This window comes from Sorangium sp. So ce1335 (assembly GCF_051521615.1).
In the GTDB taxonomy this organism is placed as follows: Bacteria; Myxococcota_A; Polyangia; order Polyangiales; family Polyangiaceae; genus Sorangium.
Genome location: NZ_CP150363.1, coordinates 7,407,215 through 7,868,587, shown reverse-complemented (window position 1 = coordinate 7,868,587; position 461,373 = coordinate 7,407,215). Strand labels below are relative to the sequence as shown.

General features: G+C 72.4%; 324 protein-coding genes and 1 pseudogene (2 of these 325 only partly in view). 173 read left to right on the top strand and 152 right to left on the bottom strand.

What is annotated here, in order from left to right; genetic code table 11:
• The 6 genes from WMF24_RS28955 to glmU form a co-directional block, all read right to left on the bottom strand.
• Positions 1-158, bottom strand: the 5' portion of a protein-coding gene (locus tag WMF24_RS28955; RefSeq protein ID WP_437730645.1) for a K+/H+ antiporter subunit F. Its footprint begins 121 nt before the window's first position; only the first 158 of its 279 coding nucleotides appear in the window; the start codon lies at positions 156-158; its stop codon lies beyond the left edge, outside the window.
• Positions 155-652 carry a Na+/H+ antiporter subunit E gene (locus WMF24_RS28950; RefSeq protein ID WP_437730644.1) on the bottom strand — a complete coding sequence of 166 codons (498 nt, stop codon included), beginning with the start codon at positions 650-652 and terminating at the stop codon, positions 155-157. Before WMF24_RS28950 ends, WMF24_RS28955 begins: the two co-directional genes overlap by 4 nt.
• Positions 649-2,307 carry a monovalent cation/H+ antiporter subunit D gene (locus tag WMF24_RS28945; RefSeq protein WP_437730643.1) on the bottom strand — a complete coding sequence of 553 codons (1,659 nt, stop codon included), beginning with the start codon at positions 2,305-2,307 and terminating at the stop codon, positions 649-651. The genes WMF24_RS28950 and WMF24_RS28945 overlap by 4 nt, the downstream gene beginning before the upstream one ends.
• Complete coding sequence (locus WMF24_RS28940) at positions 2,304-2,648, bottom strand: Na+/H+ antiporter subunit C (protein WP_437730642.1); 345 nt, start codon at positions 2,646-2,648, stop codon at positions 2,304-2,306. The genes WMF24_RS28945 and WMF24_RS28940 overlap by 4 nt, the downstream gene beginning before the upstream one ends.
• On the bottom strand, positions 2,649-5,564 hold the full coding sequence (locus WMF24_RS28935) for a monovalent cation/H+ antiporter subunit A (RefSeq protein WP_437730641.1): 2,916 nt from the start codon (positions 5,562-5,564) through the stop codon (positions 2,649-2,651). It abuts the gene before it with no gap.
• 111 nt (positions 5,565-5,675) lie between these two features.
• Entirely contained in the window at positions 5,676-7,100 is a 1,425-nt protein-coding gene (gene glmU / locus WMF24_RS28930) for a bifunctional UDP-N-acetylglucosamine diphosphorylase/glucosamine-1-phosphate N-acetyltransferase GlmU (RefSeq protein WP_437730640.1), read from the bottom strand.
• Positions 7,101-7,264: 164 nt separating this feature from the next.
• Between glmU and WMF24_RS28925 the strand changes: the two genes are divergently transcribed.
• Together WMF24_RS28925 and WMF24_RS28920 are read left to right on the top strand one after the other, a co-directional pair.
• Positions 7,265-11,044, top strand: a complete 3,780-nt coding sequence (locus WMF24_RS28925; protein WP_437730639.1) for a hypothetical protein — start codon at positions 7,265-7,267, stop codon at positions 11,042-11,044.
• Between the two features lie 17 nt (positions 11,045-11,061).
• Positions 11,062-12,549 carry an OmpP1/FadL family transporter gene (locus WMF24_RS28920; protein WP_437730638.1) on the top strand — a complete coding sequence of 496 codons (1,488 nt, stop codon included), beginning with the start codon at positions 11,062-11,064 and terminating at the stop codon, positions 12,547-12,549.
• Here the strand turns inward: WMF24_RS28920 and WMF24_RS28915 are convergent.
• The 3 genes from WMF24_RS28915 to WMF24_RS28905 all read right to left on the bottom strand — a co-directional run bounded on the left by WMF24_RS28915 (position 12,518) and on the right by WMF24_RS28905 (position 16,422).
• Positions 12,518-13,015 carry a host attachment protein gene (locus tag WMF24_RS28915; protein ID WP_437730637.1) on the bottom strand — a complete coding sequence of 166 codons (498 nt, stop codon included), beginning with the start codon at positions 13,013-13,015 and terminating at the stop codon, positions 12,518-12,520. The two genes, WMF24_RS28920 and WMF24_RS28915, sit on opposite strands and share 32 nt — an antisense overlap.
• A gap of 406 nt (positions 13,016-13,421) precedes the next feature.
• The gene (gene pip / locus WMF24_RS28910; protein WP_437730636.1) at positions 13,422-14,384 is read right to left on the bottom strand and encodes a prolyl aminopeptidase; all 963 of its coding nucleotides are present in this window, start codon (positions 14,382-14,384) and stop codon (positions 13,422-13,424) included.
• 181 nt (positions 14,385-14,565) lie between these two features.
• A complete protein-coding gene (locus WMF24_RS28905) occupies positions 14,566-16,422 on the bottom strand; it encodes an AMP-dependent synthetase/ligase (protein WP_437730635.1) in 1,857 nt (618 codons plus the stop codon).
• Between the two features lie 323 nt (positions 16,423-16,745).
• Between WMF24_RS28905 and miaB the strand changes: the two genes are divergently transcribed.
• The 4 genes from miaB to WMF24_RS28885 all read left to right on the top strand — a co-directional run bounded on the left by miaB (position 16,746) and on the right by WMF24_RS28885 (position 20,697).
• Positions 16,746-18,230 carry a tRNA (N6-isopentenyl adenosine(37)-C2)-methylthiotransferase MiaB gene (gene miaB, locus WMF24_RS28900; RefSeq protein WP_437730634.1) on the top strand — a complete coding sequence of 495 codons (1,485 nt, stop codon included), beginning with the start codon at positions 16,746-16,748 and terminating at the stop codon, positions 18,228-18,230.
• Position 18,231: 1 nt separating this feature from the next.
• Positions 18,232-18,807, top strand: coding sequence for a gamma carbonic anhydrase family protein (locus tag WMF24_RS28895; protein ID WP_437730633.1), 576 nt, complete (start codon positions 18,232-18,234; stop codon positions 18,805-18,807).
• Positions 18,804-19,004: a sulfur carrier protein ThiS gene (thiS, locus tag WMF24_RS28890; protein ID WP_433927330.1), complete on the top strand. Its 201-nt coding sequence runs from the start codon at positions 18,804-18,806 to the stop codon at positions 19,002-19,004. The genes WMF24_RS28895 and thiS overlap by 4 nt, the downstream gene beginning before the upstream one ends.
• A gap of 253 nt (positions 19,005-19,257) precedes the next feature.
• The gene (locus WMF24_RS28885; RefSeq protein ID WP_437730632.1) at positions 19,258-20,697 is read left to right on the top strand and encodes a VanW family protein; all 1,440 of its coding nucleotides are present in this window, start codon (positions 19,258-19,260) and stop codon (positions 20,695-20,697) included.
• Positions 20,698-20,703: 6 nt separating this feature from the next.
• Here WMF24_RS28885 and WMF24_RS28880 read toward each other — a convergent pair whose 3' ends face one another.
• The 4 genes from WMF24_RS28880 to WMF24_RS28865 form a co-directional block, all read right to left on the bottom strand.
• Positions 20,704-21,921, bottom strand: a complete 1,218-nt coding sequence (locus WMF24_RS28880) for a cytochrome P450 (protein WP_437730631.1) — start codon at positions 21,919-21,921, stop codon at positions 20,704-20,706.
• A gap of 106 nt (positions 21,922-22,027) precedes the next feature.
• Positions 22,028-23,374, bottom strand: a complete 1,347-nt coding sequence (locus WMF24_RS28875; protein ID WP_437730630.1) for a response regulator — start codon at positions 23,372-23,374, stop codon at positions 22,028-22,030.
• Between the two features lie 130 nt (positions 23,375-23,504).
• A complete protein-coding gene (locus WMF24_RS28870; RefSeq protein WP_437730629.1) occupies positions 23,505-25,751 on the bottom strand; it encodes an ATP-binding protein in 2,247 nt (748 codons plus the stop codon).
• 4 nt (positions 25,752-25,755) lie between these two features.
• Entirely contained in the window at positions 25,756-26,751 is a 996-nt protein-coding gene (locus tag WMF24_RS28865) for an ABC transporter substrate-binding protein (RefSeq protein WP_437730628.1), read from the bottom strand.
• A gap of 407 nt (positions 26,752-27,158) precedes the next feature.
• On the opposite strand from WMF24_RS28865, the gene WMF24_RS28860 reads away from it, so the two are divergent.
• The 3 genes from WMF24_RS28860 to WMF24_RS28850 are packed head-to-tail and all read left to right on the top strand — an operon-like array spanning position 27,159 to position 30,405.
• Positions 27,159-28,529, top strand: coding sequence for an ABC transporter substrate-binding protein (locus WMF24_RS28860; RefSeq protein ID WP_437730627.1), 1,371 nt, complete (start codon positions 27,159-27,161; stop codon positions 28,527-28,529).
• Positions 28,526-29,524 carry a carbohydrate ABC transporter permease gene (locus WMF24_RS28855; protein ID WP_437730626.1) on the top strand — a complete coding sequence of 333 codons (999 nt, stop codon included), beginning with the start codon at positions 28,526-28,528 and terminating at the stop codon, positions 29,522-29,524. The genes WMF24_RS28860 and WMF24_RS28855 overlap by 4 nt, the downstream gene beginning before the upstream one ends.
• On the top strand, positions 29,521-30,405 hold the full coding sequence (locus WMF24_RS28850; RefSeq protein WP_437730625.1) for a carbohydrate ABC transporter permease: 885 nt from the start codon (positions 29,521-29,523) through the stop codon (positions 30,403-30,405). The genes WMF24_RS28855 and WMF24_RS28850 overlap by 4 nt, the downstream gene beginning before the upstream one ends.
• Positions 30,406-30,880: 475 nt before the next feature.
• Here WMF24_RS28850 and WMF24_RS28845 read toward each other — a convergent pair whose 3' ends face one another.
• The 3 genes from WMF24_RS28845 to WMF24_RS28835 all read right to left on the bottom strand — a co-directional run bounded on the left by WMF24_RS28845 (position 30,881) and on the right by WMF24_RS28835 (position 34,031).
• Complete coding sequence (locus WMF24_RS28845) at positions 30,881-31,843, bottom strand: MBL fold metallo-hydrolase (RefSeq protein ID WP_437730624.1); 963 nt, start codon at positions 31,841-31,843, stop codon at positions 30,881-30,883.
• A gap of 215 nt (positions 31,844-32,058) precedes the next feature.
• Positions 32,059-33,030: an aldo/keto reductase gene (locus WMF24_RS28840; protein WP_437730623.1), complete on the bottom strand. Its 972-nt coding sequence runs from the start codon at positions 33,028-33,030 to the stop codon at positions 32,059-32,061.
• The gene (locus WMF24_RS28835) at positions 33,027-34,031 is read right to left on the bottom strand and encodes a LysR family transcriptional regulator (RefSeq protein WP_437730622.1); all 1,005 of its coding nucleotides are present in this window, start codon (positions 34,029-34,031) and stop codon (positions 33,027-33,029) included. The genes WMF24_RS28840 and WMF24_RS28835 overlap by 4 nt, the downstream gene beginning before the upstream one ends.
• 264 nt (positions 34,032-34,295) lie before the next feature.
• On the opposite strand from WMF24_RS28835, the gene WMF24_RS28830 reads away from it, so the two are divergent.
• Complete coding sequence (locus tag WMF24_RS28830) at positions 34,296-34,844, top strand: ester cyclase (protein WP_437730621.1); 549 nt, start codon at positions 34,296-34,298, stop codon at positions 34,842-34,844.
• Between the two features lie 76 nt (positions 34,845-34,920).
• Here the strand turns inward: WMF24_RS28830 and WMF24_RS28825 are convergent, their stop codons facing one another.
• Together WMF24_RS28825 and WMF24_RS28820 are read right to left on the bottom strand one after the other, a co-directional pair.
• Positions 34,921-35,682: an SDR family oxidoreductase gene (locus tag WMF24_RS28825; RefSeq protein ID WP_437730620.1), complete on the bottom strand. Its 762-nt coding sequence runs from the start codon at positions 35,680-35,682 to the stop codon at positions 34,921-34,923.
• Between the two features lie 660 nt (positions 35,683-36,342).
• Positions 36,343-36,594: a hypothetical protein gene (locus tag WMF24_RS28820; RefSeq protein ID WP_437730619.1), complete on the bottom strand. Its 252-nt coding sequence runs from the start codon at positions 36,592-36,594 to the stop codon at positions 36,343-36,345.
• A 55-nt stretch (positions 36,595-36,649) separates the two neighbouring features.
• On the opposite strand from WMF24_RS28820, the gene WMF24_RS28815 reads away from it, so the two are divergent.
• The 4 genes from WMF24_RS28815 (at position 36,650) to WMF24_RS28800 (ending at position 39,105) form a co-directional block, all read left to right on the top strand.
• Positions 36,650-36,940, top strand: a complete 291-nt coding sequence (locus WMF24_RS28815; RefSeq protein WP_437730618.1) for a hypothetical protein — start codon at positions 36,650-36,652, stop codon at positions 36,938-36,940.
• A 188-nt stretch (positions 36,941-37,128) separates the two neighbouring features.
• On the top strand, positions 37,129-38,262 hold the full coding sequence (locus WMF24_RS28810; RefSeq protein ID WP_437730617.1) for an acyl-CoA dehydrogenase family protein: 1,134 nt from the start codon (positions 37,129-37,131) through the stop codon (positions 38,260-38,262).
• Between the two features lie 111 nt (positions 38,263-38,373).
• Positions 38,374-38,739 carry a hypothetical protein gene (locus tag WMF24_RS28805; RefSeq protein WP_437730616.1) on the top strand — a complete coding sequence of 122 codons (366 nt, stop codon included), beginning with the start codon at positions 38,374-38,376 and terminating at the stop codon, positions 38,737-38,739.
• A 12-nt stretch (positions 38,740-38,751) separates the two neighbouring features.
• On the top strand, positions 38,752-39,105 hold the full coding sequence (locus tag WMF24_RS28800; protein WP_437730615.1) for a type II toxin-antitoxin system RelE/ParE family toxin: 354 nt from the start codon (positions 38,752-38,754) through the stop codon (positions 39,103-39,105).
• A gap of 260 nt (positions 39,106-39,365) precedes the next feature.
• On the opposite strand, the gene WMF24_RS28795 is transcribed toward WMF24_RS28800, so the two are convergent.
• On the bottom strand, positions 39,366-41,750 hold the full coding sequence (locus WMF24_RS28795; RefSeq protein WP_437730614.1) for a TonB-dependent receptor domain-containing protein: 2,385 nt from the start codon (positions 41,748-41,750) through the stop codon (positions 39,366-39,368).
• Positions 41,751-42,666: 916 nt separating this feature from the next.
• On the opposite strand from WMF24_RS28795, the gene WMF24_RS28790 reads away from it, so the two are divergent.
• Positions 42,667-43,842: a vWA domain-containing protein gene (locus tag WMF24_RS28790; protein ID WP_437730613.1), complete on the top strand. Its 1,176-nt coding sequence runs from the start codon at positions 42,667-42,669 to the stop codon at positions 43,840-43,842.
• A 128-nt stretch (positions 43,843-43,970) separates the two neighbouring features.
• Here WMF24_RS28790 and WMF24_RS28785 read toward each other — a convergent pair whose 3' ends face one another.
• Positions 43,971-44,459, bottom strand: a complete 489-nt coding sequence (locus WMF24_RS28785; RefSeq protein ID WP_437730612.1) for an N-acetyltransferase family protein — start codon at positions 44,457-44,459, stop codon at positions 43,971-43,973.
• Between the two features lie 396 nt (positions 44,460-44,855).
• Between WMF24_RS28785 and WMF24_RS28780 the strand changes: the two genes are divergently transcribed.
• On the top strand, positions 44,856-50,408 hold the full coding sequence (locus tag WMF24_RS28780; RefSeq protein ID WP_437730611.1) for a thrombospondin type 3 repeat-containing protein: 5,553 nt from the start codon (positions 44,856-44,858) through the stop codon (positions 50,406-50,408).
• A gap of 135 nt (positions 50,409-50,543) precedes the next feature.
• Here the strand turns inward: WMF24_RS28780 and WMF24_RS28775 are convergent, their stop codons facing one another.
• The 4 genes from WMF24_RS28775 to WMF24_RS28760 all read right to left on the bottom strand — a co-directional run bounded on the left by WMF24_RS28775 (position 50,544) and on the right by WMF24_RS28760 (position 54,981).
• Entirely contained in the window at positions 50,544-51,509 is a 966-nt protein-coding gene (locus WMF24_RS28775; RefSeq protein WP_437730610.1) for a hypothetical protein, read from the bottom strand.
• A 188-nt stretch (positions 51,510-51,697) separates the two neighbouring features.
• Positions 51,698-52,639 (bottom strand): hypothetical protein, encoded by a 942-nt coding sequence (locus WMF24_RS28770; RefSeq protein WP_437730609.1) that lies wholly within the window; start codon positions 52,637-52,639, stop codon positions 51,698-51,700.
• A 248-nt stretch (positions 52,640-52,887) separates the two neighbouring features.
• Positions 52,888-53,805 (bottom strand): hypothetical protein, encoded by a 918-nt coding sequence (locus WMF24_RS28765; RefSeq protein ID WP_437730608.1) that lies wholly within the window; start codon positions 53,803-53,805, stop codon positions 52,888-52,890.
• Positions 53,806-54,051: 246 nt separating this feature from the next.
• Positions 54,052-54,981, bottom strand: a complete 930-nt coding sequence (locus tag WMF24_RS28760) for a hypothetical protein (protein ID WP_437730607.1) — start codon at positions 54,979-54,981, stop codon at positions 54,052-54,054.
• Positions 54,982-55,823: 842 nt separating this feature from the next.
• Here WMF24_RS28760 and WMF24_RS28755 point away from each other — a divergent pair.
• Positions 55,824-56,711 carry a hypothetical protein gene (locus tag WMF24_RS28755; protein ID WP_437730606.1) on the top strand — a complete coding sequence of 296 codons (888 nt, stop codon included), beginning with the start codon at positions 55,824-55,826 and terminating at the stop codon, positions 56,709-56,711.
• 353 nt (positions 56,712-57,064) lie between these two features.
• Here the strand turns inward: WMF24_RS28755 and WMF24_RS28750 are convergent, their stop codons facing one another.
• Positions 57,065-62,830: an nSTAND1 domain-containing NTPase gene (locus tag WMF24_RS28750; RefSeq protein WP_437730605.1), complete on the bottom strand. Its 5,766-nt coding sequence runs from the start codon at positions 62,828-62,830 to the stop codon at positions 57,065-57,067.
• Positions 62,831-63,211: 381 nt separating this feature from the next.
• Here WMF24_RS28750 and WMF24_RS28745 point away from each other — a divergent pair, with 381 nt between their 5' ends.
• Together WMF24_RS28745 and WMF24_RS28740 are read left to right on the top strand one after the other, a co-directional pair.
• On the top strand, positions 63,212-65,329 hold the full coding sequence (locus tag WMF24_RS28745) for a hypothetical protein (RefSeq protein ID WP_437730604.1): 2,118 nt from the start codon (positions 63,212-63,214) through the stop codon (positions 65,327-65,329).
• Positions 65,326-65,910 carry a hypothetical protein gene (locus WMF24_RS28740; protein ID WP_437730603.1) on the top strand — a complete coding sequence of 195 codons (585 nt, stop codon included), beginning with the start codon at positions 65,326-65,328 and terminating at the stop codon, positions 65,908-65,910. The genes WMF24_RS28745 and WMF24_RS28740 overlap by 4 nt, the downstream gene beginning before the upstream one ends.
• A gap of 117 nt (positions 65,911-66,027) precedes the next feature.
• Here WMF24_RS28740 and WMF24_RS28735 read toward each other — a convergent pair whose 3' ends face one another.
• A complete protein-coding gene (locus tag WMF24_RS28735; RefSeq protein WP_437730602.1) occupies positions 66,028-67,611 on the bottom strand; it encodes a hypothetical protein in 1,584 nt (527 codons plus the stop codon).
• A gap of 116 nt (positions 67,612-67,727) precedes the next feature.
• Between WMF24_RS28735 and WMF24_RS28730 the strand changes: the two genes are divergently transcribed.
• From WMF24_RS28730 to WMF24_RS28720, 3 genes are all read left to right on the top strand, one after another.
• Positions 67,728-68,099 (top strand): hypothetical protein, encoded by a 372-nt coding sequence (locus tag WMF24_RS28730; protein WP_437730601.1) that lies wholly within the window; start codon positions 67,728-67,730, stop codon positions 68,097-68,099.
• Between the two features lie 59 nt (positions 68,100-68,158).
• Positions 68,159-68,911 (top strand): SDR family oxidoreductase, encoded by a 753-nt coding sequence (locus WMF24_RS28725; protein WP_437730600.1) that lies wholly within the window; start codon positions 68,159-68,161, stop codon positions 68,909-68,911.
• Positions 68,912-69,253: 342 nt separating this feature from the next.
• On the top strand, positions 69,254-69,742 hold the full coding sequence (locus WMF24_RS28720; protein WP_437730599.1) for a cytochrome c-type biogenesis protein CcmH: 489 nt from the start codon (positions 69,254-69,256) through the stop codon (positions 69,740-69,742).
• A gap of 61 nt (positions 69,743-69,803) precedes the next feature.
• Here the strand turns inward: WMF24_RS28720 and WMF24_RS28715 are convergent, their stop codons facing one another.
• On the bottom strand, positions 69,804-71,699 hold the full coding sequence (locus tag WMF24_RS28715) for a DUF4215 domain-containing protein (protein WP_437730598.1): 1,896 nt from the start codon (positions 71,697-71,699) through the stop codon (positions 69,804-69,806).
• 549 nt (positions 71,700-72,248) lie between these two features.
• On the opposite strand from WMF24_RS28715, the gene WMF24_RS28710 reads away from it, so the two are divergent.
• The 5 genes from WMF24_RS28710 to WMF24_RS28690 all read left to right on the top strand — a co-directional run bounded on the left by WMF24_RS28710 (position 72,249) and on the right by WMF24_RS28690 (position 77,643).
• Complete coding sequence (locus WMF24_RS28710) at positions 72,249-73,658, top strand: protein kinase domain-containing protein (RefSeq protein ID WP_437730597.1); 1,410 nt, start codon at positions 72,249-72,251, stop codon at positions 73,656-73,658.
• 213 nt (positions 73,659-73,871) lie between these two features.
• A complete protein-coding gene (locus tag WMF24_RS28705) occupies positions 73,872-75,431 on the top strand; it encodes a serine/threonine-protein kinase (RefSeq protein WP_437730596.1) in 1,560 nt (519 codons plus the stop codon).
• A 16-nt stretch (positions 75,432-75,447) separates the two neighbouring features.
• Positions 75,448-76,413, top strand: coding sequence for a hypothetical protein (locus WMF24_RS28700; protein WP_437730595.1), 966 nt, complete (start codon positions 75,448-75,450; stop codon positions 76,411-76,413).
• Positions 76,413-77,201 (top strand): hypothetical protein, encoded by a 789-nt coding sequence (locus tag WMF24_RS28695; RefSeq protein WP_437730594.1) that lies wholly within the window; start codon positions 76,413-76,415, stop codon positions 77,199-77,201. The genes WMF24_RS28700 and WMF24_RS28695 overlap by 1 nt, the downstream gene beginning before the upstream one ends.
• 172 nt (positions 77,202-77,373) lie before the next feature.
• Positions 77,374-77,643, top strand: coding sequence for a hypothetical protein (locus WMF24_RS28690; protein ID WP_437730593.1), 270 nt, complete (start codon positions 77,374-77,376; stop codon positions 77,641-77,643).
• A gap of 229 nt (positions 77,644-77,872) precedes the next feature.
• On the opposite strand, the gene WMF24_RS28685 is transcribed toward WMF24_RS28690, so the two are convergent.
• Together WMF24_RS28685 and WMF24_RS28680 are read right to left on the bottom strand one after the other, a co-directional pair.
• Positions 77,873-79,192 carry a ferritin-like domain-containing protein gene (locus WMF24_RS28685; protein WP_437730592.1) on the bottom strand — a complete coding sequence of 440 codons (1,320 nt, stop codon included), beginning with the start codon at positions 79,190-79,192 and terminating at the stop codon, positions 77,873-77,875.
• 172 nt (positions 79,193-79,364) lie between these two features.
• Positions 79,365-81,035, bottom strand: a complete 1,671-nt coding sequence (locus WMF24_RS28680; protein WP_437730591.1) for an NTP transferase domain-containing protein — start codon at positions 81,033-81,035, stop codon at positions 79,365-79,367.
• A gap of 252 nt (positions 81,036-81,287) precedes the next feature.
• On the opposite strand from WMF24_RS28680, the gene WMF24_RS28675 reads away from it, so the two are divergent.
• From WMF24_RS28675 to WMF24_RS28645, 7 genes are all read left to right on the top strand, one after another.
• On the top strand, positions 81,288-81,749 hold the full coding sequence (locus WMF24_RS28675) for a (2Fe-2S)-binding protein (protein WP_437730590.1): 462 nt from the start codon (positions 81,288-81,290) through the stop codon (positions 81,747-81,749).
• Positions 81,746-83,881, top strand: coding sequence for a molybdopterin cofactor-binding domain-containing protein (locus WMF24_RS28670; protein WP_437730589.1), 2,136 nt, complete (start codon positions 81,746-81,748; stop codon positions 83,879-83,881). The genes WMF24_RS28675 and WMF24_RS28670 overlap by 4 nt, the downstream gene beginning before the upstream one ends.
• Positions 83,882-83,892: 11 nt before the next feature.
• Complete coding sequence (locus WMF24_RS28665; RefSeq protein ID WP_437730588.1) at positions 83,893-84,486, top strand: hypothetical protein; 594 nt, start codon at positions 83,893-83,895, stop codon at positions 84,484-84,486.
• A gap of 354 nt (positions 84,487-84,840) precedes the next feature.
• Positions 84,841-86,094 carry a hypothetical protein gene (locus WMF24_RS28660; RefSeq protein ID WP_437730587.1) on the top strand — a complete coding sequence of 418 codons (1,254 nt, stop codon included), beginning with the start codon at positions 84,841-84,843 and terminating at the stop codon, positions 86,092-86,094.
• A 13-nt stretch (positions 86,095-86,107) separates the two neighbouring features.
• Complete coding sequence (locus WMF24_RS28655; protein WP_437738869.1) at positions 86,108-87,280, top strand: hypothetical protein; 1,173 nt, start codon at positions 86,108-86,110, stop codon at positions 87,278-87,280.
• 38 nt (positions 87,281-87,318) lie between these two features.
• Positions 87,319-87,735 carry a DUF1992 domain-containing protein gene (locus tag WMF24_RS28650; RefSeq protein ID WP_437730586.1) on the top strand — a complete coding sequence of 139 codons (417 nt, stop codon included), beginning with the start codon at positions 87,319-87,321 and terminating at the stop codon, positions 87,733-87,735.
• Positions 87,736-87,852: 117 nt separating this feature from the next.
• The gene (locus WMF24_RS28645) at positions 87,853-88,425 is read left to right on the top strand and encodes an SgcJ/EcaC family oxidoreductase (RefSeq protein WP_437730585.1); all 573 of its coding nucleotides are present in this window, start codon (positions 87,853-87,855) and stop codon (positions 88,423-88,425) included.
• Between the two features lie 93 nt (positions 88,426-88,518).
• On the opposite strand, the gene WMF24_RS28640 is transcribed toward WMF24_RS28645, so the two are convergent.
• Both WMF24_RS28640 and WMF24_RS28635 read right to left on the bottom strand, forming a co-directional pair.
• Positions 88,519-89,154 carry a hypothetical protein gene (locus WMF24_RS28640; protein WP_437730584.1) on the bottom strand — a complete coding sequence of 212 codons (636 nt, stop codon included), beginning with the start codon at positions 89,152-89,154 and terminating at the stop codon, positions 88,519-88,521.
• Positions 89,155-89,686: 532 nt separating this feature from the next.
• Positions 89,687-90,451, bottom strand: coding sequence for a zinc-dependent peptidase (locus WMF24_RS28635; RefSeq protein WP_437730583.1), 765 nt, complete (start codon positions 90,449-90,451; stop codon positions 89,687-89,689).
• A gap of 270 nt (positions 90,452-90,721) precedes the next feature.
• On the opposite strand from WMF24_RS28635, the gene WMF24_RS28630 reads away from it, so the two are divergent.
• From WMF24_RS28630 to WMF24_RS28620, 3 genes are all read left to right on the top strand, one after another.
• The gene (locus WMF24_RS28630) at positions 90,722-91,132 is read left to right on the top strand and encodes a CBS domain-containing protein (protein WP_437730582.1); all 411 of its coding nucleotides are present in this window, start codon (positions 90,722-90,724) and stop codon (positions 91,130-91,132) included.
• Positions 91,133-91,213: 81 nt separating this feature from the next.
• A complete protein-coding gene (locus WMF24_RS28625; RefSeq protein WP_437738868.1) occupies positions 91,214-92,947 on the top strand; it encodes an acyl-CoA carboxylase subunit beta in 1,734 nt (577 codons plus the stop codon).
• A 44-nt stretch (positions 92,948-92,991) separates the two neighbouring features.
• Entirely contained in the window at positions 92,992-95,856 is a 2,865-nt protein-coding gene (locus WMF24_RS28620) for a biotin/lipoyl-containing protein (RefSeq protein WP_437730581.1), read from the top strand.
• On the opposite strand, the gene WMF24_RS28615 is transcribed toward WMF24_RS28620, so the two are convergent.
• Positions 95,837-97,582: a hypothetical protein gene (locus WMF24_RS28615; protein ID WP_437730580.1), complete on the bottom strand. Its 1,746-nt coding sequence runs from the start codon at positions 97,580-97,582 to the stop codon at positions 95,837-95,839. The two genes, WMF24_RS28620 and WMF24_RS28615, sit on opposite strands and share 20 nt — an antisense overlap.
• 252 nt (positions 97,583-97,834) lie before the next feature.
• Here WMF24_RS28615 and WMF24_RS28610 point away from each other — a divergent pair, with 252 nt between their 5' ends.
• Positions 97,835-98,461 carry a glutathione S-transferase family protein gene (locus tag WMF24_RS28610; RefSeq protein WP_437730579.1) on the top strand — a complete coding sequence of 209 codons (627 nt, stop codon included), beginning with the start codon at positions 97,835-97,837 and terminating at the stop codon, positions 98,459-98,461.
• Between the two features lie 112 nt (positions 98,462-98,573).
• A complete protein-coding gene (locus WMF24_RS28605) occupies positions 98,574-99,014 on the top strand; it encodes a hypothetical protein (protein WP_437730578.1) in 441 nt (146 codons plus the stop codon).
• A 78-nt stretch (positions 99,015-99,092) separates the two neighbouring features.
• Here WMF24_RS28605 and WMF24_RS28600 read toward each other — a convergent pair whose 3' ends face one another.
• Positions 99,093-99,836 (bottom strand): formylglycine-generating enzyme family protein, encoded by a 744-nt coding sequence (locus tag WMF24_RS28600; protein ID WP_437730577.1) that lies wholly within the window; start codon positions 99,834-99,836, stop codon positions 99,093-99,095.
• Between the two features lie 164 nt (positions 99,837-100,000).
• On the opposite strand from WMF24_RS28600, the gene WMF24_RS28595 reads away from it, so the two are divergent.
• The 3 genes from WMF24_RS28595 to WMF24_RS28585 all read left to right on the top strand — a co-directional run bounded on the left by WMF24_RS28595 (position 100,001) and on the right by WMF24_RS28585 (position 102,828).
• On the top strand, positions 100,001-100,459 hold the full coding sequence (locus tag WMF24_RS28595) for a hypothetical protein (RefSeq protein ID WP_437730576.1): 459 nt from the start codon (positions 100,001-100,003) through the stop codon (positions 100,457-100,459).
• A 157-nt stretch (positions 100,460-100,616) separates the two neighbouring features.
• Positions 100,617-101,294: a hypothetical protein gene (locus WMF24_RS28590; protein WP_437730575.1), complete on the top strand. Its 678-nt coding sequence runs from the start codon at positions 100,617-100,619 to the stop codon at positions 101,292-101,294.
• A 22-nt stretch (positions 101,295-101,316) separates the two neighbouring features.
• Positions 101,317-102,828: an NFACT RNA binding domain-containing protein gene (locus tag WMF24_RS28585; RefSeq protein WP_437730574.1), complete on the top strand. Its 1,512-nt coding sequence runs from the start codon at positions 101,317-101,319 to the stop codon at positions 102,826-102,828.
• 90 nt (positions 102,829-102,918) lie between these two features.
• On the opposite strand, the gene WMF24_RS28580 is transcribed toward WMF24_RS28585, so the two are convergent.
• The 6 genes from WMF24_RS28580 to WMF24_RS28555 all read right to left on the bottom strand — a co-directional run bounded on the left by WMF24_RS28580 (position 102,919) and on the right by WMF24_RS28555 (position 109,530).
• Entirely contained in the window at positions 102,919-103,377 is a 459-nt protein-coding gene (locus WMF24_RS28580) for a TerB family tellurite resistance protein (RefSeq protein WP_437730573.1), read from the bottom strand.
• A gap of 25 nt (positions 103,378-103,402) precedes the next feature.
• Positions 103,403-104,182, bottom strand: a complete 780-nt coding sequence (locus tag WMF24_RS28575; RefSeq protein ID WP_437730572.1) for a HAMP domain-containing protein — start codon at positions 104,180-104,182, stop codon at positions 103,403-103,405.
• A gap of 137 nt (positions 104,183-104,319) precedes the next feature.
• Complete coding sequence (locus WMF24_RS28570) at positions 104,320-104,448, bottom strand: hypothetical protein (RefSeq protein ID WP_437730571.1); 129 nt, start codon at positions 104,446-104,448, stop codon at positions 104,320-104,322.
• Positions 104,449-104,786: 338 nt separating this feature from the next.
• Positions 104,787-106,034: a hypothetical protein gene (locus WMF24_RS28565; RefSeq protein ID WP_437730570.1), complete on the bottom strand. Its 1,248-nt coding sequence runs from the start codon at positions 106,032-106,034 to the stop codon at positions 104,787-104,789.
• Between the two features lie 415 nt (positions 106,035-106,449).
• Positions 106,450-107,754, bottom strand: coding sequence for a peptidylglycine alpha-amidating monooxygenase (locus WMF24_RS28560; protein WP_437730569.1), 1,305 nt, complete (start codon positions 107,752-107,754; stop codon positions 106,450-106,452).
• Positions 107,755-108,492: 738 nt separating this feature from the next.
• Positions 108,493-109,530, bottom strand: a complete 1,038-nt coding sequence (locus WMF24_RS28555; RefSeq protein ID WP_437730568.1) for a PA0069 family radical SAM protein — start codon at positions 109,528-109,530, stop codon at positions 108,493-108,495.
• 232 nt (positions 109,531-109,762) lie between these two features.
• Here WMF24_RS28555 and WMF24_RS28550 point away from each other — a divergent pair, with 232 nt between their 5' ends.
• Entirely contained in the window at positions 109,763-110,185 is a 423-nt protein-coding gene (locus WMF24_RS28550; protein WP_437730567.1) for a cupin domain-containing protein, read from the top strand.
• 140 nt (positions 110,186-110,325) lie between these two features.
• Here the strand turns inward: WMF24_RS28550 and WMF24_RS28545 are convergent, their stop codons facing one another.
• Positions 110,326-110,751, bottom strand: a complete 426-nt coding sequence (locus tag WMF24_RS28545; protein ID WP_437730566.1) for a GxxExxY protein — start codon at positions 110,749-110,751, stop codon at positions 110,326-110,328.
• A gap of 160 nt (positions 110,752-110,911) precedes the next feature.
• On the bottom strand, positions 110,912-111,358 hold the full coding sequence (locus tag WMF24_RS28540; protein WP_437730565.1) for a CoA-binding protein: 447 nt from the start codon (positions 111,356-111,358) through the stop codon (positions 110,912-110,914).
• Between the two features lie 377 nt (positions 111,359-111,735).
• Between WMF24_RS28540 and WMF24_RS28535 the strand changes: the two genes are divergently transcribed.
• The 3 genes from WMF24_RS28535 to WMF24_RS28525 all read left to right on the top strand — a co-directional run bounded on the left by WMF24_RS28535 (position 111,736) and on the right by WMF24_RS28525 (position 114,540).
• Positions 111,736-112,143, top strand: coding sequence for a hypothetical protein (locus tag WMF24_RS28535; protein ID WP_437730564.1), 408 nt, complete (start codon positions 111,736-111,738; stop codon positions 112,141-112,143).
• Between the two features lie 71 nt (positions 112,144-112,214).
• On the top strand, positions 112,215-113,441 hold the full coding sequence (locus WMF24_RS28530; protein WP_437730563.1) for a mechanosensitive ion channel family protein: 1,227 nt from the start codon (positions 112,215-112,217) through the stop codon (positions 113,439-113,441).
• A gap of 136 nt (positions 113,442-113,577) precedes the next feature.
• Positions 113,578-114,540: an L-lactate dehydrogenase gene (locus tag WMF24_RS28525; RefSeq protein WP_437730562.1), complete on the top strand. Its 963-nt coding sequence runs from the start codon at positions 113,578-113,580 to the stop codon at positions 114,538-114,540.
• Between the two features lie 54 nt (positions 114,541-114,594).
• Here WMF24_RS28525 and WMF24_RS28520 read toward each other — a convergent pair whose 3' ends face one another.
• From WMF24_RS28520 to WMF24_RS28510, 3 genes are all read right to left on the bottom strand, one after another.
• Positions 114,595-116,115 carry a cellulose binding domain-containing protein gene (locus WMF24_RS28520; protein ID WP_437730561.1) on the bottom strand — a complete coding sequence of 507 codons (1,521 nt, stop codon included), beginning with the start codon at positions 116,113-116,115 and terminating at the stop codon, positions 114,595-114,597.
• A gap of 895 nt (positions 116,116-117,010) precedes the next feature.
• Positions 117,011-118,219: an FIST signal transduction protein gene (locus WMF24_RS28515; protein WP_437730560.1), complete on the bottom strand. Its 1,209-nt coding sequence runs from the start codon at positions 118,217-118,219 to the stop codon at positions 117,011-117,013.
• Positions 118,220-118,419: 200 nt separating this feature from the next.
• Positions 118,420-123,816 carry a DNA repair ATPase gene (locus WMF24_RS28510; RefSeq protein ID WP_437730559.1) on the bottom strand — a complete coding sequence of 1,799 codons (5,397 nt, stop codon included), beginning with the start codon at positions 123,814-123,816 and terminating at the stop codon, positions 118,420-118,422.
• Between the two features lie 324 nt (positions 123,817-124,140).
• Between WMF24_RS28510 and WMF24_RS28505 the strand changes: the two genes are divergently transcribed.
• The 5 genes from WMF24_RS28505 (at position 124,141) to WMF24_RS28485 (ending at position 131,474) form a co-directional block, all read left to right on the top strand.
• A complete protein-coding gene (locus tag WMF24_RS28505; RefSeq protein WP_437730558.1) occupies positions 124,141-127,080 on the top strand; it encodes a DUF4215 domain-containing protein in 2,940 nt (979 codons plus the stop codon).
• 346 nt (positions 127,081-127,426) lie between these two features.
• Positions 127,427-128,482, top strand: coding sequence for a hypothetical protein (locus WMF24_RS28500; protein WP_437730557.1), 1,056 nt, complete (start codon positions 127,427-127,429; stop codon positions 128,480-128,482).
• A gap of 35 nt (positions 128,483-128,517) precedes the next feature.
• A complete protein-coding gene (locus WMF24_RS28495; RefSeq protein WP_437730556.1) occupies positions 128,518-129,198 on the top strand; it encodes an RNA polymerase sigma factor in 681 nt (226 codons plus the stop codon).
• A complete protein-coding gene (locus WMF24_RS28490) occupies positions 129,195-130,310 on the top strand; it encodes a hypothetical protein (protein ID WP_437730555.1) in 1,116 nt (371 codons plus the stop codon). Before WMF24_RS28495 ends, WMF24_RS28490 begins: the two co-directional genes overlap by 4 nt.
• 387 nt (positions 130,311-130,697) lie before the next feature.
• Positions 130,698-131,474 carry a hypothetical protein gene (locus tag WMF24_RS28485; protein WP_437730554.1) on the top strand — a complete coding sequence of 259 codons (777 nt, stop codon included), beginning with the start codon at positions 130,698-130,700 and terminating at the stop codon, positions 131,472-131,474.
• A gap of 103 nt (positions 131,475-131,577) precedes the next feature.
• Here WMF24_RS28485 and WMF24_RS28480 read toward each other — a convergent pair whose 3' ends face one another.
• Both WMF24_RS28480 and WMF24_RS28475 read right to left on the bottom strand, forming a co-directional pair.
• Positions 131,578-133,029 carry a right-handed parallel beta-helix repeat-containing protein gene (locus WMF24_RS28480; RefSeq protein ID WP_437730553.1) on the bottom strand — a complete coding sequence of 484 codons (1,452 nt, stop codon included), beginning with the start codon at positions 133,027-133,029 and terminating at the stop codon, positions 131,578-131,580.
• Positions 133,030-133,143: 114 nt separating this feature from the next.
• Positions 133,144-134,091, bottom strand: a complete 948-nt coding sequence (locus WMF24_RS28475; protein ID WP_437738867.1) for a D-2-hydroxyacid dehydrogenase family protein — start codon at positions 134,089-134,091, stop codon at positions 133,144-133,146.
• A gap of 84 nt (positions 134,092-134,175) precedes the next feature.
• On the opposite strand from WMF24_RS28475, the gene WMF24_RS28470 reads away from it, so the two are divergent.
• On the top strand, positions 134,176-135,252 hold the full coding sequence (locus tag WMF24_RS28470; RefSeq protein WP_437730552.1) for an ABC transporter substrate-binding protein: 1,077 nt from the start codon (positions 134,176-134,178) through the stop codon (positions 135,250-135,252).
• A 48-nt stretch (positions 135,253-135,300) separates the two neighbouring features.
• On the opposite strand, the gene WMF24_RS28465 is transcribed toward WMF24_RS28470, so the two are convergent.
• From WMF24_RS28465 to WMF24_RS28455, 3 genes are all read right to left on the bottom strand, one after another.
• Positions 135,301-136,197: a hypothetical protein gene (locus WMF24_RS28465; RefSeq protein WP_437730551.1), complete on the bottom strand. Its 897-nt coding sequence runs from the start codon at positions 136,195-136,197 to the stop codon at positions 135,301-135,303.
• Between the two features lie 145 nt (positions 136,198-136,342).
• Positions 136,343-137,608 carry a hypothetical protein gene (locus WMF24_RS28460; RefSeq protein ID WP_437730550.1) on the bottom strand — a complete coding sequence of 422 codons (1,266 nt, stop codon included), beginning with the start codon at positions 137,606-137,608 and terminating at the stop codon, positions 136,343-136,345.
• A gap of 557 nt (positions 137,609-138,165) precedes the next feature.
• Positions 138,166-141,384 carry a hypothetical protein gene (locus tag WMF24_RS28455; RefSeq protein ID WP_437730549.1) on the bottom strand — a complete coding sequence of 1,073 codons (3,219 nt, stop codon included), beginning with the start codon at positions 141,382-141,384 and terminating at the stop codon, positions 138,166-138,168.
• Positions 141,385-141,671: 287 nt separating this feature from the next.
• Here WMF24_RS28455 and WMF24_RS28450 point away from each other — a divergent pair, with 287 nt between their 5' ends.
• The 3 genes from WMF24_RS28450 (at position 141,672) to WMF24_RS28440 (ending at position 147,708) form a co-directional block, all read left to right on the top strand.
• Positions 141,672-143,063 (top strand): hypothetical protein, encoded by a 1,392-nt coding sequence (locus WMF24_RS28450; RefSeq protein WP_437730548.1) that lies wholly within the window; start codon positions 141,672-141,674, stop codon positions 143,061-143,063.
• A 211-nt stretch (positions 143,064-143,274) separates the two neighbouring features.
• Positions 143,275-145,050: a serine/threonine protein kinase gene (locus tag WMF24_RS28445; protein WP_437730547.1), complete on the top strand. Its 1,776-nt coding sequence runs from the start codon at positions 143,275-143,277 to the stop codon at positions 145,048-145,050.
• A 423-nt stretch (positions 145,051-145,473) separates the two neighbouring features.
• Positions 145,474-147,708 carry a penicillin-binding protein 1A gene (locus tag WMF24_RS28440; RefSeq protein WP_437730546.1) on the top strand — a complete coding sequence of 745 codons (2,235 nt, stop codon included), beginning with the start codon at positions 145,474-145,476 and terminating at the stop codon, positions 147,706-147,708.
• A 649-nt stretch (positions 147,709-148,357) separates the two neighbouring features.
• On the opposite strand, the gene WMF24_RS28435 is transcribed toward WMF24_RS28440, so the two are convergent.
• From WMF24_RS28435 to WMF24_RS28425, 3 genes are all read right to left on the bottom strand, one after another.
• Complete coding sequence (locus WMF24_RS28435; protein ID WP_437730545.1) at positions 148,358-150,580, bottom strand: hypothetical protein; 2,223 nt, start codon at positions 150,578-150,580, stop codon at positions 148,358-148,360.
• A gap of 295 nt (positions 150,581-150,875) precedes the next feature.
• Positions 150,876-151,817 carry a glycine zipper family protein gene (locus tag WMF24_RS28430; protein ID WP_437730544.1) on the bottom strand — a complete coding sequence of 314 codons (942 nt, stop codon included), beginning with the start codon at positions 151,815-151,817 and terminating at the stop codon, positions 150,876-150,878.
• Positions 151,818-152,176: 359 nt separating this feature from the next.
• Positions 152,177-153,136: an RICIN domain-containing protein gene (locus tag WMF24_RS28425; RefSeq protein ID WP_437730543.1), complete on the bottom strand. Its 960-nt coding sequence runs from the start codon at positions 153,134-153,136 to the stop codon at positions 152,177-152,179.
• A 1-nt stretch (position 153,137) separates the two neighbouring features.
• Between WMF24_RS28425 and WMF24_RS28420 the strand changes: the two genes are divergently transcribed.
• Positions 153,138-153,683, top strand: coding sequence for a hypothetical protein (locus WMF24_RS28420; protein WP_437730542.1), 546 nt, complete (start codon positions 153,138-153,140; stop codon positions 153,681-153,683).
• Positions 153,684-153,703: 20 nt separating this feature from the next.
• Here the strand turns inward: WMF24_RS28420 and WMF24_RS28415 are convergent, their stop codons facing one another.
• On the bottom strand, positions 153,704-154,057 hold the full coding sequence (locus tag WMF24_RS28415) for a hypothetical protein (protein ID WP_437730541.1): 354 nt from the start codon (positions 154,055-154,057) through the stop codon (positions 153,704-153,706).
• A gap of 538 nt (positions 154,058-154,595) precedes the next feature.
• Between WMF24_RS28415 and WMF24_RS28410 the strand changes: the two genes are divergently transcribed.
• Together WMF24_RS28410 and WMF24_RS28405 are read left to right on the top strand one after the other, a co-directional pair.
• Positions 154,596-155,360: a hypothetical protein gene (locus WMF24_RS28410; protein WP_437730540.1), complete on the top strand. Its 765-nt coding sequence runs from the start codon at positions 154,596-154,598 to the stop codon at positions 155,358-155,360.
• 474 nt (positions 155,361-155,834) lie between these two features.
• Positions 155,835-157,088 (top strand): SMP-30/gluconolactonase/LRE family protein, encoded by a 1,254-nt coding sequence (locus WMF24_RS28405; protein ID WP_437730539.1) that lies wholly within the window; start codon positions 155,835-155,837, stop codon positions 157,086-157,088.
• A gap of 148 nt (positions 157,089-157,236) precedes the next feature.
• Here the strand turns inward: WMF24_RS28405 and WMF24_RS28400 are convergent, their stop codons facing one another.
• A complete protein-coding gene (locus WMF24_RS28400; protein ID WP_437738866.1) occupies positions 157,237-157,578 on the bottom strand; it encodes a BON domain-containing protein in 342 nt (113 codons plus the stop codon).
• On the opposite strand from WMF24_RS28400, the gene WMF24_RS28395 reads away from it, so the two are divergent.
• On the top strand, positions 157,567-159,072 hold the full coding sequence (locus WMF24_RS28395; protein ID WP_437738954.1) for a hypothetical protein: 1,506 nt from the start codon (positions 157,567-157,569) through the stop codon (positions 159,070-159,072). The genes WMF24_RS28400 and WMF24_RS28395 overlap by 12 nt on opposite strands.
• Positions 159,073-159,439: 367 nt before the next feature.
• Here the strand turns inward: WMF24_RS28395 and WMF24_RS28390 are convergent, their stop codons facing one another.
• Positions 159,440-159,955, bottom strand: a complete 516-nt coding sequence (locus WMF24_RS28390) for a hypothetical protein (protein ID WP_437730538.1) — start codon at positions 159,953-159,955, stop codon at positions 159,440-159,442.
• A 223-nt stretch (positions 159,956-160,178) separates the two neighbouring features.
• On the opposite strand from WMF24_RS28390, the gene WMF24_RS28385 reads away from it, so the two are divergent.
• Positions 160,179-161,492 carry a DUF5690 family protein gene (locus WMF24_RS28385; RefSeq protein ID WP_437730537.1) on the top strand — a complete coding sequence of 438 codons (1,314 nt, stop codon included), beginning with the start codon at positions 160,179-160,181 and terminating at the stop codon, positions 161,490-161,492.
• Between the two features lie 54 nt (positions 161,493-161,546).
• Here WMF24_RS28385 and WMF24_RS28380 read toward each other — a convergent pair whose 3' ends face one another.
• The 4 genes from WMF24_RS28380 to WMF24_RS28365 all read right to left on the bottom strand — a co-directional run bounded on the left by WMF24_RS28380 (position 161,547) and on the right by WMF24_RS28365 (position 165,190).
• A complete protein-coding gene (locus WMF24_RS28380; RefSeq protein WP_437730536.1) occupies positions 161,547-162,929 on the bottom strand; it encodes an FAD-binding oxidoreductase in 1,383 nt (460 codons plus the stop codon).
• A gap of 231 nt (positions 162,930-163,160) precedes the next feature.
• Positions 163,161-163,679, bottom strand: a complete 519-nt coding sequence (locus WMF24_RS28375) for a hypothetical protein (RefSeq protein WP_437730535.1) — start codon at positions 163,677-163,679, stop codon at positions 163,161-163,163.
• 383 nt (positions 163,680-164,062) lie between these two features.
• Positions 164,063-164,278 carry a hypothetical protein gene (locus WMF24_RS28370; RefSeq protein ID WP_437730534.1) on the bottom strand — a complete coding sequence of 72 codons (216 nt, stop codon included), beginning with the start codon at positions 164,276-164,278 and terminating at the stop codon, positions 164,063-164,065.
• 24 nt (positions 164,279-164,302) lie between these two features.
• Positions 164,303-165,190, bottom strand: a complete 888-nt coding sequence (locus WMF24_RS28365; protein ID WP_437730533.1) for an STAS domain-containing protein — start codon at positions 165,188-165,190, stop codon at positions 164,303-164,305.
• A 325-nt stretch (positions 165,191-165,515) separates the two neighbouring features.
• On the opposite strand from WMF24_RS28365, the gene WMF24_RS28360 reads away from it, so the two are divergent.
• Positions 165,516-166,109: an AAA family ATPase gene (locus tag WMF24_RS28360; protein ID WP_437730532.1), complete on the top strand. Its 594-nt coding sequence runs from the start codon at positions 165,516-165,518 to the stop codon at positions 166,107-166,109.
• 197 nt (positions 166,110-166,306) lie between these two features.
• On the opposite strand, the gene WMF24_RS28355 is transcribed toward WMF24_RS28360, so the two are convergent.
• On the bottom strand, positions 166,307-166,660 hold the full coding sequence (locus WMF24_RS28355; protein WP_437730531.1) for a hypothetical protein: 354 nt from the start codon (positions 166,658-166,660) through the stop codon (positions 166,307-166,309).
• A 251-nt stretch (positions 166,661-166,911) separates the two neighbouring features.
• Positions 166,912-167,055 (bottom strand): hypothetical protein, encoded by a 144-nt coding sequence (locus WMF24_RS28350; protein ID WP_437730530.1) that lies wholly within the window; start codon positions 167,053-167,055, stop codon positions 166,912-166,914.
• Between the two features lie 282 nt (positions 167,056-167,337).
• On the opposite strand from WMF24_RS28350, the gene WMF24_RS28345 reads away from it, so the two are divergent.
• Together WMF24_RS28345 and WMF24_RS28340 are read left to right on the top strand one after the other, a co-directional pair.
• Positions 167,338-167,598, top strand: a complete 261-nt coding sequence (locus WMF24_RS28345; protein WP_437730529.1) for a hypothetical protein — start codon at positions 167,338-167,340, stop codon at positions 167,596-167,598.
• Positions 167,599-167,762: 164 nt separating this feature from the next.
• Positions 167,763-169,136: a cytochrome P450 gene (locus WMF24_RS28340; protein ID WP_437730528.1), complete on the top strand. Its 1,374-nt coding sequence runs from the start codon at positions 167,763-167,765 to the stop codon at positions 169,134-169,136.
• An 85-nt stretch (positions 169,137-169,221) separates the two neighbouring features.
• On the opposite strand, the gene WMF24_RS28335 is transcribed toward WMF24_RS28340, so the two are convergent.
• From WMF24_RS28335 to WMF24_RS28325, 3 genes are all read right to left on the bottom strand, one after another.
• Entirely contained in the window at positions 169,222-170,454 is a 1,233-nt protein-coding gene (locus WMF24_RS28335) for a matrixin family metalloprotease (protein WP_437730527.1), read from the bottom strand.
• Between the two features lies 1 nt (position 170,455).
• Positions 170,456-171,028: a hypothetical protein gene (locus WMF24_RS28330; protein WP_437730526.1), complete on the bottom strand. Its 573-nt coding sequence runs from the start codon at positions 171,026-171,028 to the stop codon at positions 170,456-170,458.
• Between the two features lie 149 nt (positions 171,029-171,177).
• A complete protein-coding gene (locus WMF24_RS28325) occupies positions 171,178-172,020 on the bottom strand; it encodes an AraC family transcriptional regulator (RefSeq protein WP_437730525.1) in 843 nt (280 codons plus the stop codon).
• A 71-nt stretch (positions 172,021-172,091) separates the two neighbouring features.
• On the opposite strand from WMF24_RS28325, the gene WMF24_RS28320 reads away from it, so the two are divergent.
• Positions 172,092-172,766 (top strand): glutathione S-transferase family protein, encoded by a 675-nt coding sequence (locus WMF24_RS28320; RefSeq protein WP_437730524.1) that lies wholly within the window; start codon positions 172,092-172,094, stop codon positions 172,764-172,766.
• 147 nt (positions 172,767-172,913) lie between these two features.
• On the opposite strand, the gene WMF24_RS28315 is transcribed toward WMF24_RS28320, so the two are convergent.
• Positions 172,914-173,522, bottom strand: coding sequence for an ArsR/SmtB family transcription factor (locus WMF24_RS28315; RefSeq protein WP_437730523.1), 609 nt, complete (start codon positions 173,520-173,522; stop codon positions 172,914-172,916).
• Between the two features lie 272 nt (positions 173,523-173,794).
• Positions 173,795-174,181: a fucose-binding lectin II gene (locus WMF24_RS28310; RefSeq protein WP_437730522.1), complete on the bottom strand. Its 387-nt coding sequence runs from the start codon at positions 174,179-174,181 to the stop codon at positions 173,795-173,797.
• Positions 174,182-174,817: 636 nt separating this feature from the next.
• Here WMF24_RS28310 and WMF24_RS28305 point away from each other — a divergent pair.
• A complete protein-coding gene (locus WMF24_RS28305) occupies positions 174,818-177,028 on the top strand; it encodes a hypothetical protein (protein ID WP_437730521.1) in 2,211 nt (736 codons plus the stop codon).
• Positions 177,029-177,043: 15 nt separating this feature from the next.
• On the opposite strand, the gene WMF24_RS28300 is transcribed toward WMF24_RS28305, so the two are convergent.
• Positions 177,044-177,919 carry a helix-turn-helix domain-containing protein gene (locus WMF24_RS28300; protein ID WP_437730520.1) on the bottom strand — a complete coding sequence of 292 codons (876 nt, stop codon included), beginning with the start codon at positions 177,917-177,919 and terminating at the stop codon, positions 177,044-177,046.
• Positions 177,920-178,206: 287 nt separating this feature from the next.
• On the opposite strand from WMF24_RS28300, the gene WMF24_RS28295 reads away from it, so the two are divergent.
• Positions 178,207-179,211, top strand: coding sequence for an SGNH/GDSL hydrolase family protein (locus tag WMF24_RS28295; protein WP_437730519.1), 1,005 nt, complete (start codon positions 178,207-178,209; stop codon positions 179,209-179,211).
• On the opposite strand, the gene WMF24_RS28290 is transcribed toward WMF24_RS28295, so the two are convergent.
• Positions 179,199-179,849, bottom strand: a complete 651-nt coding sequence (locus WMF24_RS28290) for a Vgb family protein (RefSeq protein ID WP_437730518.1) — start codon at positions 179,847-179,849, stop codon at positions 179,199-179,201. The two genes, WMF24_RS28295 and WMF24_RS28290, sit on opposite strands and share 13 nt — an antisense overlap.
• Positions 179,850-179,858: 9 nt before the next feature.
• The gene (locus WMF24_RS28285) at positions 179,859-181,079 is read right to left on the bottom strand and encodes a helix-turn-helix domain-containing protein (protein ID WP_437730517.1); all 1,221 of its coding nucleotides are present in this window, start codon (positions 181,077-181,079) and stop codon (positions 179,859-179,861) included.
• An 85-nt stretch (positions 181,080-181,164) separates the two neighbouring features.
• Between WMF24_RS28285 and WMF24_RS28280 the strand changes: the two genes are divergently transcribed.
• From WMF24_RS28280 to WMF24_RS28270, 3 genes are all read left to right on the top strand, one after another.
• Positions 181,165-181,974, top strand: coding sequence for a DUF899 domain-containing protein (locus tag WMF24_RS28280; protein ID WP_437730516.1), 810 nt, complete (start codon positions 181,165-181,167; stop codon positions 181,972-181,974).
• Between the two features lie 452 nt (positions 181,975-182,426).
• Positions 182,427-183,758, top strand: coding sequence for a xylose isomerase (gene xylA / locus WMF24_RS28275; RefSeq protein ID WP_437730515.1), 1,332 nt, complete (start codon positions 182,427-182,429; stop codon positions 183,756-183,758).
• Positions 183,759-184,456: 698 nt separating this feature from the next.
• A complete protein-coding gene (locus WMF24_RS28270) occupies positions 184,457-185,500 on the top strand; it encodes a hypothetical protein (RefSeq protein ID WP_437730514.1) in 1,044 nt (347 codons plus the stop codon).
• 133 nt (positions 185,501-185,633) lie between these two features.
• On the opposite strand, the gene WMF24_RS28265 is transcribed toward WMF24_RS28270, so the two are convergent.
• The 4 genes from WMF24_RS28265 to WMF24_RS28250 all read right to left on the bottom strand — a co-directional run bounded on the left by WMF24_RS28265 (position 185,634) and on the right by WMF24_RS28250 (position 192,354).
• On the bottom strand, positions 185,634-186,992 hold the full coding sequence (locus WMF24_RS28265) for a CotH kinase family protein (protein WP_437730513.1): 1,359 nt from the start codon (positions 186,990-186,992) through the stop codon (positions 185,634-185,636).
• Positions 186,993-187,140: 148 nt separating this feature from the next.
• A complete protein-coding gene (locus WMF24_RS28260) occupies positions 187,141-189,549 on the bottom strand; it encodes a hypothetical protein (protein ID WP_437730512.1) in 2,409 nt (802 codons plus the stop codon).
• 524 nt (positions 189,550-190,073) lie between these two features.
• Complete coding sequence (locus WMF24_RS28255; RefSeq protein WP_437730511.1) at positions 190,074-191,540, bottom strand: VWA domain-containing protein; 1,467 nt, start codon at positions 191,538-191,540, stop codon at positions 190,074-190,076.
• Between the two features lie 301 nt (positions 191,541-191,841).
• The gene (locus WMF24_RS28250) at positions 191,842-192,354 is read right to left on the bottom strand and encodes a hotdog fold domain-containing protein (RefSeq protein WP_437730510.1); all 513 of its coding nucleotides are present in this window, start codon (positions 192,352-192,354) and stop codon (positions 191,842-191,844) included.
• Positions 192,355-192,909: 555 nt separating this feature from the next.
• Between WMF24_RS28250 and WMF24_RS28245 the strand changes: the two genes are divergently transcribed.
• Entirely contained in the window at positions 192,910-194,307 is a 1,398-nt protein-coding gene (locus WMF24_RS28245; protein WP_437730509.1) for an RNA polymerase sigma factor, read from the top strand.
• Between the two features lie 1,214 nt (positions 194,308-195,521).
• On the opposite strand, the gene WMF24_RS28240 is transcribed toward WMF24_RS28245, so the two are convergent.
• From WMF24_RS28240 to WMF24_RS28225, 4 genes and pseudogenes are all read right to left on the bottom strand, one after another.
• Positions 195,522-196,553 carry a hypothetical protein gene (locus tag WMF24_RS28240; protein ID WP_437730508.1) on the bottom strand — a complete coding sequence of 344 codons (1,032 nt, stop codon included), beginning with the start codon at positions 196,551-196,553 and terminating at the stop codon, positions 195,522-195,524.
• Positions 196,554-196,555: 2 nt separating this feature from the next.
• Positions 196,556-196,960, bottom strand: a complete 405-nt coding sequence (locus tag WMF24_RS28235) for a hypothetical protein (RefSeq protein WP_437730507.1) — start codon at positions 196,958-196,960, stop codon at positions 196,556-196,558.
• Positions 196,961-197,222: 262 nt separating this feature from the next.
• Positions 197,223-197,390 carry an SDR family oxidoreductase gene (locus tag WMF24_RS28230; protein WP_437730506.1) on the bottom strand — a complete coding sequence of 56 codons (168 nt, stop codon included), beginning with the start codon at positions 197,388-197,390 and terminating at the stop codon, positions 197,223-197,225.
• Positions 197,391-197,448: 58 nt separating this feature from the next.
• Positions 197,449-197,550: pseudogene (locus tag WMF24_RS28225) on the bottom strand (dehydrogenase); the annotation flags it as partial.
• A 127-nt stretch (positions 197,551-197,677) separates the two neighbouring features.
• On the opposite strand from WMF24_RS28225, the gene WMF24_RS28220 reads away from it, so the two are divergent.
• Positions 197,678-201,025, top strand: a complete 3,348-nt coding sequence (locus WMF24_RS28220) for a protein kinase domain-containing protein (protein WP_437730505.1) — start codon at positions 197,678-197,680, stop codon at positions 201,023-201,025.
• 576 nt (positions 201,026-201,601) lie between these two features.
• A complete protein-coding gene (locus tag WMF24_RS28215; protein ID WP_437730504.1) occupies positions 201,602-202,291 on the top strand; it encodes a hypothetical protein in 690 nt (229 codons plus the stop codon).
• A gap of 24 nt (positions 202,292-202,315) precedes the next feature.
• Here the strand turns inward: WMF24_RS28215 and WMF24_RS28210 are convergent, their stop codons facing one another.
• Positions 202,316-203,305: a helix-turn-helix transcriptional regulator gene (locus WMF24_RS28210; protein ID WP_437730503.1), complete on the bottom strand. Its 990-nt coding sequence runs from the start codon at positions 203,303-203,305 to the stop codon at positions 202,316-202,318.
• A 222-nt stretch (positions 203,306-203,527) separates the two neighbouring features.
• Here WMF24_RS28210 and WMF24_RS28205 point away from each other — a divergent pair, with 222 nt between their 5' ends.
• From WMF24_RS28205 to WMF24_RS28195, 3 genes are all read left to right on the top strand, one after another.
• On the top strand, positions 203,528-203,995 hold the full coding sequence (locus WMF24_RS28205; RefSeq protein ID WP_437730502.1) for a GFA family protein: 468 nt from the start codon (positions 203,528-203,530) through the stop codon (positions 203,993-203,995).
• 262 nt (positions 203,996-204,257) lie between these two features.
• Positions 204,258-206,312 carry a sodium-translocating pyrophosphatase gene (locus tag WMF24_RS28200; RefSeq protein WP_437730501.1) on the top strand — a complete coding sequence of 685 codons (2,055 nt, stop codon included), beginning with the start codon at positions 204,258-204,260 and terminating at the stop codon, positions 206,310-206,312.
• Positions 206,313-206,609: 297 nt separating this feature from the next.
• Entirely contained in the window at positions 206,610-208,196 is a 1,587-nt protein-coding gene (locus tag WMF24_RS28195; protein WP_437730500.1) for a glycoside hydrolase family 30 protein, read from the top strand.
• A gap of 54 nt (positions 208,197-208,250) precedes the next feature.
• On the opposite strand, the gene WMF24_RS28190 is transcribed toward WMF24_RS28195, so the two are convergent.
• The 4 genes from WMF24_RS28190 to WMF24_RS28175 all read right to left on the bottom strand — a co-directional run bounded on the left by WMF24_RS28190 (position 208,251) and on the right by WMF24_RS28175 (position 217,741).
• The gene (locus tag WMF24_RS28190) at positions 208,251-209,234 is read right to left on the bottom strand and encodes a phosphotransferase (protein ID WP_437730499.1); all 984 of its coding nucleotides are present in this window, start codon (positions 209,232-209,234) and stop codon (positions 208,251-208,253) included.
• Positions 209,235-209,486: 252 nt separating this feature from the next.
• Complete coding sequence (locus tag WMF24_RS28185) at positions 209,487-211,085, bottom strand: hypothetical protein (RefSeq protein ID WP_437730498.1); 1,599 nt, start codon at positions 211,083-211,085, stop codon at positions 209,487-209,489.
• Between the two features lie 354 nt (positions 211,086-211,439).
• Entirely contained in the window at positions 211,440-212,774 is a 1,335-nt protein-coding gene (locus tag WMF24_RS28180; RefSeq protein ID WP_437730497.1) for an SGNH/GDSL hydrolase family protein, read from the bottom strand.
• A gap of 341 nt (positions 212,775-213,115) precedes the next feature.
• Positions 213,116-217,741, bottom strand: coding sequence for a pentapeptide repeat-containing protein (locus WMF24_RS28175; protein WP_437730496.1), 4,626 nt, complete (start codon positions 217,739-217,741; stop codon positions 213,116-213,118).
• A 155-nt stretch (positions 217,742-217,896) separates the two neighbouring features.
• Here WMF24_RS28175 and WMF24_RS28170 point away from each other — a divergent pair, with 155 nt between their 5' ends.
• The 5 genes from WMF24_RS28170 to WMF24_RS28150 all read left to right on the top strand — a co-directional run bounded on the left by WMF24_RS28170 (position 217,897) and on the right by WMF24_RS28150 (position 223,608).
• Positions 217,897-218,865 (top strand): EamA family transporter, encoded by a 969-nt coding sequence (locus tag WMF24_RS28170; RefSeq protein ID WP_437730495.1) that lies wholly within the window; start codon positions 217,897-217,899, stop codon positions 218,863-218,865.
• Between the two features lie 122 nt (positions 218,866-218,987).
• Positions 218,988-219,137, top strand: coding sequence for a hypothetical protein (locus WMF24_RS28165; RefSeq protein ID WP_437730494.1), 150 nt, complete (start codon positions 218,988-218,990; stop codon positions 219,135-219,137).
• A gap of 119 nt (positions 219,138-219,256) precedes the next feature.
• On the top strand, positions 219,257-220,807 hold the full coding sequence (locus WMF24_RS28160) for a sigma 54-interacting transcriptional regulator (RefSeq protein ID WP_437730493.1): 1,551 nt from the start codon (positions 219,257-219,259) through the stop codon (positions 220,805-220,807).
• Between the two features lie 166 nt (positions 220,808-220,973).
• Positions 220,974-222,644 carry a serine/threonine-protein kinase gene (locus tag WMF24_RS28155; protein WP_437730492.1) on the top strand — a complete coding sequence of 557 codons (1,671 nt, stop codon included), beginning with the start codon at positions 220,974-220,976 and terminating at the stop codon, positions 222,642-222,644.
• A 10-nt stretch (positions 222,645-222,654) separates the two neighbouring features.
• Positions 222,655-223,608 carry a hypothetical protein gene (locus WMF24_RS28150; protein ID WP_437730491.1) on the top strand — a complete coding sequence of 318 codons (954 nt, stop codon included), beginning with the start codon at positions 222,655-222,657 and terminating at the stop codon, positions 223,606-223,608.
• A 108-nt stretch (positions 223,609-223,716) separates the two neighbouring features.
• On the opposite strand, the gene WMF24_RS28145 is transcribed toward WMF24_RS28150, so the two are convergent.
• Positions 223,717-224,355, bottom strand: coding sequence for a YdeI/OmpD-associated family protein (locus tag WMF24_RS28145; protein ID WP_437730490.1), 639 nt, complete (start codon positions 224,353-224,355; stop codon positions 223,717-223,719).
• A gap of 486 nt (positions 224,356-224,841) precedes the next feature.
• Here WMF24_RS28145 and WMF24_RS28140 point away from each other — a divergent pair, with 486 nt between their 5' ends.
• From WMF24_RS28140 to WMF24_RS28130, 3 genes are all read left to right on the top strand, one after another.
• Complete coding sequence (locus WMF24_RS28140; RefSeq protein ID WP_437730489.1) at positions 224,842-226,404, top strand: endo-1,4-beta-xylanase; 1,563 nt, start codon at positions 224,842-224,844, stop codon at positions 226,402-226,404.
• Between the two features lie 539 nt (positions 226,405-226,943).
• Positions 226,944-228,065 (top strand): substrate-binding domain-containing protein, encoded by a 1,122-nt coding sequence (locus WMF24_RS28135; protein ID WP_437730488.1) that lies wholly within the window; start codon positions 226,944-226,946, stop codon positions 228,063-228,065.
• Between the two features lie 403 nt (positions 228,066-228,468).
• Positions 228,469-229,683 carry an endo-1,4-beta-xylanase gene (locus tag WMF24_RS28130; protein ID WP_437730487.1) on the top strand — a complete coding sequence of 405 codons (1,215 nt, stop codon included), beginning with the start codon at positions 228,469-228,471 and terminating at the stop codon, positions 229,681-229,683.
• Between the two features lie 283 nt (positions 229,684-229,966).
• Here the strand turns inward: WMF24_RS28130 and WMF24_RS28125 are convergent, their stop codons facing one another.
• The gene (locus WMF24_RS28125) at positions 229,967-231,352 is read right to left on the bottom strand and encodes a carbohydrate-binding domain-containing protein (protein ID WP_437730486.1); all 1,386 of its coding nucleotides are present in this window, start codon (positions 231,350-231,352) and stop codon (positions 229,967-229,969) included.
• Positions 231,353-231,944: 592 nt separating this feature from the next.
• On the opposite strand from WMF24_RS28125, the gene WMF24_RS28120 reads away from it, so the two are divergent.
• A complete protein-coding gene (locus WMF24_RS28120) occupies positions 231,945-233,108 on the top strand; it encodes an amidohydrolase family protein (protein WP_437730485.1) in 1,164 nt (387 codons plus the stop codon).
• Between the two features lie 115 nt (positions 233,109-233,223).
• On the top strand, positions 233,224-234,303 hold the full coding sequence (locus tag WMF24_RS28115; RefSeq protein ID WP_437730484.1) for a formylglycine-generating enzyme family protein: 1,080 nt from the start codon (positions 233,224-233,226) through the stop codon (positions 234,301-234,303).
• Between the two features lie 49 nt (positions 234,304-234,352).
• Here WMF24_RS28115 and WMF24_RS28110 read toward each other — a convergent pair whose 3' ends face one another.
• The 5 genes from WMF24_RS28110 to WMF24_RS28090 all read right to left on the bottom strand — a co-directional run bounded on the left by WMF24_RS28110 (position 234,353) and on the right by WMF24_RS28090 (position 242,623).
• Positions 234,353-237,289: a kelch repeat-containing protein gene (locus WMF24_RS28110; protein WP_437730483.1), complete on the bottom strand. Its 2,937-nt coding sequence runs from the start codon at positions 237,287-237,289 to the stop codon at positions 234,353-234,355.
• A 327-nt stretch (positions 237,290-237,616) separates the two neighbouring features.
• On the bottom strand, positions 237,617-238,270 hold the full coding sequence (locus WMF24_RS28105) for a hypothetical protein (protein WP_437730482.1): 654 nt from the start codon (positions 238,268-238,270) through the stop codon (positions 237,617-237,619).
• Between the two features lie 362 nt (positions 238,271-238,632).
• Positions 238,633-239,532, bottom strand: a complete 900-nt coding sequence (locus tag WMF24_RS28100) for an OmpA family protein (RefSeq protein WP_437730481.1) — start codon at positions 239,530-239,532, stop codon at positions 238,633-238,635.
• A gap of 388 nt (positions 239,533-239,920) precedes the next feature.
• Positions 239,921-241,195, bottom strand: a complete 1,275-nt coding sequence (locus WMF24_RS28095) for a hypothetical protein (protein ID WP_437730480.1) — start codon at positions 241,193-241,195, stop codon at positions 239,921-239,923.
• Positions 241,196-241,267: 72 nt separating this feature from the next.
• On the bottom strand, positions 241,268-242,623 hold the full coding sequence (locus tag WMF24_RS28090; RefSeq protein ID WP_437730479.1) for a hypothetical protein: 1,356 nt from the start codon (positions 242,621-242,623) through the stop codon (positions 241,268-241,270).
• Between the two features lie 89 nt (positions 242,624-242,712).
• Here WMF24_RS28090 and WMF24_RS28085 point away from each other — a divergent pair, with 89 nt between their 5' ends.
• Positions 242,713-243,702, top strand: coding sequence for a TetR/AcrR family transcriptional regulator (locus WMF24_RS28085; RefSeq protein WP_437730478.1), 990 nt, complete (start codon positions 242,713-242,715; stop codon positions 243,700-243,702).
• Positions 243,703-243,879: 177 nt separating this feature from the next.
• Here the strand turns inward: WMF24_RS28085 and WMF24_RS28080 are convergent, their stop codons facing one another.
• The 4 genes from WMF24_RS28080 to WMF24_RS28065 form a co-directional block, all read right to left on the bottom strand.
• Positions 243,880-246,444 carry a MopE-related protein gene (locus WMF24_RS28080; protein ID WP_437730477.1) on the bottom strand — a complete coding sequence of 855 codons (2,565 nt, stop codon included), beginning with the start codon at positions 246,442-246,444 and terminating at the stop codon, positions 243,880-243,882.
• Between the two features lie 376 nt (positions 246,445-246,820).
• Positions 246,821-248,026 (bottom strand): endo-1,4-beta-xylanase, encoded by a 1,206-nt coding sequence (locus WMF24_RS28075; protein WP_437730476.1) that lies wholly within the window; start codon positions 248,024-248,026, stop codon positions 246,821-246,823.
• Between the two features lie 245 nt (positions 248,027-248,271).
• Positions 248,272-248,472 carry a DUF6289 family protein gene (locus WMF24_RS28070; RefSeq protein ID WP_437730475.1) on the bottom strand — a complete coding sequence of 67 codons (201 nt, stop codon included), beginning with the start codon at positions 248,470-248,472 and terminating at the stop codon, positions 248,272-248,274.
• 384 nt (positions 248,473-248,856) lie between these two features.
• Positions 248,857-249,012: an alpha/beta fold hydrolase gene (locus tag WMF24_RS28065; RefSeq protein ID WP_437730474.1), complete on the bottom strand. Its 156-nt coding sequence runs from the start codon at positions 249,010-249,012 to the stop codon at positions 248,857-248,859.
• Between the two features lie 340 nt (positions 249,013-249,352).
• Here WMF24_RS28065 and WMF24_RS28060 point away from each other — a divergent pair, with 340 nt between their 5' ends.
• The gene (locus WMF24_RS28060; RefSeq protein WP_437730473.1) at positions 249,353-249,973 is read left to right on the top strand and encodes a PepSY-like domain-containing protein; all 621 of its coding nucleotides are present in this window, start codon (positions 249,353-249,355) and stop codon (positions 249,971-249,973) included.
• 47 nt (positions 249,974-250,020) lie between these two features.
• Here the strand turns inward: WMF24_RS28060 and WMF24_RS28055 are convergent, their stop codons facing one another.
• From WMF24_RS28055 to ptsP, 6 genes are all read right to left on the bottom strand, one after another.
• On the bottom strand, positions 250,021-251,148 hold the full coding sequence (locus WMF24_RS28055) for a hypothetical protein (RefSeq protein WP_437730472.1): 1,128 nt from the start codon (positions 251,146-251,148) through the stop codon (positions 250,021-250,023).
• A gap of 13 nt (positions 251,149-251,161) precedes the next feature.
• Positions 251,162-253,849, bottom strand: a complete 2,688-nt coding sequence (locus WMF24_RS28050) for a family 20 glycosylhydrolase (RefSeq protein WP_437730471.1) — start codon at positions 253,847-253,849, stop codon at positions 251,162-251,164.
• 108 nt (positions 253,850-253,957) lie between these two features.
• Positions 253,958-254,968 carry an SIS domain-containing protein gene (locus tag WMF24_RS28045; protein ID WP_437738865.1) on the bottom strand — a complete coding sequence of 337 codons (1,011 nt, stop codon included), beginning with the start codon at positions 254,966-254,968 and terminating at the stop codon, positions 253,958-253,960.
• Between the two features lie 16 nt (positions 254,969-254,984).
• Positions 254,985-256,076 (bottom strand): N-acetylglucosamine-6-phosphate deacetylase, encoded by a 1,092-nt coding sequence (gene nagA / locus WMF24_RS28040; protein ID WP_437730470.1) that lies wholly within the window; start codon positions 256,074-256,076, stop codon positions 254,985-254,987.
• A gap of 4 nt (positions 256,077-256,080) precedes the next feature.
• On the bottom strand, positions 256,081-257,814 hold the full coding sequence (nagE, locus tag WMF24_RS28035) for an N-acetylglucosamine-specific PTS transporter subunit IIBC (protein WP_437730469.1): 1,734 nt from the start codon (positions 257,812-257,814) through the stop codon (positions 256,081-256,083).
• 95 nt (positions 257,815-257,909) lie between these two features.
• Positions 257,910-260,519: a phosphoenolpyruvate--protein phosphotransferase gene (gene ptsP, locus WMF24_RS28030; protein WP_437730468.1), complete on the bottom strand. Its 2,610-nt coding sequence runs from the start codon at positions 260,517-260,519 to the stop codon at positions 257,910-257,912.
• Between the two features lie 499 nt (positions 260,520-261,018).
• Between ptsP and WMF24_RS28025 the strand changes: the two genes are divergently transcribed.
• Together WMF24_RS28025 and WMF24_RS28020 are read left to right on the top strand one after the other, a co-directional pair.
• Entirely contained in the window at positions 261,019-262,593 is a 1,575-nt protein-coding gene (locus WMF24_RS28025) for a glycosyl hydrolase family 18 protein (protein WP_437730467.1), read from the top strand.
• Positions 262,594-262,888: 295 nt separating this feature from the next.
• Positions 262,889-263,152, top strand: a complete 264-nt coding sequence (locus tag WMF24_RS28020) for a hypothetical protein (RefSeq protein ID WP_437730466.1) — start codon at positions 262,889-262,891, stop codon at positions 263,150-263,152.
• 165 nt (positions 263,153-263,317) lie between these two features.
• On the opposite strand, the gene WMF24_RS28015 is transcribed toward WMF24_RS28020, so the two are convergent.
• On the bottom strand, positions 263,318-263,683 hold the full coding sequence (locus WMF24_RS28015) for a DUF1428 domain-containing protein (RefSeq protein WP_437730465.1): 366 nt from the start codon (positions 263,681-263,683) through the stop codon (positions 263,318-263,320).
• Between the two features lie 353 nt (positions 263,684-264,036).
• Here WMF24_RS28015 and WMF24_RS28010 point away from each other — a divergent pair, with 353 nt between their 5' ends.
• The 3 genes from WMF24_RS28010 (at position 264,037) to WMF24_RS28000 (ending at position 269,977) form a co-directional block, all read left to right on the top strand.
• Positions 264,037-264,786 (top strand): Uma2 family endonuclease, encoded by a 750-nt coding sequence (locus WMF24_RS28010; RefSeq protein WP_437730464.1) that lies wholly within the window; start codon positions 264,037-264,039, stop codon positions 264,784-264,786.
• A gap of 236 nt (positions 264,787-265,022) precedes the next feature.
• Positions 265,023-269,075, top strand: coding sequence for an RHS repeat-associated core domain-containing protein (locus WMF24_RS28005; RefSeq protein ID WP_437730463.1), 4,053 nt, complete (start codon positions 265,023-265,025; stop codon positions 269,073-269,075).
• Positions 269,072-269,977, top strand: coding sequence for a hypothetical protein (locus WMF24_RS28000; protein WP_437730462.1), 906 nt, complete (start codon positions 269,072-269,074; stop codon positions 269,975-269,977). Before WMF24_RS28005 ends, WMF24_RS28000 begins: the two co-directional genes overlap by 4 nt.
• Positions 269,978-270,241: 264 nt before the next feature.
• Here WMF24_RS28000 and WMF24_RS27995 read toward each other — a convergent pair whose 3' ends face one another.
• Complete coding sequence (locus WMF24_RS27995) at positions 270,242-270,829, bottom strand: Uma2 family endonuclease (RefSeq protein ID WP_437730461.1); 588 nt, start codon at positions 270,827-270,829, stop codon at positions 270,242-270,244.
• A 143-nt stretch (positions 270,830-270,972) separates the two neighbouring features.
• Between WMF24_RS27995 and WMF24_RS27990 the strand changes: the two genes are divergently transcribed.
• From WMF24_RS27990 to WMF24_RS27945, 10 genes are all read left to right on the top strand, one after another.
• The gene (locus tag WMF24_RS27990; RefSeq protein ID WP_437730460.1) at positions 270,973-275,616 is read left to right on the top strand and encodes an nSTAND1 domain-containing NTPase; all 4,644 of its coding nucleotides are present in this window, start codon (positions 270,973-270,975) and stop codon (positions 275,614-275,616) included.
• A gap of 105 nt (positions 275,617-275,721) precedes the next feature.
• Positions 275,722-276,246: a hypothetical protein gene (locus WMF24_RS27985; RefSeq protein ID WP_437730459.1), complete on the top strand. Its 525-nt coding sequence runs from the start codon at positions 275,722-275,724 to the stop codon at positions 276,244-276,246.
• Positions 276,227-276,604, top strand: coding sequence for a hypothetical protein (locus tag WMF24_RS27980; RefSeq protein WP_437730458.1), 378 nt, complete (start codon positions 276,227-276,229; stop codon positions 276,602-276,604). The genes WMF24_RS27985 and WMF24_RS27980 overlap by 20 nt, the downstream gene beginning before the upstream one ends.
• Before the next feature lie 17 nt (positions 276,605-276,621).
• Complete coding sequence (locus tag WMF24_RS27975; protein WP_437730457.1) at positions 276,622-279,114, top strand: SpoIIE family protein phosphatase; 2,493 nt, start codon at positions 276,622-276,624, stop codon at positions 279,112-279,114.
• Positions 279,115-279,252: 138 nt separating this feature from the next.
• A complete protein-coding gene (locus WMF24_RS27970) occupies positions 279,253-279,708 on the top strand; it encodes a hypothetical protein (protein ID WP_437730456.1) in 456 nt (151 codons plus the stop codon).
• Positions 279,689-280,066, top strand: a complete 378-nt coding sequence (locus WMF24_RS27965) for a hypothetical protein (protein ID WP_437730455.1) — start codon at positions 279,689-279,691, stop codon at positions 280,064-280,066. Before WMF24_RS27970 ends, WMF24_RS27965 begins: the two co-directional genes overlap by 20 nt.
• Positions 280,067-280,083: 17 nt before the next feature.
• Complete coding sequence (locus tag WMF24_RS27960; protein WP_437730454.1) at positions 280,084-282,579, top strand: SpoIIE family protein phosphatase; 2,496 nt, start codon at positions 280,084-280,086, stop codon at positions 282,577-282,579.
• A gap of 349 nt (positions 282,580-282,928) precedes the next feature.
• Positions 282,929-283,306: a hypothetical protein gene (locus tag WMF24_RS27955; protein ID WP_437730453.1), complete on the top strand. Its 378-nt coding sequence runs from the start codon at positions 282,929-282,931 to the stop codon at positions 283,304-283,306.
• Between the two features lie 16 nt (positions 283,307-283,322).
• Positions 283,323-285,845 (top strand): SpoIIE family protein phosphatase, encoded by a 2,523-nt coding sequence (locus WMF24_RS27950; protein ID WP_437730452.1) that lies wholly within the window; start codon positions 283,323-283,325, stop codon positions 285,843-285,845.
• 63 nt (positions 285,846-285,908) lie between these two features.
• A complete protein-coding gene (locus WMF24_RS27945) occupies positions 285,909-287,420 on the top strand; it encodes a pyruvate kinase (protein WP_437730451.1) in 1,512 nt (503 codons plus the stop codon).
• Between the two features lie 74 nt (positions 287,421-287,494).
• Here WMF24_RS27945 and WMF24_RS27940 read toward each other — a convergent pair whose 3' ends face one another.
• The 5 genes from WMF24_RS27940 to WMF24_RS27920 all read right to left on the bottom strand — a co-directional run bounded on the left by WMF24_RS27940 (position 287,495) and on the right by WMF24_RS27920 (position 292,099).
• A complete protein-coding gene (locus tag WMF24_RS27940; protein WP_437730450.1) occupies positions 287,495-288,169 on the bottom strand; it encodes a hypothetical protein in 675 nt (224 codons plus the stop codon).
• An 85-nt stretch (positions 288,170-288,254) separates the two neighbouring features.
• Positions 288,255-289,025: a YsnF/AvaK domain-containing protein gene (locus WMF24_RS27935; RefSeq protein WP_437730449.1), complete on the bottom strand. Its 771-nt coding sequence runs from the start codon at positions 289,023-289,025 to the stop codon at positions 288,255-288,257.
• A gap of 108 nt (positions 289,026-289,133) precedes the next feature.
• Positions 289,134-289,610: a YsnF/AvaK domain-containing protein gene (locus tag WMF24_RS27930; protein WP_437730448.1), complete on the bottom strand. Its 477-nt coding sequence runs from the start codon at positions 289,608-289,610 to the stop codon at positions 289,134-289,136.
• A gap of 397 nt (positions 289,611-290,007) precedes the next feature.
• The gene (locus WMF24_RS27925; RefSeq protein ID WP_437730447.1) at positions 290,008-290,610 is read right to left on the bottom strand and encodes a hypothetical protein; all 603 of its coding nucleotides are present in this window, start codon (positions 290,608-290,610) and stop codon (positions 290,008-290,010) included.
• Between the two features lie 568 nt (positions 290,611-291,178).
• Positions 291,179-292,099: a transposase gene (locus WMF24_RS27920; protein ID WP_437730446.1), complete on the bottom strand. Its 921-nt coding sequence runs from the start codon at positions 292,097-292,099 to the stop codon at positions 291,179-291,181.
• Positions 292,100-292,960: 861 nt separating this feature from the next.
• Here WMF24_RS27920 and WMF24_RS27915 point away from each other — a divergent pair.
• A complete protein-coding gene (locus WMF24_RS27915; protein ID WP_437730445.1) occupies positions 292,961-293,803 on the top strand; it encodes a hypothetical protein in 843 nt (280 codons plus the stop codon).
• A gap of 18 nt (positions 293,804-293,821) precedes the next feature.
• Here WMF24_RS27915 and WMF24_RS27910 read toward each other — a convergent pair whose 3' ends face one another.
• Entirely contained in the window at positions 293,822-294,916 is a 1,095-nt protein-coding gene (locus WMF24_RS27910; RefSeq protein WP_437730444.1) for a GDSL-type esterase/lipase family protein, read from the bottom strand.
• Positions 294,917-295,568: 652 nt separating this feature from the next.
• Between WMF24_RS27910 and WMF24_RS27905 the strand changes: the two genes are divergently transcribed.
• The 7 genes from WMF24_RS27905 to WMF24_RS27875 all read left to right on the top strand — a co-directional run bounded on the left by WMF24_RS27905 (position 295,569) and on the right by WMF24_RS27875 (position 303,957).
• Complete coding sequence (locus WMF24_RS27905) at positions 295,569-296,810, top strand: enolase C-terminal domain-like protein (RefSeq protein WP_437730443.1); 1,242 nt, start codon at positions 295,569-295,571, stop codon at positions 296,808-296,810.
• On the top strand, positions 296,807-297,925 hold the full coding sequence (locus tag WMF24_RS27900; protein ID WP_437730442.1) for a hypothetical protein: 1,119 nt from the start codon (positions 296,807-296,809) through the stop codon (positions 297,923-297,925). Before WMF24_RS27905 ends, WMF24_RS27900 begins: the two co-directional genes overlap by 4 nt.
• The gene (locus WMF24_RS27895) at positions 297,922-298,695 is read left to right on the top strand and encodes an SDR family NAD(P)-dependent oxidoreductase (protein WP_437730441.1); all 774 of its coding nucleotides are present in this window, start codon (positions 297,922-297,924) and stop codon (positions 298,693-298,695) included. Before WMF24_RS27900 ends, WMF24_RS27895 begins: the two co-directional genes overlap by 4 nt.
• Positions 298,692-300,356 (top strand): MFS transporter, encoded by a 1,665-nt coding sequence (locus tag WMF24_RS27890; protein WP_437730440.1) that lies wholly within the window; start codon positions 298,692-298,694, stop codon positions 300,354-300,356. The genes WMF24_RS27895 and WMF24_RS27890 overlap by 4 nt, the downstream gene beginning before the upstream one ends.
• Positions 300,357-300,466: 110 nt before the next feature.
• The gene (locus WMF24_RS27885) at positions 300,467-301,564 is read left to right on the top strand and encodes a PfkB family carbohydrate kinase (RefSeq protein ID WP_437730439.1); all 1,098 of its coding nucleotides are present in this window, start codon (positions 300,467-300,469) and stop codon (positions 301,562-301,564) included.
• A gap of 20 nt (positions 301,565-301,584) precedes the next feature.
• A complete protein-coding gene (locus WMF24_RS27880; RefSeq protein WP_437730438.1) occupies positions 301,585-302,226 on the top strand; it encodes a bifunctional 4-hydroxy-2-oxoglutarate aldolase/2-dehydro-3-deoxy-phosphogluconate aldolase in 642 nt (213 codons plus the stop codon).
• Positions 302,227-302,406: 180 nt separating this feature from the next.
• Positions 302,407-303,957 (top strand): hypothetical protein, encoded by a 1,551-nt coding sequence (locus WMF24_RS27875; protein ID WP_437730437.1) that lies wholly within the window; start codon positions 302,407-302,409, stop codon positions 303,955-303,957.
• A gap of 114 nt (positions 303,958-304,071) precedes the next feature.
• On the opposite strand, the gene WMF24_RS27870 is transcribed toward WMF24_RS27875, so the two are convergent.
• Positions 304,072-304,959 carry a phosphotransferase family protein gene (locus WMF24_RS27870; RefSeq protein ID WP_437730436.1) on the bottom strand — a complete coding sequence of 296 codons (888 nt, stop codon included), beginning with the start codon at positions 304,957-304,959 and terminating at the stop codon, positions 304,072-304,074.
• 242 nt (positions 304,960-305,201) lie between these two features.
• Between WMF24_RS27870 and WMF24_RS27865 the strand changes: the two genes are divergently transcribed.
• Together WMF24_RS27865 and WMF24_RS27860 are read left to right on the top strand one after the other, a co-directional pair.
• Positions 305,202-305,642, top strand: coding sequence for a hypothetical protein (locus WMF24_RS27865; RefSeq protein ID WP_437730435.1), 441 nt, complete (start codon positions 305,202-305,204; stop codon positions 305,640-305,642).
• A 37-nt stretch (positions 305,643-305,679) separates the two neighbouring features.
• Positions 305,680-306,288, top strand: coding sequence for an antibiotic biosynthesis monooxygenase family protein (locus tag WMF24_RS27860; RefSeq protein WP_437730434.1), 609 nt, complete (start codon positions 305,680-305,682; stop codon positions 306,286-306,288).
• A gap of 24 nt (positions 306,289-306,312) precedes the next feature.
• Here the strand turns inward: WMF24_RS27860 and WMF24_RS27855 are convergent, their stop codons facing one another.
• Entirely contained in the window at positions 306,313-306,942 is a 630-nt protein-coding gene (locus WMF24_RS27855; RefSeq protein ID WP_437730433.1) for a TetR/AcrR family transcriptional regulator, read from the bottom strand.
• A 58-nt stretch (positions 306,943-307,000) separates the two neighbouring features.
• Here WMF24_RS27855 and WMF24_RS27850 point away from each other — a divergent pair, with 58 nt between their 5' ends.
• The 4 genes from WMF24_RS27850 (at position 307,001) to WMF24_RS27835 (ending at position 309,726) form a co-directional block, all read left to right on the top strand.
• Positions 307,001-307,228, top strand: a complete 228-nt coding sequence (locus WMF24_RS27850; protein ID WP_437738864.1) for a twin-arginine translocation signal domain-containing protein — start codon at positions 307,001-307,003, stop codon at positions 307,226-307,228.
• Positions 307,229-307,331: 103 nt separating this feature from the next.
• On the top strand, positions 307,332-308,372 hold the full coding sequence (locus tag WMF24_RS27845; RefSeq protein ID WP_437730432.1) for a DUF6268 family outer membrane beta-barrel protein: 1,041 nt from the start codon (positions 307,332-307,334) through the stop codon (positions 308,370-308,372).
• A 31-nt stretch (positions 308,373-308,403) separates the two neighbouring features.
• On the top strand, positions 308,404-308,892 hold the full coding sequence (locus tag WMF24_RS27840) for a GyrI-like domain-containing protein (RefSeq protein ID WP_437730431.1): 489 nt from the start codon (positions 308,404-308,406) through the stop codon (positions 308,890-308,892).
• 201 nt (positions 308,893-309,093) lie between these two features.
• Positions 309,094-309,726 (top strand): MarC family protein, encoded by a 633-nt coding sequence (locus WMF24_RS27835; RefSeq protein WP_437730430.1) that lies wholly within the window; start codon positions 309,094-309,096, stop codon positions 309,724-309,726.
• 21 nt (positions 309,727-309,747) lie between these two features.
• Here the strand turns inward: WMF24_RS27835 and WMF24_RS27830 are convergent, their stop codons facing one another.
• Both WMF24_RS27830 and WMF24_RS27825 read right to left on the bottom strand, forming a co-directional pair.
• Complete coding sequence (locus tag WMF24_RS27830) at positions 309,748-310,662, bottom strand: PAS domain-containing protein (protein WP_437730429.1); 915 nt, start codon at positions 310,660-310,662, stop codon at positions 309,748-309,750.
• 173 nt (positions 310,663-310,835) lie between these two features.
• On the bottom strand, positions 310,836-311,801 hold the full coding sequence (locus tag WMF24_RS27825; RefSeq protein WP_437730428.1) for a LysR family transcriptional regulator: 966 nt from the start codon (positions 311,799-311,801) through the stop codon (positions 310,836-310,838).
• Between the two features lie 95 nt (positions 311,802-311,896).
• On the opposite strand from WMF24_RS27825, the gene WMF24_RS27820 reads away from it, so the two are divergent.
• Positions 311,897-312,808, top strand: a complete 912-nt coding sequence (locus WMF24_RS27820) for an NAD-dependent epimerase/dehydratase family protein (RefSeq protein ID WP_437730427.1) — start codon at positions 311,897-311,899, stop codon at positions 312,806-312,808.
• 38 nt (positions 312,809-312,846) lie between these two features.
• Here WMF24_RS27820 and WMF24_RS27815 read toward each other — a convergent pair whose 3' ends face one another.
• Complete coding sequence (locus WMF24_RS27815) at positions 312,847-313,530, bottom strand: translation initiation factor IF-2 (RefSeq protein WP_437730426.1); 684 nt, start codon at positions 313,528-313,530, stop codon at positions 312,847-312,849.
• A gap of 794 nt (positions 313,531-314,324) precedes the next feature.
• Here WMF24_RS27815 and WMF24_RS27810 point away from each other — a divergent pair.
• The gene (locus tag WMF24_RS27810) at positions 314,325-314,855 is read left to right on the top strand and encodes a GNAT family N-acetyltransferase (RefSeq protein ID WP_437730425.1); all 531 of its coding nucleotides are present in this window, start codon (positions 314,325-314,327) and stop codon (positions 314,853-314,855) included.
• 90 nt (positions 314,856-314,945) lie between these two features.
• On the opposite strand, the gene WMF24_RS27805 is transcribed toward WMF24_RS27810, so the two are convergent.
• The gene (locus tag WMF24_RS27805) at positions 314,946-315,374 is read right to left on the bottom strand and encodes a hypothetical protein (RefSeq protein ID WP_437730424.1); all 429 of its coding nucleotides are present in this window, start codon (positions 315,372-315,374) and stop codon (positions 314,946-314,948) included.
• Positions 315,375-316,054: 680 nt separating this feature from the next.
• Here WMF24_RS27805 and WMF24_RS27800 point away from each other — a divergent pair.
• Positions 316,055-317,236, top strand: coding sequence for a glycosyl hydrolase family 8 (locus WMF24_RS27800; protein ID WP_437730423.1), 1,182 nt, complete (start codon positions 316,055-316,057; stop codon positions 317,234-317,236).
• A gap of 197 nt (positions 317,237-317,433) precedes the next feature.
• Here the strand turns inward: WMF24_RS27800 and WMF24_RS27795 are convergent, their stop codons facing one another.
• Entirely contained in the window at positions 317,434-318,957 is a 1,524-nt protein-coding gene (locus WMF24_RS27795; protein WP_437730422.1) for a serine/threonine-protein kinase, read from the bottom strand.
• A gap of 683 nt (positions 318,958-319,640) precedes the next feature.
• Between WMF24_RS27795 and WMF24_RS27790 the strand changes: the two genes are divergently transcribed.
• A complete protein-coding gene (locus WMF24_RS27790) occupies positions 319,641-324,482 on the top strand; it encodes a trifunctional serine/threonine-protein kinase/ATP-binding protein/sensor histidine kinase (RefSeq protein WP_437730421.1) in 4,842 nt (1,613 codons plus the stop codon).
• 187 nt (positions 324,483-324,669) lie between these two features.
• Here WMF24_RS27790 and WMF24_RS27785 read toward each other — a convergent pair whose 3' ends face one another.
• A complete protein-coding gene (locus WMF24_RS27785; RefSeq protein ID WP_437730420.1) occupies positions 324,670-325,596 on the bottom strand; it encodes an endo-1,4-beta-xylanase in 927 nt (308 codons plus the stop codon).
• Here WMF24_RS27785 and WMF24_RS27780 point away from each other — a divergent pair.
• On the top strand, positions 325,571-325,888 hold the full coding sequence (locus tag WMF24_RS27780) for a hypothetical protein (protein ID WP_437730419.1): 318 nt from the start codon (positions 325,571-325,573) through the stop codon (positions 325,886-325,888). The genes WMF24_RS27785 and WMF24_RS27780 overlap by 26 nt on opposite strands.
• Positions 325,889-326,143: 255 nt before the next feature.
• Here the strand turns inward: WMF24_RS27780 and WMF24_RS27775 are convergent, their stop codons facing one another.
• Positions 326,144-326,707 (bottom strand): DinB family protein, encoded by a 564-nt coding sequence (locus WMF24_RS27775; protein WP_437730418.1) that lies wholly within the window; start codon positions 326,705-326,707, stop codon positions 326,144-326,146.
• A 232-nt stretch (positions 326,708-326,939) separates the two neighbouring features.
• Between WMF24_RS27775 and WMF24_RS27770 the strand changes: the two genes are divergently transcribed.
• From WMF24_RS27770 to WMF24_RS27755, 4 genes are all read left to right on the top strand, one after another.
• Positions 326,940-327,776, top strand: coding sequence for an SDR family NAD(P)-dependent oxidoreductase (locus WMF24_RS27770; RefSeq protein ID WP_437730417.1), 837 nt, complete (start codon positions 326,940-326,942; stop codon positions 327,774-327,776).
• A 160-nt stretch (positions 327,777-327,936) separates the two neighbouring features.
• Positions 327,937-328,314: a metalloregulator ArsR/SmtB family transcription factor gene (locus WMF24_RS27765; protein WP_437730416.1), complete on the top strand. Its 378-nt coding sequence runs from the start codon at positions 327,937-327,939 to the stop codon at positions 328,312-328,314.
• Complete coding sequence (locus tag WMF24_RS27760) at positions 328,311-328,814, top strand: SRPBCC family protein (protein ID WP_437730415.1); 504 nt, start codon at positions 328,311-328,313, stop codon at positions 328,812-328,814. The genes WMF24_RS27765 and WMF24_RS27760 overlap by 4 nt, the downstream gene beginning before the upstream one ends.
• Positions 328,815-328,881: 67 nt before the next feature.
• Entirely contained in the window at positions 328,882-329,667 is a 786-nt protein-coding gene (locus WMF24_RS27755) for a phytanoyl-CoA dioxygenase family protein (protein WP_437730414.1), read from the top strand.
• Positions 329,668-329,752: 85 nt separating this feature from the next.
• On the opposite strand, the gene WMF24_RS27750 is transcribed toward WMF24_RS27755, so the two are convergent.
• Genes WMF24_RS27750 through WMF24_RS27735 form a run of 4 tightly spaced genes read right to left on the bottom strand, consistent with a single transcriptional unit; the run spans position 329,753 to position 334,332 of the window.
• Positions 329,753-330,466 carry an ABC transporter ATP-binding protein gene (locus tag WMF24_RS27750; RefSeq protein ID WP_437730413.1) on the bottom strand — a complete coding sequence of 238 codons (714 nt, stop codon included), beginning with the start codon at positions 330,464-330,466 and terminating at the stop codon, positions 329,753-329,755.
• A complete protein-coding gene (locus WMF24_RS27745; RefSeq protein WP_437738863.1) occupies positions 330,441-331,211 on the bottom strand; it encodes an ABC transporter ATP-binding protein in 771 nt (256 codons plus the stop codon). Before WMF24_RS27745 ends, WMF24_RS27750 begins: the two co-directional genes overlap by 26 nt.
• Positions 331,211-332,179, bottom strand: coding sequence for a branched-chain amino acid ABC transporter permease (locus WMF24_RS27740; protein WP_437730412.1), 969 nt, complete (start codon positions 332,177-332,179; stop codon positions 331,211-331,213). Before WMF24_RS27740 ends, WMF24_RS27745 begins: the two co-directional genes overlap by 1 nt.
• Positions 332,176-334,332 carry an ABC transporter substrate-binding protein gene (locus WMF24_RS27735; protein ID WP_437730411.1) on the bottom strand — a complete coding sequence of 719 codons (2,157 nt, stop codon included), beginning with the start codon at positions 334,330-334,332 and terminating at the stop codon, positions 332,176-332,178. Before WMF24_RS27735 ends, WMF24_RS27740 begins: the two co-directional genes overlap by 4 nt.
• A gap of 233 nt (positions 334,333-334,565) precedes the next feature.
• Between WMF24_RS27735 and WMF24_RS27730 the strand changes: the two genes are divergently transcribed.
• Complete coding sequence (locus WMF24_RS27730; protein ID WP_437730410.1) at positions 334,566-336,260, top strand: GH3 auxin-responsive promoter family protein; 1,695 nt, start codon at positions 334,566-334,568, stop codon at positions 336,258-336,260.
• A gap of 160 nt (positions 336,261-336,420) precedes the next feature.
• On the opposite strand, the gene WMF24_RS27725 is transcribed toward WMF24_RS27730, so the two are convergent.
• The gene (locus WMF24_RS27725; protein WP_437730409.1) at positions 336,421-338,124 is read right to left on the bottom strand and encodes a glycoside hydrolase family 5 protein; all 1,704 of its coding nucleotides are present in this window, start codon (positions 338,122-338,124) and stop codon (positions 336,421-336,423) included.
• Between the two features lie 619 nt (positions 338,125-338,743).
• On the opposite strand from WMF24_RS27725, the gene WMF24_RS27720 reads away from it, so the two are divergent.
• Both WMF24_RS27720 and WMF24_RS27715 read left to right on the top strand, forming a co-directional pair.
• Positions 338,744-339,577 carry a hypothetical protein gene (locus WMF24_RS27720; protein WP_437730408.1) on the top strand — a complete coding sequence of 278 codons (834 nt, stop codon included), beginning with the start codon at positions 338,744-338,746 and terminating at the stop codon, positions 339,575-339,577.
• 456 nt (positions 339,578-340,033) lie between these two features.
• Complete coding sequence (locus tag WMF24_RS27715; protein WP_437730407.1) at positions 340,034-344,947, top strand: AAA family ATPase; 4,914 nt, start codon at positions 340,034-340,036, stop codon at positions 344,945-344,947.
• A 51-nt stretch (positions 344,948-344,998) separates the two neighbouring features.
• Here the strand turns inward: WMF24_RS27715 and WMF24_RS27710 are convergent, their stop codons facing one another.
• A complete protein-coding gene (locus WMF24_RS27710; protein WP_437730406.1) occupies positions 344,999-345,799 on the bottom strand; it encodes a YbhB/YbcL family Raf kinase inhibitor-like protein in 801 nt (266 codons plus the stop codon).
• A gap of 251 nt (positions 345,800-346,050) precedes the next feature.
• Positions 346,051-346,920: a helix-turn-helix domain-containing protein gene (locus tag WMF24_RS27705; protein WP_437730405.1), complete on the bottom strand. Its 870-nt coding sequence runs from the start codon at positions 346,918-346,920 to the stop codon at positions 346,051-346,053.
• Positions 346,921-347,001: 81 nt separating this feature from the next.
• On the opposite strand from WMF24_RS27705, the gene WMF24_RS27700 reads away from it, so the two are divergent.
• The 3 genes from WMF24_RS27700 (at position 347,002) to WMF24_RS27690 (ending at position 349,227) form a co-directional block, all read left to right on the top strand.
• The gene (locus tag WMF24_RS27700) at positions 347,002-348,003 is read left to right on the top strand and encodes a quinone oxidoreductase family protein (RefSeq protein ID WP_437730404.1); all 1,002 of its coding nucleotides are present in this window, start codon (positions 347,002-347,004) and stop codon (positions 348,001-348,003) included.
• A gap of 150 nt (positions 348,004-348,153) precedes the next feature.
• On the top strand, positions 348,154-348,594 hold the full coding sequence (locus WMF24_RS27695) for a hypothetical protein (RefSeq protein WP_437730403.1): 441 nt from the start codon (positions 348,154-348,156) through the stop codon (positions 348,592-348,594).
• Between the two features lie 45 nt (positions 348,595-348,639).
• A complete protein-coding gene (locus WMF24_RS27690; protein WP_437730402.1) occupies positions 348,640-349,227 on the top strand; it encodes an antibiotic biosynthesis monooxygenase in 588 nt (195 codons plus the stop codon).
• A gap of 5 nt (positions 349,228-349,232) precedes the next feature.
• Here the strand turns inward: WMF24_RS27690 and WMF24_RS27685 are convergent, their stop codons facing one another.
• The 3 genes from WMF24_RS27685 to WMF24_RS27675 form a co-directional block, all read right to left on the bottom strand.
• Entirely contained in the window at positions 349,233-350,315 is a 1,083-nt protein-coding gene (locus WMF24_RS27685) for an AraC family transcriptional regulator (RefSeq protein ID WP_437730401.1), read from the bottom strand.
• Positions 350,316-350,485: 170 nt separating this feature from the next.
• A complete protein-coding gene (locus WMF24_RS27680; RefSeq protein WP_437730400.1) occupies positions 350,486-351,991 on the bottom strand; it encodes a trypsin-like peptidase domain-containing protein in 1,506 nt (501 codons plus the stop codon).
• Positions 351,992-352,397: 406 nt separating this feature from the next.
• Positions 352,398-352,538 (bottom strand): hypothetical protein, encoded by a 141-nt coding sequence (locus WMF24_RS27675; protein ID WP_437730399.1) that lies wholly within the window; start codon positions 352,536-352,538, stop codon positions 352,398-352,400.
• 267 nt (positions 352,539-352,805) lie between these two features.
• Here WMF24_RS27675 and WMF24_RS27670 point away from each other — a divergent pair, with 267 nt between their 5' ends.
• The gene (locus WMF24_RS27670; protein ID WP_437730398.1) at positions 352,806-354,290 is read left to right on the top strand and encodes a PQQ-dependent sugar dehydrogenase; all 1,485 of its coding nucleotides are present in this window, start codon (positions 352,806-352,808) and stop codon (positions 354,288-354,290) included.
• Positions 354,291-354,342: 52 nt separating this feature from the next.
• Here WMF24_RS27670 and WMF24_RS27665 read toward each other — a convergent pair whose 3' ends face one another.
• The gene (locus tag WMF24_RS27665; protein WP_437730397.1) at positions 354,343-355,539 is read right to left on the bottom strand and encodes a hypothetical protein; all 1,197 of its coding nucleotides are present in this window, start codon (positions 355,537-355,539) and stop codon (positions 354,343-354,345) included.
• A 447-nt stretch (positions 355,540-355,986) separates the two neighbouring features.
• Between WMF24_RS27665 and WMF24_RS27660 the strand changes: the two genes are divergently transcribed.
• Positions 355,987-356,370: a DUF4180 domain-containing protein gene (locus WMF24_RS27660; protein ID WP_437730396.1), complete on the top strand. Its 384-nt coding sequence runs from the start codon at positions 355,987-355,989 to the stop codon at positions 356,368-356,370.
• Between the two features lie 78 nt (positions 356,371-356,448).
• On the opposite strand, the gene WMF24_RS27655 is transcribed toward WMF24_RS27660, so the two are convergent.
• Complete coding sequence (locus tag WMF24_RS27655) at positions 356,449-357,102, bottom strand: glutathione S-transferase family protein (protein WP_437730395.1); 654 nt, start codon at positions 357,100-357,102, stop codon at positions 356,449-356,451.
• A 508-nt stretch (positions 357,103-357,610) separates the two neighbouring features.
• On the opposite strand from WMF24_RS27655, the gene WMF24_RS27650 reads away from it, so the two are divergent.
• The gene (locus WMF24_RS27650; protein ID WP_437730394.1) at positions 357,611-358,732 is read left to right on the top strand and encodes a cytochrome P450; all 1,122 of its coding nucleotides are present in this window, start codon (positions 357,611-357,613) and stop codon (positions 358,730-358,732) included.
• 240 nt (positions 358,733-358,972) lie between these two features.
• Positions 358,973-362,953 (top strand): ATP-binding protein, encoded by a 3,981-nt coding sequence (locus WMF24_RS27645; RefSeq protein ID WP_437730393.1) that lies wholly within the window; start codon positions 358,973-358,975, stop codon positions 362,951-362,953.
• Between the two features lie 25 nt (positions 362,954-362,978).
• Here the strand turns inward: WMF24_RS27645 and WMF24_RS27640 are convergent, their stop codons facing one another.
• The gene (locus WMF24_RS27640; RefSeq protein ID WP_437730392.1) at positions 362,979-363,857 is read right to left on the bottom strand and encodes a hypothetical protein; all 879 of its coding nucleotides are present in this window, start codon (positions 363,855-363,857) and stop codon (positions 362,979-362,981) included.
• Positions 363,858-364,036: 179 nt separating this feature from the next.
• Here WMF24_RS27640 and WMF24_RS27635 point away from each other — a divergent pair, with 179 nt between their 5' ends.
• Positions 364,037-365,356 carry a flavohemoglobin expression-modulating QEGLA motif protein gene (locus WMF24_RS27635; RefSeq protein WP_437730391.1) on the top strand — a complete coding sequence of 440 codons (1,320 nt, stop codon included), beginning with the start codon at positions 364,037-364,039 and terminating at the stop codon, positions 365,354-365,356.
• 61 nt (positions 365,357-365,417) lie between these two features.
• On the opposite strand, the gene WMF24_RS27630 is transcribed toward WMF24_RS27635, so the two are convergent.
• Positions 365,418-367,409, bottom strand: coding sequence for a hypothetical protein (locus WMF24_RS27630; protein ID WP_437730390.1), 1,992 nt, complete (start codon positions 367,407-367,409; stop codon positions 365,418-365,420).
• Between the two features lie 396 nt (positions 367,410-367,805).
• Here WMF24_RS27630 and WMF24_RS27625 point away from each other — a divergent pair, with 396 nt between their 5' ends.
• The 4 genes from WMF24_RS27625 to WMF24_RS27610 all read left to right on the top strand — a co-directional run bounded on the left by WMF24_RS27625 (position 367,806) and on the right by WMF24_RS27610 (position 374,423).
• Complete coding sequence (locus WMF24_RS27625) at positions 367,806-368,045, top strand: ComEA family DNA-binding protein (protein ID WP_437730389.1); 240 nt, start codon at positions 367,806-367,808, stop codon at positions 368,043-368,045.
• Between the two features lie 346 nt (positions 368,046-368,391).
• Positions 368,392-369,492, top strand: coding sequence for a lipase family protein (locus tag WMF24_RS27620; protein ID WP_437730388.1), 1,101 nt, complete (start codon positions 368,392-368,394; stop codon positions 369,490-369,492).
• 486 nt (positions 369,493-369,978) lie between these two features.
• Entirely contained in the window at positions 369,979-372,399 is a 2,421-nt protein-coding gene (locus WMF24_RS27615; protein ID WP_437730387.1) for a LamG-like jellyroll fold domain-containing protein, read from the top strand.
• 188 nt (positions 372,400-372,587) lie between these two features.
• Positions 372,588-374,423 carry an ArnT family glycosyltransferase gene (locus WMF24_RS27610; protein ID WP_437730386.1) on the top strand — a complete coding sequence of 612 codons (1,836 nt, stop codon included), beginning with the start codon at positions 372,588-372,590 and terminating at the stop codon, positions 374,421-374,423.
• A 52-nt stretch (positions 374,424-374,475) separates the two neighbouring features.
• On the opposite strand, the gene WMF24_RS27605 is transcribed toward WMF24_RS27610, so the two are convergent.
• Complete coding sequence (locus WMF24_RS27605; protein ID WP_437730385.1) at positions 374,476-375,588, bottom strand: alkaline phosphatase D family protein; 1,113 nt, start codon at positions 375,586-375,588, stop codon at positions 374,476-374,478.
• A gap of 294 nt (positions 375,589-375,882) precedes the next feature.
• Here WMF24_RS27605 and WMF24_RS27600 point away from each other — a divergent pair, with 294 nt between their 5' ends.
• The 5 genes from WMF24_RS27600 to WMF24_RS27580 all read left to right on the top strand — a co-directional run bounded on the left by WMF24_RS27600 (position 375,883) and on the right by WMF24_RS27580 (position 382,392).
• A complete protein-coding gene (locus tag WMF24_RS27600) occupies positions 375,883-376,551 on the top strand; it encodes a hypothetical protein (RefSeq protein WP_437730384.1) in 669 nt (222 codons plus the stop codon).
• A gap of 672 nt (positions 376,552-377,223) precedes the next feature.
• Positions 377,224-377,430: a hypothetical protein gene (locus WMF24_RS27595; RefSeq protein ID WP_437730383.1), complete on the top strand. Its 207-nt coding sequence runs from the start codon at positions 377,224-377,226 to the stop codon at positions 377,428-377,430.
• A 241-nt stretch (positions 377,431-377,671) separates the two neighbouring features.
• Positions 377,672-378,418, top strand: coding sequence for a ferredoxin--NADP reductase (locus WMF24_RS27590; protein WP_437730382.1), 747 nt, complete (start codon positions 377,672-377,674; stop codon positions 378,416-378,418).
• A 186-nt stretch (positions 378,419-378,604) separates the two neighbouring features.
• On the top strand, positions 378,605-381,310 hold the full coding sequence (gene valS, locus WMF24_RS27585) for a valine--tRNA ligase (protein ID WP_437730381.1): 2,706 nt from the start codon (positions 378,605-378,607) through the stop codon (positions 381,308-381,310).
• A 119-nt stretch (positions 381,311-381,429) separates the two neighbouring features.
• Entirely contained in the window at positions 381,430-382,392 is a 963-nt protein-coding gene (locus WMF24_RS27580) for a universal stress protein (protein WP_437730380.1), read from the top strand.
• A 153-nt stretch (positions 382,393-382,545) separates the two neighbouring features.
• On the opposite strand, the gene WMF24_RS27575 is transcribed toward WMF24_RS27580, so the two are convergent.
• Positions 382,546-384,096, bottom strand: a complete 1,551-nt coding sequence (locus WMF24_RS27575) for an ATP-binding protein (RefSeq protein WP_437730379.1) — start codon at positions 384,094-384,096, stop codon at positions 382,546-382,548.
• Positions 384,097-384,712: 616 nt separating this feature from the next.
• On the opposite strand from WMF24_RS27575, the gene WMF24_RS27570 reads away from it, so the two are divergent.
• Positions 384,713-388,609, top strand: a complete 3,897-nt coding sequence (locus WMF24_RS27570; RefSeq protein ID WP_437730378.1) for a protein kinase domain-containing protein — start codon at positions 384,713-384,715, stop codon at positions 388,607-388,609.
• A gap of 90 nt (positions 388,610-388,699) precedes the next feature.
• Here WMF24_RS27570 and WMF24_RS27565 read toward each other — a convergent pair whose 3' ends face one another.
• The 3 genes from WMF24_RS27565 to WMF24_RS27555 form a co-directional block, all read right to left on the bottom strand.
• Positions 388,700-389,272, bottom strand: coding sequence for a manganese efflux pump MntP (locus WMF24_RS27565; RefSeq protein WP_437730377.1), 573 nt, complete (start codon positions 389,270-389,272; stop codon positions 388,700-388,702).
• 22 nt (positions 389,273-389,294) lie between these two features.
• Positions 389,295-390,086, bottom strand: coding sequence for an OmpA family protein (locus WMF24_RS27560; protein WP_437730376.1), 792 nt, complete (start codon positions 390,084-390,086; stop codon positions 389,295-389,297).
• Between the two features lie 198 nt (positions 390,087-390,284).
• Positions 390,285-392,414, bottom strand: coding sequence for an OmpA family protein (locus WMF24_RS27555; RefSeq protein ID WP_437730375.1), 2,130 nt, complete (start codon positions 392,412-392,414; stop codon positions 390,285-390,287).
• Positions 392,415-392,977: 563 nt separating this feature from the next.
• Between WMF24_RS27555 and WMF24_RS27550 the strand changes: the two genes are divergently transcribed.
• The 3 genes from WMF24_RS27550 to alaS all read left to right on the top strand — a co-directional run bounded on the left by WMF24_RS27550 (position 392,978) and on the right by alaS (position 399,339).
• Positions 392,978-395,245, top strand: coding sequence for a TIGR04551 family protein (locus tag WMF24_RS27550; protein WP_437730374.1), 2,268 nt, complete (start codon positions 392,978-392,980; stop codon positions 395,243-395,245).
• 258 nt (positions 395,246-395,503) lie between these two features.
• Positions 395,504-396,343 carry a HEAT repeat domain-containing protein gene (locus tag WMF24_RS27545; protein ID WP_437730373.1) on the top strand — a complete coding sequence of 280 codons (840 nt, stop codon included), beginning with the start codon at positions 395,504-395,506 and terminating at the stop codon, positions 396,341-396,343.
• 233 nt (positions 396,344-396,576) lie between these two features.
• On the top strand, positions 396,577-399,339 hold the full coding sequence (gene alaS / locus WMF24_RS27540) for an alanine--tRNA ligase (protein ID WP_437730372.1): 2,763 nt from the start codon (positions 396,577-396,579) through the stop codon (positions 399,337-399,339).
• A gap of 258 nt (positions 399,340-399,597) precedes the next feature.
• Here alaS and WMF24_RS27535 read toward each other — a convergent pair whose 3' ends face one another.
• Positions 399,598-399,990, bottom strand: coding sequence for a hypothetical protein (locus WMF24_RS27535; protein WP_437730371.1), 393 nt, complete (start codon positions 399,988-399,990; stop codon positions 399,598-399,600).
• A gap of 395 nt (positions 399,991-400,385) precedes the next feature.
• Here WMF24_RS27535 and WMF24_RS27530 point away from each other — a divergent pair, with 395 nt between their 5' ends.
• From WMF24_RS27530 to WMF24_RS27520, 3 genes are all read left to right on the top strand, one after another.
• Positions 400,386-402,620 (top strand): HTH domain-containing protein, encoded by a 2,235-nt coding sequence (locus tag WMF24_RS27530; protein ID WP_437730370.1) that lies wholly within the window; start codon positions 400,386-400,388, stop codon positions 402,618-402,620.
• A gap of 134 nt (positions 402,621-402,754) precedes the next feature.
• The gene (locus tag WMF24_RS27525) at positions 402,755-403,642 is read left to right on the top strand and encodes a LolA family protein (RefSeq protein ID WP_437730369.1); all 888 of its coding nucleotides are present in this window, start codon (positions 402,755-402,757) and stop codon (positions 403,640-403,642) included.
• Between the two features lie 168 nt (positions 403,643-403,810).
• On the top strand, positions 403,811-405,319 hold the full coding sequence (locus WMF24_RS27520) for a protein kinase domain-containing protein (protein ID WP_437730368.1): 1,509 nt from the start codon (positions 403,811-403,813) through the stop codon (positions 405,317-405,319).
• Positions 405,320-405,390: 71 nt separating this feature from the next.
• On the opposite strand, the gene WMF24_RS27515 is transcribed toward WMF24_RS27520, so the two are convergent.
• Positions 405,391-406,185, bottom strand: coding sequence for a glycerophosphodiester phosphodiesterase (locus WMF24_RS27515; protein WP_437730367.1), 795 nt, complete (start codon positions 406,183-406,185; stop codon positions 405,391-405,393).
• A complete protein-coding gene (locus WMF24_RS27510) occupies positions 406,182-407,186 on the bottom strand; it encodes a hypothetical protein (protein WP_437730366.1) in 1,005 nt (334 codons plus the stop codon). The genes WMF24_RS27515 and WMF24_RS27510 overlap by 4 nt, the downstream gene beginning before the upstream one ends.
• Before the next feature lie 79 nt (positions 407,187-407,265).
• Here WMF24_RS27510 and WMF24_RS27505 point away from each other — a divergent pair, with 79 nt between their 5' ends.
• The 5 genes from WMF24_RS27505 to WMF24_RS27485 all read left to right on the top strand — a co-directional run bounded on the left by WMF24_RS27505 (position 407,266) and on the right by WMF24_RS27485 (position 415,498).
• Entirely contained in the window at positions 407,266-408,081 is an 816-nt protein-coding gene (locus WMF24_RS27505; RefSeq protein ID WP_437730365.1) for a hypothetical protein, read from the top strand.
• A 245-nt stretch (positions 408,082-408,326) separates the two neighbouring features.
• A complete protein-coding gene (locus WMF24_RS27500) occupies positions 408,327-409,463 on the top strand; it encodes a DNA-processing protein DprA (protein WP_437730364.1) in 1,137 nt (378 codons plus the stop codon).
• A gap of 128 nt (positions 409,464-409,591) precedes the next feature.
• Complete coding sequence (gene topA / locus WMF24_RS27495; RefSeq protein WP_437730363.1) at positions 409,592-412,198, top strand: type I DNA topoisomerase; 2,607 nt, start codon at positions 409,592-409,594, stop codon at positions 412,196-412,198.
• Positions 412,199-412,234: 36 nt separating this feature from the next.
• Positions 412,235-413,698: a methylenetetrahydrofolate--tRNA-(uracil(54)-C(5))-methyltransferase (FADH(2)-oxidizing) TrmFO gene (trmFO, locus tag WMF24_RS27490; RefSeq protein ID WP_437730362.1), complete on the top strand. Its 1,464-nt coding sequence runs from the start codon at positions 412,235-412,237 to the stop codon at positions 413,696-413,698.
• A 303-nt stretch (positions 413,699-414,001) separates the two neighbouring features.
• On the top strand, positions 414,002-415,498 hold the full coding sequence (locus tag WMF24_RS27485) for a DUF2330 domain-containing protein (RefSeq protein WP_437730361.1): 1,497 nt from the start codon (positions 414,002-414,004) through the stop codon (positions 415,496-415,498).
• A 75-nt stretch (positions 415,499-415,573) separates the two neighbouring features.
• On the opposite strand, the gene WMF24_RS27480 is transcribed toward WMF24_RS27485, so the two are convergent.
• Together WMF24_RS27480 and WMF24_RS27475 are read right to left on the bottom strand one after the other, a co-directional pair.
• Positions 415,574-416,059, bottom strand: a complete 486-nt coding sequence (locus tag WMF24_RS27480; protein ID WP_437730360.1) for a DUF421 domain-containing protein — start codon at positions 416,057-416,059, stop codon at positions 415,574-415,576.
• Between the two features lie 8 nt (positions 416,060-416,067).
• Entirely contained in the window at positions 416,068-416,628 is a 561-nt protein-coding gene (locus WMF24_RS27475) for a hypothetical protein (RefSeq protein ID WP_437730359.1), read from the bottom strand.
• 325 nt (positions 416,629-416,953) lie between these two features.
• On the opposite strand from WMF24_RS27475, the gene WMF24_RS27470 reads away from it, so the two are divergent.
• Both WMF24_RS27470 and WMF24_RS27465 read left to right on the top strand, forming a co-directional pair.
• Positions 416,954-418,156, top strand: a complete 1,203-nt coding sequence (locus WMF24_RS27470; protein WP_437730358.1) for a phospholipase D-like domain-containing protein — start codon at positions 416,954-416,956, stop codon at positions 418,154-418,156.
• Between the two features lie 374 nt (positions 418,157-418,530).
• The gene (locus tag WMF24_RS27465) at positions 418,531-418,899 is read left to right on the top strand and encodes a hypothetical protein (protein ID WP_437730357.1); all 369 of its coding nucleotides are present in this window, start codon (positions 418,531-418,533) and stop codon (positions 418,897-418,899) included.
• 128 nt (positions 418,900-419,027) lie between these two features.
• On the opposite strand, the gene WMF24_RS27460 is transcribed toward WMF24_RS27465, so the two are convergent.
• From WMF24_RS27460 to WMF24_RS27445, 4 genes are all read right to left on the bottom strand, one after another.
• Positions 419,028-420,872 carry a serine/threonine-protein kinase gene (locus WMF24_RS27460; protein ID WP_437730356.1) on the bottom strand — a complete coding sequence of 615 codons (1,845 nt, stop codon included), beginning with the start codon at positions 420,870-420,872 and terminating at the stop codon, positions 419,028-419,030.
• 304 nt (positions 420,873-421,176) lie between these two features.
• On the bottom strand, positions 421,177-421,713 hold the full coding sequence (locus WMF24_RS27455) for a hypothetical protein (RefSeq protein WP_437730355.1): 537 nt from the start codon (positions 421,711-421,713) through the stop codon (positions 421,177-421,179).
• A 326-nt stretch (positions 421,714-422,039) separates the two neighbouring features.
• Positions 422,040-427,895 (bottom strand): HAMP domain-containing protein, encoded by a 5,856-nt coding sequence (locus tag WMF24_RS27450; RefSeq protein WP_437730354.1) that lies wholly within the window; start codon positions 427,893-427,895, stop codon positions 422,040-422,042.
• Between the two features lie 548 nt (positions 427,896-428,443).
• On the bottom strand, positions 428,444-429,214 hold the full coding sequence (locus WMF24_RS27445) for a hypothetical protein (protein WP_437730353.1): 771 nt from the start codon (positions 429,212-429,214) through the stop codon (positions 428,444-428,446).
• Positions 429,215-429,615: 401 nt separating this feature from the next.
• Here WMF24_RS27445 and WMF24_RS27440 point away from each other — a divergent pair, with 401 nt between their 5' ends.
• Together WMF24_RS27440 and WMF24_RS27435 are read left to right on the top strand one after the other, a co-directional pair.
• A complete protein-coding gene (locus WMF24_RS27440) occupies positions 429,616-430,797 on the top strand; it encodes a mechanosensitive ion channel family protein (protein ID WP_437730352.1) in 1,182 nt (393 codons plus the stop codon).
• Between the two features lie 442 nt (positions 430,798-431,239).
• A complete protein-coding gene (locus tag WMF24_RS27435) occupies positions 431,240-432,361 on the top strand; it encodes a CBS domain-containing protein (RefSeq protein WP_437730351.1) in 1,122 nt (373 codons plus the stop codon).
• Positions 432,362-432,649: 288 nt separating this feature from the next.
• Here the strand turns inward: WMF24_RS27435 and WMF24_RS27430 are convergent, their stop codons facing one another.
• The 4 genes from WMF24_RS27430 to WMF24_RS27415 all read right to left on the bottom strand — a co-directional run bounded on the left by WMF24_RS27430 (position 432,650) and on the right by WMF24_RS27415 (position 437,623).
• Positions 432,650-433,135 carry a hypothetical protein gene (locus tag WMF24_RS27430; RefSeq protein ID WP_437730350.1) on the bottom strand — a complete coding sequence of 162 codons (486 nt, stop codon included), beginning with the start codon at positions 433,133-433,135 and terminating at the stop codon, positions 432,650-432,652.
• Positions 433,136-433,208: 73 nt separating this feature from the next.
• Positions 433,209-433,700, bottom strand: a complete 492-nt coding sequence (locus WMF24_RS27425) for a YtxH domain-containing protein (protein ID WP_437730349.1) — start codon at positions 433,698-433,700, stop codon at positions 433,209-433,211.
• Positions 433,701-434,195: 495 nt separating this feature from the next.
• Positions 434,196-434,774 carry an OmpA family protein gene (locus tag WMF24_RS27420; protein WP_437730348.1) on the bottom strand — a complete coding sequence of 193 codons (579 nt, stop codon included), beginning with the start codon at positions 434,772-434,774 and terminating at the stop codon, positions 434,196-434,198.
• A 284-nt stretch (positions 434,775-435,058) separates the two neighbouring features.
• On the bottom strand, positions 435,059-437,623 hold the full coding sequence (locus WMF24_RS27415) for a PAS domain S-box protein (RefSeq protein WP_437730347.1): 2,565 nt from the start codon (positions 437,621-437,623) through the stop codon (positions 435,059-435,061).
• Positions 437,624-437,906: 283 nt separating this feature from the next.
• Between WMF24_RS27415 and WMF24_RS27410 the strand changes: the two genes are divergently transcribed.
• Positions 437,907-438,413, top strand: coding sequence for a hypothetical protein (locus tag WMF24_RS27410; RefSeq protein WP_437730346.1), 507 nt, complete (start codon positions 437,907-437,909; stop codon positions 438,411-438,413).
• Between the two features lie 212 nt (positions 438,414-438,625).
• Here WMF24_RS27410 and mug read toward each other — a convergent pair whose 3' ends face one another.
• The gene (gene mug / locus WMF24_RS27405; protein WP_437730345.1) at positions 438,626-439,234 is read right to left on the bottom strand and encodes a G/U mismatch-specific DNA glycosylase; all 609 of its coding nucleotides are present in this window, start codon (positions 439,232-439,234) and stop codon (positions 438,626-438,628) included.
• Positions 439,235-439,360: 126 nt separating this feature from the next.
• Here mug and WMF24_RS27400 point away from each other — a divergent pair, with 126 nt between their 5' ends.
• The 8 genes from WMF24_RS27400 (at position 439,361) to WMF24_RS27365 (ending at position 454,184) form a co-directional block, all read left to right on the top strand.
• Entirely contained in the window at positions 439,361-442,585 is a 3,225-nt protein-coding gene (locus tag WMF24_RS27400) for a hypothetical protein (RefSeq protein ID WP_437730344.1), read from the top strand.
• Between the two features lie 357 nt (positions 442,586-442,942).
• Positions 442,943-443,101: a hypothetical protein gene (locus WMF24_RS27395; RefSeq protein ID WP_437730343.1), complete on the top strand. Its 159-nt coding sequence runs from the start codon at positions 442,943-442,945 to the stop codon at positions 443,099-443,101.
• Entirely contained in the window at positions 443,098-446,316 is a 3,219-nt protein-coding gene (locus tag WMF24_RS27390) for a hypothetical protein (RefSeq protein WP_437730342.1), read from the top strand. The genes WMF24_RS27395 and WMF24_RS27390 overlap by 4 nt, the downstream gene beginning before the upstream one ends.
• Positions 446,317-446,362: 46 nt before the next feature.
• Entirely contained in the window at positions 446,363-449,707 is a 3,345-nt protein-coding gene (locus tag WMF24_RS27385) for a hypothetical protein (protein ID WP_437730341.1), read from the top strand.
• A 57-nt stretch (positions 449,708-449,764) separates the two neighbouring features.
• Entirely contained in the window at positions 449,765-450,370 is a 606-nt protein-coding gene (locus WMF24_RS27380; protein WP_437730340.1) for a hypothetical protein, read from the top strand.
• Between the two features lie 185 nt (positions 450,371-450,555).
• Entirely contained in the window at positions 450,556-451,491 is a 936-nt protein-coding gene (locus tag WMF24_RS27375; RefSeq protein WP_437730339.1) for an MYXO-CTERM sorting domain-containing protein, read from the top strand.
• Between the two features lie 352 nt (positions 451,492-451,843).
• Positions 451,844-453,313: an alpha-amylase family glycosyl hydrolase gene (locus WMF24_RS27370; RefSeq protein ID WP_437730338.1), complete on the top strand. Its 1,470-nt coding sequence runs from the start codon at positions 451,844-451,846 to the stop codon at positions 453,311-453,313.
• 37 nt (positions 453,314-453,350) lie between these two features.
• Positions 453,351-454,184: a glutathione S-transferase family protein gene (locus tag WMF24_RS27365; protein WP_437730337.1), complete on the top strand. Its 834-nt coding sequence runs from the start codon at positions 453,351-453,353 to the stop codon at positions 454,182-454,184.
• Between the two features lie 2 nt (positions 454,185-454,186).
• Here the strand turns inward: WMF24_RS27365 and WMF24_RS27360 are convergent, their stop codons facing one another.
• On the bottom strand, positions 454,187-455,227 hold the full coding sequence (locus WMF24_RS27360; protein WP_437730336.1) for a phosphatase domain-containing protein: 1,041 nt from the start codon (positions 455,225-455,227) through the stop codon (positions 454,187-454,189).
• A 471-nt stretch (positions 455,228-455,698) separates the two neighbouring features.
• Here WMF24_RS27360 and WMF24_RS27355 point away from each other — a divergent pair, with 471 nt between their 5' ends.
• A complete protein-coding gene (locus WMF24_RS27355) occupies positions 455,699-457,687 on the top strand; it encodes a M2 family metallopeptidase (protein ID WP_437738862.1) in 1,989 nt (662 codons plus the stop codon).
• Positions 457,688-457,704: 17 nt separating this feature from the next.
• A complete protein-coding gene (gene thpR, locus WMF24_RS27350; RefSeq protein ID WP_437730335.1) occupies positions 457,705-458,292 on the top strand; it encodes an RNA 2',3'-cyclic phosphodiesterase in 588 nt (195 codons plus the stop codon).
• 167 nt (positions 458,293-458,459) lie between these two features.
• Here the strand turns inward: thpR and norR are convergent, their stop codons facing one another.
• Positions 458,460-460,040 carry a nitric oxide reductase transcriptional regulator NorR gene (gene norR, locus WMF24_RS27345; RefSeq protein WP_437730334.1) on the bottom strand — a complete coding sequence of 527 codons (1,581 nt, stop codon included), beginning with the start codon at positions 460,038-460,040 and terminating at the stop codon, positions 458,460-458,462.
• 493 nt (positions 460,041-460,533) lie between these two features.
• Between norR and WMF24_RS27340 the strand changes: the two genes are divergently transcribed.
• Positions 460,534-461,010, top strand: coding sequence for a globin domain-containing protein (locus WMF24_RS27340; protein ID WP_437730333.1), 477 nt, complete (start codon positions 460,534-460,536; stop codon positions 461,008-461,010).
• On the opposite strand, the gene WMF24_RS27335 is transcribed toward WMF24_RS27340, so the two are convergent.
• Positions 460,991-461,373 carry the 3' portion of a secondary thiamine-phosphate synthase enzyme YjbQ gene (locus tag WMF24_RS27335; protein WP_437730332.1) on the bottom strand. 31 nt of this gene lie beyond the right edge of the window, so the window shows 383 of its 414 coding nt (coding positions 32-414); the start codon falls outside the window, past its right edge; it ends in the stop codon at positions 460,991-460,993. The genes WMF24_RS27340 and WMF24_RS27335 overlap by 20 nt on opposite strands.

Genomic DNA, 461,373 nt, shown 5'->3' with positions numbered 1-461,373 from the left:
ACCATCATGACCAGCATCGCGTGGAAGTAGAGCAGATCGAGCGCGAACACGCGATCCTGGGCCCGCGGCCCCCGGACCAGCCTGATGACCACGAGGACCGACGCGACGGCGTAGCAGCCGAGCGCGAAGGCGATTGCGCCAGACAGGAGCGGGCTCATTCGAAGATCTCCCTGAGAGGCTCCTCGTAGCGAGCCTTGAAGCGGGCGACGAAGGCGCCTTCGTCACCGACGTCCCACACGTGCAGCAAGAGCGCGCTGCGGTCGAGCGCGAGCTCCGACCACACGGTGCCCGGAACCACGGTCGTCACCATGGATAACGCGGCGAGCCCGAGGGGGTCGCGCAGATCGAGGGGCACGATCACGAACTTCGACCGGGGGCGCCGCCATTGCCACGCGACGACGCCCCAGGCGACCTCGAAGTTCGAGATCAAGACGTCGTGGCCGACCCTCAGGATGAAGCGCACGACGACGAGCGGCCGCCGCACCCGGACGTTCGTCAGCCGCAGGGTCGAGGTGAGGAGCGGCACCGCCAGCGCGAGCCCGAGCCCCACGACGACGTGGCCGACGCTCGTGGAGCGCGCGAGCACCAGCCACAGCGCGAACAGCGCGGCGGAGAGCAGCGGCGCAGGCACGATCTTCTCGAGGAAGGTCACGGCGCCCCCTCCGCTTCGATCACGGGACGCGTCGGTCCCGGACGAGGCTTCATCGACAGGACGGCCTCGATGTACCCCTCCGGCGCGTGAAGCCCCGCGGCCGTCGCGCTCGTCGTGCGCAGGACCGGCTCGGCGTACAGCGTGAGCAGGACGCAGCAGAGCGTGAGGCCGAGGACGGAGGCGACCTCGGCGGCCTTCAAGCGGGGCGGGAGCCGCCCACCCGCCGACCAGAAGTGTCGAATGCCCGCCCTCGCGAGGGAGATGGTGGCCGCGAGCCCCGAGAGGAGCAGCAGCCCGAAGAGGATCCACGCGGCGGACGGGATGGGCGCGCTGGCGGTCGCGTCGCCGTCGCCTCGGGCCGAAAGGAGGGCCGTCAGCAACGAGGCCTTCGCGACGAACCCCGAGAGCGGCGGCAGGCCTGCGACGAGCAGCGCGCAGACCATGAACGCCAGGCCGAGCAACGCGATGGACACCGGAAACGCTCGGGCGACGAGCGGCGCCTCCTCGTCGTCGAGGTTCGTGTCCTCGCCCGGCTCCACGTCGAGGTCCGGCTCCCGCCGCTGTCCGTCGGAGCCGATGCGCTCCACCAGCTCGACCAGGAGAAAGAGGGCGCTCACCGCCAGCGTGGCGCTCAGCATGTAGAACAGCGCCGCCGACGTCACCGCGGGGGTCCCCGTCCCGAGCGCCGCGAGGAGCGTCCCCGACGACACGATCACCGAGAAGCCCGCGATGCGCCCGAGGGACGTGGAGGCCATGAGGCCGATCGCGCCGAAGGCGAGGGTCGCGAGCCCCGCGTAGAGGAGGACCGTCCCCCCGAACTGCGCTGAAGCGCCCGCGGAGAAGAACAGCGTCCACAGGCGCAGGAGCGCGTAGAAGCCCACCTTGGTCATCAGCGCGAAGAGCGCCGCGACTGGCGCGCTCGTGGCCGAGTAGGCCGGCACCAGCCAGGCGTTGAGGGGCCAGATCGCCGCCTTGATGAGGAACGCCACGGCGAGGACCGCCGCGCCTGCGTGCAGGAGCCCGCGATCGCGCGCCGGGACGAGCGCGAGCTTCTCGGCGATGTCGGCCATGGACAGCGTGCCCATGACGCCGTAGAGCACCGCGAGGCCGACGAGGAAGAGCGACGACGCGAGCAGGTTCACCGCGATGTAGTGGAGCCCCGAGCGCACCCGCGGCCACCCCGATCCATGGAGGTGCAGGCCATACGACGCCGCGAGCATCACCTCGAAGAACACGAAGAGGTTGAAGAGGTCTCCCGTGAGGAAGGCGCCGTTGAGCCCCATCAACTGAACCTGGAAGAGCGCGTGGAAGTACGCGCCCGCGCGGCCCCACGCGGCCTCCGCGTACAGGGCGGCGCAGAGGCTCACCACGCCGACCAGCACCAGCATGATCGCGGAGAGCCGGTCCGCGACGAGCACGATCCCGAAGGGCGCCTCCCAGTTCGACATGAGATACACGTGAGCGGCGCCGGACGCGCCGCCGGCGTCGGCGCCGCGCAGGATCTCCAGCGCCACGAGGAGGCCCCCGAGGGCCGCGCCGATGTTGGCGATCGACTTGGCGCGCTTGCGCTTCACGCCGAGCAGGAGCAACAGGGCCGCCGTCATCAGCGGCAGCACGACGGGCGCGACGATGAGGTGCGGGAAGCGCTCGATCATGGCTCCTCCCGCGTTCCATCCACGTGGTCGGTGCCGCTGAAGCCGCGCGAGGCGAGGAGCACGACGAGGAAGAGCGCCGTGGTCGCGAAGCCGATGACGATGGCCGTGAGCACGAGGGACTGCGGCATCGGATCCGTGTAGTGCTGGAGATCGGCCGGCACGCCAGGCCGCACGAGCGGGGGCTTGTCGATGAAGATGCTCCCCATGCTGAAGATGAAGAGGTTCACGGCATAAGAGAGCAACGTGAGCCCCATGATCACCTGGAAGGTCCGCGGGCGCAGCACGAGCCAGACCCCGGATCCGCCGAGCACACCGATGACGAGCGCGAGCAGGGCTTCCATCTAGCTGGTCCCCTTGCTCGTCGACGACGCCGGGCTCTGCGCCGGGCGCCTGTGGGCGCGCAGCGACTGGTGAGCGAGCGCCGTGAGGGTGAGGAGCGTCGCCCCGACGACGACCGCGAACACGCCGAGGTCGAAGAAGGTGGCGCTCGGCAGGTGTACCTCGCCGACCAGCGGCAGCCTGGCGTGCGCGGTGTGCGTCGTGAGGAAGGGATAGCCGACGGCGAGCGCGCCGAGGCCCGTCATCGCCCCGAGCAGCAGCCCGACGGCGATCCAGCGCGCCGGGAGGAGGCGCGCGCGCGCCTCCAGCCAGAGCGCCCCCGAGACCATGTACTGCATGAGCATCGCGATCGCGATGACGAGGCCGGCCACGAAGCCGCCGCCTGGCTCGTTGTGTCCACGAAGGAGGAAGTGCGCCGCGACGAGGACGGAGACCGGCAGGATCAGGCGCGCGATGATCGCCGGCACCATCATGTAGCCGCGCGCGGCGTCCTCGGCCGTGCGCGGCTTCACGAGGTCGGTGACGACATCGGCCGGAAAAGCGCGCTGTTGCTGGGGTTGCTCGATGCTCTCCGGCGGTGGCCGGAAGCGGCGCAGGAGGGCGTAGACCGTGAGCGCGACCGCGCCGAGGACCGTGATCTCACCGAGCGTGTCGAAGGCGCGAAAGTCGACGAGCATGACGTTGACGACGTTGGCGCCTCCTCCCTCCGGCAGCGCGCGGCTGAGGAAGAACGGTGAGATGCTGTGCGGCGCCGGCCGGGTGAGCATGGCATAGGAGAGCGCGGCGAGGCCGCTGCCGGCGCCGATCGCGAGCAGCAGATCGCGCGCGCGCCGCACCCTGTCGCGGGCCGTGGCCGGGCTCGAGATCCCCTGGATGCGCATCGGCAGCCAGCGCAGCCCGAGCAGCAGCAGGATGGTGGTGACGACCTCCACGACGATCTGCGTGAGGGCGAGGTCGGGCGCCGAGAACCACATGAACGTCACGCAGGTGACGAGGCCCGCGCCGCCCATCAAGGTGATCGCGATGAGCCTGTGGAACTTGGCCATCACGGCGGCGCCGACCGCGCAGACCGCGCCGATGACCCACAGGAGCACGAACGCAGGCGACGCCGGGAGCCGGTCCCGGTCGCCCCACTCGAGCGGGACGCCGCGCGCCGCGAGGAGCGCGAGCAGGAGCGCGACCGCGATGATCGCGAACATCTGTGTCTGGAGCCGCCGTGTTCCGACGAGCCGGAGCGCCCTCCGCGAGAGGCGCGTGAGCCCGACGAGCGCGCTCTCGAACAGCCGCCTTGCGTTGAGCCGTTCGACGAGGGGCGCGTCGTGGAGTCGCCCCTGCTCCTGGTGCTTGCGCAACCAGAGATACCCGATGACGCCGCCCGAGATGGCGATGAGGCTCATGACGAAGGGCGGGTTGAAGCCGTGCCACACGGCGAGGCTGTAGTCGGGGAGCGTCCCGCCGACCACGGGGCGGGCCGCCGCCGCGAGCGATGACCCGATGGACATCGCCGGCGCGACGCCGACGATGAGGCAGCTGAGCACCAGGAGCTCCATCGGCGTCCGCATCCACCGCGGGGCCTCTTCCGGCTGGCGAGGGAGATCGGTCGACGGCGGGCCGAAGAAGATGTCGTAGCCGAAGCGCAGCGAGTACACGACCGCGAAGATCGCCGCGATCGTCGCCAGCGCCGGGAGCCCCACCTCGACCGAGGGGTGCGCGGTCAAGAACACCGTCTCGGCGAAGAACATCTCCTTCGACAGGAAGCCGTTGAGCAGCGGCACGCCGGCCATCGCGCCGCTCGCCACGAGCGCCAGCGCGCCGGTGCGGGGCATGGCGCGGATCAGGCCGTTCAAGCGACGGATGTCGCGCGTCCCGGTCTCGTGGTCGACGACGCCGGCGGCCATGAACAGCGAGGCCTTGAACGTCGCGTGGTTCATGATGTGGAACACGCCGGCGACGGCGGCGAGGGAGCTGTTGAGCCCGAAGAGGAGCGTGATGAGGCCGAGGTGGCTGACGGTCGAATAGGCCAGCACGCGCTTCAGATCGTTCTGGAACATCGCGATGTACGCGCCGAGCAGGAGCGTCGTCATGCCCGCGCCGCTGACGATCCAGAACCACAGCTCGGTCCCCGAGAGCACCGGCCAGAGCCGCGCGAGCAGGAACACGCCCGCCTTCACCATGGTCGCCGAGTGCAGGTAAGCGGACACCGGCGTTGGCGCGGCCATGGCCCGCGGCAGCCAGAAGTGAAACGGGAATTGAGCGCTCTTGGTGAGCGCACCGAGCAAGATGAGGACGAGCGCGACCGGGTAAAGCGGGTGCGCCCGCACGCGGTCGCCCGAGGCGAGGGCCACGTCGAGCTCGTAGCTGCCGACGATGTGGCCGAGGAGGATCACGCCCCCGAGGAGCGCGAGGCCGCCCGCGCCGGTCACGGTGAGCGCCATGCGCGCGCCCCGCTGCGCGTCCACCCGATGATGCCAGTAGCCGATGAGCAGGAATGAAACGAGGCTCGTGAGCTCCCAGAAGACGACGAGCTGAACGAGGTTGCCCGAGACCACGACGCCCAGCATCGCGCCCATGAACGCGAGGAAGAACGCGTACAGGCGCGCCACCGGGTCCTCGGGGGACATGTAGTAGCGCGCGTACAGACAGACGAGGGCGCCGATGACGGTGATGAGCACGGCGAACATCCACGCGAACCCGTCGATCCGGAGGACCAGATCGAGGCCGAGCGAAGGCACCCACGAGATCGTCTCGCGGATCACGCCCCCGTCGCGCACCCGCGGGAACAGGCTGATGACCCAGGCCGCCGCGCCGGCCGACACGAGCCCTGCGCAAGCCGCGAGCTCGGACCGCGCCCGCGTCGGCAGGACCGCGGTGAGGACGCTTCCGAGAAATGGCAAGAGGAGCAGGGCGACCACGGGCATGGCGCGCGAGTGTACTTGCTGACCGCCCCGGGTCAGCCAGGGATATCCCGCGGCCCTCGAGATGCCGCGCGATCTCGCCGGCCTGGGCCGGAGATCGCGCGCAGAGGCCCGCTACTTCTTCGCCGTACCCTTCAGCCTCGCCTTGAGCTTCGCGGCGTAGCCTTCCTTGTTCTCCTGCTTCACCCGGCCGATCGCGAGCGCGTCCTCCGGCACGTCGCGGGTCACTGTCGTGCCCGTCGCCACGTAGGCGCCCGCGCCGATCTTCACCGGGGCGACGATCTGCGAGTCGCTGCCGATGAAGGCCCCGGGGCCGATCTCGGTCCGGTGCTTCCGGAAGCCGTCGTAGTTGCAGAAGATCGTGCCGGCGCCGACGTTCGCGCCCTCGCCGATGTCGCCGTCGCCGAGGTAGGCGAGGTGGTTCGCCTTCGCGCCCTTGCGGACCACCGTCTTCTTCGTCTCGACGAAGTTGCCGATGTGCGCGTCGGCCTCGATCTGGCTCTCCGGGCGGAGGTGCGAGAACGGCCCGATCTGCGCGCCGGCGCCGATCGACGACTGCGAGGCGACCGTGTACGGCTTCACCGAGGCGCCCGCCTCGACGACCACGTCCGTGAGCACCGAGCCCACGTCGACGCGCGCGCCCGCGCCGACGCGCGTCCGGCCCCGCAGCACGACGGCGTGCTCGATCACGGCGTCCGGCTCGACGACGACGCCGGCGTCGACGCGGGCGCTCGTCCTGATGGTGACGCCGCTCCGGCGCAGCCCGTCGGCGATGCGGCCGTAGAGCACCTCCTCGGCCGCGGCGAGCTGCGCGCGGTCGTTGATGCCGACGAGCGAGCCGACGTCCCTGGCCACGACCGCGGCGACGCCGCCGGCCTTCGCCGCCTGCGCGACGATGTCGGTCAGGTAGAGCTCGCCCTGCGCGTTGTCGGTCGTGAGCCCCGCGAGCGCGCGCCCGAGGAAGGCGCTGCGGGCGAGGTACACGCCGGGGTTCACCTCGGTGATCGCCCGCTCCTCGGCGCTCGCGTCCTTGTGCTCGCGGATGCCGATCGCGCGGCCCGCGCCGTCGCGCAGGATCCTGCCGTAGCCCGTGGGGTCGGCGACGCGCGCGGTGAGCATCGCCATCGGCGCGTCGGGCGCGCCGTCGAGCGCCTCGCGGAGCTGCGTGAGCTGCCACGGATCGAGCAGCGGCGTGTCGCCGCACAGGATCAGGACCGCCTCGGTGCTCGCCGCGATCTGCGGCATGGCGCAGCGCACCGCGTCGCCGGTGCCGCGCTGCTCGGGCTGGAGCGCTGTGCGGACGGCCTTCCCCTGGGCGCCGAACGCCCTGTCGAGGGTCGCGGTGACCTCGTCGCGGCCGTGGCCGACGACGACAATGACGTCCGAGGCGCCCGCGGCGATGGCCGCGTCGACGACGTAGTGGACCATCGGCCGGCCGCAGAGCTCGTGGAGCACCTTGGGCCGGGCGCTCTTCATGCGCGTACCCTGGCCGGCGGCGAGAACGACAGCGGTGAACGGGGCTTGTTGGGCGGTCGCCATCGCCCCGCAGCCTACCACCGTCAGGCCCGCGGCCGTCCCCGCCGCCGTGCAGTGAACATGGAGAATGTGCGCCACGCCATGGTCCCGCCCACCCGGGGGCGCGAAGCACCTACGCACCTGGAGCGGAATCGTCTACCTTGGAGGTGTCCTGGGGAGGTTTCGTCATGCGCAGGCGAACGCTGCGTTTCTCGGCCGCGGGGGTGTTTCGGCTGGCGGCGCTCGCCGCGGCCGGGGCGGTGGCGGCCTCGTGTCATGAGCCGCTCGACACGCGGCGGGTGGCGCCCCCCAAGGCGACGCTCGGCGACGACGTCTTCGGCGTGCTCTGCGACCGCGTGGGCGCGTCGAGCCTGCACGAGGACCACACGGGCGCCTCGTATCAGCGCGTCTGCCACCACGACAGCGAGGGGCGCTACGAGGACAGGGTCGACGTGGCGCTGCTGCCGCCCGTGTCCGGCGAGAAGGCGGAGCGGGCGCGCCGGCTCGGCGTGGCCAAGGTCGAGACGATGGCGCGGTGGCGCGGCGACCTCGTGCGCGCGGTCAACGCCGCGGTGCCGGACGTCGAGATCGACAACGTCGCGGCGGGGGAGGGGGGCGGGAAGATCCGGCTGCACGACGCGGTCCTGAGCCTGTCGCAGACGATCACGCCGCTCTACGAGACGAACCCGTTCGAGCCGAGCCCGGACGCTGAAGCGGTCCTGCCGGCGTCGACGCGGGGGATGGGGCGGCTCGCCGAGGCGTTCGCTGGCAGCGAGGAGGCCTCGGGCAAGCTCGCGCAGATCGGGGAGCGGAAGGGGTACCGGCCGGCGGGCGTGGCGCTCGGCGCGGCGCGCGCGGCGCTCGAGTACCCGGGGCTCCGCGCGATGACGCGGGCGTCGCTCGACGTCCTCGGGCCCGGCGGGGCGGGCGAGGCGGCGCTCCAGGCGCTCCTCGCCGCCGGAAAGGGCGAGCTGCTCGCGCTGGAGCCGACGACCTCCCGCGAGGAGCCGCTCGAGATCGACGAGGCCAGCGCGCAGCCGAGCCGGCCGCGCACCCTGGCGGAGCTCGCGGGCGCCGTCGCGCTCGCGGAGCACCCGCGGTTCGCCGCGCGCGACGCGGCGCCGCCGCGCTACATCGCGCGCCGCGATCGGCGCGGGGTCGCGCTGCCCGCGGGCGAGGGCGTCCCGGCGCCGTTCGCCGACGAGGACGGCGACGGCCTCGCCGACGTCGACGCGTTCGGCCGCTTCGTCGATGCGTCCGGCGCTTCGTTATCCCTCGACACACCGTTCTGGGTCCCCGGCGTCGCCCCGTCGCAGGAGCCCGACCGATTCGGTCGGCCGTCGCCCGAGCGCTACGCGTACATCGACACCTCCCGCACGCTCGCCGCCGCGGCGCTGCGCTCGATCGTGCCGCTCGTCGACGCGACGCGCTACGCGGGCGACGGCGACCCCGAGCCGTGGAGGACCGAGCACGAGGGGCTCATGTACGCCCTCGCCGGCTCGTACCTGCTCTACGGCGACCGCGAGGAGGCCCGGTACGATTTCCGGCGCGACAAGGTGCTGCCGCCGGACGCGACCTGCGACGGCTGCCTCGGCTACCGCCGCTTCCGCGGGGAGGACTCGCCGCTCGCCGACCTGGCGCACGCCGTCGGCCAGGTGCTCGCGGACAGGGACTCGGACGCCCTGCTCGTCACGCTGATCGATCTGCTCGAGAACCACGAGGCGGAGCTCGCCCGGATGACCGGCGCTGCGCTGCGCATCCGCGACGTCGCCCGCGAGCACGACCGGCTGGCCGCCGAGGGCAAGGAGCCTGTCGCGCAGATCGCGGGCGGTGCGCCGCTCGGGGACGAGCTGGCCGCGGTGCTCGACAGGGCCGTCGAGCAGCCGGGGCTCGTGGCGCGCCTGCTCGAGGCGCTCGCGAGCGACGCGCTCCTCGCCCAGCACGGCGGCGCGCGCCACGCGGGGGAGGCCGTCGCGGCGATGCTCACGACCCGCGACCTGTACGCGTACAACCCGAGCGACCTGAACGGCCCGGCCATCAACCTCACCGTCGGGGCGCCGTCGACGGCCGACCCGCGGACCCCTGTCGATCCGACGAAGCCGAGGGCCGGCGACAACCGCTCGAACATGGAGCGGCTGATGCACCTCATGCACGACACCGCCGGCGTCCGGCAGTGCAACAAGGAGGGCGCCGTCGTGACCGTCTTCGGCCTGACGGTGCCCTTCGTCGAGTACGCCGAGTGCGAGCTGTTCCAGATCGACAACCTGGCGGCCTTCTACCTGGACTCGCTGCTCCCCGAGGGGCACCCGAAGCGGGCCGAGCTCGCGGTGAAGCCCTCGGCCCTCGCGCTCGTCGTGACCGACGCGATCCTCGAGTCGGCGAGCGGCATCACCGGCCTGACGGGCCACCCGACGCCGGCCGCGCTGAGCCGGCTCATCTACTTCGGCGCGGACTCGGAGCGGTACCCGGGCCTGCTCGACCTCGATCCGCTGCGGGACCTGGCGAACGAGACGACGAACCAGTTCATCTCGGGGTCGCTCGAGCCGGCCGGCACGATCCATTGCCCGAAGAACGCGCTCGGCGTGAACGAGTGCAGCACCCCGGAGAACCTGATCCGGGTGCGCCACCCGGGGACGACCTTCCTCATCGAGCGGCTCGGGCTCGGCGCGTACCTGAGCCCCATCGTGGAGGCGTTCGCCGAGGTCGGCCCGGACGATACCGGCGAGGAGATCCTGATCGATCTCTTCAGCACGGCGTACCGGCACTGGCCGGGCAAGGATCACGGGCCGGAGTGCATCAAGGCGGGCTCGCCGGCGACGAACACGGCGTACTGCTCCGAGGCGGGGGCCAACACGTACGAGCCGCTCCTCGCCGACGCGCTCCGGGCCGAGGATGTGCTCGCGTCGTCGGTCGCGTTCGCGAAGATGGCGATCGACCCGGCCGCCCCGGTGACGGTGCAGCGCGGCCCGCGGGCCGGCCAGGCCTGGACGAAGGCGCAGGCGATCGAGAAGCTCGCGCGGGTCCTCTTCAGCACCCGCCACGCGGCCGGCGTGGGCATGGTCGACCGGTGGGGGAAGAAGACGGCCACGTGGGCCGACGGCCGGACGCAGGAGCAGCTCACCGCCTTCACCCTGCTCGCCGACGCCCTGAACCGCGTCGACGCCCGCTTCGAGGAGAGCAGCGCGCCGGACGCCGCGGTGCGAAAGGCGCAGTGGGAGCGCGCCACGGGCGAGCTCGTCGACGCGCTGCTCGCCGTCGAGGGGTCGGGGCCGGAGGCGCGGTTCAAGAACCGCGCGCTCCCGCAGATGGGCGCCGTGGCGCTGCGCGCGCTCCGCGAGCAGCTGAACGCGCGGTGCCCGGATCGGGAGACGACCGGGCGGTGCGCCTGGGCGCAGAAGGAGCTCGGCGCCAAGGTGGTCGACCTGGTGAGCCACCCGCTCTTCGCGGCCCTCGCCGACGTCATGGAGTCGATCCGCGCCCACGAGCCGGCGCGGCGGGAGGTAGAGCGGTTCCTCACCGCGATGCTCGACGGGGACGGCGACGCGTTCCACGCGCTGCTCGCGACGGTGGTGGACGGGGCGCAGCTCCTCGCCAGCGACGACGTGCTCGCGCCGCTCCTCCGGACGGCGGCCGTGGCGCTGAGCCCCGCCGGGGACGAAGGTGGCCCGGGCGCGGCCGACGCCGGGCTCAAGGCGCTCAAGGCGCTCCACGACGACCGGTACGACCGGTACCACGCGATGGACCACGTGCTCCCGGCGCTCGTGACGCCCATGGCGGACGGGCGCGCGCCGATCCAGGTGTTCGTGGAGGCGATCGCCGACGTGAACCGCGTCGACGCGGAGAGCGCCGAGCCGCTCTCGGCGGAGGACTACCGGCAGGTGTTCCTCTCGGCGCGGGACTTCCTGCTCGATGAGACGCGCGGGCTCGAGCAGATCTACGCCATCCTCACGAAGCGGCCCCGCGAGTGAGCCCCGTGGAGACGCCCATGATGCGCGCGGCGATCCTCGCGGCGGCGGCCGCCGGGGCGCTCGTCCTGCCCGCGGCCGACGCGGGCGCGGCCGGGCTGTACTTCACCGATCGCGGCGTGCGCCCGTCGTCCCGCGGCGGGGCGTACATCGCCGGCGGCGACGACCTCGGGGCGATCGCCTACAACCCCGCGGGCGTCTACGAGGCCGGCACCCAGATCCTGATCGACGCCGGGCTGTTCGAGTGGCGCAGCGAGCACACGCGCCAGGCGATCGTGCGGCAGGTCGATCCGAACACCGGCGAGCCGACGGGCGCGAGCTTCGTGCAGACGATGGAGCCCGTGACCGGCACCGCGCCGGTGCTGCCGATCCCCACGCTCGCGGCGTCGTTCAAGGTCGACCCGCGGTGGGTCGTCTGGGGCGGGGTGTGGGCGCCGTACGCGGCCATCGCCAGCTACCCGGAGCAGGTGAACGGCGCGCCGGCGCCGCAGCGCTACGCGCTGTTCACGATGGATGGCTCGGCGCTCGCGTTCCTCGGGGCCGGCGCGGCGTTCGCGCCGTCGCCCGAGTGGCGGCTCGGCGCCTCGGTCGGCGCGCTGGTGGGCACGTTCAACAGCAGGATGGTCGTGTCCGGGTGCGTCCCGGAGCGGATGTTCTGCGCGCCCGAGGACCCGGAGTGGGACATCCATTCCGAGCTCTCGGTCGGGCCCATCGTGGCGCCGACCGGCCAGCTCGGGGCGCTCTTCATCCCGACCCCGCAGTGGCGCGTCGGCCTCGCCCTCCAGCTCCCCGTCTGGGTGCGCGCGCCGGCCGCCGTCAGGGCGCGGCTCCCCGCGACGCCGGTCTTCGAGCGCGCCGTCCAGGAGGGCGAGGACGCCGACGTCTCGTTCGATCTGCCGTGGATCCTCCGCGCCGGCGTGGAGGCGCGACCCCTCGATGCCCTGCGCGTGGAGCTCGGCCTTGGCCTCGAGGGCTGGGGCATGCACGACGACATCCTCGTCGAGCCCGACGGGCTCGTGCTCCGCGGCGTCGTCGGTTTTCCCGAGGAGTTCCGCGTACCTGCGGTCGAGTTCCCCCGGCGCTTCGAGGCCTCGTTCTCCGCGCGGCTCGGCGGCGAGTACTCGGTCGAGCTCGCGGGTCGCCGGTGGGATCTGCGCGCCGGCGCGAGCTTCGAGGAGTCGGCCGTCCCGCCCGAGTACCTCACGGTCCTCACGATCGACGCGACGAAGGTGACCGCCGCCGCGGGCCTCGGCGTCCACCTCGGCCGGTGGCGCCTCGACGCGAGCTACGCGCACGTGTTCGCCGCGGGTGTGAAGGTCGATCCGGCGGACGCGCGGGTGCCGCAGGTGAGCCCGGTGCGGGCCAACCCGCCGGAGAACCCGAGCTTCATCAACGGCGGCGCCTACAGCGCCCGCGCGAACGTCGTGGGGCTCGGCGTCGCCTACACCTTCGAGGCGGCGCCGGAGGACAGCGTCGCTACGCCCGCAGCTCGCGCAGGCGCTCGGTGAGCCGGGGGCCGTCCAGCCAGCTCAGGTCCTTGTCGACGGTCGACTCGATGTGGTTGCCGACCTGCTTGCTCACCGTCCCGCGGAGCAGGCCGAGGAAGTGGGGCGGAGCGATGAGCACCAGCGACTCGTACGCGTGCTCGTTCAGGCCCTTCTCCAGCACCTCCGCGAGCTCCTGAGCGAACTTCTGCTTCTCGACCTCCTTTGGATCGGTGTCGGGCGCGGCGCCCGGGCGACCCAGGTACACGCCGCCCCCGCCGCTGGTGATGTTGCCGTTCCCACCGGGGGTGCCGTTCGGCTTCCGGCCGTGCGCGTCGGCCATCAGATCCCGCACGCGCGCCCGGCTCTCGTCATGACTGTAGGACTCGAGCAGGGTAAAGCCCTTGCCCGCAGGCTCTTCACGATAGAGCTGGGCACGGCTTGCGTCGGAGACCAGGATCCATGTCTTCCGTGCTGCCTTGTTTGCCATAAGCCTCCACAGGGAATCAACCCTTCCTTTTGTCTACGTTAGAGACCGACCCCCCTCGGCGCAAGCGGCCAGAGAGCCCAGACCCGCGCGATTCGACCGGATTGCACGCGGCAAGGCAGGCTCATCAACGTCGTTGACGCCCCGGATCCCGTGAGAACGAGAGCCGCGAGAATCGCTCAGGAGGTTTGTTGACGGCGAAATACGGTGTTCGGTGTACTGACCGCAGCTCACCGATCTCGGCCATGACCCGTGACATGGAGGGAGCGACGCGCAGCGGCGGTGATCGTGCGCCCCGATACAGCCGCCCGCCGCGCGGGGCTGCTGCGCGCGCGGCGCCGCGGCGCCGCTCCTCCCGCGTCGCCTTCCCGCGTCGGCCGGCGCAGACGGCCCGCGCCGCTCGCGCGCCTCAACGGAAGCGGTCGGTCGCCTCGACCAGCTCGTGCAGGATGCCCGGCTCCATCGCCGAGTGCCCCGCGTCCGCCACGATGCGCAGGTCGGCCTCGGGGAACGCGCGGTGCAGCGCCCACGCGCTCTCCGCCGGACAGACGACATCATAGCGGCCCTGGACGATGACGGTCGGGAGTTGGCGGATCCGGTGCACGTCGTCGAGGAGCTGAGTCTCTGTCGTGAAGAACCCCTTGTTCATGAAATAGTGGCACTCGATCCGGGCGAACGCGAGCGCGAAGTCGTTTGCCGAGGTCTTCGCGACGAGCTCGGGGTTCGTGAACAGGCAGCTCGTCCGCCCCTCCCAGACGCTCCAGGCGCGCGCCGCCCGGCGCTGCACCTCGGGGTCGGGGCTCGTGAGCCGCCGGTGGTATGCGGTGAGCAGGTCGGCCCGCTCGGCCTCGGGGATGAACGTGAGGTACTCCTCCCACGCGTCCGGGAAGATGGCGCTCGCGCCCCGCTGATAGAACCAGTCGAGCTCCTGCTTGCGCAGGAGGAAGATCCCCCGCAGCACGAGCTCTGTCACCCGCTCCGGGTGCCGCTCGGCGTAGGCCAGCGACAGCGTGCTCCCCCACGAGCCGCCGAACACCTGCCACCGCGCGATCTCGAGGTGCTCGCGGAGCGCCTCCATGTCCGCGACGAGGTGCCAGGTCGTGTTCTCCTCCAGGCACGCGTAGGGCGTGCTCTTGCCGCAGCCCCGCTGGTCGAAGAGCACGATCCGGTAGGCGGCCGGGTCGAAGAAGCGCCGCTGCTTCGGCTCCGTGCCGCCCCCGGGGCCGCCGTGCACGAAGATCACCGGCTTGCCGCGCGGATTGCCCGACTCCTCGAAATAGATCTCGTGAACGTCCGAGACGCGGAGCCTGCCGGCGCGGTACGGCTCGATCTCGGGATACAGCGTCCGCCTCTGCGTGCCTGTCGTCATCATGCCGCCCGCTCCCGTCGGTCGATCCGGCGCCTGCCGGCGCATCGTCGACCCGGCGCTCGCCGGCGCCGCGTCGACGCGGCGCCCAGCGTACGCCAACGTACGCCGCGAGGGGAAGGGCGCGCGCCCCGGGGCAGGAAACGCGCGGAATCGGGCGGCGGCCGGGCGGCGGCCGCCGGGGCGCTCAGCCGGGCGGCGCGGCCTCGCGCGGGCCGGCCTTCGCGGCGCCGCTGTAGAGCGCGTCGAGGACGGGCCCATACTTCTCGAGCACGACGCGCCGCTTCAGCTTCAACGTCGGCGTGAGCATCCCGTTCTCGGCGGTGAAGTCCTCGTCGACGAGGGCGATCTTCTTGATCTTCTCGAACCCCTTCACGCCGGACGAGCACCTGTCGACCTCCTCCTGCATGCGCGCGACGACCCGCGGGTGCTTCAGCATCGCGGCGGGCGCGTCGAACGTGAGCCCCTCGCCCCGCGCCCACTCGGCGAGCGCCGTCATCTCGGGCACGACCAGCGCCACGTTGAAGAGGCGGTTGTCGCCGTGGACCATCGCGTTGCTGATCAGCGGAGACAGCTTGATCTTCTCCTCGATTGGCCCCGGCGCGACGTACTTGCCGTTCTCCAGCTTGTACTGCTCCTTGATGCGGCCCGTGATGTGGAGATAGCCGTCGTCGTCGAGGTAGCCGAGATCGCCGGTGCGGAAGCCGCCGTCCTCCGTCATGACAGCCTTGTTGTCCTCGTCGCGCTTGTGATAGCCCACCATGACGTTCGGGCCGTACACGACGATCTCGCCCTGCCGCGCGCCGCTCGTCGAATCGTGGTTGTCCGACGCCGACGCCGGTCGATCGATGACGACCCTCACGCCCGGGATCGGCTTGCCCACCGTGCCGAGGCGGCGGGCTCCGGGGTAGTTCACCGCGACGACGGGCGACGTCTCCGTGAGGCCGTATCCCTCGTAGACGGTGATGCCGAGCGCGTCGACGAACTCGGCCACCTCGTGGGCGAGCGCCGCCCCGCCGCTGATCGCATATTTCAGCTTGCCGCCGAACTTGTCGCGGATCTTCGAGAAGATGACCCGGTCCGCGACCGCCAGCGTGAGCCGCTCGACGAGGCCGAGCGGCTCGCCCCTGCTCTGCTTCGTCGCGGCGCGCAGCCCGGCGCGGAACACGGCCTGGATGATCGCGGGTTTGTCCGCCATCTGCTTCTGCACGCCCTCGTAGATGCGGCAGAAGATGCGCGGGACGCTCATCAGCACGGTGGGGTGCACCTCGGCGAGGTTCGCGACGATCTTGTCGACCGACTCGCTGAGCGCCATCGACCCGCCCACCGTGATCATCACGTGGAGCTCGGCGGTGTGGCCGAAGGAGTGCGTCCACGGGAGGAACGACAGGCTCCGATCCGCGCTGCCGAACGGGATGAGATCGAGCACCGCGCAGACGTTGGAGGCGATGTTGCCGTGCGAGAGGATCACCCCCTTGGGGTTGCCCGTCGTGCCCGAGGTGTAGATGAGGCACGCCGTGTCCGCGGCGGTCGGCTCGATGGCCGGGGCCGGGCTCTCCTCGCCCGCGGCGAGCAGCGCCGCGTACGAGGTGGTCTGCGCGCCGGGCGCGCCGCCCGCGCCCGGCGGCTCGAACAGACAGACGATGTGCTTCAGCGAGGGCGCCTTCTCGGGGAGATCTCGGCACTTGTCGTAGATCTGCTGCGTGGCCACGAGCACGGCCACGGCCTCGCAGTCGTTGATGATGAACGCCCACTCGGCCGGGAGCTGCGCCTCGTACATGGGCACGACCGCGACGCCCATGCTGAAGCAGGCATAGGCCGCGACCGCCCACTCGACACGGTTGTTCGAGATGAGGGCCAGCCGGTCGCCCCGCTGGATCCCGAGCGACGCAAGGCCGCCGCGGAACCTGGCGACGAGCTGCCCGAACTCCGCATACGTGATCCAGCCCCAGTTGCCGTCGGCCTTCGTGCCGAACAGCGGCCGCGGGCCATACAGGTTCAGTGAGCGATCGAGCAGTTGTACCAGGTTCTCCAGCTTGGGCATCGGGCCTCCTCCCACATCGATTGTTATCACGCCACCGCGACATCCCTGCGCGCTTTTCTCCGCTCGCCCGGCGCGCGGGGCGCGTGGTCCTCGCGGGATGCGTCGCGGGAGGCGCCGCGGGGAGGACGTGGAGGCTGGGCGAACTGCCCCGGCCGTGCGCCGCCTCCCCGCGCGCCGCCAGTCGGGCGGGGGTGGGCGGGGCGCGTGGCGCGGGGCGGGTGAGCCCGCGGCGCGGGGCCGGTGGGCCCGCGCCGCGGGCTCGTCCGGCGCGGCGGGCGAGGTGGCGGCCCCGGGCCCCTTCTGTTAGAGGGTGCATCGCTTCGATGCCCCGGTATTCGATCACGACGTTCGGCTGTCAGATGAACGTGCACGACTCCGAGCGGATGCACGACGTGCTCCGCCGCGCCGGCTACACGGAGGCCGGCGCCCCGGAGGAGGCGGACGTGCTCGTGCTGAACACGTGCAGCGTGCGCGAGAAGGCCGAGCAGAAGCTGCGGAGCGAGGTGGGGCGGCTCGCGCGCTGGAAGCGGGAGCGCGCCGACCGGGTCGTCGTCGTGGCGGGGTGCGTGGCCCAGCAGGAGGGGGAGCGCCTCCTCAAGCAGATGCGGGCGATCGACGTCGTGGTGGGGCCCGACAACATCCCGGAGCTGCCGGGCCTGCTCGGCGACCTCGCGCTCGGCGGCCTGCCGGTCGCGCGCACGGTGTTCGACCTCGACGCGCCGCGGTTCCTCGTGGCGTCGCCGCCGCCCTCCTCGTCGCGCGGCGCGCCGACGGCGTTCGTCACGATCATGAAGGGCTGCGACGAGCGCTGCTCGTTCTGCATCGTCCCGTACACCCGCGGGCCGGAGCGGTACCGGTCGAGCGACGAGATCGTCGGCGAGATCGCGGCCCTCGTGGCCGCGGGGACGCGCGAGGTCACGCTCCTCGGCCAGACGGTGAACAGCTACCGCGACCCGCTCGGCGCGCTGCCGCGGGCCCCGGGCGCGAGCGCGGACGACCCGGACGAGAGCGAGTTCGCGGCGCTGCTCCGGCGCGTCGCGGCCGACGTCCCCGGCCTCGCGCGCCTGCGCTACACGAGCCCGCACCCGCGGCACCTCACGCCGTCGCTCGTCCTCGCGCACGCCGAGCTCGCCGTGCTGCCGCGCCACGTGCACATGCCGGTGCAGTCGGGCAGCGACCGCGTGCTCCGGCGGATGATCCGCCGCTACACGCGCGCCGAGTACGTCGCGAGGACCCGGGCGCTCGTGGAGGCCGTCCCGGGGCTGACGCTCTCGACCGACATCATCGTCGGCTTCCCTGGCGAGACGGAGGACGACTTCGCGGCGACGCTGTCGCTCGTGCGCGAGGTGGGGTTCAAGGGGCTGTTCGGCTTCAAGTACTCGCGCCGCCCGCACACCCCCGCGCTGAAGCTGCCGGACGACGTGCCCGAGGCGGTGAAGGGCGAGCGGCTCGCGCGCCTGTTCGAGGAGAGCGAGGCGCTGCTCGCCGCCCACCTCTCGGGCCTGGTCGGGACGACCCAGGAGGTGCTCGTCGAGGGGCGCGACAAGGAGCGCGGCGCGGGGGGCGAGCGCGGCGCGGGCGGGGCGCTCTGGTCCGGCCGGACGGGGCGCCACGAGATCGCGCACATCGAGGGGGCGGGGGAGCTCGACCTGCTCGGCGAGGTCGTCGAGGTCTCGATCGCGCGGGCGAACAAGCACTCGCTCCAGGCCGAGCTGACCGAGGCGGCGCGCGCCGCCGCGCGGCCGCGGCAGCGCGGCGCGGAGCCGGCGCGGCGGTCGCTGCCGGTCGTCGCGGCCGAGGGGGGCTGACGTGGCGCTCGTCCTCGACCTGGACGGCCTGTCGCCGCGGCTCGGGCGCGACGTGTTCCTGGCGCCCAACGCGACGGTGATCGGCGACGTGGAGCTCGGCGACGAGGCGAGCGTGTGGTTCGGCGCGGTGCTGCGCGGGGACATCGGCGCGATCCGCGTCGGCCCGCGGACCAACGTGCAGGACCTCGCGTGCCTGCACCTGACCGGCGGCGTGTCGCAGACCCTCATCGGCGCCGACGTGACCATCGGGCACGGCGCGATCCTTCACGGCTGCCTCGTCGGGGACGGGTGCCTGATCGGGATGGGCAGCATCCTCCTCGACAACGTCGAGATCGGCGAGGGCTCGGTGATCGCCGCGGGCGCTGTGGTGCCGCCGGGGAAGGTGATCCCGCCGCGGTCGCTCGTGCGAGGCAACCCGGCCCGGGTGCTGGGCGAGGTGCGGCCGGACCAGGCCGAGCTCGGCAGGATGGGCGCGGCGAGCTATGTGGAGAACGCGCGGCGCTTCCGGGCGGCGCTCGCCGCGCAGGCGGCGGCCGGAGCGCCGGGCGCCGCGCCGCACGAGGTGAAGAGGACATGAACATCACGGTGAACGGGGAAGCGCGCGAGGTGCCTGCGGCGGTGACGGTGCGGAGGCTCGTCGAGCTGCTCGGGCTGACCGAGGGGCCGGTGGCTGTGGAGCGCAACGGCGAGGTGGTGCCGCGGGCCGAGCACACGGCGGCCGAGCTCGCCGAGGGCGACGTGATCGAGATCGTTCACTTCGTGGGCGGCGGCTGAGGCTGCCTGGCGGCCTTTTGTAAGGAGAGATTCAACGCAAAGGCGCAAAGGCGCAAAGGCGCAAAAAAGCGCAGAAATATACGAAGGACCCCCCAGATATATTTCTCTTCTTTTTAGCGTGTTTGCGTCTTTGCGCCTTTGCGTTTCCTCTCCTCTCCCTCCTTGTAGAGCGACGCTCTAACGATCTTCCAGTCCGTCCGCGATCCGGCTACCATGCCGGGCTGCAGTGGATACGAGGGCTCTCGCTCTGGTCTTGGCGCTCGGCGGCTCGGCGGGCGTGGGCGCCGCCCTGGCGGTGCGCGACGCGCTGCCGGCGTCCCCGGTGGTCCGCGGCCTCTCGATCGGCGAGCGCTTCGTGCCGGACGGCGCGTCGCCGGCGGCCTGGCTCGCGGCGCGGCGCGACGCGCTGCGCGCGCGGCTCGTCCGGTTCCGCCACGACGACGCGGAGCTGACCGCGACCCTCGGCGAGGCGGGCGTCGAGATCGACGTCGACGCCACGCTCGCCGCGGCGCAGCGCGTGGGTCACGAGGGCCCCCTCGCGCGGCGGATCCGGGAGGCGCGGCGGGCGCGGCGCGGCGAGATCGACGTGCCGCTCGTCTGGTCGGTCGACGAGGAGAAGGCGCGCGCGCTGCTCGAGCGGCTCGCTCCCCGGATCTACCGGGTGCCCCGCGACGCGCGCCTCGACCTCGCGAACCGGCGCAAGATCCAGGAGCAGGCCGGCCGCGCGCTCGATGTCGAGGCGTCGCTGAAGGCGCTGCAGGCCGCGGCCCGCGACGGCTACGAGGAAGAGGAGCGCGTCGAGCTCGCGGTCCAGATCCTCGCGCCGGCCGTCGTCGTCGACGACCTGGTGAGCGTCGACGTCACCCGGCTCGTCGCGGCGTACGAGACGAAGTTCAAGCGGCACGGGAACGAGGCCGGGCGCGCCCGCAACATAAGGAACGCCGCGTCGAAGATCGACGGCACCATCCTGGCCCCGGGCGAGACCTTCTCGTTCAACGCCCATGTCGGCCCGCGGACCCGCAAGAACGGGTTCACCATCGCCCCGGAGATCCTCGGCGACGAGACCGTCCCCGGCTACGGCGGGGGGACGTGCCAGGTCTCCAGCACGCTCTTCGCCGCGTCGCTCTTCGGCGCGCTCGAGACCCCGGACCGCCAGAGCCATTCGCGACCGAGCGCCTACATCCCCATGGGGCTCGACGCGATGGTGACCTACCCGGAGTCGGACCTGAAGATCAGGAACACGCTCCCGTTCCCGATCATGATCCACGCGTACCTGCCCTCGCCCACGGTGCTGCGCGTGGAGATCCTCGGCGGCGACCCGGTGGCGGAGGTGGTCCATCAGATCGACGCCGAGCACACGGACGACTTCATCCGGCGCATCTACGTGAAATCCGAGCTGCCTCCAGGCAAGGTGCGCCGCCACCAGAAGGGCTCGTGCGGATACGACGTGAGGTCGTATGTGAAGCTCCGGTACAAGGACGGCCGGGTCGGCGAGCGCACCTACACGAGCGAGTACAAGCCCGCGCCCGAGGTGTTCTGGGTCGCGCCGGACTACGATCCTTCGTCGCTGCCGGAGCTCCCGGAGCACGCGAAGGCGGTGGAGGAGCTCCAGGAGGGCGAGGTCCCTGCGGACGTGGCTGCGGAGGCCCAGGCCGCCCCTGCGGAGGCGCAGGGCGACGGCTTCTCGATGTGAGCCGCCTCAGGCGGCGCGGGCGGCCCCGTCGAAGCGCAGGCGGAGGCTCTGCAGCCCGCGCAGGCTGAACATCGCGCGCCACACGACCGGCCCCGGCTCGCGCGAGAAGGGCGGCAGTCGACGGAAGATCTCCTCGAAGGCGATCTTGCCCTCGAGCCGCGAGAGCGGCGCGCCGACGCAGAAGTGGATGCCGTACCCGAAGCCCACGTTGCCGCGCTGCTCCCGGGTGATGTCGAACCGGTCCGGATCGGGGAACTGCGCGGGATCCCGGTTGGCGGAGGCGATGATCGGCAGGACGATCGCGCCCTTCGGGATGGCGACGCCCGAGAGGGTCACGTCCTGGGTCGCCCGCCGCATCAGGAACTGCGCCGGGCCCTCGTAGCGGAGGACCTCCTCGACGAAGCCCGGGATCAGCGACGGGTCCTCGCGGAGGCGGCGGAGGGCGTCGGGGTTCTCGAGGAGCGCGAGCGTGCCATTGCCGATGAGGTTTGTCGTCGTCTCGTTGCCGGCGATGAGCAGCAGGGCCACCATGCCGAGCACGTCGTCTCCCTTCAGCTCGCCGTACTCCACCTCGCCGCGGAGGATATCGCTGATGAGATCCTCGCGCGGCTGCCGCTTCCGCTCCGCGATCATCTCGTGGAAATAAGCGCGCATCTCGCGGCGGCCCCGGAGGACGCGCTCGACCTCCGCGTCGCTCAGCCGGCCCATGCTCGCGCTCACGGTGTCGTCGGACCAGCGCTTGAATTCGGCGCGGAGCGACGGATCGACGCCGAGCATCTCGGAGATGACCGTGACCGGCAGCGGGACGGCCAGGTCCTCCATCACGTCGAACGTGTCCTTCGCGAGGATGCGATCGAGCTGCTCGGTCGTGATCTCGCGCACCCGCTGCTCGAGCCGCGCGATCGCCCTCGGCGTGAACGCGCCGCTGACGAGCTGGCGCACCCGCGTGTGGACCGGCGGATCGCTCATGAGGAGGTTCACGTCGCTGACGGCCAGCGGCTCGCGCTGGAGGCGCTCGTCCTGCGTGCTCGTCCTCGCCACGTAGGTGTCGGACGAGAACAGCTCCGGGTGCTTGAGGACATGGACGACATCGTCATAGCGGCTCACCGCCCAGAAGCCGCCCGGCTCGACCTGACACACCGGCGCCCTCTCCCGGAGCTCGGCATAGACGGGATAGGGGTTCTGCGTGAACGAGGGCGCGGCGAGATGGAATGCGTGGCTCATGGCTCCCTCCTGGAAGCAAGCTCAGCTTGTGGTCTGGCATACCATGTGCTTTGCTGAGCGCAACCTCTTCATGCCCTGCATCGCGCGCGCGGAGGGCAGGTCCGCTTCACTTCTCCGTGAGGATCTCGATGCCGGTCCAATCGGCGGGCTCACCGTGCGCCATGAGGTGAGCGATGCGCTGCTGGTAGACCTGGGCAGCCTTATCGGTTGGGTTCTGCAGGAGCACGTGCGCGATGCCCAGGTTGGCCTCGGCGAACCTACGTCCGTAGTAATCGGACAGCGCCTCCTCGAAGCGGTGCCGGGTCTCCTGCTTGCGACGGATCGTCTCCGGAGGGTCGCCGTCGAACACCTCGACGACGGAAACGGGGTCTCGTTTGCCCTTGAGCCGCACCCTGTCGAGGAAGCGGTGGCCGTAGGCCTGCCGAGCTTCCAGCGCGGCCATCGTCTGCTCGCTCAGGACGATGGCGCCGCCGTACCGAACGGCGAGCCTCTCCAGGCGCGACGCCTGGTTCACCGTGTCGGAGATCACCGTGGCTTCCATGCGCTCTGCTTCGCCGATGGTGCCCAGCATCACGCTGCCCGTGTGGATGCCGATGCCCATGCTGATCGGCGATAGGCCCGCGCTCCGGCGCTCCTCGCTGAACTCCCTCAGCGCGTGCTGCATCGCGACGGCCGCGCGCACGGCGTCGTCCGCCTTTCCGGGGAAGAGCGCCATGATGGCGTCCCCGATGTACTTGTCGATGAAGCCGCCGCAGCGCCTGATGATCGGGCTGAGCCGGCCGAGGTAGGCGTTGGTGAAGGAGAACGCCTCGCCGGGCGTCATGCTCTCCGTCAGGGCGGCGAAGCCGCGCATGTCGGAGAACAGGACGGTCATGTCGATCTGCACGTGGTCCCCGAGCGTGAGGTCCACCACCCTGCTTCGGCCCAGGAGGCCGAGCATCTCGGTCGGCACGAAGCGGCTGTAGGCCCGGTTCGTCGCGCGCAGCTCCTCGTTGAGCCGCGCGAGCTCGGCGGTCCGTTCGGCGACGCGGCGCTCGAGATCGCTGTTGGCCCGCTGCAGCGCGCGCTGGAGGGCGCGCAGGGACAGGTGCGTTGTCACGCGGGCCAGGAGCTCCTCGTGCTGGATGGGCTTCGTCAGATAATCGACCCCACCGACCTCGAAGCCCTTGATCTTGTCGGTCGTGTCCGTGAGGCCGGTCATGAAGATGACGGGAATGTCCTGGGTCGCCGGGTTCGCCTTCAGCCGGTGACAGACCTCGAATCCGTTCACGTGCGGCATCATGACGTCGAGGAGGATCAGATCGGGCTCCTCCTGGAGGAGCAGCGCCAGCGCGCTCTCGCCGTCGTCCGCGGCGAGCACCTCGATCCCGGCCCGACGCAGGTGGTCGACGAGCACCCGCAGGTTGGCGGGTGTGTCGTCGACGATCAGCACGCGCGGCCTCGGCTCTCTCACGCGCGCGCTCCTTCGGCCGCGGCGATCGCGCGTCGCTCGCGCCCGCGTCGTCCTGCGGGCCACAGATCTCGCCCGGAGATATGGAGTGCGGAACGCTGCATCGCGGGTCGCCTCTGCATCGGTACGTCGTTCATGAGGGTCGGTCGTCTCCTGCCACGGCGTCGTTCGTCGTCAGAGCTTCGCGCAGCTCCCGGAGCTTGTAGTCCTGGGCCAGCGCGCGCACCTGCGCCAGGAAGCCAGCGAGTCGACGTTCTGCCTGCTCCATCTCGCGCGTCTCGGCGAGCAGCTCCTCGATGCGGCCTCTCCCGAGCAGCGCCCGCAGCGCCGCTATTTGCTCGGCCGATGGGAGCGACGATTCCCCGGCCTCTGCGTCTGGCGCGCCGGGGCGGGAGGGACCGGCGCGGCCCGGGACCCACTCCAGGCCGAGGTGGAACTGGATCTTGTCGAGCAACGCGCTGATCTTGACCGGCTTGGGCAAGAAGTCGTCGCAGCCGGAGTCCACGCCCCGCTGGCGGTCCGCGTCGGACACGCTCGCCGAAGAGCCGATGACGACGGCGCCGCGGAGCGCGGGCAGCTCGCGCAGCCGCCGCGTCGTCTCGAAGCCGTCGAGGCAGGGCATCGCGTGATCCATGATGATCAGGTCCGGGAGGTGCTCCGCGGCGACGGCCAGGGCCTGCTCGCCGCTCTCCGCCTCGCGCACGGTGAACCCGAGCGGCGCGAGCGCGTCGCGCAGCAACGCCCGGTTCTCCGCGTTGTCGTCGACGACGAGGAGCGTGCGCCGCTCGCCCTTGTATCCGGCGATGCCCCCCCACGCCGAAGCCTCGCGTGTGGAAGCATCGTGGGCCAGCTCCTCGAACGGTAAGGCCACCGTGAAGACGCTGCCCCGCCCGGGCCCGCTCTCCACCTCTATCGACCCGCCCCAATGCTCGACGATCCTCTTCGTGATCGCGAGGCCGAGGCCGGTCCCCTCCGCCCGCGCCGCCTCGTCTCCGACCTGCTCGAAGCGATCGAAGATCCTGGGGAGGTGCTGAGGGGCGATTCCGGGCCCCGTGTCGGTGATCCGGAACCGCGCCCTCCAGACCTGTGAGCTGCCCTGCGAGGGCACGGGGCCGTCGCTCTGCACGAGGACGTCGAGGGCGACGCCCCCCTGCGAGGTGAACTTGATGGCATTGCCGAGCACGTTGAGGAGCACCTGGATCAAGCGCTTCTCGTCCGCGCGCAGCGTGAGGGCGGGGCCGCGGTAGCTGTACGCGAACGAGATCCCCTTCTGCTCGGCGCGGACGCGGCACAGATCCACCACGGTGTCGATGAACGCGGGGAAGCGCACCTCGCCGGGCAGCAGCTCGATCTTGCCCGCTTCGATCTTGCTCAGATCGAGCACGTCGTTGATGAGCGCCAGCAGGTGCTCGCCTGATTTGCGGATGACTCGCAGGCCGTCCCGCGTCCTCGCGTCCAGCTCCGGCGCGTGCTCGAGGAGCTGCGCGTACCCGAGGATGCCATTGAGCGGCGTGCGGAGCTCGTGGCTCATGCTGGCCAGGAAATCGCTCTTCGCCTTGCTCGCTGCGTCGGCGGCGTCCCGAGCGGCGATGAGCTCGGCCACCAACCCCTCGACCTCCTGCGCCATGTTGTCGAAGGCTCCGGACACGACGCCGATCTCGTCCCGGCTCGTGATCCTGCTCCGCTGGGCGCGATCCCCGGCGCGGAAGCGCTCTGCGGCGGTGGCGAGCCGGTAGAGGGGGCGAACGACGATGAGCTGCAGGACGATGCCCGTGAGCACGCAGAGGATCACGCCGCTGCCGACGGTGATGCCGAGCATCCTGAGCGCGACGCTGTAGGCGAGCGCCTCGGCCTCGCTCGTGTCGAGGACGATCTGCACCACGCCGGAGATGCCTGCCTCCACGCTGCTCGGGAGCCTCGCGCGGTTGAGCGGGGACGTCACGATGAGCTCGTCGCCGCGGCGCTCGTGGATCGGGCTCGTGAGATCGCCTCTCTCCAGGAGTTCGAGGAGCGGCGGAGAGTCCACCATGTCTCCGCTGCTGAGATGGCTGCCGGCGATCACCTTGCCATCGAGGGACGCGACGAGCACGCTGCGCACCCCCGGCAAGAACGCGGCATTCGAGGCGATGCGCTGGGCGTGGAACACGTCGCCGCCGTCGAGCAGCACGACGAAGGTGTAGTTCAGCGTGCCCGCGATCGCGTCGCCCTCGCGCTCCAGCGCCCCGAGCGCGGTCTGGCGCGCCTGCCGGAACGTCAGGATCGCGACGACGCACGCAAGGACGAGCACGAGCGCTCCGACGCTCAGGGCGAGCTTGACCGTGAGCCGGAAGCGCAAAGGCCGGCCCGCCGGGCGGGGCGTTGCCGAGAGTTCCCCCTTCATCGGATCAAGGTCGCGCCGCGAGCGCGCGGTCGACGAGTTGCGCATCGATGACCACGCCGGCGTCCGGCGGCGGGCTCTTCACCAGCCCGTGCTCGACCATGAACCTGGCGGTGAGCTCGTACGCTCTCCAGAGCGAGGCCTCCTGGCCGCCGCGATCGAGGAGCCGGCGGTTCTGCTCCAGATCGGTGATCTCGACCCCCGCCAGGCTGGACGAGAGCGACTCCGTGCTCGTTCCGAGATACCGCAGCGCTGAGCGCTGCGCCTCCCCTCTCCGGTCCGGCTGCTTCAACGCCTGCGCCGCCCTGTGCCAGGCCTGGAGCACGCCGGTGATCTCCTCGCGCCTCGTCTCCGCCGCGTCACGCTGCACCAGGACCACATCGAAGATCTCCCCCGGGAGCTGCTTGCTCGAGAAGAGCAGCGGCATCCCCTTTTCGCGGGCGATCGTCAGGAAGGGTTCCCAGAGCGCCGCCGCGTCCACTTCGCCCTGCTCCAGCGCCGCGATGCATGCTTCGGGTGGCATGCTGACGACCTTCACGTCATGGACGGAGAGCGCGCGGAGCGACAGCGCGCGGATCAGCAGGTACTGCGCCTCGGTCCCGATCTCCACCGCGATGCGCTTGCCCCTCAGGTCCTCTACGGTGGAGATCCCCTGGCGCGCCACGATGCCGTCGGCGCCGTTCGACTGATCGGTGACGAGGATGATCTTGAGGTCGGCACCCTGATCGATGAAGCGGATCGCCTCGGTCAACGAGCCGGCGGTCATGTCCGCGCGCCTGTGGAGGAACGCGTGCGTGGCGTCGAGGCCCGAGCTCAGCCGGATAATATCCAGTCCGGGCGGGGGATAGAGCTGCAAGTCTCTGGCGACATAAAAGGGGATGAACCCGACCCACTTGACCGTCGTGAGGCGCAGCGGCCGCGGCTCGGTCCTGCCTAGATCACAGGCGGTCAGGACGAAGAGCAAGCTGCACAGGAGCCAGTGACGCAGGAAGGGATGTCGCATCGCGCCTCCAAGACTCCAGCGCCGGCCGGGAGCGTCGTGGAGGCATCATCGCCCCGTTGTGAGGCCGCACGCAATGACAACCTGATTCCAAGATTTTGTGTACTTGTGTGTGACGAAGGTGGTGGAGGTGCGACGCGTATCGCCGGATGCGCCCGTCCGTCCGGCAGCAGCGATGTTTCTGGCGTTTGCGGAGCAAAATCTTCCATCGAGAAGGGAAGATAACGGCAACTCCGGAGGATCGTGTAGTCATCCTCGCTCTCCTGGAATATTCCACTGGGACGGTGGATGGCATCGGTGTAAATCGCTGTGGCAGCCGGGGGACCTGGGGTGAGCCACGGCTCGGCCCGGTCGCAGGCCACGAGCCGAATGCGAACCCTCCGCGGCAAGAACACGTGAGCAGAGGGCACATGGAGAGGGCGCGAGCACCGGGGACGCAGGGAGATCCTGAGCGGCTTCCGGGCCGCCGCGAGCTCCTCGCCGGCGCGGCCGCTGCCGCGGGCCTGCTGCTGCTCGGCTGTCGCGGCGAGACGGTCGACGTGCGCGATCAGGCCGCGATCGCGGCCGGCGGCAGCCGGGGTTACGCCGGCCCCGCGCTCGATCTCGCGTTCTGGACGGGCTTCACCGGGGGCGACCGGGGGCCGATGGAGCGGCTGATCGCGCGCTTCAACCGCGAGCACGACAACATCACGGTGCGCATGAGCGTGGCGCGCTGGGGCGACTTCTATCAGAAGCTCCCGGCCGCGGTCGACAGCGGCCATGGCCCCGACGTGGCCGTCCTGCACGCCGATCAGCTCGCCACGGCGGCGGCCCACCGCACGATCCTCCCGCTCGACGACGTGACCGACGCGCTCGGCCTCGGCGCCGGCGACTTCTCCAGGACGCTCTGGGACGCGGGCGTCTTCCGGGGCCGCCGTTACGGCATTCCGCTCGATGTGCACCCCCTCGGGCTCTATTACAACCGCACCGTGCTGGCCGACGCCGGCATCGGCGATGAGGCGCTGCCGCGCTCCCGGCGCGACACCATGGCCGTCCTCGAGCAGCTCAAGGGGCGGGGGGTCCAGGGATCGTGGGTGTCGCCGGCCCTGTTCACCGGAGGGCTGATGTTCCAGTCGCTCCTGTGGCAGTTCGGGGGCGAGCTGTTCTCGGAGGACGGCGCCCGGGCCACGTTCGACTCCGAGGCCGGCGTCGAGGCGCTCTCCTTCATGCTCGAGCTGATCCAGCGGGGGTACAGCCCGCGCAACGTCGGCCAGGACGCGGACAGCATCGCCTTCACCAACAACCGGAACGCCTTCATCTGGAACGGCATCTGGATGCTCAACATCTACGGGTCGATCCCCGGGCTCCGGTGGGGCGTCCTCCCGGTGCCGACCATCGGCGCGGAGCGGGCGGTCTGGGCCAACTCGCACAACCTCGTGCTCCCGCGCCAGCCCGCGTCCGGCCAGGGCCGGCTGAAGGCCTCGGTGGTCTTCGTCGACTGGCTGAGCCGGCATTCCCTCGAGTGGGCGAGGGCCGGCATGGTGCCGGCGCGGCGTGAGGCCCGGGAGAGCGCCGCGTTCCGGCGCATGACGGAACAGGCGATCTTCGCCGAGCAGATCCCGGTCGTCCGGTTCCCGCCGGCGATCGCCGGGATCGACGCTGTGCGCGCGTCCACGCTCGATCTCGCGGTGAACGAGGCCGTGCTGCTGAGGGCCGCGCCGAGAGAGGCCCTCGGCCGCGCCGCCCGCGAGGCCGACGCGCTGCTCGCGGACAACCTGAGGAAGTTCGGGAGGACGCTGTGACCGCGGCCGACGTCCCCCTCGTCGAGCCCGGCCCCGCCGAGGCGGACGGCGGCCCAAAGAGCGCTGCTCCCGGCGCGCGCCGGCTGCGGCGCGACGTCGCGCGCCCGGGGTGGTGGGCTCCCTACCTGTTCCTCGCGCCGTACCTCGCGCTGTTCGGCCTCTTCGTCGTCGTGCCGATCGTCCTCGGCGTGTGGCTCAGCCTCCACGACTGGGACCCATTCCTGCCGACCCATCCCTGGGTGGGGCTCGACAACTACGCCGACCTGTTCCGGTCGGGCTCGCCGATCCGCGGCAATTTCTGGCGCGCGGTGCGGGCCACGGCCCTCTTCACGGCGCTGAGCGTGCCTGTCCTCGTGACACTCCCGCTGCTGCTCGCCCTCGCGCTCAACCAGCGCTTCCCCGGCCGCTCGTTCTTCCGGGCCATGTTCTTTGCGCCCTACGTGCTCGGCGTGGCGGTCGTGGCGCTCCTGTGGCGGATCCTGCTCGACCCCCACATCGGCGTGATCAACCACCTGCTCGGGAAGATGGGTTTGCCGTCGGACACGGGGTGGACAACGGCGGTCCCGTGGGTGTGGGTCTCGCTGGTGGGGATGACGGTGTGGTGGACGCTCGGCTACAACGCGGTGATTTACCTGGCCGGCCTGCAGAACATCCATCGTGAGCTCTACGACGCCGCGCGCATCGACGGCGCGAGCCGCTGGCAGCAGTTCCGTCACGTCACCGTGCCGGGGCTCAGGCCGGTGTTCGTGTTCGTCGTGACGATGACCGTCCTCGCGTCGGCCAACATGTTCGGGCAGGCGTACCTCGTCACCGGGGGCGGGCCGGGGAGCGAGACGCGCACGACGATCATGTACATCGCCGAGGAGGGGTTCCGGAACTTCCGGCTCGGCTCCGCGGCGGCGATGAGCTACGTGCAGGCGTTGCTGCTCGCGCTCGTGAACCTCGGCATGCTCCTCCTGTTCTTCGGCCGGGGCCGCGGCGAGGAGGGCCCGTGAGCCGTCAGCCGTCCGCGCCCATCGCGCTGCTCGCCGGGGGCTGCCCTGTCCGCCGGCGGAAGGTCGGGAGGGCCCTGTCGTATGCCGCGCTGATCGCGCTCGCGGTGGTCTATCTCGCCCCGGTGATCTGGATGGCGCTCACGTCGCTGAAGGCGCCGCACGAGGCGACGGCCGTGCCGCCCACGCTGCTGCCCGCGCGGGTGACGGTGGAGAGCTACGCGGCGTTCGCGGGCGCGAGCGCGCAGGCGCCGGTGCTCCGCTGGTTCCTGAACAGCGTGCTGGCCGCGGTGGCCCACGCGCTGCTCGTGATCGCCACGGCGGCGCCTGCGGCCTACGCGCTCGCGCGCATGGAGTTCCGCGGCAAGCGGCTCGTGCTCGCGGCGATCGTCGCCACGCTGTTCATCCCGCCGATCGTGTTCCTGCCGTCGAACTACCTGATCGTCAGGGCCTTCGGCTGGCTCGACAGCCTCACGGCGCTCGTCGTGCCGCCGGCCGCCTCGGCGTTCGGCGTGTTCTTCCTGCGGCAGTTCTTCCTCGGTCTCCCGCGCGAGCTCGAGGAGGCGGCGGCGCTCGACGGCGCCAGCCGGCTGGTCGTGTTCTGGAAGATCGTGCTGCCGCTGTCGAAGCCGGCCCTGGCCACGCTGGCCGTGCTCAGCCTGCTGAGCAACTGGAACGACTTCCTCTGGCCGATCTACGTGCTGTTCAACCCGGAGAAGCTCACGCTGTCGCCCGGCCTCGCGCTGCTGCAAGCGGCGCACTCCACCGATTACGCGCTCGTGACGGCGGGCGCGGTGGTGGCGAGCGCCCCGATCCTCGCGGTGTTCATCGCGGCGCAGCGGTACGTCATCGAGGGTGTCGCCCGCACCGGCCTGAAGGGGTGATGCCGTGCGACGTGGGCTCGACGGCGGCGCGGTGGAATGGACATTGTCTGTCCGTGGACGCCCGTTGCGTCGCTTGACCCGGAGTCGCTCTCGGGGGAAACTCTCTGTCCACGGCGGCTGGCGGCGCCCCTTGCGCGCGGCCTCGTGCCGCGTTGTCCGGGCCTGTCCATGGTTTCATGAGGGAAGAAACCACAGAGGGCACGGAGGGCACAGAGGAAGAAAGACTCTGGTCCCTCATCCTCTGTGCTCTCCATGCCTCTGTGGTTCGTCCCCTTCTCCGTCGCTCCGTCGCGGAGCCGGGGGCGAGCCCGGGCGACGCGGTAGACGGACGCCGCGAATCGCCTGTCACCATGGACGAGCGGCGTGCTCTTGGCTTATCTTCTCTTCTTCCCCGTCGTTTCCCCTCGTTCCCCCTCGTTCCCCCTCGTTCCCCTTGCCATGGTGACCGGATGACGATCGTCTTTTTCTGGCTCCTTCAGCGCGGCCTCCGCGCGAGCTCGGCCATGAGGCCGAAGATCTCGAGCAGGCCGGGCGGGGCCAGCTTTCCGCCGCTGAACTCGCGGTAGAGGGTGTGCACGTTCACCGCGATGCGCTCGGCGTCGCTCCAGCGCGCGTACTCGCCGAGCGCGATGTCGCGCGCGGCGTCGGTCGGGGACATGCCGGCGTCGTAGCGGCGGCGCGCCTCGTCGCGGATGTACACGAGGTAATCGCGGACCGCGCGCACGCCCCTCTGATCCGTGAGGGGGCCGTGCCCGGGCACGATGACGTCGACGTCGGCCGCGAGGATTGTATCGCAGGCCTTGATCCAGTTGCCGACGGGCCCCTCCCACATGATCGGCGTCACGTCGATGAAGAGGACATCGCCCGTGTAGATCACGCGATCTGCGGGCACGTGCACCAGCAGATCGCCCTTCGTGTGCGAGGGGCCGACCTCGAGGAGGCGGACCTCCTTGGACCCGACAGCGAGCGTCAGCTCTCCATCGAAGACCCGGGTGGGCGCGGTGGGGGCGATGCCGTCGAAATCGAAGGCGCCGAAGCAATGGAGGAGGTAATCGCCCAGCGGGCCGGCGGCGCCGCTGCGCGCCTGTCGCATGATCGCGGCGAGCACCGGCGCGGGGATCTCGTCCATCTCGGCGGCGCTGGCGCGCGTGGCGACGATCGTCGCGCCGTCGACGAGCGCGTTGCCGTAGCAATGGTCGCCGTTCGCGTGGGTGTTGACGACGGTGCCTATCCGCGCCGCGGCGGGGGTCGCCGCGCGCATGGCGTCGAGCATCTCGCGCGTGCGCTTCAGGTCGAAGAGCGTGTCCACGAGGAGCGCCTCGCCGTCCGACGTGACGAGCCCCGCATTGCTGAGCCCCCAGGTGCCCGCCGGCTGAAGGTAGGCGAAGCAGCCGTTGCCGACGTCGTGCAGCCCCTGTTCATAGCGCCGTTGGCCCATGAGATCTCCCCTCGTGCCCGAGCGTCCCCCGACGCGTGATGGGACCTCGGAGCGTAGGGCACCGGCCGGCCGACCTGGAATCGAAATCGACCCATCGGGCGGTGTTGTTCACTCGTGGTGTCGGGCGCGGGCTTGCGGGCGCGGAGGGCGCGGCAGGCAAGGGCGGGGGTGGCCCGGGCGGCTCTCGCGAGCGCCGAGCGCCACCCGGGGCGCGGCTACCAGGCGTACGCCTCCGGCGCCTCGCCGCCGGGGCCGGGGAAGATCTCGTCGAGGCGCTTCATGTGCTCCGGCGTCAGCTTGATCTCCAGCGCGCGGAGGCTGCCGTCGAGCTGCTCTGCGGTGCGCGGGCCGATGATGGGCGACGTCACGACGGGGTTCTTGAGCAGCCAGGCCAGGGCCACGTCGGCGGGCTTCTCGCCGAGGTCGGCGCAGAACGCCTCGTAGGCCTCCAGCTTCGGGCGGGCCTTCTCGATGCGGGCCTGGGCGTCGGCGGAGGCGCGGCGGCCCTCGCGCGCCTTCTGGAGGGCGCCGCCGAGCAGGCCGCCGGCGAGCGGGCTCCAGGGCAGCACGCCGAGCCCGAACGCGCGGCACGCGGGCAGGACCTCGAGCTCGACGGTGCGCGCGTCGAGGTTGTACAGGCTCTGCTCCGACACGAGGCCGAGGAAGTGCCGCTGCGCCGCGAGGCCGTTCGCCTGCGCTATCTGCCAGCCGGCGAAGTTGCTGCTGCCCACGTAGAGGACCTTCCCCTCGCGGACGAGCTGCTCCATCGCCTGCCAGATCTCGTCCCAGGGCGTCTCCCTGTCGATGTGGTGCATCTGGTAGAGATCGATATGGTCCGTCTGCATGCGGCGCAGGCTCCCCTCGCAGGCGCGCCGGATGTGATAGGCCGAGAGGTGCCTGTCGTTCGGCCCCTCGCCCATGGTGCCATAGACCTTCGTGGCGAGGACGATGCGATCCCGCCGCCCGCCGCCCTGCGCGAGCCAGCGGCCGATGATCTGCTCGGTGATCCCCTCTCCGCGCTTCCGGCCGTACACGTTGGCCGTGTCGAAGAAGTTGATCCCGTGCTCGAGGGCCCGGTCCATGATCGCGAAGCTGTCCGGCTCGCTGGTCTCCGGGCCGAAGTTCATCGTGCCGAGGCAGAGTGGGCTGACCTTCAGGCCAGTGCGTCCAAGATTTCGGTAGTTCATGGCGACCGGAGGGTAGCAAGCCGGCGCGCCCCGTGGTCCATGCGCGGACGCTGAACGCGCTGTAAGGTTTCGCCGGAGCCGCGCGGCGCGGCGGCGGCGAGCACCGCGGCCTCGTGCGCGGCGAAGCGCTGCTGGAGGAAGTCGATGAACAGCCGCGCCCGGGCGGGCAGGAAGCGCCGGCTCGGGTAGAGGACGTTCACGGCCGAGCTCGGCGCGGGCAGGTCGGTCAAGAGCGGCACGAGGCGGCCGGCCTCGATGTCCGCGGCGACGTCCCAGATCGACTTGAAGGCGAGGCCGTGGCCGGCGACGGCCCAGTCGCGCACGAGGTCGCCGCTGTCGGCCACGAGCTGGCCCGCGGGGCGGACGGTGTGGAGCCCCCGCGCGGTGCGGAAGGTCCACGCGAGCGGGCGCATGCCCGGGCGCTGCAGCACGATGCAGGCGTGCCCGTCGAGGTCCGCGGGCGCGCGCGGCCACCCGCGCCGCTCGAGGTAGGCCGGCGCGCCGCAGAGCACGCGGCGGCTCCGGGCCAGCCGGCGCGCGACGAGGCGCGCGTCGGCCAGCGCGCCGATGCGCACGGCCACGTCGACGCCGGCCTCGAACAGGTCGACGACGCGGTCGGAGAGGCTCACGCGCACGCCGAGCTGCGGGTGCATCGCCGCGAAGTCCGCCGCGGCCGGCCCGACCCACTGCCGGCCCAGGTCGACCGGCGCCGAGACGTGCAGCAGGCCGCGCGCCTCGGCCTGGCCGGCCGAGACCGCGAGCTCGGCCTCGCTCACGTCGGCGAGGATGGCGACGCAGCGCTCGTGGTAGGTCGCGCCCTCGCCGGTGAGCGTGAGGCGCCGAGAGCTGCGCTGGAGGAGGCGCACGCCGAGCGCCGTCTCGAGCCGCGTCATGCGCTTGCTCGCCACGGCCGGCGAGACCCCGAGCTCGCGCCCCGCCGCCGAGAGGCTGCCGCGCGCGACGGCGCACACGAACAGCCGCATGTCCTCGAGCTCCACCATCGCTCATGCCCCGCGCGAATCCGGCGCGATCTCGGCGCCAGGGCGCAGGGTAGCGGCGCGGCCCGGCATCTTCAACTTTTTCGAAAAGCTGATTGCGCGAGCGCGGTCGTTCTCATCCGTCGTGGAAAGGATCAAGGTGGTCCTGTCGCCGCGCGGGGCGGTCTCGCGCTCCGCGGCGCGGCGTTCTCCAGCGCTGCCGGCGCCGCCCTCCCGCGCGTGCGCGGTGGCCGGCCGTCCAACCTCGTTGTCCCAGGGAGACATGTCATGAGAAAGCCCATCCTGATCAGCGCCCTTTCCCTCTCGCTCTTCGTCGCCGCGAGCGCCTGCTACGTGCAGGGCGCCGACGCGGAGGACCTGCCCGCGCCGCGGTCGACGGTCGTCGACGCGAGCCTCTCGAAGGCGCAGGCCGACGCGGAGATCCTGGCGGCGCGGCGCTTCTACGCGTTCTGGAACACAGGCGAGACGCGCTACCTCGACGCGGCGATCGCGCCGACCTTCACCGACCGCACCTTGCCGAAGGGGCGTCCGCAGGGGCCGCCCGGGCCGGCGTTCGCGTCGAAGAGCTTCCGCGCCGCGGTGCCGGACCTGAGCTGCGAGGTGGAGCAGCTCCTCGTCGCCGGCGACCGCGTGGTGGCGCACCTGCGCTTCCGGGGCCATTTCACGGGCACGTTCGGCGACAGGAAGGGCGCCGGGCAGGCCATCGACTTCATCGCCACCGACATCCTGCGCGTGCAGGACGGCCGCATCACCGACAACTGGCACATCGAGGACAACCTGACGCTGTTTCAGCAGCTCGGCGTCGTGGCGCAGTAGCGGAGCCGCGCTGCGCGGAGCGCGACGGGGCCCCGGCCGGCGGGGGAGGGCGCCGCGCGAGGGTGGGTGTCGCGCGCTACGTGAGCGAGACGCCCCCCTCGACGGCAAAGGCGCTTCCGGTGATGAAGGACGCCTCTTCGCTCGCGAGGAAGATGGCCGCGCCCGCGATCTCGTCGGGCGCCGCGACGCGCTTCATGGCGTGGAGCTGCGCGGCGGCGCCGCGCCTCTCGTCGGTGTCGTTCCAGAGCCGGAACATCGGCGTGTCGACGCCCCCGACGATGAGCACGTTGGCGCGGACGCCCTGGGTGGCGTACTCGGCGGCGGCGGTGCGGGTCAGGCCGATGAGGCCGGTCTTGGCGGCGGCGTATCCGGCCGTCCCGGGGAGCGCCTTCGTGTACCCGACGAAGGTGCCGACGTTGATGACGCTGCCGCCGCCCGACCTCAGCATCGCGCTGATCTGGTGCTTCGTCGACAGGAACGCGCTCACCAGGTATCCATCGAGCCAGTCGCGGAAGTCGCGCTCCTCGAGCTGGTGCGTCAGCGCGCCGCCGAAGGTTCCGCCCGCGGCGTTGAACCCGATGTCGAGCCGGCCGAACCTCTCCAGGGTGAAGTCGACGAGCTGCCTGACGTCGCCCTCCCTTGTGACGTCGGCGGTGCACGCGAGCGCCTGCCCGCCTGCCTTGGCCGCGGCCTGCACCGTGGCCTCGAGCTCCGCTGTGCGCCGTCCGGCGGCGACGATCTTCGCGCCCTCGCGCGCGAGCGCCACCGCCGTCGCCCGCCCGATACCCGAGCTCGCGCCCGTCACGATGCCCACCTTGCCTTCGAGTCGCCTGGTCATGGTTCGCTCTCTTTCCTGTTGAACTGCTGTTGAACTGGTCCGTTCATCCGTTCACCGACGGCAACGGAACGTCGGCGCGCAGCCGTCGAACGACGGCCGCCCCGATCGCGACGCCGTCGCGCAGGGCGGCGTCGCTCGTGATGTGCGCGGCCTTCGCCGTCAGGCCTGCGGCTCATGAGGGAAGCTAGCTATCGCCGGTGCGCGCCGCACTCCGGATCTTGCTCTGGAATCATTCGATCTTCGCCCTCGCCGGGCAGCGGCGCTGGAGGTGTCGTGGAGAGCCCCCGCTGGGCGCCAGTCCGCCGCTTGCTCGCGTCGCGGCGGGGTCCTGGAGAAAAGGAACCACAGAGGGCACAGAGGGGAGAAACAATTCTCTTCTCTCTCGCCTCTGTGCCTCTGTGGTTCGGATCCTCTCTTCGCTCTCCCCTGGGGGTGCGGCGAAGCTCGCGGGCCTCGTCAGCGGCCTGCTCCTGGAAGGGCTGATGCCGCGCCCGGAGGCGCCTGCTCCGCCGGCCCCGCCGCCGTCCAGCGCAGGGGCAGCGGGAGCGGGGCGGAGGGCGCGGCGGACGCGCGCATGACGAGGGCGCCGCGGCTCACGTTGCCAAGCGTGGCTGGTGAATCACGAGCTCTCGCTGGGGGACGGGACTCCCACGAGCGGCCTCATGGTGTTTCGATTGTCAGCGTGCCACGCTCGCCGCCATGCCCTCCATGGCCCACGAGGTCCTCGTCGATCTGTTCAAGAGCCGCCCTTCCCTCGGCGCCGAGCTCCTGTCCGAAGCGCTCGGCGTCGCGCTCCCTTCCTACACCGAAGCGCGCCTCGTCTCGATCGATCTGACCAAGATCCAGCCGACCGAGTACCGCGCCGATCTTGTTGTACTCCTGCTCGACGACGATGTTCCGAGCGGGGTGCACATCGTCGGCAGTCGCGGGGCTCGGGGACGAACGCGCCAGATTCTACGGCGATCTCGTGCTAAACTCCTTGAACGAGGCGGCCCGGCGGGCGCTGGAGGCGATGGTGAAGGGTTACGAGTTCCAGAGCGATTTCGCGAAGAAGTACGTCGCGCTGGGGCGAGACGAGGGGCTCCGCGAGACTCGTGCGCGCGACGTGCTCACGGTGCTCCGTGCTCGCGGCATCGCGGTGTCGGATGCGGCACGTGAGCGTATCCTCGCGGAGAACGATCCGGAGCGGCTCGAGCGCTGGCTGGAGAAGGCCGCTGTCGCCGAGTCCATCGCCGAGTTCCTCGACGAGCCAAGCTGAGCTGCCCCTGGTGGAGGGGCCGACGAACAAGAGCTGGCTTGCCGACGCGCGGCGGGCTGCGAGCTCCCACGCGTGCGCAGCAGAAGCCCCGTCCGGTGGGGCCCCGGCCATCTTCGCCACCAACGCCGCTCCGTGCTGGGGGCACGACGCTCGCCGCGCCGTAAGCCGCGGCGGAATACACTCATCGCATGTCCGCCCCATCGCCCACCCCGCCCGCCGCGGCCGACCCCGGCGCGCTGCTCGAGCGCGCCCGCCGGGTCGCGGCGCTCGTTCTCGCGCCGGCGGCGAGCGCCACCGATCAGGCCGAGGCGGTTCCCCGCGAGCACATCCGCGCGCTCGCGGACGCCGGTCTCCTCGGCATCGCGACGCCCGCGCGCCACGGCGGCCAGGGCGCCCCGGCGCGGGTGGCGCGCGAGGTCCTCGAGATCCTCGCCGGCGCCTGCGGGGTGACAGCGTTCGTCCAGATGCAGCACGCCACCGCCGCGTGCTCGCTCATCGCGCGCGGCGACAACGAGGCGCTCAAGGAGCGCGTCCTGCCTCGCCTCGCCGCCGGCGAGCGCTTCTGCACCGTGGGCTTCTCGCACGTCCGCCGGCCGGGGCCGCCGATGGTCCGCGTCGAGCCCGACGGCGACGCGGTTCGCCTCGACGGCACCGTGCCCTGGTTGACCGGCCACGGGATCGCCGACGACGCGGTGATCGCGGGCGCGCTCCCCGACGGCCGCCTGATGTACGTGCTGACGCCGCTCTGGGCGGGGGATGCCATCGAGCCGTCGCCGCCGCTCCGCCTCAGCGCGATGAACGCCTCGGCCACGGTGTCGCTGACGCTGCGCGGCCTGCGCGTCGGCGCCGAGCAGGTGATCGTCACCGCGACGCGCGAGCAGCAGGCCGCCCGCGACGTGGCGGGCCTGCTGACGCCGTCGGCGCTCTCCCTGGGCGTTGCCGGGGCCGCCGCGGCGCTCCTCGCGGAGCTGGCCGGGCGCCGCGGCAGCGCGCACCTGGCCGGCGCCGCGCGGTCCCTCGAGGGCGAGCGGGACGACGCCCGCGCCGAGGTCGAGGCCTGGGCCGACCGGCCGGAAGCGGAAGGGTATGGCGAGCACGCGGTGCGCGTCCGCGCCTGGTGCATCGAGCTGGGCGTGCGGGCCGCGCACGCGGCGGTCGCGGCGACGGGCGGCAGCGCCAACCTGCTCGACAACGCCGCGCAGCGCCTCGTCCGCGAGGCGATGCTCTACTCGCTCACGGCCCAGACGCGCGACCTGCAGACCGCGACGGTGCAGCGGCTGCTCGACCGAGGCGGCGGCGCGACGGACCGCGCGCGGTCGTGAGGGCGGACCCGCGGGGCGCCCGACCCCGGTTGAACGGGGCAACCGACCCACGTATCCGCCCGGTTGCACGGGGTAGTGGATTTCACTATTCTGTTTCGGCGAGGAGCAGCGATGAAGGGAACGGGCGCAGCGAGGCGGGGCCGGGGCGCGGACGGTGGTCCGGCGCAGCGTGGCCGCGACGAGGACAGCGGTCCGGTCAGCGTGGTGCTCCCGGCTGATCTCCGGGCGCGGGTCCAGGCCGAGGCGAAGAAGCGGGGCCTCAAGGTCTCCCCGGCGATCCGTGTGCTCCTCAGCGAGCGTGTGCAGGAGCTCGATGACGCAGAGCAGCTCAGCCGCGCGGAGGAGTGGCAGCGCGCTCAGGTCTGGGCGGTCTGGGAGCGGATGAAGGCGGGAGAGCACGATGAGGCGTCGCGCCAGGAGATCGACGCCGTCTTCGACGAGGCGCTCCGTGGCGCCCGTCGCTCCGGCGCCCGCTAGGTCGCGGCTCGCATGGCCCGGCGCGTCCGTTTCCGCCGGGAGTTCGCCCGCGATCTAGAAGCCCAGGTGCGCTGGCTTCAGGAGAACCGCGGGGTCGAGTGGGTCGAGCGCCTGCGAGTCGGCCTCGATGAGGCGATCGAGCTCGTCTCCCGGTTCCCCGCGATCGGACCCGCCGAGGCAAAGAACGACGAGGAGGGGGCCGTTGTCCGCAAGCTGCTCCTCCGCAGGCTTCCCTACGTCGTATGGTACTTTGCGGATGTCTCCGATCCTGGATCGGACATCTGGCTGTTGCGCTTTTTCCACGCGCGCCAGGAGCGGCCACCGGCCGAGGCCGGTCTCGCCGCACGGAGGCGGCGGAAACGATGATGTGCTCGTCCAGGGCTCGAGGGCCCGCCGGGAGCGGCGGGTCACGGCGAGCACACGGTCCGTAGCGGCAGAAGTGCACGCAGCATCATCCTGGCTTCGCGGCGCCCCGACCCAGGTTGGGGCAACCCCTAGGTTGGGGCAACCCCTCCTGGCTTCGGTGGGCGAGGCTGCCTCGCGACCCGGCGCCGCCGGCGCGAGGGACACGGCGGGATGCTTCCACGAGCGCCGCCGCGGCGTCCAGTGAGCGCGCGGGCGGGGCGTCAGAACCCGCCCTCCAGCCCGAGGATCGGGGCGGTCACTGGCCCGATCTCCTCGGGCTCGCACGGCTCGAACGCGTCGCAGACCACGGGGACGTACTCCTTCGACAGCGTTGCGTTGAGCACGTCGAGCACGATCGCCAGCCAGCCGGTCTCTCCGATGGACCAGCGCTTCTCCAGGCGGACGTCGACGCGAAGGAACGGCGGCAGCCGCTCCCATCGGGGCGGGCTGGCGGCGGTGGGCTCCGGGCCTCCGGGGACGCCGCTGCCCGGCGGGGGGATCGAGCCGTCCGACTTCCTGTGCGGGAGCCCGGAGTAGAAGACGGCGCGCCCGCCGGCCCGGTACCCGCGGCCGAGATCGTAGGTCAGGGCGAGGTTCGCAACGTGGGTCCGGTCGACCGCGGTGACCTGCGTTGTCCGGCCGAAGCTGCGCGTGGAGCGGGACAGCGTGTATGACGCGAATCCGCCGATGCGCCGGGTGAGCCGTCGGCGGGCGGACAGCTCCACGCCGGTCGCGGCGCCGAGCGCGCGTCCCGTCAAGGCGTCCTCGGTCATGTCGAGCCCTGCGGCGCCGAGCGCGTCGGTCATGTTGAAGAACGCGTTGTGGAACACCGTGGCCGACGCGGTGATGTCCTCCGGCAGCTCGAGCTCGACGCCGACGCTCGACTGGAAGCTCCGCTGGAGCCCGTCGCCGAGGCGCGGGCGGAAGCCGGGGATCGGCACGAGGAAGCTGGGCATCTGGGAGGCGAGGCCGTGCGCCTGCACGAACGTCACGCCGGGCGCCAGGGAGAGCCGCGCGGAGAGGCGCGGATCGACGGCGAGCGCGACCGCGTCGTCCGAGCTGTAGAGATCGAGCCGGAGCCCCGGGGTGACGCGCAGGCGCGGCGTGACGGCGATGTCGGACTCGATGTAACCGCCCACGGTGACGTCGTGGCGGGTCGAGAAGAGGTCGGGAAAGGGATTGCCGTTGTCCTGCTCGACGCCGCCCGGGGGAGGATCGACCTCGGTCCTGAGAACGAACGAGTTGCCGTCGAGCACGGCGTCGATGCCGGCGCGGATCGGGGTCTCGTCGCGCAGGCGATGATCGAGCGCGAGGCGCGCGCCGAGGCTCCGGGTGAGGGCCTTCTCGCCGCCTCCGATACCCGTCTCGTCGTGGCCGAGCGTCAGGGCGGCGCGCAGCGCGCTGCCAGCGCCATAGGCATGGTCGTACCGGAGATCGAGCCGGTGAAAGGTCGTGTCGAAGAGGGTGGTCCTCTCGCGGCGCTCCTCCTCGGCGAGGTAGTCGCGGGCGCCGAACGCGAAGAGGCTCAACCGGCCTCCCGGGACGACGTCGTAGGAGAGCCGGGCCTGGTAGTCCCAGTAGTCGAGCACGACGCCGGGCGCGGCGAGCGAGAAGAGCAGCGCCGTGTAGGAGTAGCGGCCGCCGACGAGCGCGACGCCGCGGCCGCCGGCGAAGGGGCCCTCGACGAGCCCGCCCACGTCGAGGAGCCGGAGCGTGCCCTCGCCGTGCCAGTCCGGGAGCGGCGGCGTCGTCTCGCCGGCGACGATGCCGCCGGCGTACCGGCCGTGGCGCGCGGGGTAGCCGCCGGGGTAGAGGTCGACGCGGTCCACGATGCCGGGGTGGATCACCGAGGGGCCGAGGCCGAGGTGATAGAGGTAGGGGACGCGGATGCCGTCGAGGAAGTAACCGACGTTGCCCGGCGGCGAGCCGCGGACGTAGAAGAACGGCAGCCCCGAGACGATGGGGGTCACCCCGGGGAGCATCTCGATGGCGCGGTAGGGGTCGCCGAACGCGCCGGGGACGAGCCGGACCTCGCCGCGGCTCAGGGTGGAGACGCCGGGCGGCGCCAGCTCGCCGCGGACGGTGACCTCGAGGGGAGGCGGCTGGCCCGGGGGCGGGGTGGGGGCCGCGGGGGCGGGGGCCGCGGGGGCGGGGGAGGGGGCGGGGGCCGCGGGGGAGGGCGCCGCGGGGGCGGGGGAGGGCGTCGCGGGCGGCGAGGCCTCGGTGAAGTGGACCTCGACGCGGATCCTGGCGGCCATGGGCGCGCCGTTCCTGGTGGCCGGCGCGAAGCGGAACGACGTCGCGGCGGCGATGGCGGCCGACGCGAACGGCTCGGGCCCCTCCTCGGCGACAGCGGAGCGAACGGTCCCGTCCGCGTTGACGGTGAGGAGGAGGCGGACCGTCGCGGAGCCGTGCGCCCCGTCAGGGTAGCCGGCGGCGAGCGGCGTGAGCGGCGCCGGCGGGACGAGCCCCTCGGCCGGCGGCGCGTCGCGGGATGGCGCCGCCGAGGGGGCCTCGTGGGCCGGCGGCGTGCCCTGCGGCGGTGGCTCGGGCGCGGCGGCGGCGCCGCACGGCGCGAGCGCGCTCGCGACAAGCGCGGCGGCCATGGCTGCCCGCACGTGGACCAGCGCCGCGCAGCGGACGGGCGGCGGGCCCGAGTACGGCGCAGGGAGGCGTGGGGATGAGGGGGCGGAAACCATCGGGCTGTTCACGGGCGCGGCGTTCTGGCGGGTCTCCGGAGCGGCTCTTTGTGCAGCGGGATCGTTCGGGCCGGCTCACCTGTGCCTGCATGCTGCCGGGGCAGGATATCCTTCGCCAGTTCGTGCACTTTCGTCGGCGACCCCGGGCCGGGAGGTCAGGATCCTGGAACCCAGGGCTTGCCGGGGAGGCGTGTGCTTCGGCCAGGTGGCGGCGCCATGGCGGCCGCGGCCGCGCCCAACCTGGGTCGGGATGCCCAACCTGGGTCGGGCGCCCAACCTGGGTCGGGATGCCTAACCTGGGTCGGGATGCCCAACCTGGGTCGGGATGCCTAACCTGGGTCGGGATGCCCAACCTGGGTCGGGTGCCCAACCTGGGTCGGGATGCCCAACCTGGGTCGGGTGGTCGGCGGGATGCTCAACCTGGGTCGGGGTGCTCAACCTGGGTCGGGATGCCCAACCTGGGTCGGGGGGTCCAGGGTCGGGGTGCTCAACCTGGGTCGGGGGGTCCAACCTGGGTCGGGGGGTCCAGGGTCGGGGTGCTCAACCTGGGTCGGGTGCCCAACCTGGGTCGGGGTGTTCAACCTGGGTCGGGATACCCAACGTGGGTCGGCCAGGTGCCCAGGGTCGGGTGCCCAACCTGGGTCGGGCCGTCGCCTAGCCGCCGGGATCGCGGTCCGGCGCGTCGTGGCACACGACGCTCCACGGGCGGCCACGATAGCGCCGGAAATCGCGCGGTTCGGGCCCGGTACGCGCCATGCATGGTGGCACACCCGGCCGCGTCTCGCGACAGCTCGTGAAGACCCACGCCGGCCAAGGAGACCCGATGCGTACCCGTTTCCACTTCGCTTTCACGATGGGGTGCCTCCTCGCGCTCGGGGCGTGCTCCGACGGATCGAGCTCCGGCAACCTCGGCGACGGCGAGATCCCGGGGAGCGGCGCCGGCTTCGATCACGACGGCGCCGGCGCACCCTCTGCGGAAGCCGATATCCCGGATGGCGGCGATCCCGCGGGCGGCGCCTCCGCCCCCGGCTCGGGCACCGGCGGCGGCGGCGGCGTCGGAGGGGCAGGCGGCGGCGGAGGCGGCGGAGGCAGCGGCGGCGGCGTCCAGCCGGGCACGCTCACGGCCGGCGTCTGGGACGACAACCGCAACTTCGACTTCTTCCTCTCGTACCGGAGCGGCCTCTACGCGCAGCAGCTCCCGGGCCTCTTGCCCTTCACCGAGGCCGACCACCAGGCCGCGCACAGCCTCTTCGCGGCGCCGCCAGGGGAGAGGGAGACGCTCGACGTCTCGCTCATCATCGACACGACCGGCAGCATGGGCGACGAGATCACGTACCTCCAGACGGAGTTCATCGCGCTCTCCGACGCGATCTTCGCCCGCTACCCGAACGCCGCGCAGCGCTGGTCGCTCGTCGTCTACAAGGACACCGAGGACGACTACGTCGTCCGGTGGTTCGACTTCCGCGACGATCCCGTCGAGTTCCAGCAGAAGCTCGCCGCGCAGGCCGCCGACGGCGGCGGCGACTTCCCGGAGGCGCCCGACATGGCGCTCTCCACCGCGTCCGACCTCTCCTGGCGCACGGACGACGCCACCGCGCGCCTCGCCTTCTGGGTCGCGGACGCGCCCCACCACGACGACAACGCGTCGGCCATGGCCGACGGGATACAGGCCCTCAAGGATCGCGGGGTGCACGTCTATCCCGTCGCGTCGAGCGGCGTGGACGAGCTCACCGAGATCACCATGCGCTCGGCCGCGCAGCTGACCGGCGGCCGGTACCTCTTCTTGACGGACGACTCCGGCGTCGGCGGCGCCCACAAGGAGCCGACGATCCCCTGCTATTACGTGACAAAGCTCGATCGCGCGATCCTGCGCATGGTCGACGTCGAGCTCTCCGGCGTCTACCGCGAGCCGGAGCCGTCCGAGATCCTCCGCACCGGCGGCGATCCCCTGGAGGGCGCGTGCGCGCTCTCGTCGGGCGTCGAGGTCCTCGCGTATTGAGCTGACGCCGCCGATCGCCCTTACCACGACGGCGCCGGCGGCCCGCGCGCCCCCAGCGGTCGGTCGAGCGCCGCCACCTGGGCGCGCTCGACCGATCGCCGCGCCGGCAGCACGGGCGCGGCGGCGCGCTACCGCGAGGGGGCCTCGGTCAGCGGCAGCTCCATCACCACCTCGTCCCCGCTCATCTGGCCATTCGGGCGGAAGCCCAGGCTGCGGTAGAACGGCTCGGGGCTCCCGGGGCCCGGCACGTAGGACAGCAGCAGCGACGTGAAAAGCCCCTTGCGCCGCGCGTGCTCGATGACGAGCAGCATCGCCGCCCGGCCGACGCCGCGCCGCTGGAAGCGCTTGTCGATCATGAAGCGCCACACGGCGATCTCGGGCTTCTCCGGCGGCGGGGAGTCCAGCGAGTGGTCTTCCAGCAGGACGAAGCCCGCGGGCTCGTCACCGCAGTAGATGGCGCGGAACCAGGCCTCCGGCGCGAAATGCGCCTGGGCGAGCGAGACCGCGTTGGTCGCGACATAGCGCTTCTGGTCCTCGGCCACGGAGAGCTCGAGGATGGCGTCGAGGTTGTCGCGGGTGATCGCGCGCAGGGAAACGGGGGGCGTGTCGTCAGGCATGGTGTTGTCTCGAGAGGAGCAAGCGCTGAACCGGGGCTGCCAGCGTGGAGCTCGATGGCCGTGCCTTCACGGCCGTTGTCGCGCGGGCAGGGTACCACAGGCGGGAGAGGCGTTGCTCCCCGCGGCGGGCAGGGCAGCGGCGCGCTCCGGGGCAGCCGTCCCCGCCGCGGCCGTCCCTGGCGTCCAGCCCCCCTCGACGCCGGCGACGGAGCGGGGCCGCCTTCGCTCCACAGCCTCCACGGCCTTCGGGCTCGGATCGCCCCGCGCGTCGTGAATGTGCTGCGCGGGGACCGCATCAGACGCGGAGACACGCGCGGCGGGAGCGCCGCGGGGGGGCCGGGCGGCATGGCTGCCCGGTGGATGCACGGGTCTCTCCGGGCCTCGGAGGTCGAGACGATGGATTCCCATTCAAGGCGAGCCCGCGCGCCGCACGGGCAGCCCGGCGGCCGGGCTTTCGTCCGCGCGGAGCGCGCCGCGCTCGTCACGCTCTTGCTGATGAGCCTCGCGATCGTCGCGGGCTGCGCCGGCGCGGATCCCGAGCGCGGCGCTCGCGAGGACACGCAGCAGGCCGAGCTCCCGCTGCCGACGAGCTCGATGGGCGTCGCGCGCGCGAGGCACACGGCGACGCGGCTCCTCGACGGCCGGGTCCTCGTCGCCGGAGGCCAGCTCGACGAGGGCGGGAGCTCCCTCACGGGTCCCCACGCGTCCGCGGAGCTCTACGATCCCGCGACGGAGCTCTGGACGCCCGCGGCGTCGATGGGCACGCTGCGCAGCCGCCACACCGCGACGCTGCTCACCGACGGCCGGGTCCTCGTCATCGGGGGAATGAAGAGGTGGACGCAGCACGACGTGCTCGCCGCCGCCGAGCTGTACGATCCGGCGGCGAACGTCTGGACGCCCGTCGCGCCGATGGGGGACCGCCGCGTCGGGCACACGGCCACCCGGCTCGCGGACGGCAGGGTCCTCGTCGCCGGGGGGCGAGTCGCCCCCTACGGCGATGGCCTCCTGGCCACGTGCGAGATCTACGACCCGGCGACCGGCGCGTGGAGCCCCGCGAGCTCGATGCGAAGTCCGCGCGGAGGCCACGCTGCCGTGCTGCTGGACGACGGCAAGGTGCTCGTGGCCGGCGGAGGCTCCGCCGAGGTCTACGACCCCGCGACGGGCACCTGGTCCACCACGGCGCCCATGGTCGACGGCCGCCACGCGAGCGAGGCCACGCGGCTCCCTGACGGCAAGGTGCTCGTCACCGGCGACGTGGATACGGGCGGCTGGGGCGGGACGGGCGGGGGCGAGCGCGCCCAGGTCTACGACCCCGCGACGGGCACCTGGACCGCGGCGCCGGGCCTGCCGCTCCCTCCCCCACCGGGAGACTACGCGAGCATGGGCATCGACGGCCACCGCGCCGCGCTGCTCCCGAACGGCCGCGTCCTCGTGACGGGGGGGTACGAGCTGCTGGACGCGTACTGCTTCGATTTCCGGTACGTGGACTGCGTGGGCGAGGATATCGCCGTCTTCCACGGCGCCCGGACGTACGACCCGGCGACGGGAGGCTGGAGCCCGGAAGCGAGGCGCGGGGTGCGTGCCTACCACACGGTGACGCCGCTCCTCGACGGCAGGGTCCTCCTCGCGGGAGGGTACGACCGCCGCGGCGAAGGCTCGTCCAACGTCGGCCCGCTAGCGACCGCCTCCGCCGCGTTCTACACGGCGGAGGGCGTGCCCGGCGATCGCTGCAGCGCCGCGGCGGAGTGCGACAACGGCTTCTGCGTCGACGGCTTCTGCTGCAACACGGCCTGCGAAGGAGAGTGCAAGGCCTGCTCGGTCGCCGCCGGTGGGGGGCGGGACGGCTACTGCTCACCGCTCACCGGCACGACCTGCGACGACGGCAACGCCTGCACCGGGGCCGACGCGTGTCAGGCGGGCACCTGCGCCGGCGCGCCGCTGGGCGACGGCACCGCCTGCGACGACGGCAACGCCTGCACGGGGGCCGACGCCTGCCAGGCGGGCACCTGCGCCGGCGCGCCGCTGGGCGACGGCGCGGCGTGCGACGACGGAGACGCCTGCACCCGGACCGACGCCTGCCAGGCGGGCGCCTGCGTGGGCGCGGATCCGGTCGTCTGCGCCGGGCAGAGCGGCTGTCTCGTCGGGGCCTGCGATCCCACGTCCGGCGCCTGCATCGACGCGCTCGTCCCCGGCGGCACGGCGTGCGACGACGGCGACCCCTGCACCCTGGATGACGGCTGTCAGGCGGGCGCCTGCGCCGGCACGCCGGACCGTGACCGCGACGGAGATGCCGTCTGCGATGCCGTGGACAACTGCGTCTGGCCCTCCAATCCGGGCCAGGAGGACGGCGACGGCGACGGCCACGGCGACGCGTGCGACACCTGCGCTGGCAGGGGAGACCGCGATTCGGACGGCGACGGCCTCTGCGACGACGCGGACAACTGCCCTCATTACGGGTCGCAGTACCCGGGCCAGGAGGACGCGGACGGGGACGGCCACGGCGACCTCTGCGACAACTGCCCCGCCGTGCCGAACCCCGACCAGGCCGACGCCGACTGGAACGGCATCGGCGACGCGTGCGACGCCTGCTGGGCCGCCGGATCGCGGGACCATGACCGCGACGGCGCTTGCGACGAGGCGGATAGCTGCCCCCTCGTGACGAACCCGGGTCAGGAGGACGCGGACGGGGACGGCCACGGCGACCTCTGCGACAACTGCCCTGGCGCGCCGAACCCCGACCAGGCCGACGCCGACTGGAACAGCATCGGCGACGCGTGCGACGCCTGCTGGGCCGCCGGATCGCGGGACGAGGATCGCGACGGCATCTGCGACGACACGGACAACTGCGTCTGGCCCGGGAACCCTGGCCAGGAGGACGCCGACGGGGACGGCCACGGCGACGCCTGCGACTGGTGCGCTGGACCGGGGGCTCAGGACCACGACGCCGACGGGATCTGCGATGAGCACGACAACTGCGCCTCGGCCCCGAACCCTGGCCAGGAGGACGCCGACGGAGACGGCCACGGCGATTCGTGCGATCGCTGCGCGGGCCCGGGGACCAACGACCTCGATGGCGATGGGATCTGCGATGAGTCCGACAACTGCCCCTTGTACTTCCCCAATCCCGGGCAGGAGGACACGGACGGCGACGGCGTCGGTGACGCCTGCGACCCCTGCGCGGGCCCGGGGACCAGCGATCTCGATGGCGATGGCATCTGCGATGAGGTGGACAACTGCCCCTCCTCGGGTGCGCCCAACCCGGGGCAGGAGGACACGGACGGCGACGGGCACGGCGATGCGTGCGACCAGTGCGCTGGCGTCGGGGCCAGGGACTGGGACGGCGACGGTGCCTGCGACGAGGTCGACAACTGCGATCGCTACAACCCGGGGCAGGAAGACACGGACGGCGACGGCCGCGCCGACGCCTGCGACAACTGCCCGGGCGCGCCGAACCCCGGTCAGGCGGACTTCAACGGAAACGGCCAGGGGGATGCGTGCGATCTCTGCTGGGACTCATCGGATCACGATCGCGACGAGGTCTGCGACGACATCGACAACTGCCCAGGGAGCCCCAACCCGCGGCAGGGCGACGCCGATGGCGACGGCGCCGGCGACGCGTGCGATCGCTGCGCCGGGGTCGGGGCCTCGGATGAGGACGGCGATGGCGTCTGCAACGGCGTCGACAACTGCTCTCAAGAGGCGTATCCGGGCGGGCCGGACACCTACAACCCGGGCCAGGAGGACACCGATGGGGATGGCTTCGCCGATCTCTGCGACAATTGTCCCGACGTGGCGAACCCCGACCAGGCGAACGCCGACTGGATGGGCCCCGGCGACGCGTGCGACACGTGCTGGCGGACAGGCTCTTCGAATGGCGACATGGACGAGCTCTGCGACGACGCGGACAACTGTCTCTATGTTGCCAACCCCGGTCAGGAAGACAGCGACGGCGACGGCTTCGGCGACGCTTGCGACGCCTGCGCCGGGCCGGGCACCAGCGACGGCGACGGCGATGGGGTTTGCCACGAGCACGACAACTGCCCCACGGGCTGGAACCCGGACCAGGCGGACGACGACGGGGATGGAGTCCCGGAGGCGTGCGACATCTGCCCGTTCCTCGCGGACCCCGACCAGGCGGACGCTGACGGGAACGGCATCGGCGACGCGTGCGACGCCTGCGTGGCCGGAGGGGGCAGCGACCGGGATGGCGACGGCGTTTGCGATGGCGACGACAACTGCCCGGAGGTGCGCAACATCGACCAGCACGACGTCGACGGCGATGGGGTCGGCGATGCGTGCGATCCGATCTGCGGCGCCGCCATCGACAACGGGGTCGTGCAGGTCGGGGTGAGCTGCGCGGGGAACGTCGGGTTCCGCGCGCGCGAATGGACGGGGGTGTGGGGAGAGAGAGAGGTCGGCCTTCGTTATCTCCCCACGGGCAACAACGCGATGTACGCCGAGCTCGGGTACGAGGGCTGGGGCGTAGCGGACGGCGACTCCGGGGCGCGCGGCTTCACGGCGAGCTACAATGCCGGATTCGAGCCGCCGCTCCAGCTCTCGATGGAACGCTTCGAGGCCACACCGACCACCGCGGTCTCGACCGTGCGCTTCGGCTCGACCTTCCTCGTCACGCACGAGTTCCGCCCGTCGGAGCGCACGCCCGCGCTCTACGAGATCGCTGTCCGGGTGGAGAACATCGGCGCGAGCCCGGTGAATCTGCTGTACCGGCGCACCCTGGTGTGGTCCGTCGAGCCGGCGGCCATCCCGTCCACGCAGTTTGTCACGATCGACCCTGGGACGTCCTCCACGCTCATCCGCACCGATGCGTATCCCTACATTGGAGGCGATCTCTCCCGGATGACGATGCACCGTCCAGGGCCGGTGGTCGACGTGGGGCCCGAAGAGCTGGGCTCGACCTTCGACTTCGACTTCGGCACGCTGGAGCCTGGCGGCGCCCGGTCGTTCCGGGTGTTCTACGGCGCGGCGGGGACCGAGGCAGACGCGCTGGAGGCGCTCTCCGCCGTGGGCGCCGAGGCGCACGCGCTCGCCCAACCCTACGTTCCCGGCGGCGCGGAGACCGGCAGTCCGAACACGTTCATCGTCGCCTTCGCGGACGGCGAGGGTAGTGGTGGAGAGGGAGGCAGCGGCGGCAGCGGGAACAGCGGTGGAGGCGGTGATGGTAGCGGCAGCGGCGCCAGCGGCGGCGGCGAGGGAGGCAGCGGCGGCGGCGAGGGAGGCAGCGGCGGCGGCGAGGGAGGCAGCGGCGGCGGCAGCGGCGGCGAGGGAGGCAGCGGCGGCAGCGGCGGCAGCGGCGGCGGCGGCAGCGGCGGCGGCGGCAGCGGCAGCGGCGGCGGCGGCGGCGCCAGCGGCGGCGGCAGCGACGGCGGCGCCAGCGGCGGCGGCCCGGCGTGCGAGGCGCAAGGCGCGTGCGAGACGGCGTGCGTCACCGTGCAGCCTGGCGATGCCGGCGAGGTCGCCGATGCCGTGATCTGGGAGGCTCATCCCCGCCACAACGATGGCCGCAGCAACTACATCGCGTCGGGCCTCGCCGGCGGAGCCGAAAAGCAGGCGCTGTTCCGCTTCTCGCTCGACGCGATCCCCGGGGGAGCCAGCGTCGTCTCGGCCCGGTTCGGCGCGCGCGCGTTCAGCTCCGGAGAGCAGATCGTCCTGGCGCACCGGATCACCGCCCCGTGGGACGAGCAGACCGTCACGTGGCAGAGCTTCGCCGCGAGCTACGATGAGCACGTGGAGGCGACGCTCGCCGGCGCCGGGAGCGACGCGGTGACGGTCGACCTGACCGAGCTCGTGCAGGCCTGGGTCGACGGCGCCCACGACAACCACGGCTTCCTCCTCGAGCAGGCGCTCACCGGGAAGACGTCATATCGCTCGCGCGAGCACCCGAGCGCCGGCGACCGCCCCTGGCTCGACGTCTGCTACGTCATGCCGTGAGCTCGGCCCCCGGGGAGCCGATGCCTGGTGGCGGTTGGCCGGGCCTTGCTCCCGGCCCGCACCAGGTTCGATGGCTGCACATCCCAGCGCACGTCAGCGGTCACGCGTCCGTGAGCGCCATCCGCGAGCGGGAGCTCACGAGGGGCGAATCGGCTCCGCGAGCCAGCGAGTCAGCGCCTCGCGGTCGAGATCGAGCAAGGCATCCTCTACCTCGCCGGGACCGAGCGCGCGGGCGCGCTCGACGATCGCGCGCTCCTCTTCTGCGGTGGGTTGTCGCCCGATCCGTCGCGCGAAGAGGCGGCCGAGTAGCTCCGCGATAGCCTTTTGCTTCCCGCGCTCCTCGCCTCGTTCCTCCCCGCGCTGTTCCCCTCGTTCCTCGCCTCGTCGCTCGGCCTCGATGATCATCTCCCCGATGATCGGCGTGCGCCGGAGCAGCCCCTCTTCCTTGTCCTCGACCATGATGACCAGCTCCTTCCACAGAGGATGCCCCCAGGGATCGACGGTCGCCATCACCAGCAGCGCCGTGTACAGCTCGGCCCGTTCCTCGGCGCTGGCTGCCCGGGCGTGGATCTCGGCGATGATCTCCCGCAGCGCCGTGGCGGTCGCGTCGCGGGCGAGCGGGGCGAACACCAGCCAGAGCACGCTGCCGCGCGCCCGCAGCTCGCCGATGGTGCGCTGGTAAACGGCGTCGACGCGGAAGTGCACGCCGCTGAATGGCCGCCCCGGCCAGGCGATACGGCGCTTACCCGTCGCCGGCAAGCGCCGTTTGGGCCCGGAGAGTACCACGGCGACGCTCTCGATCGGCGGCACCGGCGCGCCGGGGGCTTCGATGCGGAGCGCGGCGAAGAGGAAGCCGATGTACTCGAAGACGCGATCCGGGACATCGTCGCGGAGCGCGAAGCAGAACTCGACGTGGAGCACGCGCGGCTCGCCGTCGACGCGCAGGCGCAGGGCCTTGTCGAGGCGGCGCTCGATGCTCGTGACCTGGCTGTCGACCCAGCCGAGGACCTCGACGGGGTGGCCCTCGGGGACGAAGGCGCGCACAAGGTCCTCGGGGCGCCTGCGGGCGAGGTGGCGCAAGGTGATGTCGGCGTCTCCCATGGGCGGCGCCCACGGCAGATCGTGTACCAGGGAATGAGGAGGCCAAAACCAGGGGATTTCCGGGTGAGACGCGGCGTGGGGCAGGTGGCGGCGCCATGGCGGGTGGCGGCCTCGGGGGGCGCGGGCTCCTCGAGGAGCCCTGGGAGGGCCGGGCGGCAGCGCGCGTGAGCGCCACCCGCGACGGGAGCTCACGAGGGGCGAATCGGCTCCGCGAGCCAGCGAACCAGCGTCTCGCGGTCGAGATCGAGCAAGGCATCCTCGACCTCGCCGGGCCCGAGCGCGCGGGCTCGCTCGACGATGGAGCGCTCCTCTTCTGCGGTGGGTCGTCGCCCGATCCGTCGCGCGAGGAGACGACCGAGCAGCTCCGCGATGGCCTGTTGCTTCCCGCGCTCCTCGCCTCGTTGCTCCCCTCGTCGCTCGGCCTCGATGATCATCTCTCCGATGATCGGCGTGCGCCGGAGCAGCCCCTCTTCCTTGTCCTCGACCATGATGACCAGCTCCTTCCACAGAGTATGCCCCCAGGGATCGACGGTCGCCATCACCAGCAGGGCCGTGTACAGCTCGGCCCGTTCCTCGGCGCTCGCTGCGCTTGCGTCGATCTCCGCGACGATCTCCCGAAGCGCCGCGGCGGTCGCGTCGCGGGCGAGCGGGGCGAACACCTGCCAGAGGACGCTGCCGCGTGCCCGCAGCTCGCCGATGGTGCGCTGGTAGACGGCGTCGACGCGGAAGTGCACGCCGCTGAATGGCCGCCCCGGCCAGGCGATACGGCGCTTACCCGTCGCCGGCAAGCGCCGTTTGGGACCGGAGAGGACCACGGCGACGCTCTCGATCGGCGGCACGGGCGCGCCGGGGGCTTCGATGCGGAGCGCGGCGAACAGGAAGCCGATGTACTCGAAGACGCGATCCGGGACGTCGTCGCGGAGCGCGAAGCAGAACTCGACGTGGAGCACGCGCGGCTCGTCGTCGACGCGCAGGCGGAGGGCCTTGTCGAGGCGGCGCTCGATGCTCGTGAGCTGGCTGTCGACCCAGCCGAGGACCTCGACGGGGTGGCCCTCGGGGACGAAGGCGCGCACAAGGTCCTCGGGGCGCCTGCGGGCGAGGTGGCGCAAGGTGATGTCGGCGTCTCCCATGGGAGGCGCCCACGGCAGATCGCGTGCCAGGGGATCAGGAGACCAAGATCAGTGGATTTCCGGGTGAGACGCGGTGTGGGGCAGGTGGCGGCGCCATGGCGGATGGCGGCCTCGCGATGCGCGGGGGCTCCGCGAGGAGCCCTGGGAGGGGCCCAGGCGGCAACGCGCGTGGCGCGCCAAGGGCGGCCAACCTGGGTTGCGTCGCTCCGGCGGTCAGGCGCGTGTGAGCGCCATCCGCCAGCGGGAGCTCACGAGGGGCGAATCGGCTCCGCGAGCCAGCGAGTCAGCGCCTCGCGGTCGAGATCGAGCAAGGCATCCTCGACCTCGCCTGGACCGAGCGCGCGGGCTCGCTCGACGATCGAGCGCTCCTCTTCCACGGTCGGTCGTCGCCCGAGCCGCCGTGCGAAGAGGCGGCCGAGCAACTCTGCGATCGCCTTCTGTTCCCCTCGTTGCTCGGCCTCGATGATCATCTCCCCGATGATCGGCGTGCGCCGGAGCAGCCCTTCTTCCTTGTCCTCGACCATGATGACCAGCTCCTTCCACAGAGTATGCCCCCAGGGGTCGATGGCCGCCATCACCAGCAGCGCCGTGTACAGCTCGGCCCGTTCCTCGGCGCTCGCTGCGCCCGCGTCGATCTCGGCGACAATCTCCCGCAGCGCCGCCGCGGTCGCGTCACGGGCGAGCGGGGCGAACACCAGCCAGAGGACGCTGCCGCGCGCCCGCAGCTCGCCGATGGTGCGCTGGTAGACGGCGTCGACGCGGAAGTGCACGCCGCTGAATGGCCGCCCCGGCCAGGCGATACGGCGCTTACCCGTCGCCGGCAAGCGCCGTTTGGGACCGGAGAGGACCACGGCGACGCTCTCGATCGGCGGCACGGGCGCGCCGGGGGCTTCGATGCGGAGCGCGGCGAACAGGAAGCCGATGTACTCGAAGACGCGATCCGGGACGTCGTCGCGGAGCGCGAAGCAGAACTCGACGTGGAGCACGCGCGGCTCGCCGTCGACGCGCAGGCGCAGGGCCTTGTCGAGGCGGCGCTCGATGCTCGTGACCTGGCTGTCGACCCAGCCGAGGACCTCGACGGGGTGGCCCTCGGGGACGAAGGCGCGCACAAGGTCCTCGGGGCGCCTGCGGGCGAGGTGGCGCAAGGTGATGTCGGCGTCTCCCATGCCGGGCGCCCACGGCAGATCGCGTACCAGGGAGTCAGGAGGCCAAAACCAGGGGATTTCCGGGTGAGACGCGGCATCGGGCAGGTGGCGGCGCCATGGCGGGTGGCGGCCTCGCGATGCGCGGGGGCTCCGCGAGGAGCCCTGGGGGGTCCGGGCGGCAGCGCGCGGGGCGCGGCACGGGCGGCCCACCTGGGTCGGGTCGCTCCGGCGGTCAGGCGCGTGTGAGCGCCATCCGCCAGCGGGAGCTCACGAGGGGCGAATCGGCTCCGCGAGCCAGCGAGTCAGCGCCTCGCGGTCGAGATCGAGCAAGGCATCCTCGACCTCGCCGGGACCGAGCGCGCGGGCTCGCTCGGCGATCGAGCGCTCCTCTTCTGCGGTCGGTCGCCGTCCGAGCCGTCGCGTGAAGAGACGACCGAGTAGCTCCACGATCGCCTGTTGCTTCCCGCGCTGCTCCCCGCGCTGCTCGGCCTCGATGATCATCTCCCCGATGATCGGCGTGCGCCGGAGCAGCCCCTCTTCCTTGTCCTCCACCATGGTCACGAGCTCCTTCCACAGAGTATGCCGCCAGGGATCGACGGTCGCCATCACCAGCAGCGCCGTGTACAGCTCGGCCCGTTCCTCGGCGCTGGCTGCCCGGGTGTGGATCTCGGCGACGATCTCCCGCAGCGCCGCGGCGGTCGCGTCGCGGGCGAGCGGGGCGAACACCAGCCAGAGGACGCTGCCGCGCGCCCGCAGCTCGCCGATGGTGCGCTGGTAGACGGCGTCGACGCGGAAGTGCACGCCGCTGAACGGCCGCCCCGGCCAGGCGATGCGGCGCTTACCCGTTATCGGCAAGCGCCGTTTGGGACCGGAGAGGACCACGGCGACGCTCTCGATCGGCGGCACCGGCGCGCCGGGGTCTTCGCGGCGGAGCGCGGCGAACAGAAAGCCGATGTACTCGAAGACGCGATCCGGGACGTCGTCGCGGAGCGCGAAGCAGAACTCGACGTGGAGCACGCGCGGCTCGCCGTCGACGCGGAGCCGAAGGGCCTTGTCGAGGCGGCGCTCGATGCTCGTGACCTGACTGTCGACCCAGCCGAGGACCTCGACGGGGTGGCCCTCGGGGACGAAGGCGCGCACAAGGTCCTCGGGGCGCCTGCGGGCGAGGTGGCGCAAGGTGATGTCGGCGTCTCCCATGCGGGGCGCCCACGGCAGATCGCGTACCAGGGAGTCAGGAGGCCAAAACCAGGGGATTTCCGGGTGAGACGCGGCGTCGGGCGGGTGGCGGCACCATGGCGGGAGGCGGCCTCGCGAGGCGCGGGGGCTCCTCGCAGAGCCCCGGCGCGGCTGTTCGCGTGGCACGGCATGGACGACTCGCCCGGCGCGCGCTGGCTTCGACCGCCCGCGACGACCGAGATCGGTGCCAGGAGGCGGTTGGACCGCGCGCGAGGACCGAGATCGATGCCCGGGGGGCGGTTGAACCGCCACCCCCGAGCGAGATCGATGCCGCGGGGCGGTTGAACCGGTCCTTCCCGACCGAGATCGATGCCTGGGGGGCGGTTGAACCGGCCACCCCCGAGCGAGATCGATGCCGCGGGGCGGTTGAACCGGTCCTTCCCGACCGAGATCGATGCCTGGGGGGCGGTTGAACCGGTCCTCCCCGACCGAGATCGATGCCCGAGGGGCGGTTGAACCGGTCCTCCCCGACCCCGATCGCACCTCCCCGGGCGATTCGACCGCCCCCTCACGGCTGCCTCCGGTCGAGGGCGCGCGGTTTCGTGCGGCCGCAACCCGTTGCGCGCAACCGCTTGCGGGCCGGCGCAAGGCGCGTCGCGCACCACGGCCTCTCCGCGCGCGAGCCTCCCGGCGGCGCCGCGCGGTTCCGGCCTCAGCCGCCGCGCATCGACAGCTCGCCTGCCGTGCTGGCACGGCTGTTGACTCCTCGCGGCGCCGTCGCCCGAGGGCGATCGCGAACTTCCCCGTCTCCGTTCTTCATCACGGCACCGACGGGGCCCGCTCACATTGCGAGGGAGAAGCCGATGCCGAGATCCAAGCCGAACACGAAGAAGTCGTCCCCGGCCAAGCCCGGTGCGCCGAGCGAGGCGGCCAAGGCGTTTGCGCTCGTCGAGCCCGAGCTCGACGACGTCCGCGAGGTGGTGCCCATCAACGTCGATGTCCCCCGCGCCGTCTCCGTGGCCATCGGGGCCGTCCCGCACCTCCAGGCGCTGCGCCCGCGGTTCGTGGAAGAGCTCCCCAAGCACCCCTTGAGCCAGCTCGACAAGCTCCAGACGTATGCGCTCGCCGCCTGGTACGCGCACCTGCTCGCGCTGCCCGCCTCGGGCGGGCAGGACGCGCTCAAAGGGCTGCTCGAGGAGGCCGCGCCGCTGCGCGAGGACCTGCTCGTCGCCGCGGAAGCGCTGGCCCACAAGGGGATCGTCGACGCGCAGCGGGTGGCCGAGATCCGCAGGGGTCACGGGCACCTCGACACCGCCAACGACCTCGTGGCGCTCGCGGCGCTGTTCGGCGACGTCTGGGACGCCGTGAAGAACAGGACGACGGTCGAGTGGGACGACGTCGAGCGCGCCTCGCGGCTCGGGCCCGAGCTGCTCGTGGCGCTCGGGGCCCGCCAGCAGCCGGGCCTGCCGGCGCCGAAGGCGGGCGACGCGGCCGAGCGGCGCGCGCGGGCGTTCACGCTGCTCGTCAACGCCTACGACGCGTGCCGCCGGGCGGCGTCGTACCTGCGCTGGAACGAGGGCGACGCCGACGCGATCGCACCGTCGCTGTTCGCGCGGGGCGGCGGGCGCAAGCCGGGGGCGGGGAAGAACAACGCGGGCGGGGGGGACGGCGGGGATGGCGGCGACGACGGCGCGGGCGCGGCGCCGGGGGCGCCGGGCGGCGAGGCGCTGCTGAAGCCCACCGTGGGGTAGCTGTTCCCCCACGCCGCCAGACCGCGCCAAATCATTCCTCCACCTCGCGCGCAGCGCGCATCGCGCGGGCTGGACACCGCGCTCGCCCCCGGCGATGGCGCTCCAGCCACCGTCCGACCTTCCGGGGCGTCCCGCTCGCAGGAGCCCGGCGGTCAGGCGCTCTATCGCATCGCTCATGACTATCCGGCCAGTACGAAGGCATGAAGAATCCGAGCCGGGCGTGGAACGTCGAGAACCTCAACCTCGATGCATTCAGGACTACACCAGGGAATGACTACCTTGATGTGCAGAGCATGGCCATCTCGGACGATACGGGCGTCTGCCCGCTCCGCGCCGCGGGTCCGTGTTGCGGGTCAGTGCCGGGTGGAGCCGCTCGAGGGGCTCTCCAGGCCCGGCTGGGACTCCAGGACAGCGGCGCGGGCCTGCTCGACGCGACGCCGGCAGGCCTCGTGGTTCGCGCGGGCCATGGTTTCTGGCAGGCGAAGGAGCTCGATGCTCCTCTCGACGGGCATACAATACGTGGTTGCCGCCCACAGCTTCAGGTCGTCGACTCCGCTGAGCGGCTCGATAACGGGCCAAACTCGCACCGATTTGTCGTCGGATGCTGTGACGATACGCCTGCCGTCAGGGCTGAAGGACACGGAGTTGAGCCCGGAGTCGGAGCCCCGAAGGATCATGGGCTCGCCGGTGCCGTCGGCGTTCCATATTCGCACGGTCTTGTCTGCAGACGCCGTGGCGATGCGCTTGCCGTCAGGGCTGAACTCCGCCCAGAAGACCTGGAACTCGTGACGACGGAGGACCAAGGGCTCTCCGGTGCCGTCGACGCTCCACACCCGCACCGTCCTGTCCGCGGACGCCGTGACGATGCGCATCCCGTCGGGACTGAACAACGCCGACCAGATCTGATCCTCGTGACCACCAACGATGATGGACGCTGCGGTGCTATCGGCGTTCCACACCCGCACGGTCCCGTCATGCGACGCCGTGACGATGTGCCTGCCTTCGGGGCTGAACGACGCCCACCCGACCCCCAGCTCGTGACCACGAAGGATGATGGGCTCTCCGGTGCCATCGGCGTTCCACACCCGCGCGGTCGTGTCGTCCGACGCGGTGACGATGCGCCTGCCGTCGGGGCTGAACGACGCTGAATAGACCCGAGCCTCGTGACCACGAAGGATGATGGGCTCTCCGGTGCCATCGGCGTTCCACACCCGCGCAGTCCGGTCCGTTGACGCGCTGGCGATGCGCCTGCCGTCGGGGCTGAACTCCGCCGCGAAGACGTCCGCCTGGTGACCACGAAGGACCAGGGATCTCCCTTTGCCATCGGCGTTCCACACCCGTACGGTCCTGTCCCCGGATGCGCTGGCGATGCGCCTGCCGTCGGGGCTGAACGTCGCCATGTTCACTTCCGCCTCGTGACCGAGGAGGACCTTGAGCTCATTCGTGCCGTCGGCGTTCCACACCCGCGCGGTCCGGTCGTACGACGCCGTGACGATGCGCCTCCCGTCAGGGCTGAACACCGCCGAGTGGAGCCCCTCGTCGTGACCCTGAAGCACGATCGGCTCGCCCGTGCCGTCGGCGTTCCACACCCGCGCGGTCCGGTCATACGAGGCGGTGACGATGCGCCGCCCATCAGGGCTGAACACCGCCGAGTTGACCCCGGCCTCGTGACCGTGAAGGACGAGGGACTCGCCCGTACCGTCGGCGTTCCACACCCGTGCGGTCTTGTCAGCGGACGCGGTGACAATGCGCTTGCCGTCAGGGCTGAACACCGCCGAGTCGAGCCCGTTGTCATGACCACGGAGGACGACGGGCTCGCCCGTGCCGTCGGCGTTCCACACCCGCGCGGTTCGGTCATACGAGGCGGTGACGATGCGCCTCCCGTCAGGGCTAAACGCCGCCGAGCGGAGACCCTCGGCATGACCGCGAAGGACGATGGGCTCGCCCGTGCCGTCGGCGTTCCACACCCGCGCGGTCCTGTCCTGCGAAGCGCTGACCACGCGCTTGCCGTCAGGGCTGAACACCGCCGAGTGGACGCGGTCGGCGTGACCGCGAAGCACGATGGGCTCGCCCGTGCCGTCGGCGTTCCACACCAGCGCAGTCCTGTCCTGCGAGGCGCTGACCACGCGCTTGCCGTCAGGGCTGAACACCGCCGAGTGGACGCGGTCGACGTGACCACGAAGGACGACGGGCTCGCCCGTGCCATCGGCGTTCCACACCCGGACCATCGTGTCCGCGCAGGTGGTGACGATGTGCTTGCCGTCGGGGTGATACCCCACATGCAAGACGAAATCCGGATGGCTGATCACCGCGCGGGCGACCCCGCCGTACAGCGCCGAGAGCGCGAGGGCGGACCACCCTCGCGGCACGTCGGGCGGCTCGACCTCGCGCAAGATCGCGAGCACGGTCGTGGGATCGTCGTGCATCTCGCGGGCCGTCGCCATCCGGGTGGCGTTGCGCGCCTCCCGGGCCTCGACCTGCACGCGAGCCGCTTCCTGGTCGGCGCGCATGGCTTGCTGGTTGGCGCGCGTGGCCTGCTGGCTGGCGCGGACCGCCAGGAACGAGACCGTGACCGCGACCGCGGTGAGCGTGGCGACCACGCCCGTCGCGAGCCGCCGGCGCAGGCGGCGCGCGCGCTCGCCGAGCGCCGCGACCGCCAGGAGATAACGCTCCTCGCGCTTGCCGAGCGCGACGCGCCCGTCCGCTCCCTGCTCGGCGCGACGGCGCTCGTACCACGCCCTGGCGTCCTCCGCCGCGCGGTCGCGCCAGAGCAGACCCTCGGCGCGGCCGCTCGCCTCCCACTGCGCGGCCGCGGCGCGCAGCCGCGCCAAAAACTGCGCGTCCTGCTCGCTCTCGGTGAGCCACTGCCCGAGCTTCGGCCACCGCTCGATCAAGGACTCGTGGACAAGCTCCACCGTGGTGTGACCGCGCCCGCCGCCTGCGGCCTCGTCGCCTGTCTCGATGAGCAGGAGCCGCGCGCCGGCCAGGTGCTGGACCACCTGCGCGATCGCGTCGCTCGCGTCACCGTCGCCGCCCTGGGCCAGCTCCTGGAGCTCGTCCAGCTCGACCACCGCGCGGGTGCGCTCGGGCGTGACGAGGCGCAGCAGCACCGCGCGGGCCAGCCGCTGCTCGCGCGCCGAGAGCGCCGAGAGCACCGCGTCCGCGTGGGCCGACAGGGCCCCGGCGACGCCGCCGATGCGCGCATAGCTCTCCTGCGAGAGCAGCCGGCGCTCGTGATCCCGCGCCTCCCAGAGCTCCGTCGCCGTGAACTGCAGGAGCGGCAAGGGGCTCCGCGTGCCCTCCAGCGCGCTCAGCATGTGCTCGACCATCTCCGCGGTCTCGAAGCGGTATCCGGTCGCCTCGAGCGGCCGCGTCAGGGCGCCGCGCAGGCCCTCGCGCCCGATCGGCGGCAAGAACCACAGGCCGCGGGTCACGGCGCCCAGGAAACCCCGGTCGTCGGCCGCGCGCTCGAGGAAGTCGGAGCGGACGGCGAGCAGCACGCGCAGGGGCGACGAGGCGTCGTCGGCCGCGCCCTCCAGGCAGGCGAAGAACGCGGCGCGCTCCTCCGGGGGCGCGCCGAGCGTGTAGAGCTCCTCGAACTGGTCGACGAAGAGCAGGATACGGCGCCCCCGCGCCTCGCGGTGACAGCGCGCCCGCAGCCGCGCGCCCAGGTGACCCGGCTGCGCGCGCAAGGTGGCGACGAGCTCTTCGTGATCGGGGAGCGCCGGGGAGCCCATCGCCGCGCCCGCCGGGCCGGTCGTCGACTCCGCCTCGACGGCCTGCACGAGATCGGCGAGCGCGGACAGGGGACGGCGCCCCGGGCGAAGGACGAACGCCTCCCAGCGGTAGCTGGAGCGCTTCAGGGCAGGGATCACGCCCGCGCGCACGAACGACGACTTGCCCGCCCCGGAGGGCCCGGTCACGGCGAGCAGCGGCTGGCTGCGCAGCCGCGCCAGCGCGGCGGCGATGTCGCGATCGCGGCCGAAGAAGCGCGCGGCGTCCGCCTCCTGGAAGGCCGACAGGCCGGCGAAGGGGCTCTCGCCCTCGCGTAGCTGGAGCGTCCCCCCGCCGGGCAGGAGCGCCTCGAGCTCGGCGAGCAGCTCCCTGGCCGATCCCATGCGCTCGGCCACGCGCTTCTTCAGGCAGCGGTCGACCACGGCGCCGAGCGCGCCGAGATCCGGGCGCCTCGCGTCGAGGCTCGGCATGGGCACATCGAGGTCCACGATCTCCGAGAGCCGCGCGCGCGAGAACGGGGCGAGCGGGTGCTCGCCCGTGAGCATCTCGTGGAGCATGATGCCCACCGCCCAGAGGTCGGCGCGAGCATCGATGTCCGCGCCCAGCAGCTGCTCGGGGGCCATGTAGGGGAGCGTGCCGGAGATCGCGCTTCGCCGGCGCCGACCTGCGCCGCCGGCGCGCTCCGAGGGCGCGCGCTCCATCGTGGGGACGATGGGGGCGTCGAGCCGCTTGGCGATGCCGAAATCGAGCACCTTGATGCAGCCGGTGTCGTCCACGAGGATGTTCTCCGGCTTGAGATCGCGGTGCACGATCCCGAGATCGTGCGCGCAGACCAGCGCGCGAACGACAGGGAGCATCAGCTCGATGGCGACGCCGGTCGCGATCTGGCGAGGCGACGCGCGGGCGGCCGGCGATCCGGGCGCGCCTGGCTGCTCGCGCTGGGTCAGCCATTGTCGCAGCGTGAAGCCCTTGACGTACTCGAGCACCATGTACGGGCATCCGTGGATCTCATCGACCTCGTGGATGACCACGACGTTCTCGTGCCGGCAGCGCGCGGTGGCCCGCGCCTCGGCTAGGAGGCGCTTGACCCAGCGCCCGCTGTGCCGGAGGAGGAGCTTTATCGCGACAAGGCGGCCGAGCTTCGTGTCGCGGGCGAGGAACACGACCCCCATGCCGCCCTGACCGAGCTTGCGGATGATCTCGTAATGCTTGAGGGTGCTGCCGACATCCACGGGAGCGCGGTCGTCGATGAGCTCTGCCGGCGTCCCCGCCGCCCCGGCCCGGCGCGACGCGGCGCCGTGCCCCTCGTCGCCGGGGCTGGCGGTGTCCTCGGCCAGCCGGAGCGTGCATGCGCGCCCTTCGCTGAGCGCCGCGGAAGAGCCCTGCTCGTGCGGAGCGCGCGCCGTGCCTTCCCCTGCCGGGGCGGCCGGGGCGCGGACGGCGGTCTCGTCTTCGTTCGCTCCGGCGCCGCCCGGCGTGTCGCTCGGGATGAGGTCGTTCCGGCGGAGCCCGGTCACCTCGCAGGCGTCGAGCGCGCACAGGAGATCGTCGGCCGTGGCGGTCCGCGCGGTGACATCCTCGATCATGGCCCGCCGGAGGACGGCGCCGAGCGGGTGCTCGAGCAGCGCGGGAGGGATCTGGACGCGCAGACGGCCCTCCGGCGGGAGAGGCCCGCCGCCCGGTGAGCTCTCGTGGCCCCCGCGGCTGCCTGTCAGGCACTCGAGGAACACGAGCCCCCAGGCGTACACGTCCGAGCGCGCCGTCGGGGGGTATCCCCGGCGCTGCTCGGGCGCCGCGTACGCCAGCGAGCCGACGAGCTCGGGGCCGGAATCGGGCGCTCCCTCCTCGTCGCCCCGCGCTCCCGTGGCGATCGCGCCGAAGCCGAGGTCGAGGACCAGGGCGCTGCGCTGTGCGCCGGAGGGCACGATCATCACGTGGGCCGGCCTGAGGTCTCCGTGGACCATGCCCTGCCGGTGCGCGCAGGCGAGGGCGTCGAGCACCTGCCGCATCAGGCCCCGTGCCTCGTGCGGCTCGAGCGCGCCCTGCTGCGCCAGCAGCTCGGACAGGCGCTGCCCTGGCACACGCTCGAACGCGGCATACAGGGTTCCCTCGTCCGTCTGCCCGGCGTCGAGGGGCCGCGCGATGCCGGGGTGCTGGAGCCGCGCGCAGCAGCGCATCTCTCGCAGGAAGCGCGCGCCGCGGCGGCGCGCCACGACGGCGGGAACCCCGTCCCCGACGCGGTGGATGACCGTGAGGAGGATCGGCTGCCCGGTCGCGATCTGCCGCCCTTCGTAGACGGCGGCAACGCGGGTTCTCCGGACCAGGGAGACGAGCTCATAGCGGCCCTGGAACAAGGTCCCTGGAGCGATGGTCTCCCGGCTCATGGCGCCCCCTCCGGTCGCTGCGCCTCGCGCGGTGAGCCCCGGGCGCGCGACAGGCACGCTGGGATCGCCGCGGCGATCCTGGCTGTCGAGCCCGCCCCTCGCGACCCTGCAGGAGAGCTCGGCGCGGCAGGCGGCCCGGCGCTCGGACGGCCAGCTTTGCGGCCCATGGCTCCCCTGTATAGGGTCGCCTCCGCCCCTCGTCGTCCGCCCCTGGCACGTCATCGAAGCGTATCGGCGGCCAGCGAGGCTCATCGCGCCGCCAACGGGGTGGAGTCGCCGCCAGCAGGGTGGAGTCGCCCGACCCGGCAGATCCTGGAATAACCCCGGCGCGCGGTGTCGTTGTCGGGGCGCCCGATGAAGCCGCGAACATCGACTCTCCCCATGGCTCTGGCCATGGTCCAGGCCGCGGTCCTCTCCGCGGCCTGCTCGAGCCCCTCCAGGCAAACCGCGCCGGACGAGCGGAATGCCGGAGCCGGGGAGACGGCCGCCCCGCCGTCTCCTCCACCCTCATCGTCCCCGACACCGCCGTCCCCCACGCCGCCGTCTCCGAGGCTCCGCGCGGTCCAGCGGGCCGGCGGCGCGCTCGTGCGCGCGCCGCAGGGCGACGCGCTCTACCTGGCCGACGAGGACCACGCCGTCCTCCGGCGCATCCCGCTGCCGGTCGACGTGAGCACGCCGCCCGTCGCGATCGCGATGCCGGGGCGCCCCGCGCAGGTGCTCGCGCTCGACGACCGCGTGCTCGTCACGATCCGCGACCCCGGGCTGCTGCTCGTGATGCGGCCGGATGCGACGGCGGGGCTCGTGGAGGTCGCGCGCGTGCCGCTGCCGGGCGACGCCTGGGGGCTCTCGATCACACCGGACGAGCGCACCGCCCTCGTCACGAGCGCGTGGACCGGCAAGGTCTCCGCCGTCGATCTGGCCACCGCCACGCGGTCGTGGTCGATCGATGTCCCGCGCGAGCCCCGCGGCGTGGTCGTCCGCGAGGACGGCGCGGCCGCGTACATAACGCACCTCACGTCGGCGGCGCTCACCCGGGTCGACCTGCGCTCTTCGCCCCAGGCGAGGCCGATCGCGCTCCCCCCGTCGCCGTACCGCGCCCCCGTGGACGCGCCGCGCGCCGCCTCGCTCGGTTACGCGGCCGCGCTCTCGCCGGACGGGCGGCGCCTGTTCGTCGCGCGCCACGCGCTCGGCGCGATAGGCGAGCTCGCGTGGTTCGGGGCCGCAACGGTCGACGTCCTGCGCACGGGCGACGACGAGCCCCTCGCGCCGCGGCGCCGCGAGGGCGCCCCGGTGCGGCGGGCACCGGACTTCGAGCTCGACTTCGCGGGCGACCCGGAGCAAGAAGCGCCCCAGGGCGAGCTCGCCCCGTTCGTCCAGCCGCGCGCCCTCGTCTACCGCGAGAGCACCCGCACGCTGCTCGTCGCCAGCGAGGGCACCGACGCCCTCGTGGAGCTCGACGCGCTCTCGATCGAGCCGACGCTGCGGCCCCTCCGCACGTACCCGCTCGGCTTCTCGCCGCCGCCCGCCGGTGCGGCGCCGGGGTCGCGGGACGCCCTCTCGCGCCGCCTCGGCGCGGCGACCCTGTGCGGCGCGCCGACCGGCGTCGCCCTCTCCGGGGACGAGTCCCTCGCCTGGGTGTACTGCCGCTCGACAGACACCCTCGCGATCGTCCGGCTCGACGAGCACAGGGCGGGGGTCGCGTACGAGCCAGGGCCCGTGCCGTTCATCCGGCTGGCCGAGCCTCCGCTCGCGGAACAGGCCGCCATCGGCCGGCGGCTCTTCTACAACGCGACCGACTGGTCGACGAGCGGCGGGCTCGGGTGCGCCGGGTGCCACCCCGATGGGCGCGACGACGGCCACGTGTGGCACGAGGTCAGCGGCGACGGCTTCGCCAATTTCTTCGGATCCGCCGACAACCGGCCCATGGACGGGCTCGCGGGCGGCGTTCCGCGACAGACACCCATGCTCGCAGGGCGCGTGTCGGCCGTGGGGCCTTATGGCTGGAACGCCCAGAGCGAGAGCCTGGCCGAGCGCATCCTGGAGGGCTTCGGCCTGCACCGATGGGGGATGGGCCCGAACCGGGATGGCGACCTCGGGCTGCGCGCGACCCATCTCGCCAGCTTCCTGCGCGAGGGCCTCGTGCCGCCGCCCAGGGAAGACCGGCCGCTCACGGCCGAGGAGAAGCACGGATTCGCGCTCTTCACGAGCGAGGCGGCGCAGTGCTCCCGCTGCCATGTGCCCGAGACCGAGCACACGGATCGGATGGGCTACCCGATGCCGGGCTTCGCCGAGCTGCCCGGGTTTTACAGGGAGAAGAAGGGCACCGTGTACAAGACGCCGTCGCTGCGCTTCGTCGCCGGGACGGCGCCCTACTACCACGACGGCTCCGCGAGGACGCTCGAGGAGCTCGTCGAGAAGAACGAGGATCGCATGGGTCGCACAAGCCACATGTCGCGCAAGGACAGGGCGGCGCTCGTCGCCTTCTTGAGGACGTTATGAAGAAGCTCCTGTGGACAGGCACCGTCCTGCTCGGCGCGCTCGCGCCGGCGCAGGCCGCGGAGCCGCAGAGCGCCCGGCCCGCCGGGGCGGACGGCGCCGCGGCAGGAGCTCTGGCGGAGACGTCGGCCGTCGCCCCGGCCGGGGGAGAGGGCGCGGCGGCGCCCAGGGGGCGCGTGCTGGAAGCGGCGCCGCCTGCGCCCGAGAAGACGCCGCGGCCCGCGGCGGCGGAGTGGGACGCCGCCGAGCCGGTGGAGCTCGCGCGCGACGGGAGCGGCGCCGCGTGCAAGGCGCGGATGCGGCGCGAGTGGCTGCGCATCGACTGCGCGGCGCCCTCGCTGGCCGTCGTGAGGACGCTCGGGGCGAGCGCCGGCGAGGCGTGGTTCCGGCTGGACCACCGGCCGAACGAGGAATTGGCGTCGGGCGTCTCGGTGGTCTTCCCCGTCCGGCTCGGGGATCGACGGGTGATCGAGATCCTGTCGGGGAGCTTCGAATACCGCGGCGAGATGGGGATGACGACCCGCTTCGTGATCTCCGAGCAATGGCTCGACGGCGACGCGGGGCCGGTCGTGAGCGTGCTCTGACGCTGGCCCGGCGCGCCGCTGCACCGGCGACGGGCGCGCTCCGCGCTGCCAGCGCGAGGCTTCAGGCAGACGAGCCCCCGGGCGATGCCGAGCGGCCTTGTGATGCGCCCGAGCGACTCAGCCCCACCCGATCGCGACCGTGGTCACCTTCAACCCGGAGATCACCTCGTCTCCCGACAGCGCGGACAGCACCCCTTCGTCCTCCGATGGCACGAACAGCGCCAGCGTCGCCGTCGTGAGCCCCTGCTGCCGCGCGTAGCGCGCCGCCTGCTCGCGCGCGCTCGGCAGCTCGTGCATCGCGCGGAAGCTCTTCACCTCGATCAGCCCGATCTTCCCCTCGCCCTGCACCAGAAGATCCACCTTGCCGTTCCCCGTGGGGAACTCCGGGCTCACCACGCAGCGCCCGCGCAGGGCGTCCTTCAGCCATGCGTACAGATGGAAGTGACCCGCCGCCTCGGTCAGGTGGAGATCCTGCCGCCGCGGCTGACCCCTCCAGGGGTCCTGCCCCTTCGCCGTGAGCCGCCCGAGATAAGCGCGGTATCTCTGGAGCAATGCGGGCATGTCGAGCTCGGCCGGCGAGAACACGTCGTCCAGCGTGTCCAGCGGCTCGAGCGGGAGCACCGGGAGGCGGTTGCCGAAGAGATCGTGGGTCAGCGCGTTGTACAGGCGTAGCTGGATGAACGGCGAGGAGAACCGGCAGACGGTGGTGGGCAGGCCGCCCGCCCCGAGGGTCTCCTGATAGGTGATGATCCCGTTCAGGTAGAGGTAATTGCACGCCTCGTCGTCGAAGGAGAAGGGCACGTCCGCGCGGCCGAAGAGCTGCATCACCTGCTCGCGATACGGGCCTCGCGCCTTCTTGATGAGGTTCAGGACGGTGTTGTTCGGCTCCACCTGGCACGCGAGCATGTAGACCCGCTCCCACGCGGGGAGCCCGATGGGCTCCTGTGGAGCAGGGTTGTACTTCTCGGTGAGGAGCTCCCCGAACCAGCCCACGAGGCCCGGCTGGCCGAGCGTCACCTCGAAGACGCGCTCCACCACCGCGGGCTCTATCGCCTGCCCGCTCTCGGCCTGGTACTGGGCGAAGAGATCGAGCACCTCGTCGCGCGTGAGGTTCGGTACGCGGAGCGAGCGCTGGACGTTGAAGGGCGAGCCCCGGAGGCTGTCGACCCCGAGCGCCGCCCGGACGCCGATGAGCGCGAGCCCGTGCAGGCTGTAGGCGTCGCGGGCGAGATAGATCTTGCGGAACGCGCTCACAAGGCGGTCCAGGATCGCGGGCGGAAGGGAATCGAACTCGTCCACGAGCAGGATGAGGGGCTTGTCGAACAGGCCCCCCGGCCTGGCGAAGAGATCGAGCCACCCTTCCCAGCTCGCGGGGGCGGCTGGCCTGAACGAGAAGCCTTCCCGGAACATGCCCGGGACCGCCCGGAAGAACGCTTCCTCCGTGTCGCCCTCGCCGAGCAGCCCCTGCGCGGACAGGGCGCCGACGGCGAAACGATCGCCGTGCCGGGCGCGGATTTCCTCGATGGCCCGGCGCATCAACCAGGTCTTGCCCGTCTGGCGTGGTCCCCAGATCGTGAAGAAGTGGCCGTCCTTGTCCGGGTTGCCGACGAGCTGCGCCACGCACTGCTCGACGAGCGCGCGTCGTTCGACGGCGAAGTGCTCCGTGGGATCCACGGGCCCGTAGGAGTGGAACCGCCGCATGGGGGACACCCTACCACGCCCGCCCGCGGCGAGGCCCCGGGCGCGAGGCGCGCGGGGGAGGGCCCTCGCGGTCGGACCGGCTTGCCTGGGCGCGCGCGGCGTGCCTTGATCGGCGCGTGACGACCGGGTTCTTCGAGGCGCGTGGCTTTCGGTTCCGGCTCGACCGCGAGGGGGTCGAGGTGAGCGGGGGGGCGGCCCGCCCCGTCCAGGCCAGGATCGAGCCCGACGAGGCGAACCTCGGCGGGGACGAGCCGCTGGCCGAGCTCCTGGGCCGCCGGCTGTCGGCGCTGCTCGGCACGCCCGTGAGCGACGAGGAGGGGATCTTCGACCTCGCGGTCGAGCGCGATGGGGCCGTTGTCGCGGCCGTCCAGCTCTCGTGCGGCGAGGACGACGAGGACGTGCTCGAGCTGCTCGGCGAGCGGGCGCCCTCGCTGCAGGTGCGCGCGCTCGTCGAGGGGCTCGTCGAGGCGCTTCGCGGCCCAGGCTGACTCCCCGGCGTCGCCCAGCCCCGCGCCCGCCCTCGGCGCCGGTGAGCTAGCATCGCCGCATGCGACTCGACAGCAACACGATCCTCATCACCGGCGGGGCCAGCGGCATCGGCCTCGCGCTCGCCCGGCGCTTCGCGCGCGCCGGGAGCACCGTCGTCGTCTGCGGCAGGCGGCAGGAGCAGCTCGAGCAGGCCCAGCGGGAGTGCCCAGGGCTCCGCGCGATCCAGTGCGACGTGTCGGTCGAGGCCGAACGCACAGCGCTCGTCGAGCGGGTCACGCGCGAGCTCCCCGGCCTCAACGTGCTCATCAACAACGCCGGAATCCAGAACCGCCCGCCTCCCCTGGTGCAGACGCAGGACTGGTCGAGGCACCGATCGGAGATCGCCATCAACCTGGAAGCTCCGATGCACCTCTCCATGCTGCTGATTCCCCACCTGATGCAGCAGGCGTCGCCCGCCATCCTCAACGTGACCTCGGGCCTCGCGTTCGTCCCGATCGCGCTCATGCCGACGTACTGCGCGACGAAGGCGGCGCTCCACTCCTTCACCCTGAGCCTGCGCCACCAGCTCAAGGACACGCCGATTCGCGTCGTCGAGATCGTCCCGCCCGCGGTCAACACGGACCTCGGCGGGAAGGGGCTTCACGACACGGGCGCGCCCCTGGACGACTACGCGGACCACGCGATCGCCCAGATCGAGAAGGGGGAGCTGGAGTTCGGTTACCAGTTCTCCGAGAAGGGGCGCCTGAGCTCACGACAGGAGCTCGACGCGGCGTTCGCCGCCCTCAACGAGCGGTTCGAGAAGAGCCGCTGAGGCGCCGCAGCTCGTTCCGGCGCATCTCCTCGCTCGCCATCGTCCCGATGGCTCGCGGCATGAGGTGTCGCCAGGTGGATCGGGCAATGCGTCAAGGTGTCGCATCCCGTCGAGCCGCGCGGCCGTGGAGCGGCATCTGGCGTGCACACGGCCGCGTGGCGACAAGCGCGACATGGTGTCGCAGGGCCCTGGCAGCCGGTGGCGCTAGCCTGTGTTGCCATGATCCAGCGAGCGCACGACGGGTCTGCGAATGCCCCGGCCCGTTCCCCTCACGGCGCGCACAGGGGGAGCGCGCCGCTGCGTCTCCGGCCGTTGTGGAGCGCGCGCTGGCGCCGCGCGGCGATGCTGGCCGTCGCCGTCGCGGGCGTGACGCTCAGCGGCAGGGCCGAGCCCGCGGCGCCCGGCCAGCCCGCCTCCGAGCTCGCCGACTCGACCCCGGCGCCCGGCGAGAGGGCGCTCGCGGCCCGCCTGCTCGCGCCTTGTTGCTGGGAGCAGACGCTCGATGTCCACGAATCGGAGCTGACGCGCGAACTCCGTCGCGAGATCCGTGGCCGTCTCCGTCGGGGGGAGTCCGCCGACGCCATCGAGCAGGACCTCGTCGCGCGTCATGGCGAGCGCATCCGCGCGGCGCCGTCGTCCGGCGTCCTCGGCAAGGTCGCCTTCGGTTTGATGCTGGGCATCGCGGTGACCTTCCTCGGGGTCTTCGCCCTGCTGCGCTCGTGGCGGCGCGCCGCCGCGCAGCCGGCTCCGTCCGACGTCGCCGTCGCGGCGGCCGCTCGCGACGAGTACGACGAGCGCCTCGACGACGAGCTCCGGGAGCACGGCGCATGAGCCGCTCCGATGTCGAACGGAGCGGAGCGCGCCGCGCGCCCGGACACCTGCGCGGGCCTGCTCAGCGGGGCGTGAGGTTGCGGCAGCCGCTGCCGCAGCCGTCGTCGTCGAGGTTGTTGCCGTCGTCGCACTCCTCCACGGCCTGCAGGACGCCGTCGCCGCAGTGCTCGCCGAGCCGGCAATCCGGCCCGCACTCGCCGTAGCCGCCGTCGTTCACGCCGTCGTCGCACTGCTCGCCCAGGCCGACGACGCCGTCACCGCAGATCGGCGCGCACTCGCTGCGCGCCGTGGCGAAGCCCTGCAGCGTGAGCTTGAACGTCGAGGCCGCGGTCTGGCGCTCCGCGTGGAACACGGCGATCTGGTAGACGCCGCCGTCCACGAGGCCGAGGTCGACGTTCCGCGTCGGGATGACCTCGTCCCCTTCCGCGGCGTAGGTCACCCTGCCGGCCCCCGTGGCGCCGATGACCAGGTGCCCGGTGACGGCGCTGTGGATGCCGCCGACGTCGACGGCGAGGCGATCGTTGATGAACACCCACACGTCGTCGTCGCCGGTGAAGTCGAGCACGTACTCCTGGCCCGCCGTGTACTGGAACCAGTAGCGGATCTCGCTCGTGAAGTGGAAGTTGTGGTCCGGGGTGCCCTCCTCCTTCATCCAGCTCCCGTCGCCGTAGCTCGGGAAGATGTCGGCGGGGACGCGCTCGGCCGCCGGGGTGAACGGATCGCCGTCGACAGGGAAGAACAGCGGGCTCCCGTCGTAGGTGGCTTCCAGGTACCTCGCCCAGTAGACCCCGCCGCGCTCCTCGCACCCGCGGAACGCGGGGCTGTCGATGTCGCCGCAGGCGGCGATGTTCTCGGTGGTCGAGGTGCACGGTTTTCCATCCACCTCGTTGCCCACGTTGCCGCAGTAATGCGCGCTCTCCGGGGACAGGAGCGACCATTGCTCGCCGTCCGCGCCCCATCGGTTCACGAAGCGGCCATCGCCCGTATCCCACAGCGTGAGGGTGGTGACCGTCGTGCTGTTGGTGCCCGGGACGTCGTGGTACCAGTCGGCGAAGCTCTGCGCGCTCGTGACAAGGCTGTTCGCGACGGCCACGTGCGTCGGCTTCTTCTCGGCGTCGAGCCGGTTCGCGACCATGCCGAAGACCGGCGTGCTGCGGCCCGGGCCATCCGGCTGGAAGTCGGGGTGAGATGCGCGGAAATCGCGGTACACGACCGGCACGTCCATGGATCCCGACGGCTGCGGCACGACGCAGTCGTACCCGGGCTCCTCCGTGCAATCCGCGGCGCATCCGTCGCCGTCGATGTTGTTTCCGTCGTCGCACTCCTCCGCGAGCACGAGGCCGTCCCCGCAGCGCGAGGCGCAGGAGCCCGCGGAGCAATCGGGCTCGGCCTGGCAGGTCGTGGAGCAGCCGTCGAACGGCAGCGTGTTGCCGTCCTCGCAGCTCTCCGCGCCCTCAGGGACGTTGTCGCCGCAGATCGTCGGCGTGCAGGCGCTCGGGCTGCCGTCGCACTTGTGGCCCACCTCCACCTTGCAGGTCGGCGAGCAGCCGTCGCCCGCGTCGGTGTTCGCGTCGTCGCAGAGCTCGGGAAACACGACGGCGCCGTCCCCGCAGCGGGCGATGCGCACGCAGGCGGCTCCCGGCACGGGGCACGACCACCCCAGCTCGACCGAGCGGCAATCGGCGGCACAGCCGTCCCCGCCATCGGCGTTCTTGTCGTCGCAGGCCTCGTCCGAGGTCAGGACGCCGTCGCCGCAACGGAACGTCGCGCCGTTGTCGCCGATGCCGATGTCGTCCCCGGTTCCCGGTTCGCCGTTGCCGCCCGTGCCGGAGTCCCCTCCCGCGCCCGGGCGACCGGCACCGGGGGGGCCCTCGCTCGTCGCAGAGCAGCTCGCCGCGAGGGCAATGCAGCTCGCGATGAAGAACGTCGAAGCAGGCCGCGTAGCACAGGGACGCATGATCTCCTCCTTCTGGTCGCCCGGACCTCTCGGGGGCGTGAAGTGGCGACAGTCTCTCACGCAGGTGTCCTGCGCTCGAGCCCCTCGTGCGCGCGCGGCCGCGCGCTCGGTCGTGGATTGAAGTAGACCACCTCGCTGTGCGGATAAATCCCGGCACAGCGTCCGCGCCGCCCTGGCTCTGCGCTGCGTCCGCGCTCGGTCCCGGCGGAATCGACGTCAGCCGAGTCGAAGTCGTCCACAACGACCCGCGCTCGATCCCGGCGGACTCCATCGAGGTCACGTTCTGACCTGGGCGAGGTCGCCGTCGTGGCGCGGCTACACCACCCTTGCGCACCTCGGGGTGAATCCGGGGGATCCCGAGCGAGGCACTTCCATCGTTCCTGATTCCCGTTTCTCCCTCCCGTGCTACCGTGACCGACATGCCCCGGTCTCGGTGGCCAGGAGCGTTGTCGCATCAGCGCGTCAACGGGCCTGGGCACGACGACGGCACGGAGGGTACCGCTCGTGTGGCAAGCATCGGCTTCCGGTGGATCTGACGCCAGTCTCCAGATGGTGGACAGCGCGCGCGCCATTGCGGTGCGCTCGAACCGCTCCGGCGACGCCGGCCCCGCTTCTTCTGCAGCCGGGCGGGGCGACGTGGCGCAGGACCCGCGGCGCAACCAGCTCGTCGCCGGGCGGTACAGGCTCCTGCGGCTCATCTGGAGCGGCGCGATGGGCGAGGTGTGGCTCGCGCACGACGGGGCGCTGCGGGTCGACGTCGCGCTCAAGCTCCTCTCCGTCCAGCGCGAGAGCCAGGCTGGCACCGCGCTGGAGCGCTTCCGGTTCGAGGCCCAGGTCGCGGCGCAGCTCGCGCAGAAGACGGACCACGTCGTCGCCGTGCGCGACGTCGGCGACGATCCTGTTGCGGGTCCGTACCTCGTCATGGGTTACGTCCGAGGTCGGTCCCTGAGGCAGCTCATGCAGGAGCGGGGGCCGATGTCCCCGGCGGAGCTCGCCCCGCTCCTCGGCCAGATCGGAGAGGCCCTCTCTGTCGCGCACGGCCTCGGCATCGTGCACCGCGACGTGAAGCCGACGAACGTGCTGCTGGAGGAGGAGCGCAACGGCGAGGTGCGCGCCAGGGTCGCGGACTTCGGCATCGCCAAGTGGATCCGAAAGGACCTGCCGGCCGACTTCCCCCGTCGGACCGCCGACGGCGTGGTGCTGGGCACGCCGGCGTACCTGAGCCCGGAGCACACGTGCGACGGCGAGACCAGCCCGCACTCGGACATGTGGGCGCTCGCGGTCGTCTCGTACGAGGCGCTCACGGGCCGGCTGCCCTTCCCGGGCAACACGATGAGCGACGTGCTCGGCTCGATCCTGGCCTCGGCGCAACCGCCGCGGTCGGCGCTGTGCCCGGACGCGCCGCCAGCGCTCTCCGCCTGGTTCGCGCGCGCCTTCGCCCTGGATCCGACGGAGCGGTTCCCCTCGATCGACGCCATGGTCGCCGCCTACAAGGCCGCGGTCGGCCCGTCGGGGGCGCCGGCGCGGGCCGAGCCCGCGCGCCGGGGCAAGCTGGGCCTCGCGGCCGGCCTCGTCGTGGCGCTCGGCGTCGTGCTGTCGACCGGCGCGCTGCGGGCGCAGGCCCAGGTCCCCGCCGCGCTGCGGGCGTCGAGCGTCGACGCGCGCGCCACCTCCATCGTTCGCGCCGCGCAGGCGCGCATCGCAGCCGAAGCGAGCCGACGCCCAGCAGCGCGATCGGAGGACGCCGCGGCGGCGGGGGCCGCCCTCCCGGCGCCCAAGGCGGCCTCCGACCCCGCGGCCGCGCCGCGTCCCTCCTCCGCGCAGGCCGCGCGCCCGGTCGACGCTCGCCCGGCGCCGCGGAGCGCCGGCGGCAACCCCGGCAACCCCGCGATGCGCGCGCGGCCTGCGCGGCGAGGGGGCGTGGCCGCCGAGAGCGAGCTGCTCAGGACGCGCCACTGAGCGGTCGTTGCCAGCGAGCTCGTGAGCTTCCGATCTGACCCCGCTTGATCTCCTCCCGCCGTTCACGGCCGGCGAAGCGGGTGTTCGCATCAGCGGCCGACAGGCGCTGGAGAGCGCTCTCCGCAGGCGATGGCCGGCTGCAAGGCGACGCGCGCAGGCATTCAATTTCTTCCCGTGGCATAGTGGACGCCCCTCTGCCGCCCTGGACTGCCCATGTCGAGCCCCGACGAGACCACGATTGCCCCCGGAGACGTGCTCCTCGGCAAGTATCGCGTGGAGAGCGTCCTCGGCCGGGGCGCCATGGGGCTCGTCGTCGCCGCGCGCCACCTCGTGCTCGACGAGCGCGTCGCGATCAAGGTGCTCCTGCCGCGGTACGTGCAGAATCCCGAGATCCTCCAGCGCTTCCTGAGGGAGGGGCGCGCCGCCGTGCGCATCCGCAGCCCGCACGTCGTGCGGGTCTCCGACGTCGGCACGCTGGAGAGCGGCGCGCCGTACATGGTGATGGATCACCTCGAGGGGAGGGACCTCGCCGCCGTGCTCGCGGAGGGCGGCCGCCTCCCGGTGCCCGTGGCCGTCGAGCTCGTGCTCCAGGTGTGCGAGGCGCTCGCGGAGGCGCACGCGCAGGGCATCGTCCACAGGGACGTGAAGCCGAGCAACCTGTTCGTCACGCGGAACGCGGACGGCTCTCCGTGCGTCAAGGTGCTCGATTTCGGGATCTCGAAGATGGCGCACGCCGAGGAGCACGCGCTGACGCAGGTGGGGGGAGTGCTCGGCTCGCCTCTCTACATGTCCCCCGAGCAGCTGCGCTCCGCGCGCGACGTCGACGGCCGCGCGGACATCTATTCGCTGGGCGTCGTGCTCTTCGAGCTGCTCACGGGGGAAAGGCCGTTCTACGCGCAGGAGCTCGCGCAGCTCGTCTACCTCGTCACGCAGGGGGAGCCGCAGCGGCCGCGCGCGCTGCGCCCGGACATCCCGGCGCCGCTGGAGCAGGTGATCCTCACGGCGATCGCGCGCGATCGCGACCGCCGGTTCGCGACCGTCGCGGATCTCGCGCTCGCGCTCGTGCCGTTCGCGCCGCCGCACACGCGGGCGGCCGCCGAGCGCCTCTTCGGCGCGCTGCGGGGCGCGCTCCCGGCCGGGGCCCTGCCGCCGGGCGCCGCTCCCTGGGCCACCGCGGCCGGGGCGGCCGTCCCGGCGACGACGATGCCCCTCGACGGGGGAACGCTCACGATCGCGCCGGTCGACACGACGAACCGCAGGGCAGGGTCGCGCGAGAGGCGCGCCATCCCGATCGCCGTCGGGCTCGGCCTGGCGATCATGAGCGGCGGCGTGCTCCTCTGGGGCCTGTCGCAGCGGGCCCCGCGCGAGGTCGAGCGTGAGACAGCGCCGGCGGCGGGCCCCCGGGGCGCTGCGCCGGAGCCCCTGCCTGTGCAGCCGAGCGCCGCGCCGTCCGCGGCCATCGAGCCCGCCGCGGGGGCCGCACCGGCGGACGTCGAGCCCGCGGCGGGCGCCGCGCCGTCCGCGTCCGTCGAGCCCGCGGCGGGCGCCGCGCCGCCGTCCAGCGCCGCTCCCGGCGCGCCGTCCAGCGCCGCCCCGCCGTCCAGCGCCGCCCCTGGCGCGCCGTCCGCGGCGCCGCGCCCGGAGGCGCGCGGCGCGGCCCCCGCAGCGCCGAAGCCCGCGAGGCCGAGCGGCTCGGCGCAGCCCGCGAAGCGCAGCCCGCCGCCCGTGAAGAAGCCCTCCAGCGCCGACCCCTTCTCGCGCGACGTGTTCTGATACCCTCGCGGCGACGATGACACCGCAGCGGACGAAGAGCCGAGCGTGGCGCGGGCGCCTTGCGGGCCTCTGCGCGATCGGCGCGGGCCTGACGGCGGCGCTCGCAGGAGGACGCGCGGCGAGGGCCGAAGACAAGGCGGGCGCCGTGGCGCTGTTCCGGGAGGCGGGGGCGCTCGTCGATGCCGGGCAGGCGTCGCGCGCCTGCCCCAGGTACGAGGAGAGCCTTCGCCTCTACGACAGCGTCAACACCCGCTACTTCCTCGCCGATTGCTACGAGCGCATCGGCAAGATGGCCTCCGCGTGGGCGCAGTTCCTGGAGGTCGCCGCCCGGGTGCGCGCGACCGGCGACAGGGCCAAGGAGGCGAAGGCGCGCGAGCGCGCCGCGGCCGTCCAGCCGAAGGTCTCCCGGCTCACGGTGGTCGTCGAGGCCGCGGGCACGCCGGGCCTCGAGGTGAAGCGCAACGGCGCGCCGGTCGGCCCTGGCCAGTGGGGCGTGCCCATGCCGGTGGACGCGGGGATCCACGCGATCGAGGCGAGCGCGCCGGGCAAGCGGACGTGGACGGCGCAGGTCGAGGTGAAGCCGGGCGGCGCGACCTCGACCCTGGTCGTGCGCGCGCTGGCCGACGACCCTGCGTCGGGCGACGCGGGCGACGCGGGCGACGGGCGCCGCACCCTCGCGATCGTCACGGCAGGCGCGGGGCTCGTGACCGTGGGCGTCGGGACGGCGCTCGGCCTCGCGGCGAAGTCGAGGTTCGACGAGTCGAGCCCGTTCTGCAACGGCGACCGCTGCGATCGGCGCGGCATGGACATCCGCGACGGCGCCGTGGCGCGCGCGAACGTCGCGACGGTGGTCTTCGGCGTCGGCCTCGCGGCCATCGCCGGCGGCGGCGTGCTGTGGCTCACCGCGAAGAGCTCGCCCCGGAGCGCGTCGATCGGGCTGACGCCCACGGTGGGCGGCGCGCTCGTGCGAGGGAGCTTCTGATGCGCCTCCAGGTGCTCGCCATCGGCCTCTGCGCGTCGATCCTGGTGAGCGGATGCGGTCTCGTCCTCGGGATCTCGTCTGGCGAGTACGACCCGGATCCGTTCGGCCTCGGTGGGGGTGCCGGCGGTGCCGGCGGTGCCGGCGGTGCCGGGGGCGCCGGGGGCGCCGGCGGGCCGGACGCGGGGGCCGAGCCGCCGCCCTGCACGGCGCTGCTGGACGACCTGGAGGACGGCGACGGCGCGATCCTCCGGTGCAAGGACCGTGTCGGCAGCTGGTACACGTACAACGACGGAACCCGGGGCGGCACGCAGACGCCCCTTCCCGGGCGCCCGTTCGTGCCTGTCTCGCCCGGGTACGGCCCGAGCGAGCACGCCGCTCACGTCGCGGGGAGCGGCTTCGTCTCGAGGGGCGCCGGAATGGGGTTTGACCTGAACTTCGCCCCGGGGGGAGCGAAGCTGACCTACGACGCCTCGGGCTACGCGGGCCTGACCTTCTGGGCCAAGGCGGCGGCGCCGACGCACATCTACGTGAATTTCCCCGACCGCAACACCGATCGTGAGGGCGGTGTGTGCGAGGGCTCCGGCTGCGGCGACCATTTCGGCGAGGGAATCGACATCACGACCGAATGGGCGCAGTACACGGTCATGTTCGATATCCTGAGCACGGACGGCTGGGGCGTGCCGGCGCCCGCCGCGTTCGACGCTGCGCACGCCTACTCGGTGGAGTTCCACACGGCGAAGTCGACGGTGTTCGATTTCCTCGTCGACGATATCGCGTTCGTCCCGTGACCGCGGTGATTCACGATCGCTCTCCCGCAAACTGACCGTGGTTCTCGCGGGAGCTCACGGAAATACGCCCCGCGGCGATTCTCGTCCGGTGACGCGGGGCCGCTTGACAGGTTTCGGCGAGGCCTCGATAATTTTTGCCCCCACGAACTTGCCTGGGGGACAGGAGGCGGACGTGACCTGGACGATCATCTCGGGGAGGAAGTACGAGAAGCTGCGCTCGAAGGCGGGGCTCCTCAGCTCGGAGGAACAGAAGCTCGACGAGTGGCTGGCCCTCGTGCCGACGAAAGGTCCGTTCGCCGCCGCCAAGGAGCTGCACATCGACTGCACGAAGCTCAAGGGCGTATCGGACGAATGGCACCTCTATCTGGGGAGCTACCAGCGCCTCTTCTTCACGGTGACGGAGTTCGAGCAGGTCGAGCTCCTTGGCGTCGGGCACACCTGAAGCTCTGCCTCGAGGATCGCGCGAATCACGGGCTCCCATGCCTGTTGTTGTCCACCTCCATGCCAGCAGCGCGCGCATTGCCGGGGTGAACCGGCGAGTCTGCCCCTGAGGGGTCGAGCGGGCAGGAGCGCGCGCATCGCCGGGGCGAACCGGCGAGTCTGCCCCTGAAGGTCGAGCGGGCAGGAGCGCGCGCACCGCCGGGGTGAACCGGCGAGCTCGCGCCTCGAGGTCAAGCGGGCAGCAGCGCGCGCATCGCCGGGGTGACGACCTCCGCGATCGCGCGGCGCCACGCATCGGCCAGCACGGCGCCGTCGGGGCGCCCGTGCGCGGCGAGGGCCCCGGCCGGGGCGTCGCCGGCCGCGGCGGCGGCCGGCGGGGGCGCGGCGAGGCCCGCCTCGAAGGCCGCCGAGACCGCGCGGCGGACCGCGTCGCCGCCCGTCTGGAGCGCCCACGCGACGAAGCGCCACGCGAGCTCGGCGTGCCGCGCCTCGTCGTCGGCGATCGTGGCGAGGACCTTCCGGACCGCCGCGTCGGCGGCGTGCTCGAGCTGCGCGCTGGCCTGCACGGCGGCCAGCGTCTCGCCGATGCAGCCCTCGCGGACGGCGCGCGCCGCGAGCTCGGGGAGGTCCGACGTGACCTCGACGGCGCCGCCGAACGCGAACGGCGCCGGCTCGAGCGCCTCGCCGGCGTACGCGCTCGCCAGCCCGAAGCAGAGCTTCGCGTGCCGCACCTCGTCGCGCGCGGCCTCGTGCGCGGCGTCGAGCATCTCCGCGGGGGCCCCCACGGCCATCATCTCCAGCGCGAACCGCGAGAACGAGGCCACCGACGCGTGCTCGAGCAGCGCGTCGCGGAGCCACGCCTCGGCCAGCGCGGCGCGCGCCTCCTGCCCGAGCGGCGCGACGTCCGGCCGCGCCGCGGCGCTCCCCCAGGCGCTCGCCTCCCGCCGCTGCGCCCCCGCGGTGCGGGCGCGCTCGCCGACGAGGAACGGTCGGCCCGCCCCGGCGCCGCAGTTCGCCGTGTACTCGTAACAGCACTGGCCGTCCCGAAGGAAGCCGCCGTCGACGATGTCGCTGGGCGCGCACGGGTCGGGCTTGACTGGACCGTTCGGGTCCGACGGATCGAGCGGCGGGCACGGGCCTGCGTGCGCGCCGCCGGAGCCCCCGACGCCCACCGCGCCCCCCTCGCCGCCGGCTCCGCCGTCCCCCTGAGGCGCCCGATCGACACAGAGGATCATCCTCGTGCCGCCCGTCTCGGGATCGGGGCCGCCTGCAGCCCGGGACGACGACACGGCGTCGCCGGGGTTCGCGCCGCCGCTGCCGCCCTGTCCTCCCAGCCCGCCGCGCGTCCCCGAGCTCTGCTCGGCCGCGGCGCCGCCCCCTCCGCTTGGCGCGCCGTCCCCTGCGCCCGGCGCGCCGCCCTCGGTGACGCTGCCGCCGCAGGCGACGCCTTCGACGGCAAGGCCGAGGGTCGCCGTGGCGAGGATGGCGCGCGTCAGATGGCGCGCCAGCGCGCCCCGAAAGTGAGCCGAAACGTGGTGTGCGATGGTCATGACACACATCCCAGGCAGCATGCATACCAGCGCTGAAGCCGCGGAATCACAGCGCCTGTGCCGACTGGCCGGCACAGCCTGGCACGGCACACAGGCCTGGCCCGCATCGCCCCGTCGATTGCGCGCCGCTCTCGCCCGCGGCCCGCGGGCGCTCGCCCGGGGCCGCGGCGGCTCAGCAGCCCGGCGGGGGCGCCGGCGCGTGGCCGTCGAGCGCGCGCACGTCGTCGGCCGTGTCGACGTCGATCGCGCCGCCCGCCCAGTCGATCGCGACGACGTTCTCGGCGCGCAGCAGCCGGCCGGCGCCCTGGTCTCCTTCGAGGCGCGCCAGCGCGTCCCAGCGGGACCGGTCGAACACCGCCGGCGCGCCGACGACGCCGCTGAACCGCGACGCGGCGATCGGCGCGCCCGCGAGCCAGGCGTTCCGCAGCGCGGTGAGGTGCTCGACCGTGATCAGCGGCTGATCCGCGAGCGCGATCAGCAGCGCGTCGGCCCGCGACGCCTCCGCCCAGCGGACCGCGGCGCGGATCGACGAGGCGATGCCCTCGTCCCAGCCCTCGTTCGCGATGTGCGCGACCTCGAGGTCGCCGAGCGCGCGCGCGACAGCGTCGGCGTGGGCGCCGAGCACGACGCCGACCGGCCCGGATCGCGCCTCCGCGCACGCGGCCGCGACGCGCCGGACGAGCGGCGCCCCGTGGAGCTCGACGAGCTGCTTGGGGCGGCCGAGGCGGCGCGAGCCGCCGGCGGCGAGCACGGCCATCGCGAGGCCGGCGTGCAGCGGCCTCGCGCGGTCGCGGAGCTTGCCCCCCTGCGCGCGGCGCGCGACGGCCTGGAGCTCGCCCACCACCGAGAGCGCGATCTGCTCGGGCGTCTCGGCGCCGAGATCGAGCCCGATCGGCGCGTGGATCCGCGGATCGTCGCCGGGGCCGCGCCCGAGCTCGGCGAGCAGATCGCGCGTGCGGCGCGCGGGGCCGAGCACGCCGATGTAGCGGGCGCGCGACGCGAGGGCGGCCGCGAGCGCGTCGCGATCCGGCGTGCGCTGGTGGTGCATGATCACGACGTACGGCTCGGCCGCCGCGTCGATGAGCGCGCGCAGGCGATCCATCGCGCCGCCGGTCGCGACGACGCGATCGGCCGCCGCGAACCGGGAGCCCTGGCGCAGGACGGGGCTCGCCACGGTGACCCGGAACCCGACCGACTTGGCCAGCGTGACGAGGGGCGCCGCGTCGTGACCGCCCCCGAGCACGAAGAGCTGCGGCGACGGCGCGATCTTCTCGACGAGCACGGTGATCGCCGGCGCGTCGAGCTCCACGACGCCGGCCGGGCCCCGCGCCGCGCGCTCGATCGCCGCGCGCGCCGCCGGATCGGTCACGGGGTGCGCGAGCGCGCACGGCGGACCGAAGGCGAGGCGCGCGCCGACCCGGACCGCGTCTGCCGCCGAGCGGATCACCGTCACCAGCGTCCCCGTCGTCTCCTCGGCGAAGCAGGCCGCGGCGAACGCGAGCGCGTCGTGGGTGGCCCCGGCGTCGACGCGCTCGAGCAGCACGTCGACGACGCCGTTGCAGCCGAGCCCGACGCCCCACGGCTCGCCGTCCTCCGTCGTCGAGTCGTATGTGACCACCACGGCGCCGTCGCGGCACCGGTGCTCGCCGCGGAGCATCACGTCCCCCTCGAGACAACCGCCGCTGACGCACCCCGACAGCCAGCGATCGCCGGCGACAAGCATCCGCGCGCCAGGGCGCCTGTACGACGATCCCGACACCCGCACGACGGTCGCGAGCAGAAACGGGGACCGATCCGCCACAAGCTTCGCCGCTTCCTGCACGATCCGCTCAAGCTCGTTCATGCGCCGGGCATCATCATCCTTTCGCCGCGCCCCCGCCAGCGCGTTCATCGTCACGGGGCGCCGCGGGCCGCTGCCGCGCGCGGGAACTGGGGTGCGAGGGAGCGCGAGGGAGCGTGACAGAACGCCACAGATGGCGAGCGAGACAGCGCCCGACAGAGCGGCGTCAGGGCGCCGGCGAAACGTTGAAGAAATGATAAGAACAGTGGCGTTCGCTTGACGCCGCGCCGGCCCAAACGTATGGCGGAAGCGGCCATGAAACTCCATATCAACGGCGTTGTTCGCGAGGTCGAGGCCGCACCGGACATGCCTCTTCTCTGGGTGCTGCGGGACCTGCTGGGATTGACCGGCACCAAGTATGGCTGTGGCATGGCCCAGTGCGGCGCGTGCACGGTCCACATCGACGGCAAGCCCGCGCGCTCCTGCGTCCTGCCGGTGTCGAGCGTCGGGGCGCGCAAGGTGACGACGATCGAGGGCCTCTCGGCCGACGGGTCGCACCCCGTGCAGCAGGCGTGGACGCAGGCCGACGTCGTGCAGTGCGGGTACTGCCAGTCCGGGCAGATCATGACCGCGGTCGCCCTGCTCGAGCAGAAGCCCGATCCCACGAACGCCGACATCGATGCTGCGCTGTCAGGAAACGTGTGTCGGTGCGGGACGTATGGTCGCGTGCGCGAGGCGGTGCTCCTCGCGTCCCGGCTCAAGCGAGGTGCCAAGTGAGCGTCTCCCGGCGTGACTTCTTGCAGGTGACAACGGCCTCGGCGGCGGGGCTCCTGCTCAGCTTCTACGTGCCGGAGGGGGTGCGCGCCGCGCCGAAGGCGGCGCAGCCGGCGCCGCTGTCGCCGAACGCGTTCGTGCGCATCGGCACCGACGACTCCGTGACCGTCGTGCTCGCGCACTCCGAGATGGGCCAGGGCATCTGGACCGGGCTCGCGATGCTGATCGCCGAGGAGCTCGAGTGCGACTGGTCCAGGGTGCGGTCGGAGCACGCGCCGGCCGCGCCCGTGTACGGGCATCCGCTGATGCACTTCCAGATGACCGGCGGGTCGACGAGCACGAACGGCGAGTTCGATCGGTATCGCACCGTCGGCGCGATGGCGAGGGACATGCTCGTGCGCGCGGCGGCCGCCCGGTGGAAGGTCGCGCCCGCGGCGTGCGCCGTCGCGAAGGGGGTCATCACCCACGGCAAGAACCAGCTGACGTACGGCCAGGTCGCCGAGGAGGCGATGAAGCTGACCCCGTCGACGAAGGTGAAGCTGAAGGACCCGAAGGACTGGAAGCTCATCGGCACCCCCGTGCGCCGCCTCGACACGCCGGAGAAGATCTCGGGCAAGGCGCAGTTCGGGATGGACGTGCAGTTCCCCGGGCTGCGCACCGCCGTCGTGCTCCGCCCGCCGGCCTTCGGCGCGAAGCTCGCGAAGTTCGACCCTGCGGACGCCCTCAAGGTGCCCGGCGTCGAGAAGGTCGTCCCCACCGCGAACGGCGTCGCCGTCGTCGCCGCGCACTTCTGGGCCGCCAAGCTCGGGCGCGACGCGCTCCGCGCCGAGTGGACGAAGCCCGAGGGCGGCGGGGTCGACACCGGCAAGCTGCTCGACGAGTTCCGCGCGCAGGCGCGCAAGGTCGGCGCGATCTCGACCCAGGTCGGCAAGGTCGAGGACGCCTTGGCCGCGGCGAAGTCCCGCATCGAGGCGGAGTACGATCTGCCCTACCTCGCGCACGCGACGATGGAGCCGCTCAATTGCACGGTGAAGATCGACGGCGATCGCTGCGAGATCTGGACCGGCACGCAGTTCCAGACCGGCGACCAGATGGCCGCGGCGAAGATCCTCGGCACGACGCCCGAGAAGGTGCAGATCCACACGCCGTTCCTCGGCGGCGGCTTCGGGCGGCGCGCCAGCAGCACGAACGACTTCGTCGCCGAGGCCGTGACGGTCGCGAAGGCCGCCGGCGTGCCGGTCAAGGTCGTGTGGACGCGCGAGGACGACCTGCGCGGCGGCTTCTACCGCCCCGCCTTCGTCCACCGGATCCAGGTCGGCGTCGACGCGCGCGGCCTGCCCGCGGCGTGGGATCACGTGGCCGTGGGCCAGTCGATCGTCGCCGGCACGCCGCTCGAGCCCTTTGTCATGAAGAACGGCATCGACCACAGCTCGATCGAGGGGATCGCCGAGTCGCCCTACGTCGGGAGGACGCCGGCGCTCCGCGTGTCGCTCCACACGCCGAAGACGCCGATCCCCGTCCTGTGGTGGCGCTCCGTCGGCAACACGCACACCGCCTTCGCGGTGGAGAGCATGGTCGACGAGCTGGCCCACGCGGCCGGGCAGGACCCGCTCGCGTACCGCCTCGAGCTGCTCAAGAGCAGCCCGCGGCACGCGAACGCGCTGAAGGTCGCCGCCGAGAAGGCCGGCTGGGGCACCGCGCCGCCGGCGGGGCGGGCGCGCGGGCTCGCGATGCACGAGTCGTTCGGCTCGATCGTCGCCGAGGTCGCCGAGGTCTCGATCGAGGACGGGCGCATCCGCGTCCACCAGGTCACCTGCAGCGTCGATTGCGGCACCGCGGTGAACCCGCTCGGCATCGACGCGCAGGTCCAGAGCAGCGTCGCCTTCGGCCTCACGGCGGCGCTCTACGGCAAGCTGAACATGGTCGAGGGGCAGGTCCAGGAGAGCAACTTCCACGACTATCCGATGCTCCGGATGTTCGAGATGCCGCGCGTCGCCGTGCACATCATCCAGAGCGAGGCGAAGATGGGCGGCATCGGGGAGCCCGCCACCGCGCCGATCGCCCCTGCCGTGGCGAACGCCGTGTTCGCGTTGACAAAGCAGCGGCTGCGCTCCCTCCCGTTCCGTCTCGCCTAGGTGCCGACCCTATGATCCGATCTTCTCTCGTGTTTGCCCTGCTCCTCGCCGCGTGCGGGGGGCAGACGCCCGGGGCCTCGCAGGCCCCCGCGCCGTCGCCGGCCGACCGCCAGGCGGGCCTCGCTGCGTTCGAGACCGTGCGCAGCGTCCTCCAGCACCCGCGGTGTCAGAACTGCCACCCTGCCGGCGACGTGCCGTTGCAGGGGGACGAGGGCCGCCCGCACAACCAGCTCGTGCTCCGCGGCCCGACGGGCCACGGCATGGCCGGCGCCGAGTGCACGACGTGCCACGGCCCGACGAACCCGCCGAACAGCTTCGGCATGCACGTGCCGCCGGGGGTCTCGAAGGGCTGGCACATGCCGCCTCCCGAGATGAAGATGGTGTTCGTCGGCGTCGCCCCGCGCGCGCTGTGCGAGCAGATCAAGGACCCGGCGCGCAACGGCGGCAAGGACATGGCGGCGCTGCGCGTCCACCTCGAGGATCCGCTCGTGACCTGGGGCTGGAACCCGGGCGCCGGCCGCACGCCCATCCCGACGCCGTACCCCGAGTTCGTCGCCGCCTGGGAGACCTGGGCCCGCGCCGGCGCGCCCTGCCCGGGGGGCTGACAGCCCGCTGTCGAAGCACGTCCAAGGACCTCCCGCCGGGCCGAGGCGGCGCGACAGGGACGCCTCCTGGAGCGAGAGGATCGGCTCCTGGAGCGGGAGGATCGGCTCCTGGAGCGGGAGGATCGGCTCCTGGAGCGGGAGGATCGGCTCCTGGAGCGGGAGGATCGGCTCCTGGAGCGGGAGGATCGGCTCCTGGAGCGGGAGGATCGGCTCCTGGAGCGGGAGGATCGGCTCCTGGAGCGGCCTCCGTCGACTGGCCAGAGTCGAAAGGTTCACCAGGGCTGTTGCCCTCCGCCAGCGAATTGCCCAGGATCGCAATTCGCTCTCGTGGACGCCTTGCCCAGGAGGCCCTTCATGCTCCCCGTGTCACGTCGATCGATCGCCCTTGCTTTCAGCCTCACGCTCGTGGGCGCCTGTGCGCCGCAGGTCAGGGATTTCTCGGGAAGCGGCGCCGAGGGCGGCGGCGGGGCCGGCGCATCGGGGAGCGGCACGGCGAGCAGCGTCGGCCCCGGCGGCTCCGGCGGCGGTACGGCGAGCAGCGTCGGGCCCGGCGGGAGCGGCGGCGCGGGCGGGGGCGACGGCCCCGGCGGCAGCGGCGGCGAGGGCGCGACGAGCGCCTCGTCGAGCGCGTCGACGGGCCCTTGCGCGCCCCCGGAGGTCGCGTGCGGCGGCGGGTGCGTCGACGTGCAGACGAGCCCGGATCACTGCGGCGAATGCGGCCACGGCTGCCAGGGCGGCGCGTGCCGCGCCGGCCTGTGCGAGCCGGTCGAGCTGGCCCAGGGGCAGTGGGACGTCGTCTCCCTCGCGGTCGGCGCCAACGCGGTCTTCTGGACCGCGAAGGCGAGGGGCGACATCATGTCGGTGCCGCTCGACGGGGGCAGGCCGACGACGCTGGCGACCGGCCAGCGCAACCCGGAGAACATCGCCATCGACGCGAACGGCGTCTACTGGTCGACGATCCTCGTCCCCGACGCGGCCATCAAGGCGCTGCCGCGCGGCGCGGCGGCGGAGCAGGTGCTGTACGAGGGCTCCGAGCGGTTGAACGGCCTCGTCGTGCACCGCGAGACGCTCTACTTCGTCGACGCGAGCGGCAGGGTCGCGTCGATGTACGCCGGCGGGGGGCGCATCACCACCTACGCGAGCGACCGGACCAACCCGCGCGGCGTCGCCGCCGACGACAACCACGTCTACTGGACGAGCTACTACGGTGACGACGCGGGGGTGCGGAAGCACGACTTCGCGACCCGCACCACGACGGTGCTCGCCTCGGGCCAGGCGTTCCCGTTCGCCATCGAGGTGGGCGCGCGCCAGGTGTACTGGAGCAACCTCGACAACGGGACGCTGATGACGGTGCCGATCGAGGGCGGCACGCCGACGCCGGTCGCCATCGGACAGGGCCGGATCACGGACATCGCGCTCGACGAGAGCGGGATTTACTGGGTCGACAGCATGAACGGGACGGTCATGGCCCTCCCGCGCGGGAGCTCGACCCCTGTCACCCTCGCCACAGGACAGAAGAGCCCGTTTTGCATCGCGGTGGACGCGACGAGCGTCTACTGGGGAACGAACGACGCCGCCAACGGGGTCGTCATGAAGGTCGCCAAGTAGCGAGGAGGACATGATGCGGCGATGGCTGGAGCTGACCGTGTGCCTGTCGGTGGCCGCCGTGCTCGGCGCCTGCGCCGACGACGAGGGCGAGGCGGCGACGGGCGCGGGCGGCGGCGGGGCGGCGAGCGCCTCGGCGGGCGGCACGGGCGCCGGTACGGGCGCGGGCGGCGCGACCCCGGAATCGCCCGCGCACGAGGGCGGCGGCCCGCCGGCGGGCAACCCCGACGGCCGCTGCGCCGTGCCGGCCGAGGCGCAGGCCGTCGACACCTCGTCGCCGACGAGGGTGATCGGCGACGGGACGCCGGAGAGCTGCACCTCGGCGGCGGTCGTCGACGCCGTCGCGGGGGGCGGCATCATCACGTTCGACTGCGGCCCGGACCCGATCACCATCACGCTCGAGGAGACCGCGAAGATCTTCAACGACACCGGCCCCGAGATCGTGATCGACGGCGGCGGCCTCGTGACCCTGAGCGGCGGCGGGCAGCGGCGCATCCTCTACATGAACACCTGCGACGAGGCGCAGGTCTGGACGACGCCGAACTGCGACAACCAGGATCACCCGCGCCTGACGATCCAGAACCTCACCTTCATCGAGGGCGACTCGACCGATGAGGACGACGAGGGCGGCGGCGCCGTCTTCGCGCAGGGCGGGCGCCTCAAGGTCGTCAACTCCCGCTTCTTCAACAACGCGTGCGATCCGACGGGCCCCGACGTCGGGGGCGCCGGGATACGGGCGTTCATGCAGTACGATGGCCTGCCGCTCTACGTGGTGAACAGCACCTTCGGCGGCGCCGAGGGGTACGGGAACGCGTGCGCGAACGGCGGCGGCATCAGCAGCATCGGCGTCTCGTGGACGGTGATCAACAGCCTGTTCTCCCACAACCGCGCCATCGGCAACGGCGGCAACCCCGCCATGTCGGGCACGCCGGGCGGCGGCAGCGGCGGGGCCATCTACAACGACGGCAACACGATGACGCTGACGCTCTGCGGGACGCGGATCGAGCGGAACGAGGTGAACGCCCACGGGAGCGCGATCTTCTTCGTGAGCAACGACCACTCGGGGGACATCGTGATCGACAGGTCGGTGATCACGGGCAACCTCGGCGGATCGTGGTACCCGACGTATCCACAGATATCGAATCACGACGACACGCCCATCACCGTGACGGACTCGACCATCGAGTGATCGCGGCCGGGCGAGGCCTCGGGCAGGGAGGAGTGAGCATGGCGTTCAAGGGGCTGGAGCACCTCGTGGAGTCTCGGATCCAGGCGTCGATCGCGCGCGGCGATCTCGACCGGCTCCCGGGCCAGGGCAAGCCGCTCAAGGAGGACGATCTGACCGGGCTGAGCCGCGAGGAGCGGCTCGGCGTCCTGCTCGCGCGGTGCGCCGGCAGCGCGCCGGAGGAGGTGCGGCTCCTGCGAGAGGTCGCCGACCTGCGCGAGGCGATCGCCCGCGCGCCCGAGGGGGCCGCGCGGCAGAAGCTCGTGCGGGCGCTGCGGGACGCCACGCTGCGCCTCAGCGTCCTGTTCGAGGCCTCGGGCAAGCACGTCCTGGTCAGGCTGCTGGACGGCCCGGAGCAGGCCGGCGACAACCCCGCTCCGGGCGTCGGCGCCGACGCGCGCCCGCCGCGCGGGGGGTGACGAAAAGGGCCCTTGGCGAGCGACGGTAGCCAGGGGGCGGCCCGCCGCGCGGGGCGCGCGCGCCGCCGGTTGACGCCTCGCGACGGCTCGATGTAATGGCGACCCATGTGCCGAGCCTTGCTTATCGCAGCCTTGCCGCTCCTGGCCCTCGCGTGCGCGCCGGCCTCGCCGCCGCCCGCCGCGCCTGCGGCGCCCGCGCCGGCGGCGTCCGCGCCAGCCGCAGCCGCCGCGTTGCCCGACGCGCGCGCGCAGCAGGCGCTCGGAGAGCAGCTCGCCGCTGCCTTCAACGATGCCTGGAACCGGCACGACATGGATGCGTTCGCCGCCCTGTACGCCGAGGACGCGGACTTCGTGAACATCTTCGGGATGTGGTGGCATGGGCGGCCGGAGATCCGGAAGAGCCATGTCGGCATTCACGAGACCGTCTTTCGCCAGAGCCGCCTCACCAGCGTGCGTGTCGAGACGCGCTTCGTCGCCCCGGACATCGCGGTGGTCCGCTGGGCATGGGAGCTGACGGGCGCCATCACCCCCGAGGGCAAGCCGGCGCCCGACATGCAGGGCATCTTTGTGCACGTCGCGCGGCGCGAGGGGGATCGGCTCCGGATCGTGGCGACGCAGAACACGCTGGCGACCCCCGACGCCTTCCGCGCGGTGCGCGGCATGGATGCGCCGCCCAGCCCGGCGCCGTAGCGCCCGGCGGTCGCGCCTGGATCCGATGAGAGGCTTCGCTGCAAGGGCGCAGCGACGCGGGGGCGCAAACGAGGCGCGCGGCGCGCGACGGCCTCAGTCGACGTTGACGGTGGTCACGGCCGTCCAGTCGTTGCGGCCGTCGGCAGAGACGAAGTGGAAGCGCAGCGCGTCCTCGTGGCGAGCGGTCGAGACGATGACCGCGCAGGCGCCGACGTAGTCGTCCTCGCGGCAGGTGTCGCGGAGATCGCCGCGGTCGTCGAGCACGCCGACGCGGACGGGCGCCGCAGGCTCCCGCAGGTACGGCGCGGCACCGAGCTCGGCCGCGGTGGACGGGGAGGGGACGGCGGCCTCGAGGTCCCAGAGGCGAAGGTGCTTTGCGTCGGCGAGGTGGGCATAGAGCCGCTCGACCTCCCTGCCGGTGTCCTCCTCGACGGCGAGGGCGAGCAGGAGGATGCGGTCGTGCTCGCGGGCGCGCGCGCGGGCCTTGAACGTGATGGGCGCGCGCAGGGTGAGCACCGTGGGGAAGCGGCCCTGCGGCGCGTTGAAGCGCACGAGGGTGCGGCCGAGGGGGCGAGGCGGCGTGAGGCCGGCCGGGGCGTCCGGGTCAGGGGGGACGAGGAGGTATGCGGCGAAGAGCAGGACGGGCTCGGGCGCGCCGCGGAGCAGGCCGTCGTGGCCGGAGGCGATCTCGAGGCCGGTGAGGTCGAGGCGAAGGCGGAAAGAGCGCACGCGCCTCTCGGGCGGCGCGGCGGGGGCGGGCGACGCGGCGGGGGCGGGCGACGCGGCGGAGGCCGGGCGAGCCGCGGCGGGCGCGCCGCCCTTGCGGGATCTGGATTTGCGCTTTCGGGCCATCGAGGGGGCAGAGAGATACCACGATCGGCAGCGGAGCGGCGATCGACTCGCGCGCTGCGACGCGGCGGTGATGCGGGCGACCGCGGCGCCACGGGGGCTGCGCACCAGGGAGTCCGGCCAGGGATGCAGAGAGAGATTTCAACGCAAAGGCGCAAAGGCGCAAAAAAGAACAAATATTTGTCTTTGTATTTTTGCGTCTTTGCGTTGAAATTCTTTCACGCTTCCGCTCGCGAGGCGGCGCCTTGCAGTGGCTCTGACCCGAGAGACCGGAGCAACAACGGGTCGAACCCGCCTGAACGAGCAGAACTTCCAACCGCCAAGGCGCCGAGGACGCCAAGAGTTCATCTTCTTCTTGGCGTCCTTGGCGCCTTGGCGGTTCATCTCTCTCTCGACCAACGTGATCGATCTCCTAGCGCCCAGCCGGATCCTGCTGGTAGAACGCCTTCAGCTGGTCGTAGAGCTCCGGGTGCTTCGCCCTGAGCTTCCGCGGCTTCTCGAAGAACGCCTCGGTGACGACGGCGAAGAACTCGGCCGGGTTCGTCGCGCCGTAAGGATCGATGACCGTGCGCTTCAGGCTCGCCTCGTCGCGGATCAGGCGCTCGTACTCGCGGCCGAGGATGCGCGCCCACGCCGCGTACATCGAGCGCTCCGGCAGCTCGGGCGCGCCGTCGGCGGGGCCGTCCTCCTGGTCGAGCTGGTGCGCGAACTCGTGGAGCACGAGGTTGTGGCCGTCGCTCACGTCCGCCGCGCCCGCGAGCACGCCGTCCCACGCGAGCACGACAGCGCCGCGCGACCACGACTCCCCGAGCCGCGCGCGGCCGCCCTCGACGACGACGCCGCCCTCGCGGACCTCCCGGCCGCGGGCCACGTACGTGCTCGGATACACGAGGATGACCTCGAGCTCGGGGTAGTAGTCGGTCTCGCGGTGCAGCAGGAGCAGGCACGCCTGCGCCGCCACCGTGACCCGGATCTCGTCGGTGATCTCCAGTCCGCCGCACCCCTCGAACGGCTTCTCGTCCAGGAAGATCTGGATGTGCCCGAGCAACTCCTCCTGGTCCTCCGCCGGCAGGCGGCCGAAGCAGGGTACGTTCCGGTCGAGGATCGCGCGCCACGCGGGCGGAAAGGGCGCGCGTCGGACGGCGGCGCGCCGGCGCTTCCTGAGAAAGGCGAGCATCGGCGTCCATCGTAAACCACAACCGGCGCCGACGATCGCGGCGGCGTTCGCGCGCGCACGCGACGTCTCCCGCCTCGCCCCAGCGGCCCCCGCCGCGCCGCGCGATCCGCCCCGGCGAAGGGCTTGCGCTCGCGCGCAACCGCTGCGGCGCGCGCCCCGGCGACGCGCGCGGCCGCGTGGACAAGGGGCCGCACGCGCCGAGCTCGGTTCACTGGTCCGCGTCTTGCTAACTCCGAGAGAGCACGGACGCCCAGCGCCGGCGGAGGCACCATGAGCTCTTCCACTCTTCGCATCCAGGACTGCATGACCCGGAGCCCGCACTCGATCGGCGCCGATCAGAAGGTCGGTCTCGCCCGCTCGCTCATGCGCGGACACCGCATCCGGCACCTGCCGGTGCTGCGCGGAGGCCGGCTGGTCGGCATGATCTCCGAGCGGGACATCTACTGGATCGAGACGCTCAAGGAGGAAGAGGGCGATCAGCTCGTCGTCAGCGAGGCCATGTCGCCGTGCCCCTACGCCGTCGCGCCGGAGGCGCCGCTCGCCGAGGTGGTCCGCGAGATGGCCGAGCACAAGTACGGTTCGGCCGTGGTGCTGAAAGGCGAACAGGTCGTCGGCGTGTTCACGACCACAGACGCCCTCGCCGTGCTGGCCGCCCTGCTCACGCAGCAAGAGGCCGCCTAGCGCCGGGCCGACGCGGCGGCGCGGCCGGCCGTCGTCGGTTCCAACGTCGGGGCCCCGCGGGGTACGATGGCCCTCGTGTCCATGGCTCCGCTCGATCACCCCGATGTCGCCGCTGGCCCCTCCGCCCTCGTCCCCTCGCTCGACGATCCGCTCGACGACGCGCCCAGGGAGGCGGCGCCCCCCGCCTCGCCGTACGACGCCGCGCTGAGGGAGGCCGAGGAGCTCCGGCGGCGGCCCCACGTCTCGGCGGGCCTGGAGAACATCATCCGGCAGCACAGCAAGGGCCGGATGACGATCTGGGAGCGCATCGGGGTGCTGACGCCCGAGCCGCCGCGGGTCATCTTCGAGAACTGGGGGCCGAACCTGGACGGCGCCTCGCTCGTGACGGCGATCCTGCGCATCGGCAGCCGCGACGTCGCGCTGTACGGCCACGACTTCACCGTCCGCGCCGGGTCGATGGACGCGACGAACGGCCGCAAGCTCGCGCGGCTGTTCCAGATGGCGGGAGAGCGGGGGATCCCGCTCATCGGCCTCAACGACAGCGCCGGCGCCTACGTCCCCGCGGGCGTCGGCGGGCTCGACGGCTACGCCGAGGCGTTCGCGGCGCTCCGCAAGATCAGCGGCGTCGTCCCGAGCATCATGTGCATGTTCGGGTTCAACGCGGGCGGCGGCTCGTACCTCCCGCGGCAGGGCAGCTTCGTCATCCAGCCCGGCGGCACGTTCTTCGGCCTGACCGGGGCCGCGGTCGTCAAATCGGTCCTCGGCGAGGTGGTGTCGCCCGACGAGCTCGGCGGCCCGCGGGTCCACGGCGCCTCGGGCGTCGCCGATCTCACGGTGCCGGACGAGGTCGGCGCGCTCCGCACCACCGTCCGCCTGCTCGGCTACCTGCCGAGCAACAACCGCGAGAGCCCCCCGTTCCAGCGGACGAGCGATCCGCTCGACAGGGAGACGACCGAGATCGACACGCTGCTCCGCAGGGCGATCTCGTCGCCGACAGGGTACAGCACGCCGCTCGACATCAGCATCGTCATCCAGCGCGTCTGCGATCACGGCGATTACTTCGAGGTGCAGCCGCAGCGCGCGCGCAACACGATCACCGCGTTCGGGCGGGTCGGCGGCCGCGTCGTCGGCTTCGTGGCGAACAACAGCGCCGTCGCGTCGGGGCAGATCGACGTGGCCGCCGCGTACAAGAACGCGCGGTTCATCCGCTTCTGCAACCTGTACAACATCCCGCTCATCTTCATGGAGGACACGACAGGGTTCCTCCCCGGCAGGGAGCAGGAGGCGATGGGCATCGTGCAGGCCGGCCGGGCGATGCTCGACGCGATCATCGACGTGCGCACCCCGCGCATCCTGCTGCTCGTGCGCAACGCCTTCGGCGGCGCTTACGCCTCCTTCAACAACTACGCGACAGGCGCGGACGTCGTCCTCGCGCTGCCGACGACGCGCGTCGCCGTGATGGGGCCCGCGGGCAAGGAGTTCGTCTACAAGGACGAGCTCCGCAAGGTGCGCGCGCAGGCGAGCGCCAGGGAGAAGGCCGGCGTCAAGGAGCGGCGCGCCCGCGGCGTGGACGAGGCGAGGGCGAAGGCGGAGGCCCGCGACGAGGCCGCGGCGTGGCTGAAGGCCCGAGAGGCCGAGTTCAACGCGCGGTACGAGCGGGAGCTCATGAACCCCCGCGAGGGGCTCAGCCTGGGATCGATATCGCGGCTCGTGATGCCGCGCGAGCTCCGGGCGGTGCTCGCGGAGAACCTGGAGTTCTTGCTCCGCCATTACCAGCCAGGGCCGTTCGTCGGCGTTCAGCGGGAGTTTCATTGACGATGGGTGCGCACGAGAACAAGCGCGGTTACGACCGCAATCCGATGGTTGTGCGCGATCGCCGGCTCGGCCGATCCAGCTCGGCGTGGGCGCGCTCCTTCGCCGCCGAGGACGTGCGTCCCCTCATCGTCGGCCGGGGGCCGATCCGGAAGGAGGCGATGGACGTCTTCGCCCAGATGGGGATAGCGCACCACGGCATCCTCCTGTCGGAGAAGGACTCGATCGTCTACACGCACGCGCTGGCGCCGGAGCTGCGCTGCATCCACCCCGCGCGCGTGCACCGGGTCAAGGACTACACGGGCGCGACGAAGGACGAGCGCGTCGCGCTGATGCACGAGATCGTCGCTATCGCGCGGGAGGGCGGCTACACGCACGTGTTCGCCGGCTACGGCTTCATGGCCGAGGACGAGGAGTTCGTGCGCACGCTCGAGGAGGCGGGGCTCGTCTTCATCGGGCCTCGCTCGTCGGTCCAGCGCGCCGCGGGGCTCAAGGACGAGGCGAAGCGCACGGCGCTCGCGACGGCGGTCAGCGTGACGCCCGGCATCGACGACGCGACCCGTCGGATCGTGCTCCGCAGGTGGCCCGATCACGCGGCGCTCCGCGCGGCCGCGGCCGAGCGCGGCCTCGAGGTCGCCGGCGCGCGTCTCTCGGACGAGGTCCCGCTCGCCGAGGCGGCGGACGCGCTGCTCGCGGCGGCGTACGCGCGGCGCGTGGATCTCTACACGACGGACGAGCTCTGCGCCGAGCTCGAGCGGGGCGCGGCCGAGCTCCTCGCCCGCCACCCGGGGCGGCGGATCCGGCTCAAGGCGATCGGCGGCGGCGGCGGCAAGGGGCAGCGGCTGCTGGCCGGCATCGCGCCGGACGCGGCGGATCCCGCGGCCGCGGCGCGCGCGCGGGCGGCCGAGGTCCCGGCGCTGGCGCGCGAGGTCCTCGCGGAGGTGAAGGCCGCGGGGGTCGGCGACAACAAGAACATCCTGCTCGAGGTCAACATCGAGGAGACCCGGCACAACGAGATCCAGCTCATCGGCAACGGCGCGTGGTGCGTGGCGCTCGGCGGGCGCGACTGCTCGCTGCAGATGCACGAGCAGAAGCTCCTCGAGGTGGCGATGACGCAGGAGGAGCTGACCGAGGCGATCGCGCGGGCGCGCGCGGCCGGCGACGACCGCCGCGCGGCGTCGCTCGAGCGCGAGCTCGCCTCGCTGGCCCGGATGGAGGCCGAGGCCGAGCGGTTCGGTCGGGCGGTGGGGCTGAACTCGGCCTCGACGTTCGAGTGCATCGTCGAGGGCGATCACCATTACTTCATGGAGGTCAACACCCGTATCCAGGTCGAGCACCGGGTCTCGGAGCTCTGTTATGCGCTCCGCTTCGAGAACCCGGACGACCCGGCGGACGCGTTCGAGGTGACCTCGCTCATCGAGTGCATGGTGCTGCTCGCGCGCCACGGAGCGCGGCTCCCCCGGCCCATGCGCGTCCGCCGGGAGGCCTCCGCGATCGAGGCGCGCCTGAACGCGACGAACGGCGCGCTGGAGCCGCACGCGGGCGGCGTGATCGTCTCCTGGAGCGATCCGCACCCGCACGAGATCCGCGACGATCAGGGCATCTGCGTGAAGAACCCCGACACGGGGGTGTTCATGCACTACCGGCTGGCGGGCGCCTACGACAGCAACATCGCGCTGCTCGTGACCTACGGCGGCTCCCGCGAGGAGGCCTACGAGCGGCTCTGCGAGATCCTGCGCACGACGACGCTGCGCGGCAACGATCTGCACACGAACCTCCTGTTCCATTACGGGCTCGTTCACTGGTTCCTGGCGCGGGACGTGTGGGCGAAGCCGACGACGCGCTTCGTCGTGCCGTACCTCACGCAGGTCGGCCTCCTCGCGGCGGAGATCGGCGGCCTCGATCTCGACGCGATGTGGGCCGAGCTCGCCGCCCGCCACGAGCGCCGTCTCGCGGCGCAGCCCGGCGCCGCCGAGGGGGCGCCGGGGGCGCTCCGGAAGGTGTTTGCGCTCAAGGAGACGCTCGTGCGCCGCCCCGTGGAGAGGATCTGCGCGGAGCCGCACCTCCTCTCGGCGTGGCTCAGCCGGAACCTGGGGTCGTTCGAGATCCGGTCGGGCCGGGTGCGCTGGCTCAAGAACCCGGTCGAGGTGCTCGCGGACACGTACTGGCTCCTCAACATGGCGCCGCAGCCGAGCGCCCCGGCGATCCACGTGATCTGGGAGCACGATCAGGCGCTCCTCTCGCGCGCGCTCGGCTTCTACGGGCGCCTCCGCGAGCGGCTGAGCCAGGCCGGCGGCGCGCCGTCGTGGCCCGTGCTGCGGGAGATCCTGTCCCAGGACGCCGCGCCCCCCGGCCACGACAGCGAGCTCTGGCGGCGCGTGCGCGGCGCCCACCTCGGCTTCCAGGCGGGGTTGGAGCTCCTCGACGCGCTGGTGCTGGCGGGGGAGGCGACGCGCTTCTTCGAGCTCCGCGTGCGGGAGGACGGGACGATCGCCATCCCCGAGCGCCTGCTCGAACGCGAGCTCTCGGCCCGCATGCGCAAGGTCCTCGCGCCGCCGCCCGCCACGCGGGCGAACGAGATCGTCGCGATCACGGGCGGCATGTTCTACGCGCAGGAGGCGCCGGATCGGCCGCCCTTCGTGACGAAGGGCAGCCATTTCAATGCGGGCGATCCGCTCTATGTCCTCGAGGTCATGAAGATGTTCAACAAGGTGCTCGCGCCGTTCTCGGGCACGATCGAGGAGGTGCTCATCGACGGCGGCGAGGGGGCGATCGTGCAGAAGGGACAGCCGCTCTTCCGCGTGAAGCCGGACGAGGCGCTCGTGGAGGAGGACGCCGCCGAGCGCAAGCGCCGCCGGCGCGAGCAGACGACGCGGGTCGTCGACGCGGTGTTCAATCCAGAGGGGCCCTGAGCGGGGCGCTTGGCCGGGCGCGGCGGGCACCCCGCCGCGTGCGACGCGATGGCGCGCGTCGGCGGCAGGCGCCGAGGGCGAAGGGGGCGAGGAGGAAGGCGATGAAGCGACCCGACGAGGGCACGTCGGCGCCGAAGCCGCAGACGCAGTCCGAGGAGGGCCGGAAGATGCCGGTGGTCGGGCCGGTGGGGGCGCCGCCGCCCTCGCCCGCGGGGCCGCCGAGAGCGCCCGACGACGCGACGGCGTCGAGCGAGGGGACGAGGTGCGTGTCCCCGGCGGGCGCCGGCGCAGGGGTGCACGCGCCGGCCTTGCATCGCTCGCCGGCGGGGCACACGACGCCGTCGCAGCGGTCGACGCAGATCCCGCCCCTGCAGGCGGTGCCAGGCCCGCACACGACGCCGTCGCAGGCGGCCTCGACGCACTGGCCGGTCGCGGCGGCGCAGCGCTCGTCCGGGGAGCATCCGCGGCAGCCGCAGTGGATCACGCAGGCGCCGTCCACGCACACGTCGCCGTCGTCGCAGGGGATGCCCGCGCACGGGTCCAGGCACCGCCCGCCGCGGCAGCGCTGGCCCACCGGGCACACGACGCCGTCGCAGGGAGCGCGGCACGCGCCGGCGTCACACACCTCGCCCGCGGCGCACGTCACGCCGGCGCAGGCCGGCTCGACGCAGGCGCCTTCCTCGCACACGAGCCCCGCCTGGCACGGGAACTCTCCGCGGCCGCAGCGGTCGACGCACCGACCGCGGCTGCACACCTGGGACTCCGGGCAGGGCGCGCCCTCGTCGACCGCGCCGTTGCAATCGTTGTCGACGCCGTCGCACCGCTCGGCCTGGGCGCCGGGCTCGACGAACGGCTTGCAGATAGGCTGTCCCTGATCGTCGCAATCGGAGAGCCCCGCGCGACACGCGCCGGCGCCGTCGGGGACCTCGCACGGCTGGCCGGCGTCGCGGCAGAGGATGCCGGAGAGGCGGAACAGGAAGTCCTCGTAGTCGAGGTCGTTGCCGTTGACGCCGGCGGCGCCGGGCGCGTCGCTGAAGTCCAGGTCCTCGAACCCGAGATAGAAGGTGTCGGGCAGCGCGTTCGAGCGGTAGACGAGCGTCGAGAACCAGGGGCCGGGGCTCGCGCAGCGCGTGCATTGCACGTTGAACCGGTGCTCTGTGTAGTGGTACTGCGTGGCGGTCACGACGCCTGTCCCGTTCGGGTTCGGGACCAGCACGAACCCGATGAGCCCGCCGAGGTACGCGGGGCTGTCGCGGATCGAGAGGCCCGTGAGCTCGCGCTGCCCGGGGGGCGGCAGGCTCGTCGAGAACGGGAAGAGGAGCTGGATATCGCTCGCCGGCGACGGCGTGTCGAGGTTGGCGCCGAGGTCCAGGGGGACGTACCGCGGGGGGTCATCGCTCGCGCGGCGATCGTCGGCGTTGTACCAGCCGACGGCGAAGCTGGCGATGCCGCCCTTGGCGATGTACTTGCCGCGGAGCACGCAGAGCGGCGAGAACAGCTCGGGGTTCACCGCCGCGTCGGCGACGGGGGCGATGCCCTCGTCGATGTTGTCGTTGCTCTCGGAGCCGTTGAGATAGCTGCTCAGCGGATCGGCGTAGGCAGGGATGACCATGCCGTTCGGTTGCACGATATCGGCCCGCGCCGCCCTGCTTGTACAGAGGAGCAGCGCGCCGGCGGTCAAGCACGGCGCAATCGAAGACGGGTTGCTCGCGATCGGTCGGTGCATGCGGCTCCTGGTGCGCTCCGGCGAACAATCATTCATGCAACCTGTGAGGGGCGCCTCGCGGGCGGCGCGCCGACGTATCTCGATGGGACATTGTCGATCGCGCGGATTCGCCGCGCGCCGTTCCGAAAGACGGTGGCGCGCTGGACAGTGCTTTTCGGGAGTTCCCCGATACGGTTGTACGGGCAACTCTACGGCTGCACGGCGGCGCGCGGCGCTGCTATGGAGGGGCGCACCGGACGGAGGTGTGAGGCCATGGTGACGATCTACGGGTGCAAGGGGTGCGGCTCGACGTTGATCGAGGCGGTGTGCGAGCTGCTCGGCGAGGAGTACAAGCGGGTCGAGGTGACGCCCTGGGAGTCCGGGCCAGCCGTCGAGTCGTTGAGGGCGTTGAACCCGCTGCTCCAGGTGCCGACGGTCGTGCTCGATGACGGCACGGTGATGACCGAGAGCGTGGCCATCGTCCTCTGGCTGCTGGAGCGGCACCCGGGCACGGATCTCGCCCCGCCCCCTGGCGATCCGCGGCGCGCGGCGTTCCTGCGGCAGCTCGTGTTCTTCCCTGCGGCCATCTATCCGATGTACACGGTGGGGGATTTCCCCGAGCGGTGGGTGAAAAGCAAGGCGGCACAGGAAGAGCTCAAGGAGGCGACCGTGCAGCGCACGCTGGGTTGCTGGAAGGCGATCGAGGCGGGCTTCGGGCCGGGTCCCTTCTTCCTCGGCGAGCGGATGACCGTGCTCGACGTCTACGCTGCCGTGCTCACGCGCTGGCGCCCGGGCCGGGATCGCCTCCGCGAGGTCGCGCCGCGCGCCGTCGCCGCGGCCGAGCGCGCCGAGGCCCATCCGCGCCTCGCCCCGGTGATCGCGCGCAACTTCGGCGGCTGACGACCGCGCGGACGGCCTCCGGGAGCGGCGTGAATCTCATGCCTCCGGGCGCCGGCGCATGAACGACGCGCCCGCGCGATCCACATTCGGGCGTCATGGTATCCTTCGTTACATGAAGACCATGGCGTTCGGGATGGCGGGGGAGATCTTCGTCGTCGTCCACGGAGATTGCGGCCCGTCTGATGAGGAGTGGGATCGGTACGTCGACGCGTGGATCACCCATTTCCAGGGACGACCCCGCACGCGCACGCTGATCGTCACGGATGGAGGATCGCCGAATCCGTCCCAGTGGCAGCGCATGGTGACCAACCGACGATTGCCGGATTTCTATCGGATCCCGTCCAGGTACTGCGTCGTGACAGACTCGACCTTTGTTCGTGGTGTCATGGGCGGCATGGATGCACCGGGGCTGAGCCCATTCAGCGGTCGATACAAGCTCTTCCCGAGGGGCCAGCTCGTCAGCGCGCTGCGGGAGCTCGACGCCTCGCCGTTCGAGGAGCGGACGGCCGTCTCGCTGGTGGACGAGCTCCGGGAGACGCTCGGCAAGCGCTGAGGGCCCGCGATGTGCCTGCTCGTCGCGCGTTCACGCGTGTCGTGAAGAACCTCTGACGGGGGCTCCGCGGGGCGCGCCTCACGGCCCCGCCGCCGGCTCCTTGCAGCAGCGGAATCCGATCTCGTAGAACCGGAACATCGGGCCGTGCGAGTCGTTGGTCCCGCGGCACCCCGCCCAGGGCTTGGACCAGTATCCGCCCTTGAGCGACGAGGGGTGGGGCCACTCGGGTCGCGACGTCGACACCCACTCTTCCACGTTGCCGACGAGATCGACGACGCCGTACGGGCTCACGCACGCCGGGTACGAGCCCGACGGCTCGCCCTGCCAGAGCCGCTGCGTCTCGGCGGCGCGCACGGCCGGATCGTTCGACGCGAGCCGCCGCTCGCTGATCCCGCGGTAGGGCTTGCTCACGTTGCAGGCGGCCGGGTCCTGGGCGTAGCCGTACGGGAAGGGGAGCGCGGAGGGCCCCTCGCACGCGAGCTCCCACTCGAACTCGGTGCAGAGGCGCTTGCCGATGGCGGCGCACTCGCGCTCGGCCTCCACGTAGCGGAGCATCACGACGGGCAGCGCGCCGGCGCGGTTCGGCCACTCGTGGCGGTCCATGCACGTGCGCACCGGCGTGAAGCGCGGCTCGGCCGCGAACAGCCCGGGGAAGAAGCTGAAGCAGTGGCCGCCGCGGTAGCTCGTGCAGATCCGCTGGACGTTCTCGTGGTGGGTGCCCTCGACGAGCACCATGTCGGGCGGGCAGGCCGACGCGGCCCCCGGCCGGGGCGGCGCGGCGGCCTGGGCGAGCAGCGGGGCGAGCAGGAGGTCGAGGAGCACGCGACGGCTCTCTAACGCAAAGCCGCGCGGCGCACGAGGGGCCGCGCGGCGGCGCGCGTCGATCCACGCTCGCGCTGCGGTGTGTCGCGCTGCGCAGCGGTCGCGGTCGCGCCGCCGCCTCGTCGCGGTCGCGCCGGGGCGCCGATCCACGGTACGCTCGCGGCATGGGAATAACGTTGCTTGATACGCGCCTCGTTGCGCTTGCCGCCCTGGCGTGGGGGAGCGCCTGCGGCGGCAATGTCGTCGTCGACGGGATGCCCGACGGATCGGGTGGCGCCGGCGCGACGAGCGCCAGCGCGGTCGCCGTCGGCGTGACTGGCACCAGCGGGAGCTGGACGACCAGCGCGGCGGTGACGAGCTCGTCGACCGGGGTGGGCGGCGGCGACGCCCGGTCGATGTGCGTGAGCTATTGCGAGCTCGTCGCGGATCGCTGCGGGATCGGGCCGGGCGGCGGCTGCGGCGGCGCCTGCGATGAGCAGGTCGGCATCGCGCCGGCGTGCAACGACCAGCTCGCGCCGTTCTTCGAGTGCGCGATGCGCCACGTGGACGCGTGCGACGTCTTCCCGGACAGGTGCCAGGAGCACCTGGACCGGTATGACGAGTGCACGCGCCGCCCGGGCTGAGACCCGCTGGCGCGCTCCGACATCGGCAACAGCTCGTGCCACTGCAAGGGCTCGCGCGACGGCCAGGATGTCTCCGTCCGGTGCGGCTCCCCGGGGCGCTCGCGCCGCCCCCTCGCCGCGCTCGCGCCGGAGCGCGCCCCTGCGGTAGTCTCGCGGCATGGAGATGACGCGGCTCAGGACGCGCCTCGCTGCTGCGCTCGCCGCCCTGGCGTGGGGGAGCGCCTGCGGCGGCAACGTCGTCGTCGACGGGATGCCCGACGGATCCGGAGGCGCCGGCGCGACCAGCACCACCTCGGTCAGCGTCGGCGTGACGAGCACCAGCGGGAGCTGGACGACCAGCGCGGCCGTGACGAGCTCGTCCACCGGGGTGGGCGGCGGCGACGCCCGGTCGATGTGCGCGCGCTATTGCGAGCTCCTGGAGGGGCGCTGCGGGGTGGTGCGGGACGGCTGCCGCAACGCCTGCGATCTGTGGTTCCTCGAGGCGCCCGCGTGCAACGAGCTGCTCGTGCCGTACCTCGAGTGCGCGATCGACGACGTGGACCAGTGCAGCTTCTTCCCTACCGAGTGCGAGGAGCGCCTGAGCCCCTATTCGATGTGCGCGATCGGCCCCGGCTGCCCGCCGCTCGCGTGCTCCGGCGGCGGCGACCGCACGTGCGACTGCAAGAGCACGTGCCGGGGCGTGGATTACGCCGTCGCGTGCCGCCCCATAGGGCCGCGCGACGTCACCTGCTCCTGCTTCATCGACGGCGAGGAGGTGTTCACCTGCGGCGACCCTCCCCCGGCGTGCGACCTCGCGCGGGGCTGTTGCGAGCCGCTCTTCGACGAGCGCCGCTGAGGGGGCGCGCGCGGCGTTCGCCATGAGGGACGACGAGCTGGGCAGCGCGGAGCAGGGCGGGGCGCTCGCCGAGGCGGTCGCGGGCTGGGTGGGCGCGCGGATCGACGCGGCGCACGCGAACCCCGCGACGGGGCTCGTCGCGATCGCCGTGTACGCCGGGGCGCGGCGGGTGCTCGGCGCCGGCATCGGGCCGCGCGTGGCCGGGGCAGGGGTCCTGCCGCGGGCGCCGCGCCTCCGCGCCGGCGCCTCGCACCCGCTCGTCGCCGCGATGCGGGCGCACCTCGTCGGCCGCAGCGTGCTGGCCATCGAGGTGCGGCGCGACGGGATCGCCGTTGTCGCGGGCGAGCCGCTGCCGGGCGACCAGGGAGGGCCGCTGCCGGGCGACCAGGGAGGTGACGAAGAGGCCGACGTCGAGGCGGCGTGCGCGCCCGGGGCGCGGCTGGAGCTCGCGCCGGGGCGCCGGGGCGAGGCGCGGCTGCTCGACGCCGCCGGGAACCTGATCCTCCGCTGGCCGCCGCAGGGGAGCGCCCCGCCGGCGGAGGTCGTCTACCCGGCGGATCCGCTGGCCGCCGGCGCGGCGCTCGTCGAGGCGAGCGACGCCGCGGCCGCCGCGCAGGAGAAGGCGGCGCTCGCGCGCGCGGTGAGGGCGCGGCGCGCGGCGCTCGAGCGCCGGGCCGAGGCGGTGCGCGGCGATCTCGGGCGGCTGGGGAGCGTCGCGCGCCTCCAGAAGACGGGGCAGCTCCTCCTCGCGCAGGGCGCGCGGGTGCCGCGGGGCGCCGCCAGGGCGCTGCTCGACGATTGGGAGACGCCGGGCGGCACGATCGAGGTCGCGCTCGACCCGGCGCGCCCCGCCAAGGCGCAGGCCGAGGCCTTCTTCGCGAGGGCGCGGCGTTACCAGCGCGGCGAGGCGGTGATACGCGCCCGCCTCGCCGAGACCGAGCGCGCCCTGGAGGCGATCGCCGCGCTCGAGGCCGACGTCGCGGCGGCCGAGGCGCGGCCCGAGGCGCTCGATCCGCTGGCCCAGCGCGCCCGCTCCCTCGGCGTGTCGCGCGCGGACCTCGCCGGGGTGGGCGCGGGCGCGGCCGGCGAGCCGGGCGCGGCCGGCGCGCGCGGCGCCCGGGCCGGGCGGGCCGCCCCGCGGCTGCCGTTCCACGCGTACCGGAGCGCGACGGGGGCCGCGATCCTGGTCGGCCGGGGCGCCGCGGACAACGACGCGCTGACGACGAAGCACGCGCGGCCGCACGACCTCTGGCTGCACGCGAAGGGCGTCGCGGGGTCGCACGTGGTCGTGCCGCTGCCGAAGGGCGCGAGCTGCCCCGCCGACGTGCTCGTGGACGCGGCGACGCTGGCGGCGCACTTCAGCGACGCGCGCGGCGAGACGGTGTGCGAGGTGAGCTACGTCCCGCGCCGCCACGTCCGCAAGCCGCGCGGCGCGGCGCCGGGCGCCGTGACGTACGACCGGGAGAAGGTCATCGCCGTCCGCATCGAGCCGGAGCGCCTGTCGCGGCTGCTCGCGACGAAGGACGAGGGCTGACGCCGCCTTCAGGCGGGCGCGGACCGCGTCGAGACGGCCAGGGGCATTCGGAGGCGGCGCGGGCCGCTCCGCAGCTGCCCGCCGCCGCCTTCAGGCGGCGAACGCCGCCCGCACCTGATCGTTCAGCTCGGCGAGGCGGCGCGCCGGGAGCTTCGCCGCGCGGGCGAGCGAGTCGATGACGGCGCGCTCCGCGTCGGAGACCCCCTCGCTCGCGTGGGCCACCGCGAGCGCGATGATGATGCCCTCCTCCACCGCGTCGCAGTCCGCGAGGATCTCCGCGAGCAGGCGCACCCGGGGCTCGACGCCCGCCGCGGCGATCACCTTGAGGCTCGCCTCGATGAGGTAGCGCACCAGCTCGGCGTTGAGCTCGGTGCCGAGCATCGGCTCGATGAGCTGCCGCAGCGAGTCGATCTCCTCGGCGTCCACGGTGCCGTCCGCGTTCGCCACGAGGGCGCCGAGGTCGACGATCGGGGTCGGGTTGTACTCGTTCAGATCGAAGCGGGCGCGGAGCAGGCCGGCGGCCTGCTCGACGAGCGCGGGGGGCTTCATGTCGCCTCCGGTCCGGCGATTCGCCTCATGACTTGCCACCTTTCGGCGTGCGGCGCCGCACCGTCTCGGCCTCGCTGAGCCCGAGGCAGAGCTGCGCCCGGAGCGCGCGCAGCCCCGCGAGCACCTCGGCCGACGCCGACTGGGCCTCGGCCTTCTCGATGGCCGCGTCGAGCGTCGCGAGCCTGCCCGTCTGGAGCGCCTTGAGCGAGTACGTCATCTGCACGAACGTGTCGAACAGGTCGCCGAGCTCATCGCCCTTGCGCAGCCCTTCCCCGATGGTGAGCCGCGTCGTCCCGACCTGGCGGCACAGGCGCTTCATCTGGTGGACCGGCCCCACGATGCGCTGGGTGATGAAGAGCCCGAGCACGCCGAGGACGACGAGGAGGAACGCGCCGCCGCCGATCAGGATGTTGAGCAGGCGCTCGCGCAGCGCCTCGACCTCGGCGCGCCGCCTGGCGACCTCGGCGAGGTTGCGCTCGTGCTCGCGGTTCGTCTTCTCGAGCTCCTCGTCGAGCGTGCTGCCGAGCTCGGAGTCCTCGCCGCCGAGGGCCGCGGTGCTCATCCTGAGGATCTTCGCGCTGTTCGCGGCTTCCTTGAGCGCGAGCTCCGCCTGGTTGGCCGCGTACCGCGCCTGTTCGTTCGCGACGCTCGCGGTCTGCCAGACGACGACGCCGAGCACGACCATGACGGCGAGCACGACGGCGACGAGGAGCCCCGTGTACTTGAGCTGAAATCGCGGGTTGAGGAGCAGCTTGCGGCGTGCGGCCGGTCGGGCAGTGGTGCGATCCTGGGCGGGAGAGGTCATGAGGTCTCGTCGGCGGGCGGACGGCATGACCGCCTGCACAGGACAGGGCACGATCGGGAGGCCGCGCCGGTGCGACCCCCTGAAACGCACTGCGGTCCCACTGGTACCGCATTCCTCGCGCCGGTCGCAAGGGTCATTCAGTCCCCCGGGGGCCCGTCGAGGCGCTCCCGCGCCCTGTCTCCGGCCGTCGCGCCGTCGGCGGCCGTGCCGTCGGCGGCCGTGCCGTCGGCGCCCCGTCGCACCTCGACAGGTCGCTCGCGGCGCACGCGGCATGCACGCGCTGCCGCGCCTGCTCGGACCGCGAGGCGCCGTCCGGTCCGAGCGGGCGAGCGTGGGCCGTGCGGCGCGGCCACACCGCCTGGAGGTGGAGCGGAGCCCCTGCGAGTACCTCGTCGCCCAAGTTCCTCCCGGGTTCCGTGATGGAGAAGAATTTGAACCACAGAGGCACAGAGGACACAGAGGAGAGACAAAGAAACTCTGTGCCCTCAGTGCCCTCAGTGCCCTCAGTGCCCTCCGTGCCCTCTGTGCCCTCTGTGCCTCTGTGGTTTTTTTACATGGAACCAGGGACGAACTTGGGCGACACGGTACCAGGGCGGAAACCGCTCTAGAGGCAACCGCAAGCGAGCGAGCCTTCGCGCACCGAAAAGCCGTCGGCGTCGGCGTCGTCGGTCCAGAAGAACGGCTTGACGCCGCCGCTGCACTCCGCGTCCGGCGCGAGCGCGATGCCTTCGTTGTTGGAGTCCGGCAGCCCGCTGGGGTGCGTGAAACGCCGCTCCAACACGAAGCGCCCGAGCGCGTCGTCGATCCCGAACACAGCGGACTGGTTGTCGCACGTGTCGTCGCAGGATGCCCACAGCCTCCCGGTGCCACGGTCGAGCTCGAGCCCCATCACGCCCTCGAGCGGCGTCGAGATGCTGGCCACCAAGGTGGCCGCGCCGCTCTCGTGATTCAGCGCGAAAGCGTACACCTTGCCGGTCTCTTCCACGCCAACGAGACACAGGCCGCCGCCGTGCTCGCCGTAGTCGCTCGGGACGTACGCTCGCGCCTTGCTCTCGTCGAAGAAATGGTGCGCCGTGAGCAAGCTGTCAGGCGCCCATGTGACCGCTTCCAGACCCGCGTTCGCGTCGACCTCGGGCAAGAGGGCGGTGAGGTTCCACTCGTGGGTCGCGGTCAGCGTCGCTCCGGCGGCCGTCACGTCGTAGCGCAACACGGACAGCCGGCTCACGGACGGATCGTCCGTGTCGCGCTCGGCGCACACGTAGACGCCCGCGGCGCTCGTGGCGGCGAGCGTCACGCCCTCCGCGTCGGGCGTGCCCTTGCCGTTCGGGTAACGCAGCCGTTTGCCGGAGGCCCAGCCGTTGGACGTGTCCGGCGCGTAGCTCCCTCCGCTCTTCAACAGCCGAAACAGCTTGGCGGAGAGGTTGTCGGTCGCCCACAGCACGCCGGGCGCCTCGTAGGTCAGGCCGCTCAGATCGCTCCTGAACGCGTCCTCGCTGTCGAGCGTGTGTACCTCGGCCTCGCCGGGCCACGGCGACGGCTGTGTCGAGCCCGCCGGGCACGCGCCGGCGCTGCCCGCCCCCGCGCTCGCGCCACCGGCTCCGTCGGCGCCGCCAGCGTTCGGGGCGCCGGCCGCGCCGGTCGAGCCCGCGACAGCCGCAGCGCCGCCGCCCGCTCCCCCAGCGCCTGTTTGTGCTGAGCTCCCGGTCGAGCCTCCTGCCACGGACGAGGCGCCGGCCTCCGACGTACCGCTTGTCCCGCCCGACGGCGCTGGCGGAGGCGGCTCGCTCGAGCCGCTGCCGCACGCGGCCAGCCATGCCATCGCGACGACGGTTGCGTAAGACGGGAGGTTCATCGCGCTCGGGGTGCTTTCTTCTGAGGCGCCTGGAACAACTCCGGCTGAGTGGGTTGGACCTGCTTCGGCCTCGCTCGTGGCTGCTGGGCGGGGAGCGCCGCAGGCTCGATGCGCGCCAGCTCCGGCATCACCGTCGGCATGCGGTCATGAACCTCGGCGGCTATGGCGCCGACAATATACCACAGCCGAGCGAACTCGTTGGATCGGTTTCTCGATCCCCACGACGCCGTGGGCGGGCCCGCCCTCACCGGCGAAGCGATCGACGCGGCCGTTCGGGGTGGCGCGCGGCTCGAAGAGACCCTCGAAGGCGCCCGGCGGCGCGCGCGGTGCTCCTGTTCGCCAGGCTTGCGAGCGCTCTCACCGGACGGCGCGCGCCTCCGCTTGGGCACAGGCCGCGCGTCTTGCACGAGCTGGTCTATCTTGTCGTCACACAGGACGCGTCGTCCGTCGGAGAAGTCAACTCTAGCTCTTGAGACGGATAGTACATCACGAAATTATAGCACATCTCATCCAGCGTCCGCTCCCCGAACTCCACGGCCATGTTGCCCGGGTTGTCCCACGCGCAACGCGTCCTCACGGTGTCGCCGCCTCGAAGGATGGTGTCGTTGTCGTACCAGATCTGGTTGTCGAAGTCCCACGGATCGGCGAGCCCCAGGTTGCTCGGCTCGCTGCCGTCCGTGGGCACCGTGTTGCTCGACAGGTGCTTGCCGAGCTTGTGCATGTGCGGCATGACGCTGATCACCGAGATCGCCCCCATATCCCGCGGGAACTGGTAATCGCAGCTCACGTCGAGCGAGCCGTGAGGCGGGATGTTGATGTCTTCTGTGCCGAACGCGAAGATGCCGGCGTCGTTGGGGCGGAGCTCCGTCGTCGTGCAGACGTCGAAGCCGGTGCTGTCTTGCTGCCCGTCGAGGCCCTTGATGTTGCTGTAGTGCACCTGGATTGTGAAGTGTGCCGTGCCTTCCAGCGGGAAGCCCGCCTCTGGCGGCAGCTCCGTGGCCTCGCCGCCGGGCGCCCAGACGGACAAGAGAGCCCCATTGATCTCGCCCCCATTGCACGGCGTGGGCGTCGAGGGAGACGCCTCATCCGACTTGAAGAGCAGGATATGGTGTACGATGGTGCTGTTGTCGATGTGGGGCACGACCCCGACGAGGTGTCGTTTCTGGCCGATCTCTACGTCGACCCCATAACACATATACTGGTCCTGGACGCCCTTCGGCATGACGTAAGGCGCGGACGGCGCTAGCAGGACATCCGGTGTGCAGCTCAGGGTCGGAGGGTGGATGGTTCCGCCGCCGCCCGGGTCGGCGCACGTGTCTTTACCGGCCGGCATGCCGGCGGCGATCCATTGATCGAAGATCGCGAGCTCCGCGGCGGTCAGGCGCTCGGTCGGGGGCGGAGGCATGGGGCGCGCGGTGTCGCGGGCGCGTGCGGCGACGAGCTCGTAGACCTTCTTGTCGGGATCGCTCACCGCGGGCGCGACCAGATCGCTCCGGTCGACCAGCGGGAACGGCGCGCCGAACGTCGGGGACGCCCCGTGACAGGCCTGGCACTTCGTGGAGAGGATCTTGTCGACGTCGCACGGCAGCGCTTCCGCGTCGCCGTTCTCCGGACCGGAGCCGGATGAGCCGCTGCTGCCCTTCTCGGCGTCGCTGCACGCGACGACCACGAGAGCGGATAGGAAGGACAGCGCCGAGAACAAATAGCGACCAGGATTCATGCGAGCTCCTCGGGGAAAAGTGCGACGTGAATCGGCGTTCGACGGTATCGAGCGCTGATCTGCAGCTTCTTGAAAGGGCGGTCGAAGACCGAGATTCCGAAAGAGGCCGTCGAATTGGGTGGAAATTGGGTGGAAGAAGCACGCGCGCCGCGAGCTCCCGAGAACAGCGGGAGACCTGGCGCGTGAGACCACCGGCGACCCAGGTCTACGGACGGGCCGGCGACCTGGCGTCGGTGCTCCTTCGGTGAGTGCCCGCCCGCTCTGAGATCGTTCAACGGTGCGCTCACGCGGAAGGTATCGAGGCGCTCGCGCGCCAGGAGGCGCGGTGCCGTCTGGTCAAAGCTCGGCTGCGGACCAGGGTCGCGCGCGGGGATCCATCTACGGGGCGCGCCCGAGCCCGCTACTGAGGCTCAGCGGCGTGCTAGTAGCACGTTCACCGTCTTGTCGCCGGACTCCCCGAGCACCCCATTGATCCGTGGGCGATCATCCTGGATCTGCGCCTCGAGCATCATGATCGCCTCGCCACGTCCGTCTGTCGTCGTGTGAACAGCAGATCGGCCGCGACGAGGTTTGGCGTTCGCGTCCCCCCCTGATTGCAGTGAACGATCCGCTTGCTCGCTTTCAAGCCGTTCGACCCTCTCGACACAGCGCGCCAGCACGGACCAGCATGGCCAGCGCCGCGCTCCCCGGGATTTCCGGAGGGTCGTGGCCCTCGACCCCCGGCATCGACGGCCGCGCTCAACGATCGAACAGCGTCCCCTGCCGGCTCGGCCGACGGAAGGTCGAGCGCTCTTCCGCCTCGTCGGCCGCGTCGCCCACGCGCGCCCGGTTCAGCCCGAGCCGCTGGCAGTGGACCTCGAAGAGGCGCTGGATCGCCGCCCAGCGCGGGCCTGCGCCCTGGAAGCGCGCCCCGAAGGAGGCCTCGTTCATCTTGCCGCCGCGCATCTCCTGGATGGCGCGGCGGACCTTGCCGGCGCGGTCGGGGAAGGCCTCCTCGAGGCGCTCGTCGAAGACGGGGAGCACCTCGCGCGGCAGGCGCAGCGGCATCATGAAGGCGCTCTGCGCGCCGGCGTCCCGGGCGCGCTCGAGGAGCTCCGGGATGTCGCTGTCGTTCAGGCCGGGGATCATGGGCGACAGGGAGACGCCGGTCGGCACGCCCGCGTCGGAGAGCGCGCGCATCGCCTCGAAGCGCAGCGACGAGCGGCTCGCATACGGCTCGATCTTGCGGGCCACGGCGTCGTCGGCGAAGGGGATGCTGAGGTGGACGCGGGCGCGGGCGCGCCGCGCGAGCTCGCCGAGCAGGGCGGCGTCGCGCCGCACGAGCGCGCCCTTGGTGATGAGCCCGACCGGGTTCCGGAAGGCGAGGCAGATCTCGAGGCAGCGGCGGGTGAGCTCGTAGCTCGCCTCGAGGGGCTGGTAGCAATCGACGTTGCCGGAGAACACGAGGGTGTCGCCCTGCCAGCCCTTGTGGGAGAGCTCTTTTTCGAGCAGCTCGGGCGCGTTCGCCTTGACGACGATCTTGCGGTCGAAGTCCGTGCCGGCGCCCCACCCGAGGTACTGGTGCGAGGGGCGCGCGTAGCAGTAGGCGCACGCGTGGATGCAGCCCCGGTACGGGTTGACGCTGTACCGGAACGGAAGATCGGGGCTGTCGTTCGCCGTGATGATGGAGCGGGCCTGCTCCTCGAAGACCTGCAGCGTCGCCGCGGGCGCCTCTTCGAGGTACTCGACCTGGGTCGACGACCACGGGTTCGGAGGGTTGTTCACGGGGTGCGGCATGGTGCGGGGCGGCGCCGGGCGAGGGGCCGGGCGGCGCGGGCGTGAGTGTAGCGCGGCCGTGGGTGGGGTGGGAGCGTTTGTTCAGGTGAGCCCGGTCAGCGCGGGCGTGACGGGCTGGGCGGGCGCGGGGGCGCGGGGGTGCGGGCGCGGAGGGGCGCGACGGCGGCGCGGATTGACACGGCAGGGGCGGCCTGCTCGCATGGGCGCATCCAGGAGCGTTGAGAGGGACAAGATGGCCAATCCGAGACAGCCGGGGTTCGAACTCCACAGCACCTACCTGCACCTCGCGGACGGGGGCGACGCGCTGCCCATCGAGGTGAGGCCGACGTTCTGGCAAGAGCTCATGTCCGGCGACTCCCAGGCCGCGGACGTCCGGCGGGTGGCGGACGAGGGCGGCTGGCTCGTGACGAGGTTTCACCTCGCCGAGGACATGCAGCAATGGGAGATGCACCCGGCCGGCGACGAGATCCTGTACCTCCTCTCGGGCGCGGTCGACATCGTGCTGGAGGAGCAGGGCAGAGAGCGCGTCGTCGCGCTGCGCGGGGGCACGGCGTGCAAGGTCCCGCAGGGCGCGTGGCACCGGTTCATCGTCCGTGAGCCGGGGGATCTCCTGGCGATCACGTACGGCAAGGGGACGCAGCACCGGCCGCTGTAGCGGGGGTGCGGCGGGATTGCCCATCGGCGTTCACGTGGGCATCGTGGCGTGGTGCGCTCGGTGTCGGCGCGCCTGTATGCGTGGTATGGAGAGAAATTGAACCACAGAGGGCACAGAGGGCACAGAGGGAGAGAAAAGAATCATGCGTCGTTGACGACGCGCTTGATCCCGAGGCGGAGCGCAGGGACGTTGAACGTGACGAGCAGACCGTGCCGGAGCCGCATGGCCTTCAGGTAGGAGAGCAGCTGCGCCACGTGGATGGCAGCGAGGTGCTCTACCGCCTTGAGCTCGACGAGCAGGCGATCGGCCACGAGCATGTCCACTCGCCCCTCGCCAACGACTCGTCCCTTGTAGTCCACCCCAACCACAACCTGCCGCCTGAACGGAATTCGCCGGGGTGACAGCTCGACACCGAGCGCTTCCTCGTAAACTGATTCGAGGAATCCCGGGCCGAGCACGCGGTGTACCTCGATCGCGGCTCCGAGCACCTGACGAGTGAGCCCCCTCAGCTCGGCATCCAGCTCAATCTCTTCTTCCTCTGTGCCCTCTGTGCCTCTGTGGTTCATTCTCTCTCTTGTCGACGGCGACAGAAGCTCAGTTGCGTCGCTCGGCGATAGTCGATCACAGCTCGGGGCACGCGGCCGCCATCCACAGGACAAACCCGCTCCCTCCGTCCCGCGCCCGGGCATGGAGGCGCCACGGCTTGGTGCAACGGCCGCGCCGGGCTCAGCCTCGCCCGGCGTGGCGGCGGTGGTCGACCATCAGGCAGCGGTCCTGCACGACGAGGATGCCGGCCTCGACCAGCTTCTCGGCCACCGGGTCGTTCCGGATGCCGCTCTGCAGCCAGACGGCGCGCGGCCGGGCGGCGAGCAGGTCGTCGAGGTGCGCGGTGACGTCCTGGCTGCGCCGGAAGACGTCGACGATGTCGATGGGGCCCGGGACGTCCGCCACGCGGCGATAGACCTGCTGGCCGAGGATTGTCGTCACGTCGGGGTAGTAGACTGGCACCGGGATCACCTCCACGCCCGCGCTCTTCAGGTAGCTGGGGACGTAGAAGGCGGGCTGATCGGACTGCGCCTCGGTCTTGATGCCGAGCACGGCGACGCGCCGCGCTGAGCGGACAAGCTCCGCCACCCGTGCCTCGTCGTGGCTGATGTCGCGAATGTCGTTCATGCGGCGAGTGTACGTCCGCCGGGCCGACGCGGCACCCCGGGCGCCCGCGAGGTGCTGGCGCTGGAGCCGCCGCGGTCCGTCGTGGCCGCTCCGCGATCGTGGCGAGGTCATCGACGGCGGTGGTGGTGGCGAGGCGCGCCGCGATGGGCTCGACGTTGCTGTCGCGGCCCGCCAGGCGCTGACCCCCCGCCCGGCCTGCTGGCCGATCGGCACCCGGGCACAAGACCCCCGTCCCGTGCGACGACCGCACGGGCCCGGAGGAAAGGAGCCCCGGCACGGAGGAGGAGAACCCCGGGGAGGAGGAGCGAATCCCCCGGCCGGGAGGGGAACGCTTCGCGGGGGGTGACGCCGGCGAGGTGGGGGATGAGTGCGGCGGGGTGGGGGATGAGTCCGGCGGGGTGGGGGATGAGTCCGGCGGGGTGGGGGGTGAGTGGGCGGAGGCGAGGAACGACGTGGAGGGCGCGGGGGACGGGGGCGGCGAGCCGGGGGCGGCGTGGGGCGAGGCGGGGAATCGAGCGGGGGAGGTGGCGCAGAGGGCGGCAAAGCAGCCACGGAGAACGGATGGGCAACCGGGCATCGTCGTCCTCGGATTGCCCGCGCCGCCCTCCGCGCCCACCTCCGAGCAGGCGCTGGCGCTGCGGATGGCCGCGCGGGAGCGCGGGATCACCACCCTGGTCAAGGGCCCGATCGCGTCGGCCTCGCGCTCGTGTCCGGGCTGCGGGCACCCGGTGCCCGACTTCCGCAAGAGCTGTTACGTCTGCTCCTTCGAGCTCGGGCGCACATGAGACCGTAACGGGGGAGGGCGTGGGCCGATCGGCGCGCGCTCCCCGGTCGCGCCTTGTGGCAGACTCGTTGCGTGATCTTCGACCGGCTGTCCGCGTTCTGGGCCGACCTCATCCGTTCCCCCGCATCGCTGCCCTTCGCCCTGGGGATGTCGCTCGCCGTCCTCGCGCTCGGGTTCCTCGTCTACCGCCTGATCTTCGCGCTGCTCGCGCGCCTCGCCGACGCCACGCAGACGTCGCTCGACGACCTCCTCATCCGCCGCATGCGGCTCCCGGCGCGCCTGCTCGTCGCGCTGCTCTCGCTCCACACGTTCATCACCCTGCGCGGCGGCGAGCTGCCCACCCTCCACAAAGGCGTGCTCCTCATGGAGCTCGCGCTCGCGTCGTACCTGGCCATCGAGGTCGCCGAGACCGTCGTCATCGACTACTGGCTCGCCGAGCGCCAGAAGGTGCAGCTCCCGGCGCTGGTCCGGCACCTCCTGCTCACGATCCTCTACGTGGTCGCCGGCCTCTCGATCGTCGGCGCCGTCACCGGGGTCGACCTCGTGCCGCTGCTCGCGACGTCGACCGTCATCACGGTCGTCCTCGGCCTCGCGCTCCAGGACACCCTGGGCAACCTCTTCGCCGGGCTCGCCCTGCACTCGGAGCGGTCGTTCGGCGTCGGCGACTGGATCCTCGTCGACGGCGTCGAGGGGCAGGTCGTCTATGTCGGGTGGCGCTCGACGCGCCTCAGGACGTTCTCCGGCGACGTGGTGATCCTTCCGAACTCGATGATCGCCAAGGCGCGCGTGCAGAACTTCTGCGCGCCGGACCGCCGCTGCGCGCGCAACATCGAGATGCTCGTCGCGCTCGGCGCCGCCCCCGAGGCCGTCGAGCGCGCCGCCCAGCGCGCCTGCGCGCAGGTGCCGGACGTCCTCGAAGATCCCGCGCCGAGGCTCTGGCTCGCGGCGGTCACGCCGCTCTTCCAGCGCCATGTCATCAAGTTCTGGATCACCGACTTCGAGCGCCACGATGTGATCGAGTCCGAGGTCATGAAGGCGTTCTTCAGGGCCTGCCGCGAGGAGGGCATCGCGCTCAGCCCCACCGCAGCGCAGCCCGGCCTCGCCGTCGAGCTGCGCCCCGGCGCCGCCCCTCCGGGCGCCGTCCCCATGGGCGCCGCCCCTCCGACCGCGGCCCCCGCGGTGCTGCCGGCGCTCGTCGCGGGCCCTGCCGACCCATCGCTGAGCGCCGCCCCGGCGCCGGTGCTCGTCGCGGTGCCAGCCGCCGCGCCCCCGCCGGCTCCCGGTGCCCCCCCGCGCTGAGCTCCTTGATCCATCGGCGGCCTCATCCCCGTCGCGCGACGCGCGCCGCGACCCGCTGAGCCCGCGTGTTCAGGAGCGGCCTGACATGGCCTGATTTGGCTTGGTCCGGTCGCGTCGCTGCGGTACCTCGATCGGTATGCCTGAGCACCAGTCCGTCTCTCCCAACAAGGTCGCGATCGTCGGCGCTGGCAGCGTCGGTGCGACGATCGCGTACGCCTGTCTGCTCCGCGGCGTGGCGAAGCAGGTGGCGCTCTTCGACGTGAATCGGGCGAAGGTCGACGCCGAGGTGCTCGACCTGAACCACGGCCTTCAGTTCGTCCCGGTGGCGACGCTCGAAGGCAGCGATGACGTCGAGGTCTGCCGCGGGGCGCACGTGGTGGTGATCACCGCCGGCGCCAAGCAGAAGCCGGGGCAGAGCCGGATGGACCTCGCCACGGCGAACGTCGCGATATGCCGCCAGCTCTTGCCGAAGCTCCAGGCGGTCGCGCCGGACGCGCTTTACCTGCTGGTGACCAACCCGGTCGACGTGATCACGTATGTAACGCTCAAGCTGACGGGCCTGCCGCCTGCCCGTGTCATCGGCAGCGGCACGGTGCTCGACAGCAGCCGGTTCCGCTTCCTGATCGCCCGGCACCTCAACGTGGCCGTGCAGAACGTGCACGCGTACATCGCCGGCGAGCACGGCGACAGCGAGGTGCCGCTGTGGAGCAGCGCGAGCGTCGCGAACATCCCGCTGGACGCGTGGTCCGTGCCCGGCCATGGCAAGATCAGCGCGAGCGACCGGACGGAGATCTTCCACGGCGTGAAGAACGCCGCTGCCCAGGTGATCTCCGGCAAGGGCGCGACGAACTACGCGATCGGCCTTGCGACCGCCAAGATCCTGGAGGCCCTGCTCCGCGACGAGAACCGCGTGCTGCCCATCAGCAGCTTGCTGAGCGGCTATCGCGGCATCGACGATGTCTGTCTGAGCGTGCCGTGCGTCGTGAACCGCTCAGGCCTCGAGACGCAGCTCCCGATCCCGATGAGCCCCGAGGAGGAGGCCGGCCTCCGGGCCAGCGCGGACACGATCCGCAAGGCGATCAGGTCGCTCGGCTTCTGAAGCGGCCCGACGTGGGCCGACGGCGCGAGAGGCCGCCGTCCGCCTGTCCGGGTCTCACGGGATCGTGCAGTACGTCGGGAAGCTCGACGGCATGCCCGACGCGTACGGTCTGGGCGAGACCTTGTACGGGTGGTCCTTGAGGAATTGCCAGCTCGAGGTGGCGATACCCGACGGGATGCGGTGTCCACCGCCGCTGTCGCAGTCGATGGCGAAGCCGCCTTTTGCCTGGATGTCGTTCGCGAACGCGGCGCTTGCCCGCGCGAAGTCGATCACGACGACATCGGACCCCTCCGCGCCGTGGACTGTCATGACGGCGGGCGCGTTGGTGGCGTCCTGGAGGGGAGGGGTGCCGAAGCCCGTCGTGCCGCCCGAGTACGTGACGACGCTCGCGACGTAGCCGGAGCGCGCGTACGCCATGTACGCCGCCTGGAGGCCGCCCGCGCTGAACCCGAGCGTGTGAATGCGGCGCGTATCGACGTTGCGCTGCTGGATGGCGCACGCGAGCGCCTCATCGGCCGTGTTGAGGTCGCCCACGTACCACACGTTGTTGCCCGTGGTCCGCGTGCCGTCCTCGCCGCCGTGGCCGTCGTACGCGTTGGGCGCGAACACGACGCCTCCGCTGCGCGTGATCTCGTCGATGGCGGCCTGTCCGAGGCCGGTCACCGCCTCTCGCGGGCTCGAGCCCGTGGCGTGCCAGTAGATGACCACCGGAGCCGGCGTATCGGACCGCGCGCCGGCCCACACCCGCACCTCGCGGCCGCGGAATGTCATCGTCCCGGTGGCGATCGTCGGACAGGCCTCCCTGGCCGCAGGCAGGGCGCTCGGCGCGCTGTCACCGCCGGAGCCGCCGCTGCCGCCAGCGCCGCCGCTGCCGCCAGCGCCGCCGCTGCCGCCAGCGCCGCCGCTGCCGCCGGAGCCGCCGCTGCCGCCGGAGCCGCCACTGCCGCCGGAGCCGCCATTGCCGCCGGAGCCGCCGCTGCCGCCGCTGCCGCCGCTGCCGCCGCCGCTGCCTGTTGTGCTGGCCGACGTTCCGTCTCCGGTCACGGACGAGATGGTCGGACGCGTGGAGCCCGTTGCGCAGAAGTTGAACGTGACCGAGGCGCCTGGCTCGATGCGCGCGTTGCTCGCGGTCGGCGTTGCCGTCAGGAGGCTACCGTTGCTCGAGAACACGGCGCCCCAGGAGCTGGTCACCGTCGCGTTCTTCACGTCGGTGACGACGCGCCATGATGTGGCCGCGCTCGCGCCGTCGTTCGACACCGTGACGGCGGCGCAGTAGCGGCCTCCCCAGAGCGGCTGGTATCTCAGCGCGGCCGAGAGGCCGCTTTCGGCCGCCATCGGCGATTCGTCGTGGAGCTCGGCCAGCTCGGCGTCGGCGGCCTCTCCAGCGACGCACGCGCCCAGCGTCGCGAGCAGCCCGGCCAGCGCGAACGGCGCCAGCCGGCGCGTGCCAGCGACGCTGCGCCCGATGGGCCTCGACGGGCCCATGCGTCGCTCGTCGCCTGCTGGACGCTGGTCATCGCTCCCGGGCTGCGAATGTCGCTGCGACGAGAGCTTCTGCCAGGGGGCAAAGTTCATCTGTGTCTCCTCTGTCATGGTGATGCCGAGAGCACGCGGCTGCGCCAGGCGCGGAGCGGCCCGCGCGCGACGAGCGGCGCGAGCAAGCCAGGCGCAGCCGCGTGCTCCCACGAGAGAAGCTGGCTCAACGGCCGCGATGAACACAGCATAACAGATGTTGAATCATCTGTGAAACGGATGTGCCTTTGCCAGATCCGAATCGTCCGCGGTTTTGGTCGAAGTTTCCGCGGCTCGTGCAAATGGATCGCACGGTGTGAGATGCGGACTCCGGTGACATCATGTCTTCGGTGCTCTGCTCGTCGTGTAACTTTCTTCGGGCGCGAGCAGCGGTGTATTCTCGCCTGCATGCGGCGTGTGGTGCTCGCGCGCGGGGCTTGCGCTGACGTGCGCGGCTGTGGAGGGGTTCTTGTCGTCGATTGGCCGCCTGCGCGTCTTCTCCTGCGAACCTTCGTGTGTGTGCTGCCGACCATGGGGTGGTATGTCTCACCGTGGGGCCCGTGAAGGGGAGCCCACGCGCCTCGCCGGCTTCGAGGCGACCTCCAGCGGGGCGGGGCCCTGGCGTGCGATCAGCGGGGCGGGCCCTGGCCTGCGGTCGCCTTCGCGGCGCCGCGCTGGTCGAGGGCGTGTGATCCTCCCGCCACCCCCCGGTCCTCGGCGTTCGCGTCCGGTCTACGCCTCTTTGCGACGACGCGAGCTGCCCTCGGCGACGAGCGCGCGTGGCAGCTCACGTTCGGCATCGAGCTCGAGCCCTCGTTCCTGCTCCCCCCACGCTCGCTCTCGAAGTGGCTCGGCGTGCATCGGTAGCTGTCACCGTCAGGCGCCCATTGGCCCCCTGACGACATCGATTCTTCTCTTCACAGGGCCTCGGTCTCCCCTCGGCCCGATCGGCCCGGCGCTACCCGCTGGCCGGCCCCGTCCCCTGGTCCGACTCCCCCCACGCCACCATGACCGCGCTCGTGTTGTGGAACCCCTCGACGCTCCCCCCGAATTTCGCGATCTCCCCGTAGCACGCCATCCCGAAGAGCGGATGCGACGCCACGTTCGGCGACAGGAACGCCCGCACCTCGTCGCGGTACCGCTCCCCCAGCAGCCGGAACCGCGACGCGGCGTCGAACACGAGCGACCCGGACACCGAAGGCAGCGGCCCGAGCACCTTCGTCGCCAGCCCCTTCGCCGCCTGCAGCAGCGCGTCGCCCGACGCGTTCACCACCCGCACGACCTGCCCCCGCGCGAGCCCCCCCGTGAGCACCACCGCCCCGTCCGCGCGGATCGCGATCGGCGACCGGATCTTCAGCGCCTCCCCGAACGGCGTCCTCGCCCCCAGCGCGTGCCTCGCCATCGTCTGGAGCAGCCCCTCGCCGCCCGTCCTGAGCCCGAGCCGCGACAGCTCCTCCTCGTACACCCGCACCGCCGGCTGCCCGTCCAGCGTCCTCAGCACGTTCCGCTCGATGTCCGTGATCGTGAACTCCCGCCCGCCCTCCGCGGCCCGGAACCCGTGCACGACGTCGATGTTCACCCGGTGCCGGTGCGTCAGCCGCACGAGGATCGCCGCGTCCGTCAGCGCCTTGCGCCCGAGGAACACCCGCGCCCCCTCGAACGTCCACCCGTCGCCCGCCGTCCCCCCGAACACGCGCGTGTGCGGCGGCACCCCCTGGCGGAGCGCCGCGACGAGCTCGTCGCCGTCGCACGCGAACGCGTCCGCCAGCACGAGGATCGAGCTCGGCGCGCTGCTGCGCGGGCCGTTGCTCGAGACCGCCTCGTCCATGTCGCTCAGCGCCGCCCGGACGCTCTTGCCGTGATCCGCCCGCAGCTCGCGCGCCGCCGCGCACGCCACCTCGACGTTCGCGCCGCCGAGGAACGCGCACGAGATCCCGCTCTTGCTGAAGCCGCGCTCCGTGAACGACACCCCGCCCGTCGTGGCCCCCACCACCGGAACGCCCGTCGCGTCCTCGACCGCGGCGAGGTACTCCTCGTGCTTCGCCCCGCTCGGCATCGCAACGATCGCGAGCCGCGCGGGCTCTTTCCACTCGGCGATCGCTCGCTCCACCTTCCGGCCGAGCAGCCACGCGTTCCCATCAAAGGGTCCGAGGGTCATCATCTTCATGCGCCGAAGCTCCTGAGTGCCCAGCGTCCGAGCGCGGGCTTCGAGTCCAGGCCATCGCCGACGATACGCGTCGCGGCACGGTGATATCACGCACGAGGGACCGGCCTCCACTGCTGATGCTGCCCGCTGCCCGGCTCGCTCGCTCGCTGTGTGGGGAACCCGCGGCGGACAGGTGGTCAGCCTCGGGGGCTGTGATTCGATCACGCACCTCCGCGCCCGCGCGCCTGGTCCGCTTCACCAGGCCGCTCCGGCGGCGGCTGGCTCCCCGGGCGCGCCGGCCCGCGGACCCGCTCGTCGAGCGACCGCAGCGCCTGCCCGAGCTCCGCGATCTGCGCCTCGATCGCCCGGATGCCGAACGCGCTCTGCGTCGTCGCCTTCGCCAGCGGCGCCACGATCCGCTCCACGAGCGACAGGTGGTGCCCGACGAACTCCGACACCGATCGATCGGTCTCCACCTTCACGTCGACCCGCGGCTGCGCCACCCCCTTGAGCGCCGTCGAGAGCCGCTCGATCTCCGGCGCGAGCCACTGCTTCATCTCCCGCGCCCGCGCGTCCCCCGCCTGCGCCACCGCGGCCGCCTTCCCGATCGCCCCGCGGATGCCCTCGAGCTGCTCGCCGAGCATCGACAGCGTGCCCGTCACGCGCACGACCGGATCGTCCTCCTTGCCGCCCATGCGCTTGATGCGCACGTACCCCTTCTTGATCTCCTCCCACCGCGCCTTCTGCTCCGGCGTCGTCCGGCCGCGCAGCTCGGCGAGCTTCAGGAGGTTCTGCTCGGCGCCCGTGGTCAGCGTCTGCGACTCGCTCACGTAGTGGTCGTCGATGAGCCCATCGACCTCCGCGGGCGTGTGCGCCGCGACGACCTTCTCGGCGAGCTTGTTCATGTTCCGGTAGCTGCCCTGCAGCTTGAACGGCGGCTCGGTCCGGAAGGCGTCGTCCTGCGACGCGCTCCGGATGTACTCCAGGTTCACCGAGAGCAGCACCCGCTGCACCTGGAACAGCCGCTCGAACACCGCGACGATCTCCGCGACCTCCGCCGCCGAGTACGCGTGCTCGAGCTCCGTCGTCGGCACGGCCTCGCCCCGCGCCATCCGCATGAGCCGGTGCGTGTCGGCCGGCGAGCGCCCCGAGAGCGGCGCGAGCGTCGGGTTCGACGTGAGCGCGTTCTCCAGGTAGCTCAGCGCGAACAGCTCCTCCTTGCCGTCGAGGATGTCGCCGAGGTTGTACGTGTCGGCCCGGTTCGACAGCATGTCGGGGATCTGGAAGCGCGCGCCCGACTCGGTGTACGGGTTGCCCGCCATCACCACGCAGAACTTCTTGCCGCGCAGGTCGTACGTCCTCGTCCGGCCCCGCCACACGCCCTCGATCCGCCGCTGCCCGTCGCAGAGCGAGATGAACTTCTGCAAGAGCTCCGGGTGCGTGTGCTGGATGTCGTCGAGGTAGAGCATCACGTTGTTGCCCATCTCGAACGCCAGGTTGATCTTCTCGACCTCCTGCCGGGCCGTCGCGTTCGGGGCCTCGGCGGGGTCGAGCGACGTCACCTGGTGGCCGAGCGACGGCCCGTTCACCTTCATGAACACGAGCCCGAGCTTGCTCGCGACGTACTCCATCAGCGTCGTCTTGCCGTAGCCCGGCGGCGAGATGAGCAGCAGCATGCCCATCAGGTCGGTGCGCTTCGTGTCGCCCGCCGCGCCGAGCTGCTTCGCCAGGTTCGCGCCGACGAGCGGCAGGTACACCTCGTCGATCAGCCGGTTGCGCACGAACGACGTGAGCACCCGCGGCGCGAACTCCTCCAGGCGCAGCCGCCTCCGCTCCCGCTCCGCGATCTCGCTCCGCACCTTGCGGTACGCGCGGTAGCGCGGCGCTCTGTCGTGCAGGAAGTCCTCGATCCTGCTCAGGAATTCGTCGAGCCGGAGCGCGAGCGCGCGCTCCCTGATCCGCGGGTGCTGGCCGAGCAGCCCCTCCACGCGGGCCTCGGTCACGGCCCCGCTGGGCTCCCGTTCGATCTGCCGCTCCGTCACGACGACGACCGCCGCCTCGAGGGCGAGGTGGCTCAGGGGGGCCCGCGGGGGTTTGGGGGCAGAGCCCGGCTTGCCGGGCGAGCCCCCATCGTTGACAGCGTCTCTCTCGACGAACCCCCGCAGCCACGCGAGCGCGAGCTGGAGCCGCTCGGCCGGGTGCTTCTCGAGCTGCCGGAGGTCGTCCTCGAAGGCCGCGCGGCCCCCAGCGAGGTCGAGGTGCGAGAGCAGCGCGTCGCGCAGCGCCAGCGCCGCGTCGCTCGTCACGAACCGCACGCGATCCGCCGCGAGCTCCTCGACGAGGTACCGCGTCGCGACGCGCACCTCCGCCGCGGTCGGCTCGAGCCGGTGCGCCGCCGCCGTCGCGCGCACGCCCTCCGCGAGCTCCGCCGCGAGCGCCGCGCGCGCGTCGCTCTCGCCGAGCTCGGCCGCGAGCCGGCCGAGGCTCCGCGCCCGCCGGTGCGCGAGGTCCCGGGCCCGCGCGTCGAGCCCCGCCCAGTGGAGGCACGCGAGCGCCCGCGGCGCGCTGCCGTAGCGCAGGAGCCCCGCCGTCGCCCGCAGCGAAAGGAGCTTCTCCAGGATGTGCGCGGCGTCCGCGTCGTGGACGCCGCGCTCGTAGCCCTCGTCGTGCCGCCCCTCCGCGTACGCGCGCACCGCGGCGAGCAGCCCGCCCGGGCCGAGCGCCGCCTCGCGCAGCCTGTCGATCGACATTCCGCTGAGGCCGCCCCGCCCCGCCTCCGCGTCCGCGAGCATCGAGCCCGCGAGGAACTCGCCCCGGTAGACGTCCGGGGTCTCGCTCACGAGCTCCTGGCCCCAGAGGTCGCGCGCGCCCTCGAGCGCCGGGTCCTCGATCGGCTCGAAGAAATCGGTCCCGGTGAGGTGCAGCGCGAGCCCCTCGCCGCGCGGGACGAGCGTGAGCTCCAGCGCCTGCGTGCTCACGTTGAACCGGTGGCGGCCGAGCTTGATGACGTCGCCGCCGCCCTCGAACAGGTCCTCGCGGTCGCGCAGCGCCCGCAGCGCGTCCTGCCGCGCCGACTTGAGCCGCGCCTCGACCTCGTCGCCCTTCACGCTGTCGCCGAGCGCGTGGAGCTCGGCCGCGAGGTCGCGCACCTTCGCGACCATGGCGTCGGACGCGAAGTACGTGTTGAGGTCGTCGGCGCTCGCGAACGAGCGCGCCCGCCGCGCCACCCCCTGGACGATGCGGTCCGCCGCCGCCACGAGGTTCGACACGCGCCGCTGCCGCTCGTCGAGCAGCGCCTGCCGCCGCGCGGCGATCGCGTCGTTGACCTCCTCGCGCTTCGCCGCGAGCTCGCCGAGGAACTCGTCGAACTCGCCGAACTTGCCCTCGAGCTCCTCGAGCTGGACGAGCAGCTTCGACAGCTCCCTGTCGCAGCGCTCGGGCGAGTCGCAGACCGCCAGCGCGCTCGACACGCTCTGGCCGAACACCTTGAACTGCGCGCCGAACTCCGCGCGCCCCTCGGCGCCCCGGAGGTCCTTGCCGCGGGCCGCGAGCGTCGCGCGCGCCCGGTTGAGCTGCGCGTAGACCTCGCTGATGCCCTCCAGGATGCGCGTCCGCGCCGTCGGGTCGTCGACCTTGAGGCTCGCCACGATGTCGGCGAGCACCGTGAGCCCCTCGTTCACCGCGTCGAGGTCCGCGGCGAACGGCGCGAGCTCGGGCGACTTGCCGACCGCCTCGATCTTCGCGATGAGCCCCGCGAGCCGGTCGGCCAGCGGCTTGAACGCCTGCTCGCCGAGCAGGAACGTCACGCACGCCTGGCTCACCTCGTCGCCCCGCGCGACGACCTCGGCCTCGAGCGCGTCGACGCGGCCGAGGTCCATGTACTTGAGCTCGCGGAGCGTGATGAGGTGCCCGCGCTGCCGCCGGAGCGCGGTGAGCGCCGTCAGGAAGGCGTCGACGCTCGCCGCGTCCTCGGGCCGCACGCCGCCGAGGAGCTGCTCCTGCGCGGCCTCGGCCTCGGCGAGCGCGCTCGCGGCGCGCGCCTTGATGGCCTCGACCTTCTCGAACTCGTCGACGATGCTCTCGGCGACGGTCCGGAGCTCGGTCACCGTCGACAGGAGGTCGCCCGCCTCGGCGTGGCCGAGCCAGTAGAAGGCGTCGACCATCCGCTCCGAGGTCCGGATGAGATCCTCGAACGTCTGGCGGGTCGGCGACCCCTCCATCGCCGCGCGCCGCAGGCTGAGCGCGTCGGAGATGCCGCGCACGAGGTCGGCGTTGCCCACCTTCGCGAGGTACGAGCCGTCGGTCGGCGCCGACGCCGCGTGCTCCGCCGTCATGAACGGCGTCTGCCAGATCTGCATCGGGTGGACGCGCGTCGCCTCGTCGCTCGACGCGCGGAAGATCACCATCTTGCCGTCGTCGAAGAGGCTGTACCCGTGGCACTGGATCGGGGTCGCGATCTCCTTGCGGATCAGGTTGTACGGGAAGAGCACGTAGCGCCCGTCCACGACCTGGTGGAAGACGTAGAGCACGTCCTCCCCGTTGGGCGAGCGGACGACGCGCTCGAACACGAGGCTGTCGGTGCTCCCCTCGAAGCGCTTCGTCTCGCCGGTGACGAGGTAGTAGCCGTTCGGGAAGACGATGCCCTGGTCCTCGGGGAGGCTCAGGCAGGCTTGGCCGATCGCGTCGATGCGCACGACCTTGCGGGTGCGGCCGTTGTAGACGAGGTAGCGGTACGACGGCTCGCGGAACGGCTTGATCTTGAGCAGGATGAGCGGCCCGAGCCGGGCGTACTGGATGTCGGCGTCGTCGAGCGCCTGGCCCGCGTCGTCGACGGGCTCGCGGTAGATGCCGAGCCCCGAGGACGTGTTGTTCTCGATCTTGACGGTGAGGTCGCCGCCGACCGTCTCGACGAAGATCTCGCCGAGGATCGAGACGTGCGGGTGCTTGCCGTGCACGTGGTCGTCGCGCGTCGACTGCGTCCAGGCGAAGTCGTGGGCGCGCGGCCGGACGTTGTCCTCCTCGCCGCGCGCGTCGAGGTACCGGATGCGCCCTGTCGCGTCGATGCTCCAGCGGAACACCTTCACGTCGCGCTCGGTCGCGCCGACCTGGAAGATGGCGAGCAGCCGCGTGTCGCTGCGCCGGAGCTGGAGCAGCCTCGGCTCCTTCACGTAGCGGTGCAGATCCTTGAATTCCTTGAGGAATCCAGGGTCGGTAAGAAACGCGTCGCCCTCGTCGAGCGGGACGGCGTGCAGGTCGAACGCGCCGGCTTCCTTCGCGAAGCGGTGGAGGGTGAAGACGTCGTCGACGTTCACCTCCTTCAGCCCCATGAACACGAGGTAGCCGACGAGCAGCTTGCCCCGGATGCTCACGATGTCGCGGGGGACGCAGTTGTTCTCGGTCCTGACGCGCGCGTTCTCGAGGAGCGCGAGGTCGGCGCCGCCGAACACCTGCTTGCGGCGCGCGTTGAGCGCCTCGGCGCGGCGGCCGAGCTCCTCGGCGCGCTCGACGAGCCGCCGCCGGATGACCTCGTAATTGCCCCCGTCCAGCGTATCCGCCGCCTTCGGCGGGGCGGCCCCCGCCGTCCGGGCCGCGCCGTCCAGGGCCCCTGTCGACACCATGCGTTCTCCGTGTGCTCGCCTGGAGGCCCGCCCCGCGCCGCGCGGGAGCGGCCCCGGCTTCCCCGCGGCCAGAGTACAGCCGTTCCGCCGCGCCCGGGGGACGAGTTGGCGAGCCCGCGCGGCGCGTCGGAAACCCGCCGCGTCGAGAATCCACTTGCAATATTGCAGTGTTTGCGTTGCGATCACGCCGGGACGAGGGCGCCCTGCACGCGCGAAAGCGCGGTGCGACACACGCCCACGCCGTCTCCGGAGGCGCACGTCGATCGGCCGAGGCGCTCCGCGGCATTCCTTAAACAAAGTGACGCTCTTCTGAAGCGGGTTGGGATGGTGGCATCGATGCGCTTGGCAAAGGGACTTTCTTCTGTGCTGCTGGTCCTCCTCGCCGGTCCGCTCGTCGCCTGCGGCGGAGGCGGCGGCGACACGGGCGCGGGGGCCGGCGCGGCGGGCACCGGCGGCGCGGGCGGCGCGGGCCAGGGCGGCGCGACGGGCACCGGCGCCGACGACAGCTCCGGCGCCTTCGGCGGGTTCATCACCGTCGGGCCCGCGTCCGGCAGCGGCGGGGGCGGTCCGTGCGACGGGCCGAACGCTCCGCCCGAGTGCGCCGCTGTCGAGCCGGCGTGCGGCGACGGCGAGATGAACCGGGAGGAAGAGGAGTGCGACGACGGCAACAGCCTCCCCGGCGACTGCTGCTCCGGCGCCTGCAGGGTCGAGCCGTACTGCGCCTGCGACGAGACGGGGTGCCACACGACGATCGCGTGCGGCAACGGCGCGATCGAGCCCGGCGAGTCGTGCGAGGACGGGAACACGGCGTCGGGCGACGGCTGCGACGATCGCTGCCAGCGTGAGCCGGGCGACTGGGTCTGCCCGCGCGCGGGGGAGCCGTGCTTCCGGCTCCACACGTGCGGCGACAGGCGCGTCTCCACCGGCGAGGCCTGCGACGACGGGAACACGACCCCGGGCGACGGGTGCTCCGAGGTCTGCGCGCTCGAGGATCCCGAGAACATCGTCTGTCCCCAGCCGGGGCAGCCCTGCAGGCCGATCGAGCGCTGCGGCGACGGCCGGCTGCGGCCGAGCGAGCGGTGCGACGACGGGAACACGGAGGCGGGCGACGGCTGCTCGCCGACCTGCCTCGTCGAGGCGGGCTGGGTGTGCCCGAACGGCACGCGCTGCGAGTTCACCGTCGTGTGCGGCGACGGCGAGATCGGCGTGGGCGAGGCGTGCGACGACCGCAACACGGCCTCGGGCGACGGCTGCTCGTCGAGCTGTGAGGTCGAGGCGGGGTTCGAGTGCGCGCGCCCGGGGAGCCGCTGCACGGCGGTCTGCGGCGACGGGCAGGTCGTCGCCCGGGAGCAGTGCGACGACGGCGGCGCCGAGGACGGCGACGGGTGCGACGCCGCGTGCCAGTGGGAGCCCGGCCTCGTGTGCGAGCCCGCGGCCGGCGGCTACATCTGCCGCGACACGGTCTGCAACGACGGCGAGCCCGAGGGCTCCGAGCCGTGCGACGACGGCAACAACAACCTGGGCGACGGCTGCACGCCGTTCTGCCAGGTCGAGCCGGACTGCGGCGACACGGGCTGCACGTCGGCGTGCGGCGACGGGCTGCGCCTCGGCGACGAGCAGTGCGACGACGGCAACACGGCGGACGGCGACGGCTGCTCGTCCGCGTGCGCCGTCGAGCCGGGGTACAGCTGCACGAACGTGTCGACGCTCGGCGACGAGCTGCGCGTGCCGATCGTGTACCGCGACTTCAAGGAGGACGCGCCGAACTTCGAGCCCGGCTCCGACCCGCCGAACGCCCTGGTGACCGGGCTCGTGCGGGCGACGCTCGGCGCCGACGGCAAGCCGCAATTCGCGGGGTCTCCGCCGGCGGCCGCCTTCCTCACGAACGCGACGGACTTCAACCGCTGGTACAACGACTCGACGATCGCGAAGACGGTCGTGGACCACCTCCCGCTGCTGCGCGTCGGGGCGTCGGACGTGTACGTGTTCGAGGATCCCCTGTTCTTCCCGCTCGACAACCGCGGCTGGCAGGACCCGTTGGTGCCGGCGGCGCAGCGCGAGGCGAGCCGCCAGGCGCGCGACCCGTTCAACGACTGGGCGGCCGCGGGAAACCACAACTTCTACTTCACGAGCGAGGTCCGCTACTGGTTCGAGTACCGCGGCGGGGAGCGGCTCGACTTCTACGGCGACGACGACGTCTGGGTGTTCATCAACAACCGCCTCCGCATCGACCTCGGCGGCATCCACACGCCGATGGGGACGGGCGAGGTCGGCGGCGTGGCGGACGATCGCGGCACGGTGCTCATGGACGAGCTCGGCCTCACGGTCGGGCGCGTCTACGAGGTCGCCGTGTTCCAGGCGGAGCGCCACACCGCGGCGTCGAGCTACAAGCTGACGCTGGGCGGCTTCAACGCGGCGCCGTCCGTCTGCGAGCCGGTGTGCGGCGACGGCATCGTCACGCCCGACGAGCAGTGCGACGACGGCGCGGAGAACGGCGCGGGCTACGGGAAGTGCTCGACGAGCTGCACGCTGGGGCTCTACTGCGGCGACGGCGTCGCGACCTCGCCGTACGAGATCTGCGACGACGGCACGAACCTGGGCGGCTACGGCTCGGGGGCGTGCGCGCCGGGCTGCACGGCGGCGCCGCTGTGCGGCGACGAGAACATCGACAGCCAGTTCGGCGAGGAGTGCGACGACGGCGTGAACGACGGCCGCTACGGCGGGTGCACGGAGGACTGCCTGATCGGGCCGCGCTGCGGCGACGGGCAGGTCCAGGCGCCCGAGGAGACGTGCGACGACGGCGTGAACGACGGCCGCTACGGCGGGTGCACGCCGGAGTGCCAGCGCGCCCCGGAGTGCGACGACGGGGTCGTCCAGGCGGAGTGGGGCGAGGAGTGCGACGACGGCGTGAACGACGGCAGCATGGGCTGCCTCGGCTGCCGGATCGGCGCGGTCTGCGGCGACGGGGTCGCGCAGCGGGAGCTCGGCGAGGAGTGCGACGACGGCACGAACGACGGCGGCTACGGCGAGTGCGCGCCCGGCTGCGTGTACGGCCCGCGCTGCGGCGACGGCGTGACGCAGGCGCCGCCCGAGCAGTGCGACGACGGCGAGAACGACGGCGGCTACGGCGAGTGCGCGGCGGGCTGCGTGTTCGGCCCGCACTGCGGCGACGGCGTGCGGCAGTCGCCGTACGAGGAGTGCGACGACGGCAACACGAGGAGCGGCGACAACTGCAGCGCCACGTGCCGCACCGAGGTCAAGTGAGCCGACTCGGCCCGTGACGGCGTGACGAGCGCGGCGGCCCGCCCGGGCCGCCGCGCCGCCGTGAGCGGGCCTCTCTCTTCCCCGCCTTCCGCCATCCGTCTCTCGATCCCGACCCGAGCGTGAGCCGTGGTACCCCGTCGCCCAGGCGCGTCCCTGGCGCAGGCGATGGGGACTGCTGCTCGGAGCGACGGCACCCAGGGCGAAGTCGCGGCCGATGTCATGGTCTGGCACATCTCGGCGCCCTGCATGACGCGCTGATCGGTCCGGTCCCGCGCCGGGCAGCGCGTTCGGCGCCGAGCGCACCTCGGGGCTCGTTGGCCCCGCGCTTGTATCCGGCTCGGCGCCCATGTTCACCTTGCGGCGCGTCCCGGCGGCGGTCCCCTTCCTTTGCGTGGCGCTCGCCGTCCGGACCGGGGCGGCGCAGGAACACCCCATCGCGCTCGCGTGGCAGGCGCCCGACACGTGCCCTTCGGGCGCGGCGGTGCTCCAGGAGGTCGATCGCCTGCTTGGCGGCAGGCCGCCGGCGAACGGGGGGCAGCGGCTCGTCGGGGGGCAGCGGCTCGTGGCGAGGGCGCAGGTCACCCGCGCCAGCGATGGCGGCTTTTCGCTCACGCTGCGCACGGAGATCGGCGACGGCGCGGGCGAGCGCGAGCTCAGCGCGCCGACGTGCGAGGCGCTCGCCGGCGCGGCCGCGCTCGTCATCGCGCTCGGCTTCGACCCGGCGGCGGTGACGAGCGGACCGGCCGAGGTCCCCACGGCGGGTCCGCCATCGCCCGCGGCGCCGCCCGCACCCGCCGCGTCGCCCGCACCCGTCTTGCCCACCCCCCCCGTCGCTTCTGCCCGCGTCGACGCCGCTACGCGTCCGGCGCTGCCTCCCACCTCGCCAGCGCCCTTGGGCCTCGGGGCCGGCGTTGGCCTCAGCCTCGACGTGGGCGCGTTCGATGGGCCTGTCCCGGTGGTCCGCGCCTGGGCGACGCTCCTCGTCGCCCACCTTCGCCTCGACGCGGCGCTCTCGTACGCGCCGCCGACGTCCATCGCGGTGCCGGAGCGCCCTGCGGCAGGCGGCCGCTTCACCTTGCTGGCAGGCGCGGCCTCCGCGTGCGTCACGCTGCGCTCCTGGACGGCGGCCACGACAGCGGCCTGCGCTGGCCTGGAGCTCGGGCAGATCTCCGCGGAAGGCTACGGCGTCTCCCGGCCCCGCGAGGGCCACGCGCTCTGGATCGCGCCACAGGCGAAGCTCGATCTCACCCTGCTGCTCGCGCCGCCGCTCGCGGTGCGTCTCGACGCGGGCGTCGAGGCGCCCCTCGGCCGGCGGCCCTTCGTCCTGGAGAACGTCGGCGTCGTCCACGAGCCGCCCCCGCTCGCTGGCCGCGCGGGGCTCGGCGCGGAGGTCCATTTTTGATCATGGATCCGGGCGCGCGAGATCACTCAACGCTCATGGCTTCCTCCAGCGCGGCGTGCGCGCGCCCGCATCCGCTCGCCGGCCCTCTCGCTGCCCCTCCGGCCGGCGCCGGCGGCCGAGCTGTCGCGGAGGGCCGTGCGGCCGCGGAGGCCACGGCGCGCGCTCCTGATCCGGCGCCCCCGCCGTGCTTCGAGGCGCTCTACGACGAGCACTTCGCCTTCGTGTGGCGCAGCCTGCGGCGACTCGGGGTGACCGACGCCGCCCTCGACGACGCCGTGCAGGACGTGTTCCTCGTCGTCCATCGGCGGCTGGCCGAGTTCGAGGGGCGCTCGTCGATGAAGACCTGGCTCTTCGGCATCGTGCTCCGCGTCGCGCGCACGTACCGCCGCGCCGCGCTCCGGCGGGGCCCGCGCGGGCACGCGGCCGAAGCGCCCGCGGACCCGGAGGCGGTCGCCGGCCCCGAGACGGATCAGCCGGATGCGCGGACCGAGCAAGCCGAGGCCGTGCGCATCCTGCACGAGCTGCTCGACGACCTCGACGAGGAGAAGCGCGAGGTGTTCGTGCTCGCCGAGCTGGAGCAGATGACGGCGCCCGCGATCGCGGAGGTCGCAGGCATCAACGTGAACACGGTGTACTCGCGCCTGCGCGCCGCGCGGCACGACTTCGAGCAAGCCGTCCTGCGGCACCGGGCGCGGAGCACGTGGAGGTGCACGTGAAGCCGCTCAGCCGCGATGCTCGCCGGATCATGGACGCGGCGCGGGCCGCCGAGGAGCCGTCGCGCGCCGATCATGCGCGCATTCGCGAGAAGCTCCTCCGGCGCGCGGGCGCGCTCGCCGCCGCGCAGGCGGCAGCCTCGGCGACGACCTCCACGGCCTCGGCCACGCTTCCGGCAGCGCCGCCTGCGACCGCGGGGACGGGAGGCGCGGTGGCCACCGGCGCGGGAGGCGCGGTGGCCACCGGCGCGGGAGGCGCGGTGGCCACCGGCGCGGGCGCGGCGGCCACCGGTGCGGGCGCGGCGGCCACCGGCGCGGGCGCGGCGGCCACCGGCGCGGGCGCGGCGGCCACCGGCGCGGGCGCGGCGCTCCCGTTCGCGGCCGGAGGGCTCGGCGGGCTTCTCGCGAAGATCGGCGCGGCGGCCGCGTTGCTCGGGGCGCTCGGCGGCGGTACCGCGGTCGCGCTGCGCGAGCCTGCAGCCGCGCCGGCCGCGCGGCACGCGGCGGTTGACGTCTCGCGCATCACCGGGGTCGGGATCAACGCACCGCCCCCTGCGCTCGTCCCGGCAGCAGCACCCTCCAGCAGCGCGGCTGCGGCGCCTCCGGCGCTTCCGCGGCTCCCCGCCGCGCAGCTGCCTGCGGTAGCGCTTGATCTCGGCGCGCCTCCGCCGCTCACCCCAGCGCCGCGCCGACGTCCAGCGCTCCCGGTCGGGTCGGACGCGCGAGCGCCCTCGGGGGGCAGCGCCTCTGCGCCCTCGGGGGGCAGCGCCTCTGCGCCCTCGGGGGGCAGCGCCTCTGCGCCCTCGGGGGGCAGCGCCTCTGCGCCCGCGGCGGGCAGCACCTTGCCCGGGGAGCTCGCCTTGCTGCGGGGCGCGCAAGGCGCCCTCCGCGCGGGCGACGCGGGCCGGGCGCTCGCGCTGCTCGAGGAGCACGCGGCGGAGTTCCGCGAGGGGGCGCTGCGAGATGAGCGCAGGGCCGCGCGCGTCTTCGCGCTCTGTGCGCTCGGCCGGATCGACGCGTCGCGGGCCGAGGCCGCCCGCTTCCTCCGCGATGCGCCCCGCTCCCCCTTGGCCGAGCGCGTGCGGGCGGCGTGCTCCCGCGCCGCCGCGCCCTGACCGCTCGTCGCCAGCGCGCAGCTCGGCCTGCGACCGGGGCGGCCGTCGCCCCGGAGGCGAGCGCTGACGCCGTCGCCCCGGAGGCGAACGCTGACGGCACGCGGAGAGTGCCTTGCGGCCCCCGACGCCTCCAGCGTTCGATGGACTCCACCCCGAACGGTCCTCTCCATTGCTTCACGTCCAGCGCCCTGGTCCTCCGACCGACGTCCGGCAGCGCGCCAATGCAGCCGTCCTGCGCAATGACGGGCAGCAAGACGATTTGAAGACGGATCGACCGCGCTCCCGTCACCCACACGATGAAGGCCGGCGCGGGAAGCGGCCGGTTCACTGAGATCTCATTCAGGGAGACACATGACCATGCAAATTTTCAGCAAACATCGTGTCGTCATGGCACTCGCGCTGATCGCGTTGCCGGTGCTCACCGGCGCCAAGGGGGACGGCTGCAACGATCCCGTGGTGATCGGCGGCGATGGCGGCGGCGGCAGCGGAGGGGGCGACGACAGCCCCGCGTGCCCGGAGCTCGAGCGACTCGCGACACCCGAGGAGCTCGCCCTCACCCCGATGGACGACCTCGGGGCCGAGGTGCTCGCCCGGGAAGCGACGAGGTCGTTCATCGCGCCCCTCGACGTCTACGAGCGGGTGAAGCGTGATCTCGCCGCCATCCACGCCATGGAGCCGGACGTCGCCGGCATCTCCGGCGCGCACCGCTCGCAGGTCGAGCTGGGGATCAACTGGACCAGGGCCGGCGATGCGGCGATCGACGCCGGTACCTACCATGCGTGGGACTGCCTCAATGCGTATTACGGAGTGGCCTCGGTCAGGAACTTCGATCTTCCGGTCACCATCCTCCGCTTCGACGGCAACTTCGACGTGGAGATGCTTGCGCGGGAGTACGCGAAGCTGCCGGAGGTCGCGTCCACGGAAGTGGCTGGGCTGTCCGGAGACGGCTCCGACGCATGCCTGAGCATCGACGGCGAGGAGTACAGGTACGTCCTGGATCTCGCCAGCGGCGACGACTGCATAGCGGGCTGCTCGGACCACGTGTACTTCGGCTTCTCGACGACCCCGGACGGGACGGTGACGCCCATCGGCAGGTATGTGAAAGGGGAATCCGAAGCTCCCGCCTGGTTCACGGAGATCGAGGATTGCAGCAGCAGGCTGTAGTGAGCCGCGGCGTGTTGCGCTCCGGCGCCCGCGAGGGGCCCTCGCCATCCGCAGCGAGGGCCAGGGCACGGACAGGACGACGAGCTGCTCTTCCCGAGAGAGGTCAGCGGCGACGCCTGCGTGCCGAGCGGAGGGCAGCGATCGACGCGAGCGCAGCCAACGAGATCCAGCCTGCCCCCGCGCCGCCGTCCGCCCCGGCCACGCGACAGCCGCAGCCGCCCTCGTCGCCCGCGCTGGCGTCGTTGCCGCCGTTCGGGGTGTCGCCCCCAGCGCCACCGCTGCCCGGCGTGCCCCCGCCCGTGCCGCCGCTGCCCGTGCCACCGCTGCCCGGCGTGCCCCCGCCCGTGCCGCCGCTGCCCGGCGTGTCCCCGCCCGTGCCGCCGCTGCCCGCGACATCGCCGTTGAGCTCGTAAGCGCCGACGTCGATGGTGTCCACCGTCATGCGGCCGACGGCGCTCGCGGGGTGCACGTAGTGATACCTCGGGGTCAGATCAAACCCCTCGGCTTGCCCCGGCGCAACACCTTGGCCCACGGCCGGCGAGCCCATCCGCAGGTGGTAGTCGAAGCCCGCCTTGTCGACGAACATCGCATCCCCCTGGACGTTGCCCTCCTGCACCGCGTCCTGCTGCGTGACGATCGTCCCGGGCCCGACGAAGATGTTGTTGCGCACGATCGCCGGCGCGACGCCGCTGGCGATGTTCACGAACGTGCCGCCGTTCTGGCGATCGTTCACGAACGTATTGTGCACGACGAAGAGCGACGTGCTCGGGTTGGAGGCGCCCTCGACGGCGTAGGTGATGATCCCGCTGTTGTCGGTGTTCGGGCCCTGCTGGATGAGGTTGCCGAGGATGATCGTCTTGCCGCCGCTCGGCACGTCGATCTCGTAGCTGTTGTTCCCGTCCTCGCCCGTGAGGCGGTTGTAGAGGATGTGGTTCTCGCGCGCGCGCGTCTTCAGCAGGTGACCGATCTTCGCGTGGTGCGAGTAGTTGTACTGAAAGATGAGCTTGTCGACGCGGTTGATGTACAGGTTGTGCGACTGGCCGTCTCCGAAGCCGTTGTTCGCGAACTCGGTGTGCTCGATGAGGATGGTGCTCCCCTGCTTGTCACCCGCCAGGATGCCGTCGTCGTTGTCGTGGAAGTAGCACCCGCGCACCGTGAGGTTCGCGCCCTCCTGGCGGATCCCGGCGCCGTTCTGATCGGGCACCGTGGCGCCGCTGAACTCGATGTTCTCCACCACGGTGTCATCGCCCTGGATCACCCAGATCGCCTTGCCGCCGGAGCTCCTTCCGGCCGCGTCGATCTTCGCGCGCCCCCCCACGCCGCGCAGGGTGAGGCCGTTTTGGGGGATCGCGCAGACGTCGCCGTCGTAGCTGCCGGCCGCGTCGATCTCGATGATGTCGTCGTCCGCCGCCGCAGACACGGCCTCGCAGGGCGTCGCGTACATCTTGCCGGGCCCGACCGCGAGCGTCGCCGCGAAGGCCGCCGGGCTCGCCGCGAGGAGGGTCAGAAGCGCCGCACCCGAACCGAGGAAACCACGAACCAGACGCGTACCCATCGAGAGCTCCTTGTCGAGAGCTCACTCTACCCGCGCGCACCGGGGATCGACAGAGGCCGCGAGCCCGCGCCCGCGTGAGCGCCGCGCGCGTCGGGCCGCCGCGACCTGGCAGGATCACAGGACGCGCACCGGCTGGTTTGCGCGGAACGCGGCGATGTCCTCGACCGCGTCGCGGTAGAAGATGCGGTACGTCTCTTCGGTGACGTAGCCGAGGTGCGGGGTGAGCACGGTGTTCGGCAGCCGGCGAAGGGGGTGCTCCGCGGGCAGCGGCTCGGTGTCGAACACGTCGAGCGCAGCGCCCGCGAGCCGACCGCTCGTGAGCGCCTCGATCAGCGCGGGCTCGTCGACGATCGGGCCGCGCGAGGTGTTCACGAGCAGCGCGCCGGGCTTGAGCAGGTTGAGCTCGCGCGCCCCGAGCAGCCCGCGCGTCCTCTCCGAGAGCACCAGGTGGATGCTGACAACGTCGGCGCCCGCCAGGAGCTCGTCGAGCGGGAGGAGCGTCGCGCCGTGCTCGGCGGCGCGCTCGCGCGTGAGGTTCTGGCTGTAGGCGGTCACGCGCATGCCGAACGCGAGCGCGACGCGGGCGACCTGCGCGCCGAGCCGGCCGAGCCCGAGCAGCCCGAGCGTCTTGCCGGAGAGGCCGACCCCCAGGCTCGTCTGCCATTCGCCGGCGCGCACCGCGCGATCTTCGCGCGGGATGTTCCGCGCCAGCGCGAGCAGCAGGCCCCAGGTGAGCTCGGCCGTCGGGTAGGGGAGACCTCCGGTGCCGGAGACGACCACCCCGAGCTCGCGCGCGGCGGTCACGTCGATGGCGGCGTTCCGTGCGCCGGTGGTGACCAGCAAGCGCAGCCTGGGGAGCGCGGCGAGCACGGCGCGCGGGAACGGCGTCCGCTCGCGCATGGCCACGATGGCGTCGAACGGCGCCAGCCGTTCCACGAGCGCTCGCGCGTCGGCCACGTGATCGTGAAAGAACTCGACCTCGACGCCCGGGCCCAGCGTGTCCCACGCCGCGAGCGAGCGCGCCACGCGCTGGTAGTCGTCGAGCACGGCCACGCGGAACATGCGCAAAGAGACGGGCGGAGCGCTGGAGGACATGTTGGTCGGGGAGTCTTGCATTTTAGCGGATGCTTGTCCAGTATAACGGATATGGCTCCTCCGCGTTCCTTTCTACCTGGCCTGCTCCGCGCCGGGTCGCCTGCGGTCTTTCTGCTCGCCCTGCTGGCGTTGTGCGGCGCGGCGGGCTGCTCGCGCGGCGAGGCGTCGCGCGCCTCCGCCGCCGGACCGGAGGGCGAGTTCGAGACGCTCGAGCTCCGCTATCAAGGCAACAACGGCACCGTGTCGCCGATCGAGCTCGCGGAGGATCTCGGCTACCTCGCGCCGATCCGCCTGAATTTCGTCGGCAGCACGGTGAGCGGCCCGCAGAGCGTGCAGGCCGTGGTCACCGGGGACACCGACTTTGGCGGCGCCTTCAACGGCGCCGTCATCAAGCTGATCGCGGCCAAGGCGCCCATCGTCGCCGTCGTGGGGTACTACGGCGTCGACGAGCAACGCCAGAGCGGCTTCTACGTGCTGAACGACAGCCCGCTGCGCACCGCGCGCGATCTGCTGGACAGGTCGATCTCCATGAACACGCTCGGCGCTCACAGCGAGTTCATGGTCAAGGAGTTCCTGTCGCGGAACCAGATCACGCCGGAGGAGGCCCGGCGCGTCACGCTGCTCGTCGTTCCGCCGGTCAACGGCGAGCAGCTGCTCCGCGAGAGGCAGGTCGACGTGGCGTCGCTCGGCGACATCTACCGCGATCGCGCGCTCGAGCGCGGCGGCGTCCGTCCGCTGTTCTCGGACTACGAGCTCTACGGCAAGTTCACGGCGGGCAGCTACGTGATGAAGACCAGCTTCATCAAGCAAAACCCGAAGACCGCGCGGCGCTTCGTCGAGGCGACCGCCAGGGCCATCGAGTGGGCCCGGAGCACCCCGCGCGAGACGGTGGTGGAGCGCTGCATCGCGCTGATGAAGAAGCGCGGCCGGAACGAGGAGGACTCGGCCATCAAGTTCTGGCGCAGCTACGGCGTCGCCGGCAAGGGCGGCTTGATCGCGGAGCGCGACTTTCAGATCTGGATCGATTGGATGGTCAAGAGCGGCGAGCTCGAGCCGGGCGAGATCGCCCTGAGCCGCGTCTACACGAACGAGCTCAACCCCTACGCGAACGAGCAAGCCACGAAATAGGGAGCGGCGGAGTCGGCGCTCCTCAAAGCGCTGGGCGCGCCGCCGTGGTCAGCTGCCCTTGCAGACGTCGGCGCAGGTGCCCGTCGCATCGACACACGCGGAGGACGCGCAGTCCCAGCTCGAGGTGCAGGGCGCGCCGGCGGCGCCGAGCGGCGCGCACGCTGCGCCGTCGCACGTCGTGCCGGCCGCGCAGTCCTCGTCCGACGTGCAGGGGCCGCCCGCCTGCTCGCGCGTCTGGCACGTGTCGTCCTCGCCGCAGCGAAGCTCCTCCTGGCAGTCGGAGCTCCCCTTGCATGCCCCGCCCACGCCGAGCCGTGGCGCGCACGTCCCCGCGCTGGGCGGCGAGGGCTGGTCGCACCGGAGCGCCTCGTCGCAGTCGAACGCCGACGAGCATGGCTCTCCGGCCGCCGCCCTCGCCGTGCACGCCGACGTCCTCTGCCCGCTCGCATCGACGGTGTGGACGCAGCGGTCCCGGGCGCAGTCCCAGTCCGTGTTGCACGTCCCGCCCTCGGGCACGGAGCCGTCCCACGCATCGAGACAGGATGGCGTGTATTCGTCGTCCACCCCGAGCAGCACGCCAAGGATCTGGAGCTCGGCGCAGGGGGCCGCGCCCACCTCGGCGAGGCACGCCTCCGCCTTTTCCGGGACGAAGGTGCCCTTCACCTCGCCTGCGCCGATGCCAGCGAGGAGCGCTTCGAACGTCGAGGCGCACGCGTCGGCGGAGCTCGCGTCCAGGCCGTGCGCGGCGCGGGTGGCCGCGTCGCAGCACGCGAACGTGCGGTCGCAGAGGGCCTTTGCATACCTGGTGAGGAAATCGCTGCCTGTCGGCTCCGGGCCTCCGCTGCTCGCCCCCGCCCCGTCGTCCCCGCATCCGGGTACGGCGGACATCGCGACGGCGACGGCCGACAGGAGCGCCGCGAGCAAGACAGGTCGATGCGTGCGCATGGAGAACCTCCTCGCTCCGACCTTATCTGGATGGACGGATCCTGGCCAGGGTGAGAATCATCACAGACCTGGGATCATTGTCGTCGAGGTGATGTGCCTCTTCCCCGACGAGGACGCCCAGCGCGGTGATCGAGCCGCGGAGGACCTAGCGATCCTGGGCCGAGGGCTGCGTCGAGCGCGCGCCGCTCGCCAACGGTTCGGGCGTGACGCTGACAACGCCCAGATAGAGCGGCTGGCGCATCCGCAAGATCGCGCTGTCCAGCCCTGGGAGCGAGGTGTACCCGACAAGGTCGGTGCAGCCCTCTCCGCCGCAGTCGTCGCAGCGCTGCGCGCCGTGGGCCAGTACGCCGAACCGCTCCTCCGGGTCGGCGCTCACGCGCACGAGCTGACCGGCCTCCGGCATGACGAAGGTGGTCACCGTGTCCGAGCGGAGCCGGATCGGGTCGAGCTCGGCGCAAGCCGCCGAGGACCACGGCGGCACCGCCTGGAGCTCGGTGCGCGTGGGCGTGTGGCCATGCTCGATGTCGAATCCCGCGCCGATCCGGGTGAGCGCGAACCGTCTTCCGAGCGCGGGCAGCCAGTGCTCTCCTCGAACCGCGCCGCCGTCGACACCCCCGCTGAGGCGGACGTTGATGCTGCTGCCATCGCACGCGACGGCGCGCAGGCGTAGCCCCTCCGTCACGAGCTTGCTCGGCGCATCCATGTGAAAGACACGCTCGCCGGAGCCCGCGCACGTCGGTCCCACCTCGTCGCTCGCCGCGAGCTCGTCGGCCGCGCAGGCCCAGAGGGGCAGGCAGGCGGGGATCTCGGGGCGCTCGAGCAGGGTCGACCATACCGTGTCGAGGTCGACGCCGTAGACATCTTCAAACGCGGCCTGCACGGACAGCTCGAGGCTGCCCACGGAGAGGCTCTCGTAGAGCTGCCGGAGCTTCTTCACGCCGCCGTGCTCGGTGAGCAGGTGGGTCACCAGCGCGCCGGCGAGGACGTAGCCGTCTTCCCGAGCCTCCGCGGCCATCGAGAAGGCGTCTTGCCACCGCCGGCTCCGGTTGATCAGGCCCCACGGCGAGCACGAGAGCGCCACCGCGATGCCCTCCACGAGCATCGGCGTGCTGTTGCCCCACGCAGTGACCGTGTAGGCGTGAATCAGCTCATGAGGATCGAAGGCCTGCGACGCGCGAACGGCGCCGAACCCGAAGCACCCGCCGCTCCGCTCCGGGCATCCGGAGTTGTCCTGGTAGTCGTCGTGGTCGAGGAACTTGTAGTAATCGATGATGGCGTCGCCCGGCCACTCGATCTCGAGGTACTCCGTCATCATCTCCAGGTGGCGCTCGAGCGCGTCATGGACCTCGACGCAGGCGTGCTCGTCGCCCTCTCGCGCGTGATAACGAAAATGCGCGGAGCTCGACGTCACTCCGCCTTTCCAGTCAAGCCCATCGCACCCGAGCAGCGCGCCGAACAACGCCGCTGTCCCGGTCATGGTAAGCCCCCTCGTTCCCATGGTTCGCGTGTGCATCGATATCTTCGGTTGTTGATCGTCAGCTTCGGCGGCGGTGTCACCCCATGAGCACGACTCGGGCGCCGCGCTCGCGTCACCTGCGGCGCGCGCCGCACGCCCGTGACGTGTCGCGGAGCCGAGCATCAACCTGTGTCACGGGGTCGTGGGGTACTTCGGCCGCAGGTGGGGTCTCTTGAACCGCCAAGACGCCAAGAAACACAAAAATCTTGGCGTCTCATGGCGTCTTGGCGGTTCCATCCTCCCGGAAGGGTGGGGGCGTTCCCCCACCACCCGCTGGCGCGCTGCGGGGGTGACGTGCCGCGGATCCTGTCCCGCGACGCCAGCGCTCCGGTGGTCGTTCCGATCGCAGCCGGACGACAGGGGGAGTCCGTGCCGGCGCCGGCCGGGGCGCGGGAGGACCGGAGGCGGATTGCTTCAGCCGGCGATGCCGGGGTCGCCGCTCGCCGTACCGTTCAGAACACGTTGCCCGAGGCGCCCGTGGCGCCGGCGTTGCCCGGCGAGGTGCCGCCCGCGCCGCCGTCGCCGTGAGCGAGGACGTTGCCCGTCGTCGAGACCGACGTGTTGACGCGGTAGAGGCCGTACGAGACGCCGCCCGCGCCGCCGCCGCCGTGCCCGCCGCTGCCGCCTCGGCCGCCGGCGCCGCCGTTGCCGCCGGCGCCGACCTCGCCGGTGCACTCCGTCGCGCCCCTGCCGCCGTTGCCGCCGGCGCCGCCGTTGCCGCCGCTGCCGCCCCGGCCACCGGCGCCGCCGTCGCTGCTCGAGATCTGGCTGGCGACGAGCTGGAACCCCGTCGAGCTCACGAGGAACAGGCCGAACGAGCCGCCGCCCGCGCCGCCCCCGACGCCGGCGCTCCCGCCGCAGCCGCCCGCGCCGCCGCCGCCGCCGCCGTTGCCGGCGCCGCTGTTCGTGAGGACGCCGCCCTGGCCGCCGCCGCCGCCGCCGCCGCCGGCCCCGTGCCCAGCGGTGCCCGCGGCGCCCGCGTTCCCGGCCCGGCCCTGCCACAGGTTGGCGGTGACCTGCCCGCCGGTGCCGCCGGTGCCGTTCATCCCGCCCGCGCCGGCGGCGCCGTTCGCGCCGTTGCTGCCCGGCCGCCCGGCCCTGGCGTCGTCCCCGGGCGAGCCCCCGGCGCCGCCGGCCGCCCCGCCGGAGCCGTTCGCGCCGCTGCTGCCCGCGTTCCCCCCTTCGCGACCCCCGTCGCCCCCCTTGCCGCCGGCGCGCCCGCAGCTCGACGCGCCCGCCGCGCCGCCGGTGCGCGTGCCGGCGCCGTCGCAGCTCCCCACCTCGCCGTTCGCGCCGTTGCCGCCCGCCGTCCCGGCCGCGCCGTTCGCGCCGTTCGCGCCCGGCCCGCCGCTGCCCGCCTCGAGCCGGCTGTGCCTCAGCGTCACCCCCGTGCAGCTCACGCACCGCATCGCGTGGTTCGACGCGCCGGCCAGCGCCGTGCTCGGCGTCCGGATCGTCAGCCGGTCGAGCGTCGTCGGCGCGTTGATGTTCCGGCCCTCGACCGCCGTGACGTGGCCGCCGGTCGTGCTCCCCGAGCGGATCTCCGCGATCGACGCGGCCGAGCGCGCCCAGCCGGCGGCCGCGTCGTAGCCGCCGTAGAGCGACACGCCGCTCGAGAGGGTGACCCGGCCCGTGTACGTCCCCTGCGAGATGTAGACCTGCGTCTTGCCGGCCAGCACCGCCTCGTTGATGCCGCCCATCACCGACGCCTTCGGCGCCTCCCGCGTCCCCGGGTTGGCGTCGCGCCCCGTCGCCGCCACGAAGATCGCGAGGCTCGCGTCGCCGTCGATCCCGTCGCAGTTCGCGTCGACGAAGGCGTCGTCCGGCAGGTCCTCGTCGCTCAGGGGCGTGCACGCGTACTCGCAGCCGTTCGCGGGCGACCCGTCGAGGTCGTGGAACCCCGGCAGGCAGCCGCCGAACGTGCACGCCCCCGCGCTGCACCCGACCATCGCGTTCGGCATCGCCTCGGCGCAGTCCGCGCCGCACGCGCCGCAGTGGGCCGGATCGGACGCGACGCTGACCTCGCACCCGTCGGCGTCGACGCCGTTGCAGCTCGCGAAGCCCGCGTTGCAGGCGACGAGGCCGCACTCGCCGAGCACGCACGCCTCGGCGGCGTTCGCGAGGTCGCACGCCACGCCGCAGCCGCCGCAATGATCGACGCTCGTTCGCGTGTCGGTCTCGCACCCGTTCGCCGCGTCGCCGTCGCAGCTGGCGAAGCCGTCGTGGCAGGCGCCCGTCACGCAGACGCCGGCGAGGCACGCCGCGGACGCGTTCGCGGGCGCGCACGCGAGGTTGCAGCCGCCGCAGCTCGCGAGATCGCTGGCCGTGTTCACCTCGCACCCGTCCGCCGCGATCGCGTTGCAGTCCGCGAAGCCCGGCTCGCACGCGACGAGCACGCAGACGCCGGCGAGGCACGCCTCGGCGGCGCCCGGGTAGCCGCACCGGGTGCCGCAGCCGCCGCAGTGGTCGAGGCTGGCCCCGAGGTTCGCCTCGCAGCCGTTCGTCAGGTCGCCGTCGCAGTCGGCGTAGCCCGCGTCGCACGCCCCGAAGACGCACTCTCCACCGGCGCACGTCTCGCTCGCGTGGGCGAAGTCGCAGGCGACGTTGCAGCCGCCGCAGTGCGCCGTGCTCGTGAGGAGGTCGGTCTCGCAGCCGGTCCGCGCGTCGAGATCGCAGTCGGCGTGGTCCTCCGCGCAGCCGATGATGTTGCAGTTGCCCCCGTTGCAGAACGCCTCGGTGTGCTCCTTGAGGCAGCTCGTTCCGCACGCCCCGCACGACTCGGCGTCGTTCAACAGGTTCGTCTCGCAGCCGTTCAGCGCGTTGCCGTCGCAGTCGGCGTGGGGGGTCGTGCACGAGGACACCGTGCAGATGCCGTCGATGCAGCCGGTGGTCCCGTTCGGCGAGACGCAGAGCTGGCTGCACGCGCCGCAGTGGGCCGCGCTCGTGAGGAGGTCGGTCTCGCAGCCGTTGTCCGGCTCGTCGTCGCAGGCCGCGGTCCCCACGGGACAGCCGTTCGAGCGGCCGATGACCGGCACGACGACATCGGGCGCGCGCGCGTCGCCGAGGTCGGCCTCGACGGTCACCCGGTCGGCGGGCAGCGGCCCCGCGACGCCCGTCGAGGTGAACGTCACCTCGAAGTAGAGCGCGCCGCCCGGCGCGGCCTCCGCGGGCAGCTCCGCCACGGCGCGCGTGAAGGCGCCCGGGCTCCCGGGGTCGGGCTCGTAGCGCACCGGCTCGATGGCGAAATCGGCGCTGGCGATCGTCGCCCCGGTGAACGTCACGGTCTCCGCGGTCTGGTTCTCGACGCGGAACAGGCGCGTCCGCTGCCTGCCCGCGGGCACCGCCTCGAAGTCGAGGACCTCGGGGCTCGCGCACGCGCCCGTCGGCCCGCCGTCGTTGAGCACGCAGAGCTCGAGCTTCCCGCTCGGCGCGCCGCCCGCGTCGCCGCCGCCGCCGCCCGCGCCGCCAGCGCCGCCCGCGCCGCCGCTCCCGCCGCTGCCCGACGCGCCGCCGGACCCGGTAGGCTCCGGTGTCGTGACCTCGGAGCCCCCCGCGCAGCCGGCCGCGGCGAGCGAGGCGAGCAAGGCGAGCACCGGGACCAGGGGCGTCATCCGGACGGCCAGCGGGGCGAAGACGAGCCGAGGACGCAGAAACTTCCTGTCGCGCGCCATGAGACGAGTGGACCCGATGGCACTCACACTGTCCACAGGTCTCGCGCGCGCCGGACGCGGCGCGCACCTCACCGCCGGGACAGTGCTCCTCTCCCGCCGAAGCGCTTCTGTCCTGGAACTATCGGGCCCGTGCCGCGGTCTGTTTCGACCTTCGGCACGCCGCACCATATAGTGAGCCGTCTCACACGATATCGAGGGGCCGGCAGGGACGGCTCTCTGCCTCGCGATGAGGCATTCGTGGCCCCGACGGCGCGCCTGCGCGGCGGGCGCGATTGAAAAGGAGTCCCATGCGACATTCGACATCAGGCGTGTTCACGCTGCTCGGGGTTGTCCCGGCGCTGATCCTCGGTTGTTCCGGCGAGGAGGCGCCCGGCCCCACGGCGGCGTCGCCGACGTTCCATCGGGACGTCGAGCCGCTGCTCCAGGAGCGCTGCATGAGCTGCCATTCCCCCGGGAACATCGCCCCGTTCAGCCTGACGACGTACGAGGCGGCGCGCTCGGTGGCGAACCTCATCGCGCGCTCGACGCGGGAGGGCACCATGCCGCCGTGGGGCGCGGTCGAGAGCGAGGCGTGCGCGCCGCCGCACGGCTGGAAGGACGACCTCCGGCTCACCGAGGACCAGATCGCGATGCTCGAGGCGTGGGCGGCGGCGGGCAGCCCCGAGGGCGATCCTGCGGACGCGCCGCCGCCGTTCGTGCCCGAGGCGCCCGGGCTCCCCGGCGTCGAGCTCGAGGTCGCGCCCGAGGCGCCGTTCGTGTCGAGCGGCGACGCCGACCAGTTCCGGTGCTTCGTGATGGATCCCGGGCTGACGGAGACGCGGTACATGAACGGCGTGCACATCGTTCCGGGCAACAGCAAGGTCGTGCACCACGCGCTCGTGTTCCTCGACACGGAGGGCGCGTCCGCGGAGCTCGCCGACGAGAACGGGGAATACGACTGCTTCGGCAGCCCCGGGTTCTCGGGCGGGCTGCTCGCCGCGTGGGCGCCGGGGGCGGTGCCGATGGAGCTCGAGCCGAACATCGGCGCGGAGATCCCCGCGGGCGCGCGGCTCGTGATGCAGGTGCATTACCACCCGGCCGGGACGACGGCCGACCCGGACACGACGCGCGTGCAGATGCGCTTCACGCAGGGCGTGCCGGAGTACCTGATGGGCTTCGCGCTGATCGGCAACTTCGAGTCTCCGCTGGAGGAAGGGGGCGGGCTCCTCCCCGGGCCGAGCGACGCGGACGGGGTCGAGTTCCTGATCCCCGCGGGCGCGACGGATCACGTCGAGACGATGCAGTTCCGGCTGCCGGCGTCGGTGTCCGACGCGGATGTCCGCCTCTACGGCGCCGCCACGCACATGCACTATGTCGGCAAGGACATGAAGGTCACCCTCGAGCCCGAGGCGCCCTCTGCCGGCGAGCCCGGGGAGCAGTGCCTCGTGCACACGCCGAAGTGGGATTTCGCGTGGCAGCGCGCCTTCTACTACGACGCGCCGATCGAGGATCTCCCGCGGCTCCGCGGGGGCGATCTGCTCACGATGCGCTGCGTGTACGACAACTCCATGGGCAACCCGTTCCTCGCGAAGGCGCTCAAGGAGCAGAAGCTCCCGGCCCCGGTGGACGTGCACCTCGGCGAGAGCACGCTCGACGAGATGTGCCTCGCGGGCCTCGTCTACGTGACGAAGAACCCGTGAGATGAAGAGATAAACCTCGGGCGAGCCAAGAGTCTGCTCGCTTCGCGGGCCGTCCTTCGGCCGCCCTCGACCGGCGGCGCACCCGGGGCGGCACAAGCGCATGCTCCCGTCGTGGGTAGACGAGACCGCGGTGGGTCGTGTAGGATACCGCCTCTGGGATAAGGCCATGGGTTGTGAGGCAGGCTCCCGCCGCGAGAGCTGAATACCGGACATGGACGAACTCGAACTGCAGCGCAGGGTCGGCTCGGTGCTGTGCGGGAAGTGGACGATCGAGCGACTGCTGGGCTCGGGCGGTATGGCCGCTGTCTACGTCGGCGTGCACAGGATCGGGCGGCGATATGCGATCAAGATCCTTCACCCCGAGATCGCGCGCATGCCCGAGCTGCGTGCGAGGTTCGATCAGGAAGCGCAGGCCGTCAACCGGTTCGTGCATCCCGGCGCGGTCGAGATCCACGATATCGACGCGACCGCGGACGGCTGCCCGTTCCTCGTCATGGAGCTGCTCGACGGTGAGTCGATCGCCACGCGCGCCAGGCGCCTGGGTGGGATCGACATGGCCGAGCTCCTGGTCATGGTCGACGGGCTGCTGGACGTGCTGGCAGCGGCCCACGCGCACGGCATCATCCACCGCGACATCAAGCCAGACAACCTGTTCCGCACGCGCGACGGGCGCCTGAAGGTGCTCGACTTCGGCGTCGCCCGCGTCAGGCAGGCCGCGAGCGACTTCGTCCGGACGCGCACCGGAACGACGCTCGGCACGGTCGCCTACATGCCGCCGGAGCAGGTCAGAGGCGACGAGGTCGACGCGCGCGCCGACGTGTTCGCGGTCGGAGCGACGATGTTTCGCCTGATCACCAGGAGGCGCATCCATGAGGCGAGCTCCGACACCGACCTGGTCGTCAAGATGGCCACGCTGCCTGCGCCGCCGCTCGCGAGCGTCGCCCCGGAGACGCCGCCGGGCGTGTGCGCCATCGTCGATCGAGCGCTCGCGTTCAATCGAGACGAGCGCTACCCGAGCGCGACCGTCATGCAGCAGGACATCCGCGCGGTCCTGGCCGGTCGGCCGCCGGCCTTCGCCCTGCGGTTCGGCGCCCCCGCGCCCGCGGCAGATTCGCTCAGCACCGCCACGACGGTGTGGGCGCCGCAGGGCCTCGTCCCATCATCGGCCGCACCGGTATCGGCCGCGTCGGTGCGCGTCTCCGGCGCCGGCGATCTGCGCCCCGCGCCGCCGCCGGCAGGCGGCATGGGGCGGCCCAGCCGCGACGTCCAGGTTGCCAGCGACCGGAGCGCATCGAACGCGCAGGGCGCCCCGGGCGGCGGATCGGCGGTTGCTCCGGCTCATGCCCCCTCCTCGGCCGGAACGGCGTTCACCCAGGCGACGCAGTGGACGGCGACCACGGTAGGTGGACGGAGACTGCGGTGGGCCGTGCTGGCGTTCCCGCTGCTCGCCGCAGGCGTGCTCGCCGCCGTGTATTTCAGCGCGGTGCACGTCGACTCCGACGCGAGATCATCGGCCGCGACCGGCGCGCAGCAGGCGGCCCCGGCGCCCTCCAGGGGCCCCGCCGTCCCGGCGGATCGCCTCCTCGCGAAGGCTCCGGATCTCAGCCCCGGGAAGAGGGGCGACACAGGGTCTCTCCGCCCTGGCCCGCCGAGCGGCGGCCCCGAGGGAGCTCCCGGCGCGTCGCAGCGGACGAGCTGTATGCAGGCGGGAGACTGCCATCATGTGTGCGACGAAGCGTGCCAGATTGAATGTCAGGACGGGACCGTCTGCAAGATCGGAGCGCGCCGAGACGCGCTGGTGAACTGCACCGGATCGGGGATGTACAACATCTGGTGCGAAGGCGATTGCTCGATCAACTGCATCACGGGCGCCCCCTGCATCGTGTACTGCGCCCCTGGCGCCGAGTGCGTCATCGGCGCGTGTCTCGGGCAGATGGAGACCTGTCCTGGCAACGTCACGGTGTGCGGGGCCCCGTGCCCCGGCTGATCGTCGCGTCGCGCTCGTGCGCCGCGCTCACGGCGTCGGCGATGAGGGCGCCACGACCCGCGCGCTCGGGCCGCCGCTCCGCGGAGATCATGGATGGATAGGGACCGGTTCGGCCGTCGTGACGACCTCGTGTCCACCTCGCACGAGGGCGCGGATACCCGCCGTGACGATGCGGAGAACAAGGAGCCGGCGACACAGCTATGGGTGCGCCCGCCGCAGGCCCCTGCGCAGCCGCCCGCGCCAGGCGCGCCGCCGGCGCGGCGGCCCGCGGGCGCTGCTGGTCGGATCGCGTCGGCGCTGCGGGGGCTGGCGAGCGCGCTTCGAGGCGCCGTGGCGGCCCGCCGAGCGCGGGAGCAACCGCCTCCGCACCGGCAAAAAGCGCACTGGAAACGACGCTTGCGGCGGTGGGCGTGGCGCATCGTCATGGCCGCGTCCACGCTGCTCAGCCTCGGACTCCTCGGGTTTGCGGCGCTCCTCTGGTACTACGGCCAGGATCTGCCGCGGACCTCGGAGCTGAGGAGCTATCGTCCGCCCCAGGTCACGCGCATCCTCGCGCGCGACGGGACGCCGCTCGCGGAGCTCTTCGTCGAGCGACGCACCGTCGTCCCGATCTCCGTGGTGCCGAGGAGCATGACGCTGGCCGTCCTGGCCGCGGAGGACGCGAGCTTCTACGAGCACGAGGGGCTGAACTACGTGGGTATCCTGCGGGCGCTCCTCGTCAACCTGCGGTCGGCGCAGGCGCGCCAGGGAGGCAGCACGATCACCCAGCAGGTGATCAAGAACGTGCTCCTCACGCCGGAGCGCACCTTCGCGCGCAAGATCCGCGAGCTGATCCTCGCGCGCCGCATCGAACAGGAGCTCACGAAGGACGAGATCCTGGAGCTCTACCTCAACGACATCTATTTCGGTCACGGGCGCTACGGCGTCGAGGAAGCCGCGCGGTACTACTTCGGCAAGAGTGTTCGAGACGTGCAGCTCGCCGAAGCGGCCCTGCTCGCGGGGCTCGTCAAGGGGCCCAGCATCTACTCTCCGCGCGTCGATCTCGCGCGCGCCGAGGAGCGGCGCAGCTACGTGCTCCAGCAGCTGGGCGACAAGGGGTTCGCGTCGCGCGCCGACGTGGAGGCCGCCGCTCGCCAGGGGATCGTGCTGGCCCCCCCGCCGGAGACCGCTGCCGAGCTGGCGCCCGAGGTCGTCGCCGAGGTCGAGCGCGCGCTGGTCGCCGCGGCCGGCCCGCAGGCGAGCCGCGGTGGGTACACGGTGACGACCACGATCGACCCGAAGCTGCAGGCGGCCGCGAGGGCGGCGGTGCGCGGCAATCTCGACGCGTACGCCGCGCGCCGCGGGCTCGTCGCTCCGCTGAAGCGCGGCAAGGGAGATCCGGCTCCCTTCCAGGGGACGCCCGCGCAGGGCGGCGAGCGCGTGTACAACGGCGTGGTCACGAAGGCGGACGACGCGGCGGGCACGCTCACCGTGCGCGTGGGCACGGCGGAAGGCGTCGTGAAGCTGGAGAGGGCGGCGCGCTACAACCCACGCAAGCTGCCCCCGAGCCAGTTCGCCGAGATCGGCAAGGTCGTGCGCGTCACCTTCGCCGGCGGCGACCCGCGCAGCGGGCGGCTGGAGCTCGCGCTCGGGCCCCAGAGCGCGCTCGTCGCCCTCGACGTCCGGACGGCCGAGGTGCTCGCGGTGGTCGGCGGCTACGACGCCGTGCGCGGCGCCCTCAACCGGGCGAGGTCGGCGCGCCGCCAGCCCGCCTCCACGTTCAAGCCGATCGTGTACAGCTACGGGATCCACACGCGGGCGTTCACCGCGGCGTCGATCCTCGAGACCCAGCCGGCCGCGCTCGGAGGGAAATACAGGCCCGACAACTACGACGAGAGCGACGGACAGTCGCCGCGCCGGCTGCGCGAGGCGCTCGCGAACAGCGTCAACGTGGCCGCGGTGTGGACCCTCGAGCAGCTCGGGCCGGCCAAGGTCGTCGCGTGGGCGCGATCGCTGGGGATCACCTCGAAGCTCGGCGCGGACCTGTCGCTGGCGCTCGGCGCTTATGAGGTGACGCCGTTCGAGATGGTCGCTGCCTTCAACACGTTCGCCGCGGGCGGCACGTACCGCGAACCCGTGCTCGTCCGCAGCATCGTCGGCCCGGGCGGCCAGCCGGTGCCGCTGCCCGGCGCGGCGCCGGCGCGCCAGGTGATGGGCGAGGCCGAGGCGTACATCGTGACGAGCCTCTTGCGTTCGGTCGTCGAGTCGGGGACGGCCAAGCGCGCGCGATCCATGAGCACGCCCGTCGCGGGCAAGACGGGCACCTCGAACGCCGCGAAGGACGCGTGGTTCGTCGGGTACTCGACCGACATCGCGTGCGCCGTCTGGACGGGCCACGACGACGCCTCTCCGCTCGGCCCCGGCGAGACGGGCGGCGCGACCTCCCTGCCGGCCTTCATCGCGTTCATGCAGGAGGCGCACAAGGCGAGGCCGCGCACCGACTTCGCCGCGCCGCCGGACGGCCTCGTGCGCGTGCCGATCGATCCGGCGACCGGTGGGCTCGCGCTGCCGGGCGCCGCGGGCGCGCTCGAGGAGGTGTTCCTCGCGGGCACGGAGCCGACGACGTACGCCGAGCTGCCGTCGAGCGGCGAGGCCCCTGGCATCGTGTGGCCGTTCTGAGCCGGTCAGCTCCAGGGCGCTGACCGCGCGGCGGCACAGCGCCGCCGTCCCTGCTCGAATTCATGGACGTCGAAATTCAACCCCGGGGCTGCCCGGAGCCCGTGGGGTACCTCGGCCGAGGGTGGGGCGGGTGGACCGCCAAGACGCCATGAGACGCCAAGAAAATACAAAGATCTTGGCGTCTCATGGCGTCTTGGCGGTTCCATCATCCCGGCAGGGTGGGGGAACTCCCCCACCACCTGCCGCGAGCCCGCCGGCTGAATTGAAATTCAACCCGGAGGCTTCCGACAGCCGCCGGTTGAATTGAAATTCAACCCGGGGGCTGCCGGGAGCCCGCCGGCTGAATTGAAATTCAACCCGGAGGCTTCCGACAGCCGCCGGCTGAATTGAAATTCAACCCGGGGGCTGCCGGGAGCCCGCCGGCTGAATTGAAATTCAACCCGGAGGCTTCCGACAGCCGCCGGCTGAATTGAAATTCAACCCGGAGGCTTCCGACAGCCGCCGGCTGAATTGAAATTCAACCCGGAGGCTTCCGACAGCCGCCGGCTGAATTGAAATTCAACCGGCGGCCCGTCGTGTTCCTGCTGCTCGCTGGCTGCGCGATCGGGAAGGTTCGGGGGGCGCGGGGAGCGCCCCGGCCGCGTGCCCCTCAGGCCCGCGGGCTCCGCGGCTGGACGAGATCGTCGAGGCCGAGCTCCCGCGCCTTCTGGGCGAGCGCCTCGATCTTCTTCTTCCCGTCGTCGTCGGCGCCCGGCAGGAGCGACGTGAGCATCCCGGACAGCGTGCCGTCCTTGGGCCGCCCGAGGGGCGCGGGGTGGGCCACGAGCTGCTTCAGATCGTCGGGCAGGCTCGCGTTGCCGTTCAGGTAGTCGCCGACGAGCGCGCGCACCGTGGCGCTCTGGTCGACCATCCCGTCGACCGACTGGCCGAGCGTGACCGCCTTGACGAAGCGGTCGAAGAACGCCCCGTCGCCGCCCACGATGTTGATCTTCGCCTGCTCGAACGCGCCCCGCAGCACCTCGGCCTGCGCCCGCGCGATCTCCGCCCGGATGCGCAGCGCCTCGAGCTCCACCGCGCGCTCCTTCTCGAGCCGCAGCCGGAACTCCTCGTGCTCGCGCCCGACCCCGTCGAGCGCCTTCATCGCCGCCGCCTTCTCCGCCGTGCCGGCGGCCTCGGCCAGGAGCCGCTGCTTGATCGCCGTCGCCTCGGCGAGGCCCGTCTTCTCGAGCGCCAGCGCCTCGGCCTCGCGCGTCCTCGCGGCCGCGAGCCCCTTCTGCTCGATGCCGGCGGCCTCGGCGAGCAGCCGCTCCTTCGCGACGAGCGCCTCGGCGCGCCCCTGCTTCTCGATCACCTGCGCCTCGGCCTCCTTCACGAGCGCCCGCGCGAGGCCCTGCTTCTCCTCGCCCGCGGCCGCGGCCGACATCTTCTCGAGCGTCACCCGCGCCTCGGCGAACCCCTGCTTCTCGATCGCCTGGGCGTCGGCCTCCTTCACCCGGATGCGCGCCAGCCCCTCGGCCGCCGTCTCGGCCTGCACGCCCTCGGCGATCCGGATCTTGGCGCGCGCCGCCTTGTCGCTCGCCTCGAGCTCGGCGTCGGCCGTGATGAGCTTCTCGCGCGCCCGGAACTTCGCCGCCTCCTCGCTCGCCTCGGCGCTCTTGATGCTCTTGACGAGCTGCTCCTGCGCCTCGGCCTCGGCGTTGATGCGCACGACGTCCTTGAGGCGCGTCGCCTCGGCCACCGCGCGCACGTCCTTGATGCGCTCCTCCTCCTCGGCCACCGTCTTCTCGACCGCGATCCGCGCCCGGATGACGTCGGCGATGTCCTTCTTCTGGAGCTCCAGCTCCTTCTCGCGCGCGATCTGCTGGAGCGTCACGTCGCGCTCGCGGCTCACGATCTCGAGCTGCCGCGCCTTCTCGACCCGCTCGGTCTCGACCGCGACCTCCCGCTCCTTGTTCTTCTGGGCGACCGAGACGCCGCGCTCCTTCGCCTCGCGCGCGATGAACGCCTCCTCGTCGTTCTTCTCCTGGAGCAGCACCGTCTTCTTGCGCTCCTCGCTCGTGATGCGGGCGGCCTCGTTCTGCTCGCGCGCCTGCGCCACGGCGATCTCCTTCGCCTTCTTCGCCTCGGCCTCGGCCCGGCGCTGCTCGAAGCGGAAGATGGCCTCGTCGGAGTTCAGGTTCTGGCTGCCGATCTCCATCCGCTCCTTCTGGCGGAGCTCGTTCGTCAGCACGTTCTGCGCGACCGTGAGCTCGGTGATCTTCCGGATGCCCTCGGCATCCATGATGTTGTCCTTGTCGAGCAGCTCGATCGGCGTCTGCTCCAGGTAGTCGATCGCCGCGTCGGCGAGCACGAACCCGCTCAGGTCCTTGCCGATGACGTCGATGATGTCGTCCTTGAACTTCTGCCGCTCCTTGTAGAGGTCCTCGAAGTTCAGCCGCTTGCCGACCGTCTTCAGCGCCTCGGAGAACTTCGCGGCGAAGAGCTGCTCGAGCGTCTCGGGGTTCGACGCGCGGGCGCAGCCGATCGTCCGGGCGACGGTGCGCACGTCGTCCTGCGTCTTGTTCACCTGCACGAAGAAGGTGACCTTGATGTCCGCGCGGATGTTGTCCTTGCAGATGAGGCCCTCCTTGCCGCGCCGGTCGATCTCGATCGTCTTGACCGAGATATCCATGTACTCGGCGCGGTGGATGATCGGGATCACCAGCGTCCCGGTGAAGGTGACGATGGGATCTTGGCCTCTCGTGTTGATGATCAGCGCCTTGCCTTGATCCACCTGCCGGTAGAACTTGGCGTACATGACCAGCATCCCGAGAGCGACGAAGGCGAGGACACCGACGAGAGCGATGATGAGGGGGACGGTCAGAGTGGGCACGCGGAGCTCCTTCGCGTTTCCGGCCCGGGGAGGGCGACGGCCCTCGCGTCCGCTTTCGCGTCAGCGAGGGCTCGGCGCCCGGGCCTGAGCCGGGTCGGGGGCCTCACGATGCCCCCTCGGGGAAGAGCGTACACGAAACCGCCAGCGCGCCAGCGTCGTTCAGCAATGTCGCGGCGGCGTTCGGCGACGGCGCCGGCGGGCCCTCGGCGACGGCGCCGGCGGGCCTTCGGCGACGGCGCCGGCGGGCCGTCATCGACCACGCCGGCCGGCCTTCAGCGAGCCCGCTGGCGCGCCTTCAGCGACCGCGCTGGCGCGTGTTCTCGGCGCGCGCCGCCGCGATCGCGTCGTCCTCGGCGCCGTCCGGGGTTGTGTCCGTGTGGGACGCAACCCGCTGGGCGAGGGGAGGCGGCGGCCCGAGCAGGGCGTCGAGCGGCTCGACGCCGAAGACCTCGCCGTTCGGGTCCCAGCTCACCAGCAGCGCGCGGTCGCCCCGGCGGAGGGCGCCGGGCGTGTCGCACCGGACGTCGAGGATGTGGCTCGCGCCGCCCTCCTCGATCACCGCCTGCCCGAAGCGCTCGTCGACGCGGCCGGTGGAGATGACGCACACGCGGCCCACGAGGTCCTTCTTCGCCTGGGCGTGCCGGGTCACGAACAGCGGGGCGATCGGCCGCACCGCCAGCGAGGTCAGCAGCAGCGCGACCGTGAGCGACCCCGCGAGCACCGCGAGGCCGAGCGCCCAGCGCGGCAGCCCCGCGCCGAGCCAGGCCGGCTCGACGAGCATCGTTGACAGGACGCTGGAGAACCAGCCGAACGCCGCGACGAGCGTGAGCGACACGGTCGCCGGCACGCGGTGGAGCTTCAGCGCGACGAGCAGCGATCCGGCGCCGTGCGCGCCGTCGCCCACGTCCGCCATGCCCTTGGCGGAGCCCTCGAGCGCGCCCTTGGCGGAGCCCTCGAGCGCGCCCTTGGCGGAGCCCTCGAGCGCGCCCTTGGTCGCGCCCTCGAGCGCGCCCTTGGTCGCGCCCTCGAGCGCGCCCTTGGTCGCGCCCTCGAGCGCGCCCTTGGTCGCGCCCTCGAGCGCGCCGAGGTCGGGCGCGGCGTCGCCGTGCGCGCCGCCGAGCAGGTCGAGGTCGAGCGCGCCCAGCAGGACGAACAGCCAGTAGATGAGCGCGAGCGCGAGCACGACCGTGAAGATCACGGCGGGGAACATCAACGATGCGGCGAGCACCTCGGTCATGGGCAGACGCGGGCAGGGGCGATGGGCGACGCGGCGCCCCCGACCGGCGCTCCGGATTGGATCACAGCGAGGCGAGGAGCGGGGTCAAATTCCGCCGCCGCGGTGCGCGGCCGAAAATGCTTGACATGGGCCTGACAGGCGCCCGCTGCGATCCGCTCCGATCCAGGGCCAATCGACCTGCGGACAGATCGCCAGGGCGCGAGGAGACAGGCCCGTCTCCCGGCGCCCTGGCTCCTCGTGGGCCGAGTCGCTCGCTCCGCGCGCCAGCAATCCCGCATGGACCGTAACTGCCCTGCCGCCGCGCGCCGCGCAGCTCACGTCGAGGGCCTGAGTCCGTCAGGACTCCCGCGAAGCGGCATTCAGTTGTTCATGCGGAACCGCTGGTTGTCGGCGCCGGTGCACGGCATCTGGACGACGGCCGCCAGGGGATCGGCGCTCCCGTTCGCGATGCTCAGGCACTGGCCGCTGTGCTTGACCTTGACGTAGTGATAGCCGCCTCCCGCGTCCACGAGCTGGAATCGCTGGTTGGGGGCGCTCGTGCACGTCCACTGGACGATGTCGGCGCCAGGGTCCAGGCTGGAGTAGTGCACGTCCAGGCAGAGGCCGCTGTGCCTCGGCTTGATGAAGTAGTGGCCGTCGTCATCGGCGGTCCTCACGAACTGGAAGCTCTGGTTGAGGCCGCCCGTCGGCGTCCACTGGATCACCGGGGTCTCGAGCGCGGTGCTCGAGTAATACACGTCCATCGCGAGGCCGCTGTGCCTGGCGATCAGCGGCGCAGTGAATTCGTGGATGCCCACCGCGCCGAAGTCCACGGTGGTGGTCGCCCACCTCGTGTTGGTCCTGGAGGACCAGAACACGTCCGACCAGAAAAAGTGCCATTCGACGTAGGTGTCCCGTAGCGTCTGGCTGTACTGCAGGGTGACCGGCACCGCGCCCGTGTACTGCGAATCTGCCCGATAGACGATCTGGAAGTGGGGCATCAGCGTCGACTTGGCCAGGGCCGGCAAGTTGCGCAGGTAGCCAGTGTACGGGTTCACGAGGTCTTGCGGTGCGTTGTACGGATTCCCCTCCACGGCGCTCATCCGCCAGGTCCAGTCCCTCCACGTCCCGGTGCTCTGGTCTATCGCGGTGAAGTCGTTCAGCGTGACGCTGTTCGTCGCCGACGTGCTGCACGAGAAGCTCGTCGTCACGGCGTCGGTCCCCACCCCGCCGCCGAGAGAGCAGCCGTTCGTGACAGCGTACGAGCTCATCCCGTTCGGCGAGCTCGGCGTGTGCATGTAGGAGATCAACGGCGCCGACGCGTCCGGCCGGATCTTCACGTTGACCGACTCCTGGAAGTGCTCGCGCGGCGTCCACGCGTGCCTGCCGGCCGATCTGCCCTACTGGCTCGCGCCGGAGCTGTACGTGATGGAGCTCGGCGGGGAGGTCGCGCGCACCGAGCTCAAGCTGGTCGCGCCGCGGGGCCGGCTGCTCGGCCGCATCGGGGGTTGGACCGCGGAGCGGGCGCGCGAGCTCGCCGTCGCCGCCGTCCTCCACGCGCGCGACACGGCCGTGGCGATCCTGTGCGCGGAGGCGGAGGCGCCGATCGCCGATCGAATCGCCGCCTGCGCCGACGTCGCCGCGCTCGAGGAGGCGCTCGCGGGCCCGTCACCATGCAGCGAGCGGGGGAAGCTCGCGCTGGAGTACCTCAGCGACGGGGCGCGATCCCTCGCGTCCCCCATCGTCAGCGTGTACTGCGCCGCGCGGGTCGGGCTCGATCAACGAGGCTACCTCGCGGAGAGGGCGTGGCAGGCGGAGTGGCTCGCCAGGGCGCTGGGGCTCCGGGAGGCGCTCGCCGGGCCCACGCCGGGACACGCTCCTCCGTGACCGCGGCGACGCGCCTCCGGTCAGCTCGCCGTCCAGGTGCCGTTCACTGATTCGCAGATCAGCTCCGCGGCCTCCTCCGTGAACCCCTCCGCATTGTAATAGTAGATCGTCAATGGCTCCTTGTCGCGGGTGAGGACGCAGGTGCCGAGCACGTCGTCCGTGGAGCAGCCATCGACGAGCGTGGCCTCGAGGTCAGCGGAATCCTTGCACTGGCCTTCCTCGCCCTCGATGTCGTCGGTCTCGATCTCGCTGCAGCTATGGACCGTCACGCCGCTCTCGGTGGCGCTGAAGTCGCAGGCGACCTTGCTGGCGGTCTGATCACCACCGCCGCACCCGGCGACGAGCACGAACATGGATACAAGAATGTTGCGCATGGCGAATCCTCCTCGATGAGCGCTTGAAGGCGCGCGAATGGCGGGGCTCCCCGTCGCGCGCCGCCTCCGCGCGTGCAGAGGGGGCCGGCTGGGTCGCGCCTCTCCTGGTCTCCCGGCGCTATGTTCGGAGGCGAGCGCCGGGATCACGGAATCGTCACCCCCAGCCCGTGCGCGGCACAGCTCTCCGCCTGCCTGCACATCCCGAGCGCCGGGCAGGTCCATGACCATGGCTTCCAGGACGGCGCGCCGTGCCTCTCGGCGGAGCTGCGCGCGATCGGAGATATCTCGCTCGCGCGTCGAGGCGGTGACGGGCTCGTCGACCCCTCGACTCCAGGATCACCGAGGCCGATGGCGCTGGCCGCGGCCAGCGTCGCGAGGGCAGCACGGGATCCCGGAACAGGTTCCTTCCGGCCTCCCTCGCAGGTATGGTCGGGCCCGGCGTCCTGGCTGTCGCCCAGGGCGGCCCCGGGAGGTCGCCCGCGCCAGGCCTTCAGGCGAGCTTCGGGCCCGGCCAGATCACCCGCCACGGGAGCTTCCGATGAGAGAGCATGCAGCAGTCCGGACGACAGCGCTTCTCGCGAGGGTGACGGCCGCGGCGCTCGCCCTCGTGTGGGGGAGCGGGGCGTGCAACGCGATCTCGGGGGTCGACGAGCTCGACTTCTCGGGCACCGCCGGCACGGCGGGCGGCGGCGCAGCCGGCAGCGGCGGTGGCACGGCCGGCGGCGACGCGGGCAGCGGCGGCGCCGGCGGCACGGGCGGCGCCGGCGGCACGGGCGGCGCCGGCGGCACGGGCGGCGCCGGTGGCACGGGCGGCGCCGGCGGCACGGGCGGCGCCGGCGGTACGGGCGGCGCCGGCGGCGCTGGCGTCGACATCTCTTACGAGATCGCCTGTGGGAGCGGCAACGTGGCCGTCGGCGTCCACGGCCGGAGCGGCGGCTCGATCGACCGCATCGGTCTGATCTGCGCGCCGCTGGCCGGCGACGGCACCCTGGGCACCGCGTTCCAGACCGTGACCGCCGGCGGCGACGGCGGCTCGCCGGGCAGCGTGATCTGCCCGGAGAGCCAGGTCCTCGTCGGGATCAACATCTGGGTCGACACCCTGGTGTACCGGGTCGAGCTGCTGTGCCAGACGGTCGAAGCGTGGAAGACGGGCGACACCAGCACGAATGTCGTCCCTGGCTTCGGCAACGCCCACAGCACAGCGTTCGTGGTCAAGTGTTCGCAGGGGGGCGCCATCGACAGGATCCTTGGCGACGCCGACCAGCTCGTGCGCTCCGTGCACCCGAAGTGCCGCGGGCTGTGACAGGCCGTTCGCTTCAGTCGTCGATCGCCTGCTAGTACCGTGTCGCCTACGTTCGTCCCTGGTTCCATTGTAAAAAACCACAGAGGCACAGAGGACACAGAGTTTATTTGATCTCTCCTCTGTGTCCTCTGTGCCTCTGTGGTTCAAATTCTTCTCCATTACGGAACCCGGGAGGAACGTGGGCGACGAGGTACTAGACCGAGGTCTCTCGCTCTCCGGATCTCTGGCCTGACTCCTGATGCATGGAACTGGCTGGCTCTCCGTGTGACCGTCGCGCCGCGCCACCGAGGGACAGTCGAGAGGTCCGAGCGGGGAATTTGACAGCCTGGTTGTGATCCATCCTTTCTGCGGGGCGCGGTCCATGACACCGATCTCCGAGCCTAGGTCGAGCTCGCGCCCCCGTGCTAAGAGCCAGCGGGGCGGCCATGTAGAAACCACCGCCGTGCGCTCGGCGCGGATTTTTGGAGGAATGCAATGGAATCCGATGGAATGCAGCTCTCGCTGTGCGGCGAGCCTCGATCGCGCGACGCGGCGCAGCGGGGAGCGCGTCGAGCGCGGCGGGTCCCGCTCGCGCTGGCGGCCGCGCTGACAGCGCTGTTCGGCGGCTGCGCCGATGACACGGGAGAGGCGCCGTCGAGCGGCTCCGGGGCAGAAGCGAGCGCCGGGTCAGGCACGACGGGCTCGGGCGGGGCGCCCGCGTCGAGCAGCGGAGGGGGCAACGCCGGCGCGGGCGGGACGCCCGCGTCGAGCAGCGGAGGGGGCGACGCCAGCGCGGGCAGCGGCGCTGGCGGCGATCCGAGCCCCGCCGGCACGGGCGGCGGCGGAGGCGGCGGCGGCGTCGGCCCGGCGTCCATCTGCCCGGGCGGGCCGTATGCGGCCGAGGCGATGCCCGTGAACGGCCGGCCGCAGCTCGTGCGAGGAGGGTTCAACTACGTCGAGGGGCCGGTCTGGGTCGCCGAGCTCGGGGCGCTGTTCTTCTCGGAGATCCTCAGGCAGTCGGCGAACCCGCCGCCCCTCAACGGCCCGCGGGCGACGATCCACAAGCTCACGCCGCCGGGCACCATCGAGGTGTTCCTCGACAGCAGCGGGACGAACGGGCTGAGCATCGACCGCGACGGGAGCCTCGTCGCCTGCACGCACGACACGCGGAGCGTCTCGGTGTTCGACCTCGCCTCGAAGGAGCGGCGCCCGGTCGCCGAGCGCTACATGGGCAAGCGGTTCAACTCGCCCAACGACGTCGCCGTCCGGAGCGACGGCAACGTCTACTTCACCGATCCCTCGTTCGAGCTCACCGGCCAGCCGGAGCTCCCGACCGCGGTCTACCGCGTGTCCCCGTCGGGCGAGGTGAGCGTCATCGACACGATGGAAACCCCGAACGGGGTCGCGCTCTCGCCGGACGAGGGCGTGCTCTACGTCGGCGACTACAACAGCGGCCGGATCCGGAAGTACACGCTGCAGCCCGACGGATCGGCCGGCCCGTCGTCCGAGCTCGCCTCGAACCTGGCGCGAGCCGACGGGATGGGCGTCGACTGCGCGGGCAACCTCTACGTCGCCTGGCGCGACGGCATCGAGATCGTCGCGCCGGGCGGCGCGAGGCTCAGGACGATCCAGGGCGTGGGCGCCGCGTCGAACGTCGCGTTCGGCGGGGCCGATCGGAAGACGCTCTACATCACCGCCGGCAGCTCGCTCCACGCGATCGAGATGAACATTCCCGGATACCCCTACTGAACGTCGATTTCGCGCCCGGGGGGCAGCGTCTGCCAGGATGCGGCGTGCCCGAGCTGGTCCGTGATGGGATGTCCCGCCGCGCGCCCCGCCCGTTCGCGCGGCCGCCGCGGAGGTCCGGCCAACCGTGGCCGGACCTCTGGCGGGCGAGCTACGAGGCGTTCCGGCGCGACTCGTTGTTCTTCGTCTCCGAGGACGACGTGGCCCCGGAGGAGGTGAGGGCGCCGGACGTGCCCGCGGCAGCGCCCGACGACGCGGTGGTCGAGCGCTCGCCCGACGACAGCCCGGTGCTCGTCTTCGTCTCGCTCTGCTGCTGCTGCTCGCGGTAGAGCCGGATCTCGTTCCGCACCTCGGTCACGCCCGAGACCCGCTCCGCCAGCGCCTCGAGCTGGTGCTTGAAGCGGCGCTCGCGGACCGTCCCGGAGAGGACGACCTCGCCGCTCTGCACCTTCACCTCGACGTCGCTCGCGTCGAGGTCCGGGTGGTCGGAGATCTGATCGCAAATGTCCTCGCGGATCCGGTCGTCCGAGCGCTTGTACCCCTTGGGCGGGCGACCGCGCGAACCGCTGAGGCTTCCGCCCTGTCCGACGGTCTCGAGGAAGCTCCGTCCTCCGGCGCCCTGTCCGCCGGACCGGTAGCCCTGATCGCCGTAGCCCTGTCCGCCCCAGCCCTGTCCACCCTGGTCGCCACGGAAGCGCGGCTCCTCGTAGCCGCGGTGCTGTCCGGACCGCTCGGCCCAGCCGCGCTCGTCGTCGGCCCACTGCCGGAGACCGCCACGAACTCCCTGGTGCTGGCCTCCGCCGAAACCTCCCTGGCCACCGAAGCCGCCCTGGCCGCCACGAGGTCCACCCTGGCCACCGAATCCACCCTGGCCGCCGAAGCTGCCCTGGCCGCCGCCGTAGCCGCCTTGGACGCCGCCGAATCCACCCTGACCGCCGAAGCCGCCCTGGCTGCCGCCGTAGCCACCCTGGCCGCCGTAGCCACCCTGGGCGCCGTAGCCACCCTGGGCGCCGTAGCCACCCTGGGCGCCGTGACCGCCCCGGCCGCCGAGCTCATGCTCGCCGCCGAAGTAACCCGGCCTGCTCTCGTGGCCGCCGAAGCCGCCTTGGCCGCCACCGAAGCCGCCCTGGCTGCCCCCGAAGCTGCTCTGGCCGCCGCCGTGGCCGCCTGGGCTGCCTCCGAATCCCTGGCCCCCGAAGCTGCCCTGGCCGCCGCGGTAACCGCCCTGGCCGCCGCTGAATCCGCCCTGGCCGCCGCGGTAACCGCCTTCGCCGCCGCCGAAGCCGCCTTGGCCGCCGTGGCCGCCCTGGCCGCCGCCGAAGTGACCTTGGCCGCCGTGACCGCCCTGGCCGCCGCCGAAGCCGCCCTGGCCGCCACCGAAGCCGCCCTGGCGGCCGCCGTGGCCGCCCCTGGCGCCAAGATCGTCGCGACCTCCTCGCTGGAAGTCATCCCGGCTTCCGCCCTCACCGTGGCCCCAGCCGTGGGCAGCGCGGTGCTGGCCGCCGAAGTCCTCGCGCTGTCCCCAGCCGCGCTCCTGCCGGCCCTCCCAGCCGCGCTCGCCTCCGTGGCCGCGCGCGCCCAGGTCGTGGCCGTGTCCGCCGAACTCACCCTCGTAGTCTCCCCGCTCGTGGCCGCGGCCGCCGAAGTCCCGCGGATCCGGGCCACCACGGAAGTCGTCGTGGCCGCTTCGGGCGTGACGGTGGTCGTCTCGCTGGAGTACTTGCTCGTAGTTGCCACGGTGGCCGTAACTAGCATCCCCGGTGGCTCCGCGCTCGCTGCGATATCCTTCATCGCCTCGTTGACCCTGGTGTCTCCCGAATCTCTCGTCGTCGCGTCCCCGGCCGCCGCTGTACTCCTCGTCGATCCATCCCTGACGATTCGGCATGACTCTTCCGCCTTTCTCTGCAACACGAGCGACAGATCGGCGAAACCCTGTCGCTCCGGTTGTGATCCAGTGGACGCTCGACGGCACGCGGGACAGCAGTGATCGGGCCGCCTGGTTCGCGCCTGTCCTGTGCCGCGTCCCTGAGAACCGAGGCCCGATGCCCCAGCGCGGTCGGACGTCGCAAGGGGTATTCCAGATCCGCCGGGACGTGTTTCGTTCTCTTTTCGTGACGACTGCGCCCCATCGCGCGCGCGCGGAGGTGCAAAGTGCCTCATGCGCGAGCGACAGGGCGCCCCATCGAGACGTTGTGCCACAGGGGCGAGGACGTCGATTCGGGTGGTCCCTTAGTCCTCTTCAGGGTTCCATCGATGCTCTGCCGCCGCGGTCGAGCGAGCCCTGGATCGAGGCCTGTCCAGCGCGAGAGGACGCCTGACGGCCGCTCTTGCCCGGGCGCTCGCGTCTCCTGCCGTCAGCGCGGCGCGCGAAGCGCCTCGAGGATCCCGTCCAGCCGCTCGAGGATCGCCTGGTTCTGCTCGTGCAAGGCCTGCGACGCCGGCGCGCCGCCGGGCGGGCGCAGCGTGGAGCCCGCGAGCGGCGGGCCGAACGTCATCGCGAAGGAGGCGATGGCCTTGCCCGCGGGCGTGCGCGCGAACACGTCCGTGTGGGCGCCGGACAGGCACGTCGAGATGAACAGCACCGCGTCGACGAAGCGCGCGCACCGCGGGTTCTCGCCGTGCTCGGCCTGGTAGAACAGGTACGAGCACCCGAGGACCATCGCCGCCAGCGCGTCGAGCGGATCGCGCGTCACCGCGCTCCGGAGGCGCTGCTTCAGGTCGTCGTACGACAGCTCGCCCGCCCCGCCGGCGGCCAGGCCCAGGCCGAGCAGGGCGAGCGCGCCGCGCAGCCGCTCGTCGCGGCCGAGCGAACGGGCCGCCGCTGCGTCTCCAGGGACCTTGCTCGCGGCGCGCGGTGACGTGTCTCCCAAGGCGTGCCCTCCCGGACGCGCCGCCGGCCGCGGCGCACGCTCCATGTCTCGCACGGATGCGGGCGGAAGGGAACCGGCGGGGGAGGGGACCCGGCCGCGCGCCCCGCGGCCACCGAAATATCCTGCGCGCGCCGCGCACCGGCGGCTACCCTCGCGCCTGCCCCGGAGCCGCCGCGCCGGCCCGGACAGGCGTGACCCGATGACGCGTGGGGAGCATGACGAGATGGACCGTGGAAGCGTGACCCGGTGGCTCGCGCGCGCTCCGGCGCCCGTGTTCACGGCCTTCGCCGTGATCGCCGCGTTCGCGACCTACTTCTGCATGTACGCCTTCCGCAAGCCGTTCGCGGTCGGCACGTTCCAGGGCGCCGTCGCGCTGCCGCTGCTCCCCGCGCTCGACCTGAAGAGCCTCTACATCATCGCCCAGGTGCTCGGGTACTGCGCCTCGAAGTTCCTCGGCATCAAGGTCGTCTCCGAGATGCCGCCCGAGCGGCGCGCCCTCGCCATCCTCGCGTGCATCGGGGTGAGCGAGGCAGCGCTCGTGCTGTTCGCGCTCACGCCGGCCCCCTACGCCGCGGTCTTCCTCGTGCTGAACGGGCTGCCGCTCGGGATGGTCTGGGGGCTCGTCTTCGGCTTCCTCGAGGGGCGCCGCGTGAGCGACCTGCTCGGCGCCGGCCTCTGCGCGAGCTTCATCGTCGCGAGCGGCTTCGTGAAGACCATCGGCAAGCTCACGCTCGGCTGGGGGGTCCCGGAGGCGTGGATGCCCGCCGTCACCGGGGCGCTCTTCTTCCCGCCGCTCTTGCTCTCCGTCTGGATGCTCGCGCAGATCCCGCCCCCTTCCGCGGCCGACGAGGCGCTCCGGACCCGCCGCGCCCCGATGGACCGCGCCGCGCGGCGCGCCTTCGTCCTGGCGAACGCGGGCGGGCTCGCGACCCTCGTCGTCGGCTACATCGTCCTCACCGCGTACCGCGATTTCCGGGACAACTTCGCCCGCGAGATCTGGGACGCCCTCGGCTACGCCGACCAGCCGGCGATCCTGACGACCGCCGAGATCCCCGTGGCGATCGGCGCGCTCCTCTCGGTGGCGGTGATGATGGGGATCCGGAGCAACCGCGCGGCGCTCCTCGCTGTCCACGGCATCATGGTGGCCGGCGCCGTGCTCGCCGGGCTCAGCACAGCGCTCTACCAGGCGGGCGTCATCGGCCCCGTCGCGTGGATGATCAGCGTCGGGCTCGGGCTCTACGTGGGGTATGTCCCGTTCAACTGCGTGCTCTTCGACCGGCTCATCGCGGCGGTGGGCTCCGTGGCGACGGCCGGCTTCCTGATCACGGCGGCCGACGCGTTCGGCTACCTCGGCAGCGTGGCGCTGCTGCTCTACAAGAGCTTCGGCCAGGCGAGGCTCTCGTGGATCGAGTTCTTCCTCGGCTTCAGCTACGCGAACGCCGTCGTGTGCGCGGCGCTCTTCGCCGCGTCGGCGGCGTATTTCTGGCGGCGCACGCGCCCCCGGCTCCCCACCGCGCGCCCGGCGTTCGACGCCTGAGGCGCGCGCGGCCTGGCGCGCGGTGGGGAGCCGGGGGCGCTCTCCTGCGCTCGATCAGCCGCCCGCTCTCGTCGCGCCGGGCGGCGCGATCACCTTTCCTGGGTTGAGGATGCCGCCCGGGTCGAAGGCGTCCTTGATTCGATGGTGAAGCGCGAGCGACGCCGCGCCGAGCTGGCGGGTGAGGAAGCCGCGCTTGAGCGTGCCGACGCCGTGCTCCCCGGTGATCGTGCCGCCGAGGTCGATCGCCTGCGCCATCACCGCCTCGAAGGCCGCGACGGCGCGCGCCTCGGCCGCGGCGTCGCCGCGGTCGAAGACGACGAGCGGGTGAAGGTTGCCGTCGCCGGCGTGCGCCACCGTCCCGATCACGGTCTCCGACTCGGCGACGATCACCTCGATGCGGCGGAACATCTCCGGGAGCAGCGGCAGCGGCACCGCGACGTCGTCGACGAGCACCGTGCCGAGCCGCTGGAGCGCCGGCAGGGCGAGGCGGCGCGCCGTCAGCAGCATCTGCCCCTCGCCCTCGTCGTCGGTCGTGGCGATCATCGTCGCCCCGGCCTCCTCGCAGGCCTCGTTCATGCGCCCGAGCTCGGCGGAGCCGTGCGCGTCGCTCTGCGCGATCAGCATCGCCGCGGCCTCCGTGTCGAGGTCGAGGCGCGCGTGGCTCTCGACGGCGCGCAGGGCGGTGCGGTCCATGATCTCGAGCAGCGAGGCGTCGACGGCGCGCACGATCGCCGCGACGGCGCGCCCCGAGGCCTCCAGCGACCCGAACGTCGCGACGAGCGTCGTCGAGGGCGGGGGGAGCCGCCGCAGGCGCAGCGTGATCTCGGTGATCATCGCCAGCGTCCCCTCGGAGCCGACGAGGAGCCGCGTCAGGTCGTAGCCCGCGACGTCCTTGCGGCTCCGGCCGCCCGTGCGGACCACCGTCCCGTCCGCGAGGACCGCCTCGAGGCCGAGCACGTAGTCGGCCGTGACGCCGTACTTCACGCAGCACAGGCCGCCGGCGTTCGTGGCGACGTTGCCGCCGATCGTCGAGACGGCGTAGCTCGACGGGTCGGGCGGGTACCACAGCCCGCGCTCGCGCGCGGCGGCCTTCAGGTCGCCGTTGAGCACCCCCGGCTGGACGACGGCGAGCATCGCCGCCTCGTCGATCGCGAGGATGCGGTTCATGCGCTCGAAGCTCACCACGACGCATCCCTCCGTGGCTGTCGCGCCGCCCGCCACCCCGGTCCCGGCGCCGCGCGACACCAGCGCGACGCGGTGCCGGGTCGCCCACCGCGCCAGCGCCTGCACGTCCGCCGTCGATGACGGCCGCGCCACAGCGCGCGGCCAGCCGCCGACCGCCCAGATGGCCTGATCGTGGCGATATCCGTCCATCACATCCCGGTCCGTGACCAGGCCATCGCCCAGCGTGAGGGCGAGCTCGTCGAGGGGGCTCATGTGCCATGGAACTCCGAGCGGTTCCTGACCGTCAACGAATTCAGGCAATTGCGGCAGGTAGGTTTGCCTGCTCCGGCGGGGTCTTCACGCCGGGCGGCGCGTGAAGGGCTGCCGTGGCGGCGCCTCGCGCGCTGGCGCCCGTCGTTCAGGGACCTCGTCGTTCGGGGAGCTCGATGAATCGAGGCTGCGCGGGGGCGGCGCAGCCGGGGGCGGGATCGCCCTTTTACGGCCTCATGGGCAGGCGGCGATACATGCGATGTACGCGGTGCACCCCTCGCTCGCGGTGCACCCCTCGTCGACCGTCGCGACGCAGGCGTCGTCGTTCTCGACCCCGTCCACGCAGTCCAGGCAGGCCTCGTTCCCCTCGAGCCCCGGGAAGCTGGCGGATCCGTCGTCCGCGCAGACGTCGGTCTCGGTTTCCGCCGTGTCGCAGGAGCTGGCGCACGTGGCGCCCTCCGCACAGCCGCACGCCTCGAGCGTCAGCTTGAGGAACTCCAGGGCCCCCTGCGTGTTGTCCTCGAAGCACTGCTCGACGCAGTCGACGCCGCCGCCCTCGCCGCTTCCGCCCTCGCCGCCGCCGCCGCCCTCGCCGCTTCCGCCCTCGCCGTTGCCGCCCGTGCCCGCCGTGACGGTCGAGCTCGACGTGGAGGAGGTGGCGCCGGACGCGCCGCCCTCACCGCCCGCCCCGCCGTTACCGCCGTCATCGGAACAGGCCGCCACCGCGCACACCATGACCAGAATCGCTGCCACGCTGAGACTCTTCATCGGGATCTCTCCTGACAATAGTGGTTACGCTGCTCCGACTCGAACGGGACGGCGCTCGCCGCCGCTCCTGCGGAGCCTCTTCTTCACGCTCTGGCGCCGTGTCCTGACGCCGGGCGTCTACCTACACCAGAATTTTACAGGATGATATCTGCCGCGTGCGCGCCTGCGCTCTTGTCGCTGCCATCTGGTTGCGTGGCCATCAGCGCACCCGCAGTGATCATCCACACAACACACACGCGGGATCTGCCAGCAATGTCCTTGTTCAGGAGAATCGAGGCTAGCACGTCGGAAACCTGTGCCCTTCCGGTTCGCCACGTGGAGAGCTTGCTCTTCGTGCCGTCCTGAAGGGGCCGGTCGATTCCTGGAGGTCACGCCGGCGGATGAGCTCGCGAAGGGCTCCTGGCGATGATGCCGCCCGCCTGCTTACCGCTGCTGCCTGCGACATGGCCGAAGCGCTGGAGCGCGCCATTCGCCGTCACTGAATTTGCGAACACGATATCGACCGCGATGATCCACATGGGCGCGATGACCGTCCAGAACGATGGATCCGCGATCGCCTGCCCGACGCCGAGCAGCGCGTCCATCGCCGCCGGGGGCGCCTCCGGCGGCTACGGCGACGCGTCTGCCGGGCTCGACGAGGTCGCGAACGCGATCCCGCTCTGCAGATCGCGACGGGTCACGACGCCCGCGAGGTCGATGCCGAGGCCGACGATCGCCTGGGCCACCTCGGGCCGGATGCCTGTCAGGACGACCCGCGCCCCGAGCAGCCGGACCGCCTGCGCCACCCGCAGGAGGGCGTTCGCCGAGGTCGTGTCGATGTGCGGCACGCCCGTGACGTCGATGATCGCCACCCGCGCCTGCCGCTCGACCACCTTGCCCAGCAGGCTCTCCAACACCTGCTCCGCCCGCGCCGCGTCCAGCCCGCCCACGAGCGGCAGCACGAGGACGCCCTGGCTGATCGGCACGATGGGGGCCGACAGCTCCAGGAGCGTCTTCGCCTGCTTCCGGAGCGTGTCCTCGAGCTGCTTTCGCTTCGTGATCACCTCCTGGAACAGCATGATCCCGCCGATCTCGCCGTCGAGCGTGTACCACGGGAAGATCTTCCAGCTCCCCCACTCGACGTGCCCGTCGGCCCGCGGGAAGGGCTCCTCATCATTCCCTTCCGAGGCCCCCGCGAGGCAGCGCTGGTGGACCGCCTTCCAGTGCTCGGGGACATCGGGGAAGACATCGTAATGGCACCGACCGATGAGCGCTCGAGAGTCCAGGCCGAAGTCCGCCCCGTAGCGCTGGCTCGCCATCACGTAGCGCATGTCACGATCGAACATGGCGAACGCGGCGGGCGTGTAGGTCATAAAAAGACGCACGTGCTCCTCGCTCCGGCTCAGCGCGCCGCGGAGGCGATCCCGCTCCTCCTCGGCTTGCTCCAGCTCCCGGATGCGCTGCCGCAGGCGCTCGTTCTCCGCAGCGACATCACTGTAATCCACGTCACCGTTCATCCGTGCCCTCGGTTCTATCCTGGGCCGTATATATCAAAGAAGCACGGCGCAGGGCGATCCAAGCGGCGCAGCGCGCGTTGCCGGCGAGGGCGCCGCTTGCCGCGCGCGCGACGACGCGCGATGCGTTCAGCGTACTCCTGGCTGCAAGCTGAGTTGCGATGTTCCCTCATCCCAGGTTTCGTGCTTCCCGGCGCTCGCCACGTCAGCGCTGGTCGAGGGGGCCGCGCGCGAGCTCGACGAGGGCGCCCGGAGCTGTTTCGGGTGCGCGCCGACCAGCGCCTCGGTCGGGCCGAGCGGCTCGGCGGCGCGGGCGACCGATCCTGCTTTGACGATACCGAGGAGCGATTGCGGGCGATCTGGCTTGCTTCTTGATCTATACCGTTCTCCCGACTACATTCGCTGCGTGTCGAAGCCACGGCTCTATCTGGTCTGCGGCTTGCCCGGATCCGGCAAGACGACGCGTTCGCGGGCGATCGCGTCGGCGACGGGCGCCATCAGGCTCTGTCCCGACGAATGGCTCGTGGATATCGGCGTCAGCCTGGTCGACTACCCGTTCCGCTTCCTCCTCCAGGGGCGCATGCTCCGTCACGCGGAGGAGCTGCTCCGAGCCGGCGTTGCCGTGATCATTGAGTTCGGCTCGTGGTCCCGCGCGGAGCGCGAGGACATCCGGCAGGTCGCCGTGCGGGCCGGGGCGTCGACCGAGCTGCATTTCATGGATGCGCCGCTCGAGGTGCTGAGGCAGCGCGTCCTCGCGCGCGGGGGGCCCGACGCCGAGGTGCTCGCCAACAAGGTCTTGATGCAGGATGGCGGAGCCTTCGAGCCGCCATCGCCGGAAGAGGCCAGAGGATACGATCGCTTCGTCGGCCCACACGACGGGTGGCCCGAAGGCGAGAGCGACAAACGGGTTGGACCCGCCTGAAACGAGCAGAGCTTGGAACCGCCAAGGCGCCAAGGACGCCAAGATATCGTCTTCTTCTTGGCGTCCTCGGCGTCTTGGCGGTTCATTTCTCGCTCGATCAACGTGATCGTCGATCTAGAGCTCCGGCGCCGGCGCCCTCCGGCTCCTGCGTTGGTCCCGGCTCCCCGCGGAGGGGGCGCCGGGCGCTCAGCGTGCCGTCACTGGATCTCGCCTGCGTGGAGGCACGTCCCCGGGCAGTCCGCGCCCCCGTTGTCCGGGTCGCAGGTGTCCCGCAGATCGTCCACGCAGACATAGCCCGTCTCGCAGGCGAACCCGGCGAAGCCCCCGCAGGGCTCGCCCACGCAGAGGCCGCCGCAGTCGGCGTCCCTCCTCGGGTCGCAGTCGTCGTCCGGGTCGTCGACGCACCGGTTGGTGCCTGGACAGCCGCGACCGGTGATGCCAGCGCAGGTGAACTGAAGCGCGGCCTGCGACGCGTCGAGCGCCTCCCCGCTCGGCGCCTCGGCGCCGCAGCCGACCCCGAGCACGGCGCCGCCGGCGACCATGACAACCACCGTAAGCCATTCCTTGAGCATGCGAGTACCCTCCAAGCGCGCTCGCCTCGTCCACGCCTTCGCTGGGCGGCGAGCCACGGGGAGGAGCAAGCGAAAGGCGGGCCAGCTCCGGAGGGGCCCTGCTCGCCGAGGGGCCGTCGTCTCGCGCGCGACGCAAGTCGCGCAGGTCCTGCACGAACTGGGCAGGATCCCGTCTTTGTGCGCGGAAAGGGCCGAGCGCCGGCCCCGGGCCGCCCTGCCTCGTGCGGGCGTCAGGCGAGGAAGCCGGGCAGCGGTCCGCAGCTCGGCTCGATGCCGATGCCGCTCGCCTCGTGACCGAGCGCGTTCATCACCGACGTGAGCAGCTTGTTCGAGCTCTGCGCGGTCGTGTTGTTGATGTACTGGCCAACGTTCACGCCCAGGTTCTTCCCGCCGATGACCAGGTACTGTCGCTCCCGGGTCCGCCGCTCGCCGTCTCCGAGGACGTATCGCCGATCTGCCCGGTGCAGGCGAGCGCCAACGTGCCCAAACCGAGGATCCAGCCGAGAGATCGAACGCTCATATCGGATCTCCACAGGGACACGCGGCGTCGATCGACGCCGCTCCCGTCGAGGAGGCCAGGAAGTGAAAACGCTATCCGCGGACCGAGCTTCTCATCGCCGCCACCTTTGTGCAGCCTCGTTGTCGCGCTGTCGTCGATGACGAAGGGCCCGTTCCGCAGGACGAGCCATCCGGAGCCGAGCGGCGCCCCAGCCCGCGGCGCCCTCTTTGCGCTCGGCGGGACCGTCGTGGCCCGGGCGCAGGGGCACGCCCTGGAAGGGGAAACACGATGCGCCACAAGCTTCTTCGCCTTCACGTCGCCGAGGCGCACCAGGGCATGGCACGAGCACTGGGCGGCCGAGATCCGGAGCTCGACGCCCGACGACGTGCCCTGGATGAAGGACATCGCCTCCCGCTGATCGCGCCTCTTCGATAAAGGCGATGGCGCGCCTGCGCGTCCAGGGTCGCACCCCGGTCGGGACCGGCGCGCCCCGGGCTGCTCCCCTCGATCCGGGGGGCGCGATCCACCGCGCGATTCCGGCTCCCAGGCCGCGCCGGCGCGATGGTACAAGGCGAGAGCGCCATGAGCACCGCCCGCCTCGCCTCCGCCGCTCTCCCGCTCATGCGGGGCCGTAACCCCCTGGCCCGCCGTGTCCAGACCCGGCATGGCTTTCCCATCCTCCCCGGCGGCTTCCCGGTCGTTGGCCACATGCCGGCGATCGCCGTCGACGCGCTGGGCCTTGTCCGCGAGGGCCAGCGCCGCTTCGGCTCCCTCTTCTTCTGGACCCAGGGCTTCGAGAGCTGGCAGCTCATCTACGCCTCGAACCAGGCCTTCTCGCTCTTCAAGAGCAAGGCGGTCGACTCCTCGTATCTGACCGAGGGCGGGCTCGGCAACCTCTTCGGCCAGTCGCTGATGGCCCACGACGGCGCCTCGCACCGCCACATCCGCACCGCGATGAACGGGCCCTTCTCGCCGAAGGGCCTCGACGTCGCGGAGGTCGGCGCGACCGTCGCGACGAGCGTCGAGCGCAAGGTCCGCTCGTGGCTCGGCCGGCGCGATGTCCAGGTGCTGCGCGAGACCCGCGAGCTGGCCCTGGAGGTGATGTTCAAGATCACCGGCGTCGAGGACGACGAGCTCCCCGAGTGGCGCCACCACTACGAGGATCTGATGCTCCTCGTCATCCATCTGCCCTTCGACGTGCCGGGCTCGCCGCGACGCCGCGGCCTCCGCGCCCGCGACTGGCTCGACGCGCGCATCCGGCGGATCCTCGCCGACGTGCGCGCCCGCGGCGAGGCGAGGGGCCTCGTGCCCGCGCTGCTCCAGGCGCGCGACGAGGACGGCGAGCCGCTCTCGGAGCAGGATCTCGTGGGCAACCTCCGCCTGCTCCTGCTCGCCGGCCACGAGACCTCGGCCTCGATCATGGCCTGGTGCGTCGCCCACCTCGCCGAGAGCCCGGCGATCTGGCGCGCGCTCCGCGACGAGGCGACGAGCGCGCCGGATCTCCCGCGCTCGCCCGCCGATCTCCGCAGCTTCCCCTTCGCCGAGGCCGTGTTCCGCGAGGCGCTCCGCCTCCATCCGCCGGTGCCGCAGGACGCCCGCCGCGCCGTCGCCGATTTCGAGATCGAAGGCCGCACGGTCCCCGCAGGGACCAACGTGGTGATCCCGCTGGCCCTGCTCTCGCGCGATCCCGAGCTCTACCCGGATCCGGACAGCTATCGCCCGGAGCGCTGGCTCGGCCGCAAGGAGGCGCTCTCGCCGCTCGAGATCGCCCAGTTCGGCGGCGGCGCGCACTTCTGCCTCGGCTATCACCTCGCCTGGATGGAGATCGTCCAGTTCCTCGTCGCGCTCGGGCGGATGCTCCCGGCCTCGGGCCCCAGGCTCCAGAACGGATTCCCGGCCTCGCGCTACCTCCCGGTGCTCCGCCCCGCGGCGGGCACGCGCGTCCGCTTCGATTGAAGCGCCGCCGGGCCCAGGGCGCTGGCGGCGGCACGCCGCCAGCGCGCATCGGCGCCCCGGACGCGGGCGCCTCCGGGCGCTGTGGCTAGCGCCGGCGCCGGCGCGACGCCAGCGCGCCGAGCGCCCCGAGGAGCGCGATCCCGCCGAGGTCGGCCGATCGACCGCCTGTCGAGCAGGAGCACCCGGAGTCGCCGCCGGGCTCCCCGTCGCCGCTCCCTGGCGGGTCGTCGGTCGCCGGGCCGGCGCCGCCCGCGCCGCTGCTCGAGGCGGCGGACGAGCTCGCCGTCGCGCTCACCGTCGACGCGCCGCCGCTCGACGAGGACGCCGTGCTGCCCGCGTCCGCGCCGCCGCCGCTGCCTCCGGCGCCGCCGGCTCCGCCGCTGCCTCCGGCGCCGCCGGCTCCGCCGCCGCCCTCGCCGCCGCCGCACTCGGCGGAGCACTCCGCCGAGCAGGCGCCGCAGACGCATTCGATGAGGCGGCCATAGAGGCCCGCGCCCTCCGCGTGCTGGCCCACGCAGCGATCCACGCACGCGTCGTCAGGGCACTCGGCGATGCAGCCCGAGAATGCCCGGCACGAGAACGAGGCGCCGCAGGTGTCGTACTGCGGCCTGCAGGCGTCCGACAGCGAGCCGTTCGAGCAGCTGTCGCAGCTGCCTCCGCCTCCGCCTCCGCTCCCGGCGCCCGTCGCGGTGGTCCCGCCGATGGGATACAGGGCGCACACGCCCGTGACGTCATCGTCCTCGAGGGTCCGCGTCGACGAGCCCGCGGCGTAGTACGCGGCCATCGTCGCGTTCCGCTCGCTGGAGTGGCCGAGGCCGAGGAAGTGTCCCTGCTCGTGCGTGGCGATCGACTGTGTGTCGACACAACCGTTGTTGCCGGTGTCGTTCCAGCAGAACCTGACGTTGTTGAACACCATGTCGGCGTCCACGATGACGTTGTCGAACCGCCCCCAGACCGGCATCGTGACACCGATGACCGAGTTGACGTCGCCGAGCGCTTCCGGCCAGGATTGGCTGATCCACTGGAACACGTTCTTGCCGTCGTCGTAGCTGTAACGATCGGTCGTGTCGCCGAGGAGGTTGGCCCGCCACTCCGTACACCCCGTGTTCGACCATGCCGCGAACCCGGACTCGATGCGGGCGACGGCGATGTCGGCGATCTGGCCCGGGATCGTCGATCGGTTGATGTAGTAGCCGACGGGCAGCTTCCCCCAGCGGGGGGTGCCGTCCTCGAGCGGCGTCCACGCGGCGGCCTCGCGGGCCGAGGCGAGGAGCGTGGCGGCGCCGAGCGAGACGGCGAGGGCGACGCGGCGCCTCATCTCACTTCCCTCCTGCGATGCGGACAACGTCCGTCATGAGCCTCTCGACAGGCTCGATCTCGTCGCCGGGCGCATGGACGGGCACGAGCGCGCCCCCGCTCCGTCGCACGAGCTGCAGCCCCTCGAGGCTGCGCCGCGCCATGCCCTTCGCGTCCACGTGATAGACAGACAGCGCGAGCGCCGTGAGGTGCCATCGCCCCTTGTCGCCCGGCCGCAGGAAGACGACGGCATCCTCGCCCTGCGAGAGCCTGGCGTCGCCGAGCACCCGCTGCGTCTTGCCCTTGTACGTCCCGCCGATCTGCTCGAGCACGATCACCTGCGCGCCCCCTTTGTCCGCCTCTCCCCCCTTGAGCGGCTGGGTGACCTTGAGCTCCGTGCGGGTCACGATCGACCTTCCGTCGTCGGACTCCGCCGTGGTGGACCGGCCGACGGTCACGCGCGCGATCGTCGCCGACCGGAGCACGAGCTCTTCACGCGAGAGAAGGACGGCCGTCGTCGCGTCGGCGGTCGCGCCGATGCAGAGCAGAGCGACGGAAACGAACAGGGACAGCACTGCCTTCACGCTTCGCCTCATGTCGATGACCCTCCAGGACCACCGTTTCTATCCCGGAGCGCGCGCGGCGACCATAGCTGAAGCAGCACGGAACGCCGTGCTCGCAGCGCTGCGATGCAGCACATCTGTCGTGGCGGCGGAACATCACACTGTGACGCGACGTGATGGCGTCATTTGCGGATCCGCGCGCTGGATTCTTTCGACCGCGCTGCCGCGCACCGCTGCGCGTAGACGGACGGTGTAAAGCCGATCTGGGCCTTGAAGTCCCGGATCAGGTGCGCCTGATCGTGATACCCGAGCTCCAGCGCGAGCGCCGCCCACGCGACGGGCGCGCCCGAGGCCACGCGCTCCGCGGCCTCCTGCACGCGCGACCGCCGGATGATCCACTTGGGCCCGACGCCGATGTACCGCTCGAACGCGCGGTGCAGCGTGCGCACCGACACGCCCGCGATCCGGGCGAGATCCTCGGCGCGGTGGACGTCGCGATCGCCCTGCGCGCGGGCGGCGAGCGCCATGGCCTCGTCGAGCCCCGCGTCCTCCGGCCCCTCGTGCGCGCGCAGGAGCTCCTCCACCGCGCGGATCGCGACGGCGTCGTCCGGCTGGTCGAGCACCGCGCGCTCGAGCGGCCGGGCCGCACCGCCGAACATCTCGACGAGGGGGACGACGCGGTCGACGAGCCGGCGCATGGGGAGGGGTGCGAACGGGAAGAAGCCGCCCGGCTTGAACTTCGTCGCGACGACGCGCCCCGTCCCCACGAGCCGGGCGACCTCGCGCCGGGTCCCGATGCCGTGCACGGCCGAGCCCGGCGCCTCGATGGCCAGGTTGACGCAGGGGTGCGGCAGGATCTCCTGCTCGAACGGCGCTGTGAGCGACCAGCGGACGACCCAGTGCCAGTCGACGAGCCTGGCGAGATCGGGCGCGGGCGCGTGGCGGTGCAGCTCGAAGCGCTGGAGACCGGCGGCGGGGTTCAGGATGCCGCGGGTGGGGTCCGCGGGGGTGATGCTCGGGCTCATGATCGCGCGTGGCGCTCTTTTACAATACCGCGCCTCTCCGTGGCAGTAGCGTCCGCCCCGGAGGCAGCAACATGGCTGATTCGATCAAGACCCCGAGGGGCCACCTCGTCCTGTTCCATTCGCCGAACGCGCGCTCGACGGGCACGCGCATCCTGCTCGAGGAGCTGGGCGCGCCGTACGAGCTGCGCGTCCTGAACATGAAGGCCGGCGAGCAACGGAAGGCCCCTTACCTCGCGGTGAACCCGCTCGGCAAGGTGCCCGCGATCCTGCACGACGGCGCGCTCGTCACCGAGCAGGTCGCGATCGTCATCTACCTCGCCGATCTGTTCCCGGAGGCCGGCCTGGCGCCGGTCCTCGGGGATCCGCTGCGCGGGCCGTATCTCCGGTGGATCGCGTACTACGGGTCGTGCTTCGAGCCGGCCATCGTCGATCGGGCGATGAAGCGCGAGCCGGGCCCGCCCTCGACGTCTCCCTACGGAGACTTCGATACGATGTTCGGCGTGGTGGCGGAGGCGCTCCGGAAGGGGCCGTATCTGCTCGGCGACCGTTTCTCCGCGGCCGACGTCCTCTGGGGCAAGGCGCTGGACTGGATGACGACGTTCAAGCTCGTGCCCGAGCTGCCGGAGGTCAAGGGCTATGTCGCGCGGGTGTGCGGTCGGCCGGCGTTCGCCCGGATCGCGGCGAAGGACGCGGAGCTCGCCGCGGCGCACGAGGCCGCTGCCGCGGCGGAGGCACGGGCGAGCTGAGCCTGCTCCCACCGGAGCAGGCCGCTGCGCGCTCGCCTTCTGCGCGGCGCCTGCGGGGAAGCGCGCCTCGAGCCAGGCGCGCCCTCGGGGCCTGCTCCGGCGTCCCGGGCACCGCGAGCTCGACCCAGCGTCTCTTGGCGTCGCTTCTCATCGGCATGAAGGCTCCTTTCCAGGCTCATCGTTCGGCTTCGGATAAGCCATCACGAGCAGCCGGTGCTCGCGCCCGCCGGCCGCCGTCGCGTTGTGGTATCGCGCCACGAGGTCCGTGACGGCCTTGCTGAGATCGGCGGTGAAGGCGGCGCGCTCCGCGGCCGACGCGAACCGGATCTCCGTGTCGATGGAGAGCGTCGCCAGCCGCTTCTGGGCGTCGAACGCGAGGCGCCACAGCCTGCCGACCTCGCGCACGACGCGCGCCGCGAGCGCGATGAGGTAGCTCGCGGAGACGCGATCCATCGTCCGTCGTGGATCCGCGGCGGCAGGCCCGAGCGCGCCCGGAGAGACGACATAGGCGCTCGCCGTCGCCACGAACAGGCGCTCCGTCAGTCCCCCCCATTTCCGCTCGCCCGCCGCCCGCACGAGCTGGTGGGCTTCGAGCGCGCGCAGGTGGTAGTTGACCTTCTGACGGGCCAGGCCCACCCGCTCCGCGAGGCTCGCGGCGGAGGCCGGCTGCGCGAGCTCCGAGAGGAGCCGGCTCCGGACCGGGTCGAGCGCCACGACCGCCGCGGCAGGGTCTTCGATGACCTCAACGTCCAGCACCCGGCCCATGGTAAGTTGACAACTTTCTTTGTCAAACCCATCCCGTCGGCTCGACCCTCCGACGGACCGGGCTTCCGGCCGGCGCGGAGGCGCACGGACGTGCCCGTGGCCCCGTGGATGGCCGGGGGCCGGACCCCGCCGCGGCGGCTGGCCGCCTGGCGTCCGTGCCTCCGGTCGCGCGCGAGCCGCCGTCCGGCGTCACGGCCGCGGAGAGGCCGTCGGACGCCGCCTGCCGATCCTCCGGCGCCCCGCCGCCGGGGCTTTGGACAGGGCTATCTGGACGTGTTCCAGCTGAGCTCGATGATGCTGTCGTTGTAGTCGCTGTCGTCCCCGTTTTCAGCGACGATCACGAGGATATTGTAGTTGCCGATCGTATATGGACCACCGGCCTTGAGCTGGCGGGACTTCTGCCATTCTGCGTTGATGTCCGTCTGATACTCGAACGTCGCCCGCAGCTTCGCCCTCGCGTTGCTGACGATCGTCGACTGACCCGTCATGGCGTTGCGCTCGCCGGAGCCCGCGAAGGCGCACAGCACCTCGTCGTTGCGCGTCACGGTGATCTTCTGAGTGTGCCTCGAGTTCGTCGTCGCTCGGATGGTCACGGTCACGCCATCCGGGAGCTCATCGATTTCACAGGTGTTGCCGTTCAATTGAGGCATCTGCTCATGCTCCTTCCTATGGATCGCGCCCCGCGGCCGGGAGGATGACCGTCGAGACCGGGGACGGTTTCGCGGCGCCAGAGGATGGCTATCAAACCTGCCGCAAGCCTGCAACGACAAACATCTGCCTGTGCTGGACGCGGTCATCGGCATCCTCCAGCGCGCGTCCGAGCGCGGCTCCAGGATGCGGTGAGGAGGGCTTCATTTGAGGTTACATCGGGGGAGGATCGCGCCTCTCCCGTTGACTGTAGCGACGGGTGCGCGGAGCGGGCGCGCCAGGCGGGCGCGGCGAGCAGCAGAAGCGCGGGCGCTCCGCAGGCGACGCCGGTCTGCGTGCGCGGCCGGCGATCTCTGATTCTACCGAGGCCTCCGGGCCCGACGGGGCAGTCGATACCGCAAGAGCTCGGCGATGGGGTTCAATGCATCTCTCATCGACCAACTTGCATCATGATGGTGCGCTGTCGCGCGCCGGCCCCGTGCCCAGGGAGAGTCTGCGCGAGCCGTGGGGCTCCGGCTGGCGAGCCCGGCCTGGCGACGACCGCGGTCACGATGACGGAGAGCCGTGCGCCGCACGAGGAGAGGGATTCGTTCTCACGGCGATGAACGAACGCCGGGGAGGGGGCACCTTAGCCGCTCATGCGAACGACATCACTCATCGTCTCGAGTGTCCTCCTGGTGATCGGTTGCTCTGATCCCGGGTCGGGCGCCAGCTCCTCGGGAGCGGCAGGAGGCGGCGGCGCCCCTGGCGTCACGTCTGCCAGCGGGACCGGCGGCTCCGGCAGCGGCGGCGACCTCGGCGGCAGCGGCGGCTCCGGCGGCGGCGGCGACCCCGGCGGCAGCGGCGGCTCCGGCAGCGGCGGCGACCCCGGCGGCAGCGGCGGCTCCGGCGGCGGCGCCGCATCCCTTTTCCCCTGCGGCACGCCCACGACCTGGCGCAGTTCGCCCGAGGCGTTCCTCGATCTGGGACACACCCGGATGCTCCGCCGGCTCTTCGTCTCCGGGGATCGCGTCCTCAGCTGGGACCACGACCGCTGGATCCTGTGGGATACGGCGACCCGCGCCGCGATCGCCGACGGCCATGCGCCCGGCGGCTTCGAGGAGCTTCCTTTCCCCCTCCCGGACGGCTCGTCTCCAGAGCTCCCGGGAGGCGTCGAGCTCCGAGCCGATCTCCTGCTCGTCCAGACGGACCCGCATCACGCGTTCGAGCTGCGCAGCGCTGCCGACGGCTCCCTCCTGGCGGCCATCTCGGCCGAGTATGGCGACGTGGGGCTCGCGACCGACGGGAGCTACGCATGGACAGCCCGCTCCGGCAACCTCACCCTCTGGAGCCGCGCCGGGGACGAGGTGCTGTCGGCGACGCTGGAGATCTACGGCGAGTTTCATGCGGCCCCGGACGCGGTGCGCATCGCGTCGAAATACAACACGAATACGTCGGTCCAGGTCGTGCCGATCGACGGCTCGCCGCCGCACCTCACGCCCGCGTTCGCGGGCACCTTCCACGCGTGGTCCAGGGACGGCGCGCGCTTCCTCACGACGACCGGCAACACGGTGCGGGTGTACTCGAGGACTGGCGTCCAGGAGAGCATCGTCAACCTGCCGGAGATCGACAACCTCGCAGCGACGGGAGACTATCTCTGGACTCACAGGTCCAACTGGCCGGGCAACCCGCTCAAGATCTACCGGATCGGCGGAGGGAGAGTCCCCGTGGCACACTACGAATACAACAGCGGCACGACCGTCGTGCCCACCGAGCGCGCGATCGGCGTCTTCAATCTGAGCTCGACGAAGATCGAGGTCATCGATCTCGGCGGCTCCGAGATCACGCGAACGGAGCACGAGGTGGCGGTCTACCCGCCCATGTTGGCGCACATCGACGGAGGGCTTCGCTGGGCCATCGGTACCTCGGCAGGCGTCATCTCGCAGAAGGGCACGGTGGCCGACCCTGACGCGACGGGGACGCTCGGCTGCGGAGCGTCGAAGCTGGGTGGAGCGGCCTCCGGGCAGGTCGCCATCGCCACGCCCGCGGGGGCGATCTTCGTCTACGATACCGCCGACCTCGGCGCCGGTCCCACGGCGTCCGTTCCGTTGCTCAGCGCTGGCGTGCGGCTCTCGGCCGACGGGCGCGTGCTCGCCGCGCGCGCCACCGAGCGCGACCGGTACATCGAGAGCAGAGACCTCCGGATCTTCTCGCTGCCCGACGGCGCCGAGGTCGCCTCGTTCGACTCGGATGTCGCCCTCCTCGACTTCTCGCTGTCCGCGAGCGGGACGACGCTGGGCCGCACGTATCACCGCTCCGACATCCTCGATGGCGATCGCATCGTCAGCGACGTGAGCGGAGCGACGGTGATCTACGAGGACACCGGATTCCAACCGGTTCCGGTCATCTCACCCGACGGCCGTCACTTCCTCGTGACGGACGAGGCGATCGGAGACGGCTGCGGGTTCACCCAGTTCTACGTGGACGGGGTGCTCGTCAACGCGGTGCCCGGCTGCGCGGTCGGATGGCTCGACGATACCCGCGCGCTCGTCCAGACGTATTTCCTCAACTTCTTGACCAGCCGGTGGGAGCTTCAGGCATCCACGATCTACGACGAGCTGGGCAACGTGATCGCCACGCCGCCGCTGCCGCGCATCACCCTGGCCCCCAGCGACTATACGGCCGACCATGGCAAGCCGGCGTACGGCATGGTCCCCATCTCGCCGACGGCCATCCTCGCCCGGTACGAGCGCGCCATCTACGACATCGAGACCGGCGCGACCCTGGCGACCCTCCCCGAGGCCAGCGTCATCGCCGGCAGCTCCGTCGTGTATCCCTGCGGCAACGCCATCTGCGCCGCGCCGTACTGACCAGCGGCCGGGCGATCACCTCTTCCGGTACGCGCCGGGCGTCGTCCCCGTGCGGCGCTTGAACGCCGTCGTGAGGTGCCCCTGGTTGGAGAACCCGCACGCCAGCGCGATCTCCGCGATGGACATCCGCTCGTCCCGGAGCATGGTCATCGCCTTCTCGATACGGCGCGACAGCACGTATTGATAGGGGGTCTGGTGGTATGCGTGCTTGAACAGGCGCGAGAAATGGTCCGGCGAGTAGCCCACCAGCCGCGCCAGGTCGACGAGCCCGAAGTTCGATGAGAGCTCTCGGTCCACGAACCTCTCGATCTGCGTGCGCTGGCCGCTCGAGAGGCTCGCGCTGCGCAGCGACATCTCCGCCTTGGCGCCCGCGCCGTACCGGGCCGCCACGTAGGACGCCAGCGTCAGGCAGAGCGACTGCACGTACACCGCGCCCAGGTACTCCTGCCCCTCGGCCTGCGCCCGCAGGCGATGGACCATGTCGACCACGTGGGCGTCGACGAGGCCGAACCGTGGGCCCTGCTCCGGGACCAGGCAGCTGGACAGAGACGAAGAGAGGGCCGACATGGCTGCTTCGGGGAAGGTCACCCCCGTGACCACCGACGGCCGCCCCCGCCACGTGACGCTGTGAAGCCTGGTCCTCCGCGGCATGAGGTCCACCATGCCCGAGAGCCGCTCGAACGAATGCTCCCGGACCTCTCCCGAGGTGGGATCCGCGAAGCGGATGTCGATCTGCGAGGGGCCCCCCGTCCAGACGAGGACGGTATCCGAATCCGCCGAGAGCGCCTCGAACCGGCCGCTCTCGGGCACGTACTGCATCCGGAGAGGCAGCCCCACCCAGTCCGATCCGGTGAGAGCCACGCCGTACTTCGCAGGAAGCGCTGCGGTCATACCTGGGTTCGTCCCAGAACATCGCCGGAGGAACGCAGGGGTCAAGCCCTTCGTTCACGGCGCGTGGCCGAGCACGCATCGCTACGCGCCCGCGCCGAGCGGATTCCACGTGCCGAGATCCTGAAAACCTTCGCCGGGAATTTGAACGACGCCGCCCCGGGCGCCGCGTACCTTTCCGCCACTTCCTCACAGAGGCCGCGCGGGCGGCATCGAGCCGGGCGCCCGATGGCCTCTGTTCAAGGTGTAAATTTTTAGTTCGGTCGCGCGCGACCGGGAGCTCTGCTCACATGTCTACCTCGACCTCTCCGCTGCTCGTCCGCCTTCGTGGTTCCGGCGCCTTCGCCCGCGCGATTCCGCTCGCGAGCCTTTTATTTGTCGGTGCCCTTGCCTGCTCCAGCGCTTCCGATGGGTCGACCGACAACACCGGTGGCTCCGGCGGGGCCTCTTCCAGCGTCGGGACGTCGGGGAGCGTCTCGACGACGAGCGGAGCGGGCACGACGGGGACCGGCGGCTCGGGCGGGCAGGCGCCCACGGGAGCCACCACGGGCAGCGGCGCGACGGGCAGCGGCGCGACGGGCAGCGGCGGGCAGGACACCGTCGCGAGCTCCTCCTCCACGGGCGCGCCTGCCGTCGGCTCGGGCGGCGGTGGGGGGGCTCCCGATCCTGGGTTTCAGCCTTGCCCCGCGACGGGCCCCTGCAAGATCCTGCCCCTCGGGGACTCGATCACCTTCGGCCTCGGCTTCGATGGCGGCTACCGGGTCGAGCTCTTCCGCCTGGCCCGGCAAGACGGCCACGAGATCACGTTCACGGGCACCCAGCAGATGAACGGCCCCGCGATGGTCGACGGCGCGCCGTTCCCCCGCAATCACGAGGGGATCAGCGGAGAGACCATCCAGCAGATCGCCAATCGTGTGCCGACCCCGGCGCTCCGGGAGATGCCGCACATCGTGCTGCTCCACGCGGGCACGAACGACATGTACCGAGACCCGAACGGCGCCGATACCCGCCTGGGCGCGCTCATCGACGAGCTGATCGCCGAGGCGCCCGACGCGCTGATCGTCGTGAGCAACATCATTCCTTTCCCGGGGGGCGCCAACGCGGTCAATACGTACAACGCCAAGATCCCCGGGCTCGTCGAGGAGCGCGCCAAGGCGGGCGCGCACGTCGTCTTCGTCGATCAGTTCACGGGCTTCCCCACGTCCGAGCTCGGCGACGGGGTCCATCCGAATCAGGCCGGTTACGCCCGCATGGCGGGGGCCTGGTACGGCGCCATCTCCGACTACCTGAGGTGAGCCGGCCGCCTGGGCCGTCGGACGGCCCTGATCGTGCCGCGCTTGCCGCCGCCGCAGAAGAACCGGTCGCCGCCGTCGGATTCGAGGCCCGAGACGCCCGCGCCGGGCGGCATCTCGATCCGCTCCAGCACCTCGCCGGTCCGGGGATCGACCTGCCGCAGCTCGCTCTCTTCCCCTTCCCAGGTGCCGTGCCATAGCTCGCCGTCGCTCCAGGTGACGCCGGTGACGAAGCGCGTCGACTCGATGGTGCGAAGGACCGCGCCTGTCTGGGGATCGATCTGGTGGATCTTGCGGCCGCGGTGCTGACCCACCCAGAGCGCCCCTTCGGCCCAGGCGAGCCCCGAGTCGCCGCCGCCGCCCGGCGCCGGGATCGTCGCGAGCACACGGCCGGTCTGCGGGTCGATCTTCTGGATGCGATCCTCGGCGATCTGGAACAGGTGCCGGCCGTCGAAGGCCGTCCCGGCGTGCGCGGGGACCTCGATCGAACGCACGGTCTCCCCGCTCTCGGGATCGAGCGCGTTCAGCCTGTCGCCGGACGCAAACCAGACATGCTGGCCGTCGAACGTGAGCCCGTGCACGTGCTCGACGCCCGGAAAAGGGCCATATTCGCGGATGATCTTGGCTGCCGAGATGTTCATGCGTCGATCCTAGCCATCCGGCAGCGGGGGCGGGAGCAACAAGGTTGTCGTGAATCCCGGCGCCGGCGGGGTGATCCAGCGCCGTGCCCGCCCATCCCCGATCGGCTGTACCTTGCCGCCGGCCGCGAGGGCGTCGAGGGCCCGCTGCACCGTGCGCTGGCTGGCGCCGAGGGCGAGCGCCAGGGCCGAGCTCGACCAGGACTCGCCGTCTGCGAGGAGGGCGAGCACCGCTGCGTGCTGCTCCTCGACGGGCCGCGCCAGCACGACGACCTCGCGGTCGCCGCGCGGCGCGAGCGCGAAGCCCCGCCTCGTCGCGCTCACGCTGGCCAGGGCCCGCAGCACCGCGCGGAGGCGGCCGATCTCGACGCGCAGCCGCGCACGATGCGAGTCGTCGGCGCGCCTCGCCCCGAAGGCCCGCGCGACGAGCGTCTCCCTCGGCACGTCTCCAGGCGATGCCTCCGCCATCGCGCGTGCGAGCGCGAACAGGACCGGGCGCCTCGCGAGCGAGACCACGGTGCGCGCGTCGCGCACGACATGGCGACAGGCGTCCACGACGAGCGCCCCCGAAGCCAGCAGCGCCTCCACCTCCTCGAGCAGCAGGGGACGGGCCTCACCCCGCGCCACGAGGCGCGCCGCCGGCGTGGTCAGGGCGAGGGATGCGCTCTCGACCTCCGCCGTCAGCGCGGGGATGTCCGCCCGGCGCGCGGCGCGCGCGGCCCGGGCGAGCGCGGCGCGCGCCGGCTTCGTCCGGAGGCGCCGCACCGCGATGCCGGCGACGACCAGCTCGTGGGCGGCCTCCAGCGCGGGCGGCAAGGACGCCGGGTCGAGCTCGGCGAGCGCGCCCTCGGCCTCGTCGAGGCGCCCGATCAGGAGGAGGCGCCGGATCTCGAGATACCGCGCGTGCGCGGCGTTCCCCCGGTCTCCGTGCGCTTCGAGCGTCCTCCGCGCCGCGTCGAGCGTCCTCGCGGGCAAGTCCAGGTCGCGTGACGCGAGCGCGATCTCGGCCTCGGCGACCACGCAGCGCGCGCGGGCGACGGCCTCCCTCGCGCCGAAGGCGCGCGCCGCCCTTCGCAGGAGAGATTTCGCGCGCCCGAGCTCGCCGAGCTGCGCCATCGCGATGCCGCGCAGCGCGAGCGCAGGCGCGTCGTCGCGCAAGGCGACCCGGCTCAGCGCGCCGAGGGGATCACCCGCCGCGAGCGCGCGCGCCGCGGCCGTGATCAGTGAGTCCATCGGGATCGCGCCACACGTGTAACTCCCACCCGCTCGGCGCCCGAGCCTAATCTACCTCACGACCTGCATTCAAGGAGTGACGACGATGACAGCGCACACGACCGGGACACGCGAAGACTGGCTGGCAGCGCGGCTCGAGCTGCTGGAAGCGGAGAAGGAGCTGACGCGGCGCAGCGACGCGCTGGCGCGGCGGCGCCAGGAGCTGCCATGGGTTCGAATCGACAAGGACTACCGCTTCGAGACCGACGAAGGGACTGCCTCGCTGGCGGACCTCTTCCAGGGGCGCTCGCAGCTCCTCGTCTACCACTTCATGTTCGGACCCGACTTCGCCGCGGGCTGCCCGTCCTGCTCGATGATCGCGGACGGCTTCAACGGGTTCGCGGTTCACCTGGCCAACCATGACGTGATGCTCTGGGCGGTCTCGCGGGCGCCGCTCGCGAAGCTGCAGGCGTACAGGCGGCGAATGGGCTGGACCTTTCCCTGGGCGTCCTCGTCCGCGAGCGACTTCAACGCCGACTTCAACGTCTGGTTCACCGAGGAGCAACAGCGCGACGGAGGCGTCGACTACAACTACCGGCGCGAGGCCGCGTTCGCGTGGCGCGAGGGCCAGGAGGGGGGCGGCGAGGGGGCGGAGGCCAGGTTCGCGGCCATGTGCGGGACCGACCCGGCCACGTTCCATCGCGACAGACCGGGCATGAGCGCGTTTGTGCTCGAGGACGGCGCCGTCTACCACACCTACTCCGCCTATGCGCGCGGCCTGGACGGACTGTGGGGCGCGTACCAGTGGCTCGACCGCGCCCCCAAGGGGCGCAACGAGACGGGCGTCTGGTGGCGTCGGCGCGACGAGTACGACAGCCCGGCGAAGCGCGTCGGCGCGCCCTGCTGCGGGCGATAGCTCCTCGGAAGGCGAGGGCACAACCCGGCTCGACCACCAGGGCGCGTGCCTGGAGAGCTCGCCCGGTCGGACTTAGGAAATAGTCCTTACAATGTCCTTGACACCCACGCGCCGCCCTGATAGTCGTTGTGGCGTCGCTGCGAACGCGGCTGGCCGCGAGCGACCGTGGCGGGTGAGCTCTTACCTCGCGACGGTCGCGCCGGGCCTGATCCCGCTCACGCATCGCGCCATGTCGATGTCGATAGCGCGCGCGCGCGCGCCGTGCGCTGAAGTGCGCTGAAGTACCACGCCGCTCGAAGAATCCGCCTCCATCATAGCCCAGCCCGATCGGCGCGGCCGGCGCCGCAGGTGCGGCGCTCGTCCTCGGCGAGCGCCGCCGCGGATTCAGCGAGTGCAGCGCAGGCGATCCTCTGATATAAGCCACACGCGAACCACGAGCCGGAGAGCCCTTCATGACCGTCGTTACTGGAGACAAAGAGTACTTCCCTGGCGTTGGCAAGATCCCTTACGAGGGGCCTGAGTCCGACAACCCCCTCGCCTTCAAGTGGTATGATGCCAACCGCGTCGTGGCTGGCAAGACCATGAAGGATCACTTCAAGTTTGCCGTGTGCTACTGGCACACGTTCTGCGGTCGTGGGCACGATCCGTTCGGTCCGGGGACGATCAACTTCCCCTGGGACGAGGGCAAGGACGCGTCGACCCGCGCTCGTATGAAGATGGACGCGGCCTTCGAGTTCATCACCAAGCTGGGCGCGACGCACTACTGTTTTCACGACATCGACCTCGTCGAGGAGGGCGACAGCCGCGCCGAGACGTCGCGCCGCCTCCAGGCCATCGTCGAGTACGCCAAGCAGAAGCAGGCGCAGTCGGGCGTCAAGCTGCTGTGGGGGACGGCGAACCTGTTCTCCAACCCGCGTTACATGAACGGCGCCTCCACGAACCCGGATTTCTCCGTGGTGGCCTATGCCGGCGCCCAGCTCAAGGACGCTCTCGACGCGACCATCGCGCTGGACGGCGAGAACTACGTGTTCTGGGGCGGCCGCGAGGGCTACATGAGCCTGCTGAACACGGACATGAAGCGCGAGAAGGCTCACTTCGCCCGCTTCTTGACCATGGCCCGCGACTACGCGCGCTCGCGCGGCTTCAAGGGGACGTTCTTCATCGAGCCCAAGCCGATGGAGCCCTCGAAGCACCAGTACGACTTCGACGCCGAGACCGTGATCGGGTTCCTGCGCCAGCACGGCCTGGACAAGGACTTCAAGCTCAACCTCGAGACGAACCACGCGACGCTCGCGGGCCACACCATGGAGCACGAGATGCAGGTGGCCGCGGACGCCGGCATGCTCGGCAGCATCGACGCCAACCGCGGCGACTACCAGAACGCGTGGGACACCGACCAGTTCCCCTACAACATCAACGAGACCGTGGAGATGATGCTCATCCTGCTCCGCAGCGGTGGGTTCCAGGGCGGCGGCGTCAACTTCGACGCCAAGCGTCGCCGCAACTCGTCGGACCTCATCGACACCTTCCACGGGCACATCGGCGGCATGGATGTGTTCGCCCGCTCGCTGATCATCGCCGACGAGCTGATCCGCAAGTCGCCGCTCGAGTCGATGCGCAAGGCGCGCTACGCGTCCTTCGACGGCGGCAAGGGCGCGGACTTCGAGCTGGGCAAGCTGACGCTGGAGCAGCTCGCCGAGATCGGCAACGCCGGCGGTGAGGTCAAGCTCACGAGCGGTCAGCAAGAGCTGTACGAGAACATCGTCAACCGGTACATCCGCTAACTCGGTCGAGCGAGGGAACGACAGCCGGGCGACGCGCGCTGCGCGCCCGGCTGTTTTTCTTGGCGACGAGAGCGCCGGGAGCGAAGCCGCGCGAGCGCGCGCTGGCGCTCGCCGCCGAGGAGACGTCGCGCGGAACCACATCGGCTGGGAGACGCTGACCCACGCGGGCGCGCCCTGGAGCGACAAACGGGTTGAACCCGCCTGAAACGAGCAGAATTTCGAACCGCCAAGGCGCCAAGGACGCCAAGATATTGTCTTCTTCTTGGCGTCCTCCGCGTCCTGGCGGTTCATTTCTCGCTCGCTCAACGTGATCGCTGTTCTGGTGTCGTCGACGTTCCTTACCCCGGCTCCACCGCCGCCTGGCGCTCGGGATCCGGCCACGCGGCGAAGCCGGCCAGGCGCTCCTTGATCTCTCCGGACGCCGGTGTGGGTCTGGGAACAGCCGTTGCATGGCCCGTCCCCGCATGAGGAGAACCATGGCGCAGATAGACAGGCTTCCGGGGTTGTTGCTCGTGCTCGCAACGTTCGTGGGCTGCGGCGACGTCGTTGCCATGCTTCCAGGGGAAGGCACTGTGCCTGCAGGGGAAGGCACAGTGCCTGCAGAGGACGGCACAGTGCCTCCAGGGGAAGGCACTGTGCCTGGGGCCGGGGCAACGCCCGCAGAGGAGGTGCCCGCAGAGGTCGTCACCGCGAGTTGTGTGGACGGAGCCCTCGTCTCGCTTTTCGCGCCACCGGGGCTGGACGCCAACACGCTCCTACCCGTCGAGGGCGAGCGGTTCATCGCGATCGGGGCGCCGCAAAACGGGGGCGTCGCGGAGCTCGACGACGCGGGAAACGTCGTGTGGAGCTCGGTCCCGCTGCCCGGCGGATTCCTGCTGACCGGCGCCCGGACCGAGGAGGGGGGGCTCATGGTGGCGGGAGAGAGGCACGACCCGTCGTCTCCCTCAGGCAAGGGGCTGTGGCTCGGCCGGCTCGACGGCGCCGGTGCGCTGCTCGCCGCCCATTCGCTCGGACCGACGCATTACATGTCCGGCGTCGAGATCGAGCTGCTCCAGCACCCGGACGGTGGCTACCTGCTGTCGACCCACGATAGCCAGATGGATGGAGAGGCGCCGCGGCTGGTGCTGATCCGGCTCGACGACGAGGGCCAGCTCGTCCACCGGCGGGAGACGCCGCTCGCCGAGGGATCCGAGGTGGGATACAACTGGAGCCACGGCGCCGCCGCGCTCCTGCCCGGCGGGGACGTCGTTCAGATCACCGCGCACGACGCGCACCTGCGCCTCATTCGCAGCACCGAGGCGACGGAGCCGGTCTATGACCGCGTGCTCGAGGAGATTGGCACAGTGTGGCCGCAGGACATCGCCGTCATGCCGGACGGCCGCATCGCCATCGTCGCGCTCAGCGTCGGTCAGAACCACGTGATCCTGCTGGATGCCGAGGGCTCCGTGCTCTGGCACAGGTCGTATCGACCCGAGTTCGACACCCAGCTGAACGCCGTCACCCACGACCCGAGCACTGGCCTCCTGCACCTCGCCGGGACGACGCGGGGAGCGGACGGCGGCACGATGCGCATGTGGCTGCTCTCCGTCGACACCGACGGCGCGGTGCGCTGGGAGCACGAAGGGTTGGTCGGGACGCCGAGCCCCATCAACTCGGTCACGGCGCTCCCCGGCGGAGGCTTCGCGGCGGCCGGCTTCGGCGAATTCGCCTACGCCGTGGTCCGCCCGGGCGCGTGTCCCTGAACAACCCGCGGGGAGCGGACCTGTCGACCGCTCCCGCGCGACCGGCGGCCCGCCGCGCGCCCGGCGCTCGACGCCCTGCGCGCGGCGCCCCGCCGGGCGCCCGGGGCTCGATGCCCTGCGCGCGGCGGCGCGCTCAGTCGCCGCGCTCCGCGCTCGCCGCGCCGTCGAGCAGGCGCTCCATGCGGCGCCGCATCTCCGAGAGCTCGCTCCTGAGGATCGCGACGTCCTCGTTCCACGTGAGCAGGCTCGGCCCGAGCCTGTCCTCCGCGACGGAAGAGCGGATCAGCGCGGCGTAGCGGTCCACCTGCTCCTCGAGCCGCCCTTCGCGGAACGGGCCCTCGAGGAGGTCCCGGACCGCGCTCCGGTAGCCCTCCGGGTCCTCGCGCAGGGCGCTGAACAGCACGTCGCAGCCGGGCGCGCGCACGTGGGCGTGGCCTTCCTGGACCGGGATGGCCGCGTCGCAGTCGTCCGGGGTCTCCGTCCAGTGAGGCACGGTGCCGAAGAAGCGCCAGCTCCACACGCTCAAGGTGTTATCCATGTCCCACGGGACGATGTGGAACTTCCCCGACGAGGGCGCTTCGTAGATGAAGTAGTTGTGGTTTGCGCTGTGGTCCGCCACGGAGCCCTCCTCGTCGACGTCGTCGTCGACGTAGAAGGTCGTGACCCCGTCCCAGTTCAGGATGGCGTCGTCGACGGCCATGTAGCGCTGCAGCTCCTCGACATCCATCCACGTCGACAGGGCGGCGAGGCGCTCCGCGCCCTCGGTGGACTCGAGGTCCTTCGCGAACGCGACGAAGCGCTCGTGCGTGGCCTCTTCTTCGTTCGTCTCGATCTTGTCGGCGTAGTACGCCGGGTCGGTCGAGACCGGCCACGCTGCCTTGTAGACGTTGCCGTCCGGACCCTCGGGAAACTGGTTCTCCGTGAAGCGGCCGTCGACCTCCTCCACCATCGCGAAGAGGCCCAGCGGCTCGCCGTTCACGTACATCGTGGCCCACGCGCTCCTCGGGGCGACAACGCCCATGTCCCTGTAGAGACCATAGGCGAGCCGCTCGTGGAGCTTCGTGCGGTCGCGGACCATGGAGTGGAGGTTCAGGCGCTTCTGCCGGAAGAAGCGCTTTCCGTCGACGTACTCGTCGAGCTTCACCTTCATGCTGAGCTTCGGGCAGGGGTAGGGTTCCGGCTGCTTGACACACATCTCGAGGGTGCCGTAGCCCCCCTTGAAGCGCAGGCCCACGAGGCCCAGGCTGCTCCCCCTGTAGCAGGCCTCGGCCTCGACGTACTCCTCCTCGAGCGCGTTCTCCTGGAGCGCCGCCCAGGTCTCGTCGCGAAGCCGGAAGTCGAAGCGCGGGACGTCGCTGGCCGCGTACAGCGCCTCCGGGTCGCCGTCGGCCACCGCGGGGTCCGGCGGATAGCACGGCATCGTCGCCCCCGGCCCGTCGCCCGCCTCATCCCCGCAGCCCGCGCCCAGCGCGGAGAGCGTCAGCGAGAGCAAGATCCCAACCGTTGATTTCTGTAAACCGCTCTTCACGAGCGGCGACTATAGTCGTGGCGCGCGCGCTGGCGCAACGTGAGCGTCGGGCCGATGGGGGGAGACGGGGCCGCCGCGGAAGCCGGGCGGACGCGTGGGGCAGGGGAGGCCGTCAGTACGGCGCGGCGCAGAGCTCGTTGCCGCAGGGATAGACGACGAGGCTGCCGGCGAGGGTGCCGCGGGCGGGGAGGGTCGCCAGGGTCGCGCCGGTCTCGATATCGTAGATGGCGTGCTCGAACCCCGCATGAACGGCCGTCGGCGAGACGGGGACGATGCCGTACGTCTGATCGTACTCGAAGGGTGAGCTGTTCTTGCGGGTCAGGGAGATGCGCGGAAGCGGCGGCGTGGCGATCGGGTTGCCAAGCTCGTCGTGGATGATGGACGCCTGGTACTGCCACGGGGCGGTCGACGAGGCGCGGGTATACGTCTGGATGAGCGCCCGGGTGTCATCGATCCACCCGACCGCGCAGCCGGGCACCGCGTTGACGAGCATACCGTCCTCGTAGAACTGTGTGAACCCGCAGCCGTTCTCCGGCGTCTCGTCCGTCAGGAGGAAGTGGTGGCCGCCGGGGGAGATGACCGGTACCGGCTGGGAAGGTCCGGTGTCCTGATAGAACACCGTCGCTCCGCTCACGTCGCTGACGAAGCGATCGTTGGTGCTCGGGCTGACGTTGCGGAGGTACGTGCGGCCCAGCGTCGTTCCGCTCGAGGACAGCGAGAAGTCGAAGAGGGAGGCCCCCGTGGCGAGCGAGGCCACCTCGGCGCCGTCAGGCAGCGAGAGGATCCGGAGGAATCTATCGTCCGGGTACGGGTGCCGCGTATCGATGGCGAGCGCGACGAGCAGGCGGCCGTCGGCCGAGAGCCGCACGCGAGAGCTGTGGAGCGGAATGGACATCGCGGGGCCGGCGCCGAGGTCGGCCGTGTCATAGATGAACGTCGTCCCGGAGGACGTGGCGACGGCGACAAGCCCGGACGCTGCTCCGCCCAGCCTCGCCGCTCCGCAGCCGAGCCTCCCGATCGTGTCGGGATCGGCCAGGTTCCCCTTCTGCGTGATGGCGCCCCCGACGTTCCCGACCGCCCAGCGAAGGCCTCCGTCGATGTGCATCGCGCTGTTGCTGCGGCCCGGTATCTCGTGTTGCGTGCGCGTGACCTCGGGGCCACCGAGATCGATGATCTCGAGCGTCGGCGGCGTATCGTGCATGACGCCTATCGCGCGCTCGGTGGGGACGATGACCGCGTTGCTGGCGTATGCGTATTGTGCGACGGGGACGTTCCCTCCACCGATCCGGTAGATCGTGACAGGGTAGTCCGGGTACCGATCCTGGTGCGTCCAGAGGTAATCCCCGGCCGCTGTGAGCTTCTCGATGCTCGGCAGGTGGACGATGGCCTCCATGGCGCCAGCCTTCGAGTACACCCGCACCGTGTTGCCGGCCGTGGTGAGGAAGCGCTGGCCGTCCTGGGACCACGAGTGGAAGGTGCCCGCGAACGCAGGCGTCGAGTGAGGTGGAGAGCCGTCGAGCGGCAGAACCCTGATCGACGAATTCACGGAGCCGCTCGTCGCGACGCGTACCGCGTCGGGGCCTGCATGGATCTGCTCGTAGCCGCTCGCGTCCGTCGACAGCACCTCGTCCCCGGTGGGGCTCCAGACGGTGAGCCTGGTGCCGACGGTCCATGCATAGCTCCCGTCGGCCGCGAGCCCCACCTTGTCATGGTAATGGTCGGTGGAGACGGTCGCGAGCAGGGAGCCGTCGGCGGCGCTGCGCAGCTCGAAGCCGTGCCTCGGGTCCGTCGGGATGAGCATGAGATCTCCCCGGAGCTCGACGCGCCCCTGGAGCACCGGGTCCTGGCCGGGAAAGGAGGGCTCCGAGAACTCCGCGGGCGCAAGGCCTTCGGCGATCTGTACGCGGGTCGCTGTGTCCCAGAGGATCCAGCGGTTGTGATCCCAGCTCAAGACGCGATCCCCGGAGACGAAGATGTGGCCGATCGCGGTGACGTGTCCCAGATCGAGGAACGCCTCCGGCGCATCGAGGAAGCTGTCTGGCGTACCGCAGGGGAAAATCGGCGCGGGGCCGCCGCCGGTGCCACCGCCGCCGCCCGCACCACCGGAGCCGCCGGCGCCAGCGCCGCCGGAGCCGCCGGCGCCAGCGCCGCCGGAGCCGCTTGGGTCGCCGCCGGTGCCACCGCCGCCGGAGCCGCTTGGGTCGCCGCCGGCGCCAGCGCCGCCGGTGCCACCGCCGCCGGTGCCGCTTGGGTCGCCGCCGGTGCCAGCGCCGCCGGTGCCACCGCCGCCGGTGCCACCGCCGCCGGTGCCGCTTGGGTCGCCGCCGGTGCCAGCGCCGCCGGTGCCGCTTGGATCACCGCCGGCGCCGGCACCGCCGGAGCCGCCCGTGCTCCCGCTGCCCGACGTGACGCCGGGCGAGCCGCCGTTCCCTGTCCCCTCGGAGGAACTGCTGCCCGGCCCGGGATCGGAGCAGCCGGCCACCAGGATGGCGCACGAGACGATGAATGACGTCGTTCGCATGGCCGCTGAGATGCAACACCCCGGTGCTTCATTCATCGTGGAAGCAGAGCGCCCTCCACCCTCGCCGCACGAGCCCGACCGGTTCAGCAGGATCGCGCCGGAGCCCATAGAACACCGATCACGTCAGAGCTCCGAGGGAATCAACAAACGGGAAGAGAAACCGCACCTCGGCGCCCTCCGTCGGCGTGCGCTCGTGGGTGCCGTAGTCGACGCTGTAGAGACCGAACCTCGGCGCGAACCCCTCGGCCCACTCGACGTTGTGTCCGGCTGCGGCGGCGGCGCCGGTGCCACGGCCTCCTCGGAGGAGCAGCTCGCGGCGGCGAGCGCGAGGGCAGGGAGCGCCGGAAGCACGCGCGGGGCGCGGCCGGAAGCACGCGCGGGGCGCGGCCGGAAGCACGCGCGGGGCGCGGAGGGTGCGTAGGGCACGGGGGATGCGTGGGCGCGCGCGAGGGGGCAGGGCGGCGAGGTCGCCGGCGGGGCACGCCGGCCGACCTCGCCCGGGGCGGAAGCGCCTGGGGACGGGCTCAGTTGATCGGCGGGACCTCGGTCTTGCAGCCGACGCGCAGCTGGACCTGACCGCCCTCGCGGAACTGCGTGCACGTCGCGGGGCACATCACGATCTTCGTCGGCGCCCCGCCGGTCGCGGGGTCGACGTCGTAGTACCAGCCGCCGGCGGCCGCGTCGCAGCTCGACTCGTCGCCCACGTAGAAGATGGTCGCCGGGTCGCTGGCGTCCGGCCGCGTGTGCTGGACGTTGAGCGTCCCGTAGTCGAGCGTCTGCCCGTCGGACGGCGCCGGCACCTGGTACTCGCACGCGAGGCTCTTGCCGCGGATCTCCGTGAGCGCGTCGAGGAAGGCCTGCGTCACGTCGGTGTTCGTGTCGATGAAGAAGGCCGACGTCGTCCCGCCGCCCTCGGCGATGCGGTCCATCGTGGACTGCGCGCCGTCGTCGTTGCCGTCGAAGACGCCGATCACGAAGGTGGAGATGCTCGGCGTGCCGGCGAGGGCCTCGCTGGCGATCTGCGCGATGCCGTCGGCGCTCACGGGATCGCAATCGGTGGGCATCCCGTCGGTGGCGAGCACGGTGACGACCCGGTGCGTCGGGTTCGCCTCGGCGTGGGCGCGGGCCTGCTGGAGCGCGCCGGAGAGCGCGCCGGCGGTCGGCGTCCCGCCGAGCGGCGTCTTCTCGGCGATCGAGGTGACGAGCGCCGCCGCGGTCGTGTCATCAAGCGGCGCGATCGCGACGGCGGGCGATGCGTAGACGTCGGCGTCGCACGAGTACGGGTTCGCGCACTCGCTGTTGGCCGCCTCCCGGCACGTTCCCCCGCCGTTGCGACATGTCGAGCCCAGGGGCGCGCACACGCTGTTGTTGATGGAGCACCTGCCGACCTCGAGGCATCTGTTGCCGGATGGGCAGTCCGCGCTCGTCGTGCAGTACGCGGTGGGCCGCGCGCGGTCGCAGACCCCCAGCATGCACGGCCCGCCGGCGCCGCACTGGGCGTTCTCCGTGCACGTCTCCGGCACGCCGGGCTCGCGCAGCGGGAAGTACTGGAGTCCGACGCCGATCCCCGCCGACTGCGGGTCGGTGAAGAAGGCCTCGAGCGCCTGGGTCACGGCCTCCCACTTCGTGACGCGCCTCGAGATCTGCTCGTCCATCGACCCCGACGCGTCGAGCATGATGTAGAGATCGAGCGGCACGAGCTCCGCCGTGCTCGTCTCGCCCGCGCACGACATGTCACCCCCCGCGCCATCGCCCGAGCCGCTGCTCGGCCCGGCGTTCGTGCCTCCCACATCATCGTCGCCGTAGCCCGCGCTCGAGCTCGTCGCCGAGCCTGCCCCCGCGCCGGTGCCGGTGCCCATGCCCGCGCCCGAGCCGGACGCGTCTCCGCCGGTCCCGCCGCCGGAGATCGAGCCACTGGACCCTCCGCACGCCGCCAAGATCACGCAGATCCCTGTCGTGGCGAGCGCCACCCTCGTTGACCGGTTCTCCATGAAAGTATCGAAACACCCCGGAGGACCTTTGTCGAGTGTGCGCCGACTCGCGTTTCACCAGGAGATGGTCAGATGTGGTGTCGGGTGAGGCTGTATGTTCCAGGTGCGGGGGATGTCTGGATTCCCCGGTGTCCTGGAGAGCGAGGGCGTGCAAGTGCGGGCGGGCTCGGCAGCGCGGGTCTGCGGCGGAGCGGAGAGCGCTTTGCGGCCAGGTGGCGGTGGAGCGGAGAGCGCCTTGCCGCGCAGGCGGCTGCGAAGCGAGAGCGCTTTGCAGCCAGGTGACCCCGGAGGGCTCCGGTGATCAGGGCTGCTTCTTCGGGCCGACCAGGCTGCGGAGGACGGCGCGGGCGACCTCGTCGCCGGCCGCGTCGCGCAGGCTCACGGGGATCTCGTACTCCCGGCGCTCGCTGGTGTCCGGGACAGGGCACTCGCAGACGGCGCGGATCGTGCCGCGGGCCTTCTTCAGGTACTCGATCGAGAGTCCGGCCACGATGAACCGTGCGTCGTCGGGCAGCGAGTAGGCCAGCGCCGTGTTGGCCGTCAGCTCGGCCATGTTGACGAGGGCGACGGCGTGCACCGAGCGGAGGTGGTTGCGCAGCCCGGGCCGGTCGCGCATCGACACCTCCGCGCGGCCGCGCTCGAGGACCTCGATCTGGGCGTGGATCGTCCCCGTGTAGGGGGCCATCCTGCCGATGAGCGTGCTGAACAGACGGTTGCCGCCGGGCACGTGGCGCAGCCTGTCCCAGAGGTCGCGGAGGACGTTGCGGCGCGAGGTCGCCGTGAGCGAAGCGAGGGAGAAATCGGAGAGGTTCATGGGCTGGATCCGCGGTGCGGGGCCCGCAGCGTGCCTCAAGTCGCCCGCGCGCGCACCCGGAATGCGGCGCCGGCGCGGCGACACGCGCTGGCGTCGCGGCGCCGGCGCGGCGACACGCGCTGGCGTCGCGGCGCCGGCGCGGCGACACGCGCTGGCGTCGCGGCGCCGGCGCGGCGACACGCGCTGGCGCGGCGCCGGCGCCGTGACGCGCGACGAGGCGGTGTCCGCCTCGCCCGCTCCGGACCACGGCCATGGCGACGATCGCGTCCGCTCCCGTCCGGTGCCGCCGGCTCCGCAGGTCCGCTCTTACGTTCAGGAACCTTCCTTGGGCCGCCAAGTTGGGCTCAAAAGAGCAATTCGCAGGGCGAATTGTTCGTCCGTCGCATATTGAATGGTTGGATGTGTTGCCCTGGGCGGCAGGGCCCCATCTTCGCGGGATTCCGCGGGATTTCCGGCCTGGAGGCGCCGGCGAGCGGCCGCCCGGGGCCAGCGCGGGGCGCGGGGCGCGTGCCCCGGGCGATAAGCCACCGTCCGGGGCCGGAATTGGCCTTATGTATGACACGACCTCGCCGCCCGGGCCAAGGTGGTCCCCCCGAGAAAGAGCGGGCTTTCGAGCTGCTCTTCCGTGAGAAGACGTTCGCGCTCGTATGGCGCTGGCTGGCGCGCCTCGGCGTTCCGCTCCGCGACCGTGGAGACCTCGCGCAGGACGTCTTGCTCTCTGCGTACCTGAGCTTCGACAACTACAAACCTGAGATCTCCAGGCCCGAGCGGTGGCTGAACCGTATCGCCGTCCACACGGCCGCGCACTACAGGGAGCGCGCCCAGCACCGCTACGAAGAGCTGGTGTCCGAGGAGGAGTTCCCGGTCCTCGTCGACCAGTCCAAGGCCCCGGACGAGCTGATGATGTCGGACCAGGAGCGGCTCATGGTGCTCGAGCTCCTGCACCAGCTCGACGTGGACGCGCACTCGATCCTCGTCGCGCACGACCTCGACGGCGTCCCGATGGCGGACATCGCGCAGCAGCGCGGCATCCCGCTGTCCACGGCGTACAAGTGGCGCGCGCGCGCGCTCGCGATGTTCCACGACATCGTCGCGAAGCGCCGTCGCGAAGACCGGAAGAAGGAGGGCCCGCGCTTCGTGGTGCCCATGGATGTGGCGGCGCTCTTCGCCTCGGCGCAGGTCGCGCCGCGCGTGCCCGACGACGTGCGGCTGGCGATCCTCCGCGGCGTGCAGGAGTCGGCGCGGGCGCTCGGGGACGGCATCACGGGCAGCGCAGCCAGCGGCGTCGGCGAGGCGCTGAGCGACGTCACGGCGTGGCTCAAGGGGCTCTGGAAGCTCGTCGTGAAGGCCGTGACGACGGCGGGGGCGGGGCCCGTCATCGCCGCGCCCGTGGCGGCGACGGCGGCCGCGGGCGCGCTCTGGCTCGCGCTGCGCGCCCCGGACCCCGCGCCGGCGGCGATGCACGTCGGGCCCGCCATCACGGCGGCGGTGCCGCCTGCGGTCGTCGAGGAGCCGGCGGTGGAGCAGGAGCCGGGGGTGGAGGAGGAGCCGGCTACCGAAGAAGAACCGGCCGAGCCGCCGCCGCGGAGCACCGCGGCGGCCCCGCGCCCGCCGCAGCCGGCGCGCGTCGGGGGGCGGGTGGCCGAGGAGCCCGCGGAGCCGGCGACGGCGGTCTCGGCGCCCGGCGGTGACCGGGACATCGCCCTGTTCGAGGTGTGCAGCGACGCGCTGCAGCGGCGCGACCCGCTCCGGGCGATCGCCGCGCTCGAGCGGTACGAGCGCGAGATGCCGAAGAGCGCCTTCGGGTCGGAGCGGACGGTGCTGTGGATCAGGGCGCTCCGGCTCGCGGGGCGCCACAGCGAGGCGCGCGCGTTGATCGCGCAGGCGCGGCGCGATCCGGCGATCAACCAGCGGCTTCTCGACGAGCTCGACGAGGACGTGATCGGGCGCTGAGCGGCCCGCGCGGCGCAGGGCGGCCGAGCCCCGCGCGACGCGAGCCGCTCAGCGCCCGCGTACGTGCCGAAGCTCGGAGGGCGCGCGCGGAGCAGGCGCGGCTCGGGGTCGATGGTGGACGACGGGCCCAGATCGATCGCCTTCTGAGCCGAGCCCACGGCGAGCCTCACCTGGGCGCCGAGATCGCTGAAGCACAGGGGAACGGCGGGCTGGTTCCCGTCGGAAAGCCCAAGCCCACGGCCGGAAGGCCCCCGCCTGGGGCTGGAAAGCCAGCGCCCGGGGCCGGAAGGCGGCCGCCCGGGGCCGGAAGGCGGCTGCCCGGGGCCGGAAGGCCCCGCCAGGAGGGCCGAAGCCGTCTCCGCGCCCCCGGTCGGGGCAGGCGGGACGCCGTGAGCCCATCCGGGGGAAGTGGCGCGTCCATGCGGGAGATGGGTGGCACCATCTCCCGGTGGACGTGCGTCCAAGAAAAGATGGGTGCCACCCATCTCCGCGATGGACGTGCGTCCATGCGGGAGATGGGTGGCACCATCTCCCGGTGGACGTGCGTCCAAGAAAAGATGGGTGCCACCCATCTCCGCGATGGACGTGCGTCCAAGAAAAGATGGGTGGCACCATCTCCGGGTGGACGTGCGTCCAAGAAAAGATGGGTGCCACCCATCTCCGCGATGGAGAGGCAGCACGCGCGGACCCCTGGTACCACCACGGAGCGGGAGACGCGGTGGCACTTCCTTGAGCCACAGCCCCATCTTCCGGTAGGACGACGGCGCCTCCGGCGGCCGATGGATCGATCCCTCGATGGTGTCTGACACCGGTCCGATGGGTCCAAAGCGGCGTCTGCCGTATCTCTGCCGTGCACCTCACCTCGCGGGCAGCGAGGTGAGCAGCGTCGGCTCGCCCCCGGCCACGACCTACGCCGACTGGCGGGACGCCGGCTTGCCGTCGAGGCGCGCAAAGCGGCCCAGGCGTCGTTGGCCCGGTCTCCCTGGCGGACTGGCTTCTCAACGTCGAGGCGTCGCCCGAGCGCGGCGAGATCCTGTTCATCGATCCGCAGCACACGGTGAGCTCGATCAACGCGGCGATCGCGACCCGGTGGATATACTCTGAGCAGCCCGAGCCGGCGGGGTTTCTCAAAATGACGCCACCTGTGACAGTCGCGTCACCATGCAAGCTCGGATGGGGGCCGCCAGGCCGGCCCAGCTCGCCGGCGTTGGCCCTTACAGGCGAGCGAGGCGTCCATCTTCGAGCAGGACCCAGGGGGCCGAAGCCGAGTACGCCTCAGTCCCAGCAATCGGCAGGCTTGGCGCATCCGTGAGTTGACCGAGTCCCTTGTCTCGGAGCCGTATCCCACGTTCCGTGAGGCGGTAGACCTCCGAGAGCATCGGGTAGCCAGCGTCAGGCGGCTTCGGGCCAGGCGCACGCTCTACGAATGCGCTCAAACTGTGGGCTGCCCATTGCCCCAGCCGGCGTGGCAGGAACAGGTCTCCCGTACAGAACAGGAGGTGCCACATGTCCACGAGCGTTTTCGATTTCTGGGCCGCTATGGCCGCCGGGGTCTGCCAATCATGTGTCAGGCGAGAAAATGCAATCTCGTCGAAATGACTCAGGCTCAGGCCTCCGCCTGCGGTCCCTCTTGGAAAGAAGCAAGAGAGAAATTTCCACAAGGGAGCAAGCTCTGGAAAACCTTCGACGCCGCGGACGCAGCTTTCGACGAACGATGTTGGATTCTCATCGACGTAGCTGTCCCAGAGGGTAACGGCACGATCGTAGTGCTCGGACGGCCAGTGGCTCGCCGTCGCGACGCGGGCGAGAAGAGCCTCGCTGGAATGGTCGGATACCGAATGGCTACAGTCGAACGGACGCTTGGATCCCTCATGTCCCCTTGGCCTCGATCGGGGAACGGGCTCAAAGTCAAGAATGAGTATGTCGTGGTGCGCGATCTCCAAGTGGCGCAACCAGCTACAGGTTCTCCAGAGGTTTACTCGCTCGTGGAGGCTCGCCGATACCCACAGGAAAACGGGCAACCCCCAGCGAGTCTCCGGCGAATAGAGGTTGTCCCAAAGATCATCCGAACTCCACCACGCCTGACGTGCCCGGGTATGTTCCAAAGGACTCCGGCGACTCGGCCCGGTAAGAAGACGGTCGGACACGAGCACAACATCGGCCGCGCCGATCTGTAACACCTGTTCCGCGGTAGGCGCGTCAAAAGTAACATGCGTTGCCGCGCGAATGTCAGCGATGGTCGTCATGCTCAACGAAACCCACATCTGTAACACTCTCTGAACTTGTAATCACTCTCCTGCCAGCAGTTGTCCTGGCAGATGGAGCAAAGAGTGTAGCCTGTGGTGACGAAGCGGTTGCATGGATAACCCTTTGCGACGCAGGCCTCATACATCTCGGTGCATTTGTTGATTGGTGAGCACCCTGCCATCAGCTCGAACGATTCGCTGCTCACTTCTTCGTCTTCCAGCTCGTCATCTGCGCCGTTGCTTGGATAATCTCCCGCCCCTGCGGATTCTGTCGGATCTTCGTCACCCGCGCCTCCCGGCTCCACCGTGTCGCAGGTGTAGGTCAAGTCGCATGCCGACGCGAGCACCATCGCGAGCCCGCCGCATAGCACGAGCGCGCTCGCCTCCACCTTCAGACCAGGTCCCATTTCCTCTCCCTGTTGCGGATGTGCGCGTCTGATCTTCCAGCAGAGAGGCGGCGTCAACAGGTGTCCAAGCGGGCCTTCCGTCCATGCGGTCTTTGTGCATGGGAGCGCCCGGGAAGCCCGGAGCGCGAATGTCCCGGCGCCTCCACGAAGCAATACCGCGAGAACCGCATCTGTTTGCCTTCATGTGACCTGCGCGTGACCGGACGATTCGGCAGGGTGAACCGCGGCGCCGCGGACTCCTCCGCCCACCCCCGCACCCGCCCTATTTCGAGAGCTGCCCCCCGTCGACCGCCAGGGAGTGGCCGTTCACGAACGACGCGTCGTCAGAGCAGAGCCAGACGATCGCCCGCGCGACCTCGTCGACCCGGGCCGGGCGACCCGCCGGGATGTCGGCGATGTACGGCTCCATCAGCCCCGGGTAGTTCTTCATCGCCCCGGGCCTCTATCTCGCCCACCACCTCGCGGCACTCCGCCTCGCGGCGGGCCGCGACGACGACCCGCGCGCCCGCCGCCGCGAGCGCGAGCGCCGCGCCCCGCCCGATGCCCGAGCTGCCGCCCACCACCAGCGCGACCTTGCCGCTGAACGCCATGGACATGTTCTTTCCTCCCGTCGACACGACACCATGGAACGGCGACGCCCGACGGCGTCGCGCGGGCGGCCTGTGGTAAGCTGCCGCGCCGCGGCCTGCACATGCCCGTCCGGGACGCGGCCGCCCCATGCTGCACCCCGATCGCCCGCTCGTCCTCGGTGGCCGCTACCGTCTCGTGAACGAGATCGGCCGCGGCGGGTCGGGCGTCGTTTACAGGGCCGACGATCTCGAGGGCGGCGGCCAGGTCGCGGTGAAGGTCCTGCTCCGGGTGCACCAGGGCGGCCCGGCGCAGGCCCGCTTCGAGCGCGAGATCCGGGCGATGCGGCTCCTCGACGCGCCAGGGTTCGTGCGCATGCTCGACGCCGGCGTCGCCCGCGAGCTCGACGACGCGCCGTTCCTCGTGATGGAGCTGCTCCGGGGCCGCGACCTCGAGCACCTCGTCGCCACGCAGGGAAAGCGCCCTCCAGGCGAGGTGCTGCGCTGGCTCGGCGAGGTCGCCGACGCGCTCGACGCCGCCCACGCGCGCGGCCTCTTCCACCGCGATCTGAAGCCCGCGAACCTGTTCCTCGCGACCGGCGACGACGGGCAGGAGCGCGTGAAGATCCTCGACCTCGGGCTGGTCAAGGAGCTCGACCCCGGCGCCCTCGGCGCGTCGGGCGGGGTCACCGCCACGGGGACCGCCGTCGGCACGCCCATCTACATGGCGCCCGAGCAGGCGCGCGGGCGCGCGGGCCAGATCGGCCCGGCGGCGGACGTGTGGGCGATCGGGCTCATCGCCGTGCGCCTCCTGACCGGCGACATCTACTGGACCGCGAACAGCATGGCCGAGCTGATGGCGGCGCTCCTCGTCATGCGCCTCTACCCGCCGTCGACGCGCTGGCAGTGGCTCCCGCCAGCGTTCGACGCGTGGTTCCTGCGCTCGTGCGACCGCGATCCGGCGCAGCGCTTCCCGTCGGTGCGCGCGCAGAGCCTCGCGCTCCGCGCCGCGCTCGAGGGGTACTGCGCGCCCGCCGAGCCGGCCGGCGGCGAGGGGCCAGGGTCGACCGAGGGCTTCGTGCCGCCGGAGATGCTCAGCACCGAGACCATCGAGATCGCGGGCACGGTCGAGGCCCCCTCGCAGCGCCCCGCGCAGGCCCCCGCCGCGCCGCCGCCGCTCGACCCGGGCGCGCCGCAGGCGCTCGGCGCGAAGCGGTCCACGCCGCCCGGCCTGAGCGCCTCGCCGGAGCCCGAGCGGCCGCGCCACAACCTGCCCGCCCAGCGCACGCCGTTCGTCGGCCGCGCCCGCGAGCGCGCCGAGATCGCGGCGCTCGTGCTCGATCCGAGCGCCGGCCTGCTCACGCTCACGGGCGTCGGCGGCACCGGCAAGACCCGGCTCGCGCTCCAGGTCGCCGAGGACCTCGTCCCCGTGTTCTCCGGCGGCGTCTGCTTCGTCCCGCTCGCGTCGCTGCGCGACCCGGCGCTCGTGCCGTCCGCCGTCGCGCAGGCGCTCTGCCTCGGCGAGGACGGGGCGCGGCCGGACCTCGAGCGCGTGGCCCTGTTCCTCCGCGACCGCCGCGCGCTGCTCGTGCTCGACAACCTCGAGCACCTGACGGCCGCCGCGCCGGCGATCGCGCACCTCGCGGCGCGCTGCCCGCGCCTGTCGCTGCTCGTGACGAGCCGCGCGGCCCTGAACCTCTCGGGCGAGCGGCGCTACGTCGTGCCGCCGCTGGAGCTGCCGGAGCCGCGCGCGGTCACGGTCGACGCGGCGCTCGCGAGCTCGGCGGTGAGCCTGTTCTGCCGCCGGGCGTCGGCGATCGCGCCCGGCTTCCAGCTCGGCCCGGGCAACGTCGCCGACGTCGTGGAGATCTGCGCGCGCCTCGACGGCCTGCCGCTCGCCATCGAGCTCGCCGCGTCGCGCCTCCGCGTGCTCTCCTCGCCCGCGGCGCTCCTCGCGCGCCTCGGCGACCGCGGGGCCGCCGGGCGCGGCGCGGCCGCCGGGCGCGGCGGCGCCGCCGCGGGCCCGTTCCGGCTGCTCACGGGCGGCGCGCGCGACCTGCCCGAGCGCCAGCAGACCATGCGCGCCGCCATCGACTGGAGCTACGGCCTGCTCGAGCCCGAGGAGCAGCTCGCGTTCCGCACGCTCGCCGTGTTCCCGGGCGGCTTCTCGCTCGCCGCGGCCGACCGGATGTGCGCCTTCCGCGATCCGGCGCTCGACACGCTCGGGATCCTCGAGTCGCTCGTCGACAAGAGCCTGCTGCTCCCGGTCGCGGGCGAGGAGCCCCGGTTCCAGATGCTCGCGATCCTGCGCGAGTACGGCCTCGAGCGGCTCGAGGAGGAGGGCGCCGCCGCCGCGTGCAACGGGCGCTTCGTCGAGCTGTCGCTGGAGCTCGCCGAGCGCGGGGCCGAGGCGCTCCGCGGGCCCGAGCAGGCCGCGTGGCTCGCGGCGCTCGAGCTCGAGCACGACAACCTCCGCCTCGCCCTCGAGCTCGCGCTCCGGGGCCAGGGCGGCGGCGCGGCCGTCGCGGTCCGCCTTGCCGCCGCGCTGGCGTGGTTCTGGTACATCCACGGCCATTACCAGGAGGGCCGCGCGTGGCTCGGCCGGGCGCTCGCCGGGGCGGACGGCGTCGCGCCAGAGCACGCCGCCGCGGCGCTCCGGGGGGCCGGCAAGCTCGCGCTGCTCCAGTGCGACTACCGCGAGGCGCGCGCGCTGCTCGAGCGGGGCGCGGCGCTCTACCGCGGGCTCGGCGACGAGCGCGGGCTCGCCTCGGTGATCCAGATCCTCGGCAGCGTGGCGCGCGAGCAGGGCGACTACGAGCGCGCTCTCTCGCTGCACGGCGAGAGCCTCGCGCTGGCCACGCGCCGCGGCGACACGCTCGAGGCCGCGCACGCGCTCGGGTACACGGGCTTCGCGGCGTGGCTCTCGGGCGACGTCGCGCGCGCGGAGAGCGCGTGCCGGCTCGCGCTCGCCGAGCTCCGCCGCGCGGGCGACCGCGAGGGGACCGCGACGGCGCTGCTCAACCTCGGCTGCGCGGCGTTCTACCGGGGGGAGCTCGGCGAGGCCGCCCGCCTCTGCGAGGAGAGCGAGGGGCTGTCGCGGCAGGTGAAGTTCAAGGAGGGGATCGCCTGGACGAGCAACATCCAGGGCCTCGTCGCGATCGAGCGCGGCGACCTCGCGCTGGCGGGGCGGCGCCTGCGGGCGAGCCTCCGGCTGCACCGGGAGCTCGGCGATCTGTGGCGCTCCGCGAGCGTCCTCGAGGCGCTCGCGCGCGCGGCGGTGGGGGCGGGGCGGGCGGAGCGGGGCGCCCACCTGCTGGGCGGCGCGGCGGCGCTGCGCGAGGCCATCGGCACGCCGGTGCCGCCCATCGAGCGGCCGGCGCTCGCCGCCTGCGTCGAGGCCGCGCGCGCCGCCCTCGGCGACGCCGCGCACGAGGCGCGCCTCGCCGAGGGCCGGGGCGCCGGGCTCGACGCGACGATGGCGGCGGCGCTGTCCGAGTGAGCGCGCCCGCGCTGCCCGCGTGAGCGCGCCCGCGCTGCCAGGCGAAGGGGCGCTCGCGCCGTGGGGCGAGCTGGGGGGCTCGCGCCCTCCGTGAACGGGAGCTCGCTCGACGGGGTGGGCATGAGGTCGCTTCGCGGGGGAAGGGGACGTTGCGTCGCCCGGTGGGGCCAGAACAACGATCGCGTTGATCGAGCGAGCAATGAACCGCCAGGGCGCCAAGGACGACAAGAAGGAGACAATATCTTGTCGTCCTTGGCGCCTTGGCGGGTCGAAGTTCTGCGCGTTTCAGGCGCGGTCGACCCGTTTGTTGCTCCAGCGTCGCGGATGCAGTTCCGCCTCATGGAGTGAACGAGAGATCGTTCGATGGAGTGAGCTGGATCTTGCGTCATGTGGCGATTTGCCTCATGGAGCAGGCGCGAGTCCGCGCCGTGGGATGAACGCGATTTCGCGTCACGCGATGCGAGCAGGATCCGGCGTCGTGAGCGATCGAGATCCGCTTTGCGCCTCAGAGCGGGTCGTGGTTCATTGCGGCCCATGAAGGCAACACGATGGTTGTTTGCAGGATGGATGGGAGTGATGTTGGCCTTGCCCGCGTGCTCCGATGACGACCCGCAGGGGGGCAACAGCACCAGCGGCACCAGCGGCAGCGGTACGGGCGGCAGCACGGGGGAGGGAGGCAACAACGGGGAGGGCGGCAGCACGGGGGAGGCGGGCAACAACGGGGAGGGCGGCGGCACGGGGGAGGGGGGCAACGACGGCGAGGGCGGTGGCGGGACAGACGGATTCTCGTTCACGGGGCCGATCACCGGAGACGCAGTTCCAGAGGACGCCGAGGTGATCGTCGCCTGGGTGGTGAGCTCAAGCAGCCCCGACTACGCCTTCCGTTTCGGTGAGGGGAGCGTCGCCGGCGCGACGTTCACCGTCGGTGTCGGGGCCGATCCGCCGAGCGAGGCGATCAACAGCTACGGTGTCGGCGTCGGCGTCGTCATGCTCCTCGAGCCGGGCACCGAGGTGCCCGAGGGCGAGCTCGACGAGGCGGTCATCGAGGCAGCGATCCTCGGCGCGACCCCGCAACACGCGATCATCTGGCGCGACCCCTCCAGCCAGGGCCCCGACTGGTCCGACGACTTCCCCGACGGGTTCGGCTGCGGCAGGTGCGTCCCCGCCGACGAAGGGTTCGACACGTTCGAGCCGGTCGAGTGCTCGGAGGTGGAAGTCCAGGCCACCTCGGACTTCGCGTCGCTCCAGTTCTGCAACTGGACCTGAGGCGCGGCCCGCCCGCGAGCCGCCTCACCGCGCGCCCGGGTCCTGCGCCGCCGCCCCGGCCCGCCCCGCGGCGCGGCCGAGGCGGTCGGCCAGCCTGCGGAGGATCTCGATGAGCTCCTCCGGCTCGTGCACCTCGAACTCGAACCCCATGAACCCGAGGTGGAACGCGAGCGCGTCGAGGCTCCCGCCGCCCGTGTGGACGACGCAGCGGTCCGGCGCCAGCGCCTCGACGCGCCCCGCCACGCCCGAGAGCTGCGCCGAGACGACCTCCGCGGGGGCGTGCACCGTCACGCGCGCGCGGAACCGGTACGCGTCCGTCGAGACCGACTGCGACACGTAGGCGGCCACGTCCTCGGCCGGCAGCGGGCGCGGCTTGAAGCGGCCCGCCGCCCTCGGCTTGCCCTGGATGCGGTCCACGCGGAACGTCCGCCACGCCTTCCGGTGCAGGTCGTACGCGAGCAGGTACCAGCGGTGGCTCGTGTGAACGAGCCGGTAGGGCTCGACCTCGCGCGCGCTCGCCGCGCCGCTGTAGCTGCTGTAGTCGAAGCGCAGCACCTCGGCGTCGCGGCAGGCGTTCGCCATCGCGGCGAGCGCGTCCGCGTCGAAGGTGGGCCCGCCGTCGCCCAGCCGCACGCTCACGGCATCGAGCGCGCTCACCTTGCGCCGGAGCCGCTTCGGGAGCACCTGCTCGAGCTTCGCGAGCGCGCGCACCGACGCCTCCTCGAGCCCCGTCACGGGCCCGGTCGCCGCGGCGCGCAGCCCCACGGCGACGGCGACCGCCTCGTCGTCGTCGAGCGGCAGCGGCGGCAGCTCCTTGCCCGCGCCGAGCTGGTAGCCGCCGCCGGTGCCCGTGGCCGCGTGCACCGGGTAGCCGAGGCTCCGCAGCCGGTCCACGTCGCGCCGGACGCTGCGCTCGGTGATCCCGAGCTCGCGCGAAAGCTCGCCGCCCGTCCAGAAGCGCCGGGACTGGAGCAGCGACAGGAGCTTCAGCAGCCGCGCGGAGGTCTGGATCACGTGCCGCTCCTCCTTCCTCGTCGCTCGTTCGTCATCGCCCGTGCGTCGCGCTCGCGTTCGTCGCGCTCGCGTTCGTCGCGCTCGCCGCGCCCGCGCGCGTCGCGCCCGTCGCGCCCGCGGATCCTTGCGGACCGAATCTGTCCGCAAGCCAGTGTAGCGTCCACCCATCACGCGGGCGAGGCCATCCACGGCGCCGCCCCCCCATCCCTGGAGCTACCGCCCATGAGCGACGCCGCTTCCGCCCAGACGACGACGACCCCCGGCCTCGGCACCTACAGCGCGAGCTGCCATTGCGGCGCCCTGCGCGTCGAGGCCGACTTCGACCCGAGCGCCGGGACGACCCGGTGCAACTGCACCATCTGCACGAAGACCGGGTGGTGGGGCGTCCTCGTGAAGCCGGGCGCCTTCCGGCTCGTCTCGGGCCAGGAGGTCCTCGGCGACTTCTCGCGGACCGGGGCCGGCCACTCCCATTTCTGCAAGACCTGCGGTCTCCGTGTCTTCGGGCACGTAGACATCCCGGAGATCGGCGGAGAGTACTACTCCGTCAACCTGAACTGCCTCGACGGCGTGGATCTCTCCGGGGTCCCGGTCGAGTACTTCGACGGGCTCCACGACACCTGGGAGCTGCTCGCCAAGGCGCCGCACGTGGACCCGGTCACGGCCGCGAAGCGCCTCAGCCCGGGCACGTGAGATCGCGGCCCGCCTGTGAGCTGGAACGCACCGCTCACGGGGTCTCCTTCTGGAATATTCCGACATCACGGTTCCGCTGCGGCGGCGGCAACGGGCACGACGGACGTTGCGGACACTGTGTTCCGGAGACGCCAGCTTTCGATTTTCCCCCGAGCGGCCGCTGGAACCGCGCCCCTGCGATTTAGCACTTGATCCGCCGTCAAGGACGGACGAGTGAGCCGGCGCTCGCTCCGGCCGGGGGCGAGCGAGAGGACCATCACCCGTGGATGCATTGTCGTACCAGTCGCTCGTGACGGGCGCCGTCGCGCTCGTGGTCGCACGTACCTTCTACGTGCGTGTCAAGAAGGCCCCCGAAGGCAACGAGACGATGGCGCGCATCGCGCGCTACGTCCGCGAGGGGGCGATGGCGTTCCTCGCGCGCGAGTACAAGGTGCTCGCCGTCTACGCCACGATCGTCTTCGCGATCCTGGCCGCGACGCTCGGGCTCCTCGCCGCGGTCGCCTTCGCCGCCGGCGCGTTCCTGTCGCTCGTCGCCGGCTTCTTCGGCATGAAGGCCGCGACGTACGCCAACGTCCGCACCGCCGAGGCCGCGCGCGCGCACGGCAAGCCCACCGCGCTCGTCACCGCGCTCGACGGCGGCGCCGTCATGGGGCTCTGCGTCGCGGGGCTCGGCCTCATCGGCCTGGGCGGCATCTACGCCCTGTTCCGCAGCGACGAGCACCTCGCGACGATCGTCCACTCGTTCGCCGTCGGGGCGAGCTCGATCGCGCTCTTCGCCCGCATCGGCGGCGGCATCTACACGAAGGCCGCCGACGTCGGCGCCGACATCGTCGGCAAGGTCGAGGCGAACATCCCCGAGGACGACCCCCGCAACCCGGGCGTCATCGCCGACAACGTGGGCGACAACGTCGGCGACATCGCGGGCATGGGCGCCGACATCTACGAGAGCTACGTGGCCGCCGTCGTCGCCGCGGTCGCGCTCGGCCTCACGATGCCGGTCGCCAAGCTGCAGCAGCTCTCCCCGGCGGCCGGCGAGGTGGAGCTCCGCGCGATGGCCGTGTCGCTGCCGCTGCTCCTCGCGACGATCGGCCTCGCGGTCTCGGTCGTCGGCATCTTCATCACGCGCGCGCTGAAGAACCTGCCGCCGGCCCGGGTGCTGCGCCTCGCGCTCATCGTCCCGCCGTTCCTCGTCGTGCTCGCGGCGGCCTTCATCCTGCCGGGGCTCGGCTTCAGCTCCGGCGCGGTCGTCACCCTCGCCGCCGGCGCGGCGGGCGGCGCCATCGTCGGCCTCGTGACCGACTACTACACGTCGATGGGCCCCATCCACAAGGTGGCCCAGAGCTCGCTCACCGGCCCCGGCACCAACGTCATCCGCGGCATCGCGGTCGGCCTCGAGAGCGTCGCGGTCCCCCTGCTGACCCTCTGCGCCGTCGGCTGGATCTCGAACCACTACCTCGGCCTCTACGGCATCGCGCTCGCCGCGGTCGGCATGCTCGCGGGCACCGCGATCGTCATGACCGTCGACGCGTACGGGCCGATCGCCGACAACGGCGGCGGCATCTCCGAGATGGCCGGCCTCGGCAAGGAGGTCCGCGCGATCACCGACGAGCTCGACGCGGTCGGCAACACCACCGCGGCCGTCGGCAAGGGCTTCGCGATCGGCTCGGCGGTGCTCACCGTCGTCGCGCTGTTCGCCGCCTTCAACATGGAGGTCGACGCGGTCCGCCGCGAGAAGGGCCTGCCGGAGCTCGTCCTCTACCTGACGGACGCGAAGGTCCTCATGGGGCTCCTGTTCGGCGCGCTGCTGCCCTGCCTCGTCGGCGCGCTCACGATGACCGCCGTCGGCCGCGCGGCCGGCTCCATCGTCGAGGAGATCCGCCGTCAGTTCCGCGAGATCCCCGGCCTGCTCGAGGGCAAGCCGGGCGTCGACCCGCAGCCGAAGGTCATCGTCGACATCGCCACCACGGCCGCCATCCGCGAGATGATCGCGCCCGGCGCCATCGCGGTGCTCGCGCCGGTCGTCGTCGGCTTCGTGGCCGGCCCCGAGGTCCTCGCGGGCACGCTGGCCGGCGCGCTCGTCGTCGGCGCGGTGCTCTCGCTGATGATGGCGAACGGCGGCGGCGCCTGGGACAACGCCAAGAAGCACATCGAGAAGGGCGGCCTCGACGGCCACGCGAAGGGCTCCGACGCCCACAAGGCCGCCGTCGTCGGCGACACGGTCGGCGACCCCTTCAAGGACACGTCGGGCCCTGGCATCTCGATCCTCATCAAGGTGATGGGCGTCGTCTCGCTCCTCATCGCCCCGCTCATCGCCTGAGCGAACCCGTCGTCATGACGACCGAGAACGCGGCCCCTGGCGGCCGCGTTCTCGCTTTGTGGGCGTCCACCTGGCGGCTCCGCCCTGCCCGGGGCGAGGCCGACCGCGCCGGGCGAGCTCCCGCGGGCGAGGCCCTCGCCGTGGGAGGCGCCGTCGGGCGCAGAAGCCGGTGCCCCGGCCGACGAGACTCCGGTAAATAGTATTTGCCGAGGCCATGGGGGGCCCTCACGCGCCCCTCTTGCGTGGCCGCACGTCGCCATGCGCAAGACAGCTGCCCCCGAAGCCGCACGCACCTCCGTGAAGGTTCACGCCCTCGCCGCGTCGCTCGCCGTGCTCTCCGCGGCCGCGTCGTGCTCGCCGAGCGATCCGAGCCCGTCCGTGGACGCCGCGGCGGCGGGGAGCGGCGGCCAGGGGGGCAGCGGCGGCAGCGGAGGCGGCGCGACCGCGGGCTCGGCGGGGGGCGGGGCGTCGAGCAGCGCCGGCGGCACAGGGCCCGCCGGGGGGAGCGGGGGGGCGCCGAGCGAGCCGCGCCCCGTCGCGACCGCCGCGCCGGGCACGGAGCTCGTCAGGATCGACACGGACGCGCTCCACCAGCCGTTCGAGGGCTGGGGCACGAGCCTTTGCTGGTGGGCCCATCACGTGGGCGGGTGGGATGAAGCCAGGCGCAACGCCGTCGTCGAGGCGGTCGTCGATCCGGTGAATGGCCTCGGCTACAACATCTTCCGCTACAACATCGGCGGAGGGGAGAATCCGTCGCACGAGCACATGGAGCGGCACCGCGAGATGCCGGGGTTCCAGGGCGCCGACGGGACCTTCACGTGGGAGAGCGACGCGAACCAGCGCGCGATCCTCCTTCGCATCGCAGACCGCGGGAGGGATCTGATCTTCGAGGCGTTCTCCAACTCTCCCCCGTACTGGATGACGAACAGCGGCTGCGCCTCGGGCAGCGGCAACGGCGGAGACAACCTGAAGGCCGACCACTTCGACGACTTCGCCCACTACCTCACGGAGGTCGTGCGCCACTACAGGGACGAGCACGGGATCACCTTCCGCACGCTGGAGCCGCTGAACGAGCCGCACGCCGGCTGGTGGAAATCGAACGGCTCCCAGGAAGGCTGCCACTTCGACCGGGCGAGCCAGGAGAAGATCATCCAGGAGGTCGCCGAACAGCTCTCCAGCAAGGGCCTCGACGGGACGGTGGTCAGCGCATCGGACGAGAACAGCATGGATGATGCCGTCCGGAACATCGGCGCCTTCGGCCCGGCGACGCTCATGGCCTTCCAGCAGATCAACGTCCACTCCTACGCGGGCAGCCAGCGCAAGGAGCTCCGGCAGCTCGCGACGGCGCTCGGCAAGCGGCTGTGGCAATCGGAGTCTGGGCCGCTCGGGCAGAGCATCAGCGACGACACGGACGCGGCGCTGTTCATGGCGGAGCGCATCATCCGGGATCTGCGGGAGCTGAGGCCGGAGGCCTGGGTGGACTGGCAGTCGGGCGATCCGTCGCGGAGCTGGGCGAGCTTCACGCTGAACGACCGGGAGCAGTCCTTCGCGCCCATCAAGCGCTTCTACATGCACGCCGGCTTCAGCCGCTACATCCGGCCCGGCGCGACCTTCGTCGAGGTCGACAGCGAGGACATGGTGGCTGCGGTCAGCGCCGACGGGAGATCTCTCACCCTCGTCGTCCGCAATGGCGATCGCGACGCGAGCCGCGGCTACACGCTCGATCTCACCCGGCTCCCGACGGTCGGTCCCGCGGCGGAGGCGCACCGCACCTCGCGCACGGAGGACCTCGAGCGGCTCCCCGACATGGCGATCGAGGACTACCGCCTCGTGGTCACGATCCCGGCCTTTTCCGTCACCACCTTCGTCATCCCGATGCCCTGATTCCCGCCTGGAGCGACGCGCAGCGTGATCGACGCGCCCGACGCCCGCCGGAGATCAGCCGCGGCTGGCCACGCGCGCGATCGACTCGTCGAACCGCGGAGCTTGCATGCCGCGCAGCGCCTGGCTCAGGTGGACCTTCGCGTACTTCAGCTTCCCTTCGTCCGTCGCGAGGCTCGTCTCGCCGGAGGCGAGGCGCAGGTGAAAGGCCTTGAAGTCGGGCGCCGTCATCTCCGGATCGAACGGCCTGCTCGACGCCGTGGCGAGCAGCATGAAGTACGTCGCATAGAACACGTGGACGGCCTGGCGCATCAGGTAGAAGCGCGCGCGCCGGTACTCGCCGGCCGGCTCTCCGAAGTACGCCCGGAGGTAGACCTCCTCGTCGGCCTCGTTCCTGACGAAGAAGCTCGCCGCGACGGCCAGATCGGCATACCTGTCGTTCAGGAACGCCCCCTCCCAGTCGACGAGCCAGACGCGATCGCCGTCGAAGAGGATGTTCTCCGGCGTCAGATCGTTGTGGCTCGCGACGAGATCCGCGTCGTCGCGCGGATAGACCTTCGCCAGCCGGTCATGGCCGCGGACGATGTCGTCGGTCGCCTTGTCGGGCAGGAGCCTCGCCGCCTGGAACCGGCGGACGTATCCGTCGATGGTGTCGAGGTAATTTTCCATCCGCGGAAACGACGGCAGCGCGTGGAGCCTGCGGATCACGCCGGCGATGCGCCGCGCCGCGTCGCCCGGCATCGGCTTCGCCTCCACGAAATCGGAGATCGAGAGCCGATCGTCGGCGCTCATGTACACGATCCGCGGCGCGATCCCGGCCTCCGCCGCGATCTTCATGCAGCCGAACTGCCGCGTGGAGTCGCTCAGCGCGTCATGGCGCGTGATGACGCGCAGCAGGTACGGGTGTCCTTTGACGACGATGCGGAAGACGAGCGCGCTGGAGAGCCCGCCGGTGAGACGCCGGATGTCCTCGGGCTCGTCGACACCGAACGCGCCCCGCAGCGCGCGCGCAACGGCCGGCTGTCTTGCGTCGGGAATCATGACGTCACCATGGGTTGGCGGTTGTAGAGACGCGTCAGGAGCGCGTTGATCCAACGACGGATGGCGAGCTTCGCACCGCGCCGGCGTCGCGTCGAGCACCTTCGCCCGATCGTGGAAGAGCCTCGAGGCCGAGGGGCGAGGACGAGCGGATCGGCCGTGGCGCGGGCGCGCGGCCGCCAGGGTAGGACCCCGGCGTCCGACGCCGGGGGCCGTGGTGCCGTGTGCTGAACGGGGGAGCGCGGTCGGCCGCGCTCAGTACATCAGGTTGCCCTGGCCGAGCACGAACGTGATGCCCTCGCCGAACTGGGCCCTGGCTGTCGCGATGCGCGCGATGGCGTTCGTGATGCGGTTGAGGCGCTCGCTCGCCGAGCCCGCCGAGATGCCCTGGCCGATCTCGGCGCGCGCGAGGCCGAGCTGCTGGAGCGCGGCGGGGTACAGCGGGTTCGAGTTGCTCGGGTCCCCCATCACCGCGATCGCGTCGTCGAGCTCCTCGAGGGCGAGCTCCATCAGCTTCTGCTGCACGTCGGCGCGCGTGTCCGCGAAGCGGCTCGCGAGCGCCCGCGCCGCGTTCAGGCGCTGGCTCGCGATGTCGGCGTTGAAGGCGCCGTTCAGCGCGCGCAGGAAGCGCGCGATGGCGAAGGAGTCCCCGGGCACGAGATCGAGCGGCGCCCCGAAGCGCTGGTCGAGCTCGAGGGCCGCGGGGGAGTTCTTGAAGCTCGCCGAGGCGTAGAATGTGACGGCGTCCTCGAGGGTGCGTGTCCCCTTGGAGTTGATAAGAAGGCTGTTGTGGAAGAAGGGCGGCGTGTCCGCGGCCTCGATCAGGGGCGGCGGGTTGAAGGTGCCATTGCCGAACGCGTCGGGGGAGCCGCTGCCGCTGTCGAAGTCGGGCTGCGGCAGGTCGCGGCCGCCGAAGCCGCCGTCCGAGAGGCCCCTGTCCTCGAAGCTGCCGACGTTGAGCGACGACGCGAGGCTGCGCGTGCCGGTGTCGAAGTTGCGGTTCTTCCCGGTGTCCTGGAAGTTCGCGCCGGCGTTGTTGTGGCACACGTTGCAGCGGCCGCGGTGCGGGTCCATGAACGCGATCCGGCCTTCCTCCGCCTCCGGATCGGAGAGGCGGACGCGGCTCAGATCGAGCTCGTTCTGCCGGCCAAGGCTGAGCTGGAAGGCCAGGGCGACGTCCTCTTCCTGCGGCGTCGGCAAGCGGAAGTCGACGCCCACCTCGCGATCGAGGCGCTTCGGGAAGTGCTGTGTGACAGCGTCCCGGAGGAAGCCGCGCAGCGTGCCGTCGCTCGATCCGTCGCCGCCCCAGCCCGTCCGCTCCGCGGGCGGGCTCGGGGTGCCGTCCCCCGGATCCGCCTGGATGCTGGTGCTCAGGGAGAGGACGTGGTTCACCCCGCGCGAGACGAACCGGTGCTCCGGGTCGATGAAGCCGTCCACGTTCTCGAGGATGGCCGCGTCCTCCAGCAGATCGGAGGTCTCGAGCGCGGCGAGCGCCGGATCGTTCCTGAAGACGAACAGCGGGTCGTCGGGGTTACTCTGATCCAGGGCGGTGACGAAATCGACATCGATCGTCGTGCTGTTGGCCACGGGGTGGCAGGTGCCGCAGGTGCGGCCGTTGCCCTCGAACGTCTCCTCGAAGAAGACGCCGGCGCCCGCGCAGACGTCCCGCGAGACGAGCCCGGCGACGACGCGCGGATCCTCGTCGCAGCGGGCGATGCGGTCCGCCAGGGTGACCGATTGCGAGGCGTCATCGAGGTACACCGGAGCTTCGTCCTCCGGCTCCGCGCACCCCGCGGCGAACAGGGCCGCTCCGGCCCAGCACGCGAACCCCAGCCATGTCGTCGAGCGTCTCATCAAGAACTCCTCCGTTGCGAGCGGCGGCCCCGGCCTCGCGGCGCACGCGCGAGGGATCACCGCCAGGAACGCGGCCCTCGCCCGCGCGCGACGCCTCTCCCCGTGTGCGAGGCGCGATGTGCCTCGCGAGGGACAGCCGCCGGCGGCCTCGAGCGCTCGAGGCCCGGCTGGATCGCGCGCCGCAGCGCGGCTGTCCCCGGGTGGATGCCGGCGACCGCCGCGCTCCTTCGCGCGAATCGCACGTGACCGCGTCGATTTCCTGCTGGCCGATCGGCGCGATCGCGCTTGCCCGCGTCGACCTGCGCGCGCGCGCGCGCCGCCTCGGGCGCTCGGGGTGGAAGAGGATGGGAGAGGTTACGGAGAGGCGCTCTTGACGGCGGCGTCGACGATCGCGTCGAGGTTCACCGCGTCCGCCATGGCCTTGTACCCGGCGTCGTTCGGGTGCAGCTTGTCGCCGTCGTAGGCCGGGAGGAGGCGGCTCGGGTTGGCCGGGTCGCGCACCGCCTTGTCGAAGTCGATCACGCCGTCGAAGGCGCCGCTGGTGCGGATCCAGGTGTTGAGCTTCTGCCGCTCCTGCTCGCCCTTCGGCGTCCCGTAGTCGCCCTTGTAGGTCCCGGTCGAGCCGATGAACGGCACCAGGGTGCCGCCGTAGATCTTGAGCCCGGCAGCGCGGGCAGACTGGATGATCTGCTGGTACACCGGGATCAGATCGGTGGCCTTGGCGGAGCGGTCGCCGATGTCGTTGATGCCGGCCAGCAGGATGACGGCGCGCGCGCCGGGCTGGGTCAGCACGTCGCGCGCGAGGCGGGTCGGGACGGGGTACCCGAACTGGAGCTGGGGGCGGACGGTGAGCAGCTCGTTGCCGATGATGCCGGCGTTGACGACGGAGAGGGTCGGGCCCTTCCGGCTGGCCAGGCGCTCGGCGAGGAAGTCGGGGTAGCGCTGGTTCTTGTTCTTCGTGGAGAGGTATCCATCCGTGATCGAGTCGCCGAGCGCGATCAGGGTGCCGACGACGTTCGGCGCGGCCTTGACGTCGACGCCCGACAGGAACATCCAGCACGTGATCGTCCGGGTGAACTGCTTGTCGGCGCCGGCCCCTGTCTGGTTGCCGGTGGCGAGGAAGCTGTCCTGCGCCGCGAAGAAGTGCTGTGTGGCCGGACCGGTCTTGGCCGGGAGGTAGACGTTGACGGCCAGCGTCTGGAGCGCCTGGACCTTCAGGGGCACGGGGTCGCTCAGCGCCTCGGCGCCCGCGGCGATGAGGACCGAGGGCTGACCTGCGAAGCGCAGCGCGTGCGTGGCCCCGGCGGTCGCGGCGGCGCCGTCCTTCGAGAGCGCGACGGACGCCGCGCCCACCTTGAGCGGCTCGGCGCCGCCGGCGTTGGAGATGCGCACGCGCACCGAGCTGCCGCCGGCGCTCACGCGGACGATGTTCCGGACCGTCTGGCCGGTCAGGCCGACATCCGACGGGCACTCCTGCGCGTTGAACGTGCCGCCCGGCGTCGGGCTTGCGTGCCACGCGGCGACCCATCGCCCGTCGGGCGCCGGATCGGCGGCCATGGCGGGGCGCTCGAAGGCGCCGGCGATCAGCGCGAACACCGCGGCGACGAGCGAAACGGGGGCGAGGCGAGCGCGCTTCGGTCCTGGCAGATCGAGCAAGGGGCGCAGGGGGTTACGGCGCTCTGTGGTCACTTGATAAATTGTATTTACAATTGGCATCGGTCCTCTCCCGACTGTTCGCGTGGAGACGCGGAACGCTTTCCTGGCTCCCTGTGGGGGCTGCACGCTCGATGGGGCTGAGCTGTCCTCGAAGCTGCACAAGCTGAATCGAAGCCGGCGCCACGCGTCGAGGGGGGCAGGGGGCCAGCGCGGCGAGAAGGAGATGCAAACGCCTCGGAGGCGTCAAGCCCGAGCTGCGCGCGGCCATGCGCTGACAGCGCATTTTTCTGTGCCGACGCCCTGCCGGAGCAACGATGCCGTGTCGGAATTCATGTGCACAGCGACAGGGCCGCCGTCCGCTCCGGCGCCGGGCTTCACCCGGCGCGCGCGGGGCCTTCGTGCGAGGACGGGGCGGGCGAGGGGTAGGAGCGCTCGAACAGGGGATCTCTGTGCGGGATGCGCAGCGCGAACGGGAGAAAGGGGTCGAGCTCCCCGGGCTCGAACCGACAGTCGCCGATCTCGTGCCAGAAGGCGCCGGTCGTGTCGCCGCCGAGCTTGTAACGGCCGTCAGGGGAGAAGGCGATCCACCCGCCCTGCAGGTGCACGAGCACGGCGACGCAGAGGCCGCCGGGCACGGTCCAGAGGCGGATGGTGCCGTCCTCGGATGCCGAGGCGAGCAGCGTGCCATCCGGGCTGAACTCGACGCTCACGACGTTCTTCGTGTGACCGTGCAGCATCCGATAGTTGCCTCGCCCGACATCCCACAGTCGTATCTTGTCGCCCGTGGAGACCGACACGAGCCACCTGCCGTCCGGGCTCAAACCTACATGATGAACCGGCCTGTAATGGCCCTTGAAGAGCTTGAGCTCCTCGCCCGCTCGGACGTCCCATAGCCGGATCGTCCGGTCCGCCGAGCCGGACGCGAGGAGCGTGCCCTCGGCGTTGAACGCGAGGTCGAAGACGCTCGCCTCGTGTCCTCGCAGGGCGCGCGCCGGGACGGACCTCGCGCTGTCCCAGAGATGGATGGCCCCATCGAACGCCCCGATGGCCAGGGTGCGACCATCGCGGCTGAACACCATGCGACCGAGCTGCTCGCCGTAGTCGACAGGACCGACAGGGACGCCGCGCGGCTCGACGTTCCATCGGCTCCACAGCTTGATGTCCTCGGTGGAGCTCCCGATCGCGAGCAGCGCCTCCGGGCCGATGGCGGCCTCCAGCGCGGGGTGCGTCTCCACGAGCAGGCGCTCGACACGCCCGGTCGCGACGTCGCACCGGAGCAGCGATCTGCCGGTCCACAGCGCGAGCGCCGCGTCCCCGGGCAGGAACTTGAGCGTCCTCGGTTGCTCCTCGAGCGCCACCACGCGGCCGAGCTCCAGCCCGGAGCCGTTCTCCCAGAAGGCGATGGCGCCGTCCTCGTGGGCGGACGCGAGCACCCGACCCGAGTTGCTCCACGAGAGCGCGACGCACGAGGGCGCGCTCCTGGTGACCCGTTGCACCGGGAGCGTCGCGTCCGGCAGCGCCGCGCCGGCCGCGTCCAGCCCGTCGAGCGCCCCGCGGTCGAGCTGGGCGCCGACCAGCTTCGCGGCGCGCAGCACCGCGCCCACGAGCCGCGCGCCCCGCAGGTCCGCCCCGAGGAGGCGCGCGCCGGAGAGGTCCGCCCCCGAGAGATCCGCGCCCTCGAGCACGGCGCGCGTCAGATCCGCGCCGACCAGCGTCGCCCTCGCCAGCGACGCGCCCTCCAGCCTCGCCTCGACCAGCCGCGCGTCGGTGAGATTCGCCCCGGAGAGGTTCGCCCCGCGCAGGTCCTGCCCCGAGAGGTCCTTGCCGCGGAGATCGTGACCCGCGAGCTCGACCCCCTCGCGCCGGAGGACGTTCAGCTCGACGCCGACGATCTCGCCCCGGAGCCGCGCCTGCATCCGCAGCGCGTTCTTCTTCGCCGTCTCCCCCGCGGCGCCGCGCAGCGCGGCGTCCGCCCAGCCCAGCGAGACCGCAGGGCCGGCCAGGTCGCCGAAGAAGTCGATCATCAGATCGCTCATCTCCCGGACGCCGAGCGCGGCGCTGTCGCCCGTCTTCAGCACCTCCGTCGCCGCCTCGCGCGCCACCAGCCACTCGAGGACGGACTGGTGGATGAAGCCGAAATTGCCGTCCTCGTCCCGGACGAGCAGCGTCCCCGAGCCGATCTGGTGCGCCAGGGTGCCCGACTCCATCCGTCGCTCGGAGAGCGCCTGGACCTCGTCGAGCAGCCGCTGGGGGAGCTCGCTCGGGTTCAAGGTGCGCTCCGTCCGCTGCCAGAGCAGCATCGCGAGCGTCGTCGCCGCCTTGCGGAGCTGATCGACCGAGAGCCCCGGCGGCGCGCCCCTCGGGTTCGCCCGGACGAACTCGTTCTTCAGCCAGCGCTCGATCAGCAGCCGGTAGAGCCCCGCCGAGGTGATCTCGCCCGCGCGCTCCCGCGCGGCCTTGAGCTCGCCGCTGTCGATCTCGCTGATGAAGCTCAGCATCCGCGGGTTCGCGGAGAGGCCGAGGAGATCCTTCACGTCGTCGAGCAGCCGGAGGCGCTCCTCGCCCGCGGCCTCGCTCCCGAGGCGCTTGTTCAGGAAGAGGCGGATCTGCTCCTTGGAGAACGGCAGGAGCTTCGTGAGGCGGTGGCCCTGGATGAGCGCCGCCCGCTCGGCCAGCGCCATCCGGACCTGCCGGTCCGACAGGAAGTGCTGGGAGCGGCTCGTCACCACCACCTTCGCATTGCCCTGCGCCGCCTGGATCAGCGTGTCGAAGTGCTCCGCCGCGCGGTCGTAGCTCACCCGCAGCGCGAGCTCGTCGAAGCCGTCGAAGAGCAGCGCGATCCGGCCCTCGGCGAGCATGAAGTTGAAGGCCTGGAGGCGTATCGCCTCCATCTTCGAGCGCGCGAGGTGCTGCGCAACGAGCTCGTCCAGCGAGCGCGCCTTCTCGAGCGACCGCATCTCCAGCAGGACCGGCACGACCGGCCCGCCCGAGGTGCCGAGCCGCCGCGCCAGCTCGTGCAGGAGGAACGTCTTCCCCGTGCCGAAGTCGCCGAGGATCACCACGAACCGGCCGTGCGGTGAGCCGAGCCAGGCGGTGAGCTCCTCGAGCGCATCCTTCTCGTCGGGCTCCTCGGGATCGAGGACCCGCATCCTCTGGCCGATGTAGATGGAAGGCGGGTAGACCGTGTCGTTCTCGAGCCGCGTCGTCTGCCACTGGAGGTACCGGCTGAAGTCGATGAGGCCCTGGTACTCGACGAAGCTCTGGAGGCGTACCCGCCGCGCGGCGGCCCTGTCGACGAGCGCCGGGGTGGCGAGATCGCCCCGGTAGATGAGGTGCGAGATCATCCCGGAGTCGTCCCGGCGGTACCTCGCGTCGATGTGCGCGAGGAACGCGTCGAGCGCCTCGTCGGAGACCGGCTGATCGAGCGCGGCGACCGGGTAGGTGCGGGCGATGCCGCCGTCGTTGCGCGAGACGCGGAGGTAGTGCCCGAACGGGGGCGGCGCCTCGAAGCGCTCCACGACCGCGCTCTGCCCGGCGTGGAGCTCGCAGACCCGCTGGACGCGGGAGAGGAAGTCGTCGCTCCGGCCGCCCTCGCGCGCGGGGGCGCTCACCTCGGGCGGCGGGAGCGCAGGGGGAGCGGGCGCGCGCTGCTCGGGCATGTGCTTCTGGAGGAAGGCCAGCAGGAACGTGGCCGAGGCGCGCGCCGCGAACGCCTGGAAGGCGTCGTCCTTGTCGTGATCGCCGTGGTCGGAGACCGCCTTGACGATGATCGAGCGGCGCCCGAGGTGCTCGGCGACATAGCCTATCGCCGCGGCCTCCATCTCGGCGCCGAGCGTCTTCCTGACCTCCCGGCGCAGCCGCGAGAACAGCTCGGGGTCCTCGCGCACCGTCTTGCCGGTGGCGATGGGCCCGACGTGGACCCGGAGCGGCGGATCGTCCGGGAGCCCGCGCGGGTGCCGCAGCCGCTCGTCCCTCACGAGGGCCCGCGCCTTCTTCGTCAGCTTCAGGACCCCGGGCCTCTTCTCGAGGAGCCCCTTCCCGCGCAGGAGCAGCACGAGGTCGCTGTAGCGCGGGCACAGGGCCGCGAGCTCCGGGTGATCGGTCGGCAGCGGCGCCCCCTCGTGCTCGTGGTCGAGCAGCCGGTGCAGCAGCCAGCGCTCCTGGCTCTCCAGCGAGCGCGGCCGCTCCTTCGCGAGCGCCGCGCACACGTCGCGGTCGCGGGCGAAGTAGGCGGCGTCCATCGCCCACGTCTTCTCGAGGTTGTAGGTCTCGATGTCGCGGATCAGCGACTCCGACCGCTGGCCGCGCCGGTTCTTGGTGGCGATGAGCTTGCCGTGATCGTAGCTGTAGACGCGCTGCGCGACGATCACGTCGCCCAGCGCGACGTCGCCGCGCGCGCCCGCGCAGATGCCGCACATCGCGAGGCACGCCGGGTCGAGGTGGCCGACGACGTGCGTCGCCCGGACGGCGGCGGCGCCTTCCCCCATCTGCCCGGACCACGCCGCGGCCACGCGGAGGGGCGCGCCGCCCCGCGAGGGATCGCGCGGGATCTCCCGGACGTGGTAGCGGAACCCGCTCGGGTCGTAGGCCTCCTGCCACCCGCGCTCTCCGCCGTCGCCGAGCGCGAGGAGCGCTTCGATCTCGAGCTGCAGCGCCGTGATGATGAGCACGTCGATCCCGCCCGATGGCCGCCTCGCTGTCATGCGACCGTCCACTCTACGCGAGCCGCGACGCGTTGCCGAGCCGCGCGCCGCCGGGCTGCGCCGCTCTCCGGCCGCCGCGGTGACGGCGACAGCCGGGGACGCCGGCGCCGGGTCGACGAAGCTCTCGAGGTGGGCGGCGACGAGCTCGGGCGCGTGCATGTCGGGCGCGTTGTGGTCGGCGCCCGGGATGTCGACGCGGCGGACGTCGGGCAGGGTAAGCTCGAGCTGCGCGGTGGCCTGCAGCCGAGTCGCGGGGCTCCTGGGGCCGGCCAGCAGGAGCGTCGCAGAGAATTCCACAGGGTTTTGGGACAGCGAGAGGGGCGAGGCGATCCCATGAGCGACGCGGAAGGCCTGGCGACTTGTGCAGCCCTGGTCGATGGCCAGCGGGACGGGGCGGGCGAGCCGGCAGGGACCCGCGTCGAGGGGCGAGCCCGGCGCGCCGGTGGGGGCCGATGAGCGGCGCCGCCGCCGTCCAGCCTGCGCGGGGCTTCCACAGGAGCCTGCGCGCGACCCTCTTCATGACGGCCGGCGCGGCGCTGCTCACGTGGTCGCAGGTCGCGCTGCGGTTCCTCTCGGAGGCTCAGCCGGGCGCCGGGGACGTCCCGCTGGTGATGCTGGTCAATCTATGGACCAACGTCGCGATCTTCGCGGTCGTCGCGCTGCTCCTCTCGCGGAGCAGCCGCCGTGTCCCGGCGGGGGCCCTCGCGGCGCGGCGCCTCGCGCTCGGCGCATACGCCCTGTTTGACCTGCTCGGCATCACGCTGTTCCTCGCGGGGAGCCTGTTCCTGCCCCTCGCCACCAACTCGCTCCTTTACTCGCTTCACGTCGTCTTCACGCCCTTCCTCCTGTGGGTCGCGCTGCGCGAGGCGCCCGGCGCGGGGCGCGGCCTCATCGCGATCTGGGCCTTCGTCGGGGTGGCGATCTATTTCCACGAGGGGCTGCTGACGTACGACGCGCTCCACGGGGTCCGCTGGCTGGCCCTGCTCTTGCCGCTCACGGCGGCTGTGTTCATGTCCCTGGTCAACCTGAGCGCGCATCGCCTCCAGGGCATCCCGTTCGAGCACATCCTCTTCTTCACCTCGGTCGTCGGCATCGCAGGCAGCGTCCTCGGGCTCGTGACGACGGGGGCAGGATCGATGATCTTCGACGGCGGCATCTGGTCGTCCTGGGACCAGCTTGTCTTTGCCGCCGGCGCCGGGGCCGCCGCCCAGCTCTGCATCGTCCTCGGGCTCACCTCGGGCAGCCTGATCGCGGCGGTGATCACCGAGTCGCTGACCGTGGTGCTCACCGGGATAGCCGGGCTCCTGTTCCTCCGGGAGCCCATCAGCCTCGCGCAGAGCGTGGGTATGGGCATCATCCTGTCGGCGATCGTCCTCATCAACCTGTCGAACCGGAGCCCCGGGGACGGCGCGGCGCGGTAGGGAGGCTGCCCGCTGTCACGCGGCAGTGGACCGTCGCTCGTACGAGAAACGTACGAGTTCAGGCAGGCTCGTGCTGCCAGGCCGAGGACGCGAGTATCGAGACCCTTCCCATCGATGCAAGCATGGCGTTCGGTGTAGACCGGGGCGCTCGCGCCGATGTTCCGGACATGCCGGACCGTATCATTGCTGCAACAGCAGTGTCGTTGGGCGTGCCGCTCGTCACCCGAGATGGCAAGATTGGCGCTTCCGGAGCGCAAACCATGCTGGCCTGAGCATCGCCCGCCCCGGCGCGGAGGCGCGCCGTCGCGCGGTCGAGTCGGCGGGGCGCGCGCCGGCCACGTCGCACGGAGAGGCGTGACGCCGGCGCGGAGGCCTGCTGAGATGGAGCGGCATGCCCCCGTGGAACGACGACGACGCCGCCTCCACCGAGCTCGTGCCGCAGCCGCTGCGCCCCGCCGCGGCCGCCGCCGAGAGCTTCGCCCTGACCATCATGGCCGGCCCGGACGAGGGGCGCCGCTTCGTCGTGGCGCCGGGGCTGCCCTCGCGCGCGCTCGCCGGCACCAGCCCGGCCTGCGACATCACCCTCACCGACCGGCTCGTCTCCCGCCGCCACGCCGCCTTCGAGCTCGCCGGCCCGCGCCTCCGCGTCACCGACCTCGGATCGACGAACGGCACCTTCGTCCAGGGGATCCGCGTCGGCGACGCGTACCTCCAGGGCACCGAGCTCGTCCGGCTCGGCGAGACGGTGCTCCGCGTCGAGGCGCTCGGCGTGACGCAGGCGGTGGAGCTGCCGCGCGCCGTGCGCTTCGGCAAGCTCGTCGGGGCCAGCGAGGAGATGCGGCGGCTCTACCCGCTGTGCGAGCGCCTCGCGAGCTCGAGCGTGCCCGTCGTCATCGAGGGCGAGACGGGCACCGGCAAGGAGGTGCTCGCCGAGGCGATCCACGAGCAGGGGGCGCGCGCGGCCGGGCCGTTCGTCGTCTTCGACTGCACCGCGGTGCCGCCGACGCTCGTCGAGTCGGCGCTCTTCGGGCACGAGCGCGGCGCCTTCACCGGAGCGAACGAGGCGCGGCGCGGCGTCTTCGAGGAGGCGCACGGCGGCACGCTGCTCCTCGACGAGATAGGCGACCTCGACCTCGGCCTCCAGGCCAAGCTCCTCCGCGCCATCCAGCGATCGGAGGTGCAGCGCGTCGGATCGAACCGGTGGATCCGCGTCGACATCCGGGTGCTCGCGGCGACGCGGCGCGACCTGGAGCGCGAGATCCAGGCGGGCCGGTTCCGCGACGACCTGTTCTACCGGCTCGCGGTGGCGCGCATCGAGCTGCCGCCGCTGCGCAAGCGGCACGGCGACGTCACCGTGCTCGCGCACCACTTCTGGCGGCAGCTCGCGGGCCGCGGCGTGCCCTTCCCCCAGGGGTTCGCCGAGCGGCTGGAGGACTACGACTGGCCCGGCAACGTGCGCGAGCTCTACAACGCCGTCGCGCGCCGCGTGGCGCTCGGCGAGGCGGCGCCGATCGAGACCACGCGGGCCGGGGTGAGCGCCCCGGGCGCGCCCCCGTCGACGCCCGGGCCCGCATCGGCGCCGCAGCCCGCCGCGTCGGCCGGGGGGGCGTCGGTCGGGCCGGCGTCGGCGCCCCAGCCCGGCGCGGCGCCCGGGCCTGCCTCGGGGGCGCTCGCGCCCTCGACGCCCGTGCCCCCGTCGTCGGCGTCGCCCGCCGAGGGGGGCGATGGCGCCGAGCCTGCGACATCCGGCGACATCATCGAGGAGATCCTCGCGCTCGATCTGCCCCTCCCGCGGGCGCGCGAGCGGATCGTCGAGCACTTCGAGCGGCGCTACGTGCAGCGCGTCCTCGCGCAGCACGGGGGCAACGTCCGGAGCGCGGCGGCCGCGTCGGGCATCGCGCGGCGGTACTTCCAGATCCTGCGCGCGCGGCGGTCGACCTGACGCGCCGCCGGTCGCGCTGCTGCGGCGCTCCCAGGGGCCCCGCGCGGGGCGATCGACCTGACGCGCCGCCGGTCGCGCTGCTGCGGCGGTCTCAGGGGCCGCGCGCGGGGCGATCGACCACCATGCCGCCGCGGCCCGCGCCTCGGCCATGGTATCGTCCGCGGCGATGCTGCAGGCCCGGAGCCAGGGCGGCGCGCTCGCCGTCGTCCGCTACCTGCTCTTCGACGAGATCGGGGCCGGCGGCATGGCGACGGTGCACCTCGGCCGCCAGCTCGGCGCGGCCGGGTTCCGGCGGACCGTCGCGATAAAGCGGCTCTACCCGCAGTTCGTGCGGGATCCCGAGCTCGTCGCCATGCTGCTCGACGAGGCGCGGGTGGCGGCCCGCATCCGGCACCCGAACGTCGTCTCGACCGTGGACGTCGTGTCGAGCGGCGGCGAGGTGCTGCTCGTGATGGAGTACGTGCACGGCGAGTCGCTCGCGCGCCTGCTGCGCGCGGCGACGCGGGACGGCGGCGCGCCCCCGCCGCGCATCGCCTGCGCGGTGCTCGCCGGCGCGCTCCACGGCCTGCACGCCGCGCACGAGGCCACCGCCGAGGACGGCGCCCCGCTGCACCTCGTGCACCGCGACGTGTCGCCGCACAACGTGCTCGTCGGCGAGGACGGGGTGGCGCGCGTGCTCGACTTCGGCGTGGCCAAGTCGGCGGGGCGCGCGCAGATCACGCGCGACGGGCAGCTCAAGGGGAAGCTCGCGTACATGTCGCCCGAGCAGATCGCGGGCGAGCCGCTCGACCGGCGCGCGGACGTGTACGCGGCCGGCGTCGTGCTGTGGGAGACGCTGACGGGCGAGCGCCTCTTCGAGGGGCGGGGCGAGGCGCTGTCGATCCTGCGGCTGCTGCAGGCGGGCGTGGATCCGCCGAGCGCGCGCCGGCCCGGGGTGCCGCCGGAGCTCGAGGCGATCACGCTGCGCGCGCTCGCGCGCGTCCCCGAGGACCGGTTCCCGACGGCGCGCGCCATGGCGCTCGCGCTCGAGGAGACCGGGCTCGCGGCGTCGATCTCGGAGGTGGGCGCGTGGGTGACGTCGCTCGCGGGGGAGTCGCTTGCGCAGCGGGCGGCGCTGATCGCGGCGATCGAGCCGAGAGGGGCGGGGAGCGACCCGGGGGCGGCGAGGGCGGGGAGCGAGGCGGGGGAGGGGAGCGCTGCGGGGGCGGGGAGCGCTGCGGGGGCGGTAGGCGCCGGCGCGGAGAGCGCTGCGGGGGCGGGGAGCGGAGCCGGGGCGGCGGGCGCTGGGGGCGCAGCGGCGGTTGCCGCGCTGGATCCCGGGAGAGGAGGTCCGGCGGGGGCGCCTGCGTCGAGCCCGCAGCAGCCCGGGAGCCGGCAGCGCTGGGCCGCCGTGGCGGCGACCGGTGCGCTGCTCGCGATCGCGGCCGTCGCGGTCGGCCTCGCCCGCGCCGACGCGCCGACGCTCGTCCGCGCGAGGGCTGCGGTCGCCGCCGCCGCCGCGCGCGCACGCCCCGCAGCGCCGCTGCCCGGGCACGCGTCCGCCGCGCCCGGCCCGGCCAGCGCGGGCGCGTCTGCCGCGCCCGGCCCGGCCAGCGCGGGCGCGTCTGCCGCGCCCGACGCCGCCAGCGCGGGCGCTACGGCCCCTGCGCCCAGCGCCGCCAGCGTGACCGCGACGGCCGTCGCCGTCGCGCCCGTCGCGCCCGTCGCGTCGGCCACCCCCGCCGCCGGGGCCGGCGCGCGCAGGCTGCCGCGCCGCGCGCCCGCGCGCGACGGGTGCAATCCGCCGTTCATCATCGATGGACAGGGCCACAAGCGTTACAAGCGCGAATGCTTCTGACGGAGGCCGGATGAACCAGCGCACAGCTCGCCGCTCCCTCGTCGCCGCCGCCCTCGCGACCCTCGCGGCCCTCCTGCCCGCCCGCGCCCGCGCCGGCGACGCGGAGGCGTGCTTCACGGCCTCCGAGGAGGGCCAGCGCCTGCGCGACGAGGGCAGGCTGCGCGAGGCGCGCGCGCGCTTCATCGCCTGCGGCGCCGCCGCGTGTCCCGCGCTCGTCCGGTCGGACTGCGCGGGCTGGCTCTCCGACGTCACCGCGCGCGTGCCGACGCTCATCCTGAGCGCGCAGGACGAGGAGGGCCAGGACGTGGCCGACGTGCAGGTGACCCTCGACGGCGCGCCGCTCGCCGCGCGGCTCGACGGCAAGGCCGTCGAGGTCGACCCGGGCGAGCACCTGCTCCGCTTCGAGCGCGCGGGCAGCGCTCCGGTCGCGCTGCGCCTCGTCGTGCGCGAGGGAGAGAAGCTGCGCCGCGTCTCGGCGCGCCTCGTCCGGTCCGCCGCGCCGGGAGCGGGCGCGACCGCGCCGGGAGCGGGCGCGACCGCGCCGGGAGGAGGCGCGACCGCGCCGGGAGCGGGCGCGACCGCGCCGGGAGCAGGCCCGACCGCGCCCCGCGAGGACCGCGCCGCGACGCCGCCCGCGAGCGCGCTCGTCCTGCCCATCGCGCTCGGCGGCGTCGCCGTCGCCGGGGGCGTCGCCTACGCGGCGCTCGGCCTGAGCGCGCGCGCCGACGCCGACCGCCTGCGGACGACCTGCGCCCCGGGCTGCGCCGAGGCGGACGTCGACGCCGTGCGGACCAAGGTCATCGCCGCCAACATCGCGTTCGGCGTCGGCGTGGCGGCGCTCGGCGGCGCCGCGGCCGCGCTCCTCCTGCGCGGCCCCTCGCCCGCCGCGTCCGCCGCGTCCGCCGCGGTGCATGTCTTCCCCCTGCCCGGCGGCGGCGCCGCCGCGCTCGGCGGCCAGTTCTGACGTTCGACTCGCGCCGCGGACCTGCGGCCGTGACCCGAGCGCCGACCGTGCGGCTCCTGCGGTTCGATGACCGCGCGCTGCGCATGGCCATCGCTGCGTGAGGGCGACTCACTCCGATGCAGGCCGGGTCGCCCCTGGCTGTCTGCCCCGCTCCGGCACGATGGTCTCGCCGCGCGCCAGCATCGCCACGAGCGCGGCGATCTTCTTTGCGCGGCCCGCGGGCGTCTTCACGCTGTTCATGCGAAACGCCAGCGCGAACAGATTCTGACGTCCGAGCGTCTGGAATGTCTCGCGCGCTCGCGCATTCGCCTCGATCGCCGCGCGCAGGTCGTCGGGAACGGTCGCCTCGCTCGCGCTGCGGATCGGCGCGTACGCCGCGTCCCACCGACCATCGGCCTTGGCCGCGTCCACCTGCCGCTGCCCGTGGGGCGTCATGCGCCCCGCGGCGGTGAGGCGGGCGATGTGGTCGCGGTTGATCTGGCTCCAGACGCTCCTCGCCTTGCGCGGCGTGAACCGCTGCAAGAACGAGCGTTCGTCAAGGGCCTTTCGAATGCCATCGATCCATCCCCAGCAGAGCGCCACGTCGACCGCCTGGGCGTAGGTGACCGTCGGAACGCCGGAGTCCTTCTTGTAGATTTGCAGCCACAGCTCCGTCTCCTGCGCGTGGTTGGCGGCAATCCACGCTTCGAAAGCGGCCTCGTCAGGGAAGCTCTTGATCTTGTTTTTGTCGGGAACGATCGGCGCCATCCGGTCTGCCTCGCAGCGCGTCCCATCCTACGCTGACGTGGCCGAGACACCAGGGCGGAGAGCGTCGCACACCGACTCACCCGCCCCGCCGCCCGGTCCCGCGGCGCTCGCCGCCGCAGCGGAATACAATGTGCGACTCACGCGGCCGGCCTGCTGCCGTGTTCTCGGACGACGAGGCAGCAGGGCGCGCGACGACCGGTGAGAGCGCTTTCGCCACGGAGATCGGCCAGTGTTCGATCCGGCAGATCGCCTCGAGTGGCAGATCGGAATTGACATTCGATATGTGAACGTTCACAGTGTCTCATCCTTCGACTTTGCCCTGAGTGGGTCGTCGTGAGCACCGGGACCTCCGTCATCGGGGTCGATTTTTTCACCGACTCTGTTCGTTCGGTCGTCGCGGGCACATGGGACGGCGCGCTCGCCGAGGGCAGCGTCGATCAGTAGAACGAACCGCGTTTCACTTACTTAGAAGACGAGGAGAACACGATGAGATTTGGAACGATGCAGGCCTTGCTTGCTGCGGCGACGGGTATCCTCGCCGTCTCGTGCGTCATCGGCCCCGAGGACGCGTACGACGCGGAGACCGAGGAGGAGGGGTCGCTCGAGGGCGCCATCACGATCGATGGGAACGCGACCTACACGATCTCCGGCGTGCAGAGCGGAAAGTGCGTCGAGGTGGCTGGAGGCAGCACCGCTGACGGAGCGGCCTTGCAGATCGCCACCTGCAACGGCTCGACGCGGCAACAGTTCCGCGTGGAGTCGGCAGGCGGCAACTACTACCGCATCCGCAACGTGGCCAGCAACCGCTGCCTGGACGTCTCGGGCGCCTCCACCAGCGACGGCGCCCGCGTCCAGCAATACTCCTGCTGGAACGGGCAAAACCAGCAGTGGTCGTTCACGGACGTCTCCGGCGGCGTGCGTCTCACGGCGCGCCACAGCGGCAAGTCCCTGGACGTCGCCGGTCGCACGGACGGCGCGGGCCTCCAGCAGTGGGGCTGGGCGAACGGCGACAACCAGAAGTTCTCGCTCCGGACCGGCAACGGGGGGGGGGCCTCGAGCAGCAGCTCCAGCAGCTCCAGCAGCTCCAGCAGCTCCAGCAGCTCGGGCACGGGCGGCTCCGGCGGCGCGGGTGGCGGTGGCGGCGCGGGCGGTGGCGGCGGCGCGGGCGGTGGTGGCGGCGGCGCCACCGGGGCGAAGTTCGTGGGCAACATCACGACCAGCGGCGCCGTGCGCGACGGCTTCTCGAGGTACTGGAACCAGATCACGCCCGAGAACGAGGGCAAGTGGGACGCCGTCGAGCGGACGCGCGGGCAAAAGAACTGGGCAGCGCTCGACCGGATCTACAACTACGCGAAGCAGAACAACGTCATCTTCAAGCAGCACGTGTTCGTGTGGGGCGCCCAGCAGCCGAGCTGGCTCGCGGGCCTCTCCGGGTCGGAGCAACAGGCAGCCGTGAAGGACTGGATGCGGTCGTTCTGCGCGCGCTACCCGGACACGAAGTACATCGACGTGGTCAACGAGCCGCCGCCCCACACCACGCCGTCGTACAAGAATGGCATCGGCGGCGACGGCGCCAGCGGCTGGGACTGGATCGTCAACTCCTTCAAGTGGGCGCGCGAGTACTGCCCGAACGCGGTCCTGATCCTCAACGACTACAACAACATCGAGTACGAGAACGATCACCAGAACTTCATGAGGATCGCGAGGGCGGTCATCAACGCGGGCGCCCCGGTCGACGCGCTCGGCGCGCAGGCCCACGACGCGTACAAGATCAACACCAACACGGTGAAGGGCTACATCGACAAGATGGCCTCGCTGGGCAAGCCCGTGTACATCACCGAGTACGACATCGGCATCGCGGACGACAACCGGCAGCGGCAGGTGATGGAGGAGCAGTTCACGATGTTCTGGAACCACCCCGCCGTCCCCGGCATCACCCTCTGGGGTTACATCGTCGGCGCCACGTGGCGGGACAACACCGGCATCCAGCACTCGAACGGCACCATGCGGCCGGCCATGCAGTGGCTCATGAACTTCCTCGGCCGCTGACGGCCGGGCGGAGCGCCCCGCCGGCCCTGCAAGGCCGGCGGTGAACGCCGCGCCGGGCAGCGCGTCGAGATCTCGAGGGTACGACGCGGCAGAGGCGCAGAGCGCACGCGCACCGACGACGACAGGTGCCTCTGCGCCCATCTTGCCCGCCCTCGCAGCGCCCAGGCAGCGCGCTTACATCGACAGCCCGCATTTCCCCAGATCCCCATCCCGCCGCCTCGTCGGCCGTCCTCCTGTCCCTTGACAGATCGATCCTCGGCGCTGTAACCCGAAGGATCGGGCATGGACGCCGGGACGCCTCCTCTGCATCGCTTCCGCAGGACGACATGTGGCTCGCGCATCGCAGCCGACGCGCGCGCTGTGTGGAAACCTGGCCGCGCGTCGGACCTGCGTCCCTGCGCTTGGCGTCGTGCTCGCCGGCAGCGCCCGGCCACCCCCGTATCCATCACAGGCCGCGCCTGGCCGGCACCTCGCTGCCGGATGGCCTCTCACGGGGGCGCCGCGCGCGACGAAGCGAACCACCGACGAGGAGGGATCTCATGACCCGCATTGGACGATGCTGGATGGCGGCCTTCGGGCTCATCATGACGACGGCGGCGTGTGGATCGAGCGACACCCCGGGCACGGAGGTCCCACGCATCGATCGGCCGCCGACACCAGAGAACGAATTCACTCCAGTGCTGCTCGAGACGACGGTCGATAACCTCATCGCCAGGGTCAACGAGTCGACGGTCGAGTCGATGCACATGGTGATCCTGCTGAAGAACCTCGGCTCGTTCTTCACGTCGATCGCGACGGGCGCGAGCCGGGCGATGGGTGAGCTCGACGTCACGGGAAACGTGCTCGGGCCCACGGACCAGGTGATCGATGAGGTGACATCACAGGAGCTCCTGAATCAGCAGATCAGGCAGGCGGTAGCGGACGGCGCCGAGGGGATCGGCATCTCGCCCTACGGTGACGTCAACGGAGCCGCGATGGATGAGGCCGTCGACAACGGGGCCCACGTGGTGACGCTCGACGGCGACGTGTCGAGCTCGAAGCGCTCGCTCTACGTTGGAACCCTCAACGGGTCTGCGGGAGCTGAGGCGGCGAAGACCTTGCTCGCGATGCTGCCCCCGCCGCCGGGCACCGTGCTGATACACGGCGCCTCCTCGGCGGACTGGGTGGACGGGTACAATCGAACGGAGGGGGCCCGGAACGCGATCGAGGAAGCCGGTTACACGCCCCTGCTGAGCGAGGCCTTCTACGAGCTCGAGGAGGCGTTCGACGTGGAATGGATACGATCCCGGATCGCGGCCGCGGACCCGCCCGTCCTCGGTATCGTCGGCGTGTTCGACATCTCGTACCGGTGCGTGATGGGCGCCGACGCCGCGGGCAGAGCGGACCTCCCCATCGTCGCCTTCGACTTCGATCCCAGGACCGTCGAGTACATGCGCCAGGGGCGCATCAAGGCCACAGCCGTCCAGCGGCAGTATTACCAGGGTTACCTCGTGCCCTATATCCTCTACGGCATCAAGACCCTCGGTCTCGACGCGACAAAAGAGATCCTCGCTCCGCTGATGGACGGCGGTAGCACGGTCAGCACCGGCGTCGACACGGTTCCGTCGGACAAGGTCGACGATTACAACGCTTTCCTCGACACGATCGGCGCGATCCAGTAGCGGCATCGCCGCCCCCCACCTCGATTGACGCGCCGCTCCGAAGGAGCGCTGCCGGGAGGATTTTCACGCTGTCGGCGCCCGGGCGCAGCGGGCGGGCGATTCAAGTTGACACCGGTGGTGTGAACGTTCACATTGTCGCCATCCTTCAGAGTCGCCAGGTAGATCCGGCACGTGGACCGGGAACTTCGTCATCGTGGTCGGCTTCGGCACGGAGCGGCGGCGCGCATCAACGAGCTCGCCCGAGGGGCGGGGAGCCCTGGCGCTTCGGAGACGTGAAGCCCTGACCGCGGAGCCTCCCCATCGTCGAGAGAGCTTTCTTCGATGCGATCCGATCCACGCGATCCGGCCGCCCTGGAAAGCGACGTCATACCAACATCTCACGCAGATCGAAGGGAAGTCCGAAATGAACAAGAACCGCTCTTCTCGATTGCTTTGCAGCACGGCCTGGATCGCGCTCGGAGTCGCGACGCTCGTTGGCTGCTCTGATGGAGGCGGTGGCGACGGCGCGGGCGGCGCGGGGGGCGCGGGCGGCGCCGACACCAGCGCCAGCACGACCACGAGCTCGAGCATGACCACGAGCACGAGCTCGAGCATGACCACGAGCACGAGCTCGAGCATGGCCACGAGCACGAGCTCCAGCACGAGCACGGGCTCGAGCATGGCCACGAGCACGAGCTCCAGCACGACCAGCGCCAGCACCGGCGGTCCGGCCACCTCGACCAGCACGTCCACCGGGACCGGCGGCCCCGAGCCCATGGAAAAGTTCGTCGGCAACATCACGACGAACGGCGCCGTGCGCGACGGCTTCGCGAGGTACTGGAACCAGATCACGCCCGAGAACGAGGGCAAGTGGGGGTCCGTCGAGCCGAGCCGCGGGCAAAAGAACTGGGCAGCGCTCGATCGGATCTACAAGTACGCGCAGGACAACAACCTCATCTTCAAGCACCACGTCTTCGTGTGGGGCGCCCAGCAACCCGACTGGGTCGGGCGCCTCTCCGGGCAGGAGCAGCAGGCGGCCGTGCGGGATTGGATGAAGCAGTTCTGTGAGCGCTACCCCGAGACGAAGTACATCGACGTCGTCAACGAGCCGCCGCCCCACACGACGCCCTCCTACAAGAACGGCATCGGCGGCGACGGCGCCAGCGGATGGGACTGGATCGTCAACTCGTTCAAGTGGGCTCGAGAGTTCTGCCCGAACGCGGTCTTGATCCTCAACGACTACAACAACATCGAGTACGAGAACGACCACAACAACTTCATGCGGATCGCGAGGGCGGTCATCAACGCGGGCGCCCCGGTCGACGCGCTCGGCGCGCAGGCCCACGACGCGTACAAGATCAACACCAACACGGTGAAGGGCTACATCGACAAGATGGCCTCGCTGGGCAAGCCCGTGTACATCACCGAGTACGACATCGGCATCGCGGACGACAACCAGCAGAAGCGGGTGATGGAGGAGCAGTTCACGATGTTCTGGGATCACCCCGCCGTCCCCGGCATCACCCTCTGGGGTTACATCGTCGGCGCCACGTGGCGGGACAACACCGGCCTCCAGCACTCGAACGGCAACATGCGGCCGGCCATGCAGTGGCTGATGGACTTCCTGGATCGCGGGTGACGCCGCGCTGATGCGCTGATCCGGGGCGCCTCGCGCAGGCTCGGGCGAGCGAGCGCCGCGCCCGCCGCCGTCGCGGCCTGGGGTACCAGAAGAGACCGCCTCGACGCCGCGGCGCGCGCGCTCGCCCGAGCGCGGCCCGGCCTCGCCGCTCGGGAGCGGCAGCCGGGCCTGCGCGCGCGGAGGGCGGTCCCTTCAGGGCCGGGGGGCGCCTGGCTCCGCGGCCGTCCAGGCGACGTTGCCGTCCTGGCGCGCTCCGAGCAGCGCCTGCTCCACCGCCGCCGCGCTACTCCACGAACCGGAGCCAGTTCAGGTTGATGTCGCCGGTCTCGAAGGCGACGCGCACGACGTGCGGGCCGACGGTCACCCAGCCGACAGGGACCGAGACGGTCTGCCACGACTGCGCGCCGCCGGTCGCCGGCAGGACGACGGTCCCGGTGACGTTCTGGCCGTCGATCTCGACGTGGAGCGCCTTCGATGCGCCGGTCGTTGCCACCCGCAGCTCGAGGGTATACGCGAGGGGGAAGCTGTTCATCACCGAGTAGTTGAGCCACTCGCCTGCGGCGGTGCCGGTGACGTTGGCGCCGGGGCCGGTGGGAGCGTCGGCCGTCGGCTCGAGATCGACGTGCTGACCACGGTAGAAGCCGGTCGCGTTGCCGATCGTCGTGTCGTGGTAGGCGACGCCCTCGTAGCCGTAATCGAAGTGCTCCGCCTCGATCGTGCTCGTCACCGGCGCGTGCGTGAACTGGTAGGGGATGGTCCGGAGGGAGCCGCCCTGCGTGTTCACGCCGCGGTCCTTGAGCCACGTGAAGACATCGTAGCGCGCCGCGGAGTCGAGCCGGGTGTGCCAGTTCGTCCGCGAGATGCCGCTGTCGTCGGAGAACGTGTAGTAGGAGTTGACGCCGACGACGAGCTGCTGGGACGTGCCGGTGCGGTAGAGGGGCCCGCCGGAGTCGCCGGGGCAGAGGCTCGCCGCGGCTGGATCGGTGAGGACGCCCTCGGTGATCACGTTGGCGCCCGCGACGTCCGCCGCGTCCTCCGGGACCACGTAGGAGCCGTCGTGGATCAGCGCGCTCGCCGGGAGCGTCGTCACCGTCTCGATCTTGAGCCGCGCCGGGGGGGTAGGCTGGTCGACGCCGTTCTCGCAGCCGTAGCCGGCGATGATCACCTCGGTTCCCGGCAGCACGGGGTTGCCGTCGACCGTCGCCTCGGGGATGTCCGGCGTGTCCTCGTTGACGACGATCACCGCGACATCCGGCGGATGGTACGGGTTCAGGATGTTCGTGCAGTGCCTGTGGCAGCTCGGCCGGGAGGACGTCCACGTGGGGAAGATGTGGGCCTGCGCGACGGTCAGGTTGCGCCGCTGCATGCCGGAGGGGCCGTTGTCGGTCGTGAGCGCGATGGTCGAGCCCGGCAGATGGTTGCTCCCGACGCCGCCTGTGTTGTCGTCGTCGATGCAGTGGGCCGCGATGAGGAAGTGACGCGGGCCGACCTTGGCCCCGGTGCAGTTGCTGACCTCCACCGTGGCGGGGACCTCGCTCTCGAGGGCCGGGCGCCCGCCGATGAGCTCATCGCTCGACTCCTCGACGTGCTCCGAGGTCGGCGCGTCGATGTCGCCGACGCACGCGGCGAGGAGGAGGGGAAGCAGGCCTATCGCTGGACGAAGACGCATGGAAATTCCTCTTTTCATCTCGACCCGGAGGCTCCTCGCGCGAGAAACAGCCTTCGCGGCCCGCCCTGCATCGGGGAGCGCGCGCCGTCGTCGGCTGATGGCCGCTCCAGCAGCGCTGGGGCGGCGGCGGGCCGACGCGAGGCGGTTCAGGAGGCCGGCGAGGCTCCGCGCCGGTCCGTGCGGTGGTTGCACCGCACAGCGGGGACCGGCGCGTGCGCTCGCGCGCGAGCAGACTGCAGCGGATCGATGGTGGATCCGTCGGAAGTGGTTGCGTGGCCGGGGAGCTCGGGCGCGAACAGACTTTGAAAATACTATTTACTAACCGAGAGGTCCGCGCCCGGCTCCCTCTGGCTCGGTGAATGGCGGCGAGCCCGGCGGCCCTTCAGAAATTCGTCCGTGGCCCGCCGATTTTTCCCGGGGGCGCGGAACCGGGCCGCGGGATGACCCGCAGAGGAGGGCCGGGGCGGGCAGGACGCCGGCCCTCGAGCAGGGCGGAGCGGGAGAGCGGTGCGGTGCCAGAGGCGGATGAGCCCCTGTCGGACGAGCCGGCCGTGCGGCCGGGTGCGGTATGCTCCCGGCCACAGGTGCCCTCATGTCCCGCTCGCCCCTCCTGGCGCTCGCCCTCGTTTCCCTCCTGCCAGCCGCGTGCGCTCGCGGCCCGGCCGCGCCGGGGGCGCAGCCGGTCGCGGCGCGGTCGCAGCCCGCCGACATCGCGGCGCTGCGGCTCGCGGACTGGCGGCCCGTGCCGCTCGTGGCGCTCGAGCGCACCGAGATAGCGCACCTGGCCGTGCCCGCCATCGATGTCCACACGCACCTGCGCCGGGTCGTGGACGTGGCGGCCGAGGTCGCGCGCATGGACGTGCTCCACGTCGAGACCATGGTCAACCTCGATGGTGCCTCGGGCGAGCGCCTGGTGCGCGAGCTCGAGCGCTTCGACCGCGCGTATCCGGGGCGCTTCCTGACCTACGCCAACCTCGACCTCGCGCTCGTGGGCGCGCCGGGCTGGGGCGCGCGCGTCGCCGCGCAGCTCGCGGCCGACTTCGAGGCCGGGGCCAGGGGGCTCAAGATCTTCAAGGAGCTCGGGCTCACGGTGCGCACGCCCGAGGGCCGGCGCATCGCGCTCGACGACGCGGAGCTCGAGCCCGTCTGGCGCACGTGCGCGCGCTACCGCCGGCCCGTGCTCTGGCACGTCGCCGACCCGGCGGCGTTCTTCGTCCCGCTGGACGCGAAGAACGAGCGCTGGCACGAGCTGCACGAGTTCCCGGGCTGGTCGTTCGCAGACCGGAGGCGCTTCCCCACGCGCGCGCAGCTCTTCGAGGAGCGCAACCGCGTGCTCGAGCGCCACCCCGACGTCACCTTCGTTGGCGCGCACATGGGGAGCTCGTCCGAGGACCTGCGGCAGCTCGCGGGCTGGCTCGATCGCTACCCCAACTTCCACGTCGACATGTCGGCGAGCGCCAGCGAGCTCGGCCGGCAGCCGCGCGCGGCGCACCGCTTCTTCGTGCGCTACCAGGACCGCGTGCTCTTCGGCACCGACCTCAAGGGCGCCCATGCCGCGGGCTACGAGGTCTACGCCCGCTTCCTCGAGACCGAGGACGACTATTTCAGCACCGAGGACGCGAACGGCCGCCAGGGGTTCTGGATGATCTACGGCGTGCACCTGCCCGCGCCGGTGCTGCAGAAGATCTACCGCGATAACGCCCGCCGCCTGTTGTGGCCCGCGGATCCCGCTCGGCTCGACGGAAGTCGGCGATGAGGTGGGCCGGTCAGCATGGCCCTCGCGTTGTTCGACGGCCTCGTCACCGTCGCCCCGGGCATCCAGCAGCGCTCTGTTGATTCCTGGCTCTCGCCTGGATAACAGAGGCACGACCATGAAGAAGCGAGCTGCGCGATGGTCGTGGGTGGCGCTGTGCCTGCCGGGCGTCGGGTGCACGACGGTCGTCGGGCTGGACAGGCCCTATCATCCAGCGGAGGAGCACGGCGGCAGCGGTGGCAGTGGCGGCGGCGCCGAGGGCGGCGGCCATGAGGGTGGTGGCGGCGGCGCCGAGGGCGGCCATGGTGGCGGTGGCGGTGCTGGCGGCGTGGAAACGGGCAGTCGCTGCGCCGGGCTGCCTGCGACGTGCGGGCCGGCGGGAGACGAGAGCTGCTGCGCGAGCGAGCCGGTGACCGGTGGTACGTTCAACCGGAGCAACGACCCGGCTTTCCCGGCCACGGTGAGCGACTTCCTGCTGGATCGGTTCGAGGTCACGCTGGGGCGATTCCGCGCGTTCGTCGACGCGTATCCCGGGAGCCGGCCAGCCGTGGGCGCGGGCGCTCACCCGAGGATCGCGGGCAGCGGGTGGTACGCGGCGTGGGACGAACACCTGCCGTCGGACAGGGCGGAGCTCCTGGAAGGGCTGCTCTGCGATCCGGAGGGCATGGCGTGGGTGTGGACGGATGAGCCCGGCGCGAACGAGCGCCTGGCGATGAACTGCGTGAGCTGGTACCTGGCGTTCGCGTTCTGCGCGTGGGACGGCGGCCGGCTGCCGACAGACGCGGAGCTCGGTTACGCGGCGGCCGGCGGCGCCGAGCAGCGCCCGTACCCGTGGTCCACCTCGCCGGACGATGTGGCCATCGATCCTGAACACGCCGTGTATGCCTGCCTTGGCAGCGATGTGCCGGGGTGCGTGATCGAGGACATCCTTCCGGTCGGATCGATGTCACCGCAAGGAGACGGGCTGTTCAAGCAAGCGGATCTGGCGGGGAGCGCGTTCGAGTGGGCGCTGGACTGGCACGCGGACTATTCGCCCGACTGCGTGGACTGCGCCGTCACGACGGGCGGGACGGAGCGGGTGATGCGCGGCGGCGGCTGGCGCAGCGCCGAGGAGAAGCTGCTCCTCTCCACCCGCGACCACCGGGCCCCGACGTCCCGCGCGGCCGGCATCGGGGTCCGGTGCGCGCGGGATCCGTGAGCGACGTCTCCTACCTTCACGGACACGACCGAGCCGCTCCGTCGCTGTCTCAGCGCCTGCGGCGGCGCGCGAAGAGGGCGCCAAGGGCCACGAGGGCCACGAGGCCGCGCCCGCCGTCCTCCGCCGAGCCGCCGGCGGCGCTGCAGCCGCCGCCCGGCGCTTCGCCGCCGCCAGCGCCGCCTGTGCCGCTCGCGCCATCGATACCGCCCTGACCGCCTGTGCCGCTCACGCCATCGATACCGCCCTGACCGCCTGTGCCGCTCACGCCATCGATACCGCCCTGACCGCCTGTGCCGCTCACGCCACCGATACCGCCCTGACCGCCTGTGCCGCTCACGCCACCGATACCGCCCTGACCGCCGGAGCCGGCCATGCCGCCGGTGCCGCCGCCGGCCTCGCCCATGCCGCCCGCGCCGCCCATTCCACCGGCGCCGTCTCCACCGCTCCCTCCCTCACCTCCGCTTCCGCCGGAGCCGCCCATTCCACCGGAGCCACCGAGTCCGCCGGAGCCGCCGCTGTTCTCCGGGGTGACGCCGCCCTCGTAAATCTCCGCGCTTCCGTGCGCCTCGGGGTCGCCGTCGCCGGACGAGCAGCCTGCCAGCAGCCCCCCGAAGACCAGGACGCGGTTGCCATCGAGCAGCACGGACGACGGAGCGTCGCGGAACCGGCTCATGTTCTGCACCGTCGACCAGCCGTTCGTCACGGGGTTGTACACAGCGGCGCTGCGGAGGGTGCACTCGCTGCCGCCGGTCCATTCCTTTCCACCCGCGATGAGCACCATTCCGTTCCCGAGCAGCGTGGCCGTGTGACGTCGGCGCGCGACGTCCAGGGGGCCGGTCACCGTCCAGTCGTTCGTCGCCGGATCGTAGACCTGCGCGTGCGGGACGTTCGGCGCGCCCGTGACAAGCACCCGACCATCGCCGAGCAGCACCGCCGTGAAATCAGCGGGCGGCATGAGCAGCGCCTGCGTGGGCGTCCAGGCATTCGTGGCCGGGTCATACCGATCGGCGCCGTCGCCGCTCACGACGAGCACGCTGCCGTCGAGCAGCCTCGTCGCCTTGTGCCCGGAATGCGCGAAGGTGAGCGTCCCGGCCGGGGAGAAGGTCCCCGTGGCCGGATCGTAGAGCTCCGCCGTCGCCGGGTTGCCCGCGCCGCCGCTCACAAGCACCCTCCCGTCGTGCAAGAGGACCGCCGAATGCCGCGAGCGCGGGACACCGAGCGAGCCCGTCGCGGACCAGGATCTCGTCGTCGGATCGTAGATCTCGGCGACCGCCGTCCCGCCGCCCACGACGAGGAGACGATCGTCGGGGAGCCGCGAGAGAGCGACGCTCGTATCGTGGTGCGCGGCCATGTGGCCGGTGAGCGTCCATGTATCGCTCACCGGATCGTATGCCTCGGCCGTCGACGGAGAATCACCGCCCACGACGAGGATCTCGCCGGTCGAGACCCGGATCGACGCGGGCTTGCGGCGCGCGTGCGAGAGCGGCGCGACGTCGCTCCAGGCGTTCGTCGCCGGATCGTAGAGGTTCGCGGACAGGGTATCATCCCAGTTGTTGTCGTACCCGCCGGCCACGAGCACGCGGCCATCGGCGAGCTCGGCCCACGTGCCGTCGTGCCGCGGCACAGGCATGTTCCCGGCCGGCGCCCACGCGGGCTCGCAGCCGACCGGCACATCCCCGACGCAGGCGCCCGCCTGGCAGACGCCGTTCGCCGTGCAGCCGTCGGCGCTGCCGCAGACGGCGCCGCTCAGCGGCGTGCAGGTGCCGTTCGCCGATGCGCCCGCGGTCACCGCGCACGCGTCGCACGAGCCCGCGTCGCACGCCGTATCGCAGCAGACGCCGTCGACGCAGTGGCCGCTCGCGCATTCGCCAGCGAAGAGGCACGGAGCGCCCTGGGCCGCGAAGGTGAGGAGCTCGGCGCCCCCGCCGCCGGCCACGAGCACCCGCCCGTCCGCGAGCGCCGTGGCGGTGTGGCCGCTCCGGTCCGTGTTCAGGTACCTGCCGAGCGTCCACCTCCCGCTCGCCGGATCGTAGACCTCCGTGAGCGCGCCGCCGCCGGCGACGAGCACCCGGCCGTCGGCGAGCGGCGTGGCCGTGTGCCTGTGGTGGGTGACGTTCATCGGCGTCGCGGCCGTCCAGGTGTTGCTCACCGGATCGTAGAGCGTCGCGCTGCGGTTCGTGGAGGTGAACCCCTCACCGCCGTAATCGGTGTAGCCGCCGGCGACGAGCACCTTGCCATTCCCGAGGAGCGTCGCTGTGTGTCCTTCCCGGTTCTGGATGGATCCCGCGGAGGTCCACGTGCCCGTGGCCGGATCGTAGCGCTCCGCGCTGCCGATGGGGTCGCCGGAGCTGTTCACCCCGGCCACAACGAGGACCTTGCCGTCCGGCAAGAGGGTGGCCGTGTGGGAGGAGCGCGCCTGCGCCATGGCCCCCGTCGCGGTCCACGTATCCGCGTCGGGATCGTAGATCTCGCTCGACCTCATCAGCTCCTCTTCGAACTCACCGGCGGCCACGAGGATCCTGCCATCGGGCAGGAGCGTCGCTGTGTGGCGCTCGCGCGGCATGAGGAGCGGCGCGGCGAGCGTCCATGTATCCGCCATGGGGTCGTAGATCTCGGCGACGTAGGTCGCGCCGCCGGCCACGACGACCCTGCCGTCCGGAAGCAGCGTCGCGGTGTGGCCTGTGTGCGGCGTGCTCATCGGCGCGACGAGCGTCCATGTGTGCGTGTCGGGGTCGTACACCTCGGCCGTGGCGCTCGCTCCGCCGGCCACGAGGACCCTCCCGTCGAGCAAACGTGTCGCCGTGTGCCTGATCCGGGCGACGTTCATCGGCGGCGCCACGTCCCAGCGCGGCGCCGTGAGCGCGGCGGCAGCCGCCCCGATGCCGTGCTCCGTTGCGCGGCTTCGTGGGACATCGGCGCCATTGCACCCGAGCGGCGCGACGAGCAGGACAGGGGCGAGGCGGTGCAAGAACGAGGCTGAACGCACGCTAGACGATAGCGGCCTCGGCGACGTGGCTGTCAAGACAAAGCGACCGCCGCGGCGGACAGGAAACATGGGGTTTCCGTCCGTCTCAAGCTTCGCGGGGACGGCACGTGGCGAGCGGGACAGCCCGCGCGAAGTCACCCCGCCGCGCTCGATGCTCAAGCTAGCGCCGCGCGCTATCGAGGCGAGAACAACGATCACGTCGAGCGAGCGAGAAATGAACCGCCAAGACGCCAAGGACGCCAAGAAGAAGACAATGTCTTGGCGTCCTTGGCGTCTTGGCGGTTCGAAGCTCTGCTCGTTTCAGGCGGGTTCAACCCGTTTGTTGTTCTAGGGAGCCACCTTGTCGATGGTGACGTTCACCCCCTGGGTGATCGTGCAGTACCCGTCGAAGCCCGACCCGCACTCGTCGACGTCGAAGGTGATCGTCCCGTAGGGCTCGCCGCTGCTCGGCGCGTCGCTGTCCACGTCGACGTCGGCGGCGGAGAGCCACGCGAACAGGCGCCAGCGTTGCTTGTCGGTCGTGCCGACGACCTCGCCGACCTCGTACGGGTGGGGGAAGGTCAGGCCGTCCAGGCGCTCGTTGAGCGTGATCCATCGATCTCCGGCGGCGAGCGCTGGATCGGTGAACTGCGGGTCGTCCTCGTCGAAGGCCTCGCCCGAAGCCGGGATGGCACGGACCCGGAGGGTCGTGAGCCCGCTCGTGCTCACGCCGTCGCCGAGCGAGACGACACCGCTGGCGCCCGGGCCTTCGGGATCGCCGAACGGAATGCACCCGGAGAGCGCTGCGCCGAGGGCCGACAGCGCGACCCCGAGGACGCACCCGCGGGAGATCGATCGGCCCGGCGAGCGCCGCGCGGCGGCCCTGGAGGACGTGATGCGGGCGACAGCGCGCGCGCCGCGATGGATAAGCACATTCAAGGTCATCGAGAGCTCCTGCCGCCGCCCGGCGGCCGCGTTGATAGAGAGAAAGATCGTGTGCACGCGGTGATCGACGCCGCCCGGACCGCGACAGCGCGGAGGCAGGGCGTCAGGAGGATGCGATCGGGTTCCCCACCGTCCTGAGCAGCCCAGGCGGGAAGGCGTCACGGGTTCGCGACGCTCACGAGGGGCGCCTCCTGCTCCATGAATGTCGAAGGGTCCCCCGCGGCATCGCGAAATCGCCGCCGGACGCGCGCCCACGGGGCCGCGAGCAAGAAATCGCCGCCGGACGCGCGCCGGCGGGACCGAGCGCGAGATGAGCGACATGACGGCGTCGACGCCGTCCGGCGCTGAGCCGGCCGACCGTCAGGGCGCCCGACAGGCCAGGAATGGAGGAGGGAAAGCCCGCGCCTCCCGTTTCCTCTTCACCTGGCGTCCCCGGGGCTCCTCGGCTCGCTGCCCTGGCGCGACTCCCCGGATACGTCGGCCCGTATTCGCGCCTGCAGACACGCGGCGTGGGAGCCCGGGTGCGGCTTCTGCCGAGCGTACGTCAAGGGCTCGTCGAGCCGGCCTACAAGGCGGTCGTCGACGTGGACGCGCAGGGAGAACGAGTCTCCCGGGGCGAGCGCTCCCTCGGCCTCCACAACGGTGCGGATCTCCAGCTCCGCGCGGGGCCGCTTCAAGGCGAGGAACGCGCCCGCGCCGAGCGGTCCGTCGAGCGCGAAGACGACGCGGTCCTCCGCGGCCAGGGCGCGGAGCGAGACCCGCGCCGTGGCACACCGGCCCGCGTGGCACGCCTCGATCGTGAGCCGGTCGCCCCGGAGCTCTGCCGCCGCGAGCGTGAGCCTCGCCGTGACGCCGGGGAGACAGCGATCCTCGATCAGGAGCACCGCTCTCGGTTTTTCAGGGCTCGAGAACAGGATGACAGAGGGCGAGTCGACGAGGAGGAGCCGCTGCTCGTCGCTGAGATCCAGGCGGCCTCGCGCGAACGCCCCGCGATCCCCCACGACGATCCGCGAGGCGCTGACCCCGCGGCGCTCGAGCTCGCGCCGCACCGCAGAGGCCCGCCTCCGGGCGAGCTGCAGCGCCGCGGCCTCGGACGGCGTCTCGCCGCAGCGGGTCGTCCCGACGAGGGTCACCGAGCCCAGAGGGTAGTCTGCGAGGACCTTCACCACGTTGTCGAGCACTTCGCCGACAACGATCCTGTCCGAGCCGCGTTCGAAGCGGACGACCTCCTGGAACGCAGTCCGCTCGATCGGGTGATCGACGTACTTCGGCGTCGAGAGCCCCGGCGCCAGGGCGTCGAGGCAGCTCTCGAAGGTCACCTTGGGCCATGAAGGGGTATACTCTGTAGAACGCGGCCCGCAGCAGAGGCGGCCATCACGGCTCATCACCCAGCCCTGCGCCACAGGGGCGCCGCGCGGCGAAGGACAGCTCAGGACGCCCGGCTCCGCCGGCCCCTCGGGCGCGGGCGCTTCGCTCGCCGGGCGCGCTGGCCGCTGGCTCAGCGGCCACTGCCCGGGCAGACCGGCGGGCGGCCACTCGCCGGGCCGGCCGGAGGTCGCTCCCGGAGTGGAGGCCGGCGGGCCCCCGCACGCCCCCGCAGCCAGGAGCGCGGCGACGATCAGCGCCGCCGTGGCTCGCCTCCGGCGCGCGGGCCGTCGCGGTGCTGCGGTCAAGGGATCTCCTCCGGGAGAGCGCGCCGTCGCGCGATCATCGCGCCTCGACCTCGCGCGGGACCCGCGCCTTTCGGCATTCGAGGCCCGAGCTGGTTCGCTGCTCGTTCCTTGTGTAGAGGAGCGCCTCCTCGAGCCGCGCGACGACCTCGTCGTCGACCTGCACGCGCAGCGAGAACCACTCCCCCGAGGCGAGCTGGCGGCCGTCCTCGAACGTCGTGTGCACCGTGAGGGCAAACCCGCCCGGCGCTTCCCACGTGAGACGAGCGGCCGCGGAGAGCCGCCCTTCGAGCGCGAGCACGACCTTGTCGCCTGCGCCCAGGGTGTCGAGCGCGAGCCGAGCGGCCGCGCACGCGCCGGCGTGACAGGCCTCGATGCGCAGGATGTCGCCCTCGAGCTCCGCGGCCGGGAGGAAGCGCGTCGCGATCGCGCCCGGCACGCAGGGGGGCTCCTCGGGCTTGCTCCTGTCGTCGCGCAACGTCTCGAGCCTGAGCGGGGTCGAGTAGGTGAGCACGACGGGCGAGTCGAGCAACGCGCGCAGAGGCCCGGGCGTGAATTCGAACCGGGTACACAGGAGCGTGGCTTCGTCCTGCTCCACGATCCGCGACGCGGGCACCCCACGCCTCTCGAGCTCACGCCGCACCGCAGACACCCGCTCCGCGACGAGCCGGCGATCCGCGGCATCGGATGCGGTCTCCCCTCTCCGTGTCGCCCCGGTGAGGAAGACCGGAGCATCAGGGCGCATCTTCGGGAGCTCCTTCGTCAGGAAGTCCAGATGAGCCATGCTCGCCATTCGCGCGGATCCGAGCTCGAAGGGGACATGCGTCGGGAGGATCTCCGCGTCTCCTCTCCGGATCACGAGCGTGGATGGCTCCGCGAGCGCTGGCGCCACCTTCTCGAAGCAGTAGAGGTCGCCTCGGCGCGATGTCGTGGGGGCATGGCGTGGCGTGCAGCAGAGGCGTCCCTCGGGATCGATCACCCAGCTGTCCGCGTCCATCACCCAGCCTTTGCCGGGGTCAGCGCTGTCCCGCGCCGGGCAGCGCAGGAGCCGCGGCTCCGCCGCCCGAGCGGGCTGCGACGGCGCTTGCGCGCCGACCGGCTGCGTTTCGCGGGCGCGGGCGCCGCGCTCGGGCGGCCCGGGCGGGTGGACCGGCGGCGCGCCGCGCGGGAGGCGGGCCTCTGCGTCCGGCGCGGAGGCCGGCGGGCCTCCGCAGGCCACGGCCGCCGCCAGCGCGGCGAGCATCAGCGCCTCGACGGGTCGTCTCCGGCAGGTGCCCCACGGCGGCATGGCGCAGAGGGTAATGCAAGACACCAGCGTTCGGAAAGCGCGTTGCGTGGAGGGGCGCGCCGGCGCGCACCTCGGCTGGCGCGCGCTGTCGCGGCGTCAGGGCGCCATCGGCAGCGCGACCAGGATGTTCGCATTGCACATCTCGTTCTGCGTGCCCCACCCTGGCAGCACGGGCTCCTTGGCGCCGCGCGTATCGTAGGAGCAGGTCACCTCGATCGAGGAGCTCGGGTCGAGCAGCGGCGGGGTGCGGTACCAGTACATGCCTTGCCAGTGGACGTCCCAGTCGTCCACGCGCGCGATGCAGCTCTCCTGCTCCCCCGACGCCACGCGCACGTCGAAGGTGCGCCCGAGCTCGTGCATGTGCGGCATCACGCCGAGCACCTCGATCGGGGGCAGCGCCGCATCGAGCCCGAGCTCCGCCCGCGTCAGGCTCCACGTGTAGGCGGCGTTTTCTTGACGGGGCGGCAGCGTGTCGGGCCCGTCCGGCTCGAAGAGGCTCGTGAGCAAGCCGTCGGCCCCGAGGAACACGGCGCGCCGCTCCACGGTGTCCTCGTAGCGGAGCCGGAGGCGCGTCGAGTCCTCGGCGGAGGCGTCCGCGCGGTCATGGAGGTTGTAATGCACCTGGACCACGAAATGGTCCTTCGAGGAGATCGGCGCCCCGGTGCCGACGGGGAACTCGACCACGTTCTGCCCGGGCGCCCAGGCGAACAGCGGCTCGAACGGCAATCCGTCGGACGGGCCGCCGAAGCACTCCCAGCCGGGCCTGTCCGGCGAGGCGCCGTCGAGCTCCGTCATCAGATCCTGGTTCGTCTTGCCCTCCACGAGCGACGGCTCCGAGGGAGTCACCCGGTAGACCGTGACGTGATGAACGATGGACCGGACCCCGGGCGTCACCTGATATCCGGTGATGAAGCGGTCGGTGTCGAGGCCAGGGTCCACAGGAAAGCACCGCCACTCGTCGTAGGCCGCGAGGGGATCGGCGGGGTCGGCCACGGGGGTGATCGGCGGTGTCATGTAGTCGACCCCGCCCTCGAGCGTGGGCACGGGCGGGGTGGGCGGCGCGCCCGCGCGATCGCCCTCGGCGCGCGCCCCGGCCGCCCAGCGATGAATGGTGTCGAGCTCCTCGGCGGTGAGCGTCTCGTCGGCCTGGAAATCGCCGCACGAGCCGTCGTGCGCCACGAGGAAAGGGGGCATATGGCCGCCCTGCACCGCGTCGTCGATCGCGCCGGCGCGCGCCTTCGCCGAGGCGTAGTCGTCGAGGCGGAAGGGCCCGAGCCCGCCCTCCTGATGGCACGAGGCGCACTTCGACGCCGTGATCGGCGCGACGTCCTGCCAGAACGTCGGCTCCGACGCCATCTCCTCTGCCGCGCATCCGAGCGCCAGCGCGAGCGGCGCGGCGGCCGCGAGGCCGCGCGCGTGGAAAAGCAGGGTCGTCGGTCGCATCGGTCGCATCGGTCGCCTGTCGTCTTGCTGCTTCACGCGGACCTCCCGGAACTGTTTACGATGTACACTGTATTGTGTGTGGTATACGCAGTTGACGGATGGCTGTCAAACCCAAGAGGCGACGGAAAAGTGCGACGGAGTACAGCGGGGGCGGCGACGCCGTGCGCAGCCTCGATCTCCTCTGGGGGGTCAAGAAGCGGTCGAGCCGGGGGCCCAGGCCCGGCCTGAGCCTCGATCAGATCGTGCGGGCCGCGATCGAGCTGGCCGACGGCGAGGGGCTGTCGGCGCTGTCGATGCAGCGGGTCGCCGCGAAGCTCGGGTTCACCCCGATGTCGCTGTACCGGTACGTGCCGAGCAAGGCCGAGCTCCTGGACCTCATGCTGGACGCCGCGGCGGGGGAGATGCCCCTCGTCGACGGCGTCCCCGGGGGGTGGCGGGCCAAGCTCGAGGCGTCGGCGCTCGCGGACTGGGCGCTCTACCACCGCCATCCGTGGTTCTTGCACGTGACGCCGGTGCGCCCCGTGATGGGGCCGAAGGGGATGGCGACGTACGAGGCGGCGCTCCGCGCGGTCGCCGGGATCGGCCTCACCGACCGCGAGATGCTCGCCGCCGTCCACCTCGTCGACAGCTACGTTCGCGGCGCGGGGAGGCTCTCGGTGGACCGGGCCGAGGCCGAGCAGGAGACCGGCGTCAGCGACGAGCAGTGGTGGTCCGAGCGCGCGTACTTCTGGGACAAGCTCTTCGACCCGGCGCGCTACCCGACGATGGCGCAGATGATGAGCTCGGGCGCGTTCGACGAGGACCCGTTCACGAAGGACGTGTTCCTGTTCGGCCTGCAGCGCGTGCTCGATGGCATCGAGGCGCTCGTCCGGTCGCGCTCCGGCCCGTGTGACGAAAGTCGTGAAACGTCACGCCTGTCGGGGCCAGATTGTGACGAAACTCCCGACGAACCCCCCCGGCGTGACGAGGGGTCGACGTGCGCGCAGTGCGGCGGCGAGATCGCCCAGCCCGCCACGGGGCGGCCGCGGGCATACTGCTCGCGGGCTTGCCAGCAGCGCGCCTACCGGGCCCGCAACGCCCCGGGGTGACGGGGGAGGGGCGTCGACCTCATGCGACGGCGTGGCGATGGGGCTCACGGCGCTGCTCCGGCCCGCCGGCCGAGGCCCCCGCGGCGCGCGCGCGGCTCGTCGACGCGGCGCTCGCGCCGTGGGGGAGGCCGGCTCGGCGCACCCGCAGGCGCCGCGAGGGGGAAGCTCCGCCGTGGATCAGAAACCCACCCTGGCGAGGAAGGTGTCCTGCGCTGTCGCGGCGACGAGCGTGCTCTCCCCGAGCCCGAGGGAGAGCGTGCCCGTGAAGGTGCCGGCGATCACCGCGCTGCCGTCCGCGGAGACGGCGAGGTGCGTCGGGCGCTGGTCGCCCGCGTCGCCGTAGGTCTCGACGAAGAGGGTGTTGCCGTCGGGGTCCAGCCTGGCCAGGTACATGTCCTCGCCGCCGGCGCTCGTGAGCATGTCGACGCCGAGGCCGAGCGTACCGGTGCCGGTGAACGAGCCCGCGAGGACGACGTTCCCGAGCCCGTCGACGCCCAGCCGCATCTCCTGCTCCGGCACGAGCCACCGGCTCCAGAGGGAGGTCGCTGCGCCGTCGACCTTGCTCACGCGGCGCGCGCCGCGACCGTCGTCGTTGCCGAGCACGGTGTTCCCGGACGCGTCGATGGCGAACTGCCAGGTCTCCGCTTCGGTGCCAACGCAGGTCCGGTCGAGCACCTCGCCGGAGGGGCTCAGCGTGAACAGCTCCCCGCAGCTGTAGATGACTTCCTCGGGGGAGAACTGAAAGAAGGTCACGCCCCCGACGGTCACGATGTCGCCGTTTTCACGCACGGCGATGTCGTCGAGGCGCTCGCTGTCGTCGTCGTCGCCGAGCCTCCTCCTCCATGTGAGGGCCCCTGTCGCGCCGTCGAGCTTGCTGACGAAGCCATGGGGCCAGTTGATGGAATCGAGCGCGCCCGCCACGAACACGTCCCCTGCGGCGTTCATCGCCACCGCCCGATCTGTCTCGAGGAGCGCGACGAAATCGCGGCTCCAGAGGAGCCCGCCTGATGGATCGAGCTTCACGACGCGGTGATAGAGCTCGGGGTACGACGACACGTCCTCGGGGTCATAGGGCCTGAGGACGGTCCCGAGCAGCGCGATGTTCCCCGACGCGTCCGTGGCGATGTCGTGGGCCGCATGGTCATCGCCCTCGAACGTGCTCGCGAAGAGGACATGTCCGCTCGGATCGAGCTTCGCCACGAACGCCTCGGTGCCGGCGGTCCGCGGCAGGAGGGGGCCGGCGCCGAGGTCCACGGGGCTCGCGAACGAGCCGGCGATGATGGTGTTGTCGAAGGCGTCCACGGCGACGGCGGTGATCGAGACGCCGGAGAGCTGCTTGACCCACTGCGCGATGATCCTGGGAGCGCAGTCGCTACCGTTCTCGTTCACCGCACCGTCGCAGTCGTCGTCCACCGGGGTCGCGCACGACTCCGGCTGCGGGAGCACATCGCCCTCGCACGGCCCGAGGCTCGTGCCCTGCGCGTCGCAGAGCGCCGTGCCAGGCGTGCACGCCCCGACGTTCATGGTGCTCAGCGGGCCGGAGTAACACGCGACGCGCTGGTTGGGCGGGCAGACGCAGCTCCAGCCTTCCTCGTTGACCTGGCCGTCGCAGTCGTCGTCGATCGGGGTGAGACACGTCTCCTGCGCGGGCAGCACCTCGCCCTCGCAGGGGCCGAGCTGCGTGCCGTCCGGCCGGCAGCGCGCGGTGCCGCCAGCGCAGCGGCCGACGCCCTCGGTGCCGGCAGGGCCGGAGTAGCAGGGGACGACCGCATCGGGGAGGCAAGCGCAGCCGGCGCCCTCCTCGTTCGTCTGGCCATCGCAGTCGTCGTCCACCGGCGTGGCGCACGTCTCCGGGCCTGGCAGCACCTCGCCCTCGCACGGCCCGAAGCCCGTGCCCTGCGCGTCGCAGCGGGCCGTGCCGCCGGCGCATCGGCCAATGCCTTCGGTGCCGGGAGGACCCGAGTAGCAGGGGATGATCTCGCCGGGGAGGCAGGCGCAGCCGGCGCCCTCCTCGTTCGTCTGGCCATCGCAGTCGTCGTCGACCGACGTGAGGCAGGTCTCCGCCGCCGGCAGGACCTCGCCGATACAGGGGCCAAAGCCGCTGCCGTCGTCCCTGCACCGCGCCGTGCCGGCCTCGCAGGCGCCGACGCCGAGCGTGTCGAGGTGGCCGGAGTAGCAGAGCACCTCGGTTCCGGGGACACAGACGCAGTCGGCGTCATCTCCGCCCGCCGATCCATCGCAGTCCTCGTCGTCTGCCGTCGAGCAGTCCTCCGGCGCCGGCAGCACCTCGCCCTCGCAGGGACCGTGACCGGTCCCGGACTCGTTGCACGTCTGCAGTCCGGCCGCGCAGCGTCCGACGCCCAGCGTGCCCGGTGGACCCGAGTAGGGGCAGGCGGCCTGGGAGCCGGGAACACAGACGGCGCCCCCGCCACCTTGACCGCCGTCGCCGCCCGCCCCGGCGTCGCCGCCCGCCCCGGCGTCGCCGCCCGCCCCGGCGTCGCCGCCCGCCCCGGCGTCGCCGCCCGCCCCGGCGTCGCCGCCGGAGCCGCCCAGCCCGCCATGGCCTGAGCTGCTCACGCTGGGGTCGCCGCCGGAGCCGCCCGCCCCGGCGTCACCTGAGCTGCTCACGCTGGGGTCGCCGCCGGAGCCGCCGACGCCGCCGCTGCCGCCATTGTTCGGCGTACACCCGGCCGCCACGCCGAGCAGGAGCGCCGCCCACCGCCGTCCGCGCGGTGCAACCACCGTGTTGAAGGGAGCCAATCGAGCTGTATCTTTCCGCATGGACCCTCTGATGCGCGCGTCCGCGGAGCCGTTCAAGGGCCGGCGTCGTCCGCGCCGGCGGCTGCGAGCGCGGCGTTGCTCCCCGAAGGTCTGCCCCCTGGCTGGGATCTCTCGTCCACCGCTCACTAGAGCTCGTAGACGTCGACCTCGTCCGCCATCACGTGGGGCACGACACGTCCTGCTCGGCGCCCTTCGCGTCGAGGCGGAAGACCTCGGGTGCGCCGCTCGTGCAAACGGCGAGCCCCTTGTCCGTTCACGCGATGCCGTTCGGCATGTGCATGTCTCAGGCCTATCCCAGCGGCCCGCGCTTTCAGCGCTGGAGGAATGTCGCGAGGGATCAGCGGGCGCGGCCGAGGAAGTCCATCAGCCAGGCCATGGCCGGCCGATGGGTGCCGTCCGGGTGCACGAGGCCCGTGTTGTCCCTCCAGGTCGAGCCGACGACGTAACCCCACAGGGTGATGCCTTTGATGGCCCCGTGGTTGTAGAACATCGTGAACTGCTCCTCCATCACCCGGCGCTGCGCGTCGTCGTCCGCGAGGCCGATATCGTACTCGGTGATGTACACGGGCAGGCCCGTCGCGGCGAGCCCGTCGATGTAGCCCTTCACGGTGGCGGTCTCGATCTTGTACGCGTCGTGGGCCTCTGCGCCGAGGGCGTCGATGGGCGCGCCCGCCTCCAGCAGCGTCTTCACGAGCTCGACGAAGCGCCTGTGCTCGCCCTCGTATTCGATGTTGTTGTAGTCGTTGAGGATCAAGGTCGAGGTCGGGCAGAACTCGCGCGCCCACTTGAAGGCGTTGACGATCCAGTCGTGGCCGCTCTCGCCGTCGCCCCCGATCGCGTGCTTGAAGGGGGGCGTCGTGTGGGGCGGCGGCTCGTTCACGACGATGATGTGGTCCGTGTCGGGGTACCGCTCGCAGAACGACTGCATCCAGTCGCGAACGGCCTGCCGTTGCTCCTCCGCGGGCATCGCCGTGAGCCAGGACGGGTGCGGCGTACCCCACACGAAGGCGTACTGCGTGAAGGGGATGCCGTGGTCCTTCGCGTACGCGTACACCTGGTCGAGCCGGCTCCAGTCTCGAACGCCGCGCGCCCTCTCGACGGAGCTCCACCTGCCCTCGAGATCGGGCGTGATCTGGTCCCAGTACCGGATGAAGTCGTCGCGCACGACGCCGTTCGTCGGCATGTTGCCGACGAACTCGACGGTGCTCGCGCCGCCCGAGCCACCCGACCCGCCGGAGCCGCCGGAGCCGGCGCTGCTCGTCCCGGAGCCGCCGTCGCCTGCGCCGCCGTTACCCGAGCCGCCGTTACCCGAGCCGCCGTCGCCCGAGCCGCCGGCCCCCGTCGCGCCCGTGCCGCCGCCGGTCCCCGTCGTCCCGGCGCCGCCGTCATGGCCACCCGCTCCCGTCGAGCCGGCCGCGCTCGACGAGCCGCCCGGGCCGGCGCCAGCCTGGTCCACCCGGGTAGAGCAGCCGGAGAAGGCCGCGATTCCGATCGCCATCCACGAGGCGCCGCACAGCCATCGAGAAGAACGGGTCTTGTTCATGTCATGCCCTCGTGCGCTGAAGGACCGTGGCCGATGGCCTCCGGGACGGAAGCCGATGGGCAGCAGCGCCCGCCGGAAGGCGAGCGCGCAGAGGTACGCTGGTCAGAGATCGACCCCTGCAAGGAATGCCCGCTGACCGTCGGATCTGTCACGACCCATTGCGCGGAGCGATCTGTACACGATCACGAGAGCGGCGGAAAGTGAGGTGCGACGGCGCGCGTCGCCGTCGATGATCGGCGCCTCCGTCAGGGAGGAGGCGGGGTACAGGTGAAGCACCCGCCGCACTGGTAGTGCTGCGTCTTGCGGCCCCACGCGATCTGGTTGTTGCAGCAGTCGCGGCCGTACTGGCCGACGACCGTCGTGAGGCTCGCGTCGCTGTAGTAGGTGCAGTTGGCCCCGGGCGCCGCCTCGCTCGAGGGGGCGAGCAGGGCAGTTGTTCCCACCATCGCTGCTCCTGCCGTCAGGGCAGCGAAGAAGAGCCGCAAACGAGTAGCCTTGCCGAGCCGACGCATGAATGCTCCTTTCGCGATGGAGGCCTGTTTCAGCCCCCGGTTCATGCGAGTTACCTTAGACCGAGCGCTCGTCTCGATCAAGCGCTCCAGCCGGGGGCGCCGTGCGCGCCATCTGCTGATCTGGGCGTCTTCACGATAGGTCGCTCGTCGTTTACAATTCTTCATGATCGCGCCGCGATCGGTCCGGCAGGTCAAGGACGAGGGCGACCGGTACGGCCATGGGCGTCGCCTCGGCGCTCCGGACGAGCGCAGGCGGATACCCGGCGCTGCCTTCACTCTCGATTCGCGATCCGATCGACCGCGTCCTGAACCTTCGAGTCAAGCCTGGCAGGAGGACATTGAGTCCTCCATGTCGCCGAGCCCGCCGTGGAGCAGCAAGATCGCGCGGCCGCCCTCCTGGCCGACGATCTCGTGATAGATGCTCGCTCCATCGATCTCTACGGACTGTCCCGATTGATGGTCGAATTGGCTCATGTCGTCCTCCTGCAACGGCCGCCCGGGATCGTGGCCAGGCCACGATCAGATCAGCGCAATGGACCGCCCGTGACGGAATGTACGGGTGGTGTCCGGCACAGACGCTCATCGGCGTCATGTTCACACGAGAAAATCAAAATTGATGTGCACGGACCTGTGTGTCCCGTGTCATACTGGGTGCGATATGTGGGGCAATGGGGGTGCTATGGATTCATGTAGAACTGTCCTGGGTGCTGTCGTGTCCGTCGTCCTGACGTGCCTGCCGTGCGCGTTTTCCGCCGCTTCTCCGCTTGCGGCGACCGACGCGCACGGCGCCTCGGCCAGTCACCAGACGGGTCAGGTGGCAGGTGCCCTGGACGATATCGAGCGGATCATCGCTGTTGAACAACTTCCTGCGCCCGTGCGCGAGGCGCTCATGAGCTTCGGGAAGAAATCCAAGATCCTGCAAGTGGAGGAGAACATCGACGGGGGCGTCGCGACCTACGAGATCGATCTGCTCCTGGCCGACACGTATCACGAGGTGGAGTTCGACGCCGAGGGCAACATGATCGGCACGGAGATCGAGGCCTGGATCGTGTCTCTGGCCAGCGTCCCGGAGCTCGCGCGCAGGGCGTTCGAGGACGAGGCATCCGGGGCGGCGATCGTGGAGGTGCGCATGGAGATGGAGGAGGATCTCGGGGAGTACGTCTACGAGGCCGACATCCGGAACATGAAGCGGACCTACGCGCTGAGGATCGACGGGAATGGCACGCTGATCGAGCGCGACATCACGCTGGACATGCTCCCGCCAGGGGCCTACTGGGCGCTCGCCCGCGCAGCGCAGGGCGGATGGATCGTGGAGCTGGACGAAGAGCTGCACGACGGGAAGCTCTCGTACGAGGCGAACATCGTCGTCGGACGGGTGGAGTTCGAGCTCTCCGTCGACGCCGACGGAAACGTCGTCGAGCTGAACTATCCCTGAAGAGCTGAACTATCCCTGAAGCGCCGAGCTCGCCGGGGTGCGCGACGCTACCGCGGCGCGCGCACCACGCGGCCGCCGTCGGCCTCGTCGGCCGCGTAGACGCAGGCGCCGTGCACCGCCACGGCCGAGGGGCGCGTCAGGCCCTCGGCGAGCACCTCGGGGTAGCCGGGGCACCCGGCGGTCGGGCAGCGCATGACGGTGCCCCCGCCGCGGTTCGCCCAGTACGCGTCCGCGCCCTCGATCGCGAGCGCCGCTGGGTCGCGCAGCGGCCTCGACGGCTCGGCCTGCGGCGCGAGCGGCTCCGGGGCGCACGACGCCGTGGTGTCGCAGCGGGAGACGCCGCCCGCCGCGCCGCCGGGGTCGGCCCAGGTCCAGAGCACCTCGCCGGCGCCGAGCGCGACCCGGTCCGGATGGTCGAGGAGCACCGCGAGCTGCGTGGGGGAGGCGGCCGACGTGGCGCCCTTGGCCAGGCGGTGAACCTGGCCGTGGCCGGCGCCGGCGCCGCGGAGGGCCCAGACGACATCGCCCCCGTCGCCCGGGGCGACGGCGACCCCGCGCGGGTGGGACTGGGCCGGCGCGAGCACCTCCGGCGCCGCGCCGCAACCCTCGGCGAGGGGGCAGCGCAGCAGCTCGCCGGCGGTGCCGCTCGGCTCGTCGCGCGTCCAGTACACGTGCCGGCCGTCCGTCGCCAGGCCGCGCACGGCCTCGGCGTCGCCGGGACCGAAGGCGAGGAGCGAGGTCGCGCCCGCAGCGCAGCCGTCGGCCGGGCACCACCAGAGCCCGTCGCCGGCGACCCAGACGACGAGCCCCTCGGCGGCCGCGAGGAGGCCCGGCGCCGGCGTGAACGACACGAGGTCCTCCACGGCGTCCGTCGCGGGATCGAGGCGGCGGACGCGATCGCCGGCGCGGCTCGTCCACACGACGTACCGTCCAGCGGACGCGATCGCGGCGGGAGCGCCGGCCGCCTCGGGCCCGGCGACGACGCACTGGCGGCTGCAGTCCCCGGGCGCGCAGCCCTCCGGGTCGCCGGGAGCGGGGGTGTCCGGGCCCGGCTCGTCCACGGCGCCGCCGCTCAGGCCGTCGAGATCGATGTAACAGCCAGGCAGACCGGGGAGCAGCGCGAGGGCGGCCACGAAGGCCCCCCGCCGCGCTGCGATCCACGACAGCCCCCTCACCGCGACAGGCCCCTCACCGCGCCGCGCGGCGCTCACCCGACGCGCCCGGATCGAGCACGGAGGTGCGGCTGCCGCGGCCGCGCGTGTCGAACGTCCTGAGCTTGACGACGCCGCTCACCGCCACCGGGCCGCTGTAGACCGGCGAGTCGGCGTCGGGCTCGGCGCCGTCGGTCGTGTAGCGGATCTCGAGCCCCGGGTAGGCGACGTTCGCCACCAGCTGGCCGTCCTCGACGCGCGCGCCGGGCAGCGGGAGCCGGTAGTCCACGCCGCCGCTCAGGTGGTCGAGCCGCGGCAGCTCGCGCTGCCCCAGGCTGTTGGCGAAGCGATTCCACGCCTCGGCGAGCAGGCCCGCGCGGGTCGCCGCGTCCTGCTCCGTAGCCCACGCCGGGTCGGGCGCCCAGGCCCGCTCCGCGAGGCTGACGAGCTTCGGGAAGATCAGGTAGTCCATCGCCTGCTGCCCCTTGGCGTTCTCGCCCCAGAGCTGCCCCTGGATGCCGAGGATGTTCGCCCTGCCGACGTCGGTCAGCCGGACGTGATCCCGGAACATCGCGGCCTGATCGATCGGGTTGCCCATCCGGTCCACGTTGGCGCTCTTGTAGACGTCGAGCGGCACGAACTCGTAGGGCTGCCGCGTGTCGACGAACCCGGCCCAGTAATAGCCGGGCTCCGCGGGATCCTTGTCGTAGGCGAGGTCGAAATACAGGTTCGTGGCGTTGGAGAGGACCACCGGATAGCCAGCGTTCGCCAGCTTGTAGCCGTTGTCCTCGTCGCCCCAGCCCCAGGTGTTGTTCCACACGTACGGCCTGAAATTGCTGCTCGCGAACTCGGGGTTGGCCACCTTGTCGACGCCGCCCTCCGCCTGGACCTTCTTCAGGCCGATCTCCTCCCAGCCCGCGGTGACGAGGCCGTGGGACGCCACGATCGCGCTGACCTTGCGGAGGAAATGGCTCGCCAGGTCGTCCACCGAGTCGACGCCGTCCCCGGACGCCCGATCGAGGAGCGCCTTGCATGAGGGCGATTGCTCCCAGACGCCCTCGGGCACCTCGTCGCCGCCCGTGTGAAAGGTCGTGAGCTTCGCGCCGGCCTCGGCGTACATCGCGACGACGTCGTCCACGACCTTCTCGACGAACCGATAGGTGGAGTCGCGGCAGGGGTTGATCACGTTGTCGCGCCACATCTGCACGGACATGTACTGGGACGGGTCGTCGAGATCGCTGAGCAGGAACTCCTCGGCGCCGTCGAGGTCGCCCTCGGCCGCGAGCCTCGCGTGGCGCGCCTCCATCGCCTTGACCGCCGCGCGGGCGTGCCCCGGCATGTCGAGCTCGGGGATCACCTCGATGTGGCGCGCCGTGGCGTAACGAAGGATCTCCACGAACTCGGCGCGGGTGTAATGGCCGCTGCCGCTCGTCTTCGGCGCGTCCGGATCGGGACCGGAGCCGAACGAGGGGACGATCCGGTCGCCGTCGTCCAGCGTGTGGCCGCGCCGGGCGCCGACCTCGGTGAGCTCGGGCAGGCCGCTCACCTCGAGGCGGAACCCCTCGTCGTCCGTCAGGTGGAAATGGAACCGGTTCAGCTTGTAAAAGGCCATGAGGTCGAGCAGCTTCAGCACGGCCTCCTTGCGCTGGAAGTTGCGCGCGACGTCGAGGTGCATGCCGCGGTACGGAAAGCGCGGGGCGTCCTCGACCGTGACCGCATCGAGCGCGATCTCGGACCTTGCGCTCCGGTACGCCTCCACGGGCGCGAGCGCGCGCAGGCTCTGGATCCCGTAGAAGACCCCGGCCGCGTCGCTGCCCACGATCGCGATGCCGTCCTCGGTCACCGTGAGGCGGTAGGCCTCGTCGCCCGCCTGCCTCGGCCGGCCGCCGACGTCGATGGCGCCCGTCGTCAGCGAGATCGCCGCCGTCCCCGGGGGCGGCGCGCCCTCGCGGACCTCCGGCGCGCCGCCGAGGAGCGCGCCTAGCGCCTCGGCCAGGAAGGCGGCCTCTCCCGCCAGCCCGGTCGCATGGTAGATGGGCACGGCGGACGAGAGAGCCAGCGCTCCGGCGCCCGCCTCGAGGCGCACGGGCGAGGGGACGATCCTGTCGACGTCGCCGGCCGGGAGCAGGCGGACCGCCTGGTTCTCGTCGTAACGAGACGCCGCTGTCGGCACGGGCGTGATGTCGCCGGGGAACCTGTCTGTCTGCTTCTCGTCGACGAACGGCGCGACGGTCTCGGAGCCGACCGGCTCCGGCGCGGAGGCGACGCCCGCGTCGTCCGTGAACACGAAGTAGAAGCCCGCGGGCGCGTCCGTCTCCTTGATGGCCCAGTACGCCGCGTCGAAGGGGATGACGACGCTCCCGTGCGGCGCTACCGGCTCGAAGGCCTCTGTCGGCTCCAGCTTGAAGAAGTCGCCGTTGATGTGGGTGACCTTCACCCCCGCCGGCAGGCTCTCGGGCACGATGGTGCGCACGAAGTTGAAATAGAGCGCCCAGCCGCGGTTCCCGAGCGCGGCGGCGCCATGGTTCGTGATCGTCAGCGCCGAGCCGAAGCTCACGGCGGGGTTCTTCGTGTTGTCCAGCACCTCCCAGCGCACGGCGATGTGGGCGCCCGACGGGCGCTGCTGCTGCGCCGCGCCGCCGTCGCCGCCTACCCCGTCGTCGCCGACGCCGGTGCCGCCACCGCCGTCGCCGCCGCCGCCGTCTCCGCCGGTGCTGGTGCTCATCGTGGTTCCTTCGGTGGACGAGGACGTCTCGTCGTCGGCGCACCCTGCCACAAGCAGGGCCGCGGCGAGCAGCCCAAATCGGAATACAGGCCTTCGCATGGCGCACTCCTACAGTGTTTTCGTGACCTTCTTCAGCCGCCTCGGCGCGTCCGGGTCCAGCCCTCTGGCCTCGGCAAGGGAAGCGGCGGCGAGATAAAACGCCTGGATCTGGCAGAGCGGATCGAGCAGCGCGTGCGGGGACTCGGGCACCGCGAGGTCGACGCCCGGGAGCCCCGCGGGGCCGACGAGGATCACCTTCGCGCCCTGGCCCCGGAAGTCCTCCGCCACGCGGACGAGGCCGGCCTGGGCCGGGCCGCGCGGGGCGAAGATCAGGAGCGGGAACCGCTCGTCGATGAGGGCCATCGGCCCGTGCTGCACCTCGGCGACCGTGAACGCCTCGGCGTGGATACCGCACGTCTCCTTGAACTTGAGCGCCGCCTCCAGCGCGATGGAGAAGCCCGGGCCGCGCCCGAGCACGAGCAGGCGCTCCTCGCCGGCCAGCGCGCCGACGAGCGGGCTCACGTCGACCCCGGCCGCGGCGGAGAGGGCGTCCGGCAGCGCGCGCAGCGCGTCGAGCAGGGCGGCGTCCCCCCGCCAGCAGGCGACGAGGCGGGCCATGGCGCTCAGGCTCGCGATGAAGCTCTTCGTGGCGGCGACGCTGCGCTCGGGGCCGGCGCGCAGCGGGAGCGTCGACGCGGCCGCCTGCGCGAGCGGCGAGCCGAGCTGGTTCACGAGGGCCGCCGTCACCGCGCCCGCGGCCCCGCAGGCGTCGAGCGTGCTCACGACGTCCGGGCTCTGCCCCGACTGCGACACGGCCGCCGCGAGGACGCCCGGGAGCCGCAGCGGCGCGCGGTAGAGCGTCACGACCGACGGCGGCAGGCTCGCGACAGGGCAGCCGAGCTGCGTCATCACGAGGTAGGCGAGGTAGCCCGCGGCGTGGTCCGAGCTGCCGCGCGCGATCGTGACGACCGACGGCGGCGGCGCCGCGCGCAGGCGGTCGCCCAGCGCGCGGTAGGCGGGCTCGTCCTGGGTGAGCTGCTGCGCCACGATCTCCGGGGCGGAGCGGGCCTCCTCGGCCATGAGCGAGCTCTTCCGGTCATTCAAGGGGCTCTCCTTCCACGAGGACCTGTCGCAGCGCGAGATCCTCCTCCAGCACCAGCAGATCGGCGAAGGCGTCGGGCGCGACGCGCCCCCGGTCCGTGAGGCCGAGGTGCTCGGCCGGGAACTGGCTGCAGCGGCGCGACGCGTCGGCCACGGAGAGGCCGAGGCCGACGAGGTTCGTGAACGCCTGGTGCATGGTCAGGCAGCTCCCGGCCAGCGTCCCGTCGGGGAGCCGCACGCTGTTCTGGCACTTCGTGACGGCGTGGGCGCCGAGCCTGTACGGCCCGTCCGGCATGCCCGAGGCCGCGGTGCCGTCGGTCACGGCGTAGAGCCTCGGGATGCATCGGAGCGCGGCGCGGATGGCGCCCGGGTGCACGTGGACGAGATCGGGGATGAGCTCGGCGAAGTCGCCGTGGGCGAGGGCCGCGCCCACCGCGCCGGGCTCGCGGTGGTGAAGCCCGGGCATCGCGTTGAAGAGGTGCGTGAAGCCCTTCGCCCCCGCCGCGAGCGCGGCGACCACGTCCTCGTAGCGCGACAGCGTGTGGCCGATCTGCACGCGCACCCCGAGGCCGGACAGGTCGCGGATGAGCTCCAGGTGGCCGGCGAGCTCGGGCGCCAGGGTGAGCACGCGGATCGGGGCGATGGCGTGCAGCGCGAGCGCGGCGCCGAGGTCGCCGGTCGCCGCGCACGGGGGCTGCGCGCCGAGCCGACCCGGGTTGAGGAACGGGCCCTCGAGGTGGACGCCGAGGACGCGCGCCTCGCCGCGGCGGCGCGCGTCCATGGCGGCCCGGATCGCGCGCAGGGCGGCGGCGATCTCCGCGGTGGGGGCCGTCATCGTCGTGGCCAGGAGGCTCGTGGTCCCTGTCGCCGCGTGCGCGCGGGCCATCGCCCGGGGCGCGTCGCCGCCCTCCATGACGTCCCGGCCGCCGCCTCCGTGGACGTGCAGGTCGATGAAGCCCGGCAGGATCCGGGGCCCTGCGGCGGGCCCGGGGATCGGCGTCCCCTCGATCCCCTCGATCCGCGCGCCGAAGCGCACGCGGCCGCGGAGCCAGCCGTCCGGGGTGAGGATGTTTCCCTCGAGATCCACGGCGTCACCCCTTGAGCTTCTGCTCGAGCGCGGCGGCGTACCGCGGCGCCTCGGGGCCGACGAGCAGGTGGACCACCCGGTGCGGGAGGCGCATCACGCCCCGCACGCTCGCCGCCTCGAGCGCCGCCTCGTCGACGGCGGCGTCGTCGGCGAGCTCGACGCGCACGCGCCCGCTCGGGAACCCCTCCACGGACACGACGTTGGCGGCGCCGCCGAGCGCGGCGAGCCAGCGCTCGACCCGCGCCGAGAGCGCGGCGGACACGCCCTCGCGCGCGGCGCTCGCCGCCTTGCGCACGCCCGACGCCGCCGGCGCTGCCGCCGCCGCCGCCGTGGCGGCCGGCGCGTCGACCCGGAGCTCGCGTATCTCCCGGGCGATCGACTCGGCCATCGGGCCGAGGATCACCTGCAGCCCGTCGGTCCCCGGGCGCACGACGCCCTTCGCGCCGAGCGCCTTCAGGTCGGCGTCCTTCACGAGGTCGCGGTCGACCATGACGAGGCGCAGGCGGGTGATGCACGCGTCGATCTCGCGGAGGTTCCCGTGGCCCCCGAGCGCCCGCAGGAGCTGCCCGGCGAGCCCGCCGGCGTCCGCCTCGACGTCGGCGCGCGGCGCCTCGTCGGCCGACGGCGCCGCGGCCGCCGCCTCGCGGCCCGGCGTGGCCAGGTTGAACCGCTCGATGCAGACGACGAAGAGGCCGTAGTAGACGACCGCGTAGGCGAGGCCCACAGGCACGATCATCCAGCCCTTCGTCGAGAGGCCGTAGTTCAGCGCGTAGTCGATGAACCCGGCGGAGAAGCTGAAGCCGTGCTTCACGCCGAGCACGTCGAGCAGCGCCAGCGAGACGCCGGTCAGCACGGCGTGGACGGCGTAGAGCGCCGGCGCGAGGAACATGAACGCGAACTCGATGGGCTCGGTGATCCCCGTCAGGAAGGCGGTCAGCGCGGCAGAGAACATCACGCCGAAGGTGGCCTTCCGGTTCTCCGGGCGCGCGGTGCGGTAGATGGCCAGGCACGCCGCGGGCAGGCCGAACATCATCACCGGGTAGAAGCCGGCCATGAACGCGCCCGCCGAGGGATCGCCGGCGAAGTAGCGGTTCAGATCCCCGGTCACGACGCCCTTCGCGCCCTCGAACGATCCGACGACGAACCAGGCGAGGTTGTTGAGGATGTGGTGCAGCCCGGTCGGGATGAGCAGGCGGTTCAGCACGCCGAAGAGAAAGGCGCCGATCGGGCCCGAGGCCACGATCCAGCCGCCGAGCGCGTCGATGCCCGCCTGCACGGGCGGCCACACGAGGCCGAGGACGAGCGCGAGGGCGATGCTCGCGCCGCCGGTGACGATCGGCACGAAGCGGCTGCCGCCGAAGAAGCCGAGGAAGGCGGGCAGCTTCGTGTCGCGGAAGCGGTTGTACATCGCCCCCGCGAGGACGCCGGCGAGGATGCCGGCGAGGACGCCCATCTTGATCTTGTCGTTGATGGTCTTCACCCCGCCCGTGATCACCAGGTAGGCGATCATCCCGGAGAGCCCGGCCACGCCGTTGCGCTCGTGCGCGAGGCCGACGGCGATGCCCACGGCGAAGATCAGCGCCAGGTTGTCGAAGATCGCGCCGCCGGCCTGGGCGACGAACGCGATGTCCAGCACGTCGGGCTGCCCAAGCCGGAGCAGCAGGCCCGCGACAGGAAGCACCGCGATGGGCAGCATCAGCGCCTTGCCGACGCGCTGCAGCTCGTTCAACGCTCTCATTCGAAGCTCCTTCTCCCGTTGTGCAGGGCGGCCCTCGCGTCGCTCGGCCGACGGCCCCTGTCGTGTGCTCGCTGCGGCGGAATGACGGACGTGGCTCAGCCGGGGCGCGCGCCCGGCGCGAGCAGCGCCCGCACCTCGGCGGCGGTCCCCAGATCGAGCGCGGCCCGCGCGATCTCGCGGCACCGCGCGGCGTCGAGCTCGCGGATCTTCGATTTCACCTCCGGCATCGCCTGGACGCTGACGCTCAGCTCGGTGACGCCGAGGCCGATCAGCACGGCGACGGCCTCGGGATCGCTCGCCACGGCGCCGCAGATGCCGACGTGGCGCTCGCGCTTCTGCGCGGCCTGCGCCGTCGCCTCGATGAGCCGGAGCACCGCGGGGTGCAGCGCGTCCTGCCGCCCGGCGAGCCGCGGGTGGGTGCGGTCCATGGCCAGCGTGTACTGGGTGAGGTCGTTCGTGCCGATCGAGAAGAAGTCGACCTCCTCGGCGAACCTGTCGGCCTGGATCGCGACCGACGGCACCTCGACCATCACGCCGAGCTCCACGGGGGGCGATCCGGCGCGCCGGCGCTCCTCCTCGAGCACCTGCCGCGCCTCCCGGAGCTCGTCGAGGCCCGAGACCATGGGCAAGAGGACGCGGTGCACGGCCCCGACCCGGGCCGCGAGGATCGCGCGGAGCTGGCTGCGCAGGATCGTCGGGTGGAGCGCGCCGATGCGCAGGCCGCGGATGCCGAGGAGCGGGTTGTCCTCGGTGGGCAGCGGCATGTACGAGAGCGGCTTGTCGCCGCCGACGTCGAGCGTGCGGATGGTGAGGGGGCGGCCCCCGAGCGCGTCGGCGATCTCCTGGTACGCGGCCGTCTGATCGGCCTCGGTCGGCGCCGTGGCGCGATCGAAGAACATGAGCTCGGTGCGCAGGAGGCCCACGCCCTCGGCCCCGAGCCGGACGGCCGTGCGGGCGTCGTCGGCGCTCGCGATGTTGGCCAGCACGGCGACGCGGACGCCGTCGCGGGTCACGGCGCGCTCCGCCGCCGCGGCCTCCTGCCTGGCGCGCAGGGCGCGGCGCGCGCCGAGCCGGCCGCGGTAGGCGTCGAGCTCGGCGTCCGTCGGGTGGAGCAGCAGCGCCGCCTCGCCCGCCTCCAGCGCGTCGAGCACGGCGGTCGCCCCCGCCTCGACGTCGAGCAGCGACGCCGGGCCGCCGACGAGGTACGGCACGCCGAGCGAGCGGGCGAGGATCGCCGCGTGCGAGGTGGTGCCGCCGAGCACGCTGACGAGGCCGGCGACGCCGTGGTCCGCGAGCCGCACGACCTCGGAGGGCGTCAGCGTCTCCGCGACGACGACGCTGCCCGCCGGCGCCGCCTGCGCCTCGTCGCCGCCGGCGAGGTGCCGCAGCGCGCGGCCGCCCACGTCGCGCAGGTCGTTGGCGCGCGCGGCGAGCAGGGGGTTCTCCATGCGCGCGAGCTCCCGGTACGACGACATCACCGCCTCGCGCCACGCGAACGCGGCCGACTTGCCCTCGACGATGGCGACCTCGGCGCGCGTGATCACGTCCGGATCGTCGAGCATCGTGAGGTGCGCGCTGAAGATCTGGGCCTGCTCGACGCGCTTGCCCGACGCGGCGACGAGCTGCTTCAGCTCGCGCCGGGTGTGCAGGAGCGCCTTCTGCAGGCGCGCGAGCTCCACCTCGGTGTCGGCCGCGTGCTCCTCGACCTCGAGGGCGAGCGGGTCGAGCTTGCAGACCGGGCCGATGGCGAGGCCGGGCGCGGCGCTCACGCCGGGCAGGCGCCGCGGGTCATCGGGCGCACGCGGCGCACGCGGCGCACGCGGCGCACGCGGCGCGCGCGGCGCCGGGGCAGGGGAGGCGGCGGGCTCGGGCGCGTCGGTCGTGGCGCGCGCGGCGGAGAGGTCCTCGCCGAGGCCGCTGCGGACGAGCTCGACGAGGCGCGCCACCGCCCGCGCCGCCTCGCTGCCGCTCGCGACGATGCGCAGCTCGGCGCCCGGGCCCGCGCCGAGGTTCATCAGCGCGACGACGCTCTTCGCGTTGGCGTTGCGGCCGTCGAGCTCCACGCTGATGGCGGCGGCGAACGATCGGGCCTCGCTGGCGAGCACCGCGGCCGGGCGCGCGTGGAGCCCGTGCGGGTTGGGCACCACGACGACGGCGGACGTGACGCCGACCGTGGCCCGCGGCGGCCTCGACGCGCCGGCCTCGCCCGCGCTCGACGCGTCGTCCCCGCCCTTGCGCCGGGCGGCCACGGTCATCAGGCGGCTCGCGCCGGCCGTCGCCACGCCGCTCGCGCGCTCGACGATCGCGCTCGTCTCGCCGCTCAGGAGGATGATCTGCGTGAGCAGGCTGGGCGCGCTGCGGAGGAGGCGGTCGGCGTCGAAGTCGAGGAGCGGCTGGCCCGCCGACACCCGGTCTCCCTCCTTCACGCGCGCCGTGAAGCCGTCGCCCTTCAGGGCCACCGTGTCGATGCCGACGTGGATCATGATCTCGACGCCGCCCGCGGCGCTCAGGGTGATCGCGTGCCGCGACGCGTGGAGCTGGGTCACCGTCGCGTCGCAGGGGGCGAGGAGCGTGTGGGTCGTCGGATCGATCGAGATGCCGTCGCCGACCACCTTGTCGGCGAAGACCGGGTCGGGGACCGCCTCGATCGGCACGATGGGACCGGAGAGCGGTGCGAGGAGCGTCAATGTGTCGCCGGGGTGCATTTCGACCGCGATCCTACCCCGACGCGCCTCGGCGGGTTCCTGGCTGGGGAGCTCGATGGTGCCGTCCACGGACCCGGACAAGAGCAAGCGTCGTGCCCTGACGAGCGACGAGGATCGACCGCCCGCCGCCGGGGCGATGATCCAGGAAGAGCGCCGCGGCGGGCCGTCGCCGCGCGGTCGCGCGGGCCGTCGCCGCGCGGTCGCGCGGGCCGTCGCCGCGCGGTCGCCGCGCGATCGTGCGGATCGCTGGGGGGCGATCCGGGGGCTCTCCCGCGATCGGGGGGATCGCCCGGCGATCTCCCCGATCGCCCCCCGCTCCGGCCAGGCTCGCCGGGGGCGATCGCGGCGCGTCTCCTCATGGCGGCGCTCGAAACCTGGCTGTCGCGTGGCCGTGGCGAGGACGCTCGATGTCATCGCGGTGAGCGGTACGCCGGTTGCTCATCCGGTTTGCAACAACCGAAGACCGGGATACCGGCACACACACCCAAGGAGAACAGCCATGAAGCTTTCGCACCTCACGACCCTGCCGATCTTCGCTGTCATGGCCCTGGCCGGCTGCGGCGGGCTGGATGGCGGAGACGGCCTCGGCCCCGAGGGAACCGAGCTCGACGCGACGGAGCAGGCCGCCGTCGCGGCCTGGGCGCCGTACACCGCGTATGCGGTCAACTCGCAGGTGACTTATGGTGGTGTCACCTATAGCTGCATCCAGGCGCACACATCGCTTCCGGGCTGGGAGCCGCCGATCGTCCCGGCGCTCTGGAAGGTCGTCAGTGGCGGCACCGGCGCGAGCTCCAGCACCACGAGCTCGACCTCCGCCGGCGCAGGCGGCAGCGGCGGCGCAGGCGGGAGCGGCGGCTCGGGCGGCAGCGGCGGTGCTGGCGGCGGCGGCGGCTCGGGCGGCGGCGGCGGCTCGGGCGGCGGCGACGCCGGCGGCAAGAAGGTGATTGGCTACTTCGCGGAGTGGGGCGTCTACGGCCGCAACTACCACGTCAAGAACATCGACACGAGCGGATCGGCCGCCAAGCTGACGCACATCAACTACGCGTTCGGCAACGTGGTGGGCAACCGGTGCCAGATCGGCGACCCGTACGCCGATTACGACAAGGCCTACAGCGCCGCGGACAGCGTCGATGGCGTCGCCGACACCTGGGATACGGGCGCGCTCCGCGGCAGCTTCAACCAGCTCCGCAAGCTGAAGCGGAAGCACCCGCACCTCAAGGTGCTGATCTCGCTCGGCGGCTGGACCTGGTCGGCAGGCTTCTCCGACGCCGCGCTGCCCGCGAACCGCGCGGCCTTCGTCTCGTCGTGCGTCGATCTCTTCATCAAGGATCCGCGCTGGGCCGGCGTGTTCGACGGCATCGACGTCGACTGGGAGTACCCGGCCGCCTGCGGCAGCACCTGCAACCAGCGCCCCGAGGACACCCAGAACTTCACGGCGCTGCTCGGCGAGTTCCGCCGCCAGCTCGACGCGGCGCGCCCCGGGCTGCTGCTCACGATCGCGGCGCCCGCCGGGCTCGACAAGATCTCGAAGATCCAGGTCGGCGAGATCCACAAGCACCTCGATTTCATCAACCTGATGACGTACGACATGCACGGCGCCTGGGAGAGCACGACGAACTTCCACTCGCCGCTCTACAACTCCGGCTCGAACCCCGCGAAGGCGCTGAAGTACAGCACCGACGAGGCGGTCACGGCCTGGCTGAGCGGCGGGACGCCCGCGAGCAAGCTGGTCGTCGGCGTGCCCTTCTACGGCCGCGGCTGGACCGGCGTGGCGAGCGCGAACCAGGGGGTGTGGCAGTCGGCCTCCGGCGCGGCCCCGGGCACGTACGAGGCGGGCATCGAGGATTACAAGGTCCTGAAGGCCAAGGGCCACCCCGGCTTCACCCACCCGGACACGAAGGCGTTCTACACCTTCAACGGGACGGAGTTCTGGAGCTACGACAACCCGGCCTCGCTCGGCGTCAAGATGCGCTACATCAAGGACAAGGGGCTCGGCGGCGCGATGTTCTGGGAGCTGAGCGGCGACACGTCGAACGGCGAGCTGATCACCGCGGTGAAGAGCGGCCTGCGATGACACCCGGCGCGGCGCCGGGCAGGCGGTCCTCCGCGACCTGAAGCCAGCTCACGCCCGCCGGCGCGCCCTGCGCCGGCGGGCGGTCGCCTCGTGAGGCGCCGTCCCGTGTGGCGCTTCGGGTTCGCCCGCGCACCGCGCCACCCAGGGACGAATCTGGCGAGCATCATACCAATACGAGCTCATGTGATGTCCTTTTGACTTGCCTCGACACGGGTTTTCTTCCTATTGAGTGGTCTGCCAGAGGGACGCTGACCATCGGCCGCCTGATCACGAGATTGGCTCGAGATCGACCGGCGTGGGCCGATTCGGCTGCGACTTCGTCGTGCGGGCGACGCTCGACGACGGGAGCGCGAGGACGGTGCTCGTGCGGCGCAGCGCGGGGGATGCGTTCTTCTGGTGGGGCGTGAACATCCCGGGAGAGGGGACGATCGCGAAGGTGGAGCTCCTGCGCCGCCCGATGAACAACAACAACGACACCGAGGCGCCGGAGCACGTGCGGCAGGCGAGCGCCGCGGCGTACCTCGACGAGGCGGAGGTCGTCGTGTCGCGCTCCTTCTGAGGCGTCCGAGGCGCCCGTTTGCGGATCGGAGCTCCGGGGGCGACGCGCTCGCCGCCCTCTCGGGCTGTGCCGGCTCGACAGGACCTCGACGCGGCCGAGCGGCTGATCGAGGTGCCGGCCTGACGTATCGAACCTACAGGTGCCTCTTCGTGCCCGGCGCGCCGGTCACGCGCGCTCCTCGTCGCGCGTGTCGAAGAGGACGGCGAACCCGCCCCAGATCATGCGCTTGCCGTCGAACGGCGCGTCGCCCATCTGCATGCGCGGGTCGTTCCTCATCTTCTCGTTCGCCTGGTCGCGGACCTCCTTCGACGGCCACTCGATCCACGAGAACACGATCGTCTCGCCGGGCTCGGCCTTCACCGCGCCCTTGAAGTCGGTGATCTTGCCGTCCGGGACGTCGTCGCCCCAGCACTCGACGACGCGCGTCGCGCCGTACTCTCGGAAGAGCTGGGCGGCCTCCGCGCAGACCTTGCGATAGGCAGCCTTGTTGCCAGCGGGAACCGGAACCACGAATCCGTCGATGTAGCTCATGGGCGCGATGGTGCGAATCTTCGGCGGGCATTGTCAAGGACGACGTGCGGCGAACATGACCCGTCAAGCGCTGATGTCACGCGGCCTGTTGACACTGACCTCGCCGGCCTCGTGTCGCTGGCGCTCATGCCCGGATGTGTCGTGTCGAGCGCGGAGAGATCTTGCGAGTCCGGCGCGCAGGGAGCGATCGGCGCCGGCGAGGGCGCGTGCGATGAAGAGGAGCGGGATGAAGAGCAAGAAGAGGAAGAGGACGGCGCCGACCCTGGGCTCGGATCAGCTCATCTACCGAGGTGCGCCGCACGGCCCGCGCAGGGGGCCGCACCGGGCGGTCGTGGTATCTTCCGCGCCAGGCCATGTCATCCATCGAGCCCACGGACCGCCCGCCCGCTGCGCCTCGCGAGCGCGCGCGGGCGCACGTCTACAGCCGCCCGCCCGAGCGGGTGGTCTTCCCGGTGGCCGAGGAAGTGCCCGAGACGAACCGCCACCTGGAGATCCGCACCGCGCTGTACCTGATCCTCAAGCGCGAGCTCGCGCAGGTGGCGACCCTCGGGTCGGACCAGTTCGTCTACTGGGACCCGACGACCGCGAGGAAGCGCCTCGCCCCCGACGCTTTCGTCCGCCTGGGCATGCCTCACCGGACCTTCCGCACCTGGAAGACGTGGCTGCACGGGGCGCCCGACCTCGGGGTCGAGATCGTGAGCGAGTCGGACGAGGGCGAGCCGGACTGGGACGAGAAGCTGGCGCGCTACCGCGCCTCGGGCATCCGCGAGGTCGTGCGCTTCGATCCCGACGACAGGGCGCGGCCGATCCGCGTCTGGGACGCGCTCGACGGCGATCTCGTGGAGCGGGCGCCGGACGATCCGGAGCTCCGCGCGTGCGAGGCGCTGGGGCTCTGGTGGACGGTCGTGGAGGACCCGTCGGTCGGCCCGATGCTCCGGCTCGCGCGCGACCAGGAGGGCCACGACCTGCTGCCGACACCGGACGAGGCCGAGGCCAGGGCGCGCGAGGCGAACAGGAAGCTGGAAGCCGAGGTGGAGGCGCTGCGGGCAGAGCTCGCGCAGGTCAAGGGGAAGCGGCGGACGCGGCGACGCTCCCCGGGATGATGCGCTCGCCTGGCCCGGGGTGGTCGAGGACCGTCCCCGAAGCTCGGCAGGCTTCGCCGGGGGTGGTGGACCACGCTCCAGCTTACACTCCGGACTCCGCCGGAGGTGGTCGAGGACCGGCCCGGCAGCGCGCCGAGCTTCGCTGGAGGTGGTGAACCACCTTCCCGCCACGTCGTGGGCTGCGCCGGAGGTGGCCGAGCACCGGCCCGGCAGCGCGCCGAGCATCGCTGGAGGTGGTGAACCACCTTCCCGCCACGTCGTGGGCTGCGCCGGAGGTGGTCATCCCCCTCCCGGACACCCTCGGGCTCGTCCTCGTCATCGTCCTCGGCTGGTGTGTCCAGAATGCTCCAGGCGATACTCTGCCTGCCATGGCACGCACCGCCCCGGTTCCGAACATCCCGGCGATCCCTGGAATGAACCCGGGCGTCTTCATCATGGGCGGGGGCGGCGCGGGCGGAGGCCGCGGCGGCAAGGGCGGCCATGGAAGCGGCGCCAGCCAGGGCGCTGGCGGGAACAACGGGGGCAACGGCGCGAACGGCGGCGGCCCGGGCGCGAGCAGCTGCGGGCCAGGGAGCGGCGGCGGCTGCATGAACCCGGCGCACGGCGGCAACGGCGGCACGCACGCCGGCGACCCCGTCGACCCGGCGACGGGGCGGGTCTACACGCTCCCCCAGACCGACCTGGTGCTGACCGGGCCGCTGGTCTTCGAGCTGCGCCGCAGCTACTCGTCCTTCGCCCGCGAGCGCGACGTCGGCCTCGGCGCCGGGTGGACCCACTCGCTCGCGTGGGAGATCGAGCTCCGGCGGCGCACGCTCGTCGTTCACGCGCCGAGCGGCGCCGCGTCCCATCGCGACATCCCGGCGCACGGCGGCGAGGTAGCGCTCAACAGCGGCGGCCGCCTCCGCCGCGATGAGGAGGGCTTCCTTGTCACCGGCGGCGACGGCCTCGTCTACCTCTTCGAGCCCTCGGCTGCGTCCCGCGACCGCCACCGGCTCGCCGCTGTCGTCGACCGCGCCGGCAACCGCATCGACCTCGCCTACAAGGGCGACGTGCTCGAGGCGCTGCGCGACAGCGTCGGCCGCACCGTGCGGGTCCGCCGCCATCCGGACGGGCGCATCGAGGCGTTCGAGCTCATCACCGCGCGCGGCCGCGCCGTGCGCTGGCGGACCTACGCCTACGACGAGCGCGGCGACCTCATCGCGGCCACGGACGCCGTCGGCCGGAGCGTCCGCTACACGTACGACGAGCACCGCCTCGTCGAGCAGGCCTCCCCGTCGGGGCTGCGCGTGTTCTACCGCTACGACGAGCAGGGCCGGTGCACCGAGACCTGGTGCGCGCACCCCGGCGCGCGCGATCCGGCCCTCGTCGAGGGGAGCCCGACCGTTCTCGCGGACGGCCAGACGACCGCGCGCGGCATGCTCCACTGCCGCCTCGAGTACGCCGACGACTTCACCGTCGTGTACGACTCCCGGCAGGCGCGGCGCTTCGACAGGAACGCCTTCGGCAAGATCGACCTCGCCGCCGGCGTCTGGGTCGAGGGCGCCACGTACGACGGGCGCGGCGACCTCGTCGGCTACAGCGATCCGACCGGCGCGCGCACGCTCTACGAGCGCGACGCGGCGGGGCGGATCGTCGCTGTCGTCGACCCCGCGGGCGCGCGCGTCGAGCACCGCCACGACCCGCAGGGCAACGTCGTCGAGGCCACCGACGCGCTCGGCGTCGTCTGCCAGTACAGCTACGACGGCGCCGCGAACCTGCTCGGAGCCCGGGACGCGCTCGGCGAGCTCCTGCGCTTCACCTACGACGACCGGGGGTTGCGCGTCAGCGCCGTGCTGCCCGACGGCGGCGTCACCCTGTTCCGCCACGACGCCGAGGGCAACCTCGTCGAGCTGGTCGAGCCGCACGGCAAGCCGCGCCGCATGGAGTACGACGACGTGGGGCGGGTCGTCGCCGTCACGGACGAGGAGGGCCACAGGACCAGCTTCCACTACGACGAGCGCGGCGCGCTCTGGGGGCTGCGCTTTCCGGGCGGCGCGCAGGTCGCGATCGAGCGCGACGAGGACGGGCGGATCACGCGCTACCGCGGGCCCGACGGCGGCGCGTACGAGCTCGCGTGGGGCGGGTACAACCTGGTGCACGAGCTGCGCAAGCCGAACGGCGAGCTCACCCGCCTCCGGTACGACCGGGAGTGCCAGCTCGTCGAGGTGGTGAACGAGCGCGGCGAGGTGCACCGCATCGAGCGCGACGCGGCCGGTCGGGTCGTGGCGGAGCGCTTCTTCGACGGGCGCGAGCGCCGCTACCGCCTCGACGCGGCAGGCCGGCTCCAGCGCATCCAGGGCGCCGCTGGCGAGGCGACCGAGATCGAGCGGGATCCGTGCGGCAGGGTCGTCCGGCGCGTCCACGCCGACGACACCTTCGACGCCTTCAGCTACGACCCGGTGGGCCGCCTGGTCTGCGCGGAGACCGAGGCGACCCGCTGCGAGTTCACGTACGACGAGCGCGGCAACCTCGTGCGCGAGGCCCAGACCTGCGAGGGACGGACGATCGTCGTCGAGAGCGCGTACGACGCGGCCGGGCGCCGCACGGCGCTCCGGACCTCGACGGGGTACGAGGCGCGCTACGAGCGCGACCTGATGGGCCGCGCCCGGCGGATCGTCGCCCCCGGCGCCGCCATCGAGCGCACCCACGACGCCTTCGGGCGGGAGCTGCTGCGCGAGCTCCCGGGCGGGGGCCGTGTGCTCTGCCGGTACGACGGCATCGGCGCGCTCGTCGAGCGCCGCGTGCTCGGGCCCGCGGCCGCGCGAGCGCCCGAGCCGGACTGGGTCGGGCCGCTGCCGCCGGGCACGACGTACGCCGAGGGCTTCGCGCACGCGCCGGGAGGCGACCTCGTGGAGCACGTCGCGACGGGCGGCGAGCGGACGCGCTTCGAGCACGATCCGGCGGGGCGCATCCTCGCCCGGGTGTCGACGCACGCGCCGGCCGAGCGGTTCGCGCACGGCGGCGGCGGGCGCCTGCTGGAGGCGGGGGACGGCGCGCCGGCCCGCCGGTACGGCCCGGGCGGGGTGCTGCTCTCGCGGGGCGACGTCGCGTACGAGCACGACGCGGAGGCGCGGCGCACGGCGCGCACCGACGCGGCCACGGGCGCGCGCGTCACGTACGCCTGGAGCGGCCGCGGGCTGCTCGCCGCCGTGGCGCTGCCGGACGGGACCCGCGTCGAGAACGTCTACGACACGTCCGCGCGCCGGCTGCTCAAGCGCGTGCGCCGCGCCGACGGCGGCGTGATCGAGACCCGCTTCGTCTGGGATGGCGATGACGTGCTCCAGGAGATCACGGAAGAGATCGCCCGGGGCCAGCGGCGCGTCGTTGGCGCGCGCGAGTACCTCTGGGGCGAGCAGGGCGAGGGGCCGCTCGCGCACCGGGACGGGCCGGGCGGCGACGCGGAGGGCCGCCGGTGGGTCCACTACGCGCTCGGCGCCGGCGGCGCGCCGTCGCTCCTGCTCTCGGACGCCGGCGAGGTGCTCGCGCGCCTCCGGCCGAGCGTGTGGGGCGCGCTCGACGCCCCGCCCGGCGCCCCGGCCCCGACCCCGTGGCGTTACCCCGGCCAGTACAGCGATCACGAGACCGGGCTCACGTACAACCGCTACCGCTTCTACGACGCCGCGGTCGGTCTGTACCTGAGCCCCGACCCGCTGGGGATCGCCGGCGGGCTGAGCGCGTTCGAGTACGCCCGCGGCCAGCCCTTCCGTGTCGCCGATCCCGAGGGGCTCACCCCGGTGCTGTGCAACGTGTCCGGGCACGGCGTGCGCGGCCGCGGCGCCAGCGCCGCGGGCCGGAGCGGCGATCCGGTGCTGCACCCCGTCGTCGCCGCGGCGCTGCCGCCGCCGGTCGACCTCCGCGGCGAGCCGTTCTATCCGGCCGAGCGGCGCAGCCCGGAGACCTGCGCAGAGCCCGGCGCGCTGAGCGAGTACATCCGCAACTGGGAGCGCCAGAACAACAACGGCCGCCCGCTCGACCCGAACAACCCGCGCGATCGCCGGCGGATCCAGCGTTGCCTCCGCGACATCACGTCGATCGAGGCGCAGCACCCGGACGGGACGCCGCGCGCGCCGTGCCCGAACTGCTCCCAGCTCCTCCAGAACCTGCGCGATCGCTGGGGCGCGCCGCGGCAGCGCGTCGTGCAGCCGGGCGCGAGCAGCGAGACCGGGACAGACTCGCTGAGGAGCACGCCGCCCGACCCGCGCTGGGCGCAGGGCATGCGGCAGCAGCGCCGGCGGGAGCGACGGAGATGAGCAAGGCACACGGGAGCAGCGGCCGTCCGATGCGGCTCTCCGACAGCGCGCGCAAGCGGCTGAGCCGGCACGCCGTCGAGGTCTTCCAGGAGCTCGATCTGCGGCGCGACCCCGGGCACACGGCGACCCCCGACGCGCTGCGGGCCATGCTCGAGGCGCGCGGGCTGCCCGCGTACGAGGCCGCGCTCGAGCTCGAGGGCCTCGCCGGGGGGACGCCGATCCCGCCGGACAAGCGGCTCGGCGTGTTCGCCGCGCTCAGGGCGCTCGAGGGCGGGCGGCCGCTCGGGCCGGAGAAGCTGCCGCGGGCGGGCGGGGAGGTGCTGCTCCCGGTCGTCGCGAAGGGGTACCCGTCGGTCTGGATCGGCGCGGGCGGCACGATCTACCTGGTCGACACGGAGGGCGCGGGCGTGGCGCCGGCGTTCGACGCGCCCGCGCAGTACCTCGAGGCGCTCGCGATCGAGCTGGAGACGGAGCCCTGGCCGCCCGAGCCGGAGCGCCTGCAGTGGCACCACATCAGCGTCGCCGGCCTCGTCGGCGCCGCGATCGCCGAGCCCTTCTACGCGCCGCCGTTTCCGCCCGCGTCGGGGGCGCACGGGGCCGCGTGGCTGCGCGATCACCTGCACATCGTGGAGCAGGACACCCCCGGGTTCTTCGTGGGCACCCGGGTCACCACCACCGACGCGGACGAGGCGGTCGCGGCCCTGGAGGCGGCGCTCGCGACGAACCTCGAGGTGCGCTGGTCGGGGCCGCAGCGGCGGCCGCGCGCCGGGCAGCGGCCGGTGCTGTCGTTCACCTTCGCGCTGGGGCGCAACGCCTCCGACCGCGAGGTCGCTGTGTGGGGCGAGCCCGGCGATTACCGCATCGCCTCGCGGAGCGTCGGCGAGCCGTGGCCGTTCCGGTGAGAGGGCCCTCGCGCACGCGAGAGGGCAGACGGCAGACCGAGACGGAGCCGCCCGGCAGCAGGGCGTGGACCACGACCGCATCGCCGGTGAACACGGTGAGCTCCCGCGCCGCAGGAGGGAGCGGGGCCCCGGCCGCGGAGCGAGCGCCCGCCGGCGGCGCTCCGGCCGGTGAATGACGGCCTGAACGATCCGATGTCACGGGGGCGTGCTACCCCTGGGAGGCGCTCCGGGGCCAGCCCTCGTGCGCGCGAGCGCGAGGCGGCCTCAGCGCCCCGTGCTGGTGGCCTCGAGCACGCCCCGGTACACCTCGTCCACGACGATGTCGCACCCCACCGACGACAGCGCAGCGCGATCGCCTGGACCGTAGACCCGGAGCACCCAGCTCCCGTCGGCCTGGCGCGCGAAGACCTCGACGCGAGGCGCCTTCTGCGACGCCAGGACGACCTCTCGGATCGACGCCACGGTCTGGTAGTGCGCAAACTTGTCGCCGCGATCGTACGCCTCGCTCGAATCGGAGAGGACCTCGAGCACGAGCACCGGATTCAGGAGCGTGTCGCGCCGATCATCCTCGAACTCGGGGCGGCCGCAGACGACCGAGCCGTCCGGGTAGACGTAGCGATCCGCGGAGGGGATCTTGATGCGCATGTCGGAGTTCAGCGCCATGCACCCGCGCTCGCCCAGCGCATTGCCGAGCAGCCGGCCGATGTTCGCGGCGATGGCGCTGTGCTCGAACGTGCCGCCGGACATCGCGAAGATCTCGCCGCCGGCGTACTCGTGCCTCACCTCCGATGCGCGCTCGAGCTCGAGATACTCCCCTGGCGAGAGCTTCCGCCGCGGTGCCGCCACGCCCATGCGCGACAGTGTCGCGCGCCGGACTGGAGATGTCCACGCGCAGCCAGGCGAGCCGCCGCGGGCCAGCGTGGGGCCGCCGGGCCGCGCACTGCGCGGCGAGACCGTCCACCTCTCCCCGCGCCGGTGATACCGTCGTCCTCGCGATGGATCGCACGATCGTCGACGAGGGCAGCTCCTCCCGCGACCCCGGCGTCGTGCCGCTCCCCCCGGGCGCCCTCGGCCACGCGCCGGGCGACGTGCTCGACCGCCGCTACCGGCTGCGCATGCGCCTCGGCCGCGGCGGCTTCGGCGACGTCTGGCGCGCCGAGGAGCTCTTGCCCGACGGCGCCCCGTTCCGCGACGTCGCCCTCAAGCTCCTCTGCTCCGACTTCGCGAACGCCGCGGACTGGGCCGACGAGGCCAAGCTCCTCGCCTCGTTCCGCCACCCCTCGCTCGTCACGATCTACGCCGCCGGCATCCTCCACGGCGCCCCGAGGACCCCGTTCGTCTCGATGGAGCTCCTCGAGGGCAGGAACCTCGCCGACCTGATCCGTTACCGGCGCCGCATCCCCTGGCGCCGCGTCGTCGCCTGGGCCCGCGACGTCGCCGGCGCGCTCGACGTCATCCACGCGCGCGGCGTCGTCCACCTCGACCTCAAGCCCGCCAACCTGTTCCTCACGCAGGACGGCGCCCTCAAGGTCCTCGACTTCGGCATCTCCCGGCGCGCCGGCGCCCCGCCGGCCGGCCCCGCCTCGCGCGTCCCCGGCGCGCCCCAGACCGCCGGCCTCGGCGGCCCCGGCAGCGGCCCCGCCGCCGGCGAGCACGGCACCGCCTTCCTCGCCGAGCGCGACGTCTACGCCTCCACCCGCCGCGCCTTCGCCGGCGCCGACAGCCCCGCCGCCGCGCGCAACGTCATCGGCACCCCGGGCTTCATGGCCCCCGAGGTGCTCGAGATGGCCGAGCCCACCGCCGCCACCGACGCCTACGCGCTCGCCGTCTGCATCGCCCAGCTCACGACCGGCCGCCTCCCGCACGACGTCGCCGACGAGCCCGAGGACTGCTCCGACCCCGCGAGCGTCACCGCCTGGTGGACCGAGCTCCGCGGCGCCACCCTGCGCGGCGCCATGCGCGACCTCGGGCGCGACCCCGCGCGCCTCCCGCGCGGCCTCGTCGCCCTGCTCACGCGCCTGCTCTCCGTCGACCCCGCCCACCGCCGGGTCGCCCCGGGTCGCCTGAAGCAGCTCCTCGACGAGGTCTGGGAGCGCCCCCACGGCGTCCCCGACCGCCCGTACCGCGGCCTCGCCCCCCTCTCGTCCACCGACGAGGGCCTCCTGTTCGCGCGCGACGACGACACGGCGCGCCTCGGGCGCGAGCTCGAGTTCGAGCCGTGCATCGTCCTCCAGGGCCCGCGCGGCGCCGGCAAATCCTCGCTCGCCTCCGCCGGCCTCGTGCCCCACCTTGCGCGCCGCCACGCCGACCACAAGGACGACTGGATCGAGGCGCGCCTCACGCCCGGCGACGACCCCGACGCCGCGCTCGCCAGCGCCCTCGCCGCCGTCTCGCCGGACCTCGAGGCCGCCGACGTCGACGCGCTCGCCCGCCACTGCATGGCGTCCGCCGTCGGCGTCGCGCTCGTCGTCGACCCCATCGCCCCCCTCGGCGCCGGGCGCCTCGCCGCCCTCGTCGCCGCGCTCGCGACAGGCGAGGCGCGCCGGGGGCTCCGGCTCATCGGCGTGCTCGACGAGGCCGACGAGCGCGCCGCCGCGCTGCTCGCCACGCCCGCCGGCGAGGGCCTCCGCGCCGCGCTTCGCTACGTCGGCCTGCCCGCCGCCGCCGCCGTGAAGGACCTCGTCGCCGGCCCCGCCCGGCTCGCCGGCGTCGAGGTCCACGGCCTCGCCCAGGTCGCCGCCGAGGTCCAGCGCGAGCTCCGGGGCGGCGGCGCCGCGCTGTCGTTCGTGGCGCTCGCCCTCGCCGACTGGTGGGAGGCGCGGGGTGAGCGTCTCGCGCGCGGCGCGCGCGACGCGCGCGACGCCCTGAGCGGCGAGGCGTGGCAGGAGCTCGGCGGCGTGCGCGGCGCCCTCGCGCGCCACGCCGACGCCGCCGTCGCGGCCCTGCCCCCGGAGGCCCTCCCGATCGCCGACGAGGCGCTGCTCCGCCTCGCCGCCGTCGACGGCTCGCGCGTCCGCTGGGTCGAGGCCGAGCTCGTCGAGGCCGTCGCCGCCCCGCCTGCCGACGTCGTTCGCGTCCTCGACGCCCTCGAGCGCGCGCGCCTCCTGAGCCGCCGCGACGGCGCCGTCGAGCTCGCCCACGAGGCGCTCGCGTCGAGCTGGCCCCACCTCGCGTCCATCCGCGCGCGGCACATGGACCGGCTCATCCTGCTCGAGCGGCTCCGCGAGGCCGCCGACGTGTGGGACCGCTCCGGCGAGCACCCCGACTTCCTCCTGCGGCGCGACCTGCTCGACCAGGTCGGCGCCGTCGACGTCGCGCGGCTGCCGCGGCGCGAGCAGGCCCTCGTGCGCGCGAGCCTCCGGCGCGCCCGCGCCCAGCGCGCCCGGAAGCTCGGCGGCTTCGCGGCGCTCGGCCTCGCGGTCGGCGCCGCCTTCGCCGCGGAGCGCTGGGTCGCCGCGCGCCAGGCCAGCGCCGAGGCGGCGCGCCGCGCGGCCGAGGAGCGCGCCGACCTCGCCGAGCTCACCGGCAGGGCGCGCCGCGCCGAGGACCCGTACCACCGCGCCGCGTGGATCACCGCGGCCCTCGCGCGGCGCGCCGACGACGCCGCGCTGCCGCTCGACCTCGCGACGGCGGTCCTCGACCTGCCGCGCGCGCACTTCCTCACCGTCGACAGCGTCGTCGGCCCGGCGCTCCCGTGGGACGACCGCTGGGTCGTCGCCGGCGGCCCCGGCGGCGCCCTGCTCGTCGCCGACCTGCGCCCGCCCGACCCGCAGGTCATCGACGACGTCCCCCTCGACGCCGATCCGGACACCGTGGCGCGCGTCGGGGCCCCGCGCGTGCTCGCCCTCCGGCCGCACGACGCCCCGCACGTCGAGCGCGTGCCCTTCGCGTTCGACACGGCGCTCGCCACGCGCTCGGTCACCGGCGAGGTCCGCGTCTTCCGGCTGCGGGAGGGCGGCACCGTCGCGCTGGCCGCCGTCGCGCCGGTGCGCTGCAGCAGCGCCGTACACGCGGCCGAGGCGGCGCCCGTCCTCGCCTGCGCGACGGACGGCGGCGTCGCGCGCTGGGACCTGCGCCGCGGCGCGGGCGAGGGCGCCGTCGACAGGCACCCGTTCCGCGGCAACGTGCTCGGCGTCTCCCCCGACGGCGCCCGCGTCGCGGCGGTGCTCGGGCGCCGCGCGCTGCTCTGGGCGCCGGGCGCCGACGCCGGCGCGCCGGCCGCCGCCGCGATCACCCTCGCCGCCCCCGCCGTGCTCGGGCGGTTCAGCCCGCGCGACCCCGCGATCGCGCTCGTCCAGCAGGGCAGGACGTCGATCTACGCCCTCGACCGGCCCGACGCGCCGCTGTTCGAGCTCGACACCGACCCTGCGCCCGCCTCGGCCCGCTGGGACGCCGGCGGGCTCGACCTCGCCGTCTGCGGCGGCGGCGGCGCCGGCGGCGCCTGGCACTACCTCCGCGAGGGCGGGCGCGCCGCGACCGACCCGCCGCCCGAGGGCCCGCCGTGCGAGCCGCCCCCCGCCGCGCGCGCCCCGCGCACGCTGCGCGCGCGCGCCGAGGCGTCCGACATCGCCGGGCGCCACGTCGGCCCGCACGTCCTCCTCGGCGCGTGGCGGCTCCCCGACCGCCGCGTGCTCACCCGCGACCTCGTCCTGTTCAGCCCCGGCCCGCCCGCCGCCGATCGCCTCCTCCGGTTCGAGGGCCTCGATCCGCAGGGCGGCCCGGAGATCCGCGACGCGAGCGCCTCGGCCGCCGCGGTGCTCCGCGCGGGCGGCGCGGTCGCCGTCCAGCTCGGCGGCGAGGTGCGCCTCTACAGCGACGCCACGCGGCGCCGCACCGCCGCGCGGCGGGGGCAGCTGCTGCGCGCCTGCGACGACGGCCGCCTCCTCTCGTACCGCCGCGACGAGGGCGCCTGGACGCTGTTCGACGCGGCGACCGGCGAGCTCGCCCTGGCCGTGCCGAGGGCGCCCGGGTTCGTGCTCGGCGTCGACGCGGCCTGCCGGACGCTGTTCACGCAGGAGCTCGACGGCAACCTGATCGCCACGTCGCTCGGCGACCTCTCGTCGCGCACGATCGCGGTCACCGACGGGTACGTCTACGAGGCGCGCCCGAGCCCCGCGCGCGGCGACGTCGGCCCCGGGCTGCTCCTCGCGTTCAGCTCGGGCGCGGTGGCGCGCGTCGACGAGGCGCGCGGCGAGGTGCGCGTCCTCGGTTACGCCACGCCGCGCGCGACGGCGATCGCGGACGGCCCCGCGCCGGGCGACGTCGCCTTCGCCGACGCGACGGGCGTCGTCGTGGTCCGCCGCGCCGGCGTCGCCGAGCGGGTGCTGGACGGCGTGACAGGGGCCGAGTGGGAGGACATCGCCGCCGCGCCCGACGGCAGGACCCTGCTGCTCTCGTCGGCCGACCGGCTCGCCGTGCTCGATCTCGACCGGCGCGAGATCGTCGGCGCCATGCCCTCCGAGGGCCGCGAGCGGCTCGCCCCCTGGGACGCCGAGGGCTCGGTGCTCTCGTGGGCGTTCGGCCGCGTGGGCGGGCCGAGCGGCCTCGTCGTCCCCCGCGGGCTGCCGCTCGCGCGGCGCGTGGGAGAGGCCGTGTCGAACCTGAGGGCCGAGGGCAAGCGGCTCGTCGCGCGCCAGTGAGCTCAGCGCGGCTGTCGCGACATTGTAAGGCGCCCGCTCACCTGCGCGGCGCGCGGGGGCGAGGGGATTGGATCCGGCTGGAAAACGCCGTACGCTGCTGGAATCGTGTCAGCGCCCGAACCGTGTCAGAATGCCTCACTGTTCCTGTGCATCACGTTCTTCCCGAGCGAGCGGCTGGCCACAGCGGTGCTCCGGCTGGTGTCCAGCTTCTGCGGCATGGTGCTGGACGACGCGAACGTGAGCTCGAGGTTCTACATGGCAGCGCACGAGCTGGCCGAGAACATCACCAAGTATTCGGCCGGCCCCCGCGTCAGCCTAGAGCTCGCGCTGGAGGAGGGCGAGAGCTCCTGTGTCATGAAGATCCGCGCGCGGAACGAGGCGTCTCCGGAGCAGCTGCGCGAGGTGGAGCGGCGCCTGCTCGAGCTCAAGACGGCGACCGATCCGGTGAAGCACTACGATGATCTCATCTGTGAGACCGCGATGCTGGAGGGGGTGTCGGGGCTCGGCCTCGCGCGGGTGCGGGCCGAGGGAGGGCTCGACGTGGACTACAAGATCGAGGGAAACGAGCTCACGATCATCGCGCACGCGCCGGTCGGGAGGTGGAGGGTAGATGAGCAGCTTGAGGGTTGAGCCCGTCGTCACGGAGAGCTTCGGGATAGAGCCGGCGCTGAGGGAAGACACCCTCGGCGTGAGGCTCACCGGCACGGGCGACATGGCGGCGGTCGCGCCGCTCGGCACCTTCCTCAAGGACCTCCACGCCGAGGCGGCGCGCCTGCGCGTGGGCGCCATCGAGTTCGATGTGAGGAATCTTTATTTCCTGAACTCGAGCTGCCTGAAGGCGTTCATCAGCTTCATCTGCGGCCTCGCGGGCCAGGGGCTCCGGTGCAAGGTCCAGTTCGTGACCGACGCGCGGCTCGGCTGGCAGCGGCGGAGCCTGACGGCGCTCGAGCGCATGTCGCCGGACGTCGTCTCGATCACGGAGACCTGAGCCCAGAGCCGCAGGCCATGACGACGAAGCGCCGGACGATCGCCCTCCTGATGGACTACGTACGAGGCGAGTACCAGTCCGAGGTGCGCTTCGGGGTCGAGCGCGCCGCCGAGACGCACGACGTCAACCTCCTCGTCGCCTTCGGCGAGACGCTCGACGTCCCCGGCAACGCCGCGTCGGCGCAGAACAGCATCTATCACCTCATCGGCTCCGAGACGGTCGACGGCATCATCGTCGCCTCGACGACCCTCTGTCATCACGTGGGCATCGAGGGCATGCAGCGGTTTTGCCGCTCCTACGCGCCGCTGCCCGTCTGCAGCGTCGGGATGGCGATCGAGGGCGTCCCGAGCCTCGTCGTCGACAACGCCCTCGGGATCGACATCTCCGTCGGGCACATGGTCGACGATCACGGGCGCCGGCGCGTCGCGTACATCGGCGGGCCGGCCAGCAACGAGGAGGCCGAGGTGCGCGCCAGGGCCTACTGGCGGGCGCTCGAGGCCCGATCGCTGCCGCGCGACGAGCGCCTCGCCGCGTCCGGCGCGTTCACCATCGACACCGGCCGCGCCGCGATGCGCGAGATCCTGGAGCGCGGGGTCGAGCTCGACGCCGTGGTCGCCGCCAACGACAACATGGCCCTCGGGGCGATCGAGCTGCTCGAGTCGCGCGGCCTGAGCGTCCCGAGGGACGTCCTCGTGTGCGGCTTCGACGACGCGGTCATCGCGCGCTTCGCCAAGCCGTCCTTGACCACCGTCCGCCAGCCCATCAAGCGGCTCGGCGCGCGCGCCGTCGACACGATCCTGCGCATGATCGACGGCGCCACCGTCGCGGAGCGCAGCCACTTCCCTGTCGAGCTCACGCTGCGCGAGTCCTGCGGCTGCGGCTACCAGGCCGAGGCCGCGCGCGCCGGGCGGCGCGCCGCGCTCCCGCCCGCCGCTCAGCGGGGCGACCTGGAGCGCCAGCTCGAGAAGAGCGTCGCGATCCCGGCCGGCTCGCTCCACGGCTGGGCCGGCGAGCTCCTGTCGGCGCTGGAGGAGGAGCTCGCGGGCCGGGACGGCCGCTTCCTGCGCGCGCTCGAGGCGCTGCTCGACGCAGCCGGGCGCGAGGGCGCGATCCTCGAGCACTTCCAGGGCGTGATCACGCTGCTCCGCGATCGGTTCCAGCCCGGGCCCGGCGAGCGGCGCGACGCCGCGCTGCGCGAGGCCCTCGAGCGGATCTGGCACGCCGCGCGCATCCTCATCGGCAGCGCGTCGGTGCGCGCCGAGGGGCAGAAGCGGCTCCACGTCGAGCTCGCCTCCCTTTACCTGAGCTGGAGCGCGCGGAGCTTCTCGACCTGCCTGAGCCTGCCCATCCTGCGGCGCATGATGGCGTCCGAGCTGCCGAGGATGCAGTTCTCGCGCGTCGCCGTCTCGCTCTACGACGACGCGCACCGCGCCATGATGAAGCCCCTCTTCCTCATGGAGGGCGCCGCGGAGGTCGAGCCCCCCGCGGTCCGCTTCCCCGCGCGCGGCCTCGCGCCGCCGGGGTTCTTGCGCGAGGGCGAGCGCTGGAGCGTGGTCGCGCTCCCCGTCGCGTTCGGCGACACGGAGAAGTTCGGCGTCGCGGTGCTCAACAGCGGCGCCAACGAGCTCGTGTACGACGCGCTGCGCCTCCAGATCGGCTCCGCAGTCAAGGCCGCGGCGCTGCACTGGGAGGTCGTGCGTCAGGTCGAGCTGCGCGAGCGGCTGGAGCAGGAGAAGGTGCGTCAGGAGAGCGTCGTCGCGGCGCGCATCCAGACGACGCTCGTGCCGCCGCAGCTCTCGATCGAGGGCCTCGACATCTGCGCCGTCATGAGGCCCGCCGCGGAGGTGGGCGGCGACTACTACGATGTCCTCGCGACGGCCGGGGGCGGCTGGCTCGGCATCGGCGACGTCGCGGGCCACGGGCTCGCGGCGGGGCTCGTGATGCTGATGATCCAGAGCATGATCTCGGCCCTGACGCGCAGCGATCCGGAAGCCAGCCCGGGCGAGCTCGTCTCCGCCGTCAACGCGGCGGTGTACGACAACGTGCGCAGCCGCCTGAAGCGGGATGAGCACGCGACGCTGCTGCTGTTACGGTACGAGCGCTCTGGACGCGTGACGTTCGCGGGGGCGCACGACGACATCATCGTCTGTCGCGCCCGCACGCGGCGTTGCGTGTGCATCCAGAGCTCCGGCGTCTGGATCGGCGCGCTGCCCGTCATCGACGCGATGACGCGAGACGCCGAGTTCCACCTGGAGGACGGAGACGTGCTCGTACTGTACAGCGACGGTGTCACCGAAGCCCGAAATCCGCACCGCGAGCAGTTCGGCCTCGAGCGGCTCTGCGCTGCGATCGAGTCGGCCCAGGCCGCGCCCGTCGAGGCGATCCGCGACCGCATCCTCCGCGACGTCGACGCCTGGTGCCCGAGCCCCGATGACGACATCACGGTCGTCGTCGCGAGGTACAGCGCGCAGCGCTCCTTGTCTCCCGTGACCGCCGGCTCTCCTACATGAGCGCCGCGTTCCGTCCGGCGCGCAGAAGGGATTGGATCCGGATCGAGAAAGCCGTACGCTGATCCAATCGTGTCAGTGTCCGAACCGAGTCAGAACGGCTCACTTTTCTTGTGTATCACGTTCTTTCCGACCGAGCGGATGGCCAACAGCGTGCTTCGGCTGGTGTCCAGCTTCTGCAGCATGGTGCTGGACGACGCGAATGTGAGCTCGAGGTTCTACATGGCCGCGCACGAGCTCGCCGAGAACATCATCAAATATTCCAGCGGGCCCAGGGTCAGCCTCGAGCTCGCCGTCGAGGAGGGCGAGAGCGCGTGCATCATGAAGATCTGCGCGCGCAACGAGGCGTCTCCGGAGCGGCTGCGCGAGGTGGAGCGGCGGCTCCTCGAGCTCAAGACGGCGCCTGATCCGGTGAAACATTACGACGATCTCATCATCGAGACGGCCACGCTGGAGGGGGTGTCGGGGCTCGGCCTCGCGCGGGTGCGGGCCGAGGGAGGGCTCGACGTGGATTACAAGATCGAGGGCAACGAGCTCACGATCATCGCGCACGCGCCGGTCGGGCGATGGAGGGTAGATGAGCAGCTTGAGGGTTGAGCCCGTCGTCACGGAGAGCTTCGGGATAGAGCCGGCGCTGAGGGAAGACACCCTCAGCGTGAGGCTCACCGGGACGGGCGACATGGCGGCGGCCGCGCCGCTTGGCAGCATCCTCAAGGACCTGCAGTGGGAGGCGGTGCGCCTGCGCGTCAGCGCCGTCGAGTTCGACGTGAGGGCCCTCTACTTCCTGAACTCGAGCTGCCTGAAGGCGTTCATCAGCTTCATCTGCGGCCTCGCGGGCCACGGGCTCCGGTGCAAGGTCCAGTTCGTGACCGACGCGCGGCTCGGCTGGCAGCGTCGGAGCCTGACGGCGCTCGAGCGCATGTCGCCCGAGCTCGTCTCGATCGCCGACACCTGAGCCCAGAGCCGCAGGCCATGACGAAGAAGCGCCGGACGATCGCCCTCCTGATGGACTACGTGGGAGGGGACTACCAGTCCGACCTGCGCTTCGGGGTCGAGCGCGCCGCCGAGGCGCACGACGTGAATCTCCTCATCGCCTTCGGCGAGACGCTCGCCCTCCCCGGGACGGCCGCGTCGGCGCAGAACAGCATCTATCACCTCATCGGCTCCGAGACGGTCGACGGCGTCATCGTCGCCGCCGCCACGCTCTGCCACCACGTCGGCGTGGAGGGCATGCGCGAGTTCTTCCGGGCCTATCCGCCGCTGCCCGTCTTCAGCATCGGGATGGCCATCCAGGGGATCCCGAGCGTCATCGTGGACAACGCCTTCGGGATCGAGCTCGCGGTCGGCCACATGGTCGACGTCCACGGCCGCCAGCGCGTCGCGTACATCGGCGGGCCGGCCAACAACGAGGAGGCGAAGGCGCGCGCCGACGCCTACTGGAGGGCGCTCGCGCAGCGATCTCTCCCGCCCGACGAGCGCCTCTTCGCGTTCGGCGCGTTCACCATCGACTCGGGGCGCACCGCCATGCGCGAGATCCTGGAGCGCGGGGTCGACATCGACGCCCTCGTCGCGGCCAACGACAAGATGGCGCTCGGGGCGATGGAGGAGCTCTCCGAGCGGGGGCTCCGCGTCCCGGACGACCTCCTCATCGCCGGCTTCGACGACGCCGCGATCGCGCGCTTCTCCAGGCCGTCCTTGACCACCGTCCGCCAGCCCATCAAGCGGCTCGGGGCCATCGCCACGGACGTGGTGATGCGCATGCTCGACGGCGAGCACATCGACGAGACGACGCTCCTCGGGGTGGAGCTCACGTGCCGCGAGTCGTGCGGGTGCGGCGCGCAGGCGAGCGCCTCGCTCGTGCCCCCGGGCCCGCTCACGCGCGGCGGCGCGCTCCACCTCGCCGGCCAGCGCGAGTCGCTGGAGCGCGCGCTCCGGAGGAGCGTGATGATCCCGACCCGCCTGATCGACGGCTGGCCCGGCAAGCTCCTCTCGGCGCTGGAGGAGGAGCTCTCGGGGGCAGACGCGGGCGCGGGCCGCTTCCTTCGCACGCTCGAGGCCATCCTCGACGCGGCGCGGCGCGAGGGCGCGATCGTCGAGCACTTCCAGGGCGCGATCACGGTGCTGCGCGAGCGGCTCCGCCGGCCGTACGAGGACGGCGCGGACGCGGAGCTCCACGACGCGCTCGAGCGGATCTGGCACGCGGCGCGCATCGTCGTCGGGAGCGCGTCGGTGCGCACCGAGGGTGAGAAGCGGCTCAGCGTGGAGCTCGCGTCGCTCTACCTGAGCTGGAGCGCGCGGAGCTTCTCGACCTGCCTCAGCTTGCCGGTCCTGAGGCGCGTCATGACGTCGACGCTGCCGGGCCTCGAGCTCACCCGCGCCGCCGTCTCGCTCTACGACGACGACGACCCGGAGCGGGCCACCATGAAGCCGCTCTTCCTGATGGAGGACGGCCGCGCGGTGGAGGTGCCGGAGGTGAGCTTCCCGGCGCGCCTGCTCGCGCCCCCTGGCTTCCTGGACACGCCGGAGCGCAAGACCCTCATCGCGCTCCCTGTCGCGTTCGGCGACGCCGAGAAGTTCGGCGTCGCCGTGCTCGACAACGGCGCGAACGAGCTCGTCTACGACTCGCTCCGCCTCCAGCTCGGCTCCGCGGTCAAGGCCGCGGAGCTGCACCGGGAGATGGTCCGGCAGGTGGAGCTGCGCGAGCGCCTGGAGCAGGAGAAGATCCGCCAGGAGAGCGTCGTCGCGGCGCGCATCCAGACGACGCTGGCCCCCGAGCAGCTCGCCGTCGACGGGCTCGATCTGTGCGCCGTCATGCGGCCGGCCGCCGACGTGGGCGGCGACTACTACGACGTGCTCCCGACGGCCGGGGGCGGCTGGCTCGGCATCGGCGACGTCGCGGGCCACGGGCTCGCGGCGGGCCTCGTGATGCTGATGATCCAGAGCATGGTCTCCGCGCTGACGCGCAGGGACCCGGGCGCGAGCCCCGGCAAGGTGCTCTCGGCGGTCAACGCGGCGGTGTACGACAACGTCCGCAGCCGCCTGCAGCGGGACGAGCACGCGACGCTGCTGCTCCTCCGGTACGAGCGGAGCGGGCGCGTGACGTTCGCCGGGGCGCACGACGACATCATCGTGTGCCGCGCGCGCACGCGCCGCTGCGTCTGCATCCCGAGCACGGGCGTCTGGATCGGGGCGCTCCCCTCCATCGAGGCGATGACGCGAGACGCCGAGTTCGTCCTCGAGGACGGCGACCTGCTCGTGCTCTACAGCGACGGCGTGACCGAGGCGCGCAACGCGCACCACGAGCAGTTCGGGCTCGAGCGGCTCTGCTCCACGATCGAGGCCGTCCAGTCCTCGTCCGTCTCTGCCATCCGCGATCGGATCCTGCGGGACGTCGCGGGCTGGTGCGCGAGCCCCGACGACGACATCACCCTGGTCGTTGCGAGGCACCGCGCCCTCCGCCGGACCTGATCGCCCCCGCGCGCGGCTGCGGACGGCGCGCGGCTCCGCCCCGCTCGGCTGTCCGCACTGTCTGCGCGAACGCCCACATGTCGTACGTCAGGCGAGGGGGATTGGCTCCAGTTCGAGAACCACGTACCCTGAGGCAAGGTGTGTTAGCTTCCGAACCGACCCAGAACGCGTCACCGCTCTCGTACAGCGCGTTTCTCTCGTGTAAACGGATGGTTACCGCGGTGTCGCGACGCTCGGGGCTCGGCCTTGTGCGGGGGTGCGCAGGCGGCGGGCGCGGCGTGGATCACTGGAACGGCGGGAGCGATCCGACGATCGTCGCGCGGGCGCCGTTTGCGGAGGTGGAGGGTAGATGAGCAGCTTGAGGGTTGAGCCTGTCGTCACGGACAGCTTCGGGATCGAGCCGGCCCTGAGGGACGACACCCTCAGCATCAAGCTCAGCGGGACGGGCGACATGGCGGCGGCGCCGTCGCTCGGCATCTGCCTGAAGGCCCTCCAGGCGGAGGTGATGCGCCTCTCCATCAACCTCGTCGAGTTCGACGTGAGGGCGCTTTATTTCCTGAACTCGAGCTGTCTGAAGGCGTTCATCAGCTTCATCTTCGCGGTCGCGGGGCAGGGGATGAAGTGCAAGGTCCAGTTCATCACGGACGCGCGGCTCGGCTGGCAACGACGGAGCCTGACGGCGCTCGAGCGCATGTCGCCCGATTCCGTCTCGATCGCCGACGTCTGACCCGAGAGCCGCAGGAATGACGAAGAAGCGCCGTACGATCGCCCTCCTGATGGATTACGTGCGTGGCGAGTACCAGTCCGCGGTGCGGATCGGGGTGGAGCACGCCGCCGGGATCCACGACGTCAACCTCGTGATCACGGTCGGGGAGACGCTCACCGGCCAGGGCGCCTCGGAGTCCATCCAGAACGGCGTCTACCACCTCGTCGGCGCCGAGGCGGTGGAGGGCGTCCTGATCGCGTCGGCGACGCTCTGCAATCACATCGGCGTCGAGGGCATGGAGCGCTTCTGCCGGGGCTACGCGCCGCTGCCCATGTGCAGCATCGGGATCCCGCTGGAGGGCATCCCCAGCATCCTCGTCGACAACGCGCTCGGCATCGAGCTCGCGGCCGGCCACCTGCTCGACGACCACGCCTGCCGGCGCGTCGCGTACATCGGCGGCCCGACGAACAACGGCGAGGCGAGGCTGCGCCTCGACGCGTACCGCAAGGCGCTCGCCGCGCGCGCGCTCCCCTGGGACGAGCGCCTCATCGCGAGCGGCGACTTCACCATCGACAGCGGCCGCGGCGCGATGGCCGAGATCCTGGACCGCGGGGTCGAGCTCGACGCCGTGGTCGCCGCCAACGACAACATGGCCCTCGGCGCGATCGATCTCCTGAAGGCGCAGGGCCGGAGCGTGCCCGGGGACGTCCTCGTGTGCGGCTTCGACGACGTCGGCGTGGCGCGCTACACGAAGCCGTCGCTGACCACCGTGCGCCAGCCGATCAAGCGGATGGGGGAGATCGCGCTCGAGACCGTGCTGCGCATGCTCGACGGCGCGCCGGTGCCCCTGCGCAGCGTGCAGCCGATCGAGCTCACGCGGCGCGAGTCCTGCGGCTGCGCGTACCAGGCGCTCGCCGCCGGGCGGCCGCTGGCGAGCGCCCCTCCGCGCGCCGCCGTGAGCGCCCCGCCGCGCGCCCCGGCGAGCGCCCCGCCGCGCGCCGCGGCGAGCGCGCTCGCGGGCGGGCGGGGGGAGCTGGAGCGCGCGATCGAGCAGGCCGTGGGCATCCCGGCCGCCTCGTTCGACGGCTGGACCGGCGAGCTCCTGTCGGCGCTGGAGGAGGAGCTCGCGGGGCGCGAGGGGCGCTTCCTTCACGCGCTGGAGCGCGTGCTCGAGGCCGCCGGGGGCGACGGGGTGTTCCTCGACGTGTTCCAGGGCGCGATCACGCTGCTGCGCGCGCGGATCCGCCGGCCGGACGATCCGGCCGGTGCCGCGGCGGGCGACGGGCTCGAGCAGCTCTGGCACGCGTCCCGCGTCCTCATCGCGCGCGCGTCCGTGCGCGCCGAGGGGCGGCAGCGCCTCGACGTCGAGCACGCCGCGATCGACCTGAGCTGGAGCGGCCGGTGGTTCTCGACGTGCCTCAGCCTGCCGCTCTTCAAGCGCATGCTGGCCTCGGAGATGCCGAGGCTCCACTTCACGCGCGTCGCCGTCTCGCTCTACGACGACCCGGACCACGCCACCCTGAAGACGCTCTTCCTGATGGAGGACGGCCGCGAGGTGGAGCCGCCCGCGGACAGCTTCCCTGCCCACCTCCTCGCGCCCCCCGGGTTCCTCAGCTCGGGCGAGCGCAGGAGCGTGGTCGTGATGCCGCTGACGTTCGGCGACGCGGAGGAGTACGGGGTCATGGCGCTCAACACGGGCGTGAACGAGGTGGCGTACGACGCGCTGCGCCTCCACGTCGGCTCGGCGCTCAAGACGGTGGCGCTGCACCGGGAGATGGTCCGGCAGGTGGAGCTGCGCGAGCGGCTGGAGCAGGAGCGGGGGCGCGAGGAGAGCGCCGTCGCGGCGCGCATCCAGACGACGCTGGTGCCGGAGCAGCTCGACGTGGAGGGGCTCGAGCTCTGCGCGGCCATGACGCCGGCGGCGGAGGTCGGCGGCGACTACTACGACGTCATCGCGACGCCCGGGGGCGGGTGGCTGGGGATCGGCGACGTCGCGGGGCACGGGCTCGCGGCGGGGCTCGTGATGCTGATGATCCAGAGCATGGTCTCGGCGCTGACCAGCCGGGATCCGGGCGCCAGCCCGGGCGAGCTCGTCGCCGCGCTCAACAAGGCGATCTACAAGAACGTCCGCGGCCGGCTGAAGCGGGACGAGCACGCGACGCTGATGCTCCTCCGGTACGAGCGCTCGGGCCGCGTGACGTTCGCGGGGGCGCACGATGACATCATCGTGTGCTCCGCGCGCACGCGGCGGTGCGTGTGCATCCCCAGCACCGGCGTCTGGATCGGCGTGCTGCCCGCCATCGAGGCGATGACGCGGGACGCCGAGCTCGTCCTCGAGGACGGCGACGTCCTCGTGCTCTACAGCGACGGCGTGACCGAGGCGCGCAACGCGCACCGCGAGCAGTTCGGCCTCGAGCGGCTCTGCGCCGCGATCGAGGCCGCGCAGGCGGCGCCGGTCGAGGCGATCCGCGACCGGATCCTGAGGGAGGTCGAGGGCTGGTGTCCGAGCCCGGACGACGACATCACGGTCGTCGTGGCGCGGTACCGCGCGCCCGCGTAGCGCCCGGCGTTGCGGCGCGCGGCGGCGGGTGCGAGCATCCGCGCCCACCCCGGAGATCGCGCCATGACCCACCCTGATCCGCAGCTCATCGAGCAAGCGCTCACCGCCGTCGGGGCGCTGCGCGGGAGCGCCGTCGAGCACGAGGAGCGTTACCGGGGGCTGATCGACGCGGCGCACCCGACGCACAGGGCGGGCGCGACGAACCTGCTCCACTACCTCGCCGTACGGCAGCGCGACATCCGGGATCTCCAGCGGCAGCTCGCCTCGCTGGGCCTGAGCAGCCTGGGCCGGCTGGAGCGCTGCGCGCTCTCGTCCCTCGACGCCGTGCTTCGCGCGCTCGACGCGCTCGCGGGGCGCCCGGGGACGCGGCCCCCCGGCGCGTACCCCACGTCGTTCGACTCGGGCGAGTCGACGCTCGAGGATCACGCGCGGGCGCTGCTCGGCGAGGGGAGGCCGGGGCGCCAGACGCGGGTGATGGTGACGCTGCCCGGGGACGCGCGGAAGCGCGACCTGAAGCGGCTGCTCGAGGCGGGCATGGACGTCGCGCGGATCAACTGCTCGAAGGGGGACGCTGGCGAGTGGGCCGGGCTCATCGAGCGGCTCCGGAGCGCGTCGCGAGAGACCGGGTTCGCGTGCAGGGTCCTGTGCGACATCGCGGGGCCGAACCCGCGCGTGAGCAAGATCGCCGGGGGCCCGGCGCGCGTGGCGATCCCCGCGTCGGGCGGGAAGCCGCAGCTCTGGCTGTGCAAGGACCTGAAGGAGCTGAAGAAGGCGCGCGCCGCGGCGCGCGATGCCGGGGCCGACGAGGTGGCCGCGGTCGGGTGCACCATCCCGGAGGTCGTCGACGACCTGCGGCCGGGGCACCGGGTGTTCTACGACGACGGGCGGCTCGGCGGCACGGTCAAGCTCGTGGCCGACGGCGCCGCGCTCGTGGAGGTGGATTTCGCGCGCGAGGGCGGGGTCAAGCTGAAGCCGGGCAAGGGCCTGAACTTCCCCGACAGCGAGCTCGGGATCCCGCCGCTCACGCCGAAGGATCTCGAGGATCTCGACTTCATCGCGCGCCGCGCGGACATGGTGGGGCTCTCGTTTGTAAGGGCTCCTTCCGATGTGGAGCGGCTGCAGGCGGAGCTGGCCTCGCGCGGGGCCGCGCACCTCGGGCTCGTGCTCAAGATCGAGACGACGGCGGCGTTCCGGCAGCTCCCGCGGCTCCTGCTCACGGCGATGCGCAGCGAGCGCGTCGGCGTGATGCTCGCGCGCGGCGACATGGCCGTCGAGATGGGGTTCGTGCGGCTGGCGGAGGTGCAGGAGGAGCTCCTGTGGCTCTGCGAGGCCGCGCTGGTCCCGGCGATCTGGGCGACGCAGGTGCTGGAGAGCCTGAACAAGACCGGCGTGCCGACGCGCGGGGAGGTGACGGACGCGGCGATGAGCTCGCGCGCCGAGTGCGTGATGCTCAACCAGGGCGAGAACATCGTGGCGACCGTCGACTTCGTCGTCGACGTGCTCCAGCGCATGCACGAGCACCAGGACAAGAAGCGGGCGCTGATGCGTCCGCTCAGCGTCTCGCGCCTCGACTGAGCCGCCGCGCGGGTCGGAGCGGGCGCCGCTCCTGGGCGACGCGGCGCCGCGCGGGCAAGGCGGCCCGGCGCGGGTCAGTCGACGGACGGCACGGTCGCGTCCACCCGGGTGGGCAGCCCGCGCGCGCCGGCCGGCGCGCGGAACGTGGCGGCGGACAGCTCCCGCCGCATGCAGGTGGCCGCCTCGTCGTAGCGGGGGTCGGACGCGCTCCCGATGATCGTGGGCGCCACGATGTAGCCGTCGGCGTCGACGTTGAACTCCACCCGGATGACGTCGGGCGGCAGGATCTTCCCGTCCGGCCCGCGGCAGCGCTGTACGAGGTCCCAGTAGAGCTGGGCGCGCGCGGCCTTCTCGATGGCGGGGCTCGACATGTCGACCTGCACCGTGGGCGCGCCGATCTCGACGCGCGACCGCGGCGCGGGCGCGGGCTGCGGCGCCGGCTCGGGCGGGCGCGCGGACGGCTCCGGCACGCCGGTGCTCGTGCCGATCTTCGCGAGGGTCGCGCCGTTGCCCGTCATCGGCGGGGCCTGGCGCGCGGCGGCCAGGATCTCCTCGAGCGCCTCCGGCTCGGCCGAGCCCACCGCCGGCGCCCCGGCCGACCGGAGGCTTCCGCTGCGGTCGTCGAGGGGCGCCGCGCGGTCGCGCGCCCAGGGGGTGTGGGCCCCGGCGTCGGCCTGCGCCGGCGGCGCGGCCTGCGGGCGCTCGCAGGCCGCGAGCAGCGGGAGCAGGACCACGATCGCGGTGCGCACGCGGAGAGGGTCGATCGGATGCGCGCCGCGCGCAACCGCGTCGGGTCCGTCCTTCTCGCGCCCAGCGCCGCTCAGGAGCGGCGCCTCACACCTTGCCCGTGACCCTGTCCCAGGCGTGGCGCACCGCCGACTTCATCTGCTCCCAGGTGCCGGGGTTGCGCTCTTCCCAGGCCTTGCCCGCTTCGGTCTCGATGACCGACCAGTCGTGTCCCTTGAAGTTCTGGGACGTGCCGAGCTGGTAGCCGAACAGGTAGGCCGGTGCGACCTGCTCGTAGGCATAGCCGTGCTTCGCGTAGGCGCCGGCCTGGTAGTGCTGCCGGAAGTCGGCGTCGTACTGCTCGTATCCTCTCATCCCGTTGCTGCGCTGGGTCGCGCTGACCGGCTCGACCTGGACCTCCGTGTGGCGCAGCGTCTCGCGGATCTGCTCGGCCCTCTGCGTCACCGCCTTGCTGACGACGACCTCCTCGATGACGCGCGCCTTCTTCGCGATGACGGCCTCCTCGTCGGTCTCGACGAGCTCCACCGTGCCGCCCTGGAAGGTGTCGAGCGCCGCCGGCTGGACCGGTCGATCCACGGGGTGCCGCTCGACGTGGACATGCTCCTCGCGCAGCAGGACGGACTCCTCGACCGGCTGCTCGACCATGCGGCTCGACACGCGGACGCCGCCGCGGTTGACCTCGCGCTTGCCGACCTGGAGCTCCTCCTCGATCACGGGGACGGCGACCTGCTCCTTCAGGACGTCGGCCCGGACCTCGCTCGTCTTTGCGGTCGAGGCGGCCGTCCTCGTCGCCTGCTGCGACTTGCCGAGCTGCTGAGAGCGCTGGGACGGGGATACGGATCGTTCGCTGTTGTTCATGATCTGACCTCCATGCGTGTCACGGCCTCATCCGGCCATTCTTTCCCCTCGCGCTGCGCGAGGTGGGGGTTGCGGCCAGGGCCCGCGACGACGGGCCCTGAAGCACGTTCACTTCCCGTCGCGCCCGGGCGGGGGCACGCGCTCGACGCGCACGTCCTCGCTGCGGAGCGTGACGTGCTCCGGCGGGCTCATCTCGACCGAGCGCACCCGCGTGATACGGAGCTCTTCCTTGAGCACCAGGCGTTTCTCGACGACGAGCACCTCCTCCAGGACCGGGACGATCAAGGTGTCGCCCTCCTGCCGGGTCGCGGGCGCCTCCGTCACCACCTGATTGACCGCGACGCGCTCCACGAAGACGCGCTCGCGCGCGAGCGGCTCCTCGACCGCCTCGACCCGCTCGTGAACCTCCTTGGTGACGCGGACGCGTCCGGACTCGACGGTACGCTTCTTCACCTCCAGCTCCTGCGCGACGACGGGCACGATGAGCTCGTCGGTGATGTCCGCCTTCGTCTCGGAGGGTCCTTGTCGGCTGCTGGAGTTCTGCACGATGCCCCGGTGCGCGCTCGTCGGAGCGCAGTTGGCCACCCGCTGGAGTGCTCTCCGCGAGCGCTCCCGGGGGAGAGCACGGTCCGGGCCAGGCGCGGGCACGGGCGCAGGCGCGCCGCCAGGCGTGCTCGCTTACGCGCGCCGCTCACCACGCGAGGCATCCCGCCACACGCGCGGTAGGAAGGCGTCTTTACAAGACGCCCTGTCGCCGGGCTGTACGAGACCGGAGGTGATGGCCAGAAGGCCACACGTGGGACAAGAACGTGGTTTGGATGAGGGCATATCCTCGACGCGCGATCACGGGAGTGTCGAGAGCGGCAGCGTGGCGCGCTGCGCGCTCGCCGCCTCCTCCAGCGCAGCGCGGCTCGCCTGCCGGCGGAGCGCTCGCCCTCCGGGCCTCAGGCGCCGCGGGGGCGACGCGCTTGCCTGCCGCGCATCATGGGTCGCAGGGGCCGCCCGCCTGGATGGCCGGGCGGGCGAGCTGCTCCGCATCGTCCGCGGGTCTGGGCGCCTCTTCCGGTACGTCCGGCGCGATGCCGAGCGGGCGGCCGGCGAGCCCGCGCGCGAGGCAGACGAGGATGGACACGGTTCCCCAGGCGAGCGCGAGGGCGACGCCCGCATCGACGATCGCGCGGTACGGCGGGGACATCTGCCGCACGAGCAGGATGAGCGCCACGATGCCGGCGATGAGAGCCCAGGTCGCGATCAGCCGGCGGCGCGTCGCGTGGAGGAGCGCCATGCAGTAGAGCGGCGCCAGAGCCACGTGGAGCGGCCGCCGGTGCTCCGCGAGGTGAAGCGCGCGCGCGACGACGCGCGGCGAGAAGCGCTGCTGAAAGCCCCGGTACCCCTCGAAATAAACGATCACGACCGTCCACGCGATGAGCAGGATGAGCTGGCCCGTGGTGAACGTGTGAGTCGTCAGGACGCGGGCTGCCATGGTCCCGAGGCGGTAGATGGCCTCGATCAGGACGGCGACGACGCCGAGGACACCCCACAGGACGACGGCGAGGCGGCGCCGCTCTCGAACGGGCGGGCTCATCGCACCCACGCCGGATGGAGGGGTCTCTTGGCGGTGGGGCGCGGCCCGTGCGCCGCGCGCGCGAACAAGCGCTTCGGACGGTGCGCGGGGCAGCCGGATTGCCGCATGCCGCTCCATGCTAAGGGAGGAGCGCACCGCGTCAACCGGAACCTCGGGCCGAAGGCCGACGACCCGACCGAGGTTGGCGGACCCGAGCGACGACGGCCGACGACCCGACCGAGGTTGGCGGACCCGAGCGAGGTCGGCCGACGACCCGACCGAGGTTTACGGACCGAGGTTGGCCGACCCGAAGACGACCCGACCCGGGTTGACCTGTGGACGACCCGACCCGGGTTGACCTGGGACGATCCGACCCGGGTTGAAGAGCGAAGACGACCCGACCTGGGTTGACCTGGGACGATCCGACCCCGACGACCCGACCCGGGTTGACCGCGGACGACCCGACCCAGGTTGAAGAGGGCGAGCCGACGCGGGTCAACTAGCGGCGAGCCGACCCGAGTTGACCTATGGGCGCGAGCCGACGCGGGCCGAGGACCCGGGCGACCGGACCCGAACACCCGCGGGGCGCTTACACCGTGAGCACGACATCGGTCACGTTCACGCCATGGAACGTGCGCATCCACCACGTGCCCGACGGAAATACCGCGCTGCGTACACCGGAACGCCAGCGCTCGAGCGCCGCCCGATAAGACGCACGAAATGCCCGTACTGCCGCACCAGCGATTCGCCATGCGTCACCCTGCTCACGCCCGACCGCAAACGTCGGATTGCGAGCGCGCAGCGCCTCGAAGCTTGTGGCGCGCCCGTAAGGGGAGATCGTGCTGGCACGCGTGGCGCCCAGGAAATGGAGTCCTTGCCGCTGCACCTCCGCGTGCGCCTGGGCTTCCTGCCGCTCGAGCTCGGCAGCGACCTCCCTGCGAAAAGCCTCTGCACCCTCATGCCCGATGCCGGGCGGCAGCGCGAGCGGGAGCGTCGCTTCCTCGGGCCACTGTGGATTCTCCGGGTCGAGGTACGCTGCGGGACGCGCCGCGTGCAGCCGGCCGCGGCCGAGCTCGCTGGTGTCTACCTTGGCGCCCGGCCACTCGCGCGCGCGCTTGACGAGACCGGCGGTCACAGGATTCGCGAGGACGTAGGCGATCTTTTCCACTACCGCCGCCCGCGTAAGCAACCGTACCACGCTGGTGGCCTCGTGGTCCCATACCGGGCCTTCCCATTTGCGGAGTACCTTGGTGCCGAGCGCCACGATGCGGTGGAAGAACTGCAGGAAGCGCGGCAGGACGCCATTCACGTCGGTTATGACGAGGTGGAGATGCGTTGACATCGCGCACATTGCATGGACCTCGATGCCGTAGCGGCGGGTCGAGACTGCAAGAGCGTAGATCAGGAACTGGTTGATTGCCGCGTCGGGGCGGAGGAGCAGGTGTCGCCGCAGGACGCGACGGGTGATGAGGTAGGTCGCGCCTGGTGCGATCTCGCGGGGCTGGCTCATGGCCGGTGCACATTGACAAATGCTGTGCCAGGGGTCGGGGCGAATGATATCGAGGGGTTACGGCGCACCATGAGTGGCGGCCGCCGGTGGTCCGCCAGTGGCTTTGCTATCTCTACGACCCCGATCTCATTGCTCCCCTGCTACCCCAACGTGGGGTGCTCGCCTGCTACTGCTGCGCTAACCCCGCTACCCCAACCTGGGTTGCTCGCCTGCTACCGCCGCCTGAGGTGTGTTGCCCGACGGGTGGCGGCCGCCAGGCGCCAGGTGCTCCGCCACCAGTGGTAGCCGATGGGTGGCGGCCGCCAGGCGCCAGGTGCTCCGCCACCAGTGGTAGCCGATGGGTGGCGGCCGCCAGGCGCCAGCCGGCGACCTTGGCAATCTCAACGTCGACCTTGGCGACCTTGGACCTCAACATCGGTCAGGTCTGCCTGCCACCTCAACGTCGGTCGGGTCTGGACCGGTCTGGACCTCAACGTCGGTCGGGCCTGCCGACGGGTCTGTCGGTCAGGTCTGCCGCCACCTCAACGCCACCTCGCCACCTCAACGTCGGTCGGGTCTGGACCGGTCTGGACCTCAACGTCGGTCGGGCCTGCCGTCGGGCCTGGACCTCAACGTCGGTCGGGCCTGCCGCCGGCCTGCCGACGGGGCTGTCGGTCAGGTCTGCCGCCGTGCTTACGAGTGCACGGCAATCTTCTGACGGGGCTACCGTCCCGGTCGTCGCCCTCGACAGCGAATTGACCCCTGGCTCCGCCGGTGAGAGGTCGATGGTGTGGCTTCGCCGGCCCCGGATGAGCGCGCCTGATCACGGGCGCCCGTCGGGTCTGGACTGACGATACGAGCTTCCCTGGAAGGAGTACGAGAATGCTGAGGCACCTGGCGACGAGCATCGTTTTCCTCGCGTTCGCGGCGGCTGGTCCGGTCGCGTGCACGGGATCGGGCGACGGCCCCGCGGCCCCCGGTGGCGGCAGTGTCGCGAGCGGGAGCGGCGGTGCCGCGCCTGTTGGCGGGCAGACCTCGACCAGCAGCGGCGCAGGCGGGGACGGCGCCACCGGCGGAGCTCCGGAGGGCACCGGCGGCGCTGGCACCGGCGGAGCTCCGGAGGGCACCGGCGGCGCTGGCACCGGTGGAGCTCCGGAGGGCACCGGCGGCGCTGGCACCGGCGGAGCTCCGGAGGGCACCGGCGGCACCGGCGCCGCCGGCTCCGGCTGCGTCGGCATGGGCGGGATCACCTACACGCTCGCGACGGCGCCCGCGCCCACCCCAGAGCAGCAGTCTGCGTATGACATGATCACGAGCGCCATGGATGAAGCCCTGTCCTACTACAACTGCCACACAAGCATCGAGAAGAGCCTGCGGGTCTCCTACGAGCCCTCGGTCGCCACGGCCGACGGCAACGTCAACGGATCCATCCGGTTCGGCGCGCTCAGCTCGATGAACCACATCACCGCCATGCACGAGGTCGCGCACACCCTCGGGGTCGGCAGCAGGGAGTTCGGCGCGCTGGTTGTGGACGGCATCTTCACGGGCCCGGAGGCGACCCGCCAGCTCAGGGCGATCACGGGGAACGACGCCGACGTCGTGCACGCCGACAGTCAACACTTCTGGCCCTACGGACTCAACTACACGACCGAGGTCAAGACCACGGACGACCTCGTGAACCACTGCAAGATCGTGACCGCCATCCGTGCGGACATCGGCCTCTGAGAGCGCCCCCGGCCCCGCTCATTCGAGGTACGCCGCCAGCCCGAGCTCCTGATCGCGAATGGCCCCGGCCACGAGCCCCGCGATCTGCGCCGCCCCGGAGCGCGCGAAGTGCGTGTGATCATCGCAGAAGAACTCGCCGACGGGCCCGCCGGTCGTCGCGCTCACGTCGCCCCCGGGGACGGGGCAGAAACCCAGCTCGTTGTACAGCCGGACGCTGTGCTCGTGTAAATCGATCACCGGCACCCCGTGCTCCGCGCCCGCCTCGTGCGTCGCCGTCACGTAGCCGCCGCGCGTCCCCCGGGCCACGCTGCCGTCACAGGCGATGGCGCTCACGGGCGTCACGAACACGGGCTGCGCGCCCCGCTCCTGGGCCGCGCGGGCCATCATCCCATAGCTGCTCTTGAAGGCGTCGAGCCCCACGTGCCGATCGCAGGTGCGCGAGCCGTCGTTGATGCCGAACTGGATGAACAGGTAGTCGCCCCCCTTCATCCCATCGAGCATCCGGGCCCATCGGTCCTGCAGCACGGGCTCGCCGCTCGCGTCGCGGTTCAGCGCGCACTCCCCCGTGCTGTCCATCGTGGTCTGCACCTCGTACAGCCAGGTGCGCACGCTGCGGCCGCCGGCGGCGCTGTTCACCACGGTGACGCGGTCGTCGAACAGCGCCGCGAGCTGACCACCCCAGCCCGCCGGACAGGGGGTCTGCCCGTTGGCGACCGTGGAGTCGCCCGCGAGCCAGATCGTGATGTTCGGCAGCGGCCCCGTCCCGCCCGACCCGCCGCCACCGCTGCCAGCCGCGCCGCCCGACCCCACCGTACCCCCCGCGCCGCCGGCCCCCGCGCCGCCGGCCGCCTCACCGCCGTCCCCCTCGCCCCCACCCCCGGCAGCTCCCGCCGACGCCGAGGCGCCCCCCGCGCTCGCCGTCGAGCTGCTCGCAGGTTGCGCGTCCCCCCCCGTCCCGCCCCCGGCTCCGCCGGCTTCGCCGCGGCCACCGCTCCCGGACGTCTCCGGACCTGCGTTGCACGCGACGGTGAGCGCCGCGATCTGGGCCGCCCGGGCGACCATCCGGCGCGCGGGAAAAGGAACGGTGAATCGAGGGGGCCAGGACATGAACATGAGGGTCCTCCGGTCACGAACGCAGCACGAGATCATCCGTCATGTGCGGGGAGCCGCGAACGCGAGCGCGACGACGACGAGCCGCGACGGCGCCGAGGGCGAGCGCGCCCGGCCCACGTCACTGTGTCGGGTCGGCCTCCCAACCAATCACGACAGGCATCGTGTTTTCAAGTCTGCCGCTCGGGAGACGCCCCCGCGTGCTCGTTGGAATTTTGAAGCTCCAGCGGATCGACGCAGCGCCGCCGTCGATGAGGCGGCAACCGCGTGCCCCGGAGCGCAATGTGTGATCAACTCCACGAGGTCTGGGAATTCCTCGGCGCCGTACGTAAGACACTGTGCGTGCGAGCGTGCTGAAATTTTACGTCCACCGAGCGGGTCTCTGCCAGACGCAGCAGATCGCGCGGTGACGGGCTGAGGCAGGTAGTCGCTGCCTATCGGGTGGCTTTTGTCGATGTACATCCGAGAGCTGAAGGTGGGTGACGCCCTGACGGGAAAGCCGGTCGCTGGGTCGCATCAGCAGGAAGGTCGCCGCGCATCCCGCCGGTGACTCATGCAGTGATGATTGCAATTTCGAGCGATTGATGACTTGGTGGGCCCCGCGGGCCGGGTGGTTGGACACCGTCGGTCCGAGGTCCCTGGAGCGCCGTCCTGCATGAGAATCATCGATATTCGCGCCACCACCGTCACCGTGCCGCTCGAGGCGCCGCTGCGCCACGCGAACGGCTGTCACTGGGGCCGCTTCGTGCGCACCATCGTCGAGGTCGAGGCCGATAACGGCCTCATCGGCCTCGGCGAGATGGGCGGCGGCGGCGAGTCGGCCGAGGCCGTGTTCCGCGCCATGAAGGCCTACCTCGTCGGCCACGACCCCGCCCGCCTCGAGGAGATGCGGTTCAAGATCGCGAACCCGACGGCCTCTCTCTACAACAACCGCACCCAGATCCTCGCCGCGCTGGAGTTCGCCTGCCTCGACCTGCTCGGGCAGGCCTTCGGCGTGCCGGTCCACGACCTCCTCGGCGGCAAGCTCCAGGACGAGGTCCCCTTCGCTTCTTACCTCTTCTTCCGTTACCCGAACGCCGACGGCTCGGGCGAGGTGCGCACGCCCAGGCAGCTTGCCGATGAGGCGAGGACGCTCAAGAAGAAGCACGGGTTCACCTCCCACAAGCTCAAGGGCGGCGTGTTCCACCCCGACTACGAGCTCGAGTGCTATCGCGCGGTGGCCGAGGCCGTCGGGGGCGACCGCGTCCGCTTCGATCCGAACGCCGTCTGGTCGACCGAGCAGGGCATCCGCTTTGGACAGGCCATCGAGGACCTGAACAACGACTACCTCGAAGACCCGGTCTTCGGCCTCCACGCCATGCGCCGCACCCGCGAGAAGGTGCGGATGCCGCTCGCCACGAACACCGTCGTCGTCAACTTCGAGCAGCTCGCCGCCAACGTGCTGGACACGGCCGTCGACGTCATCCTGCTCGACACGACGTTCTGGGGCGGCATCCGGCCCTGCGTCAAGGCGGCCGGCATCTGCGAGACGTTCGGCCTCGGCGTCGCCGTCCACTCCTCGGGCGAGCTCGGCGTCCAGCTCGCGACGATGCTCCACCTCGGCGCGGTCATCCCGAACCTCTCGTTCGCCGCCGACGCGCACTACCACCACCTCAAGGACGACGTGATCCAGGGCGGCCCGCTCCCCTACCGCGACGGCCGCATCCGCGTCCCCCAGGGCCCCGGCCTCGGCGTCCGCCTCGATCGCGACAAGCTCGCCCGCTACGCCGAGGAGTACCGCCGCCTCGGCTCGTACCCCTACGACAAGGACCCGCTGCGCCCGGCCTGGTGCGCCACCGTGCCGAACGAGCGCTGGGCCGATCCGAACGACGACCGTATCCCCGAGGTGCCGCGATGACACTCGCTGACCGCGTGGCCAAGGCGATCGACGCCGCGCCCATCATCGATCTCCACACGCACCTCTTCGCGCCCCGCTTCGGCGCGCTGAACCTCTGGGGCGTCGACGAGCTCTTGACCTACCATTACCTCGTCGCCGAGACGCTGCGCGCCGAGCCGAAGGTCACGCCCGAGGCGTTCTTCGCCCGCGACAAGGCCGCGCAGGCCGACCTCGTGTGGGACGCGCTCTTCGTCCGCCGCTCGCCGCTGTCCGAGGCCGCCGCGGGCGTCGCCACCGTCCTCGCCGCCTTCGGCCTCGACCCCGCCGCCCGGAGCCTGCGCGACGCGCGCGCCTTCTTCGCCGCGCGCCGGGTCGAGGAGCACGTGGACGACGTGCTGCGCCTCGCCGGGGTGAGCGCGCTCGCCATGACGAACGACCCGACCGACCCGGCCGAGCGCGCCGTCTGGGACGCGGGCCCCGCGTCCGACCCGCGGTTCTACGCGGCCCTGCGCCTCGATCGCCTCGTCGCGTCGAGCGACCTCGCGTCCGAGCTCGACCGGTGGATCGCCCGCATGCGGCCGCGCTACCTCGCGATCTCCGTCAACGAGGTCTCGGCCCCGCCCCGCGCCGTGCTCGACGCGTGCCGCGCGCACGACCTGCCGTTCGCGATGATGATCGGCGTCCGGCGCGCGGTGAACCCCCGCCTCGGCGTCGCCGGCGACGGCGTGAGCACCGCCGACCTCGTGCCGCTCGAGCGGCTCGCCGACGAGAACCCCGACGTGCGCTTCCTCGTCACGACGCTCGCGCGCGAGAACGCGCACGGCCTCTGCGTCGTCGCGCGCAAGTTCGCCAACGTCCTCCCGTTCGGCTGCTGGTGGTTCATGAACAACCCGAGCCTCATCGAGGAGACCACCATGATGCGCCTGGAGATGCTCGGGCCGACCTTCGTCCCGCAGCACTCCGACGCGCGCGTCCTCGATCAGCTCATTTACAAGTGGCGTCACTCGCGGCGGTCGATCGCCCGCGCGCTGACGCGACGCTATGAGGCGATGCCCGTCCCGCCGACCGACGCGCAGCTCGAGCGCGACGCGCGGGCGCTCATGGGCGGCATCGCCGGGGAGTGGCTGGGAGCATGACGACCCTCTTCGATATCGCGGGCCGCACGGCCGTCGTCGTCGGTGGCACCTCCGGGATCGGGCGCGCGCTCGCCCTCGGCCTCGCCGAGGCGGGCGTCCACACCGTCGCCTCGGGCACCCGCGCGGACCGGGCCAGGGCGGTCACCAAGGAGATCCTCGCCCGCGGCGTGCGCTCGCTCGAGACGACGTGCGACGTCGGCGACCGCGCGAGCCTCGACGCCCTGCGCGACAGCGTCGTCGAGGCTCTCGGCGGCGTCGACATCCTCATCAACTGCGCCGGCCGCACGTTCCGCAAGCCGACCGCGGAGGTCGCCGACGCGGAGTGGAGCAGCCTGCTCGACACGAACGTCACCGGCATGCTCCGCGCCTGCCAGGCGTTCCACGGCCCGCTCAAGGAGAGCGGCCGGGGCCGCATCGTCAACATCGCCTCGCTGTCGAGCTTCGTCGCGTTCCACGAGGTCGCGGCCTACGGCGCGTCGAAGGCGGCCGTGCTGGCGCTCACGAAGAGCCTCGGGGCCGAGTGGGCGAAGGACGGCATCCGCACCAACGCCATCGTGCCGGGCGTCTTCGTGACCGACCTCAACCGCGCCCTCCTCGAGGGCACCCCGCGCGGCCAGGAGCTGCTCACCCGCACGCCCCTCGGCCGCTTCGGCGACGCCATCGAGCTGATCGGCGCGGCGCTCTTCCTCTGCTCCGACGCGGTCAGCTTCATCACGGGCACCAGCATCGCCGTCGACGGCGGCTTCCTCGCCTCCGGAGTCAACCAATGACCGCCGCGTCCCCCGCAGCCCCGGCGCACGGCGCCGCCATGACCCGCGTGCGCTGGACGGTCTGCGCGCTCCTCTTCTTCGCGACGACCATCAACTACCTCGACCGGCAGCTCTTCTCGCTGCTCGTCCCGTTCTTCGAGAGCGACCTGCGCCTCGGGCCGACGGATCTCGCGCTCATCAACGTGAGCTTCCTGCTCGCCTACGGCTTCGGCATGGTGTTCGTGGGTCGCTGGGTCGACCGCGTCGGCACGCGCAAGGGGCTCGGCGCGACGTTCCTGCTCTGGAACGTCGCCTCCGCGGCCCACGCCTTCGTCGGCAGCTTCGGCGGCTTCGCCGCGATCCGCTTCCTGCTCGGGGTCGGCGAGGCGGGCAACTTCCCGTCCGCCGTGCGCACCGTCGCCGAGTGGTTCCCCAAGAAGGAGCGGGCGCTCGCGACGGGGCTCTTCAACTGCGGCTCCAACGTCGGCGCCATCCTCGCCCCGCTCCTCGCGGTGCGCATCGCCGAGGCCTACGGCTGGCGCGCCTGCTTCCTCACCCTCGGCGGCGTCGGCGTCGTGTGGATCTTCTTCTGGACGCGCCTCTACCGGCGCCCCGAGGAGCACCCGAAGGTCTCGCCCGAGGAGCTCGCGCACATCCGCTCCGACGCGAAGGAGTCGACCGAGGCGCTCGGCATCGGCGAGGTGTTCGGCATGCGGCCCGTCTACGCGGTCGCGATGGCGAAGTTCTTCACCGACGCGCCGTGGTGGTTCTACCTCACCTGGCTGCCGAAGTTCCTCGTCGGCGAGTTCAAGCTCACGCCGACGTTCATGGCCTACGCGATCCCCGTCGTGTTCATCGTCGCCGACATCGGCGCGATCGGCGGCGGCTGGATCTCCTCGAGGCTCATCGCGAGCGGCCGCTCCGTCGGCACGTCGCGCAAGCTCGCGATGCTCGTCTGCGCGCTCTCCGCGGTGCCGGTCATGGCCGTCGGGCAGCTCGTCGACGTGCCGAGCGTCGCCGGCATCCCCTCGGTGTACGTCGCCGTCGCGATCCTCTCGCTCGCCGCGGCCGCGCACCAGGGCTGGAGCAGCAACCTCTACACGCTCGTCTCGGACACCCTCCCTCGCCCCGCCATGGCGACGGTGGTCGGCATCAAGACCGCGTTCGGCGTCGTCGGCGGCGCGCTCTTCCAGATCTTCGTGGCCCGGTCGCTCACGCTCACCGGCTCGTACGCCCTGCCGTTCCTGCTCGCCGGCAGCCTGTACCTCGTTGGCCTCCTGGTGCTGCACCTGCTCCTGCCGAAGGTCGAGCCGGTCACGCCGAAGCGGCGCGTGCCGCAGGCGGTGATCATCGCCGGCGGCCTGGCGATGCTCGCCGGCATCGCGGCGACGCAGTTCACCCTCAACGCCCCCCCGTACGCCTCCGTCGCCGGCTACCGCGAGACGCGGCCCGCCCAGCTCAACGCGACGGGCGCGCCGACCGAGGGCCCCGCCGCCCGCGTCGGCTGGATGGACGCGCGCTGGTACTTCTGGCCGACGGCCCAGGGGACCAAGGCCGAGCTCGTCAAGTTCGACCGCGACGGGCGGCCGATCGTCGAGACCCGCGGCGCCGGCGCCAAGGGCTACACGGGCCCGTCCGCTGCTGAGGTCGAGGCGGCCGGCGCCTCCGGAGGCGCCCGATGAACACCGTCCCCGGCGCGCCCCATCGCCCCTCCGGGGCCCCGGCGACCCCAGGGGATTTCCTCGTAGAACAGGCCTTTTCGCTGCGCGCTCCGCGCCCAAGTCAATAAGCCATGTCCCTCACGCTCCGCGATCCTTCCACGTGCCGCTGGGACCTCGTGTCCCTCGGCGAGGTCATGCTGCGCCTCGATCCCGGCGACGGCCGTATCTCGACGACCCGCACCTTCGACGCATGGGAGGGCGGCGGCGAGTACAACGTCGCCCGCGGTCTCCGCCGCTGCTTCCGGCTCCGATCGGCCGTCGTGACGGCCCTCGTGGACAACCCGGTCGGCCGCCTCATCGAGGACCTCATGCTGCAGGGCGGCGTGGACCTCTCGCTCGTGCGCTGGGTGCCGTACGACGGCGTGGGGCGGACGGTGCGCAACGGCCTGAACTTCACCGAGCGGGGCTTCGGCGTCCGCGGCGCGGTCGGCGCCTCGGATCGCGGCAACACGGCCGCGTCCCAGCTCAAGCCCGGCGACATCGACTGGGACGCCATCTTCGGCCGCGACGGCGCGCGGTGGTTCCACACCGGCGGCATCTTCGCCGCGCTCTCCGAGACGACGCCGGGCGTGGCGAAGGAGGCCATGGAGGCGGCGCGCCGGCACGGCGCCGTCGTCTCCTACGACCTCAACTACCGCCCCTCGCTGTGGAAGTCGATCGGCGGCCAGGCCCGCGCGCGCGAGGTCAACCGCGCGCTCGCGCCGTACGTCGACGTGATGCTCGGCAACGAGGAGGACTTCACGGCCGCCCTCGGCTTCGAGGTCGAGGACCTCGACGAGGCGCACGCCAACCTGAGCATCGGCGCGTTCGAGGCGATGATCGGGCGCGTCATCGCGGCGTTCCCCAACATCCAGGCCGTCGCGACGACCCTGCGCGTGGCCACGTCGGCGACGCGCAACGACTGGGGCGCGGTGCTGTACCAGGGCGGCAAGCTCTACCAGGCGCCGCCGCGCAAGGACCTGGAGATCTACGACCGCGTCGGCGGCGGCGACTCGTTCGCCTCCGGCCTGATCTACGGCTTCCTCACGGGCAAGGGCCCGCAGTGGTCGGTCGACTGCGGCGCGGCGCACGGCGCGCTCGCGATGACGACGCCAGGCGACACGACGATGGCGACCCTCGACGAGGTACTCAAGGCGATGAAGATGGGCACGGCGAGGGTGGACCGATGAGCGCAACCGCGAGTGGACCGATGAGCAAGAAGGACGTGCTCGCCTGGATCGAGCGCACGCGCGTCGTCCCCGTCGTGCGCGCGGGCTCGGCCGAAGAGGCGCTGCAGGCGGTCGAGGCGCTCCTCGAGGGCGGCATCGACGTCCTCGAGATCACGATGACGGTGCCCGGCGCTGTCGAGGTCGTGCGCGAGGTCGCCGCGCTCCACGGCGCCCGGGCGCTCGTCGGCGCGGGCACCGTGCTCGACGCCCGCACCGCCGAGGCGTGCGTCCAGGCCGGGGCGCGCTTCATCGTCAGCCCCGCGCTGGACGAGGCGACGGCGAAGGCGTGCCGCGCGATGGGCATCGTCCACGCCCCCGGCGCGCTCACGCCCACCGAGGTCGTCGCGGCGCACCGGGCGGGCGGCGACGTCGTGAAGGTGTTCCCCTGCGACGCGCTCGGCGGCCCGTCGTACCTCAAGGCGCTCAAGGCGCCCCTGCCGCACATCCCGCTGATGCCCACCGGCGGCGCCACGCTCCAGAACATCGGCGCCTTCCTCGCCGCGGGCGCGGTGGCCGTCGGCGTCGGCGGCAACCTCGTCGATCTGAAGCTCCTGCGCGAGGGGCGGCGCGAGGAGCTCGTCGTGCGCGCCCGCGCGTTCCGCGACGCGTGCCGCCCCACGTGAAGCGCGCGTAGGAGGCGCGACCACCGCTCGTCGTTCTCATCCCGGCGCGCGCCGCCGGGCAAGGCTGACCTGCGCCCGCGGCACGGCCCGCGCGGCGTGACGTAAATCCGCAATCAAATCAATGCCTTACGGTGCTCGTGGGGGGTCCCCGAGCGCCCTTCATGACCAGGGGCTTCGAACATGAACCAATCGCACGTTGCGAACCTGTTGGGTGCGTCGATCTTCCTCGTCGCGGCGGCCGCGCACGCCCAGGGCCCCGCGCCCGCCGGCGCGCAGACGCCGCCCGGCGCGGCGCCTCCGCCGGCCGCCGCAGCGCCGGCCCAGCCGGCCGCCGCGGCGCCGGCCCCTCCGTCGGCCGACGCCGGCATGACGCAGCTCCCGACGGGCACGCAGGCGCCCGCCACGCCGCCGCCGCCCCCGGACGCCGCGCCCGCGGCCGCAGCCCCGCCGCCGGCTCCCCCCGCGGAGGCGACGAAGCCCGCCGCTCCGGCCACCGTTCCGGTGATCGCCAAATGGAAGGCCACCGTCTACGGGATGGCGGAGTTCAACATCATGCACGACTCCACCCAGAGCTTCGGCGAGTCGGTGGGGGCCACGGTGATCCAGCGCGAGGACACCTACGCCGGGTCGCACGGCCGCACGCACTTCACGGCGCGGAACTCGAGGTTCGGCATCCGGGTGAGCGCGCCCGAGTTCGCGGGGATGAAGACCACCGCCAACCTGGAGCTCGACTTCTTCGGCAACCAGCCGCCCACCGCCTCCGAGGCGTCGCTCGTCAGCAGCGGCACCTTCCGCCTGCGCCAGGCCAACATCAAGATCGAGTCCGATTACGTCGACGTGATGATAGGCCAGTTCTATCACCTGTTCGGGTGGCAGCCGTTCTTCTTCCCGGCCACCGCGTCCTTCTTCCCGGTGATGAACCAGGTCTTCGGCCGGATGCCGCAGCTCCGCGTCGGCCACACCTTCAAGACGGATCCCGTCAACCTGGAGATCGCCGCGGCCGCGGTGAAGCCGCCGCAGCGCGACGCCGAGGTGCCCGACGTCCAGGCGGCGCTCCGCTTCGGCTTCAACGACTGGAAGGGGATCCACACGCTCGGCGCCGGCGGCATGTTGATCGACCCGCTGACCCTCGGCGTCTCGGGCATCTTCCGCCACTTCCGGCTCCCCGAGTTCTCCGCCGCGCCTGTCGCGTCGAGGTCGGCCGACGGCTACGGGATCTCGGTCGACGCGGTGGTCCCCATCATCCCTGTCACCGCGCTGGAGGAGCCTGGCAATGCGCTGACGCTGACCGGATCGTTCTTCGCGGGCACGGGCATCGCAGATATCGTCGGCGTCGCGAGCAACGTGCCGAACCCGCCGCTCCCCGACAACGCGGTCTACACGCCCGGCATCGACAACGGCCTCGTCGTCTACGACGCGAACGGCAACCTGAAGACCATCGGCTGGAAGGGGTTCATGGTGGGGCTCCAGTACTACCTGCCTCCCTCGGGGCGCATCTCCATCTCCGGCAACTACACCCAGGGCTGGAACGACCGGGTGACGGCGGAGAACGGCTACGCCGCCCTCCGCACCGCCTACCGCGAGTCGCGCTACATCGACGGCAACGTGTTCATCGACATCACGCCGGCGCTCCGTACGGGGCTCTCGTTCCAGTACTCGGAGCAGACCTTCGCCGACGACGTGACCGCGACGAACGAGCGGCTCGAGCTGGCCCTCTACTCGTTCTTCTGAGAGGCAGCGGCCAGGGCGCCCTGCGCCGCGATGCCCGGAGCGGCCCGGGCGGGGGAGGGGTGATCGCCCGACGGGGCGCGCGACGGGCCGCGCCTCGCCCGGGGCGCCTCCGCCTCAGGGAGGCGCCGCCGGATCGAGCAGCACGTGCTGACACCACCGGTGCAGGCTCACGTCGTCTCGAGCGAACGACCAGCGGGCGGCGAGCCACCGCTCCGCGGGCTCGAACAGCGCGTCGAGGCCCTGCGCCTTCAGCCATTCGCGGGCGAGGCGTCGATCCCGGACCGTGGCGGTCGAGGTGATGTACGGCGTGAGGTAGCAGACGGCCGACAGCGGCTCGAGCCGGGCGTCTCCCAGGATGCACGGGCCGCCGAAATCGACGACGGCGCTCACCTCCTCGCCCTCGACGAGCACGTTGCCCGGGAAGAGATCCAGGTGCACGAAGCTCGGCCGATCCGGCTCGGGCAGCGCCGCCGCCAGGCGCGCCGGATCCACGCCCGCGAAGGCGCTCCCGGCGCAGGCGAGGCTCTTCCCCGCGCGCTGCTCGAGGTAAGCGCGGTGAGAGCTCGCCCGGATCGGCTCCGCGTCGCACAGGTCGCCGTACCACGCGTGGTCGAGGCGCAGGGCGCAGAGGCGCGTCGAGACCTCGAGGAACCCCATGAGGAGGCGGTCGCGCCCGGCCCCCTTCGCCTCCCCGAGCACGTGCAGGAGCGACCGCCCCGGGAGACGCGGCTCGATGGTGATCAGGCGCCCGTGCGCCTCGGTGAGCTCCAGGACACGCGGGATCGAGAACGGCACCGCGCCCGCGCTCCGGTGGAGGTCATCGAGCAACCGGGCGCGTCGCGCGACGGTCTCCCGCGTCGCCCCGGGGTGGTGGACGCGCGCGATCCTGTCCTTGCCGAGCGCGAAGACGCACGCCTCCCCGCCGACGCCGATCAGCGCGCCCTGGTCGAGGCCGAGGTGGCTCATCACCAGAAGGAGCGGGGCGTCGTCCTCGAGGCTCATGTCGTCGTTCCCTGCACTGCCGACGATGGACGATAACGCCTGTCGCGCCGCCTCATCGCACGAGTGTTCGTGAAGTAGGGTGAACTGACGCGATGCGTTGTGACGCGGGCGGTTCATCGGACCGTCCGGTCGGGTCGAAAATGCGGCGTCGATTGAACGTTCCGCGGCCGACCGGGAACGGAGGTCTGTTCGGTCACGCAGCGGCGGCTCCCCACGAGAAGCCGCGCCCCAAGGAGTCCCTGATGACGCTCGTCTCCTCTGCCCGTGCGGCGCGGAGCGCTTCGCCGCGCTCCGTCCGGCGCCGGCTCGTCAAGCCGCTCCTCGGCCTCACGGCCTTCGCGGCGCTCTTCCTCGCGCTCGCGTGGCACCTGGACGCGCCCTCCTCGGCGGCGGGGCGCCTCGGCGCGATCGCCGCGAGCCCGCTCGCCCAGCTCTCTCGCACCGCCGCCGATCGCGCGCTCATCGCGGGGCGCGTCGAGGAGCGCCTCCCGGCCGGCTCGTACACCTATGTCGCGGTGCGCGCCGGCGAGGCCCTCACGTGGGCTGTCACGCTCGGCGACGCGCCGCCCCCCGGCACGCCGGTCGAGGTGCGGAGCATGGGCCGCCGGACGAACTTCCACTCACGTCGCCTCGAGCGGACGTTCCCCGAGCTCGTCTTCGGGATCGTCTCGCGCGCTGACTGAGCCCCCCGCAGCGCACGGAACAGAAAGGACACTGACCATGACGAAACGTACGTTGAATCCTTCGTCGAGCGCGATGAACGAGCGCTCGTCGGGCGCCATCGCCGGCGCCGTCCTCGCGGCGCTCGGGGTGATCCTGTCGGGATGTGGCTCCGATACCGGCACGGCGACGCCCCAGGACGCCGCCCCCGAGTGCACGGGCGGCGTGCTCGAGGCCGATCTCCAGGCGGAGCCGCTGAGCGGGCCCGGCGTGGACCCCGCCACAGGGAAGGTCCGGCCTCCGCCGGAGGGCGCTTCGTACACGATCAGCTCGACGTACGGCATCCCGAGGCCGGGCGACGCCGTGATGGAGCGCTACGTGCAGATGTTCGGGGCGATCCAGGCGCAGCTCGCGTCGCAGCCCGGGCTCGTGGCGATGCAGCTCGCCCAGTCGTCGTCGTGCGGCTCCGGGCGCACGCTGGCCGTCTGGGAGTCGACCGAGGCGATGTACGCGTTCGTCATGAGCCCGGCCCACCTGGCGGCGATGGACGCGGTGGACGAGCTGGTCCAGCCCAACTACGCGGTCACGCACTGGGAAACGACGAGCGCCGACGAGGTGACCATGGCGCAAGGCGCCCGACGCATGGCGAGCGAAGCCGCGTCGCGATGAGCTGACGCCGCGGCGGTCGCGCCGTCACCGCGCCGGCGAGGTCCCTGTCGCCGGGGGCGCCAGGGTCTGCCGCGCCAGCTCCTGGACGTAGGCGAGGCGGTCCGCCGGCGTCTCGAGCGCGTTCAGCCCCCGGTAGAGCCCCGCGAAGAACGCCGGGAAGAACACCGCCGAGAGCGCGGCCACGACCCGACGCGCGGCCGCCTGCTGCTCGAGCCCAGGTACGGCCGCCTGGACCCGATCGCGCAGGCGCTCCATCACGGGCGCGAAGAGCGTCGGAAAAGGACCGCTGTAGTCGTCGGCGTGGAACCCGCCGTGGAGGTGGGCCCTGCCCACGTTCGGATAGCGAAGGCTGCCCTCGAGGTAGTAGCCGAGGAGCCCGCCGAGCGCCTCCAGGGGGGCGCCGGGCATCCGCGCGAGGAACTCCTCGGTGTCCTCCAGCATGTGCCGGATCGACCCGTCGAGCGCCGCCGCGAGCAGCGCCTCCTTGGACCGGAAATAGTAGTTCACCGCGGCGATGTTCACCCCGGCCGCGGCCGCGATCTTTCGCACCGTCACCTGCCCGACGCCGTGCTTCTCGATCTGATCGATCGCAGCGACGACGAGCCTCTGCCGTGGATCGTCCGCCTGGGCGGGTGGTCGATCTCTGTCGTTCATACGCTTGTTTGAAACGCACCTTGACAACCCCGCGCGCAGGTGTCAACGGTTGAAACATATGTTTCAATCATTTGTTTCAACAGGGGCTGGAGGTGCACCGATGATCGATCGGCGGAGATTTCTCACCCACGCGGGCGTCGCGGGCGGCGCGGCTGCGCTCGGCTTCGCCTCGGGCCGCCGCGGGCTCGACGAGGAGGTCGCGTCCGCGCGGAAGGCACCGCCGAGGACGCGTCTCCGGGCGAGTCGGAGCGACTCCATGGGGCGCTCACGTGCCCGAAGCACATGATGGTGTTCGACGCGAGCACGGCGTCGCAGGTGCATTGCCAGGGCGGCAACCAGCTCCTCGCCCAGGCGCGGCTGTTCGACTGGCTCGACGAGCGGGTGGCGCGATGAGGCGGGGCCATCGTCCCGCCGCGCGTTCCCTGGCGGAGAGGCGAGGGGGGGACGCCCCCGGCCGGAGCGCGCGGATCTCGCGGCGGCGCCTCGCCCTCGCGGCGTTCCTGGGGTGCTTCGCGCCCGGCGCGGCGTGGGGCCAGTTCCCCGACCTCGTGGACCTGAGCGCGCAGTACATGCCGGGCGTCGCGCTCGAGGACCCGCGCCCCACGCGGGCGCAGGTCTCCTCGTACGAGGTGAGCGTCAATGTGCCCATCCCCCTCGGGGAGAGGACGTACCTGATCCCGGGGGCGACCTACCACGTCGAGGCGGTCTCGTACGCCGACGCCTCGCCCGGCTTCGACAAGCTCCGGGCCTTTCACGCCGTCGACGTGCCCGTGCTCTTCGTCCAGCTCCTCCCCCGCGACTGGTCGCTCTCGCTGCGCGTCGCGCCGGGGCTGGCGGGCGACTTCGAGCGCTTCGACAGCGGGCTCGCCCGCGTCAGCGCGCTCGCGCTGGCGACCCACACGCTCTCGGAGAAGCTCGTCCTCGGGGGTGGAGCGCTCGCGTCGTTCAGCTTCGGCTCGTTCCTCCCGCTGCCAGCCGCTTACGTCGACTGGACGCCGAACCCGTACTTCCGCCTCGAGGCCTTCCTCCCGGGCTTCGCGGCGGCGAAGCTCACGTTCTCGGATCGGGTCGAGATCGGCCTTCGCGCGGACGTGGCGGGGAACGCCTACGCGGTGCGCGACGCGCGCGTCACGGGCGCGTGGCCGTGCGCGGCCCAGCCGGCCGACGACCCTGCGACGGCGCAGGACGAGCGGGTGGCGCGGCCCGAGCAGTGCGTCGACCACATCGCCTACTCGGTCGCGACGGCGGGCGTCACGCTCGGCGTGCGCGCCTTCTCGTCGGTGTGGGTGACCGCCCAGGCAGGCCACAGCCTGTTCCGCCGCTTCGAGCCGATGAACGACGACGATGAAGGCACCCCCGGAGGCGGGCAGAGCATCCCGGACGCGTTCTTCTTCCGCGCCGGCGTGACGTGGCGTATCCCGAGGACCTGAAGCGCAGCGTCGCTTCCAAGGAGAAGATCGCATGATGGTTTCCGTCGTGACCCGGGGCGAGATACGGCTGGCCGGCATCAAGGTGGTTGGCCGGCGCAGCGAGCTCAGCCACCGCGTGCCCCTCGCCTGGATCGAGCTCGTCGATCGCCTCGATTCCGTACCCCACCTCGTGGACCGGCGCGTGTTCCACGGGGCCTTCCCCGAGAGCGACCACCAGCGGGCGGGCAACGACGGTGTCTACACCTACTGGGCGTGCGCCGAGGTGAGCGAGGGCGGGGCGCTCCCGGAGGGCCTGCAGCCGCTGGTGCTCCCGGCGCGGACCTACGCGGTCGCGCGGGTCGAGGGGACCGCGGAGGCCATCGAGGCGACCTACGTGGGGCTCGCGCGCTGGGTCGAGGCGCAGGGCAGGCGCGTCGACGCGCAGGCCTCGTGCCTCGAGCGGTACGACGAGCGGCGGCAGAAGGTGACACCCCCTTACGAGCGCTTCGACTACGAGGTGTGGAAGCCGCTGGAGGCGTGACGAGCGCCTGTCCGCCGGCCTCGACGCGGGGCGCGAGCGGCCCGGCGCGCGGGCCAGGCAGGAGGGCGCCGGGCTCGACCGGCGGGACCACGCCGTACGTGCGCGACGGTCCCCGCGCTCTGCGGCCGCGCGCCGCCCCGGGGCGGCGCGCGGCCGTCGAGGGCGCTGTCGCCGGGAGCCCGACGGGTGCTACTGGATGGCATGAGCGGGTACGTCTCGCTGTTTCTCATGTCGCTGTCGGCGGTCTTCTTCGTCGTCGACCCCATCGGCATCGTGCCGCTGTTCCTGACCATGACCGCGGGCGATCCGCCGGAGAAGGTGCGGCGCACCGCGCGGCGGGCGTGCGCGGTCGCCGGCGGGCTGATGCTGTTCTTCGCCCTGTTCGGCGGCGTCATCTTCAAGGTCTTCGGCGTCTCGCTCGGCGCGTTCCGGGTCGCGGGCGGCATCCTGCTGCTCATCACGGCGCTCGACATGCTGCGCGCCCGCGCGTCCGCGACGCGCACGACCCCGCCCGAGGAGCAGGAGGGCATCGAGAAGGAGGACGTGGCGCTGGTGCCGCTCGCCATGCCGCTCCTGGCCGGGCCGGGCGCCATCGCCACCGTGATGGTGCTCATGGCGCGCGGGGGCGAGGACCTCATCGCGATGGCGCTGGTGATCGCCAGCGTGGCCATCACCTTCATCGCGTCCTACTTCGTGCTGCGCGGGGCCGGGCTCCTGCAGCGGGCGCTCAAGGCGTCGGGCGTGGCCGTGCTCGAGCGCGTCATGGGCCTCATCCTCGCCGCCATCGCCGTGCAGTTCATCGCCGACGGCGTGAAGGCGCTCTGGGGCGCGTGACGCGCCCGCCGCGGCCCGGGATCAGCGCGCGGCAGCGCTCGCCCCGCGCGGCGCGCCGAGGCGGCTCATCGCGTAGGCGAGCCCGCTCTGGAGCGTGCCCTGCGTGGTGATCCGGCCGAAATCGATCCCGAGCCCCACGAGCGTCCTGGCGATCTCCGGGCCGATGCCCACCATCACGCTCCGGCAGCCGAGCAGCTCGGCGGCCTGCACCGCGCGCGCCAGGTGGCGCGCCACGGCGGTGTCGATCACCGGCACGCCGGTGATGTCGAGGATCACGAACTCCGCGCTCCGCTGCCCGATGGCCTGAAGCAGGCTCTCCAGCGCCTGGGCCGCGCGCCTGTCGTTGATCTCCCCGACCAGCGGCATGAGCAGGATCCCCTGCCAGATCTGGATGACCGGCATCGCCACGCGATCGAGCATCGCCGCCTGCGCGTCGATGATCGCGCGCTGCTCCCGGTTCTCCGCCGCGATCCGCTCGGCCTCCATGTGCCGTCGCTTCAGATCGGTGATGTCCGTGATGAGCCCGCAGAGGCCGACCACCTCGCCCTGCGCGTTCTTCATCGGGAACTTGCGGGTCCATATCGTGCGCGTCACCCCGTCCGCTCCCGTGGCGGCCTCCTCGTTCTCGCTCGGCTCACCGGAGTTGAAGACGAGATCGTCGTAGCTCCAGAACAGCTCGGCCTGCTCCCTGGGCCAGTAATCCGGGTCGCTGCGGCCGATGAGGTCCTCGTAGCGCTGCCCGATCAACCTGCAGAAACCCGGGTTGCACGCGATCCAGCGATGGTGCCGATCCTTGACGAAGACGGGATCCGGGATGGTGTCGAGGACGAGCTGGAGCAGCTCGAATGTCTTCCAGTCCGTGACGTCGATGCGGGGGAGCGAGAACGCCATGCAATGAGCCGATCTCCCCCCGAGCATTCCTCTCTTATCAGCCATCGTGGAAGGCTCCGCAAGGCCCGCGAGGGACGGGATCTCGGCCCCGGAGAGCAAGACGTAGTGGCGCACTGCACGATGTCTTGAACGTATTTCGTCTTTCTAGTGACCGTCACAATTTACGTGGCGGCTTGAAGCGGAGAGACGCGCGCGTGAGCGCCCCGACAAATAGGGACTCACGCGGAGGCGTGCGCGAGCTCGCGACGCGCGTGACGAGCGCGGTGCGCGGGGCGCTCCAGCGCCTTCGCCACGCGCGTCACGAGGTCGCGCACGAAGCGGATGGCCTCGTCGTCCTCGACAGCGCTCCGCCAGAGCAGCTCCAGCGGCGCGCCTCGCGGGGCGAGCGGCAGCGCCGCCGTCCGGAGGCGCGGGCGCAGCGACGTGATCTCGTGCGCGACGATCCGGGGCACCGTGGCGAGCAGGGCGCTGCCCTCCACGACGGCGCCGACGCTGTGAAAGCTCGGCACCGACACCCGCGCCCGCCGCTCCACGCCGAGGCTGTCCTCGATGACGCCGCGCAGATCACCGTTGTACGAGACGATGACGTGATCGTGCGCGAGGTAACGCGCGAGCGTCAGCCGCTTGCCCACCCGCGCGTGGCGCGGGTCGAAGAGGCACACGAAGCTCCCCGTGAACAGCGCGCGCCGCCGCGCGCCGGCCGGCAGCTCGCCCGCCACGGTGACCGCGAGGTCCACCGCCGAGGAGCCCAGCGCGCCACCGACGGTGCGGAACTGCACGGGGATCACGACCAGCCGCATGCGCGGCGCCTCGTCGGCGAGCGCGCGGAGGAGCGACGGGAGGAGCCACGCCTCGGTCGCGTCGGAGAGGCCGAGCCGCACGGTGCGCTCGCTCGTCGGCGCGTCGAACGCCGCCGGGGAGAGCGCGGCCTCGACGAGCGCCTCGAGGTGCGGCCGCGCCGACGCGAGCAGGCGCTGCCCGCGCGCCGTCAGCGCGACCCCGCGCCCCGCGCGGACGAAGAGCGGCGCCCCCACGGCCGACGCGAGCCGCCGGAGCGCCGCGCTCACCGCGGGCTGCGTCAGGTACAGGCGCCGCGCCGCCGCCGTGACGCTGCCCGCCTCGGCCACGACGACGAAGGCGCGGAGCAGGTTGAGGTCGAGGTCCTTATCATAAATTCCATTCATGATTTCTATACATACTATTCGCTCGACTTCACTGTGGGGAGCCTTAACCTCGGCAGCGCGCCCGGCGAGGGGCTCACAGGGGAAAGGGACGTCAGATGCGGATACTGATCACCGGGGCGACGGGGTATATCGGGTCACGGGTCGCGCGGCGGCTCCACGCGAAGGGGCACGCCGTCCTCGCGGCGGTGCGCGACGAGGCGAGCGCGCGCCGCCTGCGCGACATGGGGGTTCTGGCGGAGCCGCTCCGCGCGTCGCTCGACGACGTGGAGATCCTGGCCGAGGCGGCGCGCGCGTCGGACGCCGCGGTGCACATCGCCTTCGAGATGCGCGGGGGCGATCTCCGGGCGGCGGTGGCGCAGGAGCGGCGCGTGGCGCAGGCGCTCGCCGACGCGCTCGCCGGGACGGGCAAATGCCTCCTCGGGACGACCGCGACCGGCGTCGTGGGCAATACCGGGCCCGCCCCGGTGGACGAGGACCACCCCTCGGAGCCCGGCCACGGGGCGGCGGTGCGGCGCGAGGTCGAGGGCGATTACCTGGCCGCGGCGCAGCGCGGGGTCCGCAGCGCTGTCATCCGCCCCTCGATCCTCACCCACAGCGACGCGCCCCACGCCGTCGTGCCGAGGCTCGTGGCGGCCGCGCGCCGGGAGGGCGTCGCCCACCACCTCGGCCCGGGCGACAACCAGGTCACCTGCGTCCACGTCGACGATCTGGCCGACCTGTACGTCCTCGCGCTGGAGAAGGCGCCTCCGGGCCGCGTCTACAACGGGGCCGGCGCGAACGTGGCGACGGGCGACGTGGCCCGCTCTATCGGTCGCGCCCTGGAGGTGCCCGTCGCGAGCGCCTCGCGCGAGCAGGCGGCGGCGCTCTGGGGGCCGTTCTTCGCCATGCTGCTCGCGCTCGACAACCGCATGTCGAACGAGCGCGCGCGCCGCGAGCTCGGCTGGCAGCCGTACCGGACGACGAACCGCCTGGAAGACGACATCGCCCTGCTCGCCCGCGCCGTTTGAACGCTCCGCGCGCGGCCGGGGACGAAGCTCCGATCCTGCTATCGCCGAGGGCCCGCCTGCCGCATCAGCCCGTCGGTGCAGGCGTGCCATGCGTCGGGCTCGAGGAGCTGCGATGGATCGTCCGGCGGCTCGGCCTGCGCTGCTTGTCCGGCCGAGCCCATGAGCGCCAGCAGTCCCCGCAACCTCGCGCGGTCGCCGCGCGCGAGGCAATACGTCATGCTGGCCGCCTGCACATAGAACAGGACCGCTTCATCGGAGCGGAGCGTGTACGGAACCGCCTGCTCCATCACCTCCAGCGCCATGGGGGCCTCGCGTATCCGGCCGATCCAGCTCGGGTCGAGCCACCACGCTTCGCGCGCGACGTGCATGGCGATGCCCTCTTGCACCCAGGTCGGTCCCAGCATTCCGTGGCTCATCAGCACGTGGTGCGTCATCTCGTGCAGGACGCTGGTCTGTACGTCCGCGTGCGTCGCGACCACGTGCATCGCGCCGTCGTAGTAGGCGACGACGTCGCGGTTCGTGCATGCGGCGGCCACGAGCAGCTCCGCGTCGAAGTACACGAAGACGTCGGGGCGCTGGGCCTCGAGGCTCAACTGCGCGAACACCTCGCGCTCCGCCTGATCGAGGTAGTGCAGGACGGGCAAGTGCGCGCCTTCCGGCAGCCTGGGGTCGACGTACAGCCGCCCGGCGCCGCCCCCGTCTTCCTCGTGGAATCGCGACATCAGGGTCTCGCGCGCCCGGGATGCCTCGCCGGGATCCGTGCACAGCCCGGGCTGCAACCGCCGCCGGAACGAGGACTGATCCACCCGGCGCGCGCGGCGCGGCGCGGGGTCTGCCTTCGCGGGGAGCTCGTCGCGCTGAACCTCGGCGGGCTCCTGCTCGACGTGGGAAGCCGTGCGCTCCGGCGGGCTCTGGTGTTCCGGCTCCCGCGCCGTCAGCGCCGGCTGCTGGAGGGGAGGCGCACCGGGCGCCGGCGGAATCGGCGCGGGCGTTGCGTCGTGCTGGCTTGCGCGAAAGGCTGGTCGCTCGGGCGCCGACGGGGCGGAGGGGGCCGCCGAGGGGATCGAGCGGTGTCTGGCAGAGGTGGTCGCAGCGCCCGAGCGTCGCGCGACCCACGCGACCACCGCGATGGCCACGGCCATCCCCAGTCCGAGCGCGAGGCAGCGAGCGAGCGTCACAGCGCGTCAGTCGCAGTAGCAAATGCAGTGCCGCCTGTGCTTGCGCGGCGTGGAGCGCCTTCGAGCGGCTCGTCCTGCGTCACCTCCGTCGATCTGTCACGCGCGAAGGCCATCGCCGACGATCTGGCACGACGGGTTGGCTCGATCAACCGGGACCGCATCGTGGCGGTCCACGGGGCCAGTGCGCGACGAGCCCAGTCCATGGGCGTCGACGCGCGGGCGGATCGAGGCGAAGAGCCCGAGTCGCGCACGACAGGCTGACCGGCCTGGATGGCATCTTGCCGCGCCAGCGTGGACGGAGTAAGTGCCATGGATATCCTCACGAGCGAGAGGCTCTCATGACCGACTCCTTTCGCATCCGCCGCGCCACCGCCGACCCGGCGGTGGCCGAGGCGCTTGCCGACGTGCTGATGGACTGCGTGGAGGGTGGCGCGTCGGTCGGCTTCATGCACCCGCTGCCGCGCGCCAGGGCGCTCGCCTTCTGGCAGAACACGCTGGCCAGCGCCGAGCGTGGAGAGCGCGTCGTGCTGGTGGCCGAAGACGTGGAGTCCGCAGGCATCATGGGCACGGTGCAGGTCGTCTTGACCATGCCCGACAACCAGCCGCACCGCGCCGACGTGGCCAAGCTACAGGTGCACCGCCGCGCGCGCCGCCGCGGCCTGGGTGAGGCGCTCGTGCGGGCCGCCGAAGCGGCCGCGCGCGAGGCGGGCAGGACGCTGCTGGTGCTGGACACCGTCACCGGCAGCGACGCCGAGCGTCTGTACGCCCGCCTGGGGTGGCAGCGCTGCGGCGTGATTCCCGGCTATGCGCTCTTGCCGCGCGGTGGGCTGTGCAGCACCACGGTGTTTTATCGAGAGCTGGCCGATTGATGGGTGGTGTGCGGCCTGCGTGAGGGCCGCGCGTCGCGACCCGACGCGCTGGCTGCCACGCCGGCCAGCGGACGAGGGCGCGGCGCCGGATCAGCGCCGGCGTAGCCGTCCGAGCGTCCGGCCCAGCGTGTACGGCAGGCTGCGTTCGGGCGTGTCGCCCGGCGACGCCAGGGCAGGGCCCGACTCCGGGAGAGCGTCGCTGGTCTGAGCCCGCGCTGCGGACTCCTGCATCGCCCTCGAGAGCGCCGCCTCGGCCGCTGCGACCCGCTGTTCAAGCCAGACGAGGCGCGCCTTCGCCGCCGCGAGCTCGTGCGCGGACCCGCCCGGGCGCCTGCTCAGCCGCCGCCCGAGCGCCCGGCCGAGGCGGTACATGACCCGGCTGAACGGACGGTGGGCGAGGGGACCGAGGTTCGCGCCCGCCTCGACGACGATCTGCTGCGCGCGGACGCGGCGCAGCCGCTCCTCGAGCTCCTGGATGTTGAGCCGCACCACCTCGATCTCGCTGCGGTACCTGGACATGACGCACGCTCTCGTACACGAGCCGAGCTGTGGGCGCCAACCGCCGCCGGCGATCGCGGCGATCTCGGTACGAGCGCCCACACGGCCGCGACGTCGATGCGGCCTCTCCGATGCGCGGATCGATTCATGAGCTGACGTCGCTTTCTCATGCCGGCGGATCGCAAAAGGCTTCATCGCTCATTCCGCGTGCAGCGTGGCTGTGCGATCGAGCCACTGACACGACGTGCTCCCGGCCCTGGCGCCGCGGCGGCGCGCGCCCTCTACGGGCGCCGGTCCGTGCCTGAGGGGCCGGCCGTCGCGATCCGGATACCCTCCCGCTGACGATTTCGCGAAGGACCGGGCTGCCTCGCACCATTCAAGGCGCAGGGGAGCCCGTCGTGGAAATGGCACCCCTGCGGCGCGTCTGTCCGAGCTTTTGCACTCGAGACGGCCGGGCGCGCACATCCCGGTTGAACATCGGAATACGGGCGGCGCTTCCCGCGAGGAGAGCTTGCGGCCATGACGGGACATCCATGGACGGTCTGTCCGCAGAGCAAGCGCCTCTCCTGCTGTGATCTCTCGATCAACGCGTAACTCGTCATCACCTGGAGGTTGCTCGCATGTCCCCATCTTCCTCATCGGCCACGCGGTCAAGGCGAACCGGACCGCTGAAGCGGGTCCTGCAAGGGCTGGCGCTGACCTTGCTCGGCATCGCCGGCAGCGCACAGGCCCAGAATCACCCGTTCGGCAGCCACCATCAGCCCTATCACGCGTCGACCTTGCGCGTCTCGGCGGGGCAGGCCGCCGCGGATAGCGCGACGGCAGATTTTTATTGGCAGTGGAAGAGTCGCTACGTCGAAGCCGGGTGCCAGCCGGACGAATACCGCATCCGGGCCAGCACCGGCGACGGCGCCCACGTCGTGTCTGAGGGCCAGGGCTACGGCATGCTCATCGCCGTGATGATGGCCGGGCAGGACGCGCAGGCCCGGACGATCTTCGACGGATTGCACCGCTACAACCGCCGTCATCCCAGCCAGAACAACCCCGATCTGATGGCGTGGGCGCAGGACGCCAGTTGCCACGACATCCTCGATCACGACTCGGCCACGGACGGCGACCTCGACATCGCCTACGCGCTGCTGCTCGCGCACGCGCAGTGGGGCTCCGGCGGCGCGATCGACTACGCCTCCGAGGCGACCCGCGTGCTCAAGGCGATCGCCGCGAGCAATGTCAACCCGACCACGCGGCTGGTCAACCTCGGCGACTGGGCCAAGTGGCCGGAGGACACGACGTATTATTACGCCACGCGCAGCTCCGACTGGATGCTCGGGCACTTCCGCAGCTTCATCGGCCGCGCCGGCACCGACTGGTCGCAGGTGCTCAGCGCGCACCAGGCGTTGATCGCGACGATGCAGAACAGCCACGCCAGCGCGACGGGCCTGCTGCCCGACTTCATCGTCAACACGCACACGACGCCTCGCCCCGCCGCCGCCAACTTCCTCGAGGCGCCGCACGACGGCAGGTATTCCTGGAATGCGGCCCGCGTGCCGTGGCGCCTCGGCATCGACGCGGCCATCAGCGGCGACGCGCGCTCGCGCGACGCGGTCGGCAGGATCAGCCGCTGGATCCGCGGCAAGACGCGGGGCAACCCGAGCAACATCCGCGCCGGCTACTACCTCGACGGCCGCGCGATCGAGCCCTACAGCGACATGGTCTTCATCGCGCCGTTCGCTGTCGCAGCAACCGCGGACTCCGGTGGTCAGGCGTGGCTCGACAGCCTGTGGAACCACATCACCGCCGCCGGCCCCGTCGAAGATTACTACGGTGACACGATCAAGCTGCTGTCCATGCTGTGCGTCTCGCGCAACTGGATGACGCCGTGATCGGGCTCAGGCAGCGGCACCGCTGTCAGCCTCCCAGCGCGTTCCGGTGGCGGCATACCCGACCCGGGTTGTGGCGGCATACCCGACCCGGGTTGCGGCATACCGGACCCGGGTTGGGGGACCTGGGTTGACCTGACCCAGATTGCGCCGGCACACCCGACCCAGGTCGAGCGGTCTGGTCCAGGTGAGATGGCCGCTCAGAAGATCGCGCTCTTCCGCGTGCCCGCATCGGTCGCGCGCTGCCGCGGCGGGAGCGCCTCGCCGGTGCCCCGCGGCGCCTCCGTCGCGCGCACCTGGCGCGCCGCGGCGGGCCGCGGCGCAGCCTCCAGCGGCGTCGCGGCGGAGGGGGGCGCCACCACGGTCCCTGCCACCGCGGTCCCTGCCGCCGCCGTGGCCGTCCCACCCATCCCTCCCGTCGAGCACGTCCCCGCCTGCGGCACCTTCGCCGCCTGTGCCACGGGCGCCCGGCGCGCCGTCACGAGCACCTCCTCGCCGACCGCCCTCAGCGCGGCGGCGCCGCCCTCCGCCCGCTTCAAGGGCAGCCCCGTGACGAGCGCCAACCCCATCCCGAGCGCCACCATGACCCCGGCCGCCGCGAGGTGGACCCCCGTCCGCCGCGCTGGCGCCGCGGGCGCCGCTGGCGGCGCGGGCGCCCGCGCGGTCGGCGCCTCCGACCTCCCGACCGCGGCCACGAACGCAGCGATCATCGGCTCGATGGACGGGAATCGCTCTCCTGGATCCAGCGCGAAGGCGCGCGCGAACCAGGCCTCCAGCTCCGGCGGCGCCCCCGGGCACAGCGTCGCCAGCGGCGGCCGCTCGCTCCCGAGGATCGAGGCGAGCACGTCGGCCATCGTGCGGCCGGCGAACGGCTGCTGGCCCGTGAGCGCCACGTGCGCGACCACCGCGAGGGCCCACATGTCGAGCTGCGGGTCCGCGTGCCCGTTGCACGTGTGCTCCGGGCTGAGGTAGGCCGGCGTGCCCAGCACCACGCCGTCCGCCGTCTGGCGCGGGAAGTCCGCCGGCAGATCCTGGCGGATCCACTTGGCGATCCCGAAGTCCGCGACCTTCGCGCGCAGGCGCCCGTCGCGCCCCTCGCGGAGCAGGATGTTCGACGGCTTGATGTCGCGGTGTACGATCCCGAGGCCGTGCGCCACCGAGAGCGCCTCACCGATCTGGCTGAGGAGCGCAGCCATCTCGGCCGCCGGCACCCGCCCTCGCTCCTGGATGAGCTGCCGGAGCGAACGGCCGCGCACGTACTCCATCACGAGGTACGGACCTGCCTCCGGATCCTCGCCGGCGTCGTGCACCGTCACGATGAGGTCGGTCTTCCGACCGAGCTGCGCCGCGACCTGCGCCTCGAACCGGAAGCGCTCCATCACGTCGATGGCCAGGTTCTGCCGCGGGAGCACGAGGAACTTGAGCGCCACGTCGAAGCGCCGGACGCTGTCGTGCGCGCGCCACACCTCGCCCATGGCGCCCTGGCCGAGCGGATGCGCGAGCCGGTACCGCCCGCCGACCACGCGGCCCCGCGCGAGCGGAACGCGGCCCCTGTCCCGGCCGGAGCCGCGCGGAGCCGCTGGACGGGGCTGCTCCGCCGGCACGGCGAGCGTGACCGCGTCGCGCACGCCGTCCCCCGTCGGCGCGTCGGGCTGCCGGCTCGACGAGGGCGGCTGCAGCACGCCGGTGACCTTCGTGTCGCCCCCGCGTCCCAGGCCGATCACGGTGCCCGTGGGTTGACGACCTGACGTGGGAGGCCGGGACATGTCCGCAGCGTATCGCGAATGCCGGATCCTTTGAACCGCGAATGGCCGGGACCGCCCGCGCACGCCCGCCTCCACGCTCGCACGACAGCGCCGCGAGGCGCAGCTCCGCCGCGCATGTCCACCTGACCGACAGCCCCGAGGCGGCGAGGGACGCGCGCGGCATCTCCCTCCGCACGCCACCCGCAGCGGCGCTGACCGGTCCGCCCGTCGTCGCGCGCCGTCCCAATCGTGCTTGCCCTCCCGCGGTGACGCCAGCCCCGCCAGGATCTCGCCACTCCGCACGATCTCCCCCGCCATCTCTTCGACTCCCCCCGCACGACCGGAGTCGGCGTTGGTTGAATTACAGTCCTGCCGCGAGTCCATTTACCCCGATGGCGCGACGATGTTATGCAAAAAAGATGGGCAAGGAAGCGATTCCACGGTCGATCCGCGGACATGCGCGCGATCGCGATCGGAGTTTGGGCAAGGCGATCCACGACCGTATCCGGGGCTCCGCCCGCTGCGCCGGGGCGTCGTGGGCTCCCCGCGCCCTGCTCGTTGTGCCCACGCTGTCCGGAGCTCGCTTCTTCTCCCTCCACCACGACCCCTCCGCGAGCGGCTTCCGCAGAAACGCCCGTCGCGGCGGTCGCGTGTAGGAGAGGATGATGATCAGCCTTCCCCATTACACCATCACGGGCGAGATCCAGAGCGGCGTCGAGACCGTCATCTACCGTGGATACCGGAACGCGGATCGGGCGTCCGTGGCGATCAAGCTCTTCAGGAGCGAGTACCCGACCTCCCGCCAGATCGCCAAGCTCCGGCACGACTACGAGATCACGAGAGATCTCGACCTCTCGAGCGTGGTGAAGGCGTACGGCCTGGAGCGGGTGGGCACGAGCCTCGCGCTCGTCACGGAGAGCGTCGAGGAGCAGCCGCTGAGCGACATCCTCCGGACGCAGTCGCTCGGCCTGAAGGCCTCGCTCCAGATCGCCGATTCCATCGCGGACGCGATGGACGCGATCCACCGGCGCAACATCATCCACAAGGACATCAAGCCGCACAACGTCCTCGTCCGCATGGACACGCGCCAGGTGAAGCTGATCGACTTCGGCATCGCCACGCGCCTCTCCCAGGAGATCCAGCGGGCCCGGAGCCCCGACGCGCTGGAAGGGACCCTGCCCTACATGTCTCCTGAGCAGACCGGGCGGATGAATCGAGCCCTCGATCACCGCACGGACCTGTATTCGCTCGGGGTCACCCTCTACGAGATGCTGACGGGCGCGCTGCCTTTCCGGGCGACCGATCCGCTGGAGCTCTTGCACAGCCACCTCGCCAGGCAGCCCGCGCCGCCGCACGCGCTGTCGCCCGGAGTCCCCGAGGCGGTCTCGAACATCGTGATGAAGCTCCTGTCCAAGGCGGCGGAGGATCGATACCAGAGCGCGCACGGCCTGAGGGCCGACCTGCGCGAGTGCCTGGACCAGCTCGATGCCACCGGCGAGATCACGCCGTTCCCGCTCGGCCGGCACGACCGCGGCCACGGGCTGCTCATCCCGCAGAAGCTCTATGGCCGCGACGCGGAGATCGCGGCGCTCCGCGCCGCCTGGGAGCGCGCGAGCCGGGGCGCCGCCGAGCTCGCGCTGATCTCCGGCCACGCCGGCATCGGCAAATCGGCGGTCGTGAGCGAGCTCTACAAGGTCATCGCCGACCGCCGAGCGCGCTTCATCGCGGGCAAGTTCGACCAGTTCAACCGGAGCGTCCCGTACGCCTCGCTCGCGCAGGCCTTCCGGGACCTCATCCGGCACCTGCTCACCGAGCGCGCCGAGCCGCCCACGCGCCTCCGGCGCAAGCTCGCGACCGCCCTCGGCCAGAGCGGGCAGGTCCTCATCGAGCTCATGCCGGAGCTGGAGCTCATCATCGGTCCCCAGCCGCCCGTACCCGAGCTCGGTGCGGCCGAGTCCCAGAACCGGCTCAACCTCGTCTTCCAGAGCTTCCTCCGCGTCTTTGCCACTGCCGACCAGCCGCTGGTCCTCTTCCTCGACGACCTCCAGTGGGCCGATCTCGCCTCGCTCCGGCTCCTCACGCTGCTCCTGTCGGACCCGGAGCGCGGCCACCTGCTCGTGATCGGCGCCTACCGCGACGACGAGGTGGACGCGAGCCACCCGCTCTCCGCGGCCAAGGCAGCGCTCCGGAACGCGGGGACGACCATGGTCGAGCTCAGCCTCGATCCTCTGCGCCTGCCGGACATCCATCAGCTCGTCGCCGACGCGCTCGGCTGCGACCGCGAGCGGTCAGCCCCGCTGGCGGAGCTCGTCCTCGACAAGACCCAGGGGAATCCCTTCTTCATCAATCAGTTCCTCGTCTCGCTGTACAAGGACCACCTCCTCACCTTCGACGCGTCCTCCGGCTCGTTCTGCTGGGATCTCGAGCGCATCCGGAGGGCGGGGATCACGGACAACGTCGTCGAGTTCATGGCGAAGAAGCTCCGCCGGCTCACGCCGAGCACGCAGCGGATCCTCACGCTCGCCGCGTGCATCGGCCACCGGTTCGACCTCCGGACGCTGTCGATGATCGACGAGCGGACGCCCGCCGAGACGGCCGCCGACCTCTGGGAGGCGCTCCGGGAGAGCATCGTCCTTCCCCTGGACACGGAGTACCGGTTCCTCCACGTCACGCCCGATCGGAGCGGAGAGGGCGAGCTCACCCCCGGGGACATCGATGTCTCGTACAGGTTCCTGCACGATCGCGTGCAGCAGGCTGCGTATTCGCTGATCGACAGGGAGCGAAAGCAGGACCTGCACCTCAGGATCGGGCGCCTGATGCTCGCGCAGCGGGAGCTCGGCGAGCGGGACGAGCGCCTGTTCGACACGGTGAACCACCTGAACCTCGGCGCCTCGCGGATCTCCTCGCGCGCCGAGCGGGCGAGCCTCGCGCGCCTGAACCTCACCGCCGGGACGAAGGCGAAGGCGTCGGCCGCCTACGACGTGGCCGCCGGCTACCTCGGGGCCGGGATGTCCCTCCTCGGTGAGGAGGGCTGGGACCAGGACCCCGAGCTCACGTTCGCGCTCCACCTCGAGCGCGCCGGGTGCGAGTTCCTGAGCGGCCACTTCGCGCAGGCCGAGTCGCTGTTCAACTTCATCCTGACCCGCGCCAGGACCGACCTCGATCGGGCGCACGTCTACGCCCAGCGCCTCCTGCTCTTCAACGCCGTCGCGAAGTTCGACGAGTCCGTGACCTGCGCCCGGACGGCGCTCGCGCTGCTCGGGATCGAGCTGCCCGAGGGCGAGGCGCGGATCAAGGCTGCCCTCGAGGCCGAGCTCGCCGAGGTGCCGAACCACCTCGCGGGCCGCCGGATCACCGACCTGTTCGACGCCCCGGAGCTCACCGACCCCGAGCACAGGGCAGCGCTCACGATCCTGACGAACGTGAGCGCGGCCATCCTCGGCGCGAACCCCTCCCTCCACGCGCTCGTGTGCGTCAAGCACGCCAACATCTCGCTGAAGCACGGCCACTCGGAGGTCTCCGCCTGGGGGTACCTGATCTACGCGATCGTGCTGATCGAGCTGGGTCGGTACGCGGAAGCGTACGAGTTCGGCAGGCTCGCGATGGACCTCAACGAGAAGATGAGCGGCGCCGTCGTGTCGTCCAAGGTGAAGTCGAGCTTCGCGATCTTCATCGCTCCGTACCGGGAGCCGCTCCGCCTGTCGTTCTCGTATCTCTCGCAGGCGCACCGGGACGGCATCGAGGCAGGGGATTTCCAGTTCGCCAGCTACTCCCTCTTCCACGGGGTCACGAACCGGCTGAGCCACGGCGTCGAGCTCGCCGCGATCTCCGAGGAGATCGAGCGGTGCCTCCCGTTCCTGCAGCGCACGAGGGACGTCATGTCCAACCTGATCGTGACGTCGTCCCGGCAGATGATCGCGAACCTGCGGGGGTGCACCCAGGGGCACCACACGTTGAGCGATGGCGCCTTCGACGAGGCGGAGTTCGACGCGTTGATCAGCGCGCCGAACCACGAGTTCATGGCGGCGTTCTATCATATCCAGAGAGCTCAGCTCGCGTTCCTCTACGAGGATCACGAGCGCGCCCTCGCGCTCATCGCCCTGGCGGAGCCGCTGCGCCCGTACCTCGCGAACATGTGGATGTCGACCGAGGTCCCGTTCTACGCGTGCCTGATCATGCTCGCGCTCTACCCGACGGCGACGGCCGACGACCAGGCGCGCCACGCGAGGGAGATCGAGCGCCACGCGGCGGACATCGCGGTGTGGGCGGACAGCTGCCCGGGGAATTTCCGTCACAAGCTCCTCTTGATCTCCGCCGAGCACGCGCGCGTCTCCGGCGACGACGCGACGGCGATGGATCTCTACGAGGAGGCGATGCAGGCGGCTCATGAGAGCGAGTTCCTGCACCACGAGGCGCTGGCGAACGAGCTCGCCGCCAGGTTCCACCTGGCGAGGGGCCGGAGGAAGATCGCGCGCGTGTACATGGCCGACGCCCTCCACGGCTATGCGCGGTGGGGCGCGGAGGCCAAGGTCGCGCAGCTCAGGGAGAAATACGCCGAGATCGCGCCGCGGGCCGCGGAGGCGGCCGAGCCAGCGCGGACGATGCGGCCGGGGCTCGAGGAGAGGGGCAGAGAGCGCACGGCCGAGCTCCGGGAGGCCCAGGCGAAGCTCATCCGCCTGGAGCGCGAGGCGACCGAGAAGCCGATGGCGGGCGGCTTCGCGCACGAGATCTGGAACGCGCTCGCGGGAGCGAAGCTGGTGCTCGCGAGGGCGCTCGGGCAGGACGAGGCGGCGTCGCGGCCGAGCCTCACCTTCGATTCAGGGGTGGAGCTCGGCAAGCTGCACGAGGAGCTCAGCCTGCGCTTCGCCGACGAGGAGCTGGATCGGATCACCGACCGGCTCCAGCACATCTTCGAGAACCAGGAGGCGCTCGACGCCGCGCTGCGGCTCGCGTTCAAGGCGACCACCCGGGCGCTCGCCATCACGAAGAAGATCATGGACCTCTCCAGCGTCACGGACGGCGAGCGCGCGGCGGAGCCGATCAACCTGAACGAGCTGATCGACAGCGCGCTGGGGGATCTCCGGCAGACGACCGATGGCCCTGGCATCTCGATCCGCGCCGATGTGGCGGGGTCCCTGAGCATCGTCGGGGACCCGACGCAGTGCTACTCGGTGGTGCAAAACCTCCTGAACAACGCGCGCGATGCCGTCCTCGAGAGGTACCCGCGCGGCGGCGCGGGCGTGATCGAGATCAAGGCGAGGGTCGAGGGCGACGCGTGCGTCATCCAGGTGGCGGACAACGGCGTGGGTATCCGGCGAGAGGACCTGGGGAGGATCTTCGACTCCTTCTACTCGACGAAGCCCGAGACCGGCACGGGCCTGGGGCTCGCGATCGTCAAGCGGATCGTCGACGTCGCCGGGGGCACCATCGACGTCCAGAGCGAGTGGGGGAAGGGGAGCCAGTTCACCGTGACGCTGCCGATCTCCGCGCCTGGCGATGGCTGACGGCGCCGCGCGGGCGCTCGCGGCGCGCCGGTGAGCAGACGTCATCGCCGAGGTGCTGAGTGCCTGTATCGCGAGCTCCAGGAGGTCGAGCCGGGGCTGGGAGGAGGCGCGGCAGCGGTCGGGGCCACAAAAGCGCGCGAGCTCCCGTCATCGAGGGAGCTCGCGCGCTCATCGCGTCAGCGTGGTGTCAGCCGCCGCGGTCCAGGAAGTCCATCAGCCACTGCATGGCCGGCCGCATGTTGCCGTTCGAGTGCTGGATGCCGGTGTTGTCGCGCCACGTGGTGCCGACGATGTAACCCCAGAGGGTGATGCCGGGGACGGCGGGGTGATTCCAGAACATCGTGAACTGCTCCTCCATCACCCGCTTCTGCTGGTTGTCGTCCGCGAGGCCGATGTCGTACTCGGTGATGTACACAGGCTTGCCCAGCGAGGCCATCTTGTCGATGTAGCCCTTCACCGTGTTGGTGTTGATCTTGTAGGCGTCGTGGGCCTGCGCGCCGAGGGCGTCGACCGGGGCGCCCGCGTCGATGACCGCCTTCGCGATCCGCATGAAGTTGTTGTGGTCGTTCTCGTACTCGATGTTGTTGTAGTCGTTGAGGATCAAGACAGCGTCCGGGCAGAACTCGCGAGCCCACTTGAAGGAGTTGACGATCCAGTCCCAGCCGCTGGCGCCGTCGCCCCCGATGCCGTTCTTGTACGACGGCGTGGTGTGGGGCGGCGGCTCGTTGACCACGTCGATGTACTTCGTGTCGGGGTAGCGCTCACAGAACTGCTTCATCCAGTCCCGCACGGCCGCCTGCTGCTCCTGCCCGGAGAGGCGCCCGACCCAGTCCGGCTGCTGGCTGCCCCACACGAAGACGTGGTGCTTGAAGATGATGTTGTTGTCCTGCGCGTACTTGTAGATCCGGTCGAGCGCTGCCCAGTTCTTGTTCCCGCGGGACGGCTCGACGGAGCCCCACTTGCCCTCGTTCTCGGGCGTGATCTGGTTCCAGTACCTCGCGAAGCCGTCGCGCACGGCGCCGTTCGTCGTGATGTTGCCGACGAACTTCTCGCCGCTGGAAGCGCCGCCGCCACCGCCGTCTCCGCCGGTGCCGGTCGTCGAGCTGCTCGTCACGCCGCCACCCTCGCCCGTGCTGGCGCTCGAGGAGCTGCTCGTCGCACCGCCTCCGGTGCCGCTGGTGACCGATGTGCTGCTGCTCGTCGTCGCGCCGACGCCGGTGGTGGAGCTGGAGCTGGCGGTGCTGCCGGCTCCCCCGGCGCCGCCCGCGCCCCCCTCACCCCCGCCGTCGCCACCAGCGCATCCAAAGAGGGTCGCGACGCCGAGCGCGATCCAGGTGGTGCCGCACAGCCAACGAGAAGAACGGTTCTTGTCCATGTTGCACATCCGCAAGTTGAGTAGTTTGTGACCCTCGAAGCGAGGGAGCCGAGGGGCGGCGGCGCGGGCCGGAGCACACACGCTCAGCGATACGCACGCCATGCGGCTCGACACCTACAATTCCCGCCACTCCTGGGCGTGATCACAACCGGGGCTCGAAAAACCGTCTGCACTTCATGTTTTACATCGGGAAGAATTGTGCCGCGGTGTTGTCGAGGTTGGGGGTGGTCGGCAAACGCAATCTGGAGGTCAATCCCCGCGGCGGGCCTCCTCGCGCACCGCCGCGCTAACGGCGCGGCCTTCGCGCGTGGAGGAAGCGTGCGTAACCGATCTCGGCGGCGTTCTTCATCAGCTCGACGTTGGCCCACGCGACGACGTCGCCGAACGGACGGTCCTGAAACGGCCATCGTGTTCGCCGCGACGACCGCAGCGCGTCGTCGTCGAGCTCGTCGAGCGCCCCACGCCACTGCTCCTGTAGCCGGCCGAGCCACGCGCGCACGTCGTCGGCGTTGCCGGGCCACGCCACGCTCTCGCGGGCCAGAGCTCCGTCGCCGAACGAGTGATCGATCACCATCGACCACCAGAATCCCATGTGCCACGTCAGCCACGCGATGCTCGGCGGGCCGAGGTCGTACCCCTCGTGCTCCGGCCAGTCGGCCCGCCACGCGCCGCTCGCGGTCTGATGAACGTGCAAGCCCGCGTCGGCGGGGCGCCACAGGCACTCTTCGGTGGAGAGCCCGTCGAGGTGATAGCTGGCGAGCTGCCATGCCATCTCGAGCTGCCGGATCAGGTAGCCATGCGCCCCGCTGGCCACGGGCCCTGCCGACGGTTCAGTGCTGTCGCGTTCCATGTCCCACAGGCTAGCATCACGTCGAGGCCCAGGTAACCGCCGCTCCAGCCGCGCAGGCCGCCGTCATGGCCGCTGTGGCGGTCCCGCGCGCTTCGCCAGGAGCCCGCCGAGCCGGAGGGACCCCATCCACGCGCGCGCCGCGTCGGTCGCCCCGGGCAGCGCTACCCCGACGGACGGATCCGGGCAATACTGACGCGCCGTGTTCCTCGTGAACGCGCGAGCAGGAGGACCCATGTCGAAGATAGCACTCGTCACAGGCGCGAACCAGGGCCTCGGATACGCGATGGTCGCCCGGCTGTGCCAGGATTTGCCTTCGGGCAGCACCGTTTACCTGGCGGCGCGGGATCCGGCGCGCGGCGAGGCGGCCGTGGCGAGCCTGCGCGAGCAGGGCTTGCAGCCGTCGCTGGCCCCGCTCGACGTGACCGACGACGCGAGCGTCGAGGCGCTCGCGGAGACCGTGGCGCGCCGTCACGGCGGGATCGATATCGTGCTCTCGAACGCGGCCGCGCGCATCGTGAAGGAGCGGCCGCAGGCGGCCCAGGTCCGCGCGTTCATCGACACGAACAACCACGGCACGACCCGGATGATCCGCGCCTTCGGGCCCCTGCTGCGCGACGGCGGGCGGCTCCTCGTCGTCGCGAGCGCCTTCGGCTCCCTGACCAAGCTGGACCCGCGGCTCCACCACCTCTTCGACCCTGCGACGCGAAGCCTCGAGGACATCGAGCGCGTCATGGACGAGTACGTCGAGCTCGTCGAGCGCGGCGAGGCCGAAGCCCACCACTGGCCAGCGTGGATCAACATCCCGTCCAAGATCGCGCAGGTCGCGTCGATGAAGATCTACGCGCGAGAGCGGCGGGACGAGGCGGCAGAGCGCGGGATCGTCATCGCCGCGCTCTGCCCCGGGCTCGTGGACACCGACGCGTCGCGCCCGTGGTTCGACGACATGTCGTCGGCGCAGTCGCCGGCGGACGCCGCGAAGAACGTCCTCTGGATCTGCACGCAGCCCGCCGCGTCACCGCCCGTCTACGGCGAGCTCGTCCAGCATCGTCGGATCATCCCCTGGGTGTGACGCGGCGGCAGCGGTCGAGCTCGGCCCGCGGGAGAGCGCTCGCGCGGTAGCTGGACAGCGCCTCTCCAGGGCAGGCGCGCGGCGAGCAGCCGCGCGCCCCGTCGACCGCGGCGACGCGCGGCTTGACCGATGCGTAACGACATGGTTACATGTCGCCTCGATGGACGCGGTTGCCCAGGCGCTGGCGGATCCGATCCGGCGGGAGATCCTGCGGATGTTGCGCGACCGCACCGCGTCGGCGGGCGCCATCGCGAGCGCGTTTCCGGTCAGCCGCCCGGCCGTCAGCCGGCACCTGCGCGTGCTGCGCGAGGCGGGCCTGGTGCGCGACGTCTCGCGCGGCCGCGAGCGCGAGTACCACATCGAGCTCGGCGCGCTCGCCGAGCTCGAGGCCTTCCTGCGCGAGCTGCGCGCGGAGAGCCCGTGGCACCGCCGGCTCGACGCGCTCGAGACCGAGGTCCACCGCGTGCGCCGGCAGCGGCGCACGGCGACCCAGACCCCGTCCAGCAACGACACCAGACGAAAGAAGGAGTCCGCATGAGCCCCCGACCCACCGGCCGCGTCCGAGGCACCGCGACAGGCGCCGATCTCGTGATCAAGCGCAGCTTCCGCGCTCCGATCGAAGACGTCTGGCAGAGCGTCACCGCGCCCGAGAGCACGGCGCGCTGGATAGGCCTGTGGGAAGGAGAGGCGGGGCCCGGCAAGACGGTGCGCCTCCAGATGGGGTTCGAGCAGGGGGCGCCGTGGTGCGACGTCTCGATCGACGCGTGCGAGCCGCCGCGCCGCCTCGCGGTCTCGATGAAGGACGACCACGGCGACTGGCGGTGCGAGCTATCGCTCACGGCGCAGGGGGAGACCACCGAGCTCACCTTCGTCCAGCACCTCACCGATCCAGGGCTCGCCGGGGACACCGGGCCAGGCTGGGAGTACTACCTCGACATGCTCGTCGCCTCCCGGCTCGGCGAGCCGCTGCCCGATTTCTCCGATTATTATCCGTCGCAGCGTGCCTATTACCTGGAGGACGCTCGCGCGCCGGAGTAGCCCGGTCACGGCTCCGCGCCTCGGCGGCTTGCGCCGTCGAGGAGGGCTGGATAGGGTGGCTCGCGCCATGACCGAGCTGAGCCACGCGCAGATCGAGCGCTTCATCACCGAGGGATTCGTGCGGATCGACGCGGCGTTTCCCCGGAGCGTCGCCGACGAGGGCCGCGCCATCCTGTGGCGGGACACCGGGTTCGATCCGCTCGATCCGAGGACCTGGACGAAGCCCGTCGTCCGGCTCGGGATGTACGGCCAGCGGCCGTTCGTCGACGCGGCGAGCACGCCGGTGCTCCGGGCCGCGTTCGATCAACTCGTCGGCCGCGGGCGCTGGCTACCGCCGGCCGCGCTCGGCACGTTCCCCATCCGCTTCCCGTCGCCCGATGATCCGGGAGACACGGGCTGGCACGTCGACGCGAGCTTCGGCACCGAGGACCCGGACTTCATGTCGTGGCGCGTGAACGTCGCGTCGCGCGGCCGCGCGCTGCTCCTGCTGTGTCTCTTCTCCGATGTCGGCGAATCCGACGCGCCGACGCGCATCCGGGCCGGGTCGCACCTGGACATCGCGAGGCAGCTCGCGCCGGCGGGCGAGCAGGGGCTGACGCTCCGTGAGCTGGCCGCGAACGGCTTCGCGGAGACGGCGCATCGACAGCAGGTGCTCGCGACCGGCGAGGCGGGAACGGTCTACCTGTGTCATCCGTTCCTCGTCCACGCGGCGCAGCCGCACCGCGGCGTCCGCCCGCGCTTCCTGGCCCAGCCGCCCCTGCTCCCGGCCGAGCCGCTGCGGCTCGAACGCGAGGACGGGGAGCGCTCACCCGTCGAGCGAGCCATCCGCGGGGCGCTGCGCGGGGATCTCTGAGGGCCGCCACGCCGGGCGCCCCGACCGTGGCCATTGCCGCTCCATCGATCCGGGGTCTCGGCGCGCGGCGTGGGCCGACGCGGGCTCACAGCCCGAGATAAGCCCGCCGCACTTCCTCTTTCCGCGCCAGCTCGCTCGCCTCTCCCTCCAGGTGGACGCGCCCCTCCGCCAGCACATAGGCGTAGTCGCTCACCGCCATGGCCATGGCCACGTTCTGCTCGACGAGGAGCATCGTCAGCCCCTCGGCCTTCAGCCGGCGCAGCGACTCGAACAGGTCGAGCACCAGGCGGGGCGCGAGGCCCAGCGACAGCTCGTCCAGCATCAGCACCTTCGGGTCGGCCATCAGCCCGCGCGCCACCGCGACCATCTGCTGCTCGCCGCCGCTCAGCGTGCCCGCCTTCTGGCCACGTCGGTCTGCCAGGCGCGGGAACATCTCGAACACGCGCTCCAGGTTGCGCCGCGCGCCCGGCTGGGCCCGCTTCGAGAAGGCGCCGAGCTCGAGGTTCTCGTGGACCGTCATGTCGCCGAACAGCTGCCGCCCCTCCGGCACCAGCACGAGGCCCTCGCCGGCGCGGGCGTGCGCGGGCAGGCGCGTCACGTCGCGGCCGCCGAAGACGACGGCGCCGCTCCACGCCGGGAGCAGCCCTGTCACCGCGCGCAGGAGCGTCGTCTTGCCAGCCCCGTTCGACCCCACGAGCGCCGTCAGCTTCCCCGGCTCGAGGCGGAGGCTCACCCCCCACAGGATCTGCACCTCCTCGTAGCCCGTCGTCAGATCATTCACTTCGAGCGCGGCCGCCATCCGTGCCTCCTGCCAGGAGCTCCTGCCCGAGCTTCGGGTCTCCCAGGTACGCCTCGATCACCTTCGGATCCGCCGCCACCTCCCGCGGCTCCCCGGCGGCGATGAGCTTGCCGTAGTCCAGCACCACGATCCGATCGGAGAGGCTCATCATCGCCTGCATGAGGTGCTCGATCATCAGGATCGTCGTCCCCTGACCGCGGACGTGGCGGATCATGTCGATCATCCGCGCCACCTCGGCGGGGTTCAGGCCCGCGAGGACCTCGTCGAGCAGGAGCAGGTACGGCCGCGCCGCGAGGGCGCGGGCCATCTCCAGCCGCTTCTTCTGCGCCACGTTCAGGCTGCCGGCGAGCTGCGCGGCCCGCTCGCCGAGGCCCACGAGCGCGAGCACCTCGTCCGCCACGCGCGCCGCAGCGCCGCGGCCGTGGCGCTCGCGGCCGTAGCAGGCGCCGAGGATCACGTTCTCGCGCACCGTGAGGTCGTGGAGCGGCCGCACGATCTGGAACGTGCGGGCCAGCCCGAGCTGCGCCACGCGGTACGGCGGCAGGCCGGTGATGTCCTGCCCGCGAAAGATGATACGGCCCTTCTCCGGCGCGTGCACGCCGCTCACCACGTTGAAGAGCGTCGTCTTGCCCGCGCCGTTCGGGCCGATGAGGCCGACGATCTCCCCCTCCTCGACGCCGAACGCGACGTCGCTCAGCGCTTGCAGGCCGCCGAAGCGCCTCGATATCCCCTGCACCTCGAGCATCATTCGAGCACCCCCCGCGCGCGCGGCAGCCGCGCGCGCAGCCAGCCGACGACCCCGGACGGCACGAAGAGGACGATCAGCAAGAGCACGCCCCCCGCGAAGGCCAGGTGGAGATCCTTGAAGAGCGGTGTCGTGAGCAGGAAGCTGCGGAGGCGGTCGTACGCGGCCGCCCCCAGGATCGGCCCGAGCGCCGTCCCCGCGCCGCCCAGCATCACCATGACGAGCGTCTCGATGGAGGTGTGCAGCCGGAAGGCGTCGCCCGGCTCGACGTTGCCGTTCTTGAAGAAGTAGAGCGTGCCGACGACGCCGGGGAAGAACGCCGACAGCACGTAGGCGAGCGTCTTGAGCCGCGGCGCGTTCACGCCCATGACGAGCGCGGCGTCCTCGTCCTCCCGGATGCTGAGAAGGCCGAGCCCGAACCGCGAGCGCTTCACGAGCAAGCTGACGGCGACGACCACCACGGTCACCAGGAGGAGAAGGGAGTACGTGAGCCACAGCGCGCTCGCCGGACCGCCGTACTCCCCGTAGACCGAGAAGTTGATCGACAGGCCCGTCGCGCCGCCGAAGAGCGAGGCGTTGTTGACGAACGCCCTCGCCGCCTCGTTGATCCCGATCGTGGCCAGGGCGAAATAGGCGCCCCGCAGGCGAAGGATCGCGAGGCCGAGGACGGCCGCCAGCGCGGAGGCGGCGAGGCCGCCGGCGAGCATGGCGAGGTAGAGGGAGACCCCCCGCTGGCTCAGGAGATAAAAGCCGGTGTACCCGCCCAGCCCGAAGAACACGATGTGCCCGAAGTTCACGTAACCCGTGTACCCGAGCAGGAGGTTGAGGCTGGAGGCGAGCGTGACGAACGTCAGCAGGGTGAACATCGTCTCGCGCAGCGTGTCGCCGCGCGTCGCCAGCGGGAGGACGCCCAGCGCCACGACGAGGAGGAGCGTCAGCCAGCAGGCGGGGTGTCGACGGACGTTCATGCGCGGGCTCCAAACAGGCCGCTCGGGCGGAGCAGCAGCACGAGGACGAACAGGACGAACTCCACGACAGGCACCCAGCTCACGGGGAGAAAGACGGGGATGAGCCCCTCCAGCGTGCCGAGCAAGAGCCCTCCGGCGAGGGCCCCGAGCGGGTTGCCGAGGCCCCCGAGCACGCCGATGACGAACGATTTGAGCTGATACGACTCGCCGCTCAGGATGGTGAACGGAAAGAACGTGGCGATGAGCCCGCCGGCGATCGCCGCGAGCATCGTCCCGAGCCCGAAGCTGAGCCCGAGCACGCGGGAGGTGGGGATGCCCATCAGCTCCGCCGAGGCGCGGTTGCTCGCCACGGCGCGGATCGCCTTGCCGAGCCGCGTGCGGCGGAGGAACAGGGTGAGCGCCGCCGCGACGAGGACAGCCATCAAGGCGGCCATGACGCGCGTGCCGGGGAGCGCCACCGGCCCGAGCCGCGCGGTGCCGAGGGAGTAATCGATGTTGCGCGGCGTGGTGGTGAGGAGCGCCGTGCCCAGGCCGATGAAGATCATGTTGACGGCGAAGGTGGCCAGCAGCGTCGTCAGGTGGTGCGGCGCGTGGACGACCCGGTGTACAGCCACGGGGTAAATCAACAGTCCGAGCAGCAGGCCGGCGGCGGCCACCGCGAACAGCCCGAGGTAGGGATTCAACCCGAGGTGCGTGAACAGGAAGTAGCTGGCGAACATGCCGAGCGCGATGACCGCGCCGTGGCTCAGGTTGATGATGCGCAGGATCCCCCAGATGAGGGTCATCCCCATCGCCGCGAGGCCGTACACGAACCCGAGCATGAGCCCGTCCACGAGCGACGTCAGCAGTTGACTCGGGCCCGCGGCGGCCTGCTCGCGGGCGGGGTACAGGGGCTTCGCCGTGCTGGCGTCCTCTGGCCAGATCACGCGCTTGACCATCTTGCCCTGCTCGTCCTTCTGCCACTGGATGTAGACCATCTCGTGGCCGAGCTGGCGGCCGTGCCGCTTCGCGCTCGCGTCGTACCTCGTGTGGCCGAAGAAGGTCAGCATGTCCGTGCCGTCGAGCGCCGCCTTGACCTTCGCGGTGTCCAGCGACCCCGCGCGCGCGATGGCCTGCTCGAGGATCAGCCCGGCCGCGTAGCCGCCCGCGCCGTGGTAGGACGGCGTGTCGCCGAAGCGCGCCGTGTACCGGGCGACGAAATCGCTCACCGACGGGCCGTGCCAGGGGAGGCCGGCCGCGCGGGCCGCCTCGGGGCTGTATTTCACCGTGGACTCCCACTGGCTCGGTCCGATCACGCCGAGCGCCGCCGCGCCGAGCTCCCCGAACCGCGGCTCGGGCGGGGCGACGAGCAGCGCGATGAACTTGGCCTGGATGCCCTTCTCCCCGAGCTGCCTTGCGAAGGTGCTCGTGTCGGCGAAGTGGCCGCCGCCCATGATGGCGTCCACGTCGCCCGGCATCCGGTTGATGAACGGCGCGAAGTCCGTGGTGCCGCTGGCATAGCCCTCGAAGAGGACGATCTCGTAGCCCTTGCCCTCGCCGTAGCCCTTGGCCGCCGTGACGACGTCGGTGGAGAACTTGTCCCGCTCGTGGACGATCGCGACCTTCCTCGCGGAAGGATCGAGGTGGGCCAGGAGATCGAAGGCGCCGGTCAGGTAGCGGCTCGCGGGCGTGTAGGTCATGAAGGCCAGCGAGTAGCCCTTGTCGTGGGTCGAATCCGACGAGGCGCCCGCCGTGACCATGACGCGGCCATACTGCTCGGCGATGACGGCGGCCGCGTCGGTCAGGCCGCTGCTGTAGGGGCTGATCAGGAAATCGGCCCTGTCCTCGTTGATCAGCCGCGTGTAGAGCTGCTGGACGCGGTCCTTGTTGCTCTCGTCATCATAGAACCTGATGTCGAGGGTGACGGCGCTGCCGTCGGCGAGGCGGATGCCGCCCGCCTTGTTGACGTCGTCGACCCACATCTTGATGCCGTTGGTCTGCCGGGTCGACTCGACGTTGACGTTCCCTGTCAGCGACGCCGTGAACCCGACAATGGCCGTCCGCGAGGCAGCCGCCGCCTGCGGGCCGGGCGCGCCGGGCTGCGCGCTCGCAGGGGAGGGCGCGCCCCACGCGATGGCCGCCAGCGTCAGGAGGAACAGGGCCAGCGTTCGCATTGCGGCATCCTACACCGCGGCACCCGGGCGCGCGCATCCAGTCCGCGCGACCCGACCCAGGTCGGGTAACCCGGGGGAATCGAGGGAGATCGCGGGCAATCGCGGCCAATCGACAGCGAACGGAGCTGCCGGCGGCTGGACAACACCCTTTGCCTGTGTTCCCTTCGCTCGACCTGGCGCAGTGTGGCTGCTTCATCGCCGCACGGTCTCGTGCCGTCCCCAGGAGATCCAGTATGTCCTCGATCCGGTCCGCGCTGCTCCACTCGGCCTTCATCGGCGTCTGCCGGCTCGCCAGGCTGCGCTTCGAGGCGCAGGCCTACCGGGCGGGCGCGGTGAACGAGCGCCTGCTGCTCGACATCGTGAAGCGGCACCGGGGCACCGAGTTCGGACGGCGGCACCGCTTCGGCGCGATCCGGACCGCAGGGGACTTCCAGAGGGCCGTGCCCCTCGCGACCTACGACGATTTCCGCGCCGATATCGAGCGCGCGGCCCGCGGGGAGCGCAACGTGCTCACCGCGGATCCGGTCACCTCGTTCGCGCTGACCTCGGGCACGACGGGGACCCAGAAGCTCGTCCCGATCACCGCGTTCTCGATGCGCAGGCTCGGGCAAACGATCCTCGCGTGTCGTGGTGTCCAGCTCGAGGCGCTCCCCGCCTCGCGGGCGGACAGGCCCGCGGCGGCGCTGATGAGCGCGGCGCTGACCGGCCGGACCGAGGGCGGTCTCCCGACCGGCCCGGTCTCCTGTTACATGATGCGCGCCGCGCTCGAGCGTCAACCCGGCGCCTGGGCCTCCCCGCCGCAGGCCTTCCACGTCGTGACCCAGGCCGACGCGCTCTACCTGCACCTGCTGTTCGCGCTGGCGCAGCCCGCGCTCGGGGTGATCGTCGCGCCGTTCGCCTCCGGCCTCCTCGATTTCTTCCAGGCGCTCGAGGCGCGCTGGCCCGCGCTCGTCGACGACCTCGGCCGCGGCGCGCTGCGCCCCGACATCGCCCTCCCGCCGGAGGTCGAGCAGCCGATTCGCGCCGCGCTGCGGCCGCACCCGGACCGCGCGCGCGCCGTTGCGAAGGAGCTCGAGCGGGGTCTCGACGGCATCGCGCGGCGGCTCTGGCCGGCCCTCTCCCACGTGTCGGGCGCCACGAGCGGCAGCTTCCGGATCTATGCCGAGAAGCTCGCGCGCTACGTCGGCGAGCTCCCCATCTACTCGCCGTTTTACGTGTCCTCGGAGGCGATGATCGGCGTCAACCTGGGGCTGGGCGCCCCTGTCTACGCGCTCCTGCCGAGCTCCGCCTTCTACGAGTTCATCCCTGCCGGCGAGCTGGACGCGCAGCGCCCCTCGGTCCGGCGGATCGACGAGCTCTCCGAGGGGGAACGGTACGAGATCGTCGTCACGACCCACGGCGGGCTGTACCGCTACCGCATGGGCGACGTGATCGAGGTCGCGCGCCACCATCGTCGCGTGCCGGTGGTGGAGTTCATCCACCGGCGGGGGTGCCTGCTCAACATCGCCGGGGAGAAGACGTCCGAGCATGCGATTCTCCGCGCCCTGGACGAGGCGCTGTCGAAGGAGGCCCTCGGGCTCGTGGACTTCTCGACGATGGAAGATGCCGAGTCTGCGCCGAGGCGCTACGTGGTCTTCGTCGAGCTCACCGAGGGCAGCCGGCCTGCGTCCGCCGAGCGGCTCGCCGAGCGGCTCGACCACGCGCTCTGCGCGGCAAACCCGCGCTACGCCACACACCGGGGGCGCCTCGGGCCGCTCGCGCTCCACCTCGTGCAGCCGGGGACGTTCCGCGAGCTGCGCGAGCTCCTGGCCCGCCGGGGCGCCTCGCCCAGCCAGGTGAAGGTGCCGCGCGTGGTGGCCGAGGGCCCGCTCGCGGAGCTCTTGATGGCGCGCCGCGAGGCCGCGCCGGCGCGTGCGGTCGCACCCTGACGGGCTCCCTGGCCTCGTCCCGTCCCCCGGCGCGCGGCGCCGCCGCCGTCGGGAAGGCCCCCTGGCCTCCGGGACCACCATCCGCCGGAGGATGGAATCACAAAAAAGAAACCGCCCGCAGGCCTGGCCTGCGGGCGGTCTTCATGATCCGCGACTCGGTCTACTTCAGGCGGGCCAGCATCTCGACCTTCTCCGCGTCGAGACCCGTCCAGGTGCCCCAGCCCGACTTCTCGGCATCGGTGTACAGGTGCTCGTAGATACCACCCGTATCACCCGACTCGGGGTTGATGGACCAGTAGGTGAAGTCCGTCATCCCCTTCTTGATGAGGTAGTCGACGTAGATGTTCTGCCACTCCCAGTCGTAGCGCTTGCCGGCGGGCAGGTGCGCCCACTGCTGGGCGAGCGGCGGATCCATCTCGTTCTTCGGCCAGTCCTTCACGCCGCCGAACTCGCCGGTGATCACGCAGAAGCCCTGGTCGTGCAGGAACCCGAAGTGCTCGTCCCACTGGGCGTTCAGCTTCGCGACCGCCTCCGCGTTGCTCCGCTCCACGATCAGCCCGCACTTGGCCGCGGCGGCCGCCTCGTCCTCGAGCCCGACGCACTCGGGCTTGGACTGGTCGACGTGCTGCTTCTGAACGAACACCGCGGGCCCGTAGGTGTGGGGCGAGAAGCAGAGCCGATTCTTGGGGATCTGGATCGGGTAGGCCGTCTGCCCGAAGAAGTTCTCACCCCAGTTCGGGTTGAGGTTCTCATCGCCGTGGGGCTCCGGCTCCAGCGTCAGGCCGGAGGCGCCCTCCGGCTGGTAGCTGCCGGACACGCCCTGAACGACGGCGATCATGTCGTCGTTCTCCCTCTTGATGACGTCGTAGCACGCCTTGGCCATATCCGCCCACTTGGCCCAGGAGTACTTCCACGGCTCGTTGAAGCAATCGATGCCGATGATGTTGTCGATATTGAGCTGCTTGGGCAGGCGCGCGATCGTGGCGATGTCCGCGAGCCACTTCTCCATGTTGTAGGCGTCCTCGCCCTCGAGGCAGTTGTAGTCGTCCGCCTTGTAATCGTAGTTCTCGCGGGCGCTGTCCACGTAGGGCGGGGCATCGTCGAGCCTGCCCGCGCGCCAGCCGATGTGGTTCGAGCAGGAGTGGATGCCGATGATGACCTTCAGCCCGTTCGCGTCGGCCTTCTTGAGGAAGTCCTCGAGCGCCGCGCGGGCGTTGGCGTACGGGTAGACGTCCGGATTGTTGTTCCTGATCCGGGGCGTCTCGATGCTGTAGTCGCCGTCCTTGTGATTCGCCACCAGGGTCTGCGGCGCGATGGGGAGCCGGATCGTGTTGAACTTCAGCGCAGAGCTCGTGAGCTCCTTCATCGTGTCCTCGATGGTGCGCGGGGTCGCGTTCGACCACCACATCGAGCCGATGAAGAGCTCCATGGCGCCGGGACGCTCGAGATCGTCTTGTCCCTCGAGCCCGAACCAGTTGCCGCCGCGAACCTGGAACGGCGTGCCGTCCTCCATCAGGCGGCCGGTGTCGGGGTTGACCCGGAATTTGCCGGGCGGCGAGTCGTCGGTCGGCGGCGTGGGGCCCCCGGGAGTGCCGCCGCCGACGCTCGTGCCGCCGGTCGGCATGCCTGCGCCGGTGCCACCCGTCGGCATGCCCGCGCCCGTGCCCGCACCGCCCGTACCGCCCGCCGGCATGCCCGCGCCGGTACCGCCCGTCGGCATGCCAGCCCCCGTGCCCGCGCCGCCCGTGCCGCCCGACGGGTCGGTGCCGGTGGCGCCGCTCGAGCTGTCGCCGCCGCAGCCGATGGCCATCAGACCGGCGAGGGTAAAGGAACACAAGAAGATATGGCTTCCTCGAATTCTCATGGCTTCGCTCTTTTCGTTAAGCACAAATTCAGTACAAGGTCCGCGTCCCGAGCGACCACATCCGTGGTGCGACCGTAAGCCAGTCCAAGATCATCAACTGGTCGCGCTCGGAAGTCGACCCCGCCCGAATTCGCAATCAAGCAACACCGACGGGTTGCCAACCGGGCCTGTACACTACCCGTCGAGAAACAAGGGGTCAAGATGGGACGCGCCTCGGCGACGCGAGGATAAAATTATCGAGTTGGCGTTCCTTTGCCGCGAGGGTGGATCGCTTGATAAGGAGGCTCGTTCCGCCTGCGGGTCCAGTCTTACTGTATGGACGTGACGGGCTCGACAGGGCGCTTGACTTTGGAAAGCGCTTCAACTTCTCCGCGCGAATTGCATTCGACGCATCGTTGTCCTTTCAGACGCGCAGCGTCATCGTGCTGAGTCCGCCGGGGGTGCACTGTTCTGGCAGCAGGAGAACCATCCGGAGGCGCGGGGAACGGGGGCGGCTCAGCGGGCGAGGGGAGCATGATCTGGAGCCGCTCTCCCGGAGGCCGACGACACAGGCGGTCGAAGAGATTCACCTCGTCACCGCCGGTCCATCGCGGGCGGCGCATCGCGGTATGCTGCCGTCATGGACTGGAAAGAGAGCTGTCGCGCCCGCCTCCGCGAGCACCTCGACCCGCACGGTGACATCGCTCCACCATGGGAGCGGTTCCCCGACCACGAGCGCCACACGATCGGCTGGCGGATGGGCGCTGGCGAAGACTGGCTCGGGCTGTGGGGCGTCTTTCTCGAGCAGCTCGCCCCCGACCTCGAGACCCGCATCGCCTACCTGAGACGCCACCCGCCCGCTCCGGTGAGCTGGGCAGACGCCGTTCACGACGTGCTCTATCCCGATGAGAGCGGAGACGATGATGGCGATGAGGACGAGCCGGCGGCGGCGGCCCAGCGCCGCGCCGCGCTCCTCGAACAAGGCCTCATCGCGCCCGACGCCGCCTTCACCACGTGGCTCGGCCAGCAGAAGGGCGTGCGCTGGCCCTGGGAGCGCAGCGAGACGCCCGAGGACGCGGCCCGCCATGACACCCGCGGGTTCTGGTTCTGGTCGCGCCAGGTCGCCGCGCTCCGGAGCGCCGGCGGGTGGACGCCGCCCGTCGTGCCCGGGCGCTGGCGCGCCTGCGCGCGAGCGCTCGAGAGCGGCGACGCAGGGCCGGTCGACCCTCGGCAGGGGCTCAGCGCGCTCGCCCGTTTTCTCTGCGCCGGACACGTGAAGGCCCCTTGGGAGCTCGGCCTGGAGGTCGCCGACTTCACGGACTCGTTCGAGGACGACATGGGCTACGTCGACGCGTTCCGGCTGTGGGGGATCTCGGTGCTTGACGACGAAAGCCAGCTTCGCCGCTACCTCGAGGCCACTCGAGCGCCGCCGGAGTGGAGGGCGTGGGCCGAGGAGCAGTTCCCCCTGGAGTGAGCCGCGGCGGCGAGAGCAGGCAGGCTCGGGCGCGTTCGCGAGGACAAGGCGGGAGGGGGAGCGCAAGGCGCGCTGGTGGTCGCACATCGGTGACGTCGCGATGCGCCGCGCCGCGCGACGTGCAGAGTCCATGAGACGGCGCTCGCCGGCCGGCGTGGCCTGAATCATCAGCAAAGTCAAATAGATAACTGCTGTCTCCCGCTGGCCGCGACCCGCTATTTGCCCCTTGCCCGGCGCGATCCCGGCGTGATAGTCCTCGAACTCAGGAACGCTCGGGGGCGGACTGACCCCGGTACACGCCGAGGCACGCTGCTCCTTCGTGCCTCCTTTCCCATCTGCCACCGTTCGCCGTCCTCGTCGCAAGGCCGTTGTCTTGCTCCGCTATCGGCCGGCAGGGTCGACGGCGGAGCACCACGCTCGCGCGCCAGCCGGCGCGGCGCCTGTCTCCGATCGGCAATGCTCACCCTACCCAGCTATCACTCCGTCAGCCACTTCGACCCGACCGACGACGCCGCCCGCTACCGCGCGATCCGCGCGGCCGACGGCGCCCCCGTGGTGCTCAAGGTGCTCGGCGCAGGCGCCTCGCGCGTCGTGGACCGCGCCCGCGTCAAGCACGAGTACAAGCACCTCGCGACGATCGAATCCGAGCGTGTTGTCAAGGTCCATGGCGTCGAGGAGCACGAGGGGGACCTCGTCGTTGTCTTCGAGGACACAGCCGGAGAGGAGCTGGGGACCTTCCTCGCGGCGCGCGGCAAGCTCGACGTCGACCGGTGTCTCGTTCTCGCCATCTCGATGACCGAGGCGGTGCGCGTGCTTCACGGGCACGACGTCGTGCACGGCGCCATCCGGCCGAAGAGCTTCGTCGTCGGCGGCGACGGCCAGGCCCGTATCCTGAATTACGGGGTCGACGCCGCCGTCAACGGCGAGGGGACGTCGCTCTACAGCGAGGCCTTCCTGTCCGACGTGCTGCCCTACCTGTCCCCCGAGCAGACAGGGCGCATGAACCGCGGCGTCGACCATCGCTCGGATCTGTACTCGCTCGGCGCGCTCTTCTACCGGATGCTCACCGGGAGCCTGCCCTTCGCGGCGAACGATCCGCTCGAGCTCATCCACGCCCACATCGCCCTCATCCCCCATCACCCCACGGCCCTCTGCGCCGATGTGCCCGCCCCGCTCGGCGACGTGGTGATGAAGCTGCTCTCCAAGAACGCGGAGGACCGCTACCAGTCGGCGAGCGGGCTCCTCGCCGACCTGCACGAGTGCCGGCGGCGCGTCGCGCAGGGCCGCCATCACGAGCGCTTCGAGCTCGGGCAGCGCGACGCCGCGTACCTTCTCCAGATCCACCAGCGGCTCTACGGCCGCGAGGAGAGCATCGAGCGCCTCACGAGCGCCTTCTTCGGGGTCCTCGGCGGCGCGCGCAAGGTCGTCCTCGTCTCGGGCTACTCGGGCATCGGCAAGTCGTCGCTCGTGCAGGAGATCCTGAAGCCGCTCGCGCGCGAGAAGGGCTATTACATCAGCGGCAAGTACGACCAGTACAACCGGGACAGGCCGCTCGGCCCGGTGCTCCAGGCGTTCGACGCGCTGCTCCGGCAGATCCTGTCCGAGAGCGAGGAGCGCACCGCGCGCTGGCGAGCGGCGATGATCCAGGGGCTCGGCAACAACGCGCAGGTCATCTGCGAGGTCCTCCCCGCGCTCGCGTACCTCATCGGCGAGCAGCCGCCCGTGCCGTCGCTGGGCCCCGTCGAGGCGCAGAACCGGCTGAACCTGACCTTCCAGAGGTTCGTCTCGGTCTTCACCGGGCAGGGGCGCCCGGTCGTCCTCTTCCTCGACGATCTCCAGTGGATCGACGCCGCGAGCCTGAGCCTCGTCAACGCGCTGCTCGAGGGCGACGGGCTCGGGGCCTTCTTCTTCTGCGGCGCCTACCGCGACAACGAGGTCAGCGCGGCGCACCCCTTCATCCGCGCCGTGGAGGACCTCAAGAAGGCCGGCGTCGAGGCTGAGCCCATCGTGCTCACCCCGCTGGAGCTGCCGCACGTGACGGCGCTGCTCAGCGACACCCTCGGGCGCTCGGACGTCGGGCAGCTCGCGGCGCTCGTGCTGAAGAAGACCGGCGGCAATCCGTTCTTCATCAAGCGCTTCCTCAAGTCGATCCACGACAGCGGCGCGCTGACGTTCGATCAGGCAGGGCGCTGGTCGTGGGACCTCGCGGCGATAGGCGCCCTGGAGTACACGGACAACGTCGTCGATCTCATGGCGAGCAACATCCGCCGCCTGCCCGCGCCGACGCAGGAGGCGCTCCGGGTCGCGGCCGCCATCGGGAACCGCTTCGATCTGGGCACGCTCTCCACGATCAGCGCGTGCTCCGTCGACGCGTTCTACGCGCGCGCCGAGCCGGCGCTCAAGGAGGAGCTCATCGCGAGCGACGGCGCGAGCCACCGCTTCGTCCACGACAAGATCCAGGAGGCGGCCTACTCGATGATCCCTGTCGAGGAGCGGCCGGGGCTCCACCACCGCATCGGGATGCTCCTGCGCGAGGCGCTCGGGGCCGACGCGCGCGGGCTGTTCGACGTCGTGAACCACCTGAACCGCGCGGGCGATCTGATCAGCGGCCGCGCGGCGCGCCTCGACCTCGCGCGGATGAACCTCGCCGCGGCCGCGCGGGCCGAGGAGAGCTCGGCCTTCGACGCCGCGCTCAGGTACCTGGCCGAGGGCATCGCGCGGCTCCCCGACGACCCGTGGGGCACGGAGTACGAGCTCGCGTTCGCGCTCACGACGAAGATGGGCCTCATGCAGGTGCTCGTCGGTCGCCCGGACGACGCCCTCGTCACCCTGGACCAGGCCGTGGCCAACGCGGCGAGCCGGATCGACAAGACGCGCGCGTACGGCGCCAAGGTGAAGGTGCACGTCCTCAAGGGCGATCTGTACGCCGCCCTGACCGAGGGGCTCGTGGCGCTGCGCCTCTTCGGGATCGATCTCCCGCCCTTCCCGTCGGACGAGGCGGTCGCCGGCGACGTGGAGGCGACGCTGAAGTTCCTCGAGGGCCGCTCGATGGAGTCGCTCGTCGGCGTGCCGCGGCTGGAGGACCCCGAGATCGCCGCCCTGCACAACGTGCTGGAGGAGATGATCTCGTCCTGCTACTTCCTCGCCAGCAACAACTTCGGGTTCTGCGTGATGAAGATCCTGCGGGACACCGTGCAATACGGCGTCTCGCAGAGCTCGGTCTTCTCCTACGTCGTCTTCGGCCAGATCCTGTGCGTCAGCGGTCGCATCCCGCTCGGCTATGCCTTCGGCGAGGCCGCGGTCGAGCTCCTCCGACGCTATCCGGACAAGCGGAACGACCCGATCCTCGCCTGCATGTGGGGCGGGTTCGTCATGCACTGGCGGACGAGCTACGCGAGGGGGCGGGAGATCCTGCACTCCGGCATCCACGCGGGCCTGGAGACGGGGCAGTACATCTGGGCGTTCTACTGCCTCGTGAACGCGAACACGAGCACCCTGCTGCTCGGTCCGCCCCTCGCCGAGATCAAGGCCGAGTCGAGGTCGCTGCTCCCCCTGCGCAAATACGACAGGTGGAATTTCATCACGTGGATGGTCAGCGCCATCGGGCAGCTCTGCGAGAACCTCATGAGCCCGGATCCGGGCCCGTCGGACCTCGCCGGCGAGTGGATCCAGATCGACGAGATCATCGCGGCCGCGGCCGCGATCAACAACCAGGCCTCGCTCTTCTTCGCCCTCTTCTACCGGCTCGTCCTGCGCCTGTTCCAGGGCGACCACGCGGGGGCGGCGTCGCTCGCGTTCGAGGCGAACCCCACGATCATCGGGATCGCCGGCTGGCAGGGCAACCCGCCCTTCCACTTCTACGGGGCGGTCGCCCTGATCCTGGCGGCCGATGACGCCGATCCGGAGACCCGGGAGAAGTACCTCGCGAAGGCCCGCGCGATGGGCGAGAAGGTCGCGTTCTGGGCGAGCCACGCCCCCGACAACATGCGGCACCGCCACCTCCTGCTCTCGGCCGAGCTCGCGCGGGTGGGCGGCGAGAGGCGCGAGGCGCTGGACCTCTACGACGAGGGGATCCGCGCGGCCGCCGAGGGCGGCTACCTGCACGACGAGGCCCTCGGCAACGAGCTCTGCGCGCGCGCCTACCTCCGGCTCGGGAGGACGACGCTCGCGCGCGCCTACATGATCGAGGCGCACGCGGCGTACGCGCGCTGGGGCGCCCTGAGCGCCATGGCCCGCCTCGAGCGCGACCACCCCGACCTCCTGCGGCGCGATCCGCTCGCCTCGTCGAGCGCGCCGGTGGTCGTCCGGGAGGACCTCGACCTGCGCAGCGTGCTCAAGGCCTCTCAGGCCCTGTCCGGGGAGATCGTCCTGCCCCGGCTGCTCGAGGCGCTGATGCGCATCATGCTGGAGAACGCCGGCGCGCGCCGCGGGTTCCTGATCCTGAAGGACGAGGGCCGACTCACCATCGAGGCCGCCGGCGACGTCGCGGGCGACCGGATCGAGCGGATCGCCTCGGTCCCGCTGGACGCCCGCCCGGATCTCGCCGCCAGCGTGATCCAGTATGTCGCGCGGACCGCGGAGAGCGTCGTCATCGACGACGCCCCGAGCCACCCGTCCTTCGCCGCCGACCCGTATGTCAGGGCGGTCCAGCCGAGGTCGATCCTCGCCTTGCCCATCTTCCATCAGGGGCGCGTCCTCGGGATCCTCTACCTGGAGAACGCGCTCGCCAGCGCCGCCTTCACGCGGGATCGCGTCGAGCTCCTCGGCCTCCTGTCGACCCAGATCGCGGTGTCGCTGGAGAACGCCCGCCTGTTCGCCCAGCTCGAGGACAAGGTGGCGGCCCGCACCGTCGAGCTGAGCGCGGCGCACGCCGAGCTCAGCGAGGCGCACGCCCAGCTCGGGGAGCTCTATGCGGCGCGGGAGCGCGAGCAGGAGGAGCGGATGCTGGAGCAGCGCGCGCTCATCGAGCAGCAGCGGGAGGTCATCCACGCCCTCTCCGCCCCGCTCCTTCAGGTCTGGGACGGTGTCCTCGCCGTGCCGCTCATCGGCGCGCTCGACAAGGAGCGCGCCGACGAGCTGATGCACAGCCTGCTTCAGGCGGTCTCGCGCGGCAACGTGCGCTTCGCCATCCTCGACACGACCGGCGTCGAGGCCATCGACGAGGCCGTCGCCGACCACCTCGTCCGCATCGTTCGCGCGGCCGAGCTCCTCGGCGTCCGGGCGTTCGTCACCGGGATCCGCCCCGCTGTCGCGCGGACCATGACCTCGCTGGACATCAACCTGCGCGCCCTGGGCACGCACGCCACCCTGCGCGAAGCCCTCAAGTTCTGCATGCGGAGCCTCGCCGCTGCGCCGCGCGCGGCGCGTTGAGCCCCACAGGGCACCTCGACGGGCCCGACGAGCGTCGAGGCCCGCTGCCGCTCAGCGAGGCTGGGAGGCGTCGGACGTGCCGGTGAGCTTCGCCTTCGCGAGGTGCTTCGCCTCGAGCTTGGCCTCGGCGTCCTTCACCGCCGCCGTGCTGGTGCCCGTGATCGTGATCGACTCCTCGGCGAGCGCGTAGATCGTGAACTCGTAGGTGTCGGTGTTGGCGTTCCCGCCGCTGAAATTCGGGCAAGGCCCGAGGTAGTTGCTGTTCTGCATGGCGCCGATCGACGCCGCGTCCTTGAACTCCTCGGGCAGCGAGGTGACGTTGGCCGGGATGTTGTAGATGACCCAGTGATAACCGAGGTCGCTGGGGGGCGTCTTGGTCGTCAGGGTGACGTCGATGAAGGTGATGGCGTAGCTCTTCGTGCCCGCGGGGCCCGGGGTCCAACGGAGCTCCGGCAGGAGGCTGTTGTTGAAGCCGGCGGCCGCGCACGTGTACTTGTCGGCGAACTCGGCGCCCTCCGTGTGATTGGGGCTCGTGAGCGTGAATTCACCGGAGGGCGCGCCGCCGCCCTCGCCCGGCGCGCCGCCCTCGCCCGGCGCGCCGCCCTCGCCCGGCGCGCCGCCCTCGCCCGGCGCGCCGCCCTCTCCGCCGCTCCCCGTGGTGGCCGCCGTGGTCGTGGAGCTGGCCGAGGTCGAGCCGCTGGTGGCGCCTTCGGTCCCGGTGCTCGTCGCGGCGCCCCCGCCGTCCCCCGACGGACCGGGATCGCTGCTGGAGCAAGCCAGCGTGGCGAATGGCACGCCCGCGAGCACGAGAACTCGAATGGTACGAAGAAGCCTGTCCTTGATGGTTTGCATTGGCAGACTATGCCACATCCGCGTTCCGCGCAGGGAACACACACGCCTCGCTTGTACGACAAATTATCCGCAAATTTGCGGCACATTTCCCGGAACAGCGCACAGCGGGTGTCGTTCGGTATTGTGAACGTTCACTCGGCGCTGACCGGCCTCATCGACTGATCCAGAGAGCATGTTTGGCTGCGGAGGAGATTTGCAGAAGCGGACTTCGAAGGCACGCGCTTTCCCTTTCTCGCGGCCTCCGCGCGGCGTCAGATCGCGACGAATCGGTCGCGGCACATCAGCGGTCGGTACAGCGGCGCGATGAGGCTGGCCCCCGCCGCCGCGCGCAGGGCCGCGGGCGTCATGCCGGCGTACCGCCGCACGGCGCGGCAGAGGTGGCTCTGGTCGGCGAACCCGGCGTCCGCGCTCAGCGCGGCCCAGGGAACGTCCTCCTCGAAGCGCTCCAGCGCGCGCTGGAAGCGCCGGATGGCCTTCATCTCGCGCAGCGTCACCCCGTGGTGGCGCTGCACGAGCCGCTCCGACTGGCGCAGCGAGACGCCCAGCGCGCGGGCCAGGCCGGCCGCGTCTCGGTCGGCGACCCGGGCGTCGCGCAGCGGGGCCGGCGCCGGCGCGCGCGGCGCCAGCGCGGCCACCCAGCGCAGCACCGCCAGCCGGCGGCCGTGCGGCGTATCGGCGCGCCGCACGGCCGACAGGAGCCTTGCCACGGGCGCCGCGCCGATCCCGTCGCGCAGGTCGATCCGGCGGTCGACGAGGCAGCGGGCATCGACGCCGAACCACGCCGGGATCGCCCAGGGCTCGAGCAGGACGATCAGGGCGTGCAGCTCGGTCGGCAATCTGTAGCTGAACGGCCGGGTCGCGACGCCGGACAGCCAGACCGCGCCGCCCGCTCGGTCGTCGCGCTCGCTCTGGATCTCGCCGACCAGGCCGATGCTGAGCACCGCGTGCAGCGACGGCAACGCGCGCGGCGCCGGCGGCCCCCACGACGGGACGCTCGCCGCGACCTCGACGAGCCCGGTGACGCCGGGCTGGCCGGCGCCGGGCGCGGCGTGCGCGCCGAGCGGCGACGCGCGGCGTTCTCTTGCGGCGCTTGCGGGCGGGGCGAGCCTCGATGTCGACATCGTTCAATCCACGGCGGCCGCCGGGGACCACACTGCGCCGGCGCCGCTGTACGTCGGCGCCGATCGTGAGGAGCGCAGCGCATGAAGGCAATCGGAATTCATCGTCACGGCGACGCATCGCAGCTCGTGCGGCTGGAGCTGCCCGAGCCGGAGCCGGGGCCGCACCAGGTGCGGGTGCGGGTGATCGCGTCGTCGGTCAATCCAGCGGACATCCGGGCGCGCTCGGTGGCGCCCGGGCCGCGCCGCATCGAGCGGCGGTTCCCCGTGGTGCTCGGCTACGACGTCTCCGGGACGGTCGACGCGGTGGGCCCGGGGGTCGACGGGCTCGCGGTCGGCGATGAGGTGTTCGGCTCACCGAGCCTGTTCGGCCAGGGGGCGAACGCGGAGCTCGTGGTGGTCGACAGCCGCACCCTCGCGCGCAAGCCGGCGGCGCTGTCCCACGAGCAGGCCGCCTGCCTGTCGCTCGCCGGCGTCACGGCCTGGGAGTGCCTCGCGCGCGCGCAGCCCGCGGCCGGCGCCACGGTGCTCGTCACCGCCGGCGCCGGCGGGGTGGGGCACCTTCAGGTACAGCTCGCGCGGCACCTCGGGCTGCGCGTCGTGGCGACCGCGAGCCGGCCCGAGTCGACCGCGCTGTGCCGCGAGCTCGGCGCCGCGGTCGTGCTCGACCACGCCGCGCAGGACGTGGGGCAGGCCTGCCGGGACCTGACCGGCGGGGCGGGCGTCGCGGCGGCGTTCGACAACGCCGGCGGCCGGGCGCTGGACCAGGCGCTCGACGCTGTGGCGCCGCTGGGCGCCGTGGTGAGCATCGTGCCGACGCCGGCGCCGGTGCCTGTCGAAGACAGGCTGTTCATGAAGGCGGCGTCGCTCGTCTACCACGTGATGGGCGCCGCCTCGATCTGGCGGATCGACCCGCACGCGCAGGGCCGGGCGCTGGCCGCTGTCGCGGCCCTGGCGGCGCAAGGTCACGTCAGGCCCGTCATCGCCGCGAGCCATCCGGTGCGCGAGCTCGCGCTGGCCCACCGCGCCATCGAGTCGGGGCGCACGATCGGCAAGATCGCGATCCGCGTGGCCGACGGCTGGTGACCCGGGGGGCGACGGGAAACGGACGGGGATCGACGGGGGTATTGACGGGAGATCGACGGCCCGCCCGCGCCGCCCGGCGTGGCCGGGCGGGCCAACAACCTGGCCGGGGGGGCAAAGGCCGGAGGCGACCGCGTCGCTCAAGCTCCCGGCATGCAGCGCGCCGCTCATCGCACCTCGCGCCTGCCGCGGGCCCGCAGCGTCCTGGCAGGCGGCACGCTGGCCGGGCTCCTGGCCACCGGCTGGCTCGGATTCCACTCCATCGCACGGGATCGAGCGCGCGCCGACCACGGGCCCGCCGGCCTCGCCCCGCCTGGCAGCCCGCTCGGCGATCTCTCGAACACCATCGCTGATCTCGCTCCTGTGATCGGCGTCGTCGAGGAGCGGCTCCCCGCAGGGAGCTATACCTACCTCGCCGTGCGGCCGGACGGCGGCAGCCCGGTATGGGCCGTGACCCTCGGCGGCGGACAGCCGGTGGGCGCGCGCGTCTCGATCAGGAGCTTCGGCCGGCGAACGGACTTCGCTTCACGCCGCCTGAAGCGGACCTTTCCCGTGCTCGTCTTCGGCGTCGTGTCGCGCGAGGGCGAGCGCTGATCCGCACTCGACACCCCAACCCTCTTTTCTGTCATGAGGTCAACCATGTCTCGAATGGATTCCGCCTTCTCCCGCGTCGCGCGTCTGGCCCTGATCGCCGCGCTCGTCCCTGCCTGCAGCGGGGGCGGCGAGGCGGGCGCACCGGGGGAGCCGGGCGGCGGCGCGGGCGCGGAGACCGCCGCCTCGGCGTTCACGTGCGCAGATGACGATATGCAGAACCTCGCGCCGTTCGGCGGGCCGGGGTTCCAGGACGGGACGCTCACGGGCGCCGCGCAGGACACCTACGTTGCCTCGTCGACCCTGCTCTGGGTCAAGGCGGACGAGGCGTCGCAGCGCCGGTTCATCGAGCTGGCGACGGCCATCGTCGCGCAGCTGCCGGCGCAGGAAGGGCTCATCGGCTTCGTGCTGGGGACGTCGGCGAAGTGCGGTTACGCGCGGACGATCACGGTGTGGAAGGACGAGGAGGCGATGGGGAAATTCGTGATGTCGGACGCGCACCTGGCGGCGATGGCGGCGACGAGCGAGATCAGCGTCCAGGGCGCTGTGACCCACTGGGCCGTCGGCGCGGGCGATGTCCCGCCGTCGTGGGACGCGGCGAGGGAGAAGATCGCCGCCGCCGAGACATCGTACTGAGGCGGTCAGCCGTCGCTCGCCCCCCGGTTCGCGCCGGAGGCAGCGGGAGGTGCCCGGCCGCCCCGCGCCTCCTCGCGGAACCGGCCAGGGGTCCTGCCTGACCAGCGCTTGAAGGCGCGCGCGAAGGTCGCGACGTCCGAGAAACCCAGCAGAAAGGCGATCTCCGTCAGGGAGGCGTCGCCCTCGCGGAGCAGCTCCTCGGCGGTCTGATGGCGCACCTCGCCGACGATCTGCCGGAGCGTCGTCCCCTCCTCCTCGAGGTGCCGCCGCAGGCTGCGCTCGCTCGTCCCGAGGCGCCGCGCGACGACGCTCGCCGAGGGCTCGCCCGAGGCGAGGAGGCGGGCGACGACCTCCCGCGCCTGATCGGACGTGCGCGACGGCTCGGCGGCGCGGCGGCGCCGCAGATCCTCCGCGTGGCGGAAGAAGAACTCGCTCAGGGCGGGGTTCGCGTCGCGCGGCACGATCTCCAGCAAGGACGCGGGGAACGCGAAGCCGTCGCGCGGCGCCTCGAACTCGAGGGGGCACCGGAAGAAATCCCGGTGCGCGGCGAGGTCGCGCGGCGCGGCGTGGCGGAAGGTGACCCGGAGCGGCGAGAACTCGACGCCGGCGCACTGGCGGAAGCAGCGGAGGTGCACCGCCAGGTGGCACTCGGTGGCGATGCGCGCGCCGAGCGTGAAGCGCGGCCAGCGGTGCAGCGCCACGAAGGGCGCGCCCCGGTCCGTCGTCTCATCGAGCTCCCAGCGCGGCGTGTCCGTCAGGAGGACCATGTAGCGGTCGACGCGGTCGAGGGCCTCGCGGGCGCTCGTGCACGTCATGACCACGAAGCCCGCGACGTGCATGTCCTCGAGGCGCGTCTGCGCCGCGAAATGGATGGGCGCTCCGGGATCGTCGAGCGCGCGCACGACGTGCGCCCACACGGCGTCGAGGGACGTCACCGCGATGCGGCCGTCCATGTCGGCCATGGACCCGGCCGACATGCCGGCGAGCGCGAGGAGATCGCCGCGGGGGAGGCCGCGGGAGGCCGCGTAGGAGATCACCCGGCCGGCGATCGCCGTCGAGACGGTGGCCCGGGGCGGGGAGGGGGGCATGGCACGGCGAGCGTATCACCGCCGCGCCGTCGCTCACGGCGCCTGGCGCCGCCGGCCGAGCGCCGCGCCGCGCGCGCCGCGCCCGTGCTTCCGCGCGGGGAGCGCGGGAGGGCAGGCGCCCGGGGCGGCGCAGCGCGAGGCGCGGCCCCGGGCGCGGCGGGCGGCCCGGATCACTCCGCCGGCGGGATGAAGAGGCCCGGGCACGGCTCGTCGCCGAAGACCCGCATGCCGAGCCGGTACATCGTGATCTTCGGGTTCGGCGCCCAGTTCCAGCTCGATCCGGCGTAGGAGCGGTCGTTCGACTGGTTGAACGCTTGCCAGCTCGACGCGTGGAACGCGATCCGGAACTGGTCGGTGGTGGACGAGGGCGCCAGCGTGGTCTCCGGGATCGCCACGTCGACGTAGTGGGTCGCGCCGGCGCAGCCGCCGCCGGGCACCTCGTGGAAGCTCATCGTCGGCGTGCTCGAGCAGCCCCAGCACTCGGCCGCGAGGGTGCCGGGCGGCTCCTGGGTGAAATAGTACCGCACGGTCGTACGCCAGAGGAGCACGCTGTCGGGGCCTGTGTTGCGCACCTGGATGCCCGGCGTGACCCAGTTCGGCTGTGGCGTGTGCTCGTCGTACAGCACCTCGAGCCGGCAGTCCGCGGGGCAGGAGGCGGTGCTCTCGCCGCTGCTGCAGATGCCGTCGCCGCAGGAGCAGTCGCCCGGGCACGAGGCCGGGGACTCGAGCGGGCCGCAGGCGCCGTCGCCGCAGGAGCACACGTCGGAGACCGTCTGCTCGCACATGGCCTGGACCGCATGGAAGGCATAGGTCGCGTCCTCGCCGCGGCAGGCGTTGTCGTCGCACTGGTTCGGGCGCACGCAGCCGTCGTCCTCGTCCACCTCGAAGTCGATCGCGCCGCGGGACAGGATGCCCACGAGCTCCTGCGTGTTCGCGTCGAACACGCCGGAGCCGGAGTTGCCGACGAACGTGTCCAGGTTGCTGACGAAGAACTCGAGGTCCTGGTCGTTGCTGCGGACCGCGGCGCCGTCGGCCAGCTTGAGCGGCAGCCCGCGGGGGAAGCCGTGGACCACGAGCGGGGTGTTGACGGCGAGGGGCTGGCTCGATACGCGCACCGTGGCGGGGGTCCGCCCCACGACCGGCCGGTCGAGGCGCACGACCGTGTAGTCCGCGCCGCTCGGATCCCGGTACCAGGTGACGAAGTCCACACAGCGATAGAGGTCGTCGCTGGTGATCTGGTTGAGCTGGCCGGACGGGGTCATCGCGTAATCGAACACGAAGCGGCTGTCGGCGCAGTTGTTGATGCAATGGCCCGCCGTCAGCACCAGGTCGTCGTCGATCAGCGTGCCGCTGCAGTCGGCGAGCGCCGGCTGCGCGGCGAAGCGCTCGTCGGGGCACACGCCGTCGCGCTCGATCCACGTCGGTCCGGCGATCTGGATGTTGTTCGGGTCCGAGTCGTCGATGGCCGAGGTGGGGATCAGGGCGACGGTGAAGTCCAGCGCGCGCTGGGCCCACGCTGGATCCGCGTAGGTGAACGGCTCCTCCCGGTCGTCCTCACCATAGATGACCTCGGAGCGGACCTGACCGGTGGTCTCGACCTCGGCGGGCGTCGAGCACGCAGCGCCTGCCCCCGCGAAGATCAAGCCAGCACGAACGATCATGGGGAATGTCTTCATTCGCAAACTCCCGATAGGCAATGCAAGGACACCCGGGCGCGCCGCGCAGGCGCTCCGCGGCGGCCCACGCCGCGGGGCGCTCCTGCGCGCGTCGGTCCGGGCGCGAGGAGGCGCGTCGAGCGGCTCGGCGATCTCCCGCCGGGTCTTCTACCCACGGCGAGGATCAGCGAGCGATCTCGGATCGTCCCATCGACGCCCGGCCCTGGCCCGAGCACGGTTCTGACATTCGAAGAATGCTGACGTGCACAAGGTGCTTGCGGCGCACCCGAGCAGGTCCGTGGCGGAGTCTATTGGGCAGGTCGGCGCGCTCCAATGGTCATGCAGCATGGACCTCATGCACACCGTGCATCGGGGTCTTCCCTGCGAGGCGGCGAGGACGCGCCGGGCTGCGCGCGGGCGCGCTCGATCACGCCCACGGCGCGGTCGTGGGCGAGATCCGCCTGCACCCGGCGAGCCTTGCGGCGAGCAGCGCGGCGAGCCTTGCGGCGAGCCTTGCGGCGAGCAGCGCGGCGGACGACCCGGGGCTGCGGGGCGACGAGGCCGCCATCGACGAACTTTTCTTCCCACCCTGGGGCTCGGGCCTTCCGGGCTCCGTGATGAGCCGGTGCGAGGCGATGACGCCACCGCATGATCGAAACCGCGACTTGCGGGAATCTAGCGCAGCCACCCGTGCGACCTTGATCAGACCTGGTGTGGGCTACCCAGCTTACGCACCGCATCGTCGTGATTTGCCGCGTGCACGGGAAGGTGATCTCCTCGTGAGGAGATGCAGACATATACAGAATCCGCCCCGTTTTCGGCTAAGATGGGCCGCATGATCAAGCAACGAACGATCCTGGCTTCTTGGCTGGCTCTTGCGCTTGTGAACGGCGCTTGCGGCGACGATGGCTCGTCGGGCAGCAGCGACTCTCCCCAGGACACGGGGACCACCGGCGCGGGTGTACAGCAAGGGAGCAGCAGCTCCACAGGCGGCGGCTCATCGCCGGTGGGGACTGGCACGAGCACGGGCACGGACACGGGCAGCAGCTCGGGGACGTCCGGGAGCGGCGGCGCGCCGCCGGATCCAGGCACCGGGGGCAGCGGCGCCGGCGAGCCGACGGCGTGCGACGCGAGCGCGGCGCCCGACGTCGGGAAGATCGCGCTCGCGCCCGTGGTCACCGGCCTCGACAGGCTTGTCTACGCTGCGCAGCCGAAGGGGTCGAGCGACTGGTACCTCGTCCTGCAGTCGGGGAGGATCCGCGTGTTCACGGGCGGCGCGCTGCGCGAGGGGAACTTCCTCGACGTGAGCAGCCAGATCCAGCTCTCCACGGGTGGGTTCGACGACGAGCGCGGGCTCCTCAGCATCGCGTTCCCGCCCGATTACGAGACGAGCAGAAAGTTCTACATCGCGATGACGCCGACCACCGGCTCCAACATGAACCGCGATGTGGTGCTCGAGTACCAGCGCTCGGAGGGCAATCCTTATGTGGCGGACGAGACGCCGACGAAGACGATCCTGCGGCTCGACACCTCCGCGCTCAACCACAACGGCGGCCACGTCATGTTCGGGCCCGACGGCATGCTCTACGTCGGCACGGGCGACGGCGGCGGCAGCTGCGGCAGCGACAAGCCCGGGGCTGCCCAGGACCCGAGCACGCTGTTCGGGAAGATCCTGCGGCTCGATCCGAACGCGCCTGAGCCGTATGCGGCGGCCGGCAATCCGCTCGACGGCAACGCGTCGCGGGTCTGGCATTACGGGATGCGCAATCCCTATCGCTTCAGCTTCGATCGGCTGACAAAGGATCTCTACATCGGCGACGTCGGCCAGGACAGCTATGAAGAGGTCGACTTCGTGCCTGCCGGCGTGAGCGGGCTGAACTTCGGCTGGCCGGCGTTCGAGGGCAAACAGGGCGGTACCTGCCCCAACGGAGGCGCCCTGCGCGCGGGCTCGACGCACACGCCGCCGATCGCCGACTTCGACCGGCGCCGGAACGCGACGGGGCCGTTCCGCGATTACGTGTCGGTGATCGGCGGCTACGTGTACCGCGGCAACGCGCTGCCCCAGCTCCGGGGCGTGTACCTGTTCGGCGACTACACAGGCGAGCGCATGGGCGCGCTCGTCCAGTGCGGCACGCAGACCTCGCCGATCACGCAGATCCTCAAGAACCGCGACCCGAACACGCCGAACGCGCCCGCGTTCTCGCGCCAGGGCGGCCTGCCGGCCTTCGAGGATCTCACCGCGATCGTCGAGGACAACGACGGTGAGCTGTACTTCGTCGCGAACCGCAACAGCCTTGTGAAGCTCGTCCCCGAGATGTGAGCCGCTGCCCGGTGCTGGCCGCGACCGCGCGGCCAGCACCGGTGCCCGCCCCTCAAGGCCCGGGAGGGGGGTAGTTGGCCTCCGTCATCGACTCGATCCAGCGCACGACCGCCTCAACGCCCGCCGCATCGACCTTGTGGGTGCCGATGCGCGGCATCTGCCCCTCGAAGCCGCGCAGCTCCTGGCGGGCGACGAGCAGGCTGCGGGACGGGTCGCCCGGGCGGATGTCGTACCAGTAGCTTGGATCCGTGTTCTCGAGCCCCTCGTACTTGGCGTTGTCGGCAGGGCGCCTGTTGATGCCGGACTGGACGGCGTCCGTCGTCGCCACGCTGCCGAGGTCAGCCGCCTCGAGCCGCAGGTAAAGGCCCGTGTCCCGCGCCGGCGCGTCCACGCTGTCGTTGTGGCAGCTCACGCCGCAGTTCGCGTGCATGTAGCCGAGCGCCTGGCGCTCCACCTCGTTGCCAGGGATCGTCAGGGCGAGGTTGGCCCCGCCGTCGATCAGCCCGACCTCGACGAGCTTCTCGCGCGTGAGCCCCTCGGCGCCCGGGCCGAGCATCAGCGCGTCCCAGCCGAGGACGAAGTCGGCGCGCCCCGAGTGGCACTCCTTGCACTGGTCGCGGTTCGGCACCGTGTGCCCCGTGCCGTACAGATCGGGCACGCCCGTGTCGTTCTGCATCTGGATGGCCTCGCGCCCGTCCTCGGACCACACGTAGCTCGTGTAGAGCCAGCCGTCCGGCGTCTTGCGCAGGAGGCGCGTCTCCGCCAGGCGCATCGCGCCGTCCGCGCCCTGCACCTGGAACTCCTTCCAGAACTGCGTGCCCTCCGGGTACACGAAGTCGTCGGGATTGCTCGCGTCCACCTTCTGGCCCGCCGGGATCGACACGAAGCGACGCTTCGCGGCGCCGTCGCTCCAGAGCTCGATCGCCGGCTTGTACTCGAGGACACCGCACGCGGGCTCGCGCCGGTCGAAGTCGCCGTACAGGCCGGTACAGCGCAGGTCGGCCGGCAGCGCGCCGTCGAGCGGCGGATCGCAGTTCACACCGACGGGCATCACGAACTCGGCGCATCCCGGTCCCGGTCCGCCGCCGCCCGATCCGGCGACCTGCGAGCCGCCCCCGCCGTCGCCCCCGGGGCCGCCGCCGCCTGGCCCGGTGGCGGTCGCGGACGGCCCCTCACCATTTCCCGGATCACACGCCGCCAACAGCAGCGCAAAGAAGAAGGATCCTTTCCCCACAGCGCGAATCAGCATGGGGGCGATTCTGCCACAGAAAGGCCCGCGCGGCGCCGCTCCCGGCGATTCCTCCGAACAAAACAGCGCCGCGGGCCAGGTTGGATCGTGAAGAGAATCTTTTGCTCGAGTTGAAAGCGGAGGTGACGACGGGCGATCCCATCCGATGGTCCATGGGATGAGTCCCCGGCCGGCGGCGTCGAGATCCCTTGTCGATGGAGGCCGCTCGCGGGCGCGGGACTCCATCCCTGTCGGGGGCGTCATCCATCGCAGGGCGACGCGCCTGGGCAGGAGCCCGCGAGTCGCCCGCGATGAGCCGCGGTGACGCGCGCTCGACACGGGGCCACGGCGCCGTCGGGCCCGTCGCGCGGCGCCTGTACAGCGGCCGTCGCCCGGCGCTAGCATGCGCGCGGGCGCGGCGGATCGAGAGGTCGGGCCGGCGGCGCCCGGGCGAACAGCGAGGGAGCGATGGAGCTGACGGTGGTCGACGAGGGCGGCGTGAAGTTCGTGGAAGGCGCGCCGGAACAGGGGTTCATGTCGAGCGTTCGCGACGTCGATCGGGTGATCGAGGCGTGCTTCTCGGACCGCGTGCGCGGCGCGCTCCTCTATGCGCCAAACCTCACGGCCGCCTTCTTCGATCTCAGCTCGGGAGAGGCAGGGGAGATCCTGCAGAAGCTAAGGAACTACTGGATCCGGCTCGCCGTCGTGCGCCTGCCGGGCGACGCGGGCTTCAGCAGCCGGTTCGGAGAGCTGATGGCCGAGGAGCGCCGCGGCCCGTACTTCGGGGTGTTCGAGACGCGCGACGCCGCCGTCGCGTGGCTCCGCGAGACATCGGACGAAGAGGCGGTCTGACCCCGGCCGGCGTCGGGGCGAGCCACGCTCCCCTCGGTCGCGGGGGGCGACCCGCGCCAGCGGGTCGCCCGGAGGGGATCAGTCGCGATCCGGGGCGCCCAGCGGGAAGAACGGGCGGTAGGGACGCGCCTCGTCGATCGCGCGCGCGAAGGAGGGCCGCGCGAGGAGCCGCTGCCGGTAGGCGCGGACGTTCGTGAAGACCTCGCTGATCGGGTGGGCCCAGTCGGCATAGAACAGCGCCGGCCCGGCCGCGCAGTCCGCCAGGCTGAAGGCGCCGCCGGCGGCCCACTCCCGCCCCGCCATCGCGCTGTCGAGCCAGCGATAGGCCGTGTCGAGCAGCTGCCGCGCCTCGCCGACCCCGTGGCGATCGCGGTGCTCCGCGGCGCGGATGGCGTCGCCCACGAGCTTCTGCATCGGCGTCATGATGTAGTTGTCGAAGATGCGGTCCATCATCCGCACGTCGAGCGCGGCGCTCGGGTCCTCCGGGACCATCCGGACGGGCCCCGGGTGATGGAGATCGAGGTACTCGACGATGATGCTCGCCTCCACGACCGTGCGGCCCGCGTCGAGGAGCAGGGGCATGCGCTTGAGCGGCCACAGGGACTCGTGCTCGGCGGACACCTCCGGGTGGTCCGGCGCGAGCATGCGGAGCTCGAAAGGGATGTTGTTCTCGTAGAGCGCTATCAGGACCTTCTGACAGTAAGAAGAGAAGGGATGTGCATAGAGCTTCATGGGGGTCCTTCGGTTCCTTGTTCGTTCTGCTTCCGGATTGCTGACGATCTGAGCTCGTGGCGTCCACCCGGCGCCGCCCGGCCTCGGGGCTGCTGGGCGCCGCCTCGACGGGGAGCGCCTTCGCCGCGCTCCCACCTCTGCATACCCCTCCCGCTGATCGTGGTTGCATATCGTACTCGACCGTTCTCCCGACCCTGTCAAGCGTCCCCGGGAGAGGAGCCCCGGCGATCCGACGGAGGCCGGCGAGGCGGCGGCCCCTGAAATTCAGCGGCGGCCCTCCCGATCGAGCGAGCTCTTGCGTGCGGGACGCAATTCATGAGAATGTGTGCTGTCTACCTTAGCGTCGGGGCAAACAGAGGGGGCGTCGTGCCGGGAGGTTGATCCTCGCGGTAGGGGCGCCGGTGTGCGCCTCGCTCGCGCAACGAACCGTGAGGCAGCCGCGATGAATTTCCCTGTCAATGTGTTGGCCCCTGAGTTGCGTGCGAATCCGTATCCCTATTTCGCCGAGATGCGGCGCGCGAGCCCGGTTTGCCAGGTCGAGCCGGGCGGCATGTGGGCGGTCACTCGGCACGAGGACGTGCTCTTCGTGCTGAAGAACCCGGCGCTCTTCTCGTCCGAGGGCTTCAAGCTGGCGTGGGAGCCGCCCTGGGTGGGGTACAACCCGTTCGCCAACTCGCTCCTGGCCATGGACCCGCCGTCGCACACGCGGCTGCGCGGCCTGATCCACCGCGCGTTCGGGGCCGCCACCGTGGCCCGCAGCGAGCCGCGCCTCCGCGCCGTCGCCGCCGATCTCACGAACAGGCTCGTGGAGGAGACCGACTTCGTCGAGGCCTTCGCGCACCCGCTGCCGGCCTTCGCCATCGGCGAGATCCTCGGGCTCGATCACGCGCTCCACGTCCACTTCAGGCGGTGGGCGGACGAGTTCGTCGCGATAACGCCCGAGGTCCCGAGCCCGGAGGACGCCGCGCGCGTGCGGAAGGCCATCGCGGAGCTGACCGGATACCTCATGGAGGTCATCGAGAAGCGGCGCCGCGCGCCCGTGGACGACACGGTGAGCGATCTCGTGCGCGCCGAGCTCGACGGACAGCGGCTGACGGACGCCGAGATCGTCGAGTTCCTCGTCACGCTGCTGATCGGCGGGCTGGAGACGACGACGCACCTGCTCAGCAACTCGCTCCTGTTCCTCGCCGACAACCCGGACATGATGGATCGGCTGCACGCCGACCCGGGCCTGACAGCCCTCTTCGTCGAGGAGATGCTCCGCTACGACGGCCCGGTCCAGACGCTCCCGCGCATCTCCACGGCGGACGTCGTGCTCTCCGGGGTGACCATCCCGCGCGGCGTGCTGGTGCTCCCGGTCGTGGCCTCCGCCAACCGGGACGAGGCGAAGTTCAAGGATCCGGATCGGTTCGACCTGCACCGCGGCTCGCAGGGAGGGCTCAACTTCGGACACGGTATCCACTACTGCATCGGCGCGGCGCTGGCCCGCATGGAAGCCAGGGTGGCGCTGGAGGCGGTGATCGCGCGGTTCCGGCGCGTCGAGCGCGTCCCGGGCGAGCTCCGGTACAACCGCACGCTCACGGTCCGCGGGCCGATCTCCCTGCCGCTCCGGTTCACCTCGAGGCAGTGAGCGCCGCGCGCCGCTCGTCGTCCGGGGCGAGGTACATCAGGCGCGACACGACGCGGTCGAAGGTGCCGTCCGGATACGGTAGCGCCCGGGCCATGGCGCGCCCGACGCGAGCGGCCGCGCCGGCGCCCGCGGCGCCGGATGTGCGCTGGACCGGGGGTGTGGTACAAGCGGCCGCTGCATGACGGGGCAGCACGGGGGGCACCTCGGCGGGGGCGACGAGGTCGGCGAGCGGGGACGGGCATGAGCCGTTTCGAGGCGGAGAGCGCCGGGAACGGGCTGGATCCGGCCGGCGCCGCGCTCACGGGGGGCGGGGAGATGGGGGCGCTCATCCGCTCGATCGACTGGTCGCAGACGGCGCTCGGCCCGGTCGAGGCGTGGCCCCAGTCGCTGCGCACCGCGCTGTCCATCCTCCTCTCGTCCGATCACCCCATGTTCCTCTGGTGGGGCCGGGAGCTCATCCAGTTCTACAACGACGGCTACCGGCCCATCCTGGGCTCCACGAAGCACCCGGCCGCCATGGGGCAGGCGGGGCGCGAGTGCTGGAAGGAGATCTGGGACGTCATCGAGCCGATGATCGAGAAGGTCTTCTCGGGAGGGGCCACGTACACCCGCGATGGCCTGCTCATCCTCGATCGCAATGGCTTCCTGGAGGAGTGCTACTTCAATTACGGGTATAGCCCCATCCGGGACGAGAGGGGCGCTGTCGCGGGCGTGTTCGTCGCGTGCTCCGAGAGCACCGGGCACATCCTCGGACAGCGGCGGCTGAAGCTCCTCGGGGAGCTCGGGACACGGGCGGCCGACGCCAAGAACGTCGATGACGCCTGCCGCGTGATGATGGCGACCGTCGCGCAGGCCGGGCGCGACCTGCCGTTCGCCCTGCTCTACCTCGTCGATCCGGACGGCGCGCGGGCGTCGCTCGCCGGGACCGCCGGGCTCGATCCGGGGCACGCCGCGGCGCCGGCGGCGCTGCGCCTCGACCCGGCGGCGCTGCGCCTCGACCCGGCGGAGGGCGCTGTGTGGCCGCTCCACCGCGCGCTGCGCGAGGAGGTCGACGTGGACCTGTCGGAGCTGCCAGCGCGCGCCCTCCCGCTCCCGGGCGGGCCGTGGCCGGACGCGGCCCGCCGGGCCGTCGTGCTGCCGCTGCACCGGGCCGGCGGCGGGGGGCCGGCCGGGTTCCTCGTCGCGGGCGTCAGCCCGCGGCTCGTGCTGGACGACGATTACCGCAGCTTCCTGCGGCTCGTGGCCGCGCACGGCGCGACGGCCATCCAGAACGCCCGCGCCAGCGAGCAGGAGCAGCGGAGGCTGCTCGCGCTCGCCGAGATCGACCGCGCCAAGACCGCGTTCTTCAGCAACGTCAGCCACGAGTTCCGCACGCCGCTGACGCTGATCCTCGGGCCGGCGGAGGACGGCCTCCGCGACGCCGAGCAGCCCTTGCCCCCGCGGCAGCGCGAGCGGCTCGCGATCGTCCACCGCAACAGCCTGCGGCTGCTCCGGCTCGTCAACACGCTCCTCGACTTCTCGCGCATCGAGGCGGGGCGCGCCCGGGCCTGCTACCAGCCCACCGAGCTCGGCGCCTTCACCGCCGACGTGGCGAGCTCGTTCCGCTCGCTCCTCGAGCGGGCCGGCCTCTCCCTCGCCGTCGATTGCCCGCCGCTCCCCGAGCCCGCCTACGTCGACCGGGAGCTCTGGGAGAAGATCGTGCTCAACCTCGTCTCGAACGCCTTCAAGTTCACGTTCGCGGGGGGCGTCCGGGTCTCTGTCGAGGCGATCGACGGAATGGCCGTCCTGTCGGTCGCGGACACGGGCACCGGCATCCCCGAGGCGGAGCTGCCGCACCTGTTCGAGCGGTTCCACCGCGTCGAGGGGGCCCGCGGCCGGAGCTACGAGGGCAGCGGCATCGGCCTGGCCCTCGTGCAGGAGCTGGCGAGGCTCCACGGCGGCAGCGTGGCCGTGCAGAGCCGCGTGGGCGAGGGGAGCCGCTTCTCGGTCTCCATCCCGCTCGGGAAGGCGCACCTGCCCGAGGAGCACGTCGAGACGTCCGCGGCGAAGGCCGCGGCGGGGCCCGGCGCGGCGCCCTTCCTCGACGAGGCCGCGCAGTGGCTCCGCGGCGCGCAGGCGCCGTCCGTGCCGCCGCCGCCGGGCGCGATGCCGGCGGCGGGGGAGGGGCCGGCCGTGAAGCTGCCGGGGCACATCCTCGTCGCGGACGACAACGCGGACATGCGCGAGTACGTGCGGCGGCTGCTCGTCGCGGAGGGGTGGACGGTGGAGGCCGCGGCCGACGGCCTGGCCGCGCTGGAGCGCGCGCGCGCCCGCGCCCCGGACCTCGTGCTCACCGACGTGATGATGCCCGGGCTCGACGGCTTCGGCCTGCTGAGGGCGCTGCGCGCCGACGAGCGCACCCGCGGCGTCGCCGTGATGATGCTGTCCGCGCGCGCGGGCGAGGAGGAGCGCGTCGACAGCCTCGAGGCCGGCGCGGACGACTTCCTCGTCAAGCCGTTCTCCGCGAAGGAGCTGCTCGCGCGGGTGCGCATCCACGTGGAGCTCGCGCGGCGCCGGCGCGAGGCCGAGGGGCAGCGCCAGTACCTGAACGACCTGTTCATGCAGGCGCCGGGGCCGATCGCGATCCTGCGCGGGCCGGATCTCGTCTTCGAGGTGGTCAATCCGCTCTACCAGCGGCTCGTCGGCGGGCGCGCGCTCGTGGGCAGGCCGATCCGGGCCGCCCTGCCCGAGCTCGAGGGCCAGCACGTCTGGGACCTCCTGGGCCGCGTGATGCGCACCGGCGAGCCCGTCGTCGGGAAGGAGTTCCTCGTGCGGCTCGACCGCCAGGGCAACGGCGCGACGGAGGAGGTGTTCTTCAACTTCGTGTACCAGCCGATGCGCGACCGCCACGGGACGATCGAGGGCATCTTCGTGTTCGCCTTCGAGGTGACCGACCAGGTGCTCGCCCGCCGCCGCGTGGAGGCGCTCGTGGAGGCGCTGAAGCTCGCCGACCAGCGCAAGGACGAGTTCCTGGCGATGCTCGCGCACGAGCTCCGCAACCCGATGGCCTCCATCAGCCTGTCGCTGTCGCTGCTCGACGACGTGGAGGGCCAGGCGCCCGGGTCGGCGCGCTACAGGGAGATCGCGCGGCGGCAGATGGGCCACCTCGTGCGGCTCGTGGACGATCTGCTCGACGTGTCGCGCATCACGCGCGGCACGGTGGAGCTGCGCCTGGAGGACGTCGATCTCGCGGCGGTGGTGCAGAACGCGGTCGCCGCGGCGCGGCCGGCCGTGCAGGCGCGGCAGCACGAGCTCTCGCTCTCGGTGGGGGCGGGGGATTTCGGCATGCGGGCGGACGCCACGCGGCTGGAGCAGGTGGTGACGAACCTCCTGACCAACGCGGCGAAGTACACGCCGCCGGGGGGCGCGATCTCGGTGCGCCTCTCGCGCGAGGCGGCGGGCGGCGCGCCGGAGGCCGTGCTGCGGGTGCGCGACACGGGGCGCGGCATCCCCGCGGCGATGCTGGAGAAGGTGTTCGAGCTGTTCACGCAGGTCGACCAGACGATCGACAGGAGCACGGGCGGGCTGGGGCTCGGGCTCACGCTGGTGCGGCGGCTCGTGGAGATGCACGGCGGCAGCGTCGTCGCGGCGAGCGACGGGCCGGGGAAGGGCAGCGAGTTCACGGTGCGCCTGCCGCTCGGCGCGGGCGCGGCGCCGCAGCTCGCGGGCCCGGAGGGGCCGGGGCTCGCGTCGCGGGAGGAGCCGCCGAGCACGCTGCGGGCGGAGCCGCGCGCGCCGGCGCGCGCGCAGGGGGCCGAGCGGCGCCGGGTGCTCGTCGTGGAGGACGCGGAGGACGTGCGCCGGGTGCTCCGGGAGTTCCTCGAGGCCCTGGGGCACGAGGTGGCGGTGGCGGCGGACGGGCTCGAGGGCATGGCGAAGCTCCTCTCGCTGCGGCCGGATGTGGCGTTCGTGGACGTCGGCCTTCCCGGCATCGACGGCCACGAGGTGGCCCGCCGGGCGCGGGCCGCGCCGGGCGGCGAGGCGCTCTACCTCGTGGCGCTCTCGGGCTACGGCGGGCCCGAGGACCAGGCCCGATCGAGGCGGGCCGGCTTCGACCTGCACCTGACGAAGCCCGTCGTCGCCGCCACGCTCCAGGAGGTGCTCGCCGGGCGGCGAGGCGACGCGACGTGGAGCGGTGTTCCGACGCGGGTGAGGGAGCCTGTCGATGATCAGGATCCATGAGCTCGCCCGCGGGGCCGCGGCAGCTTCACGGGCGCGGCAGGCGGACGATCTTGGCGCCGGGGCGCGGATCGATCGGGGGCAGCGCGAGCACGAGCCGCTCGATCTGCGGCAGGGCGTGCTGGACCGCGCCCTCGGCCTGGAGCTCCGAGAACGGGCCGGCGTAGGCGAGGATCAGGCGGTAGATGGTCGCGAACGAGCGCGCGTACACGCCGACCTGCTCGTCCTGGCCGACGAACCGGCCGTGAGAGGCGCCCTCGGAGGCCGCCGGGCCCCGCACGCGGTCGATCGCGCGCGCGATCGCGACCTGCCGCCTCCACGCGTTCGGGCTGCGTGAGCCGCGCTCCCGGATCTTCTGGAGGTGGCCGGCGATGGTCCCGCGCTCCACGGGGCCGAGCGACGTGGCCGCGAGCGTCTGCTCGAGCGCGAGGTCGTCGAGCTCGAGCAGATCGATGAGGTTCACCCCGGCGTGCTCCACGTCGTCGGCCCACCGCGCGAGGAGCACCGCATAGTCGACGTCTGCCTCGTCCCGGCGCGGCTCCGACGTCCCCCAGATCACCGGGGAGGTGTCGTCCACGACGACCGCGCCGAGCGCCCCCGCGCGCAGCGCGAGCACCTCCAGCTCGTCGTCCAGGCGGTGCGTCGACCCGCCGTGCGCGGGCCGCAGGCCCGTGATCCCGGTCGAGAGCCCCGCGAAGGACGCGGAGAGCTCCTCGAGGCGCTTCGCGACCTCCTCCGGCTCCCCCGGCGGCTCGGTGAAGCGCGCGACGAGCCGCGCGCCGTTCGGCAGCGCGCACCACGCGGCGCGCGGGTCGGCGGGCGGCTTGCCGCCGATCTCGAGGAGGGCCTCGTCGGCCGACAGCTCGCGCTCCACGAGGGACAGGAATCGAAGCAGCGCAGGATCCATGGCCGGGCAGCCTACTCCAGCTGGCCGGGGTCGAGCGCCCTCGATGCGCCGGCGCACGCGACATCCCCGCCTGGCCCTCGCGACGGCCGAGCTGCTCGACCGCCCGCCCGGGGCGCCGGGCCCTCCTGGCGCCGCCGAGCCGCTTCACGCGCCCCGCGGCCCGGGCGATCCTCGGGGGCATGAGCATCGACCGCGCCGTGCTGGAGCAGCTCGAACGCGTCGGCGGGCGCCTCTCGGAGGCCAAGGCCCTCAAGCTGCTCGACGACATCGCCTGGCCCCGCGAGGTGGAGGAGCGCTTCTTCGCCTCCGGTGAGGGCAGCCTCCCCGAGGTCGAGTACGCCGTCGATCGCGACGGCCTCGCGCGGCGCGTCGCCGAGCTGCGCGAGCTCCTCGGGTCGATCGACGGCGACGCGCCGGCGCTCGAGTGGCTGCGGGACAACGTCCGCGCCCAGATCGCGGCCGCGGAGCTGCTCGAGGCCGCGGGCACCCGCGCGTTCTACGCGCGCTCGCTGGAGCTCTACGGCGGCGCGCGCACGCGGTTCTTCGGGGGCGCGCTCAGCAACATCGACCTCGCCGAGCACCTCACCGACCGCCTGCGCGTCCACGGCTGGGACGAGGCGAGCGACCCCGAGGAGGAGCCGCTCGACGCCGGCGCGCTCCGGGACCAGCTCGCCGCGCGCGTCGCGGCGCGCGAGCCGCCGCTCGCCATCGACGTCACCCTCGACCCGCGCATCACGGCCAAGGTGGTGGCCGGCATGAGCCGGGTGCGCATCCGGCCGGAGGCCACGTTCGCGTCGTGGGAGGCCGAGGGGCTGTGGCACCACGAGGTCGAGACGCACGCGCTCACCGCGCACAACGGCGCGGCGCAGCCGCGGCTGCCGTTCCTGCGCGCGGGGGGCCCGCGCACCACGCGCACGCAGGAGGGGCTCGCGATCTTCGCCGAGCTGTACAGCCGCTCGCTCTCCATCGGGCGCCTCACGCGGCTCGCCGAGCGGGTGCGCCTCGTGGACCTGGCCGAGCAGGGCGCGAGCTTCCTCGACCTGTACAGGCACCTGCGCGCGCGCGGCGCCGGGCGCCGCGACGCCTACTTCGACGCCCAGCGCGTCTGCCGCGGCGGGCTCTGCGAGGGCGGCGCGCCGTTCACCAAGGACGCCTGCTACCTGGCCGGCCTGCTCGAGGTCTACGCCTTCCTCGCCGCGGTCCTGCGCGGCGGGCTGCGGGACGAGGTGGAGCTGCTCGTGTGCGGCCGGATCGCGCTCGAGGACATCGCGGTGCTCGCGGAGCTGCGCGCCGCCGGGGCGCTCGAGCGGCCGCGCTACCTGCCGGGCTGGCTTCGCGCGTGGCAGACGCTGCTGCCGTATTTCGCGTTCACCTCGTTCATGGACGGCATCGACCTCGGCCCTGTGGAGCGGCACTTCCAGGAGCTGCTCCGCGTGGCCGCGGACGCGCGGCCGGCCGGGGCGGGGAGGCGGCGCCGCGGCGGGCCGCGGGAGGCGTGAGCGGCCGCGCTCAGCGCGCCGCGCCCGGCGCGGGGACGCGCGGGGCAGCGGCGCTCGCGCGTCAGTTCGTGAAGCGGACGTTGTCCACGACGTAGGGCCCCGAGCCGGCGTTCACGTTGAGCTCGATCGTCAGCGACACGTCGCTCGGCGACGCGTTCAGCGCGGCGACCGTGGGCGCGGCGAGCGTGAACGCGAAGGTCGAGAACGCGTTCTGGCCGGCGGGGCTCAGGTTGGTCGTCCCGACGAACTGGTTGTGGATTCCGGCGGACGGGATCGAGATCAGCACCGTGACGGCGCCCAGCCAGGAGGGGTTGGGCTGGACGGGCGACGTGAAGAAGTCGAACGCCAGCTTGTTGCCGACCGGCGCGAGGCCCGCGGCGCTGAACGGCGCGCTCTTGATCTGGCTCCACGCGTTCGGCGTCCCGATCCGGAGCGCCCGGATGCCCTCGGTCACCCAGCCCGTGACGAGCGAGAGCGGCGCCTGGGACGACGTCCAGAGGCCCGACCGCTCGAACCCGAGGACCGGATCGCCGACGAGGAAGTCGCGCATCACCTGCTCGCGGTACGGGAGGAACTCGTCCGTGAGCAGGTTCGAGATCTGGAATCGCGTCCTGCCGGGCTCACCGGGGATCGCCTCCGTCACCTCGGAGGTGTGGGTGAAGAAGAAGTTGTTGGCCGGGACCGGCGAGGAGAGGCCGACGTCGATGTTCCCGCCGGCGGCGTCCTCCTTGACGAGGTGGCACCCCGAGCAGGAGATCGTCTGGGCGCGCGCCAGGAGCTGATCGGGCGTCAGCGGGCTGCCGATCGCGGTGAGCTTCTGCTGGATGCCGGTCCTGAAGGTCGACGGGCCGGTGCCGAGCGCGAGCCGGTAGTTGTTCTGATCGACGATGAGGAGGGCCTCCCCGGCGCCGTAGGTGGCTGGCACGAGCGTCGGGTAGTCGAACCGGTTGATGTCCCCCGCGGAGGCGAGCGACTCCACCGCGTTGTCGACGAACCACGACTGGAAGCTCGCCGCCCGGGGGTCGGTCGAGGCGGGGTCGAAGAGCAGCGCGGAGGGGTTGTCGTCGACGTGCGTCGGCACCGCGAGCAACTGGCAATCTTCGCCGGTGCACTGGTGCGAGAGCTTGAACTCCCGGAGCGACCAGTCGTCCTGCGCGAAGGGGGGCGGCCGCAGGAAGTCGTTGACGCGGATCTGCCCGCTGTCCGCGGCGAAGTTGTCGATGTCGATGACGGGCGGAACCCCGGGCAGGCCGTCGAAATAGAAGCCCTGCAGCGCGTCGGCGCGGTCCTGGACGCTCATGCCAGGATCCGACAGCCCCTGCCAGAACTCGACGATCGGGCGGCAGCCCTGCCGGCCCTGGCTGGGGTTCGGGTTGGGCAGCCTGGACTCGAAGATGATGAAGTTGCGCATGCCCCCGTTCGTCTGGGCGTTGCCTCCCCGCCGCGCGAAGACGATGCGGTACTCGCCGCAATCCGCGCCGATCGGGCTCGCGAGATCGAAGCGGTTCACGAGCGTCGTGGCCATGTAGAGCGACTCGGCCGGCGGCGCGGGGAACGGGGTGCTGTCGGCCTCTTGCCCGACGGCGCGGCTGCAGACGACCGGGAAGCCGTTGATGGAGCCGTCGAAGCGCTCCGTGAAGATGCCGTCCACCGTCGCGGGGAAACCGGGGAGAACGACATCGTCGCAGTGCGGGCCGAGGGCGAGCCCCTCGCTGGCCTTCCGGTATGTGTCGAACATCTGGCGGAACATGAGCTCCGGCGTGAGACCCGGGACGTCCGCGTGGTCCACGAGCCGCTGTAACACGCCCTCCAGCGTGAACCCGGACACGATGTCCGTGTCCGTGACGATGAGCGACTTGCGGGGATCGATCGAGAACGGCGACGTGAGCGCCTGCGCGTCCGCGCCGACGGCCTCGGCGACATCGCCGTGCGCGTCGTCCATGGGATCGCTCGCCGCGCAGGAGACCGTCGGAATCGCGAGCGCGAGGAGCGCGGCGCGGCGCGCCCTCCGCCACACCCCGGCGGAGAGGACCTCGCTTCGTGGGCGCGACATCGACGGGGAGCAAGTTGGGCCAGAGACCATGAAACCTCCTGGAAGCACGCGAATCGCGTGCTCGCTGCGCCGGCCTCATCAGCCGACGTCTCGTGGATGCCGCCATGGCGATCGCCCTTCGGATTATTTTGTCCTCGCATGATTTTTATGAAGCCCATCCAGGAGGCGGCTACGGCACCGTATCGGGTTCCGGTACAATAGAATTCCTGTGTCGCTGTCATCGTGCCGGCGCCCCGCGGCGACCTGCGGCCAGCCCGGCGCCCCGACGACGTTGCTCGGCGGCTCGGGGGGGCCGCGCAGGTCGGGGCAGCGGGGCCACTCCCCACCGCGGGCGCGCTGCCCAAGGCTGCTCTCGGCGCGGAGGGCCGTGGCGGCCCTGGCGCCAGGGGAGGGCGCATGACGGAGGCGATCGACATCAACAAGGCGGACGCGGCGGAGCTACAGCGGGCGCTCCAGGTGAGCGAGGAGTGCGCGCGGAGGATCGTCGAGAAGCGCGAGCAGCTCGGGGGGTTCAGCAGCTGGGAGGAGATCAAGCAGGTGGCCGGCATCGACGATGCGATGGTGGAGAGCCTGAAGGACGGGGGCTTCACGGTGTGGAAGGGGTTCGTGGCGCCGCCCTCGGCGAAGCACGCCTGAGCCGGCGGGCGGGAGCCCTGATGCTGTTCTCGACGGCGGCGCGCGTCGGGACACCGCGCCGGGCTCGCGCCGTGCGGGGCAGCCCCGCGCCGCAGCGACGGCGGGCCGTCGTCGGGTGAAGCGAGGCGCTCCGTTCGACACGGTTCAACACGGTCGCGGGGCGGGGTCATCCGTGTCGCCATCCGCCCTGCTTGCTAGCGCCCGCCGCGGCGGGCGCAGGTTGCGTTCTGGCACCGGGCGCCCGCGGGCGGTAGACCTGTCGAGAGCGCGCTCTGAGCCGCGCCATCAGGCCCGCACGAGGCGGCGCCCGGGCAGGCCAGGCAAGATCGATGAGGGGGAAGGGCTCATGACGGATTCCATCGTTGCTACGCCGCCTCTGGACGTCCTTGTCCCGCCGGCGGCCTCCGGACCGGATGTCCTCGGCGACACGTCCGCCGAGCGAGGCACGATTCAGCGGCTCTTGCAGGTGGATCCCACGACGCGTGAGCCGGACAGCGACGCGACGCTGCTCCTGTCCCTGGCGTCGGCGTGGATGTACTCGGATCCGGACACGCTGAAGAAGGCGCTGTGCGTCTATGGCGAATGGAATTTCGTGCGGGTCGGCGTGGAGAACAACGCGCTCTTCCTGGCGAGCGACGTGTGCTTCATCCAGAGCAGGTGCAGGCGCCTTCTCATCCTGTGCGTCAAGGGGACCGAGCCGGGGAACCTCTTCAACTGGCTCACCGACGCGAGCGTCGCGTCGCAGCGGTTCCACGCGCTCGGGCGCGTCCACGGCGGCTTCGCGCGCAACCTCGGCGTGATGTGGGACATGATCGACAGGCACTTCCACGCGGCGCTGCGCGGCGAGAGCATCCATGATGTGCTCCCGGGCGCCGTGGCCACCCCGTGTCGCGCCGCCGGGTCGAGCGCGGACGGCGGGCCGGCGCCCGAGGCCACGGGCAAGCTGGAGGCGCTCTACATCACCGGACACAGCCTGGGCGCGGCGATGGCGGTGCTCGCCGCCGCGCGCCTGTTCACGGACAACAAATACAGCGACATCCGGCGGCTCCTGCGCGGGGTCTACACCTACGGGCAGCCCATGGTCGGCGACGCGGCCTTCGCTGCCAGGGCCGAGGAGCTCTTCGGCGACAGGTGCTTCCGCTTCGTCTATGCGAACGACATCGTACCTCGCCTGCCGCCGCTCTCGACGGGCCACTTCGCGCACTTCGGGCGGTCGTACCGCTCGACGGGGGAGGGGTGGACGTACGAGGGCAGGGTCGCGGGCCAGACGCGCACGTTGCTCGTGAGCGCGTCGGTCGGCATCTTCGCCTGGATCAAGCATCAACTGCCGATCGTCCGATGGATCCCGCTGCCCTTCTCCTGGGGCGACCACTCGCCGGCCAACTACGTGGAGGCGTCGCAGCAGGGCACGACCCAGCCCGCCATCTTCCGGTTCCGGATCGACTGAGCACCTCGGGTACGAGAGCCCGCCAGGGCTCTGCCTCTCAAGCGCCTCTCCGGCGCGCCGCCGGCCACCTCGCGCCGGCGGTGGATCTCCACGGCCCCACCTGCAAGATGAATTGGTTGCATGAGCCACATGATGGCGATGAGTTGGAAGGGCACCGTCGCGCGGCTAGACATTCGCTCGCTCGACTGGAGATCTGTAAAGATTCGTTAAGGATGTCAGGTTCTTGCTCCAGGAGCGCTGGAGTATTGAACTGAGCACCTCCGCCCGCTAAGGAATCTCCGTCGTCGGCCGCCTGGAGCGTGAGCTGCCAGGTGGAAGCCTCGATGTCAGCGCGGCCGGGGCCGGCGCTCGCGCGCGGCGCGCGCGAGCGCCCAACCCCGAACAGCCCGGTCGAGCCGGACGGACACCTGCTCGCGTCACCGATCGCAGCGCGCGTTGCGCTCGGCCGGCGCGCGAGCGGTCAACTTTCACCCAACGAGAACGTCAATGCGGAACCTCTCCTTCGGCTTCGTCCATCCTCTTGTGACAAGGACCAGCTCGGCTGCGGTCCTCGTCCTGCTCGCCCTCGGCGCCGCCGCGTGCGGAAGCCATGGCGCCGGTGATGGCTCCTTCGGTGGTGCGGAGCTCGCGCTCGACGAGGCCGACGAGCCGATCGGCTCGACGACCGCGGTCAGCGCGTCGGTCGACGAGGCCGGGGCCGGCCCGGTCGCCCCGCCCGCGGCAGGCTTGCCCGCGGTCGGCTTCTGGGAGCTCGACGACTGCGACGGCTCGACGACAGCGCTGTTCGACTCGTCGAACAACGGCTCGACGGCCACCCGCTCGGCCGGCGCGGCCTGCGCGCAGGGCATCAGCGGCCTCGGTATCTCCTTCGACAACAACAACGACACCGTCACGGTCGCCGACAATCCCCGCTTCACCTTCGGGCAGAACCTCGCGGTCGCCGCGTGGGTCAACCCCACCTCGGTGTCGGGGTCGACGGCGCGGACGATCGTGCAGGAGCGGAACAACAGCGGATCGAGCTTCTCGCTCGTCGTCCAGAACAACGAGGCGAGGTTCTCCGTCACCCTGAACAACGGGCAGACGGTCACCGCCCGCGCCCCGATCCAGGCCAACGTGTGGACGCACGTCGCCGGCATCTACAACGGCAGCCGCGCGCGGCTCCTCCTCAACGGCCAGCAGGCCGGCCAGGCCAGCGCGGCGGGCGCGGTCCGCGACATCAACGCGCCGATCCACATCGGCAACAACCCGCAGCGGCAGCGCTTCTCGGGCCTCATCGACCAGGTCTGGCTCTCCGCCAGCCCGCTGACCGACGCCGAGATCGCCCAGCTCACCTGCCTCAGGCACCCCGGTACGGTCGTCGTCACGCCGGAGAGCAGCGGCCCCGTCGCCCCGGGCACGCCGGTGACGTACCAGGTCTCGGTCACAAACAACGATACGAGCACGTGCGGCGCCCGGGATTACGCCCTCAATCTCTTCAGCCGGCCGGGGCTCAGCTTCGCCCTGGACCCCTCGTTCATCGGTGGCGTCGGGCCCGGGAGCACGGCGACGTTCCCGGTCACCGTGACCGGCTCCCTGGCCGCGGACCCCGACGTCTATCGGCTCCGGTACGAGGTGATCAGCCCCAACGCGCCCGGTTCCACCTTCGTCGCGTCAGGGGACCTCGTCTACGAGATGGGCGAGCCGGCGGGCTGCTTCGTCCGGACGAGCCGCGAGATCTTCGTGAAGCACCTCAGCGTGATCGAAGATCCCATCCGCACGACGTTCAACGGGCCGGCCGGCGACCCCCGGACGGGCGCGTGGACGTTCGCGCGGCTCATGGAGGACATGGCGCCCACGCCGGCCGACGCGCCGGCGATGGTCGAGCAGATGTTCAGCACCTGGCTCACCGATCAGGCCGTGAACGGCTTCACGGTGCCGGCGCGCCCGGGCATTCAACAGGTCGTGTTCGACGAGTGGCCGAGGAGCCCTGACGGGTCGCTCGACCTCCGGCAGGCGCCGCTGATGCTGCTCGGCATCGTCAACAGGATCGACGTGCGGAACCTCGACGAGGGGCACGCGGGCGAGGGGCGGTTCGTGTTCGGCGTCTTCAGCCAGGGCTTCGCGCAGCAGTTCACCCTGATCCTCGAGTACAAGCACCCCGCGTCCACCGAGGCCGACGTGCTCGACTGGGCGAACGACTGGCACGCTCTCGGCAGCCTGCCCTTCCCGTCCGAGGAGTACAACGCCGCGCTCCAGGCGATCACGACGCGGTTCGCGGGCCGGAACGCCGCGCCCGGCAGGCCGAACGGGAGCGCGCTCGCGCAGCTCCGCACGAACGAGATCGCGCTGACGGATCCGTGGGAGCTGCGCGAGTTCGTCCTCTCGCCGGAGACGGGCTTCCTGCGCCCGGCGACGGTCAAGCTGACGCCGGATCTCAGCTTCGACGGGACGGCGACGCTCGCGGCGTTCGTGAACCAGAACGAGGCGGCGATCCTCGCGGAGCAGCACACGGTGCCCGACGTGTTCCAGGGCGCGCCGTTCCTCGCCGGCTCGTCGATCAACAACCTCACGGCGTGGACCGCTCCGGGCATCCTCAACAACGAGGCGCGGCACAAGCTCTCGCTCAACACCTGCAACGGGTGCCACGGGCTGGCCGAGACCGGGACGGTGTTCCTGCACGTGAACGTGAGGGCGCCCGGGACCGAGGGGACGCTCTCCAGCTTCATGACCGGCATCGACATCGCCGATCCCGTGACCGGCGAGGTGCGCAACCTGAACGATCTCGCGCGCCGGAACCAGGATCTGAAGGCGCTCGTCTGCGGGCCGGCCCCGGCCCTCGCCGCCGACGCGCCCGTCGCGAGGCTCGGCGCGCCGTCCGCCGCGAGCCGCTCGGCGTTCATCCGCCGCGGCATCGCGCGCGTCCACTGATCCCGGCTGCCCCGGCGGGCGCGGCCGAGGCGCCGCGCCAGGTCGGTTGACCGGGTTCTTCCCTGGCACCGCCGGGCGGGGAGGCCGGAGGAGGCCCCGGCGCGCTGCGCGGCGCGGGGCGGGCGCGCGGTGACGATCTCGTTGTGAAACGAGGATCGCGCAACTAGATTGCGCCGCCGCACGCCCCCATGAGCGCCACCCCTGCTTCGCCCGAGCCCGCGACCGCCCCGCCCGAGCGCCGCGGGCCGCGCATCTCCCGCCGCGCGGCGCACGCCGTCGCGGCCGGGATCCTCGCGCTCGCGGCGGCCCTGATGGCGGTCGACATCGCGCGCGACGCTCCCACCTACGATGAGCCGTTTCACACGACGCGCGGGCTCGCGCTGTGGTGGGAGGGGGACAGCCGCCTCTCGTTCGCCCACCCGCCGCTCGCGAACGCCCTTCAAGCCGCGCCGGGCGCCGCGCGCGGGGCGCCGGTGGATCTCTCCGGGCTCTCCGGGTGGGAGCAGTCCAACCTCGTGGAGGTGGCGCGCGGGTACGGGGCAGCGAGCTACGCGCGCGCGCGCTCGGACATGCTGCTCGGCCGAGCGGTCACGGCGGCGCTCGCGCTGCTGCTCGGCGCCTACCTCTACGCCCGCTCGCTCCGGCACGGCGCGGTGCGCGCGCTCTTCGTGCTCGGCCTGTACGCGCTGCACCCCATGGTGCTCGCGCACGGCCACCTGACGACCACCGATCTGCCGATCACCGTCGCCTTCGTGATCGCCGTGTGCGAGTGGCAGCGCTACCTCACGAGCGGCAGGCTGCTGCGGCTCGGCACGGCGTCGCTCGCGCTCGGCGCCGCGATGGTCACGAAGTTCAGCGCGCTGATCCTCCCTCCCGCCTTCGCGCTCGTCGCGCTGTACGCGGCCCTCCGGCGCGACGGCCGGTTCTCCGGCCTCACCTGGCCGCGCGTCGCCCGCGGGCTCGCGCGCGACGCCGCCGTCCTCCTCGCTGTCGTGCTCCTCGTGATCAACGCGTCGTACGGTTTCCAGCGGACGGGCTGGACGGTCGCCCGCATCCTCGCGGAGCCCGAGCCGGCGCACTGGCTGAGCAACCAGAAGAAGGGCACCCTGCTCGACCGATCGGCGCTGCTCGAGGCGCTCCCGGGCGGGCTGCCCGTGCCGCTGCCCTACACCTATGTCTACGGGGCGTTCTCCGCCTCCGCCCACACGAAGTCGAACCACGGAAACTACTTCTTCGGCGGCCTCCACGGGCCCTCGCCCGCCTATTTCCCTGTCCTGCTCGTCATCAAGAGCCCTGTCGGGTTCCTTCTCTTGCTCGGGGTCGGCGCGTCGCTCCTCCGCGTGCGCCGGCGCTGGCCGCGCCTGCGGACGGTGGCGCTCGCGACCGCTCCGGCGCTCTTCATGGCGCTGGCGGTGAAGTCGCAGATCAACCTGGGCGTGCGCCACGTCCTGCCCGTCGTGCCGTTCCTCGCGATGGTGGCGGCGCGCGGCGGCGCGTGGCTCGTGCTCCGCCCCCGGCGGGCGGCGGCGCGCGTCCCCGGAAGGCTCGCCGGGCTCGCGGCGGCGGGCGCCGCGGGCCTCGTCGCCGTGGAGGCGGTGGCGGCCACGCCGCACCACCTCAGCCACTTCAACTGGCTCGTCGGCGCGCGCGCCGGGCACTGGGTCAGCATGGTGGGAGAGGACTGGGGCCAGGACATCGCGCGCCTCGGCGAGGCCCTGCGCGAGCGCGGCGCGTCGCCCGTGTACTACGAGCCTTACGGCGACTGGGCCTCCGCGGAGCTCTCGCGGGCGGGCGTCAAGCACCGGAAGCTCCGCTGCAATCGCGACGTGCCCCGCCCCGCCTGGGTGGCGATCCATGCGACCGTCGACGTCCGGCGCCGCAAGCCGTGCGCCGCGCTCCGCGCCGGCGCGGTGCGCGAGGCCGTCATCGATCACCACATCCACGTGTACCGCCTGGAGGATCCGAAGGCGTCGCCGCCCGCGAAGGCAGACGACGCGACCGACGACGCCGACGAGAAGGAGTGAAGGCGCAGCGCTGCGCGCGCGCCTCCACGCCGGCTCGCTCCCGCGCCGCCCGTCAGAAGCGCAGCTCGCTCGTGCTCACCTCGTGCGCCACGCGCGTCACGCCGGCGACGTCGATGAGGCCGAGGGAGATCGCGTGGTCCGTCTCTCCCCAGGTGATCTCCACGAAGCCGTAGTTGTTCTCCGCGACGGGCGAGCCCACCCGGTTTGCGTTCGCCTCGATCTCCGGCCACGTCTCGGTGATGCCGCTGGAGGTGAGGTCGTACAGGGGATAGCCGCCGTCGGTCTCGAGCCGGGAGAGCTCGCCCCAGTGGACGTCGCCGCTGATGAAGAGGGTCGCCTCCGCGCCGGTCCTCTTTATCAGATCCACCATCCTCTGCCGCTCGTGCGGCATGTTCGTCCACGACTCGTAGCCGTTGTATTCGTGGCCGAGCTGCGTGCTCGTCCCGATGATGCGCACGTCCGCTGGCTTCTTCAGCTCCTCCTCGAGCCAGGCCCACTGGGCGTCTCCGAGCAGGGTGCGGGACGTGTCGGTGGTCGGCTGGTAATCGTGCTTGTACCGCGTCGGGTCGCTGTTCGCGTCGAGCGGGTCGCGGAACCACCGGGTGTCGAGGAGGATGATCTGGAGGACGCCGCCGGGCTCCTCGCGCAGGTACGAGGTGTAGATGCCCTCCCGCGCGCGCCGCGGCGATTCCGCGGGCTCTCCCCAGAAATCGAGGAAGAGGGCCTTCGAGGCGGCCTTCTGTGGGAACTCCTTGCCGGCGTCGTTCGCGCCGTAGTCGTGGTCGTCCCAGGTGGCGACGACGGGGACGGCCGCGAGGAGCGCCTGGAACTCCGGGGACGCCGCGAGCCTGTCGTATTTCGCCTGCAGCACGGCGATGTCCTCGGAGTCGCCGTAGATGTTGTCGCCGAGGAACACGAAGAGATCGGGCGCGCTCGCCGTCGCGAGCTCCAGGACGGGCTTCGCCTTGTCCTGGTGCATGCAGGAGCCGAAGGCGATCCGGGTCTTCAGCGACCGCGGGCCGCCCCCGCCCTCGCCCCCGCTGCCCCCCGTTCCCCCTCTCGGCGTGTCGGTGGCGCCGGGGTCGTCGGTGCTGCTGCACGCGACGGTCGGGAGGAGGGGAGAGAGGCCGAGGGCGAGGCCGAAGAGCGTGGGGATCCTCTGCATGACCCGAGGCTAACACACGGGCTCACAGCGCCCCGCGGCCGGAGAGGGGCGCGCGTGGTGCGGCCGGAGAGGGGCGCGCGTGATGCGGCCGGAGAGGGGCGCGCGTGGTGCGGCCGGAGAGGGGCGCGCGTGATGGGGAGTCGAACCGAAACGGACATGGCGGGTCAAGGCGCGCGTTGACCCCCGGCGCTGTTGAGGTATGACGCCGCGCTCATGGAACAGGTCCGTTCCCGTCTCGCGCCCCCGCGCGCGCCCTCTGCGCCTCGCCGGGCGGCGCGCCGTCGCCTCGCCGCGTTGGCGCTGGCCTTCGCCGCCGCGGCCTCCGCGTCGACAGCGGCCGCGGAGGCGCCGGCGGAAGGCGCGGCGTCCCTGTCGACAGCGCCGCCGCCCGCGCTGCCGACAGCGCCGCCGCCGCCCGCGCCGCCGCCGCCCGGGCTGCCTGGCCTGCCGGGGGTCCCGCCGGGGGCCACGTGGGACGAGACGGTCGCCGCGTACGAGGCGCGCATCGCGTCGCTCGAGCGCCAGGCGCGCTCCGCCGCGACGCGCGGCGCCGAGGAGGAGCTGCGCCGGATCGAGCTGGATCTCGAGGCGACGCGGCGGGGCTACCGCGACTTCGAGGAACGGACGACGGAACGGAACAGCCCGTTCATGATGGTCTCGGGGCTCGTGCTGTCGGGCCTCGGGGGCGTCGCCGTGCTCACCGGCCTTGTCCTCGTCGTGGCGAACCATGACGACACCGGCGAGGACGCCCGTGACAGGTACACGGTGGCGCTCGCCACCGCGGCCGGGGGCGTCGCCGGGATCGGCGTCGGCCTGCCGCTCTATGTGATCGGCAAGAAGCGGGTGCGGAAAGACCTCGAGTCGAGCGCGCCTGTCGCCGCGCGCCTCCTCGTCGGCCCGGGCGCCGTCGCCGCGTCGCCCGGGGCCGGCCCCCTGAGCGTCGGACTGCGCGTCGCGTTCTGACGGCGGCGCGACGGGAGTCAAAAAGCGCTGGGCAAGCTCCCGGCTCGCTGCTAGTGTTCCTCTCGACGCGTCGCCCGCGTCGACCATGCGGAACGCACACTGAAACCACCGCTCCGCCACGCGGCCCTCAGGGCTGATCGCCAGTTGCCCAGGTAGGCACGGCGTTCCCTGCTGCCGCGCGTGAGCCGCCACGACGTCGCCCCGCGGAACCCCGCGCGAGCGCAGCGTCGTGCGCTGTGGGGACGGAGCGGGGCCGACAAGCGATCGAGTCCGAGGCGCTGGAGGGTCAATGACCTGGACGTCACTGACCTCCTGGTCGTCGCCCCTCGCTCGCTGGCCGCTCGCTCGACGCGCTGGGCCCGAGGGCTCGTGGCGCGGCGGGCCGACTCGCCATCTCTCCTGACGTCGCGGCGCTGAGGCGCCTCGGCGGCGGGGGCGTGTGGCGCGTCGGGCCGCCCCGTCGCGACGCAGGGCGGAGGTGCGTCGAGAGAGCGCCAGTCGGGCGAGCTGGGAGAGGCCTCCTGCGCCGACGTCCATCGCTGCATCGGTCTGCCTGCAACCCGGGGTCGTGTGACGAATGGAGGGTCTATGAGAGCCGGTTCTTCGATGGTTTCGTTGGGTGTTCTTCCTGCCGTGGTGATGACAGAGACGAGCGATCGACTGGAGGTTTCCATGCAACGACGAGCGCATCTCCCCGACGGTCACCTGGAGCTCGGCTCGGCGAGGATGCCCGTGCGGCGCCCGCCGCCGAGAGGGCCGCTCCCTGCGCAGAAGCCGATGGACAGGGGCCCCCGCCCGCCGCAGCGGATCCCGAGCCAGGATCGCGCGCGGCCGCCGGTGAACATCCCGCAGCGCCGCCGCATGGGCGTGCAGCGGTAGCGCCAGGGCCGGCTCCCGCGCCGGAGCGAGGGAGTGCCGCGGTAGCGTGGCTCCCGCGCCGGAGCGCCGGTCCGGCCGGCGCTCCGGCGGCGCGGCGCCGGCGCGCCGAGACTTCCGCGATTCCGCGTCCTCCGATGGGGCGACCCTGCCTCGGATCGTGTTTGGGCCGGGGCGAAGGCTGCGGTAAGACCTCACCTCCCGCGCGGCCCTGCGGCCGCGCGTCCTCGCCGAAGCCCCGACCATGATCCCCGCCGAACCGTTCGAAGCCCGCCTCGTCTCCGCCCGGCCTCTCAGCTCCTTCGTGCGCGAGCTCTCGTTCGAGCGCACCGACGGCAAGGCGTTCCCGTTCGAGGCCGGGCAGTGGGTCAACCTCGTCCTGCCGCTCCCGGGCGGCGACGTGAAGCGCGCCTACTCGATCGCCTCCGCCCCCGACGGCTCGCCGCGCTTCGATCTGGCGGTCACGCGCGTGGAGGGCGGCGCCGGCTCGGAATACCTGCACCGGCTGGAGCCCGGCGCCGCGCTCCGCGCCATCGGCCCGCACGGGCTCTTCACCCGGGATCCCGCGGATGCCGCGCCTTCCCTGTTCGTCGCCACCGGCACCGGCGTCACGCCGCTGCGGAGCATGCTCCACGCCTCCCTGCGCTCCGTCGCCCGCGGCGTCGCCGCGCCCCACCTCTGGATCCTGTTCGGCGCGCGCTTCGAGGAGGACATCATCTACCGCGACGAGCTCGAGGCGCTCGCGCGCGGATCCGAGCGGATCCGCTACGAGATCACGCTCTCGCGCGGCGGCCCGTCCTGGGCCGGCCGCCGCGGCTACGTCCAGGCGCACGTGCCCGAGCTCTACCGAGAGCTCGCGGCCGCGAGCGGCGACCCCGCCCCGCACGTGTACATCTGCGGGCTCGATCGGATGGTCTCGACCGTGCGCGAGCTCGCCCGCGGCGAGCTCGGTGTCCCCCGCAAGCACGTCCACGTCGAGCGCTACGACTGATCCGCCGCGCCCGGCGCGGCGGGCCGCGCGACGACGGAGACGCCGGAGCCGCCGGCCTCGAGCGCGCGCGGCGCGGAGGGGATCGCCTCCCGGCGGCGCGCCGCGCCTTGAGCGGTACCCTGGGTACGACGTAGGATGCACGGCCCCGCGGGCGGTTCCTGCGGGGTCCGTTCCTCAGGTGACCACGTGACGACAAAGAAGACGTTCCGCACCATCGATCCCGCGACGCTCCCGAAGCACTTCGACTCGCCGGTCGCCGAGCAGCGCCTGGCCGACGCGTGGGAGGCCGAGGGGACGTACCGCTACGACCCGTCGCGCCCCCGCGAGGAGACGTTCGTCGTCGACACGCCCCCGCCGACGGCCTCGGGCTCGCTGCACATCGGCCACGTCTTCAGCTACACGCACACCGACGTCGTCGTCCGGCAGCGCCGGATGCGCGGGCTCAACATCTTCTACCCGATGGGCTGGGACGACAACGGCCTGCCCACCGAGCGGCGCGTGCAGAACTACTTCCACGTCCGCACGGACGTGCGCACGCCGTACGAGAGCGGCCTGACGCTCGCGCAGGCGACGCCAGAGGCGATGAAGAAGGAGCCGCCGCGCATCGTCTCGCGCCCGAACTTCATCGAGCTCTGCCACAAGGTCACGCGCGAGGACGAGCAGGTGTTCAAGGCGCTCTTCCGCCGGGTGGGCCTCTCGGTCGACTGGCAGCACGAGTACGCCACCATCGATGATCACTGCCGCCGCACGGCGCAGCTCTCGTTTTTGGATCTGCACGAGAAGGGCCACCTCTACTCGGTCTTCGCGCCCACGATGTGGGACGTCGATTTCCAGACGGCGGTCGCCCAGGCCGAGGTCGAGGATCGCCCGCAGTCCGGCGCCTTCCACGACATCGCGTTCGCGGTGGAGGGCACGGACGAGGAGCTCGTCATCGCCACGACGCGCCCGGAGCTGCTCGCGGCGTGCGTCGGCGTCACGGCGCACCCGGAGGACCCGCGGTACAAGCACCTCTTCGGCAAGACGGCGCTCACCCCGATCTTCCGCGCGCCGGTGCCCATCTTCCCGAGCCCGCTCGTCGATCGGGAGAAGGGGACGGGCATCCTGATGGTCTGCACGTTCGGCGACGCGACCGACGTGATCTGGTGGCGCGAGCAGAAGCTCCCGCTCCGGCAGATGCTCGGCAAGAACGGCCGAGTCCTGCCCGTGACGTTCGGCGAGGGCGACTTCCAGAGCCGCGACCCGGCCGCCGCGAACGCCGCCTACGCGCCGCTCCAGGGCAAGGGCGTGAAGCAGGCGCGCGCGGCCGTCGTCGAGCTGCTCCGCCGCGACGAGCACGCGGCGGCGCCCGGCCGCGGCCCGGCGCTCCGCGGCGAGCCGAAGCCGATCGAGCGCGCGGTGAAGTTCTTCGAGAAGGGCGACCAGCCGCTCGAGTTCGTGCCCACGCGGCAGTGGTTCGTCCGGCTGGCCGACAAGAAGGCCGAGCTCCTCGAGTACGGCGACAAGATCGCGTGGCACCCGGATTACATGCGCCTCCGGTACCGCAACTGGACCGAGGGGCTCCAGGGCGACTGGTGCATCAGCCGACAGCGCTATTTCGGCGTGCAGTTCCCTGTCTGGTACCCGCTCGACGCCGAGGGCAACCCCGACCACGGCCGGCCGCTGCTCGCGACCCGCGAGATGCTCCCGGTCGACCCGACGGTCGACGTGCCGCCCGGGTACGAGGCGTCGCAGCGCGACAAGCCGGGCGGCTTCACGGCGGAGAGCGACGTCTTCGACACCTGGTTCACGAGCTCGCTCACGCCGCAGATCAGCTCGCACTGGGGGATCGCGCCGGAGCGCCACGCGCGGCTGTTCCCGGCCGATCTGCGGCCGCAGGCGCACGACATCATCAGGACGTGGGCGTTCTACACGATCGCCAAGGCGATGCTCCACGAGTCGTCGGTCCCGTGGCACCACGTCGCGATCTCGGGGTGGATCCTCGATCCCGATCGCAAGAAGATGTCGAAGAGCAAGGGCAATGTCGTGACGCCCATGCACCTGCTCGACACGTACTCTTCCGACGCGGTCCGTTACTGGTCGGCGAGCGCGCGGCTCGGCACGGACACGGCGTTCGACGAGAAGGTGCTCAAGATCGGCAAGCGCCTCGTCACGAAGATCTGGAATGCGAGCAAGTACGTGCTCAGCCAGTCCGCGGACGTCCACCCGATCTCCGAGGAGCTCGACCGGGCGTTCGTTCACAAGCTCGCGGCGGTGGTGGCGGACGCGACGCGCTCGTTCGACGAGCACGAGTTCGCGGCGGCGCTCGAGCGCACGGAGGATTTCTTCTGGCGCTGGTTCACCGACGCCTACCTGGAGCTCGCCAAGGCGCGCGCGCGGGGTGAGGCCGGCGCCGGCGATGCGGCGCGCGGCTCGGCGGTGGCGGCGCTGCGGCTCGGGCTGTCGGTGCTGCTGCGGCTGTTCGCGCCGATGCTCCCGTACATCACCGACGAGGTCTGGCGCTGGGTGTACGCGGAGGAGACGGGGCAGCCGTCGATCCACCGGGCGGCGTGGCCGTCGGCGGCGGATTTCGCGGAGGTGGCGGCGCCGGCGGATCCGGCGCTGCTGGATCTCGCGGCGGCGGCGATGGCGGCGGTCAACAAGCGCAAGAGCGAGCTCGGGGCGAGCGTGGGGCGCGTTGTGGCGCACCTCGCGCTGGGCGCGAACGCCGCGACGCTCTCGCGGCTGCGGCCGGCGCTGGGGGACGTGCTCACGTCGGTGCGGGCGAGCGCGCACGAGCTCGTGGAACGGGCGGAGCTCGCGGACGGCGAGCTCGTCGTCGTGCGCTGCGACGTGGAGCCGGCGGGGACGGCGGCCGCCTCCGCCGGGGCGGGGGAGGCGGCGGCCACGGAGTGACGGCGGCCAGGGGGCCGGCGCGCGGGCCCTCCGCGCGCGCCGGCGCGGTGCCTCCGCGCGCGGAGGCCCGCGCGCCGGCGTCACTCCTCGTGGAGCCGGGGAGCGAGTAGGGTTGACCCATGACCGACAGCGCTCCGACGCCGCACAGCGGCCACGACCCGCTCGACACGCCCGCCGGCAGGTTCCGCTCGCTGCTCGTCCCCGTCGATCTCTCGCCGGCGTCGGATCGCGTGATCGGGCGGGTCGCGCTCCTGCCCCTGGCCGAGGGGGCCCGGATCACCCTCCTGCACGTGATCCCCGAGGGGCTCACGCTCCGCGCCCAGGAGCTCGCCGAGGGCGACGCGAGGAAGGCGCTCCGGGCCGAGGCGGACGCCATGGCCCGGGAGCTGCCCGGGAGCGTCACGATCCAGCTCGCCGTCCGGGTGGGCGCTGCCGCGGCCGAGATCGCCCGGCACGCCGACGAGGTCGCGGCCGATCTGGTCGTCATGGGTCGCGCCGGAGGCGATGCGCTCCGCGAGCTCTTCTTCGGCTCGACCGCGGAGCGCGTCGTGCGGCAAGCGCGGCTCCCGGTGCTGGTGGTCCGCCTGCGCCCCCGCGCCCCGTACCGGCGGCCGGCGGTGGCGCTGGCGTTCGACGACGCCGCGCGCCACGCCGTCATCACCCTGCTCCGGGCCCTGCCGCCGCCGCGCCCGACGGTATCGGTCATCCACGCCTGCGACGCCCCGCTCCAGGAGCTGGCGTACTCCAGCCTGCCCGAGGACGACATCGAGGCGTTCCGCGAGCAGCGCCAGCGCAAGGCGCAGGAGGCGCTGGCCCAGGTCCTGTCCGCCGCGCTCGCGGAGGCGAAGGTCCCGCCGGACGACGCCCCGGCGTGGAAGACCCGCATCCGGCACGGGTCGCCGAGGGCGCTCATCGAGAAGGCGGTCAAGAAGGCGGACGTCGATCTCCTGGCGCTCGGGACGCACGGCCACTCCGGCGTCGCGCACGCCTTCCTGGGCACGGTGGCCGGCGACGTGCTGCGCGCGGTGGCGTGCGACGTCCTGGTGGTGCCGCCCCGTGAGGCGGCCCCTCGGGGCGCCTGATGCACGGCCGCGGGCCGCTCGCCCGCCTCGTCACGGCCTGGGCGCCGCGCTGATCGGCGCCGCCGCCGCGCTGCGCGTCCGCCAGCCGCGCATCCTGGGTCACGAACCCGTGCTCGGTGCTGGCCCGGAAAACCGCCCCGGAGACCGGCGCGCTCAGGCGCGGATGACGACGACCTCGCGGCCGGAGGGGGTCGATGCGTGTTCGCGGCGCGTGCGCTCGGCGATGGGGGGCTGCCCCGAGCGCTGGTCGAAGAGGATGAGCCAGCCGCGCTGGAGCCCCAGGCCGGCGAGGTACTCGTCGAGCTGGTCGAGCCCTTCGGCGAGGGGGTCGGGGCGGCCGTCGCGCCAGACCTTGAGCTCGATGGCGAGCGTCTCGCCGGCATGGCGAACGCAGAGATCCATCCTGCCCCGGCCGATGGCGTACTCGCGCTCGACGGTGCCGCCGCCGTTCACGACGCGGTGGAGGAAGGCCATGACGACCAGGTGCGGCGCGATCTCGTGGTAGGGCGCGGCGCCGAGGAGCGGCTCGCCGTGCTGGCGCCAGAACGAGAGAAAGGCGTCGAGCAGGCGGTCCGCGTCGAGGCGGCCGTCCTGGGTGAGCCAGGTCGCCGGGATGCGAGGCAGCGAGTCGCGCACGCCGCTCGCGAGCTGACGTACGATGATCTCGCGGTAGATGGGGTTGGCGATGACGAGACCGCCCTCCGCCGCGCGGCGCACGAGGCCCAGATCGATGGCGAAGCGCCGATCGTCTTCCGGCACGTCGCCGAGGGTGCTGCCGGCGAGCATCGGCTCGATCACGGCGCGGATGCGCGGCTCGCGTAGCCGCTCGACCAGGCTGTCGAGGTGGGTGTCCTGCCGCTCGATGAGGACCTCCTTGGCGCGATCGACGTCCGCGGCCGTGATGGGCTGGGCGCGATCCTTGACCAGGACGTCGACGAGCTGGCGGGCGAGCGCGTTGACGAGCCAGGGCTGGCCCTGGGTGAGCTCGAAGGCGCGGTCCACGGCGTCCGGCAGGAAGACCTGGCCCGTGTCGGCCGTGTGCTGGGCGTAGAGCGCTGCCACCTCGTCGCGGGTGAAGTTGCGCAGCGTGAGCGACTCGACCTTGATGTTGAACGGGCTCGACGTGCCGAGCCGGTCGCTGCCGCCGGAGGTGACCTTGTAGTCGCGGACGTCGCGCAGCCCGATGAGCGCGAGCGCGTGCGGGAAGCTGCGCGGGCGACCCGGATAGCCGCTCCGGATCTGGCGCAGCACGGATGTCAGCGTCGTATCGCGCAGCGCGTCGATCTCGTCGAGGAAGACGACGAGCGGCCGCGGCGCAGCCTGCGCCCAGGCGCGCAGGGCGGCCCCGATGCGCTGGCCGGGGGGCGCATCGGGGAAGGGCGGCGGCAGCAGATCGACCGGGAGCTGCGCGCCGGCGGTGCCGCGCCATTCGGCGAGCATCGCGAGCTCGGCCGCGCCGGGGTCGTCGGGGAAGGGGGCGCCGACCTCCGCCGAGACGAGGACCGCCACATGGCGCCCTTCTCGCGTGAGCGCCTGGGCGAGCGTCAGCAGCGAGGTGGTCTTGCCGATTTGCCGCGGCGCGTGCAGGACGAAGTACGCCTTTCGCTCGATGAGGTCGCGCACCGCGGGCAAGCGCTCCTCGGCCGGGAGCATGTAGTGATCGGCCGGGTTGCAGGGGCCTGCCGTGTTGAACCAGCGGGGCATCGCAGCGCGAGTCTAGAGAGCCGGGCGCGGGGCGACCAGCGCGCTCCTTGGCGGTTCGATCCTCTGCGGCGCTGTCCGAGGTAAGTACCGCGCCACCAGCGGCCTCGCCCGCCCCCCACGACGCGCTGTGGTCGCTGGCGAGCGGCCTCGCCCGCCCCCTACGACGCGATGTGGTCGCTGGCGAGCGGCCTCGCCCGCCCCCCACGACGCGATGTGGTCGCTGGCGAGCGGCCTCGCTCGCCCCCCACGACGCGCTGTGGTCGCCGGCGAGCGGCCTCGCTCGCCCCCCACAACGCGCCATGGTCGCCGGCGACCCGCCTCGCCCGCCCCCCACAACGCGCTGTGGTCGCTGGCGACCCGCCTCGCCATCGACCACGTCGCGTTGTGGTACGGTCGCGAGCCAACACGCCGAGATCGCTCGGGGTTTCTGAGTTGACGTGATGTAGGTTACAATGGATTGCTGCCGCCGCGCTGCGGCGGCGCGCGCGAGGAGGGGCCCGGCACGTGCCGATGAACCAGCGCATGCGCTGCCGCTCGCGCCCGCGACGCTGCTGAAGCGCAACGCGGGCGGCATTCCAGCAAATGGGCCGGGCGCCCGGAGTCCACGAAAGCAGCGATGTGCGCTCCGGAAGTCATCGAGGATCGGTTCGAGATCGAGCGGCTCGCCGGAGCCGGCGGGATGGGGGACGTGTACCGCGCGCGCGACCGGCTGTCGGGGAAGGCGGTCGCGCTCAAGGTGCTGCAGCGGTCGAGCGTGCGCGACCTGAGCCGGCTCTCGAGGGAGGCGGAGGCGCTCGTCACGCTGCAGCTGTCGGGGGTCGTGCAGTACGTGGCGCACGGGATGACCGGCGCAGGGCGGCCGTACCTCGCCATGGAGTGGCTCGACGGCGTCACGCTGGACGAGCGGCTCGCCGGAGGGCCGCTCTCGATCGCCGACAGCGTGACCCTCGCGGCCCGGGTGGCGAGCACCCTCGGCGCGGTCCACCAGCTTGGCATCGTCCACCGTGACCTGAAGCCGAGCAACCTGATGCTCGTGGGCGGGTCCGTCGAGCGCGCCACGCTGCTCGACTTCGGCATCGCGCGCGACGTCCGGATCACGCGGACCCTGACGGCGCCCGGCGCGATCCTCGGCACGCCCGGGTACATGGCCCCCGAGCAGGCGCGCGGCGAGCCGTCGGTCGACGCCCGCGCCGACGTGTTCGCGCTCGGCTGCATGCTGTTCCGGTGCCTCGCGGGGCGCCCGCCGTTCCTCGGCGACAACGTGCTCGCGCTCCTCATGAAGGTCGTCCTGGAAGATCCGCCGCGGCTCGGGGAGCTCCGCGACGGCATCCCCGCGCCGCTCGAGCGCCTCGTGGCGCGGATGCTGGCGAAGGACGCGGCGCTCCGGCCGCGCGACGGCGCCGCCGTCGCCGAGGAGCTCGCGGCCCTCGCGCACGCAGGGCTCCCCACCGGAGGGAGCGTGAGCGCGGCGCCGCCCGCGCCCGGCGTGGAGATCACGACGTCGGAGCGGCGGGTCATGTGCGTCATCCTGGCCGCCGACGGCCGCGCGCAGGCGGAGACGTTCACGGACACCGACGGCGGCTCCGAGACGGATCCGCCGCTGCCGGACCCGGAGGCGCTGCGCCGGATCGTCGCGCGCCACGGCGGCCGCATCGAGCTGCTGCGTTCGCAGTGGCTGCTCATCGCGCTGTCCGGCGCCGACTCCCCGACGGATCTCGCCACCCGCGCGGCCCGTTGCGCGTTCGCCCTGCGCGAGGCGCTCGGGGACGTGCCCATGTCCATCGCCACGGGGCTGGCCGAGATCGCCGGTCGGCTGCCGGTCGGCGCGCTGATCGATCGCGTCGTGCAGCTCTTCCCGCAGCGCCGCGCGGCGCCCGGGTCGAGCATCCTCCTCGACAGCTCGACGGCCGGCCTGCTCGCCGGCCGCTTCGACACGGCGCAGGAGCCCGACGGGTGCTGGCTCCGCGCCCCCCGCGAGGAGCCGGTCGCGGCCCCCAGGCTGCTCGGGCGACCGACGCCCTGCGTGGGGCGCGACCGCGAGCTCTCGCAGCTCGCGAGCGAGTGGCGCCACTGCGTGGACGAGCCCGCCGCGACCGCCGTCGTCGTCGTGGGCGCCCCGGGCCTCGGCAAGTCGCGCCTCGCCTGGGAGTTCCTCCGCGCCCTCCGGGAGCGGAGCGAGGCCGCCGAGGTCTGGACGGGCAGGGCCGATCCGCTGGCCGCCGGCTCCGCGTTCGGCCTCCTCGCCCACGCGCTCCGCCGCGCCATGGGCATCGTCGACGGCGAGCCGCTCGAGGCGCGGCGGCGGAAGGTGCTCGCCCGGGTCGAGCAGCTCGACGGCCTCGGGGCCAGGGGCCCGCACGTCGCGGCGTTCCTCGGCGAGCTCGTGGGGGCGACGTTCCCCGACGAGGCCGACGTGCAGCTCCGCGCGGCGCGCCACAACCCGGTGCTGATGGGCGACCGCCTCCGCCAGGCCTTCGAGGAGCTCGTCCGGGCCGAGTGCCAGCGCCGGCCGGTGCTGCTCGTCCTCGAGGATCTGCACTGGGGCGACCTGCCCACGGTGACGCTCGTCGACGCCGCGCTCCAGCAGGCAAGGGAGCTGCCCTTCTTCGTGCTGGCGCTCGCCCGTCCCGAGGTGAGCGAGCTCTTCCCGACGCTCTGGAGCGAGCGGAACGGCCTCCGGATCAGCCTCGCGCCGCTGCCCCGGCGCGCGGGCGAGCGGCTCGTGCGGGAGGTGCTCGGCGACCGCGCCGACGCCGAGCTGGTCGGGCGGCTGCTCGCGCGCGCCGAGGGCAACGCGTTCGTGCTGGAGGAGCAGATCCGCGCCGTCGCCGAGGGCAGGAGCGAGGGCATGCCCGAGACGGCGCTCGCGATGGTGCAGGCGCGGATCGAGGCGCTAGGGATCGAGGAGCGCCGCGTGCTGCGCGCGGCGAGCATCTTCGGCGAGACGTTCTGGGAAGGCGGGGCCGCGGCCCTCGTCGGCGGCGCGCCGGTGGCGTGGCGGCTCGCCGAGCTCGTGCGGCGGGAGATCGTCGTCCGGCGGCACGAGGCGCGCATCGCGGGGGAGGTGGAGTACGGGTTCCGACACGCCCTCGTGCGGGAGGCCGCCTACGGCATGCTCACCGAGCGAGACCGCCGCGTCGGGCACGCGCTCGCGGGCGACTGGCTGGACCGGACCGGCGCCGCCGACGCCATGGCGCTGGCCGAGCACTTCGAGATCGGCGGCGCGCCGGCGCGGGCGGCGGCTGCGTACCTCCGCGCGGCCGAGGAGGCGCTCCGGGGCGGCGATCTCGCCGCGGCCATCGAGCGGGCCGAGCGCGGCGTCGGGTGTGGCGCCGAGCGAGACGTCGCGGGCAGGCTCCGCCGGGTGCAGGCGGAGGCCCACGTGTGGCGCGGCGACCTCTCCCTGGCGATCGAGCGAGGCACGGAGGCGGCCGATCGGCTGGAGCGCGGCTCCGCCGCGTGGTTCTCGGCGATCGCGCACGTGGCGATCACGTCGTTCAAGCTGGGGAAGCTCGATGAGATCGAGCGCTGGGCGACCCTGGCGGCGGACACCGAGGCCAGCGCCGAGGCGCAGGGGGTCAAGCTCGTCTGTCTCGCCGACGCCGCAGCGGCGCTGACGCTGGCGGGGCGCTATGCAGAAGGGCGCGCGCTGATCGAGGCCGTCGAGCGCACCGAGGAGACTGCCGGCGCGCTCGACGCGGAGGCGGCCGCGCACCTCCACGAGGCGCGCGCTTACCAGGCCGTCTGCACGGGCGATCTGGCCGCCGGCGCGGCCAGCCTGGAGGCCGCGCGCCGCGCCTACGATCACCTAGGTGATCGCCGCAACGCCTGCAGCACACGCAACGGCCTGGGCAGCGCCTACACGGAGCTCGGCGGCCTCGCGAGCGCGGAGTCGATGCTGCGCGAGGCCCTGGAGGCGGCCGACCGGATGCAACTGCACGAGCTGAAGCTCGCCACGGAGGCAAACCTCGCGCACGTCCTCGTGGCCCGCGGTCAGGTCGCCGAGGCGCGGGCGCGCGCCGAGGCGGCCTCTGCGTCGAGCCGGCGAGCAGGCCTCGGGCACGTGGAGCTGTTCGCCCGCTGCTACCTCGCCAAGGCCTGCTTCGCCGGCGGCGACCTCGACGCCGCCGAGCGCGAGGCGCGCGCCGCGGTGGCGCTCTCGCCGAGCTCGCCGACGCTCGGCGTGCAGGCCTCCGCGATCCTCGCGCGCGCGCTGCTGGGGCTCGGCCGCGTCGACGAGGCCGTCGCGACAGCCACCGAGGCGGACTCGATGCTTGCGTCGTTCGGCACGCTCGAAGAGGGCGAGTCGCTCGTCCGGCTGACCTTCGCCGAGGCGCTCGCCGCGGCCGGCCGGCAGGACGAGGCCGCCGCCGCGATCGCGTCGGCCAGGGCCGCGCTGCTCGCGCGGGCCGACAAGCTGAGCGACCCGGCCTGGCGCGAGCGCTTCCTCCGCGACGTCCCCGACAACGCCCGCACGCTCGATCTGGCGCGGCAATGGCTCGCGAAGAGCTGACGACTCCGTCCCCGTCGACCGCCGCGGGGGCAGTCATGGGGTCTCACCGGCTCCCTTTCAGCGCGTCAGGAGGCGGCCAGGGGACAACGCCTATGCCGCCTGCAGGTGCTCGATCAGGATCTTCACGCCGAGGCCGATGAGCACGACGCCCCCCGCCGCGTCGAGCCGCTTGCCGAGCACCGCCCCGAAGCGCCTGCCGGCGAAGAGGCCGAGCGCGCTGAGGACCGCTGTCGTGATCCCGATCGTGGCGAGCGAGAGCGCGAGCGGCGCATTCAGCATCGGGAGCGTGAAGCCGACGGCGAGCGCGTCGATGCTCGTCGCGATGGCCAGCACGAACATGACATTCAAGGCGAACAGGTCCTTCGGCGCGCCGTCGTCCTCCTCGTCGTTACCGCCCCGCGCCTCCCACAGCATCTTGCCGCCGATGGCCGCGAGGAGGCCGAACGCGATCCAGTGATCCCACGCCTTCACGAGGGGCCCGACGCGTTCACCGAGGAGCCACCCGATCAGGGGCATGAGCGCCTGGAACCCGCCGAAGAAGCCCGCGACGAGCGCGACGTGCCGGGCGCGGATCGCGGGGACCGCCAGGCCCCGCGCGGCCGCGACCGCCGTCGCGTCCATGGCGAGGCCGAGCGCGAGGAGCAGGATGGCGCCGAAGCTCATGAGGCCACCGCCGACCTGGCCGTCACTTCGTCGCGAGCTTCGTCAGGTCCAGCATTTCATCGACGTCCGGCAGCACGATCAGGTCGCACCGCCGGTTCTTCTGCTTGCCGGCCGGCGTGGCGTTGTTCGCCACGGGGTCGGTGTCCGCGAACCCGGCCGCGCTCCAGTGCCGCGTCGGGAGCTGGCCTTCCTTGCCGATCAGGAACAGCAGCACGGCCCGCGCGCGCATCAGCGACAGGCCCCAGTTGTCGTAGAACGGGCCGTTCTTGTACGGCTGGCTGTCCGTGTGCCCGGCGACCTGGTAGTCGCGATCCACGAGCGACTTGTCGCCCCGGATGACGTCCGCGATCTTCTTCAGGATCTCCTGGCCGTCCTTGCGCAGCGTGTCCTTGCCGGAGTCGAACAGGACGTCTCCGGGCAGCGAGATGACCATCCGGTTGCGGCGGACCTGGACCTCCAGGCCGAGCTTCGTCAGCTCCTCGAGCTTCTTCCGGAGCAGGTCGAACCGCGCCTGGATCGCCTCGAGCTGCTTCGCGCGCGCCTTGTACTCCGCCAGCGCCTTCTCGCGGTCCTCCAGCGTGGAGGTCATCTTCGAGATGTCGGCGCCCTGCGCCTCGAGCTGCTTCTCGAGCTCCTCGACGCGCTGCTTCGCCGCCGCGAGCTCCTTCTCGAGGTCAGCCTCCCTCTTCTGGCTCCGGCTCTGGAGGTCGTTGTACTTGGCGAGCTGCGCCTTCCACTCCTGCTCGGAGTGGCCGCAGCCCGCGCCGAACAGCGACGACAGCACGAGGGGTAGTGCGATGAGTGTCCGATTCATGAACGCTTTCTCCATGGCTCCGTTCGGCGGAGCGGGATGCTGCCGCCGGCAGCCTCGCTCAGCTCGGGCGAGAGATCCAGAGGGGAGGACGGCGGGCCCCGGCCGTCGATCACGACGAGAGGCGCGACGAGAGGCGCGACGAGAGGACGGCCGGGGGGCCCCGACCGTCCGGCGCCAGGGCCCGTGGATCCGCGGCGCTCACGGCTTCGGCGGCGGAGGCGCCAGCGGCAGCGGCGCCGCCGGCGAAGGCGCTGCCGCTGGCGAGCCTGCCGGCGGCGGAGGCGCGGCTCCCGCGGGCGAAGGCGCGGCTCCCGCGGGCGGAGGCGCCGCGGCCGGCGGCGCCGTCTCCTCCGCGCCCGGCGCCTGCGGCCTCTTCACGGAGTGGAGGATGACGAACTCGACGCGCCGGTTCTTCTGGCGCCCGAGGGCGCTCTTGTTGTCCTCGATCGGCCTGTCCGGGCCGTAGCCCCTCGCGACGAGCTGGTTCGCGTCGACGCCCTTGCTCGTGAGGTAGGCGACGACGGCCTCGGCGCGCTTCTGCGACAGCGCGCGGTTCATGTCCGCCGGCCCGGCGTTGTCGGTGTGACCCGCCACCTCCACCTTGAAGATCTCCGGGTGGAGCTTCAGCGCCGAGACGACGGCGTCGAGCACGGCGAAGCTCTGCGCGCCGTGGATCCTGTCGCTGTTCAGCGCGAACTCGACCCGCTGGAGGATCTTGATGCTCTCGTCGCCGACCTGCACGAGGCTCGCGCCGCGGTCAGGGCAGCCGTCCAGGTCCTCGACGCCGTTCAGGTTCTCCGGCTGCTTCGGGCACCTGTCCTTCTCATCCGGGATCCCGTCCGCGTCGGCGTCGGGCACCTCGTCGGGGCAGCCGTCCTCGTCCTTGAACCCGTTCTTCACCTCGGGCGCGTCGACGCACTCGTCCTGCTGGTCGAGGATACCGTCGCGGTCGTTGTCCACGTCGGCGCAGCCGTCCTCGTCCTCGTACCCGTCGGTGTCCTCGTCCGAGTCCGGGCACCTGTCCACCGGATCCGGCACGCCGTCCTCGTCCGTGTCGGGGCACCCGTAGTGCTCCGGCGTGAGCACGCGCCCCGCCTGATCCGGGCACTTGTCCTTCGCGTCGGCGACGCGGTCCTTGTCGCGGTCCGGCAGCTCGTCGGGGCAGCCGTCCTTGTCGTCGAGCCCGTTGATGACCTCCGCCTTGACCGGGCAGCGGTCGCTCGGGTCCGGCACGCCGTCCGCGTCCGCGTCGTCCTCGGGGCAGCCGTCCTCGTCGGCGATGCCGTCCCTGTCCTCGGGCTGCGCGGGGCACCGGTCCGCCGCGTCGCGCACGCCGTCCCCGTCCTCGTCCCCGGGCTCGTGGACGAAGAGGATCCCCGCGATGGCGCGCGCGGCGGGCACCCCGATGCCCTGGACGACGCCGGCGCCGCCGCCGACGGTGAACACGAGGCCGAGGTCGCGCGGCGCGATCTGGAGCGCGCCGTCGACCTCGAGCGAGTTGGTCCCGCCCTGCGCGCTGAAGCCGGTCGCGCCGAACCCCTCGGCGAGCACGCGGAGCGCCGGGGTGATCTCGTAGCCGAGCCCCGCGCCGTACCGGAGCTCGACAGGCCCGACCTCGGTCCCCCCGATGCGCGCCGTCTCCGGCAGCAGCTTGCCGCGCAGGTTGAGCCCGAACGACAGCGGCCCCGCGCTGCCGTCCACGATGAGGCGCAGCCCCGCGGTCACCGGCGACGAGCTGCCGAGGTAGCTCCCCTCGCTGGTCGCGTGCCCGAGCGGGAAGCTCACGTCCGCCGCGGCGCCGAGCACCAGCGGATCCCGCGGCCCGCCGAAGAACCGCACCTTCGCCTCGAGGGTCGGGTCGCCCGCGCCGAACGCCTTCAGCGCTTCAGCGGTGGGCGCGGCCGGCGCGCCCGTCGCGGCGTCGATCCCCTGGCCGCTCACGTAGGCGACCGGGAAGCGCAGGCCGGCCTGGAGCCACGGGGTCGGCGTGATCGAGGCGAGGAGGTTCCAGGTCAGCATGTCCGAGATGACCGGCACCTCGCGCCTGTTCAGCGCGTCGGGGGCGGAGCAGTCGGTCGCGGAGACGCAGCTCTCGACGACGAACGGCTCGCGCGCGTAGTCGAACAGGAGCCCCGCCGTGACGCCGAGCGACGCCTCCATCCGGGCGCCCTCCACGCTCAGGTAGTTCTTCGAGCCCGGCGCCGGCTCGAACCGCTGCGCCGACAGCTCGCCCTCGAGGACCGCCTCCTGCGCGCGCGCCACGTCGGCGACGAGCCCCACCCCAGCGCCAGCGATCGACAGCAGACACAGCGCTCGAAGCCTTCTCATCTATCCCCTTTCAGGCATCTTCCCGGTGACCGTCCTGCACGCGCCGCGCGCTGCAGGGCCGACGTGCGCTGGGTACAGAGGCGCTCCGCGCGGACGGTGAGGCGAGTACGGCGGCGGGGGTGCGCGGCGGCACCCACCGCAACGGGGTCGAATCTTCCCGGATCGCGCGCAGATTTCCAAGGGGGCCACATCGCGCCGCGGCCTCGCGCGGGCGTGGTGCCCGGCCGCGGCCTCGCGCGGGCGCGGTGCCCGGCGTCGCTGCGCACACCCGTGCGCGTCGGGCCTCGCACACCCATGCGCGTCGGGCCTCGCACACCCGTGCGCGTCGGGCCTCGCGCCCTCGTGTGCGTCGGGCCTCGCGCGCATCAGGGCGCCGGCTCGGGCGCTGCCCGGGCAACCCGGGTGCATCGCCGGGCCCGGGTTCCAGGGGTCGGGGCCGAGCGGCGCCTTGACCACACAGGCCGGGCATGAGACATCGGCCCCCGGCCTCCGGGCCACCGAGAGCTCGGACCTTCAACCTCTTCCTGCGCGCGGGGCAGACAACGCGCGAACGAACCAAGCAGATGCCCATCTCGTTGCGGTCTCCGGGAACGTCGTGCAGCCCTGGCACCCCTCGCCGTCGCCTCCGGTCGGGCCTCGCGCTCGCGATCGCGCTGGGCGCGTCCTCCGCGTCAGCCCAGCCGGCCGCTCCGGCACAGCCCGCCCCGGCGCAGCCGGGCGCGGCGCAGCGCCCCGCGGCGCAGCCCGGCGCAGCGCAGCCCGCCCCGGCGCAGCCGGGCGCGGCGCAGCGCCCCGCGGCGCAGCCCGGCGCGGCGCAGCCTGCCCCGGCGCAGCCCGCCCCGGCGCAGCCCGGCGCGGCGCAGCCTGCCCCGGCGCAGCCCGGCGCGGCGCCGGTCGGCGACGGCGTGGAGGCCCTCGAGCCCCCCGCGACGGCGGCCGAGCCGCTCATGCCGCCCGCCGGGGCGGCGGCTCCCTCGGCCCCGCAGCCGGCCAGGCCGGCTGCTTCGGAGGGGCCGGCGGCGGCCGGGACGACCGAGCCCGAGGAGCGACGGGCGACGCAGGGGGAGATCGGCGCCCGGCCCAGCGAGGTCTACGCCGAGGACTGGTGGTCTCACGCCCGGCCGACGTTCGAGCTCCACGGCTACTACCGGCTCCGGTGGGAGCTCTTCAACAGCTTCGCCCTCGGCCGCGTCGACGCGCGCAACGAGGCGCTCTGGCCGCAGCCGGCCGACAACTCCTACGACGCGACCCACCAGGTCGCCCTCTGCGACCCGAGCAAGGGGACGACCGGCGGCGTGCGCTCGTACGGCCGGTGCGAGAACGACACCCAGGCCGGCGCGAACATGCGGTTCCGGCTCAACCCCGAGCTGCACATCAGCGACAACCTGCGCATCCTCTCGCAGGTCGACCTCCTCGACAACGTGGTGCTCGGCTCGACGCCGGAGGGCTACGCGAACCGGCCGGGCGCGGACGGCTACGAGGTCGTCCGCCGGGGCGGCTACTCGCCGCTCGGGGCATTCTCCAGCACCCAGTGGGCGCCGAGCGCAGGAATCAACGCGCCGAAGGACTCCATCTCCGTCAAGCGGGTCTGGGGTGAGTACATGACCCCGATCGGCCTCCTGCGCTTCGGCCGCATGCCGAACCACTGGGGCCTCGGCATGGTGGCGAACAGCGGTGACGGGTACGACTCCGACTACCAGTCGACCGTCGACCGGCTGATGTTCGTCACCGGCATCAAGAAATACGACCTCTACTTCGCCGGCGCGTGGGACTGGACCAACGAGGGCGCGACGAGCGCCTCTCTCCAGGAGCTCGAGGGCCAGCCCTACGACCTCGCCCAGGCCGATGACGTCGATCAGTACGTGTTCGTCGCCGTCCGCCGCAAGAACCCGGAGCTCCAGAAGCTCGAGCTCGCCCGCGGCAACATGGTCGTGAACGGCGGCGTCTACTTCGCTTACCGGCAGCAGACGCTGGCGAACGACAACGCCGGGGCGAACGACGGCGCCGTGGGCGACGCCTTGCCGGGCGCCTCGCTCGGCCAGACCGCCGACGAGGTCGCGAGGGGGTACGTGCACCGGGGCGCGGAGATGATCATCCCCGACGTGTGGCTCCAGCTCCTCTACAAGAAGTTCCGCTTCGAGCTGGAGGCCGCGATGATCTACGGCTCCCTCGACACGCGCGGGAGCTTCGACAGCGACTATGTCAACGCCCTCTCGCCGGACGACAACGGCTGGGGCATCCGGCAGTTCGGCATCGCGACGCAGGCGGAGCTCATCGAGATGGAGGGCCGCCTGCGGCTGCACTTCGGCTTCGGCTACGCCACCGGCGACGACGACGTGCCCGCCCTGAAGCCCCGGGGCAGCGCGATCGGCGCCATGGACCCCCAGAACTCGACGGATCGCACCTACTCGACCTTCCGCTTCCACCCCGACTACCGCGTCGACCAGATCCTGTTCAGGAACATCCTGTCTCGGGTCCAGGGGGCCTATTACTTCCGCCCTGGCGTGGACTGGGACTTCGCTCGTGACAAGAACGGTCAGCGGGCCGGCCTGGGCGCCTCGCTCATCTGGAGCCGCGCCTCCGAGTTCGTGCAAGCGCCCGGAAACGCCCGGGATCTCGGCATCGAGCTGAACGGTCAGCTCTACTTCCAGTCGAAGGACGGGACGCTCAACGACGATCCGGACAAGATGGGCGGCTTCTACACGGCGGTGCAGTACGGCGTGCTGTTTCCGCTCGGCGGGCTCGGCCAGCTCCCGGGGCAGCAGGCGCTCCACGAGGTCGACCTGGAGACCGCCCAGACGGTGCGCTGGTATCTCGGTATCCTCTTCTGATACGACAGGCCGACCCGGGCTCATCCGTAGCAGTGTGTCTGGAAATGAGCGCTCGGGGCGGCAGCGTGGCGGCGTGTTGACCACGTCTGCCGTGCTCGTCATGAGTCCTGCATGAGCCATTCGGGGCCACACAGGCCTTGATCTCGCGACCGTCCTGGCCAAGGATAAGGCCGTCTGGACGCCGGGCGCGTCACGAGATCTGAGTGGTTTACCGAGGGAGAACGGACGGCGAGAGCCGCCGATCCCCGGAGGGACGTGATGGTTCGTCGTCTCTTCATTGCGATGGTGCTGGCGACCTCGATGATCCTCGGGGGGACCTCCCCGTCGATCGCCGAGGACGGCGACACGTCGGCTTTTCGCGACATCGCGGTCGGCAAGGACTACAGGCTCCGGGTGGCGGCGGCGCTGGCGCTCGCCAGGTCGAAGAGCCCGGGCGCGCGGCCGGCCCTCGAGAAGGCGCTGCGGGACGCGCACCCGGCGGTGCGCGCCTCGGCCGCGACGGCGCTCGGGGCGATGGGCAACCCCGCGGCCGTCCCGGCGCTCAAGGCGGCGCTCGCCACCGAGCCTGCGCCCGGGCTGAAGCGCCAGATCCAGGCCGCCATCGAGAAGCTGTCGAGGTCGTCCTCGAAGGCGCGTTTCGTCGTCAGCCTGGGCAAGTTCGAGAACCGCTCCGGCGTGAAGGACGCGGCGATCGGGTCGCTGCTCCGGCAGCACACGCGCAATCGCGTCGCGCAGTTCGCCGACATCGAGATCGTCGCCGACGGCACGGACGTGGCGGCGGTGGGCAAGAGCCGCAAGCTGCCGGCCTTCACGCTGGACGGCTCGGTCACGCAGCTCAGCAAGCGCCAGGGGACGGACGGGATCGGCTACGCGGCCAAGGTCGAGTTCGTGATCCGCGAGATGCCCAGCCAGACGCTGAAGGGCTCGATGATCGGCTCGGCCCAGGCGGTCGCCGAGGCCCAGCGCGCCAGGGGCCGGCGCGAGCTCGCCCAGCTCCAGAACGACGCCGTCGCCGGCGCGATCGAGAGCGCGCTCCAGAGGGCGCCCCTCGCCCTGGAGGCCGCCTCCGGCACGAGCGCCGTCTCCTCCGGCCGCTGACCCGCGCCCCCGCCGCGGCGCGCCGGGACGCGGCCGCCCCCGGGCGGGGCGGCCGGTCCGGCAGGCGGCCCAGCCGCGCCGGCCCGCGGCGGCGCAGCCGGCCCGCGGCGGCGCAGCCGGTCCGCGGCGGCGCAGCCGGCCCGCGGCGGCACCGGCCGGCCGCGCTGGCCCGCTGCGGCGCCCTCGAGCGGGGGGAAGCCGCTCCGCGGTCGTGCTAGACCGCGCGTCCTCCTATGCCCATCGCAACGCCTGCCAGCTCCGATCTGATCCGACGCACGTTCCTCGAGTTCTTCGCCCAGCGCGGGCACGAGATCGTTCCGAGCGCGCCGCTCGTGCCCCAGAACGATCCGACGCTGATGTTCGTGAACGCGGGCATGGTGCCGTTCAAGGACGTCTTCACAGGCAAGGACAAGCGCCCCTACCAGCGCGCCACCTCGAGCCAGAAGTGCATCCGGATCAGCGGCAAGCACAACGACCTCGAGAACGTCGGCGTCACCGCGCGCCATCAGACGTTCTTCGAGATGCTCGGCAACTTCAGCTTTGGCGACTACTTCAAGGAAGACGCGATCGCCTTCGCCTGGGAGCTCCTGACGAAGGTCTATGACATCTCGCCGTCCCGGCTCGTCGTCACGATCTACAACGGCGAGGGGGGCTTCCCGGCCGACGACGAGGCCGCGGCGATCTGGCGCAAGGTCACCGGGTTCGGCGACGACCGCATCCTGCGGCTCGGCCTCGCGGACAACTTCTGGACGATGGGCGACGTCGGCCCGTGCGGCCCCTGCTCGGAGATCCACTTCTTCCACGGCAGCGAGCCCGACGTGGCGCGCTTCGGCGAGGAGCCGCGCATCGACGGCAGCGGCTGGACCGAGATCTGGAACAACGTGTTCATGCAGTACGAGCGCGTCGAGAAGGACGGCCCGCTCGTGCCGCTGCCGGCGCCGAGCATCGACACGGGCATGGGCCTGGAGCGCATCGCGAGCGTGCTCCAGGGCGTGACGTCGAACTACGACACCGATCTGCTCCGGGGGCTCGTCGAAAAGGCCGCGGAGATCAGCGGCAAGCCGTACACGGCGGGCAGCGCCGACGACGACGTGTCGATGCGGGTCATCGCGGATCACGCCAGGACGGCGGCGTTCCTGATCGCCGAGGGGGTGATGCCCGAGCGGCAGCGGCGCGAGTACGTGCTCCGCCGGGTCATGCGCCGCGCGATCCGCCACGGGCACCGGCTCGGGATCGACAGGCCGTTCCTGCACGAGGTCGCGCTCGAGGTGGTCCGCCGGATGGGCGAGACGTACCCGGAGCTCCGCGACCGACGGGAGCTCATCGCCCGCGTCACCGAGGACGAGGAGGTCCGCTTCCGCTCCACGCTGAAGCGCGGGATGAAGATCCTCGACGAGCGCTTCGCCGAGATGCGCTCGTCGGGCGAGAGGACCCTCCCGGCCGCCGCGGCCGCGGATCTTTACACGACCTACGGCTTCCCGCTCGATCTCACGCAGGTCATCTGCGCCGAGTCGAACTTCGACGTCGACGTCCCGGGGGCCGAGGCGATCATCCACGGCGGCGACGAGGCCGACGGCCCGATCGACCCGACCGCCGCCGTGGACATCGCGCACCGCTCGGCCCGCGCGGCGCTCGCGCACCCGGTGGTGTTCACCGGGTACGAGCACGAGGAGGGCGACAGCGAGATCGTCGCGATTCTCCGCGTCGAGGCCGCCGACGTGGAGCGCGAGGGCGACAAGGCGCGCAAGGTCCGCGCGCTCGTCGAGCACGCCGAGGCGGGGCAGGCGGTGGAGATCGTCGTCCGCGAGACGCCGTTCTACGCCGAGTCGGGCGGGCAGGTCGGCGACGTCGGCGAGGTGACGGCCGACGGGGCGCGCGTCGAGGTGAAGGACACGCTGAAGCCGCTCGCCGGCCTGGTCGTGCACGAGGGCGTCGTCCGCGAGGGGAAGATCGCGGTGGGGCAGCGCGTGCACCTCGCGGTGGACCACGCGGCGCGGTCGGCGACGCGCCGCAACCACTCGGCGACGCACGTGCTGCACTGGGCGCTGCGCAAGGTGCTCGGCGAGCACGCGCAGCAGAAGGGCTCGCGCGTCGGGCCGGACATGCTCCGCTTCGACTTCACGCACAACCGGCCGCTCACCCGCGAGGAGATCTCGCGGATCGAGGACATGGTGAACGAGAAGGTCCTCACCAACGCGAAGGTGACGACCGAGATCCTGCCGATGGACGAGGCGCGGCGGCGGGGCGCGATGGCGATCTTCGAGGAGAAGTACGGCGACACGGTCCGGATGCTCACGATGACGCCCGAGGTCGTGGAGCTCTGTGGCGGCACGCACGCGCGCGCGCTCGGGGACATCGGGCTGTTCAAGATCACGAGCGAGGGCGGCGTGGCCGCGGGCGTGCGCCGGATCTTCGCCTCCACGGGGCTGAACGCGCTCGCGTACGCGCGGAGCGTGGAGGCCGAGCTCGCGCGGGCGCGGCAGGTCGCCAAGGCGCAGGGCGGCGATCTCGCCGAGAAGATCGGGAAGATCGTCGCGCACGAGCGGGAGCTCGAGAAGAAGGTGGCGGAGCTGGAGCGGCGGATCCTGGAGGGCGCGGGCCCCGCGCAGGGCGGCGGCGGCGGCGGCATCGACGCGATGCTGGAGGGGGCGCGGGAGATCGGCGGCGTCAAGGTGCTCGCGCGGCGGGTGCCGGACGGCACGAACCCGGGCGCGCTGCGCGACCTGGCGGAGAAGCTGCGCGACAAGCTGGGCGATCGCGCGGCGGTGCTGCTCGGCGCGGCCGTCGGCGACAAGGCGCAGCTCGCGGTGATGGTGTCCAAGTCGGCCACCGAGCGGCTCAAGGCCGGGGAGCTCATCAAGCCGATCGCCCGCATCGTGGGCGGCTCGGGCGGCGGCCGCCCCGACATGGCGCAGGCCGGCGGGACCGACGTCGCGCAGCTCGACGCGGCGATCGCCGCGACCTACGCCGAGGTCGAGCGGACGCTCGCCTCGTAACGCCCCGCGACCTCCCAGGGCAAGGAGCGCCAGGACGCGCCAGGACTCAAGTTGTTTCCTCTTCTGCGTCCTGACGTTCCTGGTGGCCTGGAGGCTCCTCTCTCGTCATCCCTCCACGCGCACCGCACACAACGGAAGCCCCCGCGCCCAGCGCGCCCGCGCGCCGGGGGCATGAGCGCCGATGGTCGCGCGCACGATCGGTGGAAGGAACACGGACTCCAGGTCTGCGCGAGCGGGCGCGCCCGCGCGCCGTGGCCTTCAGGCGTCACGCCACTTGGTGCGGGCGAGCGGGAGCAGGCGCTGGCCCTTTCCGCCCTTCGCGCGGCGTACCGGCAGCCGCACGGGCTCGCCCGGGGCGGCCGGGCGCGCCCGCGCGCCGGGGGCATGAGCGCCGATGGTCGCGCGCACGATCGGTGGAAGGAACACGGACTCCAGGTCCACGCGCGCGAGCGCGCCTGCGACGGTGGCGATGCGGTCCGGCAGCGACGCGTTGGCGTCGACGAGGATGAGCCGCTTGCCGAGCACCTTGCAGAGCCCGCCGCGCGGGTTTCGCGCGTCCGACAGGTGCGGGTCGAACGCCTCCATCCTGACGTCGATGCCGACCTTGCTGGCCGCCAGGGTGAGCTCATCGAGCAACCGCGAAAGCTCCACCCACGCAGCGTAACCCTCTTATCCGGGCGATGGCAAAGCGCAAAAGCGATGTTGGGCGTCGCGCCGGCTGCCGGCGCGGTGTCCACGCCCGCCGGCCAGGTCGCCGCGCGCCCCGGCGGGCGCGACGCCGGCCGCCCGGGGCGCCTCTACCCGGGAGCGCTCTCCCGCGCTCTGCCCGGCAGCGCTCTCCCGCTGTCTCCTGCGCTCGCGCGCGCCTCTCCCCCGCTCGGCGCGTCCGGAGCCAGCGCGACGCGCGCTGGCGGGCGCACCACGTCCCAATCGCGTTCTCCATCATCACATGATCTCCACGCGCCGGCACGACAACACGGACATGCGCGCGGCGAGGTCGGCCAGGAGAGGACAGCTCAACCGATCTCCCGTCTTCGGTGGTTCCCATGCTCCGGACTGGCCGACAGCCGCTCTCGGTCCACATCGATGCTTGTGGCGCTCGCGCGAGGCGGCCGCGCGCCCGCGCCGCGCGCTCCCTGCGGCGCCCGGCCGCTCCAGGCTTGGCGCCGGCCGCGCCCCGGTTCCATGCTCCTCAGGCCGGTCAGCGGCTTGTCCTGAGCCAGATCGCGCTGCCCGTTGACCTCCGCTCCCGAGCATGCTACGAGCACGCCGTTCCGCGCGTCGTGGCCGAGTGGGAGCGAATGTGCGTTTCCCGGCTGCGGTGGGGTATCCCGCGCGCTTCGTCAGCCAGTTTGGACGGGGCGGCCGCGATGGGGACGACGAGGGCGCCCGCCGGGCGGCGCGCCCGAAGGGCGAACAAAATGACGTTCACGGATGCAGCCGCCGAGGTGCTTCGCCTCGTTGGCAGACCGCTTCATTATAAAGAGATTACCGATATCGCGATCGAGAAGAACCTCCTTAGCCACGTTGGAAAGAGCCCAGAGGTCACGATGGGCGCCCGCCTGGCGGCGACCCTGAAGAAGGACACGGCGGACAACCCCCTGGTGCGGGTCAAGCCGGGCGTCTTCGCGCTGCGGGAGTGGGACGAGAAGACGATCAAGTCGGGGCTCGACGGCAAGAAGGCAAAGCGCGGCGGAAAGCCCGAGGCGGTCAAGGCGCGCAAGGACGAGGAGCAGCCGACCCTCTTCGAGACGGCCGCGGACGACGAGGCGGCGGACGAGAGCGACGCGGGCGCCGTGGCGGCCGAGACCGAGACGGAGGCCGAGGCGGCCGAGACCGAGACCGAGGCCGCTGGCGACGAGGCGCAGGCCGCGCCCGAGAGCGACGATCAGGACGAGCTCGCGGCCGGCGCGACCGGCGCGGCCGGGATGAACGGCGTGGAGATCGCGGCAGCGCGCGAGCACGTGCCGCCGCCGGCGCCGTCCTCCCCCCGCGCAGCGAGCGCCTACGTCGACGAGGACGAGGGAGAGCTCGACGACGCGGAGCCGCCGGGCCCGGACGAGGCGATGCGGGCCGAGGCCGTCGCGGGCGCGGCGGAGCTCTTCGACGAGGAGGACGACGACGATCAGCCGATCCTCGGCGGCGACGACCGCGCGACCCCCGGCTCGTCGGGCGAGCAGGGCGAGGGGCGCCGCCGGCGCCGCCGCCGCCGCCGCGGCCGCGGGACCGCCGAGGCCAACGTGAGCTCCTCCGGGGGGCTGCCCTCCTACGTGGCGACGCCGGTGTTCGAGGCGCGGCGCGAGAACGGCCGCGGCGAGCCGCCGCGCTCCGAGCGAACGGAGCGCACGGAGCGCACCGAGCGCTTCGAGCGCATCGATCGCCCGGAGCGCGTCGAGCGCACCGAGCGCGCCGACAGCTTCGGCGCCGAGCCCGTGTACCGCGGCCCGCAGGTGATCGAGCTCACGGGCGGTGAGGGGCACGCGCTCGACGATCTGGCCGGCCGCGACCTCGCCGACGCCATCGCGGGCATCCTCTCGACGTTCGACCGGAACGCGGGCGCTGTCTCGCTCCGGCAGATCGCGGAGACGGCGCAGCGCCGCGGCCGCCTGGCCGGCGACGTGCAGCTCGTGCAGTCCCAGGTCGCGGCCGCCGTGCGCGCCGACAACGCGCGCCGCACGGCCGCGGGGCAGCGGCCCCGCTTCCGCTTCGCCGGCGGCCGGATCGCGCTGACGGACTGGCTGCTGTCGGGCGACCTCTCGCGGCTCGAGCAGGAGGCGCTCGCGGCTGTGGAGCGCTACCGCGACGCCGCGCGCCGCGCCTTCGTGCGCAAGCTCTCGGAGCTTCCGGGCCACGCGTTCGTCGAGATCTGCGTCCTCGCCCTCGAGCGCATCGGGCTGGGCCAGCTCCGCGCCGTGCGCCGCGCCGGGGCGCCGGGCGGCGAGAGCCACTTCTCCGGGGCGCTCCGCACGGCGGGCGACGAGATCAAGCTGGCGCTCGTCATCCGGCGGGACGGCCGCGAGGTCGGCCGCGAGCGGGTCACCGAGCTCCGCGGCTCGCTCCACCACTACGGCCCCGCCACCGCCGGATGGATCCTGACCTCCGGTCAGATGCTCTCCGGCGCTCGGGAAGAGGCCGCGATCCCGGGGACCGCGCCCATCTCGCTCTTCGACGGCCTCGCCGTGGCGCGCCTGTGCGAGGACAACGACGTCGCTGTCCTCCGCGCCCGCCTCCCGATCGCGATCCCCGACGTCGATCTGCTCGAGGCGCTCCGGGCGTCCTGATCCCGGTCGCCCGCGTCCGGCCGGGGCTCGCTCCGGCCGGACGCGCCGCGGCCCTTCTGTTCCCTCCCTCGCCAGCGCCTCTCCCACGCTTCCGCGGTTGACGGGCTCGGCGATCCTTGTCAGCGTCCGCGCCCATGCGTCATCGCGCGATCGCCTGGGTCGCGACCTTCGCTGTGCTCGTGACCGGCTGCGGCTCCGTGGCTCCCCCTCCATCCCGATTCCCGACCGCCGACGCGGCGCTCGGCCGGATGAAGGACACGTATGCCTGCGTGAACGGCGTGCAGGGCACCGCCAAGATCGACCACTTCTCCCGCCAGGGGCGGATCCGCGGCGACGTGTACATCCTGGCGGTGAATCCCGATCGGGTCCGCTTCGATATCGTGAGCCCCTTCGGGGCCAACCTCTACACGCTCACGTCGGATGGAACGCTGTTCCAGATGCTCGACGTCGGCGAGAAGCAGCTTTTGCATGGGCCGGCGAGCGCGTGCAACCTGGCGCGGCTCACGCAGGTGCCCATCCCGGGGCACGCGCTCGTCTCGCTGCTCCGCGGCGAGGCGCCCGTGCTCGTGCACGAGCCGCGCGCCGCCTCGATCGCGTGGGACGGCGACGGCTTCTACCGCGTGCTGATCCAGAGCACCCGCGACGCGACCGAGGAGATCCACCTCGAGCCGCGCCCGGACGATTGGCGCCTCCCGTGGTCCCAGCAGCGCCTGCGCGTCCGGCAGGTCCGGGTCGCGCAGCGCGGACTCGACCTGTATCACGCCGAGCTCAGCCATCACGAGGTGATCCACACCGCGCCGCCGCGCGTCGATCCGGAGGGGATCGACGATCCGATCCCGCCGAGCGGCGGCGTCTGCGAGGCCGAGATCCCGCGGTCCATCCGCATGCGGGTGCCGAACACAGAGGACGACGTCATCTTTCAATACAAGGACGCGAAGTGGAATCCGCCCCTCGTCTCGGGGGCATTCACGCAGCCCGTCCCTGGCGGGGTCATCCGTCGTTATGTCGACTGCCAGGACTGAGTCGGAGCGCTCAGGGGGTTCCTGGTAGGCCACTTCGCTTGCCGGCGGCGCCGGTCGCCTCTCCACCGCGCTTCACCGCTCGCCTTCCGCGCGGATTCCGCGTGGACGCCGCCCGCGCGAACGTCTAGAAAAGCCGAATCCACCTCGCCCTGGCGAGAGGAGTCGGCGATGGACGTCGAGCCGGGAACGATCGTCGGCGAAAAATACCGGCTGGAAGCGCCCCTCTCGCGGGGTGGGATGGGCTCCGTGTGGACGGCCCGGCACGTCCACCTCGGCGCGCCGGTGGCCATCAAGTTCATGGACCCGGAGCACGCGGCCTCGCCCGAGTTCCGCGCGCGCTTCTACCGCGAGGCGCGCACGGCGGCGAACCTCGAGAGCCCGCACGTGGTGAGCGTGCAGGACTACGGCATCCAGGGGACCGTCCCGTACCTCGTCATGGAGCTGCTCCGGGGCGAGGACCTGAGCCGCCGCCTGCGGAGGGTCCGGCGCCTCGGGCTCGCCGACGCGGCGCGCGTCGCGATCCAGACCGGCAAGGCGCTGCGCCGCGCGCACGAGTCCGGGCTCGTCCACCGCGACCTCAAGCCCGGCAACCTGTTCCTCGCGCGCGTCGACGACGAGGAGGAGATCGTCAAGGTCCTCGACTTCGGCATCGCCAAGCAGCTCACCGGCAAGCTCCTCAGCGACGAGACGACGAAGACGGGCGAGCTCCTGGGATCGCCGTTCTACATGAGCCCCGAGCAGGCGCGCGGCGACAGGGACCTCGACGCGCGCAGCGATCTCTGGTCGCTCGGGGTCATCCTCTTCCGCGCGGTGACGGGCAAGCTCCCGTTCGAGGGCGACGTGCTCGGCGCGGTGCTGTCGAGGATCCTCGTCGAGCCGATCCCCGCGGCGACGCGGATCGCGCCCGAGCTGCCCGCGGAGCTCGACGCCTTCTTCCTGCGCGCGCTCGCGCGGGATCGCGCCCAGCGGTTCGCGTCGGCGCAGGAGATGGTGCTCGCCTTCGTCGCCGCGGCGGGCGACGTCGGCGTCCCGCTGCCGGCGCCCTCCGCGCCCCGGCCGCCGCCGGCGTCGCGCACGGGGACGCTGCTCGGGCTGTCGCCGGGCGGCACGGCCGAGCCCGAGGGGCCGGGCGACGTCGGGTCGCTGACGTGGACCGACGGCAAGGCGCCGCGCCCGCCGGAGGAGGCGCTCACGCCGCTGCCGGATCCGTCGCAGCCCGGCACGCTCACGGCCGCCGCGGCCGGGGAGATCCGCGAGGCAGAGAGGCCGCGCGCGAGCGCGACGCGCTGGCTCGTGGCGTGCGGCGCGCTGTCGGTGATCAGCGGGACGGTCGCGCTCACGGCGCTGCGGCCCGCCGCGGAGGAGGGCGCCGCGCGCGCCGTCGCGCCGGTGCAGCCCGAGGCCGCGCGCACGACCGCGCCGCCGGTGGTGATCCGCGGGGCGACGCCGGCGATGGACCGCCTGCCGGTCGTCGAGCGCGCGCCCGGGGCCGAGGGCGCGCCCGCGCTCGACGGCGCGCCGGTCGTCGAGGGGCTGCCGGTCAGGGACGCCACGCCGCCCTCGGGCACCGCGGAGCCGGAGGCGGCGATCGCGCCCCAGGCCTCACCGGCGCGCCCGGCGCCGCGCCGGAGCCCGCGCCGGGCGAGCGAGATCGTCGATCCCTGGCGGGGGAGGTAGAGCGCCGTCACGCCGCGGGGTCGCGACGTCGACGCCCGTCACGCCGTCACGCCGTCACGCCGTCGCGGCGGTCACGCGAGCGCGTCGCGGATGCGGCGCGGCGCGTCGGTGATCAGCCCGTCCACGCCGAGCGCCGCGAGGTCCTGCGCTTCCCGCGGGTCGTTCACCGTCCACACGTTCACGACGCGCCCCTGCCGCTTCAGCAGCGCGATGCGCTCGGGCGACGCGATCGTCCGCTCGATGTGCGCGGCGAACGCCCCGAGCGCCGGGGCGAGGCGCACCGCCGTGTCGTGGTAGCGGCTGCGGTGCACGAGCAGCGCGCGCGGCACGGCCGGCGCCATGAGCGCGAAGGAGGCCAGCATGAAGGGATCGAACGACGACACGAGCACCGCGTGGCGCGGATCCCACGCGCGCAGGAGCCGCGCCGTCGCGCGCACGACGGCGGCGCGGTCGGGCACGTCGCGCTTCATCTCGATGTTGACCGCGAGCCGCCGCCCGCGCGCGAACGTGAGCACCTCGGAGAGGAGCGGCACCCGGTCGCCGCCGAGGTCGACCTGCCGGAGCTCGTCCCAGCGGAGCGCCGCGGCCTTCCGCGCGTCCGCGCCGCGCGTCACGCGCTCGAGGTCCGGGTCGTGCAGCGCCACGACCTCGCCCGAGCCGCACACCCGCACGTCGAGCTCGAGCCCGTCGGCCCCCTGCGCCGCCGCCTCCTCGAAGGCGGCGAGGGTGTTCTCCGGGGGCGCGCCCTCGCCGCGCACGCCCCGGTGCCCGAGGATGAGCGGCCCGCGGCCGGCCCCGCGCGGCGACGCCGCCGCCGGCCCCGGCTCGCGCGCGCTCCGGCGGAAGCGCTGCTCGGCCCAGGTCACCGCGCGGGCTCCTCGTTGAGCTCCTCCGCGATGGTGCGGGCCGCCTCGCGCGCGCGCTCCAGCGCCGAGAGCGGGAACGACGCCGCGCCGACGGCCGGGTGCCCGCCGCCGTCGTAGCGGCGGCAGATCGGCGCGATGTCGCGATCGCGCGGGACGCCGCACCAGGGGTTGTAGCCGACCGAGAGCTTGTAGTGCTGCTTGTGCCTGGAGAGCGTCACCGAGTACACGCAGTCCGGGTACATCGCGTACGTCATGAACTTGCCGACCGCCTCGAGCGGCGCGTCGGAGAGGTCGACGAGCACGACGCGGCCGAGCTTGCGCGCGCCGCGCTCGATGCGCGCGACGAACGTCTGCCGCGAGAGGGAGAGCGGACGCCAGAGCTCCTGGATGTCGGGCGCGCGCGCCACCTCGCTCACGGGCTGGTCGACGAGCCGGGGCACCACCGAGGCGAGGAAGGGCCCGTCGCCGTGGTGCTCGACGACGGAGGCGAGCTGCATGATCGGCTCCTCGCGGCTCACGGCGGCCTCGGCCGAGGGGAAGCGCGCCGTGTCGATGATGTCGGCCCACCGGACGAGCTCGTCGACGCCGGACATCTCGACGCCGAAGTGGTCGCGGCTGACGTCCGCGATGAGCTTCGTGCACGAGCCGTAGGCGGCGTCGTAGAAGACGTGAGGGCCTTCGTCGGCGCTGGTCGACCGCGTCGCGCCCGCGAGCGCCGCGTCGCGCTCGTCGTCCGAGCCGAACCCGGTGACGTGGTGGTCGAAGTACCAGGTCAGCTTCTTCGTCGGCGTGTAGCGGAAGTCGAGGATCGCGTTCTCGTCGCCGTCGAGCCACGAGGGGGGGATCATCGTCATGCCCGGGCCGTACCCGCAGGAGCGGTACCGGAGGGCGAGCGGCTCGCCGGGGTGGAGCGCCTGCATCAGGCGGGTGAACAGCGCCGCGCTCGCCATGCCGTCGAAGCAATGGCCGTGCGTCGCGACGACGATGTCCCTGGGCTTCATCGGGCGAGGGGGTAGCACGCTCCATGGCCGGCCGCTCGCCGACCGCGCATGGCGCGGCGGTTCTGGTACGCTCCGCGCCGTGCGGCGCGCCCTCGCTCTCCTCGATCTGCATCCGTTCAGGCCGGCGCGCCGCTTGCTCGCCGCGTCGCTCGCGCTCGTCGCGTCGGCCTGCGGCGGCGGCGGCGGCGGGTCCGGGTCCGATGTCCTCGTGCCGACGCCGCCGCCCGCGCCGGCCCCGGCGCCCGCGCCCGAGGTGCGGAACCCCCCGCCGCCGAGCGATGCGCCCGAGCCGGACCCGGAGGCGGCGCGCCTGTTCCTGAGCCGCGTCGGGCAGCAGCGGCCGCCGACGCCGGCGCCGGTGCCGCGCGTGACGGCGCTCGCGCTCGAGAACACGGCGCGCGGCGAGGCGAGGGGGATGACGGCGCTTGGGCAGGTCGTGTCGCTGCAGATCGCCGAGGGGGAGAGCGGCGCGATCCCGGCGCGCGTCGCGCCGGGGGAGTGCGCGGTGTTCATCGCGCAGGGCGGGCTCGGCGTGATCGAGGTCGACCTCTTCGTCACGCGGGGCGCGGCGCCCGCGCTCGAGATCGCGGCCCAGGACGCGGACAGCGGGCCGATCGCGGTGATCGGCGGCCGGGGCGCGTGCTTCTCTGTCCCCGCCGGGCCCGGGCCCGCCGATCCCGCCGGTCCCGGGAGCGCGCCGATCCCTGTGAACCTCCACGCGCAGGTGCGGCGCGGCGCGGGCGTCGTGCTCGTCCAGGGCTACCGGGGCCCGCGCCCGCCAGCGCCCCCCGCGGCCCCGCCGAGCGCGACGCCGCCCGACACGGTCCCGCCGAGCGCGACGCCGCCCGGCAAGGAGGCGCCGCCCGGCGCCTCGCGCGGCGCGCCGCCCCGCTAGAGCACGGATCACGTTGCATCGAGCGAGAAGTGAACCGCCAAGGCGCCAAGGACGCCAAGAACAAGACAGTCTCTTGGCGTCCTCGGCACCTTGGCGTCGTTGCGGTTCGAAATTCTGCTCGCTTCAGGCGGGGTCCACCCGTTGGTCGCTCCCGCGCAGGCGGCCCGGGCGCGTTCGACAGAGCGCTGCTCATTTCGCGCAACGTCTCGCGCAACTCGGCCCGGGCGCCGGTCGACACGCCGCGTATGGCGTCGATCGAGATCCTGCCTTCCGATCCATCCTACCCCGCGTCGCTCTGGGCGCTCGTGAACGAGCCGGAGGCCGCGCCGCCGACGCACCCGCCCACGCACCCGCCGACGCTGTACTTGCGCGGCGCGCTCCCCGCGCGCCCCGGCATCGCGATCGTCGGAACGCGCGCCGCGAGCGACGAGGCGCTCCGGTTCACCCGCGCGCTCGCCGCGGAGCTCGGCGAGGCGGGCTACGCGATCTGGTCGGGCGGCGCGCGCGGCGTCGACGCGGCCGCGCACGAGGGCGCGCTCGCGGCGCGCGCGCCGACCGTCGTCGTCTGCGGCGGGGGCCTCGCGCACCCCTACCCGCGGGAGCACGCGGCGCTCTTCGACCGCATCCTCGCCGCGGGCGGCGCGCTGCTCGCGCGCGTCCCCGACGACACGCCGCCGCTGCCGGCGCTGTTCCTCCAGCGCAACGCGGTGCTCGCCGCGCTCACGCTCGCGACCGTCGTGATCGAGGCGGGCATCGAGAGCGGCGCCCGCTCCGCCGCCGCGGCCGCCCGACGCCTCGGCCGCCACCTCTGCGCCGTCCCGCACGCGCCGTGGAGCCCGCGCGGCGTCGGCTGCGCGCTGGAGCTCGTCGGCGGCGCGCGCCCCGTCACGCGCGCGGCCGACGTGATCGACGTCCTCGGCGGGCCGCCGCCGCCGCCCCGGCGGCGCGCGCGGCGCTCCCTTCGCAACAGCTCGCCCGGCGCCGGCACGCTGCCGCTGCCGGACGCGGCCTTCGCCGCGCGCGCGGCCGCTTCGCCCGACAAGCCCGAGAGAGGCGCGCCCGCGCGGCCCGTCGGCGCGGAAGCCCGCGAGGCGCGCGCCGGAGCCGACGAGGAGCGCGCGGGCGCGCCGGACCGCGGGGAGCGCGCGGAGCCGCGCGAGGCGAGCGCGGGAGCCCGCGCCGAAATGGCTGAAATCATCACGGAAACTGCCGAAGAGCGCGCCGTCCTCGACGCCCTGGACGCCCACCCGGCGCACGTCGACGAGGTGTGCGAGCGGACGGGGCTTCCGCCCAGGCGCGCCGTGGAGGCACTCTTGACGTTGACGCTCCAGGCCGTAGTAGTAGAGGGGCCCGCCGGGTTGTTTCGGCGGGCTCTTCGTTGAAGGGCACGCCGGTCCACCCTACCCAGTGCGGTTCCGGGTGGCCGCCTCCTCGCGGGGGGGCCTCCCTCGCACGAAGGTTAGCCCTTCAATCCTCTACACAGCCCCGACACGTTGCTCAGAAGGTGGTGATGGCCAAGACGCTCGTCATCGTGGAGTCGCCGGCGAAGGCGAAGACCATCAAGAAGTATCTCGGCAACGGGTACGAGGTGTTCGCCTCGAAGGGGCACGTCAAGGATCTGCCCAAGAAGCAGAACGCCGTCGACGTGCAGAACGACTTTGCCGAGACCTACGAGGTCATCGAGGGCAAAGAGAAGGTCCTGGAGGAGCTCAAATCCGCCGCGAAGAAGGCGGACGAGGTGCTCCTGGCGACCGACCCCGATCGCGAAGGCGAGGCGATCGCGTTCCACATCTCGGAGGAGATCAAGAACCCGAAGCTCAAGGTGGCGCGGGTGGAGTTCCACGAGATCACGAAGAAGGGCGTCGACCACGGCGTCCACAACCCGCGCAAGCTCGACGAGAACCTGTACGACGCGCAGCGCGCGCGGCGCGTCCTCGACCGCATCGTCGGCTACGACGTCTCGGCGCTCGTGTGGTCGAAGCTCGCGTTCGGCCTGTCGGCCGGGCGGGTGCAGTCGGTCGCGCTGCGGCTCATCGTGGATCGCGAGCGCGAGATCGAGGCGTTCGTCCCCGAGGAGTACTGGAACATCGCGGTCGGCCTCGCCGCGGCCAGCCCGCCGCAGCGCGCGCCGTTCGTCGCCAAGCTCGCGTCCGCGGACGGCAAGAAGCTCGAGGTGACGAACGGCGAGACCGCCGCGAAGGTGCGCGCCGACCTCGAGACGGCGCGCTACCGGGTGGCGAAGGTCGTGCGGCGCGAGCAGAAGCGCAACCCGCCCGCGCCGTACACCACGTCGAAGCTCCAGCAGGACGCGACGAACTACCTGCACTTCGGCGCCAAGCGGACGATGCAGATCGCCCAGGCGCTCTACGAGGGCATCGACCTGAAGCGCGACGGCGGCCCGGTCGGCCTCATCACGTACATGCGTACCGACTCGACGCGCGTCAGCGACGACGCGATCGCCGAGGTGCGCGGCGTCGTCGCGAAGCGCTACGGCAAGGAGTTCGTCCCCGAGCGCCCGAACATCTTCAAGTCGAAGAAGAACGCGCAGGACGCGCACGAGGCGATCCGGCCGACGAGCGTCGAGATCCACCCGGACTCGATCAAGAAGTACCTCAAGGACGAGCAGTACAAGCTGTACAAGCTCATCTGGAACCGCTTCGTCGCCTCGCAGATGAACCCGGCGGTCTACGACCGGACGACGGTCGAGATCGACGCGACGCCGACGGTCGCCGCGCCCGGGTATCGGAGCTACCTCGCGCGGGCGAGCGGGCGGATCCTGAAGTTCCCGGGCTGGCTCCAGGTCACGGAGGGCCAGCAGGAGTTCGCCGGCGAGGAGGAGAGCGCCGGCGCCGCGGCCGACGGCGGCGCCGCCGCGCCGGCGCCCGCCGAGGCGAGCGCCGCCGAGGCCGAGCGCGCGGCGCCGGGCGCCTCGGCCGAGGAGGACTCGGAGGCGCTCCTGCCCGACATGAAGGAGGGCGAGGAGCTCGCCGTGTCGCCCCCCGGGGTCGTCACCGACCAGAAGTTCACGCAGCCGCCGCCCCGCTACAACGAAGGCTCGCTCGTGCGCGAGCTGGAGAAGCGCGGCATCGGCCGCCCGTCGACGTACGCCGAGATCATCAGCAAGGTGCAGCAGCGCGCGTACGTGGAGAAGCGGGAAGGGGGCGCGTTCCAGCCGACGCTGCTCGGGAAGTTCGTGGTCGACGGCCTCGTCCGGTCGAACCTCGACATCATGGACCCGAACTTCACGGCGCAGATGGAGGAGGAGCTCGACGCCGTCGGCGCCGGCAACCTGAAGCGCGAGCAGCTCCTCAAGAGCTTCTACAAGAAGTTCAGGGAGCAGCTCGACAAGTCGAAGAAGCTCGCGCCGTGGAAGCCCGAGGCAGAGAAGACCGACATCGTCTGCGACGAGTGTGGGTCGATGATGCTCAAGAAGTGGGGCAAGAACGGCTGGTTCTTGAGCTGCGAGCGCTACCCCAAGTGCAAGGCCACGCGCGATCTGTCCGACACGCGGGGCAGCGCCGCGGTCCGCGAGACCGACATCTCGTGCGACAAGTGCGGCAAGCCGATGATCATCAAGACGGGGCGCTTCGGCGACTTCCTGTCGTGCACCGGGTACCCTGCCTGCAAGAACACGCGCCCGGTGCCGCTCGGCGTCGCGTGCCCGAACTGCGGCGGTGACCTCATCGAGATCCGGCCCCGCAAGAAGGGCGGGCGCACCTTCTACGGGTGCTCGAACTGGAACGCCGAGCAGAAGTGCGACTTCAAGCTCTGGCAGAAGCCGGTGCCCGTCCCGTGCCCGCAGTGCGGCGCGAAGTTCGTCACCCGCACCGCCGGCAAGAAGGCGATGCTCGTCTGCGCGACGAAGGACTGCGGCTTCAAGCAGGAGATCGTCGAGGGAGAGGGGGAGGAGGGCGCCGCCGCTCCGGACGCCGCGTCGATCGTCGCGGGCGCCGCGCCGACGCCGGCCGCCCGGCCCGAGCCGGCGGGCGCCGCGCCGGCCTCGGCCGAGCGACCCCAGGCCGCCCCGCCGGGCCCCGGCGCGGCCGACAGGGGCGCGACGAAGGGCGAGGCCGAAAAGCCCGCGCGGGCCGTGCGCGCCCGCCGCACGGCGAGCTAAGACGGTCGCGAACCCCCCAACCACCTGGTGAGCTGTATGAGCGGAGCGGAGAGCCCGTGCGACGTCGTCGTCGTCGGAGGCGGCCTGGCCGGTTGCGAGGCGTCGTACCAGCTCGCGCAGCGCGGGCTGCGCGTGCGCCTCGTCGAGATGAAGCCGCACCGGCGCACGCCGGCGCAGACGAGCGACCGCATGGCCGAGCTCGTGTGCTCGAACTCGCTGCGCGGCGCGGCGCTGAGCAACGCGGTGGGGCTCCTCAAGGAGGAGCTCCGGCGCGTGGGCTCGCTCGCCCTGCGGTGCGCCGACGAGACCGCGGTGCCGGCCGGCGGCGCGCTCGCGGTCGACCGCGAGCGGTTCGCCGAGGCGATGACGCGGGCGATCGAGGCCCACCCCCGCATCGCCGTCGACCGGCGCGAGGTGACCGAGATCCCCGCCGAGCGCCCGGTGATCCTCGCGACAGGGCCGCTCACGTCCGACGCGCTCGCGGCGAGCCTCGCCGCGGCCGTCGGCGCCGAGCACCTCGCGTACTACGACGCGATCGCGCCCATCGTCAGCGCCGAGTCGATCGACTGGTCGCGCGTGTGGAAGCAGTCGCGCTACGGCAAGGGCACCGTCCGGGGCGAGCGGTCCGCCGAACCCGGGCGCGCAGCGGAGCCCGGGCGCGCAGCGGAGCCGGAGCGGGTAGCGGGGCCGGCGAGCGCCGCGCCGGAGGGCGCGGCCGAGCGCCGCGACGACGCGGAGGCCGGCGACGAGGCCTACGTGAACTGCCCCTTCGACGAGGCGCAGTACAAGGCGTTCGTCCGGGCGCTCGTCGAATCGGAGAAGGTGGAGGCGCGCGACTTCGAGGAGGTGCGCTACTTCGAGGGGTGCCTGCCGTGCGAGGTGATGGCCGCGCGCGGCGAGCAGACGCTCGCGTTCGGGCCGATGAAGCCGGTCGGGCTCACCGATCCGCGCACCGGCCGGCGCCCCTACGCGGTGCTCCAGCTCCGCCCGGAGGACGAGGCGGCGACCGCGTACAACCTCGTCGGCTTCCAGACGCGCATGAAGTACGCCGAGCAGCTCCGGGTGTTCCGGATGGTGCCCGGCCTGGAGGAGGCCGAGTTCCTCCGCATGGGCTCCGTGCACCGGAACACCTTCGTCGACGCGCCGGCGCTGCTCGGCCCGGCGATGGATCTCCGCGCGCTGCCGGGCGTCCACCTCGCCGGCCAGATCGCGGGCGTGGAGGGCTACGTGGAGAGCGCAGCGGCCGGGTTCGTGTGCGCGATCCTGCTCGCGCAGAGGCTGCGGAACGAGCCGCTCCGGCCGCCGCCGCCCACGACGGCGCTCGGCGGCATCCTCACGCACCTCGGCCGCAAGCAGCCGTCGTATCAGCCGTCGAACATCACCTGGGCGCACATCGCGCCGCTCGACCCGTCGCAGGGCAAGCTGCGCAAGCGCGCCCGCTACGAGGCGATGGCCGAGCGCGCGCTCCGCGACCTCGACGCGTGGTGGGCAGCGGGCTGACGGGCGGCCGCGGAGCGCGGCGGGCAGCGGGCTGATGGGCGGCCCCTGAGCGCGGCGGGCAGCGGGCTGACGGGCGGCCGCGGAGCGCGGCGGGCAGCGGGCTGATGGGCGGCCCCTGAGCGCGGCGGGCAGCGGGCTGACGGGCGATCTCGACATCACGGGCGCCAGCCGCCCGCGCCCCGATCGTGCGCGGGCCGCCCGCCGCGCGCGGGCTCGGATACCCTGGCCGTGGTGCGCCGCGCGCCGCCCGCGCGCCCCGGGAGCCCGCCGGTGCGCTGTCCCGCGCGCCCATGGAGGTAGCCGATGAGACTTCGCTTGCTCGCGTTCCTTGCGCTCGCCGCCCCTGCCGCGACGCTCCTGCCCCTCCGCGAGGCGCTCGCGTGCGGCGGGTGCTTCGCCCCGCCGACCGAGACCACCGTCGTCAACGCGCACCGCATGGTGCTCTCCGTGTCGCCCGTCCAGTCGGTGCTCTGGGACCAGATCCAGTACGCCGGTGACCCCAGCGAGTTCGCCTGGGTGCTCCCGGTCAAGCGCGGGGCGACCCTGGAGGTCGGCTCGGACGCGTGGTTCGAGACGCTCGACGCGGCAACGTCGGTGCGCATCACCGCGCCGAACATCAACTGCGGCGGGAGCGGCGGCGGCTGCGGCGCGCTGGCACGCAGCGCCTCGGACTCGGCCGGGGGCGAGGCGTTCGGCGGCAACGAGCAGGTCACGGTGCTCCACCGCGGCACCGTCGGCCCGTACGAGACGGCGACGCTCGCGACCGACGCGCCCGGCGCGCTGAACCGGTGGCTCGACGACAACGGCTTCGGCGTCGACGATTCGACGCAGCCGGTCATCGACGCCTACGTCAGGGAGAACTTCGACTTCATCGCCCTCAAGCTCCAGCCGGGCAAGGACGTCAAGGAGATGAAGCCGGTGCGGGTCGTCATTCCGGGGGCGAGCGCCGCGCTCCCGCTCCGGATGGTCGCCGCCGGCACCGGCGCGAACGTCGCGATCACCCTCTTCACCATCAGCGAGTCGCGCCTCGCGCCCGAGGGGTTCGCGGCCGCGGCCATCCCCCACGACCTGCTCGCGTGGGACTTCGCCGCGCAGGACTCGAACTACGGCGAGCTGCGGGAGAAGGCGCTCGCCGCCGCCGACGGCGGCCGCGCGTTCCTCACGCCCTACGCGCAGCAGGGCTCGCTGTTCTCGCCCGTGTCGAGCTCCGCGGCGCCGTTCGGCGTGCAGTACACGACGAGCGGCTCCACGACCCCGGTCGACACCATCGCCGCGGCGTTCGCCCAGCAGGGGCTCGCGAACGGCGAGACCCAGGACACCGCGTGCGCCGTGCGCTTCGCCGGGCTCGCCGCGGAGGGCCGCGTCGTGGCGAGCCCGTGCCCCGCCGGCGTCCCGCTGTCCGATCCGAGCTGCGGCGAGGTCCCCTCCGGCCAGATCGACGCGCGCGAGCTCGCGTGCGGCCCGCTCGACGACCTCGCCGTGGCGATGATCGGCCTGCACCCGAAGGACGTCTGGCTCACGCGCCTCGAGGCGAACCTGCCGCGCGCCGCGCTCGACACGGACCTCGTCCTCTCCCCCGGGCCGCAGGCGCGGGTCGACAACTGGCTGCGCGCCCGCGTGAGCGTCCGCGCCCAGGTGGTCTGCGGCGCGGCGACCCCCGTGACCCTCGACGGCGACCGCGCGTCGCGGTCGCGCGGGCAGGGCACGCTCGTCGGCGTGACGCTCGGCGCCCTCGCCCTCGCCCTCGCCGCCGCCGTCGCCCGCCGCGGCGCGCGCCGCTTCGCCTCCCGCCCGGCCTGAGCCGCGCTCACGCGCCCCCGTCCCGGTCCCTGATCCGCGCTCAGACGCCCCCGGCCCCGGTCCCTTGAGCCGCGCTCAGACGCCCACGTCCCGGTCCCTCGTCCGCGCGACCGGCAGGCCGTGCCCCTGCTCCGGGATGATGGTGAGATCGCCGTCCGCCTCCAGGATGGCCCAGCGCACCTGCGACAGGCGCTCCAGCCCGCTCCTGTGCATCTCGGAGAAGATCTCCTCCGGCTGGATCCGCTCGCGGTTGCACGCGTCCTCGAGGATGCGGCCCTTCGCGACGAGGACCGTGGGCGAGCCGTCGATGACCCTGGAGGCCGCCGGGACGACGTGCGTCAGGACCGACGTCAAGAACACGAGCACGAGCAGGGTGGCCACGCCCGCGAGCGCGTTCGTGAGCGACGCCTCGCGGACGAGCGCCTGAGAGACGATCTCGGGTATCAGCATGAGCGTGACGAGCTCGAACGGCGAGAGCGAGCTGAGCTCGCGCTTGCCGATCACGCGCAGCGCGGCGGCGAGGAACACATAGACGAACGCGACGCGGGCGACGATCTCCATGGTACCTGTCAGGGGAAGATGAACGTGCGGAGCGGCACCTCGGCGCCGCGCTCCCCGTCGCACGACACCGCGGCGCTCCCCGAGACGAGCCAGGCGCGCTCGCCGCGGAGGTTGAGGACGACCCGGCGCCGCTCGCCGGGCGCGAGGCGGCCCAGATGGAAGCGGCCGATCGCCGCTTCGGCGGGCGTGGCCCGGCGCTCCTCGAAGCCGTTCAGGTAGGCCTCGTCGATCGTGAGCGCGGCTCCACGGCAGGGCTCACCCGCCGCGCGCGTCACGTCGAAGGTCAGCCGCTCTGCGTCGCGGAAGCGCATCCGCTCGGGGTACTCGACGCGCAGCGTGAGCCCCTGCGCCGTCGCCTCGCGCGCCGTCCGGGCCTGTGTGAACAGGCTGCTGGCGGCCACGCAGGCGAGCGCGAGCGCGCCGAGCGCGTGCTTCGGTGTCAGCTTGAGCCGGCGCCTCATCGACGGCGCGGCCGGCGGCTCGTTCGCCGCGTCGAGCGGCCCGGCGTGCGCGCGGCCGTCCGCCTGGGAGGGCCGCGTGACGGAGAACTCGTGACCGGGCTGCGCCATCGCGCACACCGACGTTCAAGACCGATGCCGGCGCGGGCGCCCGCGGACCGCGAGCCGGGATCCGCCGGAGAGACCGCTTGCCTCGGCGCGCTGTGGCGCGCCGGTCGAGCGTGGCAGTCTGCCACGTCGCGAACCCATCACCGCCGCGTTCCCGGCGCGATCGCGCCTCGGCAACGTGGCATACGGGCTGCTTCAGCCGTGGCGCTGAGGGCGTGCGGGCCACTGCGGCAATCGAGCCGCAGCCGCCCGGCGCTCAGGATTCCACATGACCTGCTCGGTGCTGACGTTTCCAGGCTCCAGGGCGAATTCCAGACCAGGTCACACGATGACGGGCAAGGTGACGGACAGCGCGCTCCCCACGCGCGCTCCCCACGCCACGCGCCTCCTGCCCGGAATGACGATGGTGCTCGAATCGCTCCTCGACGACATCGCGCGTGCCCGGGAGAAGATCTGGATATCCACGTACATTTACCGCAACGACCTGATGGGTCATCGCTTCGCCGACGCCTTCGCGGACGCCGCGCGGCGCGGCGTCGACGTGCGGCTCCTCTACGACGCGCTCGGCAGCCACACGACGCCTGCGCCGTTCTTCGAGGACATGAGGGCTCGCGGCATCCGCGCCCGCGCGTACCGGCCGCTCGGCACGGTGATCCGCGGGGGCGCCCTGTTCCCGCGGGAGCACTCGCGCATCGTGGTCATCGACGGCGCGGGCTACGTCGGCGGCGCCGCGTGGGCCGACGAGTGGCTGCCGCGCGATCAGGGCGGCGACGGATGGCACGAGGTCTGTAGCCGGGTGATGGGGCCGTGCGTGGCCGACATGGAGCGGGCGTTCGAGTGCCGCTGGATGCTCGCCAACGAGGCCGACGGCCGCTCCTTCGATTACTGGACGGGCGGCGTGTACGACGACGTGGAGTTCATCACCGACGCGCCAAGGCCGCCCGCCGTCATCTACGAGCGTCACATCGAGCGGGTGCGCGCCGCGCGGCGCCGCGTGTGGATGGAGAACGCGTATTTCTGCCCGCCCCGCGGGCTCGAGCGCGAGCTCATGGACGCCGCGCGCCGCGGGATCGACGTGAAGATCATCGTGCCGCGCCACTCCGATCTCCCGGCCATCCGCAACGCGAGCCTCGCGCGGTACAGGTCGTGGCTCGAGAGCGGGATCCAGATCTACGAGTTCCTCCCCTCGATGCTCCACTCGAAGTTCGCGGTCATCGACGACGACTGGGCGACGGTGGGGACCTTCAACGTGAACCCGACCAGCCTGCGGTGGGTGAGCGAGGCGAACCTCATCGTCAAGCAGCCTGCCTTCGTGAGGGACGCCGCCCTGCTCTTCGAGCGGGACCTCGAGCGGAGCGAGGCCGTGTGCCTCAACAACCTCCCCAGGCTGGGGCCGCTGGCGCGGCTGCGGAACGCGCTCTGGAGCATGAGCCTCGACCTCCTGGAGCCGCGGTATGCGGGCGTGCGCTGGCCCGGCGCGCTCCCCGAGCACGAGCGCGACGGCGGGCTGCTCCGGGCGCTCGGCGTGTAGCGCCGCGGGGCAGAGACCCTTCCAGGGCTCTGCGGCGCGAGCGGGGAGAGATTTAACGCAAAGGCGCAAAGACGCAAAGACGCAAAAATATACATATTTGTTCGTTCTCTTTATTGCGCCTTTGCGCCTTTGCGTTGAAATCTCTCTCGGCATCCCTGGCCGGACTCCTGGTGCGCGGAACGAGGTGCATGGAATGGTCGCGGCTCACCGCTGTCGAGCGGAGGGATCCCGCCCTGCTCCCGCGCCCCGCGAGCCACCGCCGATGCCCGTGGCGCGCGCCGCTTGGCACCTCCTCCTCTGGGCCCCAGCAGGACGATGTCCGTGGACGAGCGATGGGGCGCCGGCCGCCGCCGAGCGCAGGAGGGGAGATCAGGATGAAACGTCGTATCGCGCAGCCCTGGAAGGGCGTTGTCTCTGCCGTCGCCGGCGCGCTGTTCGCGCTGGCCGGCTGCGGCCAACCCGGCTTCTCCGGCAGCGAAGCGGGCGCCGAGGAGACGGAAGCGGACGAGGGCGGCGACGAGGCGCTGGGGGAGGCGAGCGCCGAGGCCACCGCGACCGGAGGCTGCCTCGTGACCGGCTGCAGCGGGCAGATCTGCGCGGCGGAGCGGGTCACGACGACGTGCGAGTGGAACGAGGCCCATGCCTGCTACCGGTCGCACGGCATCTGCGAGCGCGACGCGCGACGCCAGTGCGCATGGCGCCAGACGCCCGAGCTCACCGCCTGCTTGCGCGGGGGAAGGTGAGACGTAAGTTCATGATCTGAAAGACAAAAACGTCGAGGCGCAGGGGGCGCGAAGGAGGCCCGCTCCCCCGCGCCCGCTGGCCGTCCCGGCGCCCGTCGCCCGGTGGCGCGCTCGATGACGCCGGCCCGCTACGGCGCCGCCGTGGCGTCAGGGGACGGCTCCGCCGCACCGGCGTCCGCGGCGGGCGCCGGCGGCGGCTCCTCGCTCGCCGACCCGTGCGTGTCGTGCTCCTGCCGGCCCGCCGCGGCGTCCTCGGTGGGCTCGACCGCCTTCGCCGAGCCCTCGGCCGCGGGCGGCGGCGGGCAGGCCGCTTCTCCGTCCGCATGGCCGCCGTCCGTGGGGCAGGCCGCGCCCTCGGGCGACGGCGCGGCCGGCGCCGCCTGCGCGAGGAGCAGCGTCGCGTCCGCGCCCGCGTCGGCCGCGGGAAGCTCCGGCAGCGGGGTCGCCGCCTGCGCCAGCGTCGGCGCGGCGGCGGCGGCCGCCGTGGCCGGCGACGCGGGAGGCGCGGCCTTCGCGGTGCGCGACGGGCGCGGCGCCGCAGCGGCCGCAGGGGCAGCGGCCGCAGGGGCAGCGGGCGCCGATGGCACCACGAGGCCGCGCGCCATGCTGGCCGTGAGCGAGCCCGCGGCGGCCGCCGGCGGCTCCGGCGTCGGCGCCTCCGGCGCGGGCGTCGGCGTCGGCGCCTCGACCACCGTCACCGCGGGTGCGGCCGGGGGCACCGGCGTCAGCTCGGCGACGGGGCCCGTCGTGACCGGCGCCACGCTCCACGCCGCCGCCCCCGCCATCAGCACGAACCCGGCCGCAGCGACGCGGCGGAACGGGAAGCGCTCCCGCAGCGAGGGCCTCGGCGACACCGCCGCCCCCTGCAGGTTTCCCATCGCCGTCGCCTCGGACCACGCGCGCTCGCCGCTCTCCTCCAGCGCCTTGCGCCCCACGACGACCGGCGCCCCGGGCCCCGCCGGCGTCGGCGCCCGCCGCGTGGACGCCAGCGGCAGCTGTAGCTCCAGCGCATCCTCCGCGCGGCGCGAGTGAAGCGTCGGCGCGGAGCTCACCACCATCGGCCGCGGCGACTGCGCCGGGACCTGGCTCGTCCGCTCGTCCAGCCACTGCGCGCGGAGCGACGCGCCGCACACGTCCTCCGAGACGCCGCGCGCGACGAGCCACGTCGCGAGCGCGACGCCGAGCTCCCGCATGCTCCCCCAGCGATCCGCCGGGTCCTTGCGCAGCCCGCGCTCGATGATCGACCACAGCGCCGGGTCCGTGCCGCACCGCTCGACGAGCGACGGCACCGGGTCCTGGAGGATCGCGCGAAGCGTCCCGAACCCCTGCTCCCCGGCGTACGGCGTCTCGCCCGCGATCACCTCGTACAGCATCGTGCAGAGCGCCCAGATGTCCGCGCGATGGTCGATGTGGCCCTGCCCGAGCGCCTGCTCGGGCGGCATGTATTGCGGCGTCCCGATCACGGCCGCGCCCGTCGACCCGGACTCGGGCTCGGTCCACGTGACCTTCGCGATGCCGAAATCGACGACCTTCGGCTGGAGCCTCCCGTCGCCGAGGTCCGCCAGCATCACGTTGTCCGGCTTGAGATCCCGGTGGACGACGCCGCGCTCATGGGCCGCGTGCATCGCGCTCGCCACGGGCAGCAGGATCGCGATCGCCGCTTCGGGCAAGAGCCGCTGATCCCGGCAGAGCACGTCCCGCAGCGCCTCGCCCTCGAGCAGCTCCATCACGATGTACGGCGTGCCGTCCGCGGTCTTGCCGAGATCGAAGACGCGCACGATCCCCGGGTGGCTCAGCTTCGCCGCCGCGCGCGCCTCGCGGAGCAGCCGCTCCGCGATCGCCGGAGAGCGCATCTCCGGTCGAAGCACCTTGATGGCCACGTTCGCCTCGAGCGCTGTGTTCGCGGCGACCCAGACAGAGCCCATGGCCCCCTCTCCCGCCTTGCGGAGGAGCTGGTACTTGTCGCCAACCAACGTGCCGACCTCGAAGCGCTCCCCTAAGGTGTGCTCGTAACCCTGGGTCATGTTGCTCGACATGCGCTCTCCTGACGCCTGATCCGGCCATCCCGCCGCTCGACCACGCCGCGCGTCCCACGCCGAATTGTTCCACTCGAAGTGTTCCACCTGAATCTGGAGCATCGCCCATGCCAGAGAGCTCCTCTCGGGGGACGCCTGAAATCCCGCATGGGCGCGTCAGCGGCAGCGCGCCTCAGCGAGGCAAGTTGCCACGCGCCGGGGCGCGTGGCGCGCCACGCGAGCGCCGTGCCCGCCAGGCGCCCTAGATGAAGCTGTCGTAGGGACGCCTGCGCGCGCTGTCGCTCCGGACGTTCTCGGCGCCGGCATACTCGAGGATCATTTCGAGGATCTCCGCGTCTCGGTGCGACTGGGCGTGAACGCCGACGAGGATCTCGCCTTGCTGCAGGCCGGCCTCGTGGACGCGCGCGCGGTGCTCGGGGACGCCGGCGGCGACGAGCGCGCCGACGAGCCCGCCCGCCGCGCCGTCCGCGCCCGCGAGCGCGGCCTCCATCGGCCCCGCCGCCACGATCCCCAGGCGGGGGAACGTCACGGTCGCGCCGAGCGCCGCGGACGCGGCGGCCGTTCCCACGGCCCCCGCCCCCGCGCCCACGGCCCCCGCCCCCGCGCCCACGGCCCCCGCCCCCGCGCCCACGGCCCCCGCCCCCACGGCCCCGAACGCCGCCCCATCGATGCCGGCGCCCGCCGCCGCGCTGGATCCGGTTCCGCCCTCGACACGCTGGCCGCGCGCGGCGTGACTCATGACAAGGCTGATGGCGTCGCGCCTGTATCCACAGCTCATGACGCGCTCAATAGCCCTCTCGGCGCCCGACCAGGTCTGCAGCAGACCTGTCACCAGCTTTGCCCTCACCGACAGCTCCTTTCCCCAGGTACGTCCCCGCGCAGGCGCGACCCCCTCGCTGTATTCTGGAATCACACACGGGGGCCAGCAGAGGACGTGCCAGAAAAAAATGCCGGAGATCCCCGGGATCCAGCGCTGTCGGCTGTGGACGGTAGCGCGACCCACTGCGCACAGACGCCACACTGAGGCGTCATTGCAGCGCAGACGAACTGCCGTCACGCAGCGGGCTGAGCGGCATGGTGGGGGGAAAGGGCGGTGATGCGAGCTCAGCGATGCAGCCAGATCCGGAGCAGCGCGAGGAGCTGCTCGGTGTCGACGGGCTTCGAGATGTAGTCGGTCGCGCCCGCCTCCAGGCACTTCTCCCGGTCGCCCTTCATCGCCCTGGCCGTGACGGCGATGATGGGCAGCGTCTGGAACACGGGACGTTTGCGGATCGCGCGCATGGTGTCGTATCCGTCCATCTCCGGCATCATGATGTCCATGAGGACGACATCGATGCCGCTCGTCCGCTCCAGGCGCTCGATGGCGGCCTTGCCCGTGTCCGCGGCGAGGGTCGTCATCCCGTGGCTCTCGAGGACGGTCTTCAGCGCGTAGATGTTGCGGAAATCGTCGTCGACGATCAGCGCGCACTTGCCGGAGAGCGCGGCGGCCGACTCGTGGAGCTGCTCCACGAGGTGCCGCTTCGGCTCGGGCAGATCCGAGAGCCGGCGGTGCAGCGCGAGCGTCACCTCGTCGTAGAGGCGCTCCCGCGACTGGACGTGCTTCACGGGGAGCCGCTGCGCCAGCCGGGCGATCTGCACCTCGTCGTCCCCGGCGATGTCGGCCGGGGTGTACACGATCGCCGTCAGCTCGGCGAAGCGCCCGGCGCGGTCGAGGTGGTCGATGAGCTCCAGGCCGGACATGTCGGGCAGGCGCAGCCCGAGCACGAGGGCGTCGAACCCCTCGCGCTCGAGCGCGGCCAGCGCCGCCTGGCCCGTCTCCACGGGGGTGATCGCGACCCCCTCGTCCTGGAGCAGCTCGGCCACGGGGTCGCCTGCGGCCCTGTCCGGCTCGACGAGGAGCAGCCGGCGCCCCGGCGAGCTGACGAGCGCGTCGAGCCGCTTGAACGCGTCGTCGAGCGCCGTTCTGCTGCTCAGCGGCTTGTTGAGGAGCCCGATCGCGCCCATCCGCCGCGCGCGGCACCGCTCCTCCTCCGTCTCCGTCGTGATCACCTCGACCGGGATGTGCCGCGCCTGGAGATCGCGCTTCAGGCAGTCGAGCACGCGCCAGCCGTCGATGTCGGGCAGGTTGATGTCCAGCGTGATCGCCTGCGGCCGGAGCTCGCGCGCGAGCGAGAGCGCCGTCGCGCCGCGGACGGCGACGACCGCCTTGAAGCCGTGCTCCCGCGCGACGTCCACGAGGAACCGGGCAAAGACGGTGTCGTTCTCGACGATCAGGAGCGCGCGATCGCCCGGGCGCACGCTCTCGCTGTCGTCGACGATCTGGAGGTCGGTCGCCGCGGACATGCGATCGGACGGCCGGCTGCTGTGGACGGGCTCCTCGTGGATTACCGGCGCGTCGAGGACGTGCGTCGGCTGCCGCCGCGCCGCCCGCACGGGCCGGTAGGTGCGCGGCAGGTAGAGGGTGAACGTGCTCCCGCGGCCCGGCGCGCTCACGAGCACGAGGTCGCCGCCGAGCAGCCGCGCGATCTCCCTGCTGATCGCGAGCCCGAGCCCGGTGCCGCCGTACTTCCTGCTCGTGCTCCCGTCCGCCTGCTGGAACGCCTCGAAGATGATCTGCTGTTTGTCCGGCGCGATCCCGATGCCGGTGTCGTGGACAGACAGCGCGATCACCGTGTCGGCCCGGCTGAGCACATCGTTCTCACGGCTCCAGCCGTCGCCGGCCACTGTCACCTCCAGGATCACCCGGCCGCGCTCGGTGAACTTGAAGGCGTTGGAGAGCAGGTTCTTGAGCACCTGCTGGAGCCGCTTCGCGTCGGTGAGCATCGACGGCGGCAGCTCGGGCGAGAAGGCGACCTCGAACTCGAGCTTCTTCGCCTCGGCGACGTGCCGGAACGTGCGCTGCACGTAGTCCGACAGATCCTTGAAGCTGATCTCGCCGACGTCGACGACGACGGTGCCCGACTCGATCTTCGAGAGATCGAGGATGTCGTTGATGAGCGCGAGGAGATCGGTGCCCGACGCGTGGATCGTCTTCGCGAACTCGACCTGCCGCGGGGTGAGGTTCTGGTCGTTGTTCCTGGAGAGCTGGTCCGAGAGGATGAGGAGGCTGTTCAGCGGCGTCCTGAGCTCATGGGACATGTTGGCCATGAACTCCGACTTGTACTTGGAGGTGAGGGCGAGCTGCCGCGCCTTCTCCTCGAGCGCCTGGCGGGCCTGCTCGACCTCGTGGTTCTTCCGCTCGACCTCGACGTTCTGCTCGGCGAGCAGCCGCGCCTTCTCGCCGAGCGCGGCGTTCGTCTCCTGGAGCTCCTCCTGCTGGCTCTGGAGCTCGCGCGCGAGCGACTGGGACTGCTTGAGCAGGTCCTCGGTGCGCATGTTCGCCTCGATCGTGTTGACCACGATGCCGATCGACTCGGTGAGCTGATCGAGGAACGCCTGGTGCGTCGGGCTGAAGCGCTCGAGCGACGCGAGCTCGATGACGGCCTTCACCTGCCCCTCGAAGAGCACCGGCATGACGATGATGTTGACCGGGGGCGCCTCGCCGAGGCCGCTCGTGATCGTGATGTAGTCCGGCGGCGCGCCGACGAGGAGGATCTTCTCCTTCTCGAGGGCGCACTGGCCGACGAGCCCCTCGCCCAGCTTGAACTGGTTGTCCACGTGCTTGCGCTGCTTGAACGCGTAGCTCGCGAGCAGCTTGAGGACGGGCTCTTCACGGGAAGAGTCCATGATGTAGAAGACGCCCTGCTGCGCCGTGACGACGGGGGCGAGCTCGGAGAGGATGAGCCGGCCGACCGTGAGGAGATCCTTCTGCCCCTGGAGCATGCGCGAGAACTTGGCGAGGTTGCTCTTGAGCCAGTCCTGCTCGCTGTTCTTCAGCGTCGTGTCCTTGAGGTTCCGGATCATCTCATTGATGTTGTCCTTCAGCGCCGCGACCTCGCCCTGCGCCTCGACCTTGATCGACCGGGTGAGGTCGCCCTTGGTCACGGCGGTGGCGACCTCCGCGATCGCGCGCACCTGCGTCGTGAGGTTCGCCGCGAGCCGGTTCACGTTGTCGGTGAGGTCCTTCCAGGTGCCGGCGGCCCCGGGCACGCTCGCCTGCCCGCCGAGCTTGCCCTCGACGCCGACCTCGCGCGCCACCGTGGTGACCTGATCCGCGAACGTCGCGAGCGTCTCGATCATGCCGTTGATCGTGTCCGCGAGCGCGGCGATCTCGCCCTTCGCGTCGACGATGAGCTTGCGCTTGAGATCGCCGTTGGCGACCGCGGTCACGACCTTGGCGATGCCGCGCACCTGGTTCGTCAGGTTGCCGGCCATCGAGTTCACGTTGTCGGTGAGGTCCTTCCAGGTGCCTGCGACGCCGCGGACGTCGGCCTGGCCGCCGAGCTTGCCCTCGGTGCCGACCTCGCGCGCGACGCGCGTGACCTCGGAGGCGAAGGAGTTGAGCTGATCGACCATCGTGTTGATGGTGTTCTTGAGCTCGAGGATCTCGCCCTTGACGTCGACGGTGATCTTCTTGGAGAGATCGCCGTTGGCGACGGCGGTCGTGACGGCGGCGATGTTGCGCACCTGGGAGGTGAGGTTGCCGGCCATCGAGTTCACGGAGTCGGTGAGGTCCTTCCAGGTGCCTGCGACGCCGCGGACGTCGGCCTGGCCGCCGAGCTTGCCCTCGGTGCCGACCTCGCGCGCGACGCGCGTGACCTCGGAGGCGAAGGAGCGGAGCTGGTCGACCATCGTGTTGATGGTGTCCTTGAGCTCGAGGATCTCGCCGCGGACATCGACGGTGATCTTCTTGGAGAGATCGCCGTTGGCGACGGCGGTCGTGACGGCGGCGATGTTGCGCACCTGGGCGGTGAGGTTGCCGGCCATCGAGTTGACGGAGTCGGTGAGGTCCTTCCAGGTGCCGGCGACGCCGGTCACCTCGGCCTGGCCGCCGAGCTTGCCCTCGGTGCCGACCTCGCGCGCGACGCGCGTCACCTGCGCCGCGAAGGCGCTGAGCTGATCGACCATCGTGTTGATGGTGTTCTTGAGCTCGAGGATCTCGCCCTTGACGTCGACGGTGATCTTCTTGGAGAGATCGCCGTTGGCGACGGCGGTCGTGACGGCGGCGATGTTGCGCACCTGGGCGGTGAGGTTGCCAGCCATCGAGTTCACGGAGTCGGTGAGGTCCTTCCAGGTGCCGGCCACGCCCTTGACCTCGGCCTGGCCGCCGAGCTTGCCCTCGGTGCCGACCTCGCGCGCGACGCGCGTGACCTCGGAGGCGAAGGAGTTGAGCTGATCGACCATCGTGTTGATGGTGTTCTTGAGCTCGAGGATCTCGCCCTTGACGTCGACGGTGATCTTCTTCGAGAGATCGCCGGTGGCCACGGCCGTCGTGACGGTCGCGATGTTGCGCACCTGGGCGGTGAGGTTGCCGGCCATCGAGTTGACGGAGTCGGTGAGGTCCTTCCAGGTGCCTGCGACGCCGCGGACGTCGGCCTGGCCGCCGAGCTTGCCCTCGGTGCCGACCTCGCGCGCGACGCGCGTGACCTCGGCGGCGAGCGAGCTGAGCTGATCGACCATCGTGTTGATGGTGTCCTTGAGCTCGAGGATCTCACCCTTGACGTCGACGGTGATCTTCTTCGAGAGATCGCCCTTCGCGACCGCGGTGGTGACGGTCGCGATGTTGCGCACCTGGGCGGTGAGGTTCGACGCCATCGCGTTGACGGAGTCGGTGAGGTCCTTCCAGGTGCCGGCGACGCCGCGGACGTCGGCCTGGCCGCCGAGCTTGCCCTCGGTGCCGACCTCGCGCGCGACGCGCGTGACCTCGGAGGCGAAGGAGTTGAGCTGATCGACCATCGTGTTGATGGTGTTCTTGAGCTCGAGGATCTCGCCCTTGACGTCGACGGTGATCTTCTTGGAGAGATCGCCGTTGGCGACGGCGGTCGTGACGGCGGCGATGTTGCGCACCTGGGAGGTGAGGTTGCCGGCCATCGAGTTCACGGAGTCGGTGAGGTCCTTCCAGGTGCCGGCCACGCCCTTGACCTCGGCCTGGCCGCCGAGCTTGCCCTCGGTGCCGACCTCGCGCGCGACGCGCGTGACCTCGGAGGCGAAGGAGCGGAGCTGGTCGACCATCGTGTTGATGGTGTCCTTGAGCTCGAGGATCTCGCCCTTGACGTCGACGGTGATCTTCTTGGAGAGATCGCCGGTGGCCACGGCCGTCGTGACGGCGGCGATGTTGCGCACCTGGGCGGTGAGGTTGCCAGCCATCGAGTTGACGGAGTCGGTGACGTCCTTCCAGGTGCCGGCCACGCCCTTGACCTCGGCCTGGCCGCCGAGCTTGCCCTCGGTGCCGACCTCGCGCGCGACGCGCGTGACCTCGGAGGCGAAGGAGCGGAGCTGGTCGACCATCGTGTTGACGGTCCTGGCCGTCCTCAGGAACTCGCCGTCGAGCAGCCGGCCGTCCGCCTCGAGGGCCATCCTCTGCGAGAGGTCGCCCTCGGCGACGGCCCCGATGACGCGCGCCGTCTCGACCGTGGGGTGGACGAGATCGCCGATGAGCGCGTTCATGCACGCGATCTCCTCGGCCCAGGCCCCGCTCACGTCGCCGATGGAGGCGCGCTGCGAGAGCTTTCCCTCCTTGCCCACCACGCGGCTCAGCCGGCGGAGCTCGTGGGCCATCTTCTCGTTGAGCTCGATGACGTCGTTGAACGTGTCCGCGATCTTCCCGTCGAGCCCCTCGAGATCGATGGGCAGCCGTACCGAGAAGTCGCCCTTCTTGAGCGCCGTCAGCGACAGCAGCAGCGTGCGCCGGTCGAGCCCGCCCCGCTCGACCGGCGGCGCGGCGCGGGCGACGTCCGCGGCGGGGGCCTTCTTCGCGCGCGCAGCGCCGTGCAGCCCCTCCGCGGGCGCGCCCTTCTTGCCCTTGCCATTGCCAGCTCTCGTCTTGCGGGCCGCCTTGTCGAGGTCGCTACGCTGCTCCATGCCGCTGTTCTCCTGGCCCTCCCTGCGAGCGGGGCCGATCTGTCAAGGGAAACGAGGGCGCGCCCCGGACACCGACGTGCCCCGGAGCGCCGCAAGCGGTCGGGTCGGGGGCCCTGGCGCCGCCCGGGCAGGCGGCCCTCGCATCGCCGCGGGGCGGCGAGGGGGCGGCGACGGGACAGGCGCTCTCGCCGGAGGTGCGGCGCCATCGACGACTCCGGGAAACGAACGATGTCGCGGGGCGCGCGCGCCGCCGCGGAGCGGGGCTCTCGCCGCCCGACCGCGTGGATTCCGTCGAGTCCCATCGATGTCAGGCGTCGCCGCACGATGCGCGTCCGCGCCCACCGCACGACAGCATGGTTTCGTATACTACGCAGGCGCGCGCCCGGGCAAGCTTCGCGCCGCGCGCAACGCGTGTCTTGTACGGCTTACCTGTCGTGCGTGGGTGTGGGCCCGGGGCGCGGCGGGCAGCCCACGCAGCCACGCTGTCGGAGCACCGCGTGGGCAGCCGCGCGCGGGGAGCGGCGGTGGGTGCGGCGAAGGACGCTGCCTCAGGCCACGTCGGCCTTCGGCGTCCGGCGCTTCGGTCGGAGAGAGCGCGGCTTGTCCCGCGGCGTGACGATGCAGTAGCGCCCTGCCTCTCCCACCTTCTCGTGGACACCCGACTCCAGGACCTCGCGTGCCGGCCTCAGCGGTGGAAGCCATCGCGACACGCTCGCGAGGCACGAGGGGCGCTCGGGGAAGGGCGAGTGGCGGGGGCGCGGCCGCTCGGGCGGGGCGTGCGGGGCGTGCGAGGCGTGCGAGGCGTGCGAGGCGTGCGAGGCGTCCACGGAGCGATCCGTGGCCGCGTCCTGCGCCCGCTCCAGGGCTGCGTCGAGCGCCCGCTCCGGGGGCGCGACAGCGTCGAGCGTTCGCTCGGACGGGGCGCCGTACGGCGGCTGCTCGGTGAAGAAGGCCGCGTGCGGAGGCCGGTCCGAGAGGGCGGCGTGCGGCGGCCGCTCCGAGGTGGCGGCGTACGGCGGCCGCTCGGAGGGCGGGCCATACGGCGGCCGCTCGGTGAGGGCGGCGTGCGGCGGCCGCTCCGAGGTGGCGGCGTACGGCGGCCGCTCGGAGGGCGGGCCATACGGCGGCCGCTCTGCGAGCGCGCCGTGCGTCCCGTCCGGCGAGGCGCCGCTCTGCGCAGGGTGCAAGCCGGACGATGCGCGCCGCTTCGCTGTCGTCGCGGCGATCCGGAGTCGGAGATCCTCGACGTGCCTCGCGAGCCGCTCGGTTTCCTCCGTGAGCCGCGTGAAATCATCGACCTGGCTTCTGCGCTGCGACATAAACGAGTCCTTTGCTGCGTTTATCAGCCGATCTCGATTCTCTGGCTCGCGTCAGTGCACAACGCATGCCGAGCGGGCGCAGTCCCCTCGAACGGAACGTGCCAGGCGGAGCCAAGCGAGGGTGTGGCGAACCGCCGCATGGGGGCAAAGGTGCCTCCACGCTGTAATCGCGATCTCTGCTGCAGGCCAGCGCGGCGTGCGGAAAGTGGTGAGAAAGCGCGGGGGCGGAAGCGCGGCACGGGTTGTGCCATGGCGGGGCCCCACACAAGATGGATGAGCCCGGCGCGCCCCGCTGCGTCACGGACTTCGTTGCCGGGCCGACGAGCGCGTCAGGCGTCGTGCGCCCCGGGGTTCGGGCTGGAGACGCGCGGCGCGCCATGGCGGATTGAAGGAGCCTGTCCATGCAGAACTCGGTCTTCGAATCGCTGGGTGCCCGGCTGGGGATCCCCACGGATGGCCTGTGGCCCTGGCTGATCGTGGCGGCGAGCGTTCCGGTCGGCCTCGGGCTCGCGCGGCTCGTCGTTCACGCGTTCCGTCGCGCCGCCTCGCTTGTCGTGCGGAGGACGTCGACGCCGTGGGACGAAAAGATGCTCGACGCGGCAATTGGCCCCGTGACGCTTTGCCTCGGCGTCATCCTGACGGCTGGCCTCGCCAGGATGACGCGGGTCGGGCAGGAGCTCGTGGCCGATCTGCGGTCGCTCCTCTCGGCGCTGTTCATCGGCGGGGTGGCGTGGTTGCTCATGCGCGTCGTGGGCATCCTCACGGAGGTGCTCGACGCGCGCGCCGTGCGGCACCTGGAGGAGGGGAGCGAGTCGTCGCGCGGGCTCCGCACGCAGGCGCGCGTGCTCGAGCGGGTCGCGCGGGTGATCATCGTGATCGTCGCGGGCGCGCTGGTGCTCCTGAACTTCGAGACCGTGCGGAACGTCGGTGTCTCGCTCCTCGCGTCCGCCGGCATCGCGGGCGTCGTGCTCGGCCTGGCGGCGCAGAAGCCTGTCGGCGCGATCCTGTCGGGGCTCCACATCCTGTTCACCCGCCCCATCGACCTCGGCGACAAGGTGGTGGTGGACGGAGAGTTCGGGACGATCGAGGAGATCCGGCTGACGCACGTGGTCATGAAGATCTGGGACGAGCGGCGGCTCATCATCCCGACCGCGCGGCTCCTCGACCAGTCGTTCCAGAACTGGTCGAAGCACGGCTCGGAGAAGCTCGGCACCGTCGAGATCTACGTGGATTACCGGACCCCCGTGGACGCCGTCCGCGCGCACTTCGAGTCGATCTTGCCGAACAGCGAGCTCTGGGACAGGCGCGTCAAGGCCGTCCAGGTCACGAACGTGTCAGAGCGCACCATCGAGGTGCGGTTTCTCGTCTCGGCCCGCGATCCGGGGAAGCTGTTCGATCTGCGGTGCTGGGTTCGCGAGGAGATGCTCCGCTGGGTCCGGGAGCTCGAGGACGGCCTGTTCCTGCCGCAGGAGCGCTTCACGCGGGCGTCTCCCGTCGCCGAGGCGATCGAGCGGCGCGGCCCGGTGTCGGGCCGCGCGCGGCGGGCTGGAGGGATGGACGGCGCGCCCGACGTGGCGACGTGAGGAGCGCGCCTGCTACGTAGCGTAACGCCACACCGCGGCATCCGGGCATGGTGGAATGTTGGCGTGCTCATCTGCAGTGTCGCACTCTCGTGAACTCCCCGTCTCACGCCTGACAATCCGGCGATAGCCCGACGATAGCTCGGCGACGGTCCGAGGTGCGGAACAGGCCATCACGCCTGACCGCGGCCGATCAGGCGCCGCCGTGGCGGCGCCCTGCGCGAGGCAGCTTGCCGACCGCCACCGGGAGCAGGAAAGCGGCATACGCTTTGCAGTGGCAGCGTATGTAGAAAAAGCCCGCGACATTGCCCGTCAGCCGTCGACCGCGTCGATCGCGCGACGAGGTTCTCGCCACGCCCCCGAGGGGGAAGGGGGCGTTGGCAGGTCGGAACTGCCCTCCCGCTCATGCGCAGCTGTCTGCGCGGGAACCCAGGAGCAATGCGCCATGAATTGGGTCATCAGGGTCACGCGGATTGGCGGTATTGATGTCGTTGCTCACGCGGCGTTCGGCCTGCTCATCCCGCTCGGGGCGCTCCAGTGGGGGGCGCGGCACGGCGGGAGCGGCGCGCTCTTCGGCTGCGCGCTCGGCGCGGCGCTGCTCGGGTGCGTGGCGCTGCAGGCGCTCGTGCACGGGGTCGTCGCGCGGCGGCTCGGGCTCGGGCTGAGCGAGGTGCTGCTCTCGCCGCTCGGCGCGGTGGCGCGGCGCGCGCGCCCGGCCGCCGGGTGGGTGCGGAGCGGGGCGCTCGGCCTCGCGGCGAACTTCGCGCTGGCGGTGCTGTTCTTCGTGGCGGTGGGCGCGCTGCGCGGGGCGGACGAGCTCCGGTGGGCGTCGGTGCTCCAGGCCGCCGAGGCGCCCTCGCGCGAGACGGCGCTCGTGTGGGTCGCGAGCGCGAACCTCGGGATCGCGACGCTCGGCCTGCTGCCGGCGCTGCCGGTCCAGGGGGGCCGCGTGTTGCGGGAGGCGCTCTCGCCGCTCACGGGAAGGTGGCTCGCGACGTCGGTGACGGCGACGATCGGCCAGGCGATGGCGGCGGTGCTGTTCTTCATCGCGCTGTTCGGGGGGCAGCTGCTCGTCGCGGTGCTGTCGGCGATCCTCTTCCTCGGGGCGCGGCGGGAGTGGAGCGCGGCGCAGGCGGTGATGGCGCCTGTCGAGGTGACCGCGTGCCGTCCGTTCGGCGAGGGCAGGTCGGTGCAGCTCTGGCCGGGCGAGCTCGTGGGGGACGCGGCGCGGCGCATCCTGGCGAGCCAGGAGCCGGATTTCCCGGTGGTCTACGAGGGGCGCGTGATCGGGATCGTGACGCGCGCGGACGTGATGCGGGCGCTGGCTGCCGGGGAGGAGGGGGCGTTCGTCGCGTGGATCATGCGGTGTGACGTGCCCAGGGTGGCGGCGGACGTCTCGCTCGACGAGGTCGGGCGGAAGATGGTGGAGAAGAACACGCCGGTCGTGGCGGTGTTCGATGGGGAGAGCTACCTGGGGCTCGTCAAGCACTCGGACATCGCGGGGGCGCTCACGCGGGGGAGAGGGGGGCGGCTGGGGAGGATTCACCTGGCGGCCCAGGCGGGGTAGCCAGCCCGGCCCGAGCCACGCCGCGCGACGAGCGCCGCCCCCTCGGGCCTGCGGTCGTGGACAGGGGGGTGGCTCTAGACCAACAAACGGGCTGAGCCCGCCTGAAACGCGCAGAACGTCGAACCGCCAAGGCGCCAAGGACGCCAAGATCTTGTCTCCTTCTTGGCGTCCTTGGCGCCTTGGCGGTTCATTTCTCGCTCGATCAACGCGATCGTCGTTCTAGCGAAACGCCCCGCCCCCCGGGGAGGGGGCGGGGCGTTGTCGGGGGCTCGCCCTCGGGGCGGAGCCTCAGTCGTTGCGCAGGAAATTGAGCTTGAAGGAGACCACGAGCACGAGCGCGTCCTGACTGATGCGACGCTTGCCCCAGTTGACCCCGATGTGCAGCCCCTCGATCGGCTCGAGGTTCGAGGGGAGACCCACCGTGTGCGTGAGCGTCTTGGTGAAGTTCCACTCAGGCTTCTTGTTCGCGAGCGCCGAGTTGACGGCCTTCATGATCGTGTGGTCGATGATCGAGGGAATGCCGCGGATGTCGGCCTCCTCGAGCTCGATGTTGAACGCGAGGACGTTCCCCTTGTTCTTCTCGATGATCTCCGGGGAAATGAGGACCTTGAGCTCATCGAGCTTGATCGTGGGGGTGACGACCGGGATGGACCACTTCAGCTCCGCAGGACAGTTGACACGCAGGCCCATGTCCTCGACCAGCGTGATCTCGGTCGGCTTGCCCAGGTAAAGCCAGCGATCCGTCTTGTCGTCGTCGTCCAGATGGATTTTCACGGGGAGGAACTCGCCCAGAATCTGGACGAGATCCTCCCGCGTGATGATGGCTTCGAGCCACACGTGCAGCGCCTCAGCTCAGGTGATGACCGCTCTCGCCGCCCGGCCGCCCCTCCATGCCGTAGTGCGAGTTCCCCGTCTCGGACGAGGAGACCGCGCCCTTCACCGCGTCGACCGCGCTGCCCACCTTGCTCTGGACCTGGCGCTCGGCCTGCTCGACCTTGTGGGTCGCCTTGCTCTTCAGGCCGTCGAGGCGGTTCACGATGTCACGGCGGAGCGCCTGGCCGGAGGTCGGCGAGAGCAGCACGGCCACGCCCGCGCCCACGGCGATGCCGGCGCCGAAGAGCGCCAGGGTCGTGAGCGGGCTCCGCTTGCGCGCCAGCCCGACCCAGCCGAGCACGTCGTCGACGCCGAGCGCGCCGACGGTCGCCGCGATGCCGGCGACCGCCTTCGCGACGTCGAACGCCGTCGTCTTGGCGGTCGTCGCAGCGACGCCCGCGCCGACAGCCGCCGACTCGTACACACCCTTCGCAGTCCCCATCGCGTCATTCAGTCGGTTCGTCATGGCTCTTGTCTCCTTGTGACGGACACGACGTCCGCCGGTTCGTGACGGCTCGCATTGCAGGCCCCGGACCAACCCTCAGATCCCGCTGTACGGCCCGCTTGTCCCCGCGTCCTCCTCCCACGCCCATGACGCCCGCGTGACGAAATGCCACATCTGTCGTGACGCGCCCCGGTGCACCTGCGCCCCCCGTGCCAGAACGCCCGCCGCAGGACACCCGCCACAGCACGCCCGCCGCCCGCGACGCCGTCAGAAACGGAACAAGGGGTTGTCTGGAAGAAGCGCGGTGCGGGTCGATCGGGTCCGAGCCATCTCGTCCCTGCCGAGCCGAGCCAACCGCTTGAGCCGAGCCGACCGCCGACCCAAGCCGCCGCCGAGCGGGGCGCGCCCGCACAGGAGACGGGCCCAGATCGGCGTTTTCGGCGCGCAGGCGCACTCCAGTGCGCTGAGCACCGAAAACGTCGAGATGGGCCCGTATCCGCAGCGGGCGCGTCCCGCTCAACGGGCAGGGGCGTGGGCGACGCCGAGGAGCACGACGTCGACGCGGCGATCGTAGCCATAGGAGTACATCGGCTGGGTGCCGACCGCCTCGGCGGCGCCCGTCGCGCGCGTCGTGATGCGGTCCGCAGGGATGCCCTCCTTCACGAGGATCTCCTTCACCCGGCTCGCGCGACGCAGCGAGAGATCCTGGTTGTAGGCCTGGGCACCGCGGGGGTCGGCCCGGCCGATGAGCTCTATCCTCGCGTCCTTCAGGTTCGAGGAAAGCAGGCAGTCGACGACCGCCCGCAGCTCCAGGTGCTCCTGTGGCAACGGCTCGGCAGCGTCGAAGGCGAAGTGCGTCTTGGGCAGCCGGCAGACATCGGCGATGTCCGCCCCCAGGGTCAGCCCGATGAACCGATCCTCGCCCTCCCGCAGATCGGGCCACTCCACCTTGTAGACACCGTCCCTGCCCGGGTGGGGCAGCCTCGGCTCCGCGGCAGCCGACTGCGCGGGCGCCGGTGGCGCGGCGCACGCTGCGAGGAGCGAGAGCGCCAGCGCGCCCAGGAGAGCCCTGGGCAGTTTGAACGTCGACATCATGGTTTCCCTCCTTCCGAGGTGCGCAACGTGAGCAGCGGGACATGACGCCAGCGGAGAAGGCGCGAGCCTCCCCGTCCCGCCATCACCAGCGCTCGCCTCACATCAAGCCGCTTGTTGTTCGGAGGAGGTCTGTTCAAGACCCGTGCCGGGCTGGTGAACGTCATGTGTCAAACCCGGCGCGGCCCGGGCAGCGCGCGACCCGCGTTGTCGGCGGCGCGGCCGGCCGATGCGCCGCCGGCCGCGCGCGCTCGTGCGCCGCCGGCCGCGCGCGGTCCCGGCGCGGATCAGCCGGGGGAGGAGGGCTCCCGCGCCTCGAGCTTCGGCCAGGTGAAGCGGAACGTGGCGCCGGCGCCGACGGCGGACTCGACCCACGCGCGCCCGCCCTTGCTCTGGACGATCTTCTGGACGACCGACAGCCCGATGCCGGTGCCCTCGACCTTGTCGCGCGCCTTCAGCGTCTGGAAGATGCCCCAGATCCGATCGTGGTACTCGGGCGCGATGCCCGAGCCGTTGTCGGACACCGAGAACTCCCAGAACGGGCCGGCGTCGCGCGCGCCGATCCGGACCTCCGGGTCGGAACGCCCCGCGTGCTTCAGCGCGTTGCCGATGAGGTTCAGGAACGTCTGCTGGAGCGGCGCGCGCTCTGTCACGAGCACGGGCATGTCCGGGGCGATCTCCACGCGCGTCTCCGCGGGCGGCGCGAGCAGCTCGACCATCTCCCGGAGGAGCTTGCCGACGTCGATCGTCTCGGGCTTCTCCCGGATGCGGCCCGCGCGCGAGTAGCTGAGGATGCCGTCGATCAGGTTCTCCAGCCGGTGCACGCGCCCGCGGAGCAGGTCGAGCTGCTTCCGGCTGTCCGCCGTCATCTTGTCGGCCAGGTCCTCCTCGATCCACTGCGACAGGTTGGCGATGCCGCGCAGCGGCGCCTTGAGATCGTGGCTCGTGACGTACGCGAACTGATCGAGCTCCCTGTTGCTGCGCTCGAGCGCCTGCACGAGCCGCTGCCGCTCCTCCTCGGCGCGCTTCTGATCGTCGATGTCCGTGTACGTCCCGAACCAGCGGACGATGCGGCCCGCCCCGTCGCGCGCGGCGACCGCCCGGCCGATGAACCAGCGGTAGGCGCCGTCCGCGCGCCGGAGCCGGCACTGGTTCTCGTACGGCTCGCCCGTCTGCAGCGACTGCCGCCACGTCTCGATCGCCCGCTCGTGCTCCTCGGGGTGGATGATCCGGCTCCAGCCCTCGCCGTCCGTGTCCTCGGGCGTGAGCCCGGTGTAGTCGTACCAGCGCTGGTTGAAGTACTCGTGGTGGCCGTCCGGGCGGTTCGTCCAGACGAGCTGCGGCATCGTCTCGGCGAGCAGCCGGAACTGCGCCTCGCTGTGCTTCAGCTCCTCGGCGAGCGTCTCGACCTCCTTGCGCACCGTGACCTCGCGCTCGAAGAGGAGCGCGTTGTCGACGCTGAGCGCCGCGCGCCGGGCGAGCTCTTCGGCGAACTGGACGTCGGCCTTCGTGTAGCGACGGCCCGACTCGGCGTGCACGAGCGTCATCGCGCCGAGCACGCGCCCGCGCGCCGCCAGCGGTACGACGACGTACGACCGGAGGCCGAGCTCGCGCGCGATCCGCAGGTGCTCCTCGTCCCGGGTGTGCGCGGCGAGCAGCGCGTCCGTGATCTCGGACGCCCACTCGGTCTGGCCGGTCCGGAGCACGTTCGGCACGCCGGTCGGCGACGCGGGGTCGACCGGGTACCGCTCCTCGATCTGCCGGACGAACGCGACCTTGGCCGGGTCGGTGTGCTGGACGGCGACGCGCTGGATGGCGCCGTCCTGCCCCTGGATGTCCACCGCGCACCAGTCCGCGAGCAGCGGCACGACGAGCCGGGCGAGCTGCCCGAGCGTCTCGCGGAAGTCGAGCGAGGACGAGAGGATCTCGCCCGCGCCGGCGAGGAGGCTGACGTTCGCCTCGGCGCGCTTGCGCTCGCTGATGTCGAGCACGTAGGTGAGGTTGCGCCGCTGCGTCTCGATCCGGGCCGAGCCGACGAGGACCGCGACGCGCCTGCCGTCCTTGCGGATGTACTCCTTCTCGAACTGCTTCGTGACGCCGTGGATGTTCAGCTCGTTCACCGCGTCGTGGTGGACGTGCTCGTACTCGGGCGGGGAGAGCTGCTGCCAGTTGAGGCGCCCCTCCTTGAGGTCGTCGCGGGTGTAGCCGACCATGGAGAGGAAGCAGTCGTTCGCCTCGAGGACGCGCCCCTCGTAGTCGCTGAAGAGCAGGCCCATCATGCTCGTGTCCATGATGCGCCGGAACACCTCGTCGCTCGCCTGCCTCTCCAGCTGGCGGAGCGCCGCCTCCTGCCGCTTGATCTGCTCGGCCCTGCGGTGCAGCTCGACGAAGACGGCCACCTTCGCGCGGAGGATGTCGGGATTGTACGGCTTGACGACATAATCGACCGCGCCCGCGCCGTAGCCGCGATACAGCCGCTCCTCGTCCTCCGGCAGCCCCGAGATGAAGATGATTGGCGTGTGCCGCGCCTGATCGAGCCCCCTCACGCGGGCGGCCGTCTCGAAGCCGTCGATACCGCGCATCTTCACGTCCATGAGGATGAGCGCGAACTCCTCGCGGGTGAGGTGCTCGAGCGCCTCCTCGCCGGATTGCGCGGTGACGAGCCGCTGCTTCAGCGGGTCGAGCACCGCCTCCAGGGCGATGAGGTTCGGGCGGTGATCGTCGACGAGCAGGATGCTCGCGACGGGCTCGGAGGTCGTGGAGGACGTGGAGGATGCGGAGGGGGAAGGTGCGCCAGGCTGGAGCGGGGCCTTCATGTTCTGGGGGCTCAGCCCTGGCTTTCGGTCGGGCATAACGAAGACGGTTAACGGCGCCCGGACCGTCTGGCAAGCGAAAGCGGCGCTCGCACGGCCGGGTCGAATTCTTCGGTCTTCCGCGGCTTCCCACGGGTTCCTGCGTCAGGCGCGGCCGGACGGGCCTCTTGCCGCCACGCTGTGGCGATCCGTCTCGCGCGGCGAACGGAGGCGGCTGTCGCCCGCGCAGGGCCGCGCCGCGGCAGACGGCCGCCCGTGGCTGGCATGGGGCCTGCTGGAACGATGGTGGACGGCGGATCGAGAGTTCGTCGAAGGAGCACCCATGCGATTCCAACTCAAGCTGGCCTTCCTGGTCGGCGCGCTCGCCGGCGCGCTGCCGCCTTCGCTGGCGAAGGCGGCCGACGGCGCGGGGCTCTTCGCGCTGCCGCCGAGCCGGCTCGACGCGGCCGATCGCGCGGCGCTGCGGGCTCATGCGCCGAGCGGAACGGCTGGAAGGACGGTCATGGGGCTGATCCAGCGCGCGGTGATGGCCACGATGGCCCCGCCGCCGGCGGAGCTGCACGTGGCGCCCCTCGTGAGCCGAGGTGGCGGCGGCGGGCTCCGTCTCGTCCTTCCTGTGTGCGAGGATGGCTGTTCGCGTTACGCGTCGCGCGGAGTCGTCCTCGTCACGCAGCAGGCGCCCGACTCGCCGATGGCGTGGCTCGCCGCGGTGAGCAACCGCACGGCGCAGCCGACCGACGGGCCGCCCGGCCTGGCGCCGCTCCGGGAAGAGGCGCGGAACGCGCGCGCGAAGGTGCCCCAGGAAGAGGAGAGCGCGCTGCCCGAGTAGGCGCGCCGGCGCGCGGAGCGGCGGAGTGCGCGCCGCGGAGAGCGCCTGTCGCCGCGGCGACCTCCGGGGCGCTCGAGGGCGAGGCGTGGAGTCGGCGCAAGGGGGATGTCGCGAGCGCAGCTCTCGGGTAACCGCATGTTCAGCGCATGTTCAGCGCATGTTCACCGCGTGTTCACCACCGTTGCGGGAGCGCGCGGCGGGGTCCGGGCGGCTCACGGCGGGGCGGACGCGACCGCGTCGCGCAGGGCGCGGAACATCTCGGCGAGCTTCTGCGGCTGGTAACTGGCGTTGAGCCCGCTCGGGTTCGGCAGCACCCAGATCCGCGTCGCGCCGATCGTCTCGGGCTGGGGGCCTGGCGCGGCCTGGGGCCGCCCGAACGCGCTCCGGTAGGCGCCGATGCCGAGCACGGCGAGGAAGCGGGGGCGGTGCTGCCGCACCTTGGCCGCGAGCTTCAGACCGCCCGCGGCGAGCTCGTCGGGCGACAGCTCGTCGGCCGACGCTGTCGCGCGGTCGACCACGTTGGTGATCCCGTAACCGAGCTTCAGCAGCTCGCGCTCCTCGAACGGAGACAGCACGCGGTCGGTGAAGCCGCCAGCATGAAGCGCCGGCCAGAACCGGTTGCCGGGGCGGGCGAAGTTGTGCCCGACGGCCGCCGTGTAGAGGCCGGGGTTGATGCCGCAGAAGAGGACGCGGAGGTCGGGCGCGATGACGTCCGGGACCGTCTTGCCGGCGGCGGCAAGGAGCTCTTCTTTCGTGGGTCTCCGGGGGCGGGGGTGGGGCCGGGGCCGGGACGGGGGGCGGGGTCGGGGAGCGGTGGGCACGGGCGTTCCGGGCAGGCGCGGCGCAGCGCCGGCCGCAGCTTACGACGGCGTCGCGGGGGAGCGCGCGGGCCGACGCGCGGACGAAGCAAATCGCCCCTGGACGGGGGCGTTGCGACGGATACCGTCGTGCGTTCCCCGATGCTGGCGCGCTCGCTCGGTCTGCTCCCGGCTCTCCTCGCGTGCGCCTGCGCGCTCGGGCCCGAGGCGAGCCCGGCGGGCGGCGCGGCCGGTGCTGCCCGGCGCGCGGGTGTGTCGAGCGTGCCGGGGGGGCCGGGCGCGTGGGGCGCGATGGGCGCGGGCGACGCCGCCGGTGTCGCCCGGCCGGGGGCCCGCTACTTCCAGGAGATCGCGGACGGGGTGTTCCGCGTGACGCGCGACGGGCCGGACGCGGCCGTGGTCGATCGCGTCGTTGCCGGCGGCGCGCGGCTCGAGCTCGGCGCCGGCGGGCGCGTCGTCGCGGCGGCGTGGGAGGCCGAGCTGTGGGCGGCGGGCGAGCCCATCGTTGGATCGCTCGCGATCGCGCCGCACCTTGGCGGGGGCTTCCTCCACTGGAGCCGCAGCAGGGCGTTCCGATCGCGCGACTTCACGGGGCCGCTCGCGGAGGTGGCGCTCGGCGGCGGCGCGCGCGCCGTGCGGGGCGCCCGGAGCGGGCTACAGGGCGTCGTCGTCTTCACCGAGCAGGGGCCGCGCGTGGTCCTGCCGGGCGAGGATCGCGGCAGGGCGCTCGACGCGCCGGCCGTCCACGATCTCGCGGCGCTGGACGCGTCGCGCGCGGTGCGCCTCGACGTCTTCGGCCGCGCCGCGACGACGGCGGACGGCGGCAGGACGTGGATCGACGTCGGCCGCCGGATCGGGATCGCCGCGCGCGGCGTCGGCGTCGCGCCGGGCGCGCTGTGGCTCGACACGGCGCTCGGGCGCGTGGCCATCCTGCCGGACGGCTCGCCCGGCCGGCCCGACGGCGATCTCCGCGGGATGTCGTCGTGGTCGGGCGGGTCGTTCCAGCTCCGCTTCGCGGGCGCCGGGGCCGGCGAGCGCGCGGAGCCGGCGGAGCGCGAGGCCGCGGCGGTCGCCGCGGCGGTCGCCGCCGGCGCGCTGCTGCCCGACGGGGCCGCGCTCGGGGTGGTCGACGGCGGCGTCGCGGCCGTCGACGCGCGGACGGGCGCGACGCGAGCGCGGCTCGCGAGCTGGTTCCCGGACGGGCTGGGCTGCGCGCCGGTGCGCGCCGAGGACGGGGTGCTCTTCCTCTGCGCGTGGGACGACTACGAGCGCGACGGCAGCTACGTCCTGCGCTCGGAGCGCGGCGAGCCGCCGCGCGTGGAGCGCGCCTTCAGCGACGACGGGTTCTTCGTTGCCGACGACGGCGGCGCGCTCGGGTTCGTCGGCGGGTGCGCGGCGTCGCCGCGGCTCGTCAGCGACGAGGAGCGCGATCGCCGGTACGGCGAGGTCGTTGTGCACCCGAAGGTCTGCGTGCGGCGCGGCCCGGGCGCCTGGGTCGAGCACGCGATCGAGGTCGGCGAGGGGGAGGCGCTCGTCGGCTGGGCGCCGCGCCGGGACGGGAGCGCTGTCGCGCTGCTGCGCGAAGGGCGCGAGGCGCTGCCGCCGCCCGTGGGCGCGCCGCGCGCCCGCGACGAGGGGGGCGCGCGGGTCGTGCGGATCCACGGGCATCTGGCGGGGTGGTACTGGACGCCGCCGTCGCGCGACGCGTCGCCGGTGCTCGTCGATCGGCGCTTTCGCGCGCGCGAGGACGGCGCGGTCGACGGGTGGCTGTCGTCGGTCGAGTGGTCCCATCCGGTCGGTCAGGCGAGCCTGGGGATCACGGTCGCGCCGGACGGGGAGGTCGCGGCGCACGCGCTGCCGCCGGAGCCGGCGGGGATGGTGGTGACGGGCGATCACGGGGTGCTCGTCACGCGCGGCGGGGAGCTCCACGAGACGCGCGATCACGGCCGGACGTGGCGCGCGGCCGGGCGCTCGCCGGTGCCGCCGTCGTCGTTCCAGGGCGCGTGCTCCGCGCTCGGCTGCGCGCTGAGCGGCGTGGTGCGGCTCGGCTGGGGCGCGGGCGATCTGGCGCCGGCCGTCGCCGCCGCGCCCGCGCCGGCCGCGGGGGCGGCGCCCGCGGCCGGCGCGGGCGTGCCGCAGGGCTCGCCGGTCGAGCCGCCGGTGCTGTCGTGCGCGCCGGTCGGCCTGCCGGCGCCGCTCCCGGGCGCCTCGCCCGCGGCCGGCGCGGAGCGGTGGACCGTGTCGACGCCGTACGGAGAGGTGATCGAGATCGTCGCGGACGCGGCGGAGCCCGGGAGCGGCGCCGGCAGGCCGACCGGGGAGGCGATGCAGCCCGACGATGCGGCGGCAGGGCAGGGCGACGCGGCGGCAGGGCAGGGCGACGCGGCGGCAGGGCAGGGCGGCGCGGCGGCGCGGAAGGGCGGCCCGAGGGCCACGATCCGGACGCACAGCGCGCTGTTTCGCCCGCCGTTCGGTCTGCGCGGCGAGGCGCTGCGGCTGAACGCGACCGACCTCGCGCTGGGCGGCCGCCGCGGCGGCGCGGAAGGGCGACGCGCCGGCGCGGTGCCGCTGCTCACCGCGGACGGCGAGGTCGCGTTGCTCGTGCTCGCCGAGGCGGGCGAGCTGCTCCTCGGCCCGGACGGCGCGCGGGCGCTCCCGGCGTTCGAGCCGCGCCGGGGTCCCGTGGACGGCGCGCCGGATCGCCTTGCTGCCGGTCTCCTGCTCGGTCCGGGCCGCGCGCTCGTGCTCGGCGAGCTCCGGCGCCGCGTGGCCGTCGAGGAGCACACGCCGGAGCCCCGGCAGCCCGCGCGCATCGTGGGGCTCGACCGCGAGGAGCTGCGCGGCCGGACGATGGCGCTCGCCCGGCGCGACGACGGCGAGGTCGGCGTGCTGGTGCTCGACGGCGTCGCCCCCGAGACCGCCGGGGCGGCGGTGCTCGACCGCGCGGCGGGGACGGCCGGCGAGGTGGCGGCGCTCGCGCCCTGGTCGACGCTGACCGCCGCGAGCGACCCGCGCTGCCGCGCGACAGGCGGCGCGTGGCGCGCGCTCGTGACGCTCGATCCGGAGGCCGCCCTGCGCCTGGATCGGCGGGCGCTGCCCGCCGTCGCGCTCGCGGATCGCGGCATCGCGCAGGTGCGCTGGGGGCGGGAGCGCGTCTGCCTCGAAGCGCTGCACGTCGCGGTCGTCGACGCGCGCCGGCGCGGGGACGGCCCGGTGGGCGCGGCGCTGATCGCGCGGTGGGCGGCGCCGCGCGGGCAGGGGGCCGGGGCGGGACGCGGAGAGGGCGTGTTGCGGACCCCGGAGATGACGCAGCGGGTGGCGTGCCTCGTGGAGGCTCGATCACCGGACGGGTGAGGGGAGGTCGCGCCGCGCGGCGCTCTCGCGCTCGCTGGTGCTCGGCCAGGGGATCCAGCGACTTGCAATGACAAGAATCCACGGACGCCAGGAAGGCTGTTTGCGCCCATCGCGGTTCAACACATTCCTCTCATGGGCTCTTCCAGGTACAGCTCTGGATCGCAGTGGCATGAAGCCGGCTCTCGCTCCTGGCGTCTTTGCGATTCAACGCCTTCTTCTCCTCTTCTGAATACCGCGCTGGACCCGCATCCCATCCCGGCGGCACAGCCGCCTCCCGTCGGCGCTGCCCACCGGCATCAACCCCAGCCGCCGCCCCGGCGGCGCAGAACGGGTACACTCGCGCCCTCGGAGGCTCGCATGACCACCCCGAACCCGCTCGCCAGGAAGCTCCAGATCAAGCCCGACAGCCGCCTCTTGCTCCTCGGGGCGCCCGACGACTTCGCCGCCGCGATCGAGCAGAGCGTCGACCAGACGGCCGCCGGCGTGAAGGACAGGAACGAGACGTACCGGCGTTGAGCGCCCCCTCGCGATCGCTCTCCCGCGCGCTCGCCCCGCTCGCGCTCCTCGCCGCGCCGGCGCTCGCGGCCTGCGGCGCGGCCGAGACGGCGCCGCCGCGGCCCGGCGCGATCGAGCCGCCGCGGCGCGCGCCCTCCACCGCCCCGCTCGTCGCGCTCGGCCCTGCCCGGTACGTGGCGCAGCCGGCGACGGGCCTCGTCGAGCGCGTGGTCCAGCGCGGCCGGGAAATCGACAGGGTGGTCGTGAGCGGCCGGCGCGCCGAGCTGCACGGGGTCGAGCAGCTCGTGCCCCTCGGCGCCGGAGGCCCGGAGCTCGCCGGCGGCGCCGCGTTCCCCGCCTGGGCTCCTCCGGGCGCGCCGCCCGGCTCGCGCTACGTGTTCTGGAGCGACAGGGACCTCTACACGGCGGCCAGCTTCTCCGGGGAGCTCCGCGCGCTCGCCCCCCTGCCCGGCGACGTGATCGGCGTGTTCCCCTGGCTCGACGGCATCGGCCTGATCACGTCCGCCGGCGCCTTCGCCGTCCACGGCGCGAGCGGCGCGCTGCGGCCGCTCGGCCCGCCGTCGATCGCCGCGGCCGCGGCGGCCGGCGAGCGCCGCGCGCTCGCCCTCACCGCCTTCGGGCGCGCGCTCCTGACGCTCGACGCGGGGGCCTCGTACCGCGACATCACCGCGGAGCTCGGCGACGCGGTCGCCGTCGACGCCCGCGGCGAGGAGCTCGTCGCCACGATGGCCGAGGGCCTCGAGCGCGCCGTCGACGCGCGCGGCCGCGTCGGTGAGCTGCGCGCGCCGCGCGCGCAACCTGCGGCCGCCGCCGCCTTCGCCGCGTGGCCCGACCGCGCGCCCTTCGCGCTCCTCGCGGCCGCCGTCGACGCGGGCCTGCCGCTCGCCGACGGCGGCGCCGCGGTCGCCGCGGACGGCCTCGTCGGGCGCGTCGACCTCGCGACAGGGCGCGCCTCGTCCGGCGCGCCCTTGCCGCCCGGCAGCGGCGCGTGCGCGCCGTTCCGCGCGGGCGACGCGCTGCTCGCCGTCTGCGCCGGCCCGGACCGCGCGAGCGTCGTGGACCTCTCCAGCGACGCGCGGGGCCCGCGCGCGCTCCGGATCGAGCGCGCGTTCGAGCTGCGGCCCGGGGCGGAGGAGAGCGACCGCTTCGTGGGCGTCGACGGCGAGGCGCTCGGCTACGTCGGGCCGTGCGAGGGGCTGCCGAGGCCGCGGCTCGATCTCCGGGTGATCTCCCGCGGGGCGCTCGCCGGCGGCTCGACGCAGGAGAGCGAGGTGTTCTGCGTGCGGCGCGGGCCGGGCGCCTGGGTCGAGCACCGCCTCGATCCGGCGGACGCGACCGACGTGCTCGCCTGGATCCCGCGCCGCGGCGGGGGCGCGGTGGCGATCGTCGCGCGCCCCGGCGCGCTCCTGCCGGGCGCCGAGCGCGTCGAGGTGCGCGGCGCGCTGCGCGTCGTGCGGCTCGCGCGGGGCGAGCCGCCGCTCGCCTTGCCCGCCTGGTCACGGTACGGCGACAGGAGGCCGGAGCTGCTCTCCCGCGCCCTCGCCGCGCTCGCGGACGACACCGTCGAGGGCTGGCTCCCGGTCCACGATCACGCGGGCCGCCTCGCGCCGGTCGCGATCGACGCGGCCGGCAGGCTGCGCCGCTACCCGCTGCCGGCGCGCGCGAGCGCGATCGAGGCGTCGGGGCCGTTCGCGCTCGTCGAGACCGAGGACGGCCGGCTCTTCGAGACGATCGATCGCGGCAAGCGGTGGGCGCCCGTCGCGCCGCCGCCGGGCAGCGCGGCCGCGCGCGTCGAGCGGTGCTCCGCGGTGGGCTGCCGCGTCGGCCCGTTCCTCCGGATCGGGTGGTCGTCCGCCCCGCGCGCGGGCGTCGATCGCGCGGCGGCCCCGCCCGGCGTAGCGGCCCCGCCCGGCGCAGCGGCCCCGCCCGGCGCGGCCGCTGCGGCGCCGCCCCCCGGGCGCGCGCCGCGCGATCGCGACGGGCCGGCGCGGTCCGTGCGGCCGGCGCCCGTCGCGCGCCTCGACTGCAGCTTCGCGGGGCCCCTCGCCGCCGCGCGCGTCCCGGAGTCGCACGGGTTCGGCGCCGTCGCCGCGCCGCCCGTGCGCGGGGCGAGCCCGATGCGCCTCGGCACCCTCGGGATCCTGACGCTGCCGTCGTTCGGCGGCGCGCTGCCGGCGCCCTTCGCCGATGCGGAGCTCGCCTGGATCGCCCCGCTCGATCTGCGCGCCGAGATCCGCCGCGCCGCCGTGCCGCTCACGAGCGCCGCGCTGGCCCAGCTCGAGTACCGGCCGTACGAGGCGCCCGTCGCGCTCGTGATCGATCGCGACGGGCGCGTGGCCCCGGTGGCGGCCGGCCCGGGCGAGGCGTGCCTCGCCGGCGTGCTGGACGCCGCGCTCGCGACGCGGCCGATCGGCGGCTGCGCCCCCGCCCGCTCGGTCGGCGTCGATCTCGGCGACCGCGCGGTGTTCCTGAGCGCCCGCCACGACGGCCTCGCGGTGAGCGCGGTCGACCTCCGCGCTGTCGCGGGGGCGCGGGGCGCGTCGCTGGCGGGGGCGCCCCGCGGGGGCGGCGCGCCGGGGCTCCGGGAGCTCCACGTCCAGCGCACGGCGCGCGCGTCGCCGTCGAGCGCGCAGCAGGCGCGCTTCGCGTACGGCGCGGGGGCGCGCGACGGCGCGCCGGTCTTCGTCGCGGTCTCCGGGGCCGGCGGCGCGGTGCTCTCGCCCGTCGATCCGGCGCTCGGCACCCTGGGCCCGGAGGAAGCGCTCGCCCCGCTCGGCGAGCTCGCCGCGGGCAGCGCGCCGTCGTGCGCCCCGCGCCGCGGGGACGCGCGCGTGCTCCTGCCGTTCGAGTCGGAGATCGGCCTCGTTCGCGGCGCGCTGCAGGGGGTCGTCGAGGCCGCGACGGCGGGCGCCGCGGTGATCCGGTGGTCGCGCGACCGCGCGTGCCTGGACGCCGTGGAGCTCAACGTGCGGGACGAGCGCTACGAGGTCGATCCCGGCTTCTACGAGGTCACCGGCACCGTGAAGAAGCTCGTCGCGCGCTTCGCGGGGCCGGCGCCCGCGGCGCCCCCCGGCGCGCGGGGAGGCGCCGCGGCCGTCGGCGGCGGGCCGGCGCGAGGCGAGCCGCCGCGTGGCGCCGGCGCCGGCACGCTCGTGCTCGTGGCGCACGGCCAGGAGGTGCGGCAGCCGGTGCGGTGCACGGCGGTCGTGCGCTGAGGCGGTTCACCGGGAGCGCGCCGCGGTGTACGTTCCGAGCGCCTCCATGCGCAGCGTGAGCTCCTCCGGCGGGCGCGCCGCCGCCGCGATGACCTCCCGCGCCGGCGCCCTCCTCGCGCTCGCCCTCGCCGCCGCGTGCGGCGCCGCCCCGGAGCGCGCTGCACCGCCCGCGCCACCCCGGGCCGCCGCGCCTGCCGACCCGCCGCCGCTCTCCCCCGCGCGCTATGTCCTCACCGAGGGCCTCGGCGTCCTCTTCGACGCCGCCGGCTCCGGCGACGGCTCGCCCGGGCCCCGCCGCGAGCCGGCGCTCTACGAGGGGCTCCGCGTGCGGCTCGACGGCGGCGTCGTGATCGCCGCCGCGGCCGCCTCCGAGCCGCTCCGCGGGTTCCGGTCGATCCCGGCGCGCCTCGGCGGCGGGTTCGTCCTGTGGTCCGAGGGTCGCGTCTACCGCGCCGCCGATTTCCTGGGCGATCTCGCGCCCATCGCCGACATCGGCGCCCCCGGCGGCGCGCGGCCGTACCTCGACGCGATCCTCCTGCGCACCGGCCGCGGGCTCCTCGCGTTCGACCCGGCCACGCTCGCCCTCCGCCGCTTCGGCGCGGCGGGCGTCGTCGACGCCGTGGCCGTCGACGCCCGCCGCGCCGCGCGCCTCGACCTGCTCGGCCGCGCCTCCGTCACGCTCGACGGCGGCGCCACCTGGACCGACGTCCTCGAGGCGCGCGGGCTCGCCACGACGCTGCTCCAGGAGCGCCGCGACGCTGTCGCTCTCCTCGGGCCGGCGGGCGCCCCCACGCTCCACCTGACCGCCGCGGGCCTCGCGCCCCCGCCGCCCGCGCCGACGCGCGACAGGCCGAGCCCCTCGCTCCACCTCCCGCCGGCGACGGACCCGCTGCGCGACGGCCCCTCGAGCCGCGCGCTCGCCCCGGACGTTGTCGCGCTGGCCGCGGCGACCGGCGCGCTCCTCCCCGGTGGCAGGCTGCTCGTCGCGCGCGACGGCGGCCTCTCCCTCCTGGCCGCGGCGACCGCCCGGCCGATCGCCGCCGCGGAGATCGCGGACCTCGACCCGCGCTACGCGCGCTGCCAGCCGTTCCGCGCGGGCGACGACCTCCTGCTCGCGTGCGCGCACGAGGCCGCCCACGTGCTGCGCCTCGAGACGACGCTCTCCGCGCCGCGCCTGGAGGCGACGTTCCCGCCCCGCGACAGCGACCCCGACCCGCTCGCTGCGCCGCGGGGGGCGTTCGTCGGCGACGACCGCGGCCGCCTCGCGTTCGCGGGCCGGTGCGGCAGCGCGCCCCCGGGGCTCCACGACTTCGCGGGGCTCCCGGACGACGCCGCGCCGGGGGGCGAGCGGTCGCCGTGGCCGCGCGCGTCGCCCCTGCCGCTTCCTGGCGAGGCGCGCTCCGGCGCGGCGCGCTCTGGCGGCGAGCCCGCCGACGGCCACGCCGCGCGCGTGTGCGTGCGCGCCGGCGGCGGCCGCTGGGTCGAGCGGCGTATCGAGGGCGAGGACGCCCGAGGCCTCTACCGCTGGATCCCCGGCGCGCGCGGGACCGTCACCGCGCTCGTCCTGGAGCCGCCGAGGGGACCGTCGGCGCGGCCGCCCGACGCGGCGCGGCCGCCCGACGCGGCGCGGCCGCCCGACGCGGCGGACGAGGCCCCGCGGCCGCGCCTTCCTGCACCGCGCGCGCGCGACCACGTGGACGGCGCTGACCGCGCCGACCGCGTCCCCGCCGCCGTTCCCGAGGGCGTCCGCGTCCTCCGTGTGCGCGAGCGCGACCCGGCGCTGGCGGGCGGCGTCTTCCCCGCGCCCCTCGACGCCGCCGCGTCGCCGCGCCTCGTCGACACCGACTTCTGGGAGGACGACGACGGCGCCGTGCGCGGCTGGCTCCACCTGCCCGACGCGGCCGACGCCGCCTCGCCCGCCCTCGACGCGCTGCCCGGGGCGGACCCGCCTGCGTCGGCCCCGCGCCTGCTCTCGCACCGCCGCGGCGGCCGCATCGCCGGCCTGCGCATCGACGCCCGCGGCGGCGTCACGGTCTTTCCCCTCCCGGCCGCCGTCGCGCACGTCGTCGCCGGCGGTCGGTTCGCGCTCGCCGCCACGGGCGACGACCCGCCGGGCTTCTTCGAGTCGACCGACGGCGGCCGGTCGTGGCGCCCCGTCCAGGGCCCGCCGGCGCGCGGCATCGAGCCGCCGCTCGACGAGGGCGCCCCCTTCGCCTGCTCGCCCATCGGCTGCGCCATGGGCGATCACGGCCTCGTCCGCCTCGGCTGGGGCGGCCCTCCGCCGCCGCCGCGCGGCGCGCCGCCGCCCTTCGCCCCGGCCGCCGGCCCCGCGATCCCCGCCGCGTCGCCGCCGCTCGTCTCGTGCCGCCTCGACGACGACCTCCCGGCGCTCCCGTCCCCGTCGTCCGTTTCCCCCTCGCCCCTCCCGTCCCCGCGCCCCGCGCCCCGCCGCGCGCTCCGGCCCACCCCCGCGGCGCCCGGCGATCGCGCCGCGCCCCTCCCGGGCGACCCCGCGCCCCCGGCCGTCTCGCTGTGGACCGCCCCGTCCTCCCGGCTCGGCGTGCTCCGCGACGGCGCCCTCACCGCGACCGTGATCCCGCCGTTCGCGACCGCCGCGCCGCGCCGCGTGTCGCTCCGCGGCGGCGGGCTCGCCGCGGCGTCCGGCGGTGCCGTCCCCGTGCTGCTCGCGCCCGGCGCGGGCGCGCCCGTCGATCTGCTGCTGCACCTCGACGACGGGAGCGGCCCGCGCCGCCTCCGCGCGCGCGCCGGCGCCCCGCAGGCGGCGCTGCTGCCGTTCGACCACGCCGGCGCGATCGCCGCCGCGGCCGAGCTGCCGGGCGGCGACCTGCTCGCCTTCGACGCCGCGAAGCGCAGCCTCCTCCTCGCCACGCGGGACGCCACGCTCACCATCGCCGGGCTCGCGCCGGTCCCCGACGTGGCCGGCGTCCGGCTCACCCTCGGCCGGCGGCTCGACGCGCCCGGCTTCGCCCTCGTCGGCTACGCCGTCGCCTCGGGGGACGTGTTCGCCGGGCGGCTCGACGTCGCGCGCGGCGAGGTCGGCCCGCTCGAGCCGCTCGGCTCCCTCGCGTCCCTCCGCGAGATCGGCGCCGGCGGCTGCGGCGGCGCGCGGCCGTCGCTCCGGTTCATCGCCGAGCTGCCCGCGGCGCTGCGGGTGGCCTCGAGGAGCGGGGCCCCGCTCCTCGACGAGGACGTCCCCGCGGCCGCGCTGCTCGCCGGCGACCGCGGCGCGCTGTGCGTCGAGGCCATCGAGCTGCGCGCCTCCGCGAGGGGCTCGCCGGATCTCGTCGCGGTCTTCGGCCCTGGCGGGGGCGCCGCGCTCCGCGGCGCCGGCGCGCGGCTCCGCTGCGAGCTCGTGCCGGACCGGCCCTGACGCCCGGCGCATCCCGGGAACTCCGCTCCGGCGGGGCTGTCGTGCTAGGGTCGCCCCATGCCCGCCCTTCGATCCCTGGCCCTGCCGATCGCGGCGGCCGCGTCGATGCTCGGCCTGCTGTTCGCGTGCTCCGAGCGGCCCACCAACTTCCCCGACCGCGACGGCGTCATCGCCGCCCAGGCCGAGTGGTGCGCCGCCCTCGCCAAGCTCCATCGCTCCGGCGCCAACTGGGAGCACATGAACGCGTGCAAGGCCGCCTACCCGACCGCTTCACCCACGTATCTCCGCGCGATGACGAGCTGCTTCTCGCGCCGGATGGAGGCCGCCGCCGATAGCTCGCCGGACCGGAGCCAGATCATCCTGGAGTGCAACGACGAGGTGGCCGTCAACATCAACCCGGACGACCCGGCGGCGAAGCCCGTCATCGACTCCCGCTGCGCGCGCATGCTCCGCTGCGAGGGCGTCCCCGTCGCCACCTGCCAGTCCGCGTTCAGCAAGCTCGAGTCGGCCCAGCGCGCGATGTTCACGACGATCTACAACGCCTCCGGCCGCTACGAGGTCATCGACTGCCTCGAGAACGCGAGCTGCACGGACAACGAGGAGGCGGGCCGCCAGGCCTGTTACAAGCCCACCTCCGACGCGCTGCTCTGGTTCCCCGACTGAGCCCTCCGGCCGCGGGCGCCGCGCGCTCCGAGCGCCGCCGCGCCCTCCCGCGCGCCACGTGCCCGCGCCCTCCCGCGCGTCACGGCCCGCGCCCTCCCGCGCGCCGGCGGGCCGCGCCCTCCCGCGCGCCGGCGGGCCGCTCGTACGTACCTCGTTTCCACGAGATCCCTGGTAGCGTGCTGCGCATGCGAACCGCCCGACCTCGATCCGATCACCTGTCCCAGCTCGGCGCGCGGCGTCAGCGCGCCGCGCGATCTCACGCCCGCCCCGGCGCGGCCCACGCAGGGGCGGCGCGCCGCCTCGACGGCGGCCGCCGGCTCCTGCTCGCGCGCGTCGTCGCCGCCGCGCTCGCCCTGCTCGGCGCGTGGCTGCCCGCGACCGCGGCGCACGCGGCCGGCACCGTCACCCTCGCCGATCGCTCGCCCAAGGAGGACGGCGGCCGGTGGAAGCTCAAGATGACGATCAACTACGGAGGCACGCCGCACCTCGGGCACATCCCGATGCTGTTCTCGTTCACGCCGACGATGCACTACGAGCGGGCGCTCACCGACCAGTCGCCCGAGAAGCCGGTGTTGAACAAGATCCCGCTCCACAACCAGCAGTCGATCAACGAGAGCATGGACGTCGGCTTCTCCGACGGCAGCGGCAAGGTCTTCGCGATCACGAAGTTCGACTTCGTCCTCCGGCGCGATCGCGGCTTCGAGGCCGGCGAGTACGATCTCGTGATCAAGCGCGCGAGCGACGGCGTGCAGATGGGGCAGAAGCAGAAGATCACGCTCCAGGGTGAGAACGAGGTCATCGATCGCCGCGCGATCGTCTTCACCGGCGAGAAGAAGAAGAAGGACACCTCCGCCGACAAGGCGGAGAAGGCCGACGCCGAGAAGAGCGACGAGCCCGCCGGGGACGAGGCGCAGGCGGAGCCTGCGTCCGACCCGGCCGATGCCGACGCGCCCTCCGACGGCGCGCTGCCCGACGAGGCGCCGCCGCCGGTGGAGCCGAAGCAGGGGGGCTGCGGCTGCCGGCTCGGGCCCGACGAGGCCGCGACGCCCCTCGCGCTGCCGCTCGTCGCCCTGGGCGCTGCTGTCGCGCTCGCCAGAAGGCGCCGCGCGCGCCGCGGCTGATCGCGCGCCGCGCCGCCACACGCAGCTGATCGCGCGCCGCGGCTGATCGCGCGCCGCGGCTGATCGCGCGCCGCGCCGCCACACGCCGCGCCGCCACACGCCGCACCGAACCGACGCCACGCCCGGGTTCGCGCCGCGCGCGCCGGTCGCCGCGCCCGCAGCCGGGGCGGACCTTCCATGGCGCGGCGGCCCTCTCTGCTGCATGTCGCGCCTGGACGTTGCGCGCGGCCTCGCGCCGACGGCGCGCGCACCTCGCGATCACCCTTGCGGGGACCACCCGAGCCCGCAGACAATCCTCGCGACGCCGCCTGCCCACGACTTCCTCGCGGGCCCGCCGTCCCCAATCCAATCGATGAGCTCCCTAGTCCCCGCCCACCAGCACCCCCTGCTGTACGCGATCTTCGTGCGTGTCTGGCTCCACGAGCTCTCGCGCGCCGCCAAGGCGAAGGTGACGCTCGCCAGCGTGCCCGACGCGGCGCTCGACCGGCTCGCCGCGCTCGGCGTCGACTACGTGTACCTGATGGGCGTCTGGACGCTCGGCCAGGAGGGCCCGCGCTTCTCGCTCACGAACCCGGACCTGCGCGCCGAGTACGACCGCGTGCTGCCGGACTGGGCCGAGGCCGACGTTGTAGGCTCGCCGTTCGCGGTCGCGCGCTACGAGGTGAGCCCCGCGTTCGGCGGCGACGCCGCGCTCGCGGACCTGCGCCGGCGCCTCGCCTCGCGCGGCATCGGGCTCATCCTCGACTTCGTCCCCAACCACGTCGCGCGCGATCACCACTGGGTGAAGGAGAAGCCGGAGTGCTTCATCGCCGGCGACGACGGCGCGCCGCTCAGCGGCCGCGACCCCTACATCCCGCCGTGGCCCGACACGGCCCAGCTCGACTACCGCCTCGCCGCGACGCGCGCCGCCTCGATCGAGGCGCTCCGCAGCGTCGCGTCGCGCTGCGACGGCGTGCGCTGCGACATGGCGATGCTCGTGCTCGACGACGTCTTCCGGCGCACGTGGTCGAAGCGGCCGCCCAAAGAGCGCAAGGCCGAGGCCACCGGCGAGTTCTGGGCCGAGGCCATCGACGCCGTCCGCCGCGACCACCCGAGCTTCGTCTTCATCGGCGAGGCCTTCTGGGATCTCGAGTGGCGCCTCCAGATGCTCGGGTTCGACTACACCTTCGACAAGAGCCTTTACGATCGGCTGAGCCACGCCTCCGCGTCCTCGGTCCGCGGCCACCTCGCGGCGACGCCCGACTACCAGCGGCGGAGCGTGCGGTTCATCGAGCACCACGACGAGCCGCGCATCGCGGCCGTGCTCCCGCCCGACCGCCGGCGCGCCGCGGAGTTCATCGCCGCGACGGTGCCCGGGATGCGGTTCATCCACCACGGCCAGCTCGAGGGCCGGACGGTGCGCGCCTCGCTGCACCTCGCGCGCGCGCCCGAGGAGCCGGTCGATCAGGCCTGCCTCGCCTTCCACGAGCGGCTCTTGTCGGCCGTGCGCCGCCCCATCCTGCGCACCGGCAGCTTCGCCACGCTCACCCCGCGCGGCCCGGGCGCCGACGCGTTCGTCGCCTACCGCTGGGAGCCGCTCCCGGCCTGCGGCGCGCCCCGGAGCGCGGCGCCGCTCGTGGCGGTCGTCAACTTCGCCCCGTCGCGCGGCGGCTGCCGCATCCCGCTCGACATCGCCGGCGTCGCGGGCCGCAAGGTGCTGCTCGTCGACCTCATGACCGGCAACGAGCACCCGCGCGACGGCGACGAGCTCGTCGACCAGGCGCGCGGCCTCGGCGTCGAGCTCCCCGCGTACGGCATCCACCTCTTCGAGATCCGCCGCTGAGCCGCGCGGCGCGCCCGAACCTTGCACCGAGGTCGTCATGCGTGATCCCGGCGTCGACGCGCCCTTCCGCCTCGTCACGATCCCGTTCAGCCACTTCTGCGAGAAGGCGCGGTGGGCGCTCGACCGCGCCGGCGTGCCGTACCGCGAGGACGCCTACCTCCCGCTCGCCCACGCGTTGCCCGCGCTGCGCGCCGGCGGGCGCCGCTCCGTGCCGGTGCTCGTCTCGCGGGCGGGCGCGCTCGGCGACTCGACCGACATCGTGCGCCACGCCGACGCGTTCGTCCCGTCGGAGCACGCGCTCTTCCCCGGCGGATCCGGCGCGCTCCGCGCCGAGATCGAGGCGCTCGAGGAGCGCTTCGATCGCGATCTCGGCCCCGCGACCCGCCGCGTCGTCTACTTTCACCTCCTGCCCGACGACGACGGCGCGTTCGCCGTGATGAGCCGGTCGTTCCAGGCGCGCGCGGCCGCCGGCGCGGCGCTGCCCTTCTGGTTCGGCCGCGGCGCCTTCCGCGCCTACTTCCCTGTCGCGCGCGCGATCATGCGGCGCGCGATGCGCATCGACGCCGCCGCCGCCGAGCGCTCGATGGGCAAGCTCCGCGCGGTCTTCGACCTCGTGAACGAGCGCCTGCGCGACGGGCGCCCGTTCCTCGTCGGCGACCGGCTCTCGGCCGCCGATCTCACCTTCGCCGCGCTCGCCGCCCCGGTGCTCGCGCCCGAGCACCACCCGACGCCGCTCCCGCCGCCCGGCGAGCTGCCGGCGGGGCTCCGCGGGCTCGTCGAGGCGCTCCGCGGCGAGCCGGCCGGCGCGTTCGTCCTGCGCCTGTACCGCGACCACCGACAGCACAAGGCCGGCCTCCGCGCGGCCGCGTGACGTCAGCCGCTCGCCGGCACGCCCGCGAGCAGATCCCGCACCGCCGGCCCCGCCTTCAACGGATCGCGGCGCGCGCCGAAGTACCGCGCGTGCTCCCGCGCCGCCGCGATCGCCGCCTCGGGGGCGAGGCCGTGCCGCGCGCGCAGCCACGCCGCGAGCACGATGCCCGCGCGGCCGCCGCCGGACGCGCAGTGCACGACGATCGGCGCGCCGCCGGCCTCCGCGCGCCGGAGCGCGGCGAGCGCGCGCTCCAGCGACCCGGGCGAGGGGAGCGCGCCCGCCTCGAGCGGCACGTGCGTCACGCGCAGGAACTCGCGCTGGTAGCGGCCGAGCAGCGGGATCCGGTGCAGCGCCAGCTCCCCCTCGTCGAGCAGGCAGAGCACCTCGCGGATGCCCTGCCGCGCCATGAAGCCGAGCCACGCCTCCACGGGCCCGTCGCTCGGATCGGGGGTCGTCGCGGAGCTCGGCGGCGGGAAGATCGACGGGCGGATCCCCGACGCGGACCAGAGCGCCATCCCGAAGCCGGGGCGCTCCGCGCCGTGCACGATGCGGTCGAGCGGCGACGCGGGCGCGAAGTTGAACGGCGCCGGCGTCGGTTGCTCCTGCTCGCTGCGGTAGTAGAGCTCGAACTCCTCGACCGACGCCTCGAGCTCCGGGTCGTCGATCGAGCCGGGCCGCGCGCGCCGCACCTCGGCGACGGCCTCGGCCGCCGAGCTGCCCAGCGACACGAGGCGGCACGCGAGCACCACGCCGGTGCGCCCGACGCCGCCCTCGCCGTGCACGGCGGTCGGCCGCGGCGCCCGGTCGAGGAACGCGACAGCGCGCAGCAGGTCGACGCTCGGGATGCGCGTGAAGTCGGCGAGGGGGCAGTGCAGGTGGATGAGCGACCCCAGCGCGTGCGGCGGCGGCGCGCGCCGCGACAGCGACACCAGGCTGCGGAACCCGAGCTCCGCGAGCTCCTCGAGCGCGCGCTCGGCGTGGGGGTACGCCATGCCCGCGAGCTCGCCGGGGATCACGAACGAGAAATTCTCGAGCTCGCTCATGGCCGCCACCCGGCGAGATCGGGGTCGATGGGGGTCGCGGCGCGCGCCTCGCGGTCGGGCGTGAGCCCGCGCCGGGCCACCCCGCCGCCGCGGGGCGCCTCGAGGCGCTCAGCGTCGCCGCGGGGCGGCGCGAGCCGGAGCTGCTCCGCGCCTTCGGGCCGCGGTCGTCGCCGTGCGCGCTGGCAAGCGAGGCGGCGGCCGGGGCGGCGGAGGCGGCGAGGCCGAGGCTCGCTGGAGGTCGTGGCCCTGGGCGCGAGAGCGTTCCGCATGGTGGGTCGGCATTGTAACGGCAGTTGACGGCCGCTTGGCAGTCGTCACCGCGGCCGGTTCGTCCTGGTCGCGGGGAGGGCGCCGCGGGGGGCGGGCCGCGTCGATCGCGCGTCGCTCCCGGTTCCCACGGCACCTTCCGGCGTGTATGAAGGGCCCGTGGTCCGCCATGCCCTTGCCCGGACGGCCGTCCTGCGCCCCGTGATGGTGGTCGCGCTCGGGCTCGGCGCGGCCTGCAGCGGCGCCGCGTCCCCGCCCGCGCCGCCGCCGTCCCCCGGCCAGCAGGCGCCCGCGGCGCTGGCCGCGCCCGCGGCGCCGCCCCAGGCCGCCCCCCGCCAGGCGGCGCCCGCCACGGGGGCCGAGGCGCAGGCCTTCTTCTCCGGCGTCGACAGGGACCTGCGCGCGCTGCGCCTGCGGTCCGCGCGCGCGGCCTGGGTCAACCAGACCTACCTCACGGACGACACCGACGCGCTCGCCGCCTCCGCCGAGGAGGAGATGATGGCGTACCTGAGCCGCACGATGAAGGCGGCGACGCGCTTCGATGGCCTCGCGCTGCCCCCGGATCTCGCGCGCCAGCGGACGCTCCTCAAGGTCTCGACCACCCTGCCTGCGCCGAGCGACCCGGCCGAGCGCGCGGAGCTCGCGGCGCTCGCGGTCGAGATGACCAGCCTGTACGGCAAGGGCAAGTATTGCCCGAAGGGCAAGCTGGGGCAGGCCGCGCGCGCGGCGACGGGAGGGGTCTCGGCGCCTGGTGTCGCGACGGGAAGCGCCGCGGCGGCGGGCGCCGCGGCCCGGGGCGGCGCCGCGGGCGCGGCGGCGCCGAAGTGCCTCGAGCTGAGCGACCTCTCCGAGGTCCTCAGGACCAGCCGCACCTGGGACGAGCTGCTCGAGGCGTGGGCGGGCTGGCACGCGATCGCGCCGCCCCTCCGGCCGAAGTTCGAGCGCTACGTCGCCCTGGGCAACAAGGGCGCCGCGGAGATCGGCTTCCCGGACGTCGGCGCGCTCTGGCGGGCCGGCTACGACATGACCCCCGAGGCGTTCGAGGCCGAGACCGACCGGCTCTGGGGCCAGCTGAAGCCGCTCTACGACGAGCTGCACTGCTACGTTCGCGCCAGGCTGCGCGCGACCTACGGGAAGGACAGGATCGGCGACAAGGCCCCGATCCCGGCCCACGTGCTCGGCAACATGTGGGCGCAGGAGTGGTCGCACGTCTACGCGCTCATGGAGCCGTACAAGGGCCAGCCGTCGCTCGACGTGACGCGGAAGATCAAGGCGAAGAAGCTCGACGAGAAGCAGATGGTCTCCCTCGGCGAGCGGTTCTTCACCTCGCTCGGCTTCGATCCGCTGCCGGCGACCTTCTGGGAACGATCGCTGTTCAAGAAGCCGGTCGACCGCGACGTGGTCTGCCACGCGAGCGCCTGGGACGTCGGCGATCGGGACGATCTCCGCATCAAGATGTGCATCGAGCCGACGGAGGAGGATCTCATCACGATCCACCACGAGCTCGGGCACGTCTATTATTATCATCAGTATCACGAGCTCCCGATCCTGTTCCAGTCGGGCGCCAACGAGGGCTTCCACGAGGGGATCGGGGACACGCTGGCCCTCTCGGTGACGCCGAGCTACCTGAAGACGCTGGGGCTCGTTGACAGGGTGCCCGAGGACGAGAAGGGGCTCATCAACTTCCTCTTCAAGAAGGCGCTCGACAAGATCGCGTTCCTGCCGTTCGGCAAGCTCATCGATCAATGGCGGTGGGACGTCTTCTCGGGCAAGACGAGGCCGGCCGACTACAACAAGGCGTGGTGGGCGCTGCGGCTGAAGTACCAGGGCGTCGCGCCGCCGGTGCCCCGCAGCGAGGCCGACTTCGACCCGGGGGCGAAGTACCACGTCGCGGCGGGCGTCACGTACACGCGCTACTTCCTCGCGCACATCTATCAGTTCCAGTTCCACCGCGCGCTGTGCAAGGCGGCCGGGCACACGGGGCCGCTCCACGCCTGCTCCATCCACGGCAGCGAGGCCGCCGGGGAGAAGCTGCGCGCCATGCTGTCGCTCGGCGCGAGCCGCCCGTGGCAGGAGGCGATGCAGGCGATGACGGGCGAGCGCGAGGCCGATGCTGGCGCGGTGCTTGAGTACTTCGAGCCGCTCCGGCGGTGGCTGAAGGAGCAGAACAAGAATGAAGTCTGTGGGTGGTAGTCGGGCGTAGGTGAGCTGTGCGCGTCTTCGTCGCTGTCGATCCGGGAGCCGAGCTCCTCGCCAAGGCTGGAGATCTCCTTCGGGAGCTCTCGCCCCGGGCTCCGTCCGCCAAGTGGGTGGAGCCTGCCGGGCTGCATATCACGCTCGCCTTCATGGGCGAGATCGGAGAGGAGCGCCTGCCGCTCGTCATCGCGGCGGCCGGGAGCGTCGCCGCCTTCCACAGGCCGCTCACGCTGCGCATCCAGAAGGGGGGCGCGTTCGGCACGCGGCGCCGCCCGCGCGTCCTGTGGCTCGGCGTGGGCGGCGACGTCCGCGCCCTCACCGCGATCCACCGCGACCTCGAGCAGACGCTCTCGATGTCGACGGGCTACGTGCCGGAGGACCGGCCGTTCGAGCCGCACCTCACCCTCGCCCGCTCGCGCGACCCGCGCGGCGATCCGGCGCTCGACGCGTGCGCCCAGGCGATCGGCGACGTCGACTTCGGCGACACGCGGATCGAGGAGATCATCGTCTACCAGAGCGAGCTGACCCCGAAGGGCGCGCGCTACACGGCGCTCGCGCGGGTGCCGCTCGAGGGGATCGGCGCCCCGGAGCCGGGGCGCTGAGCGTCGTCCCACGGATCAGGAGAGAGATTTCAACGCAAAGGCGCAAAGACGCAAAGGCGCAAAAAAAGAAATCTTTGCAGTTTTGCGTCTTTGCGTTGAATCTCTTTCGCTCTCGCGAGGCAGAGCCCTGGCAGGAGATCTGACCCCGAGGTGCTGGCCCGGGCGCCTCAGCGCTTGCGCGGCGTGGGCGCGGGCGCGGGGATGAGCCCGAGCCGCACCGCCTCCTTGTAGGCGAACGAGCGGCTCAGCCCGAGCAGCCGGCCGGCCATCGCGGCGTTACCGCCCGCCGCCCGGAAGGCGCGCGCGAACGCCTCGCGGCGCGCCCGCTCCAGCGCCTCGGCGAGCGGCTCCACGGGCGCCTCCGGCGGCGCGTCCGCGCGCCACAGCCGCGCTCCTCCGGCGGTCTCGACGAGCGGCGCGCCCGGGCAAACCAGCGCGCCGCGCTCGACGGCGTCGTCGCCGACGTCCACGTCCTCGCGGCGGAGGACGAGCGCCCTGCCGGCGGCGCCGGGGCCCTCGGCCATCGTGCGGCGCAGCACGGCGCGCTCCACGGCGTTCTTCAGCTCGCGCACGTTGCCCGGCCAGGCGCCCTGCGCGAGCGCGCGCAGCGCCGGCTCGGTGAGGTCCACGCGCGCGGCGCCGAGCTCGGCCGCGATCTCCGCGGCGAAGCGCTCGCAGAGCGCCGGGATGTCCTCGCGCCGCTCGCGCAGCGGGGGCACGCAGATCGGGTAGACCCAGAGCCGGTGGAACAGATCGGCGCGGAAGCGCCCCTCGGCGACCTCGCGCCGCAGATCGCGGTTCGTGGCCGCGATGACCCGCACGTCGACGCGGCGCGCGCGGTCCTCGCCCACGGGCTGGATCTCCCCCTCCTGCAGCGCGCGCAGGAGCTGCGCCTGCGCGGCCAGGGGGAGCTCGCCGATCTCGTCGAGGAAGATCGTCCCGCCGTGGGCCGCCTCGAACCTGCCGGCGCGCGCCGCCGTCGCGCCGGTGAAGGCTCCCTTTCGGTGGCCGAACAGCTCCGACTCGACGAGCTGCGCCGGGATCGCGGCGCAGTTGACGACGACGAGCGCCCGGGCCGCCCGGGGCGACCGCTCGTGCAGCGCGCGGGCGACGAGCTCCTTCCCCACGCCCGTCTCGCCCGTGACGAGCACCGGCACCGACAGCGGGGCGAGCACCTCGATCTCGCGCTCGACCCGCCGCATCGCGGCCGAGCGGCCGGGCAGCGCGGCGCCGGCCGCGCATCGCGCCTCTGCGGTGAGGGCCGGCTCCGCGCCCGCGTCGAGCCGCAGCGCGCCGGCGCAGAGCCCGGCGAACACGCGCGCGTCCTCGTCGCGGAGGCCGCGGAGGCCGTGGGGATCGCAGGCGTCCAGCGTGAGCAGCCCGGCAAGGCGGCCCTGGACGCGGAGCGGGACGGCCATGCAGGCGTGGATCGGGTGGATCTCGCCGGGGTTGCCGAGCAGCCAGCCGCTGTACGGGTCGGGCTCGCTCGGGTCGAGGAACCGGATCGGCCCGGCCGCCAGGGTCGCCCTGCGGAGCCGCGGGTGCTCCGCGGGCCGGAAGCTGAGCCCCAGGGCCGCCGGCGAGAGCCCGATCTGCGCGGCGACGTCGACCGAGCCGTCGGCCGCGGCCGTGAGCACCGACAGCGCGTCCGCCGCGGTCGCCCGCGCGAGCGCGCGCAGGATCCGCTGCAGCGCCTCGTCGCGGGCGGTCGCTTCGGACAGGCTGAGCACGGCGTCGAGCAGGGGCACGCAGGTTTCCTCGGGGGGACGGGGGAGGCTCCGGTTTCCTGCCGGAAACCACGGCAGGAGACAGCGTAACCACCGCAGGAAACACCGCAGGGTCGGCCGGGGCAAGCGCGCAGGCGGGGCGGCGCGCGATCGAGCGTGCGATCGAGCGCGCGAGCGACGACCGCGCACCGCGCGGCCGCACGCGGCCGCGGACCGGGTTTCCCCGAGGAGACCGCCGCGGGGCGTCCGGCCGCGTCGAGCCCGCGGGATCCGGCGGGAATCCGGCGGGAATCCGGCGGGAATCCGGCGGGATCGTCGCGATTGGCTGGCGGGGCGCCTCTGGCACGGCCCGTGCGAAGCCTGCGAGCCGACGGGCGAATCAGACGGTGAATCTTGTGGGCTTCACGTGAGCCGACGCTGTGACGCGGGCTGACGCGAGCTCACGCGAGCTGATCGCGAAGTGACGATCGAAGACGGCCTGCGCCCGGCGCAGCGCCCGGCTGGGAGGAATGTCATGGGACTGAACGTTGGCTTGCTGCGGGAGAGCTTCGAGCTCGTGCTCCAGAGGGAGCCCAACCTCACGCACCGTTTCTACGGGATCCTGTTCTCGCGCTACCCGCAGGTGCGGCCGCTCTTCGGGCGCAACAGCCGGGACCATCAGGAGAAGATGCTCGCGGAGGCGCTCGTCGCGGTCATGGACCGGCTGGAGGACGCGTCCTGGCTCGAGGAGAAGCTCATGGCGATGGGGGCCAAGCACGTCGACTACGGCGTCACGGACGAGATGTACCCCTGGGTCGCCGACGCGCTGATCACCGCCATGTCCGAGGTCGCCGGCGCGGACTGGACGCCGGCGCACAAGCAGGCCTGGTCGGACGCGCTCGGCGCGATCGCCTCGCTCATGCAGCGCGGGGCGCGGGAGCACGGCGGCGCGTCGCACGCGGCGCGGGCGGCGGGCCAGGCCGAAGGCGGCGTCACTCCCCCATCGCCTTGACGACGACGCGCTTGCGCCGCTTGCCGTCGAACTCCGCGTAGAAGATCTGCTGCCACGGGCCGAGGTCGAGCTTGCCCGCGGTGATCGGCACGATCACCTGGTGGTGCACGAGGATCGACTTGAGGTGGGCGTCGCCGTTGTCCTCGCCGGTCCTGTGGTGGTTGTAGTCGGGCCCCTCGGGAGCGAGCTCCTGGAGCCACGTCCAGATGTCCTCCCAGAGGCCCGGCTCGTGGTCGTTCACGAACACGCCGGCGGTGATGTGCATGGCGCTCACGAGCACCATTCCCTCCCGGATGCCGCTCGCGGCGACGACGGCCGCGACGCGGTCGGTGACGTTGATGAGCTCGCGCTTGGCCTTCGTCT

What these genes read in the sequence shown, in the direction of transcription:
- WMF24_RS28330 (WP_437730526.1), bottom strand. Translation starts at nt 171,028, where the DNA reads ATGAGGCGAAGCGTGAAGGCAGTGCTGTCCCTGTTCGTTTCCGTCGCT.
- WMF24_RS27570 (WP_437730378.1), top strand. Translation starts at nt 384,713, where the DNA reads ATGTGCGCTCCGGAAGTCATCGAGGATCGGTTCGAGATCGAGCGGCTC.
- ptsP (WP_437730468.1), bottom strand. Translation starts at nt 260,519, where the DNA reads ATGCACCCCGGCGACACATTGACGCTCCTCGCACCGCTCTCCGGTCCC.
- WMF24_RS28560 (WP_437730569.1), bottom strand. Translation starts at nt 107,754, where the DNA reads ATGAATCCTGGTCGCTATTTGTTCTCGGCGCTGTCCTTCCTATCCGCT.
- WMF24_RS28865 (WP_437730628.1), bottom strand. Translation starts at nt 26,751, where the DNA reads ATGCGACATCCCTTCCTGCGTCACTGGCTCCTGTGCAGCTTGCTCTTC.
- WMF24_RS27810 (WP_437730425.1), top strand. Translation starts at nt 314,325, where the DNA reads ATGACCGACTCCTTTCGCATCCGCCGCGCCACCGCCGACCCGGCGGTG.
- WMF24_RS27825 (WP_437730428.1), bottom strand. Translation starts at nt 311,801, where the DNA reads ATGAATGGAATTTATGATAAGGACCTCGACCTCAACCTGCTCCGCGCC.
- WMF24_RS27635 (WP_437730391.1), top strand. Translation starts at nt 364,037, where the DNA reads ATGAGCATCGACCGCGCCGTGCTGGAGCAGCTCGAACGCGTCGGCGGG.
- WMF24_RS27870 (WP_437730436.1), bottom strand. Translation starts at nt 304,959, where the DNA reads ATGAGCCTCGAGGACGACGCCCCGCTCCTTCTGGTGATGAGCCACCTC.
- WMF24_RS27555 (WP_437730375.1), bottom strand. Translation starts at nt 392,414, where the DNA reads ATGAGAAGGCTTCGAGCGCTGTGTCTGCTGTCGATCGCTGGCGCTGGG.
- WMF24_RS28880 (WP_437730631.1), bottom strand. Translation starts at nt 21,921, where the DNA reads ATGAGCCACGCATTCCATCTCGCCGCGCCCTCGTTCACGCAGAACCCC.
- WMF24_RS28145 (WP_437730490.1), bottom strand. Translation starts at nt 224,355, where the DNA reads ATGGCGCCGATCGTTCCCGACAAAAACAAGATCAAGAGCTTCCCTGAC.
- WMF24_RS28010 (WP_437730464.1), top strand. Translation starts at nt 264,037, where the DNA reads ATGTCATCCATCGAGCCCACGGACCGCCCGCCCGCTGCGCCTCGCGAG.
- WMF24_RS27525 (WP_437730369.1), top strand. Translation starts at nt 402,755, where the DNA reads ATGCGTCATCGCGCGATCGCCTGGGTCGCGACCTTCGCTGTGCTCGTG.
- WMF24_RS27360 (WP_437730336.1), bottom strand. Translation starts at nt 455,227, where the DNA reads ATGAGCGAGCTCGAGAATTTCTCGTTCGTGATCCCCGGCGAGCTCGCG.
- WMF24_RS28250 (WP_437730510.1), bottom strand. Translation starts at nt 192,354, where the DNA reads ATGAACCTCTCCGATTTCTCCCTCGCTTCGCTCACGGCGACCTCGCGC.
- glmU (WP_437730640.1), bottom strand. Translation starts at nt 7,100, where the DNA reads ATGGCGACCGCCCAACAAGCCCCGTTCACCGCTGTCGTTCTCGCCGCC.
- WMF24_RS28505 (WP_437730558.1), top strand. Translation starts at nt 124,141, where the DNA reads ATGGTGGCATCGATGCGCTTGGCAAAGGGACTTTCTTCTGTGCTGCTG.
- WMF24_RS28065 (WP_437730474.1), bottom strand. Translation starts at nt 249,012, where the DNA reads ATGAGCCAATTCGACCATCAATCGGGACAGTCCGTAGAGATCGATGGA.
- WMF24_RS28385 (WP_437730537.1), top strand. Translation starts at nt 160,179, where the DNA reads ATGGACCGTGGAAGCGTGACCCGGTGGCTCGCGCGCGCTCCGGCGCCC.
- WMF24_RS27620 (WP_437730388.1), top strand. Translation starts at nt 368,392, where the DNA reads ATGACGGATTCCATCGTTGCTACGCCGCCTCTGGACGTCCTTGTCCCG.
- WMF24_RS27990 (WP_437730460.1), top strand. Translation starts at nt 270,973, where the DNA reads ATGGATCGCACGATCGTCGACGAGGGCAGCTCCTCCCGCGACCCCGGC.
- WMF24_RS28130 (WP_437730487.1), top strand. Translation starts at nt 228,469, where the DNA reads ATGAACAAGAACCGCTCTTCTCGATTGCTTTGCAGCACGGCCTGGATC.
- WMF24_RS27875 (WP_437730437.1), top strand. Translation starts at nt 302,407, where the DNA reads ATGAACCAATCGCACGTTGCGAACCTGTTGGGTGCGTCGATCTTCCTC.
- WMF24_RS27675 (WP_437730399.1), bottom strand. Translation starts at nt 352,538, where the DNA reads ATGGCGGCCTCGTCGCCCCGCAGCCCCGGGTCGTCCGCCGCGCTGCTC.
- WMF24_RS27720 (WP_437730408.1), top strand. Translation starts at nt 338,744, where the DNA reads ATGGACTGGAAAGAGAGCTGTCGCGCCCGCCTCCGCGAGCACCTCGAC.
- WMF24_RS28260 (WP_437730512.1), bottom strand. Translation starts at nt 189,549, where the DNA reads ATGCGAACGACGTCATTCATCGTCTCGTGCGCCATCCTGGTGGCCGGC.
- topA (WP_437730363.1), top strand. Translation starts at nt 409,592, where the DNA reads ATGGCCAAGACGCTCGTCATCGTGGAGTCGCCGGCGAAGGCGAAGACC.
- WMF24_RS28835 (WP_437730622.1), bottom strand. Translation starts at nt 34,031, where the DNA reads ATGGTGGAGCTCGAGGACATGCGGCTGTTCGTGTGCGCCGTCGCGCGC.
- WMF24_RS28590 (WP_437730575.1), top strand. Translation starts at nt 100,617, where the DNA reads ATGGAGATGACGCGGCTCAGGACGCGCCTCGCTGCTGCGCTCGCCGCC.
- WMF24_RS27995 (WP_437730461.1), bottom strand. Translation starts at nt 270,829, where the DNA reads ATGGGCGTGGCGGCACCGCGGCGGAAGCTCTCGCCAGGGGAGTATCTC.
- WMF24_RS28735 (WP_437730602.1), bottom strand. Translation starts at nt 67,611, where the DNA reads ATGCGGCGGTTCCACTCCTACGGGCCCGTGGATCCCACGGAGCACTTC.
- WMF24_RS27610 (WP_437730386.1), top strand. Translation starts at nt 372,588, where the DNA reads ATGAGCGCCACCCCTGCTTCGCCCGAGCCCGCGACCGCCCCGCCCGAG.
- WMF24_RS28150 (WP_437730491.1), top strand. Translation starts at nt 222,655, where the DNA reads ATGAACCAGCGCACAGCTCGCCGCTCCCTCGTCGCCGCCGCCCTCGCG.
- WMF24_RS27900 (WP_437730442.1), top strand. Translation starts at nt 296,807, where the DNA reads ATGACACTCGCTGACCGCGTGGCCAAGGCGATCGACGCCGCGCCCATC.
- WMF24_RS28785 (WP_437730612.1), bottom strand. Translation starts at nt 44,459, where the DNA reads ATGCCTGACGACACGCCCCCCGTTTCCCTGCGCGCGATCACCCGCGAC.
- WMF24_RS28825 (WP_437730620.1), bottom strand. Translation starts at nt 35,682, where the DNA reads ATGACCAGGCGACTCGAAGGCAAGGTGGGCATCGTGACGGGCGCGAGC.
- WMF24_RS27975 (WP_437730457.1), top strand. Translation starts at nt 276,622, where the DNA reads ATGACGACGAAGCGCCGGACGATCGCCCTCCTGATGGACTACGTACGA.
- WMF24_RS28925 (WP_437730639.1), top strand. Translation starts at nt 7,265, where the DNA reads ATGCGCAGGCGAACGCTGCGTTTCTCGGCCGCGGGGGTGTTTCGGCTG.
- WMF24_RS28630 (WP_437730582.1), top strand. Translation starts at nt 90,722, where the DNA reads ATGAGCTCTTCCACTCTTCGCATCCAGGACTGCATGACCCGGAGCCCG.
- WMF24_RS27925 (WP_437730447.1), bottom strand. Translation starts at nt 290,610, where the DNA reads ATGAGCCCGCCCGTTCGAGAGCGGCGCCGCCTCGCCGTCGTCCTGTGG.
- WMF24_RS27890 (WP_437730440.1), top strand. Translation starts at nt 298,692, where the DNA reads ATGACCGCCGCGTCCCCCGCAGCCCCGGCGCACGGCGCCGCCATGACC.
- WMF24_RS28285 (WP_437730517.1), bottom strand. Translation starts at nt 181,079, where the DNA reads ATGGACTCACTGATCACGGCCGCGGCGCGCGCGCTCGCGGCGGGTGAT.
- WMF24_RS28255 (WP_437730511.1), bottom strand. Translation starts at nt 191,540, where the DNA reads ATGGAGAACCGGTCAACGAGGGTGGCGCTCGCCACGACAGGGATCTGC.
- WMF24_RS28745 (WP_437730604.1), top strand. Translation starts at nt 63,212, where the DNA reads ATGGCTCTGGCCATGGTCCAGGCCGCGGTCCTCTCCGCGGCCTGCTCG.
- WMF24_RS28455 (WP_437730549.1), bottom strand. Translation starts at nt 141,384, where the DNA reads ATGGCGCGCGACAGGAAGTTTCTGCGTCCTCGGCTCGTCTTCGCCCCG.
- WMF24_RS28915 (WP_437730637.1), bottom strand. Translation starts at nt 13,015, where the DNA reads ATGGCAAACAAGGCAGCACGGAAGACATGGATCCTGGTCTCCGACGCA.
- WMF24_RS28695 (WP_437730594.1), top strand. Translation starts at nt 76,413, where the DNA reads ATGCGCCTCCAGGTGCTCGCCATCGGCCTCTGCGCGTCGATCCTGGTG.
- WMF24_RS27865 (WP_437730435.1), top strand. Translation starts at nt 305,202, where the DNA reads ATGACGCTCGTCTCCTCTGCCCGTGCGGCGCGGAGCGCTTCGCCGCGC.
- WMF24_RS28190 (WP_437730499.1), bottom strand. Translation starts at nt 209,234, where the DNA reads ATGATTCCCGACGCAAGACAGCCGGCCGTTGCGCGCGCGCTGCGGGGC.
- WMF24_RS28305 (WP_437730521.1), top strand. Translation starts at nt 174,818, where the DNA reads ATGCGAACGACATCACTCATCGTCTCGAGTGTCCTCCTGGTGATCGGT.
- WMF24_RS27945 (WP_437730451.1), top strand. Translation starts at nt 285,909, where the DNA reads ATGACCCACCCTGATCCGCAGCTCATCGAGCAAGCGCTCACCGCCGTC.
- alaS (WP_437730372.1), top strand. Translation starts at nt 396,577, where the DNA reads ATGCCCATCGCAACGCCTGCCAGCTCCGATCTGATCCGACGCACGTTC.
- WMF24_RS27705 (WP_437730405.1), bottom strand. Translation starts at nt 346,920, where the DNA reads ATGTCGACATCGAGGCTCGCCCCGCCCGCAAGCGCCGCAAGAGAACGC.
- WMF24_RS28725 (WP_437730600.1), top strand. Translation starts at nt 68,159, where the DNA reads ATGCGACTCGACAGCAACACGATCCTCATCACCGGCGGGGCCAGCGGC.
- WMF24_RS27755 (WP_437730414.1), top strand. Translation starts at nt 328,882, where the DNA reads ATGACCGAGCTGAGCCACGCGCAGATCGAGCGCTTCATCACCGAGGGA.
- WMF24_RS28775 (WP_437730610.1), bottom strand. Translation starts at nt 51,509, where the DNA reads ATGGGAGACGCCGACATCACCTTGCGCCACCTCGCCCGCAGGCGCCCC.
- WMF24_RS27545 (WP_437730373.1), top strand. Translation starts at nt 395,504, where the DNA reads ATGGTTCGTCGTCTCTTCATTGCGATGGTGCTGGCGACCTCGATGATC.
- WMF24_RS28310 (WP_437730522.1), bottom strand. Translation starts at nt 174,181, where the DNA reads ATGCCTCAATTGAACGGCAACACCTGTGAAATCGATGAGCTCCCGGAT.
- WMF24_RS28135 (WP_437730488.1), top strand. Translation starts at nt 226,944, where the DNA reads ATGACCCGCATTGGACGATGCTGGATGGCGGCCTTCGGGCTCATCATG.
- WMF24_RS28625 (WP_437738868.1), top strand. Translation starts at nt 91,214, where the DNA reads ATGGCTCCGCTCGATCACCCCGATGTCGCCGCTGGCCCCTCCGCCCTC.
- WMF24_RS27860 (WP_437730434.1), top strand. Translation starts at nt 305,680, where the DNA reads ATGACGAAACGTACGTTGAATCCTTCGTCGAGCGCGATGAACGAGCGC.
- WMF24_RS28000 (WP_437730462.1), top strand. Translation starts at nt 269,072, where the DNA reads ATGAGCAAGGCACACGGGAGCAGCGGCCGTCCGATGCGGCTCTCCGAC.
- WMF24_RS27970 (WP_437730456.1), top strand. Translation starts at nt 279,253, where the DNA reads ATGGCCAACAGCGTGCTTCGGCTGGTGTCCAGCTTCTGCAGCATGGTG.
- WMF24_RS28595 (WP_437730576.1), top strand. Translation starts at nt 100,001, where the DNA reads ATGGGAATAACGTTGCTTGATACGCGCCTCGTTGCGCTTGCCGCCCTG.
- WMF24_RS27740 (WP_437730412.1), bottom strand. Translation starts at nt 332,179, where the DNA reads ATGAACGTCCGTCGACACCCCGCCTGCTGGCTGACGCTCCTCCTCGTC.
- WMF24_RS27815 (WP_437730426.1), bottom strand. Translation starts at nt 313,530, where the DNA reads ATGTCGCGATTCCACGAGGAAGACGGGGGCGGCGCCGGGCGGCTGTAC.
- WMF24_RS28290 (WP_437730518.1), bottom strand. Translation starts at nt 179,849, where the DNA reads ATGAACATCTCGGCAGCCAAGATCATCCGCGAATATGGCCCTTTTCCG.
- WMF24_RS27910 (WP_437730444.1), bottom strand. Translation starts at nt 294,916, where the DNA reads ATGTTCATGTCCTGGCCCCCTCGATTCACCGTTCCTTTTCCCGCGCGC.
- WMF24_RS28750 (WP_437730605.1), bottom strand. Translation starts at nt 62,830, where the DNA reads ATGAGCCGGGAGACCATCGCTCCAGGGACCTTGTTCCAGGGCCGCTAT.
- WMF24_RS27385 (WP_437730341.1), top strand. Translation starts at nt 446,363, where the DNA reads ATGCGCAGCGTGAGCTCCTCCGGCGGGCGCGCCGCCGCCGCGATGACC.
- WMF24_RS28500 (WP_437730557.1), top strand. Translation starts at nt 127,427, where the DNA reads ATGTTCACCTTGCGGCGCGTCCCGGCGGCGGTCCCCTTCCTTTGCGTG.
- WMF24_RS28770 (WP_437730609.1), bottom strand. Translation starts at nt 52,639, where the DNA reads ATGGGAGACGCCGACATCACCTTGCGCCACCTCGCCCGCAGGCGCCCC.
- WMF24_RS27850 (WP_437738864.1), top strand. Translation starts at nt 307,001, where the DNA reads ATGTTTCAATCATTTGTTTCAACAGGGGCTGGAGGTGCACCGATGATC.
- WMF24_RS28845 (WP_437730624.1), bottom strand. Translation starts at nt 31,843, where the DNA reads ATGGGCCAACGGCGCTATGAACAGGGGCTGCACGACGTCGGCAACGGC.
- WMF24_RS28550 (WP_437730567.1), top strand. Translation starts at nt 109,763, where the DNA reads ATGGCCAATCCGAGACAGCCGGGGTTCGAACTCCACAGCACCTACCTG.
- WMF24_RS28795 (WP_437730614.1), bottom strand. Translation starts at nt 41,750, where the DNA reads ATGGCCGCCGCGCTTGTCGCGAGCGCGCTCGCGCCGTGCGGCGCCGCC.
- WMF24_RS28470 (WP_437730552.1), top strand. Translation starts at nt 134,176, where the DNA reads ATGGCTCCTCCGCGTTCCTTTCTACCTGGCCTGCTCCGCGCCGGGTCG.
- WMF24_RS28700 (WP_437730595.1), top strand. Translation starts at nt 75,448, where the DNA reads ATGACACCGCAGCGGACGAAGAGCCGAGCGTGGCGCGGGCGCCTTGCG.
- WMF24_RS27480 (WP_437730360.1), bottom strand. Translation starts at nt 416,059, where the DNA reads ATGGAGATCGTCGCCCGCGTCGCGTTCGTCTATGTGTTCCTCGCCGCC.
- xylA (WP_437730515.1), top strand. Translation starts at nt 182,427, where the DNA reads ATGACCGTCGTTACTGGAGACAAAGAGTACTTCCCTGGCGTTGGCAAG.
- WMF24_RS27655 (WP_437730395.1), bottom strand. Translation starts at nt 357,102, where the DNA reads ATGAAGCTCTATGCACATCCCTTCTCTTCTTACTGTCAGAAGGTCCTG.
- WMF24_RS27450 (WP_437730354.1), bottom strand. Translation starts at nt 427,895, where the DNA reads ATGGAGCAGCGTAGCGACCTCGACAAGGCGGCCCGCAAGACGAGAGCT.
- WMF24_RS27575 (WP_437730379.1), bottom strand. Translation starts at nt 384,096, where the DNA reads ATGCCCCGCTGGTTCAACACGGCAGGCCCCTGCAACCCGGCCGATCAC.
- WMF24_RS27670 (WP_437730398.1), top strand. Translation starts at nt 352,806, where the DNA reads ATGATCAAGCAACGAACGATCCTGGCTTCTTGGCTGGCTCTTGCGCTT.
- WMF24_RS28070 (WP_437730475.1), bottom strand. Translation starts at nt 248,472, where the DNA reads ATGGTGGGAACAACTGCCCTGCTCGCCCCCTCGAGCGAGGCGGCGCCC.
- WMF24_RS28510 (WP_437730559.1), bottom strand. Translation starts at nt 123,816, where the DNA reads ATGGTGTCGACAGGGGCCCTGGACGGCGCGGCCCGGACGGCGGGGGCC.
- WMF24_RS27380 (WP_437730340.1), top strand. Translation starts at nt 449,765, where the DNA reads ATGCCCGCCCTTCGATCCCTGGCCCTGCCGATCGCGGCGGCCGCGTCG.
- WMF24_RS27660 (WP_437730396.1), top strand. Translation starts at nt 355,987, where the DNA reads ATGGAGCTGACGGTGGTCGACGAGGGCGGCGTGAAGTTCGTGGAAGGC.
- WMF24_RS28685 (WP_437730592.1), bottom strand. Translation starts at nt 79,192, where the DNA reads ATGACCATCGCACACCACGTTTCGGCTCACTTTCGGGGCGCGCTGGCG.
- WMF24_RS27445 (WP_437730353.1), bottom strand. Translation starts at nt 429,214, where the DNA reads ATGTCGCAGCGCAGAAGCCAGGTCGATGATTTCACGCGGCTCACGGAG.
- WMF24_RS28810 (WP_437730617.1), top strand. Translation starts at nt 37,129, where the DNA reads ATGTCCGCCCCATCGCCCACCCCGCCCGCCGCGGCCGACCCCGGCGCG.
- WMF24_RS28320 (WP_437730524.1), top strand. Translation starts at nt 172,092, where the DNA reads ATGGCTGATTCGATCAAGACCCCGAGGGGCCACCTCGTCCTGTTCCAT.
- WMF24_RS28380 (WP_437730536.1), bottom strand. Translation starts at nt 162,929, where the DNA reads ATGAGCCCCCTCGACGAGCTCGCCCTCACGCTGGGCGATGGCCTGGTC.
- miaB (WP_437730634.1), top strand. Translation starts at nt 16,746, where the DNA reads ATGCCCCGGTATTCGATCACGACGTTCGGCTGTCAGATGAACGTGCAC.
- WMF24_RS28580 (WP_437730573.1), bottom strand. Translation starts at nt 103,377, where the DNA reads ATGAAGCCCCCCGCGCTCGTCGAGCAGGCCGCCGGCCTGCTCCGCGCC.
- WMF24_RS27730 (WP_437730410.1), top strand. Translation starts at nt 334,566, where the DNA reads ATGTCCTCGATCCGGTCCGCGCTGCTCCACTCGGCCTTCATCGGCGTC.
- WMF24_RS27965 (WP_437730455.1), top strand. Translation starts at nt 279,689, where the DNA reads ATGAGCAGCTTGAGGGTTGAGCCCGTCGTCACGGAGAGCTTCGGGATA.
- WMF24_RS28800 (WP_437730615.1), top strand. Translation starts at nt 38,752, where the DNA reads ATGGCCCGGCGCGTCCGTTTCCGCCGGGAGTTCGCCCGCGATCTAGAA.
- WMF24_RS27595 (WP_437730383.1), top strand. Translation starts at nt 377,224, where the DNA reads ATGCAACGACGAGCGCATCTCCCCGACGGTCACCTGGAGCTCGGCTCG.
- WMF24_RS28185 (WP_437730498.1), bottom strand. Translation starts at nt 211,085, where the DNA reads ATGAGACGCTCGACGACATGGCTGGGGTTCGCGTGCTGGGCCGGAGCG.
- WMF24_RS27840 (WP_437730431.1), top strand. Translation starts at nt 308,404, where the DNA reads ATGATGGTTTCCGTCGTGACCCGGGGCGAGATACGGCTGGCCGGCATC.
- WMF24_RS28370 (WP_437730534.1), bottom strand. Translation starts at nt 164,278, where the DNA reads ATGGACGCGCTGCTCGGCGTCGGGCAGGCGATCGCGGATCCATCGTTC.
- WMF24_RS27340 (WP_437730333.1), top strand. Translation starts at nt 460,534, where the DNA reads ATGGGACTGAACGTTGGCTTGCTGCGGGAGAGCTTCGAGCTCGTGCTC.
- WMF24_RS27615 (WP_437730387.1), top strand. Translation starts at nt 369,979, where the DNA reads ATGCGGAACCTCTCCTTCGGCTTCGTCCATCCTCTTGTGACAAGGACC.
- WMF24_RS28655 (WP_437738869.1), top strand. Translation starts at nt 86,108, where the DNA reads ATGCGGCGATGGCTGGAGCTGACCGTGTGCCTGTCGGTGGCCGCCGTG.
- WMF24_RS27665 (WP_437730397.1), bottom strand. Translation starts at nt 355,539, where the DNA reads ATGCTGATTCGCGCTGTGGGGAAAGGATCCTTCTTCTTTGCGCTGCTG.
- WMF24_RS27420 (WP_437730348.1), bottom strand. Translation starts at nt 434,774, where the DNA reads ATGATGTCGACGTTCAAACTGCCCAGGGCTCTCCTGGGCGCGCTGGCG.
- WMF24_RS28665 (WP_437730588.1), top strand. Translation starts at nt 83,893, where the DNA reads ATGATCCGATCTTCTCTCGTGTTTGCCCTGCTCCTCGCCGCGTGCGGG.
- WMF24_RS27955 (WP_437730453.1), top strand. Translation starts at nt 282,929, where the DNA reads ATGAGCAGCTTGAGGGTTGAGCCTGTCGTCACGGACAGCTTCGGGATC.
- WMF24_RS27650 (WP_437730394.1), top strand. Translation starts at nt 357,611, where the DNA reads ATGCGGCGCGCGAGCCCGGTTTGCCAGGTCGAGCCGGGCGGCATGTGG.
- WMF24_RS28235 (WP_437730507.1), bottom strand. Translation starts at nt 196,960, where the DNA reads ATGGGACCTGGTCTGAAGGTGGAGGCGAGCGCGCTCGTGCTATGCGGC.
- WMF24_RS28495 (WP_437730556.1), top strand. Translation starts at nt 128,518, where the DNA reads ATGGCTTCCTCCAGCGCGGCGTGCGCGCGCCCGCATCCGCTCGCCGGC.
- WMF24_RS28805 (WP_437730616.1), top strand. Translation starts at nt 38,374, where the DNA reads ATGAAGGGAACGGGCGCAGCGAGGCGGGGCCGGGGCGCGGACGGTGGT.
- WMF24_RS27365 (WP_437730337.1), top strand. Translation starts at nt 453,351, where the DNA reads ATGCGTGATCCCGGCGTCGACGCGCCCTTCCGCCTCGTCACGATCCCG.
- WMF24_RS27830 (WP_437730429.1), bottom strand. Translation starts at nt 310,662, where the DNA reads ATGGCTGATAAGAGAGGAATGCTCGGGGGGAGATCGGCTCATTGCATG.
- WMF24_RS28545 (WP_437730566.1), bottom strand. Translation starts at nt 110,751, where the DNA reads ATGAACCACAGAGGCACAGAGGGCACAGAGGAAGAAGAGATTGAGCTG.
- trmFO (WP_437730362.1), top strand. Translation starts at nt 412,235, where the DNA reads ATGAGCGGAGCGGAGAGCCCGTGCGACGTCGTCGTCGTCGGAGGCGGC.
- WMF24_RS27770 (WP_437730417.1), top strand. Translation starts at nt 326,940, where the DNA reads ATGTCGAAGATAGCACTCGTCACAGGCGCGAACCAGGGCCTCGGATAC.
- WMF24_RS28140 (WP_437730489.1), top strand. Translation starts at nt 224,842, where the DNA reads ATGAGATTTGGAACGATGCAGGCCTTGCTTGCTGCGGCGACGGGTATC.
- WMF24_RS28245 (WP_437730509.1), top strand. Translation starts at nt 192,910, where the DNA reads ATGACACGACCTCGCCGCCCGGGCCAAGGTGGTCCCCCCGAGAAAGAG.
- WMF24_RS28440 (WP_437730546.1), top strand. Translation starts at nt 145,474, where the DNA reads ATGGCCGCGTCCACGCTGCTCAGCCTCGGACTCCTCGGGTTTGCGGCG.
- WMF24_RS27530 (WP_437730370.1), top strand. Translation starts at nt 400,386, where the DNA reads ATGCTCCGGACTGGCCGACAGCCGCTCTCGGTCCACATCGATGCTTGT.
- WMF24_RS27415 (WP_437730347.1), bottom strand. Translation starts at nt 437,623, where the DNA reads ATGCCCGACCGAAAGCCAGGGCTGAGCCCCCAGAACATGAAGGCCCCG.
- WMF24_RS27710 (WP_437730406.1), bottom strand. Translation starts at nt 345,799, where the DNA reads ATGCAAACCATCAAGGACAGGCTTCTTCGTACCATTCGAGTTCTCGTG.
- WMF24_RS28905 (WP_437730635.1), bottom strand. Translation starts at nt 16,422, where the DNA reads ATGCCCAAGCTGGAGAACCTGGTACAACTGCTCGATCGCTCACTGAAC.
- WMF24_RS28675 (WP_437730590.1), top strand. Translation starts at nt 81,288, where the DNA reads ATGAAACTCCATATCAACGGCGTTGTTCGCGAGGTCGAGGCCGCACCG.
- WMF24_RS27520 (WP_437730368.1), top strand. Translation starts at nt 403,811, where the DNA reads ATGGACGTCGAGCCGGGAACGATCGTCGGCGAAAAATACCGGCTGGAA.
- WMF24_RS28710 (WP_437730597.1), top strand. Translation starts at nt 72,249, where the DNA reads ATGGTGGACAGCGCGCGCGCCATTGCGGTGCGCTCGAACCGCTCCGGC.
- WMF24_RS27935 (WP_437730449.1), bottom strand. Translation starts at nt 289,025, where the DNA reads ATGAACAACAGCGAACGATCCGTATCCCCGTCCCAGCGCTCTCAGCAG.
- WMF24_RS28050 (WP_437730471.1), bottom strand. Translation starts at nt 253,849, where the DNA reads ATGAGCACCAGCACCGGCGGAGACGGCGGCGGCGGCGACGGCGGTGGC.
- WMF24_RS27885 (WP_437730439.1), top strand. Translation starts at nt 300,467, where the DNA reads ATGTCCCTCACGCTCCGCGATCCTTCCACGTGCCGCTGGGACCTCGTG.
- WMF24_RS28740 (WP_437730603.1), top strand. Translation starts at nt 65,326, where the DNA reads ATGAAGAAGCTCCTGTGGACAGGCACCGTCCTGCTCGGCGCGCTCGCG.
- WMF24_RS27645 (WP_437730393.1), top strand. Translation starts at nt 358,973, where the DNA reads ATGAGCCGTTTCGAGGCGGAGAGCGCCGGGAACGGGCTGGATCCGGCC.
- WMF24_RS28870 (WP_437730629.1), bottom strand. Translation starts at nt 25,751, where the DNA reads ATGAAGGGGGAACTCTCGGCAACGCCCCGCCCGGCGGGCCGGCCTTTG.
- WMF24_RS27455 (WP_437730355.1), bottom strand. Translation starts at nt 421,713, where the DNA reads ATGAGCTGTGGATACAGGCGCGACGCCATCAGCCTTGTCATGAGTCAC.
- nagE (WP_437730469.1), bottom strand. Translation starts at nt 257,814, where the DNA reads ATGAGAGCGTTGAACGAGCTGCAGCGCGTCGGCAAGGCGCTGATGCTG.
- WMF24_RS27640 (WP_437730392.1), bottom strand. Translation starts at nt 363,857, where the DNA reads ATGGATCCTGCGCTGCTTCGATTCCTGTCCCTCGTGGAGCGCGAGCTG.
- WMF24_RS27440 (WP_437730352.1), top strand. Translation starts at nt 429,616, where the DNA reads ATGCAGAACTCGGTCTTCGAATCGCTGGGTGCCCGGCTGGGGATCCCC.
- WMF24_RS27980 (WP_437730458.1), top strand. Translation starts at nt 276,227, where the DNA reads ATGAGCAGCTTGAGGGTTGAGCCCGTCGTCACGGAGAGCTTCGGGATA.
- WMF24_RS28025 (WP_437730467.1), top strand. Translation starts at nt 261,019, where the DNA reads ATGAAGCTTTCGCACCTCACGACCCTGCCGATCTTCGCTGTCATGGCC.
- WMF24_RS28125 (WP_437730486.1), bottom strand. Translation starts at nt 231,352, where the DNA reads ATGCGTCTTCGTCCAGCGATAGGCCTGCTTCCCCTCCTCCTCGCCGCG.
- WMF24_RS28220 (WP_437730505.1), top strand. Translation starts at nt 197,678, where the DNA reads ATGCTGCACCCCGATCGCCCGCTCGTCCTCGGTGGCCGCTACCGTCTC.
- WMF24_RS27700 (WP_437730404.1), top strand. Translation starts at nt 347,002, where the DNA reads ATGAAGGCAATCGGAATTCATCGTCACGGCGACGCATCGCAGCTCGTG.
- WMF24_RS28345 (WP_437730529.1), top strand. Translation starts at nt 167,338, where the DNA reads ATGACGAAGGGCCCGTTCCGCAGGACGAGCCATCCGGAGCCGAGCGGC.
- WMF24_RS27695 (WP_437730403.1), top strand. Translation starts at nt 348,154, where the DNA reads ATGCAGCGCGCCGCTCATCGCACCTCGCGCCTGCCGCGGGCCCGCAGC.
- WMF24_RS27410 (WP_437730346.1), top strand. Translation starts at nt 437,907, where the DNA reads ATGCGATTCCAACTCAAGCTGGCCTTCCTGGTCGGCGCGCTCGCCGGC.
- WMF24_RS27905 (WP_437730443.1), top strand. Translation starts at nt 295,569, where the DNA reads ATGAGAATCATCGATATTCGCGCCACCACCGTCACCGTGCCGCTCGAG.
- WMF24_RS27605 (WP_437730385.1), bottom strand. Translation starts at nt 375,588, where the DNA reads ATGCAGAGGATCCCCACGCTCTTCGGCCTCGCCCTCGGCCTCTCTCCC.
- WMF24_RS27895 (WP_437730441.1), top strand. Translation starts at nt 297,922, where the DNA reads ATGACGACCCTCTTCGATATCGCGGGCCGCACGGCCGTCGTCGTCGGT.
- WMF24_RS28115 (WP_437730484.1), top strand. Translation starts at nt 233,224, where the DNA reads ATGAAGAAGCGAGCTGCGCGATGGTCGTGGGTGGCGCTGTGCCTGCCG.
- WMF24_RS27820 (WP_437730427.1), top strand. Translation starts at nt 311,897, where the DNA reads ATGCGGATACTGATCACCGGGGCGACGGGGTATATCGGGTCACGGGTC.
- WMF24_RS28280 (WP_437730516.1), top strand. Translation starts at nt 181,165, where the DNA reads ATGACAGCGCACACGACCGGGACACGCGAAGACTGGCTGGCAGCGCGG.
- WMF24_RS27510 (WP_437730366.1), bottom strand. Translation starts at nt 407,186, where the DNA reads ATGAAGCCCAGGGACATCGTCGTCGCGACGCACGGCCATTGCTTCGAC.
- WMF24_RS27630 (WP_437730390.1), bottom strand. Translation starts at nt 367,409, where the DNA reads ATGTCGCGCCCACGAAGCGAGGTCCTCTCCGCCGGGGTGTGGCGGAGG.
- WMF24_RS28705 (WP_437730596.1), top strand. Translation starts at nt 73,872, where the DNA reads ATGTCGAGCCCCGACGAGACCACGATTGCCCCCGGAGACGTGCTCCTC.
- WMF24_RS28475 (WP_437738867.1), bottom strand. Translation starts at nt 134,091, where the DNA reads ATGTTCCGCGTGGCCGTGCTCGACGACTACCAGCGCGTGGCGCGCTCG.
- WMF24_RS28450 (WP_437730548.1), top strand. Translation starts at nt 141,672, where the DNA reads ATGCGACATTCGACATCAGGCGTGTTCACGCTGCTCGGGGTTGTCCCG.
- WMF24_RS28860 (WP_437730627.1), top strand. Translation starts at nt 27,159, where the DNA reads ATGGAGAGGGCGCGAGCACCGGGGACGCAGGGAGATCCTGAGCGGCTT.
- WMF24_RS27550 (WP_437730374.1), top strand. Translation starts at nt 392,978, where the DNA reads ATGCCCATCTCGTTGCGGTCTCCGGGAACGTCGTGCAGCCCTGGCACC.
- WMF24_RS28760 (WP_437730607.1), bottom strand. Translation starts at nt 54,981, where the DNA reads ATGGGAGACGCCGACATCACCTTGCGCCACCTCGCCCGCAGGCGCCCC.
- WMF24_RS28240 (WP_437730508.1), bottom strand. Translation starts at nt 196,553, where the DNA reads ATGACGACCATCGCTGACATTCGCGCGGCAACGCATGTTACTTTTGAC.
- WMF24_RS28045 (WP_437738865.1), bottom strand. Translation starts at nt 254,968, where the DNA reads ATGGCCGAGGAGGCCCGCTCCGCCCCGGAGATCGTGGCGCAGCAGCTC.
- WMF24_RS28295 (WP_437730519.1), top strand. Translation starts at nt 178,207, where the DNA reads ATGTCTACCTCGACCTCTCCGCTGCTCGTCCGCCTTCGTGGTTCCGGC.
- WMF24_RS27625 (WP_437730389.1), top strand. Translation starts at nt 367,806, where the DNA reads ATGACGGAGGCGATCGACATCAACAAGGCGGACGCGGCGGAGCTACAG.
- WMF24_RS28120 (WP_437730485.1), top strand. Translation starts at nt 231,945, where the DNA reads ATGTCCCGCTCGCCCCTCCTGGCGCTCGCCCTCGTTTCCCTCCTGCCA.
- WMF24_RS28790 (WP_437730613.1), top strand. Translation starts at nt 42,667, where the DNA reads ATGCGTACCCGTTTCCACTTCGCTTTCACGATGGGGTGCCTCCTCGCG.
- WMF24_RS27685 (WP_437730401.1), bottom strand. Translation starts at nt 350,315, where the DNA reads ATGCCCCCCTCCCCGCCCCGGGCCACCGTCTCGACGGCGATCGCCGGC.
- WMF24_RS28205 (WP_437730502.1), top strand. Translation starts at nt 203,528, where the DNA reads ATGAGCGACGCCGCTTCCGCCCAGACGACGACGACCCCCGGCCTCGGC.
- WMF24_RS28335 (WP_437730527.1), bottom strand. Translation starts at nt 170,454, where the DNA reads ATGAGGCGCCGCGTCGCCCTCGCCGTCTCGCTCGGCGCCGCCACGCTC.
- WMF24_RS28840 (WP_437730623.1), bottom strand. Translation starts at nt 33,030, where the DNA reads ATGAACTACCGAAATCTTGGACGCACTGGCCTGAAGGTCAGCCCACTC.
- WMF24_RS27680 (WP_437730400.1), bottom strand. Translation starts at nt 351,991, where the DNA reads ATGAAGACATTCCCCATGATCGTTCGTGCTGGCTTGATCTTCGCGGGG.
- WMF24_RS27395 (WP_437730343.1), top strand. Translation starts at nt 442,943, where the DNA reads ATGACCACCCCGAACCCGCTCGCCAGGAAGCTCCAGATCAAGCCCGAC.
- WMF24_RS28325 (WP_437730525.1), bottom strand. Translation starts at nt 172,020, where the DNA reads ATGAGCCCGAGCATCACCCCCGCGGACCCCACCCGCGGCATCCTGAAC.
- WMF24_RS28565 (WP_437730570.1), bottom strand. Translation starts at nt 106,034, where the DNA reads ATGAACCTCCCGTCTTACGCAACCGTCGTCGCGATGGCATGGCTGGCC.
- WMF24_RS27805 (WP_437730424.1), bottom strand. Translation starts at nt 315,374, where the DNA reads ATGTCCAGGTACCGCAGCGAGATCGAGGTGGTGCGGCTCAACATCCAG.
- WMF24_RS28620 (WP_437730581.1), top strand. Translation starts at nt 92,992, where the DNA reads ATGGTTGTGCGCGATCGCCGGCTCGGCCGATCCAGCTCGGCGTGGGCG.
- WMF24_RS28480 (WP_437730553.1), bottom strand. Translation starts at nt 133,029, where the DNA reads ATGGGTACGCGTCTGGTTCGTGGTTTCCTCGGTTCGGGTGCGGCGCTT.
- WMF24_RS27580 (WP_437730380.1), top strand. Translation starts at nt 381,430, where the DNA reads ATGACCGACAGCGCTCCGACGCCGCACAGCGGCCACGACCCGCTCGAC.
- WMF24_RS28340 (WP_437730528.1), top strand. Translation starts at nt 167,763, where the DNA reads ATGAGCACCGCCCGCCTCGCCTCCGCCGCTCTCCCGCTCATGCGGGGC.
- WMF24_RS28780 (WP_437730611.1), top strand. Translation starts at nt 44,856, where the DNA reads ATGGATTCCCATTCAAGGCGAGCCCGCGCGCCGCACGGGCAGCCCGGC.
- WMF24_RS27880 (WP_437730438.1), top strand. Translation starts at nt 301,585, where the DNA reads ATGAGCAAGAAGGACGTGCTCGCCTGGATCGAGCGCACGCGCGTCGTC.
- WMF24_RS27725 (WP_437730409.1), bottom strand. Translation starts at nt 338,124, where the DNA reads ATGAGAATTCGAGGAAGCCATATCTTCTTGTGTTCCTTTACCCTCGCC.
- WMF24_RS28430 (WP_437730544.1), bottom strand. Translation starts at nt 151,817, where the DNA reads ATGACCGAGGTGCTCGCCGCATCGTTGATGTTCCCCGCCGTGATCTTC.
- WMF24_RS28615 (WP_437730580.1), bottom strand. Translation starts at nt 97,582, where the DNA reads ATGCACCGACCGATCGCGAGCAACCCGTCTTCGATTGCGCCGTGCTTG.
- WMF24_RS28485 (WP_437730554.1), top strand. Translation starts at nt 130,698, where the DNA reads ATGGCACTCGCGCTGATCGCGTTGCCGGTGCTCACCGGCGCCAAGGGG.
- WMF24_RS27745 (WP_437738863.1), bottom strand. Translation starts at nt 331,211, where the DNA reads ATGCTCGAGGTGCAGGGGATATCGAGGCGCTTCGGCGGCCTGCAAGCG.
- WMF24_RS28090 (WP_437730479.1), bottom strand. Translation starts at nt 242,623, where the DNA reads ATGCGACCGATGCGACCGACGACCCTGCTTTTCCACGCGCGCGGCCTC.
- WMF24_RS28415 (WP_437730541.1), bottom strand. Translation starts at nt 154,057, where the DNA reads ATGCGCAACATTCTTGTATCCATGTTCGTGCTCGTCGCCGGGTGCGGC.
- WMF24_RS28015 (WP_437730465.1), bottom strand. Translation starts at nt 263,683, where the DNA reads ATGAGCTACATCGACGGATTCGTGGTTCCGGTTCCCGCTGGCAACAAG.
- WMF24_RS27435 (WP_437730351.1), top strand. Translation starts at nt 431,240, where the DNA reads ATGAATTGGGTCATCAGGGTCACGCGGATTGGCGGTATTGATGTCGTT.
- WMF24_RS28660 (WP_437730587.1), top strand. Translation starts at nt 84,841, where the DNA reads ATGCTCCCCGTGTCACGTCGATCGATCGCCCTTGCTTTCAGCCTCACG.
- WMF24_RS28525 (WP_437730562.1), top strand. Translation starts at nt 113,578, where the DNA reads ATGCCTGAGCACCAGTCCGTCTCTCCCAACAAGGTCGCGATCGTCGGC.
- WMF24_RS28720 (WP_437730599.1), top strand. Translation starts at nt 69,254, where the DNA reads ATGCTGGCCGTCGCCGTCGCGGGCGTGACGCTCAGCGGCAGGGCCGAG.
- WMF24_RS28405 (WP_437730539.1), top strand. Translation starts at nt 155,835, where the DNA reads ATGGAATCCGATGGAATGCAGCTCTCGCTGTGCGGCGAGCCTCGATCG.
- WMF24_RS27960 (WP_437730454.1), top strand. Translation starts at nt 280,084, where the DNA reads ATGACGAAGAAGCGCCGGACGATCGCCCTCCTGATGGACTACGTGGGA.
- WMF24_RS27370 (WP_437730338.1), top strand. Translation starts at nt 451,844, where the DNA reads ATGAGCTCCCTAGTCCCCGCCCACCAGCACCCCCTGCTGTACGCGATC.
- WMF24_RS27750 (WP_437730413.1), bottom strand. Translation starts at nt 330,466, where the DNA reads ATGGCGGCCGCGCTCGAAGTGAATGATCTGACGACGGGCTACGAGGAG.
- WMF24_RS28230 (WP_437730506.1), bottom strand. Translation starts at nt 197,390, where the DNA reads ATGAAGAACTACCCGGGGCTGATGGAGCCGTACATCGCCGACATCCCG.
- WMF24_RS27375 (WP_437730339.1), top strand. Translation starts at nt 450,556, where the DNA reads ATGCGAACCGCCCGACCTCGATCCGATCACCTGTCCCAGCTCGGCGCG.
- WMF24_RS27715 (WP_437730407.1), top strand. Translation starts at nt 340,034, where the DNA reads ATGCTCACCCTACCCAGCTATCACTCCGTCAGCCACTTCGACCCGACC.
- WMF24_RS28945 (WP_437730643.1), bottom strand. Translation starts at nt 2,307, where the DNA reads ATGATCGAGCGCTTCCCGCACCTCATCGTCGCGCCCGTCGTGCTGCCG.
- WMF24_RS27920 (WP_437730446.1), bottom strand. Translation starts at nt 292,099, where the DNA reads ATGAGCCAGCCCCGCGAGATCGCACCAGGCGCGACCTACCTCATCACC.
- WMF24_RS27855 (WP_437730433.1), bottom strand. Translation starts at nt 306,942, where the DNA reads ATGAACGACAGAGATCGACCACCCGCCCAGGCGGACGATCCACGGCAG.
- WMF24_RS27835 (WP_437730430.1), top strand. Translation starts at nt 309,094, where the DNA reads ATGAGCGGGTACGTCTCGCTGTTTCTCATGTCGCTGTCGGCGGTCTTC.
- thiS (WP_433927330.1), top strand. Translation starts at nt 18,804, where the DNA reads ATGAACATCACGGTGAACGGGGAAGCGCGCGAGGTGCCTGCGGCGGTG.
- WMF24_RS27560 (WP_437730376.1), bottom strand. Translation starts at nt 390,086, where the DNA reads ATGAATCGGACACTCATCGCACTACCCCTCGTGCTGTCGTCGCTGTTC.
- WMF24_RS28585 (WP_437730574.1), top strand. Translation starts at nt 101,317, where the DNA reads ATGAGGGACGACGAGCTGGGCAGCGCGGAGCAGGGCGGGGCGCTCGCC.
- WMF24_RS27845 (WP_437730432.1), top strand. Translation starts at nt 307,332, where the DNA reads ATGAGGCGGGGCCATCGTCCCGCCGCGCGTTCCCTGGCGGAGAGGCGA.
- WMF24_RS28555 (WP_437730568.1), bottom strand. Translation starts at nt 109,530, where the DNA reads ATGCCGCACCCCGTGAACAACCCTCCGAACCCGTGGTCGTCGACCCAG.
- WMF24_RS28465 (WP_437730551.1), bottom strand. Translation starts at nt 136,197, where the DNA reads ATGCGCACGCATCGACCTGTCTTGCTCGCGGCGCTCCTGTCGGCCGTC.
- WMF24_RS28085 (WP_437730478.1), top strand. Translation starts at nt 242,713, where the DNA reads ATGGCTGTCAAACCCAAGAGGCGACGGAAAAGTGCGACGGAGTACAGC.
- WMF24_RS28920 (WP_437730638.1), top strand. Translation starts at nt 11,062, where the DNA reads ATGATGCGCGCGGCGATCCTCGCGGCGGCGGCCGCCGGGGCGCTCGTC.
- WMF24_RS27465 (WP_437730357.1), top strand. Translation starts at nt 418,531, where the DNA reads ATGAAACGTCGTATCGCGCAGCCCTGGAAGGGCGTTGTCTCTGCCGTC.
- WMF24_RS28215 (WP_437730504.1), top strand. Translation starts at nt 201,602, where the DNA reads ATGTTGGCCTTGCCCGCGTGCTCCGATGACGACCCGCAGGGGGGCAAC.
- WMF24_RS28830 (WP_437730621.1), top strand. Translation starts at nt 34,296, where the DNA reads ATGAGAAAGCCCATCCTGATCAGCGCCCTTTCCCTCTCGCTCTTCGTC.
- WMF24_RS28650 (WP_437730586.1), top strand. Translation starts at nt 87,319, where the DNA reads ATGGCGTTCAAGGGGCTGGAGCACCTCGTGGAGTCTCGGATCCAGGCG.
- WMF24_RS28765 (WP_437730608.1), bottom strand. Translation starts at nt 53,805, where the DNA reads ATGGGAGACGCCGACATCACCTTGCGCCACCTCGCCCGCAGGCGCCCC.
- WMF24_RS28075 (WP_437730476.1), bottom strand. Translation starts at nt 248,026, where the DNA reads ATGAACAAGACCCGTTCTTCTCGATGGCTGTGCGGCGCCTCGTGGATG.
- WMF24_RS28165 (WP_437730494.1), top strand. Translation starts at nt 218,988, where the DNA reads ATGGCGTTCGGTGTAGACCGGGGCGCTCGCGCCGATGTTCCGGACATG.
- WMF24_RS27775 (WP_437730418.1), bottom strand. Translation starts at nt 326,707, where the DNA reads ATGGAACGCGACAGCACTGAACCGTCGGCAGGGCCCGTGGCCAGCGGG.
- WMF24_RS27765 (WP_437730416.1), top strand. Translation starts at nt 327,937, where the DNA reads ATGGACGCGGTTGCCCAGGCGCTGGCGGATCCGATCCGGCGGGAGATC.
- WMF24_RS27590 (WP_437730382.1), top strand. Translation starts at nt 377,672, where the DNA reads ATGATCCCCGCCGAACCGTTCGAAGCCCGCCTCGTCTCCGCCCGGCCT.
- WMF24_RS27355 (WP_437738862.1), top strand. Translation starts at nt 455,699, where the DNA reads ATGGTGGTCGCGCTCGGGCTCGGCGCGGCCTGCAGCGGCGCCGCGTCC.
- WMF24_RS28755 (WP_437730606.1), top strand. Translation starts at nt 55,824, where the DNA reads ATGCCGAGATCCAAGCCGAACACGAAGAAGTCGTCCCCGGCCAAGCCC.
- WMF24_RS27950 (WP_437730452.1), top strand. Translation starts at nt 283,323, where the DNA reads ATGACGAAGAAGCGCCGTACGATCGCCCTCCTGATGGATTACGTGCGT.
- WMF24_RS28605 (WP_437730578.1), top strand. Translation starts at nt 98,574, where the DNA reads ATGAAGACCATGGCGTTCGGGATGGCGGGGGAGATCTTCGTCGTCGTC.
- WMF24_RS28610 (WP_437730579.1), top strand. Translation starts at nt 97,835, where the DNA reads ATGGTGACGATCTACGGGTGCAAGGGGTGCGGCTCGACGTTGATCGAG.
- WMF24_RS27500 (WP_437730364.1), top strand. Translation starts at nt 408,327, where the DNA reads ATGGCGTCGATCGAGATCCTGCCTTCCGATCCATCCTACCCCGCGTCG.
- WMF24_RS28635 (WP_437730583.1), bottom strand. Translation starts at nt 90,451, where the DNA reads ATGCTCGCCTTTCTCAGGAAGCGCCGGCGCGCCGCCGTCCGACGCGCG.
- WMF24_RS28680 (WP_437730591.1), bottom strand. Translation starts at nt 81,035, where the DNA reads ATGAACGAGCTTGAGCGGATCGTGCAGGAAGCGGCGAAGCTTGTGGCG.
- WMF24_RS28515 (WP_437730560.1), bottom strand. Translation starts at nt 118,219, where the DNA reads ATGAAGATGATGACCCTCGGACCCTTTGATGGGAACGCGTGGCTGCTC.
- WMF24_RS27915 (WP_437730445.1), top strand. Translation starts at nt 292,961, where the DNA reads ATGCTGAGGCACCTGGCGACGAGCATCGTTTTCCTCGCGTTCGCGGCG.
- WMF24_RS28445 (WP_437730547.1), top strand. Translation starts at nt 143,275, where the DNA reads ATGGACGAACTCGAACTGCAGCGCAGGGTCGGCTCGGTGCTGTGCGGG.
- WMF24_RS28935 (WP_437730641.1), bottom strand. Translation starts at nt 5,564, where the DNA reads ATGCCCGTGGTCGCCCTGCTCCTCTTGCCATTTCTCGGAAGCGTCCTC.
- WMF24_RS28540 (WP_437730565.1), bottom strand. Translation starts at nt 111,358, where the DNA reads ATGAACGACATTCGCGACATCAGCCACGACGAGGCACGGGTGGCGGAG.
- WMF24_RS27760 (WP_437730415.1), top strand. Translation starts at nt 328,311, where the DNA reads ATGAGCCCCCGACCCACCGGCCGCGTCCGAGGCACCGCGACAGGCGCC.
- WMF24_RS27475 (WP_437730359.1), bottom strand. Translation starts at nt 416,628, where the DNA reads ATGGCGCAGCCCGGTCACGAGTTCTCCGTCACGCGGCCCTCCCAGGCG.
- WMF24_RS28170 (WP_437730495.1), top strand. Translation starts at nt 217,897, where the DNA reads ATGAGCGGCGCCGCCGCCGTCCAGCCTGCGCGGGGCTTCCACAGGAGC.
- WMF24_RS28365 (WP_437730533.1), bottom strand. Translation starts at nt 165,190, where the DNA reads ATGAACGGTGACGTGGATTACAGTGATGTCGCTGCGGAGAACGAGCGC.
- WMF24_RS27485 (WP_437730361.1), top strand. Translation starts at nt 414,002, where the DNA reads ATGAGACTTCGCTTGCTCGCGTTCCTTGCGCTCGCCGCCCCTGCCGCG.
- WMF24_RS28410 (WP_437730540.1), top strand. Translation starts at nt 154,596, where the DNA reads ATGAGAGAGCATGCAGCAGTCCGGACGACAGCGCTTCTCGCGAGGGTG.
- WMF24_RS27425 (WP_437730349.1), bottom strand. Translation starts at nt 433,700, where the DNA reads ATGACGAACCGACTGAATGACGCGATGGGGACTGCGAAGGGTGTGTAC.
- WMF24_RS28940 (WP_437730642.1), bottom strand. Translation starts at nt 2,648, where the DNA reads ATGGAAGCCCTGCTCGCGCTCGTCATCGGTGTGCTCGGCGGATCCGGG.
- WMF24_RS27470 (WP_437730358.1), top strand. Translation starts at nt 416,954, where the DNA reads ATGACGGGCAAGGTGACGGACAGCGCGCTCCCCACGCGCGCTCCCCAC.
- pip (WP_437730636.1), bottom strand. Translation starts at nt 14,384, where the DNA reads ATGATGACGACAGGCACGCAGAGGCGGACGCTGTATCCCGAGATCGAG.
- WMF24_RS28575 (WP_437730572.1), bottom strand. Translation starts at nt 104,182, where the DNA reads ATGACCTCTCCCGCCCAGGATCGCACCACTGCCCGACCGGCCGCACGC.
- WMF24_RS27690 (WP_437730402.1), top strand. Translation starts at nt 348,640, where the DNA reads ATGTCTCGAATGGATTCCGCCTTCTCCCGCGTCGCGCGTCTGGCCCTG.
- WMF24_RS28160 (WP_437730493.1), top strand. Translation starts at nt 219,257, where the DNA reads ATGCCCCCGTGGAACGACGACGACGCCGCCTCCACCGAGCTCGTGCCG.
- WMF24_RS27735 (WP_437730411.1), bottom strand. Translation starts at nt 334,332, where the DNA reads ATGCGAACGCTGGCCCTGTTCCTCCTGACGCTGGCGGCCATCGCGTGG.
- WMF24_RS28155 (WP_437730492.1), top strand. Translation starts at nt 220,974, where the DNA reads ATGCTGCAGGCCCGGAGCCAGGGCGGCGCGCTCGCCGTCGTCCGCTAC.
- WMF24_RS27790 (WP_437730421.1), top strand. Translation starts at nt 319,641, where the DNA reads ATGATGATCAGCCTTCCCCATTACACCATCACGGGCGAGATCCAGAGC.
- WMF24_RS28520 (WP_437730561.1), bottom strand. Translation starts at nt 116,115, where the DNA reads ATGAACTTTGCCCCCTGGCAGAAGCTCTCGTCGCAGCGACATTCGCAG.
- WMF24_RS27565 (WP_437730377.1), bottom strand. Translation starts at nt 389,272, where the DNA reads ATGAGCTTCGGCGCCATCCTGCTCCTCGCGCTCGGCCTCGCCATGGAC.
- WMF24_RS28300 (WP_437730520.1), bottom strand. Translation starts at nt 177,919, where the DNA reads ATGACCGCAGCGCTTCCTGCGAAGTACGGCGTGGCTCTCACCGGATCG.
- WMF24_RS28715 (WP_437730598.1), bottom strand. Translation starts at nt 71,699, where the DNA reads ATGCGTCCCTGTGCTACGCGGCCTGCTTCGACGTTCTTCATCGCGAGC.